The organism is Streptomyces sp. SUK 48 (assembly GCF_009650765.1).
GTDB lineage: Bacteria > Actinomycetota > Actinomycetes > Streptomycetales > Streptomycetaceae > Streptomyces.
The window spans coordinates 968,163-1,429,535 of record NZ_CP045740.1 but is presented as its reverse complement, the minus strand read 5'-3'; the positions used below and the strand labels follow the sequence as shown (position 1 = coordinate 1,429,535).

Genomic DNA, 461,373 nt, shown 5'->3' with positions numbered 1-461,373 from the left:
CACGTCGGTGGCGGTGGCGAGTTCCTGGAGCAGGGCCAGGGTCTCGTCCGTGATCAGCTGCTTGCTGTAGTCGATGTGCAGGTCACCGACCCGGACCACGTACCGCTCGGCGCGGCCCGGGTCCGACGCGAACAGCTCGCGCAGGTGCAGTGGCCTCTCGGCGCGGTGGTCGGCGAGCGCCGTCCACTCGGGCCGGTGGGTGAGGTGGGGATAGGGGGCGTCGGCCATCTCAGGCGTTCTCCTTGGCGGCCTCGCCGGTCAGGGCGATGGCGTACATCTCGTCGGCGTCGAGGCGGCGCAGCTCCTCGGCGATGAGTTCGGAGGTGGGGCGGACCTTCAGGGCGAGGGTGCGCGGCGGCTGACCCGGCAGGGTGAGCGTCGCCAGCGGGCCCTCGGGGCGGTCCACGACGATCTCGCCGTCGCGGGTGCCCAGCCGTACGGCGGTGACCACCGGACCCTCGGTGACCACGCGGTCCACGCGCACCCCGAGCCGTGCCTCCAGCCAGCGGGCCAGCAGCTCGGCGCTGGGGTTGTCGGCCTCGGCCTCCACGGCCGCCGACGTCACCTTCGCCCGGGCCTGGTCGAGCGCGGCGGCCAGCATCGAGCGCCACAGCGTCAGCCGGGTCCAGGCGAGGTCGGTGTCGCCGGGCGCGTAGTGGCGGGCCCGGGCGTCCAGGACCTCCATCGGCCGCTCCACCGCGTACAGATCGGTGATCCGGCGCTGCGCGAGCGCGCCGAGCGGGTCCTTGGACGGGTTGTCGGGCGCGTCCACCGGCCACCACACGACGACCGGGGCGTCCGGCAGCAGCAGCGGCAGCACCACCGAGTCGGCGTGGTCGGAGACCTCGCCGTAGGTGCGCAGCACCACCGTCTCGCCGGTGCCGGCCTCCGAGCCGACCCGGACCTCGGCGTCCAGGCGCGAGTGGGTGCGGTCGCGCAGGGTGCGGGCGTGCCGCTTGATGACGACCAGGGTGCGCGAGGGGTGCTCGTGCGACGCCTCCTCGGCGGCCCGCAGCGAGTCGTAGGCGTTCTCCTCGTCCGTGACGATGACCATCGTCAGGACCATGCCCACGGCCGGGGTGCCGATCGCTCGGCGGCCCTGCACCAGCGCCTTGTTGATCTTGCTTGCCGTGGTGTCGGTCAGGTCGATCTTCATGGCCTGCGCCAGCTCCGTCCGTCTCGTGCGAGCATCTCGTCGGCTTCCCGCGGTCCCCAGCTGCCCGACGCGTACTGTGCCGGACGGCCGTGCGCCGTCCAGTACTGCTCGATCGGGTCGAGGATCTTCCAGGACTCTTCCACTTCCTGGTGACGCGGGAACAGGTTGGCGTCGCCCAGGAGCACGTCCAGGATGAGCCGCTCGTACGCCTCCGGGCTGGACTCCGTGAACGACTCGCCGTAGGCGAAGTCCATGGACACGTCCCGGATCTCCATCGAGGTGCCCGGCACCTTGGAGCCGAAACGGACCGTCATGCCCTCGTCCGGCTGGACGCGGATCACGATCGCGTTCTGGCCCAGCTCCTCCGTCGCCGTGGAGTCGAACGGGGAGTGCGGGGCCCGCTTGAAGACCACCGCGATCTCCGTCACCCGGCGGCCGAGCCGCTTGCCGGTGCGCAGATAGAACGGCACGCCCGCCCAGCGCCGGTTGTCGATGCCGATCTTGACCGCGGCGAAGGTGTCGGTCTTCGACTGGGGGTCGATGCCGTCCTCTTCGACGTAGCCGACGACCTTCTCGCCGCCCTGCCAGCCGCTCGCGTACTGCGCCCGCACGGTGTGGTCGCCCAGGTCGTCCGGGAGCCGTACCGACTTGAGCACCTTCAGTTTCTCGGTGAGCAGCGCCTCCGCGTCGAACGCGATGGGCTCCTCCATGGCGGTGAGCGCCATCAGCTGGAGCAGGTGGTTCTGGATGACGTCACGGGCGGCGCCGATGCCGTCGTAGTAGCCGGCCCGGCCGCCGATGCCGATGTCCTCGGCCATCGTGATCTGCACGTGGTCGACGTAACTGCGGTTCCAGATCGGCTCGTACATCTGGTTGGCGAAGCGCAGCGCCAGGATGTTCTGGACCGTCTCCTTGCCCAGGTAGTGGTCGATGCGGAACACCTGGTCCGGCTCGAACACGTCGTGCACCAGCGCGTTCAGCTCACGGGCGCTGGCCAGGTCGTGGCCGAACGGCTTCTCGATGACCGCGCGCCGCCAGGAGCCCTCGGGCGGGCTCGCCAGGCCGTGCTTCTTCAGCTGCTGCACGACCTTCGGGAAGAACTTCGGCGGCACCGAGAGATAGAACGCGAAGTTGCCGCCGGTGCCGCGGGAGGCGTCCAGCTCCTCCACGGCGTCCTTGAGCTGCTTGAACGCGGTGTCGTCGTCGAAGTCGCCGGGGATGAAGCGCATGCCCTCGGCGAGCTGCTGCCACACCTCCTCGCGGAACGGGGTGCGCGAGTGCTCGCGCACCGAGTCGTGGACGACCTGCGCGAAGTCCTGGTCCTCCCACTCGCGGCGGGCGAAGCCCACCAGGGAGAAGCCCGGCGGCAGCAGACCGCGGTTGGCCAGGTCGTACACGGCCGGCATCAGCTTCTTGCGGGACAGGTCACCGGTCACTCCGAAGATGACCAGGCCCGAGGGACCCGCGATGCGCGGGAGGCGGCGGTCCCGGGTGTCCCGCAGCGGGTTCACCCAGTCGGCGGCCGGGATGTCGGGCCCCCGCACCTCCGCGGGCGCCGGGGCAGGGCTCGCTTTTTCGGTCATCGCGCGTCAACTCCCTTGCTCTCCAGGGACTTCGCCACCGCGTCCAGCAGGTCCTGCCAGGCCGTCTCGAACTTGGCGACGCCCTCGTCCTCCAGCTGCTGGACGACCTCGTCGTACGAGATGCCGAGCCGCTCGATCGCGCCGAGGTCGGCACGGGCCTGCGCGTAGCCGCCGGTCACCGTGTCGCCGGTGATCCCGCCGTGGTCGGCGACGGCGTTCAAGGTGGCCTCCGGCATGGTGTTGACCGTGCCCGGCGCGACGAGGTCGTCCACATACAGGGTGTCCTTGTACGCGGGATCCTTCACACCGGTGGACGCCCACAGCGGACGCTGCTTGTTCGCCCTGTCACCGGCGAGCGCCGGCCAGCGGTCCGAGGCGAAGACCTCCTCGTACGCCTCGTAGGCCAGTCGCGCGTTGGCGAGGGCCGCGCGGCCCTTGAGCGCGAGGGCCTCGTCGGTGCCCAGCGCGGTCAGCCGCTTGTCGATCTCGGAGTCCACCCGGGAGACGAAGAAGGACGCCACGGAGTGGATGCCCGACAGGTCGATGCCGCGCTCGCGGGCCTTCTCCAGGCCGGCCAGGTAGGCGGCCATGACCTCGCGGTAGCGCTCCAGGGAGAAGATCAGGGTCACATTGACGCTGATGCCGAGCCCCACGACCTCGGTGATCGCCGGCAGGCCCGCCTTCGTCGCCGGGATCTTGATCATCACGTTGGGGCGGTTCACCAGCCAGAACAGCTGCTTCGCCTCGGCGACGGTCGCCCTGGTGTCGTGCGCGAGGCGGGGGTCCACCTCGATGGAGACCCGGCCGTCGCGGCCGTCGGTCGCCCGGTACACGGCGTCCAGGACGTCGGCGGCGTCCCGGACGTCGGCGGTGGTCATCATCCGCACGGCCTCGTCCACGGTCACCTCGCGTACGGCCAGATCGGTGAGCTGCTCCTCGTACCCCTCGCCGGAGCCTATGGCCGCCTGGAAGATCGACGGGTTGGTGGTGACACCGACGGCGCTGCCGCTCGCCACCAGCTCGGCGAGGCTGCCCGAGGTGATCCGCTTGCGCGACAGGTCGTCCAGCCAGATGGACACACCCTCGTCGGCAAGGCGCTTGAGGGCTCCCGGGGTCGCGATTGCTTCGGTCACAGTGATCATCTTTCTTTGTGTGTCGGTGTCAGGCGCGCGCGGCGGCGAGCGACTCGCGGGCCGTCGCGGCGACGTTCTCGGGGGTGAAGCCGAACTCGGTGAACAAGGTCTCGGCGGCGGCGGAGGCGCCGAAGTGCTCCAGGGAGACGATCCGGCCCGCGTCGCCCACATAGCGGTACCAGGTCAGCCCGATGCCGGCCTCCACCGCCACCCGGGCCTTCACGGCCGGCGGCAGCACCCGCTCGCGCCAGGCGCGCGGCTGCTCCTCGAACCACTCCACGGACGGCATCGAGACCACCCGGGTGCCGGTGCCCTCGGCCTCCAGCAGCTCACGCGCGGCCACGGCGAGCCGCACCTCGGAGCCCGTCGCGATGATGATCACCTCCGGGACCTCCGTCGAGGACTCGCGCAGCACATAGCCGCCCTTGGCCGCGTCCTCGTTCGGCGCGTACACCGGCACGCCCTGGCGGGTGAGCGCGAGCCCGTGCGGGGCAGGGCTGGTGGCGTGCCTCTTCAGGATCTCGGCCCAGGCGATCACGGTCTCGTTGGCGTCCGCCGGGCGGACGACGTTCAGCCCGGGGACGGCCCGCAGCGAGGCCAGGTGCTCGACGGGCTGATGGGTCGGGCCGTCCTCGCCGAGGCCGATGGAGTCGTGCGTCCAGATGTAGGTCACCGGCAGCTGCATCAGCGCGGACATCCGCACCGCGTTGCGCATGTAGTCGGAGAACACCAGGAAGGTGCCGCCGTAGACGCGGGTGTTGCCGTGCAGGGCGATGCCGTTCATCTCCGCCGCCATGGAGAACTCGCGGATACCGAAGTGGACGGTACGACCATAGGGGTCGGCGCTCGGCAGCGGGTTTCCCTCGGGGAGGAACGAGCTGGACTTGTCGATGTCGGTGTTGTTCGAACCGGCGAGGTCGGCGGAGCCGCCCCACAGCTCCGGCAGCACCGGGCCCAGCGACTGGAGCACCTTGCCCGAGGCGGCGCGGGTGGCGACCGACTTGCCCTCCTCGAACACCGGCAGGCTGTCCGCCCAGCCCGCGGGCAGCTCGCCCCGGCTGATCCGGTCGAACAGGGCGGCGCGGGCCGGCTCGGCGGTGCGCCACTCGGCGATCCGCTTGTCCCAGGCCGCGTGCGCCTCGGCGCCCCGGTCCAGGGCCCGCCGGGCGTGCCTCAGGACCTCGTCCTCCACCTGGAAGGACCGCTCCGGGTCGAAGCCGAGCAGGCGCTTGGTGGCCGCGATCTCCTCCGCGCCCAGCGCCGAGCCGTGGGACGCCTCGGTGTTCTGGGCATTCGGGGCGGGCCAGGCGATGATCGTGCGCAGCGCGATGATCGAGGGCCGCCCGGTCTCGTTCCGCGCCGCCTGGAGGGCCGCGTACAGGGCGGGCGCGTCCACGTCGCCGTCGGCGGTGGGCGCCACGCGCTGGGTGTGCCAGCCGTACGCCTCGTACCGCTTCAGGACGTCCTCGGAGAAGGCGGTCGCGGTGTCGCCCTCGATGGAGATGTGGTTGTCGTCGTGGAGGAAGACCAGGTTGCCGAGCTTCTGGTGGCCGGCGAGCGAGGACGCCTCGGCACTGACGCCCTCCTCCAGGTCGCCGTCGGAGACGATCGCCCAGACGGTGTGGTCGAAGGGGGAGGTGCCCGCGGGAGCCTCGGGGTCGAACAGGCCGCGCTCGTAGCGGGCGGCCATCGCCATGCCCACCGCGTTGGCGGCGCCCTGGCCGAGCGGTCCGGTGGTGGTCTCCACGCCCGCCGTGTGGCCGTACTCGGGGTGGCCGGGAGTCCGGGAGCCCTGGGTGCGGAACGCCTTCAGGTCGTCCAGCTCCAGCTCGTACCCGGCCAGGAAGAGCTGGGTGTACAGGGTCAGCGAGGTGTGGCCGGGGGAGAGGACGAAGCGGTCACGACCGGTCCACTCCGGGTCCGCCGGGTCGTGACGCATCACCTTCTGAAAGATCGTGTACGCGGCAGGTGCCAGGCTCATCGCGGTGCCCGGGTGGCCGTTGCCCACCTTCTGCACCGCGTCGGCCGCCAGCAGCCGGGCGGTGTCCACGGCCCGCCGGTCGAGATCGGTCCACTCGAAGCCACCGGAAGTCTGCGTGCTCATCTTCAAGAAGTCCTCGTTCAGTACGGAAAGGCTGGCCGGACGCGTTCAAACTTAAAAGTCTGACTTTTTCGACGGAAGGGCGGGATGTGTCACCCTGTGGTGAATCTGGGACAGCGATCGCGGAGCAGGGACGGCGCGAAAAGGACATGGCTGACACAACGCCCCAAGGGGACGGCGCGGCGGTCGGTGACGGCATCAGAACCCTCCCCTTCCCGACCGAGCTGGCCGTCGGCGGTGTCGGCATGCGGATCGGCCGCATGGGGACCGACCGCGGCTGGCGGGCCGACATCCCGCTGGACCGCGTCCACCGCATCGACTTCCATGTCGTCCTGCTGTTCACCGACGGCCCCGTACGCCACATGGTGGACTTCACCGAGTACGAGGCCGCGGCCGGCGACCTGCTGTGGATACGCCCCGGACAGGTCCACCGCTTCTCCCGCGAGTGCGTGTACCGCGGAACCGTGCTGACCATGCAGCCCGGCTTCCTGCCGCGTGCCACCGTGGAGGCCACCGGCCTGTACCGCTACGACCTGCCGCCGCTGCTGCGCCCCGACGCGCCCCGGCTCGAAGCGCTCCGGGCGGCCCTGGAGCAGCTGCGCCGCGAGTACGAGGACACCACGACGCTCCCGCCGAGCCTGCACGCCGCCGTCCTGCGGCACGGACTGACCGCGTTCCTGCTGCGCCTCGCCCACCTCGCCGCCAGCTCGGCGCCCGGCTCGCGGCAGCAGTCGGACAGCACCTTCACCCTGTTCCGGGAGGCGGTCGAGCACGGCTTCGCCACCAATCACAGCGTCAGCGCCTATGCCGACGCCCTCGGTTACTCCCGCCGCACCCTGGTGCGCGCCGTCCGCGCCGCCACCGGCGAGACCCCCAAGGGCTTCATCGACAAACGCGTCGTCCTGGAGGCCAAACGGCTCCTCGCCCACACCGAACTGCCCATCGGCCGGGTCGGCGCGGCCGTCGGCTTCCCGGACGCGGCGAACTTCTCCAAGTTCTTCCAGCTGCACACCGGGAGAACGCCGGTGGCCTTCCGCGCCGAACTCCGTTAGCAGGCTTAGGGCCTCTCGTGTGGATCATGCCGGGCTCGCGGGCCCTGGCACCGCGCCTCGCGGCGTTGTCGTCGGTTGCCATGGCTCCGCCATGTCGCCCTCCTCCGCCTTGCGACGCACGGCACCAGACCCCGCTCACTGATCCAGCCTGATCCAAACGAAAGACCCTAGCCCTTGACCTGGAGCGCGCTCCAGATCCGAGCATGGGCCGCATGAACACCGGCCGGGTGCACACCACCCCTCCCCAGATCGTCCTCGGCACCATGGACTTCGGAACCCGTGTCGACCGCGAGCGGGCCTTCGCGGTCCTCGACTCCTTCGTCGCGGGCGGTGGCCGCTGGCTCGACACCGCGAACTGCTACTCCTTCTGGGCCGACCCCGAGGGCGTCGGCGGCGCCAGCGAACGGGTCATCGGCGCCTGGCTCCGGGCCCGCCCGGGGGTCCGCGACGCGGTTCGGATCGCGACGAAGGTCCGGCAGAACCCGCTGGTGCCGGGCTCCTGGCCGCAGAGCGCGGAAGGACTCTCCGCACCCGCCGTCCGCAAGGGCGTCGAGGGGAGCCTGCGCCGCCTCGGCACCGATCACCTCGATCTGCTCTGGGCGCACGCCGAGGACCGGGCCGTGGACCTGGCGGAGACGGCCGGCGCCTTCGGTGAACTGGTCGCCGGGGGAGTCGCCCTGCGGATCGGGGCGGCCAACCACGCCGCCTGGCGCGTCGAACGCGCCCGCTCCCTCGCACGGGAGCGGGGCGTGGCCCCCTGGACGGCCCTGCAACTGCGCCACTCCCTCCTCCAGCCGCGCCCGCTCACCCCGGTGGCGGAGGCCGGCCACCGCCTGCTCACCGCCGAGGACCTGGACCTCGCGGCCTCGGAAGGGCTCACGGTGTGGTCGTACAGTTCGCTGCTGTGGGGCTCGTACACCCGCCCGGACAAGCCGCTGCCGCCCGTCTACGAACACCCCGGCACCCGGCGGGTCCTCGCGGTCCTGGACGCCGTCGCCGACGAGCTGGCGGCCACCCGGAACCAGGTCGTGCTCGCCTGGCTGATGCGGCAGGGGATCGATCCCATCGTCGGCGCGAGCCGGGTGCACCATGTCGAGGAGGCGCTCGCCGCACGCCAAGTGCGCCTCGGTGACGAGCACATGGCGCGCTTCGCGGCGGCGCGGTAGTGGCCGCCGCCGCACACCCCGCGACCAAGGAGCCCCCATGACCCCGAGCAGCCCGGCCGCGGTCCTCTCGCCCGCGGCCGCCGCCGACCGCACCGGCGTTTCCCTCGACACCCTGCGCTACTACGAGCGCGAGGGGCTCATCGGCCCGATCCGGCGCTCACCGGGCGGCCGCCGGGAGTACACCGAGGACGACGTCTTCTGGATCGGCCTGGTCACCTGCTTCCGGGAGGCCGGTCTCGGCATCGCGGACCTGCGCGGCTTCGTCGCCCTGCTGCGCGCCGAACAGTCCCCGCAGGACCGGGTCGCCTTCCTGCGCGAGCGCCGCGCCGCCCTGGAGGAACGGGTGACGGCGCTGCGCCGGGCCATGGCGGTGCTCGACGAGAAGATCGCCTACTACGGCTGAGCTTCGGGGGAGTGGGCCCGTGCCGTCCGCTCCAGCGCGGCACGGGCCGCGAGGTACCCGGCGATCCTGAACGCCCGTTCGCCGGACCCGGCGGTGTCCGCGCGGGCCGCCCGCAGCACCACCCGGGCGGCCGCCACGACCCCGTGCTCCGGCGGACTCAGCCCCTCCTCGACGCCTGCGGCGGCCGCGGGCTCGAAGTCCACCACGATCAGCGCCCCGTCGCGGATCAGTGGAAGCCGGAAGCCGGAAGCCGGACGAAGACGAAGGGGGCGCGGCCGAACGGTGCCATCTGCCGGCCGCCGCCCCCGAGCCGGGCTCCTACCCCAGGTGGTACGCGTACACCGTCGTCGCCACCGCGCACACGCCCGGTGCGATCACCTCGGTGCGCAGGGTGCCGGTGCCGGGGTCGTAGTCGACGCCCTCGGCCTCGAACGTGCCCTTGCACAGGCTCTGCTGGGGAAGCCCGAAGAGGCTGCTCACCCGCCCGGTGACCGGACTGCCGTCCAGCGGGTGCGGCAGATCGACCTGGAGGAGCGGCTTGCTCTGCGGGAACAGCGTGCCCGAGCCGTCGTCGGAGGCGCACACCAGACGGGTGGCGGTCACGAAGTCGCAGCCCTGGATGTCGCGCACCGGCTTGTCCAGGCTGATCTGCCCGGCCTGGGCCAGCGTGCCGCCGGTGCGCGGGGTGGCCGGGTTGAGCAGCGGCGCGGGGAACACCTGGAGCCGGTCCTGGTCCTCCCATTCGCCGGAGACCAGCCACTGCCCGTCGGGGGAGACGGCGGCGAAGGAGTTGTTCACCTTCTCGCCCGGGTCCAGCGGGTGCACGTAGTCGTACCGCCTGCCGTCCGGCGTGGTCACCGCGTACATCTTCGACGTGGCCGTGTCCGCGCCCTGGTAGGCGTCGAAGACGTAGCCGCGCGCGATGTCCGGGTCGCCCACGTGGTTCCAGCCCTTGATCCGCAGATCCAGCGGGATGTCCAGCAGCCCGCGGTGCAGCAGCGAGCCGTCGGCCCGGCTGGCGAGGCCCTGGCCGCCGCCCAGGGTGTCGGTGTACGACGTCCCGGCCGCCGTCCACCGGGCCGGCTCGGACGCGGACGCGCTCGGGGCGGCGCACACGAGGGCGCCCACCAGTGCGGTGAGCGCGGCGAGTTGACGCTTCATCAGGCTCCTGTCACAGCTGTGGAGTCGGGCATCGCATGCAACCACGGATCGGCGGCCGGCGGGTGACGGCGGCGCGTCCGGAGTGCCGGTTCCGGCCGACGCCCAGGCGATTTCCGCAGCGGGAGAGGGAGGCGGACGGGCCGGACGTGCGCCGGGCGGCGGCGCGCGGGGATGATGTGCCGTGGCAGGGGTCGCGGGACTCGGGAAAGGTGCGTGGTGACGTGAGGCTGACGATTCTGGGCGGTGGCGGCTTCCGGGTACCGCTCGTGTACGGCGCGCTGCTGACCGACCGCGCCGAGGGCCGGGTCACCGAGGTCGTCCTGCACGACCTGGACCCCGGCCGGCTGCACGCGGTCTCCCGGGTCCTGGCCGAGCAGGCCGCCGAGCGCCCCGACGCGCCCCGGGTGACCACCACCACTGACCTCGACGAGGCCCTGCGCGGCGCCGACTTCGTCTTCTCCGCGATCCGCGTCGGCGGCCTCGCGGGCCGGGCGGACGACGAGCGGGTCGCGCTGGCCGAGGGCGTCCTCGGACAGGAGACGGTCGGCGCGGGCGGCATCGCCTACGGGCTGCGCACCGTGCCCGTCGCCACCGACATCGCCCGCCGCGTGGCCCGCCTCGCCCCCGACGCCTGGGTGATCAACTTCACCAATCCGGCCGGTCTGGTCACCGAGGCGATGTCCCGGTATCTCGGCGACCGGGTCATCGGCATCTGCGACTCCCCGGTCGGCCTCGGCCGGCGCGTCGCCCGCGTCCTCGGCGCCGACCCGAAGGACGCCTTCGTGGACTACGTCGGCCTCAACCACCTCGGCTGGGTCCGCGGCCTGCGCGTCGCCGGACGCGACGAACTGCCCCGGCTGCTCGCCGACCCCGCGCTGCTCGGCTCCTTCGAGGAGGGCAGGCTCTTCGGCCCCGACTGGCTGGCCTCGCTCGGCGCGATCCCCAACGAGTACCTGCACTACTACTACTTCAACCGCGAGACCGTCCGCGCCTACCAGGAGGCCGAACTGACCCGCGGCGCCTTTCTGCGCGACCAGCAGGCCCGCTTCTACGCGGAGGCCGGGCACCCGGACGTCTCCGCGCTCGACGCCTGGGACCGCACCCGCGCCGAGCGCGAGGCGACGTACATGGCGGAGAACCGGGAGACCGCGGGCGCCGGCGAACGCGAGGAGGAGGACCTCTCCGGCGGCTACGAGAAGGTGGCCCTCGCCCTGATGCGCGCCATCGCCCGCGACGCCCGTACGACCCTCATCCTCAACGTCCGCAACCAGGGCACCCTGCCGAGCCTGGACGCCGACGCGGTCATCGAGGTCCCCTGTCTGGTGGACGCCAACGGCGCCCACCCGCTGGCCACCGCCCCGCTGCCCGGCCACGCGGCGGGCCTGGTCGCCTCGGTCAAGGCGGTGGAACGCGAGGTGCTCGCCGCCGCCGGGTCCGGCTCCCGGGCCACCGCGGTCAAGGCGTTCGCCCTGCACCCCCTGGTCGACTCGGTGAACGTGGCGCGCCGGCTGACGGACGGTTACCTAGCGGTCCACCCGGGCCTGGCCTACCTCACGTAGCCGGGTTCGGCCACCTCAAGTGGACCGGCTCAAGAGGCTCTTGAACGCCGCACGCAATTATGTTCTTGTGGACCAGACGAACCGCTGATCAGAAGGGGGACACGGGGTGGAGCCGACGGCCGGTCCCGGCCAGTTGCTGGCCATCAGCGATCTGCACATCTCCTACCCGGAGAACCGGGCGCTCGTGGAGCGGCTGCACCCGGCGGGCGACGAGGACTGGCTGATCGTCGCGGGCGACATCGCGGAGACGGTGGAGGACATCCGCTGGACCCTCGCCACCCTCGCGGCCCGCTTCCGCAAGGTCCTGTGGACCCCGGGCAACCACGACCTGTGGACCCACCCGAAGGACCCCGTACAGCTGCGCGGCGTCGCCCGCTACGAGCACCTGGTCCAGGTCTGCCGCGAACTCGGCGTCCTCACCCCCGAGGACCCCTACCCGGTGTGGCAGGGCCCCGGCGGCCCGGTCGCCGTCGCCCCGCTGTTCCTCGGCTACGACTACAGCTTCCTGCCGGCCGGCTGCACCACCAAGGCCGAGGGCCTCGCCTACGCGGAGAGCACCGGGATCGTCTGCAACGACGAGTACCTGCTGCACCCCGACCCGTACCCGAGCCGCGAGGCATGGTGCCGCGACCGGGTGGCACGGACCGAGGAGCGGCTCGCGGCGCTGCCCCCGGACCTGCCGACCGTGCTGGCCAACCACTACCCGCTGCACCGGCACCCCACCGAGGTGCTGTGGCACCCCGAGTTCGCCATGTGGTGCGGCACCGAGCTGACCGCCGACTGGCACCGCCGGTTCCGCGTCGCCACCATGGTCTACGGCCATCTGCACATCCCCCGCACCACCTGGCACGACGGGGTCCGCTTCACCGAGGTCTCGGTGGGCTACCCCCGCGAGTGGCGCAAGCGTGCGCAGGCGCCGGGCACGGCGCGCCGCATCCTGCCGAGGGAGGAGGTGGAAGCCGGTGATCGAGGAACTGCTCCCGGAGTCGGTCGTGGCCGTGGAGGCACTCCGTGACGACCCGCTGTGGGACAGCCCCCTCCACCCGGAGGAGGAGGTGCTCGTGGCCCGCGCCGTGGCCAAGCGGCGCCGCGAGTTCGCCGCCGTGCGCGGCTGCGCCCGGCGCGCCATGGAGAAGCTCGGCATCCCGCCCAGGCCCGTGGTCAGCGGCGAGCGGGGCGCCCCGCAGTGGCCGGCGGGCATCGTCGGCAGCATGACCCACTGCGACGGCTACTGCGCCGCCGCGCTGGTCCGCGCCACCGACCTCGTCTCGCTGGGCATCGACGCCGAACCGCACGGACCGCTGCCCGACGGCGTCGGCGCCTCCGTCTTCCTGCCCGCCGAGACGGCCCGCCTGGAGCGGCTCGCCGAGCAGCGGCCCGCCGTGCACTGGGACCGCATCCTGTTCAGCGCCAAGGAGTCGGTGTACAAGGCGTGGTTCCCGCTCACCCGCACATGGCTGGACTTCTCCGAGGCCGACATCACCCTGCGCCCGTCACCCGACGGCGCCCCGCATGGCACCCTGCACGCCGAACTCCTGGTCCCCGGCCCGCTCGTGGGCGGCCGCCGGCTCCAGGTCTTCGACGGCCGCTGGGCCGCCCGGGACGCCCTGGTGACCACCGCGGTCGTCATCCCGCACACCGCCTGACGGGGACCGGCACGGGCACGGGCGCCCCGGGCACCCCCTCGGCGGCCCCCGTCGCCGCGGTCCGCTCAGCCGGCCGCCGGGCACCACTCGCCCAGCATCCGGAAGAACTCCTCCTCGTTGCCCGCGAGGCCCGCCCGGGCGAGGGCCGTCTCCGCCTCGGCCAGCACGGACGGTGGCACCAGGGCGGGCGGTGCCCCGTCCGGTGGACCGTCGAAGGCGGCGCGCACCGTGTGCAGCAGCCGCAAGTAGGCCCGGACGGCGGTGCGCTCATGGTCGGTCAGTACGGCGGTGGGCATCGGTCGGCTCTCCCCGGTAGGCGTCACGGTCACGCGCGCTGCGGCGCACGCACACCAGCTTGCCGCCCACCACTGACAATCGGGCGAAACCGCACCCCGGCCGGTGTCCCGGGCGCCGTCAGCCCTCCGGCCGCTTCACGCTCTCCAGGAGCATGTCCAGCCATTCCGCGACCTTGTCCCGGTGCTGGTCGGTCGGCAACTGCGCGGCCCGCCAGGCGATTCCGCGCACCCCGTGGTCCTGGAGCAGCCGCTCCAGCGGATCCTCGGCGGGCCCGGCCGCGGCCCGCTCCCGGTCGGCCAGCTTCTGCAGCAGCTCCTGCTCGGTGCGCTGGAGCGCGCCCGCGAGCGCCTCCGGGTCCTCCGCCGTCAGAAACCCGGCGTGCACCCGGAAGAAGCGCTGCAACGCGTCGCAGTGCTCCATGGTGGGCCGCCGGTCGCCGTTGATCAGGGCACCGGCCTGCTGCCGGGACATGCCCGCGCCGTCGGCGATCTCCTGCTGGGTGTACTTGCGGCTGTTCGGCTTCAGCCGGGTGCGCCGCAGCAGCCCGAGGCGCTGGAGGAACCGCGCCTGGACATCGGGTTCGCCCGCCGGACGCCCGCTGAGCAGCGCCTTGACCACCGGCTCGGGCACCCCGCAGGCGACCGAGAGCCGCGCGACGTCGAAGACCTCGGCCTGGGTCACCCCGAGGCGCTCGGCGAGCGCGGTGACGCGGGCGACGACGGCCGGCAGCTGGGCGGTCGCCGCGGCGCCCGGATCCTCGTAGCCATCCGTCACCGACAGAACTCCTACGTCTCTCAAGCAAGGGCAACAGGTGCGTCCGTGCATCCCGCATGCCCGGTACCGGGACCGGCGGTCGCCGTGAACTTCCCGGAGATTAGCCCGTGCCGTGAACCCACATCCAGGTGTCGCCACAACTGTGGCGAATTTCAGCCGTGAACCGGCGTGGAATGCCACGATAGTTGACATCACCTCTCGCGGGGAAGCAGGATCGCATCGCCGCGTGAAGGCCGCAGAGGCAAGAGGGGTGACCTCCCGATGGCACATCAGGCAGGAGGGCAGTGGCCGGCGCCGCGGCCCGTCCCCGAGACCTCCGAGACCCAGTCGTACCTACAGGACTACGGCGTGCTGCTGGACGCCGTGCCCTTCCCGTCCCTGGTGGTGGACCACCGCTGGGACGTGGTGCTGGCCAATGACGCCTACGCCACGCTCTTCGGCGGGGCGCGTCCGCATCCCACGGCCATGCCCGGGGACAACTTCCTGCGGTTCGTGCTCTTCCACCCGGACGCCGGGCTCGTCCTCGGCGACCACGAGGCGGGCTGGTGCCTGCCGATGCTGGCCCAGTTCAAGGGCGCCATGGACGCCTGCGGCCACGATCCGGAACTCCAGGCCATCCGCCGGGACATCATGCAGGACCCGCTCATGGACGCCGCCTACCGGCAGGGCCTGCCGCACTGGATCCGGGCCGTCGGCGAGCGCGGCACCCGGCTCGACGGGGCCGTACGGCTGCTGCTGCCGCCCGATCCGCGCCAGGGCCCCACCGAGTGCCGCATCGTGGACGAGACGCCCCGGACCCTGCGCGAACTGGGCTGCCGGCGCCTGACGCTGGTCCCGCGCGACTCCCGGGGGCCCGCCGCGCCGGTCCGCCGCCCGCGCAGGCAGCGCGCCACGCCGGCGCATCTGACGGTCGTCCCGCCGCCGGAGGGCTGACGCCGTTCACGAGTCGCACTTTTCACATCGGTGTCACCTCACCCTTCCCTGACGTTCGCCGCGCTTGGAACACTCGGCGCGGCACAGCACGGACGTCAGGACGAGAGGACCCACCCCCCATGACCGAAGTCAACCGCCGGCGCTTCCTCCAGATCGCGGGCGCCACGACGGCGTTCACGGCGCTGTCGAGCAGCATCCAGCGCGCCGCCGCCCTGCCCGCGAACCATCGCACCGGATCGGTCGAGGACGTCGAGCACATCGTCGTCCTGATGCAGGAGAACCGTTCCTTCGATCACTACTTCGGCTCGCTGCGGGGCGTCCGGGGCTTCGGCGACCCGCGCGCGGTCAGCCAGAACGGCCGCTCCGTCTGGCAGCAGTCGGACGGCACCCGGGACATCCTGCCCTTCCACCCGGACGCCGACGACCTCGGTCTCGCCTTCATCCAGGACCTGCCGCACGGCTGGAACGACGGGCACACCGCGTTCAACGGCGGCAAGTACGACAAGTGGGTACCCGCCAAGTCCGCCACCACGATGGCGTACCTGAACCGCCGGGACATCCCCTTCCACTACGCCCTCGCGGACGCCTTCACCATCTGCGACGCCTACCACTGCTCGTTCATCGGCTCCACCGACCCCAACCGCTACTACATGTGGTCGGGTTACGTCGGCAACGACGGCAAAGGCGGCGGCCCGGTCCTCGGCAACGACGAGAAGGGTTACGGCTGGACGACGTACCCCGAGCGCCTGGAGCAGGCGGGCGTCTCCTGGAAGATCTACCAGGACATCGGCGACGGCCTGGACGCGAACGGCGGCTGGGGCTGGATCGGCGACGCCTACCGTGGCAACTACGGCGACAACTCGCTGCTCTACTTCAACCAGTACCGCGACGCGAAGCCCGGCGACCCGCTGTACGACAAGGCCCGCACCGGCACGAACGCGAAGGCCGGCGAGGGCTTCTTCGACCGGCTGAAGGCCGACGTCAAGGCCGGGACGCTCCCGCAGGTCTCCTGGATCGCCGCCCCCGAGGCGTTCACCGAGCACCCCAACTGGCCCGCCAACTACGGCGCCTGGTACGTCTCCCAGGTCCTGGACGCGCTCACCTCCAACCCCGAGGTGTGGGCGAAGACGGCCCTGTTCCTGACGTACGACGAGAACGACGGCTTCTTCGACCATGTCCTGCCGCCGTTCCCGGCCGCCTCCGGGGCCCAGGGCAAGTCCACGGTCGACCCCTCGGCCGACCTGTACCCGGGCGGCGCCGGATACGCGGCAGGACCGTACGGTCTCGGCCAGCGGGTGCCGATGCTGGTCGTCTCCCCCTGGAGCAAGGGCGGCTACGTCTGCTCCGAGACCTTCGACCACACCTCGATCATCCGCTTCATCGAGCAGCGCTTCGGGGTGCGCGAGCCCAACATCTCGCCCTGGCGGCGGGCCGTGTGCGGCGACCTCACCAGCGCCTTCGACTTCTCCCGCAAGGACGCCGCGCCCGTCTCCCTGCCCTCGACGGCCGGCTACCTGCCGCCGGACCACGACCGGCACCCCGACTACGTGCCCAAGCCCCCCGCGAACCCCTCGCTGCCCCGGCAGGAGCCCGGCAGCCGGCCCACCCGCCCGCTGAAGTACGCGCCCGCCGTGGACGGTTCGGCCAACACCTCGGCCGGCACCTTCACCCTCACCTTCGCCTCCGGAGCGAACGCGGGCGCCGTCTTCCTCGTCACCTCCGGCAACCGCGCCGACGGCCCCTGGACCTACACCACCGAGGCCGGCAAGTCCCTGTCCGACACCTGGAACTCGGCCTACTCCGGCGGCTCCTACGACCTCGCCGTGCACGGCCCCAACGGCTTCCTGCGCGCCTTCAAGGGCCGCAACAAGACGGCGGGCCCCGAGGCGAGGGCCCGGCACACCGGCGACCACGTCGAACTCACCCTCACCAACACGGGCTCCGGCACGGCCCGGCTGAAGATAGCCAGCGGCTACGGCGGCGCCCCGGCCACCGTGTCCGTGCGCCCCGGCGCGACCGTCCGGCACACCGTGGACCTGACGAACAGCCGCCTCTGGTACGACCTGACGGTCACCTCGGCGGACGACCCGGCCTTCCTGCGCGGCTTCGCCGGGCACGTGGAGAACGGGCGACCCGGCGTCAGCGACCCGGCGCTCGCGACGGAGTGAACGGGCGATGAACACCGCGCCCGCCGGGCTGGTCAGGTACGGGTCAGAGCAAGGTAGTGTGCCCCGGTGACCACGCAATCAAACACCCCGGCGGGCTGGTACCCGGACCCGCACGGTGCGCCGCAGACGCTCCGCTACTGGGACGGCAGCCAGTGGACCGAGCACACGAACAGCCAGGCCCCGCAGGCCCAGCAGCCCCAGCAGGCCGCGCCGCAGCAGCAGTTCCCGCAGCAGCAGGCCCCCGACGCCCGGGTGCAGCGCCAGGTGCAGCAGCAGGCGGGCGTCGTGGCCGGCGGCCCCGGCGGCGGCACCCTGTTCACCGAGCCGGTGCTGGTGGTGAACCAGAAGGCCAAGCTGATCGAGCTGACCAACGAGTACAAGGTCATGGACCAGCACGGCCGCGAGCTCGGCTCGGTCACCGAGGTCGGGCAGGGCGTGCTGCGCAAGATCCTGCGCTTCGTCTCCAGCTGGGACCAGTTCCTCACCCACAAGCTGGAGATCCGCGACGCCTACGGCCAGCCGCAGCTGCTGCTGACCCGGCCCGCGAAGATCTTCAAGTCCCGGGTGATCGTGTCCCGCCCGGACGGCTCGCCGGTCGGTGAGATCGTCCAGCAGAACATGATCGGCAAGATCAACTTCGCGATGAACGTGAACGGCCAGCAGGTCGGCGCGATCAAGGCGGAGAACTGGCGGGCGTGGAACTTCGCGATCGTCGACCACGCGGACAGCGAGGTGGCCCGGATCACCAAGACCTGGGAGGGCCTCGCCAAGACGCTGTTCACCTCGGCGGACAACTACGTCCTCCAGATCCATTACCAGCTGCCCGAGCCGCTGCTGAGCCTGGTGGTCGCGACGGCCCTGACCGTCGACACCGCGCTCAAGCAGGACTCGCGGGGCTGGAACTGACCGCCTCCCGTACGGGGGCACGCGGCACACGGCACCAGACACAACGGAACACCGAGCACGGCAACGGCGGTCGGCGCACGCGGGAACGCGGGCACCGGCCGCCGACGTCTGGCGGGCACCGCGGTCACAGCGCCGTGAGATGCCCCGGCTGTTCGGGCTGCTCCGGCAGCCGGGGCCGCAGGGCCGGTTCGGCCGCCGCCGTCCCCGGTCGCAGGGCGAGCACCGCGGCCACCGGATGATCGTGCGGCTCCTCCTCGTCCGCCGCCTCCTCGGTGACCCGGGTGAGCAGCACCACACCCCGGGCGGCGAGCGCCGCCCCGGCGAGCGCCAGCAGCACCCCGCCCGCGCCGCCGGTGAGGCCCTGCCCGAGCAGGGTGAGCCCGATCAGCGCGGCGGCCACCGGGTTGGCCAGCGTGACGACCGCCAGCGGGGCGCCGAGACCGCCGCGATAGGCGGTCTGCGACAGCAGCAGCCCGCCGACGGCGAACGCCGCGACCAGCACCGCCACCACGATCACCTCGGTGCTCAGCACCGGGCCCGAACGGTCGGTGGCGGCCACGGTCACCGTCTGGGTGAGCGCGGAGGCGACCCCCGAGGCGAATCCGGACGCGGTCGCGTGCCGCAGCCCCGGCCGGGCCCCGGGCCAGGACAGGGCGCCGATCAGCGCGGCCGTCGTACCGGCCACCGCGACGGCCGCCGGCAGACCGAGCGCCCGGGACGGCGCGGGGCCCGACGCGGTGACCAGCACCGCGCCGAGACCGAGCAGGGTGAGCGCCGTACCGCGCCACTCCACCGCGCGCACCCGCCGCCCGGCCGCCCGCGCGCCCAGCGGCACGGCCGCCACCAGGGTCAGCGCGCCGAGCGGCTGTACGACGGTCAGCGGACCGTACTTGAGGGCCGCGACGTGCAGCAGCGCGGCCGCCGCGTTCAGGCCGACCGTCGACCACCAGGCGCCGGTCCCGAGCAGCCGCAGCAGCCCCGCACCGGCGTTGCGGGCGGCCAGGCGCTCCTGGGCGACGGCGGCGAGCGCGTAGGCCACGGCCGAGACCAGGGACAGCGCGACGGCGACCAGCTCGGCGGCGCTCACCGGGCCGCTCCCGCCAGGACACCCCGCTGGCGCGGGACGATCCGGCCGTTGCCGCGGCCCGCCGTCGTGGCGGTGGCGCGGTGCGGGGGCCGGAGCAGCGCGAGGGCGGCGCCGAGCATGGCGGTCGCGGCGAGCGCGTCGAGCCAGTAGTGGTTCGCGGTGCCCACGATCACCAGCAGGGTGAGCAGCGGATGCAGCAGCCAGAGCCAGCGCCCTCGGGAGCGGGTGGCGGTGATCAGGCCGATCGCCACCATCAGGGCCCAGCCGAAGTGCAGCGAGGGCATCGCGGCGAACTGGTTGGAGAGATGGTCGTGGGCCGGCGGCCCGTACACGGAGGGGCCGTAGATCCGGGCGGTGTCCACCAGGCCGGTCCCGGCCAGCATCCGCGGCGGGGCCAGCGGGAAGGTGAAGGGCAGCACCAGGGCGGCCGCGGTGACCGCGGCGAGCACCCGGCGGGCCCAGACGTAGTGCGCGGGGCGCCGGAGGTAGAGCCAGACCAGGAAGGCGAGCGTGGCCGGGAAGTGCACCGTGGCGTAGTAGGTGTTGGCCACGTGAACGAGGGTGTCGCTGTGCAGCAGTGCCGACTGGACGGCGGTCTCGCGCGGCAGGCGCAGCGACCGTTCGAGGTGCCACACGTGACGGGCGTTGTGGAAGGCGCGCAGGGTGTGGCCGGTGGCCAGCTGGCGGCCGAGCTTGTAGACGAGGAAGAGCCCCGCGACGAGCAGGAACTCGCGTATGAGTCCCGGACGCGCGGCGGCGTCCGGGTCCGTTTCTGCCTCGGCAGGCTCGGTGAGCGCAGTCATCCCCCGGCCCCTTCGCTGACGATCGTGTGTGGCGGTGCTTCGGTGCGGTGCGGCAACGCCTGGATACGTCTCCGTACCGATACGTTGGTGTACCGATACGGAAGTGTACCGATACGATGGAGTACCGGTACACTGGTGTATCGATTGAAGTGCGACACACTGGAAACCGGGCCCGGGGGCGCCCGAGCCCATGAGCGAGGGGAAACACCACATGACGTCGCAGGCCGCGGAGGGACCGGAGACGGTCGTCGCCTCGCGCCGCTCCAAGATCACGCCGGAGCGTGAGCGGGAGTTCTTCGACGCCGTGCTGGAACAGATCCGCGAGGGCGGCTACGAGTCCGTGACCATGGAGGGTGTCGCCTCCAGCACCCGGTGCAGCAAGTCCACGCTCTACCGGCAGTGGAAGAACAAACCCCAGTTCGTGGCCGCCGCGCTGCGGGCCCGGGGGCGGGTGCGCTTCGCCGGTATCGACACCGGTTCGCTCGCCGAGGACCTGCGCCAGGCCGCGCGGGCCGCGGGCGACTGGTCGGGCAAGGACACCAAGCTGCTCCAGGCACTCGGGTCCGCGATGACCCAGGACGCGGAGCTGGCCCAGGCGCTGCGCGAGGCACTGGTGCACCCGGAGATCGCCGCGCTCCGGGAGATCCTCGACCGGGGCGTGGCGCGCGGCGAGATCGCCGCGGACCATCCGGCGCTGGAGTTCATCCCCGCCATGATGTTCGGCGTGCTGCGCGTCCGGCCCGTGCTCAGCGGCCAGTACGCCGACGCCGACTACCTGCTGCGGTTCGTGGAGGCCATCGTGCTGCCCGCGCTCGCACTGACCTGAGACCCAGGCCGCCGTTCACGGGATGACTGAACGGCGGTCTGCCCGCGCCGCACCGTGGGGACGGGGGCGGCGCGCACCCCCCGGCCGGGTGGGGTTCCCCTTGAGCGGAGGGGAACCCCACCCGGCCGGACTCTTCCCGCCCCGGTCAGACGTTCTGGCCGCTCCCGCCGCCGGCGGAGACCTTGATCCCCTTCAGGATCTCGTCGATGACCGACGTGTCCTGCCCGACGTCGATGCCGAAGCGCACGACCACCATCTGCCGGGCGTCGTTCGGGGAGGGGAAGGCGACGGACTCGACCAGGCCGTCGGCGCCCTTGCTGGTGACCGCCTTCCAGCGCACCAGGTAGCCCTTCTGCCCGGCCACCGTCACCGCCTGCGCGGCCAGCTGCTGGTGCGAGGTGACGCTGCCGTAGGTGCTGCCGCCGTACGACTCCTTCGCGTTCGCCGCGATGTCCGCCTTCGCGACCTGCTCCGCGGTGTCGCCCGCGGTGCCCAGCGCCACGGCGGGCGCGGTGTAGGCGCCGCCCGCGGTGCAGGTCTGGGAGCTGTTGCCCGGGCACTTGTAGGAGTGGTCCGAGGTGACCTGCGCGCCGACGCTGATCGCCTGCCCGGTCCAGCCCTTCGGCACGGGCAGGCTGACGCCGTCGATCGAGTCCGGCACGGTCCCGCCGCCCTTGATCTTGGGCGCGGGCGAGCGGTCGGGAGAGGGCGACTGACCGCCCGGGCCGCCGGAGCCGCCCGGACCGCCCTGCCCGCCGGAAGCGCCGCCGGAGCCGTCGGAACCACCGGCACCGCCGGAGCCGCCCGGGCCGCCGAACCCGCCGCCGTTCGGCCCGCCGCTCACGCCGTGCCGCGCCCCGGCGCGGTCGTCGTTCCCGCCGTCGTCCTTGCCGAGCGCGTACACGCCGATCCCGATGCAGGCCAGCACCGCGACCGCCGCCGCGACCGCTATGCCGGTCCGCAGCCCGCTCCGGGCGGGCGGCGGGGGCGGCGCGGGATAGGAGGGGTAGCCGTGGTACGCCGGGTAGCCGGGCTGCCCGACGGGGGGCTGCTGGCCGGGGTGGGTGCCGTAGCCGGGGGGCACCTGGCCGGTGGGCGGTGCCTGGCCGACGGGCGGCAGGGGAGTGGTCCCCGCCGCGGGACCGGCGGCGGGGCTCTGGCCGACGGGGGGCACGGGACCCGCATGGCCTCCCGCGCCGGCCTGCGCTCCGGTGTCGGCCTCCGTCGCCTTGCCGTTCTCCGGTGTCCGGCCGTCGTCCGACGCCCGGCCCCCCTCCGGCTGACCCGCCTCCGCGCGACCCGCGTCCGGCCGATCCGCCCCAGGCTCCTGCGCCGGGGGACCCCACGTCGCGGCCGCCCCGGCGGGGCGGACCCGGTCCGTCCATGCCTTGCCGTCCCACCAGCGCTCGGTGGGCGGGCCGTCATGCGTCTGCCCGGGGTCGGGGTACCACCCGGGAGGAGTCACCTGCGTCATGGCCCCACCGTATGAGGCATCCGTGAAAGTGCGATGAGAGGATCTGCCGCCAATCCCGCCGACCCGGGACATATCACCTCCCGATTTTTCCGGCTCACCTCCCGTTCTCCTCTGCCCACCTCCCGATTTCTCCGGCGGTCCCCGTCCGGCCCCCTTGCCCGCCCTCCACCACCAGCCGCACCGGCGCGCACCTCGCGGGCGCCGGCATCCGGAACCCGTCCCGCCCCGGTGTCACCGACCCCAGCACGCTCGGCCGCCGCGCCCCCGTGCTGCGCGGATCGGTGCCCGCGAGGCCGTGCGCGGTGAGGAAACCGAGGACGGCGAACGCGTACGCCTCCTTCGCGGCGGCGGGCAGCCCGAGCTCGTCCGAGGAACGCAGCGGAATCCCCCGAGCAGCTCCCGGAGCAGGCGCACCAGCACCGGATTGCGCACGCCCCCGCCGGACGCGATCACCTCGGTCGCGCCGACGGACCGCACCGCATCCGCGACCGTCCGCGCGGTCAGCAGGGCGAGCGTGGCCAGTACGTCCGCCGGGGCGGCCCCGTCGAAGGCCCCGGCGGCCCGCAGATACCCGGCGTGGAACAGCTCCTTGCCGGTGGTGCGCGGCGCCGGCAGGGCGTAGTACGGCTCCGCCAGCAGCCGGTCCAGCAGGCGCGGGTCGGGGCGGCCGCGCGCGGCGAGGGCGCCGTCCGCGTCGTAGGCCAGCCGCCCGCCGCTGAACTCCCGGACCGCCGCGTCCAGCAGCGCGCAGCCCGGCCCGGTGTCGAAGGCGGTGCCGTCCGGTGCGGTCAGATTGGCGATGCCGCCGATGTTCAGCGCCACCGGGCGGCCCGTGCGCCCGCGCAGCCACAGCAGGTCGAACAGGCTGACCAGGGGCGCGCCCTGGCCGCCCGCCGCGACGTCCCGGGCCCGGAAGTCGGCGACCACCGGCAGCCCGGTCGCCTCCGCGATCCACGCGGGCTGCCCGAGCTGCAAGGTGCCGTGCACCCGCCCGTCCGCCACCCAGTGGTAGACCGTCTGCCCGTGCGAGGCCACCAACTCGGCACGTCCCGAGCACAGTTCGCGGTCCGCCCGCACCGCCGCCGCCGCGAACGCCCGCCCGATCCCGGTGTCGAGACGGCACACCGCCTCGAACCCGCACTCCGCGGGCGGCATCGCCTTCGCGAGCGCCGCGCGCAACGGCTCCTCGTACGGCGCGCTGACCATCCCGAGCGGCCGCAGCGCCAGCGTGTCGCCGTCCAGCCGCAGATCACCGGCCGCCGCGTCCACGGCGTCGTACGACGTCCCGGACATCAGCCCGATCACTCGCACCGCTTCCTCCAACTCGTCTCCTGTGGGGCCTCTTCCGATGGCCGACCCCGCCAACTCCCTTCCTGCGGAGCCCGCTTCAGCAGGGCCGCCGCGCTCACGGCGCACGCGGCCGCCGCGTAGTACCCGGGTATGTCCGGGTTCCCGGTCCGCCGCACCGCCTCCGTGATGATCAGGCCCGCGCAGCCGGAGAAGACCGCGTTGGACAGGGCGTAGGCGAGGCCGAGGCCGGTCCAGCGGACGCGGGAGGGGAACATCTCGGCGAGCAGGGCCGGGCCGGGGCCCGCCATCAGACCCACCAGCGCGCCGGCACCGGCCAGGGCGAGGGCCTTCGCCAGGGCCGAGGCGCCGGGATCCTGGAGCAGATCGAGCACCGGCAGCGCGGCCGCCACCACCAGCACCGCGCCCGCGAGCAGCACCGGCCGCCGCCCCACCCGGTCGCTGAGCACCCCGGCCGGCAGGATCGCCGCGGCGAACCCCGCGTTGGCCACCGCCGCGGCCAGCAGCGCCTGCGCGTAGCCCGTGTGCAGCGCGGTCTGGAGGTACGACGGGAGCACCACCAGGAAGGTGTAACCGGCCGCCGCCCAGCCCGTCACCCGCGCCGCCGCGAGCACGAGCGCGCCCCAACCCAGTCTCATCTCGGGAGACTTGGACCGCTCAAGAAACTCCGGGGTCTCCGCGAGGCCGGTGCGCAGCCACAGCGCCAGCAGGCCCAGCGGCACGGCCAGCAGGAACGGCAGCCGCCACCCCCACGCGGCCAGCCGCTCCGCGCCCAGCACCGCCGCCGTCACCGCCGTGACCCCCGCGCCGCCCAGCAGTCCCAGCGCCACCGTGAAGGACTGCCACGCCCCGTACAGCCCGCGCCGCCCCGGCGGGGCGAACTCCGTCAGCACCGCCACCGCGCCGCCGAACTCCCCGCCCGCCGCCAGCCCTTGGACGATCCGGAGCAGCGTGAGCAGCCAGGGCGCGAGGGCACCCACCGCGCCGTACGTCGGCAGCGCCCCGATCAGCGCCGTGGCGCCCGACATCAGCGCCACCACCCCGATCAGCACCGGCCGCCGTCCGTACCGGTCGCCCAGCCTGCCGAACAGCACCGCCCCGAGCGGCCGGAAGAAGAACGCGAGCGCGAAGGAGGCGTACGTCCGCACCAGCCCCTCCACGGGGCCGCCGCCCGCCGGGGTGAAGAAGCGCGCGGCGAGCACGGTCGCGAGAAAGCCGTAGACCGCGAACTCGTACCACTCCACGAAGTTCCCGACCGACCCCGCCGCCACCGCCCGCACCCCGGGGCCCCGGCCCGCCGTCCGCTCGTACGGAACTCGTCCCGTCCAGGTCACTGCTGACGCTCCGTCCGCCGACGACACCGCTGATCGGGGCGGGCCCGCGTCGCCCGGCCGCCCGAACTTTCACCCGGCTGTGCAAGAGCTGCCCCGACCGGCCACCACATATCCCACCGGACGGCTACGCTCGGGGTCTGTACGTCATTCGGGCGACCTTGGGGAGGGATCGGGATGACGGAGGGACGGCCGGCGGCGGCCGCTTCGGCTCCCCTGTGGGAGCGGGACGCGGAGATCGACACCGTCGCGCGGGCCATCGAGGAGCTGCGCGCCGACGAGTCCTCCACGGGCGGCCTGCTGGTCTTCCGCGGCGAGGCGGGCCTCGGCAAGACCGCGCTGCTGACCGAGGCCCGCCGGATGGCCGAACGCCGGGGCTGCGCCGTGTGGTACACCCGCGGCGCCGAGACGCTGCGGTCCGTGCCCTTCAACGTCGTACGGCAGCTGCTCCAGCCCGCGCTGCTGTCGCTGCTGCCCGAGGAGGCCCGCGAGTACCTCGGCGACTGGTACGACATCGCCGGTCCCGCCCTCGGCATAGCCGAACCGCAGGAGGAGAGCGCCGACCCGCAGTACGTCTGCGACGGCCTGGTGGCCGCCGTCCGCCGGCTCGCCCGCCGCGAATGGCCGCTCGTGCTGCTGATCGACGACGCGCACTGGGCCGACCAGGAGACCCTGCGCTGGCTCGCCGCCTTCGCCGAACGCCTGGACGACCTGCCCGTCCTGGTCGTGGTCGCCCGCAGGCCGGGCGACGTCAGCGGGGAGAGCGCCCGCCTCCTGGAGGCGGGCGCCGAGGCCGCGGGCCGTCCCGTCAACAACCTGCGCGAGCTCACCCCCGGCGCGGCGGCCGGACTCACCCGCGCCACCCTCGGACGCCACGCCGACGACGCGTTCTGCCGCGAGGTGTGGGCCGTCACCGCGGGCAATCCGTACGACGCCGTGGAACTCCTCGCCAAGGTGCAGGAGAGCGAACTGTCGCCGGTGGAGGCCCGCGCCGGGGAACTGCGCGCCCTCAACCGCGCGGCCCGCGGCGGCGGACTCGTCGAGCGGATCAAGGAACTCGGCCTCCAGGCCACCCGGTTCGCCTGGGCCGCCGCCGTCCTCGGCACCGGCATCACCCTGGAGTCGGCCGCCCGCCTCGCCGCCCTGGACGAGGACACCGCCCGGCACTGCGCCGGACTGCTGCGCACCGCCCGCATCCTCACCACGCCCGACCCCAGCGTCACCGAACACCGCGGCGGCGACCTGGAGTTCGTGCACCCGCTCATCGCCTCCGCCGTCTACAACTCCATCCCGCCGGGCGTGTGCACCGCGATGCACGGCGTGGCCGCCGAGATCGTCACCGAGCTGGGCCGGGGCGCCGCCGAAGCGGCCCGGCACCTCCTCGAAGTCCATCCGGAGGCCGACGAGAGACTGGTCGAGCGGTTGCGCGAGGCCGCCCGCGAACACCTCGCCGTCGGCGCGCCCGACGCGGCCCGCGTCTGTCTGGAACGCGCCCTGGAGGAGCCGCCCCGCCCCGACATCCACGCCCATGTCCTGTACGAACTGGGCTGCGCCACCCTGCTGACCGCGCCCGCCGTCACCATCGGCCATCTGCGCAGCGCCCTCGCCATGCGCGGCCTCGACGGCAGCGACCGCGTCGACGCCGTGGTCCGCCTCTCCCAGGCCCTGCTCCACAACGACCAGCTGGAGGAGGCCGTCCGCACCATCGAGGCCGAGGCGGCCCGGCACGAACCGGGGCCCGTGCGGATGCGGTTGCAGGCGTTCCAGTACATGTGGGAGGGCATCCACGGCGAGAGCGCCGCCCCGGCCCGCTCCCGCAGCCTCGCCGAACTCGCCGCCACCTGCGCCGGCCGCGACAACACCGAACGCGCGCTGCTGATCCTGCGCGGCTTCGACGCCATGACGCACGGCGAGAGCGCCGCCGAGATCGTCGAACTGTGCGACCGGGCCCTCGTCAACGAGCGGCTCGCGCCCGGCCTCGGCTGGACCGACCGCGAGTGGGGCATCGAGCTGCTGATGATGCTCGGCAGCGCCTACGTCTACACCGACCGGCTCGACCGCGCCGAGAGCCTGTTCGCGCAGGCCCTGCGCGTGTACACCGGCGCGGGTTGGCACGGCGGCCACCTCTCCCTGGCCAACGCCTACCTGGGTCTGGCCTACCGCAGGCAGGGCCGCCTGCGGGACGCGGAGACCCATCTGCGCGAGGCCCTCGTCCTCGCCGAACGGGTGGGCCGACGCCTGCCGCTGCACTGGTCGGCCACCTGCGGCCTGGTCGACACCCTGCTCGCCCGCGGCCGCGTCCGGGAAGCCTGGTCGGTCGCCGAGCAGTACGGCTTCGCCCCGCCCTACCCGTCCACCATCGTGCTGCCCGACGTCCGCTCGGTACGCGGCCGGCTGCTGCTCGCCGTCGGCCGCACCGAGGACGGTGTCAACGAGCTGGAAGCCGCCGAGAAGACCGCCGTCGCCCGGGGCGGCCACAACCCGGTCCTCGCACCCTGGTCGGTCGACCTCGCCCGGGCCCTCGCAGACCAGGACCCGGCCCGCAGCAAGCGGCTCGCCGCCGACGCCCGCCGGCAGGCCGAGCGCTTCGGCACGGACACCGCCATCGGCGAGGCCCTGCGCTGCGCCGCCGCGCTGGAGACCGGCCCCCGCGCACTCCAGCTCGCGCGCCGCGCCGTCACCTATCTGGAGGCATCGCCCTCCCAGTACGAACACGCGGCCGCCCGCATCGAGTACGGCGTCCTCGCCCGCTCCGCCGCCGAACTGCACCGGGGCCTCGACCTGGCCCGTGCCTGCGGGGCGGACGGCCTGGTCGCACAGGCGAAGACGGCGCTGGACGAGGCGGGAGTACGGTAACCCGCCCGCGCCGTAGGGCGGTTCAGGCCGCCCGCGCGAACACCACCCACACCTGACCGGCGGCGAAGTCCAGCGGGCCGCCGTCCGCCGCGGTGAACGTCGTACCGCCGTTCGCCGCGGGCCTCGACCAGGTGGCGGCGAAGGAGCGCCCGTCGCGCAGCACCTCCGCCCGCCCGGAGCCGACCGTCTCGGTGTACGGAGTGGGGTTGCCGAGGGCGTCGTGGTACCGCGAGTCGCGGATGCCGACGTACTGGACGACGACCGTCGGCGGCGCCGGGCGGGGGCCGTCCGTGCCGGCCGTGGGGGTGCCGTCCATCGCGATCAGCCAGCCGTGCCGGGCCGCGGACCAGGTGAAGGTGAAGCGGGCCGCCGGATAGCGCACGGTGCGCGAGGCCACCGGGGTGCCACCCAAGGGGGCGGGGCCGTAGCGGAAGCCCGTGGTCAGCGCGCCCGCGCCCGGGGCGGAGCGCAGCAGGCGCGCGGGGCGCAGATAGAGGTTGTGCGGCGCCGCCCGCGCGCTGTCCCGGTAGTAGGCACCGGCCGCCCGGTCGGGCGACTCGGACCGCACCGGCGCCCGCGCGATCAGCGGCAGCAGCTTGCGCTGCGCTCCGGAGAAGGCCAGATACGGCCGGTCGAACTGGCCGAGCAGCTCCAGATCGGACTCGCGGGCACTGCGTACCGGCCCGACGGCGCCCGGCAGCCGGTGCGCGTACACCGCCATCAGCCGGCTCAGACCGCCCTCGACCTGCTCCGCGTACACCACGTCGGCCGCGTCGAGGCCGGTCTGGGGGCGGGCCGCCGGCACATTGTCGATCTTCACCGCGAGCGGGGAGCCGCCGGCGGCCGTGGAAGCCGGAGGCGGTGTCGGGACCGGTACCCGGTCGTGCCGGTCCCCGCCGTGCCCGGCACACCCCGACGCCAGGGCGGCGACCAGCACGACCGCCGCCACCGCCGCTCTGCGCGCACCACGTCTGCCGCCCACCCGCGCCACCCGTCCGTCGTCCGTCGCCGGTCGTCCGACCGCGCGTACCCGCGTCATACCCCCCGCGCCCCCGTCCGCCCCCGCGCCACGCCCACCGGGTGATTCGGCGCCCGGACGCACGGGTACCCGGCCGCCACCGCAAAACGGATGTACGCGACCGAGGGAGCGCGACCTCATGAAGGCAGTCACCTGGCAGGGCAGGCGGGACGTGCGGGTGGAGGACGTGCCCGACCCGAGGATCGAGGAGCCCACCGACGCCGTCATCCGCATCACCTCCAGCGGGCTGTGCGGCTCGGACCTGCATCTGTACGAAGTGCTCACCCCGTTCATGACCCCGGGCGACATCCTCGGCCACGAGCCCATGGGAATCGTGGAGGAGGTCGGCTCGCAGGTGACGAACCTGGAGCCCGGAGACCGGGTCGTGGTGCCCTTCCAGATCTCCTGCGGGCACTGCTTCATGTGCGGCTCCGGGCTCACCACCCAGTGCGAGACCACCCAGGTCACCGGCGAGGGCATGGGCGCCGCCCTGTTCGGCTACACCCGTCTGTACGGCGCCGTACCGGGCGCCCAGGCCGAGTATCTGCGGGTGCCGCAGGCGCAGTTCGGGCCGATGAAGGTGCCCGAGGGCCCGCCGGACGACCGCTTCGTCTATCTCTCCGACGTGCTGCCCACCGCCTGGCAGGCCGTCGAGTACGCGGCGGTGCCGCCCGGCGGCAGCGTCGCGGTCCTCGGCCTCGGCCCGATCGGCGACATGTCCTGCCGGATCGCCCTGGCACGCGGCGCCGAACAGGTCTTCGGCATCGACCTGGTGCCCGAGCGGCTCGCGCGGGCGCACCGGCGCGGCGTCACGACCTACGACCTGAGGACCTACGACGACGAGAAGGCGCTGATCCACGCGATCCGCGACGAGACCGGCGGCCGGGGCCCGGACGCGGTCATCGACGCCGTCGGCACCGAGGCCCACGGCAGCGCGGCAGCGCGGCTCGCCCAGCAGGCCGCCGCCCTCATGCCGCGCAAGATCGCGGCCCCCCTCGCGGAGCGCTTCGCCATCGACCGGCTCGGCGCCCTGTACATGGCGATCGACCTGGTACGACGGGGCGGCACCATCTCGCTCAGCGGCGTCTACGGCGGCATGGCCGACCCGATCCCGCTGCTCACCCTGTTCGACAAGCAGACCCAGCTGCGGATGGGGCAGGCGAACGTCCGTCGCTGGAGCGACCGGATCATGCCGTACCTCATCGACGACGACCCGCTCGGCGTCGAGGACTTCGCCACGCACCGGGTGCCGCTGGCCGAGGCGCCGCACGCCTACGAGATGTTCCAGCGCAAGGAGGACGGCGCGATCAAGATCCTCATGAAGCCGTGACGACGGGGCCGTGGCGGCAGGTGTTTCCCGGCGGCGCGGGGCTCAGTCCTTCTCCCCGAGGATCTCCGCGAGGTCGTACCGCACCGGCTCCTCCAGCTGGGTGTACGTGCAGCTCCCGGGCGTCCGGTCGGGGCGCCAGCGGCGGAAACGGGCGGTGTGCCGGAAGCGCTGCCCGTTCTCCATGTGGTCGTAGGCCACTTCGGCCACCCGTTCGGGCCGCAGCGGCACCCAGGACAGGTCCTTCTTGCCCGACCAGCGGCTCGGCGCGCCGGGCAGCCGGTCGCTCTCGTGCGCGGCCTCCTCGGCCCAGGCCGCCCAGGGGTGCCCGGCGACGTCGGCCATCCGCAGCGGCGCCAGCTCCTCGACCAGCTCGGCGCGCCGCTTCATCGGGAACGCGGCCGACACGCCCACGTGCTGGAGCCTGCCCTGCCCGTCGTACAGGCCCAGCAGCAGCGAGCCCACCACCGGGCCGCTCTTGTGCAGCCGGTACCCGGCCACGACGACATCGGCCGTGCGCTCGTGCTTGATCTTGAACATGGCCCGTTCGTCCTGCCGGTAGCGCAGGTCGAGCGGCTTGGCCACGATCCCGTCGAGCCCGGCGCCCTCGTACCGCTCGAACCACCGCTCCGCCACCGCGAGATCCGTCGTCGCGGGCGCCAGATGCACCGGCGGGGTGGCCCCGGCGAGGGCGCGGTCCAGCAGCGCCCGGCGGTCGGTGAGCGGCACGTCCAGCAGGGAGTGGTCGTCCAGCGCCAGCAGATCGAAGGCGACGAAGGACGCCGGGGTCCGCTCCGCGAGCGTCCGCACCCGGGAGGCCGCCGGATGGATCCGCTCGGTCAGCGCGTCGAAGTCCAGATGCCCGTCCCGCGCGATCACGATCTCCCCGTCGAGCACGCACCGCCCCGGCACCCGCTCCCGCAGCGCCTCCACCAGCTCGGGGAAGTACCTGGTCAGCGGCTTGCCGGTGCGGCTGCCCAGCTCGATCTCGGCGCCGTCGCGGAACACGATCGCACGGAAGCCGTCCCACTTCGCCTCGTAGTGCATGCCCGGCGGGATCCTCGCCACCGCCTTGGCGAGCATCGGCTTCACGGGCGGCATCACGGGCAGCTCCATGGCTCCGATTCTGCTCGCGCGGGTCCGAGGGCGCCCGGCGTGCGCGCCCGTACGCGCCCGGTGTGCGCGCCGCGCGGGGGGCGCCTACGGTGGCCGCATGGCCGAAGCGCTGGAACTGGAGGTGGCCGGGCGGACCGTACGGCTGTCCAGCCCGGACAAGGTGTTCTTCCCGGAGCGTGGCTTCACCAAGCTGGACCTCGCCCGCTACTACATCGCGGTCGGCCCCGGCATCCTGCGCGCCCTGCGCGACCGCCCCACCACCCTGGAGCGCTACCCGGACGGCATCGAGGGGGAGTGGTTCTTCCAGAAACGCGCCCCCAAGGGCATGCCCGGCTGGATTCCGACCGCGCACATCACCTTCCCCAGCGGCCGCAGCGCCGACGAGATGTGCCCGACCGAGCAGGCCGCCGTGGTGTGGGCCGCCCAGTACGGCACCCTCACCTTCCATCCCTGGCCGGTGCGCGCGGGCGATGTCGACCACCCCGACGAACTCCGCATCGACCTCGACCCGCAGCCGGGCACCGACTACACGGACGCGGTCCGCGCCGCCCATGAACTGCGCGCCGTCCTCGACGAGTTCGGCGGACTGCGCGGCTGGCCGAAGACCTCCGGCGGCCGGGGACTGCACGTCTTCGTGCCCATCGAGCCCCGCTGGACCTTCACCCAGGTACGGCGCGCCGCCATCGCCGTCGGCCGGGAGCTGGAACGCCGGATGCCCGAACAGGTCACCATCAAATGGTGGAAGGAGGAGCGCGGCGCCCGTATCTTCGTCGACTACAACCAGACGGCCCGCGACCGCACCATCGCCTCCGCCTACTCGGTACGGCCCCGCCCGGAGGCCACCGTGTCCGCGCCGCTGCGCTGGAGCGAGGTCGACTCCGCCCGTCCCCGCGATTTCGACCTGGCCACCATGCCGGCCCGGTTTGCCGAACTCGGCGACGTCCACGCCGGCATGGACGACCGTCCGCACTCCCTGGACGCCCTGCTGGAGCTGGCCCGCCGCGACGAGCACGACCACGGGCTCGGCGATCTGCCGTACCCGCCGGAGTACCCGAAGATGCCCGGCGAACCGAAACGCGTCCAGCCGAGCCGGGCCCGCAAGGACCCCGCGCCCTGACCGCCGGGGGCGCCCCGCCGGGCACCGGACCCTCGTTATCCTGGGCGGTAACCGGCCGATGAGGAGTCCCGTGGTGCCCGAGGCAGTGTCGCGTCCCACCCTGGAGGCCGTGGCGACACGCGCCGGGGTCTCCAGAGCCACCGTGTCCCGGGTGGTCAACGGCGGATACGGCGTGCGGGAATCGCTGGCCGAGCGGGTACGGCGGGCCGTGGCCGAACTCGGCTACGTCCCCAACCAGGCGGCGCGCAGCCTCGTCACCAAGCGGCACGACGCCGTGGCCGTCGTCATCGCGGAACCCGAGGCCCGGGTCTTCACCGACCCCTTCTTCGCCCTCCAGTTGCGCGGCATCAGCAAGGAACTGACCGCCCACGACAACCAGTTGGTGCTGCTGCTCACCGAGGGCCGGGACGACCACACCCGGGTGGCCCGGTATCTCGCCGGGGGCCATGTCGACGGCGCGCTGGTCTTCTCCCTGCACCTGGACGACCCGTTGCCCGGACTCATCCATGACGCCGGGGTGCCCACCGTGTTCGGCGGCCGCCCGGGCTGGCGGGACCGCACCGGCACACCGGTGTACGTGGACACCGACAACCGGGGCGGCGCGCGCACTGCCGTACGCCATCTGGCCGGGCTCGGCCGGACCCGGATCGCGCACATCACCGGCGCCCTGGACCAGACCTCGGCCGTGGACCGGCTCGACGGCTACCGGGACGTCATGGCGGAGACGGCCGACGGGGGCGGCGATCCCGCGCTGGTCGTGGAGAGCGACTTCACCCCGGCCGGCGGGGAGCGGGCCATGCGGGAACTCCTCGACCGCCGCCCCGACGTGGACGCCGTGTTCGCCGCGAACGACCTCACCGCGCTGGGCGCGCTGCGCGTGCTGCGGGAGCGGGGGCTGCGGGTGCCCGAGGACGTGGCCGTGGTCGGCTTCGACGACATGCTGCCGCTGGCCGAGCAGTCCGATCCGCCGCTGACCACGGTGCGTCAGGACATCGAGCAGATGGGCCGCCTGATGGCCCGCCTGCTGCTGCGGGGGCCGGCCGCCCTGCGCGGGACGTCGGCCAGGGAAGGGGGTGGCTTCGGGGACTCGGGCCCGGAGAGTGCCACCGCCGCAGACGACGGCTCCACTCCGGGTGACGCCTGCGCTTCGGGCGATGCCTCTGTCCCGGGTGACACCGCTTCGACCGCCCGGACACCGGGACCCGGCGTGATACTGCCGACCACTCTCATCCGCCGGGCATCCGCCTGAGCGAGGCGTGCGCCAAGCAGACCGTCGACCATCAGCCGCTGCCCGCTGCCCGCTGCCCGCTGCCCGCTGCCCGCTGCCCGCTGCCCGCTGCTCGTTGCCCCCGCTCGCCGACTGTCCGCCGCCCGCCGCCCGCCGCCGCCCGCGCCCGCCAACTGTCCGCCGCGAGCCCGGCCCTCACCCGGCCCGCCCCCCCGGTCACCGCCTCACCCCCGCGTCTGCTCGCTCCTGATCACCGCGAACCGTGCCCCGTACGGATCGGCCAGCGTGGCGATGCGTCCCACGCCCTCGACCGTCACGGCCGGGGCGCTCACCGAGCCGCCGAGCCGCCGCGCCTCGGCCGCGATCGCGTCGGTGTCCTCGACCTCGAAGTACGGCAGCCAGTACGGCTCGTCCGCCGCCGGGCCAGCGGCACCATCCCGCCGAACATGGCATCCTCCCCGGCACCCGCCGGATGCACGCACGTGTACACGCCGCCCGGGAAGGACACGCCGGAGGTCTCCAGGCCGAGCACCCGGTGGTAGAAGGCGGCCGCCGCGGCGATGTCCGGGGTGTGCAGCTCGGCCCGGCACAGCGCGCCCGGTGTGCTCGCCACGTCCACGCCCCTGGTCCGGCCGGGCTGCCAGACCCCGAACTTCACCCCGGCCGGGTCGCCGAGGACCGCCATGTGTCCCTGGCCCATCACGTCGACCGGCCCGAACAGCACCTGCCCATGGGCCTGTTCGGCTGCCCGCGCGGTCGCCGCCGCGTCCGGGGTCTTGAAGTACAGCGTCCAGGCGGGCGGCCCCTGGCCGGGCCCGTACTCCATGCCACCCGCGACGGTCTTCCCGTCCAGCCGGAAGAAGCCGTACCCCCCGGCGTCCGGGCCCGCCGACTCGAAGTGCCACCCGAACAGGGCGCCGTAGAAGGAGCGCGCGCCGTCGATGTCCGGGGCGCTGATGTCGAGCCAGTTCGGCGCGCCGTCGACGACATCGGTGGTGAGCATGGCCGCCCTCCTCGAAGGGGTCCTGTCCCGTGCACTGCCGAGTCTGGCACCGCCCACCGACCATCGCCGCCGGAGCACCGCCTGGGCGCGCCCTCACCTTCGGTGACCCGGCGTGTCCGCTGGGTTTTCGGAAATTCCGCGCGCCGCCGTGCAACCGGCCGGCCCCGGGGAGCATCATCGATGCGGCCGGGGGCCCCGGCGACGGCGTTGAGCGCGCGTTGATCGAACGTTTTTCGCCGATCGGCATGATCCTGGCCATGCACCTCGACACCATCACCCCGGCCGACCCGACCTGGCAGGCGCAGGCCCTGTGCGCGCAGACGGGGCCGGACTTCTTCTTCCCCGAGCCGGGCAGCTCGGTCCGCGAGGCGAAGCGCATCTGCGGGATGTGCGAGCTGCGCCCGGCCTGCCTGGAGTACGCCCTCGCCCACGACGAGCGCTTCGGCGTCTGGGGCGGGATGTCCGAGAAGGAGCGCCTCGCGCTGCGCCGCACCTCCGGCTGACCGGCGGCCCGTGACCGGGAGCCGGTCAGCCGGTGACCGCCTCGCTCAGCGACCCGCGGCCCGCGCCGCCATCCGCGCCTTGCGCGCCGCCAGCTTCTCGTCGAACCGGCTGGCCTCCATGTCCAGGCCGCCCATGAACAGACCGAGTTCCTCCTGCGCCTGCCGCCCCTCGGGGCCGAGGCCGTCGATCTCCAGGACCTTCAGGAAGCGCAGCACCGGCTGGAGCACGTCGTCGTGGTGGATGCGCAGGTTGTAGACCTCGCCGATCGCCATCTGCGCGGCGGCCCGCTCGAAACCGGGAATGCCGTGACCGGGCATCCGGAAGTCGACCACGACGTCCCGGACCGCCTGCATCGTCAGATCGGGCGCGAGCTCGAACGCCGCCTTGAGCAGGTTGCGGTAGAACACCATGTGCAGGTTCTCGTCGGTCGCGATCCGGGCGAGCATCCGGTCGCACACCGGGTCACCCGACTGATGACCCGCGTTGCGGTGCGAGATCCGGGTGGCCAGCTCCTGGAAGGCGACATAGGCGACCGAGTGCAGCATCGAGTGCCGGTTGTCGGACTCGAAGCCCTCGCTCATGTGCGCCATACGGAACTGCTCCAGCTTGTCCGGGTCCACCGCGCGCGAGGCGAGCAGGTAGTCCCGCATCACGATGCCGTGCCGGCCCTCCTCGGCCGTCCAGCGGTGCACCCAGGTGCCCCAGGCGCCGTCGCGGCCGAACAGGCTGGCGATCTCATGGTGGTAGCTGGGCAGGTTGTCCTCGGTCAGCAGGTTGACGACCAGGGCGGTGCGACCGATCTCGGTCACCTTGGACTGTTCCTTCGTCCACGCCTCCCCGTCCTCGAACAGGGCCGGGAAGTTGCGCCCGTCGCCCCAGGGCACGTACTCGTGCGGCATCCAGTCCTTGGCGACCTTCAGATGCCGGTTCAACTCCCCTTCCACCACTTCCTCCAGTGCGTACAGCAGCCGGGCGTCGGTCCAGACGGACGGGCTGCCGAGATGGGGGGAGGTGATCGTCACGGGAACTCCAGGGGACGCCGAACGGGGGAGAGCACGAACCAGGGGTACCGGCGAGCGGTGCCGGGAAACCTACGTGATCGTAAGCTACGAATCCGTAGGTTACGAAACCGTAGGTTAAGGTCGCCGTAAGAGAGCCCCAGATCAGAGGGCGCGCCGGAGACGCGCGGGCCTGCGGAACAGTCCCGGGGCGCGTCGGTCCCGGGGCCGCCGGCGGGGGCTCGCCTGGTCAGGCGTACAGCTCCCGCAGTCGTACGGACAGGCACGTCACCGAGCCCTCCAGCTTCTCGAACTCGCCGATGTCCACCGTGACCACCTCGTAGCCGAGGTCGGTCAGCAGCTCGGCGGTCTTCGGGGCGCTCGCCGCCATCAGCAGCTTGTGCCCGCCGAGCAGCAGCGCGTGCGCGCCGGACTCCTCGGGCACCGAGAGGAAACCGGGGAACAGCGAGGGCCGGTCCACCTTCGGGATGTGCCCGATGACGGTACCGTCCGGCAGCGCGGTCACGGCCGACTTCAGATGCAGCACCTTGCTCACCGGTACGGCCACCACCCGGGCGCCCAGCGGCTCGAACGCGGCCCGCAGCTGCTGCACACCGGCCGCGTCGGTACGCCCGCTGCGGCCGACGTAGACCGTGTCGCCGACCTTCAGGACGTCACCGCCGTCCAGGGTGCCCGGGTCCCAGATCCAGTTCACCGAGCAGCCGAGGCCGGCCACCGCCTCCTCCACCCCGGCGGTCTCCGGGCGGCGGGTGGCGCTGCCCGGCCGGGTGATCAGCGCGACATTGCGGAACACCACGACGGCGTCCTCCACGAACACCGAGTCCGGACAGTCGTCCGCCGGTTCGACCTCGAACGTCTCCCAGCCGTGCGCCCGCAACGCCTCGACGTACGCCTCCCACTGTTCGGTGGCGAGCCCGACGTCGACCTTCTGCCGCTCGACATGCGTCACCAGGCCCTCGGCGAGACGGGGGCTCGGGCGGCGTACGAGGGCCTTCTTGCTGGGCACGACGGGCCTTTCCGGTCGGGGACGGAGTGCCTGCGCCGCGTGTGCGACGCCGGTCCGCCATCATGCAGTCCGACGTGGCCAGGACAAAACCCTCGTCATCAGGCTGTGCCCCTCCCGAGATGCTCCGCCGTGCCTACGCCGGACGCCCCGCCGCCGGGGGCTAGCCCACCTCCTCCGGCGCGATCTCCGTCAGCTCGCCGTCCGCCATCAGCAGCCAGCGGGTGATCCCGATCGACTCCAGGAACGGCAGGTCGTGGCTGGCCACCAGCAGCGCCCCCTCGTACGACTCCAGGGCCGAGGTGAGCTGCCGGACGCTCGCCAGGTCGAGGTTGTTGGTCGGCTCGTCGAGCAGGAGCAGCTGGGGTGCCGGTTCGGCCAGCATCAGCGCGGCCAGCGTGGCCCGGAAGCGCTCGCCGCCGGACAGGGTGGCCGCCCGCTGGTCGGCGCGGGCGCCCCGGAACAGGAAGCGGGCCAGGCGCGCCCGGACGCGGTTGTTGGTGGCGCCCGGCGCGAACCGGGCCACGTTCTGGGCGACCGTCAGCTCGTCGTCCAGCACGTCCAGGCGCTGGGGCAGGAACCGCAGCGGGACATGCGCGGTGGCGGTGCCCGCCGCCGGCGCCAGCTCCCCGGCGATCGTCCGCAGCAGCGTCGTCTTGCCCGCGCCGTTGCGCCCGACCAGCGCGATCCGTTCCGCGCCGCGCAGATCGAGGATGCCCTCGACACGCGCCCCGTAGGCCATCGCCAGGTTCTCCAGGGTGAGCACCTGCCGGCCCGGCGGTACGGCGGTGTACGGCAGGTCGACGCGGATCTCGTCCTCGTCCCGCACCGCGTCCACCGCGTCGTCCAGGCGCTCCCTGGCCTCGGCGAGGCGTTCCTCGTGCATGATGCGGTGTTTGCCCGCCGACACCTGGGCGGCGCGTTTACGGGCGCCCATCACGATCTTCGGTTCGCGCTTCGAGTCGAACATCTTCTGCCCGTACCGCTTGCGTCGGGCCAGCTTGACCTGGGCGTCGGACAGCTCACGTTTCTGCTTGCGCACATCGGCCTCGGCGACCCGCACCATCCGTTCGGCCGCTTCCTGTTCGACGGACAGCGCCTCCTCGTAGGCCGAGAAGTTGCCGCCGTACCAGGCGACCTCGCCGGCGCGCAGTTCCGCGATCTGGTCGACCAGGTCGAGGAGTTCACGGTCGTGGCTGACGACGACGAGCACGCCGGGCCAGGCGGCGACGGCCTGGTGGAGCCGACGGCGCGCGTACAGGTCGAGGTTGTTGGTGGGCTCGTCCAGGAGCAGTACGTCCGGGCGGCGCAGCAGCAGGGCCGCGAGCCGGAGCAGCACCGACTCGCCGCCGGACACCTCGCCGACGGTGCGGTCCAGCCCGATGTGGCCCAGGCCGAGTTCGCCGAGGGTGACCAGGGCGCGCTCCTCGACGTCCCAGTCGTCGCCGACCGTCTCGAAGTGCCGTTCGCAGGCGTCGCCCGCCTCGATGGCGTGCAGCGCGGCCCGCTGTCCGGCGATGCCGAGCGCCTGGTCCACGCGGAGTGCGGTGTCCAGGGTGACGTTCTGCGGGAGGTGGCCGACCTCGCCCCTGACCTTGACGGTGCCGTCGGCCGGGGCGAGTTCCCCCGCCAGGAGCTTCAGCAGGGTGGATTTCCCCGATCCGTTGACGCCGACGAGCCCGGTCCTGCCGGGGCCGAAGGAGAGATCGAGTCCGTCGAACACGGTGGTGCCGTCGGGCCAGGCGAAGGACAGGGACGAAAGACTGACGGAAGAGGAGGACGCGGATGACATGAGGGCCTCGCGGGGGAGTGGGTGCGGTTTCGCGGACGCGTCTGGAGACACCGCGAGGCGGGAACCGAAAGATCACCCGGAGGCCGTACACATGAAAAGGGCCTGCGCCGGAGGACGGCTCGAACGCCGAGGGTCGTACGCCACGCACACCTCACCGGTGCGACGCGATGTCTCCGAACCTCAGACGAGCAACGTCCTTCTCCTATCGACGGCAACAGAACCGAGGTAAACGGTAGGAGCACCCCCGACGGGAGTCAAAGCATTTGTCTCCGGGCGCGCCCGAGCCGCCCTGTGGGCCCCCTGTCAGGCGTCCCGCATCAGTTCGGCCAGGTGGTGGTCCAGGTCCAGCTGGAGGTGTTCGAGGCCGACCGGCACCAGTTCGCCGGCGGCCTCCAGAAAGCGGCGTATCTCGCCCGCGCGCACATGGACGACGGCGGTGCCCTCGGGAGCGTGGAACTCCAGCACGATGCGGTCGTAGCCGTACGGCCGCACCCGTACGTCGCCCTGGCCCTCGGGGGCGAGCAGTCCGGCGGCGAGCAGCTCCCGGGCGAAGGTCCAGCAGACCTCGATGCCCTCCAGGGTCGCCGGGGCGGGGAAGGTCATCCGCACGGCGAACGGGTCGCAGCGGTCGTACCGCAGCGTGGCGGGAATGCTCTGCATACGCGGCGCGGCGGCGACGAGGCGGGCTTCTACGGGCTGCTCGATGACGGTGGACAACGCCTTGCTCCCTCGCGACGGCTGGACTGCGGCCTGGTGACTCCCGGCACTGGGTGAGACGTAGGAACGGGCCGGGACGTGCACCTGGGGAACGAGTGACCTCGGTCACCGCGTTCATGCACGGGAGGGCCGACCCCCGTCTCCTCGGGGCGGCCGGCCCTCTGGACGGCGACCGGGCGGTGCACTAGCTTCGCCCGCCATGAGGCGCATGGGGAGCACGAGGGACGAGCGGGACACGAGGGGCACGCGCGGCCTGCGGCGGATGAGCAGGCTGACGGCGGCGGGCGTCGCGTGCGGTGCGGCCTTGGCCGCGCTGACCGTCCCGGCGGCCGCCACGCCCGGAGAGCACCAGGGCGTGCACTGGGCGGCGAAGGACCCCGGCACCCCGCAGGTCCGCTACCGGGGCCTGGCCGCCGTCGACCGGCGCACCGCCTGGCTGGCCGGCACCGGCGGCACCGTCCTGCTCACCCGGGACGGCGGCACGTCCTGGCGTAACGTCTCCCCGCCGGGCGCGGACGGACTGGAGTTCCTGGACGTCGAGGCGTTCGACGCGCGGCACGCCGTGGTCCTGGCCATCGGCGAGGGCGAGGCGTCCCGGGTGTACCGCACCGACGACGGCGGGGCGAGCTGGACGGAGTCCTTCCGCAACACCGACCCGGACGCGTTCTACGACTGCATGGCCTTCTTCGACCGCCGTCACGGCCTCGCGATGGGCGACCCCGTGGGCGGAAAGTTCCGCATCCTGTCCACGAGCGACGGCGGCCGCTCCTGGCGCGTGCTGCCCTCGGCCGGGATGCCGCCCGCCCTGGACGGCGAGGCGGGCTTCGCGGCGAGCGGGCAGTGCCTGGTCACCGCCGGATCCAGGGACGTCTGGCTGGCCACCGGCGGCGGCGCCCGCGCGCGGGTCCTGCACTCCGCCGACCGCGGGCTGACCTGGAGCGCCACCGACACCCCCGTCCCGGCCGGCGACCCGGCGCGCGGGGTCTTCGCGCTCGCCTTCCGCGACCGTACCCACGGCCTCGCCGTCGGCGGCGACTACCGCGCGGGCCGGCCCTCGCCGCAGGCCGCCGCCGTCACCCACGACGGCGGGCGCACCTGGCGGCCGTCCCCCACACCCCCGCCCGCCTACCGCTCCGGCGCCGCCTGGCTCCCGCACAGCCGCGCCTCGGCGCTCGCCGTCGGCCCCACCGGCACCGATCTGACCACGGACGGCGGCCGCACCTGGCGCACGGTCGACACCGGTTCGTACGACACCGTCTCCTGCACCCCCGACCTCGGCTGCTGGGCGGCCGGCGAACAGGGCAGGGTGGCCCGGCTGGAGCGGTGAGGTAGGCGCGCCGGCAGCCGGGTACCCGCGTCCCGAAGGCGTCGAGCAGCCTGTGCGTGGAAGGAGCGATCATGCCAGCCGGTTCCAGCCCCAAGCGCGAACGCCAGTACGAACACATCAAGGAGAGCGCGCGGGAACGGGGCGAGAGCGAAGAGCGCGCCGAGGAGATCGCCGCGCGGACCGTCAACAAGGAGCGCGCCCGGTCCGGCGAGTCCAGGACGGCGAGCCGCACCTCGATCCAGGACATGTCCTCGGGCAGGCGCGGCGGCCAGCGGTCGGGCAACCGGTCGGGACCCCAGGGCCCGACCCGCGACCAGCTCTACAACGAGGCGAGGCAGCGCGGCATCGAGGGCCGCTCGCACATGAACAAGGACCAGCTCCAGCGCGCGCTGAACGCCAAGAAGGGCTGACCCGGCCGCGCCTCAGGCCGGGGTCTGCCGGTACCGTGCCAGCTCCGGGACCGTCGTGGTCGCGGTGAACTCGGTGATCCGGTAGGCGCACACCTCGCCGACGGTGTACGGATCGGCCGCGACGATCTCCTCGATCCGGGCGCGGTCCTCGGCGACGGCCAGGATCACCCCGCCGTCGCGCGGGTTCTTGCGCCCCGACGCCAGGAAGAAGCCCTTCTCGAACTGCTCCGCCAGCCAGGCCATGTGGTCGGCGTGCAGGGCGTTCACGGCGTCGAGGGGCGCGGTGTAGGTCAGCTCCAGTACGAACATGATCGCGAGCCTAACCCCGGCGGCGGTGCGGCCCGGGCCGGGCACGTACAGTCGGCCGACATGACGACCGTAGGCGTACCGGAGGGCTGGCCCACCACCGAGGCGGCGGCCCGCGCGGTCCAGGACGAACTGCGCGGCCGGGTGGTGCTCGACGAGCCCGGACCGCCGCCGGGCACGGGCCGGGTGACCGGGGTCGACGTGGCCTACGACGACGAGCGCGACCTGGTCGCCGCCGCGGCCGTCGTCCTGGACGCCGCCACCCTGGAGGTCGTCGCCGAGTCGACCGCGGTCGGCCGGGTGTCCTTCCCGTACGTCCCCGGACTGCTCGCCTTCCGCGAACTGCCCGCGGTTCTGGCCGCGCTGGACTCCCTGCCCTGCGCGCCCGGCCTGGTGGTGTGCGACGGGTACGGCCTCGCCCACCCCCGCCGCTTCGGCCTGGCGAGCCACCTGGGCGTCCTCACCGGCCTGCCCGCCATCGGCGTCGCCAAGAACCCCTTCACCTTCACGTACGACGAGCCGGCGGCCGCCCGCGGCGGTTCCGCCCCGCTGCTCGCCGGGGCCGAGGAGGTCGGCCGCGCCCTTCGTACGCGTGACGGCGTCAAACCCGTCTTCGTCTCCGTCGGCCACCGGGTGTCCCTGGCGGGCGCCCTCGCGCATACGCTGGCCCTCACCCCCGCCTACCGCCTCCCGGAGACCACCCGGCACGCGGACGGCCTGTGCCGCAGGGCGCTCAAGGAGGCGACGGCGGACGGGCCCGCTCAGTCGTCGGCGAGCCGCCAGACACCGACTTCCTGATACCCGGAGTCGTAGACGGGCGAGCCGTCGCCCGGCTCCAGCGCGTAGTGGTGCAGATTGCCGCCCCAGTAGCGCAGGATGCGGCCCAGCTCGGCGGCCCGCTCCTGCGCCGACGCGTTCTCGTCCACGGTCACTTCGAGCACGAACTTCACGGTTTCCGCGCCTCCTCGGGCTTCGTCCGGACAGAACGCCCGTCCTCCGGATAGAACGCCCATCCTCGCACCGCGCCTCGGGGCACCGGGCCCGCACCGGACGCATCCCGGTCACCGCTCGGCGGCCACCCGGAAGGTGATCCCGGCCGCCCGCAGCCGCTCCGTGAGCGCGTCGCCCATCGCCTGGGCCGTCGTCACCTGGCCGGATGTCGTCGGCAGATCGTCGAGGGCGAGGCACAGCGCGGCCTCGGCGAACATCTTCGCGGTCTCGTCGTACCCGGGATCGCCGCCCGCGACCTCCGTGTAGACCCGGCGGCCGCCGCCCTCGCCGACGAAGCGGACCCTGAACCAGCTCCCGGCCCGCTTCTCCGCGCTGGGCCCCTCGCCGGGCGCGAGCCGGCCGGACAGCCAGTGGCGCACGGGCGGCAGTTGGGCGGCGGCCACCGTCGCGCCGACCGCGGCCGCCCCGCCGAGCGCGATCGGCAGCCGGCGGACCGCCGCGAAGTGCCGGTAGCGGAAGTCGGGGCCGTAGCGGTCGAGGGCCCGCGCCGAACGGCTCACGATCCGCGGGTCGATGGTGGGCAGCGGCAGCGCCCACGCGCCGACCTCCCGGGCGAACCGCGGCGCCCCGGCCGGCGCGCTCACCCGGCGCCCGTACCCCCGCGGCTCGTGCCGGGCCCGGTCGCGGGCGGCGGCCAGCATCGAGCGCCCGCGCGCGAACTGGTCCAGCGCCGAGGCCAGCGTGCCGCCGGAGAACGCCGCGTCCGCCGTGACATAGCCGTCCACCCGCAGCGGCACACCCTCCGGCAGATGTTTCACCGTGAAATACACGCCCAGATCGTGCGGTACGGAGTCGAACCCACAGGCGTGCACCAGGCGCGCGCCGGTCTCCCGGGCGCGGGCGTCGTGCCGTACGTACATCAGGTCCACGAACTCCGGCTCGCCGGTCAGGTCCAGATAGTCCGTCCCGGCGTCCGCGCAGGCGGCGACCAGTTCCTCGCCGTGCCGCAGGTACGGCCCCACGGTGGTGGCCACCACCCGGGCCCGCCCGGCGAGTTCGCGCAGCCCGGCCGGCCCGGACGCGTCGGCGCGCAGCACGCCGATGTCCGCGCCCGCGGGCAGCCGGTCCCGCAGCCGCCGCAGCTTCATCTCGTCGCGCCCGGCGATCGCCCAGCGCAGGCCCTGCGGCGCGTGCGCCGCCAGATACTCCGCCGTCAGGGTGCCGACGAAGCCCGTCGCCCCGTAGAGCACCACGTCGTAGGGACGGTCCTGTCCGTTCATGACCCACCTCGCCCGCTCATGACACCCCTCGGTCGCGCAGCCCGCGCCGCTGTCGGTGGCCGAGGCTAGCGTGAGGAGAGCGGCCCGGAGGCGACCGGGTGGTTTTCGGCCGGATGGGCACTTGGCTAAGCGCTTGCTCGTTCAGGTCTTGTGCGGGATGGAACGCGTTCATAGCATCACCGGTGTTACATCAGTTGTGTCACACGCTTGGGGGACGGCATGAGCACGGCGGCACCAGCAGAGCGGGGCCCGCTCGGCGGCGTGCGCGTGGTGGAGCTGGCCGGCATCGGGCCGGGCCCGTTCGCCGCCATGCTGCTCGCCGACCTCGGCGCCGACGTGGTCCGGGTGGACCGTCCCGGCGGCCCCGGCCTCGGCGTCGACCCCGCCCACGACATCACCAACCGCAACAAGCGCTCGATCGTGGTCGACCTCAAGTCCCCGGACGGCGCCGCCCGCGTCCTGGACCTCGCCGAGCGCGCCGACATCCTCGTCGAGGGCTACCGGCCGGGCGTCGCCGAGCGCCTCGGTGTCGGCCCCGCCGACTGCCACGCCCGCAACCCCCGCCTGGTCTACGGCCGGATGACCGGCTGGGGCCAGGACGGCCCGCTCGCCGAGCGTGCGGGCCATGACGTGTCGTACATCGCCGTCACCGGCGCCCTCGGCATGATCGGCCGCCCCGGCGAGCCCCCGGCCGTGCCCGCCAACCTCCTCGGGGACTACGCGGGCGGCTCGCTCTACCTGGTCGTCGGCGTCCTCGCCGCCCTGCACCACGCGCGCGCCACCGGCACCGGCCAGGTCGTGGACGCCGCCATCGTGGACGGCACCGCCCACCTGTCCGCGATGATCCACGCCATGCTGTCCGCCGGCGCTTGGCAGGACCGGCGCGGCGCCAACCTCCTGGACGGCGGCTGCCCCTATTACGGCACCTACGAGACCGCCGACGGCGGCTACATGGCGGTCGGCGCCCTGGAGGAGAAGTTCTCGGCCGAGTTCCTGCGCCTGCTCGGCCTGGACGGCCTCCAGGACGCCCGCACCGACCTCACCCGGTGGCCGGAACTGCGCGCGGCGGTCGCCGCCCGCTTCCGGGACCGCACCCGCGAGGAGTGGACCGCCCGGTTCGCGGACTCCGACGCCTGCGTGGCCCCCGTACTGTCGCTGCGCGAGGCCCCGCACCACCCGCACCTGGCCGCCCGCTCCACCTTCACCGACCACGGCGGCATCACCCAGCCCGCCCCCGCGCCCCGTTTCTCCGCCACCCCCACCGCCGTCCGCACCGGACCCGCGCTGCCCGGCGCCGACACCGAGACCGTGGCCCGGGACTGGGACATACCCGTGCTCACCGGCGACGACCGGCCCGCCCCGGCCGCCGACTGAGCCCACCGACCCCTCTGCCGCGGGCCGAACCGCCCGGCCGACCCTCCCGAAAGGCATCCCAGTGAGCACCGAAGCGTACGTGTACGACGCGATCCGCACCCCGCGCGGCCGCGGCAAGGCGAACGGCGCCCTGCACGGCACCAAGCCCATCGACCTGGTCGTCGGCCTCATCCACGAGATCCGCGACCGCTTCCCGAGCCTCGACCCGGCCGCCATCGACGACATCGTGCTCGGCGTCGTCGGCCCCGTCGGCGACCAGGGCTCCGACATCGCCCGGATCGCCGCGATCGCCGCCGGACTGCCGGACACCGTCGCGGGCGTGCAGGAGAACCGCTTCTGCGCCTCGGGCCTTGAGGCCGTCAACCTGGCCGCGGCCAAGGTGCGCTCCGGCTGGGAGGACATGGTCCTCGCGGGCGGCGTGGAGTCCATGTCCCGGGTCCCGATGGGCTCCGACGGCGGCGCCTGGTTCAACGACCCGATGACCAACCTCGACGTCAACTTCGTGCCGCAGGGCATCGGCGCCGACCTGATCGCCACCATCGGCGGCTTCACCCGCCGGGACGTGGACGAGTTCGCGGCGCTGTCCCAGGAGCGCGCCGTCAACGCCTGGAAGGAGGGCCGCTTCGCCCGCTCCGTGGTCCCGGTCAAGGACCGCGCCGGGCTGGTCGTCCTCGACCGCGACGAGCACCCGCGCCCCGGCACCACCGCCGACACCCTGGCCAAGCTCAAGCCGTCCTTCGCCGACATCGGCGAACTCGGCGGTTTCGACGCCGTGGCGCTGCAGAAGTACCACTGGGTGGAGAAGATCGACCACGTCCACCACGCGGGCAACTCCTCCGGCATCGTGGACGGCGCCTCGCTCGTCGCGATCGGCTCCAAGGAGGTCGGCGAGCGCTACGGCCTCACCCCGCGCGCGCGGATCGTCTCGGCCGCCGTCTCCGGCTCCGAGCCCACCATCATGCTCACCGGCCCCGCGCCCGCCACCCGCAAGGCCCTCGCCAAGGCCGGCCTCACCATCGACGACATCGACCTGGTCGAGATCAACGAGGCGTTCGCCGCCGTCGTGCTGCGCTTCGTCGAGGAGATGGGCCTGCCGCTGGAGAAGGTCAACGTCAACGGCGGCGCCATCGCGCTCGGCCACCCGCTCGGCGCGACCGGCGCCATGCTCGTCGGCATGCTCGTGGACGAACTGGAGCGCCAGGACAAGCGCTACGGCCTCGTCACCCTGTGCGTGGGCGGCGGCATGGGCATCGCCACCATCATCGAGCGCATCTGAACTCCCCGCGGAACCAAGCGACTTCAACGGAGACGACTGTCATGACCGAGAGCACCACCATCCGCTGGGAGCAGGACGACACCGGTGTCGTCACCCTGGTCCTGGACGACCCGAACCAGTCCGCGAACACGATGAACCAGGCGTTCAAGGCGTCCATCGAGGCGATCGCGGACCGCGCCGTGGCCGAGAGGGACTCCATCCGGGGCATCATCTACACCTCCGCCAAGAAGACCTTCTTCGCGGGCGGCGACCTCAAGGAGATGATCAAGGCCGGTCCCGAGGACGCCCAGGCCGTCTTCGACACCGCGACCGCGATCAAGAACGCGCTGCGCCGCATCGAGACCCTCGGCAAGCCGGTCGTCGCCGCCATCAACGGCGCGGCTCTGGGCGGCGGCTACGAGATCGCGCTCGCCTCCCACCACCGCGTCGCGCTGGACGCCCCCGGCTCCAAGATCGGCCTGCCCGAGGTCACCCTCGGCCTGCTCCCCGCGGGCGGCGGTGTCACCCGTACGGTGCGCCTGATGGGCATCACCGACGCCCTCCTCAAGGTGCTGCTCCAGGGCACCCAGTACAACCCGCGGCGCGCCCAGGAGAACGGGCTGATCCACGAGGTGGCACGGACGCCGGAGGAGATGCTGGCCAAGGCCCGCGCCTTCATCGACGAGCACCCCGATTCCCAGCAGCCCTGGGACGTCCCGGGCTACCGGATTCCGGGCGGCACGCCGGCCCACCCGAAGTTCGCCGCCAACCTGCCCGCCTTCCCGGCCAACCTGCGCAAGCAGACGAACGGCGCGCCCTACCCGGCGCCGCGCAACATCATGGCCGCGGCGGTCGAGGGCTCCCAGGTCGACTTCGAGAACGCGATCACCATCGAGACCCGCTACTTCACCGAGCTGGTCACCGGGCAGACCGCGAAGAACATGATCCAGGCGTTCTTCTTCGACCTCCAGGCCGTCAACTCCGGCGCCAACCGGCCCAAGGGCATCGAGTCCCGCGAGGTCCGCAAGGTGGCCGTGCTCGGCGCCGGCATGATGGGCGCGGGCATCGCCTACTCGTGCGCCCGCGCGGGCATCGAGGTCGTCCTCAAGGACGTCTCCCTTGAGGCCGCCCTCAAGGGCAAGAACTACTCCGAGAAGCTGTGCGCCAAGGCCGTCTCCCGGGGCCGTACCACCCAGGAGAAGGCGGACGCGCTGCTCGCCCGGATCACGCCCACCGGGGACGCCGCCGACGTCGCCGGCTGCGACGCGGTGATCGAGGCCGTCTTCGAGGACACCGCGCTCAAGCACAAGGTGTTCCAGGAGATCGAGGCCGTTCTCGAGCCCGACGCGCTGCTGTGCTCCAACACCTCCACCCTGCCCATCACCACCCTCGCCGAGGGCGTCGAGCGCCAGGCCGACTTCATCGGCCTGCACTTCTTCTCGCCCGTCGACAAGATGCCGCTGGTCGAGATCATCAAGGGCGAGCGCACCGGCGACGAGGCCCTCGCCCGCGCCTTCGACCTGGTCCGGCAGATCAACAAGACGCCGATCGTCGTCAACGACTCGCGCGGCTTCTTCACCTCCCGGGTGATCGGCCAGTTCATCAACGAGGGCGTCGCCATGGTCGGCGAGGGCATCGAGCCCGCCTCCATCGAGCAGGCCGCCGCCCAGGCCGGCTACCCGGCCAAGGTGCTCTCCCTGATGGACGAGCTGACCCTCACCCTCCCGCGCAAGATCCGCAACGAGACGAAGCGCGCCGTCGAGGAGGCCGGCGGCACCTGGACCGCGCACCCGGCCGACGGCGTCATCGACCGCATGGTCGACGAGTTCGAGCGCCCCGGCCGCAGCGGCGGCGCCGGCTTCTACGACTACGCGGAGGACGGCAAGCGCGCCGGGCTCTGGCCGGGCCTGCGCGAGCACTTCACCAAGGCCGGATACGAGATCCCGTTCGAGGACATGCGGGAGCGGATGCTCTTCGCCGAGGCGCTGGACACCGTGCGCCTGCTGGAGGAGGGCGTGCTGACCTCGGTGGCCGACGCCAACATCGGCTCCATCCTCGGCATCGGCTTCCCGGCCTGGACCGGCGGCGTGCTCCAGTACATCAACGGCTACCAGGGGGGCCTGCCCGGCTTCGTGGCCCGCGCCCGGGAACTCGCCGAGACCTACGGCGAGCGGTTCCAGCCGCCGGCGCTGCTGGTGGAGAAGGCCGACAAGGGCGAGCCCTTCACGGACTCAGCCGCCTGACGGTCCCTCGCCGCTGAGCAGCTCGCTCAGCTCTTCGCGCAGCGAACGCTGGAACGTGGTCAGCAGCGCCTGCACCACCAGCGGGTGGATGTGCGCGGACAGGTCCCGCACATCGCGGGTGTCCCGCTCGGCCACCTCGCCGCGGAAGAGCCGGGCGAGCTCACGGGCCGCGGCGCGCGAGTGCTCCATGAGCACCTCGCGCGCCGCGAGGATCGTGCCCTGCGACAACGGCACGTCCAGCAGTTCGAGCCCGAGCCGCAGCAGCCCGGTGTCGACCCGGAAGCCGTCGTCCGCCGCATCGGCGTCGCCCGCGTCCCCGCTGAGCAGCACTCCGGCCGCCGCGAGCCGCGCCAGCTCCCCGTCGGTCAGCACCCGTCCCGCCCGCTCCTCCAGCTCGGCGCGCGAGAGCATCTCCACGGAGTCCGGCGCCCAGGAGGCGACCACGGCCCGGTGGATGGCCAGATCGTAGGCGGACAGATCGGACGGCAGCTGTCCCAGATACCGCTCGATCGCCGCCAGCGTCATCCCCTGGCGCTGCAACTCCTCGATCAGCGCCAGCCGCGCCAGGTGCCCCGCCCCGTACCGTCCCACCCGCCGCGGCCCGATCACCGGCGGCGGCAGCAGCCCCTTGCTCCCGTAGAAACGGACGGTCCGTACCGTCACTCCCGCCCGCGCGGCGAGCTCGTCGACGGTGAGGCTCATCTCCCCGGCATCGGTCTTCATGTGCAGCAGTATCGCTGTCACACCACTACTGTGAAACCCGTCGGTCCGCCCTGTCCGCACCGTGGTGAACATCATGTGGACGCTGAGAAGATCGTGTGAGAAGCGACGCTCTGTGACGTAGGCCACCGCGTAATGCCCGGCGTGTCTGGGAAGCTGCTGGCTTGGTCTGTACCGCGACTCATCGGGTGGTGCGGGCCGAGCCCTGCACGACCCCCGGGCCCACGCCCGGGCGCATCAGGAAGTGGACCACCCGTGAGCAAGGACGCCGTGGAATCGGCACAGCCCGCACCCGCGCAGGCGGCGCAGACGCCCGCCGACGCGGGCGACGCCGGCTACAGCAAGGACCTCAAGGCCCGCCACGTCAACATGATCGCCATCGGCGGCGCCATCGGAACCGGCCTGTTCCTCGGCGCCGGAGGGCGCCTGCACAACGCGGGCCCCGCGCTCGCCGTGGCCTACCTGGTCTGTGGCATTTTCGCCTTCTTCGTCGTGCGCGCCCTGGGCGAGCTGGTCCTGTACCGGCCCTCCTCCGGGTCCTTCGTGTCGTACGCGCGTGAGTTCCTCGGCGAGAAGGGCGCCTACGTCGCCGGCTGGATGTACTTCCTGAACTGGTCGACGACCGGTATCGCCGACATCACCGCGATCGCGCTCTACACGCACTACTGGAGCTTCTTCACGCCCATCCCGCAGTGGGTGCTGGCACTGGTCGCGCTCGCCGTGGTGCTCACCGTGAACCTGATCTCGGTGAAGATCTTCGGCGAGATGGAGTTCTGGTTCTCGATCATCAAGGTCGCCACCCTGGTGGGCTTCATGCTCATCGGCATCTTCCTGCTGACCACCCAGCACCAGGTCGACGGCTACACGCCGGGCGTGAGCCTCATCAGCGACCACGGCGGCCTCCTGCCGCACGGCATGATGCCGGTCGTCCTCGTGATGCAGGGCGTGATCTTCGCGTACGCGGCCCTGGAGCTGGTCGGCGTCGCCGCCGGCGAGACCGAGCAGCCGGAGAAGATCGTCCCGCGCGCGGTGAACTCGATCATGTGGCGTGTGGGCCTGTTCTACGTCGGCTCCGTCGTCCTGCTCGCGGTGCTGCTGCCCAGCTCGGTGTACTCCGCCGACCAGAGCCCGTTCGTGACCGTGCTGTCCAAGATCGGCATCCCGGCGGCCGGCGACGTGATGAACCTCGTGGTCCTCACCGCCGCCATGTCCTCGCTGAACTCCGGCCTCTACTCCACCGGCCGCATCCTGCGCTCCATGGCGATGTCGGGCTCCGCGCCCAAGTTCACCCGGGTGATGAGCCGCAGCCAGGTGCCCTACGGCGGCATCCTGCTGACCTGCGGCATCTGCATCCTCGGCGTCGGCCTGAACTACCTCGTGCCCAGCCAGGCATTCGAGATCGTGCTGAACGTGGCCTCGCTCGGGATCATCAGCACCTGGGTGATCATCATGATCTGCCACGCGATCTTCGTCCGCCGCGCCCGCGCGGGCCTGGTGACCCGGCCGCACTTCCAGCTGAAGTTCTCCCCGGTCACCGAGATCGCCACGATCGCCTTCCTGCTGGTCTGTCTCGGCCTGATGTGGAACGACCACGAGGTCGGCCGCAAGACCCTGCTGCTCATCCCGGTGATCGCCATCATGCTCGTCGCGGGCTGGTTCGGCGTCCGGCGCCGGGTGAACGCGGGCCCCGACCAGCAGCCGGCCGAGCCGGCGAAGTAGCGGGTCGAGCCGACGAAATAGCGGCCCAGCCGGCGAGATAGCGGCCCGCCGCCCCTGACGGTGGCGGCCCCTACGGTGGCGTCATCCCGGAGATCATCTTCGTCCGGGACGACGCCACCGGTCTGTGGGCCAGGGGTCCGGCCCGCCACGCGGGATCAGCGGTTGGGCGCGGCGTGCGCGGCTTCGACGGCCTTCCAGGACTTCGGCCGCGCGAGGGGCGTACCGGCGGCGGCGAACCCGCGCGCCGCCGACGCCGCCGGCTTCACCGGCTGGTACAGCCAGGCGTCGAAGAGCCCCGCGAGGGGCTTGCCGGAGATCTGCTCGGCGTACTTCTCGAAGTCCGCCACGGACGCGTTGCCGTAGGCGTGCTCCTTCGGCCAGCCCTTCAGGATGCGGAAGAAGGCGCGGTCGCCCACCCGGTCGCGCAGCGCCTGGATCGCGGCCGCGCCCCGGTCGTAGACGGCGTCGTCGAACTGGTCGTCCGGACCGGGATCGCCCGGCGCGACCTTCCAGAACGGGTCGTCGGCCGGGTGCGAGGTGTACACCTGGTCGGCGAGCTGCCGCGTCGTGCCCTGGCCCTCGTGCTCGGACCACAGCCACTGCGCGTACGTCGCGAAGCCCTCGTTGAGCCAGATGTCCTTCCAGCCCCTCAGCGACACGTCGTCGCCGTACCACTGGTGGGCCAGCTCGTGCACGACCACCGAGGGGTTGGCGCCCTTCGCGAACTGCTTGGGGCTGTAATAGACGCGGGTCTGGGTCTCCAGCGCGTACCCGGTGGTCGTGTTCGGGACATAACCACCCGCCGTGGCGAACGGATACGGCCCGAAATAGTTGCTCAGCCAGTCGACGATCTCCCCGGTGCGCTCCACGCTCGCCCGCGCCGCCGCGTCCCCCGCGCCCAGGTCCTCGCTGTAGGCGTTGAGCACCGGCACCCCGCGCCCGGACCGGCTCGTGGTGATGTCGAACCGGCCGATCGCGAGCGTGGCCAGATAGGTCGCCTGCGGCCTGTCCTGCCGCCAGGAGTAGCTGGTCCAGCCCCGCTTCGAGGAGACCGAGCGCAGCGCGCCGTTGGAGATCGCCTGGGTGCCCTTCGGCACGCTGACCGAGACGTCGTACGTCGCCTTGTCGCTCGGGTGGTCGTTGCTCGGGAACCACCACCACGCCGACTCGGGCTCGTCCGCCGCGACCGCGCCGTCCGGTGTGCGGTGCCAGGTGGTGAAGCCGTAGGCGCTCTTCGTGGACGGCGCCCCGCTGTAGCGGACCTCCACCGTGATCGGCGTGCCCTTCGCCAGCGACCGCTTCGGCGTGATCACCAGTTCATGCTGCTCGGCGTGGGTGAAAGACGCCTTGACGCCGTTGACCCGCACCTCGCTCACGTCCAGCAGGAAGTCCAGGTCGAAACTGGACAGATCCTGAGTGGTCCGCGCCCTGATCGTCGCGGTGCCCTGCAACTCGTCCGTCTTCGGCTGGTAGCGCAGCCGCAGACCGTAGTGCGCGACGTCGTAACCGCCGTTGCCGTAGTACGGGTAGTAGGGGTCGCCGATGCCCGGCGCGCCGGGGGAGTAGCTCGCGGCCGATGCCGGGATCGCCAGCAGGAGGGAGGCCGCCGCCAGTGCGCCCGGCGCGATGATTCTGCGGTGCACGTCAGCTCCAAGTCGTGGGGACTGCGGGTGCTTTCACGGGACTGTCCGGAGCCTATTCACCCCCTGTGCCCCTCGCCCTGTCCATGGCCCCTGCTGTCACACGATCGCCATTCGGCCGCAATCAGCCACCCGGGTGCCGTAACGCACTCTTCTGTACGGCAGTTGACAGGACTATCGTCCGCGCATGCCGAAGAGCACATCTGTCCGAGCGCCCCTGCGCACGCGCCTCACCCTCTGGAGAGCGCTCGCCACGACGGCCGTCGCCGTCCTGCTGGCCACCTTCCTCACTCCCGCCGCCGCCCAGGCCGCGCCGCCCCGCGAGAGCGCCCCCGTCTACTCCTACGCCCACGCCGTCCGCGAGTCCGTGTGGGTGGACACCGGCCTCGACGAGGACGGCGACGGCAGGCACGACCGGGTGGCCGCCGACATCGTCCGCCCCGCCGAACCGGCCCGCGAGGGCCGCAAGGTGCCGGTCATCATGGACGCGAGCCCGTACTACTCCTGCTGCGGGCGCGGCAACGAGAACCAGGTCAAGACGTACGACGCGAGCGGACATGTCGTCCAGATGCCGCTGTTCTACGACAACTACTTCGTGCCCCGCGGCTACGCCTTCGTCGGCGTCGACCTGGCCGGCACCGACCGCTCCGACGGCTGTGTCGACGTCGGCGGCCGCTCCGACGTGCGGTCCGCGAAGGCCGTGATCGACTGGCTCAACGGCCGCGCCAGGGCCTACACCAGCCGCACCGGGACCCACACCGTCAAGGCCACCTGGACCAACGGCAGAACCGGCATGATCGGCAAGAGCTGGGACGGCACCATCGCCAACGGCGTCGCCGCCACCGGTGTCCAGGGCCTGAAGACCATCGTCCCGATCAGCGCCATCTCCTCCTGGTACGACTACTACTTCGCCCAGGGCGCCCCGCTCTACGACGGCGGCCCCGCCGACCTCGCCGGCTACGTCCAGAGCGACGCGGCCACGGCCCACTGCGCCGCCGAGCAGAAGAAACTGACCGACGGCAGCCCGCGCAGCGGCGACTGGACCCCGCTGTGGACCGAGCGGGACTACGTCAAGGACGCGGCCAAGGTGCGCGCCAGCGTGTTCGTGGCGCAGGGCATGCAGGACCTCAACGTCCGCACCAAGCACTTCGGCCAGTGGTGGGACGCCCTCGCCAGGAACGGGGTCGAGCGCAAGCTGTGGCTGTCCCAGACCGGCCATGTCGACCCCTTCGACTACCGGCGCGGCGCCTGGGTCGACACCCTGCACCGCTGGTTCGACCATGAACTCCTCGGCTACGACAACGGCATCGACCGCCAGCCGGTGGCCGACATCGAGCGGCACCCCGACCAGTGGGTCACCTCCGCCACCTGGCCGCCCGCCGGCACCCGCGCCACCACCCTGCGCCCGGCCCCCGGCAGCACGCCCGGCGTCGGCACCCTCGGCCTGCGCCCCGCCACCGGCACCGCGGCCTTCACCGACGACCCCAAGCTCGGCGAGACCGACTGGGCGGCCCGGCTGACCGCGTCCACCCCCGAGAAGACCGGCTTCCTCACCGCGCCCCTCACCCGGGACCTGCGCCTGTCCGGCATGTCCCGGGTGACCGTCACCGCGACCCCGACCACCGCCTCGGCCCATCTCTCCGCCGTGCTCGTGGACGTCGGCCCGGACACCATCCGCGACTACTCCGACGCCGCCGAGGGCATCACCACGCTGAAGAACCGCACCTGCTGGGGCGCGAGCACGGCCGGCGACAGCGCCTGCTACCTGGAGACCGCCGCGAAGAAAGCCGAGGTCGACTACACGGTCTTCAGCCGCGGCTGGGCCGACCTCGGCCACTACGCCTCGCTCGCCAAGGGCGTCCCCCTCACCCCGGGCAGGTCCTACACGATGACCCTCACCCTGGCCGCCACCGACCACGTCGTGCCCAAGGGCCACCGCCTCGCCCTGATCATCGCGGGCACCGACCACGACCTCATCGACCCGCCGGCCACCAGGCCGACGGTGACGGTCGCACTGGGCGGCACCTCGGCCCAGCTGCCGCTGGTGGGCGGAGCACAGGCGTTCGCCCGCGCGACATCCGGTACGACGGCGAAGGCCCCGGCACCGAAGCAGCTGAAGGGCCTGCGCGCACCGCGTACGGCCACGCACATCCCGGCGGGCTGACCGGGGCAGCGGGTTCAGGCGGCCGGGTCCAGCACCAGCCCGGCCGCCTCCCGCGCACACCCCCACGCCACCGTCACGCCCGCGCCGCCATGGCCGTACGAGTGCACCACCGTCCGCCCGCCGGGCAACGGCTGCCGCTCCAGCCGTACCGCGTCCCGGTACGGCCGCAGCCCCACCTTGTGGGCCAGCACCCGCGCCCCCTCGATCTCCGGCCGCACCCGCGCGCACCGGGCGACGATCTCCGCCGCCGTGTCCGGGTCCGGCACGAGCGACCAGTCGTCCTCCTGGGCCGTGCCGCCGAGGATCAGCCCGTACGGTTGCGGGATGAAGTACGCGGAGACCGGCGAGGAATGGTCGACGGACGTGTAGTACGTGTCGATCCCGGGGTTCTCCACCAGCACCAACTGCCCGCGCACGGGACGCACCGTGTCGTCCCCGGCCAGCGAACGCGCCCCGAGGCCCGCGCAGTTGACCACCACGTCCGCGGGCACCTCGGCGAGGTCGGTCACCTCGCGCAGCGCCACCGTGCCGCCGGCCCGCACCAGCCGCTCGCGCAGCCACGCCAGATGCGCCGGCATGTCGATCACCGGCAGCCGCGCCGCCAGGCCGTCCGGCACCGCCCGCAGGCCCGGCACCCGGCCCGCCCAGTCGCCCAGTTCGGCCAGGCGCGCGCCCTGGTGGAGGCCGTCGACCAGGCGTACGCCGGTCCGTTCGGGGGCCGCCGCCAGCTCCTCGTAGACCGCGAGGGTCTCCAGCGCCCAGGCGCCGACGAGCCGCTCCGGTTCGATGCGGTACGGCCACCACAGTCCGCCGGCGACCGCCGAGGTGGTCTCCTCGGCGGGCTCCCGCGTCCATACGCTCACCCGGCGCCCGGCCTCCGCCAGCACCACGGCCGTGGTGAGTCCGACGACCCCGCCGCCGACCACGATCACTTCGCCGTCCGTCTCCCGGTCCACGCTGCTCACGCTGTTCACGTGGGGACCATAGGCCCTGCCCCGCCGTCCCCGTCAGGGCCCGGCGCGCATCGGCTGACGTGGGGATACTCACAGAAGGCGGGAGCGGCGCCGCCCCGGGCGGAACCGGGGCGGGCGGCGGCCCACTAGGATCGGCGTCCTGATGACTGCCACCCTCGTCGCCAAGAATCTCGCCGCCGGGCACGGCGACCGCTCGCTCTTCTCCGGGCTCGACCTCGTCGTGGCGCCCGGCGATGTGATCGGGCTGGTCGGCGCCAACGGCGCCGGCAAGTCCACGCTGCTGCGGATGCTCGCCGGACTGCTCGCGCCCGAGCAGGGCGAACTGCGCCTGTCCCCGCCCAGCGCCACCGTCGGCCATCTGCCGCAGGAGCCCGAGCGCCGGCCGGGGGAGTCCGTCCGGGAGTTCCTGGGCCGCCGCACCGGCGTGGCCGAGGCCCAGCGGCTCATGGACGAGGCCACCCAGGCGCTGGTGGACGGCGCGCCCGGCGCGGACGACGCCTACGCGGCGAGCCTGGAGCGCTGGCTCGACCTCGGCGGCGCCGACCTGGACGAGCGCGCGGCGGAGGTGGCCGACTCCCTCGGCCTCGCCGTCGGCCTCGACCAGCCGATGACCGCCCTCTCCGGCGGCCAGGCGGCCCGCGCCGGACTCGCCTCCCTGCTGCTCTCCCGCTACGACGTCTTCCTCCTGGACGAGCCCACCAACGACCTCGACCTCGACGGCCTGGAGCGCCTGGAACGGTTCGTCACCGGGCTGCGCGCGGGCACCGTCGTGGTCAGCCACGACCGCGAGTTCCTCACCCGCACGGTCACCAAGGTCCTCGAACTCGACCTGGCCCAGGGGCAGATCAACCTCTACGGCGGCGGCTACGAGGCATACCTGGAGGAGCGAGAGACGGGCCGCCGGCACGCCCGCGAGGAGTACGAGGAGTTCGCCGACAAGAAGGCCGCCCTCCAGGACCGGGCGCAGACACAGCGGTCCTGGATGGACAAGGGCGTCAAGAACGCCCGGCGCAAGGCGGGCAACGACAACGACAAGATCGGCCGCAAGTTCCGCAGCGAGGCCAGCGAGAAGCAGGCCGCCAAGGCCCGGCAGACGCAGCGCATGATCGAACGCCTGGAGGTGGTCGAGGAGCCGCGCAAGGAGTGGGAGCTGCGGATGGAGATCGCCGCCGCCCCGCGCTCCGGCGCCGTGGTGGCGACGCTGCGGGACGCCGAGGTCCGGCGCGGCGACTTCGCCTTCGGGCCGGTCAGCCTCCAGATCGACTGGGCCGACCGGATCGCGGTCACCGGGGCCAACGGCGCCGGCAAGTCGACCCTGCTGGCCGCCCTGCTCGGCCGAATCCCGCTCGACTGTGGGCACGCGACCCTCGGCTCGGGCGTGCTCGTCGGCGAGGTCGACCAGGCCCGGGGCCTGTTCCACGGCCCCGAGACGCTGCTGGACGCCTTCTGCGCGGCCGTCCCCGACACCGAGCCGGGGGAGGTCCGCACCCTGCTCGCCAAGTTCGGCCTGAAGTCGGACCATGTGCTGCGCCCGGCCGCGAGCCTCTCCCCGGGCGAACGCACCCGCGCCGCCCTCGCCCTGCTCCAGGGCCGGGGCGTCAACCTGCTCGTCCTGGACGAGCCCACCAACCACCTCGACCTGCCCGCCATCGAGCAGCTGGAGTCCGCCCTGGACGCCTACACGGGCACCCTCCTGCTGGTCACCCACGACCGCCGCATGCTGGACGCGGTCTCGGTGACCAGGCGCTGGGAGGTCGCGGCGGGCAAGGTGACCGAGCACTGACGGCGCCGGGCCCCGGGGGTACGGCGTCCCCGGGGTCCGGCGGGTCAGGGCGTCAGGTCAGGAAGGCAGTACCTTCCAGGAACCGGTGCCGGTGCCGCGGTCGCTGTAGGGGCTGGTGGAGACGCCGTACTTGGCGCCCCCGCCCTGGGAGGAGCGGCCGTTTGAGTCGAGGAAGCCGCCGTTCGCGGAGCCGTAGTCGTTCAGCAGATGCACGAGGTCGTCGGTGCGGATGTGCCCGTCGGCCTGCGAGGACCGCACGCCGAAGATGTGCCACTTGCCGGTGCCGGGGCCCCGGTCCTTGGTGGTGGTGGCGGAGACCTTGTACCTGGCGCCCGCCTGGTCGGAGACGCCGTTCGTGTCCAGGTACGTGTGGTGGCTGCCGTACTGGTTGATCAGGTAGACGACGTCGCCGCTGACCACCCGGGCGCCGGTGGCCTTGCCCGTGGCGGAGACGACTCGCCACTCCGAGGTGGCCGGACCGCGGCTGTTGGGCCGGTCGTTGGTGCTCACGTTGTAGGTGGCACCCGGCTGGCCGGAGACACCGTTGGTGTCGAGGTAGCCGCCGTCGCCGCCGTACTGGTTCTGGAGCAGGATGATGCTGCCGTACGTCAGCTCACCTCGGGCCGCGGCGCCGGTGGCCGCCGTCGGAGCGGCGAACGAGGCCGCCGCGGCGGCCACGGCGGCGGCGGCCGTGCACGCCGCCAGGCGCTGCTTGGTGGTGCGGAACACAGAGTCCTCCCCATTGCTTCGCGTGCACGGTCACGTGCACAGAAGCGAGTGTGGAGGGGGCGGGTGGGCGCTGCGCCCGCTTCGTGCGTTTCCTGGTGCCAAACCCCTCGATACGGGGAAAGGTCTGGTTCGGCCGGTGACCACTGGTGGGGAAGACGCCGGGAGGGGCCGGAGCCGCACGGGCTCCGGCCCCTCCCGGCCGCCGGTGGATCAGCGCTGCTTCGGGTCCAGCAGACCCGCGCGGCGCAGCGCGTCCGCCATGGCGCTGTTCGCGGGGGCCGGCGTCTGCCGTCCGCCCCGGTCACCGCCGCCGCGGCCCTGCCGCTGGCCCTGACCGCCGCCCTGTCGCTGGCCCTGACCGCTCTGCCGCTCGCCCTGACCCTGGCTCTGGCCGCCCTGCCGCTGCTGGGGCGGGCGGGCGCCGCGCTGGCGCCTGCCGCCGCCGGACCGGTCCGTCGGGGCCGCCTCGTCGTCCAGGCGCAGGGTCAGCCCGATCCGCTTGCGCGGGATGTCCACCTCGAGGACCTTCACCTTGACGATGTCACCCGGCTTGACCACGTCCCGCGGGTCCTTGACGAACGTTTTGGACATCGCCGACACATGGACCAGGCCGTCCTGGTGGACGCCGATGTCCACGAACGCGCCGAAGGCCGCCACGTTCGTCACCACGCCCTCCAGGACCATCCCGGCGGACAGGTCGGAGATCTTCTCCACGCCCTCCTTGAAGGTGGCCGTCTTGAACGCCGGACGCGGGTCGCGGCCCGGCTTCTCCAGCTCCTTGAGGATGTCCGAGACGGTCGGCAGGCCGAAGGTGTCGTCCACGAAGTCGGCCGGGCGCAGCGAGCGCAGCGCGCCCGTGTTGCCCATGAGGGAGGCCACCTCCTGACCGGAGGTCTTCACCATGCGCCGCACCACGGGGTACGACTCCGGGTGCACGCTGGAGGCGTCCAGCGGGTCGGCGCCGTCGCGGATGCGCAGGAAGCCCGCGCACTGCTCGTACGCCTTCGGGCCGAGCCGGGCCACCTTCTTCAGCTCCGAGCGGGAGGTGAAGGGGCCGTTCTCGTCCCGGTGCGCCACGATGTTCTCGGCCAGCCCGGCCGAGACGCCCGACACCCGGGCGAGCAGCGGCACGGAGGCGGTGTTGACGTCGACGCCGACGCCGTTCACACAGTCCTCGACCACCGCGTCCAGCGAGCGGGAGAGCTTCACCTCGGACAGGTCGTGCTGGTACTGGCCGACGCCGATGGACTTCGGGTCGATCTTCACCAGCTCGGCCAGCGGGTCCTGGAGGCGGCGGGCGATGGAGACCGCGCCGCGCAGCGACACATCCATCCCGGGCAGTTCCTGGGAGGCGTACGCGGAGGCGGAGTACACCGAGGCGCCGGCCTCCGAGACCATCACCTTGGTGAGGTTCAAGTCCGGGTGCTCGGCGATGAGTTCGGTGGCGAGCTTGTCGGTCTCGCGGGAGGCGGTGCCATTGCCGATCGCGACCAGCTCGACCGCGTGCTCCCGCGCGAGCCGGGCCAGCTTGGCGAGCGCCTCGTCCCACCGGTTGGCCGGGACGTGCGGGTGGATCACGTCCGTGGCGACGACCTTGCCGGTGGCGTCGACCACGGCGACCTTCACCCCGGTGCGGAAACCGGGGTCCAGGCCCAGCGTGGCGCGGGTGCCGGCCGGGGCGGCGAGCAGCAGGTCGCGCAGGTTCGCCGCGAACACGTTCACTGCCTCGTCCTCGGCGGCCGTGCGCAGCCGCAGCCGCAGATCGAGGCCGAGGTGCGTCAGGATGCGGGTGCGCCAGGCCCAGCGGACGGTGTCCGTCAGCCACTTGTCGCCCGGCCGGCCGCGCTCGGCGATGCCGAAGCGGTGGGCGACGATCCCCTCGTACGAGGACGGAGCCGACGGGGAGTCGGTCGCCTCCTCGGGTTCGAGGACGAGGTCGAGCACCTCCTCCTTCTCGCCGCGCAGCATCGCCAGGATGCGGTGCGAGGGCAGGTCGGTGAACGGCTCGGCGAACTCGAAGTAGTCGGCGAACTTGGCGCCCGCCTCCTCCTTGCCCTCGCGCACCTTCGCGGCCAGCCGCCCGCGCACCCACATGCGTTCGCGCAGTTCGCCGATCAGGTCGGCGTCCTCGGAGAACCGCTCGGTGAGGATCGCCCGCGCGCCCTCCAGGGCGGCCCCCGGGTCGGCGACGCCCTTGTCCGCGTCCACGAACGCGGCGGCCGCGGCCAGCGGTTCCACCGACGGGTCGCCCAGCAGGCCCTCGGCCAGCGGCTCCAGGCCCGCCTCGCGCGCGATCTGCGCCTTGGTGCGCCGCTTCGGCTTGTACGGGAGGTAGATGTCCTCCAGGCGCGCCTTGGTCTCGGCGCCGCGGATCCGGGCCGCCAACTCCTCGGTGAGCTTGCCCTGCTCGCGCACCGACTCCAGGATCGCGGTCCGCCGCTCCTCCAGTTCCCGCAGATAGCGCAGCCGTTCCTCGAGCGTGCGCAGCTGCGCGTCGTCGAGCATCTCGGTCGCTTCCTTGCGGTAGCGGGCGATGAAGGGCACGGTCGAACCGCCGTCGAGCAGTTCGACCGCGGCCTTCACCTGCCGCTCCCGTACGCCGAGTTCCTCGGCGATCCTGCCTTCGATGGATCCTGCTTCGATGGACCCGGGTGTCGTCACGATCCCGTACCGCCTTCTCCACTGAGGTTGCGCGGCAATTGTGGCAGGTGACGCGGACAACCGTGGATCAGGGCGGCTTCCGGCGGGGCGCCCGGCACCACGCGGGGCCCGGGTGCCCCGCACCGGTGCGCCGATGGCAGCAAAGGTGGGAAATTCGTCATTGCGGTCATCCGGCCGTGCCCGAAGAATCGGGGACATGCCGCAGCGCAGCCTTCTCTTCGTCGTCTTCGACGGGGTCCAGAGCCTGGACGTCACCGGGCCCCTCGAGGTGTTCGCCGGTGCCGAGGCGCACACCCCCGGTACGTACCGCATCCGCACGGCGTCCCTGGACGGCGCCCCGGTGCGCACCTCCAGCGGGCTGACGCTCGTGCCGGACGAGGCGCTCACCGGGGCGGCGGACCCGCACACCCTGCTGGTCCCCGGCGGCGAGGGCACCCACGCGCCCGACCCGCGGCTGATCGACTGGCTGCGCGTCCACGGCCCGCGCGCCGCGCGGCTGGTCTCGGTGTGCACCGGCGCCTTCCTGCTCGCCGCCGCGGGCCTGCTCGACGGCCGCCGGGCCACCACCCATTGGGCCTACTGCGAGCGGCTCGCGCACGACCGTCCGGCGGTGCGGGTGGACCCCGAGCCCATCTACGTCCGCGACGGCCGCGTGGCCACCTCGGCGGGCGTGACCTCGGGCATCGACCTCGCGCTCGCCCTGGTGGAGGAGGACCTGGACCGCGACGTCGCGCTCCGCCTCGCCCGGCATCTCGTGGTCTTCCTGCGCCGACCCGGCAACCAGGCCCAGTTCAGCGTCCAGCTGGCCGCCCAGACCGCGCTGCGCGAGCCGCTGCGGGACGTGCAGCGGTGGATCACCGAGCACCCGGACACCGACCTGAGTGTCGAGGCCCTGGCCGCCCGCGCCGCGCTCTCCCCCCGCCACTTCGCCCGCGCCTTCCGGGACGAGACCGGGGTGACCCCGGGCCGCTACGTCGACCGGGTCCGCCTGGAACACGCCCGCCGGCTGCTGGAGGACGCCCCCGACGGCGTCGAGGAGATCTCCCGGGCCAGCGGCTACGGCACCCCGGAGGCCATGCGCCGCGCCTTCCACAAGGCGTTCGGCACCGCACCGGCCGAGTACCGGCGCCGCTTCCGCCCCGCCGCCGTCGACTGAGCCCCCGCCGCCGCCCGAGAACCACCGCCGCCATCGATCGAGCATCCCCGCCGTCGACCGAGCACCACCGTCGCCGACCGAACCGAAAGGACCCGCCGTGCAGATCGCCGTCGTCGTCTACGACCGCTTCACCGCCCTCGACGCCGTGGGACCCTACGAGATCCTCAGCCGCCTCCCGGACGCGCACCTCACCTTCGTCGCCGAGCGGGCCGGAGCCGTCCGCACCGACACCGGCTTCCTCGCCCTCACCGCGGACCGCGCCCTGCACGAACTGCCGGACCCCGACCTCGTCGTCGTCTCCGGCGGCCCCGGCACCCTGGCCCAGCTGGAGAACCCCGCCCTGCTGGACTGGCTGCGCGCCGCCGATACGACGAGCACCTGGACGACCTCGGTGTGCACGGGCTCGCTGCTGCTCGCCGCCGCCGGGCTGCTGGAGGGGCGCCGCGCCACCAGTCACTGGACCGTGCTGCCGATGCTGGAGAAGTACGGCGCCCGGCCCACCGGCGAGCGGGTGGTGACCGAGGGCAAGTACGTCACCGCGGCCGGGGTCTCCTCCGGCATCGACATGGCGCTCACCCTGGTCGGCCGGATCGCGGGCGACGAACACGCCCAGGCCGTCCAGCTGCTGACCGAGTACGACCCGCAGCCGCCGTACGACGCCGGGTCCCCGGAGAAGGCGCCCGCCCACCTCGTCGAGGAACTGCGGGCGGGCGGGCGTTTCGGTCTGTCGTAGCCGCGAAGGGACTCCGCACACGGGGCGGGGCCGGGCAGGAGAGGTCCTGCCCGGCCCCGGCGAGCCCCGGTGCCCACGGCGACCCGTGGACCGGATCAGTGCCAGCGGTGCCCGCGGTGGTCGTGGTCGCCGAAGCGGCCGTCCCAGCCGTGCCGGTGGCCGTAGCGCCAGTCGTCGCCGCGGTGGTCCCAGCCGCGGCGGTGGTCACGGCCCCAGCGGTCGCCGGGGTACGGGAAGTGCCGCGCGTCGGTGGAGACGGTGTGGTGCGGACGGCCGGCGGGCCGGCCCGCGGCGGCGGCCGGCAGGGCGGCCGCGCCCACGAGGGCGGCGGCCAGGACACCGGCGGCGGTCAGTCTGCGGACGGAGGCGAGAACGGACACGAGGTCCCCCTTCACAAGGGTGTCGTTGCGCATGCGGCGATCGGTCGGCCGCACGCCCACACCCTGCGACCCGCACCCCGCCCGGCCCGGGGGACGCGCGGGCGACATTACGGACAGGAGAGACTTCTGTGACAGTCGCCTGTAGCAACCATTTATGACCTGAATGCGCCCTCTTCCTGCGGTTTCGCGCCGCCGCGCGCCCCCGCGCTCACCCGAAAGTGAGTAACAGGGCGTGCGCCCGGTCGTGGCCGGTCGGATGCCTCCGCCCGCCACGCGCCCGGCGCGGGTCTCCCCGGCGTTCCTCAGCGATCGTGCGCCGGGAGGTCCGCGAGCCCGGTCTCGGCGAGGATTCGCTCGACGGTCTCGGCCAGTCCGCTGCCGGCCCCGATGACGGTCTCCACCTCGCCGGGCAGCAGATCGCGCGGCCGGTACCAGTCGCGCAGCATCGCCTCGTCGACCTCGTCGGCGATCGGCTTGGTCGCGTGGCGTGCCAGGGTCTCGGCGAGGGGCACGTCCAGGTAGTAGCCGTACGTCGGCCCGCGGTGGTCGGCGCGCAGCCGGGCGAGCATCGCGCCGTAGCGGCCGGCGTCCAGGATGCCCTCCACGACGACGTGGTAGCCGGCGTCCAGGGCGTACCGGGCGGTCAGCTCGATCAGCCCGATGTTCGCCGCCCCCGGCCGGTCCCGCTCGCGCAGCACGATCCGGCGCAGATTGTCCTGCCCGACCAGTGCGAGCCCCCGCCCGAATCGCTCCCGTACGCCCGCCGCCACCGACGACTTGCCCGAGGCGCTGTTGCCGCGCAGCGTGATCAGCCGCGTCCGCTCGTCACCCACCCGCATGCCCGCAGGCTATCGGCGCGGGCGCCGCACGCGGGCGGGTCCAGGTGACGCGGGCGCCTCACGCGGGCGGGGTCCAGGTGAAGCGCGGGGAGCGGCGTTCCAGGAAGGCGGCCACGCCCTCCTCGGTGTCCCCGGCGGTGCGGGCCTGCTCCGTCCAGTGGGCGTCCCGGTCCTCGCGGCCGTTCGCGAACTCCTTGGCGGCGGCCTGGGTGAGCCCCGAGCGGGAGACCAGTGTCCGCGTCAACTCGGCCACCCGCTTGCCGAGTTCGCCCTCGGGCAGCACCTCGTCCACCAGGCCGGTGCGCAACGCGCGCCCGGTGTCGATCAACTCGGCCGTGAACAACAGGTACTTGGCGGTCGCCGGGCCCACCAGGGACACCAGCCGGCGGGTCGAGGAGGAGGGGTAGACGATGCCGAGCCGTGCCGGGGTCACCCCGAACAGGGCGCCCTCCTCGGCCAGTCGGAGATCGCAGGCCGCCGCGAGCTGCACCCCGCCGCCCACGCAGTACCCGCGCACCGCGGCCACGGTCGGCTTCGGGAACGCGGCCAGCGCCTCCTCCGCCGCCACCGCGAGCCCCTGCGCCGGATGGGCCGACCCGCGCAGCGTGGAGATGTCCGCGCCCGCGCAGAAGGTCGCGCCCTCGCCGGTCAGCACCAGTGCCCGTACCCCGTGGTCGCGCGCGAGGTCCGCCAGCAGCGGTGGCAGGGCCCGCCACATGCCGGCCGTCATGGCGTTGCGCTTGGCCGGGTTGCCGATCACGACCGTGGCGACGGAGTCGTTGACCTGGTGGGACAGCTGGGGCTCCATGCGCCGGATGCTATCCACCCGCATCCGCGCCCACGACACCGCCCCCGCGCGGGAAAAAGGGAGAATACTTGTCAAGGGGATCCAGGGGAATCAACGGAACCGACGGACTCCCGAGGAGGCGGCGATGGCCAGGGCGCGAAAGCCCAAGGACAGGGCGGCATCGATGCGCCAGGGGTTCGGCCTGCTCGCGGTGCTCGGCGTGATCCTCGTGCTCGCCGGACTCGTCGGGCTCGTCTACACCGGGGTCGCCACGCTCACCTCGATGCTGCTGTTCGGCTGGCTGCTGCTGATCGGCGGGATCGTCGGACTGCTGCACGCGATCCAGGCCCGCGGCACCAACTTCTTCTGGCTCGGCGTGATCGTGGCCGCCCTGAACATCGCGGCCGGCGTCGTCGTCATCCGGCTGCCGCACGCGGCCGCCGCCGCGCTGACCATGTTCGCCGCGCTGCTGTTCCTGTCCGCCGGCCTCTTCCGGCTGGTCGGCAGCATCGTCGTGCGCGGCCCCCAGTTCGGCTGGACCCTGCTGCTCGGCGTCTTCGACCTGCTGCTCGGCATCCTGGTCCTCGCCCACTGGCCCGGCAGCAGCCAGTACGTCATCGGCGCCTTCTTCTCGCTCGCCCTGCTCTTCGACGGCCTCGGTCTGCTCGCCACCGGCTACGGCGGCCGCCGGATCATCGGCCTCGTCGGCGAGCAGCCGCAGGCGTGAGAACGGTCCGACGCGTGACGCTGTCATCAGCAGTCGGCGCCATAAGCAGTCGCTAGCGATCGGCGTCATAAGCAGTCGGTCGGAAAGCGCTCGATATCCGGCGACTTCTGGTCAGATGTCCGGGCCGGAGCCGGTCGTTACCAACACTCGACGCGTGGTGACAATCGAGCGCGAGGGTGGCGACCGGACGATGGACAACCACGGGCGCGGGGACGGTCCGGGCCCGGCAGGGGGCGCCGAGCGGGCGCCCCATCCACTGCCCTACGAGGGCGTCTGGCGGTTCACCGCGGCCGCGGTGGACGCCTCGGTCCCGCAGGCCCGGCACGCGGTGCGGGACCTGCTGCTGCGCCAGGGCGTACCGGTCTCCGAGGAACTGGTGCAGGGCCTGCTGCTGATCGTCTCCGAGCTGGTCACGAACGCCGTGAAGCACGCGGCGCTGCTCTCGCCCGTGGTGGCCGTGGAGGTCGCGGTCGGCGCCGAGTGGGTGCGGGTGTCCGTGGAGGACAACCACCCCTACCGCCCGACGGCCCTGGAGGCCGATCACGGCCGGACCGGCGGGCGGGGCCTGCTCCTGGTGCGCGAGGTGGCCCGGGAGGCGGGCGGAGTGGTCGACGTGGAGCACACCGCGAGCGGCGGCAAGGTGATCTGGGCCGCCCTGCCGCTCAAGCCCGCGTACCCCTGAGGTCCGCGGCGCGCAGGGGCCTCACCAGCCCGCGGCCGGACCCGTCAGCTCCCGGACCGCGGGGCGGGCCGCGTCCAGCACCGTCATGAACCAGGCCGAGAAGGGGTCCCGGGCGTGGCGCTCGGCCAGCTCCTGCGCGGTCACGAAGGCGGTCGCGGCGACCTCCTCCGGGTCCGCCGCGAGCGGCGTCTGCACCAGGCCGACGAACAGGTGGTTGAACTCCTGCTCCACCAGGCCCGAGGCCGGGTCCGGGTGGTTGTAGCGCACGGTGCCCGCCTCGGCCAGCAGCGAGGGGGACACGCCCAGCTCCTCGTACGTACGCCGGGCGGCGGCCGCGAACGGCGCCTCACCGGGGTAGGGGTGGCCGCAGCAGGTGTTGGACCACACGCCGGGAGAGTGGTACTTGCCGAGCGCCCGCTGCTGGAGCAGCAGCCGGCCCTGCTCGTCGAAGAGGAACACCGAGAACGCGCGGTGCAGCTGCCCCGGCGCCTGATGGGCCGCGAGCTTCTCCGCGGTGCCGATGGTCACGCCCTTCTCGTCGACGAGTTCCAGCAAGATCGCCTGTGCGGCGCCGTTCGTCGAGCTGTGCGTCTCGGTGGCAGGTGTGATCGGCATACCTATCCTTCGCCTCGGTCTTCGCCCCCCAAGTCTGCCGTACGAATCCGGCACTCCCGGCACTTCCCGGCACACCCGCATGTCAGAGCGGGCGACGGCGCCGGTAGGGGGACCCGGTAGATCATCGTGCCCTCAGGCCACGACAGGGAACCGCCCGGGTGCCATCGAACGGATGAATGGCTTCCGTGTCGGGCACGGCGGCGGACCGCCGGTGGTACTGGGGCGGCGGTCCGCGCGTGGTACCACGACGGTGGTCCGTGCGGGGTACCAGGACGGTGGTCCGTCGGGTGGCTCAGTGGCAGAGCCGCGCCTCGTGCTCCGCGTGCCCGCCCGGCTCCAGCTGGAAGGTGCAGTGCTCGACGTCGAAGTGCGTGCCGATGCAGCCCTGGAGTTCGTGCAGCATCTTCTCGTGCCCGATGGCGTTGAGCACCTCCGAGCTGACCACCACGTGCGCGGAGAGCACCGGCATGCCCGAGGTGATCGTCCAGGCGTGCAGATCGTGGACGTCCTCCACGCCGTCCAGCGCCAGGATGTGCGCCCGGACCTCCGCCATGTCCACGTTCTTGGGCGCCGCCTCCAGGAGCACGTCCAGCGTCTCCCGCAGCAGCTTCAAGGTGCGCGGCACGATCATCAGACCGATGGCGATCGAGGCGATCGGGTCGGCCGCCTTGAAGCCGGTGAGCAGGATCACGGCGGCCGAGATCATCACCGCGACCGAGCCCAGCGCGTCGGCGGCGACCTCCAGGAAGGCGCCGCGCACGTTCAGGCTCTCCTGCTGGCCGCGCATCAGCAGGGTCAGCGAGATGGAGTTCGCCACCAGGCCGATCGCGCCGAACACGATCATCAGACCGCCGTGGGTGTCCGCGGGGGTGACGAACCGCTGCACCGCCTCGTACAGGACGTAGCCGCCGACGCCGAGCAGCAGCACGCAGTTGGCCAGGGCGGCGAGGATCTCGGCGCGGGCGTAGCCGAAGGTGCGGTTGGCGCTCGCCGGGCGGTTGGCGAAGTGGATCGCCAGCAGCGCCATGCCGAGGCCCACCGCGTCGGTGGCCATGTGCGCGGCGTCCGCGATCAGCGCGAGGGAGTCCGAGAGGAGTCCGCCGGCGATCTCCACCACCATGATCGTCAGCGTGATGCAGAGGGCGATCCGCAGCCTGCCGCGGTAGGCGGCCGCGGCCGTACCCGTAGGGGGCGCGTGGGTGTGCGCGTGCCCGTGATCGTGCCCAGCCCCCATGGCGGAACCGTCCTTCCGTGGTCGTCCGGAGGCCCAGTGAACTACGGGCGGGGGGTATCGGGCAACGCGGTACTGAACACCGTTGTCATGTGCCCTGACCTGCGGAAACGATCCGCTGGTCAGGGCGCTGCGGGCGTCTCGCGCACCCGCCCGGGCTACTCCCCGTGGTGCAGCCGCCAACCCTCCCAGGCGGAGGCGACCATCTCGTGGACGTCGCGGCGGGCGCGCCAGCCCAGCTCCCGGGCGGCGCGTTCGGCCGAGGCGACCGCGCGGGGGGCGTCGCCGGGCCTGCGGGGCTTGACGACCGGTTCCCGGCGGTCGCCGGAGACCTCGCCGATGACCGTGATCAGCTCCCGGACCGAGACGCCCTCGCCGCGGCCGATGTTCAGCGTGAGATCGCCCGCCGGGGCGTCCCCGGCGAGGCGGCGCGCCGCGGCGAGGTGGGCCTCGGCGAGATCGGCGACATGGATGTAGTCGCGTACGCAGGTGCCGTCCGGCGTCGGGTAGTCGGCGCCGAAGATCCGGGGCGCCTCGCCGCGGGTGAGCCGGTCGAAGACCATCGGCACGATGTTGAACACGCCGGTGTCCGCGAGCTCCGGCGCCGCGGCGCCCGCCACGTTGAAGTAGCGCAGGCACACGGTGGAGATCCCGTACGCCCGTCCGGCCGCCCGGACCAGCCACTCGCCCGCCAGCTTGGTCTCCCCGTAGGGGTTGACCGGGGCGCAGGGGGTGTCCTCGGTGATCAGGTCCACGTCCGGGTTGCCGTACACCGCGGCGGAGGAGGAGAACAGCAGCCGGCGGACGTCCGCCGCGGCCATGGCGTCCAGGAGGGTGGCGAGACCGCCGACGTTCTCCCGGTAGTAGCGGGTGGGCTCGGCGACGGACTCGGCGACCTGCTTGCGGGCGGCGAGGTGGACGACGCCGGTGACGCCGTGCTCGCTGAGGACCTCGCGCAGGCGGGGGCCGTCGAGGGTGGAACCGGTGACGAGCGGGACGTCGGAGGGGAGGCGTGCGGGTACGGCGGCGGAGAGGTCGTCCAGTACGACGGCCCTCTCGCCGGCGCCGGTCATGGCGCGTGCCACATGCGCCCCGATGTATCCGGCACCGCCGGTGATCAGCCACGTCATGGTCGCCCACCCTATGCTCCGCGGGATCGGCGGTTCCGGTCGGCGCGTGTGCCGTGCCCGGCACGGGACGGCGGGCGGCTGTAGCCGACGGCGACCGGCCGGACACCGCCTGTCGTCCGCGCGGCACGGCACCTGTCCCGGATGCCCGGGTCTGCGGTCGCGGTTTGTGGGGTGGGGGCGGTTTCGCTCATGATGATCGCGGCAAAGGGCGGGGCCCCGGCCGCGGGACGGGTCGTGAACGGCCGGTGAACACGGGCTTCGCTTCATCCGATACCCTCTGCCGACATGCCGCCCGGGCGCCGCAGGCACAGCGCGCCCCACCATGCAGAAGACCGGCGCCGACGCGCCGGCACCCAGGGAGTGAGTTCGGTTGCCGACCGCCATCGTCACCGGTCAGCCGGTCCCCGGATCGTCGCTCGAGAGCGATCTGCGGTCCCTCGGCTTCGACGTCCGGATGGCGGAGAGCACCGCCGAGACCGAGGCCCTGCTCGCGGCCGCCCCCGCCGGTGACCGCGTGGCCGTGGTCGACGCCGGTTTCGTCGGCCATGTACACGCCCTGCGGCTCGGCCTGACCGACCCCCGCTTCCCGCTCGCCGCCGTCCCCGGCGCCGTCACCGCGCAGCCGGCCGCCCGGCAGGCGCTGACCCGCGCCGTGGCCCGCGAGACCTCCTCGGGCGGCGGCACCGCGGTCGCCGTCGGCAGCCTCGCCGACCGGATCGTCACCGAGCTGGACGCCGACGGCAGCGAGGTCCACCGCCCCGAGCTGGGCAGCCTCGTCGCCGTCGTGCCCGCCGACCCGCAGGCCCGCAACGAGGCGCGGCAGGCCGTCGCCGCCGTGGACGACGAGGCCGTACGCCTGAAGTCGGCCGTGAAGTCCCGCGACGGCTTCTTCACCACGTACTGCATCAGCCCGTACTCGCGCTACATCGCCCGCTGGTGCGCGCGCCGCGGTCTGACCCCGAACCAGGTCACCACCGCCTCGCTGCTCACCGCGCTGATCGCGGCCGGCTGCGCGGCCACCGGCACCCGCGGCGGTTTCATAGCCGCCGGCGTGCTGCTGATCGCCTCCTTCGTGCTGGACTGCACCGACGGCCAGCTCGCCCGCTACGCCCTGAAGTACTCCACGCTCGGTGCCTGGCTCGACGCCACCTTCGACCGGGCCAAGGAGTACGCCTACTACGCCGGTCTCGCCCTGGGCGCGGCCCGCGGCGGGCACGACGACGTCTGGGCGCTCGCGCTCGGCGCGATGGTCCTCCAGACCTGCCGGCACGTGGTCGACTTCTCCTTCAACGAGGCCAACCACGACGCCACGGCCAACACCAGCCCCACCGCCGCGCTCTCCGACAAGCTGGACAGCGTCGGCTGGACGGTCTGGGTGCGCCGGATGATAGTGCTGCCGATCGGTGAGCGCTGGGCGATGATCGCGGTCCTCACCGCCGTCACCACCCCGCGGATCACCTTCTACGCGCTGCTCGTCGGCTGTGCCTTCGCCGCCACGTACACCACCGCGGGGCGGGTGCTGCGCTCGCTGACCCGCGCGGCGCACCGCACCGACCGCGCCGCGCGGGCGCTGGCCGACCTCGCCGACTCCGGCCCGCTCGCCGAGGCGGTGGCGCGCGCCGCCCGGCGCGGTCTGCCCGGTCTCGCCGTCCCGGCCGTCGCGCTGCTCGGCGGCGCCGCGGTCGTCGCCTGCTCGGCCCTCTCCGGCTACGGCTCGGTGGTGCCGGTGATCGGCGCCCTGGTCTACGTCCTCACCTCGGCGCTCGCCGTCGCCCGCCCGCTCAAGGGCGCCCTGGACTGGCTGGTCCCGCCGTTCTTCCGGGCCGCCGAGTACGGCACCGTCCTCGCCCTCGCCTGCACGGCGGACGTGAACGGAGCCCTTCCCGCGGCTTTCGGGCTGGTGGCGGCGGTCGCCTACCATCACTACGACACGGTGTACCGCATCCGCGGCAACGCCGGAGCGCCGCCGGCCTGGCTGGTGCGCTCCATAGGGGGGCACGACGGGCGCACCCTGCTCGTCACCGTGCTGGCCGCGGCACTCACCGCCGCGCAGTTCACGACCGCGCTCACGGTACTCGCCGTGATCGTCGCCCTGGTGGTGCTCGCGGAGAGCATCCGGTTCTGGGTGTCCGCAGGGGCACCCGCCGTACACGATGAAGGAGAAACCGCATGATCGGCCTCGTGCTGGCGGCCGGCGCCGGACGGCGTCTGCGCCCCTACACGGACACCCTGCCCAAGGCGCTGGTGCCGGTGGGGCCCGCGGGCATAGAGGGCGAGCCCACGGTTCTCGACCTCACCCTCGGCAACTTCGCCCGGATCGGCCTCACCGAGGTCGCGATCATCGTCGGCTACCGCAAGGAGGCCGTCTACGCCCGCCAGGCCGCCCTGGAGGAGAAGTACGGCCTCAAGCTGACGCTGATCGACAACGACAAGGCCGAGGAGTGGAACAACGCCTACTCCCTGTGGTGCGGGCGCGACGCGCTCAAGGACGGTGTGATCCTCGCCAACGGCGACACCGTGCACCCGGTCTCCGTCGAGGAGACGCTGCTGGCCGCGCGCGGTGACGGCAAGAAGATCATCCTCGCGCTGGACACCGTGAAGTCCCTGGCGGACGAGGAGATGAAGGTCGTCGTCGACCCCGCCAACGGCATGACGAAGATCACCAAGCTGATGGACCCGGCCGAGGCGACCGGCGAGTACATCGGCGTGACCCTGATCGAGGGCGACGCCGCCGAGGAACTGGGCGACGCGCTGAAGACGGTCTGGGAGAAGGACCCGCAGCAGTTCTACGAGCACGGCTACCAGGAGCTGGTGGACCGCGGCTTCCGGATCGACGTGGCGCCCATCGGCGACGTCTCCTGGGTCGAGATCGACAATCACGACGACCTGGCCAAGGGGCGGGAGATCGCGTGCCGCTACTGACCCGGCTGATCCCCTCGCCGGTCGTCGTGGACATCCGCCCGGGTGCCCTGGACGACCTGGCCGGTGTCCTCGCCGACGAGCGCATCTCCCAGTCGGGCCGCCTCGCCGTCGCCGTCAGCGGCGGCTCCGGCGCCCAGCTGCGCGAGCGCCTCGCCCCCTCGCTGCCCGGCGCGTCCTGGTACGAGGTGGGCGGCGGCACCCTGGACGACGCGATCCGGCTGGCCGGCGAGATGAAGTCCGGCCACTACGACGCGGTGGTCGGGCTCGGCGGCGGCAAGATCATCGACTGTGCCAAGTTCGCCGCGGCCCGCATCGGCCTGCCCCTGGTCGCCGTGCCCACGAACCTCGCGCACGACGGCCTGTGCTCGCCGGTCGCCACGCTCGACAACGACGCGGGGCGCGGCTCCTACGGCGTGCCCAACCCGATCGCGGTCGTCATCGACCTGGACGTGATCCGCGCGGCCCCGGCCCGCTTCGTCCGGGCCGGTATCGGCGACGCCATCTCCAACATCAACGCGATCGCGGACTGGGAGCTGTCCCACCGGGTCAACGGCGAGAAGATCGACGGTCTCGCCGCGGCCATGGCCCGCCAGGCGGGCGAGGCGGTGCTGCGGCACCCGGGCGGCATCGGCGACAACGGCTTCCTCCAGGTGCTCGCCGAGGCGCTGGTCCTCAGCGGCATCTCGATGTCGATCTCCGGCGACTCCCGGCCCTCCTCCGGCTCCTGTCACGAGATCAACCACGCGTTCGACCTGCTGTTCCCGAAGCGCGCGGCCGCCCATGGCGAGCAGTGCGGGCTCGGCGCGGCCTTCGCGATGTATCTGCGCGGGGCCCACGAGGAGGCCGGGCACACCGCCCAGGTGCTGCGCCGGCACGGGCTTCCGGTGCTGCCGGAGGAGATCGGCTTCACCGTGGACGAGTTCGTCCGCGCCGTGGAGTTCGCGCCGGAGACCCGGCCGGGCCGCTACACCATCCTCGAACACCTCGACCTCAAGCCGAACCAGATCAAGGACATCTACGCCGACTATGTCAAGGCCATCGGTAGCTGAACTCCGTCCGGTCGTCCACCCCGCCGGGGTGAAGGACCGGCGCAGCGGTGAGCACTGGGCGGGACGCCTCTACATGCGTGAGGTCTCCCTGCGCATCGACCGCTACCTGGTGAACACCAGGGTCACGCCCAACCAGCTCACGTACCTGATGACCCTGTGCGGTGTGCTCGCGGCCCCGGCCCTGCTGGTGCCGGGGATCTGGGGCGCGATCCTCGGCGTGGTCGCCACCCAGCTGTACCTGCTGCTGGACTGCGTCGACGGCGAGATCGCCCGCTGGCGCAAGCAGTACTCCCTTGCCGGTGTCTACCTGGACCGCGTCGGCGCCTACCTCACCGACGCGGCCGTCCTGGTCGGCCTCGGGCTGCGCGCGGCCGACCTGTGGGGCTCCGGCCGTATCGACTGGCTGTGGGCCTTCCTCGGCACCCTGGCCGCGCTCGGCGCGATCCTGATCAAGGCGGAGACCGACCTGGTCGGCGTCGCCCGGCACCAGACCGGCAAGCCGCCGGTGCAGGAGGCCGCCGCCGAGCCGCGCTCCTCCGGGATGGCGCTGGCCCGCCGGGCCGCCTCGGCGCTGAAGTTCCACCGGCTCATCCTCGGCATCGAGGCATCGCTGCTGATCGTGCTCCTCGCCATCGCCGACCACATCCACGGCGACCTGTTCTTCACCCGGCTCGGCACCGCCGTCCTCGCCGGCATCGCCCTGCTCCAGACGCTGCTGCACCTGGTGTCCATCCTCGCCTCCAGCAGGCTGAAGTGAACGCGGCCCCGCGCGTCGGCGCCGTCATCATCACCATGGGCAACCGGCCCGAGGAGCTGCGCGCCCTGCTCGACTCGGTCGCCAAGCAGGACGGCGACCGCGTCGAGGTGGTCGTCGTCGGCAACGGCTCCCCGGTGCCCGACGTCCCCGAGGGCGTGCGCACCGTCGAGCTGCCCGAGAACCTGGGCATCCCGGGCGGCCGCAACGTCGGCATCGAGGCGTTCGGCCCCGGCGGCCAGGACGTCGACATCCTGCTCTTCCTGGACGACGACGGCCTGCTCGCCCGGCACGACACCGCCGAGCTGTGCCGCGAGGCGTTCGCCGCCGATCCGGAGCTGGGCATCATCAGCTTCCGCATCGCCGATCCCGAGACCGGTGAGACCCAGCGCCGCCATGTGCCCCGGCTGCGCGCCTCGGACCCGATGCGCTCCTCGCGGGTGACCACCTTCCTGGGCGGCGCCAACGCGGTGCGCACCAAGGTGCTCGGCGAGGTCGGCGGGCTGCCCGCCGAGTTCTTCTACGCCCATGAGGAGACCGATCTGGCCTGGCGGGCGCTGGACGCCGGCTGGCTGATCGACTACCGCTCCGACATGGTGCTGTTCCACCCGACGACCGCGCCCTCCCGGCACGCCGTCTATCACCGCATGGTGGCCCGCAACCGCGTCTGGCTCGCCCGGCGCAACCTCCCCGCCCCGCTCGTCCCCGTCTACCTGGGCGTCTGGCTGCTGCTCACGCTGGCCCGCCGCCCCTCGCGGCCGGCCCTCGCGGCCTGGTTCGGCGGCTTCAAGGAGGGCTGGACCACGCCCTGCGGTCCACGCCGTCCGATGCGCTGGCGCACGGTCTGGCGGCTCACCCGGCTGGGCCGTCCCCCGGTCATCTGAGAAGCTTCTTACCTGAACAGCAAGCTTCTTACCGAGAGAGTCCGGGTTCTTACTCGTGAGTCACACAACGCATGACGCCGGTGTCGCGGTGAGCGCGATACCGTCGCCCGACGAGGGGCTGACGCCGGCCGAGCTGGCCGCCAGGTACGGGCTCGCCGTCAGCGGCGCCCGTCCCTCGCTGGTGGAGTACGTCCGTCAGCTGTGGAGCCGGCGCCACTTCATCCTCGCCTTCTCGCAGGCGAAGCTGACGGCGCAGTACAGCCAGGCCAAGCTCGGCCAGCTGTGGCAGGTCGCCACGCCGCTGCTGAACGCGGCCGTGTACTACTTCATCTTCGGCGTCATCCTGCACGCCAGCCGCGGCATGTCCCATGACGTGTACATCCCGTTCCTGGTCACCGGCGTCTTCGTGTTCACCTTCACGCAGAGCTCGGTCATGTCGGGCGTGCGCGCCATCTCCGGGAACCTCGGCCTGGTGCGCGCCCTGCACTTCCCGCGCGCCTCGCTGCCCGTCTCCTTCTCGCTCCAGCAGCTCCAGCAGCTGATGTTCTCGATGATCGTGCTGTTCATCGTGGCGATCGGCTTCGGCAGCTACCCCGGCATGTCCTGGCTGCTGATCGTGCCGATCCTGGCGCTGCAGTTCCTGTTCAACACCGGCCTCGCGCTGATCGTCGCCCGCATGGGCGCCAAGACGCCGGACATGGCGCAGCTGATGCCGTTCGTGCTGCGCACCTGGATGTACACCTCCGGCGTGATGTTCTCCATCAGCACGATGATGGCGGACCGCCCGGAGTGGGCGGTGCGGCTGCTCCAGGTCAACCCGGCCGCGATCTACATGGACCTGATGCGCTTCGCGCTGATCGACGGCTACGGCGCCGCGAACCTGCCCCCGCACGTGTGGGCGATCGCGGTGTTCTGGGCCGTGGCGGTCTTCGCCGGCGGCTTCGTGTACTTCTGGAAGGCGGAGGAGCGGTACGGCCGTGGCTGAGCAGAACGCCGAGCAGCACCAGCAGAGCACCACGGACACCGGCGCGCGCCGCCCGACGGTCATCGCGGACGATCTGCACATCGTCTACCGGGTCAACGGCGCCAAGACCGGCAAGGGCAGCGCGACGGCCGCCCTCAGCCGGATCGTCAAGCGCGGCGAGGAGCGGGGCGTGCGCAAGGTGCACGCCGTGCGCGGGGTCTCCTTCGTCTCCTACCGCGGCGAGGCCATCGGCCTGATCGGCTCCAACGGCTCCGGCAAGTCCACCCTGCTGCGCGCCATCGCCGGTCTGCTGCCGGCGGAGCAGGGCAAGGTCTACACCGACGGCCAGCCCTCCCTGCTGGGGGTGAACGCGGCCCTGATGAACGACCTGACCGGCGAGCGCAACGTCATCCTGGGCGGTCTCGCCATGGGCATGTCGCGCGAGCAGATCAAGGAGCGCTATCAGGACATCGTCGACTTCTCCGGGATCAACGAGAAGGGCGACTTCATCACCCTGCCGATGCGCACCTACTCCTCCGGCATGGCCGCGCGGCTGCGCTTCTCGATCGCGGCCGCCAAGGACCACGACGTCCTCATGATCGACGAGGCCCTCGCCACCGGTGACCGCAAGTTCCAGAAGCGTTCCGAGGAACGCATCCGTGAACTGCGCAAGGAGGCCGGCACGGTCTTTCTGGTCAGCCACAACAACAAGTCCATCCGGGACACCTGCGACCGCGTGCTGTGGCTGGAACGCGGTGAGCTGCGCATGGACGGGCCGACCGAAGAGGTGCTCAAGGAGTACGAGAAGTTCACGGGCAAGTGAACTGTTTCGGCCAGGGCCCCGCCGGCAACCTTCCGGCGGGGCCCCGCGTCTGCAAAGGAAGCGTCAACTCCCAAGGCTGCCAGGAATCTTGACGCCAATCGGTGTGTTGTTGTGATGTGCGGGACACCCCCTCGAATCTTGATGTGTTGTACAACGTAAGCTGTACCGGTGCCGGAAAGCGGCAAGTGGGGCGATAATGCGCGACACCCTGCGCCAGGTCACGCCCCGCGAATTGCCGGGCGGCGTGTCCGAAATAGTGTGTATTGGGTCGGCAGTGTAGAACGGGAGATGTGACGGCAATGGCTACGGAAACTCCCCAGCTCAACGCAGCATGTGCCGTTGCCGCCCCGGGCGTCGCCCGATGACGGCCACCAGACCGGCGCCGGACCTGGAACGCGCCACCCTCGACAAGGCTGCGAACGAGAACTTCCCCGTGGCCCCCTTCTTCCTGCCCCGCGACTGGCGCCACGACCTCATGGCGGTCTACGGCTTCGCCCGTCTGGTCGACGACATCGGCGACGGCGACCTCGCCCCCGGCGGAGCCGACGCCGAACTGCTCGGCGTGTCGGCCACCGAGGCCGGGGACCGGCTGCTCCTGCTCGACGCCTTCGAGGCCGATCTGCGCCGGGTCTTCGACGCCACCCCGAGCCATCCCCTGCTGCGCCGGCTCCAGCCCGTCGTACGGCGCCGGGCGCTCACCCCCGAGCCGTTCCTCGGCCTGATCGCGGCCAACCGCCAGGACCAGCTCGTCACCCGGTACGAGACGTACGACGACCTCCTCGCCTACTGCGAGCTGTCCGCCAACCCCGTCGGCCGCCTCGTCCTCGCCGTCACCGGCACCTCGACCCCCGAGCGGATCCGTCTGTCCGACGCGATCTGCACCGCGCTCCAGATCGTGGAACACCTCCAGGACGTCGCCGAGGACTTCCGCCGCGACCGGATCTATCTTCCGGCCGCGGACATGAAGCGCTTCCACGTCACGGAAACGGATCTGTCCGCGAAAACCGCGGGCGCATCGATGCGCGCCCTGGTTGCATACGAAGCGCAACGCGCCCGCGATCTGCTGAATGAAGGCGCCCCCCTGGTGGGTAGCGTCCACGGCAGGTTGAAGCTGCTGCTCGCAGGGTTCGTGGCGGGGGGAAGGGCGGCGGTCCGCGCGATCGCCGCCGCCGAATACGACGTTCTTCCCGGCCCGCCCAAACCAGGCAAGGTCCAGTTGCTGCGTGAGGCGGGCGTGATTCTGCGAGGAGAGGGGTGATCCGGACCGTGGAGTCTGCGTCGCACGTGTCCGCACCGGTGCTCGCCGCCTACCGCTACTGCGAGACGGTGACCGGACAGCAGGCCCGTAACTTCGCGTACGGCATCCGGCTGCTGCCCACACCGAAGCGGCGCGCCATGTCGGCGCTGTACGCGTTCTCACGGCGTGTCGACGACATCGGCGACGGTGATCTGGCCGACGACGTGAAGGTGGTGCGGCTCCAGGAGACCCGGGCCCTGCTCGCCCGCATCCGGGAGGGCGGCGTCGAGGAGGACGACACCGACCCGGTGGCCGTCGCCCTCACCCATGCCGCCGCGGCCTTCCCGATCCCGCTCGGCGGGCTGGACGAGCTGATCGACGGCGTGGAGATGGACGCGCGCGGGGAGACCTACGAGACCTGGGACGACCTGAAGGTCTACTGCCGGTGTGTCGCCGGTGCCATCGGCCGTCTCTCGCTCGGCGTGTTCGGCACCGAGCCCGGCGCCCGCGGCGCCGAGCGCGCCGCCGAGTACGCCGACACGCTCGGCCTCGCGCTCCAGCTCACCAACATCCTCCGGGACGTCCGCGAGGACGCCCTGGGCGGCCGTACCTATCTGCCCGCCGACGACCTGGCCAAGTTCGGCTGCGCGGCCGGGTTCGAGCGGCCCACGCCCCCGGAGGGCTCCGACTTCGCGGGCCTCGTGCACTTCGAGGTCCGCCGCGCCCGCGCCCTTTTCGCCGAGGGCTACCAGCTGCTGCCCATGCTCGACCGGCGCAGCGGCGCCTGCGTGGCCGCCATGGCCGGCATCTACCGCCGCCTCCTCGACCGCATCGCGCGCGAGCCCGAGGCCGTGCTGCGCGGCCGGGTCTCGCTGCCCGGCCACGAGAAGGCGTACGTCGCCGTGCGCGGCCTGTCCGGACTCGACACCCGGCAGGTCACCCGTCACGGCGCCGGGCGGACCGTCGGGAGGCGCGCCTGATGCACCGCACCGCACCAGGGGACTTCCGCCGGGCAACCCCGCGCCCCGGCGTGGCGTCCCTGACTGCGACGACCGTACGTGCACCGTTCAACCAGCACGGCCGGCACGCACGGAAGGACGCACCATGAGCGACGGCGCACGCCCCGCACCGGGACAGCGCACCCCCGACAGCGCGGCCCGCGGCGCCGTCGTGATCGGCGGTGGCCTCGCCGGCGTCACCGCGGCGCTCGCCCTCGCCGACGCGGGGGTGCGCGTCACCCTGCTCGAAGGCAGGCCCCGACTGGGCGGCCTCGCCTTCTCCTTCCAGCGCGGCGGACTGACCGTCGACAACGGCCAGCACGTGTACCTGCGCTGCTGCACCGCCTACCGCTGGTTCCTCGACCGGATCGAGGGCGCGGCGCTGGCACCGCTTCAGGACCGCCTGGACGTGCCCGTCGTGGACCTCGCCAAGCCCGAGGGCCGGCGACTCGGCAGGCTGCGGCGCGACCCGCTGCCCGTCCCCCTGCACCTGGGGCGCAGCCTGGCCGCCTATCCGCACCTCTCGCTCGCCGAGCGCGCCTCCGTCGGGCGTGCCGCGCTCGCGCTCAAGGGTCTCGACCTCGCCGATCCGACCCTGGACACCCAGGACTTCGGCAGCTGGCTGGCCGCCCACGGCCAGTCCGCGCGTGCCATCGAGGCCCTGTGGGACCTGGTCGGGGTCGCCACCCTCAACGCGGTCGCGGGCGACTCCTCGCTGGGGCTCGCCGCGATGGTGTTCAAGACCGGTCTGCTGTCCGACCCGGGAGCGGCCGACATCGGCTGGGCCCACGTCCCGCTGGGCGAACTGCACGACCGGCTGGCCCGCAAGGCGCTCGACTCCGCGGGCGTGCGTACCGAGGTCCGTTCACGCGTCACCTCCGTCTCTGCCATGGAGAACGGCGGCTGGCGCGTCGAGGTTCCCGGCGAGCGCCTCGAAACCGACGCCGTCGTCCTCGCCGTACCCCAGCGCGAGGCGTACGAACTGCTGCCGCCCGGCGCCCTCGACGAGCCCGAGCGGCTGCTGGAGATCGGCACCGCCCCCATCCTCAACGTGCATGTGGTGTACGACCGCGAGGTGCTCGCGCGCCCCTTCTTCGCCGCCCTCGGCACCCCCGTGCAATGGGTCTTCGACCGCACCCACGCCTCCGGGCTGCGCTCGGGCCAGTACCTCGCGCTGTCCCAGTCGGCCGCGCGGGACGACATCGACCTCCCCGTCGCGGAACTGCGCGAGCGCTACGTCCCGGAGCTGGAGAAGCTCATCCCGGGCACGCGCGGCGCCGTGATCGAGGACTTCTTCGTGACCCGGGAGCGCACGGCGACGTTCGCGCCCGCCCCCGGCGTCGGGCGGCTGCGCCCCGGCGCCCGCACCAAGGCATCCGGCCTGTACCTGGCCGGAGCGTGGACCGCCACCGGGTGGCCCGCGACCATGGAGAGTGCGGTCCGCAGCGGAGTGAGCGCGGCCGATGCCGCGCTCCGCGCCCTCGGCCGGCCCCGCCCCAGCCGTCTCTTCGCCTTCGAGGAGGCGGCCTGATGCCGCACCGGCAGCCGGCGGCGGGCCCCCGCACCTTCGGTACCGCAACAAGAGGAGAGACTGTGCCCACTGTGCCCCCGGCCTCGACGGAGACCGCGGTGGACGTCACCGCGCTGCTGGAGCGCGGACGGACCCTGGCCACGCCGGTCCTGCGTGCGGCCGTCGACCGCCTCGCTCCTCCCATGGACACCGTCGCCGCCTACCACTTCGGCTGGATCGACGCGGCCGGCAACCCGGCCGACGGCGACGGCGGCAAGGCCGTACGCCCCGCACTCGCGGTGCTCTCCGCCGAGGTCACCGGCAGCGCGCCGGAGACCGGCGTCCCGGGCGCCGTCGCCGTCGAACTGGTCCACAACTTCTCGCTGCTGCACGACGACCTGATGGACGGCGACGAGCAGCGCCGCCACCGCGACACCGTCTGGAAGGTGCACGGCCCCGCCCAGGCGATCCTGGTCGGCGACGCCCTGTTCGCGCTGGCCAACGAGGTGCTGCTGGAGCTCGGTTCGGTCGAGGCCGGCCGCGCCACCCGCCGGCTCACCACCGCCACCCGCGCCCTGATCGACGGCCAGGCCCAGGACATCTCCTACGAGCACCGCGACCGGGTCAGCGTCGAGGAGTGCCTGGAGATGGAGGGCAACAAGACCGGCGCGCTGCTCGCCTGTGCCTCCTCCATCGGCGCGGTCCTCGGCGGCGCCGACGACGCCACCGCCGACGCGCTGGAGCGCTACGGCTACCACCTCGGCCTCGCCTTCCAGGCCGTGGACGACCTGCTCGGCATCTGGGGCGACCCGGAGGCCACCGGCAAGCAGACCTGGAGCGACCTGCGCCAGCGCAAGAAGTCGCTGCCGGTGGTCGCCGCGCTCGCGGCCGGCGGACCCGCCTCCGAGCGGCTCGGCGAGATCCTCGCCGCCGACGCCAAGAGCAGCGACTTCGAGAACTTCTCCGAGGAGGAGTTCGCGGCCCGCGCCGCCCTCATCGAGGAGGCCGGGGGCCGCGAGTGGACCGCCGAGGAGGCGCGCCGCCAGCACACCATCGCCGTCAGCGCCCTGGACGCGGTCACCATGCCCGACCGGGTACGGGCCGCCTTCACGGCTCTCGCCGACTTCGTCGTCGTACGGAAGAGATGATCACTATCGGTCGAACAAGCCTCGCGTAGTCGCCGGCCGGTGGCGCGACAGGACGCACACCGGCCGACGGCGGACCCACAGCAGCACGTCTCGCACGACTGTACGAAGGGGAAGCCATGACAGCGACGACCGACGGAAGCACCGGGGCCACCTTGCCGTCCCGCGCTGCCGCGGCCAGCGACACCACCCTCACCACGCCCGAGGCGGCCGGGGTACCGGAAGCCGCCGCACGGGCCGCCCGCCGCGCCACCGACTTCCTGCTCGCCCGGCAGGACGCCGAGGGCTGGTGGAAGGGCGACCTGGAGACCAACGTCACCATGGACGCCGAGGACCTGCTGCTCCGCCAGTTCCTGGGCATCCAGGAGGAACGCACCACACAGGCCGCCGCGAAGTTCATCCGCGGCGAGCAGCGCGAGGACGGCACCTGGGCCACCTTCTGGGGCGGGCCCGGCGAACTGTCCACCACCATCGAGGCGTACGTCGCCCTGCGGCTGGCCGGCGACGCGCCCGACGACCCGCACATGGCGCGGGCCGCCGCCTGGATCCGCGAGCGCGGCGGCATCGCCTCCGCCCGGGTCTTCACCCGCATCTGGCTCGCCCTGTTCGGCTGGTGGAAATGGGAAGACCTGCCGGAGATGCCTCCGGAGCTGATCTGGTTCCCCGGCTGGATGCCGCTGAACATCTACGACTTCGGGTGCTGGGCCCGGCAGACGATCGTGCCGCTCACCATCGTCTCGGCCAAGCGCCCGGTGCGCCCCGCGCCCTTCGCGCTGGACGAACTGCACACCGACCCGGCGAACCCCAACCCGCCCAAGCCCCTCGCCCCGGCGAACACCTGGGACGGGGCCTTCCAGCGCCTGGACAGGGCGCTCCAGCAGCTGCGCAAGGTCGTCCCGCGCCGGCTGCGAAGGGCCGCGATGAACGCCGCCGCCCGCTGGATCATCGAGCGGCAGGAGAACGACGGCTGCTGGGGCGGCATCCAGCCCCCGGCCGTGTACTCGGTCATCGCCCTGCATCTGCTCGGCTACGACCTCGAACACCCCGTGCTGCGCGAGGGGTTGGCCTCCCTGGACCGGTTCGCCGTCTGGCGTGAGGACGGCGCCCGGATGATCGAGGCGTGCCAGTCCCCGGTGTGGGACACCTGTCTCGCCGCCATCGCGCTGGTCGACGCCGGACTGCCCGCCGACCACCCCCAACTGGTCAAGGCCGCCGACTGGTTGCTGGGCGAGGAGATCGTCCGGCCCGGTGACTGGGCCGTCAAGCGTCCCCAACTGCCGCCGGGCGGCTGGGCGTTCGAGTTTCACAACGACAACTACCCCGATATCGACGACACCGCCGAGGTCTCCCTCGCACTGCGCCGGATCCGGCACCACGACCCGGAGCGCACGGACCGGGCGATCGGGCGCGCGGTGCGCTGGAACCTCGGCATGCAGTCGAAGAACGGCGCGTGGGGCGCCTTCGACGTCGACAACACCAGCCCGTTCCCCAACCGGCTGCCGTTCTGCGACTTCGGCGAGGTCATCGACCCGCCCTCCGCGGACGTCACCGCGCACGTGGTGGAGATGCTCGCCGCCGAGGGTCTCGCCCACGACCCGCGCACCCGGCGCGGAATCGCCTGGCTGCTCGCCGAACAGGAGCAGAACGGCGCGTGGTTCGGCCGCTGGGGCGTCAACTACATCTACGGCACAGGGTCGGTGGTCCCGGCGCTGACCGCGGCCGGGATGCCGGTCGCCCACCCGGCGATCCGCCGGGCGGTGACCTGGCTGGAGTCGGTCCAGAACGACGACGGCGGCTGGGGCGAGGACCTGCGCTCCTACAAGCACGTCAGGGAATGGGCCGGCCGGGGCGCCTCCACCCCCTCGCAGACCGCGTGGGCGCTGATGGCGCTGCTCGCGGCGGGGGAGAAGGACTCCCAGGCCGTCGAGCGGGGCGTCCAGTGGCTCGCGGCCACCCAGCGCGAGGACGGCACCTGGGACGAGCCGTACTTCACCGGTACCGGCTTCCCCTGGGACTTCTCCATCAACTACCACCTGTACCGGCAGGTGTTCCCGCTCACCGCGCTCGGCCGGTATCTGCACGGCGACCCCTTCGAGCGGCAGCTGCTCGCCAGGACCCCCCGGCCGCGGACCGCCGCGGCCAAGCCCGCCGGGTCACCGCTCGCCGAGGCCAAGGGGAGCTGACCGTGACCGTCCAGCCCGCTCCGGCCCCGCTGCTGATCGCCTGCGCGCTCGGCATCGAGCACCTCGCCCTGCGCTCGGGCGACCGCGGCGGGGCCGGCGGGCCGGTCACGTTCGTCCGTACCGGGATGGGGCCGCGGGCGGCGCGGCGCTCCCTCGCCCGGCACCTGGCCCGGCCCGCGCTCACCGACGCCGCCGTGGTGGCCACCGGCTTCTGCGCGGGCCTCGCCCCCGGTATGCACCCCGGCGACCTGGTGGTCGCCGAGGAGACCCGGGACCCGCACGGGACCGTCCCGTGCGCGGGCACCGAACTGCTGGTGAGGGAACTCGCGCGGCTGCTGCCCGGCCGCACGGTCCACACCGGCCCGCTCACCGGATCCGATCATGTCGTCCGCGGTCCCGAACGGTCCGCCCTGCGCGCGATGGGCGCGATCGCCGTCGACATGGAGTCCGCGGCCACCCTGCTCAGCGCCGTGACCGCGGGCGAACGCCCGGTCGCCGCCGTCCGGGTGGTCGTCGACACTCCCGAACACGAACTCGTCCGGATCGGCACGGTGCGCGGTGGAATATCAGCCTTCCGCGTTCTTCGTTCCGTACTTCCCGCATATTTCGAATGGCACCGTTCTTTGCTGCTCCCCCGGAGGTGAGCCCAGATGGCCATGCCGTTGCGTCAGTCCATCAAGGTCGCTACATACCTGGCCGAACAGAAGCTCCGCAAGCGGGACAAGTTCCCGCTCATCGTGGAGCTCGAACCGCTCTTCGCGTGCAACCTCAAGTGCGAGGGCTGCGGCAAGATCCAGCATCCGGCCGGGGTGCTCAAGCAGCGCATGCCGGTCGCCCAGGCGGTGGGCGCGGTGCTCGAATCGGGTGCGCCGATGGTCTCCATCGCGGGCGGTGAGCCCCTGATGCATCCTCAGATCGACGAGATCGTGCGGCAGTTGGTGGCCAAGAGGAAGTACGTCTTCCTGTGCACCAACGCGATGCTGCTGCGCAAGAAGATGGAGAAGTTCACCCCCTCGCCGTACTTCGCCTTCGCGGTACACATCGACGGGCTGCGCGAGCGGCACGACGAGTCCGTCGCCAAGGAGGGCGTGTTCGACGAGGCGGTGGCGGCCATCAAGGAGGCCAAGCGGCGCGGCTTCCGGGTGACCACCAACTCCACCTTCTTCAACACCGACACCCCGCAGACCGTCGTCGAGGTGCTCAACTTCCTCAACGACGACCTCAAGGTGGACGAGATGATGATCTCGCCCGCCTACGCCTACGAGAAGGCCCCGGACCAGGAGCACTTCCTCGGCGTGGAGCAGACCCGCGAGCTGTTCCGGAAGGCGTTCGCGGGCGGCAACCGCAAGAAGTGGCGGCTCAACCACTCCCCGCTCTTCCTGGACTTCCTGGAGGGCAAGGTCGACTTCCCGTGCACCGCCTGGGCGATCCCGAACTACTCGCTCTTCGGCTGGCAGCGGCCCTGCTACCTGATGAGCGACGGGTACGTGCCGACGTACCGGGAGCTGGTGGAGGACACCGACTGGGACAAGTACGGCCGCGGCAAGGACCCGCGCTGCGCCAACTGCATGGCGCACTGCGGCTACGAGCCCACCTCCGTGCTCGCCACCATGGGCTCCCTGACGGAGTCGCTGCGGGCCCTGCGCGAGACGGTCTCGGGAAACCGGGCGTAGCGCGATGACCGCCGTACCCTTGGGCGTTCCCGAGGTACCGGCCCGGCAGGCGGCCCCGCGGCGGCGGTCGCGGGAGATCCATGTCGGGCCGGTGGCGGTCGGGGGCGGGGCCCCGGTCTCGGTGCAGTCGATGACGACGACCCGTACGTCGGACATCGGCGCCACCCTCCAGCAGATCGCCGAACTCACCGCGTCCGGCTGCCAGATCGTCCGCGTCGCCTGCCCCACGCAGGACGACGCGGACGCGCTTGCGGTCATCGCGCGCAAGTCGCAGATCCCGGTGATCGCGGACATCCACTTCCAGCCCAAGTACGTCTTCGCGGCCATCGAGGCGGGCTGCGCGGCGGTCCGGGTCAACCCGGGCAACATCAAGAAGTTCGACGACCAGATCGCGCAGATCGCGCGCGCCGCGAAGGACCGCGGCACACCGGTCCGGATCGGGGTCAACGCCGGGTCCCTGGACCGGCGGCTGCTGCGGAGGTACGGCAGGGCCACCCCGGAGGCGCTGGTCGAGTCGGCGCTGTGGGAGGCGTCGCTCTTCGAGGAGCACGACTTCCGGGACATCAAGATCTCGGTCAAGCACAACGACCCGGTCGTGATGATCGAGGCGTACCGCCAGCTGGCCGAGCGGTGCGACTATCCGCTGCACCTGGGCGTCACGGAGGCCGGCCCCGCGTTCCAGGGCACCATCAAGTCGGCCGTCGCGTTCGGGGCGCTGCTGTCGAGCGGCATCGGCGACACCATCCGCGTGTCGCTGTCCGCGCCGCCGGTGGAGGAGGTCAAGGTCGGCATCCAGATCCTGGAGTCCCTGGGCCTGCGCCGGCGCCGCCTGGAGATCGTCTCGTGTCCCTCCTGCGGTCGCGCCCAGGTGGACGTCTACCGGCTCGCGGACGAGGTCACCGCCGGGCTCGACGGCCTCGAAGTGCCGCTGCGGGTGGCGGTGATGGGCTGTGTGGTCAACGGCCCCGGAGAGGCCCGTGAGGCCGATCTGGGAGTTGCCTCGGGCAACGGAAAGGGGCAGATCTTCGTCAAGGGGGAGGTCGTGCGGACCGTCCCGGAGTCCCGGATCGTCGAGACCCTGATCGAGGAGGCGCAGCGGCTCGCCGAGCGGATGAGTTGAGTCCACGTAACTGCACGGAGCGAGAGGGGGCCATGAACGTGACGATTCTGGAGACGATCCGGCAACCGCGTGACCTGAAGGGCTTGTCCGGGGCGGAACTCGGCGAACTGGCCGGGGAGATACGCGAGTTCCTGGTGCAGGCGGTCTCGCGCACCGGCGGTCATCTCGGGCCCAACCTGGGCGTGGTGGAACTGACCATCGCCCTGCACCGGGTCTTCGAGTCGCCGGTCGACCGGATCCTCTGGGACACCGGCCATCAGTCCTACGTACACAAGCTTCTGACCGGACGTCAGGACTTCTCCAAGCTGCGCGGCAAGGGCGGCCTCTCCGGCTACCCGGCGCGCGAGGAGTCCGAGCACGACGTCATCGAGAACAGCCACGCCTCCACCGCGCTCGGCTGGGCCGACGGCCTCGCCAAGGCGCGCGAGGTGAAGGGGGAGCGCGGCCATGTGGTCGCCGTCGTCGGGGACGGCGCGCTGACCGGCGGCATGGCCTGGGAGGCGCTGAACAACATCGCGGACGCCCCCGACCGGCCGCTGATCATCGTCGTCAACGACAACGCGCGCTCCTATGCCCCGACCATCGGCGGACTCGCCGACCACTTGGCCACCCTGCGCACCACGAACGGCTACGAGAAGGTGCTCGCCTGGGGCAAGGAGGCCCTCCAGCGGACCCCCGTCGTCGGCGCGCCCCTCTACGAGTCCCTGCACGGCGCCAAGAAGGGCTTCAAGGACGCCTTCGCCCCGCAGGGGCTCTTCGAGGACCTGGGCCTGAAGTACGTCGGTCCGGTCGACGGGCACGACATCGGGGCCGTCGAGTCCGCGCTGCGCCGCGCCAAACGCTTCCGCGGGCCCGTCCTGGTGCACTGCCTGACCGAGAAGGGCCGCGGCCACGAGCCCGCGCTCGCCGACGAGCTGGACCGCTTCCACGCCATCGGCGTGATGGACCCGGCGACCCGCGCACCCGTCGCCACCGGCGGGCGGTCCTGGACCTCGGTGTTCGGCGAGGAGATCACGCGGATCGGGGAGGAGCGCGAGGACGTCGTCGCGCTCACCGCCGCGATGCTGCACCCGGTCGGCCTCGGCCCCTTCGCCGAGCGCTTCCCGGAGCGGGTGTGGGACGTGGGCATCGCCGAGCAGCACGCGGTCACCTCGGCCGCCGGGCTCGCCACCGCCGGGCTGCATCCGGTCGTCGCCCTCTACGCCACCTTCCTCAACCGGGCCTTCGACCAGGTGCTGATGGATGTCGCCCTGCACCGCTGCGGGGTCACCTTCGTCCTCGACCGGGCCGGCGTCACCGGTCCCGACGGCGCCTCCCACAACGGCATGTGGGACATGTCCCTCCTCCAGGTGGTGCCGGGCCTGCGGATCGCCGCCCCGCGCGACGCCACGCGGCTGCGCGGCCAGTTGCGCGAGGCGGTCGCCGTGGACGACGCGCCGACCGTGCTGCGGTTCCCGAAGGAGAACGTCGGCCCGGACATCCCCGCCCTCGACCGGGTGGGCGGCATGGACGTACTGCACCGCGCGGAGCGGGCGAAGGTGCTGCTGGTCGCCGTCGGGGTGATGGCGCCGGTGTGCCTCGGCGCGGCGGAACTCCTCGCGGAGGGCGGCACCGGGTGCACGGTGGTGGACCCCCGGTGGGTCAAGCCGGTCGACCCCGCCCTGCCGGAACTGGCCTCGGCGCACCGGCTGGTGGCCGTCGTGGAGGACAACAGCCGAGCCTCCGGCGTCGGTTCGGCCGTCGCACAGGCCCTCAGGGACGCCGGGGTGGACGTGCCGGTACGGCAGTTCGGCATCCCGGACCAGTTCCTGGCGCACGCCAAGCGCAGCGAAGTACTGGCCGACCTCGGTCTCACACCGGTGGAGATCGCCGGACGCATTTCAGCGAGCCTGGCCGCCAAGGGTTGCGGCGGCACCGTCAAGGAGAGTGAATGACCAGCGAGTTCGACCTCGGCGCCCTGCTCGCCGAGCGCGGAGCCGAGCGCTACGAGCTGCACACGAAGTACCTCAACCCGCAGCTCCCGCGCATGTTGCACACCATCGGCTTCGACAAGGTCTACGAGCGTGCCGAGGGTGCCCACTTCTTCGACGCCGACGGCAACGACTACCTGGACATGCTCGCCGGGTTCGGCGTGATGGGCCTCGGCCGCCATCACCCGGTCGTCCGCAAGGCGCTGCACGACGTCCTCGACCTGGACCTCGCCGACCTCACCCGGTTCGACTGCCAGCCGCTGCCCGGGCTGCTCGCCGAGCGGCTGCTCGTCCACAGCCCGCACCTGGACCGGGTGTTCTTCGGCAACAGCGGCACCGAGGCGGTCGAGACGGCCCTGAAGTTCGCCCGCTACGCCACCGGCCGGCCCCGCGTCCTGTACTGCGAGCACGCCTTCCACGGGCTGACCACCGGCTCGCTGTCCGTCAACGGGGAGAACGGCTTCCGCGACGGCTTCGCCCCGCTGCTGCCCGACACCGCTTTGCCCCTCGGTGATCTCGACGCCCTGGCACGGGAGTTGAAGAAGGGGGATGTGGCCGCCCTGATCGTGGAGCCGATCCAGGGCAAGGGCGTGCACGAGGCGCCGCCCGGCTATCTGCGCGCCGCCCAGGAGCTGTTGCACCGGCACAAGGCCCTGCTGATCGCGGACGAGGTGCAGACCGGCCTCGGCCGTACCGGCGACTTCTACGCCTACCAGCACGAGGACGGCGTGGAACCGGACCTGGTGTGCGTCGCCAAGGCCCTGTCCGGCGGCTATGTCCCGGTCGGCGCGACCCTCGGCAAGGACTGGATCTTCAGGAAGGTCTACTCGTCCATGGACCGCGTCCTGGTCCACTCGGCGAGCTTCGGCGCCAACGCGCAGGCGATGGCGTGCGGGCTCGCCGTGCTGTCGGTCATGGAGAACGAGCAGATCGTCGCGGGCGTGCGCACCACGGGTGAGCTGCTGAAATCCCGGCTCACCGCATTGATCGACACGTACGAGCTGCTGTCCGACGTGCGCGGCCGGGGCCTGATGATCGGCATCGAGTTCGGCAGGCCGTCCTCGCTGAAGCTGCGCAGCCGCTGGGCCATGCTCCAGGCCGCCCGCAAGGGACTGTTCGCCCAGATGGTCGTCGTACCGCTGCTCCAGCGGCACCGGATTCTCACCCAGGTCTCCGGCGACCACCTCGAAGTGATCAAGCTGATCCCGCCGCTCGTCTTCGGCGAGGCGGACGTGGACCGGTTCGTCGAGGGCTTCGCCGCGGTGATGGACGACGCGCACAGCGGCGGCGGCCTGATGTGGGACTTCGGCAAGACACTGATCAAACAGGCGGTGGCCAACCGCTGACCTTCAGTACAGGCCGGGCCTCCCGGGCGCCCGCCGCCCGCGAGGCCCGGCGCTGATTTTGCCTGAGAGGCAAGAAAATTGCCCGACGGGCAAAAATGGCGCTGAATAGAGGCATGAACGCCTCAGATGCCGCATCGCCCGCGGCGGGCCCGGGCGAGGAACTGCCCGCCGTCGCGCCGCAACTGCGGGCACTGCGCCGCCGGGCCGGTCTCACCCTGGAGGCCGCGGCCCGGGACGCCGGACTCTCACCGGCCCATCTGTCCCGGCTGGAGACCGGGCAGCGACAGCCCTCGCTGCCGATGCTGCTCGCGCTCGCCCGTATCTACGGTACGACGGTCTCCGAACTCCTCGGGGAGCGGGTCGCCGACCAGAACGCGATCGTCCGCGCCGCCGACATGGACCCGACCCGGGCCGCCGGGTGGACCTACTTCCAGGCCGGGGCCCCCGGCCGGGGGATGCAGGCCCTGCGGGTGTACGCGCCCTACGGCGCACAGGGCGACATCGTGCGCGTCCACCCCGGCGAGGAGTGGCTCTACGTCCTCAAGGGCCGGCTGCGGCTGCGCCTCGGTGACGCCACGCATCTGCTCGCCCCCGGGGACAGCGCCCACTTCGACTCGCTCACCCCGCACCGCCTCGCCGCCGCGGACCCGGACGGCGTGGAACTGCTGTTCGTCCACACCCTGCTCCAGAGCCCCACGTCCGCACTGTGCCTGGGGCACCTGAACGGAGAGCTGACATGAGCGACCTCGAGACCAAGTTCCCCCGTTCCCTGTGGGTCCGGCTGATCATCTACATCGCCTTCGGCCACCTGCTGGCCGCGTTCCTCTATCTGCTGTTCGCGCTCGGCGGCAAGGGCTGAGACCGCGCCCGCGCGTACGGCGGGCGCGGACCGGACGGACGGGTCAGTCCACCAGCCGCGCCCGCAGCCGCTCCCGCGTCTCGGGAGCCAGCCCCAGACCCCGCTCCAGATAGCCGTCCACGCCGCCCCAGTTCTCCTCGATGCTGTCGAAGGCGGCCGCCAGATACTCGGCGCGCGCGTCGAAGAGCGGGCTGAGCAGCTCCATCACCTCGGGGGTGTACGCGCTCTGCGCACTGCTGCTGCGCTGCACCTTGTAGCGGCGGTGCTTGGCGTTGGACTCCAGGTAGTCGGCCACGATCGCGTCCCGCTCGACCCCGACGGCGAGCAGGGTGACGGCTATGGAGATGCCCGCGCGGTCCTTGCCGGCCGCGCAGTGCATCAGCGCAGGGACGCTGTCCTCGGCGATCGCGTGCAGCACCCGGGAGTGCTCGGCCGTGCGGGTGCGCACCATCGAGCGGTACGAGGCCACCATCCGGGCCGCGCCCTTGCCGTCGTCCAGGATCGCGCGCAGCTGGTCGAGGTCGCCGTCGCGGACCATCTTCCAGAACTCGGCGCCGTCCGCCGGGTCGCTCAGCGGCAGGTTCACATTGCGCACGCCGGGCAGCGCGACGTCCGGGCCCTCCAGCTTCTGGTCCGCGGCGTTGCGGAAGTCGAAGATCGTGTGCAGGCCCAGGGAGGAGAGGAAGACCGCGTCCCGCGCGGTCGCGTGCGCGAGGTGCCCGCTGCGGAACAGCACGCCCTGGCGCAGCCGGCGTCCGTCCACGGTCGGCAGTCCGCCGACGTCACGGAAATTGCGCACACCGGCCAGCTCCGGCTCGGTCGACGGGACCTGCTGCGTCACGGGGGCTCCTCCCGATCGGTCCCCGCCGTCACGGCTCGCGGCGGGCGCTGCGTCGACCATACGGCATTGGTTTCGTGGGGCAATGAGTTGTCCACAGGCATGATCGACGGGGGTGCCCAAGGCCGCCGGCGCGTGCCGCCGAGGGCCTTTGGCCTGCGACGGTGCGGACCTGAGGAGCGCCGGGTGCGCCCGCGCAAGAGCGGGGCGCGCCGCTGGAGTTACCGCGCGCGGACGCGGTGCCTGCGGGCCAACAGCCCCGGCCGTGGGTGTATTCCTGTCACGGAGAATCTTTCGGAGTGGTCCATCTCACCGTTCGTCAACCCCTTCCTACGGTCGCGTAGGTCACAACCCAAGGTGAATCATGGTCCGACGTGGCAGACGATTCGAAGAATGACAGCAGATCAGTGATCGGGTCGTACGTGGCGGTGGGGGACAGCTTCACCGAGGGCGTCGGCGATCTCGGCCCCGACGGGGCGTTCGTGGGCTGGGCCGACCGGTTGGCGGTCCTGCTCGCCGATCGGCGGCCCGAGGGCGACTTCCAGTACACCAATCTCGCCGTGCGCGGGAAGCTGCTGGACCAGGTCGTGGCCGACCAGGTCCCGCAGGCGGCCGAACTCGCCCCGGATCTGGTCTCCCTGTGTGCGGGCGGCAACGACATCATCCGTCCCGGCACCGACCCGGACGAGGTGGCCGAGCGGTTCGAGGCGGCCGTGGCCCGGCTCGCCGCGGCGGCCGGCACCGTCCTGGTGACCACCGGCTTCGACACCCGGGGCGTGCCCCTGCTCAAGCACCTGCGCGGCAAGATCGCCACGTACAACGGGCATGTGCGGGCCATCGCCGACCGGTACGGCTGCCCGGTGCTCGACCTGTGGTCGCTGAGGTCCGTGCAGGACCGCCGGGCCTGGGACAGCGACCGGCTGCACCTCTCGCCCGAGGGGCACACCCGCGTCGCGCTGCGCGCCGGGCAGGCGCTCGGCCTGGAGATCCCGGCCGACCCGGAGCAGCCGTGGCCCGCGCTGCCGCCCCGGGGCGCCCTGGACGTCCGCCGCGACGACGTGCACTGGGCCCGTGAGCACCTCGTCCCGTGGATCGGCCGCCGGCTGCGCGGCGAGTCCTCCGGTGACCACATCACCGCGAAGGGCGTGCTGTCCCCCGAGGACATCCGGCTGCGCATCGCCTCCGTGGCCTGACCGGGCCCGGAACACCCGCCGCCCCGCCCCGCACCCCACCCGGTGCGGCGCGGGGCGCGCGTGTCTCGCCGTACATGCCGCTCGCCGCCCGCGCGTCGTCCCGCGTCCGCCGGCGAAAAATTATGCAACCCGCTTTCGGAATGCCGGTTCGCGTTATCCCGTTCCCGCATGGAAATCGGTGACGCCGCGCGCCGGTTACTCGGGGCGGCGGTCGCGGCCCTTCGGGAGCTCGCCCGAGGCGTTCTCCTCCAGCAGCGCCGTGTACTTCCGCGAGAGCTCCTCGTACCGCTCGTCGGCCCTGTCCCCGTCGCGTTTACGCCGGGTCATGACATAGAGCGCGAGCGGCCCGGTGATCATCGAGACGACCGGGATCAGCGCCCACCACGGCATGGATCCTCCCTTGGGTGCGTGGTGCCCCGGCGTACGACCCGGCCCACCTGGTCGCAGCGTATGCCCTTGCGATCGGATCGCCAACGCCCCGTCTCCCGGCGGCCTTTGAGCCTCTCGCGTGTCACCGGACGTTTTCTTCCGAGCACTGGACGGCACCGCGACTTCGAATCTAAGTTCCCGTCTCGGTAGTGGATTTGGACGCACCGACGATCTCCGGTGTGCCCAACATCGCGCCGTCGTACCACCGTTGTGCTTCCCCACCGCACCCCCACCCCGACGCTGAAAGGCCACGGTGAAGACAGGCACCTCCGCGCCGGACAGCGCTTTCCCCGCACCCGGGACCCATCAGCCGCGGTTCCTCGTGCTCGGCCTGCTCGCCATCACCGACGGCCGGGAAACGGTCGTACTCCAGCCCTCCCGCCCCGCCTCGCTCCTCGCGGCCCTGCTGCTCCACCCCGGCGCGGTCGTCGGCTCGGAGCTGCTCCAGCGGGTGGTCTGGGGCAACCGGCCGCCCGCGGGCGGCAGATCGGCGCTGCACACCTGCGTCCTGCGGCTGCGCCGGCTCTTCGCCAAGTACGGCGTCGCCGATCACGCCATCGAGGCCGTACCCGGCGGCTACCGACTGCGCGCCGACGCCGGCACCCTCGATCTGCTGCGCTTCCGCGAGGTGCTCGCCCGCTCGTACGCCACCGACGACCCGGAGTCCGCGCTGCGCCTGGCCCGCGCCGCGCTCGCGCTGTGGAGCGCGCCCCTGCTGACGAATGTGCACTCCGACGAGATCCACCGAGACCTCGTGCCCCGCCTGGCCGAGGAGCGACTCCTCGCGGTGGAGCGGGTGTTCGACGGCGAGCTGCGCCTCGGCCGGCACCGCGAGCTGATCCCCGAGGCCCGCGAGGCCGTGCGCGCCCACCCCGGGCACGAGGGGCTGTCCGCGCTGCTGGTCGAGGCGTTCTACCGTTCCGGCCGGCGCGCCGAGGCACTCGCCGAGTACCGCAGGATCCACGCCCACCTCACCGAGGAACTCGGGGTGGAGCCGGGACCGGTCCTGCGGGAACTCCAACTCGCCGTACTGCGCGGCGAGTCACCGGACGGGCAGAGCGGTGCGATCGCCCCCGGCGCGCCGGCCGGGGCCCTCCCGCCGGGTGGCCGGCCGCTGCCGCTGCCGGTCCAGAGCGCCGGTCCCGGGCAGCCGCCGCCGGGGCTCGGCCGGGGCTCGCCCAGCGCCCCCGGAGCCCTGGTGCTCAGCTCGCTCGTGGACGCCGGGCTGCTCCAGGAGGACCCCTCCGGCCGCTATCGCGTCCACGACCTGCTGCGGCTCTTCGTCCAGGCGGCCGGTGCCAGCCTCCCGTGCGCCGACGCCGTCCCGCACGACCCGACGGACCTGCCTCCCCCGGCCGCAGGCCGACCCTCCCCGTGAGCTTCGAAAGGTCTCCCCGCCCATGCCCCACGCCCCCGCCTCCCTCGAGGAGATCGCGCAGTCGCGGCCCCGCATCCGCCGGGACGTGCTCTACACCCGCACCCCGGACGGAGTGCTCTTCCACAACGCCCACGGCGGGTTCAACGTCCGTACCCGCAACGCGTACCGCTTCGCCACGCTGATCGTGCCGCACTTCGACGGCGAGCGGCGGGTCGAGGAGCTGTGCGCCGGGCTGGGGGACAAGCAGCGCGACATGGTGGTCCAACTCGTGCGCGCGCTCTACGCGCGTGGCTTCGCCCGGGACGCCGGCCCGAGGCCCCCGGCCGACGCGCTCGCGCCGCAGGTCGGCGAGCGTTTCGCGCATCAGCTCGACTATCTCGACCACTACGCCGACGACGCGACCGGACGCTTCACGCGCTTCCGTGACACCCCGGTCGCCGTCCTCGGTGACGACGCCCTGGCCCGCTGGGCCGCGCTCGGCCTGCTGCGCAACGGCAGCGCCGCCGTGGCCATAACCGAACCGGCCTCGCCCTACAGCGAGTTGCGGGCCGAGCGGCACGGGGTGGAGGGCAGCGCGGAGATCGAGGCCGAGGCCGCCGCCCTTGCCGAGGCGGGCTGCGCCCCCCGGCTCGCCCGTCTCGAGGCGGCCGTCGACGGCACGTACGGCTGGGCCGAACTGGAGGGCTGGGACACGGTCCTGGTGACCCCCGCCGCCGGGCCCCGGCAGCTGCTCCGGCTGCTCACCGAGGGCGTCCCGGCCGGGCGCCGGCTGCTCGGCGCGTGGACCTTCGGCGACCGCGCCGTCATCGGCCCCGAGATGACCGCCGGGCGCACCGGCTGCTGGTGCTGCGCCGCGCTGCGGCTCGGCGCGGGCAGCGACGCGGCCGACAGCGCCGACCTGTGGGCGTCCGTCGGACCCGCCGCACCGCTCGGCGCGCCCGCGCCCCTCATCGGCGGCCCGCTCGCCGGGATGCTCGGCAATCTGCTCGCCTTCGAGGTGTTCCGCCTGGTCACCGGGGCACTGCCCGCCGAGACCCGCGGACAGCTCGTCGTCCAGCACCTCGACTCCCTCGATGTGCTGACGGAGCCGCTGCTGCCGCACCCCCGATGTCCCTACTGCTCCGCCGCTCCGGGCGCGGAGGCCGCGGCGGGCGCAGAGGCCGCGGCGAGTGGCGACGCCCTGCGCACCCCCCGTCCCGAGGACGAGTCCGCCACCGCGCCCGCCGACGGCGCCGCCGACGAGGACGCCGCCCGCACCGCACTCGCCGCCCTTGAGCGGCGCGACGTCCTGGTCCGGGAGGCGGCCGGGGTCTTCACCGCGTACGCCGACGACGCGTGGGAGCAGACCCCGCTCAAGATCGGCACCGTACGCCTGGGACTCGCGCCCGGACGCACCCGCGAGGTGTCCGCCGCCGATGTGCATCATGTCGCCGGAGCCCGCCTGACCGCGCTGTTCCGCGCCGCCGAGGTGTACGTCGAACACGTCGTCCCGCCCCAGGTGCTGAAGGCCGCCGCGCTGGAGGCCGCCGCGGGCAAGTGGACCCGCCTCGCCCCCGCCGAACTCGCCGTCTCCAGCGGCCTGGACGTGCCCGCCGACCGGATCGCCCACTTCGGCGAGGCCACCTCGCTGCTCGACGGCCGGACCGTGCTGGTGCCCGCGGGCGCCGTGCGCACGTTCGGCGGCTGGAACGACGCGGGCCTGTTCGAGCGGACCTCCGCCGGCACCGGCGCCGCGGGCAGCCCCCGGGCCGCGCTCGCCCGCGCCCTGCGCACCGCCCTCGCCCAGGACGCGCTCGGCGCCGCCGTCCGCCGGGTGAACCCGGTGCGCACCGTGGACCCCGCGACCCTCGCCGGTGACCCGGAGCTGCGGTTCCTGCTGCGCTCGGCGGAGAACCTCGGTGTCACCGCCGAAGTCCTGGATCTGGGCCAGCCGTTGCTGCCGGTCGTGCTCGCCCGGTTCACCGACGCGCGGAGCGGCCAGGCGCGTTGGGCCGTCGGCAGCGGGCTCCGGCACCGCGAGGCCGTCCTGGAGGCGCTGCGCGATCTCCTCGGCGCCGAGCAACTGCGAAGCGCCGGGGACGAGTCCGACACAGGCGACCCACTGTGGGCCGACCTGGACGCGGCGACCCTCGTCCCCGACGGCGTCGTAGCGGCCCCTGTCGCGGAGACCACCTGGGCCGCCGTCCTCGACGGCCTCGCCGCGGCCGGGCGGGACGCCTTCGCGGTGCCGGTCACCGCGCCCGACCTCGCCGAGGGCGCCGTGTTCGCCTCGCGTGTCGTCCTGACCCGCGGGACGCGCCGTGCCCGCTGAGACCGTGACCGTGCCGCACCCCGCCCCGTCCGCGGCCGCCGGGCCGTGGGACGCGGTGTGCGCCGCGCTCACCACCGCACTCGCCGGGCGCCCCGGCACCCCGCCCGCGGCGGTGACCCCGCTCGGTGTCCGCGACGAACTCGCTCTCGGTGCGGACGAGTTAACGCGGGACGCGATACCGGTGGGCCTGTACGGGCACCACGCCCTGGTCGGTCCCGTACCGGACGAGGGCGCCCCCGGCTGCCCCCGGTGCCTCGCGCGCCGCTGGCAGGCGGTGCGGGCCGGATATCTGCGGGACGCGCTGGAGCGCGGCGACGGACCGCGGGCCACCGGCACCCCGCCCTGGCTGGCCGGCTTCACGGTGGACGCCCTCGCCACGCTGGTCGCGGCGGCGGCCCGCCGGGACCGAGGTGGCCGGCACCCCTGGGTGTGGCTGCTGGATCTGGAGACCCTGCGGGTCAGCCGGGTCGCGCTGGTGCCCGACGGCGAGTGCCCGTCCTGCGCGGCCCGCCCGGACGACACCGCCGAGGGCGCCCGGATCACCCTGGACCCCGGCGCCAAACACGACGCGGACGACTTCCGCGCCCGACCGCTCGCCGCCTACGACCTGGTGCCGGAGGCGTTCGTGAACCCGGTCACCGGCGCCCTCGGCCCCTCCTTCGCCCCCGACCTGGCGTCCGCGTCGACCTCCTCGGTGATCGGCGCCTTCACCACCCGCTCGGGCGACTACCTGCGGGAGTGCTACTGGGGCGGCCACACCGGCTCCTACGGCACCAGCGTCCGCGTCGGGGTGCTGGAGGGCCTGGAGCGGTTCGCCGGTATGCGGGCCCGCGCCAAGCGGACGGTGGTCCGCGCGGCCCTCGACGACCTCGGGGACCTCGCCGTCGACCCGCGCGTCACCGGCCTGTACTCCGACGCCTTCCACGCCGCCGCCCCCGAGGTGCCGCGCTTCGCGCCGGACCGGCCGGTGGACTGGGTGTGGGGCTGGTCGCTGCGCGACGACCGGCCGGTCCTCGTGCCCGAGGTCGTCGCCTACTACCACGCGCCCGGCGGCATCCGGCGGCGTTTCGTGCAGGAGAGCTCCAACGGCTGTGCCTCCGGCGGCAGTCTGGCCGAGGCCGTCTACCACGGGCTGATGGAGACCGTCGAACGCGACGCCTTCCTGCTGGCCTGGTTCGGCCGGCTCCGGCTGCCCGAGATCGACCCGGCGAGCAGCACCCGGACCGCGACCCGCGCCATGGTCGACCGGCTGGCGATGTACGGCTACCGGGCCCGGTTCTTCGACACCCGCGTCACCTTCCCGGTGCCGGTGGTGACCGCCGTCGCCGAACGCGTGGACGGTGGCCCCGGACTGCTCTGCTTCGGCGCGGGCGCCTCCCTCGACCCCGAGTCCGCGCTCGAAGGCGGGCTCTGCGAGATCGCCACCGACGCGGTCAACCTGCGCCGCCGCACCGCCCGCGACGAATCCCGGCTGCGCCGCATGGCGGGCGACTTCGGCGCGGTCCAGGTGCTGCACGACCACCCCCTGTTGTACGGGCTGCCCGAGATGGGCCGGTACACCGACTTCCTGCTGCGCGGCCGCGACGACGCCGAACGGGTGCCGCTCGCCTCCCTCGCCACCGGGCAGGGCGCCCTGACGCCGGCCGCCGAGCTGCGCACCGACGTCCAGGCGTGTGTCAGCGCCGTCACCGCGCACGGCTTCGACGTCGTCGTGATCGACCAGACCTCCCCGGAACAACGGGAGTTGGGCCTGCACACTGTCAAGGTCCTGGTGCCCGGTCTGCTGCCGATCGACTTCGGCACCAGCCGGCAACGCGCCCCGCTGCTGCCCCGGACGCGCACCGCCCTGCGCGAAGCGGGCCTGCGGGACGACGACTTGACGCCCGCCGACCTCAATCCGGCACCGCATCCCTTCCCTTGACCTGCCCCGCCCACCGCCCCCTTGCCCCTGTGCCCCTGTGCGCGGCGCGGGCGGCCGACCCCGACCACAGACAGCAGAAAGGGAAGTGACCATGGGATACGCCCATGAGTACGCGACCGCGGTGATGCGGCGGGGCAGAATCCCCATGGAACCCGCCGACTTCGTGCCCGACTGGGCCGACCGCCCCCGCAAGGGCAAGTTCTTCCCCGGCGCACCCGTCCTGCCGCTGCCCGACGGCGGCTGCGCGGACGACGCCACCCTCGGCCGGGGCCTGTCCGGGCCCCGCGGCACCGGCGCGTTCACCCTGCCGCTGCTCGGCGCGATGCTCCGCGACTCCTACGGGCTGACCGGTCGCCGCCTCGCCGTCCAGGCCAACAGCGACCTCGGCTCGCTGCCGTTCCACACCCACGCCAACTGGTCGCGCGGCACCTCCTCCGGCGGTGGCCTCTACCCCGTCGGCATCCACTGGATCAGCGGCGCGAGCGGCCCCCTCGCCCCCGGCGTCCACTACTACGACACCCCGCGCAACGCCTTCGTCAGGACGCTGGCCGGCGATGTCACCGGCGAGGTGCGGGGCGCCGTCGGCGAGCTCCAAGAGGCGGCGGGGACGGACCAGTTCCTGGTGCTCGGGGTGACGTTCTGGCAGAACGCCTTCAAGTACAACAGCTTCTCCTACCACGTCGTCACGATGGACATCGGCGCCCTCCTCCAGACCTGGCGGATGTGGGCCCGCGCGCACGGGCTGCACATCGGTGCCGCGCTGTGGTTCGACGAGCCCCGCCTCGGCCGGGTGCTCGGGCTCGACCCCGAGGAGGACGGGGTGTTCGCGGTGGTGCCGCTGAAGTGGGCGACGGCGGACGAGGACGACGCGGGGACGGTGGACGCCCCGGCCACCCCGGGTGCCCGGGTCCGCCGTGTCCCCGACGAACGCTCCCGCCGGGTGCTGACCTTCCCGACCGTGCGCGCGATCCACGCGGCCACCCTGGAAGGCGCCGCCGACCGTCCCGCGCCCGGTGTGCTGGACTCCGCGTCGGCCACCCCGCCCGGTCCCGGTGAGCGGGTCGCGCTGCCCGCGCCGGTCGCACTCGACACGACCGTACGCCGGGCGCTGCGCGAACGCCGCAGCAGCTTCGGCCGGTTCAGCGCCGCCGACCCGCTGGACCCGGCCCGGCTCGCCGCCGCACTGGCCGCGGCCGTCGCCGCCGGCACCCTGGACACCGACGCGGAGACGCCCGGCGCGGCGCCGCTCACCCGGCAGTACGTCTTCGTCAACCACGTCCGGGGCATCGCGCCCGGCGTCTACGAACACGACTGGGAGAGCGGCGAGTTGGTTCTGATGAAGCCGGGCGACTTCGGGGGCTTCCTCCAGGAGAACTACTTCCTCGCCAACTACAACCTGGAGCAGGCCGCCGCCGTCCTGGTGCCCGCGGCCCGCACCCACGCCGTCCTCGACACGGTCGGCGACCGGGGCCTCAGGCTGGTCAACGCCGTCATCGGCGCCACCGCGCAGGCCGTGTACACCGCCTCCTCGGCCGCGGGCATGGGCTGCGGTGTCGCGCTCGGCTTCGACTGCGTCTCCTTCGCGGAGGAACTCGGCCTCGCCGAACGGGGCGAGATCCCGCTGCTCGTGATGATGATCGGCAACGAGGCTCCCCGCCCGGCCGGTTACCGCTTCGACATCGTGGCCCCATGACCCGAGGACCCCGCCCCGCCCCCGGGGCGGCCGCACATCCCACAGGAAAGGGGGAGGGCGTGAGCCCGACCGCCACCACCCCGGCCGAGGACGTCCCCGCGGAGGACGGCACGGGCCCGCACACCTCGGCCTCACCGTCCGGCACGCCCACCGAGTCCGCCGAGTCCGCCGCGCTCGCGGGGCTTGCGGCGGCCACCTCGCCTGCCGGGCCTGGCGCGGTCACCGGTTCCGTCGAGTCCGCTGTGCTCGCGGGGCTTGTGGCGGCCACCTCGCCCGCCGGGCTTGCCGGGTCCACCGCGCCCGCCGAGTCCGCCGCGTCCGCCGAGTCCACCGCGCCCGCTGCGCTCGCGGGGCTTGCGGCGGCCACCTTGCCCGCTGGCCCTGATGTGCCCGCCGGGCTTGCCGGGGCCACCGCGCCCGCCGAGTCCGCCGCGCCCGCCGAATCCGCCGCGCCCATCAGGCTTGCCTCGGCCACCTCGGCCACCTCGGCCACCTCGGCCACCTCGGCCACCTCGGCCACCTCGGCCACTGCGCCCGCCTCGGTGGACGACCTCTCCGCCGGGCCCGCCGCCCTGCGCCACCGCTTCATGCTGCGCGTGTCCGGCCTCCCGGTGGACACCGTCCTCGCCCTGCGTGCTCCCGAGGCCGCCGACTGGGCCGCGCGGACCGCCGCCGAGCAGGACCGGCTCGCCGCGCTCGGCGCCCGGCTCAGCGATCCGCTCTCCGAGGCGGTCGGCGCCGCCGACGACCCGGTGTCGCGCCGCCGGCTGCTCGCCCTGCGCCGCCAGGTGTTCAACAACCGCCTGCCCGGGGACCTTTCGGCCGCCCGCGCGCTCGCCGAGAGCCTCGGCGGGGACGCCGGGGCCGATCTCGCCGAGTGGCTGGAGGCCCGGGTCCGCTGGGAGGAGCTGCGGGCCGAGGGTGAGTCCGTGCTCGCCGCCGGGTTCGGCCGCACCCGCGCCGCACTGCGCGAGCTGGCCCTGGACGACCGGCTGCGCCGGGGCCTGCTGCTGGCCTCGCCCACGCTGGAGGAGCGGCTGGACGCCTTCGCGGCCGACCCGGCGCCGGTACCGGGCAAGCGCGCCCGCAAGATGGAGCGCTCGCTGCTCTCGTACGTCTACCGCACCGCCTGTAAGACCAGCCCGTTCAGCACGCTCACGGGCGTCGCCGTCGGCCGGTTCGAGGAGGAGGAGGCCGAAAGGGCCGAGGGGGACGGTACGGCGGCCACCCGGGTCGGCGACGGCTGGACGGGCCACCCCCGGCTGAACGTCGTCGCGCTCGCCCGCCTCGCCGAACTCGTCGCCGCCGATCCCGCGCGCCGCGCCGACCTCCCGGTCGCCCTGGCCTCCGGCTGGAAGCTGGACGAGGACCGTATCCGCTATGTCCAGCGGGCCGTCACGGCGGGCGACGACAGTGCCGCCGTCAGCTTCGACGCCGCCCAGGACCGGCTGTTCTTCCTGCGCCGCCAGGGCACCCTCGACGGCATGCTGACCCTGCTGCGCGATCACGAAGGGCCGCTCAGGTACGGCGAGTTGACGCGCTGGCTGGCCACCACCTCCGGGTCCGGCGAGGAGGAGGCCGAGCACTATCTCGCCGCCCTGCGCGACCTCGGCATGCTCCAGCTCCCGAGCCTCGCCACCGGCGTCCACAGCGGCGACCCGGTGCGCGCGTTCCAGCGGTCGCTGCGCGCCCTGGACCGGCCGTGGGCCGAGGCGCTCGCCGGCCGCCTGGACGGCCCCGCCGATCTCCTGGCCCGCTTCCCGTCGGCGGACGTCCCCACCCGCCGTACCCTGCTCGGCGTGCTCAGGACCGAACTCCTGGCACTCCAGGAAGAGTTGGGTGCCGAAAACCCGTCCCTCCCGCAGACCCTCGTCTACGAGGACGTCTCCGCCGGCACCACCACCGCCCGCCTCGCCGAATGGACGCGGCTCGCCGAGGCCCCCTTGCGTTCGCTCGGGCGGCTGCTGCCCGCCTTCGACGTGGCACTGCCCCAGCGCCTCACCCTCAAGGGCTTCTTCCTCGCCCGCTTCGGCCGCGGCGGACGCTGCGACGATCTGCTGCGCCTGGTGCACGACTTCCACGAGGACATCTTCCGGCAGTACCTCCAGTTCACCTCCGCCAAGGACGACTTCCTGCCGGACGGGAGCCACGCCCCGGAGGAGAACTGGCTCGGCCTGCCCGAACTGACCGCGCTGGACCGGGCCCGCGCCACCTTCACCGCCCGGATGCGCGAACGGTGGGCAGAACTCCCGTCGGATGCGGATGAGTTCGTCCTGGAAGACGCCTTCGCCGAGGAGGTCGCCGAGGCCCTCGGCGGCGCCGCCCCGGCGTTCCAGCCGTACAGCCACTTCCTCCAGCTGGCCCGCCGCGACGGCGACCCCCTGGTCGTCCTCAACGACTCCTTCGGCGGCCTCTGCTTCCCCTTCACCCGCTTCACCCACTGCTTCGACGGCCCCGACGGCCCCGGCCTGACCACCGCGATCCGCGCCGAACTGCGGGAACTGCTGCCGCCCGGAGCCGTGTTCACGGAGGTCACCGCGGGTTCCGCGACCACCAACCTGAATCTGCACGGCCGGCTGACCGACCACGAGATCGTCTGCCCCGGCGAGACCAGCTCGGCGCCCGAGGAAGCCCGGCTCCACCTGGACGACCTGTACGCCGTGCACGACGAGAGCACCGACCGGCTGCTGCTGCGCTCGCGCCGGCTGGGCCGCGAGGTCGTCCCCCTCTACCTCGGCTACCTGGTGCCCATGGTGCTGCCCGAGATCCCGCGCACCCTGCTGCTGTTCTCCCCGACCAGCCGCCCCAAGCCGGACGTCTGGCGCGGTGTGCCCGCGGGCCCCGGGCACGACGGAGTCACCCGGCGCCCCCGCGTCCGCCACCACTCGCTCGTCGTGCAGCGCCGCTCCTGGACCGTCGCCGACGGGCGCCTCCCGCTGCGCGCCCCGGGCGTCACCGACGCCGACTGGTACCTCGGCTGGCACCGCTGGCGCGTCGGACACGGCCTGCCCGAGCGGGCGTTCGCCACCGTGCACGAGGTGCGCGACGGCGACGAGGCCGGCGGCTGGTTCGGCAGCGCCAAGCCTCAGTACGTCGACTTCGCCAGCCCGATCTCCCTCACCGGACTCGAAGGACTGCTCGCCGGCAGACGTGCCCGGACCGTCTTCGAGGAGATGCTCCCCGGCGAGGACGAGCTGCACGTCACCTCGCCCCGCGGCCGCCATGTCGCCGAACTCGCCGTAGAGATGCTGCCCGCCCCGGCCGCCCCGCCGAAGAAGGACGAAGCCCGATGACCGCACCCACCCCCGCCGTGGACGCTCCCGCCGTGGACACCGCCACCGAGGACACGCCCGGCACCTGGCTCGCGGTGCACGTCTTCTACGCGGCCAGCCCCCGCCCGCTGCTCCTTCAATGCGTCAAGCCCCTGGTGGACACGCTCACCGAGGATGGCCTGATCACCGGGTACTTCTTCATCAACTACTGGCTGGAGGGCCCCCATCTGCGGCTGCGCCTGAAACCGGCCCGCGCCGCCGACGCCGGCACCGTCCGGGAGCGCACCCATGCCGCCCTCGACGCGTTCCTGCGCGAACGCCCCGCCCTCTACGAGGTCAAGGCGGGCTTCTTCGCCGAGCTGTACGAGACCCTGTTCACCCTGGAGTACAGCGAGGAGGAGCGCGCCCGCTTCCTCGGCCCGGACGGGCGGATGAGGCTGCGCCCCAACAACAGCTTCGAGGACCGCCCCTACGAGCCCGAGTACGGCAAGTACGGCGGCCCCGCCGGCATCGCGCTCGCCGAATGGCACTTCCAGCACTCCAGCGACCTCGTCATCGAGGCCACCCGTACCATGAACCTCCATCTGCGCACGGTGCTCCTCGGACTGTCCGCCCAGCTGATGATGGTCGTCTCCGGCACCTTCCTCGCCGCCGACGAGGGCCTGCTGACCTTCCTCGACCGCTACCACGGCTTCTGGAACAACGCGTTCAGCACCACCAACTACACCACCGACAAGGGCTACGAGCGCGCGTACGCCGCCATGGGCGACCGACTGCCCGAACGCTTCCGGCACATCCGCGAGACGGTGGCCCGCGGCGAAGCGGACCGGCTCCCCGCCTTCCTGCGCGGCTGGGCCGGACACTGCGCCGAACTCCGGCAAAAAGCAGAACAGTTGGCCACCCAGGGCGACCTGGTCTTCCGCTCCTTCGACGGCACCCGCGACATCCACGCCACCGACCCGGCGCACGCCCTGCCGATGCTCCTGTCGCCGTATACGCACATGACCAACAACCGGCTGGGTATCACCGTCCGCGACGAGGCGTTCCTCTCCTACGTCCTCGCCCGCGCCCTGCGCGACGGCGCCCCGGAGGACACCAGATGACGACCGACGCCTTCCTGGCCGCCCGGCCGCGCGTGTGCCCCGACCTCGTCCTCGGCCCCAGCCTGCTGCGCGGCCCGGCCCGCATCCATCTGCTGAAGGACCCGCGCACCGGACGGCGCCTGGAGGTCGGCGCCAAGGAGCACTTCCTCATCACCCGCCTCGACGGCACCCGGTCCCTGGAGGAGATCGGGCGGGCCTACTCGCACGAGTTCGGCACCCGGCTCGGCGAGGCCCAGTGGGGGCAGCTGCTGCGGCTGCTGGGCGCCCGCGGTCTCCTCGACGGCGGCCCCGCGCCCACCGCGCCCGCTCCGGTCCCCACTCCCGCCGAGGGTCCGAGCGGCTTCCTCTCGGGGCACACCCGGATGGTCGCCGACGCGCCCGCCCTCATGGACCGGCTGCACCGGCTCACCGCCCTGGACCGCAGGCCCGCCCTGCTGGCCGTGCTCACCGCGCTCGCCGTCGGTGTGCTCGCCGCCGTCGCCGCCAGTGCCGCAACCCTGTGGCGGCAGACGGCGCACACCGCCGAACAGCCCGTGCTGCTGTTCGCCGTCGGCTGCGTCCTGTGGTGCAGCCTCGCCCTGCACGAGCTGGCCCACGGCCTGTTCGCGCGCACCTGGGGCGGCCGCGTCAGCGAGATCGGGCTGCGCTGGATCCTCGGCGCCACCTACCTCTACTGCCAGGTGGACGACGTCCAGTTCCTCGGCAGCCGGGCCCGCAAGGTCGCCACCGCCTGCGCCGGCGTCCTCGCCAACCTCCTCTTCCTGGTGCCCTTCCACGTCGTCTGGCTGGTGCTCCCGGCCGATGCCCAGGCCCGGCCCGCGTTCGGCGCGCTGCTGCTGCTCGGCGTCGTCACCGGCCTCGCCAACCTGCTGCCGCTGGCTCCGCTCGACGGCTACCGCGCCCTCGGCCACGCGCTCGGCGTCTCCGGGCTCGCCGAGGGCAGCCGCGCCTTCACCGCCCTCGCCGCCCGCGCCCTGCTGCGCCGCGGCCCGGGCCTGGGCGCCTACCCGCTCCGGCTGCGCCTGCTGTACGGCGGCTTCGCCCTGCTCACCGCCGTACAGACGGCAGCGCTGCTCGCCCTCGCCGGGCTGGTGCTGCGCCATCTGCTGCCGGACCGCGTGGCGCTGCTCGCCTGGTGGCTGCCGACCGCCCTGCTCGCCGCCGTCCTGCTGCTGTGGGGGCTCGGCGACTGGGGCCGACGGCTGCGCGGGCGCCGCACGGAAGGCGGCACCGAGAGCCGTACGGAAGGCCGTACGGGCCGTACCGCGAGCCGGAACGAAGGACGCGCCCCGAGCCCCGCCGAAGGCCGGACGCCCGGCCCCGCGCGGTCCGCCGCGCCCACCTCCTCGTCCGCGGATTCCAGTCAAGTCAACGGTTTCCGCCCCCCGTTGGACCCCGCAAGGAAAGGCGAGATGAACGAACCCCACGCACAGACCGGGACCGCACCCGCACCCGGCCCCGCCAGCGCCACCGAGCCGGTCGTCGTCCTCGACGGCGTGATCAAGCGGTACGGGGAGGTCACCGCGCTCGACGGCGTCTCCCTCACCGTGCGGCGCGGTGAGTTCTTCGGCATCCTCGGCCCCAACGGCGCGGGCAAGACCACCCTGGTGGAGATCGTCGAGGGCATGCGCGAGGCGGACGGCGGCACCGTCCGCCTCCTCGGGCAGAGCCCCTGGCCCCGGGACACCGCGCTGCTCGCCCGGATCGGCGTCCAGACCCAGGCGTCCGCGTTCTTCGCGCGGCTCACCGCGGGCGAGCACCTGCGCACCGTCGCCGCGCTCTACGGCATGGAGCCGGGCTCCGTGCGCCTCGCGCTGGAGCGGGTCGGGCTCACCGAGAAGGAGAACGCGCGCGTCGACCACCTCTCCGGCGGACAGCGGCAGCGCCTCGCCATCGCCACCGCGCTGCTGCACGAACCGGAGCTGATCTTCCTGGACGAGCCCACCGCCGCGCTCGACCCCGAGGCGCGGCGCGAACTGTGGGCGCTGCTGCGGTCGTTGCGCTCCGAGGGCCGCACCATCGTGTGCACCACCCACCACCTGGACGAGGCCGAGGCGCTGTGCGACCGGGTGGCGATCGTGGCCGGTGGCCGCATCGTCGCCCTCGACACGCCCCGGGGCCTCATCCGCTCGCTCGCCGCGCCCGCCCGACTGCTGCTGCCCGCAGCCGAGTTGACGGCCGAGGCCGCGCTCGCGCTGCCCGGCGTGGACCGGGCCACCGTCGAGGGCGACGAACTGGTCCTGGAGACCTCGGCCGTCAACCACGTCCTGACCGCATTGGGCGACCTGGTCGACATCGAGTCGGTCACCGTGCGCACCGCCACCCTCGAAGACGCCTACCTCAGCCTCACCGGCCATGGAACGGAGCACCGCAGTTGACCGCCTACGCCGCACTGACCAGGGCCGGTTACGTCGCGAGCGTGCGCGACCGTACGACCCTCTTCTTCACCTTCGCCTTCCCGCTCGCCTTCCTCGTCCTGTTCGGCCTCATCTTCCAGGGCCAGCACGTCAATGGCGGAATGGCCTCCATCAACTACACGGCACCCGGCGTCCTTTCGTGGGGCGTCGGCAACGCGTGCGTGTTCTCCGTCGGGTTCGCCCTGATGCAGTGGCGCCGTGACGACCTGCTGCGCCTCATCTGGCGCACACCCACCCCGCTGCGCTCGCTGATCGCCTCTCGCTGGACCCTGGCCCTCGGCGTCGCCGCCACCCAGACGGTGCTGTTCACCGCCGTGGCGCTGCTGCCGTTCTTCGGGCTGAAGCTGAACGGCCCCTGGTGGGCGGGCATTCCGCTGCTGGTGCTCGGTGTCACCGCGTTCCTCGCCATGGGGCTGGTCGTCGGCAGCCTCGCCAACACCCCGGAGTCCGTGGCGGCCATCGCCAACCTGGTGATGGTGCCGATGGCCTTCCTGTCCGGCTCGTTCTTCCCCGACGACCTGATGCCGGGCTGGCTGCGCACGGTCGCCAAGGTGCTGCCCCTGCACTACCTCAACGACGGCCTCACCGACGCCATGGGCGGCCGCGGCGACCTCGGGGACATCGGCCTGGACTGCGCCGGACTCGTGGTCTTCACCCTGGTCTTCGGCCTGATCGCCACCCGGATCTTCCGCTGGAGCAACCGGACATGACCACCCTCACCGCCCCCGCCCCGGCGGCGGCACCCCTGGAGGCCGCCCGCGCGGACCTCCAGGACCGCCTGGCGGCCCGCGCCGCCGCGGCGGGAGCGCCCGCCCCCGCCGTCTCCCGCGTCGGCGACACCAACGTGCTCGGCGACCGGGCCGTCCCGGCCGCGCCGGTGCCCCCGCACACGGCCCAGGTCCATCTCACCGCCCAGGCCGTGCTGCTGGGCCCCTGGGGCGGCACCGGCGGCGCGGGCCGGGCGTGTGGCACCTGCCTCGCGATGCGCCGCCAGCGGCTGCGTACCCGCACCGAACGGGACGCGCTGGAGACCGGCACCGAGACGACGGCCGCCGGTCGCTGGCCGGCCCTGCCCGACCATCTGGTGGACGCCGTCTGGTCCCTGCACCGCCTGATCACCACCGGCGCCGCCCGGCACGAACCTCCCGGCCCCGACGCGGAGTTGCCCCGAGTCACCGAACTCGACCAGGAGACCCTCCAGGTCCGCACCTTCCCGCTGCTGCCCGACCCGATGTGCCCGCACTGCCGCCCCGCGACCCGCGAAGCCGTGGCCGAGGCGGCGGCCGAGCGCACCGCCGGCCCCCTGACCTCCCGGCCCAAATCCGGTCCCGAAGACTACCGTTCGGGCCGTCCCGGCGACTTCCCGGTGCCCGTCAAGGGACTCGCGAACCCGGTGTGCGGGGTGCTGGGCGGCGGCACCTGGACCGACGTCACCTCGCCCACCACCGCGCCGGTCGCGGGCAGCGTCTTCATGCGGGGCTACGCCGGACTCACCGACGTCACCTGGAGCGGCCAGGCCAACTCCTTCGCCCGCAGCCGCGAACTGGCCTTCCTGGAGGGGCTGGAGCGCTACGCCGGCACCCACCGCCGCCACCGCGCCCCCGTCGTCACCGCGTCCTTGGACGAACTCGGCGAGCGCGCCCTGGACCCCCGCACCTGCGGGCTGTACGCGCCGCGCACCTACGCCGAGGACCCCATGGTCGAGCCCTTCGACCCGGCCCGGCCGATTCCCTGGGTCACCGGCTGGTCGCTGCGCGACGAGCGGCCCGTACTGGTGCCCGCCCGGCTCGTCTACTACAGCGCGGGCACCCGCGAGGACAACTTCGTCTTCGAGTGTTCCAACGGCTGCGCCACCGGCGCCAGCCTGGAGGAGGCCGTCTTCTTCGGCCTGCTCGAACTCCTGGAGCGGGACGCCTTCCTGCTCGGCTGGTACGGCGACCTGCCGCTGCCGGAGATCGACCTGGGCTCGGTCGGCGGCGCCCGGGTGCGGGCGATGGCGGCCCGCGCCGAACTCCAGGGCTACGACGTCCACGTCTTCGACAACCGGGTGGACCTGCCGGTACCGGTCGTCACCGGCCTCGCTGTCCGCCGTGACGACGGCCCCGGCACCCTGGCGTTCGCGGCCGGCGCCTCCTTCGACCCCGAGACGGCGGTGGAGTCGGCGCTCGCCGAGATCCTCACCTACATCCCGCACCTGCCCGGCCAGGTCGCCGAACGACCCGCCGAACTCGCCGCCATGGCAGAGGATTTCGACAAGGTCGTACGACTGCCCGACCATGCCGCCCTGTTCGGGCTGCCCGCCATGCGCGAGCACGCCCGCGGCTACCTCGCCCCGCCCCGAGTGGCCCCGCTCGCCGAGCTGTTCGCCGACTGGGAAGAGCGCCGGCCCCGCACCGCCGATCTGCTCGACGACGTCACGCTGCTGCGCGATCTGCTGGCCGGCGCGGACTGCGATGTCATCGCCGTCGACCAGACCACACCCGAGCAGCGGCGCATGGGGCTGCGCACGGTCGCCACGCTCGCCCCAGGGCTGCTGCCGATCGACTTCGGCTGGCTGCGCCAGCGGGCGCCGCACCTGCCGAGGCTGCGGACCGCGCCGTACCGCGCGGGGCTGGTGCCCGCACCGCTGCGCGAGGCGGACCTGCGGCTGGTGCCGCACCCCTTCCCCTGACGGGGGCGGGAACGCGAAAGGTCCCCGGCGGGGCCGGGGACCTTTCCACCGACGCCGGACGTCAGGCGGTGCAGGAGGTGGTGCTCGTGGTGCTGGAACAGGTGCTCGTGGAGGAGCAGCTCGTGGACGAACCGAGCATGACCTCGCTGGCGTCCGAGTAGTCGGTGATCTCGAAGGTCTCCGACTCGAGGTCCAGGATCTCCTGGGCGAGAGAGGCGAGGGCGTTGTCGGACATGACGACTCCTAGCGTTTCGGGGACGGTGCGGGACGGCCGGTCGGGCGGTTCGGACGGCGACACCCCGCGACCGCGGGAACGTCATGTCCTTCCGGCACTCACAGTTCTACGCGCGTCCGCGTGCACCCCCCTTGCCGTTCGCTGTCACCTCGCTGACACCTGCCCGAGGAGCCACTGACATGAGCACCAAACCCACCCGAACCACTCAGGAACTCCCGGGCCTGGCCGAGCTGTTGGCACCGACCGCCGAGTTCTACCTCGACCTGCACCGCCATCCGGAACTCTCCGGCGCCGAAGCGCGCACCGCCGCCCGGTTCGCGGACCGGCTGGACGCCGACGGCTACCGGGTGCTGCGCGGCATCGGCGGCCACGGCGTCGCGGCCGAACTGCGCAACGGCGAGGGCCCCGCCGTCCTGCTGCGCGCCGAACTCGACGCACTGCCGGTCGCCGAGGCCACCGGAGCGCCGTATGCCAGCACCGTCACCGCCACCGGGCCCGACGGCCGACCGGTCCCCGTGATGCACGCCTGCGGCCACGACGCCCACCTCGCCTGTGTGGCGGCCGCCGGACGCTGGCTCGCGGCCCGGCGGGACCTGTGGCGGGGCACGCTGCTGCTGCTCGGCCAGCCCGCGGAGGAGACCCTCGGCGGCGCCCGGGCCATGCTGGAGGACGGGCTCTACGACCGCGTCACCCCGCCCGACGAGGTGCTCGCCCAGCACACCGCGCCCTTCCCGGCGGGGATGGTGGCGCACGCCGAGGGCCCGGTACTGGCGGGCAGTCGCACCCTGGCGGTGGTCTTCGAGGGCGACGGGGGCCACGCCGCCACCGCGCACCTCGCCGCAGACCCGCTGCGGGCGGCGGCCGGGCTGGTCATGCGGCTGCCCGAGGTCGCGGCCGGTGCGAGCGGGCGCCCCACCGTCACCGCCACCGCGCTGCGGGCCGGAGACACCGGACACCCGGGAAACGTGCTCCCCGACCGCGCCGACCTGCTGATCTCCCTGCGTGGCTTCTCCGATCCCGCCCTCGACCGCGCCGCCGCGGACGTCGCACGACTGGCCCGTGCCGAGGCCGCGACGGCCGCGCCGGCGCCCCGGGTCACCGTCACCACCGTCTCCCGCTCCGGTATCACCGTCACCGACCCGGAGGTCACCGCAGGCGTCCGCACCGCCCACCGGTCCGCGTTCGGCACCGCCCGCGTCACCTCCTGGCCCCCGGCCCCGGCCACCGAGGACTTCCCGCTCCTGACCGGTGCGGGCGCGCATCTGCACGGCCACGGCGGCATCCGGGGCTGCTACTGGATGCTCGGCGCCACCGGCCCGGCCCAATGGGCCGCCGCCCCCGGCCCCGACCCCGCGGCCAAGCTCCGCGCGCTGCCGGCGAACCACTCGCCCCGGTATCTCCCGAGCGTCCGGCTGACCTTGCAGACGGGGATCGCGGCGATGGTGACGGGGGCGCTGGCGAGGCTGGGCCGGGGGGCGGGGGAGGGGTGACGGGGGAGACGCGCCGGGGGTGACGCCGCTGGTTCGAGGCGCCGCTCGGCGCCCCGGCCACGGGGGAGCCGAGGAGGGCGGGACGGCCCGTGCCCATCCACCCCGGGGAACGCCGCCGCCCCGGCCCGCCAGCCAGGACCGGACGCCGCCTGGACGTCCCGGCCGCGAACGGACGGAGTCCGGACCCGCCCCGGCCACAGCTGTCGGGCATCCGCCTCGGCCACAGCCTTCACGCACCCGTCACGGCCACCGGGCACCCGGCCGAAGCCGCCTGGCACCCAACGCGGTCAATCCCCCCGGCGCCCGGTCGCACCCACCCTGTCGACCCCGCCCGCTCAGGACCTCACCCCTCAGGCCCGCCCCCTCAACTCCTCCCGCCCCACGCCCAGTTCCCGGGCCAGCGTCTCGTCCACCCACTCCCGCGCCCGCGCTCGCGACACCGAACCCGGGTACGAGGTCAGCTGGACGGCGAGGCCGTCGAGGAGGGCGGTCAGGCGCAGGGCCGCGGCCTGGGGGTCGGGGCAGGCGAACTCGCCGGCGGCGACGCCCTCGGCGATGACCTCGGCGAGGGCGGCCTTCCACCGGCGGTCCAGATCGCGGGTGACCTCGCGCAGGGCCGGTTCGCGCAGGGCGACGGCCCACCCCTCGATCCACAGCCGCCAGCCCTTGGCCTGTCCGGTCGGCGCGTACCAGCGCACCGCGGCCCGCAGCCTGCGCAGCGCGGTCGTCCGCCGCCCGAGGAGCTTGCGCAGCTGCGCGAGATCGCCCTCGGCGGCGTGCGCGAACGCGGCGGCGACCAGCTTCTCCTTGGTCGAGAAGTGGTACAGCACCAGTGCGTTGCTCACCCCGAGCACGGCCGCCACATCGGCGATCCTGACCGCCGCCACGCCCCGCGCCTCGATCTGCTCGACGGCGGCCCGCAGCAGTTCTCCCTGCCGCTCGGCCACGCTCAACCGCACTCTCGCCACCCGGTCACCCTAGTGTGTCGTGCCGGTACGACCCGAACCGTTCCGTGAGCACCGGCAGCCGGTCGGCGGCCACGGCGTGCGCCGCCGCGCGGGGTGTCGTACCGTCGGCCGCCGCCCGGTCGAGGGTCAGGGTGAGCAGGGCGCGCATCGCGCGGCGGACATGGGCGAACGCCCCCTCCGCGTCGGCGCCGATGTCGCCGAACAGGGTCCACCACCACCACGCGTTCGTCGCCGAGTTGACCACCACGTCCGGCAGCACGGTCACCCCGCGCGCGGCCAGCAGCGCCTCCGCCTGCGGCAGCACCGGCATGTTGGCCGCCTCCGCGATCCAACGGGCCCTGATCCGCGCCTGGTTCGAGGGGGTGATCGCGTACGACACGGCAGCGGGTACCAGCACCTCCGCGTCCGCCGCCAGCCAGGCGTCACCCGGCAGCAGCCGGTCTGCGGGACGCAGCTTCGAGCGGTCGACCGTGCCGTACCCGTCCCGCGCGGCGAGCAGCGCCTCGACGTCGAGGCCGTCCGGGTCGGCGATCGTCCCCTCGACGTCGGCGACCGCGACCACGCTCAGGCCCGCCCGGGCGAGGAAGCGCGCCGTCGCCCCGCCCATGGTGCCGAGGCCCTGCACGGCGACCCGCGTCCCCCGGTACGGCAGCCCCGCGCGGTCCAGCGCGGTCAGCACCGACTCGGCCACCCCGCAGCCGCCCGCCAGCTCGTCCAGGCCGATGCCGTCCACCTCGACCGCGAAGGCGTCCGCGAGCCGCGCCCGCGCCGCCGCCTCGTCGTCCAGCAGCGGATACACCGCCTGCACGGTGGAGACCAGGCCCGCCTCGGCCGCCGCCCGGTCCACCAGGTCCTGGGTCAGACCCAGGTCCTCGCCGGTCGTCCAGCAGCTCTCGAGGTACGGCCGCACCGCCCGCAGGTAGCGCACCAGCAGCCCGTACGCCGCCGGGTCGCGCGGATCGCAGTCGATGCCGCCCTTCGCGCCGCCGAGCGGGACGTAGCGGCCCTCGGGGTCGTAGTGCAGGGCCTCCTTCACGGTCATGCCCCGGGCCAGGCCCGTCACCTCCTCCAGCGTGCAGCCGGGGCGCATCCGCAGCCCGCCGCTGCACACGCCCCGCACCAGCCGGTCCACGACGAGGAACCCCTGCCGGCCGGTGACGTGGTCGGTCCAGGTGAGGGAGATCAAGGGGGCGGTCATCGGGGCGTCCTCGGAGTCGTTCCACTGAATGCCGAGTCAGTATCGGGCGCGGTCCCGCGCTCGTCAACGTACTGAACGACGATTCAGTAGTAAGGGGTCGTTCCCGGGTTGTCGGATGGGCCGACCATAATGGAGGGCCCCACCACTCAACCGGGAGGTACCGTGACCGGTCCGCGTTCCTCGACCTCAGGCCCCCGTGTGCCGCGCCCGGCGGCCTTCGGTGTGGACCCGGGCGGTGAGCGCCTGGCACGCATCCGCCGCTCCCCGCACTTCAAGGACGGCGTCTTCCAGAACCCCGGCGGCACCGCGCGCACCCGGCCCTCCGGCTCCACGCTGGACTTCGCGAAGGTCTTCTTCGACAAGGAGACCCGGCCGCTGCGCGCCCCCCGGGGCACCGTCCCGGTGCACCCCACGACCTTCGCCGACCTCGCCCGGCCGCCCGCCACGGGCCTGCGGCTGACCTGGATGGGGCACTCCAGCGTGCTCGCCGAGATCGACGGCCACCGGGTGCTCTTCGACCCGGTGTGGGGCGAGCGCTGCTCCCCGTTCCCCTTCGCCGGGCCCAAGCGGCTGCACCCCGTGCCGCTGCCGCTCGCCGCGCTCGGGGACGTCGACGTGGTGGTGATCTCCCACGACCACTACGACCATCTCGACCTGCCCACCATCAAGGCGCTGGCCGGCACCGACACCGTCTTCGCCGTGCCGCTCGGCGTGGGTGCCCACCTCGAACACTGGGGCGTCTCGCCGGACCGGCTGCGCGAACTGGACTGGCACGAGTCGGCCCGGGTCGCCGGCCTCACCCTCACCGCGACCCCGGCCCGCCACTTCTGCGGCCGCGGCCTGCGCAACACCCAGCACACCCTGTGGGCCTCCTGGGCCGTCGCCGGCGAGGAGCACCGGATCTACCACAGCGGCGACACCGGCTACTTCGACGGCTTCCAGGACATCGGCACCGCCCACGGCCCGTTCGACGCCACGATGGTGCAGATCGGCGCGTACAGCGAGTTCTGGCCGGACATCCACATGCGTCCCGACGAGGGCCTGCGCGCCCATCTGGACCTCCAGGGCGGCGCGCCGCACGGCGTGCTGCTCCCGATCCACTGGGGCACCTTCAATCTCGCCCCGCACCCGTGGGCCGAGCCGGGGGAGTGGACCAAGGAGGCCGCCGAGGAGGCCGGCCAGGCGGTCGCCCTGCCGCGTCCCGGCGAGCCCTTCGAGCCCGCCGGGAAGCTTCCGGCCGAGGCGTGGTGGCGCGGCGTGTCCGGCGAGGTGCGCCGCACCTGGCGCTCGGTCGGCGCCCTGGTCGCGGAGCCGCCGAAGCGCGGCTGAGGCAGACGCCCGAGGGCCTCGCCCTGGCCGGCGAGGCCCTCCACCAGCGCCCGGGGGCCGTCGAGACAGGTGTCCTCGGCGGTCAACGGGCCCCGCGTGTCCATGAGTTGTGCCAGACGCGGCAGTTCTCCCGGGGCGAGACCGGTGAAGAGCCGCTCCCCGCAGGCGGGGCGGCCGTCGTCCGCGCGCGGCCGGTTCGCCGTCGTACGGACCGCAGCGCCGAGGCGGACATCAGGTCGTCCGCGGTGAGCACCTCCACGATCCAGGGGTCGTCCAGCAGCGGGACGAGCAACTCCTCCTTGTCGCGGACCCCTCACCCCCGTCGACCTGTGCGCCGCCGCGCTGCACATCGGCCGGGACGGCCAGGTCGTGGTGCACGCCGACCACGGGGAGATGCGCCCGGAGGCCGACGGGGCGGTACGGCTGCGGGCGGGCCGCGTGTGGATCGTGCCCCCCGGCTGCTGGCACCGCGTGCGGCCGGGCGCTCCCAGCGACCTGATGTCGCTCACCCTCCGCCGGGGCACACGAGGCGAGCCCATCGAAGGCCAAGGGGAATACGTTCAGTGACATTTGCGGGTGGGTCGGGCGCGAGGTCCCGCGCGGTTCGGCGGGCGGCGAATGCCGTGGAGAGGGCGTGATCCGAGGCATGAGCCGAGGGGGCGGACCTCCCGACCCGCCCGCTCTTTCTGACCGCTTTTGATCAGACCTTATCGATATTTTTCGACCCGATCGGAGCACACGCGGCCCGGTCATCGGTCTTTCGTACGGAGCCTAATACCAGAGCGGGACGCTGGGCGGGGGAGTTTGGCAACTGCCCCTCGCACATGAGGCGGAGGCGACTACCGTGAGTGTCCGACCCCAGGCCCGACGGACCCGTACGAGGACGCAGATGTCTCACCTTCGCGCACCGGCCACCCGTGCCGACCGCCGGGAGGGCGGGCGGCACGGACGGCCGGTCGCCCGACCCGCTCCCGCACTGCCCGAGACGCACATACGGCCCCAGTTGATGCGGCTCGCCGTGCTGCCCCCGCTCGCGGTCGCCCTCGGCGCCACCGCCGCCGTCCTGTTCACCATCCGCTCCACCGGCGCCCGCACCGGCCCCGTCCTGTGGGCCGTGCTCGGCGGCGCGGTCACCGTGGCCGTCGCCGGCATCCTGATCGCCGCCGTGGCCGCCGACCGGGCCGCCCGCGGCGTCGCCGAGCGCATCGACGCGCTGCGCCGCACCGCCGCCCGCGGCGAGGCCGACCTGCATGAACTCGTGGACGCCCTGCGCCGGGGGGAGGCGCCGCCGCAGCGCCCGTCCCGCCGCAGGGCGCCCACGGACGCCGACGACTTCGAACTGCTCGCCGCCGACCTGGCCCGCGCCCACGACGGCGCCGTCACCGCCGTCGTGCGGGCCGCCCAGCTCTCCAGCCACGCGGGCAGCGAGCAGAAGCTGGAGGTCTTCGTCAACCTCGCGCGCCGGCTCCAGTCCCTCGTGCACCGCGAGATCTCCATCCTGGACGACCTGGAACACGAGATCGAGGACCCCGACCTGCTCAAGGGCCTCTTCCACGTGGACCACCTGGCCACCCGCATCCGGCGGCACGCCGAGAACCTCGCCGTCCTCGGCGGCGCCGTCTCCCGGCGCCAGTGGAGCAACCCGGTGAGCATGACCGAGGTGCTGCGCTCCGCCATCGCCGAGGTCGAGCAGTACTCCCGGGTCAAACTGGTGCCCCCGACCGACGGCGAACTGCGCGGCCACGCCGTCGCCGACGTCATCCACCTGCTCGCCGAACTCATCGAGAACGCCACGGTGTTCTCCGCCCCCGGCACCCAGGTGCTGCTGCGCGCGGGCCTGGTCACCTCCGGGCTCGCCGTCGAGGTCGAGGACCGCGGGCTCGGGATGCCCGTCGGCGAACAGAACCGGATGAACGCCCTGCTGGCCGACCCCGACCAGGTCAACGTCGCCAGCCTGCTGGCCGACGGCCGCATCGGCCTCTACGTCGTCTCCCAGCTCGCCCGTCGGCACGGCATCGGCGTCCGGCTCCAGAGCAACATCTACGGCGGCGTCCAGGCCGTACTCGTCGTACCCGAGGCGCTGTTGGGCACGCCGCAGGCGGTGTGCGAGCCGGCGACCGCCGCCCTGCCGCCCGCACAGGTCCGGGTGGAACCGCCCGCGCCGGTGCGGCAGCCACAGCCGGTGCAGCAGCAGCAGCCGCAGCCGCAGCCGCAGCCGCAGCCGCAGCCGGTGCGGACCGTGCCCGCACCCGTACCGATGAGTCCAACGCCCATCGTGCCCAAAGAAGTTCACACCCACGACGAGCCGCCCCCGCTCCCCGTCCGCGGCACCCACCGCGAGCGCGCCACCCCCGCCGAGGCGGTACCCGGTGTCCGGGCCCGGCACCGCGCGGTGGTCGAGGAGCACGACGGCGTGCCGCCCACCGCGCGCGTCGACACCGTGCGCGGCACCATGCCCAAGCCCCAACTGCCGCGCCGCCGCGCCCAGGAGAACCTCGTCCCCCAGCTCCGCGGCGGCCCCGCGCCCCGGCAGGACGGCGACACACTCGGCGGCCACGACCCCGGACTGATGGCGGCCTTCCAGCGCGGCATCGGTCTCGCCGAGGCGGCCCGGCCGGCGACGGACGGCGAGCACACCCACGCCGGTCACCCCGGCCCCGCCCGCACACCCGCCGAACCCGCGCGGCTGCGCGTCCTGCACCCCGATCAGGGCCCGCCCCAAGAGTCCCGGATACAGGGCGACTTCACGCACCTCCACCCCGAACCGCCCCCCTGTCCACCGGCCCGACCGAGGGAAGCGCACCGACCGGCTGACCCCTCGTACCGGACCCGCGCAGGGCGCCGTACGAGCCGTACCGGCCCCAACCCATTGCGCCCCCAACCCACAGCGCCCCAACGCTTTTCGTACCCCAAGGAGTCGATCCACCATGGCGAGCGATGCGCCGACCGCTCACGCATCCGACCTCGACTGGCTGCTCAGCGGCCTTGTGCAACGCGTACCGCACACCAGCAGCGCGGTGCTCCTGTCCTGCGACGGGCTGGTGAAGGCCGTGCACGGCCTCGACCCGGACAGCGCCGACCACATGGCCGCCCTCGCCTCCGGCCTGTACTCGCTCGGCCGCAGCGCGGGCGTCCGGTTCGGGGACTGCGGCGACGTACGGCAGGTCGTCGTGGAACTCGCCTCGACCCTGCTGTTCGTCACCACCGCGGGCTCCGGCACCTGCCTCGCCGTGCTGGCGGGCCGCGAGGCCGACGCGGCCGTGCTCGGCTACGAGATGGCGATGCTGGTCAAGAGCGTGCGCCCCTATCTCGTCACCGCCCCCAGGCAACACGCCGTCGGGCCCACGGCGCCGAGGCATTGAGCGTGGCCGCGGCCGGCGACGGGCCCTGGCTGGACGACGCGGCCGGACGGCTGGTACGCCCGTTCACGGTCAGCAACGGCCGCACCGAACCCAGCGTCGCACTCGACCTGATCTCCCAGGTGATGGCCACCGGGGTCACCCCGCTCGGCTACCTCGGGCCCGAGCACGCCCAGGCGCTCGACCTGTGCCGGGCGCCCGTCTCGGTCGCCGAGGTCGCCGCCCACCTGAAACTGCCCGCCGTGGTCACCAAGGTCCTGCTCGCGGACCTGGTCGACTGCGAAGCGCTGACCACCAAGCCCCCCGCGTTCCACCACACTCCCACCGACCGGTCCCTGCTGGAGGCAGTGCTCGATGGACTACGACGACAGCTCTGACCCGTTCCCCACCGCGCTCAAGATCCTCGTGGCGGGCGGGTTCGGGGTCGGCAAGACCACCTTCGTGGGCGCGGTCAGCGAGATCGCCCCGCTGAGCACGGAGGAGCTGCTCACCACGGTCAGTGCCGCGACCGACAGCCTCGAAGGCATCGAGAACAAGATGGAGACCACGGTCGCCATGGACTTCGGCCGGATCTCCCTCGACCCGGACCATGTGCTCTACCTGTTCGGCACCCCCGGGCAGGAGCGGTTCTGGTTCATGTGGGACGAACTGTCCGAGGGCGCGCTCGGCGCGGTGATCCTCGCCGACACCCGCCGGCTCCAGGACTGCTTCGCCGCCGTCGACTTCTTCGAGGAACGCGGACTCGGCTTCATCGTCGCCGTCAACGAGTTCGACGGGGGCCACCGCTACGACACCGAGGAGGTGCGCGCCGCCATCGACCTCGACCCCGAGGTGCCGGTCGTGCGCTGCGACGCCCGGATCTCCTCCTCCGGCGTGAGCACCCTGCTGGCCCTCGTCCGCCATCTGCTCGCCCACACCCCGGAGCACGCGCCGAGCCACGGCGCCGCGCACCGGTGAACCCGACCGACCGCCCACGGAGTTCCCCAGATGAGGTACCCGCACAGCGACGGAGCCCGGCCATGAGCTACGAGCCGCCCCGGCCGGTCCGCGGTCTGCTGCTCACCCCCGAGGACAAGGAGGCCCCCGCCCGCGTCCGGCGGCTGCGGGCGCTCGGCCTCGGGGAGCGGCCCGACCCCGCGCTGGACACCTTCGCGGACCATCTCGCCCGCCTCACCGGCGCGCCCTACGCCATGGTCAACTTCATCGGCGAGGACCGGCAGTTCTTCGCCGGTCTGCGCGTCCCGGCGCTCGCCCCCGTCCCGCGGGAGGACGGCGGCAGGGCGGAATGGGGCCGTACGCTGCCCCGCGACCACGGGTTCTGCCCCCATGTGGTGGTCCGCCGCAAGGCCCTGGTCCTGGAGGACGTCCGCGACTACCCCCGGTTCGCGGGCAACCCGGTCGTGGACGAGTACGGCATCCGCTCCTACCTCGGCGCCCCGCTCCTCGACGGCGCCGGCATGGCGCTCGGCACCGTGTGTGCCGCCGACACCGGCCCGCGTGCCTGGGGCAGGGAGGGACTGGAGACGATCAAGACGCTGGCCGCCGATCTCGTCGTACGGATCGAACGCAGCGCACGGGACGGCCTGCCCATCTGACCGTCGGCTCGTGCGACAAGGGGGTCGATCCCAGGGGGGTCGGTTCATGTGACAGGAGGGGCGTGAAGGAAAGCTGAGGCGGCGGTTAAGAAAAGCTCGATGGATTACGGCGCGCCCATGCGGCAGATTGCAGGGTGATTCCACTTCTCTGACCCGGTACGGGCGTGTCCCTTCGGCATGCCCGCGTACGGGACCTCACCCACAGGAGCCGCACGAGTGAAGGCGCTGGTCAAGGACAAGGCGGAGCCCGGACTCTGGCTGACGGACGTACCCGAGCCCGAGATCGGGGCCGGCGACGTACTGATCAAGGTCCTGCGGACCGGTATCTGCGGTACCGACCTGCACATCCGGGCCTGGGACGGCTGGGCGCAGCAGGCGATCAGCACCCCGCTGGTGCTCGGGCACGAGTTCGTCGGCGAGGTCGTGGAGACCGGCCGGGCCGTCACCGACGTCCAGGTCGGCGACCGGGTCAGCGGCGAGGGCCACCTGGTGTGCGGCAAGTGCCGCAACTGCCTGGCCGGACGCCGCCACCTGTGCCGGGCCACCGTCGGCCTCGGCGTCGGCCGCGACGGCGCGTTCGCCGAGTACGTCGCCCTGCCCGCGACCAACGTCTGGGTGCACCGCGTCCCGGTCGACCTCGATGTCGCCGCGATCTTCGACCCGTTCGGCAACGCCGTGCACACCGCGCTGTCCTTCCCGCTGGTCGGCGAGGACGTCCTGATCACCGGCGCGGGACCGATCGGCCTGATGGCCGCCGCCGTCGCCCGGCACGCGGGCGCCCGCAACGTCGTCGTGACCGACGTCAGCGAGGAGCGCCTCCAGCTGGCCCGCAAGATCGGCGTGAGCCTCGCGCTGAACGTCGCCGAGACCACCATCGCCGACGGACAGCGGGAGCTGGGCCTGCGCGAGGGCTTCGACATCGGCCTGGAGATGTCCGGCCGCCCCGAGGCCATGCGCGACATGATCGCCAACATGACGCACGGCGGCCGGATCGCCATGCTCGGCCTGCCCGCCCAGGAGTTCCCCGTCGACTGGGCCCGGATCGTCACCTCGATGATCACCATCAAGGGCATCTATGGCCGGGAGATGTTCGAGACCTGGTACGCCATGTCCGTGCTGCTGGAGGGCGGCCTCGACCTCGCCCCCGTGATCACCGGCCGGTACGACTACCGCGATTTCGAGTCGGCCTTCGCGGACGCCGCCAGCGGCAAGGGCGGCAAGGTCATCCTCGACTGGACCGCGTAACCCGACCGGACCGCGCAAGCCGTACGTCACCCGCTCGGCGTACGTCATCCGCATCACCTAGGAGCTTCTGTCATGTTCGAGACCGTCCGCGACGATCTGCGCACCACCCTCGACGAGATCCGCGCCGCCGGCCTGCACAAGCCCGAACGGGTCATCGGCAGCCCGCAGTCCGCGACCGTCAGCGTCACCGCCGGCGGCCGCCCCGGCGAGGTCCTCAACTTCTGCGCCAACAACTACCTCGGCCTCGCCGACCACCCCGAGGTGGTCGCCGCCGCCCACGAGGCACTGGACCGCTGGGGCTACGGCATGGCCTCCGTCCGCTTCATCTGCGGCACCCAGGAGGTGCACAAGGAGCTGGAGGCGCGCCTGTCCGCGTTCCTCGGCCAGGAGGACACGATCCTCTACTCCTCCTGCTTCGACGCCAACGGCGGTGTCTTCGAGACCCTGCTCGGCGAGGAGGACGCGGTGATCTCCGACGCCCTCAACCACGCCTCCATCATCGACGGCATCCGGCTCTCCAAGGCCCGCCGCTACCGCTACGCCAACCGCGACCTCGCCGACCTGGAGGCGAAGCTCAAGGAGGCGTCCGGCGCCCGCCGCCGGCTGATCGTCACCGACGGCGTGTTCTCCATGGACGGCTACGTCGCCCCGCTGAGCGAGATCTGCGACCTCGCGGACCGCTACGACGCGATGGTCATGGTCGACGACTCGCACGCCGTCGGCTTCGTCGGCCCGAGCGGCCGCGGCACCCCCGAGCTGCACGGCGTGATGGACCGCGTGGACATCATCACCGGCACCCTCGGCAAGGCCCTCGGCGGCGCCTCCGGCGGCTATGTCGCCGCCCGCGCCGAGATCGTCGCCCTGCTGCGCCAGCGCTCGCGCCCGTACCTGTTCTCCAACACCCTCGCCCCGGTGATCGCCGCCGCCTCCCTCAAGGTCCTCGACCTGCTGGAGTCCGCCGACGATCTGCGGGTGCGGCTGGCCGAGAACACCAAGCTGTTCCGCTCCCGGATGACCGCCGAGGGCTTCGACGTCCTCCCCGGCGACCATGCCATCGCCCCGGTGATGATCGGCGACGCGGCGCGGGCCGGCCGCATGGCCGAGCTGCTCCTGGAGCGGGGCGTGTACGTGATCGGGTTCTCCTACCCGGTCGTCCCGCAGGACAAGGCCCGCATCCGGGTCCAGCTGTCCGCGGCGCACTCCACCGAGGACGTCAACCGCGCGGTGGACGCGTTCATCGCGGCGCGCGCGGAGCTGGCGGCCTGACCAGGGGATATCACCTGGGATAATCGGGGGCATGATCGAGGCACGGCGGCTCCACATCCTCCGTGCGGTGGCCGACCACCGCACGGTCACCGCGGCGGCCGCCGCCCTCTATCTCACCCCCTCCGCCGTCTCCCAGCAGCTGACCGCCCTGGAGCAGGAGACCGGCCACCGGCTGGTCGAGCGCGGTGCCAAGGGCGTACGGCTCACCCCGGCCGGCGAGATCCTGCTCGGCCACACCAACAGGGTCCTCGCCCAGCTGGAGCGCGCCGAGGCGGAACTCGCGGCGTACGGCTCGGGCGAGGCCGGCACGGTCACCGTGGCGGCCTTCGCGACCGGCATCGCCCAGGTCGTGGCCCCCGCGGTGGCCCGCCTCGCCACCACCGCGCCCGGCATACGCATCCGCGTGCGGGACGCGGAGGGCGACGCCAGCCTGCCGATGGTCCTCGACCGGCAGGTGGACGTGGCGGTGGCCGTCGAGTACCGGGGCGCGCCGTCCGCCGACGACCCCCGGCTCACCCATGTCCCGCTGTACGCCGAGCCGTTCGACGCCGTGGTCCCCGTCGGCCACCGGCTCGCCGACTCGGCCGAGGTTCCGCTCGCCGAGCTGGCCAAGGACCCCTGGATCGGGCCCTACCCCGGCAACCCGTGCCACGACGTCGTCGTACTGGCCTGCGAGAGCGCGGGGTTCCAGCCCCGCCTCGAACACTCCTCCGACGACTTCCGCGCCGTCGTCGCCCTCGCGTCCGCCGACGCGGGCGTCGCCCTCGTCCCGCGTTCCGCCCTGCGCGGCATGGACCTCAGTGATGTGGTCGTGCGCCCGGTGGACGGCGTGGCCCCCACCCGCCGGGTCTTCGCCGCGGTGCGCCGGGGCGCGGAGGGGCATCCGCTGATCAGACCGGTGCTGGCGGCGCTGGACGGGGCCGCGGGGAGCTGACCCCGGGCATTGTCAGTGGCCGGCGCTACGGTGCGTGGCATGCAGGATGCCGAAGCCGTACGACGTATCGCGCTGTCCTTCCCCGACACCACGGAGAAGACCGCCTGGAACATGCCCACCTTCCGGGTGGCCGGGAAGATGTTCGCGACCCTGCCCGAGGACGAGACGTCCGTCGCCGTGCGCTGCCCGAAGGAGGAGCGGGACGAACTGGTGCTGGCCGAGCCGGAGAAGTTCTGGATCGCCGGTCATGAGGCGCAGTTCGCCTGGATCCGGGCACGGCTCGCGACCCTGGAGGACGAGGCCGAACTCCGGGACATCCTCGCCGACTCCTGGCGCCAGGCCGCCCCGCCCCGACTCCTCGAATCCCACCCGGGGCTGGGCACCCCGCCCACCCGCTGAGAATCCCGGTGCCCGGCGGAGGGCGCGGCATGATCCCGCGCGACCGCGAGGGAGGGAGCGGGGACGGGCGGGCCGGGGACCCCGCCCCGGCTCACGCCCCGGCGCGCGCCCCCAGGAACCCCTCGATCCGCTCCCGCAGACTCCGCGCGTCCAAACCGTGCGCGGCGGTGTGCTCCTCGACGGTGCCGTAACGCCGCAGCTCACGGCGGCCGACCCCGAGGCCGAGGACCCGGTGCGGGAGGTCCGCGAGAGCGTCGTTCACCGCGGCGGTCGACGTGCCCGCCAGATACGGCTCGACCATCACCACGTCCGTGCCCGCGGTGCCGGCCGCCCGGCGCAGCCCGGCCGCGTCGAAGGGTCGTACGGTCGTCGCGTACAGCACGGTCACGTCCATGCCCTCCGTCGCGTCGAGCACCGCGTCCAGCAGCGGGCCGACCGCGATCACCACGCCGGCCCGCCCCTCCCGTACGGTCACGAAGTGCTCGCCGTCGACCGGCAGCGCCTGCCGGTTGGACTGCACGGACAGCCGTACGTACACCCGGTCGTCGCCCGCCGCGACCGCGTGCCGCAACAGGGTCTCGGCCTCGTCGGGGTGGCCCGGCACCTGCACGGTCCAGCCGTCCAGGGTGTCCAGCAGGGCCACATCGCCCGGCGCCATATGGGTGAACCCGCCGGCCGGCCAGTCGTAGGAGGCGGCGGCGCTCACCAGCACCGCCCCCGTGCCCTGATGCCCGAAGTCCAGCTTGACCTGCTCGAACGGCCGCTCCACCAGAAAACTGGCGAACGTGTGTACGACAGGCCGCAGCCCGGTCAGCGCCATCCCGGCCGCCGCCCCCACCAGCAGCTGCTCGCGGATGCCGACATTGATCACCCGGTCCGGATGCCGGGCGATGGCCTCGCGGAAGCCGTCCTTGCCGATCTCGGCGAGGACCACCGCGAGGCGCGGGTCCTCGTCCAGGAGCCGGGAGACGACGGGAGCGAAACGGTCGCGCATGGTGTCCATGGAGATGCCGCCCTTTCGGAGCGTGAGGGAATTCTCGGGGAAGAGGGAGGGCGTTTTCTCAGGCGTTCTTCGGCTCGACCCGGGCCACGACCACGTGCGGCCGCCCCGGATGCGGCGCCGTGAACGCCTCGTACAGGGCCGTGTGGTCCCGCCCGTCGACGGTCGCCGCCGACCAGCCCGCGGCCTCGAACCGGGCGGCGATCCCGCCGGGCCGGGCATGGCTGGCGGAGGAGTTGTCCACCACGACGGTGTGCAGCCGGTCGAGACCGGCGGGCCCCGCGAAGGCGATGGCCTCGTGATTGCTGCCCTCGTCCAGCTCGGCGTCCCCGATCAGCACCCAGACCGCCGGATCGGCGAGGCCCTGGGCCCGCAGCCCCAGCGCGGTCCCCACGCCGAGGGGCAGCCCGTGCCCGAGCGATCCGCTGCCGATCTCCGCCCCCGGCACCAGCACCCGGTCCGGATGGTGCCCGAGCGGAGAGTCGTACCCGCCGAACCCGGGCAGCCACCCGACCGGCAGGAACCCCTTGGCGGCCAGCACCGCGTAGTACGCCATCGGCCCGTGCCCCTTGCTCAGCAGGAACCGGTCCCGGCCAGGGTCCTGCGTCCGCTCCGGCGTGACCCGCAGGACCCGGTCGTAGAGCACCCACAGCACATCGAGCGTGGAGGTGGCCGCCGGACCGTGCTTCTCGTCACCGGTCATCAGGCTCATCAGTTCGGGCAGGTCGGCGTACTCGTGGGTGCGGTCGTCGTCCGCTGTGATCGTCATGGACGACAGCGTGCAACCTCGACCAAACTTGAGGTCAACCCCAGGAAGTCGTGCGCGATCACCGAGCCGAGTGCGGTATTGTTTCCCTGCACGTTGCGACCGGGGAAACCGCAGGTCAAACGGCAACGGGACGTGGCGCAGCTTGGTAGCGCACTTGACTGGGGGTCAAGGGGTCGCAGGTTCAAATCCTGTCGTCCCGACTCGTAAGAGTCGTAGATCAAGGGGCGGTTTCGGAGAGATCCGAAACCGCCCCTTGATCGTTTTTGGGGATCAGATGGGGACCAGCGTTCCTTATTCCGGGACACAGGCCGCACTCCACCTCGCCGCCATCCTCATGTGGGCACGGCGGTGACGACCGAGCGACGGTGATTCAGTCGTAGAAGAAGAGCTCAAGGTCCTCGACGGATCCCGGCCCAGTTCGCGATCCTCCCGATGCGTACGTGCCACGAGTCCTCGGTGAACAGGGCCGCCCGTCCGCCATGGAGAGGGTTTGTGGCGGCGCCGACGTCCCTGATGACTTGCCGTTCCACGGCGTCGCGGACCCAGCGCCCCTCCTGCGCTTCTTCAATGGCGGCCTCCCACCACTTCCACCCACCGTCGAGCCGGTCCGCGAATGTATCCATCTGAACAGGCTTCCATGCGCGACGCCGCAAGCATCAAAGGGGCGCTGATCAGTGGATCACCCCATCAAGGAGACAGGCTCTAGCTAGGTCCTTGGCGTACATCTCGGCGGTGCGCAGAATGGCCCCTCCTTCGGGGAGCTGGGAGCTGCTGCTCACGGGTCAGGACTCCTTCCAGGTCAGCGCCGTCAGCACCGTGCTGGCCACCTCGATGTCGAACTTGCTCTGGTCGAGCAGCCGGACCCGCATGGAGCGGCCTGCGCCGATCCGCTTGACCAGCGACACAAACCCGTACATGCCGCCGGGAGTGCCGATCACCTCGTGGATCGGGTGGACGGCCTTTGGGGCGTCGCCTTCCGACTCGCTCATGCGGACCTGGACGACGTCGCCGACGGGCAGACCCTCGAAGTGGAGCGACAGGGAGCCGATGAACCGTGCGGCGCCGGCGGCGAACGTCTCGCCGTCGGCGGCGTGGTCTCCGGCTTCGTCGTCCCATTCCTGCGTGAACTGGATGACTTCCCAGTTGCCGGGCGCCGGCTGGTAGGAGTGCACCAGGCCGCTACTGAACTTGAACTCGTGATGTCGGTCAGCTCGTGGTGGCGGACGCCAGGGTCCGAGACCGCCGGATGTTGCCGGCTCGGGTTCAGGACGGTGGCTGTAGCCAGCGCCGCGCCGCGGCGAGATTCACCTCGATGTCATCGCTCCAGGAGCAGACCTCCAGCCATGACAGGTAGCCGCCTTGCGCGAACACCAGGACCTCGCCAGGGCATTCGCCGGTTTCGGTGACCAGTTGGACGTCGGCAGCCACGACCGTGCCGGGGCCCGTTGGCGCGGGCTCGACCGCGTCGGCGCTGAGCTCGAAGTAGGCAGTGCCGCACCCGCACTGACAACGGGATAGCACCCTGAGCTGGGGCAGCTGCCGTCGGAGGGCGACGTGAGCGGGCTCGTCCGGGTTCAGGACGAGGTCAAGCACGTCGGCTACGTCCTCGGGCAGGCTGTCAGTCATGCCGCCACCGTAGCTGACCAGCGGCTTTGGGCCTCCACCAATTTCGGTTCCGTCGACCCGACGCTCACAGGTCCAGGGCCAGGTCGGTGCCGGCGAGGCAGCCGTCGAGGACCTCCGGTCGGTACTGGAGCATCTTCAGTCCGCGCTACGGCTCGGGGGATCTGGCCGAGGTCGGCTGGGACGAGGTTGCCGATGTCGCGCTCGACCAGCGACCAGACGCCTTATCTGGATGCTTCCGCCACGCGGCCGACCGAGCCCGCGCCGCCACGGGCCGCTACGCACGCACGGGAACGATGCTCAGTGGCCGCACCCGGTGTGCGAGGACGACCAGCAGGCGCGCGGCCCACCGCAGCCCGGGTTACAACGCAGCCGGGAGGCCGGCCCTCGAGGGCACCTGATGCCGGATGCCACGGTGCACCGGCGGATGCACGCCAATTCGCTGGGCGGAGCCCACCGTCCGGGGCTGGCTTCACGGCCTACCGGTCGCACCGGCATGCCGTGGGCAGGCCCTTCTGTATCTGCACGCTGCTCCCTCGATCAACGCGCATCAGGGGGCACCCGGAGTAGAGGGAGGCCGCGCGATGACCACGCAGGCCATCGGGGGATAGCCTGCGGCTCCGCAGCTCCGATGGGGAACTGTGTTCGAGCGCCGGTTCGGGTAATGGCATGTCCGTGATTCGGATGCGCGTGCCCGGCCGGAGGAGTAGGAGAAGGAAGATGGCACAGGGGGTTCGTCCGGTTCGGCGCTCCGCAGGCACCGAGACCGCGGTGGACGTGCTGCTGCGATGGACGTGGATTCGGCGACGCTCGTCCGCTCAGGACATAGAGGACTTCAGGAGCGGGCAGCCGTTGCAGGTCGTCGGATTCACCAAGAGCATCGGCGGGGCGGTGACGATGTCGATCGGTCAGGGCAAGAAGATCCCTCGGACCAGGAGCGGATTCCTGCGGTGCGCCCTGGGGGAGGTGCCGGTCTGGACCGACCGGACAGGCGGGAAGGGAAGCACGCTTCTGAGACCCCCGTTTGCACTGGCGCCTGTTGAGGGCAAGGTGCCCATGGCGCGGAAGTTCGAGCGTTATGAGCTGAGTACGGCGGACGGGACGTACGACTTGGCGGTGCCGAAGAAGGACGCGGAACTGGTGCGATACGTCTTCGGGCAGACAGGGAACTGAGAGTCCCGCTCGATCGGTTGCTCCTGTTACGACGCTGGGCCGGCACCGTACCAGGGGCAGCCGGATCGATCGGGGCGGAATTTAGGCGTCCGCCATCAGTGCTGTGATCATCATGGGAGCCGTCCGTGGGCAGCGGATCGCGTCCCGTCATCACAGGAGTGAGTGTCATACGCATGGCTAAAACTGCTTCCCTCGGATCGCTGTGACCGTCGCCCTCCTCGCCGGAGGGGACCAGCCTCGGCGGAGGAAGTGCCCCCGGCGAATACCGACTCCACCGTCGCTACGGCCCCGCCGGACCAGCCGGAGGAGACCGATCTCGTGAAGGGCGGCGTTTCCGACACTCCCGCACCTGCTCCGTCCGCCGGCGAGGACGCAGAAGCCAGCCTGCCGTCGGCCCGTCAGTGGTCGGTAACACCATCAGCGTGGACACGCCGACACGTAAGACGACCTACGCCCGCTATGGCGTCTTCCGGCTCAAGTCCTACGGCTACAGCCAATACACGTACTACAACTGCTACGGCACGAAGAAGAACTCGACCATCTACACGCCGCGCCGCGTGGGCTGGGCCATCTGGGAGAGCTGACATGTCCCATCGAAACCTCGCAGGCATGAGCGTCGCGGGAACAGTGCTGCTCGTTGCGCTCACCGGCTGCACCACGGATCACACCGGGGCCGGCAAGTCCTCCCCGTCGGCCCTTTCATCTACCCCGACCTCGGCGGGCACGACAGCCGCTGCAGGCAGCAGCACACAGCCCTCGGTGCAGGTGCCTCCGGAGCTGGACGCGGATGAGACGCTCGCCGGCCGCCAGAACGCGACGGTCGGGAACGCCAGCATCGAATTCGGCAAGGGTAGGAAAGGTGACGCCCTGATCGTCGCGGTGCGGTGCCGAGGTGCCGGCACGGTCAAGGTCGCCGTGCAGTCGGTGCACGTCTCCTTCCCACTGGAGTGTCTCGCCGACCAAGTCAGCACCACGTACAACCAGGTGGGTGTCAGCGGAGCGGACCGCGGCGGCGTCGTCTCCGTCGAGGCTCCCTCCTCCGTGCATTGGTCCATGACCATCGGCCGTGGTGAACCCGCCCAGGAGGAGACCCCGACGGCGATCACCCCGTCGTCCTGATCCACGGCTCGCCCAGCCGCGACTCCGACTCCCAGGAACCAAAACCAGGGGTGTCGGTGAGGAGTGACCCTGCCGCACGCCAGAACGCAGCCGGCAGACAATCCGCACGGGCCGGTGAGACGTTGTAGGTGCCGACGCGGCGCCACACCACATGATGTGCTGCTCGCCGCAGACCGCCTCCGGGCCGTCCGCGGCGTGTGTGGGTTACTCGAACCAGTGGCGGACGCCGTGGTGGTGGGAGCAGGTGCCCTGGGAGTGCCGGGAGCAGGACAGGGCAGCGTCCTTGCACTTGGCGGTCTCGTATGTGTCCCGGGGCTTTTGGCGGTGCGTCCAGCCGCACGTTGCGGTGGTGTGCCGGACGTAGTCGCTCGTGACGGCAAGAACGTCCAGGACAAGCCCGACAGCTGCCAGCCCTCCTCCGGCAGCTGGTACTCCGTGTACGACGACACCACCGTCACCGATGTCGCGAAGACCACCATCGACCACATGGTCCCCCTCGCCGAGGCGTGGCGCTCCGACGCCTGGACCGCGGACCAGCGCAAGGCGTTCGGCAACGATCTGAAGGACCCGCAGCTGCTGATCGCGTCGGAGTCGTCCAACAGCTCGAAGTCCGACAGTGGGCCGGCCGACTGGAAGCCCACGAACAGGACGTTCTGGTGCACGTACGCCGAGGACTACACGCACATCAAGTCCATCTGGAAGCTGACCACCACCGACAAGGAGAAGTCGGCCCTGTCGTCCATGCGGGACACCTGCACCAACCGAAGAACCGCACGGCATCAGCACGCCGCTCACCGGGTCTCTTCGGTGAGCGGCGTGCTGCGATGCGGAGAGGGCAGGATTCGAACCTGCGTGGACCCCCGGAGGGATCCGACCTTGAGGCGTGCTCGCTGGTCCCCGATCAACCACTCCGGGCACCTCTCCCTTGTTCCCGGCCCGTGGTGTCCTGGGCCGTTCACGTGAAAGAGAGTGACACGAGCCCCTGACAGGGAGCTGACGCGTCCGCCGCAGCCCGTACGCCGGTCGCGGCCTGAGCGGTCCGGGCTCGGGCAGAGAGCACTTATGCGTGACGAAGGGCCGACATCACCTGGAGCGGCCGCGAGCGACTCGGGCTGCTGAGGGTGAAGGACGAAGCCCTGGTCCTGCACGCGATGCGCTGGCCGGACGAGATCCGCGACCCCGCCGAGCTGCTGCCGCCGCCGGTCCGGGTGTCCGACGAGGAGGTCGAGGGCGCGCTCGCCCCGGTGGACACCATGACCGTCGACGAGCTGGAGGGCCCCGAGTTCCACGACCGTTACCCCGAGGCGGTCGCCGAGATCATCGAGGCCAAGCGCGAGGAGGAGCCCTTGCCAAAGGCGCCCGAGCCGGAGCAGCCTGCCCGGGTGCTCGACCTGACGGCCGCCTTGCAGGAGTCGGTGACGAAGGCCGAGGCGTCCCGTGGCGAGGACACCGGGCCGGCCGAGGTGCATGAGCTGCCGGCAACGAAGAAGAAGATGTCCGCCAAGAGGCAGCCGGTCCGGAAGACCGTGACCAAGGAGAAGACGACCGCGAGGAAGACGTCCGGGCGCCGGCCGCGCAGCGCCTAGGCAGCCCACGGGGTGGGGAGGTTGTTGCCCGACCGGCTGGTCGCGCCCCTGAGTCGGCGCAGGCGGCGAAAAAGAATGCGGGCGGCGGGAAGCCGGCGGCGAAAAAAAGCGGTGCCGCCGCCGCGCGGTTCGGTGTGGGCCGCGTAACCCGGCGCCTGCCTGGCCTGCTTCAAGGACTTCTGTGGTTGTCGGTGAGGGTGCTTCAGGATTCGGGATGCGCCAGGCGGCCGAGAAGGGTTATCGCCTTGTCGAGGGGCACCGGCTGGAAGAACCGCGCGTCGGCGTGCTCGACGGCGGCAATCGCGCGTGGGGCCAGGTCGGCGCCGGCGTCGGTGACGCGCAGTCGTTTGGCGCGGGTGTCGGCCGGGTCGACTGCACGCTCGATGAGTCCTTTGTGTTCCAGGGTGCGTAGTACCTGGGAGGTCATCTTGACGTCGGTGCCGGCTTGGCGGGCGAGAGCCAGTTGGTTGGGATGCTCGCCCTGGGTGTTGAGCCACCAGGCGCAGGCGAGCAGCACGAACTGCACATGGGTGAGATCGAGTGGGGCCAGAGCCGTGGAGATGTCACGCTGCCAGCGCAGGGTGGCGTGCCACAGCAGGAATCCGGGGCTGTCGCTGGGGCTGAGGGGCATCAGCGCAGAGCCAGCTTGACCAGCGCGGCCATCGTGTCGGGCCAGTCGGCGGTGATGCCCGGGCCGATCTGCGGGCCGACCTCGTCGGCGCCGGCACCGGTGATCTCCATCCGGTACACCACCCGGATCCGGTCTTGGTCGATCCGGTCGATGCGGTGGGTGGTGCGCAGCAGCAGGCCGTTGAATCTGGCCTCGTCGACGAACAGTTCGTCTTCGACCGCCTCGGCGATGAGCAGCAGTACCGGGTCGTCCCCGGGCGGCGTCATCGTGATCTGCGTGCCTGCCGCGAACGGGCCATTAATTTCGATCTTCTCGATCTCGGCGTTCCAGGTGCCCCAGTTCTCGACGTCGGCCCAGACCCGCCAGATCGCCTCGGGGGTGGCGCTGGTCTCGATGCTGTGCTCGTAGTCCCACATGAGTGTTCTCCTCGTCTTGATGATCTATGGACAGATTATCTGTACAGAGATCATCTGTCCATAGGCGCGTGACCCCGTCGCGCAGTGCCGCGAGTGCCCACCCGAACCACGGCCCGCGCCGCACCGCCGAGAGGTCCTCGACCGCCCATGAGAGCCCCGCCTCACCGCCCCGGGCATCCTCCTGGTCCTCCAGGTCGACCGCGACGACCCAGTCCAGGTCGCATTCGGCGTCGGCCTGGGCGAGCAACCGCGACGTTGTGACCGCTGTCCGGCACGTGGGGGCGAGCGGTTCGACCTGGCATATCCGGGAGATGTCCAGCTCCACGCCCGCAGCCTGCGGGCAACTCGCGGTGGCCGGCGACCGGAACCTTCGTTCACCGCAACCATCGGCGCCTGAATCAACCGGCTGCCGGTCTGGCCGGGGGAGATGCTCGCCGACTATTGGCGCACCTCGGCGGAGCGCCCGTAGACCCGCTCGCCGTACCTGTCCGGCGAGGGCAGTTGACGTGGGGGCCAGCTCTGGGGACCAGTGGTCGGTGCGCGAATCTTGATCGCAGCGTCAACAGTGGTGAAGATCCGGTATGAGGGCGGATGGGCTCAGCAAAGCGACTCCCTGATCGACGACAGCCTCGGGGCGCCCTGTCAGGTGCGAGTTGTCGTGATCTGTGCCGGTCGCAATTGTCCGCAACACGGGGTGACGGACTTCCACCCCCTGCATGGTGTTCCGCTGGGGCGGACCAGAGAGGGGTGGGCATGCCGACTGAACCGGGGTCGCTGGAGACGTCGGGGCTCGCGCTGGCGGCATCGCTGGTTACAACGGTGGGGACCGGGTGGTTCGTGGCGCCCCTGCTGGAAGCCCGCAAATGGCGGATCGAGGAGCAGACCCGTGTGCCTGCGCGGCGACCTGCCGGCTCCGGTCGTTCATGGGGATGGAGATATGTACAGGGTGCGGGCTGATCGGCGCCGAAAGAGCTATGGTCGCGGCCGCCGTACGGGTGAGCGAGCGGTCGGTGGAGCGGTGACGTCGGCCTGGCGTGAGCGCGGCGAGGTCGGGGTTCTGTCACAGGGTTCTGCGGGGACAGCCTGGGGACCACTTGGGGACCGCACGGTGTGCCCGACAAGTGCCCGGCGGAGCCTACTGCGCGCCTCATCCACCCGACTCGTAAGAGTCGTAGATCAGGGCCGGTTTCGGATGCTTTCCGAGACGGCCCTCGGTCGTTCCCGGGGATCGTTCGAGATGCGCGCCCCCCGGTGCGGGTGAGTCCATGGGCATGGCAAGGCCGCGGCATCCGCCGGGCCCGCCGTCCCCGTCGGAACACCGCAGGAGGCTGTCATGGCCAGTACCCCGGACAAGACGCTCAACGGCAAGGTCGCCTTCGTCGGCGGCGCGTCCCGCAATCTCGGCGGGCTGATCAGCACGACCCTCGGCGCCGAGGGTGCCCTGGTCGCGGTGCACTACAACAGCGAGTCCTCCCGGGCCAAGGCCGAGGACGTCGTCGCGCAGATCAACGCGGGCCCGGGCGAGGCGTTCGCCGTCCAGGCCGATCTGACGAAGGTCGCCGAGGTGGAGCGGGTCTTCGAAGAGGTCCTGGACCGGTTCGGCAAGCTCGACTACAGCATCAACACCGCCGGCATGGTGCTGAAGAAACCGCTCACCGAGATCACCGAGGAGGAGTACGACCGGATGTTCGCGGTCAACTCCAAGGCCGCGTTCTTCGTGATGCGCGAGGCGGCCCGCCGGATCGACGACGGCGGGAAGATCATCACGGTCGTCACCTCGCTGCTCGCCGCGTACACCGGCCTGTACTCCGTGTACGCGGGCAGCAAGGCCCCGGTCGAGCACTTCACCCGCGCCCTGTCGAAGGAACTGTTCGGCCGGAACATCTCGGTCAACGCCATCGCTCCCGGCCCGATGGACACCTCGTTCTTCTACCCCGCCGAGGACGACGACTCCGTCGCCTACCACAAGTCCTCCGCGATGAACGGCGAGCTCACCAAGATCGACGACATCGTGCCGTGGGTCCGCCATCTGCTGACCGACGGATGGTGGGCCAACGGCCAGACGATCTTCCTCAACGGCGGGTACACCACCCGCTGATCCTGCCGGGGCGGTCTACGTCCCCGCCCGTCCGCCCGCGGGCACCGGCCGCAGGCGGACGGGCAGGCTCGTGTGCCCGTTGCTGATCAAGGTCGGGAGCGGTCGCAGCTCCTCGGCGGGCACCGCGAGTCGGACGTCGGGGAAGCGGGTGAACAACTGCCGTAGGGCGGCGGCGACTTCGAGGCGGGCGAGCGGGGCACCGAGGCAGAAGTGGACGCCGTGCCCGAACGCCAGGTGGTCCTTGGTGGTCCGGGTGGCGTCGAAGCGGTCGGCGTCCGCGCCGTGCCGGTCCGGGTGGCGGTTGGCGGCGGCGTAGGAGGCGAGGATCGCTTCCCCGGCCCGGATCGTCCTCCCGTCGGGCAGCGGGATGTCCTGGACCGCGAAGCGCATGGGCAGGTGCTTGATGGCGGACTCGTGGCGCAGGGTCTCCTCGACCACGTCGTCCCAGCCGCACCGGCCGCTGTCGACGTGGGCCGGCTGCGCCGGGTCGGTCAGCAGGGACGTGACGGCGTGGTCGATGACGTTGACGGTCGTCTCGTAGCCGGCGCTGATCATCAGCACCAGGGTGCCGCGCAGTTCGGCGTCCGTCAGACAACCGCCGTCGCCCTCCTCGTCGCGGGTGGCGATCAGCAGCGAGGTCATGTCGTCGCCGGGCGAGGCGCGTTTCTCCGCGATCAACTCGTCGAACAGTCCGTAGAGGGCGGCCGTGTTCGCGGTGGCCTCCTCGGCGGAGAGGGTGGTGGCGAACACCCGGTCCACCACGGTACGGAGCCCGCTCGACCGGGCGGCGGAGAGCCCCATCATCCGGCCGATGACCGCGATCGGCAGCGGGTAGGCCAACCGCTCGCGCAGGTCCACCACTTCGCCGGCCGGGAGCGCCGCCAGCTCGTCGAGGATGCCGGCGACCAGGGTCTCCACGACGGGCGTCAGGGCGGCGATACGGCGGGCCGAGAAGGCCGGTGCGATCAGCCGGCGCAGCCGCCGGTGATCGCCGCCGTAGGCGGTGAACATGTTGTCGACGGCCACCCAGAGGGCGAGTGGCCAGGTGGGGACCGTGACGGCGAAGGCCGGCCAGTGCGCTCGCGCGTCCTTGGAGACGGAGGCACGGGTCAGGAGCTGCTTCAGGAGGTCGGGATCGGAGACGGACCACGCGGTCACCCCGAGGATGTCCACGGGGGTGGCCGCGCCGCGGGCGTACAGCGCCCGGTGCTCGGCATGGTGGTCGGAACCGGTGGGGTCGAGGACGAGAGGCTGCTCTTCGGTCACGGCCAGTACTCCTTCGAGGAGAGCCGGGAAGGGCGACGGGAAGGGCGGGGCGGGTACGGAGGACGTGGCGGGTAGGGAGGGACCGGCGACGGGCGCGCCGCCGTGCCGTGGCGGTCGTCGTGGGTCCCGTCGTCGCCGTCTCGCTTGCCCCGGCGGGCCGGGCCAGGGGCGATCCGTCCGCCGGGGCAGGGGCTGGGGACGGTGTCTTCGCTGTTGTGGGCATGGACCCGAGGTCGGCGGGACGGCAGGGGCGGTGAGGGCGGTGAGGGCGGTGGGGGCGGTGAGGGCGGTGGGGGCGGTGGGGACGGGGCGGGCGCCGGGGGACGGCGAGGGCGGCGCGATGCGGTCGCCCCGCGCCGCCGGAGCCCGCAGCCGCCCCCGGCCGGGCCCGAGCGCCCGGCCCGGCGGCGGTCCGGGCCGGCGGACCGCGGCCGTGAGAGGTGAGCGGCGAGCGGTCACGGTCTTCTCCCGCACAGGTCTGGGGGCCGGGTTCGTGTCCGGCTGGGCCACAGGTCTCGTGTCCGGCTGCGCCACAGGTCTGGCGACCGGGTTCGCGTCCGGCTGCGCCACGGGTCTCGCGTCCGGCTTCGCGATCGGCTGTGCCACGGGTCTGGGGACCGGCCTCGCGATCGGCTGCTCCACTGGCCCTGTGACCGGCGTCGCCACGGCCCCGGTGACCGGCCTGGTGACCGGCTTCGAACGCCCGAACACGCGACCGGGGCCGGACGGCGCGACCGAGGACGGACGGCGCGACCGGAGTCGGACGACGTGACCGGGGCCGGACGGTGCGACCGGAGTCAAACGGCGCGACCGAGGCCGGACGAACGGCCCGCGTACATCCCCCCCGGGGCCGACCCCGCACGCCGACCGGCCCGGTTGGGTTCGTCGGCCGTGAGCCGGTTCAGGAGTGCCATGTCCGAACGCCTCCGTGGCAAGGTGTCGCGCACCGCGTGCCGCAGGGGAAGCGAAGCCCGGCTCTCCCCCCCCCGGCGGCCGGCCGTGCGAGCAGGGTAGACCTCGCATATCGGGTCAAGAAGCCCCGGCCGAGGAAGATACGCCGGAAGGCCCCCTCGGCATCCGTTACCGCGAGTACGGCCCCCACGCCGTCGTCGTGAGCGGCGTGGCGGGAGCTTCTCCCCGGGGCGGCCGATGCTCCCCGGGCGTCAGCCCGCGCGCCCGGGGAGCATCGCCAGGGCCCGGGAGCGCTGGGCGACGAGGTCGTCGTACGTGCCGTCGCGCTCGGCCCAGCGGTGCATCAGGACGCCCCGCACGAGGATCTCGTCGGGGGTGGGGTCGGCGGAGAGGAGTTCCATGACCTCGGTGGCGAAGGCGTCCAGCGGCAGCGCGTGCGGGTTCACCTTCTCCTGGCCCGCCGTGGCGACGGCCGGGGGGACGAGTTCCACGACGCCGACACCGGTGCCGTCGAGCTGTGCGCGCAGCGCCTCCGAGTAGGCGTGCACCGCGGCCTTCGAGGCGGCGTAGCTGGGCATGGGCGGGAAGGGCAGGAAGGCGATGCCCGAGGTGACGGTGACGAAGGTGCCCGCGCCCCGCCCGACCAGATGCGGGGTGAAGGCGTCGATCACCCGGATGGTGCCGAGCAGGTTGGTGTCGATCGTGGTCCGCGCCGCCTCGAAGTGCCCGGGATCGCGCAGGTCCTCCATGAGCATGACGCCCGACATGGTCACCACCGTGTCCAGCCCGGGGTACCGGGCGAGCACGGCGTCCCGGGCGGCGGCGACGGAGGAACCGTCGGTGACGTCGACCTCGAACGTGCCGAAGCCCTCCCCGGCCAGTTCCCCGAGCGCCTCGGGGCTGCGGCCGGCGACGGCCACGGTGCTGCCCGCCGCGGCGAAGCGCCGGGCCAGCTCCCGTCCGATGCCGGAGGTGCCGCCGACGACGAGAACGGTGCGCTGGGAGAGATCCATGAGATCGTCCTTTCCTCTCCGGAACGGTTCATCGAAAACCAAAACCGTTCATCCCAAAACGGTGCTCCCTCAGTCTTGGCGGCGGCCGCCGGCCGTGGCAGGGCCCCCGTTCTCCCTGGTCCTGCCAGGACCCCCGCTGGGGCGGGCGCACCGCATTACGGTGGCGGTATGAAGGACGAGGAATCCGGCAACCGGCTCGGCGCCTATCTGCGCGCCCGGCGTGAGCTGGTCTCCCCGGCGCAGGCCGGACTCCCGCCCGGCGGCAACCGGCGGGTACCCGGGCTGCGCCGCGAGGAGGTCGCCCTGCTCGCCGGAATCAGCCCCGACTACTACCTGCGCCTGGAGCGCGGCCGCGACAAGAACCCCTCACCGCAGGTCCTCGAATCGCTCGCCCGCGTCCTGCGGCTCGACGACATCGAGCGGACGTATCTGCTCGGCCTCGCCGCGGCACGCCCGCGCGCGCCGCGCCGCAAGCGCCCCGAGCATGTACCGGCGCGCGTGCACCAGCTGCTCGCCCACCTCCAGATCCCCGCGTTCGTGGAGGGCCGCGCGTTCGACGTCCTGGCCTCCAACCCCATGGCCCTCGCGCTCTCCCCGCGCCTGCGGCCCGGCCAGAACCGGCTGCGCTCCCTCCTCCTCGACCCCGAGGAACGGGCCTTCCACGAGGACTGGACGAAGGCCACCGCCGACTTCGTCGCCGCCCTGCGCACCACCGTCGGGGACGACACCGACGACCCCCGGTTCGTCGAGCTCGTCGGCGAACTCGCCCTCTCCAGCCAGCGGTTCCGCACCCTGTGGGCCCGGCACGACGTCCGGAGCCTGGACGGCGGTACGACCACCGTCCACCACCCCGTCGTCGGTGAACTGCGCCTGCACCGGGACAAGCTCCCCGTGGACGACGTCATCCTCGTCGTCTACTACCCCGACAAGGACAGCGACAGCGACGAGAAACTGCGGCTGCTCGCCGCGCTGACGGGGTAGGGGACGGGCGTGAGGGGACCGGGGGAAGAGGGGCTGGACGCGGCGCGCGTCGCCGAGGTGCTGGTGGCGGGGACGCCGGGGCGGCGGGGGTCCGGGTACCGGGTCGGGGACGGGCATGTGCTGACGGCCGCCCATGTCGTCGCGGGGGCGGCATCCGTACGGGTACGGTTCGACGCCGACCGCCCGGGGGAGTGGAGCGCCCCCGCACGGGTCGTCCTCTCGGCCGGGGTCGCCGATGTCGCGCTGCTGGAGATCGAGGACGTACCGGCGGACCGTACCGGCGTCGGCCCGCCGCGCTACGCCGCCGTACCGGACGCGGACGTGGTGCTGCCGTTCAGCGCGATGGGCTTTCCGCGGTTCAAGCTCCGCGAGAGCGGGGGCGAGGGCGAGCGCGGGGGCACGCCCGGCCGCTACCGGGACTCCTGCCATGTCACCGGCACCGTCTCGGTCCTGTCCAACCTCCGCGAGGGCACCCTGGAACTGGCGGTCGCCGCCCCGCCCGCCGACCCCGAGCCGCACCGCTCGCCCTGGGAGGGCATGTCGGGCGCGCTCGTGTGGTGCGGCGGCGCGGTGATCGGCGTGGTGAGCGCCCACCACCGGGCCGACGGACTGGGCCGGCTCGCGGCGGGGCGGGTGGAGCGGTGGTACGCGTCGCTGTCCGCCGCCGAGGCGGAGCGCATGCGGCGATCCGCGGGTCTGCCGCCCCGCACCGCGCTCGGCCTCGCCGACGGCGTCGAGGGCCGCCGTCCGGCCGTCGGCCTCGCGGAGCTGCCGTCCGATCTTCCGCTGCGCGAACTCGCCGAGCTGGTGGACGCGTTGACCGCCGTACCGGCACTGCGCGGCGGCAACGGCCTGGGACTCGTGCTGGACAGCATCAGCGACCGGGTGGCGGCCAACAGCCCCCGTGATCCCCGGCTGCGGATGGACGTCTACGGCATCGTGCGCACCTGTCTGCGCTATCCGGGCACCCTCGATCAACTCCTGGAAGCGGTAAGACTGTTGGAGGGGCCCTCGCCCGAAGTGGACCGGATGGACGGCGCGGCGGCCCGGCTGGCCCGGTTTCGCGGCTGACTCGATCTCGCGGCGCCGAAAGGCCGCAGGGTTGCGGGGGCGTGCGGTGCTGGGTCATGCTGGTCGAGGCACTGACAGTGCATAACTGGTAGATACGGGAGGGGACTTGGCAGCCTTGGAGCATCCGATGCCTGCCGTCGAGTCCGGTCTCGTCGATCTCTCGGGAATCTCCCTCGAAGCACTGCGCTCCATGGACGACCGGACGTTCACCGAGTCCCTGGAGCAGCTGCTGCACCACATCGACGGTCCGCAGGCCATCACGCTGTCATACAGCCCGTCCCGCTTCGACTGAGCGAGAAGGTGATCAGCAGGGTGCGGTGGGGGACACGTGGCCGTTGACGCCACGACGACGGGGGACCATCTGCCGTATCACCGGCTCTCGGCGGCCGGTCTGCGGGCACTCGCGTCCGGCGAGGGCGACGGCGCGGTCATCACGGAACTGCTGCGCGCGGAACGCAGCCGCAGACTCCTGCTGCTGCGGGCGCTGCGCAACGGAGCCTCCGAGAGCGGCACGGGACCGGACGACACCGGACCGGACGGCACGGATGCCTTCGCGCAAGGCTGGGACCTGCTGGAACGCGCCCAGCGGCACGCTCCCGAGGTGTGCGAGGACCTGCTGATGTCCCCGAACACCGGCATGTGGGTCTCCCTCGCGGTGCGCCGGCTCAGGGGCCGGGTCTACGAGGACGCGCCGCACTGGGTGGTCATGGGCCATTTCGCCGCCCTCGCGGCCGCCGCCGCGGCCCGCGCCGGGCTGGACTTCGACATCACCGTGCCCGTGCGCCGCGGCCTGGTGCCGCTGCCCACGCTGGGCTGCGCGGTCCTGCCGGACCCCGGACCATGGGGCACCGCCCGGGTCACGGGACGCGCCGGCCGGCTGCGCGTCACCGGTGCGAGCGGTGCCGTGGAGGTTCCCGCCGACCCCGGCCGGCGCGCGCCGGACTGGATACCGGTGCGCCGGACGACGCTGGGGTCCGGGAGCCGGGCGAAGCCCCTGGTGCTGGAGGAACTCGACCCCTACCGCACGTTCCCCCACCCGAGCGAGCCCAGCCTGCTGCCCCCGGCGGAGACGGCGTACTGGGAGGCATCGCTCGCCGGGGCATGGGACGTGCTGCTCCGCGACGATCCGCAGAGCACCGAGGCGATGCGCCGGGGCCTGATGTCGGTGGCGCCGACCCCCATGAGAGAAAGGTTTCGGCCGCATAGCAGCACGGCCGGCGACGCCTTCGGCGGGGTCACCGCGTCCCGTCCGGACGATGTCGCCCAGCTCGCCGCGACCCTCGTACACGAGTTCCAGCACACCAAGCTCGGCGGCCTGATGCACCTGGAGCCGCTGACCGAGCCGCCGGCGGATCCGGAGACACCCGAACCCCTGCTCTACGCCCCCTGGCGCGACGACCCCCGCCCGCTCGGCGGACTGCTCCAGGGCATCTACGCCTTCTTCGGCGTGACCCGCTTCTGGCGCGCCCACCGGCACACCACCGACCCGGCCTACGCCCCCCTCGCCCACTTCGAGTTCGCCCTCTGGCGCACCCAGGTGTGGGCCACGCTGAACGCGGTGGGCGGACACGAACGGCTCACCCCGGTCGGCCGGTACGTGGTCGAGCGCCTCACCGAGCGCTGCGCCGCGTGGATGACCGAGGAGGTTCCCGCGACGCCGCTGCGCCTGGCCGAGGAGGCCGCGGCCGACCACCACGCCCGCTGGCGCGCCCATCATCTGCGCCCACCGGCGAAGGCCGTCGAGGAAGCCGTTCGCGCCTGGCGACAGGGCTCCGGCGAAGCGCCGCCGGCACTCGCGGAGGAACCCCTGCTGGTCCCCGACGCCGGGGTCCGCTTCTCGGACAGCACGGCGGTCCTGGCCCGCTACCACCTCAGCGACCCCGGCGGAGACTGGCGGCGCCCCGGCGGCGTCGGCGGCGCCGACCCGGCCGAGATACGGCTGCTCCACGGTGAGTACGCCGAAGCCCGCGCGTCGTTCACCGAACGGCTGTCGGCCGAGGAGGCACCGGTGTCCGCCTGGCCCGGCCTCGGCCGCGCCCTCGCGGCCGATCCCGGCCGACGGGCCGCCGCCGACCTCCTCCGCCACCACCCGGAGCGCGCCCGCGCCGTACAGGACGCGTTGCGGGCGACGACCGGCCGCCGTGCCGACCCGGTGCGCCTCGCGGCCTGGCTGGGGGCCTGACCCAGGGCGGGAAACCCTCCTGGGACAGGGCTTGTCGGGGCCCGCCGGGCGGCGCGGCCCCGACGCACGTCACAACGGCAGCGGATCGATGTCGCAGTTGGCCCGCTCCCGCTCCCTGAACTGCACGGTCGCCGGGTGCCGGGTCCCCGACTCCGTCTGGAGGCGCGGGGCGTCCAGGACGCGCTCCATACGGGTCAGGGTGTCCTCGCGCAGCGCCGCGCACTCGGCCTGGGCACCGGTCGCGCGCAGGTCGAGGGACAGGTTGGCGGCACAGGCGAGCGTGGTCGGGTGGTCCTCGCCGAAGGACTCCCGGCACAGGGCCAGCGCCTCCTCGCCGCGCCGCCGCGCCTCCTCGTGCCGGCCCACGGCGGCCAGATCGCTGGCCAGGTTGATGGCGCAGACGAGCGGCAGGGGGTGCCCCGCGCCGAGCCGGTCGGTCAGCGAGGCGAGCGCCGCCTCGTCCAGCCGCCGTGCCTCCTCGGGTCCGCCGAGCAGGCGCAGGGTGACGGCGAGGTCGATGTCCGCGGACAGGACGTGCGGGTGGTGCGGGTCGTAGATCTGCCGGTACCCCTCGCACGCCTTCACCCCGCGCGTCCGCGCCGCCTGGAGATCGCCGTTCTGCCGCAGCGCGATCGACAGGGCCAGCGCGGAGGCCAGCGACTGCGGATGGGTCTCGCCGTAGCGGCGGGTGAACTGGCCGTGTGCCTCGGTGGCCAGCTCCAGCGAACGCGCGTGGTCGCCCGCCTTGCGGTACGCCTCACTGAGCTGGCGCTTGGCCTCGACCGTGGTGGGGTTGTCGCGGCCGAACACGTCCTGACAGGCGCTGAGCACGGACTCCTGGAGGGCACGCGCCCCGATGTAGTCCCCCGTCTCGCGGGTGTCGATGGCGACGTGGTTCTCGGAGTGCAGGGTCCGCCGGTCCTCGCGGCCGTACAAGCGCATCTTCAGGCTCAGGGTCCGCACGTCGAGTTCGAGCGCCCCCTTGAAGTCACCCACCAGACGCAGGCTCACGCAGAGGTTGTGCGCGACGTTGAGCGTCGTGGGGTCGTCCTCGCCGAAGGCCCGGTGCGCCCGGTCGTACGCGATCCGGTCCAGCTCGGCGCCGGTGGCGAACCTGCCCTCCACGCGCCGTACGGCGGCCTCCAGCTGGAGTGCGTCCAGCGCGTCCTCGCGATGGTCCTCGCCGTCCGCCGGGGCGGTGCGCTCGTAGACCTCCCTCAGGTGGCTGACCAGCCGGGCCGAGTCGTCGAACCGGCCCACCACCCAGTACATGAAGCAGAGCCACTGCCCCATCAGGAGGGTCTGCTGGTCCTCCTCGCCGAAGATGTCCAGCCAGGACTTCCACGCCTGCTCGGAGAAGTCGAGCGACACGTCGTGGTCACCCCACCAGTACAGGTACTGGGCGATGTTGCGCACCAACTGCCGTACCCAGGGCTGGTCGGACTTGATCGCGCCCGCGGCGATGACATGGCTGTACAGCTCCGCGTACCGGGGCCAACTCGTCGGCTCCATCGGCGCCTTGGGGTCCGCCGCGGCCAGCAGTGTGTGCGCGCCGTGCCGCATCCGCGCCTGTTCCTCGGGCGACATGCGGTTGTTGAGGACCAGTTGCACCAGGCGGTGCATCTCGATGGAGTTCGTACGGTGGTCGATCCGCGCCAGCGAGTACCGGTTGACCTCTCTTATGGCGCGGGCGAGCCGCATCGGGTCGTTCAGGGCGGCGTCCAGCTCGGGGAAGATGCTGCTGTTGCCGAGGCCGGAGAAGATCGAGCGGGAGATCGGGTCGGGCGCGAAGTACGAGCACAGCTGGAGCAGCCGCAGGGCGGCGGGGCTGCGGGTCTCCAGGTGGTCGAGGGAGACGTTCCAGGCGGCGGCGACGGGCAGCTGGTAGTCCGGCGGCGGGGCCACCTCCAGCAGTTCCATGCGCTTGTTCTCGAACAGCCGCAGGTACTCGGACGCCGGCATCCCGGTCTCGGCCCGCCAGGCGGCGGCCTGTTCGAGGGCCAGCGGTAGATCGCCCAGCGCCTCGGCCAGCGCGTCGGCCTCCTCCTCGCGCAGCGGCGGGCCCGAGCGGCGCAGCAGCTCCTTGCTCTCCTCGCGGGTGAACACGTCCACCTCGAGGGAGCCGCCCACCTGCCCCCAGCGGCGGTTGCGGGAGGTGACGAGGATGGTGCCGTGGCCGCCCTGCGGGAAGTAGTGGCGCACCTGTTCGGGGTTGTCCGCGTTGTCGAAGATGAGCAGCCAGCGCGAGTACGGCCGGCCCTCCCGCAGCGCCTCCCGCACCGCCGGACCCGCGATATTGGCCTCGGTGGTGGTCACCAGACCCAGCCGCTGGGCCAGTTCCACCAGCGCCTGGCCGATCTGACCGGGCCGCTCGGAGGGAATCCACCACACGATGTCGAACTCGGACTGGTGCCGGTAGGCGTACTCGATGGCGAGCTGGGTCTTGCCGACGCCGCCCATCCCGTGGATCGCCTCCGGCAGCACCGTGGTGGTGCCCTCCCGCAGCCGCTGGTCGAGCAGCTCCAGCAGTTCGTCGCGCCCGGTGAAGTTGGGGTTGCGCGGCGGCAGGTTCCCCCAGACGCGCGGCTGCGCGGTGCGCTCTTCCTCCGCGGTTTCCTGAGGCGGTGTCGGCATCGATGAGGCTCCTTCGGAAACGGTCCGGGATTCCGGCCCGGCGGCGGGCCCGTCCGCGTCGAAGGCCGAGGCGGGCGGCGCGGATCCCGTGGATGTGCGGCGCGTCTTCTCCAGGGTGAACTTCTCCAGGCTGACCGCGTAGCGCCGATCGTGCCAGCTCAGCACCTTGGCCAGCATCGCGGCGCGCTGGTCGTACCGCCCCGACAGGGCGCGCAGCGCGGTCAGCTCCACCCGGAGGAAGACGATGTTGCGGCTGTCGACGCCGGGCATCGCCAGCGTGTCCAGCGGTTCGTCGGGAGCGGGCAGCGGGGAACGGGTCGCCTCGTCCCCGGCCAATAACCCCCGGACGTCGTAGAGCACCCGCGCGGTCGCGCTGCGGCGGCCCAGCGCCAGCAGTTCCTCGCGGACATCGGGCGCGAAGTCGAAGACCACGTCCGTCGGGCCGTCACCGCGCGCCGGTACGGGCCGTACCAGACCGCTCATCAGCAGCTCGGAGACGTGCACCGGGCCCGCGTCCGGGGTGGCGGCGACCAGGGCCCGGACGACGGGCAGGCTCAGCGGCGCGGCGGCCAGCCGGGTCGCCAGGGTGAACGCCGTGGGGCTGGCCGCGGCCCGGAAATCGGAGACGCGTTCGGCGGCGGGCACCGGACTGTGCGGGTCGGGCACGTCCTGTGCCCAGGGCAGCGCCCGCGCCGCGTCGGGCCTGCTCTTCCACTCCCGCGCCTGTACGGCGGCCAGATCCAGCCACGCGGGTCCGGCGCCGGACACCAGCCGGAGCAGCACGCCCGCCCATCGCTCGGACAGCGCCAGCACCGGTACGACGACGGGCGCGGCCGCCTCCGCCTCCGCGTCCGGCGCCCCGGCGTCCCCCGGCTCGCCGGGAGCCTCGCGCTCGGCCCAGCTCCAGGCGCTGTTGGCCGCCCAGGGGCGCGGGGAGCGGATGCGCACCCGGTACACGTCGAGCCCGGTGCGGAACCAAAGGTGCGGGGGGAGCAGATGGGTCACGGCGACCGGCTGCGCGCGCCCCCATGCGCGCAGCAGCGGATGCACGGTGCCCAGGCGCCAGCCGGTGGCGATGCCGTCGGTCAGTACCAGGACCACCCGGCGGGCGCCCGCGTCCGGCGCGCCCAGCGGCTCCTCGGGGCGCACCTGCGCCGGGTCCGTCTCGTCCGTGCCCAGCAGCCGTACCACCCGCACCCGGGTGAACCGCCCGGACCGCTCCAGCTCTCCGACCAGATCGCCCTGGACGGCGCCGTCCCACACCCGCATCGTGGGATGCGCGTCGACGACGAGCACCGCCTCCACGGGATGCGGCCCGTCCGGCCGGCCGAGCCGGCTCAGGGTCCGGGCGGCCTCCCGGCGGGCCCGCGCGGCCTTGGCCGGCCGCTGTTCGTCGTCATCGTGCATGGGTGCTCTCAAGGCGCCGTAGTGACGGTGAGAGTGCGGTGGAGTCCCGCAGACTCCAGGCATGCGTGACATCCACGCACCCAGCCTCGCAGCGTGGGCACCCCCGAAGCAAGGACGCACGGAAGCACGCGGACGGTGTACGCCGCAGCATGGCGGAAGCAGGGCGGCGGACCGGCGACGGACACGGGCCGGTGGAATCACGCCGGTGCACGGCGGGCACCCCCGCTCACCACGCGCGGACGGTCGGCGGACACCCGGACCCGGCCGGCCGCCTCACGGCCGCACCGGCACATGCGCGGGCCCCGGCGGCTCGGGCTTGCGCTCCGGATCGTCGAGCAGGATCGCCAGATGGCGCCCCACATGGTTGTCCCAGCCCTCCGGCCCCATGGCCAGTGCCTCCTTGCGCCAGCGTCCGGTCCGCTCCAGCAGCCCGGCCAGCCCCCGGTCCTGCACGATCTCGGCCACCGCCTCCTTGAAGGCGGGGTCCGAGCAGTCCCCGCGGTGCCAGATCATGGCCGGAACTCCCGCCCGCAGCCCGGCCAGATACTCCTGGCGGCTGGCCGCGGAGTCCGTGCCGGGCGGTTCGCTGAGGACCAGGCAGACGGCCTGCTCGTCCTCCTTCAGCTCCCGCTCCAGGTGGAAGTGCGAGTGGCCGGGGCGGTTCCAGTACGAGTGCGTCTCCGCCGGACGCTCCTTGAACTGGCGCCACTTGTTGTGCCAGGGCCGGTGCCACGCGGCCTTGCGCAGGCGTTCGAAACTGCGGATCAGGACCGTGTAGTCCATGATCAGGGGAGTGGGCGAGGCGGAGTCCGCCTCCTTGTGCCACCACTCGACCGGTTCCCCCAACAGCTCCCACGGAAGAATGAATTCGAGTACGACGGGTTGCCGCAGGTCCGACCAGCGTTCCTCGGTCTGCTCGATGAGCGTGTCCACCTCGGCCGGCAGGTCGTCGCGGTGCAGATGCAGTGTCTCGCCCGGGACCGGGTGCCAGCTCTCCGCGTCCGACTGGCGCCAGTGGGACAGGTAGTACCGGTCGGGGTCGACGCCGTCCGGCTCGAACTGGATCATCAGATAAGCGGGCATCAGCGAGGCCGGCTGATCGGTGAGGCTGTCGTGCTGCCACTCGGCCATCTGGTCCTCGAAGCCCCAGGCGCGGGCCTGTCCGCGGTTCCAGCGGCGCAGCCGTTCGGCGGCCTCCCGCAGCCCGTCCTCGACCAGCTGGTCCGCGGCCAGCGACAGGAAGGCCATGCTCACGGGCAGTTCCCGCGCCGCCGAGTTGCCGCCGGCCAGGCGTAAGAACACCGCCCAGCCGGTGTCGCACCAGGCGGGCAGCTCCTGGGTGCGGGAGCGGCTGGCCCGGCGCGCCATCGCCGCGAGCGCGGCCGAGGAGCGCAGCTCCATCAGGTCCGGGCGCAGCGGGTGCAGATCGGCGCCGTCGAAGAAGTCGACCGCCTCCCACTCGTCCACCAGGCGGCGCAGCGCCAGCACGGTGACGGACTGCTCCTCCACATAGCCGAGGCAGCGCACCAGGCAGGGCAGCCCGTCCGGGATCCGCGCGCACACCTCCACGAGCTGGAGCAGATACGGGCGCAGCGTCCTGTTCTGCAACGGCTCGACGGGCGCGCCCAGTTCCTGGCTCAGCATGGTCACCAGCAGATCGGCACTGGCCGGGTGGCGCAGGGTGGCCGATTCCTGGAGCACGTCGACGACCTTGGCCGCCAATTCGTTGCGAACCCGCGCGGGGTTCCGCCCTTCCACCCCCGTGACCTCCGATCGTCACCTGCCGCCGGTGCTCTCCCACTGACGGTGCCGACCAGCGTACGGCCACCCGTCCCGCCACGTCAGGGTGTCGGGACGGCGCAACGGCCGCATGGCCCCGGCGCGTTCCGTCAGCGTTCCCCCTCTTCTTCCTCCCCCGAGATCAGCACCTTCACGTGCGTGCCGTCCGGTGCGACGAGTTTCGGGTGCAGGGCGATGCGGATCCGCTGAGTGCGCGAGGACTCCGACTGCCCCTCGGCACCGGCCTCCACCACCCAGAACCGCACCTTGCCGCCCGCCCCGCCCTTGCGGCTCACCACGACATCCGCCTCGACCTCGACGGTCCCGAGCTCGAACCGCACGACCCCGGACGGACCTTCGCTCAGGGCGGAGTTCAGCTCCTGGCCCAACTCCCTGATCATTTCCGCCAGTTCGATCACATGGCGATCCTATCGGGACGGGCGGCCCCATGGAGGGTGAAAGGCCGTCAGGTTGTTCGTTCCGCTCTCCCCTCACGCGATCGCACGAAGTAGTACGACTATGTCGCCGCCCGGCGCCACGGGGACCAGCGAACGCGGCATATACCGGCCGAATGATTGACAAGCCATAACTCACCTGTTTTTTCCCGCGTTTACCTCCGTGCGGGCGAGTGCCCGCGTTCCAGTCTGGAAGGCAGGGAACCGATGAAACGGGTCACCCGAAACGGTGTGATCGCCCTCGCGGCCGCCTCGGGCGCGATCGCTGTGGCGGGGCCGGTGTACGCCGACTCCACGGCGGCCGGCGCCGCGGCCGGCTCGCCGGGGCTGATCTCCGGCAACGGGATCCAGCTCCCCGTCCACGTTCCGGTGAACGTGTGCGGGGACACGGTCAACGTGGTGGGGCTCCTCAACCCCGCCATGGGCAACAGCTGCGCCAACACGGGCGGCGGCAGCGCCACCAGGGGCGGCTCCGCCAACGGGGGCGGGGCCACGGCCGCCTCGGCGGAGAAGGGCTCGCCGGGCGCGGTGTCCGGCAACGGCATCCAGCTGCCGATCGATCTGCCGGTGAACATCAGCGGCGACAGCGTCAACGTGGTGGGGCTCCTCAACCCCGTCTTCGGCAACCACTCCGAGAACACGTCGAGCACCCACGCCACGCGGCCGGTGACGCCTCCGCGGGTCACCCCGCCGAGGCACACCGCGCCCCCGGCCCGTCCGCAGCCGCACGTACCGCCGGCGCGCACGGCCCCGGAGCCGCCCGCGGCCGCGCACCGGGCGACGGGCACGCTCGCCCACACCGGCGCCGACGGCACCCTCACGGCCGCCTTCGCGGGCGCCGCCTCGCTGGCCGGCGGAGCGGCCCTGTACCGGCGCTTCCGCGCGGGCGCCACGCGCTGATCCGCACCGCCCCGCACAGCGGGAAGGCCCCGTGGGACTCGTCCCACGGGGCCTTCCCGGCAGCGCTGGAGCCGACGGTTCAGACGGCGGCCTCGCCGTCCCGCCGCGAGAGCGCCAGGAACGCCACGAACGCGACGATCGCCACGGTCCACGACAGCGTGACCGGGCCGAGGCCCCAGCCGAGCCCGCCCCGCCCGGAGGGATCGGCCATCCAGTCCGCGAGGGACGCGCCGAGTGGGCGCGTGATGACGTACGCCGCCCAGAACGCGCTCACCGCGCCGAGGACGCCGCCGCGCTGGGCGAGCGCCGGGACCGCGATGGCCACCGCGAACAGGACGGCCGAGCCCAGGTACCCGAGGCCGATGCCCGCGGTGAGGTCGCCCGCCGCGGTGCCCAGGGCGAAGGTGGCGAGCACGGCCGCCCAGCAGAAGCCCTCACGGCGGCGGGTGCGCACGGTGTCGATCGACAGGGTGCGCTCACGGACGTACCAGAGCGCGAAGACGGCCGCGAGGGCGAGCAGGAAGAGCGGGGCGGACAGGGTGTACGGCACGCCGAGGCCCACATGGAGCACGTCCGCGGCCATGGTGCCGAACACGCTGACCATGACGACGGCCGTCCAGTAGATCCACGCCACGTACCGGCGGACCGTGAACTGGAGCACGAGCGCGGCGACGAACGCGAGCCCGCCGAGGCCGACGGCGGGGATCGGGCCCAGCACCTTGGCGAGGAGGTCGGAGGCGGTCTCGCCCATGCCGGTGGTGAGGACCTTGACGATCCAGAAGCAGACGGTCACCTCCGGCACCTTGCTCGCGCTCGCGCGCCGGCGCGCCCGTACGGGGCTCTCGGGCCGGTGGCCGAGGACGTGCTCGGTGCTCATGCCCCGCACCCTGGCACGCGCGAGAGGCCCGCTCCCAGCCCCCTTCGCCATAGTTTTTGCCGCTTCTCGTACAGCCGTTGCCCGGGCCTTACCGGATGCCTGGGCAATCGGTGACGAACGGCAAAATACCTGGTCAGCGGGGTGGGGCGGCCGTGGTGGTCAGTCGTCGGCCGGGGGCGTGCCGAAGGTGGTGCCCGTGAAGTCGCGTCCCTGGATCACCGGGGCCGAGAACGTGCCGCCCGAGATGGAGTTGTGGACGTCCCCGCCGGTCAGGGAGACCCGCCGGGCCGCCTCGTCCCAGCGCCGCAGCCGCTCCTCGAACTCCGCGTCGGCGGCGGCCCGGCGGGACAGTACGACGCTCAGCGCCCGCGCCGCCGCCGCGTCGCCCGGCTCCCGGGCCAGCCGCGCGAGCTCCGCCTCCCCCGATCCCTCCGGCGCGGATCCCTCCGGCGCGACTCCGTCCGGCGTCATCGCGTCGCCGCGCCGGAACGGGCGTCGTACCAACTCCCCGAGCCCGGCCCACGCCTGGCGGCCCAGCTCCCCGCCGGCCCCTCCCGCAAGAGCCGTCAGCAGCCCCATCGACACCGGATCCACGCGCGACACCCCCGTCCCGTTCGTCTGGCCCCTCCACTGTGCGGGGTGGCCGCGCCGCCTTCAAGAGCGCCATACCCCCACCGAGGCGGCCGAGGTGGCCGGGAATGAACGGCCGCCGCATACGGCATGCCGTCTCAGGGGTAGAGCCCGGTGACAGGTGAATATGACAACAGGCGGGGGAGAAACGGATGGGAGCGACAGGAGACGGCGGTCGGGACGGCGGAGTCGGCAACAGCATCGCGAGCGGAACCTTCTCGGGACCGGTGGTCCAGGCCCGCGACGTCCACGTCCATATGCCGCCGCGGGAGTCCTTGCCGGTCCCACGGCAACTCTTGCCGGTACCCCATCACTTCACCGACAGAGCCGATGAACTCGGCGCCCTCGACGACCTGCTGGCCAGCGAGGACGACACACAGGCCGGGCCGCCGCTGATCGTGGTCAACGGGCCGGCCGGGATCGGCAAGACGGCACTGGTCTCCCGCTGGCTGCGCACCCATGAAGCGGCCTTCCCCGACGGCCAGTTGTACGCCGACCTGTACGGCCACGCCGCGGAGGGCCCCGCCGACCCGGCCGAGGTGCTGGGGCAGTTCCTGCGGTCCCTCGGGGTCGCCGCCCCGCCCGCCGGACTCGCCGAACAAGCCTCGCTGTGGCGGTCGGTGACGGCGGGGCTGCGGGTCGCCGTCATGCTGGACAGCGCTTTCACCGCGGCCCAGATCCGGCCGTTGCTGCCCGGGGGCTCCGGCACTCTCGTGGTCGTCACCAGCCGGCGGCGGCTGACCGGGCTGCGCCTGGACGGGGCCGCGTTCTTCCGACTGGCCGCGCTCGACCCCGCCGCGGGGCTCGAACTGCTCACCCGGGGCGTCGGCGAGGAGCGCGTCGCCGGTGAACGCACCGCCGTGGAACAGGTCGTGGAACTGTGCGCCGGGGTTCCCCTCGCGGTGTGCCTGGCGGCGGCCCGGCTCGCCGCGCGCCCCCGGCAGCCCATCGCCGCCCTGGCGGACTCCCTCGCCCCGGACGCCGACCGGCTGGCCGCACTGGAAGTAGAAGGAGAGATCACGGTGAGCAAGGCCCTGGACGCGTCCTACGCGGTGCTGGACCCGCGGGCCGCCCGTCTCTACCGCATGCTGGGCACGCTCCCGGTGCCCACCTTCGACCTCCGCACGGCGGCGGCCGGCTGCGCCGAGAGCGACCAGTGGGCGGAACGCCGGCTCGACGAGCTGATCGAGGCCAACCTGGTCGAGGACATCGGCCCCGACACCTTCCGCTTCCACGATCTCGTCCGGGTCCACGCCCGCTCCTGCGCCGAGACCCACGACGGCGAGGACGACCGGGCCGAGGCGCTGAGACGCGTCGCCGACTGGTACCTGCACACGACCACCGCCGCCGAACAGCTCATCACCCCGGCCCAGTTCACCCTCCCGCGAACCTACGCCCACCCGTCCCCGCTGCCCCCGCCGTTCGAGGCGGAGAAGGGCGCGCTGGACTGGCTCGACGCCCACCGCCACCACCTCATGGCCCTGCTGCGCACCGCCGCCGGGCGGGGCTGGCACGCCACCGCCTGGCAACTGGTCGACGCCATGTGGCCGTTGTTCCTCCGGCTGCGCTACTACGACCTGTGGGCCGAGGCCCACACCATCGGCCTGGCGGCCGCGCGCGCCGACGGCCACGCCGAGGCCGAACGCCAGATGCTCAACTCCGGCGCCATCGGCCTCTCCGCCGCGGGGCGCGTCGAGGAGGCCGCCGACTGGTACACCCGGTCCCTGGAGGCCGCCCGCGCCGCGGGTGACGTCCGCGACGAGGGGCAGGCCCGGCTCGGGCTCGGCAGCTGCCGCATGGCCGCCGGCCGGCTGGACGAGGCGGTGCGCCAGCTGGACCTCGCCGTGCGGGTCTGGGAGGAGTGCGGCTATCGCCGGGGCGTCGCGCTCGCCGGGATCCTGCTCGGCGAGACCGCCCTGCGCCAGGGCGACCCGGTCACGGCGGTCCCGCTCTTCGAGGAGGCCCGGCGCATCCTGATCGAGGTGGCCGACCCGCACGACGCGACCAGGGCCCTGGCCTTCCTCGGCCGCGCCCATGCCCAGGGCGGCGCACACGCCCTGGGCACGGGTGAGCTGACCGAGGCACTGGAGGCGTTCCGGGCCTCGGGCGCCCTGCACTGGCAGGCCCGCACCCTGGAGATGCTCGGGCACGGCGCCCGGGAGGCGGGCGCCGGCCCGGAGGCGGCCGGATACTTCGCCGAGGCGCGCTCCCTCTACGAGGTCACCAGCCCCGCCGACGCGCGCCGCCTGGAGTGAGCACACGCCCCCGCCGCCGTACGACCGCCCGCGGCGCCCTGCCGCAGGGGCCGTACGTACGCCAGCTCGGCGAGCGGGCGGCCCTCGACCAGCCACGCGTGCAGACAGGAGGCGAGCAGCGGCTGGTCGGGACCGACCGCCGCCGCCACGACCAGCGGCCCGCCGCCCCGCCCGCGGCCGGCCGGGCCCGCCAGGGCCAGCCAGCCGCCCTGGGCCAGGGGCACCGCGGCGAGCGCGCACGACGGATGGCGCGCCGCCAGCTGGGTCAGCCAGCGCGCCGCCGAGGCCGAAGGACGCGGCCGTGTCCCGTACAGCACATCGGCACAGGCCAGCCGGCGGTTCTCGGGGGCCGCCTCCGCGTTCACGGCACAGTGCTCGTCACCCTCCGGCAACGCCCCTGTCCCGGCCCGGACGTGACCGGCCTCGGCGATCACCTCCGCACTCGATCCCGCCGTTCCCATGCGCACCCGCAGCACCGCGCCCGCCCAGGGCGCGGCCCCGGACGCCTCCCCGCCCGGGGAGTGCAGCCGTACGACGACCAGGCCGCTCATGCCGGCACCTCCTGCCCCGCCGCCGGCCAGGCGCTCAGCGGCGGCGGCGCCGGGAGCTGGGCCGTGACCGGCAGATGGGCGGGCTGTCCGAGCCCGAGAGTCCGGTACAGCAGCCGCCGCATATTGCGGTGGAAGCGCCCCGGCTCGGAGGTGATGCGCGCGCTGATCGCCGCGTACTCCTCGCGCCGGTACTCCGCCGCCGCGTACTGGAACTGGTCGAGCAGCGGATGCACCGGCGACAGCGCGGGCGCCGTCAGGGCGAGCGTGGCGGCCGGGGAGGCGGGGTTGATGTCCTGCGCCGGCGAGGAGGCGAGCAGGATCGGCGCCGGGGTGAGCGTCCCGTACAGAGTGACCGAGCCGTGGTCGCCGATGATCCAGTCCGCGGCGATCAGCACACTGCGCCACTCCGCCTCCGGCGGCAGCAGCGAGATGCCCAGCCGGGCGCAGCGCTTCAGCCAGGACCTGACCTGCCAGGCGCCGTGCCCCGACCACACGTTCGGGTGGGCCAGGACGACACACCGGTACTCGTCGCCGGGCAGCTCGGCCAGCAGCCGGGGCAGCAGCGCCTCGAACCGGCCGAACGAGGACCGCGCGCCCCAGGTGGACGCGACGACCACCAGCTTCTGCCCGTCGCGCAGCCCGAGCGCCTCGCGGTAGCGCTCGCGCAGCGGCAGGCTGACGGACATCCGGTCGTACACCGGGTCCCCGACGACATGGGCGAGCGGCACCGCCTCCGGGCACTGGCGGGCCAGCTCCGCCAGGTCGGCGTGGTGCGGCATGACCAGCGCCGCGGGTAACTTGCCGCCGGGCGCGAGGTCCGTGCGGCGCAGCCCGGCCACCCCGGGCTCGGTGGCCGAGGGGACGAGCTTGAGATACGCGGCGCCGTGCGGCAGCGTGATCAGCGGCGCCGACAGCCGCTCGACGCCCTTCGGACCGGCCGCCACCGCCACGTCGAAGGGCAGCCGGACCGCCTCCTCCCACGGCAGCACCGCGCAGCCGAGCCGCTCCAGGTAGCGCGGCACCTCGTCGCCGAAGACGTGCGGCGGCGCCGTGAACGCCACCTGGACCCGGAAGTCGTCGTCGACCAGCGACAGGATGTCGACCAGTCGTTTCGCATAGGTGATCGTGTGTGCGACGGTGAGGACCGTCTTGCGGCCGACCAGCGTCCGCCACTCCCTGCCGGTGGCCGACGGATCCGCCTGTGAACCCAGTGCCGACACGATGTACCCCCGATGTCTCTCGCGAGTGCCCCTGCGGGGCCGTTGCTCAGGCTCTGCCCGGGGCCACCGGACGAAAGCCTTGCGGCGACCTTGCAGAAACCTGGCAGGAGCGGGGGACCGGACGGAATCCGGTGCCGGGCGCGGTTTGCCCGCCCCGGCACCGGAGGGGGGTCAGAACACTAGGCCCACGTGGGCGAGCGCCTGCCTCAGCAGCGCGCCGTGGCCGCCCGGCATCTCGCTCTGAAGGACGTCCGAGGCCGCCTCCTGGGGGCTGAACCACACCAGGTCCAGGGCGTCCTGGCGGGGCCGGCAGTCGCCGGTGACCGGGACGACGTAGGCGAGGGACACCGCGTGCTGACGCGGGTCGTGGTACGGGGTGATGCCCGCCGTCGGGAAGTACTCGGCCACGGTGAAGGGTTGCAGCGAGGCCGGGATCCGGGGCAGGGCCACCGGACCGAGGTCCTTCTCCAGATGGCGCAGCAGCGCGTCGCGGACCCGCTCGTGGTGCAGCACCCGGCCGGAGACCAGGGTCCGGCTGACCGTACCGTCCGGGCCGATGCGCAGCAGCAGTCCGATGCTGGTGACTTCGCCGCTGTCGTCGACCCGTACGGGCACGGCCTCGACGTACAGGATCGGCATCCGGGCCCTGGCCATCTCCAGCTCGTCCGAGGTCAGCCAGCCGGGCGTGGTATCGGTCATGTCAGACATTGCTTGATCATACTTTCCGGGTGGGGTGGCCGCGTGGGTCGCGGACCGGTTCGGATACGGGCGGCCCATAGAGCCGGCGGGCGTTGTCGCGGCCCGTCCAGGACGCGATCCGCAGGGCGTCGGACAGGGACAGCTCATCGGCCTCCACGCGATGTCGCAGCAGCTCGGCGAGGCCCTGACGGAAGCACAGGGCACCCAGGTGGTGGAACTCCGCCACACCGTAGGCGTCGGAGCTGTACAGCAGTTTGCGGAACGGGGTGATCTCCAGGGCCTCCGCCAGCACCACTCCTGCCCGCGCGGGGCCGGTGTGATGCAGGGCGAGCCCCACGTCCAGGTACACCCGCTCGAACACCGCGGCCAGGAAAGCGGCCTGGCGGTGGTAGGGCCAGCAGTGCAGCAGCAGCACGGGGATGGTGCCGGCGATCCGGTGCAGCCAGTCGGTGAGCAGCGCGGGATCGGCCCGGTGCAGCCGTACGTCCGCGTCCCCGAAACCGGTGTGCAGCTGGAGGGGCAGCCCCAGGTCGACCGCAGTCCACAGCAGGTGCCGTACCAGGACCGGGTCCGCGAGGCGGCCCCCGGCCGTGAGCCAGCGCCCCGCCGCCACGGCCACCTCGGCCTGCGAGGGCCGCTCCGGATCGAGGCCGAAGCCGGTGCGGTAGGCGGCCACCGACTTCACCGCCACCACACCCGGCCGCCGCACCGCCTCCTCGGCCGCCGCGCGGAACACGGCCGCGTACTCGCCCGCCTCCACCCCCCGCCCGGCCACCTCCTCGGCGATCCGCTCCAGCCGGACGACCTCGTAGGCGGCGGCACCGGACGCCGCGGCCAACTCGGCGGGGGAGGTGAGCGGTTGCGGGGCGTAGCCGGTGTCCACGCAGTACGTCCCGACCCCGGCCGCCGTCAGGAACCGCCGGTTCACCTCCCGCCACCCCAGCTCCGCCCGCCGGGCCACGTACGCGTCCGGCGGGGCGTGCCGGGGCAGATCCAGCAGGGGCGCGCAGTGCCGTCGTACGGCGAGGCCCGCCGGGGTGTCGAAGGGCGAGACGCCGGGCCAGGCGCCGCCCTCGGTGAGCAGCGACGCGAACCCCTCGAAGGACAGGTCGGCCACCGTCGCGCCATGGCAGTGGTGGTCCACCAACTCCAGTGCGGCCAGCGCCTCGTGGACCGGCCCGGCGGGCGCCACGGTCAGTACGCCCAGCGGTAGGCCGCCGCCACCCGCTCGTCGTCCAGTCCCTCGACGGCGGCCGCCTCACCGAGCCGTACGGCGCTCACCGCGTCCGCGAGGACGGGCCCGAGCGCGGCCCGCAGCACCTCGTCGGCGCGGAACTCCGCCTCCGCCTCGGGCAGGGTGGCCGGCAGGCGCCGTACGCCGAGCTTCGCCGCCTCGTCCGCGTCGTAGCGGGCCGGGTCGCCGGTGATCTCCTCGGGCAGCGGATGCTTCGCCGTGAGCCCGTCGAGTCCCGCGGCGATCAGGCAGCCGAGGGTCAGATAGGGGTTGGCGGCCAGGTCGACGGGCTTCACCTCCAGGTTGGCCTCCTGCCGTTGCCGGCCCGCGCTGCCGGTGACCAGCCGCAGCGCCGCCTCCCGGGTCTCCCGGCCCCACGCGGTGAAGACGCCCGCCCACTGGGAGGGCCGCAGCCGCAGATAGCTGGCCGGGCTGGGCGCGCTGATCGCGGTCAGCGCGGGCAGCCGGGCGAGAATCCCGGCCGCGAAGGACTCCGCGTCCGGCGTCAGACCGTACCGGCGCGCGCCGCCCGCGTGCAGATTGACGCCGTCGCGCCAGCAGGACAGATGCACATGGCCGCCGTTGCCGACGCTCCCGGCGAGGACGGCGGGGGAGAAGGACACCCGCAGCCCGTGCCGCTGGGCGACGGCCCGGATCGTCTGGCGCACCAGCACGCTGCGATCGGCCGCCGCCACCGGGTCCAGGGCGCCTACCGACAGCTCGAACTGCCCGGCCGCGTACTCGGGATGGACCTGGTCGACGTCCACGCCCTGGGCGTCGAGCGCGCCCAGCAGGTCGGCGAGGCAGTCGCCCAGCTCCACCTGGCGGATCGCGCCGTACGCCGGTCCGGACACCGCCGGCACGAACTCCCCGGGGGGCGCCGAGCCGAGTCCGAGGGCCCACTCGATCTCGAACGCCGCCTTGAGGACGATGCCGTGCCGCTCGGCCGCCTCGGTGACCATGCGGCGCAGGAAGGTACGGGCGCAGCCGGGATGCCGCTCGCCCTCCTGCGTGATCCGGTCCACCGGCGCCCACGCCCAGCCGGGCTGCCCGGCCAGCGCCACCAGCTGGTCCAGATCGGGGTAGAGCCTCAGGTCGCCGTCGGGGGAGCCGAGCACCTCGGTGCTGACGATCGAGTCGTCGGCGAGGAAGGTGTCGAACACCGGGGACATCCCGACGCCCCAGGAGACGGCGGCCTCCAGCCGGGCCGTCGGGACGGTCTTCACCCGGGTGACGCCCGCCGTGTCCACATAGGCCAGGACGATGCCGCGCACGTCCTGCGCGGCCAACGTGGCGGTGAGGGCGGCGACCCGACGCAGATCGGCGGGACGGCCGCCGGGCACGGGGTCGGCAAGAGTGGTCATACGTGTCCTTTGGTCAGCGCTTGACGGCGACCGCGCCGAACTGCGGCACCGGCGCGGCGCCCGGCTCGGCGCGCCACTGGGAGCAGGGCACCAGCCCCGGCTCCACCACGTCGAGACCCTCGACGTCGTACAGGAAGGAGGCGATCTCGGCGCGGCTGCGGGCGGTGATCGGCGGGGTGGCATGGGCGTTCCAGAACTCCATCGCGGCGACATTGCCCGCCCCGCCCACCTCGGCGTCGGTGGTGGGATGGGTGAGCACCAGATGGCTGCCGGAGGGCAGCGCCGCCATCAGCCGCCGCACGATGTCGAGCGCCTCGCCGGTGTCCAGGACGAAGTTGAGGATGCCCAGCATCATCAGCGCGACGGGCCGCTCCAGGTCGAGCGTGTCGGCGGCGCGTCGCAGGATGGCGTCGGGGTCGTGCACATCGGCGTCCACGTAGTCCGTGACGCCCTCGGGGAACTGGTGAGCAGCGAGCGGGCGTGCACCAGCACGATCGGGTCGTTGTCGACGTACACGACCCGTGACTCGGGGGCGAGGCGCTGCGCGATCTCGTGGGTGTTCTCCACGGTCGGCAGCCCGGTGCCCACGTCCAGGAACTGCCGTACGCCCTGCCCGGCGGCGAGGAAGCGCACGGCGCGGGCGAGGAACTCCCGGTCCGCGCGGGCCACCTCCCGGATCACCGGGAACATCCCGGCGACATGCTCGCCGACCCGCTGGTCGACCTCGTAGTTGTCGCGGCCGCCGATCCAGTAGTTCCACACCCGGGCGTTGTGCGCCACGGACGTGTCCAGCCGCGCTCCAGCGGCCACAGCGTCACCGTCGGTCACGTCTTTCGCCCCTTTTCCGTGCGGGTGCCCGCCGTCATTGTGCCGCCGGGTGATCGCGCTGTCCCGGGAACCCCGCACGGTCGGCGGTTCGGGGTGGCTCGGGGACGTTCTCCCCCATGAGGGACACTGGACGCGTACCCTGACCCCGGCCGGAAGCAGGACATGCCCGCCATACCGACGCCCCTCCTCGACGTGCCCGGCCCGGGCGCGGGCCCCGCGGACATCCGGCTGATCGTCACCGACATGGACGGCACCCTGCTGGACGGCGACCAGCGGATGCCGGCCGGCCTCGGGCCGATGCTCGCCGAACTGCGCGGGCGGGGAGTGCTGTTCAGCCCCGCGAGCGGCCGCCAGTACGCCACGCTGGCCCGGCAGTTCGCGGACGTCGCCGAGGGCATGGTCTTCATCGCCGAGAACGGCACCTACGTGGTCCGCGACGGCGTCGAACTCAGCTCCGACCCGCTGGCGCGCACGGCCGCGACCGGGGTCGCCGAGGCGGTACGGCGGCTGAACGCGGCCGGCGGCGACGCGGGCGCCGTGGTCTGCGGCAAGCGCGCGGCCTATGTGGAGCGGACCGACGAGGCGTTCCTCGCCGAGGTGCGCCGCTACTACGTCGAGCACCGTGTCGTCGACGACGTCACCGCGGTGGACGACGAGTTCATCAAGGTCGCGGTCTTCGACTTCCACTCCGCCGAACGCTCCGCCGCCCCCGCGCTCGCCCCCTTCGCCGGCACCCACCAGGTCGTGGTCTCCGGCGCGCACTGGGTCGACGTCATGAACCGCACCGCGAACAAGGGCACCGCGCTGCGCGCCCTCCAGCGGACCCTCGGCATCACCCCGGCCCAGACCATGGTCTTCGGCGACTACCTCAACGACCTGGAGATGATGGACGCGGCCCAGTGGTCCTTCGCCATGGCCAACGCCCACCCGGACGTGGCGGCGCGCGCCCGCCATCTGGCCCCGTCCAACGACGAGAACGGCGTCCTGCGGACGATCTCCCGGGTGCTCGGGCTGTAGCGCCGGGACTCCGGGACGCGGGCCGGGGTCCCGGGGACGCGGGCCGGGGCGTCGGGACGTGGGCCGGGGTGTGCGCGGCCCGGCGGCTCAGCTCGCCGGCTTGCGGGCCACCGCGCCGTACAGCGAGACGGGCCGGCCGCCGTCCGGGGCCTGGTCGGGACGCCACTCGGCGACCGGTACGACACCCGGCTCCAGCAGCTGAAGTCCCCTGAAGAAGGCGCCCACTTCGTCCCGGGAGCGGGCGACCAGGGTCACCCCGCCCGCCGCGTAGGCGGCGATGCCCTCCGCCACGTTCTCCGGTTCGAAGTCGCCCGTCATCATCGACAGCACCAGGCAACTGCCGGGCGCCAGCGCCGCCATGAGCGTGGCCACCATCTCCCGGGGGCCGTCCTCGTCGGCGACGAAGTGCAGCAGGGCGATGAGCGAGAGGGCGACCGGGCGGCCGAGGTCCAGTACGGCGGCGGCCCGTTCGAGGATGGTCCCGGGCTCACGGGCGTCGGCCTGGATGTACTCCGTCACGCCCTCGGGGGTACCGCGCAGCAGCGCGCCCGCGTGAGCCAGCACGATCGGGTCGTTGTCGGCGTAGACCACCCGCGCGTCCGGCGTCACCGACTGGGCGATCTGGTGCAGATTGGGCTCGGTGGGGATGCCGGTGCCGATGTCCAGGAACTGGGTGATGCCGTCCTCGGCCAGCGCCCGGGTGGCCCGGCGCATGAACGCCCGGTTGGCGCGCGCCCCGCGCAGGGCACCGTCGTCGATCGCCGCGATCCGGCGGCCCAGCTCCTCGTCGACGGGATAGTTGTCCTTGCCGCCGAGGAACCAGTCGTACACCCGCGCCGGATGCGGCCGCGTGGTGTCGATGTACGGCGTGATCGGCTCGGTCCCCGTCATGTGCTGCCCTCCGCTCAAAACGAACGCAGAGCAGTCTGGCATGATCACGCGGCGCGCTGGAGGCAGTCCTCGGCCACGTCCTTGTCGAGCGCCGCCCGCACCAACGCGGCGGCCAGCACGGCCGGTTCGGTGTCCCCGGCCAGCTCCGTCAGCCGGTCCGGGTCCTTCGGCAGGCCGAGCCGGTCCGCGCCGTCCAGGGCCTTGCCGTCCAGATAGGGGCCCACTTCCGGCCAGACCCGCTGCGCCTCGCGCAGAAAGATGTCGGCGCCCGCCGGGCCGACCCCCGGCTCCTCCTGGAGCAGCCGCTTCAGCGCCCCGGTGTCGCCGTGCGCCTCCTCGTGCAGCCGGCGCAGATCCCCGCCCCAGCGCTCGCTCAACAGTTCCGCGCCGTCACCGAGTTGGGTGGCGGTCCGCTCGTCGTAGCGCCGGTAGCCGCCCCGGCCCAGCGCGTCGACCCGCTGCTGCCAGTCCGCGTCGGCCATCCGGCGCGGACTGTCCAGCCGGTCCTCGTGCAGGGCGCGGGCGGCGGCCACCGCCACCGAGGCCCGAATGCGGGCGCTCAGCAGCAGTGACAGCACCAGCAGCCGGTACAGCGGCTGCGGGGTGTCCGCCAGCCGGATCCCCGCCTCCTCGGCGTAGGTCCGCCCGTACCCGGACACCAGCTCCCGTACGACGCGTTCGTCCCGGTTCATCGCGTCACTCCCTCACCGCCGGACCGCGGCTGCCGCTACGGCTTGAGCGGGTCGTGGCCCAGCGTCATCAGCCGGTGCCGCCGCCGGGTGGCCTGCGGCGACCGCTCCGGTTCCGGCCCGTCCGCCCCGTCCACCAGATCACCGACGGTGTCCACGACCTCGAACATCACGCGGACGTCGTCGTCGGTGAGATCGGTGCGGCGCTTCTGGAGGATCGCGAGGACGTGCCGGCCGGTCGCGCTGCCCGTCTCGTCGGGCAGCGGCTCCGTGTGCTCCTCGGCGTCGCGGACGCTGAGCCAGGCCGCGAGCTCTGTCGAGGTCATGTTCACCACGTGGTGGAACTCCGCCCACAACGCCTCGGTCTCCAGGGCATCGGCCACGGGGCTCCCCTTTCGCTCTGGTTTCGCTCTGGGGCGGGTGCCGGATCCGCCGGTGCGGGAAGTGTCAGTTCGCCTGGCTCTCCGCCGCGAACATCCACCGCTCCTTCTCCAGGTCGGCGGTGATGGAGATGAGCAGGTCCTGCGTCACCGGATCGGCCTTCTCGGTGGCCGTGATCCGCTCGCGCAGCCGCCCGATGGCCGCCTCCAGGGTCGAGACCATCAGATCGACCACCTCGGTGTCCCGCAGCCAGCCGTCCTTGGTCCCGGGCAGCGCGAAGGTCGCCGCGATCGTCTCGGGCCGGCCGTCCGGCGACACGCCCAGCGCGGCGGCACGCTCGGCGACCGTGTCGGAGTGCGCGCGGGCCGTCGCCACCACCTCGTCCAGCTGGAGGTGGATCGAGCGGAACCGGGGACCGACGATGTTCCAGTGCGCCTGCTTCCCGATCAACGACAGGCCCAGCAGATCCACCAGGGTGTCCTGGAGCGCGGGCGCGGTGACGCCGAGGTCCTTCTCGGTCAGCGTGCTCTTCACCACGGTCATGGTTCCTACGTCCCCTTTCATCAGGGTTCATCGTGTTCTCGTCCGCGTCGTACGCCTTGCACAAGCGACGTACGATCTCGTCCGAAAAGGCGGGTGCCCCGCGTTCGGGGGACGCAAACAGCCCTGCTCAGCGGGCCGGCGCCCGGTTCCGGTGAGCGTCTGGCCTCAACGGGTGAGCACCCGGTCCAGGAACCGCGTCACCTCCGCGAACGCCTCCTTACGCACCGTCTCGTGGAACACCTCGTGCCGCGCCCCGGGGAAGATCCGCTCGGTGAGATCGCCGCCGGCGAGCCGTTCGACGCCGGGCCGGCTCCCGGGCAGCGGCACCAGCCGGTCGTCGTCCCCGTGCAGCCACAGCACCGGCAGCCCGGCCACGGCGCCGCCCCCGGCCACGGCGTCCAGGGTCCGCGTGAACGCCTGGAGGGTGGGCCGCTTCATCGGCCCGTGCCAGACCAGCGGATCGGCGGCGTACGCGGCGCCCACCGCCGGATCGCGGGAGAGCGCGCCCGGGCTGATCGGGGTGTCCGGGATCTTTGGCAGCGCCAGCAGCCGCCCCGGCAGCTCCCAGGCGCCGATCACCGGCCCGGACAGGATCAGCGCGGCCAACTCCTCGCGGTGCAGCTGCGCGTAGCGGGCCGCGATCAGGCCGCCCATCGAGTGGCCCACCAGGACCAGCGGCAGCCCCGGGTGCGCGGCGCGGGCGAGATGGGCCGCGCGGCGCACATCGGCGACCACGTCCTCGAAGTCCTCGATCAGCACCCGCTCACCGGCCGAGCGGCCGTGCCCCAGGTGGTCGGGCGCGTACACGGCGGCGCCGTGCCCGGTGAGGACGGCGGCGAGCCCGTCGTAGCGGCCCGCGTGTTCGCCGTACCCGTGCGCCAGCAGGGCGAGGAAGCGGGGCGCGGGGTGCTCCCACTCGCGGACGGCGAGTTCGCCGCGGCTGCCGTCGACGACGTGGGCGCGAACGTGGGGCATCTCTCCTCCAACGGCCTCGGTACGGTTCGGGAGGATCTTCCCAGGGGGCCGTCGCTGGGTCTATAGTCCAAAACTAGCAGTGCTAATTAAGAGCTGTTCCGGTCCGCTGATCCACACCGTCTGATCCACACCGTCGTAGGTCAGGAGTCGAAGCCGTGCGTCCCGTCCACTTCGCGGCAGCCCGCCGTACCCCCATCGGCAAGCTGCGTGGCGCCCTCTCGTCCGTCCGGCCCGACGACCTCGCGGCGGCCGTGATCCGCCAACTGGTCGCCGAGGTGCCCACGCTCGACCCCGCCCGGATCGACGACGTCTACTGGGGCGCCGCCAACCAGGCCGGTGAGGACAACCGCAACGTCGCCCGGATGGCCGCCCTGCTCGCGGGCCTGCCCGAGTCCGTGCCCGGCGCCACCGTCAACCGGCTGTGCGCCTCCGGCCTCGAAGCCGTCACCACGGCCGCCCGCACCATCGCCGCGGGCGAGGCCGACATCGTGATCGCCGGCGGCTCCGAGTCCATGAGCCGCGCCCCGTTCGTGCTGCCCCGCCCCGACGAGGCCCTGCCGCACCGGATGGAGACCTTCGACACCCGGCTCGGCTGGCGCCTGACCAACCCCGCCATGAAGGACCTGCACGGCGTGCTCGCCATGGGCGAGACCGCCGAGGAGGTCGCCACCCGGCACGGCATCTCCCGGGAGCGGCAGGACGAGTTCGCGCTGCGCAGCCACCAACTCGCCGCGGCGGCGCGCAAGAACGGCCTGTTCGCGGACGAGATCCTGCCCGTCGAACGCCCCGACGGCATCGTGGTCGAGCAGGACGAGTGCATCCGCGAGGACACCTCGCTGGAGAAGCTGGCCCGCCTCAAGCCGGTCTACCGCGCGGGCGGCACGGTCACCGCGGGCAACACCTCGCCGATGAACGACGGCGCGGCGGGTCTGCTCCTGGTCAGCGAGGAGGCCCTCGGCGAACTGGGCCTCGAATCCCTCGGCCGGTATGTCGCCGGCGCCTCCGCGGGCGTCCACCCCGACGTCATGGGCATCGGACCGGTGCCCGCCACCCGCAAGGTGCTCGCACGGGCCGGCTGGCAGGTCGGCGACCTCCAGGAGGCCGAGTTCAACGAGGCGTTCGCCGCCCAGGTCCTCGCCTGCGTCGACCAGCTCGGCATCGACCCCGGCCTGATCAACCCCACCGGCGGCGCCCTCGCCCTCGGCCACCCCCTCGGCTCCTCCGGCGCCCGTATCCTGACCACCCTGCTCCACCGCATGCGCCGCACCGGCGCCGAACGCGGCCTGGCCACCATGTGCGTGGGCGTGGGCCAGGGCAGCGCGGTGCTGGTCGAGAGGCACTAGCAACCACCCGGTGCGGGAATCCCTCCGGGCACAGGGGGATTCCCGCCGCGGGAACGACCGTACGACCGGTTCGGCGCGCCGAGCCGCAGCAAGGAAACGGAGCCGCACTCCATGGCAACCCTGTCCGTCGCCGCCATCCTGGCCGAGAACGCCAGGCGCCGCCCGGCCAACATCGCACTCGTGGAAGGGGAGCGGCGGCTGACCTTCGGCGATGCGTGGCAGGCGGCGCTGGCCCAGGCGGGCGCGCTCACCGCCCTCGGCATACGGCCGGGCGACCGGGTCGCCCTCATGGCCCCGAACACCACGAAGTTCCCGCTCGCCTACTACGCCGTCGCCGCGGCGGGCGGTGTCGTCGTCCCCGTCCATCTGCTGCTGTCCCCGGGCGAGATCGAGCACGTCCTCAAGGACAGCGGCGCCACGCTGCTCCTCGTCCACCCGGCGCAGGCCGCCACGGGCCGGGCCGCGGCCGACGCCCTCGGCGTCCGCGTGATCACCCTGGGCGCGGAGTTCGACGCCCTCGCCGCCGAGGCCGAGCCGCCGGCCACGTACGCCACCCGGGCCGCCGACGACCCGGCCGTGATCCTCTACACCAGCGGCACCACCGGCGTCCCCAAGGGCGCCGTGCTCAGCCACTTCAACCTGGTGATGAACGCGACCGTCTGCGCCTTCGACGCCAACGACGTCCGCCCCGACGACATCGCCCTCGGCGCGCTGCCCCTCTTCCACGCGTTCGGGCAGACCGTCTCGCTCAACTCCACCTGGCGGGCGGGCGCCACGCTGGTGCTGCTGCCCCGGTTCGACGCGGCCCGCGCGATCGAGCTGATGGTGAAGGAGAACATCAACACCTTCCACGGCGTGCCCACCATGTTCGTCGCGCTCGCCGCGGCCGCCGCGGACGCCGACGTCCTGCCCACGCTGCGGGTCTGCATCTCCGGCGGCGCCTCGCTGCCCGTCGCCGTGCTGGAACGCTTCGAGGCCGCGTTCGGCGCGCGGATCTACGAGGGGTACGGGCTGTCGGAGACCTCGCCGACGGCCACCGTCAACCAGCCGGACTTCGGCACCAGGGCCGGCACCATCGGGCACCCGCTGTGGGGCGTCGACGCGGAGATCGCGCGCGCCGAGGTGGAGGGCCGGATCGAACTGCTGCCGCCCGGCGAGCTGGGCGAGGTCGTCATCCGCGGCCACAACGTCTTCTCCGGCTACCTCGGCCGCCCGGAGGCCACCGCCGAGGCCCTGGTCGACGGCTGGTTCCGCACCGGCGACCTCGGCACCAAGGACGAGCAGGGCTTCCTCACGATCGTCGACCGCAAGAAGGACGTCATCATCCGCGGCGGCTACAACGTCTACCCGCGCGAGGTCGAGGAGGTCCTGGTACGGCACCCCGGCATCGCCCAGGTCGCCGTCATCGGCCTGCCCGACGAACTGCACGGCGAGGAGGTCTGCGCGATCGTCGTCCCGGCACCGGACGGCGACCTCGACGCCGGCGCCGTCATCGAGTGGTCCAAGGAGCACCTGGGCCGCCACAAGTACCCGCGGCGCGTGGAGTTCGCCGGAGAACTGCCGCTCGGGCCGAGCATGAAGGTGCTCAAGCGGGAACTGCGGACGCGGTACGCGGGCTGACGCACACCGCCCGTGTACGGGACCGGTGCCCGCGCAGGGCATGGGTCCCCGCGCACGGCATGGGTCCCCGCGCATAGCATCGGTCCCCGCATGAACATGATGACGCTCTGGCACCTGTCCGGCTGGGAGTTCGCCGCCCTCGCCCTCGCGGCCCTTCTCGTGGGCTTCTCCAAGACCGCGGTGAGCGGCGCCAACACGATCAGCCTCGCCGTCTTCGCGGCGATCCTGCCCGCCCGCGCCTCCACCGGAATCCTGCTGCCCCTCCTGATCGCCGGGGACGTGCTGGCCGTCCTCACCTACCGGCGGCACGCCCACTGGCCCACCCTGTGGCGGCTGTTCCCGGCCGTCGCGGCGGGCGTGGTGATCGGCACGCTGTTCCTGATGTGGGCCGACGACGGGATCGTACGGACCTCGATCGGCGCGATCCTGCTGCTGATGACCGGCGTCACCCTGTGGCGCCGGCGCCGGGAGAACGCGGACGAGGACGACGCCCCGGACGCGGTGACGACCCCCACCGGCCGGCTGAGGGCCCGCTCCTACGGCGTGCTCGGCGGATTCACCACGATGGTCGCCAACGCGGGCGGCCCCGTGATGTCCATGTACCTGCTCTCCGCCGGCTTCCGGAAACTGGGCTTCCTCGGCACCTCGGCCTTCTTCTTTCTCATCGTCAACGTCTCCAAGGTGCCCTTCAGCGCCGCCCTCGGCCTGATCGACACCCGCTCCCTGCTCCTCGACGCCGCGCTCGTGCTGTTCGTCCTCCCCGGCGCCCTCCTCGGCCGCTGGGCCGTGCCCCGGATCGACCAACGGCTCTTCGACCGGCTGGTGATCGCGGCGACGGTGGTGGGCGGCCTCCAACTGCTGCTGGGCTAGGACGCGTCGTCACCCCCGGCCGGCGGGCTCCCGAGCAGGGCCAGGTCCTCCCCGGACAGCCGCAGGGCTCCGGCCCCGACGTTCTCCGCGAGATGGGCCGGGTCGGTGGTGCCGGGGATGGCCAGCACATGCGGCCCGCGATGCAGGGTCCAGGCGAGCCGCACCTGGGCCGGTGTGGCGCCGTGGGCGCGGGCGACGGAACGGACCCGCGCGTCGCTCTCCCGGCCCGCGGACGCCTCGCGCCGCAGACCGGAGACGGCGAAGAACGGCACGAAGGCGATGCCCCGCTCCCCGCACAGGTCCACCAGCCCGCTCTCGTCGGCGCGGCGCCAGTCCAGGCCGTAGGAGTTCTGCACGGCGACCACGGGCGCGATCGCCAGGGCCTCGGTCACGTGCTCCGGGCGGACGTTCGAGAGCCCGAGGTGCCGGATCAGGCCCGCCCGGCGCAACTCGGCCAGGGCGCCGAAGTGTTCGGCGACCGACTCCATGCCGGGGCCGTTACGGCGCAGATACACCACGTCCAGCCGGTCCCGGCCGAGCTGGCGCAGATTCTCCTCGACCTGCCCGCGCAGCTGGTCGGGGCGCGCCATGGGCAGCCACTCACCGCCGGCGTCCCGGCCCGGCCCGACCTTGGTCGCCACGGTCACCTCGCCGTCCCAGCCCGCGAGGGCGCGGCTGACCAGCTCGTTCGCGGACCGCAGCGGGGAGAAGTAGAAGGCGGCCGTGTCGAGGTGGTCGACCCCCAGCGCGAACGCGCGGTGCAGCAGGGCGACGGCGGCGGCGCGGTCGATCGGCGGGCCGTCGGAGTTCCCCATCATTCCGTTGCCCGTCAGCCGCATCGCGCCGTAGCCGACGCGGTTCACCTCCAGGTCCCCGAGCTTCCACGTCCCCGCCGTCGCCGCTGTGTTCATCCTGCTCCTCGGACCGTGTGCTGATCAGGTCCTGGAGTATGAGGTGTCCCCGGCATGCCGCGACAGGGTGATGGGCCGGGCGAAATATCACCACCGCCGCGGGAACCAACCCTGGCCGCCCGGCCGTTGACCCTACTGGGCAGGCACGGTACGGCACGCGTTTCTCCGCCCCCCTGACCTGCCGATACGCTCACTCTCATGCCCGTACCGCCCCCGCCGCCCCCGCGACGCCACGTCCTCGTCCTGGGCGGCACCGCCGAGGCCCGCCGCCTCGCCGCCGCTCTGGCCGCGCACCCCGCCGGGATCCGGGTGACCACCTCCCTGGCCGGGCGCACCGCCCGGCCGGAAGCGCCGGCGGGGGAGGTACGGATCGGGGGCTTCGGCGGAGCCGAGGGGCTGGCGCAGTGGCTGCGGGCGCACCGGGTGGACGCGCTGGTCGACGCCACCCACCCGTTCGCCGGCTCGATCACGGCGAACGCGGCCCGCGCGGCGGCGGCCACCGGGGTCCCGATGGTCGTACTGCGCCGCCCCGGCTGGCAGCCCGTCCCGGGCGACCGCTGGTACGACGTCCCGTCCCTGGCCGCGGCCGCAGAGGCGTTGCCCGGCCTCGGCGACCGGGTGTTCCTCACCACCGGGCGCCTCGGCCTCGCCGCCTTCGCCCACCTGACCGGCCGGCACTTCCTGGTGCGCTCGGTGGAACGGCCCGACCCGCCGCTGCCCCCGGACACCGAAATCCTCCTCGCCCGCGGCCCGTTCACCGTCGCCGGCGAACGGGAACTGCTGCGGGCGCACCGCATCGACGTCCTGGTCACCAAGGACAGCGGCGGCGAGGCCACGGCGGCGAAACTCACGGCCGCCAGGGAACTCGGGCTCCCCGTGGTGGTCGTACGCCGGCCGGCGCTGCCGGAAGGGGTGACGGCGGTGCCCGACGGGGCGGCGGTGCTGCGTCGGCTGGGCCTCGGACCGGCGGAAGCCGAGGGAGCCGGGGGGACCGACGGAACCGGGCGGCTTTAGCCGGCCGAGCGAGCTGCCCGAACCGGGCTACCGCTCCCCGGGGTTGCCGGGGCTCCCGGGGTTCCCGGGATTGCGCCGCAGCAGATACGTGTCCATGATCCACCCCTTGCGCTCCCGGGCCTCCGCCCGCACCCGCTCGATCTCGGGGCCCGCCTCGGCGAGGGGTCCGGAGACGAGGATCTCGTCCGGGGTGCCTATGTAGGCGCCCCAGTAGATGTCGATGTCCTCGTCCGCGTAATGCCGGAAGGTCTGGTGCGCGTCGAGCATCACGACCACGTCGTCCACCCCCTGGGGGAAGCCCTCGGCGAGCCGCCGCCCGGTGGTGATCTGCACGGGCCGGGCGACCCGGTTCAGGCCGGTGCGATGACGGGCGACCAGCGCGGAGACGCTGCTGACACCGGGCACCACGTCGTACCCGAAGGAGACCGCGCCCCGCGCCAGCACCTCGTCCAGAATCCCGATCGTGCTGTCGTACAGCGCCGGGTCACCCCAGACCAGGAAGGCGCCGGTCTGGTCCTCGCCCAACTCCTCGGCGATCATCCGCTCGTAGATACCGGCGCGGGCGCTGCGCCAGTCCCCGACGGCCGGAGAGTACGCCGACCCGCCCGCCCTGCGGTCCCGCTCCGGATCCCGGGCCTCGACCACCCGGTACGAGCCCTCGGGCAGATGCGCGTCCAATATGTCCAGGCGAAGCCGGGTGAGGTCGCTTTTCTCCGCGCCCTTGTCGAGCAGGAAGAACACATCCGTGCCGCGCAGCGCCCTGACCGCCTGGAGGGTCAGCTGCTCGGGGTCGCCCGCGCCGATACCGATGACATGAATCTCTCGCACGCCACCGAGTCTGCCGTACGCCACTGACAACGGGCCCACCGGCTCCGCACGAGCCGCCGCCGGGCGGACGTCAGGGCCCGAGCCTGGGCGCCTCCACCACGGCGTCCACGGGCCCGCCCCCGGCCTCCACCCTCCCGGCCAGCTCCCGCGCCCACCGGACGACCCCGGCGAGATCCACCCCGTACGGCCGGTCCTCGCCGCTGCCCCGCTCCCACTCCTCGACCGCGCCCGCGCCGCGCCGCAGCAGCCGCGCCCCGCCGACCGCGTTGCCCCGGGCCGCGTGGGTGAGCCCCACCGCCAGCTGGGCCAGCCCCCGCCACAGGGCGCGCTCGTCCTCGGGCCCCGACTTCCAGGCGTCCTCGAACACCTCGTGCGCGTGGAACGGCCGGCCCGCGTCGAGCAGCGCCTGAGCCTCCGCGACCGTCTCGCGGGGCGCCCTGACGACACCCTCCGGCTGCCGCGGCACCCCCTCGGCGCCGTACGGCAACGGCCGCCCGAGCCCGTCCCGCGGCCGCGCACTGCGGGCCCGCCCCTCCGCGTCCCGGTCCCTCGCCTCGCCGTCACCCGCGTTCGTCATACCGCCGATTCTCCCCGCCCCCACCCCGAGCCCCTTCCTGCGCACCCCCGCCCGTGCGGTAAAGTTCTCTTCGCGCGACACGCGGTCCACCGCGAGTCAGCGCATCGGGACGTGGCGCAGCTTGGTAGCGCACTTGACTGGGGGTCAAGGGGTCGCAGGTTCAAATCCTGTCGTCCCGACGGTGAAGTACAAGGTCAGAGGGGTCCTTCGGGGCCCCTCTTGATCGTTTCCAGGGGCGCCGTCTCACAATTTCTCACAAGCGCTGTTGATCAAGGTCGGCCGAGCAGTTCGGCCAGCTTCTCCGAACCCGCCCTGAGCGACTGCGGGTCGGGGTGCACGTAGGTCCGCTTCGTGAACCCGAGGTCCGAGTGACCGGCCCACGCGGAGACCACCGTGTCCGGCACCCCGTTGTTGGCCATCCACGACAGGCGGGCGTGCCGCGCGTCGTACAACCGCACCTTCCGTCGGATGCGTGGTGGCGCAGCACCGCAGGTGCGGGCCGCCGCACAACGCCGTGAGGCCACTGCCGAGTTCCTGTGCACCTACGGGGAGGTGGACAACGAAAGCAGTGGGCCCAGGTGCCGGAGGTGATGGCTGGCCTCCTGCGGGGCATGGCCACCGAGGCGCGGCCGGAACTTCCCGACGCCTGAACGCACGGAAGCCGCAGCCCGTGTGAGCTGCGGCTTCCTAGCGTGTAAACGCTAAGCCAGCCCGCTACCACCGATCCACCGTCCAACGCTGCGGACCCTGGTCACGATCCCCCGGTGGAAGGGTGGAGAACGATCGCGCCGCTGGTCGGCGTCGGTCTAGGGCGACCGCTGTGATCAGGCGAGCAGCAGATGCCCGTGGTCGGTGAGCACTTCGCGGGCCTCGGGCACGTCCTCGTAATCCTTCAGCCGGTGGAGGACCGTCCGGGCCCGCTCCGCCGTGCGCTCCGAGGAAAGATCGCCGGACGTGTCGATGACGCGGCGCGCCTCGTCGGCGGCCTGCTCGGGCTCGTTCGCGTCGGCCAGCGCCACGGCCAACCATGAGCGGTACAGCGCGACCTCCCGGGCGTGCGTGGCGTCGTAGCGTCCCAGCACGTCCTGGAGCAGCGGTACCGCGCGCAGCGGGCGGCGCAGCTCGGTGAACACCCGGGCGTCCATGACCTCCAGCTCCTCGCGGTTCACCCAGTAGGCCCACGTCGGCGCGGGAGGGCCGTCCGTGGCGTCCAGGGCGGCGTGGGCCTCCCCGAGCGCCCGCAGGGCCGGTTGCGCCTCCCCGGCACGTGTATGCGCCCACGCCACGCGGTCCAGGAACAGGGCGCGGGTTGTGGCCGGAGCGTCCGGCCCGGCCTCCGTGACGGCTGCCTTCGCCAGGTCCAGGCCCTCCCGTTCCCGGCCGCTGTTCGTCAGGTGGTAGCCGAGGCTGCCCGCGAGCTGTGCCACCAGCGGCGCGTCCCCGGCCTGGCGGGCGGCCGAGAGACCGAGTCGGTAAGCGTGCTCCGCGTCCTCATTCCGACCGGCGTCCGAGGCGATCCATCCGGCGATCTGGCCCAACTCCCCCATCTGCACGAGCAGGCCGCGCCCCGTTTCCTCGGAGTGCTCGGACCCGCGGTACAGGCGGACGGCGGCGCGCAGCTCACGGAAGGCGGGGGCGATCAGGTCACCGCCGGACAGCACATCGTCCGCGAGCCGGAGGCCGTGGACGCGAGCCGCCAGGCTGTCCACGGTGGTGGTGCCGATCCGACGGCCACAAGGGGTCGCCAGGGGCTCCAGCGCGTCCCCGTCGGGCAGCAGGTCCGCGAGGGTGGCCGCGACCCCGGGAAGGGTGGCCTGAGCGTCCCCCCGGGCGTACGCGGCGGCCTGCTCCAGCTCACGCAGCGGCACGCCCAGCACCTGGGCGAAGGTGGAGAGCCACACGTCCGGGATGCGCTCCCCGCGCTCCCACCGGGAGACCTCGTTCCGCGTGATCGACTGGGCGCCCGACACGGCGCACAGCACGGCGGCGAACTGCCGCTGCGAGCGGCCGGAGTGCCGCCGCAGACCGGCGAGGTAGGCGCCGAACTCGCGGCGTCGCTCGGTGGTGTCGCTCATGGTGGCCCCCTTCCGTATCCAGTGTGGCCCCTCCCTGGCCTCCTGGTTGGCTCCTCCGCATGATCACGCACCCCGGTTACCTGAACGCGAAGCGCCCCGGCGACCGCGCGAACGGCCCCGGGGCCGGCCGATCTGAAGGAAGCAGACCGACATGCCGCAACCTACAACCCGGGCCCGCCAGACCGGGCACCCCGGGTACAGCGAGACCCTGCCGAGGCAGCCCGAGAGCGCAGCCACCGCGCGGCGACTGCTTCGTACCGCCTGTGCCGTCTGGGGGCTGGACGCATTGGCCGAGGATGGGGCGCTGATCGTCTCGGAGCTGGTGGCCAACGCCGTGCAGCACGCCCGGCGGGAGTCCATCCGGGTCGTCATCGACCGCCCTGGCGCCGCGCGGGTGCGTGTCGGCGTCGCGGATCTCTCCCGGGCGCGGCCGGTGCAGCGCGACGCCGACGACAGCAACGAGGGCGGGCGTGGTCTGCGTCTCGTGGCGGCGCTGGCCGCCGACTGGGGCACGGACGAGCGGCGCTGGGGCAAGATCGTGTGGGCGGACCTGGAGGGGCGCGGGTGACCACGGGAGAGACCCCCGGCCGCAGTGCGGCCCGCGCCCATCTGTCGCAGTTGATCGAGCTGTTTGGCTCGGACGGATGCCTGCGGATCAGTACGACCCCTGCTGAACCCGGGCCGCCCGCCGTCGGCGCAGAGTCCGAGGACGACGAGCAGAGCTGACCGCCCCAAGGCGCGGCGAAGCCCCGGCCGGTGAACTCCACCGAGCCGGGGCTGTTTCGTCTCACGGTCGTCTCACACTGGTCTCACGCACTGCGCGGTACGAGCCGGAGAATCTGGCGCTGACCTGGATGTTTCCGCTCTCCCTGGATCTCACGGATCCCCCTGGACTGTGTTTCGTTCACTGGGGGTCAACGGGTCGCAGGTTCAAATCCTGTCGCCCCGACTTGAGAAAAGACTGCGGGGGCCGGAAAGGGAACCGGGGGGCCGGGAAGTTCGTCGTCGGCCTGCTTGTGGACCTTCTGCCACCCGCTGACCCGGGCGGGGTCGACCTTGCTGAGTTCGAGCGCCTGGCGGCCGTCAGGAAGACCGACTGGCAGCCGGCGCCTCGAAGCCGATCACGGGACGGCATCCCCTTGTCGTCTTCTTCGCCTTCCAGAGGCACTTCACCCGAGGCGTCATGGCGGGCTCGGTCAAGGAGGGCCCCCGACGGCGAAGGCCGTGGCGGTCGGCTTCCCCCGGCGCCCGGATCGCTCATTTCTGATGAGCATTCAGGGGAAGGCTGTCGGTACGTCAGCAGGTGCTTCGGCGGCCCGACTTCAGGGCGCCGACCTGGGTAAAGAGCGTGCTCCCCGCTTCCACGGGCGATGGTCACACCGTCTTCACGTTTTTCTCAGCGAAACCTCATTTCCATCCGGGGCTGGCCTGGCCTGTACGTTTCGCCTTCCTGGAGCGCTCTCCAGACCGGCCCTTCCGCCAGGCGTCTTTGGCGGGGGACTTCGCAGAACGGATGACAGCAGTGAACCCTCGCGCCTTGAAACGCCGTACGGCTTCCAGCGGCCTGACCCTGGTGATGCTCACCGCCGGACTCGCCGTGGCCGGCCTGCCGGGCGCCCCGGCGGCGACCGCCGCCGGCGCCACGACCGCGACCGCTTCCACCCCCGACCCGATCGACCCGGACAGCCTGTTCCTGAACCGCTGGATGGGCCAGATCCGCGACGTCATCGGCGACCGGCCGCTCAACAAGGTCGTGATGCCGGGCAGCCACGACGCGGGAACGTGGGGCATCACCGACAAGTCGGGCGTCTGCGACACCGCGAGCGAAGCGTCGATGGCGCGGAAGTACCCGCAGATCGCCGCCGCCATCTCGGTCACGCAGTCGGGCCCCATCAAGGCCCAGCTCGACGCCGGCTCGCGCTATCTCGACCTGCGGCTGTGCAAGCAGAACGGCAAGTGGTACACGTACCACGGCGGTCCGCTGGGCGGTCTGTTCTTCGACGACCCCGCCACCGGGCAGAAGGGCGAGATCAACGACATCGCCGCCTGGATCCGCGACCACCCGGAGGAGATCGTCACGATCGATCTGCGCACCTCCGTCCCGAAGGAGTCCGAGGCCGCGGACAACAAGGAAGCCGTCGAGCTGCTGGCCAAGGCGATCGGCACCTCCCGCATGGCCGACAAGAACAAGCTGACGCCCTCCTCCACGTACAACCAGTACATGGCGGCCGGCGCCAACGTCATCCTGCTCGACACCACCAACAGCACGGACGAGCCCTGGGACTGGCCGGAGAGCCGCATCGACGGCCGCGAGAGCTACGTCGAGGACAAGGACTGGGGCGGCCTCATCAAGGAGGCGGTGACGCACCCCTTCTCGTCGGACCCGGCGATCGACAAGATCAGCCGCACGGCGCTCGACCGCGACCAGCAGGTGCTGAGCACCGACCTGGGCACGCCGGACACGTTCTTCGCGCTCTCCGGCAACGTCGACTCCACGCTCGCCATCCCCGACGCGGCCTACGACGTCGCCAACAACGGCATGAACTTCAGGGGCGGCGACGGCGTCCCCTACATGCTCTACCTGGCCCGTCAGCACAACTACAACCTGGTGAAGAAGCTGGAGGGCGAATGGCGCTACTCCAGCATCGCCAGGAACACCAACATCGTGGCGTACGACAACGTCAACATGGGTGACGGCAGGGGCCCCATCAGGGGCTCGGGGTACATCAACGCGGCCATCATCGCCAACAACACCCCGACCACGGCACCCGGCACCCTGGTGGGCACCCAGCGCCGCGCCGACGGCACCTGGAGCGCCGCCGAGGCCCTGCCCGGCGCCTACGGCGCGCTGGAGTTCGCCGGCGGTGAGCGCGCGGTGGCGGCCATGCCCGACGGCGACCTGCAGTTCCTCGCCTACGGCAACGACAAGCACCTCTACCACAACATCCGTTTCTCCAACGGCTCGTGGCAGGGCTGGAACCGCCTCAACAGCGACGCCGTCGACCAGCAGCTGAACGGCGGCCCGCTCGCCCTCACCAGCACCCCCAACGGCACGCTCCAGGCGCTCGCCGTCGACAAGGACGGCAACCTGCTGCACACCCTGCGCAAGCCGGACGGCTCCTGGCAGGAGGGTGGCTGGGCCGGCGTCGGGGACGGCACCGGCAAGGGCGTCATGAAGGCCAAGGACGTCGCCGTCACCGGCCTGCCGAACAACTCCATCAAGGTGCTCGTGTACGGCCGGGACGGTGCCATGCGCCTGACCGAGCGCTACATGAACGGCATATGGGAGCAGTCGGGCTGGCAGACGCTGCCCGGTGTCGGTGGCGCCGCCACCTTCGCCGGCAAGGACCTCTCGATCACGGCGACCCGGGACTACACCCTCCAGATCGCCGCGATCGGCCAGGACGGCAACATCTGGCACATGACCCAGAACGCGCAACGGGTCAACTCCGGCTGGAACACGCCGCAGTGGGCGCCCGGACAGGCGATGCAGGCCACGTCCGTCGCGATCTCCGCCACGCCGGACGGTGCCACCCAGCTCCTCGCCGTCGGCATGGACGGCAACACCTGGCACAACCTGCGCCGGGCCGACGGCCAGTGGACCGGGTTCGGCGCGCCGCGCGGAACGTACAACCGCCCGCTGGCAGCCACCAGCGTCAAGATCGCCGGCCTGCCCGACGGGAGCACCTACAGCCTGATCGACGCGCGCTGACGCACACCGACACACCGCACGCCGCCCCCGGCACCGGGGGCGGCGTTGTCGTTCCCACACTGTTGATCAAGGCCGGCCGAGCAGGTCGGCCGACTTCTCCGAGCCTGGGCGAGCAACAAGTGTCTGTAGTCGCACCGCACGTCGCGCGCCTCGGGTACGTCCTCGTACTCCTTCAACCGATGCAGGGCCGTACGGGCACGCGCCGCCGTGCGCTCCGAGGAGAGGTCCCCGGACGTGTCGATGACACGGCGGGCCTCGTCGGCGGCCTGCTCGGGCTCGTTCGCGTCGGCCAGTGCTACGGCCGGCCATGACCGGTGCAGCGCCACTTCCCGGGCGTGCGTGGCGTCGTAGCGAGCCGGTACGTCCTGGAGCAGCGGCACGGCGCGCGGCGGGCGGCGCAGCTCGGTGAACACCCGGGCGTCCATGACCTCCAGCTCCTCGCGGTTCACCCAGTATGCCCATGTCGGCGCAGGTGGGCCGTCCGTGGCCGCCAGGGCGGTGTGCGCCTGCCCGAGCGCGCGCAGGCCGGTTGCGTCTTCCCGGTACGCGTGTGTGCCCACGCCATACGATCGACCGCGACCCAGGACCTGCCCGCCGCCGACCAGGGCCTCGCGGGCGCCCTGACCGGCATGTCCACCCAGATCGGCACCGCGCTCGGCATCGCCTTCCTGGTCTCGCTCGCCGAACGCCACCCGGGTGGCACCGCCTCGGGCATCGCCCTCGCCATGCGGTGGGGTGCCGTGGCACTCGCGGTGGCCGTCGCCCTCACCCTGGCCGCACTCCGCGACCGCCGGTCCGTGCCCCGGCCCGGCCCGCCCGGCGCCTGAGACCAGCCGCGCCCTGCTCATCCTCTCGCTCCCGTTGCTCCTCGCTCTCCCCTGCGCCCCGGAACTCTCCGTAACCGACCCGCCCGTGCTCGTAGCGCGTTGGAGCCGGTCACGCGCCTCGGTAGGCTCTGCGCCTCGGGGCCGGAGGAAGGCCCGGCAGGGCCTTCGGGAGGCGTGCGTGGCGATACATCGGTTCTCGGTGCTCGGACCTCTGGGCGTGCATCGCGGAGCGGACGTCCTCGCCGCCGGGCCTCCCCAGCAGCAGGCGATGCTCGCGGTGCTGCTGCTCAGCCGGAACAAGGCCGCGACCGCGTGCGACCTGCTGGACGCGCTGTGGGGCGACCGCCCGCCCGGTCGCCCCATGAACACCATCCGCACCTACGCGTGGCGCTGGCGCAAGCTGCTGGAGCCGGATCCGGCCCGCCCCTCCGTACTCGTCGCGCGCGGCGACGGCTACGAACTGGCCGTCCCCGACGACCACGTGGACGCGCTGGTGGCCGAGCGCCTGATCGCCGACGCCGAGCGGGCCCTGCGCCGCGGCGAACCGGACACGGCCCGCACCCTGCTGCGCCGGGCGCAGGACCTGTGGCGCGGCGAGCCCCTCCTCGGCGTGCCCGGACCGTTCGCCGAGCGCCAGCGGCAGCGCCTGCGCGGAGTGTGGCTGGACCTGCTGGAACAGCGGATCACCCTGGATCTGCGCGGTGGCCGCACCGAGCAGTGCGTCCGGGACCTGACCGAGCTGGTGGCCGCCGATCCGCTGCGCGAACGCTCGCACGCCCTGCTCATGGAGGCGCTGCACCGGGAGGGCAAGCGGGCCGACGCCCTCGCCGCGTTCCGGCACGCCCGCACGGTCCTCGTCGACGAACTGGGCGTCGAACCGGGCCCGGAACTGGCCGCATTGCACCAGAGCATCCTGACCGGTGCCCCGCCGGAGCCCGCCGTACGGGAGCGGGGCCGGTCCGACGACGACCACGACCGCGACCACGACGTGGACAAAGCCCCGACCGGCTCCCGGCCGATGCCGCCCCCGCCCGCTCAACTCCCGCCCGCGCTGCCGGACTTCACGGGCCGTGAGGAACTCCTGGCCGGGCTCGCCGGGGCGCTCACCGAGCAGGACCGGTCCGCTCCGGCGGTCGTCGCCGTCTCGGGCATGGGCGGCGTGGGCAAGACCTCCCTCGCCGTGCAGACGGCCCACCGGGTGCGCCACGCCTTCCCCGACGGGCAGCTCTACGCCGACCTGCGGGGCAACGCCGGCCGCCCGGTGGCCGCCGAGACGGTCCTCGCCGACTTCCTCATCGCCCTGGGCACCGACCCGGGCTCCCTGCCCGAGGCGCTCGCGGCCCGGTCCGCGTTGTTCCGCTCCGCCGTCGACGGCAGACGCCTGTTGCTCGTCCTGGACGACGCGCACGACGCCGCCCAGGTACGGCCGCTGCTGCCGGGCACACCGGGCTGCGCCGTGGTGATCACCAGCAGGACCCGGCTGAGCTCCCTGCCGGTCTGCTTCCAGCCGGATCTCGATGTGCTGACCCCCGTCGAGGCGCTGCGGATGCTGGCGCGCACCACGGACCGGCGGCGCGTCGACGCCGAGCCGGTCGCCGCCCGGGAGGTGCTCGACGCCTGCGGGTACCTCCCGTTGGCCGTACGCATCGTGGCCGCCCGGCTGGCGGCCCGTCCCGGCTGGAGCATCGGCACGCTCGGCGAGCGGCTCCGGGCCGAGCACCGGCGTATCGACGAGTTGCGCACCGGCGATCTCGCGGTCCGGGCCACGTTCGAGCTGGGCTACCGGCAGCTGACGCCCGACCAGGCGACGGCCTTCCGGCAGGCGGCGCTCCTGGCGGGCCCCCTCGTCGCGGCCTCCACCGCGGCCGCGGTCCTCGGGGTGCCGGAGCCCGACGCGGAGGACCTGCTGGAGTCCCTCGTCGATCTGGCCGTCCTCCAGGCACCGCGTCCCGGCCGCTACCGCTTCCACGACCTGCTGCGGCTGTTCGCCCGGCAGAAGTCCCGGACGCGGCACCCGGCCGAGACGGTCTCCGTGCCGCGCCGACAGCTCGACTTCCTCCTGGCCACGGCCCGCGAGGCGTTCCGGTGGGCGGTCCCCGACGACCCCGTCGGCGAGGCCCTCGCGCAGACGGACACCGCGGGAATGGCCTTCGCCGACTTCAAGTCCGCCCAGCGATGGGCGGTGGAGGAGAGCGAGGCCGCGCTCACCCTCGCCGGCCGGATCGCCGACGGCATCCTCGGCCCCGGCCACCCGGTCGAGCGACCGACGGGCGTCCTCGGCTCCGGCCATCCGGTCGAGCGACCGACGGGCGTCCTCGGCTCCGGCCATCCGGTCGAGCGACCGACGGGCGTCCTCGGCTCCGGCCATCCGGTCGAGCGACCGACGGGCGTCCTCGGCTCCGGCCATCCGGTCGAGCGACCGACGGGCGTCCTCGGCTCCGGCCATCCGGTCGAGCGACCGACGGGCGTCCCCGGCTCCGGCCATCCGGCCGACCGACCGACGGGCGTCCCCGGCCCCGGCCATCCGGTCGAGCGACCGACCGGCATCCCCGGTCCCGGCCGCCCGGTCGAGCGACCGACGGACATCCTCGGCCCCGGCCACCCGGCCGACCGACCGACCGGCATCCCCGGCCACAGCCACCCGGCCGACCGACCGATGGGCATCCCCGGCCACAGCCATCCGGTCGAGCGGCCGGACGGCATCCCCGGTCCCGGCCGGCCGGTCGACCGGCCGGACGGCGCGGCCGACCCGGCGGCAGCGTCCGGCGCGGACGACGGACCGGCTCTCCGGCGGGCCGTGGACCTGCTGATCGCGCTGTCGCCGTTCGGCCCGGACCCGCGGCTGGGAGAGGGGCCGCCGACCGTACGGCGGCTGGCGGAGGCGGCCGTCCGCCTCCAGGACCGCCGCACCGAGGGCCGGGCACGGTTCCTGCTCGGTACCTATCATCTGGCGGCGGGGGAGCCGGTGCGGGCCGAGGCGCAGGCACGTGCCGCGGCCGAGGCGTGCCGGGAGAGCGACGACCTGGTCGTCCTGCGCCAGGCGGCCAACGACCTCGGGCTGATCACCTCCTACCTGGGGCGACCCGGTGAGGCCGTCGGCCACTACGACGAGGCGATCGCGCTCGCCCGCGCGCTGGGGCACCGCTCGGGCGAACTGGTGACGACCGTCAACGCGGCACTCGCCCGGGCGCGCAGCGGGCAGGCCGCCGAGGCCGTCGCCGCCTGCGAATCGGTGCTGCGCGGGCTCCGTTCGCGCCCCGACGACCTCGTACGGGCCTTCACCCACTACGTGCTGGGTCTGGCGCTGCACGCGCTGCGCCGTTACGAGGAGGCCGTCACCGCCTTCACCGACTGCCTCACCGTCTCCCGGGACGCCGGCCTGCGCAGCCATGGAGCCCAGGCCCGCTTCCGGATGGCCGACAGCCTGCGGGCCCTGGGGAGACAGCGGCCGGCACTGGAGCACGCGCGGGAGTCGCTGGCGGCACTGGAGGAGGCGGGGGCCGCCCGGGACATCGCCCAGTGTCTCGTGGTCCTGGGCAGGATCTGGACGGATCTCGGCGACTTCACCGCGGCTCGCGGCTGCCTGGAGCGGGCCAGGGAGAGCAGCCTGCGCCTGGGGCTGCCCGACATCGAGGAGATCGCCGCGCTGCTGGACGCCGTACCGGCCGCCTGACATCGGTCGGGGGCCGGCACGGCGTCCGCGGAGCGCGGATCAAGAGAGGCCGGTCAAGAGAGGCCGGTCAAGAAGGGTCGTATCAAGAGGGGTTGTAACCCGTCCCCATGCTGTTCCAGATCACCCAGCTGTTCGCGCGCACCGCGGCGGGCGACGGGGATGTGATGCGGACCGCCACGAGCAGCACGGCGACGCCCAACAGCGTCACGGCCACGGCTGTGCGGATTCTGGTGTTGCGGAATTGCTTGCGTCTGGCCATCGGTGGCCCGATCCCCCTCATGGACGGCAGCCGGCGCGGACACGCGCCGGTTGAGCTGGTTGGTGGTGGCGAGCCCAGGGTCGCGGCACCCGATCTATGTGCGATCGACGCCGATTCTACGGTCCGTGACCTCGCCTCCTGGCACGGGAGTTCGGGTGGGACACGGGCCGTCGACGCACCGCCGGGCGGGCGCGGAACGGGCGCGGAACAGCCGTCGAACGGCCGTAGAGCGGGGGTAGAACGGGCGTAGAGCGCGCCTTGCGACGCTGTGCGGGAACTGCTCCTCCCGCTTGGAGAAAAGCCTTGCCCCCCAGCACCACACCTGTCCGGCCCGCCATGCCCGCCGTCGTCCCGGACCGGCCGTACACGCACGAAATGGTCATCGTCCACCGGGTGTTCCGGCGCGAGTCCGCCCTTCTGCCCCGGCTGGTGCGCGCCGTGCCCGCCGGTGACACCGCACGGGCGCGGACGATCGCGGAGTACGCGCGGGAGTACGCGGACGGCCTGCACCACCATCACCACATCGAGGACGAGTTGATCTGGCCGCTGCTGCGCACCCGTGCGGGCGCCCGGCAGGAGTTGGTGGACCGCATGACACGTCAGCACACCGTCATCGACGCGACGTTGGCCCGCCTGCCCGGCCTGCTCGGCGCGTGGTGCGACGACGCGGCCCCGGTGACGGCACGGACCCTGGCCGATCTCCTCGACGAGCACCGCGACGCGCTGACCGAGCACCTGGACGACGAGGAGCGCCTGGTCCTCCCCCTGGTGGCCGACCATCTCACCGTCGCCGAATGGGACTTGGTGGGCCGGCGCGGCCTGGAGGCCCTGCCGAAGAACAAGGTACTGCTGGCACTGGGCGCGATCCTGGAGGACGCCACGGCCGAGGAGCGGGCATGGTTCCTCGGCAGGGCGCCGCTCGCCGGCCGCCTGTTGTGGCGGTTCGCCGGCCGACGCCAGTACGCGGCGCGTTGCCGCGCCCTGCGCGGGGCTCCGGGAACCGACTGACCATGGCCGCGCCCTCGCACCCCCTGCACCCCCCGGCCCCCGCGCACAGCGGCCGAGCCGGTTCCCCTGTCGGAGAGTCCCGGACCATGCACCCGATCGACGCCGCGCTCGGTACCGCCATCGACGCCTACCGCACCTGCGAGTTCACCACCCTCGGTTCCGGTGGCACGCCGCTGACCTGGCCGACGGCCGCCTCGCGCAACCCGGACGGAACCTTCCTGATCACCACCAGTCTCGCCTTCGCGCAGAAGGCGCTGAACGTACGCCGTGACGGACGGGTGGCCCTCCTCTTCTCCGACCCGACCGGAAGCGGTGCCCCCGAGGCGCCCCAGGTCTTCGTCAGCGGCACGGCCCACTGCCCGGAGGAGATCCACACCGGACCCGACGAGGCGGTCGAGTACTGGCGCACCATGTTCCGGCGCCAGCCGCACTCCCGGGCGTTCGTGCGCAGACCGGCCCGGTGGTTCATGGACTGGTACTACCTGCGGTTCTTCATCACCGTCACGCCCGATCACGTCGAGGTACGGCCGCCGCTCGCCCACGCCGTGGACACGGGCCCCCACGGGGACCGGTCCGCCGGAGCCGGCCCGGCCGCACCGGCGGACATCCCGGGGGCCGACCTCGTCGCCCGCTACCCGAGCGCCGTCCTCGGCGCGCGGGACGCGAGCCGTGCACCGCTGCTGGCACGGGTACGGCCCCGCGTCACGGCCGACGGCTTCGGCATCCCCGCGACGGCACTGGAGGGCGCCGTGCCGGGACGGGCCAGTCTGCTGGTGCACCGGCACGACGAACTGCTCAACGGCATGCACAACGCGCTGATCCGCGGAGAACTCGTGTCCCGCGGGGACGAGTGGACACTGGTCCCCGAACGAGTGGTGGAACCGGCCGGCTCGGGCGGCCCCCGGGACGCCTTCCGCACCCTGAGTACGGCCCGCCGCTCGACCTCCCGCTACCTGCACGCCCGCGGCCTCGCCCGCCCACGCGTGCGGTGGGACCTCTTCCAAGCCCTCGCCCAGCCGGACAGCACCGACTGAAACGGCCCCGTCGGGACCCGCCCCGACGGGGCCGCGCGCCGCTCCCGTCACATCCGAGACGGCTTCCGCTCGCCGAACAGCCAGGTGTCGAAGAGTCCCGTCAGGTCTTTCCCGGACTCGTTCTCGCACAGGGCGACGAACTGCCGGGTGTCGGCGTTGCCGTGCCGGTGCCGGCGTGTCCAGGTACGGAGGATGCCGAAGAAGGTCTCGTCGCCGACGGCCTCGCGCACCGTGTGCACGACCATGGCGCCGCGTCCGTGGACGGGCGGGTCGGACACCCGTCCCGCGCTGGGCGGAGCGGCGGGCGGGAAGGCCCAGATGCCCTCGCTCTCGGCGTCCGTTCCGTCGTAGAAGCTCTCGAAGATCTCGCCGGTGCTCCTGCCGCCCCGCTTCCGGGTCTCCAGGGCGTGGTCGAGCCCGGGCAGGTGGTCGACGACGGCACCGGTCGAAGAGAAGGGGTAGGGGCCGAAACGATCGCCCGCCCAGTCGACGATCTCGGGTACCAGGTCCGCGACGGCGGTGGCGTCCCGCGACTCGTCGGGGTCGACGGCGACGTAGACGGGCACGTGGTCGTGGGTCCAGCCCTTATGGGTCTCGAAGTAGCCGACGGAGACGTGGGCGAGGTAGCTGGCCATGGGCTCCTCGGTGCGCCAGTGCCGGGTCATCGTGTCGCCCTCGGCCTCCTGCCTGATCAGCTCGCCGTTGCTCACGACGTCGTAGAAGTCGCCGTCCGCGTCCCTGGGGACGGTGACCGTGATGTCGTACGTGGCCTTGTCCGAGGGGTGATGGTTGCCCGGGAACCAGGTCATGGAGCCGGTCGGCTGGCCCAGGGCGGTCGAGCCGTCGTCGGTCTCGATCCACCCTTCGAGGCCGCCGTCCTCGCCCTTGATCGTGCGCGGGGTGCCGTCGTAGGCGACGACGGTCCTGAAGACCTCGCCGTCGCGCACCGGCTTCGCGGGCGTCACCAGCAATTCGTCTCCCGAACGGGCGACTTGGGCGGACGCCCCCTGTACCGTGGCGGCGCGCACCCGCAGCCCCGACAGGTCGAGGTCGAAGCGGCTCAGGTCCTGGGTGGCCCGCGCGGTGATGACCGCCGTGCCCCTGAGGTGGTTGGTCTCCGGGACGTAATCCAAGGTCAGCCCGTAATGCGCCACGTCGTAGCCGCCGTTGCCGAGCTGGGGGAACAGCCGGTCACCCGCTCCGGCCGCCCCCGGTCTCGCGGCCGCGGCGGCGCGGTCCCCCGGCGCGGGGCCCGCGCAGGCCGTCGTCAGCGCCAGGAGCAAGGCCGCCGCCGTCGCCCAGCCGGACAGAGAGCCCGCGCAGGCGGATGGAGGCCGACGGCCGGTCGCCGTACGAGCTTTCATGCCAGGTCTCCTGTCGATCGCGGCGTGCGTCACGTCAGAGCCCTGGCATCGCGCAATGGTTGGCTCAAGATTGTCAAAAGTCTCCGGTGGAACCGCTCACCGCGTGATCTCGCAGCGCCATCCACACCCGGTCGCGGGTGAGGGGCAGTTCGGTGAAGCGGACGCCGGTCGCGTCGCGCAGGGCGTTGGCGAAGGCGGGGGCGACGGGGTTGAAGGGGCTTTCGCTCATCGACTTGGCGCCGAGCGGGCCGATGGCGTCGGTGGTCTCCATGAAGTGGACCTCGGTGCGCGGGACGTCGGCGTACTGGGGGAGGCGGTAGCGGCGGAAGGCCGCGGTCTCGACCTCCCCGCGCTCGCCGATGCGGACGTGCTCGAAGAGGGTCGCGCCGAGTGCCTGGGCGATGCCCCCTTCGACCTGGCCGCGGCACTGCATGGGGTTCATGACCTTGCCGGCGTCGGCGGCGTGCACGCTGCGCAGGACGCGGATCTCCCCGGTGCCGGGATCGACGGCGAGCCGGAACCACTGGGCGTTGAACGCGACCGAGCGCGGGGTGCCGCCGAAGTGCCCGTCGGCGACGCAGGAGACGCCGACCGCGTGGGCGGCGGCGTACAGCTCCTTGAGGGTCAGCCGCCCGCCCGGGTGGACGACGGCCTCCTCGGCGAGCGCGCAGTCGGCGCGCGGGACGCGCAGCTGGGCGGCGGCGAGGTCGAGCAGCAGGTCGGCCAGGGCGCGGCAGGCGCGCAGGGTGGCCTTGCCCGCCACCACCACGCCGGTGGAGGCGAACGCGCCGGTGTCATGGCGCACGACGTCCGTGTCGGACTGGCGGACGGTGATCCGGTCGACAGTGGTGCCGAGTTCGCCCGCCGCGATCTGCCGGTGCACGGTGGTGGTGCCGTTGCCGAACTCCGCGGTACCGACGGCCAGCTCGAAGCCGCCGTCGGGAAGCAGGGCCGCCCTCGCGTCGGCGAGGTGACCGCCGGGCGGCCCCGTCGCGATCATGGCCAGGGCGCTGCCCTCGCCGACCAGCCAGCCCTCGGGGGCCGGCTCGCCGCCGGGTTCCGCCTGGGCGCGGCGCACGATGGCCAGGCACTGGTCCAGGCCGTAGCTGGCGATGTGCAGATCCTCCTCGTGACCGCCGGGGGTGAGCATCGCCTCGCCCGGACCGATGATGTTTTGCGCCTTGAACTCCAGCGGGTCCAGGCCGAGTCGGCGGGCGAGTTCGTCGAGCGCGGACTCGACGGCGAACAGCACCTGCCCGAGGCCGTAGCCCCGGAACGCGCCGGCCGGCACGGTGTGGGTGTAGACGGAGAAGGCGTCGACCTTCTTGTGCGGGGCCCGGTAGACGGCGGTCGACTCGCCGATGCTGTGGAACATCACCGCGGGCCCGTGGTTGCCGTACGCGCCGGTGTTGGCGACCACCCGCAGCCTGAGCGCGGTCAGCGTGCCGTCCCGCAGCGCGCCGGCCTTCACCCCGATGGTGAAGGGGTGCCGGGTGGTGGCGCCGTAGAACTGTTCGGCCCGGGTGTACTCCAGCTTCACGGGCCGCCGCAGCCGCAGCACGGCCAGCGCCACGATGTCCTCGACGAGCATCTCCTGCTTGCCGCCGAACCCGCCGCCCACCCGGCCCGCCAGCACCCGGACCTTGTCCTGCGGCAGGTCGTAGAGGGCGCACAGCGCGCGGCGGGTGAGGAAGGGCGTCTGGGTGCTGGAGCGGACGACGAGCCGGTCCTCCTCGTCCAGCCAGGCCACCGCGCCGTGCGTCTCCAGGCTGGCGTGCTGCACCCGCTGCGTGCGGTACGTGCCCTCGTACACGGCGTCGGCCCGCGCGAAACCCGCTTCCACATCGCCGATCTCACCGTGCGCCTCGCCCACGACGTTCTCGCGCGGGCGGGAAATGCGGGCGGTGGCGGCGTCCTTGTCGTGCACGACGGGCGCGCCCGGCCGCATGGCCTCCTCCGGGTCGAACACGGCGGGCAGGACGTCGTACGACACCTCGACGCGACGGCAGCCCTCCTCGGCCGCGGCCTCGCTGTCCGCGACCACGGCCGCCACCCGCTGCCCGACGTGGCGGACCGTGTCGTCGAGGACGCGGGTGTCGTCCGGATCCTCCTCCGGGTGCTCGTGGCGGGCGGTGGAGAAGTGCCGTTCCGGGGCGTCGAGATGGGTGAGGACGGCATGCACGCCGGGCACGCGCAGGGCCGCCGAGGTGTCGATCGCGGTGACGCGGGCGTGGGCGTGCGGAGAGCGCAGCAGCTTCATGTGCAGCAGTCCGGGCACATCGAGGTCGAACGTGTAGCGGGCGGTGCCCGTGACGACCTGGGGACCGGCCGGAGCGGGGAGGCTGCGGCCGACCGACTCGCCGGCGCCGGGCGCCTCCACATGACGGACGCCGCGCACCGCGTCCTCGATGGCCCGATAGCCGGTGCAGCGGCACAGATTGCCCTTGAACGCCCGGGGGAGATCCGTCAGTTGCTCGTCGTCGAGGGCCGCCGTCGTCATCAGGAAACCGGCCGTGCAGAAACCGCACTGGAAGCCCTGGGCGTCGAGGAACTTCCGCTGGACGGGGTGGAGTTCGCCGTCGGGCGAGGCCAGGCCCTCGACGGTGGTGACCTCCCGGCCGTCGGCCCGGACGGCCGGGTACAGACAGCTGTGGACCGGCTCGCCGTCGACGTGCACCGTGCAGGCGCCGCAGTCGCCCGCGTCGCAGCCCTTCTTCACGCCGAACCAGCCGCGCTCGCGCAGATAGGTGCGCAGACACTGGCCCGGCCGGGGCTCCTCCTCGTGGGCCCTTCCGTTGACCTCGATCCTCATCGCGGCGCGCCTCCTTCGAGTTCCCGGCGGATCTCCTCCGCGTACCGGTACGTCATGTGCCGCCGCCACGCGGGCAGCCCGTGGATGTCGTCGAACCACTCGTCGCCGGCGACGGACGAGCCGATGGCCGCCCGCAGCGCCTCGGCCGTCGGCGGCAGCGGGAACCACAGCCGCACCGGCCGGACCGTGGCGGCGGTCACCGTGACCGCCAGGGAGCCGTCCACCGGATCGAGCGCGCCGATGACCAGCACCCCGGAACGGCCCAGCCCGTACAGCGACGCCTGCCGGAACGCCGTACGGCACGCCAGGGCGCGGGCCGGCAGGGTGACGGACCGCAGCAGCTCGCCCTCGGCGAGTTCCTTGCGTCCGGCGCCGGTGACGAAGTCGGCGACCCGCCTGTGGCGCCGTGCTCCGTCCTGCGAGATCAGCAGGCACTCCCCGTCCAGGGCGGCGGTGAGGGAGATCATCGGGCCCGCCGGGAGGGCGTTGCAGAGATTGCCGCCCACGGTGGCCATGTTCCAGATCTTGAAGGAGGCCAGGAACGCCCGGCAGCACTGCTCGAACAGCGGCGCCGCTTCGGTGCCGAGTCCCTTCGCGAAGCGCGACAGGCGGGCGATGGTGCAGGTGGCGGCGATCTCCAGGGAGCCGTCCGGCCGGAGCTCCACCGGTGTCCACCCGGTCCTGCCGAGGTCCACCAGGCGGCGCAGGCGCGGCTGCGGCTCGGAGAACAGGTAGGTGCCGCCGCCCAGCCAGGCATCGCCCGGCCGCCAGGGCGCAGGGCGCCGGGCGTCCCGTACCTCCACCACTGTGTTCAGGTCCATGACCGAAGTGAACAGCCCGGAGCGGCGCCGGACGATTGGTTCGCCGTACGGAAACACCGGCGTCCCGGCACCGGATCCTGGTGGATCATCCAAGAGGTGTATCCCGGCTTTGCCTTGGCATTTACGATGGCCCGAACCGCATCCACCTGGTGAATGTGAGATCCCCCGTGCCGGGCCCGCCGTGCGGCGGACGCACAAGGAGCCGTACCTCATGCACGTCGAACACCTCCTGCGGGACGAGTCCCTCGGACTGCGTCTGCTGTGGGCGGCCCCCGCCCTGCTGGCGCGAGAGATCAGCGGGGTGACCGTGACCGACCTGGAGGACCCCGCCCGCTTCGTGCGACCGGGGGAGGTGGTGCTCAGCGGGCTGGTGTGGTGGCGCGCCGAGGACGAACGGGAGGCGGCGGCCCGGTTCGTGCGGGCGCTCAAGGACGCGGACGTGGCACTGCTGCTGGCGGGCGAGGAGATGCACGGCGCGGTGCCCGGCCCCCTGGTCGAGGCGTGCGCGAGCCAGGGCGTGCCGGTGGCGGCGGTGCCCCCGCGGATCATGTTCCGTACGATCACGGAGGCCGTGTACCTGCGGCAGTGGGGCGAGTTGTCCCGCCACCACGCCATGCCCGAGCATCTGCGGGCCCGGCTGGACCGGCTGATCGCCCAGGACGCCGACCCGCGGGAGGTGCTCGCCACGGCCTTCGCGCCCCTGGCCGGCAGCACCGCCCACCTCGTCACGGCGGCGGGCCGGACCGTGGCGACCACACCCGGCGCCACCCCGCTCGCGGTATGGGAGGCCGCCGCGCTGCCCGGGGGCGACACGGGGACGACCGTGCCCGTCGGCGCCGACGCCCGCACCCCGTACGAACGCTGGTACCTGCATCTGCCCGACGCCGACGCCGTACCACCGAGCCTGCTGCACGAGATCACGGAGACGCTGGACCGCTGCCGGCAGGCGGATGCCCGCCGCCGGGCCGCCGGGCACCGGGCCGCGGACGCGCTCGGCGCGCTGCTCACCCGGGGTCCGGCCGAGCACGCGACCGTGGAAGAGGCGCTGCGCTCCTGCGGGCTGACCACCGACGGCGCCTGCCGCGTGGTCGTCGCGGACACCGGCCCGGGCGACGCCGGCCACGCGCGGGGCGCCCTCGCCGAGGCGGTCGCGCACGCGGCCCGCGGACCGGCCGCCGTGGGGCGCCTCCCCGAGGGCACCGCCTTCGCCGTGCTCCCCGCCGACGGACAGGACGCCGTCACCGAGCTGTGGCCGCACCTCGCGGCCTGCGCGCCGGACACCCCGCTGCACGGCGGGACCAGCGCCTCCGCCGGCACCCCGCGGGACCTCGCGGCGGCACTCGTCCAGGCGTCGTACGCCCTGGCCGCGGCCCGCACCACCGCGCCGGACGCCTCCGCTCTGACCGACGTGGCCGCCCTCGCCGGCGTGGACACCCTGCTGACCGGGATACCGGCCGAGGTCCGCGCGGCCTACAGCAGCACCGTCCTGGGCCCCCTGGACAAGGCGGGCAGCGGCTCGGCGGCGATGCTGCTGCACACCCTGGAGACGTTCCTCGCCCACGACGGGTCCTGGGCCCGCACGGCCGAGGCCCTGCATCTGCACGTCAACACCGTCCACTACCGGATCCAGCGCGTCGAGCACCTCACCCGCCGGGACCTGTCCCGCCTCGTCGACCGCCTCGACCTATGGGCCGCCCTGCTCTGCCGCACGCCTCCCGGCGCGTCCGCCCCTACGAGCCGCCGACATACACGTCCGTCGACTTCATCCGCGCGGTGACCATGACACCGACCGCCAGCCCCAGTTCGTCGACCGCCTCGCGCGTCACCAGCGAGACCACATGGTGCGGCCCGGAGTGGATCTCCACCCGCGCCACGACGTCGTCGACGGTCAGTGCCGTGACGATGCCGGTGAAGGCGTTGCGCACGGAGGACGGCGGCCCGGGCGCGGCGGCCCGCTCGTCGCCGGCCGCCCGCTCCCGCGCGAACAGCGCCAGCCCCACGCCGTCGATCATCCGGTTGCCCGAGCCGTCCCGCGCCATGGGCAGCCGCCCCGCGTCCGCCCAGCGGCGCACGGTCTCCGGACTCACCCTCAGCAGCCGCGCGGCCCGGCCGATGCTGTACGTCGCCACCCCCGAACCCTAGCCGGGCGGCCGGCCCCGCCACGTGCGGATGCGGTCCGCGGCCCTTCCCCTGAGCCTCACTCCGGCAGGGCCCGGGAGCGCCCCGGGCGGATGGTCCGCACGGCGAGGACCGGGCAGATGGGCTCGGTGAGCCGTCCGGCGGCGAGCGCCACGAGGTGCGCCGGGGGAGCGCCCCCGAGCAAAGCGTCGGTGTAGGCGACGGCCTGGGCCGGGGAGAGGACCGGCAGTCTCCGCCGCAGGGCGCGTACGGCGTGCATACGGCTCCGCGCGGCGCCGAGCTCGCGTATCTCGTCGTGCAGATCGTCCACCGCGGTGCGGACGGGCAGCCCGCGGACGCGTGCGCGGTAGTCGTCGTCCTCCCACTCCCCGCCCTTCGCGGAGAGGACACCGATCGAGTGCAGCGAGCCGTCGACCCGGTCGACCAGGTAGGGGCCGCTGCCCACCAGCATGTCCCCGGGGTTCCCGGTGCGCGCGAACTCCTCGGACTGCCGGCGGACGATCCACACCAGTTCGTGCTCTTCTCCCCTAGGCCGTTTCGTTTGGATCAGTCGATCGTTGGTCTGGGCGTGCCGTTAACTGATGTGCAGTGGTCGCGGATCGAGCCGTTGCTCCCTGACCGGACGCCGAAGCGGGGCGGCCGGTGACGGGATCACCGGGAGGTGATCGACGCGATCGCGTTCAAGTTCCAGACCGGAACGCAGTGGGTGCACCTGCCGGAGAAGTACGGCAACTGGCGTGGCGTCTACAACCGGCTGCGGATGTGGGCCGTCGACGGCACCTGGGAGCGGGTCTTCACCGCGCTGATGGCCCAGGCCGACGCCGACGAGGATCTGGCCTGGGCTGTGTCCGTGGACTCCACGATCGTGCGGGCTCACCAGCATGCGGCCGGAGCCCGCAAAAAGGGGCCCCGGCCGGCGAACCGGCTGACCACGCCATCGGCCGGTCCCGCGGCGGACTGACGACGAAGATCCACCTCGCGGCCGATGCCCGCTGCCGGCCTCTGGCGTTCGTCCTCACCGCCGGACAGGCAGGCGATGCACCGGCCTTCACCGATGTCATGGCCCGCGTGCGTGTTCCCCGACGGCGTGGCCGGCCGCGCACCAGGCCGGATGTGGTCCTGGCGGACAAAGCGTATTCGTCCAGGGCGATCCGTGAGCACCTGCGCAGGCGCGGCATCCGTGCGGTGATCCCCGTGCCGGCGGACCAACGCGGCCACCGCCTGCGCCGAGGCAGCCGGGGCGGCAGACCACCGGCCTTCGACCGCGAGACCTACAAGCAGCGCAACACCGTCGAACGGTGCATCAACCGCCTCAAGCAGTGGCGCGGCATCGCCACCCGCTACGAGAAGACCGCGACCATCTACCTGGCCGGACTCCACATCGCCGGCATCTTCCTGTGGTCCACCCGCTGATCCAAACGAAACCACCTAAGGGCTCTGCTGCGGCGACGGGTTATCCGTCAGCAGCGTCCACGGCCGCGGCTCCGCCAGTGCCAACCGGGGTTTGCGCGCGGCCCAGTGGTGGACGGCCGTCGTCATCGCCTGGGCCGGGTCCCGTACGGGGTGCGTCGGGGTGAAGGGGGTGGCCATGCTGGTGTAGCTCTGGAACATGGCCAGGAGTTTGACCGCCTCGCTCTGGAAGGGGGAGAGGTAGCGGTCGGCGAGGGGGAGGAAGAAGCGGGTCCAGGTGTCCGGGGGGACGATCGGGGGGCGGGCGATCGGCGGGGCGCCGTGCGTGGCGCGGAAGGTGTTCAGTGCCGTACACGTCACGTCGATGAGGGAGGCGAGGCGCAGGCTCTCGGGACCGGCGGCCACGATCTCGGTGCGGGCGGCGGGGGGCGGATCACCGAGTGCCGCGTCCGCGATCGTGCGGGCGACCTCGTCCACCGGGCTGATCTCCGCGAAGCCGTCCGGGTCGCCGACGACGACCGCCGCGAGCCCCGACACCAGGGCGTGCAGCAGGGTGTACGGGCCGGAGAAGCGGGCGATCCGGCCGTCGCGCCGCCTGCCGACGACCAGCGGGGGTCGGACGATCGTCAGGGGGCCGGGGTGCTCCTCGCGCACCACCTCCTCGCACACCGCCTTGGACCACTCGTAGCCGTTGCGGTAGCCGTCGAACCCGGTGCCGGCCGCCGCGCGTTCCCCGGCGACGTACGCCGTGGACACATGCACCAGATGGGTGTCCCGGCCGGCGAGGGCGAGGACCGCGCGCAGCGGTTCCACGTTGGCGGCCAGCGCCTCCGTACGGGTCATCGTCCAGCGGGTGGAGGCCGCGGTGTGCACGATGACGTCCCAGGGGCCGTCGAGCCGCGCCGGCACCGGAGCCGCGCCGAGAGCCCAGGGCACGATGCCCGCGTCCGTCGCGCGTCGTGCCGTACGCACCAGGACGTGCGGCGGCGTGTCGGCCGCGCGCAGGGTGTCGACGGTCTCGGTGCCGATCACACCGGTGGCACCGGTGACGAGAATGCGCATGGTTCCGTCTCCGAGCGGGCGCGAGGGGTCAGGGGGCGGGGGAGAGCACGAGGCAGGCGTTCTGGCCGCCGAAGCCGAAGGAGTTGGACAGCACGGGGGCCGGACGCACCGTCCGGGGCGCGCCGGTGACCAGGTCCACGAGGCCGGCCTCGGGGCTGGTACGGGTGTTGGCGATCGCCGGGACCAGGCCCGCCGAGGCGCAGCGCAGCGCCAGCGCCGCCTCCAACGCCCCGGAACCGCCGATGAGATGGCCGGTGACGCCCTTGAGCGCGGTGACCGGCGGGGACTGCCCGGCGAAGCAGCGGTCGATCGCGGCCGCCTCGGCACGGTCGTTGAGCACCGTGGAGGTGCCGTGCGCGTTGACATGGCCGATCTCCGGCGGGGACAGCCCCGCGTCGGCGAGCGCCGAGCGCATACAGGCCGCGGCCACCGACCCGTCCTGGTGCGGGGCCACGATGTGGAAGGCGTCGCAGTTGTCCGCGTAGCCCGTGATCTCCCCGTGGATGCGCGCCCCGCGCGCCACCGCGAGGTCCCAGCGCTCCAGCACCAGCAGCGCCGCGCCCTCGCCGACCACGAACCCGTCGCGGTCCGCGGCGAAGGGCCGACTGGCCAGCCACGGCTCCTCGTTGCGCGCGGAGACCGCCCGCATCCGGGCGAAGCCGCTCATGATGACGGTCGTGACCGGTGCGTCGGCGCCGCCCGCGAGCGCCACGTCCAGCTCTCCGTGCCGGATCTTGCGGGCCGCCTCGCCGAGCGCGGTGGTGCCGCTGGCGCACGCGGTGGCGTACGTGGTGCACGAGCCGCGGAACCCGAACCGCATGGCGATCCGGCACGCCGGGGAGTTGGTCATGGTCCGGGGCACGGTGTGCACCGGCATGCCCATCGGGAAGCCGCCGTGGTCGAGCGCGGTCGCCTCCATGCTGGGCAGGCCGCCGATACCGGTGCCGAGCTGCACCCCCGTACGCTCCGGGGCCAGCTCCCCGGGCAGCCGGGCGTCGGCCACCGCGTCGGCCGCAGCGCACAGCGCCAGCATGGTCACCCGGTCGATCTGCCGGGCCTCGCGGCGGGTCAGGTACGCCTCGGTCTCGAACGGCGGCACCAGGCAGGCGAAGCGCACGGGCACCGCCTCGGCCACCAGCCGGTCGACCGTCGCCGCCGTGGACTTGGCCGCCAGGAACGTCTGGTACGCCTCCTCCGGCGTATTGCCGGCGGGTGACTTGACGCCGATGCCGGTGACGGCCACCCGGAACCGGCCGCGCGCGTCCCGGGCGTTCACCGCGGCTCCGCGAGCCGGGTCTCCAGCAGGTCCACGGCCTCGCCCAGGGTCTCGGCGGCCGTCAAGTCCTTGACCTGGATGCGCAGTCCGAGCGCCGACTCCAGCCGGGAGCCGATCTCCATGAGTTCGAGACTGTCGATCCCGAAGTCGTCCACCAGGCGGGTGGCGCCGTGGAGTTCCTCCGGTTCGGTGCCGATCACATCGGAGACGACGGTACGCAGCAGGAGGTCGAGCTGTTCGCGGGTCCGGGTGGGCATGGGGGTTTGGTTCTCCTTCGGCGGCGCGGCACGGACGGGCTTTCGGGTCATCTCTCGGCGCACCGGGCCTCCGCCTCGGCCGTGGCGTGGTCCAGGGCGGCCATCGCCTCCGCCACCTCCGGGAGGCCGCAGGCGAGCGAGGGCAGCAGGCGCACCGTGGTGGGGCGACTCAGACAGGGCGAGACCAGCAGACCGGCCTCGGCCAGACCGAGGACGACATCGCCCGCCAGATGCGGGGAGGCGTAGTCGACCCCCCACAGCAGCCCGCGGCCGCGCACCGCGCGCACCGCACCGGCATGACGGCTCCGGAGCCGGGCCAGCCCCTCGGCCATGGCATCCGCCAACTCAACGCCATGCTCTGTCAATTGCTCGATGGCCGCCAGGGCCGGTGGCAGCGCGGCGCACGCCAGCGGGTGGCCGCCGAAGGTCGCCGAATGCAGGAACGGGTCCGCCTCCAGGGGCGCGTACAGCTCCTCGGAGCACACCACCGCCGACAGCGGTACGACACCCCCGCCGAGCGGCTTGCCCACCAGCACCGCGTCCACGGGCAGCCCCTGCGCGAGCGCGACGGACCGCTCGCCGCAGCGCCGCAGCCCGCACTGGATCTCGTCGGCGACGACGAACGCGCCGTGCCGCCGGCCGTCCGCGCACCAGCGCCGCAGCACGGCCGGGGGAAGGGGGACGACGCCGTTCTCGCCCTGCACCGGTTCGAAGACGACGGCCGCCAACTCGCCCGAAGCGGCGGCCCTTTCGACGGCGCCGGTGTCCTCCGGGTCCGCGTGCACCACGTCGACCACGCTGCCGCGCAGCCCGGTGCGGAAGAGCGGGCTGTGGGTGAGGGCCAGCGCGCCGGTGGACTTGCCGTGGAACGCGCCGCGCACCGCGAGGACCCGGTCGCGCCCCGACGCCAGCCGCGCCAGCTTGACCGCCACCTCCACCGCGTCGGCGCCGTTCAGCCCGAAGTACACCTTCGGCAGGGCGCCTTCGAAGTACCCCACCAGGGTGGCGGCCGCCCGCGCCGTCACCGGGTTGGCCAGGCTGCGGGTGGCGGTGGGCAGCGTCTCCAGCGCCCGCCGCACGCCCGCCACGACCGCCGGATGCCGGTGCCCGAGCAGCGGCACGGCGTAGGAGCCGAAGTCGAGCACGCTGCGGCCGTCGGAGAGGGCCACCCGGCATCCCTCGGCACCCACCTCCACGGCGCCCCGCCCCGCGAAGTTGCCGGTCAGGGCGAGCCGGGGCGAGAAATGCCGGCGGATCAGATCGAACGTGCCCTGCGCGTCGGGGAGTTCGCGATCCTGGTCGAGCCCCGCGGCCGGGCTCCCCGTCACCGCCGTACCCCCGTGTCCGGGTCCGCGGCCCCCAGCCGCCGCTCCAGCGCGCGCAGCATCTGGGCGGCGTTGTCCCGCAGCGCGTCCGAGGCGACCGGGTTGAGCATCTCGGCCAGCAGCGGGATGCCGATGTCGAAGTCGACGTGCAGGGACACGGTGCTGTGCGCCGCACCGGCCGGGGTCACGGCCCAGAAGCCGGAGAAGTCCCCCAGGTCGCCGGTGACTTGCCGGAAGTCGAAGCGCCGCGCTCCGTCGTCGAGCACCTCCGCCTCGGTCCACCGCAGGACGGAGCCCTTCAGACGCACCGACCAGGCCGTCGTACGGTGCCGGGCGTCGCCGCGCTCGACCACCGTCACCGATTCCACGTTGTCCATGCAGCCCGGATAGGACTCGACGTCGGCCACGGCGGCCCAGGCCAGATCGGGCGGGGCGGCGATGCGCAGTTCCACGTCAACTCGGGGCATGCGGGGTCCTCTTCTCGGGCGCGGCGGCGGGTGCGGCGGCGGGTGCGGGCGGCGGGGCGGCGACGGGCCGGGGGAGCAGATCGGCGTGCGGGCCGAGGGCCTCGGCCAGGGCGGTGTCCAGGGCGCGGGGCAGCAGAGCGCGCAACAGGGCGCGGGGGAGCGGGCGCCGGTGGGTGAGGGCGTAGGACTGGGCGACCAGGCCGCAGCCCAGCTCCACCTTCGGCGTGTACGCGGTCTGCGCGAACCGCATATGGGTGCAGCCCGACTCGATGGCCAGCCGGATCGCCGCGTAATGCACGGCGTGGTAGAGCCGTGCCTCGTGGGCGATCCGGTAGTCGAGGCCGATCCGCGCCCCGGTCGCGCCGGTGCCCCGGAACAGGCACAGCAGGAACGCCACCAGGCGGTCGCCCTCGAACGCGGCGACCAGTGCCCGCCGCGGCTCGGCGCAGTCCGCGAGGGCGGCGAGGAAGGAGGCGTCCAGGCGGTCCAGCGTCTGGTCCGCGCGGTCCATCACCTGTTCGTACAGGGCGAGTACGTCGGGCAGCAGGGGCGCGAAGTCCTCGACGATCTCGACGCGGGCGCCCGGCCAGGCCGCGAACTTGCGCAGCTTGCTCCGGGCGTTGCGGCGCGGCTTGGCGGGCAGCGCGCGCACGTACGCCTCGAACGAGTCGTACCCGAGCCGCAGTTCGGTGTCCGGCATGCTGCGGGTGAAGAAGTACCCGGCGCGCTCCAACTCCGGACGCAGCAAAGCGAGTTCCGAGTCGCCGAAGTCCTTGAACACCACGGTCCCGAGCCCGGACCAGGCGGCCACGTCCCCGGCCGCCGACACGAGGAGCCGTACGGCCCGCGCCGGCAGCGGTCCGGCCGCCGCGATGTGGCCCTGGCCCAGCAGATGGCCGCAGAACAGCATGGGCACGCGCAGCAGTCCCGGGCACACGGCGCGCAGCGGGCGCAGCAGCCGGCGTTCGCGCGGGCCCACCACGTCGTCCAGGCGCAGCCCGGGGAAGAGGCACAGCGGCAGCACGGCCACCAGCTCGCCGTCCCGGCGCAGCAGCAGATAGCGGTAGCCCTCCGGGCCGAGGCGGCCGCGCTCCATCGCCGCGAAGACCCCCTGGGACCACAGCGGATCGTCCGCCGGGGCCAGCTCCCGCCAGACCCGAGGCGGCACGGCGTCGACGGTGTCCGCGATCTCGATCCGGTAGGACGCCCGCGCGGGCGACGGTTCGCCCCGGCGCGCCGGCGCGCCGCGCTCTCGCCTCATGGGTGCCTCCTCGGCGGGTGGGATCGACGGCCGGAGCCCGTGCGCGGCGCGCCGCTCAGCCGATGCGCAGCCGGGCGCCGCCGAGGTGCTCCCGCAGCGGCTCGGCCATGCGGGAGCGCGACGGCGGATGGAAGGCGAGCCCGGCCGCGGCCGAGGCCAGATACGTGCCGTCGGGCGAGCCGATGAACGCCATCCCGCCGAGGGCGGACAGGCAGCGGGGCGATGTGCGGGCGATGGCGTCCTGCGCCGCGTACCGGGCGTGCAGCGCCCGCACCAGCAGTGTGTCGTCCCACGCCTCGGTCTCCATGGCCATCGCCACGGCCTCCACGGCGAGCATCGCGGCCTCGATGTCGACCAGGAACGGGGTCGGATCGCCGCCGAAGCCCCCGGGTCTGGCCAGCACCCGTTCGACCAGGGCGCTGGTTACGCCCACGTACCCCGCGGTCAGCAGGAGTTCGAACCAGAGGAAGCCCGCGACATTGAGCGAGTCGGGCACCGCGTCGGCCGTGACCTCGGTGGCGACGACCATCTGCGGATCGAGCTCCACCTCGGTGAGCACCACCTCGTCGCTCTCGGCCCCCGCCAGCACCGGGCTGTTCCAGAACGGCCGCACCGAGAGCCCCGGGGTCTTCGCGGGGACGATCGCCACCGCGAGGCGTGTCACCCCGTCCGTGCCGGTGAGCGCGACGGAGGCGGTGAGCAGGTCCATCGAACGGGACAGGCTGCACGGCTTCTTGCTGCCGTTCAGCACCACCCGTCCGTCGCGGAGTTCGGCCCTGATGCCCGGGCGCAGGATGTTCTGCCCGGTGTTGCCCTCCGCGAACCCGGAGGCCAGCAGCAGCCGTTCCCGGGCGACGGCGGTCAGCAGCAGGCCCTCCATGCCGGTGCCCTGCCTGGCGGTCTCCACCAGGCCGGCGACCGAGAAGTGATGCATGGTGGTGGCGACCGCGAGGGACGGGCACCGGGCACCGACGGCCCGCTGCGCCCGGACCGCCTGGAGCACGGTGGCCCCGGCGCCGGAGTGCTCGGCGGGCACCAGCAGCCCCGGGCCCCCCGCCTCGCGGAATGCCTCGATCGCGGGGCTCGGCGCGCGCTCCAGGTCGGCCAGCGGATGGGCGGCGAGCGCGGCGTCCAGACCGGGGAGCAGCCGGTCGAGCACGGCGCGTTCGGTGTGCAGGAAGTTCACGGACGTCCCTTCTGTGGGCCGGGACCCGGGCGGGGTGCTCAGCCCGAGGTGACGAGGGGCAGCCGGGTGAAGGCCCGCAGGCTGATGCTGTCCCGGCGCACCGGGCGCCGGGCGTGGGCCAGCCGGGGGAAACGGGTCAGCAACTGCCGTACGACGGCGGCGCCTTCGAGGCGGGCCAGGGCCGCGCCCAGGCAGTAGTGGGCGCCCGCGCTGAAGCTGAGCACCCGGATGTCGGGCCGCAGCACGTCGAAGGCGTCGGGGTCCGGATGCCGGGCGGGGTCGCGGCCCGCGGCGGCGAGGACCGTGGTGATGTTGCCGCCCTGGGGGATCGCGACGCCGCCCACGGTCAGCGGGCGGGTGGCGATGCGCTCCGTCATCCGCACCGGTGTGTCCCAGCGCAGGGACTCCTCGACCCCGTTGGGCACCAGGGCGGGGTCCTCGCGCAGCAGGGCCAGCTGGCCGGGGTGGCTGAGCAGGGCGTGCACGGTCAGGCCGAGCAGGCTGGTGGTCGTCTCGAAGCCGGCCACGAACACCAGCAGCAGCATGTCGAGGAGTTCGCTCTCGGCGAGCCTGCCGTCGTCGGCCTCGCGCACGGCGAGCAGCGCGGAGACCAGGTCGTCGGCGGGCCTGCGCCGGCGCAGGGCGACCAGCTGGGCGAAGTACCCGCGCAGGGCGGTCACGGCCTCGTCGGCGCGCTTCCAGTCCTCGTCGGTGCGCACCGGCTCAAGGAGCCGGCTGGCGTCCTGCCCGTAGTGGTGGAAGCGGTCCTGGTCCGTGTGCGGGACCCCGATCAGGTCGCCCACGACGGCCACCGGCAGCGGGTAGCCGACCAGCTCCTGGAAGTCGGCCGCGCCGCCGTCGCGGGTGGCATCGGCGAACCGGTCGAGGAGTGCCGCGGTGGTGGTCTCGATGCGCTCCGCGAGGACGGCGACCCGGCGGGCGCTGAACCGGTCGGCCACCAGCCGGCGCAGCCGTACATGGTCGGTGCCGTTGGCGCGCAGCAGCGAGGAGTAGAAGAAGACGGCGGCCGGATGCTCCCGCCAGTGGGGCAATTCCGTTTCGCACCAGGTGAGATCGGGAGTGAGGCAGGACGCGTCGCTCAGGACCTGCTGGCAGTCGGCGAACCGGGTCAGGAAGTAGGTGTCGAGCTTCTCGTGATAATAGACGGGGGCGATACGGCGCAGTTCGGCCAGGGCCGGATAGGGGTCTTCCTTCCCCTCGGCCGTGAACATCGACGAAAGCAGCGTTTCCGAATCCACCGTTGTGGCCTTTCCGGCCATCCGGTCCGGGAGCGGAGTGGCACGTCGTCAGTATGTCCCTCCGCTGGTCCGACGGCCATGCCGGTGAATTCTCCGGCCAATTATGATCCACCTCTGGCCGGATCTCATGAGGGGTAAGAAATACGCGCCCTCTTCACCACCCCGGGGCGCAACCGGGTGGTGAAAGAGAGTGAATTTATAAGTCATATAAGCGGGCTTTGAGATCGGATAATCGGGAGATGGCGAACACGTAAACCCCGCGGCCGACGACACGGCCATGTCTGGACAAAGTATTGACAGTGGCTCCGGTGGGGACTTGGATCGCGTCCCGACACAACAGCGCCCTTCCCGTCGCACGCACAGTGAGGTGCAGAACGATGGATCGCTCTTCTCGCTCGTGCCGTCCACTTCGGCGCCCGCGTCCTCATCCTGGACGAGCCCACCCCGCGCTCGGCGTGAAGCAGTCCGGTGTGGTGCTGACGTACATCGCGGCCGCGACCGGCCGTATGGCCGCCGCCGAACTCGCCACGCTCAAGCACGAGGTGTCCCAGGTGCGGGCGTGGACCTCGATGCGTCGCCCGAAGGTCTCGGCGACGCCTTCCCCGAAGGGACCCCCTGATCATGCCGCACGACCTCGACCGCATCCGGGTCGGCTCCGCCCCCGACTCCTGGGGCGTCTGGTTCCCCGACGACCCGCGGCAGGTGCCCTGGGAACGCTTCCTGGACGAGGTCGCGGAGGCCGGCTACGCCTGGATCGAACTCGGCCCCTACGGCTACCTCCCCACCGACCCCGCCCGGCTCACCGAGGAGGTGGCGCGCCGCGGCCTCAGGGTCTCCGCGGGCACGGTCTTCACCGGCCTGCACCGCGGCCCCGCCGTCTGGGACGACACCTGGGCCCATGTCTCCCAGGTCGCCGCGCTCACCCAGGCGATGGGCGCCCGGCACCTCGTGGTGATCCCGTCCTTCTGGCGCGACGACAAGACCGCCGAGATCCTGGAGCCCGCCGAGCTGACCGCCGGGCAGTGGGGCCACCTCGCCCGGGGCATGGAGCGGCTGGGCCGCCGGGTGAGGGAGACGTACGGCCTCGACATCGTCGTCCACCCGCACGCCGACACCCATATCGACACCGAGGCCCATGTCGAGCGCTTCCTGGACGCGACCGACTCCGGCTCGGTCGGCCTCTGCCTGGACACCGGTCACTACGCCTACTGCGGCGGCGACAGCGTGCGGCTGATCGAGACGTACGGCGAACGCATCGGCTATCTGCACCTCAAGCAGGTGGACCCGGCGGTGCTGGCCGAGGTCGTCGCGCGGGGGCTGCCGTTCGGACCCGCCGTGGCCCAGGGCGTCTTCCGCGAACCGCCGCACGGCGTACCGGAGCTGGGACCCGTGCTGGCGGCGGCGCAGAAGCTGGGGGTGGATCTGTTCGCCATCGTGGAGCAGGACATGTACCCGTGCGATCCGGACAAACCGCTGCCGGTCGCGGAGCGGACACGAAGGTTCCTGCGGTCCTGCGGGGCGTGAGGGACGAGGTGTGCGGGCGGGGCCGAGCGCCCGCCGGGACCAGACCGGCGTCCCCCTCCCGAACGCCTCGCCGGGGTGTAGGAGTTCCTTGATGTCTCCCTGCCGGGCCGGAACCCGCGAGGACGTGGTGGGCCTCCTCCTCGTCGGCTCCTGCGCACGTGGGGCCGAGCGACCGGACTCCGACGTGGACGTCGTCCTGCTGACGGCCGGTCCGGCGCCGTACCCGACCGACGCCGCTGAGCCCGGAGCCGCCGCATCCGAGGGCACTCCGGCCGGCCGGGCCGGTGAACTCGGCCTGGCCGGCTGGTCCGCACCCGCGTCTGGGGCCCCCTCACCGAGCGGCGCCACGCCCTGGCCCCGGGCCCGGAGGTCGAGTTGGGCATCGGCGGCCCGTGGTGGGCGCGGACCGAGCCCGTCGACCCCGGCGCCCGTCGTGTCGTCGCCGAGGGCGCGCGCACGCTGTACGACCCGCGGCGCGTCCTCGCCGAGGCGGCCCGGCGCCGTCGGCCGTGGTGCCGCAGGGGTGGGCGTCGTTCCTCCGTAACCCTGACGGATTCGCGCCAGGCGCGGCCGGGAACCAACCGGGGGCACGTGGGCGTTGTTGAGGTGAACGGGGGCGCCCGCGCAGACGGGAGGACGAGGATGACACACCGTACGGAACCCCGGAAGACGGCACAGGACACCGCCGAGGCGGCTGCCCAGCGCCGGGAACGCTTCGGCACCCTGCCCGAGCGGATACGTCCCGAGGACACGGTCGAGACCAGCCCGGCGACACTGCCGGACCCGGCCCGCGACCGGTATCACGCGGACGAGTGGCTGGTGCGGTACTGCGGCTGAACTCGGCCCCGGTACCGCGTTCGTCAGGGCTGCCGCACCTCCGCGACCGGCACCGGACGGTGTTCGGCGCGGGAGAGCGTGCACGCCTCCGCGATCCAGCCCGCCTCCAGGGCGTCCTCGACGGTGCACGGGGACGTCCTGGTGCCGGCCACCACCTCGGTGAAGGCGGTGAGTTCGGCGCGGTAGGCGTCGGCGAAGCGGTCCATGAAGAAGGCGTGCGGAGTACCCGACGGAAAGCCGGCCCCGGGCTCCACCGAGCGCAGCGGCAACCGCTCGTCCAGGCCCACGGCGACGGCGTCCGTGAACCCGTGCAGCTCCATACGGACGTCGTAACCCCCTCCGTTGTGGCGTGAGTTGGAGACCACCGCGATGGTGCCGTCGTCCAGGGTCAGGACCGCGCCCGCGGTGTCGGCGTCACCGGCCCGCGCGATGTGGTCGGCGCCCCGGTTGCCGCCGACCGCGTACACCTCGGTGACCTCGCGCCCCGTCACCCACCGGATGATGTCGAAGTCGTGCACCGAGCAGTCCCGGAAGATGCCACCGGAGGCGGCGACGTACGCGGCCGGCGGCGGCGCCGGATCCAGCGTCGTACAGCGCACGGTGTGCAGCGCCCCCAACTCGCCCGACCGTACGGCGGCGCGCGCGGCGGCGAAGCCCGCGTCGAAGCGGCGGTTGTAGCCGATCTGGACCGGCACCCCGCTGCCGCGCACACGGTCGCGCACCGCCACGCCCTCGGCCATGGTGCGGGCCACCGGCTTCTCGCAGAAGACCGGGACCCCCGCCGCCACACCGGCCCGGATCAGCGCGGGATGGGCGTCCGTGGCCGCCGCCACGACCAGGGCGTCCACCCCCGCGGCCAGCAGCGCCCCCGGCGACTCCGCGACCCGCGCCCCGAACCGCTCGGCGGCGGCTTGCGCGGCGCCCGCCGACGGATCGGCGAACACGAGCGATTCGACGGCGTCGAGCCCGCTGAGGGTCTCGGCGTGGAAGGCGCCGATGCGGCCGAGGCCGAGGATTCCGATACGCATGGGTGTTGCCGCTCCTCAGGAGTTCGAACGGAAAGGGACAGACGCCAGGGGAATGGCCGTGCAATGCAACGGCTGTGCAATCTGCCTACAGATCAACCCAGTTGCCACTGGCGGCGGACTCGGCCATCGCGTCCGGGACAACCGCGCCGCGCACCGCGTCCGCGAGCGTCGCGCCGTACGGTGTGCCCTCGGCGATGGAGCGCAGGAACCGGTGGGCCTCGATCACCAACAGATCGTCGTAGCCCATCGCGCTGGCCGCGCCCGGCTGGAACGCGGCGAACTCGCCGTCGCCCGGCCCGACATGGACGGTGCACACCGGCTGCTCCTGGACGGCCGCGCCCTGGCCGACCGCGAGTTCGTTCATCCGCCGGAAGTCCCAGAACACCGCGCCGCTCGTGCCGTGCACCTCGAAGCCGTAGGCGTTCCGCTCGCCGACCGAGACCCGGCACGCCTCCAGGACGCCCCGGGCGCCGGAGGCGAAACGCAGCAGGCAGCCGACGTAGTCCTCGTTCTCCATGGGGCCGCGCTCGCCGCCGCCGAGGGGGCGGCCGGCGGTGGCGCCGGCCGGCCGGGCACGCTCGGGGACGAAGACGGCGGTGTCGGCGATGAGCGCGGTGATGTCGCCGAGCAGGAAGCGGGCCACGTCGGCGCCGTGCGAGGCCAGGTCGCCGAGCACCCGGCTGCCGCCGCGCGCCCGCTCGTAGCGCCAGGCCAGGGCGGAGTCGGGAGGGGCGGCGTAGTCGCTGAACAGCCGGATGCGTACATGGGTGACGGTGCCGATCTCACCCGCCGCGATGAGCGCACGAGCCCGCTCCACGGCGGGCGCGTTGCGGTAGTCGAAGCCGACGGCGCCCTGCACCCCGGCCCGCGCGGCGGCGTCCGCGACCGCGTGGGCGTCCTCGGCGGACAGGCCCACCGGCTTCTCGATCCACAGGTGCTTGCCCGCCTCCGCCGTCGCCACCCCGATCCTGCGGTGCAGGAAGTTCGGCGCGGTGACACTGACCGCCCGCACCCGGGGATCGGCCGCCACCTCCCGCCAGTCAGGGGTAGCGGTGGCGAAACCGAACTGCTCGGCGGCCTCCTCGGCCCGGCCCGGCACCTCCTCGGCGACCGCGATCAGCCGCGGCCGCAGCGGGAGCCGGGGGTAGTGGTGGGGGAGGCGGGCGTACGCCCGGGTGTGCACCCGGCCCATCCAGCCGAACCCGACGACGGCGACACCCAGCTCCTCCACCCTGCCCGCCTCTCCGCGTCGCCACCGCGGGACCGGTCCGCCTTCCCGCCCGGCCACCTTTGTCCGGACATGAGGGTGCTGTCAACGCCCCGAACGGGGCAGGGCGTCCACATCGTCGGCTCCGGGACGTCGTCCACGGCGGTGCCGGGGGTGCCCCGGGGGCGGTATCGGGGGCGCCCCTACAGGTTGATGGCGTACGCCTTGCGGAGCGTCTCGTGCACCGTCCACGTCGTGCGGTCGCCCGCGCGCAGCACCGCCATGTCACCCGGTCCGACCCGCAGCGTCGGGCCGTCCTCGAATGCGATCGTGGCGGAGCCGCTGATCACGACGAACAGCTCGTCGGCCTCGGTGTCGGTGACCACGCCGGGGGTGATCTGCCAGATCCCGCGGATCTGCCGGCCGTCCGCCGACTCCCAGACCACCTTCCCGGTGACCTCGGGGTTCCCGGAGACGATCTGATCCGGGTCGAGGGGGTCGGGTTCGAGGTCGGCGTCGGGGATGTGGAGCGCGAAGCTGTGCGTCATGGGCCCGACCCTAACGGGGCCCGCGCCCCGGCCGCCGTCGACAGAGTGTGGGGCATCGGGCCTGGTCGGAGGACACTTCGTCGGGCCGCGCGGACTGGCGGGCACGCGGGCCGGGGGTGATCGTGGAAGACATGGCCGATTCGACCGCGGCGGACGCCCACGGGCAGGTGGAGGACGGGCCGCCCCCCGGCGGGCACAGCACCCGCGAGGCGCTCCTGTTCGGCGGGGTCTACGGCGCCGTCCTCGCCAGCTCGATGGTCGCCGCCCTCACCCGCTACGGCGCCAGCACGCCCGCGACCCGCCGCTACGACGCCCTGTGGCTGCTGGTGACCGCCCTCGCCTCCGCCCTGGCCCATGGCTACGCCCACTACATCGCCGAGCGCGTCCCGCACCGCCGCTGGGACGGCCTGCGCGCCCTGCGCAACGAGTGGCCGCTGGTCGCCGCCGTCGTACCGACGGTCTTCCTGCTCGCGGGCGCGGGCTGGGGATGGTGGCCGGCCAAGGGCGTCGAATACCCCGCCTTCACCCTGAACGTCCTGATCCTCTTCACCCTGGGCCTGACCACCGCCCGCCAGGCGGCCCGCCCCTGGGTCGCCGCCGTCCTCATGGGCCTCGGCGACGCCCTCCTCGGCCTGATCGTGGTCGTCGCCAACGCCCTCATCAAGTGACCCCGCCCCCGGTGTCACCGGGCACCCGCGCACATACGGTAGTGTTGACCTGCGTGATCACGCGAAACACCGCGTGAGGTCGCAACGGGACGTGGCGCAGCTTGGTAGCGCACTTGACTGGGGGTCAAGGGGTCGCAGGTTCAAATCCTGTCGTCCCGACTTGAGAGAGTCGCAGGTCAGGGGCGGTTTCGGAGAGATCCGAAACCGTCCCTTGATCGTTTTGGGGACCAGATGGGGACCAGTGTTCCTTGACCCGTGCCGGCGGGTGAGAACGGCCGGGCCGGGAAGGGCACGGGGGGCTCGCAGCACGCTGAGGTGTGCGGTGAGTGCCGCGCCGGCGGCCGTGATCTTGTGGAGTGCGTCCTCCTCGTGGGCCGGTGAACATGCGCGCCTCGGGGTCGGGGCCGGCAGAGAGGATGCGCTGCGCCACGAGCGGTCTGATCGCTTCGATGAGGGGAACCTTCCGGGCGCGCCTGCCCTTGGTGCCCTTGTCGGTCGGTCCGCCGGGCGCAGGTGCGGTCTGGCGTCGTACTGTCCAGTTCCACTGGTTCCGTCCGTGCACGCCGACCTTGCCGCCGGTAATACACAACTGGCCGTTTTCCAGCTCGCCGCAGCCAGGCGGCTCGCGGAAGCTGCCGGCGCGACGATAACGGTCGCCCCCGGCAGGACGATCGTTTGACGGCAGCAGCGGTCCGCGGGGTCGCTGGTTCGCGGGCCGCTCAAGCGCTGGGGCTGCGGCGTACGAATTCCTGCCTCGGGTCAGACTGTCCGATCGGAGGCGTAGCGGGCGAGCGTGGTCTCGACCGCCTGCTCGACGGCGTAGTGGACGTCAGAGGCTGCGGGGTTCCAGTCGGTCAACAGCATGCGGGGCCAGAGCACGTAGTTGGCGATCATCCCGAGGAATTGGTTGGCGGCGCTCTCGGAGTTTGGTACGTCGGCGTTACCAGCCTCGCGCTCCGACTCCAAGTACTGCTGGACCGAGGTGAAGTAGGGCAGCGGGATGACGCCGGTATGCGCCAAGATCCGGCCGGGCAGACCGCGCTCGGCCGCGTCGGCGAACCCGAGGAGATCGGCGACGCCGTCGCCACGCTGGTGTCCGATGGCCTGCGCTGGATGACGGCCCAGCGCATCGAGGTCTCCGGCGGCGCTCTCCTCTGACCGGCCGGGCGAGCCGGTGCCGGGCCACAGTCGACGGCGGCCCGGATTCATTCCGCGCCGGTCTCGTCCTCATCCAGCTCGGTCGCGTCCGGGTCGCGCAGCGGGCGCAGGGCGCAGGTGGCCGGGACGCCGGCGGCCGGGACGCCGGCGGTGAAGCGGTAGCGGCCGAGCAGATTCGGGTCGCGGTGCTTGAGCGGGGAGGGCTGGGCGATGTCCTCGCCCCGGATCTCGTGGCCCTCGGCCTTCAGCCGGGCGACGACGGCGTCGATGCAGCGGGTCGTCCAGAGCACGATGGTGTTGAGGACCAGGCCGAGCGCGCCGGGCACAGTGCGTGATCACCTTGTTCAGGTGCACGCGGTTGCGGGCCAGGCCCTCCACCGTGCCGTGGGTGCCGGTTTCGACGCCGGGCAGGGTGGCCCGCCAGAACCGCCGGTCGTCCAGGGCCCCGCACCAGCTCCGCCAGATGCTCGGTGACGGGCATGTCCAGGCTCAGAGCCGCCAGGACGTCCTCCTCGACCGCGTCCCGGCCGGGCCCGTCCAGCAGGCGGGCGCGGGGGTGGGAGCAGCGGTGCGAGGGTGAGGCGAAGACGTCGCGGTGGTTCAGGGCCCGGTGCAGCTGCCTCCAGCACGCACACCACGTACGCGTCCCGGTGACGGCTACGCGCCGCCGGCACATCGGATGCGCCAGCGGCTCCGCGGTAGCCGTGCGAGTACGGAACTATCCGATGCCAAGATGGTGGCGTGTACCGGTCCGACGGGGGCAATGGGGATTCCGAGGCACCGATGGTGTCACTCACTCAAGAGAAAGCAGGAGCCGTGTACATAGGTCTGGGCACCATCGTCGTCATCGTCCTCGTCGTCCTCGTCATCATGATGCTGCGCCGGGGCTGAGGCTTCACCGCTCCGGCAACCACTCGTCCGTCATGAGGGGATCATCCCCCACCAGGCTGGTCATCGATCACGGGGCCCTCGGCGGTGGGGCCGGAGCGGATACGCCCAACGGCCCCGCGCCGGTGCCCGGTGGGCCGCGGCACCTGGGCACGCCGCTCGCCGGGAGCCCGCTCGACCCAACGGGCCGGCGGGACGGCCGACCGCCTTCTGCCCGGCGGCGCCGCCGGGGACGCGGGATCGGGCGGATCTGCCGGCGCCCGGGACGCCGCGTTGGTCCCGCGCTCGGCCATGGGGCAGCGGCTCTGGGCAGCGCGGGAGCGATCGCTGGGCGCGGCTCGGTCGGGTACGCCGGGGAACTGGCCACCGGGTGCCGCTTACCGCGCGGCTGAGCGACCCGTTCCTCCTCGCCTCCCTGGCGGTCACGGTCGCCTGCCTCGCCCTGCTGGGTCGCTTCTTTCGGATCATCGGAGACTGAACTCGTGACCACCCTGGCGGAGAGGTGGGGGAGCGGACCTGGGGCCGGACGGCAAGACGGTGTGGTGCGAGCTTTCCGCGCCAGTCGTCCTGGGCCCCGGACGCCGAACTGACACCGGGTGGTGGCCGGCCCGGCGAACATCGCCCGACCCTGGAGGGGCCCGCACCAGCCCCGGTGCCGCCGCGGTGCGCCGGTGTCACGCCCTGGCGCGGGGGCCGACCAACTCCTCGTAGAGCGCCCGGCGTTGCGGTGAGACTTCGCCGGTCCTGGTGAGTGCGCTCTCCCAGTCGCGCTGGATCTCGTCCAGGTAGGTCCGCCAGTCGCCACTGGGGTGGGACGCGCCCATCGCCCGGAGGTCGACGAGGCGTTCGTTCTTGCCGAGGCCGCCGGAGCCGATCTTGTCTCCCTTGTGGCCGTGCAGGACCGACTCGGGGTTCGAGGTGGCTTCGGTGGAGCGGAAGTCGTGCTCGTACCCGACCGGGCTGTCCGCGTGCGGTGCGATGGTCTCGATGCCGATCTGGAGGGACCCGTCCTTCTCCGTGGTCGGGCGGTGGTAGACCAGCAGGACATGGCCGTACGAGCCGTTCGGAAGGACCATGTCGCCGTTCCAGTCCTTGGAGCCGAATCCGCCGCCCGAGATGTCCTGCCCCCACAGCTTGGGGCTGGCCGCGCCGACGGAGAGCTTGTTCGTGAGGGACGCCATGACGCCGCCCTTCTCCTTGAACTTGCCCGGTGTCTCACCCTTGTTGGCGCCGATGGAGGTGCGGTGGGTGGCGAAGTCCCGTTCCGTCACGCCGTCCGCGGGCTCCCCCTTGGTGTCGTCCTTGGTCACGCCCAGGAAGTGCGGCAGTCGGTAGGCTGCCTCGTCCTTGGAACTCAGGGCGGGAATCCGGACGTTGACGCGACCTCCGTGGGCCAGCGCGCGGACGACGTCCTGCTCGTAGTCGGCTTCGTGCGCGCCCTTCGCCGGGTTGTAGAGCTCAAGCCCATGACGCAGCACGAGAAGGATCTTGGTGAGCATCTCACGGCCCTGGGCGTCCTTCTTCGCGTAGTCGGGGGCCTTCTTCTTGCCCTTGCCCAACGCGGCGCCCTCGGCCGGTACGGCACCCTCATGCCTGCGCGCGTCAGCCACACCCTCCGGATAGAGGGTGTCGACGGCGGTGTCCCGGATCTGCTGGTCGCGCTCCCGCTCCAGGCCCTGCCGTTCCTCCGGCGTGGTGCCGGGCGCCCGGGTGAGCATGAACCGGCCGAGCGTGTAGGCCGGGTCCGTCGGCGTGAGGACTCCCGGCTTCCGCAGGATGGGGTGGTTCTTGCGGACGGCCAGGGTCGCGGTGAGGATGCGTTTACCGGCGGCCAGTTTCAACCAGTCCTTGAACGGCCCCTCAGCGTACTTCTCGGCCTCGTCGTACGTTCCGATCCCCACGTCCTTCAGCCACTGCTGGTTGACCGAGGAGAGCTGCCTGATGTCGTCCAGGTCCTGGTCGCCGAACGCCTCACCCCGCATCACACGTCGGTCCAGGGTCTTCCGCAGCCGCGAGGGGCCCTGGACCATCCACTGCTCGGGCCACCACGTGCCGGGGGCGAAGACGTTCCGCTTGGACGTCGCCTGGACGGTGTTCTGCTCGATCGACTGGCTGAGGCGGGCGATGATCTCCTTGCCCTTCGGAGCCGCTCCCTCCGCCGGCTCGGCCGCCTCGGCAGCGGGCTCCTCGGCGGTGTCGGTCGGCCCCGTGCGCTGGACCGCCGTGTCCGAGGACCGGCCGTCCGCGTGAGCGCGGCCTCCCCCGGCACTCCGGTGGCCGGCGCCCTCCCCCAGAACCGTGCTGGTGCCGCCGGAGCGCATCCGCGAGGCGTTCGCCTCCGCTTCCCTTTCCTCGCTGTCGTCCGGGCGCGTCATGCGGAACCCACCGCCTGTCGGATGCCCGACCGAGGCCCGCTGCCGATTGCGGACCGCGTGCGTCAACTCGTGGTCCAGTGTCCGGGGATCGCCGCCCCCTTCGCCGATCACGATGTCCTGGTCCACCGTGAACGCTCGGGCCTGAACGGCGGCCGCGGCCTGTGCGGCGGACGGACCGGTGTGCAGCCGGACATCGGAGAGGTCGGCCTGGAACTGCTCCTCCTTGCGGAGCCGCGTGGCCTGGTCCAGAGGGCGGCCCAGGTCGCGCAGACCGGCCTCCACGTCGGAGCGGTCAGGAGCGTGCGGGCCGGCCTCCGCACCGGTGCGCTGCACCGCCGCTCCCTGCCGGCGGTCGTCCCCCTCCCGCGCGCGGCGCATCATCCTCAGCACCGCCTGATTGCCGACGCTCGCCTGCAACCCCGGTAATCCGCCGGGCGCGGCCGTGCGGACGGCCCTTTCCCGGCCGTCCGCGGCCTCCGAACGCTTCCTGTCGTGCGCCCTCATCGATGCCCCTCACCGAAACGATGCCATCGACGGTAGAACCACCGGCATCACATCCGAAAGCGCCGGCCGGCGGACCGGAGAACGCCCGCCCCCGCGACACGCGCCTCATCAGTGGCGTTGCGCCATGCGGACACCCGTCCTGTCGGAACTCTGCCCCACAGGGCAGTTCATCTGCCCCTTCGGCTCATCCGCCTCTTCGGCAGCCGCATCGGAGCTCCGCTGGGGTTCGCGGAAACATCGCCGGGCGGGTGCCGGGGAGCGCGGGCTGCGGGACCTCAGCCCGAGCCGCGACCACCGCGGGCAAGCGATCACACCGCCGAGAGAGCCCCGGCCGGGAGCACTGCCCAGCAGAGGCGAACAGTGGGAACGCGACCGCCGCGGCCGCTCATCCGACCGCATCACCGTCGAACGCGCCCTCGCGGACCACAAACGCGGGAAGCAACCGACCCGTTGGGCACGCGCCGCGACCGCCTGCCCGGCACCTACCGCGCCATCGCCGGCCTTGTCTCCGACCGCACCGCCAACAGCCGAAGACGGCTGTGAGCCGGCAAACACACCGAGGGATGTGTACGGGCCGGACGATCGGATCCTTCCTTTCTGCTTGGCGGGACGCAGGTACGCCGTCCGGGGCCCGAAGGATTCCGGCCTCCAGCGGCCGGCCCGGTCGACGGCCGGGCGCATCGGCGGTCTCTCAGGGAGGGTCAGGCTGCTGTTGCTGCAAAGCACTACGTCGACGGCTCGGTCACCGACGGAGGTCTCCTGCCGGACGGCAATCCCGAGTTCCTCATGGGCTCGATTTCCGGCATGGGCGAGGCAGCACCACCGGATTCGCCCGTATGACCTTCGTCATCGTCGACTGGCCGGGCCACTGACCAGACGAAACGCGGGCACCGTAACAAGAACTGGCGATGCGACGTACAGGAACTGAGGGCCGGCCCGCCCTCGCCACCGCAAGGAGATGCCCCTCCATGAGCAGCACCACCCTGTCCGTCCTCATTCCCTCCCCAGCCGCGGACGCCGCTCACGACGCCGCGCACGCGACCGCAGCCCGGTTCCGGCACGGCGCCTACTCCGTGCCGTGCCCGGAGTGCCGCGTCCCGGCCGGCATACTCTGCCTCGCCCGGCGCAGCGTACACGCCGCCCGCCGGGCTCTGTACCGGCAGAGCCCGAAGGCCACCGGCCTGGTGCCGCTCCTCGTCGGGCGTGTCCGATGAGTGCTCTCGCCGTACAGATGATCCGCATCTACCACGGAGAGACCGAGTGACCGGCCACGCTGATCACCGCTGCACCGAGAACCGCCGTGGTCGTCTTCGACCTCGAGGACCTCGACGCGGTCGACGGGACACCGGTTGTGGACCCCGCCCCGCACTTCCAGAAGATGGGGCCCGAGGCGTCATTCGTCAGCCGGTCCGGCCAGGGGAGACGCTCACCGACTACGGGCGCACCTCGGCCGAGCGCCCGTGGACCCGCTCGCCGTAACTGTGCGGCGGGGGCAGTTGACGTGGGGACCAGGTGGGCATGCCGACCGAACCGGGGTCGCGGTCTGCCGCCTCCGGGGCGCGGGCGTGGTCGGCCGAAAGCCGCCTGTCGTTCTCCGGTCGGACCTAGCGTCGTGCCGTGACCACCGCTGACAGCACCGCCTACCGGTACCGCATCGCCGTCCCCGAGGACGCCGAGGCCATCGAGGCCCTGGACGGGTCCTTCACCACCAACACGGTCTTCCGGGTGACCGCCGGTGACGACGGGTTCGCGCTCCGGGAGATCCCCGTGGACCCGCCCCTGACCAAGGTGTTCCCCGACGAGGAGGCGCACGGCGACGGGGAGGACGGCGATGACGGGAATTCCCGCACCTTCGTCGCCCGGGGGGCCGCCGGTGACCTGGCCGGGTTCCTCACCGTGTCGTACTCCGGGTGGAACCGTCGGCTGACCGTCGAGGACATCGAGGTCGCACCGGAGCACCGCGGCCGGGGGGTCGGCCGCGCGCTGATGGGGCTCGGGGCGGAGTTCGCCCGCGAGCGGGGTGCCGGGCACCTCTGGCTGGAGGTCACCAACGTCAACGCGCCGGCCATCCACGCGTACCGGCGGATGGGCTTCGCCTTCTGCGGGCTGGACACCTCCCTGTACGACGGCACCCCTTCCGAGGGCGAGCAGGCGCTCTACATGAGCATGCCCTGCCCCTGAGCCGACAGCAGCCGCCGCACGACCGGGGCGGCCCCGGCACCCGGTTCGCACGTCACGGTCAGCAGCCACGCCGGGACCCCGTCCGGTGCCGCGGCCCGCTCGTACCACTCCACGCGCGCGTCCAGCAGCCGCCAGCCCGCCGGACGGCCCGCGTACCACTTCCGGAAGGGTTCGGACCGCCACACCGCCAGCGGGACGGCCCGCTCGCCACCGGTACGGCGGGAGCCCCGGCCCACCGCGCGCAGGGCCGCTGCCGCCGCCCCGGCGAGAGTGCGCTCCACCGGCACCCCGAACGCCTCGGCGAAGTGCAGGAGGTACGTCATGCGTTCGGCCTCCGGCGGCGCGCCCAGCACCGCCCGGCCCGAGTCGTGCCACACCCCCCACTTGATGTTGGACACCAGCCCGGGGAGCCGGCGCATGTCCCGGGGGACCCAGAACAGCACCACGTCCGAGCGGCGCATCGCCTCCTCCTCCCAGGCGATCTGGTCCGCGTACGAGGGGTAGGAGCCGTCGGCGGCCGGCTCCGGCAGGAAGACCGCCAGCCGCCCCGGGACCTGCCAGGCGGCACGCAGAGCGGCGACCGCGGCCGGGCGCCAGGACGGCTGCGCGGGGTCGGTGGGCGTGGGCCCGCACAGGTACACGGCCGCTTCCCAGGCCCCGGGCGGCTCCTGGCCGACGTACACGACCTCGACCGGGGCATGGGTCTTCGCGGGGGACTCAGCGGGCATGGGACGCTCCGTGATCGGTCGTGGGGAGGGTGGCCAGGAAGTCCAGCAGGACGGTGTTGAAGGCGTCGGGCCGTTCCAGGAAACCGAGATGGCCGGTGTCCGCCAGCTGCGTGTACCGGGCGCCGGTCACCGCAGCGGCCAGTTCGCGGCCCAGGTGCGCGGGGGCCAGCACGTCGTCGGCGAAACCCACCACCAGCAGGGGTACGGCGATCCGCGCGTACGCGTCCAGCCGGTCGGCGACGGGCGGGCGCGGGTGGTGCACACCGGCGGCGGCACCGCTGAACGCGGCGATCTCGAACAAGTCCAGCCATTCTGCGACCGCGCCCTCGTCGGCCAGGGTCCTGGGCGAGAGGTTCAGCACCAGCTGTACGAACGCCTCGTACTCCGGCGGGAGTCGGCCCCCCGTCCCGGTGTACGCGGCCTCGGCGCGGGCCAGTGCCTCGCTCACCGGGTCGGGGCGGCCCCGTGTCGCGGCCAGCACCGCGCCGGTCGCCAGGTGCGGATCGGTGACGAGCAACTCCTGTATTGCCAGGGCCCCCAGGGAGTGGCCGACGAGCGGACAGGGCGGCAGCCCCAGCGTGGTGAGCAGTTCCCTTACGACGGCGGCCAGTTCGCCGGGGCCGGCGCCCGCGGCGGCGTGGTCGAAGGTGAACACCCGGTGGCCCGCCCCGGCGAGCGCGGGCACCTGGTGGTGCTCCCAGATCCGGCCGGTGCCGCCCGCGCCCGCGACCAGGACCACCGGCCGCCCCTTGGAGCCGTGGACCGTGTACGCCGTCCCCCCGCTCACCGTGCCATCCTCCGCAGCGCGGTCCTGGTCCACGCCGGGCGGCCGGTGTCCAGGCCGCGCAGCGCCACATGGACCCAGAGGAAGGACGCCCGGGCCAGGATGTGCGACCGCAGGCCGGCGGGCACGTCGCCGCCCGCCGCCCGGTAGGCGTCCAGCAGCCGGTCGAGGACGTCCGTGCCACCCGCGTACAGCATGTCGACGAAGTCCGCCGCCGGATCACCGATGCCCGCGTTCGCCCAGTCCAGCAGGGCCGACAGCACCGGAGGGGCGGCCGGGCCGCGCTCCACCAGGGTGTGGCCGGGGTGCACGTCGCCGTGGACGAGCACCAGGCGGCCGGGCCACAGTTGGTCGTCGTCCAGCCACTCCTGCCAGCGGCGCACCCGGGCGGCGGGCAGCTCCAGTTCGGTACGGGCGCGGGCCAGCCGGTCCGCGATCCGGGAGCGCACGGCCTCGGGCCCGGACGGCCGCGGGACCGCCCGTGCCCAGGTTCCGTCCAGGGGGGTGGAGTGCACCTGGGCCAGGCAGCGGGCGAGCGGGTCCAGGTAGCGGTCCGGGTGGGCCAGGGGGTCCATCGACCAGCCGTAGACCAGGGTGTCCGGGTCCTCGCTGCCCGCCGCCTCGCCGGGCAGTCGCGGGTAGGCGACGAGGTCCGGGGTCCGCAACCGCCAGTCGGGCACGGCCACCGGCACCCGGTCGCGTACCGCGCCGAGCACGGCGCCCTCCACGGCCAGCCGGCCGGCTGCCTCGGGCCGGCGCGGCTGCCGCAGGATCCAGTACGTGCCGTCGGCGGCGCGGATGTGGGTGACGCGGAAGTCCCAGCCGCTGTCGTCGCCGCGCGCGGACTCCGGTACGAGTGCCACGCCCAGCCTCCGCGAGGCGTACGCGGCCAGCTCGGCGGCCACCGGGTCCGGAGCCGTGGCCGCGGTCATCGGGCGGCCTCCACGGCACCCAGGCGGCGGTCCCGGGTGGCGTCGCGGTCGACCTTGCCGGTGTGGGTCCGCTCCAGCGCGTCCACCGGGAGGATCAGGTCGGGCACGAGATGCGGTGGCGCCGTCCGTGTCAGCCGGTCACGAAGGGCCGCGGCGACCTCGCCCGGATCGGCGTCCGGCAGCGGAACGAAGAACGCGGCCAGCGAGGAGTGCCCGGCCCGGTCCACCCTGGCGGCCGCGACCGACGACACGCCCGCACACCGCCTGATCAGCTCCTCGACGTCGAGCAGGTCCACCCGGAAGCCGCGGATCTTGACCTGGTGGTCGGAGCGGCCCTTGAACACCAGGGCGCCGCCGGGCGTCTCGCCGACCAGGTCGCCCGTGCGGTACCAGCGGGCGCCGTCCCGTTCGGTGAAGCGGGCGGCCGTCGCCTCCGGGTCCCCGTGATAGCCGAGGGCCAGCCCCGGCCCGGACACGTACAACTCGCCCGTCCTGTCGACGCGTTGGCCGACGTGCGGCAGGGGAGACCCGATGGGCAGGTCCGCGCCGGTCTCCGGCAGCGCGGGGGCGCCCGGCCCGGCGAGCCGCACCGCGTGCGTGACCAGCGCGGTCTCCGTGGAGCCGTAGGTGTTGAGCAGCCGTACGTCCTCGGAGCCGCCGAGCCGGTGCCAGCGTTCCAGCATGTCGGCGCGCACCGCCTCCCCGCCGATCACCACGGTGCGCAGGGACGCGGGCAGCCGGGCGCCCCGGCGCAGCAGATCACCCGTCAGACCGGCCCAGAACCCGGTGGGCAGCACCGCCACCGAGACCTGCTGCTCGTCCGCCACCTGGGCGAACCCCTCCCGCGCCGCGTCGTCGATCACGAGGGTGGCGCCCGCCGTCAGGGTCGGGAGGATCTCCTCCAGGCTCGTGTCACCGCCCGCCCCGTGGAAGTGCAGCACGGAGTCGTCCTCGCCGATGCCGTACAGGGCGCGCAGCGGCGGCACCACGGCCGCCGGCGCCCGGTGCGGGACGACCACTGCCTTCGGTTCGCCGGTGGAGCCCGAGGTGAACAGCACGTACGCCGGGTCCCCGGGACGCGGGTCCGGCCGCGGCGCGGCGAGGGGCGCCCCGGGGGTGGGCGCCCAGCGGGGCCGGATCACCTTCGCGACGGGGGGCTGCCAGCCGGTGTCCGCGGTCGCCACCGCCTCCTGGCAGCCGACCCGGCGCAGGATCGCCTCCAGCCGGACCCCGGGGTGGTGGGCCTCCAGCGGCACGTACGCCCGTCCCGCCGTCAGCACACCGAGGAGCGCCGCCACGTCACGGGCCGAGTAATGCGCCACGACGCCCACGGGCGGCTGGGGCTGTGCCGTGCGCGGTTCCACGGCGGCGGCGACGGCCAGCACCCAGGCGGCGAAGGTGCCGTAGGTGAGCACGAGCCCGTTGTCGACGACGGCCGGCCGGCCCGGATCGTCGCGCGCCGTGTCGAAGAATGGTTCCAGAAATGATGCTGCGGAGGACGTCATTGTGAATTCCCGGGTCCTGGTGGATTATTGGCGGGTGCGTATTGTTGTGGAACACGATGTGCAAATACCCATGCGCGACGGCGTGTTATTGAGCGCCGATCTCTACCGCCCGGACACCACCGGGGCGGTACCGGTGCTCGTCCGCCGGACGCCCTACGGGAAGTCGGGAAGTCCCGGCGGGGCCTCGGTCGACGGACTGCGGCTGGTCCGCTCGGGCTACGCCCTGCTGGTGCAGGACGTCCGCGGCCGGTTCGCCTCCGGCGGCGCCTTCGAGCCGTACTGGAACGAAGCCCCGGACGGCGCGGACACCGTCGCCTGGGCCGTCCGGCAGCCCTGGTGCGACGGCTCGGCGGGCCTGTTCGGCCGCTCGTACGAAGGCATGGCCGCGCTGCTCGCGGCGGGCGAGCGGCCGCCCGGCCTGGGCGCCGTCGTCCCGCACGTGGCCGGCTCGGGGTTCGACGAGGGCTGGACCCGTCAGGGTGGCGCCCTGCAACTGGGCTTCCTCCTCTACTGGGTGCTGTACGACCTGCTGCTCGACGGGGCCGGGCTGACCGGGCCGGAGCTGGCCGAGGTGGCGGCCGCCGTCGACCGGATCGATGCCCTGTACGCGGATCCGGATGCCGTCGCCTACCTCCTGGACCGGCTCGCGCCCTATTACCGGCAATGGCTCGGACATCCCACCGGTCACCCCTACTGGAAAGCCGCATCCCCCCGCGACTCGTATCCGTCGATAAACGTTCCGTCCCTCCATGTGACGGGGTGGTACGACATATTCCTCGCCGGCGCCCTGGAGAATTTCCGGGGAATTCGGGAACAGGGCGTGGAATCGCGTCTGGTGGTCGGGCCCTGGTCCCATTGCGTCACCGGCGGGATATTTCCCCAGCGCCGTTACGGGCTCGCCGCCGACGAGCAGCGGCTCGACGTCACCGGTCTGCACCTGGACCACTTCGACCGCCATCTGCGCGGGCGCCCGACCGGTGCGGCGGCCTCGGCGCCGGTGCGGCTCTTCCTCACCGGCGCCGACGAGTGGCGCGCCTTCCCCGACTGGCCGGTCCCCGGCACCGAGGAGCACGTGCTCCACCTGGACGGCCGGCGGCTCACGCCCGGACCCGCCCCGCGCGCCGCGGGCCGCGACACGATCCGGCACGACCCGGCCGACCCGGTGCCCACCACCGGCGGCGCCACCGCCCTGCCCGGCCAGTTCACCGGCGCCGACTGCGGCCCGCTCGACCAGCGCGAGGTGGAGCGGCGCGCCGACGTCCTGTGCTTCACCGGCGCACCGCTCACCGCCCCGTTGACCGTGGTCGGCGACACCGTCCTGACGGTGTACGTCACGCCGGACGCGGCGGGCGCCGACATGACCGGCAAACTCGTCGACGTCCGGCCCGACGGCCGGGCGGAGCTGCTGTGCGACGGCATCCAGCGGCTGGAGCCGGTGGGGGAGGACGCGGCGCCCGCTCCCGGCCGGCCGGCCGAGGTCACCGTCCGCCTCGGGGCGATCGGCCATGTGTTCCGCACCGGCCACCGCGTCCGGCTGGAGGTCGCGGCGAGCAACGCGCCACGCTTCGACGTCCATCCCCGGGCGGTCGCGCACCACACCGTCCACCACGGCGGTGACCATCCCTCACGCCTGGTGCTGCCGCGTCTCGCCGACGGCTGAGGAGACGGCTGGGCGGACGGCGGGGCCGGCGGCGTCCTGATGGAAGACCGAGAGGTCCGCCACCTTCTCGATCCGCCGGCCCGCCTCCCAGTGCGCCCGGCGCAGCCGCCGCAGCTGGGCCTTGGTCAGGCGGGTGCTGTGCTGCGGGATCGACCGCACCATACGGGCCCGCTTGGCCGAGGCCGGGTAGCGGTCCCGCACCCCGTAGGGATCGTTGAGCAGATGGTGCGCGGTGCCCGTATGGAAGGCGATCTTCAGCAGCGCGTAGTACGCCGCGGCCCCCGCCCCCTTGCCGCGGGCGCAGTGCGCCAGGGTCCGGACCGCCTCGTACCAGCGCCACAGCACCGGCACGGCCGGCGTGGTGAACACGCCCGTCTCCTGGGCGATGCCCTCGCCGACGCCGTAGCGGAAGTAACTGCGCATGTTCGCGAAGCCGTGCTGGGCGTCGTGGAAGATCCGGGCCTCGGGCAGGTACACCACCGGTATGCCGGCCAGCTGGAGCCGGAAGTCGAACTCCCGGTCCTCGCACCAGTGGATCAGCTCGTCGAAGTGGTATCCGCCGATGTGGTCCACGATCGTCCGGTTGTAGACGAGCGGCGGGGACAGCGCGCTGACGTAGTCGCCCTCGTCGAACTCCCGCACCCGGGCGGTCAGTCTGCTGAGCAGGCCGTCCGACTCCCCGTACACCACCTGCCCCTTGACCACCGGGTCGGTGAGGACCGCGCGGACCATGGACCGCACCACCCCCGGGGCGAAGGTGCAGTCGGAGTCCATCAGCAGCAGGTACTGCCGGTCGGTGGCGGCGGCCCCCGCGTTGTAGGCCGCGCCCAGGTTGCCGACGTCCTCGATCTCGGTGACCGTCAGCGGCCTCGGATGCTCGGCGATCAGCTTCAGCACGGCCTCGGTGGGCCCGTTCAGCGCCAGCACGATCTCGACGTCCTCGTCGATCGACGCGATGCAGTCGGCGATCCGCAGGTCGTCGCGCAGGGCGATGACCACGGCCGTGCGGGCGATCCCCTTCTCGACCGCGGTCTCGTCCACCGAATCGGTGGCCATCTCGTTCTCCCTCGTCTCGTCGGTGCGTGTGCGGGCGGGCGCGTCCAGCGGCCCGCGGCCGGTCGTCGCCGGTGTCGTGGTCATCGCGTCGCCGCCTTGAACCGCAGGGGCAGCGCGCGCAGCGTGCGCTCGGCGACCGCCTCCGCCGCGGCGCGCTCGTCGGCGTACGCGATCACCCCGGCCAGCACGTCGGCCCCGCCGCGAAAGGGCGGCACCACGGTCCCGGGCGTGAGCTCCATCCCCCAGAAGACGTCGTGCACCCCCGCCCGGCGGGCGACGTCCCGCGGGTTGCCGGCCCACTCCACCACTCCGCCGTCCGCGGGCAGGAAGCGCTGGACCGCCGCCCCGCGTCGGGTCGGGCGCAGCTCGGACAGCTCCAGCGGCCGGCCGAGAGCCAGCCGCACCACGTTGGGCAGCGGGTCCACCCCGGTGGCCAGCCGCATCACCTCGGTGGCGATCCGCGCGCCGGTGAGACGGCAGGTGATCTCCAGGAGCACCACCCGGCCGTCACGGGTGCGCAGGATGTCGGTGTTGATCACCGCGGGGTCCAGCCGCAGTGCCCGGGCCCCGCGCCGGACGGTCTCGGTGACCTCCTCGATCTGCTCGGCGGTGAGCCGGCTGGGCAGGGTGTCGCCGCCTTCGAAGAAGTACGGGGCGAACTCCTCCTTGCGCCCGTACTCCCGGTCGCCGAAACCGAACCGGTGCAGCTCGCCGTCGGCCATGAACGCGGCCAGGGTGTGCTCGGTGCCCTCCAGGAACTCCTCGACGACGATCCGGCCGACGGGGCTGAGCCGCAGCGCCTCGGCCGCCCCCTGCCGTACCGCCTCGGCCGACTCCACCTTCAGCACGCCCAGCGAACCGGTCTGATCGATCGGTTTGATGACGGCCGGCAGACCGACCTCGGCGACCGCCCGCACCGCCTCCCGCACACTCCCGGCGGTCGCGAACCGGGGCAGGTCCAGGCCCGCCGCGCGCAGGATCGCCAGCCGACGGTCCTTGAGCGTGCAGTCGAGCGCCGTCTCCAGGGGCAGGCCGGGGCAGCCGAACCGGTGGGCCACCGCGCTGATCACCGGCGGATTGTCCGCGCCGAGCGAGAACACGCCGTCCAGCCGGTCGACACCGGCCGCCGACAGCTCCGCGAGGACCGCCGTGCCGTCGGTCGGGTCGCAGACCAGCAGCGTGTCCGCGGCCGCCCGCGCGCGGTCGGTCGGCGCGTCGGTGATCACGGTCAACTCACGGCTCGGCGACCGCAGTTCCGCCAGCGAATGGTCCATCCCCGAACCCAGCCCGCAGACCAGGAGCCGCTCAGTCACGGCCGCCTCCCGGCCCGTCGCCGGTCGCTCCGCCGGCGCCGGGACCGCCGGCCGCGGGCGGGGTGCGCAGGCTCAGCACCTGGAACACCTCCGCGTGGCCCGAGCCCGCGGACACCGTGCCCCGGTAGCGGGCCAGGCCGCGGACACCCTCGTCCCAGGCGGCGTGCCGCAACTGCGAGACGTACGCGCGCATCGCCTCGACCTTGGTCTCGATCTGTTCGTCGATGTTCTCCGCGTACTGGAACCGGGCCATCGGCGCCCACACCTCGTATCCGAGCACCAGCCGGGGCGCCGGCATCGGCCGCCCGCCCGTCTCCTGGAAGAACTCCGACTGCGCCATCCACAGCGTCTCGGTGGTCAGTTGGTGCACCATGCGGTGTTCGACGTCGTCGTCGTTGTCGTGCGGCAGATAGACCAGCTGCGGCCGCACCTCCCGCAGCACCCGCACCAACTCCAGGTGCACCCGGCGGGAGAGTGCGAAGTCCCGTGACGGCTCGTCGAGGCGGATGCAGCGGTGCACGCCCAGTGTCTTCGCGGCGGCCCGCGTCTCGGCGGCGAAGTCGGCGTCGGTGACCGCGTCGTCCAGGGCGCTGCGCTCACGCCCGATGACGACGACCACCGTCACCCGGGCCCCGTCCCGGACGTGTTTGGCGATGGAGCCGCCGCAGCCGATGACGTCGTCGTCGGGGTGCGGCGCGACCACCAGCACATCGGTGAGGCCCGTCACGACCGCGCCTCCGGCGCCTGCCGGGCCCAGACCGCCCACTGCCCGGTCAGCTCCACGCCCGTGGCGAAGGGGGTCCGCGCGGTGAAGCCGAGCAGGCGTTCGGCCTTGTCGTACCGGGCCCGGGCGGTCGAGCGGTACAGCTCCAGCTCCCAGTCCGGCACCGGGGTCCCGGCGGTCCGCCCCGCCGGACCGTCCAGGCCGCGCAGGTCACGGATCGCGTCGAAGAACCGTCCCCAGCCGAGCGGTTCGCCGTTGCCGACCAGGAAGCGCTGACCGGCCGCCGCCTCCTTCGCGGCGGCCAGGAGCACCGCTTCCACCAGATCGTCGACGTACACGGCGTTGCACACGCCGGTGTCCTCGCCCGTCGGGAGTGCGGCGAAGTCGCCTGCGGCGCGGCCGAGCTGGGCGGTGGTCCACTGACCGCCCCAGGGCCCGTAGACCACGCCGGGCTGGAGGACGACGGTCTCCAGCTCCGGGCCGTGGGCGTCGAGCACCAGCCGTTCGGCGGCGAGCTTCTGCTGCTCGTACTCGCGGTCGGCGGGGTCCGCCGGGCGGCCCGGCGACTCCTCGGTCAGCTCACCGGCGACGGCGGGGTCGTAGACGTCGATGGTGCTCAGGTGCACCACCCGGCGGACGCCGGCGGCGCGGGCGGCGGCCAGCACGTTCGCGGTGCCCTCGACGGAGGCCGCCCAGCGGTCCGCCTCCTCGCCGGCGCTGCCGAAGGCGCAGTGCACGACGGTGTCGCACCCCTCGAAGGCGGCCCGCAGGCCGTCGGTGTCCAGCAGGTCGGCCCGGCGGAACTCCAGCCGCTCCTGCGGCAGCACGGACAGCCGCGCGGCCCGGCCGAAGCCGCGCACCACCGGCCGTACGGTGGCCCGCGTGCCCAGCGCGAGCCGTTCGACGACGCGGCCGCCGATGAAGCCGCTCGCACCGGTGACCGCCACGGTGCCGGTGAGCGTGTCCTTGACGCCGGTCTCGGCGCGGCGGATGGTCCAGGGCCGGGCGGCCTCCTCGCGGGCGCCGCCGTAGCACTCCTGGATCAGCTCGACGACGCGCAGGCCGTCCTCGGGACCGGAGTGCGCCGGGGTGGTCCCGCGCACGGCCGCGGCGAAGTTGGCGAGCTGCTCGGTGAACAGCAGCTCCCACTCGCCCTGGGCGGGGGCCACCGCCGCCACGTCTCCCCGGTGCAGCTCCACGCCGTCGGAGGAGACCAGGGTGCACTCGCCGGCCGGGAAGTCGGTCCCGATGGTGACGGTCGCCCTGGTGCCGGTCACCGTGCAGGAGATGCCGAGGTCGCGCAGCCGGCTGAACGCGCAGTGCACGTCGACCCCGCCGAACCGCAGATGGGTGATCGCGTCGGCCTCCACCCCGCCCAGCGAGTCGTCCAGGTGGCGGACGACCCGCACCTCGGGGCCGAGCCACCACAGCAGCGTGTCGAAGACGTGCGAGGCGGTGTCGGTGAGCACTCCGCCGCCCGCGAGCCGCCGGTCGAACATCGACCAGGAGACCGGCTCCCAGGCATACGGGTGGCCCTCCGCCCAGTCGACCCGCACCACATCGCCCAGGTCGCCGTTCTCGATGAGCCGCTTGACCCAGGCGTACGCGGGGAACAGCCGCCGCGGGTGGGCCATCGCGAGCAGCGGCGCGGAGTCGTCGGCGGCGAGCGCGACCAGGCGCCGGGCATCCTCGACCGAGGTGGTCATGGGCTTCTCCAGCAGCACGTGCTTGCCGGCCGCGAGCAGGGACTCGACGGTCCCGGCGTGCGAGGTGTGCGGTACGACGACCACGGCCGCGTCGAAGGCGTCCGCGGCCTCGGCCGGATCGGCCGCGATCACCACCTGGTCGGCACCGGTGCCGCCGAGCTCGCGGTACAGATCGAGCGCGGCCCGCGCCTGGCGTGGGTCCCGGTCGATGAGCGCGGTCAGCCGCACATCGCCCTTCAGCGGCGGCAGGGCGGGCACGTGGCAGCCGCGTGCGGCAGCGCCGCATCCGACGATGGCGAGACGTACGGGAGGCATGATTCTCCAGGGGTCGCATGGGGATGGATCGCGAGGGGTGTGCACGCCACGGCGAGGACCGCGGCGGCGGGGGTCAGGGCATGGCCCCCGCGTGGTGCACCCAGATGTTGGGTTCGGCGTAGGTCCCGTATCCGTCGGCGGTGACCCGCAGCGGCACCAGGCCGCCGGGCAGTGGATGGGCGCCCGGCCCGGGCAGCGGATGCCCGAGGAACTCAGCCCAGCGGGACACCGGCTGACGGATCACCAGGGACCTTTTGGCGAAGCCCAGTTGCCGGGCGCCCAGTTCGAGGTGGGTGCGCAGCCACGGATCGAAGCAGCGGCCGTCGGGGCGGCGCCAGGCGGCGTACTCCTCGATCGGGATCAGGGGGTAACGGGGCTTGCGGGTGGGCCGGACCGGGATGATCAGGCCGCGGGGGCACTGCTCGGCGGTCCTGGTGCGGGCCTCGGCCAGCAGCCGCTCGGCGTGGCCGGCCGCCCGGTGCGCGGGATCGACGGACACCGACAGCATGCAGAGGGCGTCCGGGTGGTCCGGCGGGCCGTGGTCGACGGTCTCGACCAGGACCTCGTCACTGCCGGAGGGCAGCGACGAGGCGGTGCCGTCCCACCGCACCGGCAGCCCGTTGGCCGCCGCCACCAGCCGCCCGCCGTCGTCCACCAGGCAGAACTGATGGGCGGGGCAGCTCTCGTACATGCCGTGCCAGCGCCAGTTGCCGGGGGACTCCCAGCCCATGAACGCGGGCATGTTGGCGCCGATCAGCGCGTCCACCTCGGGCAGCAGCCACGGATCGCGGGACAGGTCGGTGAGGGTGAGTGCCACGGGTGCGCTCAGCCCAGCAGCCGCGTCTCGGCCGTGGCCCGCATCGGACGGGAACGGCGAAGGTCGGCCGTGACACACATCCGCTTGAGCCACCGGTCGGTGCCGTCGTAGCGGGGCTGGAACGGCAGGCGGCCGTGCACCGCCCGGTGGTTGTCGATGAAGAGCACGTCGCCCTGGTCCGCGACCACCTCCCGCATCCCGGCGTCCACCACCTTGAACAACGCGTCGTAGGCACGCCGGGCGTCGGCGTCGTCCTCGGGCACGGAGGTGAAGTACGGGTCCAGACGCATGTACGGGTCCTGCCGCGAGCCGTAGAGCAGCGGGCCGAGCGGACGCTCGTCGAGCATCTTCTGGATGGTGGCGAAGCGGGCGGCCTCCTCCTCGGAGGCGATGGTGTTGTTCTTCGGCAGATGCGACTCGTCCGGCGCGATCCAGAAGCGCGGCTCGAAGAGGATGTCGATATCGTCCTCGTCCAGCGAAGCCAGGTCCAACTCGCCGACCGTGGTGGGCACATGGTCCGGATTGCGCAGGGCGCCCAGGATCAGGTAGTCGCTGCGGTAGGGGTGGAAGGCGTCCTCGGTGTGCCAGGTCAGCAGCTGCTTGCTGCCCATGCCGAGCTGGTCGTTCTCGTGCCGGCGGATCGGGAAGATGTCGTGCACGAGGTGGCCGTCCTGCTGCGTGGCCCAGCCGAAGGGCTCGCCCAGCAGCGCCGAGTACAGCATCAGCAGCAGCTCCTCGGGGAACTCCGGCCCGGGCCGGTGGCGTCCGCGCCAGTGCTCGGGGGTGGGCCCGATGCGCCCCTGGTCGAACTCGTGCCCGCGCACGACCACATGGCCGTGGCGGTCGGCCAGCTTGAAGTCGCGCAGGAAGTGCTGCACGCCGAGCGGCAGCCGGGCCGCGAGCCGCGGCAGGTCGCGCAGCAGGCCGGCGTCGCCGAAGGAGGGGTAGGCGGCGGCCAGTTCGAGGGTGAGCCCGGCGGTCGCGGCGGCCTCGTCGGGGCTGAGGGTGTAGCAGGGTGTGGACTGGTCGGTGAGGTTCGACATGACCAACTCTCGTTGAGTGTCGGGTGGTTACTGCCCGCGGGCGGCCGGAGCCGGGCGCGCGGGCCCTCGGGTGGTTCTGGTGGTTCCGGTGGTGCGGTGGTCCGGGCGGTGCCGGCGGCGCGGTGGTCCGAACGGGGCGCGTAGCGTTCCGCGTGCCGCGATGGGCTCAGCGCCGGGCGGCCTCGCCGGCACGGAGCGCTTCGGCCAGCAGCCGGGGGGTCGGACACCGGAGCAGAGCGCTCGCCCGCAGCCCGGCCGCCGCCGGGAAGCACCCGCGCAGCCGCGCGAGCAGACGCATGGCCAGCAGGGACTGGCCGCCGTGATCGAAGAAGTCGTCGTCGGGGCCGATCCCCGGCGCGTCCAGTACCTCGCGGAACAGGTCCGTCACCGTGGACAGCGGTTCGTCGCGGGGCTCCGGTCGGGAACCCGGCGCCTGACCCGGTGTCCGCGATCCGGTCGGCGCCAGAGGGGCCAGAGGGGCCAGAGGGGCCAGAGGGGCCAGGGGTGCCCGGGACGCCAGGGGTGTCCGTGGGCCCTCCGCCGTGTCCGGCTCCTTGCGCACGGCGACGTGCTCCGCCGCGACCCAGTCGCCCAACCGGCGTTTGTCGATCTTGCCGTGCCGGTTCTTCGGCAGGCCCGACACCCGGAACACCACCCGGGGCACGGCCCAGTCCGGCAGGTGCGCCGCCAGCGGTGCCAGCAGGGCGTCCTTCTCCGGCCCGGCCACCCGGACCGCCGCGCCGGGCGGCGGCGCGTGCTCGGGGTCCGCCGGGACCGTGAAGGCCCACAGCGCGGTACCGGTCCGCGGATCGGGGAACACCACGGCCTGATCCACGGCGGGGTCCGCGCACAGGGCCCGCTCCACCCGAGCCGGCTCCAGCCGGTGCCCGCGGATCTTCACCTGGTCGTCGAGCCGCCCGAGGAAGACCAGGTGTCCGTCGGCGTCGATCCGCCCCAGATCGCCCGTCCGGTACACCCGAGCCCCAAGGGAGGCGGACAGCGGGTCGAGCACGAACCGGCGGGCGGTGGCGGCCTCGTCGTCGAGGAAGCCGCGCGCCAGCAGAGGTCCGCCGATGTGGATCTCTCCGGACGCGCCCCGCGGCACGGGCCGGCCGTCGCGCCGGACACTGATCTCCACGTCCCGCAGCGGCATGCCGAGCGGGACCTCCTCGGCGTCGGCCGGAAGCAGCCCGGTGTAGAAGGTGGAGCTGACGGTGCACTCGGTCAGTCCGTAGACGTGGGCCAGCCGGGCCGGCCGGCGGGCCTGCCACTCCCGGTACGGCCGCGGGTCCATCCGTTCGCCGCCGACCACCACCAGGCGCAGCGCCTCCGGCGTGGTCAGGCCGCGCGAGTCGAGCCAGCGGGCGTACTCAAGCCAGTACTGCGTGGACAGTTCCACCACCGTGGTCCCGGTGCGGGCCATCATGGTGTGCAGTTCCTCCGCGTCCAGGGCCTGCGTGTCGGCCCGGCACACCACGGCCGCGCCGGAGAGGAGCGCGGGGAACACCTCCTCGATCAGCACGTCGAAACCCAGTGCGGCGACCTGGAGCCAGCGGTCCCCGGCGGTCAGCTCCAGCCGCCCGGCGACCGCGACGGCGAACCTGCGCAGCGCGTCCCGCTCGACGACCGTGCCCTTGGGCGGTCCGGTGGACCCGGAGGTGAACAGCACGTACGCCACGTCGCCGCCGGAGGCCCGGACCGACCGCCGGGACGCGAAGCCGTCCGCGCCGACCGAACCGGCTCTGTCCGGGGCCGAGTTGCCCGCGCCCGCCGCGGGGTCGCCGGTGTCCGGGGCGGAGCCGTTCGCGCCCGCCGCCGGACTGCCGCTGTACGGGCCCGAGTTGTCACGATCGGCCATGTCCCCGTCGGCGCCGGGCGGCCCGGCCGGCACGTAGGCCGTCGCGGGTGCGTGGGCGCCGTCGCCGAGCCAGACCGCGGCCCGCGTACGCCGCACCAGTGACTCCCGTGCGGCGAGGGGCAGTCGGTCGTCCAGGACGGTGAACCCCGCCCCTGCCTTCAGCGCCGCCAGCATGCCGAGCACCGTGCGTCCGGGATCCGGGAAGGCCAGGCCCACCAGCCGTCCGGGACCCGCGCCGCGCGCGGCCAGGGAACCGGCCCAGGCGTCGGTCAACCGGTCCACCGCCCGGTACGACCAGATGTGACGTACCGTCATCAATGCTGTTCGGCAGGCGTGTTCACGTACACAGCGGTCCCACAGGTCCAGTACGTCGGGGGCGCCCGCGGCGGTCATCGGACGGCCCCCCGGGTGCGCAGGAACGCGGAGAGTCCCGCGAGTCCGGCCCGGAACTGGTCCTCCGGTCCGCCGAAGCCGAGCCGTGCGCCGTACGGCGCGCCGAAGGCCGTACCCGGCACCAGCAGGGTGCGGTGGCGGGAGAGCAGGTCCAGGCAGAGCCGCTCCACCGCCGCGGGCCCGGCCGCGGCCCGCTCCAGTGCGCGGAAGACGGGCAGCGCGCACACCCCGCCCTCCGGCGGCGTCCAGCGCACCAGGTCCTCGTGCTCGGTCATCCAGGTGGTGAGGTGCGCCAGGTTGCGCCGCGCCTCGGCCGCCCGGGTGCCGATCAGCACGTCGGCGTGGCGCATGGCCCGCTCGGCGATCAGCTCGACCAGCGGCGACAGGAAGAGCGTGGTCCGGTCCCGCAGCGGGAAGGTGGCGGTGATGAGTCCGGGCGGCGCGATGGCCCAGCCGACCCGCAGTCCCGGCAGGCCGAAGGTCTTGGAGAAGGTGCCGTAGGAGACCGTGTCGCCGTGCGTGGCGGCGGGGTCCGGGAGCACGTCCCAGCGGTGCGCGATCTCGGCGGTGGCGGCGTCCCACACCAGGGTGGCGCCGACGGAAGCGGTCCGCTCGGTCAGTGCCTTCAGGCCCTGGGGCGACAGCGTGGCCCCGGAGGGGTTGTGCGGGAAGTTGACGACGACGGCCGCGGTCCCCGCGGTGACCAGGCTCTCCAGCACGCTCTGGTCGATCTCGCCGTCGCGCACGGCCGCGGCCGGCAATGCGGCGATGTCACAGCCCGCCGCCCGGGGGTAGTGACCAAGGGAATGGTAGATGCCCTGCTGGACGACGACCCGGTCGCCGGGCCGCAGCAGCGCCCCCAGCGTGAGCGCGATGGCCTCGCTGGAACCGTGGGTGACCAGCACCCGCTCGGCGTCGCCGCCCGCGTACCGGTCGGCGATCGCCTGGCGGATGCCCGCGCCGCCTTGCGAGACGCTGTCGTCCATGACGACCGCGTCCAGGTCCTCGGCCGGGATGCGGCACAACTCCCGTATCTCCGCGAAGGTGTACGGGTGGACGCCGCTGGAGCTGATGTCGTGGATGCCGGGGCCCAGGTGCCGGCGGTACCACTCTTCGAGCACCGGGGGGTCCTCACCCGGCGGACGCGGACTGCTCATGGTTGTGCACCTGTCCCTTCTACCCCTGGCCGGCGCTCTGACGGGTGTCCCGCCACCACCGCTGTCCGGCCAGCGGAAGCGTGTCGATGGGGTCGTAGTAGTGGTACGAGCCGCCGCCGGCCTCCGGGTCCGCCATTTCCAGCGGGGTGAGCCAGCTCTTGCTCCAGTGGGATATGCCGAGTTCGCGGTCGTAGGAGTCGGCCTGGTCCACCCAGCGCTTGCCGGCCATCGGCACGTCGCACACGATGCGTGGCGTGGCGAAGCCGGGCAGGTAGCCCATGATCTGACGCTGGATCACCTGGGCGCGGCGCAGCGGCACCCGCCAGTGCTCGGCGTTGGGGATCATGTCGCACATGTAGAAGTAGTACGGCGTGATCCCGGCGTGGTCGGTGAGCGCGAAGCACAGGTCCAGCAGGTCGTGCGCGCTGTCGTTGATCCCGCGCAGCAGCACACCCTGGTTGCGCACCTCGTGCAGTCCCGCGTCCAGCAGCGCCCGGGCCGCCTCCGCCACCGCGGGGGTGATCTGCTGGGCGGCGTTGGCGTGGGTGTGCAGCGCGATGCGCACCCCACGGGACCTGGCCGTCCGCGCCACCCGCGCCACACCCTCCAGCACGGGACCGGACCGCCAGTGCTGGGGCAGCCCGACCAGCCCCTTGCTGGCCAGCCGGATGTCCCGGACCGACTCGATCTCCAGCAAGCCGCCGAGGAAGCGCTCCAGACGGGGCCACGGCATGTTGGCCAGGTCGCCGCCGGAGACCACGACGTCCCGGATGCCGGGGGAGGCGCGCAGATGATCCAGGATGCGGCCGGCCCGGTCGGCGGGCTTCAGCCGCAGTCTGTTCTTGGCCACCTGGGGCGTGGAGTTGCCGACCAGATCCATCCGTGTGCAGTGCCCGCAGTACTGCGGGCACGTCGACAGCAACTCGGCCAGCACCTTGGTGGGATAGCGGTGGGTCAGCCCCTCCACCACCCACATGTCCTGCTCGTGCAGGGAGTCCCGGGCGGCCATCGGATGCGAGGGCCACTCGGGGTGCCGGTCGGAGAAGACGGGCAGCATGTAACGGCGTACCGGGTCGTCGTAGAACGCCTTGCCGAGCTCGCCCGGGCGGCCCACGGCCGCGGTCGCCATGGTGTTGAGCATCTGGGGCGGCAGCAGCACCGACATGGTGGCGCGGTGCAGCCGGTCCCGCTCCCAGTCCTCGTAGAAGCTTTCCGCGAGCAGATCGCCCATGACCGCGCGCAGGCCCTTCGCGTCCTTCACACAGTGCGCGCGCTGCCACTGGGGGTCGGCCCACTGGTCCGCGGTGACGTCACGCCAGCCGGGCAGGCGGCGCCAGTCCGGCTCCACGAGCGGACGGTTGCGGTACTCGTACAAGCCCTCCGGCGCCGCTGGTCGGGCCTGGCCGCGTGGCGTGTCCACCAACCCGCACCCCCATCCCCTTGGTTTCGGCCGAATCGCCTTGCGTCGATCTTGCAGAGGGTGCGGGGTTGTACACGACAGGAAGTTGTACGGGGTGAAGGTGCCGAGTGCCCCTGTACAACCCGGAATCGCACGGCGGGAACCGGAAGCGCCGGGCCGGCGCGGACAAGCGGCGCGGACGCCCTCGCGTACCGGTTGACCGGCTGAGAGGGTGGCGTAATTCATTAACTGATGTTGAAGTACTCATGGTTGACATGTACCACTTGCCGAAGATCCGGTCCGGTGGATCTCTCATCGGAAACCGCCGGTCTCCGGCTGATCGTGCCGTCGGGACCCTGCGCCGCTGACCACGGTTGTACGGCCCCGCGGAACCTGTGCTTACGACGACACAACCGAGCATCAGGGGGGAAAGTGCCCAGGCCAGAGCGGTTATTGGATCCCACGGCAGGACCACTGGAGGCGTTCGCCCACGACTTGCGGGCCCTGCGGAGGCGGGCGGGGAACCCCTCGTACCGCACCATGGCGAAAAAGGCCCACTATTCGGTGTCCACGCTCGCCGAGGCCGCGCGGGGACTGCACAAACCCTCTTTGAAGGTGACCCTCGCCTATGTGGGCGCGTGCGGTGGCGACCTGGAGTCGTGGTCCCGCCGCTGGCAGAGCGTCCGCGACGAACTGGAAGCCGGTGACGCGCCGGTACCCGGGCGGTCGAGCACGGGACGGGAGTCCCGCCGCTCCAGCGGTATCCCGGCCCCGCGCGGCGCCCGGGGGCCCGGCCCGGGCCGTCGGCCCGTCCGTACCCGGGCCGACGAGAGCCCGGAGCGCGGCGGCTCCGACGCCGTTGTACGCGGCGCCCCGCACGACGCCGGCACGGACGGGCTGACGCGCGACGAGAAGGCGGAACTGCTGCGGCTGCGCCTGGAGGTCGAGGAACTGCGGCGCGCGAACGAGGTGCTGAAGGCGGCGTCGGCGATCTTCGCCGCGGATCTCCGCACAACGCGGCAGGTCGTGTACAACTCGGCAGGCGGACAAGATCGGTTGGTGTGACCGGCGCGCGCCGTGCCCTCGGGTGCGGGGCGCGACCGGGCGATCCCGACCGACCTTTGGGGACTGACCATGCGTGTGCTCGGAGTCAACGGCTGGCCCGGGGCCAGCCACGATGGTGCCGCCTGCCTCGTCGTGGACGGCGAAGTCGTCGCCCTGGCCGAAGAGGAACGATTCACCCGGAACAAGCACGCCTACGGAGAGGCGCCCCTCAACGCCGCCGCGCACTGCCTCGCGGAACACGGCCTCACCCTGGACGACATCGACATCGTCGCCCACGGGTGGGACCTGCCCAAGCTCTTCCGCGACCGGCACCTGGACTGGTTCGCCACCGACGCCGACGCGCTGGAACACCTGCTGCCCAAGGCGCTGTTCCCGCGCACCCGCGACCCGCGGCTGACGTTCGTCGACCACCACATCGCACACGCCGCCAGCGCCTACCACCTCTCCGGACGGGACCGGGGCGCCATCCTGGTCCTGGACGGCCAGGGCGAGGATGCGAGCACCACCCTCGCCGTCGGCATCGACGGTGAGATCAAGACCCTGCGCGCCTATACACCCGGCTGGTCACTGGGCTACTTCTACGCCGCCGTCTGCGAGTACGCCGGCCTCGGCGCCGACGCGGCCGGCAAGATGATGGGCCTGGCCTCCTACGGCACCCCCCAGGACCTCACCTTCGGCGGAGCGCTGGACTTCACGGACGAGGGCTTCGCCATCAGCGTCGTGCCGCCCGACCTGCGCTCCATCGGGGGCACCGACGAGGAGACGGCCACCATTCGGCACTGGCTGGCGCACCTGGAGAACGCGCTGCCCGACGCGCCCAACCGCCGCGCCCGCCGCTTCTCCTCCCGGCTGGGCCGCTACACCACGGTCACGGAACGGGACCCGTTCGAGTACCGTGACCTCGCGGCCACGGCCCAGGCAGCGCTGGAGCGCGCGGTCATGGCCGTCGTCCGCACCCTGCTCCGCGAGAGCGGCGAGAGCACGCTGCTGATCGCGGGCGGCGTCGGCTTCAACGCCACCCTCAACGGCAAGCTCATGCGCATGCCCGAGGTCCGGGACCTCTTCGTCCAGCCGCTCGCCGGCGACCAGGGCGTCTCGCTCGGCGCGGCGGTCTGGGCCGCGGCCCAGGAGGGCGACCGGATCCAGCCCATGAAGGGCTCGGTGGCCTGGGGCCCGCAGTGGAGTCCCGAGCAGATCCGCCAAGTCCTGGAGAGCACCGGCACCGCCTACACCGAGCCCCCGGACATCGCCGCCGCGACCGCGGACCTCCTGGCCGCCGGCGGGGTCGCCGGCTGGTTCCAGGGCCGGGCCGAGGGCGGCCCCCGCGCCCTCGGCCACCGCAGCATGCTCGCGGTGCCGAGCCCCGAGCGGACCCGCGACCGGGTGAACGTCCGCATCAAGGACCGCGAGGCATGGCGGCCGTTCGCCCCGAGCATGCGGCAAGAGGCGGCCGAAGCCCTGATCGGCACCACCACCCCGCTGCCGTACATGATCGTCACCACCCCGGTCACCGAGGCCGGCGCCGCCGTGATGCCCGCCGTGGTGCACAGCGACCGCACCACGCGGCCGCAGACCGTCTCCGCCGATGCCGACCCCCTCTACCACCGGCTCATCGGCGAGGTCGGCGACCGCACCGGCGCCGCGGTCGTCCTGAACACCTCCTTCAACGGCCGCGACGAACCGGTCGTGTGCAGCCCGGGCGACGCCCTCGCCACCTTCCACCGGCTGCCGATGGACGCCCTGGCCCTCGGCCCGTTCCTGGTCCGGCGCCCCGACGGTGCCCCGCGGGAGGCCGGCGCATGACCGCTGCGGCCCGCCCGCACACCGGTGTCCCCGCGCGGTCCGACGCCCCGGGGGACAACGGCCCCGCGGCTTCCGCCGGCAAGGGCCCGGCAGCCCCCGGCGGCACCGCCGGTCAGGACGGCCCCGGCGGCCCGTCCGGGCCGGCCGCCGAGGAGATCCGCGCCCGGCTGGAGGACTGGCTCGCCGGCACCGTGCTCGCGCCGGAGGCCGATCTGTCCGCGCCGCTCGTCGATCTCGGTGTGGACTCCCTGGACCTCATCCGCACCGCCCGCCGCATCGAGGACGCCTACGGAGTCCGTGTGCCACCGCGCGAGCTGGCCGTCCCGGAGATGACCATGAGCCGGCTGGCCGCGCTGGTCGCCGAGCGCGCCGGGCCGCGCCGCACCCTGGGCGCGGGCCTGCCCGGCGCCGGGCACGGCCCGGTCGTCCTCACCCCCGCGCAGGAACAGGCATGGGAGGAGCAGACCGGCGACCGGGGCCACTGGAACCAGGCACTTCTCCTCACCACCCGGCCGGGCCTGGACGGCGAGCTGTTCGCCGAAGCGGTCCGCCGCCTGGTCGCCGGGCACGCCTCGCTGCGTCTGACCGTCGAGACCCGCCCGGCCCGGCGCCCGAGGCAGCTGGTGACCGCCATCGCGCTCGACGGCCCGCCCGGCGCCGCCCTCGGTCCCGTGCTGGACACGGTGGACGTCTCCGGGATCGCCGACACCGAACTGCCGTCCGCCATCACCCTGCGCTGCTCGGTCGAACAAAAGACACCGCACCCGGAGAACGGACCGGTGACCCGGTTCGTCCGCTTCGACGCCGGGCCGGCCCGTCCGGGGCGGTTGCTGATCGTCGTCCACCAGATGGCCTTCGACATGGTGTCGTGGTCCGTTCTCCTGGAAGACCTGGAGGAGTTGTACACGGCACTCGAAGCCGGCCACGACGATGTCCGGTGCGCCGAGGGAACTCCCTACCCGGAGTGGGCCGAGGCGCTCGCCGCCCACGCCCGCACCGCCGACGCCGAGGCGGAGGCCGACTGGTGGACCGAGGTGGTCCGCGCCCCCGCGGCCATCCCGCTGGACCACGCCGTGGCCGACCCGCGCGAGGCGAACACCGCCCGCACCGCCGCGACCCATCACGAGGAGTTCCCGAGGGAGCTGACCGCCCTCCTGAACGCGGCCGCCCGCGCCCATCGCGCCCACCCCGGCGACCTGGTCCTGCACGCCTTGGGCGAGGTGCTGGCCGGGTGGCTGGGCGAGAGCGCGGTCCGGGTCGACATCCTGCGGCACGGCCGCGAGGAGGCCGTCGGCGAAACCCATCTGGCGCGCACCACCGGCTGGTTCACCACCACCGTGCCCGTCCGCCTCGACCTGGCCCCCGGCACCGCGGCCGAACGGCTCGCGCGGACCGTCGGCCATCTCGCGGCCCTGCCCGGCGGCGGCGTGGGGTTCGGCGCCCTCGGCCGCCATGGCCGGCCGCGCATCGCGGCGGCCCTGCGCGCCGCCCCGCCCAGCGACATCTCCTTCGACTTCGAGGGCGCCGACACGGACACCCTGCCGCTCGGCACCCTGCTGCCCGAGGTGGCGCCGGAGCCCGTCGGCGACATCACGGCCCCGCACTGGACCCGGCCCCATCCGGTCGAAGTGATCGCCACGACCGACGACGAGGTGCTGCGCGTCGAGTGGTGGTACTCCACCGCCCTGCACGACGAGGCGACCGTGCGCGACCTCGCCGCCCGCCACCGGGCCGCCCTCACGGCCCTCCTCGACGCGGCGGGACCCGACACGGCCGGACCCCGTACCAGCTGAACACCCCACGGACGGACCAGAGAAGGCGCTCTGCCCCATGACCCTGCCCAGCCTGCTCGACCCCTTCCTCGCCACCGCCCGCTCCGGCCCCGGCCGGGCGGCCGCCCGCTTCGGCGAGGCCGCACCCGGGGACGGAACCGCCCGCCGGCACCGCACCGGCGGCCTCGTCCGCGAGACCGCCGACGGCACCCTGGTCCGCCCCGGCCGTATCGACCACCAGATCAAGATCCGCGGCCACCGGGCGGACCCGCTGGACGTCGAGGACGCCATCGGCCGCCTCCCCGCCGTGACCGCCGTCGTCACGGCCCTCCGCACCACGGGCGAGCACACCGCGCTCGTCGCCTGCGCGGTGCCCGCGCCCGGCGGCGCCGCGCCGGACGACGACGGCACCGGGTACCGGGCCGCCGTACCGCGCGCGCGGCTGTGCGCCCCGCGCCCCGGACACCTGGTCCCCGACCGGGTCGCCGCGGTCCTCGAGCCGGCGCACACCCGCACCGGCACGGCCGGCCACGAGGCCACCGGGGACCGGTACCTGTGACCAACCGACTCTTCGATGCCTCGGTGGCCCCGGCCACCCTGCCCGAGGCGGACGCACGCGGACCCTGGGCCTACCTGTGGTGGCTGACGCGCATCCGGCCCTGGCCGCTGGTCCTCAGCGCCGTGCTCGGCGCCGCCTGGATGATCCCCCTGGCGCTGGTCCCGCTCGTCATCGGGAAGGCCATCGACGAGGCCGGCCAGGGCGGCGGCGACACCGGCATCTGGCTGTGGTCGCTGCTCGCGCTCGTCCTGGGCGTCGTCCAGGCCGCCGCAGGCGCCGGCCTGATCCAGGCCGCGGTGGGCGCCGAGGCACACGCCCTGTCGGTCAGCCACCGCGTCCTGATGCGGCAGGTGGTCCGGCTGGGCGCCGGCCTGCGCGGCCGGGCCCGCTCCGGCGACGTGGCCGCGTCGGCCGCCGCCGACGTCGAGAGCATCGGCAACGCCTTCGAGGTGGTCGGCCGCACCATCGGCGCGGTGGTCGCCGCCGTGCTCGTGGCCGTGGCCCTCACGGCGACCTCGCCCGTGCTCGGGCTGGCCGTGCTCATCGGCGTCCCGGCCGCCGTGCTGGCCATCGGACCGCTGCTGCGGCCGCTCCAGAAGCGCGACGAGGAACAGCGCGAACAGATGGGCATCGCCACCTCCCAGGCCGGCGACATCGTCGCGGGCCTGCGCGTGCTGCGCGGCATCGGCGGTGAGGCCGCTTTCGCCGAGCGCTTCCGCCGCACCAGCCAAGAGGTGCGCCGTGCCGGCGAGTCGGCAGGCCGGATGGGGGCATGGCTCCAGGCGGCGGGGGTCTTCCTGCCCGGCCTCGTCACCGTGGGCATCGTCTGGTTCGGCGCCCGCCTCGCCCTGCGGGGCACCATCACCGCGGGCGAACTGGTCGCCTTCTACGGCGCTTCGGCCTTCCTCACCCTCCCGGTGAGCACCGCGACCGAGGCCGCCGAGACGCTCAGCCTCGCCAAGGTCGCCGCCGGCCGGCTCTGCGGCCTGCTGCGCCTCACCCCCGACACCACCCGGCCCGCATACCCCGAACCGCTGCCACCGGGACCGCTCTCCCTCGTGGACGCCCACACCGGCATCACCGCCGAGGCCGGACGGCTCACCGTGGTCGTCGCCCCCGCCGACGGCACCGGGGACCTCGCCGACCGGCTCACCCGTCCGACCGGGACCGACGACGGCACGTCGGCCGTACTGCTCGGCGGCGTTCCGCTCGACCGGGTGGACCCCGCCGAACTGCGCTGCCGGGTACTGCGGTCCGGCCCCGCCGACAGCCTGTTCAGCGGCACCGTACGGGAAGAGCTGACCGCCTCGGCCGACCGCTCCGCGCGGGACCTGCGGCGCGCGCTGTCCACCGCCGATGCCGCGGACGTGGTCGAGGCACTCCCGGCCGGTCTGGACACCCGCCTGGAGGAGGGCGGCCGGGCCCTGTCCGGCGGCCAGCGCCAACGCCTCGTCCTGGCACGGGCGTTGCTGGCCGCCCCCGACGTCCTGGTGCTGGAGGACCCGACCTCCTCGATCGACGCGCACACCGAGGCCCGCGTGGTCCACCGGGTGGCCGCCGCCCGCGCGGGCCGCACCACCCTCGTGTTCAGCGACAGCCCGCTGTGGCGCGGGGTCGCCGACCACGAGATCCGCCGCCTTCCGGACCCCGGTCCCGGCAGCCCCGACCGCCCCGCAGGAGTGCCCTCGTGACGACGACCCGCTCCCAGGCCCCCGCCCCGCGAAAGCCGTCCCAGCGTCGCCGTCCGCCGCCGGGCCCGAGGGCGTGCCCGGTCTCCCGGGGCGGCTGCCCCTCGCCGACCGGGCCGACGTCCGGGCCTGGGCCGGCGCCTTCCTGCGCGCCGAGGCGGCCCCGCTGCTCGGCACCTTCGCACTGTTCGCGGCCGCCCTGGTGGCGGGCCTCACCGGGCCCCGGCTCCTGGGCCACCTGGTCGAGTCCGTCAAGGCCGGGACCACCGCCGGCCGGGTCGACCTGCTCGCCCTGGCCTTCGTCGCCATCCTCGCCACCCACGCCCTGCTCACCCGCGCTGCCCGCACCCGGGCCACCCTGCTCGGCGAGCGGGTCCTGGCGCGCACCCGCGAGGACTTCGTCCGCAGGGTCCTCGGGCTGCCGCTGTCGCAGGTGGAGAGCGTCGCGACGGGCGACCTCCTCAGCCGGGCCACCAACGACGCCGACCGGCTGAACGAGAGCATCCGGCAAGCCGTCCCCCGTATCGCCCTGGCCGCCGTCACCCTGGTGTTCACCCTGGCGGCGATCGTGCTGACCTCGCCCCTGCTCGCCCTCGGGCTGCTGGCAGGAGTGCCCTTCGCCGTCCTGTCGACCTGGTGGTACCGGCCACGCGCGACCCGCGCCTACGAGCGCCTGCTCGCCCAGGAGGCCGACGTCCTGGCCGTCACGCACGAGACCGCCCGCGGTGCCGCCACCGTCGAGTCGCTCGGCCTCGGGCCGCGTCAGACACGGCGTCACGGCCGGGCCGTCGACCAGGTCGTACGGACCCGGCAGCGCACCACCTGGCTCCAGACCATCTGGTTCCCCAGCCTGGACCTCGCCACCATGGTGCCGATGGCGCTGACCCTGCTCATCGGCGGACTCGCCTTCCAGCGCGGTGCCGTGGGACTGGGCGAGCTGACCGCCGTGGTGCTGTACGTGCAGGCGCTCGGCGAACCCCTCGACGACCTGCTCACCTGGACCGACGAACTCCAGATCGGCAACGCCGCGCTGCGCCGGATCCTGGGAGTGGACCGGCTGCCGTACGAGCGGCCGCGGCCGCCGGTGGCCACCGAGAGCCACGCCATCCGGCTGGAAGGCGTCGGCTTCGGCTACGGCCCCGGCTCCGAGGTCCTCTCCGGCATCGGCCTCGACATCGCCCCCGGCGAACGCCTGATGGTGGTCGGGGCCTCCGGCGCGGGCAAGTCCACCCTCGGCAAACTGCTGGCCGGGGTGCACCACGCGACGCGGGGGACCGTGCGCGTCGGCGGCGCCGAGATCGGCACCCTGCCGGTGGACCAGCTGCGCCGCGAGATCGTGCTCGTCACCCAGGAGCAGCACGTGTTCACCGGCACCGTACGGGACAACCTCACCCTGGCCCGCGAGGACGCGCTGCCGGACGAGCGGCTCTGGGAGGCGCTGGAGACCGTCCTGCTGACGGACTGGGCGCGCGCGCTTCCCGACGGACTCGACAGCGAGATAGGGCCGGGCGCCGCGCCGGTGTCGCCGTCGGCGGCCCAGCAACTGGCACTGGCCCGGCTGCTGCTGTCGGACCCGCACGCCCTGGTCCTGGACGAGGCCACGGCGCTGCTGGACTCCACCGCGTCCCGCCGGGTCGAGCGCTCGCTCGCGGCGCTGATCGAGGGCCGCACCGTGATCTCCATCGTGCACCGCCTGGACTCGGTGCGGGACGCCGACCGCGTCGCGGTGATGGACCGCGGGCGGATCGTCGAGCTCGGCAGCCACGAGGAACTGCTGGCGGCGGACGGCGCCTACGCCTCCCTGTGGCACGCGTGGCAGACGGCCCGGCACGTGGACCCGGCGGTACGGAGCGAACCGGGGGGCGACGGGGACCGGTCGTGACGTTGTCAGTGAGCCGTCGGTGTAGAGGGCGGCCCCGGTGGCAGCAGTGGTGCTGCTGGGCGGCAGCAGTGGTGCTGCCGGGCCGGGGAGTTCCGGCCCGTACGCTCCTCGGCACGTCCGGAATTGTCGCAGAATAGCCGTCGTGCCAGTCATTCAATAATACTTTAGCGGCCGGCTGATGAGGGTTCCGGTGAGGCTGCCGTCGTACCGGCCGAGCTTCCGCCCTGATCGACGGGATTCTTGTCGGCGCTCAAAAAGAAACGCCGCTGCCAACCGCGCCATTAATGCGCCGATCAGAATCGGCCGCCCGGCGCGTCACTTCCGTCGCTGCGCACCCAGGTATCCCGCATGTGCCGTGGAGTTCTCCTTTTCGTATTCGACGCCGATCCGCGCCTGTGGGACAGTCGCGTAAGAGCTGAACACGCTCTCTGGTGGTGTTAAGGAGCACGAGGTGCCTATTTTCAGGCGCTTGATCTCGCCCGAGGGGCGTATCTGGGAGACGGACGAAATCGTGGCCCGAGTATTCGGTGCCGCTGAACTTCTTGCGCGCCGTGGCGTCGAACCCGGATCGCGGGTGATGATGAGCAGGGCGAATTCCCCGGAATGGGTCGTCGAGCTGCTGGCGCTCGTTCACCTCGACGCCTCGGTGGTCCTGACCGATCATCGGGCCACCCCGTCATGGCGCTCGCAGATCCGTGCCCGGGCGCGGGTCCTGCTCGACATCGGTGACGACGCGGACGTCACCGCGGCGCCCTCACCCCCTTCGGACGCGGCGTCCGTGCCCGATCTCGCGGCCTGGGCACGGCGCCAGGACGCGGCGATCTCCTGGTCGTCGGGTACGACGGGCAGCCCCAAGGGCATCGTCCGCTCCGGGAGTTCCATCCTGGACAACCTCGCGCTCAGCGCGGAACGGATGGCGTACCGGCCCGACGACGTCTTCCTGCCCGTCCTGCCGTACTCCCACCAGTACGGCCTGTCGCTGGTCCTCTCCTGGTGGCTGGGCGGCGGCACGCTCGTGGTCTACGGCCCGGCCACGCGCCTGGACCGCGCGCTCGAGGTCGGCGTGGACCACGGTCTCTCCATCGTGGACGCGGCCCCGTCGACCTATTACAGCCTGCTCAATCTGTTCGAGCGCCGTCCCGCCCTCGCCGACGCGCTGGGGACGGTACGGGCCTGGTGCGTGGGCGGTGCGCCGCTGGGACGCAGTCTGGCCGCCCGGTTCCACGCCCGCACGGGCCGGCACCTGCTCGACGGCTACGGGGCGACCGAGGTGGGAAACATCGCGCTGGCGACCGAGGCCGATCCGGTCGGGTGCGGCACGCCACTGCCCGGCGTGAGCGTCGAGGTGCACGACGAGCACGGCAGGCCGCTTCCCAGTGGCCGGCTCGGCGAACTCGTCGTCCGCAGCGACGGCCTGATGACCGGTCGGCTGGGCGATCACGGCGAGATCCTCCCGGTTCCGGATCCCGTGTACCGCACGGGTGACATCGGCCTGCTCGACGACGCCGGCCGGGTGTTCCCGGTCGGACGCAAGCACGCGGTGCACCGTGACGGCCACACCCTCTATCCCGACCACCTCGCCAGGCGGGCCGAGGAAGCCGGCGTCGAGACGCAGGTCATCGCCGTCCCCGACGACCGTCTGGGCTGCCGGCTGGTGTTCGTCGTCGCCGACCCGGACGAGCACGACCCGGCGCACTGGAAGCGACTGCTGCGCGCCGCGCTCGCCCGCTACGAACAGCCCGACCACCTCGTCGTGCTTCCCTCGTGGCCCCTGACGGGCACGGGGAAGCCCGACCTGGCCGTTCTGGAGAACATCGCCATGGCCTCGCTGCCCGCGTCGCGGAGCGAGATCAGCGGCCCCGCCGCCGGTCAGGGCGTCGGCGGGGCCGGGTACCGCATCCCCTTCGCCGGCCGCGTCGACGCGCTGCGCGCGGTGCGCCGGTACGTGGCCGACAACGAGGACGCGGTGGTGGAGATTCTCACCGAAGTCTCCCCCACCGCACCGCCGTCGCGGAAATCCATTCGTTCCTTGCCGCTCTCGACGGAGCGGAGGAGGAAATGCGCCGGTCCCGGCCCGGCCGCGTGCCCCTCGCGGCCGTCTTCATGCCCTCCAACATCCCGCTCTACTCCTACGCGCTCTACATGCTCGTGGCCTCCCTTTACAGTGACCGCATCGCCTTCCGGCCGTCCTCCGAGACGAAAAGCCAGATGCGCCGTCTGCACGCCCTGCTGGCGCCGGTCCACGGATTACCCATCGAGCTCTTCGAACTCAGCCAGCGCAAGTTCGTGACAGGGCCGGTACGCGACGCGGACCTCATCGTCTTCACCGGAAATTATGACAATGCCGAAAGCGTCCGCGAGGGCCTGGCGGAGGATCAGCTCTTTCTCTTCTTCGGCAATGGAATCAACCCTTTTGTGATCGCGCCCGACGCCGATCTCGCACACGCCGTGCGGGACGTCACCAGAATTCGGCTCTACAACTCGGGCCAGGACTGCTTCGGGCCCGACGTCGTGTTCACACCACGGGGCCGCACTGAGGAATTCATCGGCCTGCTGACCGCCGGACTGGACGCGCTGCGGTTTGGAGACAACAGCGACCCCGACGCCGACTACGGTCCGATCCACTACGAGTCGGCGCTGGTGAACTGCTCGGACTACCTGGTACGTCATGCGCGGCACATCCGGCACGGCGGGCGCATCGATCTGCCCTCCCGCCGGATCGAACCGACCGTACTGGTATGGGACTTCGACGAGAAGATCCCCCTGGACGAGATGTTCGCCCCGGTGTTCAACGTCGTCCCCTATCCCACCGCCAGGCGATTACGCGAACGCCTGGCGAGCCCCTCCTTCGGTGAACGCGCGCTGGGCGCGATGGTCTACGGAAACGACGCGGACACGGTGCGCGTCCTGTCCGAGCGCCACCAGACCTGTGTCAACCACACCTTGCTCGACGCCGAGGACGGAAACCGTCCGTTCGGCGGATTCGGGATGCGGGCGAACTACCTCTCCTGCGGCGGGAAGCGGCACGCCGAACCGCTGCTCATGTCACAGGCGGTGGCCCGGAATCTCCCGACGGCCGCCCTGGACACGGTGGGTGGAAGGTGACCGCGGTGAGCAAGCGACACGCCGACGCGTGGTCCGCGATCGTCGGCCTGCTGGTGGCGAGCGGGGTGGACACCTGCTTCGGACTACCCGGTGACGACCTGGAGCTGCTCCGCGCCCTCGACGGCGCGGGCCTGGACCTCGTACCGTGCCGTGACCAGCGCAACGCGATGTACATGGCCACCGGCTACGCGCTCCAGTCGGGCCGGCTCGCCGTGTGCGCCCTGGGCAAGGGGCCGGCCGTCACCCACGCGGCCACCGGGCTGCTGGAGGCGCGGGAGTCCGGCGCGCGGGTCCTCGTGCTCGCCGCCGGCGTGGCCGAACGGCGCCGGGGCAGCGGCGGGTTCCAGGAACTCGACCAGGTCGCCGCGGTGGCGCCCCTGGTGCGGTGGGCGCACCGGGTGGGGCATCCGGACCGGGTCGTCCCCGCGACGGTGACGGCGCTGACCCGAGCCATGGGGCCGCCGCCCGGACCTGTGTACCTGGAGGTGCCCGACGACGTCCGCACGGCGGAGATCCTCGTCACCGGACCGCCGCCGGAGCCGCCCGAACGACTGGTCCCCGAAACCGTTCCGGTGGCGCCGGGAGCGGCGCTGGCGGCGATCCGCGCGAGCCGGCGGCCGGTGGTGCTGGTGGGCGGCGGGATGCGGCACCGCAACGACGACGGGGTGGTCGAGCGCTTCGCCGGACGCCTCGGCGCGGCGCTCTTCACCACGGCGTCCGGCCGCGGTGCCGTGGACGAGCGCCACCCCCTGTTCTGCGGTCTGGCGGGACTGTACGCCGCGGCCCCCGCCCGTGAACTGCTGTCCTCCTGCGACCTGGTGGTGTCGCTCGCCGGACGGCTGGAGGAGACCGCCGTCGAAGGCGGAACACCGTGGCCACCGGTCACGGTGGTGCAGGTCAACGCCGACCCGGGCGGCCTGTCGGCCGAGTTCGCGGGCCCGCGGGTGCTCGGCGACGCCCGGCATGCCGTGCTCGGCTGGTCGCGGGCGCTGGCGGAAAACCCCGGAACCGAGCGGGCGGAACAGGCCGAGGAGGCAGACCAGGCAGAACAGCCAGAACGGGCGGAACTGGCAGGGCAGGCAAGCCTCGCAGGGAACGCGGACGCGCTCGGGGCCTGGCCGGACAGGATCGCCGCCGCCCGCAAGGCCATGTCGCTCGGGGTGGCGGCGGAACTGGCCCACGCGGCGACACTGCCGGGCATCCGCATCGCCGAGCTGCTCGCCGCGCTCGACGCCACCGCCGGCGAGCCCCGCGTGCTGGTCCAGGAGAACGGGCTCCAGGACATGTGGTCCTACTGCTTCCCCTTCCACGCCGGCGGCGGGTCCGTCGTACCGTCGGAGCAGACCCCCCTGGGCTTTGGCGCGGCGGCGGCCATCGGGGTCAAGCGGGCCGCCCCGGATCACGAGGTCACCGCGATCGTCGGGGACGGAGCGTTCCTCGCGGCGCGCGCGGACATCGCCGTGACGGCCCCGGCCCACGGCGGTGTCCTGTACGTGGTGCTCTGCAACGGCGGCTACGGCTGGCTGGACGCCCAGCGGGCCCGCCTCGGACTCGACGCCGGCCGCCACCCCTTCACCCGCCCGGGTGCGCCACCGCCCGTGGTGGACGGGCCGGACATCCACAGCCGGGTGCTGCGCGACAAGGCCGCGCTGACCGAGGAGATCCGCGCCGCGCGCCGGTTCTGCGCACAGGGCGGCACGGCCGTGCTCATGGTGCCGGTCGCCCCCGACGACATCCCCCCGCCCCTCCGCGACGCCGAGGTGGTTCCCCAGTGAGGAACTCGACGGAGGCCACGGAGGTGACGGAGGCGGCGGACATGGCGGAGGTGACGGACATGACGGACGCGGCACCGCGAGGTGACTCCCGGCGCGGCGGGGCCCGGCGCCGCGTGATGGTCACCGGGTACGGGGCGGTGACACCGCTGGGCCACAGCGTCGGCGAGACATGGGCGGCGATGCTGGCCGGGCGCAGCGGCATCGACACCGTGGACGCGATCGATGTGACCGGTCTCGGAGTCCGGATCGGCGGTCAGGTCCGCGCGTTCACCCCCGGCCGCTACATGCCCCGGACGGTCAGCCGCCGCGCCGATCCCTACGCGCAGTACGCCCTCGCAGCGGCGCTGGAGGCGTGCGAGCACGCCGGACTCGTCGTCGGCGAACGCCTGGCCCCGCGGGTCGCCGTCATCATCGGCAGCGGCTACGGCCCGGTGGGGTCGATCTACCGGGCCGCGAACACGCTGCGCGACAAGGGGCCGCGGGCCATCGGGCCCTTCACCCAGGTCACCACCGCCATGGACAGCGCCGCCGCCGAGATCAGCATGCGGCTGGGCACCCGGGGGCCGAGCCGTGCCCAGAGCACGGCGTGCGCCAGCGGCGCCGACGCGGTGGGCGCGGCGATGCGGATGATCTGCCAGGGCGAGGCCGACATCGTCCTCGCGGGCGGCGCCGACGCCTGCGTCACCGCCGTCGACCTCGCGGGCAGCGGCAACGCCCGCGCGCTGTCCACCCGCAACGACGACCCGACCGCGGCGTGCCGGCCGTTCGACGCGCACCGCGACGGATTCGTGATGAGCGAGGGCGCCGCCGTGCTGGTGCTGGAGGCCGCCGAGACGGCCGACCGGCGCGGGGCGACGGCGCTGGCCGAACTCGTCGGCTACGGAGCGAGTTCCGACGCTCATCACTGGACCGCCCCGCACCCGCAGGGGCGGGGCGCGTGCCTCGCCGTCGAGGCGGCGCTGCGCGACGCGGGGATCACGGGGGCCGACGTGGACTACGTCAACGCGCACGGCACCGGGACGCTGCTGAACGACGCCGTCGAGGCGGCCGTCCTGCGCACGGTGCTGGGCGATCGTGCCAACCGCATTCCGGTCAGCTCCACCAAGTCGATGACCGGACACATGATCGGTGCCGCCGGAGCGGTCGAACTCGTGGCCTGCGTCCAGGTCCTGCGCACGGGTGACGTCCCGCCGACCGTCAACTGCGACGAGCCGATCGACCCGGACATCAACTTCGTGCCGCACCGGGCGCAGCACCACGAGGGGGTGCGGGTCGCGCTCAGCAACTCGTTCGGCTTCGGCGGACACAACGCCGCGCTCGTGGTCCGGGCCGTATGAGGTACCGGCCGTGAACCACGCTCCGCGACCGGCTCCGAGCCGCGCCACCGTCATCCGCAGCGGACCGCTGAACTGGGTCCAGCAGTGGCACTGGTACGAACGCACCATTCCCGCGTCACGGCGGGTGAACCCGACCCCGCTCGCCGACCACTGCCACGTCCCGCCCCCGGCGACGCTCGCCGACGTCCACCGGGCGCTCGCCACCCTCACCGCCCGGCACGAGGCGCTGCGCACCACGGTCGACCCGCTCCGCCCGACGCAGCACGTCCACCGGGCGGACTGGGCCCCACTGCCGGTCGACCACGTCGAGGTTCCCGCCGTCTGTGCCGACGTCCTGGAGGCCGCCACCGCGGCGCTGGCCGCCCGGCCGGTCGACCCCGAGCGCAATCCGCCCTGGCTCGCCCGGGTGCTGCTGGAGGCGGGGGAGCCGCGCGCGGTCGTGCTGGCCGCCCACCATGTCGTGATCGACGGATGGGGACTGGCGGTCCTCCTCGACCAGTTGTACGACCTGCTGCGTGGCGCCGGCGCACCGGCGAAGGCGCCCGCGCACCCCCGCACCACCGCGCACCCCCTCGACGCGGCCGGCGACCAGGACCCGGAACGCGCCCGCGCGGCGGAGCGTGAGTGGCTCACGCGTCTCGCGGACAACCCGGCCTGCGTGCTGGCCCCGTTCGGCGGCAGGGACGACGGCGAGGGGCGCCACCGCCTCCAGTACCGCTCGGTGGCGGCGTACGACGACCTCGACCGCGTCGCCCGGCGGCATCGGGTCAGCCCGGAGACCGCCATGCTCGCCGCGCTGGCCCACGACGTCGCCGCCCGCACCGGCGAACACCGGTTCCTCGCCTCGGTGGTGGTCTCCAACCGGGCCCGGGCGGCGTTGCGGACCAGCATCGGCGTCCGGGCCCTGACGGTTCCGGTACAGATCGATCTCCGCCCGGGCGCGGCGTTCGGCGAGGTGGTCGCCTCGGTCGCCGCCGCCTCCGCCACGGCCTACCGGTACGGCCGGTGGCGCCCCGCCGAACTGGTCGCCGCACAGGCCCGGATGGAACGCCGTCGCGGTGTCGTGACCGTACCCACCGTCGAGTACAACTGCTACTCCTGGCCGCGCGACTACCTGGTCCCCGCGCGGAGCACCCCGTCCGGCGGGGCCGCCACCTGGATCAGCAGCGCGGCCGACGAGCCCTGCGACACGCTGTACGTCGACTTCAGCCGTGACGGAGGGGCCGTCACCCTGGATGTCACCGTCGGGGACCATCTGCTCGACGCCGGGCAGGCCGCGGCGTTGCCCGTCCGGCTGTGCGCCTTCCTGCGCGCGCTCGCCGGCGGTGCCCGGTGCGCGCTCCCGGCGCGCGGCCTCATCCCGCCCGCGCCCGGATGGTGGCGCGCCCCGCAGGGCTGGGTGTGCCTGCCCAGGGTCGAGGAGGTGGTGCGCGGACATCCCGGAGTGCGCGACGCGACGGTGGCACCCTGCGGGGACGGCACCGCGAAGGGCGACGCGCCACACCTCGTCGTCCACGCCCGTACGGCCCCCGGTGTCACCCCCGGCGACCTGCACCGCCACATCCTGGACCACCTCGGCGAGGTGCCCGGCATCCTGGCCCCGGGCCACTACGTCCTGCTCCCGGCCGTCCCCAGATCCGGCCGTCCCCGGATCACCCCTGGCGGCCCGGAACTTCCGCGGGTCCCGTCCCGCCCGCCCGCGACGGACGCCGAACGGGCGCTGGCCGCCGCCGTGACCGCCGTCCGACCCCCCGCTCCGCCGTCCGGCGCCGGCGGCCGTGACGCCGTGGACATGAACCGCTGCCTGGCCGACCACGGGGTCACCCTGATCGCCGTACCGCGCCTGCTGGCGCTGCTCCACCGGTCCGGGCTCACCGGGATCGCGTCGGACGAACTGGCCGGAACGGCCTCGCTCGGTCACCTCGCCGGGGCCCTGGAGCCCCTGCCGCCCCGCGCCCACCGTGGAGGAGAAACCTCGCCATGACCGCGTCCCACACCCCCGCACCGACCGTGGACCGCCTGGCCCCGTGGGCCTTCGCCGCCTTCGTCGAGGCGAACACCCACGACACCGCGTACCGCCCGCCGGTGGTGGACGGTCCCGTCGGACCCACCATCGTCCGCGAGGGCCGCGAACTGGTGAACTTCGCCAGCATCAGCTTCCTCGACCTGGAACGGCACATCCCGGTGCGACGCCATTTCGCGCAAGGGGCGCTCGCCCACGGACTGAGCACCAGCGGTTCCCGGATGACCCAGGGAATCTGCCGCCCGCACCAGGAGCTGGAGGAGACGATCGCCCGCCGCACCGGCAAGGAGCGAGCCCTCACCTTCGCCACCGGACTCCTGGCCAACATCGGATTCGTCCACGCCATGAGCAGTTCCGCGCACTTCGACACCGGCATCGAAGTGCGCAACCACGACACCGTCTTCGTCGTCGACCGTGATGTCCACTGGAGTATCTGGAAAGGTCTCGAAGGGCTCGGCTACGGCCGCAAGGCGCACGCCTTCCGGCACAACGACGTCGCCGACCTGGCACGCGTCCTGGACCGGGTGAGGGCCCCCAAGACCGTGGTGATCGCCGAGAGCATCTACTCGGCCGACGGCACCATGGGGCCGATCGTGGAGATCCTCGACCAGTGCGACCGCCACGGCGCCATCAGCATGATCGACGACGCGAACGGCTTCATGGTGTACGGGCCCGGAAACCGTCCGTACGCCGCGGAGGCGGCCGCGATCCGGGAGCGGGCCGACTTCGTCATGGTGTCGCTGTCGAAGGCCATCGGTCTGGAAGGCGGCGCGATCGCCGGCCCGGCCGCGGCCATCGACGCCTTCGAACTGCTCTCCGGCACCTCGATGTTCACGGCCGCCATCCAGCCACCCACCGCCTACGCCGCCAAGCGCACCATCGACGCCCTCGCCGACGATCCGCGCATCGTCGACGACTACCTGGCGCATGCCGCCCGCCTGCGCCAACAGATGCGCGAGGCCGGTACGCCCACGACGCCGACCGAGTCGTACATGCTCTCCGTGCCGATCGGGAACGACGCCGCCGCCCTCCAGATGCGGGAGTGGTTCGTCGCGGACGGCTACCTCGTACCCGTCTTCTCCTACCCGGCGGTCGTCCGCAACCAGGCGCTGCTGCGCCTGTTCCCGCACGCGGGCCACACCGAGGAGCAGATGGAGGGCTTCCTGGACACCCTCCTCGCCTACCGGCGACGCCTCGGGCTCTGACGCCCCCGCACGCACGCACGACGGCCGGCTCGGCGCGACCCGTCCCATCGGCGCGACCCGTCCCATCGGCCCGTCCCGTCCCATCGGCCCGTCCCGTCCCATCGGCGCGCCACGCCCCATCGGCACGCCCCTTCCCAAGAAGCCCGTCCCAAGAAGGAGGAACCCATGGCGAACAACGCCGACATTCTCGACTCCCTTGCCAAGATCGTCGAAGAGGTCGCCGGCATCGACCCCGCCGACGTGACCACCGAGAAGTCCTTCACCGACGATCTCGACATCGACTCCCTCTCCATGGTGGAGATCACCGTGGCCGCCGAGGACAAATTCGAGGTGAAGTTCCCCGACGACCGGATCGCGGAGCTGAGGACCGTCGGCGACGTGGTGAGCTACATCGCCACCCATCGATGACCGGGACCGCCATGAGCGTCCTCGATCGCTTCCGGCTCGACGGCCGCGTGGCCGTGGTCACCGGCGCCTCCTCCGGACTGGGTGTCGCCTTCGCCACCGCGGTGGCCGAGGCCGGCGCCGATGTGGTGCTCGGGGCACGGCGCGTCGAGCGGCTGGCGGCGGTGCGTACGGCCGTCGAGAGGCTCGGCCGCCGGAGCGTCGCGGTGCGCACCGACATCTCCAGGCCGGAGGACTGCCGCGCCCTGATCGACGCGGCCGTGCACGCCTTCGGGCGGGTGGACATCCTCGTCAACAACGCCGGGATCAGCGGCGAACGACCCGCGACGGAGGAGACGCCGGAGCAGTTCCGCGAGGTCGTCGACACCAATCTCAACGGCTCCTACTGGATGGCCCAGGCCGCGGGCGCGGTGATGCCGCCCGGCGGTGCCATCGTCAACGTGTCGAGCATCCTCGCGCTGGTCACCGGCGGTCTGCCGCAGGCCGCCTACTCGGCGTCGAAGGCCGGCCTCCTCGGACTCACCCGCGATCTCGCCCAGCAGTGGACCCCGGGCAAGGGCATCCGCGTCAACGCCCTCGCACCGGGCTTCTTCCCCTCCGCGATGACCGACGAATACGCCGAGGGCTACCTCGAGGCGATGATGCCGCGGGTGCTCTCGGGCCGCATCGGACAGCCCGAGGAACTCGCCGCGGCCCTGGTCTTCCTCGTCTCCGACGCGGCGTCCTACATCACGGGCACCACCCTGACGGTCGACGGGGGCACGCACATCGCGTAGCGGCACCCGCGCGATCCCGTCCCGCATGTGCCGGCCGATGCGTCCCGCGTCCGCCGATCGATGAACGATACGGTCGTGTCCGCCTCGGCGTGAACCGGGCGCGACCACGTCGGCGGACTGCTGCGCGCAGGACCGATCCACTCGGCGCCCCGGGGGGCAGACCATGACGACGGAGCCGACGGCCCGTACCCATCCGCGTGGCCCGCTGGGCGATCCGCGCCTGCGCCGTCTGATCGTGGGCCAGGGGCTGGCCGCCGTGGTCGACGCGCTGTTCCTCGTATGGCTCACGCTCTTCGTGCTCGAACTGTCGAAACCCGGGCTCCTCACCGGGCTCGTCCTCGTGGCCGTGGCGCTGCCGCGAGCGGCTCTCCTGCTTCCCGCGGGCGTCCTGGTCGACCGCCTCGGTCCCGTGCGGGTCACGGTCGGTGCCGCCTGGCTCCGGGTCGCCGTCCTGCTCGCCCTCGGTGCCGTCGTCACCCTCACCGCACCCTCGGTGCGGACGGTCGCGCTGCTCGCCGGGCTGCTCGGCGCCGCCGACGCCGCGTACTTCCCGGCGGCCCTGGCCGTGCTGCCCGCCATCGTGCCGACCGCGCGGCTCTCCCGGGTAAACGCGCTGATCCAGGGCGCGGAGTCGGCGGGCGATCTGGTCGGCCCAGCGGTGGCCGCCGCAGCCGTCGCCGCGCTCGGATTCGACGCGACGCTCGGTGGGATCTCGGCGATGGCGCTGCTCGCCGCCATCGCCCTCAGCACGCTCTTCCGCGTGGTACGACGCGTCGAACGCGCCGGGGACGACGTCGGCCCGGACCCCGTCCAGGGTGAGCGGCTCAGCAGTACACGTGCGCTCGGAGCGGGCCTGGGATACGCCTGGCGCGAACCGCTGGTGCGGGGAATGCTGGCGGCCGTGGCCCTGATCAACATCGCGGTCGTGGGCCCCGTGCTCGTGGGCGGCGCGGTGCTCGCCGATCAACGCCTCGGTGGCAACGGGTCCCTCGGGGTCGTGCTCTCCGGTTTCGGCGCGGGCTCACTGGCCGGCTCCCTCATGGCCGGGTGGCGACCGCCCGCCCGGCGCGGCTGGACCGTGGTCGGCGGGGTCGCGGCGATCGGCGCGGGCGTGGCCGGACTGGGCACCGTCACCCACGTCGCCGCCGCGACGGCGCTCGTCTCGCTCGTCGGCCTCGGGTCCGCGTTCCTCGGCGTGGTGGTCGTCGCGACTTTGCAGGAGCGCGTGCCCAGACGGCTCTTGGGACGCGTCCTCAGCCTCGTGGTGCTGGCCACGGTGGCGCTGGACCCGTTCTCCTACGTCATCGCCGGCGTACTGCTCCCGTACGGCACGACGACGCTCTTCCTGGCCTGCGGCAGCGCCGTCCTGACGGGCGCCGCCCTGGCCGCCACGAGCCCGGCCATCCGCTCTCTGCGCTGACCCGTCGGCGGGAACCGTCTCCTCTCGCGGTAGCGGTCGACGCGATGGAGGGGCCCCTGGTGCGGCTGCGGGACACGGTGATGACCGATGCCCTGTTCATCCCCGGCGACTGCCGGGAACTCGGGGCGAGAGGGCGGATCAGGGCCGGTCTCGGGGAGGTCCGAGGCCGGCCCTGGCCGGGTGCGGGGGCTGTGTCGATGCGGGGTCTAGCGGTTGTGCCGCTCCAGGTGGATGGAGGTGAACACGGCGACCTTGGCGCGTAGGGCCCAGGGGTCGAAGGGCTTGCTGATGTAGTCGACGGCGCCGGCCGCGTAGCCGCGTGCGGAGTGTTCGGAGCCGAGGCCCATCGCGGTCAGGAAGATGATCGGGATGTCCCGGGTTCTGGAGCGGCGCTTGATGTGGGCGCAGGTCTCGTAGCCGTCCATCTCCGGCATCTGCACGTCCATGATGATGACGGCGAAGTCGTCGTGGTCGAGGAGGGCCTTGAGGGCTTCCCGGCCGGAGGAGACGGTGACGAGTTCCTGTTCGAGCGTCGCCAGGACCGCGGTCATCGCCAGCAGGTTGTCCGGCTGGTCGTCGACGACGAGGATCTTGGGCATGTGCCGACGGCCCGGCGGCAGAGCGGCCGGGGCGGACTGGCCGACGGCCTCCAGCTGGCGTTCGAGCAGGTCGCAGCGGCTTTCCGCGGCGGCGCGCTGAGCCTGAGCCTCCTGGAGGGCCGCTCCGAGCCGCTCGACCTCCAGTTGGAGCTCGTCGCGCTCGCGGATGAGGCCGTCGACATCCGGATGCGCGTCCGCGAGTTCGTCCGCCCGTTTCCGCTCCGCGATGCGGTCGGCCTCCAGCTGGTTGAGCCGCGTCTCCAGGTCGGCGATGCGCTGCGTCCGGTCCAGCAGCGCGTCGCCGAGGACGTCGCCGCGGACGCTGGACCGCCGGGAGACGTGGTCGGCGTCGGCCAGCTGCCGCTCCAGGATCTCCACCGCGTGCTTGGGGGAGGAGGCGGCGTCCACGGCCGATCCGTACAGGTCCCGCACCAGTTCGATGGCCTCGGTGGTGACGGCGGTGCCGCGGTGCTCGGCGACGTCGGTGAAGAGATCGCTGATCACCCCCCACGGGGGCAGCCGGGTGCCGTTCAGGTAGCGGGAGACCGTGCCGGGGTCGAGTTCGCGCCGGGCCGCGTACCGGCGGACGGACACGTGGAGACTCTCGAACAGCTCGCGCAGCGCCTCGGCCAGGGCCCGGGAGGCATCGTTGAGGTCGTCGCCCAGGGGCCGTAACTCACCCATGGCGCGCCCCCGCGGCCGTCGTTCCGCTTCTCGCCGCACCGGCGGGGTCGGGGAGAGCTGGTGCGGTCGGTCTCGGCGGTAGCAGGGGGTCCGGATCCATGAAGTCCTCCGTTCGTCCGCACCAGGATGGAGGAAGCCGGGGATGTTGCGGCGCCATGATGGGCGCGGCTGGCACCAACGAGGGCCCGTTGCACGGGAGTTGTCGCCGCCCGCCGTGAAGTGCCCGGCAGGTCAGAGGGATTGGAGTGCCGGTCGTTGCCGGAGTGTTGCTCCGCAACGCTCTTGGAGGTCGACGACGCCCGGCAACGGCAATGCCCGCAACATCCGCAACGTCGACAACGTCGGTAACGGGGCTCGGTCCGGAGGGCGTTGCGCCCCGTAGCCGGACTTCTCAGAGGGCGGCCGAGGGGGCCGGCCGGCGGTCCAGGAGGGCCCGGACGATCCTCATGAGCCGTTCGCCCGCGTGCTCGACGCAGCCGTTCTGGGCGCTCACCTGGGCCCCTTCGAGGATGAAGGTGATCTCCGCCGCCGCCTCGTCCGGACCGGGCAGCCCGGCCCGTGCGCACAGATCGGTGAGCCGGCGCAGCTGGCCGGCCTTGTGGGCCTCGATCAGCCGGCGTGCCGGGTGGGCGCGGTCCGGCAGTTCGGCGATGGAGTTGATGAACGGACACCCGCGGTGCGAGATCTCGGGCAGTCCGTCGGCGATGAACCGGGCCATCCCCAGGATCTGCTCCCGGGGCTCGTCGGGGTGCGCCTCCGCCAGCCGGTCGAACGCGGCGGTGTAGTCGGCCGCGACGATGCGCAGCCACTCCTCGACCAGCGCGTCCTTGGTCGCGAAATGGCGGTACAGCGCCATCTTGGTGGTCTCGGCCCGGTCGGCGATCGCCTGGACCCCCACCGCCTTGATCCCTTCGCGGGAGAAGAGTTCCTCCGCCGCGTCGAGGATCCGCTCCCGTGGGGGCAGCTTGGCCACCCTGCTCTGTCTGCCGGCTCTGTCCATGGTCGCCGTACGGCCCCTCGTCGGTTCCGGTGGGGCGGGGTACCGCCTCATCTCAATGCTACGGTACCGATCGGTCCCGCACGATACCGAGCGGTATCGTGTGGGACCGATCGGTACCGTTCTTCGATTCTTCGTTTCCCTGAAGGGACGACATGAAGCTCTCCGAGTACGTGCGCCACGACGGCGTCGGCCTGGCCGACCTGGTGGCTCGCGGCCAGGTGACCGCCGCGGAACTCGCCGCGACCGCCCAGGCGGCGTCCGACGCGGTGAATCCGCTGCTCAACGCGGTTGTCGAGACCTGGCCCGCGCAGGACATACCGGCTCCGGGCAGCACGCCGCTGGCCGGGGTGCCGTTCCTGATCAAGGACCTCGCCGTTGCGATGGCCGGCAAGCGGCTGGAGCTGGGCAGTCGTATCGCCGCCGGGAACGTCGCCGGGGCCGACTCGTCGCTCATGACGCGGCTGCGCCGTGCCGGACTGGTGACGCTCGGACGCACGGCGACCCCGGAGTTCGCGTACAGCACCACCACGGAAGGCGTTCTGTACGGCGCCACCCGCAACCCCTGGGACCCGGCCCGCAGCCCCGGCGGGTCCAGCGGCGGCTCGGGAGCGGCCGTCGCCGCGGGTATCGTCCCGATCGCGCACGCGACCGACGCGGCGGGCTCCATCCGGGTCCCCGCCGCCGCGGGCGGCCTCTTCGGGCTGAAGCCGACCCGTGGCCGGATCTCCATGGGACCGGACACGGACGAGGTCTTCAACGGGCTCGCCGTGCACGGCTTCCTCAGCCGCTCGGTGCGCGACAGCGCCGCGCTGCTGGACCTCGTCCACGGCCCCGAGTCCGGTGACCCCTACGCCGCGCCGCGGCCGGAGCGGCCGTACACGCGGGAGATCACCCGTTCCCCGGGCCGGCTGAGGATCGGTCTCCTCACGCGGCCGTGGGGAGGCCGGGGTGTGGACGCCGCCGTCCTCGACGCGACTCTCCGCGCCGCGCGGCTCGCCGAGTCCCTGGGGCACCGGGTGGAGGAGGTGCAGGTCGAACTGGGCATCGGCTGGGAGGAGTTCGTCCTCGCCAACGCCCGCCTCTGGAGCACCAATCTGGTGACGTGGATCGACGGCTTCGCCGCCGCCTTCGAGCGGCCCGTCGACCGCACCACCCTCGAACCCGAGACGCTCGCCAGTTACGTCTACGGACGGCGGGTCAGCGGCGCCGAGTTCGTCCACGCGCTCGCCATGCGCAACAGCGTCGCGCGCGCGATCGGCAGGTACTTCACCGAGTACGACCTGCTGCTCACCCCGACACTGCCCGAACTCCCCACGCTCCTGGGCACGTACGCCGAGGACGTCGAGGGCATGGACGGGCTCGGCTGGCTCGAACGGGTCTTCCACCGCTCGCCGTTCACCGCCGCGTTCAACATCGCCGGCACCCCCGCCATGTCCGTCCCCCTGGAGACGGACCCCGCCACCGGGCTGCCCATCGGCATCCAGTTCGCGGCGGGGTACGGCCGCGAGGACGTCCTCTTCCGCCTCGCCGGACAACTGGAAGAGGCCGCCCCCTGGTCGGGGCGGACCCCCGCCGTGTGGGCGGGCGCACACCAGGGCGTATGAGGGGTCTGCCAGGGGCTGGGCCTCCACAGGTCACTGTCCGGGCAAGCAGGACCAGCAGGTGTCCTTGAAGCGCTGGTCATAGCCCTAGATGGTGCGCGGCACGGAGGGCCACGGCCCGGTGAGGACGAGGGAGCCGCCTCCGCCGTCGGGGACTTCGCCTCCGCCGTCCCAGGCCGGCACTCGTTCGATGTCGGTGACGGCGAGCCCCGGGGCGCCCAGCAGCTCGCGCAGCCGGAGGCACGTCACCCCGGTACCTGCACCAGCCTCCCGTCCCGCACCTCGGTGATCCGGTCGGCGGCCGTGAGGTGGGTGCGGTCGTGGGTGACCAGGACGGTGGCGGTGTCCCGTTCCCGGGTGAGCCGGGTGAGCAGATCGAGGACGGCGGTGCCGCGCTCGTGGTCCAGGGCGCTGGTGGGTTCGTCGACCAGGAGGACGGTGGGGTCGTTCATCAGGGCGCGGGCGATGTTGACGCGCTGACGCTGGCCGCCGGAGAGCTGGTGGGGGCGGCGCCCGGCCTGGCCGGCGAGGCCGACCGCGTCGAGAAGTCCCATGGCCCGGCCGCGCGCCCCGGCGGGGGAGCGGCCGTCGATATGGGCCATCACCTGGAGCTGCTCGGCGGCGGTCAGGGAGGGCAGCAGATGGGGCTGCTGGAAGACGATGCCGATCCGCCCCCGGCGCAGCTCGGTCAGCTCGCCCCGGCTCAGTCCGGTGGTGCGGATGCCGTCGACGGTGACGGTGCCGGTGTCCGGCGTGATCAGGGTGGCGGCGACGGCGAGGAGGCTGGACTTGCCGGAGCCGGACGGGCCGACCACGGCGGTCAGGCTGCCCCGGGGCACCTCCAGGCCGACCCGGTCCAGGGCGGTCAGCCGGGTGTCGCCGTCGGGATAGGTGAGGGTGATGTCGCTCAGGCACAGGCTCATCGGGCGCTCCCCAGGGCGGTCAGCGGGTCGACGGAGGTGATGCGGCGGACGGACAGCGCGGCCCCGAGGGCGCCGAGTACGACCGTCACCGCGGCCGGGACCAGGACGGTGCCCGGGGAGAGGACGAAGGGCACGGCGCCGCCCACGACGAGGGCGCCCAGGGCGGCGGCCATGCCGGTGCCGAGCAGGGTGCCGCCGACGAGCAGCACGACGGCCTGGCCGAGCGCGTCCTTGAGCAGGTAGCCGGTGGCGGCGCCCAGGGCCTTCAGGACGGCGACGTCCGTGCCGCGCTGGATGGTCCACACGGTGAAGAAGGCGCCGATGACCAGGGCGGAGATGGCGAACAGGAAGCCGCGCATCAGCTGGAGGGAGCCGTTCTCGGAGGTGTAGGAGCCGATCGCGGACAGCGAGTCGGCGATGGAGACGGTCCTGGTGCCGGCCCGCCGGTCGATGGCCGCGGTATCGGCCCCGGAGGTGGTCAGGGCGAGGACACCGGCGGCCGGGCGGCCCCCGTCGCCGGTGGGCGGCGCGGTCCGGCGCCAGACGTCGAGGCTGGTCCAGACGACCGGGGTGTGGCTGAAGAAGGCGTCGCCCCGCACCGCGCCGACCGTCAGCCGCTGTCCGGCGAGGGTGAGGGAGCCGCCGGCCGTCACGCCGAGGCCGTCGGCGGCGCCGGTGGAGAGCACCACCGTACGGTCGTCCAGCCGGCCGCTGTCCGGGGCGAGGCGGGAGCCGGGCCGGACGCCGAAGACGGAGACCCCGGTGCTCCGGTCCCCGGCGGTGGCCTTGGTGGGGGTGATCCCGAGCGGTTCGGCGCTCTCGACGCCGGGGGCCTCGGCCCACTGCCGCCGCTGGGCCTCGGTGACGGTGGAATCGGCGTACGAGGGACCCTGGCCGCGGGCGGGGGCCTGGAAGGCGATCGCGGTGGCGGGCAGGCCGGTGATCGCCGAGATGTTCTGCCGGCCCAGTCCGGCCGTCAGCCCGGACAGCAGCCCGACCAGCAGGGTGATCAGTACGACGACGGTCCCCATCAGGGCGAACCGCCCCTTGGCGAACCTCAGATCTCTCCAGGCGACGAACACGGCCTCGGCTGTCCTTCCGGCGGGGAAAAGCGGTAGGCCCTCACCGTCGCCGCCGGGCCCCCGTGCGCGCGTCCGGCGCAGGACGGCACTTCACGGGCCGGAAGGCGGCGGCCGGGTTCCACCTTTCGACAGAGGCCGGCGGCCCGGCGGCCTCCGTAGTCTGGGAGGCACTGTGAACACCGCTTCCCCCGCTCCGACCCCGACGACCCGGGCCCTGTCCTGGTGCCTGCACCTGCTGGTCCTCGGCCTGCTCACGCTGGCCGCGTGGCGGGCCGTCGCCGACGACGGGACCGCCGCCCGGCCGGTCGTGGCCGTCGCCCTGGCCTGCGCCGGGGTGTACGCGGCCGGTCCGCTGCTGCCCCGCGTGCGCCGCTCCCGACGGGCCGCCGCGCTGTGGCTCGCCGCGGTGGGCGCCGTATGGCTGGTGCTGCTGGCGCTGTCCTCGGACGCCGTGTGGCTGGCGTTCCCGCTGTACTTCCTCCAGCTCCATCTGCTGCCGCGCCGGGCCGGGCTCGCCGCCGTGGCCGCGACCGCGGCGGCGGCCATCGCCGGGTTCGCCGCCCACCAGGGCTCCTTCGGCGCGGCCATGGCGATCGGGCCCGCGCTCGGCGCCGCGGTCGCGGTCGCGGTGGTACGGGGCTACCAGGCCCTGTACCGGGAGAGCGAGCGGCGCAGGCGCCTGATCGAGGAACTCACCGCCACCCGCGCCGACCTGGACCGGGTCCAGCACACCGCGGGCGTGCTGGCCGAACGCGAACGGCTGGCCCGGGAGATCCACGACACCCTCGCCCAGGGCCTCTCCAGCATCCAGTTGCTGCTGCGCGCCGCCGAACGCGCCCTGCCCGACCGGCCCGATGCCGCCGCCGGCCATGTGGTGGCGGCCCGCCGGGCCGCGGTGGACAACCTCGCCGAGGCCCGCCGCTTCGTCGCCGCCCTCACCCCGCCCGCCCTGGACGGCACCACGCTGGCCGACGCGCTGGCCCGGCTGTGCGCCACGACCGGTGCCCGTCACCGGATCACCGCGCGCTTCCACCGCACCGGCGACCCGGTCCCGCTGGCCACGGAGCACGAGGTCGCCCTGCTGCGCATCGCCCAGTCCGCCCTCGCCAACACCGTGCGGCACGCCCACGCCACCGGCGCCGAGATCACCCTCGGCTACCTCGGCGACCGCGTCACCCTCGACATCACCGACGACGGCACCGGCTTCGACCCCGCCCTGTTGCCCGCCCCCGACCCGGAGAGCGGCGGCTTCGGCCTGGCGGCGATGCGCGCCCGGATGCGCGCCCTCGGCGGCACCCTGACCATCGAGTCCGCGCCGGGCAGGGGCACCTCCCTGACCGCCCGGCTCCCGCTCGGCGGGCCTGCCGACGGCCCGCCCGAGATCATGTACGACAGCCCGCCCGCCCCCGACACCACGCCCGAGGCCCGCCCGTGACCGACGACAGCTCTCCGCGCGCCCCCATCCGGCTGCTCCTGGCCGACGACCACCCCGTGGTCCGGGCCGGGCTGCGGGCCGTGCTGGAGACCGAGCCCGGGCTGGTCGTCGTGGCCGAGGCCGCCACCGCGGAGGAGGCCGTGGCCCGCGCCGCCGGGGGCGATGTCGACGTGGTGCTCATGGACCTCCAGTTCGGCAGGGGCATGGGCGGTGCGGAGGCCACCGCGCTGATCACCGCCCGGGCCGGGGCGCCCAGGGTGCTGGTCGTCACCACGTACGACTCCGACGCGGACACGCTGCCCGCCATCGAAGCCGGGGCCACCGGATACCTGCTCAAGGACGCGCCGCCCGAGGACCTGGCCGCCGCCGTGCGCACCGCGGCGGCCGGCCGCACCACCCTCGCGCCCACCGTCGCCGAACGGCTCATGAACCGGCTGCGCATGCCGGGCACCGCCCTGACCCGGCGCGAGACCGAGGTCCTCGTCCTGGTCGCCGACGGTCTCTCCAACCAGGCCATCGCCCAGCGCCTCCACCTCACCGAGGGAACCGTCAAGTCCCACCTCGCCCGCGTCTACACGAAACTGGCCGTCGACTCCCGCACGGCGGCGGTCGCCACGGCGACGGATCTCGGGTTCATCCGGCGCTGACTCCCTCACCTCACCCCGTCGTACGCTGACCCCCTCCCATCCCCCCGTCGTATGGGAATCTTTTATGTTCCTGGGGGTGCGTGAGTTCGGTGGCGAGGAGTGGGGGCGGCAAGGGTGGGGCACGACGGGCGGGAGGCACTCGCGGGTGGGGCGCGGCTGTACGAGGCGGCGCAGGCGGTGGCCGGTGACCATGCCAGGGCGGTCGAGGCGGTGCGCGCGGCGCTGAAGCCGATCCACGACGGGGCGGTCGCGCGGGAACTCGGCGCCATCCCGGTCGCCCGGCTCCAGGACGTCACCGAGGGCCGGCTGCGGCTGGGCAACGTCGACAAGAGCGGTCTGCGCACGGTCGGCGAGGTCCTCGAAGCGGGGCCGTACCGGCTGCGGCAGATCCCCGGCGTCGGGCAGCGCACCGTCGACCAGATGCTCGCCGCCGCCCGGCGGCTGTCCGAGGCCGTGCACGAGACGGTGGCCGTCCATATCGACGTCGACCGCCCGGAACCCGCGACCACCGCACTGGTCGAGGCCCTGCACGTACTCGTGGAGGCGGGCCCGGCGGCACGGCGCACGGTGGACGAGGCCACGGCCCTCGCCCAGCGCCTCGGCCCGCTGCTGACCGAGGCGAAGCCCGCCGCCGGACGGTTCAGGATGCTGCTGGCCGGGCGGGAGAAGCGGGCCCGTGCGCTGGCCGCGCTCGCCGGGATCCGCGCCCTCGTCGCCGACGCGCACGCCGCGGCCCTGCCCGAGTCGCTGGCCCAGACCTCGGTGGACCTGCTGCGCGGCACCTCGTCCGACATCGCGGCCTGGGTGGACTTCGAGCTCCGCTCCGCCGAGTACTACGGCCTGCTCGCCGAGATCTCCGGGCGGCAGCCGGACGCGGCCGCCGCCGAGGGCTTCCTGCCGGAGGAGGTCGCCGAACGGGTCCGCACCCAGCGGCTCGCCGAGGAGCACCGGCGCGTCTCCCTGCGCGGCTACCAGGCGTTCGGCGCGCGGTTCGTCCTCGCCCAGCGCAAGGTGATCCTCGGCGACGAGATGGGCCTCGGGAAGACCATCCAGGCCATCGCCGTACTGGCGCACCTCGCCGCCGAGGGGCAGAGCCACTTCATGGTCGTCTGCCCGGCGAGCGTCCTCGTCAACTGGACCCGGGAGATCGAGGCCCGCAGCACCCTGCGCGTCATGGTGCTGCACGGGCCCGACCGGCACGAGGCGTTCGCCGACTGGAAGGGGCGGGGCGGGGTCGCGGTGACCACGTTCGACGCGCTGCGCGGATTCCCGGTGCCGGGCGGCGGCGAGGTCGGGCTGCTCGTCGTGGACGAGGCGCACTGCGTGAAGAACCCGGGTGCCAAGCGGTCCCAGGCCGTTGCCGGGTGGGCGGAGCGCTGCGAGCGCGCCCTGTTCATGACCGGAACTCCCATGGAGAACAGGGTCGTCGAGTTCCGCAACCTGGTCGGGATGCTGCACCGCGGGATAGCGGACTCCCTGGGAGAGGGGGACGCGCCGGCCGGATCCGTGGCCTTCCGCAGGGCCGTCGCCCCGGTCTATCTGCGGCGCAACCAGGTGGACGTCCTGACCGAACTGCCCAGCCTCCAGCAGAGCGACGAATGGGAGGAACTCAGCGCGACGGACGAGGAGGAGTACCGGGAAGCCGTACGCGACGGCAACTTCATGGCGATGCGCCGGGCCGCCTACATGCGCCCGCAGGGTTCGGCCAAGCTGGACCGGCTCCGGGAGATCGTCCGGGAGGCCGGCGAGAACGGGCAGAAGACCCTCGTCTTCTCCAACTTCAAGGACGTACTGGGCGTGGTACGCGGCGAACTCGCCCCGGACACCGTCCTGTTCGGGCCGCTCACCGGAGGCGTCCCGGCCGCGCGGCGCCAGTTGCTGGTGGACGACTTCGCCGCCGCGCCCGGTCCCGCGGTGCTCCTCGCGCAGATCCAGGCGGCCGGGGTCGGCCTCAACATGCAGGCCGCCTCCGTCGTCGTCATCTGCGAACCCCAGATCAAGCCGACCATCGAGCACCAGGCGGTGGGCCGCGCCCATCGCATGGGGCAGGTCAGACCGGTACGGGTGTACCGGCTGCTCGCCACCGGGGGCGTGGACGAACGCCTGGTGAAGATGCTCGCGGCCAAGACCCGCCTGTTCGACGCCTACGCGCGGCGCAGCGCCGTGGCCGAGGCGACCCCGGACGCGGTCGACGTGTCCGACACCGAGCTGGCCCGCCGGATCGTCGAGGAGGAGCAGGCCCGCCTCGGCGTGGCGGACGAGAGCCCGCTGCAACCCAGCGAGTGACCGGGCGGCCGTGACCGGGCGAGTGACCGGGCGGCCCCGCCCGAGACCGTCGTACGTCACCCGACGGACCCTCGTACATCACCCGGGAGACCGTCGTACTTCACCCGGTCGGCCCATGCCCCAGGCGCATCCCCCCGCGGGCCCGCCAGGCTGGAGCCAGCCGGAGCGCGATCCGACGCACCGGCACCCGAGCGTGGACGGGGCGGATCCGTGGCGGACGAGACAGGGGACCGGAACGCGCACGAGGGCGGCCCGCCGGCCTGCCTGGTCACCGGCGCCAGCGGGTACATCGGCGGCCGGCTGGTGCCGGAACTGCTGGACGCCGGCTACCGGGTGCGCTGTCTGGTCCGCACCCCGCGCAAGCTGCGCGACCACCCCTGGGCCGGCCGGGTGGAGATCGTCCAGGGCGATGTCACGGACCCGGACTCGGTGGCGCGGGCGATGGACGGCATGGACGTGGCCTACTACCTGGTGCACGCGCTCGGCACCGGCCGCGACTTCGAGCGCACCGACCGGCGGGCCGCCCGTGTCTTCGGCGAGCAGGCCCACCGGGCCGGGGTGGAGCGCCTGGTGTACCTCGGCGGGCTGACCCCCGCGGGGGTGCCCGAGCACGAGCTGTCGCCGCATCTGCGCTCCCGGGCCGAGGTCGGCCGCATCCTGCTCGGCTCGGGCGTGCCGACCGCCGTGCTGCGCGCCGCCGTCATCATCGGCTCCGGCTCCGCGAGCTTCGAGATGCTGCGCTACCTCACCGAACGGCTGCCCGTGATGGTCACCCCGCGCTGGGTGCGCACCCGGATCCAGCCCGTCGCCGTACGGGACGTCCTGCGCGTCCTGGTGGGCTGCGCGACGCTGCCGCGGGACGTCAACCGCGCCTTCGACGTCGGCGGTCCCGAGGTGCTCACCTACCTGGACATGATGCAGCGCTACGCTGCGGCGGCCGGGCTGCCCAAGCGGATGATCCTGCGGGTGCCGGTGCTCACCCCCGGTCTGTCCAGTCACTGGGTCGGGCTGGTGACCCCGGTGCCGGCCGCCATCGCGCGCCCGCTGACGGAGTCGCTGCGGCACGAGGTGGTCTGCCACGAGAACGACATCGAACGGTACGTGCCGAGCCCGCCCGGCCACCCCCTCGGCCTGGACCGGGCGCTCGCCCTGGCGCTCCAGCGGATCCGCGAGGCCCAGGTCGTCACCCGCTGGTCCTCCGCCGCCGTGCCGGGTGCCCCGAGCGATCCGCTGCCCACCGATCCGGACTGGGCGGGCGGCAGCCTGTACACGGATGTGCGCGAACGCGAGGCGGACGTGCCGCCCGAGGCCCTGTGGCGGGTCGTGGAGGGCATCGGCGGGGAGAACGGCTGGTACTCCTTTCCGCTGGCCTGGGCGGTACGGGGCTGGCTCGACCGGCTGGCCGGCGGGGTGGGCCTGCGCCGGGGCCGCCGGGACGCGCGGCGGCTGCGGGTGGGCGACTCGCTGGACTTCTGGCGGGTGGAGGAGATCGAACGCGGCCGGCTGCTGCGGCTGCGCGCCGAGATGCGGCTGCCGGGCCTGGCCTGGCTGGAGATGCGGGTGGACGACGGCGACGGCGGTGTCCGGTACCGGCAGCGGGCGCTGTTCCACCCCCGCGGGCTGCTCGGCCATCTGTACTGGTGGAGCGTCTCGCCCTTCCACGCGGTCGTCTTCGGCGGCATGGCCCGCAACATCGTGCGCGCCGCCGCCCGCAACCAGGACGACGGCCGACCCCACGACCACGATCCCGCCCCGACCGGCCACACCACCTCGGGCTGAGCCCCGGCCCCCGCCCCGAAACCGGCCTCCGCCCCGAAACCGGCCTCCGGCCCGGGAGCGGCCTCCGGCCCGGGAGCGGCCTCCGGCCCGGGAGCGGCCTCCGGCCCGGAACAGGCGCCTGGCCTCGAACCGGCACTTGGCCCCGTAATGGCGTCCGGCCTGGAACCGGGTGACGTGGCCTCGAACCGGCGCCCGGCCCGGAACCGGCCTCCGGCCCGGAACCGGCGCCTGGCCTCGAACCGGCACTTGGCCCCGTACGTGCGTCTGGCCCGGAACCGGGTGACGTGGCCTCGAACCGGCGCCCGGCCCGGAACCGGCCCCTGGCCCGGAACCGGCGCCTGGCCTCGAACCGGCACTTGGCCCCGTACGTGCGTCTGGCCCGGGGCCGGGTGACGTGGCCTCGAACCGGCCTCCGGGCCCGGAACCGGCACTCTTGTCCCGAACCGTGCCCCGGCCCCGCATCACCACCTGGCCTCGAACCTGGACCCGGCCCGGGACAGGCACTCGGCCTCGTACGGGCGTCTGGCCCGGAACCGGGACTCGGCCTCTAACCGGCGTCTGGCCTTGAACCGAGGCTCGGCCCCGTACTGGCGTCCGGCCCGGAACCGGGAGACGTTGCCTCGGACCTGGACCCGGCCTCGAACCGGCACTCGGCCCGGAGCTGGCACTGGCACCGGCACCCGGCACCCCGCTCCGTACTGGCGTCCGGCCCGGAACCGGGAGACGTGGCCTCGAACCTGGCCCCGGCCCGGAACCGGGAGACGTTGCCTCGGACCTGGACCCGGCCTCGAACCGGCACTCGGCCCGGAGCTGGCACTGGCACCGGAACCCGGCACCGGCACCCGGCACCCCGCCCCGAACGGGCGAGCGGTCTCGCCGCGCCGTTGGAGGACCGTGCTGCTCCCGCCCACCGCCCATAGGCTGACCGGCATGTCCGTCTCGGTCGTCCTGTTCACCTCCGACCTGCGCCTGCACGACCAGCCGGTGCTGCGCGCGGCGCTGGGCGCCGCCGACGAGGTCGTCCCGTTGTTCGTGCGCGACCGGGCCGTCGAGGCGGCCGGGTTCGCCACCCCGAACCGCAGCGCGTTCCTCGCCGACTGCCTGGCCGACCTGGACGCGTCCCTGCGCGAGCGCGGCGGACGGCTCGTGGTGCGCTCCGGCGACCTGGTGCGGCAGGTGTGCGCGGTGGCGGCGGAGGCGGACGCCGGCGAGGTGCACCTGGCGGCCGCGCACAGCGCCTTCGCCACGCACCGCGAGGACCGGCTGCGGCGGGCGCTGGAGGCCGACGGGCGGCGGCTGCTCGTGCACGACGCGGTGACCGTGGCCGTGCCGCCCGGTGAGGTGACCCCGGCAGGTTCCGACCACTTCGCGGTCTTCACGCCGTACCACCGCCGCTGGGCGCAGGCCGGGCTGCGCGCGCCGCTGGCCGCACCGCGCCGGGTGCCCGTGCCGGACGGGGTGAAGGGCGAACCGCTGCCCGCCCGCGAGGACGTCACCGGCGTCTCGCCCGCCCTCCCGGCCGGCGGCGAGCGCGAGGGCCGCAAGCGGGTGACCGCGTACTGGCGCACGGGCCTGGACGCCTACGACGACACCCACGACGACCTCGCCGCCGACGCCACCTCCCGGCTCTCCGCGCATCTGCACTTCGGCACCCTGTCCCCGGTGGAACTGGTCCAGCGGGCCCGCCGCCACGGCGGCCCCGGGGCGGAGGCGCTGGTACGGCAGCTCGCCTGGCGCGACTTCCACCGCCAGGTGCTCGCCGCCCGCCCGGGTGCCGCCCGCGCCGACTACCGCACGAAGGGCGACCGCTGGCGCACGGGAAAGGCCGCGCGCGCCGACGTCGAGGCGTGGCGGGAGGGCCGTACCGGCTACCCGGTGATCGACGCGGCGATGCGGCAGCTGCGCCACGAGGGCTGGATGCACAACCGGGCCCGGCTGCTGACCGCGTCCTTCCTGACCAAGACGCTCTACCTCGACTGGCGGATCGGCGCCGACCACTTCCTGCACTGGCTGGTCGACGGCGACATCGCCAACAACCAGCTCAACTGGCAGTGGGTGGCAGGGACCGGCACGGACACCCGCCCCAACCGGGTCCTCAACCCCGTCGCCCAGGGCAGGCGGTACGACCGCGGCGGCGGCTATGTGCGCCGTTGGGTGCCCGAACTCGCGGACGTCGCCGACCGGTTCGTGCACGAGCCGTGGAAGCTGCCCGGCGCGGAGCGGGCCGCGCTGGACTATCCCGATCCGGTGGTCGACCTGTCGGCGGGCCTGGACCGGTTCCGCGCGGCCCGCGACCGGGGGAAGTGACCGCCTCCCCCCGGATCGCGGGCGCGCCTACGAGGTGTGCTGCCCGGCCCCGGCCGCCCGGGCCCGCCGCGCCGTCATCACCGCGTAGACGAGGACACCGGCGAAGAGGAACAGCGCCCCCTGGTACACCGCCGCGTAGCCGGCGCCCGCCATCAGCCAGAGCGAGAAGGCGGCGGCGACCGAGGTGACCACCGCGTCCCGGACCAGCCGGCCCCGGTCCACCTGGTCGGCGCGCCCGGAGACGAGGTGGAAGAGCTGGGCGGCGGTGGCCAGCAGGTAGGGGACGGTCGCGGTGAAGGTGGTGACGAGGACCAGGACCTCGAAGACCTTGCCGGAGCCGGAGAGGTAGTTGTACGCGGTGAGCAGGGAGGCCAGCACCACGGTGACGCCGACGCCGACCGTCGGCACGCCCCGGCGGCGCCGGGTGAAGGCGGCCGGGAAGAGCCCGTCACGCGCGGCGGCGTACGGGGTCTGGGCGCTGAGCAGGGTCCAGCCGTTCAGACAGCCGACCATCGACACCAGCGCGGCGAGCGCCACCGCCCAGCCGCCCCAGCTGCCGCCGAACATCGCGTTCACGGCATCCGAGAAGGGCGCGGTGGAGTGGACCAGACGCTGGTGGTCGACCGTACCGAACACGGACAGCGTGCCCAGCAGATACACCAGCGCGGCGCCCGCGGTGCCGATCACGGTGGCCCGGCCCACATTGCGCCGGGCGTTCCTGACCTCACCGGCGCTGACCGCGGCGGACTCCACCCCGAGGTAGGAGAAGAGCAGCAGCGCGGCGGAGGCGGAGACCGCGCCGATCGCGCCATGGCCGCTGGAGTTGAACGGGCCGAGCCGTGAGGGGTCGAAGAAGAACAGCCCGCCGACCGCCACGAGCAGCAGCGGCACGAACTTCAGCACCGTGGAGACCAGCTGCACGGCGCCCACATACCGGGTGCCGGCGAAGTTGGCGAGCGCAGGCAGCCACTGGATGGCCAGCGCGGCCAGGCATGCGGTCCAGCGGTGTCCGCTCACCGGGATCAGCACGTCCAGATAGCCGACGGCGGCCACGGCGAGCGCGGCGTTCGACACCCAGGTGGTGATCCAATACGACCAGGCCGCGAGGAAGCCCGCGAAGTCGCCGAACGCGCCGCGGGCGTAGACGTACGGGCCGCCGGTGCGCGGATCGCGCGCGGCGAGCTTGCCGAAGGTCAGCGCGAGGGCGATGGCGCCGACGGTCAGCACGCCGAAGGCGACCAGGCTGACCGTGCCGTAGGGGGCGATGGAGGCGGGAAGCAGGAAGATGCCGCCGCCGATGATGTTGCCCATGACCAGCGCGGTGGCCACGGGCAGCCCGAACCGGCGCGCGTGCCGGTTGCCGGACGGCTCCTGGGGGTCCCCGGCGGGCGCCGCGAGGCTCTCCGAGGGGGCCGGAGCCGGCGGCGGAGCGGTCCCGGTGACGTGCATGGGTGGTGCGCCTCTCATCAAGCCGACGTCCCGGGATCGCCGGGACCCCGCCATGGTCGGCGATGCCCGTACCTGTCGCAAAATCGCCGTTTCTTGTCTCGTCCCGGCATTCCGTGCGCGGAAAAACTGAGCCGGAGAGCCCCTCGGGCCGCGATATCTCCGGCGCCGTCCGTGCCCGCGGTGATCACCCGGGGTGTCGTCGTCCGCGGTCTCGTCAGCGGGCCCGCGCCGGTGCACCATGTGATCCGAGTGACGCAACGGGCTCGGGAGGCGGCATGAGCGGGTCGGCGCAGGGCAGGGTGTCCGGGATCGAGGTCCGGTCCATCGACTACGTCCCGCTGAACGAGCGGCACGGCAAGCTGTGGCACCTGGGCCCGCTGTGGTTCATGTCCAACGCCCAGATCGCCACCCTGGCCGTGGGGCTGATCAGCATCACCGGCGGCGGCAACCTCGTCTGGTCGCTGCTGGCCATCGTCGCCGGCACCGTCCTCGGCACCTTCTTCATGGCCTTCCACTCCGCCCAGGGACCCCAGCTGGGCCTGCCGCAGATGATCCAGTCGCGGCCGCAGTTCGGCTATGTCGGCGCGCTCCTGGTGTGGCTGTTCGCCTATGTGCAGTACGCCGGGTTCAACGTCTTCAACAGCATCCTCGCCGCCGACGCCCTGCACACCACGCTGCACGGCGGGGTGAAGCCCTGGGTCCTCGCGGTCACCGTGGTCGCGCTCGTCATCGCCCTGGTGGGCTACGACATCATCCACAAGGCGGAGCGGGTCCTGACCTACGTCTTCCTGGTCGTCTTCGGGATCTTCACCGTCGGCATCCTGCTCACCCTGCACTACCCGGCCGGCTCCTTCGACCTCGGCGCCTTCAAGTGGACGCCGTTCCTCGCCCAGTTCGGCGTGGTCGCCGGCTACCAGATCAGCTGGGCCATCTACGTCTCGGACTACTCCCGCTACCTGCCGCCGGACGTGACCGTCCGCAAGACCTTCTACTGGACCTACTTCGGCTCCGCGCTCGGCGGCATCTGGATGATGGTCCTCGGCACCCTCCTCGCGGCCTGGGCGGGCGCGCACTTCGAGACCATCACCTCGATCGACGCCGCCGGTGACAAGATCTTCGACGGCTTCGGCGCGATCGTGCTGCTCTTCGCCGCGCTCGGCCTGATCTCCGTCACCGCGCTCAACATGTACGGCGGTTCGCTGACCCTGATCAGCGCCATCGACTCGGTACGCCGGGTACGGCCGACGCTCTCCGTGCGGCTGCTCACCCTCGCCCTGACCGCCGCGCTCTCCGTGATCGGCGCGCTCGCCGCCACCGCGCACTTCCTCGCCGACTTCAACGACTTCCTGCTGCTGGTCCTCTACCTGTTCATCCCGTGGACCGCGGTCAACCTCATGGACTACTACGTGGTGCGACGGGGTCACTACGCGGTCGCCGAGATCTTCAACCCCCGGGGCATCTACGGCCGTTGGGGCTGGCGCGGGATCATCTCCTACCTGGCCGGCTTCGCCGTCATGGTGCCGTTCTTCTCCGTCGGCACCCTGTACGTGGGCCCCGCCGCGAAGGCGCTCGGCGGCGCGGACATCTCCCTGTTCATCGGGCTGCCCGTGTCCGCCCTCCTGTACTGGTGGCTGACCCGCTCCCTCGACGTCGAGGCGGAGGCGCGGCTGGCGCGGGCGGAGGCGGCGGAACTGGAGCGGGCGGCGTCCGAGCACCGGGAGCCCTGAGAGAGGTACCAGTGCGGGCGGGCCCGCGTCCCCGACGGTGGACACCCTCTTGACGCCGGGGCGAGGGGGATCGAGACTTCCCGACAGGGAATCCTAGTGAACAGGTAGGGAATCATGGCGCGCCTCGAAGCGGTCACCGGCCGAGCGGGCCGGACGCCGACGCGCACCCCGCTGCTCACCTCCCGCCTGCACATCGACCTGCTGCGCGTGTGCAGCGCCCAGGGCGACCCGCGCTGACGCGCTGAACCACGCCCCTTCGCCGCTCAGGTCCTCGCGGCCACCGTCCCGACGGCTCCCGCCGACGCGCCCTCGCACGCCCACCACCCGGGGAGACGCATGTCCATCACTCCGCTCGCCGCCGTCCCGCCCGCCCACCGCGTCGCCGCGCCCGCCTTCCGGGGCCGGCTCGGCCGGGACGCGCGCAGCGGCCACTACGCCGTGCCGCACCGCTACCGCCTCCATCTGTCCACCGCCTGTCCCGACGGACTGCGCCTCGCCGTCGGTCATGCCCTGCTCGGCCTGGCCGACAGCTGTCCGGTCACCCTCCTGCCCGCCCTCCCGGACGGCCACGGCGGCGGCCACGCCGCACTGCGTCCGCTGTACGAGGCCAGCGCCTACCACTACCGGGGCCCGGCGCTCGCGCCGGTGCTCAGCGACGACTGGTCCGGACGCATCGTCAGCACCCACGCCCGCGACATCCTGCGCGACCTGGACCGCTTCCCGCGCACCTGCGCGCACCCCCTGTTCCCGCCCGGCCTGGAGTCCGTGATCGAGGCCGTCGAGCGGATGTGCGCCGAGGGCATCGAGGAGGCCGCCCAGCGCGCGGGCCGCGCCGGTGCCGGCCCCGCGGAGCGGGCGGCCGCGCTCGATGTGCTGCTGGACACCCTGGGCCGGCTGGAGCGGCGGCTGGCGGGGGAGGTGTACCTGGCCGACGGCAGGCTCACCGCCGCCGATGTCGAACTCTGGGTGTCCCTGGTGCGGTTGGACCTGGTGCACCGCTGCCACCTGGACGCGTCCGCGGTGCAGCGCATCGCTGGGCACCGGGCCCTGTGGGCCTACGCCCGCCGCCTCGCGGGCCATCCCGCCTTCGGCCGCCATCTCGACCTCGACGGCATCGCGCGCCGCCACGAGGGCCACTGCCGGGGCCTGGAGGCCGCCGGAGCCGCCGTCCAGATCCTGGACTGGGCGGCCCACGCGAGCGGCTCCCCGGACACTTCCCGCAGGTGAGATCGGGCCGGGCGATGTCCACGTGACGGACGGACGTTGACATTCGCGGCGCCTGCTGGATTACTTGCGGCTCAGATGCGGTCAAGAGCGTCAGCGCCAAGCCCTGGCTCGCTGACCGGCAACCCTCGCGACGCGGTGGGGTGCCCCAGGTGACGACCGGACCGGACGACGACTTCGGTAAGCGCGAGGCCCCGCGGGGCCGTGACAGTGACAGGTGACGCCATGTACGCAGCTCCCCGGACGGCCCTGAGCCGCCCCCAGGGCTGCGTACCGCCGCGCGCCGCCCTGGTCGCGGACCGCGCCGTCGACCTGCTGCGCGTCAGCAGCGCGCTCTGTACCGCGCCGGGCGCGATCCACGGCTGCCGGGGCTGACCCACACCCTCTCGCCCCGGCGGCCGTAGCCCCGGATCCCGGGGACGCCGCCTCAGCGGTCTTCCTCTCCTGTTGGGGCCAACTCCGGTCCCGTTCCCACGCGTTGCCATGCGTTCCCACGCGATCCGACGCGTCCCGCCGCACGCCCCGCCCTCCGCCGGAGCCCGCCATGAGCCAACTCCCAGGCGCCGCCGTCTCGCTCGCCGAGGCGCCGCCCGCCGCAGAGCCGTCAAAGCCCCTCGACGCACAGCGGGTTCAGCCGCTGCGCCGGCCCGGCCGGTGGATCGCCACCGCCGTCGTCCTGGTGGTCGTCGCCCAGATCGCGCACGGCCTGGCCACCAACCCCTTCTACCAGTGGGACCGCTTCCGCTACTGGTTCCTGCGGCCCACGGTCCTGGACGGCCTCCTCGTCACCCTCGAAGTCGCCGCCCTGAGCGCCCTGCTGGGCCTGATCGGAGGCGTCCTGCTGGCCCTCGCGCGGCAGTCCGGGAGCCCGGTGCTGCGCGCCGTCAGCTGGACCTACACCTGGCTGTTCCGCTCCGTACCGCTGATCGTCGTCCTGATCTTCCTCTACAACTTCTCCGCCCTGTACAAGACATTGAGCCTCGGCATCCCCTTCGGACCCGCCTTCGTCAGCTTCGACGAGTCGAAGCTCGCCACCGACATGACGGTCGCCGTCATCGGACTCGGCCTCAACGAGGCGGCGTACGCGGCCGAAGTGGTGCGCGGCGGACTGCTCTCCGTCGACCAGGGCCAGCACGAGGCGGCCGCCGCGCTCGGCCTGCCCAGGGCCCGCCAGTTCACCCGGATCGTGCTGCCGCAGGCGCTGCGCTCCATCACGCCGAACTACGTCAACCAGCTCATCGGCCTGGTCAAGAGCACGTCCCTGGTGTTCTACGTATCGCTGCTCGACCTGTTCGGCTCCGTGCAGACCATGGGCAGCACCTACCCCGGCGACATCGTGCCGCTGCTGCTGGTCGCCACCGTCTGGTACCTGATCCTGACCAGCGCCGTCTCCGTCGTCCAGTTCTACGTGGAGCGGTACTTCGCCCGGGGAGCCACCCGCACCCTGCCGCCGACCCCGCTCCAGAAGGCACGCGCCGGCCTCACCGCGTTCCGCGCCCGGCTGCGTCGGGAGGCCGCCGTATGACCGGCCACCGCCACCGCCACCGCCACCACCGCACCCGGGACTTCCCCGCCCAGGTCCTCTGAGCCCACCCCCTTCCCTCTCCCCAGACACACCAGCGAACGACAAGGACGGCCATGCCCAGCCACCTCACCCGACGCAGCCTGACACGCGCGCTGTCCGCGGCCACCGCGGTCGCCTCCCTCGCCGGCGCCCTCACCGCCTGCGGCGGCAGCAGCGACGCGGCCACCACGACCGACGCCGTCGGCACGGTGACCGTGGGCCGGGTGTCCAACGGCGCCGCGAGACAGACCCGGTTGAAGGTATCCGAGGTCACCTCGCTCAACGCCGAACTGCCCGCCGCCGTCCGTGAGCGGGGCACCCTGAACATCACCGTGGGCGCGCTGCCCGACGGCTTCCCGCCGCTCGCCTACATCGGCGGCGACCAGAAGACCCTCACCGGCGCGGAGCCCGACTTCGGCCGGCTGGTCGCCGCGGTCCTCGGCCTCAAGCCCCAACTGGCCAACGCCACCTGGGAGAACATGTTCGTCGGCATCGACAGCGGCAAGGCCGACGTCGGGTTCGCGAACATCACCGACACCGAGGAACGCAAGAAGAAGTACGACTTCGCCTCGTACCGCAAGGACAACGTGGGCTTCGAGGTGCTGAAGAAGAGCACCTGGAAGTTCGGCGGGAACTACGAGAACCTCGCCGGGAAGACGGTCGCCGTCGACAACGGCACCAACCAGGAGAAGATCCTCCTGGAGTGGCAGAGCAAGCTGAAGGCCGAGGGCAAGTCCCTCACCGTCAAGCACTACGCCAGCAAGAACGCCACCTATCTGGCGCTGTCCGGCGGCCGGATCGACGCCTACTTCGCGGCCAACCCCGGCGTCGCCTACCATGTCACCCAGACCGCGACGTCGCCGAACCCGACCCGCAGCGCGGGCACCTATTCCGGGGCGGGCGCGAGCCTCCAGGGGCTGATCGCGGCCACCACGAAGAAGGACAGCGGCCTCGCCAAGCCCATCGCCGACGCCGTCGACCACCTGATCGAGGACGGGCAGTACGCGAAGTGGCTGGCCGCCTACCACCTCTCCGACGAGGCCGTGGCGAAGTCCCAGGTCAACCCGCCCGGACTGCCGCTCAGCGACTCCTGAGCAGCCGGCCGCGACAGCTCCCGCGACCGCGGTCCGCGGCCGGGAACACCCACGGGGGCCGGGGCGTTGTGCCTCATGACGAGACAGGTGCGGCCGCCGTGCGCGCGGCCCGCCGAGCGCGGTGGACGGAGGTGGCGGACATGACCGAGGACCCCACGCGCCTGCCGTGCGCGCGCGTCCTGCGGACCGCCCGTTCCGCCGTGCTGCACTCCCGGCCCCATATCGACCTCCAGCGCGTGGCCGCCGCGCTCTGTCGCTCCTGACGCTCCCCCTCTGCCCGGTCCCCGCGGCCGCGCGGATCCCCTCGTCCCGCCGCGCCCGCCCGCCGCCGTGCCCCGCCCCGGCGCGGCCCGGCGCGCCCTCGTACGGACACCCAGGAAGGCGCCAACTCGTGTCCTCTGCCAGCTCTTCCGCCCCTGCCGACGCCCACCCCGACGCCCCCTTCGACCCCCGCCTGCACCTCGCCGTCGCCCTGGACGGCACCGGCTGGCACCCCGCCTCCTGGCGCGAGCCAGTCGCCCGCCCGGGGGAGCTGTTCACCGCCGGATACTGGGCCGGCCAGGTCGCCGAGGCCGAGCGCGGCCTGCTCGACTTCGTGACCTTCGAGGACGGCCTCGGCCCCCAGTCCGCGCACCCGCTGGAACCCGACGACCGCACCGACCAGGTACGCGGCCGGCTCGACGCGGTGCTCGTCGCCTCCCGCGTCGCCCCGCTCACCCGGCACATCGGCCTGGTCCCGACCGTGGTGGCCACCCACACCGAGCCGTTCCACATCTCCAAGGCGATCGCCACCCTCGACTACGTCAGCACCGGCCGCGCGGGCCTGCGGGTGCGGATCACCGCCCGGCCCGACGAGGCCGACCACTTCGGCCGCCGTACCGTCGAGCGGATCCGGGCGTACGACAGCCCGGACGCGCGGGGGCTCGTCACCGACCTGTTCGACGAGGCCGCCGACCACGTGGAGGTGGTACGCAGGCTCTGGGACAGCTGGGAGGACGACGCCGAGATCCGCGACCGCACAACCGGCCGGTTCGTCGACCGGGACAAGCTGCACTACATCGACTTCGAGGGCCGCTTTTTCAGCGTCAAGGGCCCCTCCATCACCCCCCGGCCGCCGCAGGGGCAGCCGCTGGTCAGCGCGCTCGCCCACGACACCGTGCCGTACCGGCTGCTGGCCCGGCAGGCCGACGTCGGGTACGTCACCCCGCGCGACACGGAGCACGCCCGCGCGATCCTGGCCGAGATCCGCGCCGAGCAGGAGAGCGCCGGGCGGGCGGGGGAGACCCTGCATGTCTTCGGGGACCTCCTGGTCTTCCTGGACGACAGCCGGAAAGAGGCCGAGGCGCGCCGGGAGCGGCTGGACGCGCTCGCGGGGGAGCCGTACACCGGCGACGCCCGGATCTTCACCGGCACGGCGGCGCAACTCGCCGATCTCCTGGAGGAGTTGGCGGGCGCCGGGCTGACCGGTTTCCGGCTGCGGCCCGCCGTCACCGGGCACGACCTGCCCCGGATCAGCCGCGACCTGGTGCCCGAACTCCAGCGCCGGGGCCGGTTCCGCACCGCCTACGAGGCGGACACCCTGCGCGGCCTGCTCGGTCTCGCCCGCCCCGCCAACCGCTACGCCGCCACCGCCGCCGAAGCCACCGCCGTCTGAGCCGGAGGACCGTACGACCATGAGCAAGCCGCTGAAGCAGATCCATCTGGCCGCCCACTTCCCCGGCGTCAACAACACCACCGTGTGGAGCGACCCGGCCGCCGGCAGCCACATCGAGTTCAGCTCCTTCGCGCACTTCGCGCGCACCGCCGAACGCGCCAAGTTCGACTTCCTGTTCCTCGCCGAGGGTCTGCGCCTGCGCGAACAGGGCGGGCGGATATACGACTTGGACGTGGTCGGCCGCCCCGACACCTTTACCGTGCTGGCCGCGCTCGCCGCCGTCACCGACCGGCTCGGCCTGACCGGCACCATCAACTCCACGTTCAACGAGCCCTACGAGGTGGCCCGCCAGTTCGCCAGCCTCGACCACCTCTCCGGCGGCCGCTCCGCGTGGAACGTGGTCACCTCCTGGGACGCCTTCACCGGCGAGAACTTCCGCCGGGGCGGCTTCCTGCCGCAGGACGAACGCTATGCGCGCGCCAAGGAGTTCCTGGCCACCGCGCACGAGCTGTTCGACTCCTGGAGCGGCGACGAGATCCTCGCCGACCAGGGCACCGGCGCCTTCCTGCGGGACGCGCGGGCCGGCGCCTTCGTGCACCGGGGGCAGCACTTCGACATCCACGGCCGGTTCAACGTGCCGCGCTCCCCGCAGGGCCGCCCGGTGATCTTCCAGGCGGGCGACTCCGAGGAGGGCCGGGAGTTCGCCGCCGCCGGCGCGGACGCGATCTTCAGCAGGTACTCCCACCTGGAGGAGGGCCGCGCCTTCTACGCCGACGTGAAGGGCCGGCTCGCCAAGTACGGGCGCCGCCCGGACCAGTTGCTCATCCTGCCCGCCGCGACCTTCGTGCTCGGCGACACCGACGCCGAGGCCGACGAACTCGCCCGCGAGGTGCGCCGCCAGCAGGTCAGCGGCGCCACCGCGCTCAAGCACCTGGAGTTCGTCTGGAACCGCGATCTGTCGGGGTACGACCCGGAGGGGCCGCTGCCCGACATCGATCCGCTGGTGAGCGAGGAGCACATCTCCCGGGGCCGCGCCCAGGTGCGGATGTACCGGGACCCCGTCGCCATCGCGCGCGAGTGGCGCGAGCTGGCCGAGGCCAACAAGTGGTCCATCCGCGATCTGGTGATCAACAACGGCAACCGGCAGACCTTCGTGGGCGCCCCCGCGACCGTGGCCCGCACCATCAACGAGTTCGTGCAGGCGGACGCCTCCGACGGGTTCATCCTGGTCCCGCACATCACCCCGGGCGGCCTCGACCCGTTCGCCGACCAGGTGGTGCCGATCCTCCAGGAACAGGGCGTCTTCCGCGCCGACTACGAGGGCACCACCCTGCGCGAGCACCTGGGACTCGCCCACCCCGACGCGGCCGCCCCGGCCGAGCGGGCCGCCTCCTGACGGTGGCACGGCATCGGCGCGGGCGCGTACGTCACCTCCCCCGTGGGTGACGTACGCGCCCGCTCCCCCCCTCGTGCCGGACTATGGACCGTGCCGCCCGCCTGTGCTCACCAGCACATCACCGCCGTCCGCCCCGCCCCCCAGACGGAGTAGACGCGGACGCGGACGAAGTAGCGGCGGCCCCGGACGAGCCGCACCCGCAGCCGGGCGTTGTCCGGGGTGCCGCCGTCGTCGTGGCCGGCGAGGAAACGCGGCTCCCCGTCCCGCTCCTCGAAGACCACGAGCACGGTGTCGGCGTCGCCGAAGGTCCCCACGGTGTAGTCGCGGGATTCCGCCGGCTCGACGACGAAGTCCGCCTGCTCGCCCGGGCCCAGGCCCAGCGGTGCCGAACGGAACGGCACCAGCGGGTGGGGTCCGGGCGCGGTACCCGGGTACCAGCGCAGGACGAACTCCCGGTCCCGGTCCGAGGGTCGCTCGGCCGGACGCAGCCCCCCGCGGTACTGCTCCGGCTCCAGCACGAGCCCCGGACCGAACGGCAGGGCCATCACCGAGCGCGGGTCCCACACCGCGCCCCTGGACTCCCCGGCGTCCAGCGCCCGCAGGACGTTGGAGTACGCCGTCTGGCGGCTCCAGTGGTTCGGCGGCCCCGCCAACTCCGCGTAGACGGCCTCGTCGTCCCAGTGCAGCCCGGCGCAGGGGTTCTGGTGCTCGTGCACCAGGCCCAGCGCGTGCCCGATCTCGTGCAGGACCGTGCCGCGCTCCCCCTGCGCGGTCACGTCCCAGCCGAGATTCATGGTGCGCTCGCCCCGGCCGACGGCGAGGGCCTCGCGGCCCACCGCCGACCAGGAACCCCCGCCGGCCTGGAACCCGATCCGCAGCTCGGCCTCCCCCCGGTCGCCGACCTCCGCGAAGGCGACCCCGATGCCGAGCGCCTCCCACTGCGCGAAGCACTCGCGGACCACGTCCAGCTGCTCCTTGCCGCCCGCCCACGCCACCCGGCGCAGCTCCCCGGTCCCGGGGACCGGGATGACCGAGGCGTCGTGGTCGGTGTCGAGGAAGCAGTAGTGCAGGACCGTGCCGTTGACCCACATGCGCCGTCCGGCGAGCAGCGCGTCCTGCCGCTCGGCGGTCAGCCCCGGTCCGAAGGACGGGGCCGACTGCCGTGAGAGCGAGCACAGGCGTCGGGTCATGCGGTCAGCGTGCCCGTCCCGCGGTCGCGGGCGCCTGAGTCGGGGGCTACTCAAGTCGCCCTGTATCAAACCTGAGTACGCGTGCTCTGGTTGGTGTGAGGACTTACGAACAGGACGCGAAGACCCTCGAACTGCCCTGGCCGTTCACCGGCCGGGAGGACGAACTGGAGCTGGTGCGGGCCGCGACGGGCGCGGGCCGGCGCGGCATCGTGGTGACCGGTCCGGCCGGGCGCGGCAAGACCCGGCTGGTCACGGAGGCGGTGCGGGGCACCGAGCACGCCCGGGTGACCGGCACGCCCGAGGCCCGCCATCTGCCCCTCGCGGCGTTCGCGCACCTGCTGGCCGGCACCGGCTCGCTGCCCGGCGCGGTCCGGGACCTGTCCGGCGTCCGGCTGCTCGTGGTGGACGACGCCCATCTGCTGGACGAGGACTCCGCCGCGCTGGTCCACCAGCTGGCCGCGAACGGGCGGACCCGGCTGGTCGTGGCCGCGTGCGACGAGGCGTCGGTGCCCGGCGCGGTGTCCCGGCTGTGGACCGGGGAGCTGCTGCCCCGGCTGGCCCTCGCCCCGCTGCCCGAGGAGGACACCGCCGCCGTGCTCGCCACGGCCGGTTTCGAGGCGCTCACCGTGCGGCGGCTGCACCGGCTGTGCCGGGGCGATCTGCGGCTGCTGCGCTCCCTGGTGGCCGCGCTCGTGGCGGGGGAGGACCTGCTCGCCGTCCCCGGCACCGGTGAGCGCGCCTGGCGCGGCCCGCTGCCCCTCACCCCGGCCGTCCGCGACCGGCTCACGGCCGTGCGGGAGCGCCGCACACCCGGTGAGCGCGAGATCCTGGAGCGCCTCGCCTTCGCCGAACCGGCCCGGCCGCCGCTGTACGACCTCGACCTCGACGTCCTCGAAGGGCTGGAGTCGGCCGGTCTGATCGCCGTGGACGACGCCGGCGGGGTCGCGCTCGCCGACCCGCTGCACGGACCGGCGCTGCGGGCGGCGACCGGGCGGCTGCGGGCACGCAGGCTGAGCCGGGCCGGAGCGGACCGCGGCGCCGCCCTCGCGGCCGAACAGCGGCTCCTGGAGGAGCGGTTGGCCGAGCTGGACGTGCGGCCGGCGGCCACGCCGGTGGGGGACTGGGCGGTCGCCGAGGGGGAGCCGGTACCGGCCGGTTACGCGGCCGTACGGGCCCGCTTCGCGCGGCTGGGCGGCGCGGTGCGGGACGCCGCCGCCTGGGCGCGCGAAGGGCTGCGGTGGACGCCCAAAGACGCGGGATGCGATGCGGAACTCGCCCTGGCCGAGGCCGAGTCGGACGAATCGGGGCGCGGCTCCGCCGAGGGGGACGCGTACGCGCGCTACGGGGCCGTACGCGTCGGGGAGCCCGCCCGCGCGCTGCCCGCGGACAGTGTGCTCGCGCGGCACGCCGAGGCGCTGGCGCGCGGGGACGGGGACGCGCTGGACCGTGCCGCCACCGCCCTGGCGGAGCGCGGGTTCCTGCTGTTCGCGGCGGAGGCCCACGCCCAGGCCGTACGCGTCCACCGCGATCCCCGGGCCGGGCGCCGCTCCCGCACCCGGGCGCTCGCGCTGGCCCGCCGCTGCCAGGGCGCGCGCACCCCGGCGCTGGCCGGGCTGGTCCTCGGCGAACTCACCGCCCGGCAACGGCAGGTGGTGGCCCTGGCGGCGGCGGGCCTGAGCAACCGGGAGATCGCCGAGCGGCTGACGCTGTCCGTGCGCACGGTCGGCAACCATCTGTACAGCGCGTACACGCGGCTGGGCACGGGGGACCGGGGCGCGCTGCCCTGCCTGCTGGAGAGGTCGGCCTGACCGGACCCCCGTGCTCCCCAGCCGGCTCAGGCCGCCCCGAACGCCGCGAAGGCCCACCCCGTCGCCTGGTGCACCGTGTCGGACGGCAGGGTGGTGCGGGCGTCCCGCAGCGACTCGGCCAGCGAGAGGCCCGCGGTGAGGCCCTTGTGCAGGGCGAGCATCAGCGGGACCACCGCGGCGTCGTTGACCGGGGCGCTGCTCGCCACCACCCCGGCCGTGCCCAGCGGGAGCAACGCCGTGACCAGGCCGAGGAGTTCATCGGCGCCGACCGAGGCGAGCCGCGCGGTGTCGCAGCTGGAGAGGATGATCCGGTAGGGGCTGCGGGCCAGCCGCTCGAAGTCGTGCACGATCAGCGGGCCGTCCGACATCCGCAGCGCCGAGAACAGCGGGCTGTCGGCGCGGAAGGTGCCGTGGGCGGCGAGATGGGCGAGCCCGGCCCCGTCCAACTCGGACAGCACCCGGGGGACTTGGGCGTCGTCGCCCTCCAGCACGGTCGCCGTGCCGTAGCGGTCGGCGAGTTCGGGCACCTCGGCACCGCCGGTGGCGAGACCGGGGCCGCGCACCAGGACGGCGCGGCCGTCGACGGGCGGCTCCGTCTCCCGGGCGCGCAGCCAACTGCCCGCCGACGGCGACACGCTGAGCACCCGGTCGCGCAGCGCGGGCAGCAGCGCCCACGGCACCCGGTGCAGCGCGCCCGGCGGCACGATCACCACCGGGCCCGCGCCCAGATGCGGCACCGCCCCGGCGAGCAGCAGCTCCTGGAGCCGGGCGCCCGCCGCCTCCACCAGCGGCAGCCGCGCCTCCGCGCCCGGGTGCGCGAGCCGCCGCAGCCCGGCCTGGACGTACTCCGCCTCGGCCACCGCGTCCGCGAGCGGACCGCCGACGAACCGCCGCACCCGGCCCCGCCCGCACAGCAGCACATGCACCCGCCCCCGCACCACGGCGAGTTCGACCAGCCGGTCCTCGCCGAGCCGGTCCAGCAGCCGGGGCACGTCGAAGCGGGCGCCCTCGTGCGGGACGGAGCCGCGGATGTGCCGGGTGCGGGAGCGGATCTCCCGTTCCAGGCGCCGCTGTTCCCGCTCCAGGGCCGGCACCGCACGGCCCTCCATCCGGGACTCCTCCGCGCGGGCCGCGATCTCCCGGTACGCGGTCAGCCCGCTGAGCAGCGCCGCGTCGGCGGGCGGCCGGGTCGGCGGGGTGGACAGCACGGTCGCCCGCCAGCGCTCGCTCCACTCCAGGAGGCGCCGGGGCCGGTCGTCGCCCAGGCTCACCTCCTGGGCCAGCGCGGCCAGTTCGGCGCCCTGCGCGGTCACGTGCGCGCGCAGCTCCGAGGCGCCCAGCGTCATCCGGTGGTCGTCCAGGACGTCCAGACCGCGCCGGCACGCCTCCAGGACGCCCCGCCGGGACCCGGCCGCGCGCGCCCGCAGCGCCTGCGCCGCCCAGCCCGTCATCCGGGCCGTCGGCGGCCCTGCCCGGCGGCTGCGGGCCGCGACCGCCAGATGCCGTTCCGCGTCCGCCGTCCAGCCCAGCGCCAGCGCGATCCGGCCCGCGAGCAGCGACGCCTCGGGCGCCGCGGGCGAGCCGAAGGAGGCCAGCCGCTCGGCCACCGCCGCCGCGTCCCCGACCAGCCGCCCCGAGCGCCGCCCGGCCGCCACCCGCGCCTCGATCAGCACCAGCCGGGCGTGCGTCTCCCACCACAGCCGCCGCTGCGCCGCGAACAGCCGTACGGCGACGGCCGCGCGGGCGATCGCGGTGTGCGCGTCCCCGGCCGAACGGGCCGCCCGCGCGGCGGCCAGCAGCAGCTCGGCCTTGCGGGTCGACTGCCCGCCCAGCCGGTCCAGCAGGGCGATCGCCGCGTCCGCCTCCGCCAGCGCCTCCGGGGCGAGCCCCGCGGCCATCAGCACCTCGCAGCGCCGTACCGACAGCATGTAGGGGGGTGTGCCGAGCTTCGCGTACCGCTCCTCGGCCTCGTCGAGCAGCCGCAGCGCGAGGGGGATGTCCCCGGAGCGGAACGCGGCCAGGCCCCGGCTCTCCACCGCGTCCGCCTTGTCGTGCTCCTGGCCCGTGGTGTCCCACAGCCGCTCCGCCGCCGTGAAGTCCGCGTCGGCCCGCTCCACCGCGCCGAGCGCCAGATGCACCGTGGCCCGCAGGGTCAGCGCCCGCGCGGTCCAGATGTCGTCGCGCAGCTGTCTGAGCACCGGCAGCGCCCGCCGTACGTCCTCCAGCGCCTCCGGGTGATGCCCCAGCACCCACCAGACGTACGCCCGCCGGTACAGCACCCGGGCCCGGGTGTGCCCGGTGCCCCGCGCGACGCCCCGCTCGAAGGAGGCGAGCCCCTGCCGTGTGCGCCCCGCGTGCACCAGTGCGACCCCGAGCGTCGCCAGCACATCCGCCTCCCGGTCGGCGGACTCGGCGCGCGCGGCCAGGTCCCGGGCCCGGCGCAGATGCGTGAGCGCGATCCGCAGATCGCCGAAGTCCCGCTGCCAGATGCCGAGGACCTGGTGGGCGACGCTGGCGGGCAGCGGCGCCGGGGCGGAAGCGAGCAGCAGTTCGGCGCGCGCCCGTGCCTCGCCGGGGTCGGCGAACACCAGGGGCAGCAGTTGGAGGGCCGGCTCGCTTCCCGCTGTCACGCCTCGCATGGTAGTGGCCTGTATCAGACGGCGGACCGGCGGCTCTCACTCTTGTACGCCGCCGCACAGGGGGAGACACGGCATGGCACTTCAGCGATTTGACGAACAGTTCGCACACATCCAGCGCTCGATGCCCGACGTCCCGTTGGCCATGGGCCCGGACGACGACGCCCGTCCGCTGTACGAGAAGGGCGTCGTCCTCGCCCGGTCGGGGGAGGAGGCCCGCGCCGTGGAGGACACGGTGCGCGCCCACTTCACCGAGACCCGGGGACTGCTGCCCGACCAGGTGCGCCGCGACGGCCCGGACGGCGGCCGGAGCGGGGTCACCCGCATCCGGGTCGGCGCCCCCGACCTCGGGGACGACGTGGTGCCGCACGCCCTGGGCGCCCTGCGGGCCGCGGAGGAACGGCACGGACGCCGGCTGGTCAGCCGCAACCACGTGGTGCACATCGCGGTCAACGCCTGCCCCGGGGACGAGCCGGTGCCCATCGCGCGCTCCGCGGCGCCCAACCCGGCCGCCGCCGGCACCGGTCACGACCCCGCCACCGCCGTCCGCGTCCTGGTCGTCGACACCGGCCTGGTGCACGACCACCACGCCTACCCGCTGCTCGCCCACACCACCGGCGACAGTCAGGCCGCCGAGACCGACGGCGGCGGGCTGCTGCGCCAGTACGTCGGCCACGGCACGTTCATCGCGGGCATCCTCGCGGCCGTCGCGCCCAACACCGACATCACCGTCCGCGGCACCCTGAACGACGCGGGCGCCGTACTGGAGTCGGAGTTCGGCGCCCGGCTCTTCGCGGCCGTCGACGGGGCCGGCTGGCCCGATGTGCTCAGCCTCTCCGCGGGCAGCCCCGCCCCGGGCCTGCACGGGCTGCTCGGCCTGGACGCGTTCATGCGCGAACTGCGCCAGCAGCGCACCCTGTTGGTCGCCGCCGCCGGGAACAACGGCAGCGACGTCCCGTTCTGGCCCGCCGCCTACTCGGCGCTGCCCGAGTACGCGGACAGCGTCGTCTCCGTCGGCGCGCTGCGCTCGGACGGCGAGGGCCCCGCGTGCTTCAGCAACCACGGCCGCTGGGTCCGCGTCTTCGCCCCCGGCGAGCGCCTCACCAGCGCCCTCACCGGCTTCGGCACCCCGGTGCCGTACCTCTACCAGCACTCCACCTACGACGACTGCCGGTACGGCTTCGACTACTCCTGCACCTGCCAGTACCCGCGCCACACCGGCGCGTTGAGCGAGGCGCGGGAGAGCACCGGGGGCAAGCCGGACCAGGTGATGTTCGACGGGTTCGCGCAGTGGAGCGGCACCTCCTTCGCCACCCCGGTCGCCGCGGGGCTCGTCGCCGCCCTGATGACGTCCGAGCGCGAGCGCGATCCGCGCACGGCGGGCGCCCGGCTGCTGGCGGACGCCACCCACCGCACCGATGTCCGCGGCGCGAAGGTGCGCGCGCTCCGGCCGCCCACCTGGCGTCCGGTCCCGGTCACGGCCCCGGCGCTGCCCGCGTGAGCGCCGGAACCCTCCGCTCCACGGCGTACCATGACGAGCCCTATACGAGGGGTGGAGCCGTGGACCGAACAGAGGTCGGTGCGCTCGTCCGGTCCGCCGTCGACGGGGACGCCGCGGCCTGGAAGGCACTGGTGGAGGGCATGAGTCCGCTGGTGTGGTCGGTGGTGCGCGCCCACCGGCTCTCCGACGCGGACGGGCACGAGGTCTACCAGACCGTGTGGTTCCGCTTCGCCCAGCATCTGGGGCGGATCAGGGAACCGGACAAGACCGGCGCCTGGCTGGCGAGCACCGCCCGCCACGAATGCCTGAAGGTCATCAAGGGTATGACGCGGCTCACCCTTACGGATGATCCGCACGTCCTGGACCGGGCGAGCGACGACCGTACGCCGGAGCAGACACTGATCGACTCCGAGGAGGCGGCGGACCGGGCCGAACGGGTCCGCCGCCTGTGGCAGGAGCTGGACGAACTGGGCGAGCGCTGCCGTCAGTTGCTGCGCGTGCTGGTGTCCTCGCCGCCGCCCAGCTATGTGGAGATCTCGGCCGCGCTCGGCATCGCGGTCGGCAGCATCGGCCCCCTGCGCCAGCGCTGTCTGCGCCGGCTGCGGGCCCGGATGGACCAACGGGGTGCGGCATGAACAAGGACAACGGGTTCCCGTACGACGACGCGGACGGGGACGGTGACGAGTCCGAGGACGCGCTCATCGCGGACGCGCTGCTGGAGGAGGAGCTGCGACAGGCGGCGGCGGTCCTCGACCCGGTGCCCGACTTCCTGCGCCAACTCGCGCTGGAGGCTTACGTCTTGCACGATCTGGACGCGCGGATCGCCGAGCTGACCTTCGACTCGCTGGTGGACGCGCTGCCGGTGCGCGGGGTCACGGACGCGCCGCGCATGCTGACGTTCCGCGCGGGCGCGCTCACCGTCGACGTCGAGGTCACCGGGGACGGGCTGATCGGGCAGGTGCTGCCGCCGGGTTCGGCGCGGATCGAGGTGCTCGGCGGTCCGGGTGCCGCCCGCCCGGTCGCCGTGGACACCCTCGGCCGCTTCACCAGCGACGATCCGCCCTCCGGGCCCTTCGCCCTGCGGCTGCGCACCGGCACGGAGGTGATCGTCACGGAGTGGCTGCGGGCCTGAGCGGGGACCGGCTCACCAGGTCGCCGGGAGGGTGCGCGGCCCCCGGATCATCGTCTGCCGCCGCCACCGGACCTCCTCGGGCGGCACGGCGAGGCGCAGCCCCGGCAGCCGGTCGAGGAGCGTGTCCACCAGCAGTTCCAGCTGGAGGCGGGCCAGGACCGCGCCGGTGCAGTAGTGGTGGCCGTTGCCGAAGGCGACCTGCGGGTTGGGGTCCCGGTCCGGGGCGATGCCGTCCGGGTCCGGGAAGACCTCCGGGTCGCGGTTGGCGGCCAGGTAGGAGACGTAGACCGCCTCGCCCGCGGCGATCCGGTGCCCGGCGATCTCCACGTCCTCCAGCGCGATCCGGGCGAGCCCGACGGTGCTGCGGTGCGGAATCCAGCGCAGCAGCTCGTCGAGGACCGGGCCGCGTTCGCCGGGCCGCGCGCGCACGCGCGCCATCAGCTCCGGCCGGGTCAGCATCAGATAGAGCATCTGCCCGCAGTTGTGGGTGACCGCCTCGCCGCCGATCTGCAGCGGACCGGCGAGCCCGACGGCCTCCTCCTCGCCGATCTCACCGCGCGCCACGGCGCCCCCGAGCAGCGAGTAGACGTCCTCGCCGGCGCTGCGGGCGCGGGCCCGGACGATCTCGGTGATCCAGCCGTACAGGCCGTTCTTGGCCCGGTCGGCCGCCTCCGCGCCCCCGCACAGGGAGATGATCTGCCGGGTCCACTCGTGCACCTGGTCCCGGTCGGTCTCGGGGACGCCCATCACCTCGCTGACGACGTACAGCGGGAACGGCTCCAGCACCCGCTCGACCAGGTCGGCGGGCGGGCCCTCGCGGACCATCGCGTCCACCAGCTCGTCCAGGATCTCCTGGGCGCGGGGCCGCAGCCGCTTCATCGCGCCGACCGTGAAGGCGCCGGCGACGGACTTGCGCAGCCGGTTGTGGTCCGGCTGGTCGGCCCAGGCGAGCGAGCCGGGGCGGGGCGCGAAGTGCGGCGCCAGCCGGGTGACCCGGCCGCGGGCGACCTCCGCGCGGCTGAACCGGGGATCGTTCGTGATCAGCTTCACGTGTTCGTAGCGGGTGGCCAGCCAGGCCCAGCCCTCCCCGAACGGCAGCCGTATTCGGGTCAGCGGTCCCTCGCGCACCAGCCCCGCGAGCACCGGATCGAACTCGGTGCCGTCCAGATCGAGCGCGGGCCAGTCCCGCACGGGGGGCGGTTCCTGGCCGGTGGGTGCGCTGGTCTCCATGGTCGTCATGCCCTCCACGATGGGGCGGGGCGGGGCGGGTGTCGTGCGGGACTGCTCCAGGCGGAGGGTGCGCGGGCCCCCGGCCGGCGTGGCTGCGGGCATGTCGGCCGGGCTTGGTCAGGACGCGTCGGTCGTGCTCGGCCAAGGCGCGTCGGCCGTGCTCGGCTAAGGCGCGTCGGCCGGGCCCGGCTGGGGCGCGTCGACCGGGGCCGGCCGGGGCGCGTCGGCCGGGCCCGGTGAGAGCGCGTCGACCAGGGTGGCCAGCGCCGCCGCGAGCCGGTCGAGCCCCGCTCCGGCCGGTCCGCCGGGCTCCCGCATATAGGTGTCCCGCCGGATCTCGATCATCAGCGCCTCGACGCGGGGATCGGTGCCGTAGTACTCCAGCGGCACATAGGTCCCGGCGAACGGGCTGTCCAGGCCCGTCTCCCCGCACCCCGCGAACGCCTCGCGGGCGGCGGCGAGCAGCGCCGGCGGGGTGTGGAAGGGGTTGGTGCCCAGGCACACCGGCGGGCGCGGGCCGTCCCCGTGCAGCTCGTAGGGGAGCGCCCGCGCCGGATAGGAGTGCACATCCACGATCACGGCCCGCCCGGTCGCCGCCAGCCGCCCGGCCACGGCCCGCGTCATGGCCTCGGCGTACGGCCGGAAGTACCGCTCGACCAACGGCCCCGGGTCGGTGTCCGCGGGCCGCAGCTCCGCGCGGTGCGTGGTCCGCGTGTACACCGCGCCCATCCCTACGGCGAGCATCTCCTCCCGCTCGTCCGGGAACCGCTCCGGATCCACCACCAGCCGCGACAGCCGGTTCACGAACCGCCATGGCAGCCGCCCGGCCGCCCCCGCCGCCCGCCCCGCGAGCTCCGCGGTGTGCGCGTCCGTGATGTGGTCCAACTCCCGCTCCAGCGCGGCGTCGTCCAGCACGATCCCGTCCCGGACATCGCCGGGGATCGCGCGGGCGGAGTGCGGCACGTGCAGCAGCACGGGGGAGTCGGGGGCGCCGGGAAAGAGGCGGAAGGAGGTCACGGCTGCTCCGGTGGGCCGACGGTACGGTGCACCTCACCATGCCATGGCCTCAGCCCAGCAACTCACGCACCAGTGATCCCACTTGCTCCGTCTCGATCAGGAAGCCGTCGTGTCCGTACGGCGATTCCACCACCCGGGTCCGGTCCGCGCCCGGGATCGCGGCGGCCAGTTCGTGCTGCTGGGCGAGGGGGTAGAGGCGGTCGGAGTCGACCCCGGCGACCAGCGTGGGGGCCGTGACGCGGGCGAGCGCCGGGCGCAGGCCGCCCCGGGAGCGGCCGGCGTCATGGGCGTTCATCGCCTCCGTGAGCACGGCGTAACTCGCCGCGTCGAAGCGTCGTACCAGCTTCTCGGCGTGATGGTCCAGATAGGAGTCCACCTGGTAACGGCCGCCCCGCCAGGGGTTCTCGGCGTCCTGCGGGGCCCGGCCGAAGCGGGTGGCCAGTTCCGGCTCGCTGCGGTAGGTGACATGGGCGAGGCGGCGGGCGAGGCCGAGGCCGGTGTGCGGACCGCGGGCCGCATCGTGGTAGTCGCCGCCCCGCCAGTCGGGGTCGGTGCGGATCGCGCGCAGCTGGATGCCCGCCCAGGCGATCTGCTCCGCGCTCGCCGCCCCCGTCGTGGCGAGCAGCAGCAGCGCCCCGGTGCGCTCCGGGTACGACGCGGCCCACTCCACCGCCCGCATCCCGCCCATCGAGCCGCCCGCCACCAGGGCCCAGCGGCCGATGCCGAGCGCGTCCGCGAGGGCCGCCTCCGCCGCGACCTGGTCGCGCTGGGTGAGGAACGGGAAGGCGCCGCCCCACGCCCGCCTGCCGTCCGGACGCGCCGAGGACGGCCCGGTGCTGCCCTGGCAGCCGCCCAGCACATTGGGGGCCACCACGAACCACCGGTCGGTGTCCAGCGGCCGCCCGGGCCCGACCAGCGTGTCCCACCAGCCGGGCGTGGGATGCCCCGGCCCGGCGGGACCGGCGACATGGCTGTCGCCGGTCAGCGCGTGCAGCACCAGCACCGCGTTGGACGCGTCCGGTGCGAGCCGCCCCCATGTCTCGAACGCCAGCCGTACGCCGGGCAGTTCACCCCCCGCCTCCAGCGGCAGCGGCCGGTCGGCCGTGAACCACCGCCGGCGGCCCGGCGGGTCCCCCTCCCGCCAGGCCCCGGTGGCCGGCACCCGCTCCGTCGCCGTGACCGCGCCCACCTACGCGCCCTTCGCCGCGCGGAAACCGGCCTCCAGATCCGCCTTCAGATCGGCCAGGTTCTCGATGCCGACCGACAGCCGCACGAGGCCCGGCGCCGTGCCGGTGGCCGTCGCCTCCTCCTCGGTGAGCTGACTGTGCGTGGTGGACGCCGGGTGGATGATCAGGCTGCGTACGTCGCCGATGTTCGCGAGATGGCTGAACAGCTCGACCGCGTCCACGAACCGCTTGCCCGCCTCGATCCCGCCGCGCAGCTCGAAGGAGACGATGGCACCGGCCCCGCGCGGCAGGTACCTCTGCCCGGCCTCGTACCACGGGCTGGACTCCAGTCCCGCGTAGTGGACGCGCTCCACCTCGTCCCGCCGCTCCAGCCACTCGGCGAGCGCCTGCGCGTTGGCGGTGTGCCGCTCCAGGCGCAGGCTCAGCGTCTCCACGCCCTGGAGCAGCAGGAACGCGGAGTGCGGGGCGAGCGCCGGGCCGAGGTCGCGCAGCAGCTGCACCCGCAGCTTCACCGCGAAGGCGCCCGGTCCGAGGGCCGGCCAGTAGCGCAGCCCGTGGTAGCTCGGGTCCGGCTCGCTGAAGTCCGGGAACCGGTCCGGGTGGGCGCCGAAGTCGAAGGTGCCGCCGTCCACCACCACGCCCGCGACCGCGGTGCCGTGCCCGCCGAGGAACTTGGTCGCCGAGTGCACCACGATGTCCGCGCCGTGCTCGATCGGCCGCAGCAGGTACGGGGTCGGCACGGTGTTGTCCACGATCAGCGGCACCCCGGCCGCGTGCGCCACGTCGGCGACCGCCCGTACGTCCAGCACATTGCCGCGCGGGTTGCCGAGCGACTCGGCGAACAGTGCCTTGGTGGTGGGCCGGATCGCCGCCTGCCATGCCTCCGGGTCGTCCGGGTCGTCAACGAACGACACCTCGATGCCGAGCCGCGCCAGCGTGTGCCGGAAGAGGTTGTACGTGCCGCCGTACAGCGCCGTGCTGGAGACGATGTGGTCGCCGGCGCCCGCCAGGGTCAGGATCGCCAGGGTCTCCGCGGCCTGCCCGGAGGCCAGCGCGACGGCCCCGACCCCGCCCTCCAGCGCGGCGATCCGCTGCTCGAACACGTCCGTGGTGGGGTTGTGGATGCGGGTGTAGATGTTGCCGGGCTCGGCCAGCGAGAACAGGTCGGCCGCGTGCTGGGTGTCGCGGAACACGAACGAGGTGGTCTGGTAGACGGGGGTGGCCCGTGCGCCGGTCGCGGGGTCGGGGGCGGCGCCCGCGTGGATCTGCTTCGTCTCGAAGGACCAGGCGGCGGTGTCGGGCTGCGTGCTCATGGTGCGGGCTCCTCGTGCGCGGGAGGCGGTGACGTGGCACGAGGCAACCACGCGCTCTTCTCGGCCGACAGGCTTACGCGCGAGGCGCCATGAGGACGTCATGGACGACACGCGGCCGCAATGTTCCCGACACGGGGCGCGGTTCGGGCGGTCGGCCATACGGACGACCGGGGCGAACGTCCATCCGGCGCGCCCGCAGTGATCGTCCCGGCCGGGTACCGGTTGTCACCGTCCCGTCACAGCCGTGGGGGGCAGTGAAACCCGGTGCCCCGGACCGCTATCTCCCTCGATGTCAGCAGAACTTCACAGCAGAGGAAGCCCGATGAACCACCGTCACGTCTCCGCCGCACTCGTCGCCGCCTCGGCCGCGGCCCTCCTCGCCACCACGTGCGGGACCGCCGGCGCCGCCCCGCAGGAGGGGACCAAGGCCGCTGCCGGGGCCACCACCTGGAAGCCGTGCCACCTGCCCGCCGGCCGGCACTTCCTGAAGCTGGACTCCGCCAAGAACGTCAAGGGCAAGGCCGTCGTGCGGGTCACCCCGCAGACGTGCAAGGTGAACACGAGGAACGACGAGGACGTCGTCTACACCGCGAGCGGCGCCGCCCGCTCGCTCGGCTTCGCGCCGGGCGCCACCGTCGAGGTGCTGCGCGACACCACGAGCGTGAAGGTCGCCCCGACGTGGCTGGCCGGCCACAAGCTCGCCAACACCCCGTACTTCTCCTACCACGTGAACGCCAAGGGCCAGATCACCGCGCTGTCGGAGATCTACCACCCGTAAGCCGGAACGGCACCGCGCCCCACCGCCCGGCGAGGGCGGTGGGGCGCGGTGCCGTGGTGGGCCTGACTCAGCTCAGCGAAGCCAGCGCGGCGTTCCAGGTGGCCGACGGACGCATCACCGCGTCCGCCTTCTCCTGGTCGACGCGGTAGTAGCCGCCGAGGTCGGCCGCGTCGCCCTGGACGCCGTTCAGCTCGGCCACGATCTTCTGCTCGTCCGCCGCGAGGGACTCGGCGAACGGCGCGAACGCCTTGGCCAGGTCGGCGTCGTCGGTCTGCTTGGCCAGCTCCTGCGCCCAGTACAGGGACAGGTAGAAGTGGCTGCCGCGGTTGTCGATGCCGCCGAGGCGACGGGTCGGGGACTTGTCCTCGTTGAGGAAGGTCGCGGTCGCGCGGTCCAGGGCGTCGGCCAGGACCTTGGCGCGGGTGTTGCCGGTGGCCGCGGCGTACTGCTCCAGGGAGGGTACGAGCGCGAAGAACTCGCCGAGCGAGTCCCAGCGCAGGTAGTTCTCCTTGACCAGCTGCTGGACGTGCTTGGGCGCGGAGCCGCCGGCACCCGTCTCGAACAGGCCGCCGCCCGCCATCAGCGGGACGACCGACAGCATCTTGGCGCTGGTGCCCAGCTCCAGGATCGGGAACAGGTCGGTCAGGTAGTCGCGCAGCACGTTGCCGGTGACCGAGATGGTGTTCTCGCCGCGGCGGATGCGCTCCACCGACAGCTTGGTGGCCTCGATCGGGGACAGGATCCGGATGTCCAGGCCCTCGGTGTCGTGCTCCGGCAGGTACTCCTTGACCTTGGCGATCAGCTGCGCGTCGTGGGCGCGGTGCTCGTCCAGCCAGAACACGGCCGGGTCGCCGGTGGCGCGGGCACGGGTGACGGCGAGCTTGACCCAGTCGCGGATCGGGTCGTCCTTGGTCTGGCAGGCGCGGAAGATGTCGCCCCGGGCCACGGTCTGCTCCAGGACCACGTCGCCGGCCGCGTCGACCAGGCGGACCGTGCCGTCGGCCGGGATCTCGAAGGTCTTGTCGTGGGAGCCGTACTCCTCGGCCTTCTGCGCCATGAGGCCGACGTTCGGCACCGAGCCCATGGTGGACGGGTCGAAGGCGCCGTTGGCGCGGCAGTCCTCGATCACGGCCTGGTAGACGCCGGAGTAGCTGTGGTCCGGCAGCACCGCGAGGGTGTCGTGCTCCTGGCCGTCCGCGCCCCACATGTGGCCGGAGGTGCGGATCATCGCGGGCATGGAGGCGTCCACGATGACGTCCGAGGGGACGTGCAGGTTGGTGATGCCCTTGTCGGAGTCGACCATGGCCAGCGCCGGGCCGTCGGCCAGCTCGGCATCGAAGGACGCCTTGATCTCGGCACCCTCGGGCAGGTTCTCCAGGCCCTTGTAGATGCCGCCGAGGCCGTCGTTCGGGGAGAGACCGGCCGCCTTCAGCGTCTCGCCGTACTTCGCGAAGGTCTTCGGGAAGAAGGTGCGCACCACGTGACCGAAGATGATCGGGTCGGAGACCTTCATCATCGTGGCCTTCAGGTGCACGGAGAACAGCACGCCCTCCTGCTTGGCGCGGGCGACCTGCGCGGCGAGGAACTCGTTGAGGGCGGCGGCGCGCAGCACGGCGGCGTCCACGACCTCACCGGCGACGACCTTGAGCGGCGCGCGCAGCTCGGTGGTCGTGCCGTCGGCGCCGACCAGCTCGAAGCGCAGGGTGGTGTCCTCGGCGATCACCGTGGACTTCTCGGTGCTGGCGAAGTCGTTGTCGCCCATGGTCGCCACGTTGGTCTTGGACTCGGCGGTCCAGGCGCCCATGCGGTGCGGGTGGGTCTTGGCGTAGTTCTTCACCGAGGCCGGGGCGCGGCGGTCGGAGTTGCCCTCACGCAGGACCGGGTTGACGGCCGAGCCCTTGATCTTGTCGTAGCGGGCGCGGATCTCGCGCTCCTCGTCCGACTTCGGGTCGTCCGGGTAGTCCGGCAGCGCGTAGCCCTGGCTCTTCAGCTCGGCGACGGCGGCCTTGAGCTGCGGGATGGACGCCGAGATGTTCGGCAGCTTGATGATGTTGGCCGAAGGGGTCTTGGCGAGCTCGCCCAGCTCGGTCAGCGCGTCCGCGATCCGCTGGTCCTCGTTCAGGTATTCCGGGAATACGGCGATGATGCGCCCGGCCAGCGAGATGTCGCGGGTCTGCACGGGCACACCGGCCTGCGAGGCGTACGCCCGGACCACCGGCAGGAACGAATGCGTCGCCAGGGCCGGGGCCTCGTCTGTGTACGTGTAGATGATGGTCGAGTCAGTCACCGGGTGCTCCGCTCCACGTCTGCAACATTGCTCGACATCAAGATATCTCGTGCCGGGGGCGGGCTCGACAGGGGTGGCGCCCGGGGCCGCTGTTTTCCGCCGACCGGCCGCCCTGCCTGGTCAGCCGCCCCCGCTCGGCTCCCCGCCCCGCGGGTGAGCTCGCGCTCGATCCAGCGGCAGATCACCTCCACGACGTACAGGTGTTCGGCCCTGCTGAGCTGCCGTCCCTTGGGGATGCCGTGCAGCCGGAGCAGGCAGTTCCGGCAGCAGGTGGCGGTCGTGTGCTGCGCCACGAAGACGGGGTGGCCCCGGTACGGCGTCTGCTTCCCGTCCTTGTACGGCTCGGCCGGCGCGAGCCGCTTCGCGACCAGGTCATAGGCGTGCCACCTGAGCGTGGCCGCCCCCTTCTCCCCGGCGGTGACCCGCTCCGGGCCGCGCAGATGAAATCGGGCCCGGAACGGCTGCCGGGCGAGCGCGTCGAGCCGCTGATCGAGGGGGTGGGGGTCGGGTGAAACGGTCATAACGGTACGAGGGTACGGGGTGGGGTGATGATCGTGCCGGGCGCGGGGGCGGATTCCGGATCGGGGGGTGGCCGCCCCCTGGCGAGGGACTGGTGGCCGGGTGGCCGGCTTCCGTATCCGCCCGGCCGATCGCTCCACCGCCCGGCTCGCGCGATCGCTCCGTGCCGCGAAGCCGCGTCGGCGACCGCCGCCGTGACCCGATCCCGCGTTCGTGGCGGAATTTGGCCTGCCCCCGGCCCCGTGATCAGCCGCCCCCGTCGGGCCGTCGGCCCCCTATTCGGCGGCCTCCCGTGACACGCTCTCCGCGGTCCGTTGCTGGGGGATCGTGAAGGAGCCCTGCTGGATGGCGACCGTGCGGACCGGGGAGGGGATGTGGATGTTCTCCTGCTGGTAGCGGCGGTGCAGGCGTTTGATGAATTCGTGTTTGATCCGGTACTGGTCGCTGAACTCGCCGATGCCGAGGATCACCGTGAAGCCGATGCGGGAGTCGCCGAAGGTGTGGAAGCGGATCGCGGGCTCGTGGTCCGGCAGGGCGCCCGGCACCTTGTGCATGACCTCCATGACCACCTCGGCGGTCACCCGCTCCACGTGCTCCAGGTCGGCGTCGTAGCTCACACCCACCTGGACCGGCACCGTGAGCCGCTGCTCGGGCCGGGTGTAGTTGGTCATGTTGGCCTTGGCGAGCTGGCCGTTGGGGATCACCACCAGGTTGTTGGACAGCTGGCGGACCGTCGTCTGACGCCAGTTGATGTCGACGACGTACCCCTCCTCACCGCTGCTGAGCTGGATGTAGTCGCCCGGCTGGACGGTCTTGGACGCCAGGATGTGGACGCCGGCGAAGAGGTTCGCGAGGGTGTCCTGAAGCGCGAGCGCCACCGCCAGACCGCCGACGCCCAGCGCGGTGAGCAGCGGCGCTATGGAGATCCCCAGCGTCTGGAGCACCACCAGGAAGCCGATCGCCAGGACCAGCACCCGGGTGATGTTGACGAAGATGGTCGCCGAGCCCGCCACCCCTGAGCGCGACTGGGTGAACGTGTGCACCAGACCGGTGATGACCCGCGCCGCGGACAGCGTGGCCACGAGGATCAGCCAGACCTCCAGCACCTGATCGGTGTGGTGCTGCACGGACCTGGTGAGGGGCAGCACGATCGCCGCGGCCGCCACCCCCGCCGCGATCAGCGCCCACGGCACGATCGAGCGCAGCGCGTCCACGATGATGTCGTCACCGCTCCAGCGGGTCCGCTTGGCGTGCTTGGCGAGCCAGCGCAGCAGCGAACGGGAGAGGAAGGCGGCCACCAGGCCCGCCGCGACCGCGATGCCGGCGACCACCGCGTCGTCCAGGGTCAGCGCACGGTTCACCGCTCACCTCCGGAACCCATGATTCCGGCGGAGCGCCGTATGCGAGGTCTCGTCACGTTGTCACCTGCTCGATGTGCGGGAAATGCGGGACGTGCGAACGTGCCGGCCCCGGAACTGCGGTGACCGGCACGAGCGTTCATCCTGCCGTATCCGGAACCCTCCCCTTCACCAGGGCGGCTGAGGCGCCGGGGCCTTCGATCAGATGATGCCCTCGGCGAGTTCGGCCTGGTCGCGGTCGCTGCCGTACGCCGCCGTCGGGGTGCCGTACGAGCGGCGGGCGACGTACCACCAGACGCTGGCGAGGAGGAGGACGACGGCCAGGGCCACGGCCGCGTAGTTCATCGTGCCGACGGTGACCGGCGAGGACTGCGGTAGGCAGAACAGGACCGTGACGCACGCCACCCAGCCGACCGCGACCCAGCCGACCGGCCTGCTCCACCGGCCCAGGTGCCAGGGCCCGCGCCGGAACCGGTCGCCCGCCCGCAGCCGCAGCAGCACCGGGATGGCGTACGCGGGGGTGATGCCGATGACGTTGATGGCGGTCACCGCGTTGTACGCCGTCGCCGAGTACAGCGACGGCAGCGCGAGGACCCCGGCGACCCCGACCGACAGCCATACGGCGGCCACCGGGGTCTGGGTGCGGCCGCTGACCCTGCGCCACAGCCGGGAGCCGGGCAGCGCGCCGTCCCTGCTGAACGCGAACACCATCCGGCTGGCCGCCGCGACCTCGGCGTTCCCGCAGAACAGCTGGGCCACGATCACCACCAGCAGCAGCGCCTTCGCGCCGCCGGTGCCGAGCCCGTCCAGCAGGATCTGCGCGGGCGGCACCCCGGTGGGCGTGGTGCGGGTGGCGTCGTAGTCCTGGATGGCGAAGGTGAGCCCGGCCAGCAGCACGAAGCCCGCGAGCCAGGAGACCCAGATGGCCCGGACGATGCCCCTGGCCGCGGACACCGAGGCGCGCGAGGTCTCCTCGGAGAGATGGGCGGAGGCGTCGTAGCCGGAGAAGGTGTACTGGGCGAGCAGCAGGCCGATCGCGGCGACGTAGACCGGGTTCGACCAGCCGGTCTCGTTGACGAACGTGGTGAACACGAAGGACGGCGAACGGTGGTGGTCGGGCACGATCGCGAGCGCGCCGACGATCAGCGCGACGCCCGCCAGGTGCCACCAGACGCTGACCGAGTTGAGCAGGCTGACGACGCGGACGCCGAACAGGTTCAGCACCGCGTGCAGCAGGAGGACGGCGCCGAAGATCAGCATCGTCCGGCCCGGCGTCGGCACGAAGCCCCACTGGAGGTTGGCGAACGCGCCGGTGAACAGGGCGGCGCCGTAGTCGATCCCGGCGATCGCGCCGAGCAGCCCGAGCAGGTTCAGCCAGCCCGTGTACCAGCCCCAGCGGCGGCCGCCGAGCCGGTCGGCCATGTAGTACAGGGCGCCCGAGGTCGGATACGCGCTGGTGACCTCGGCGAGCGCGAGCCCGACGCAGAGCACGAACAGTCCGACGCCGGCCCAGCCCCACAGCATCACGGCGGGGCCGCCCGTGTTCAGGCCGAACCCGTACAGGGTCATGCAGCCGGACAGGATCGAGATCACCGAGAAGCTGATCGCGAAATTGCCGAAACCGCCCATCCGGCGGGCGAGTACGGGTCGGTAGCCGAGTTCGCGCAGGCGCCGCTCCTCGTCCTGCTGGGGCAGCTCCGCGGTGGGGGACATGGGTGACCTCCGGGGGTGGGGGACCTGGGGGTTCAGGGGCGGGTTCCGGTACAGGGACGGGTTCCGGTGCAGGGGCGCGGCTCGGCGCGGGCCTCGGCAGACGTGCCCGCGGCGGTGCCGGCCAGGGCACGGCAGTGGTCGCGGGCCCGCACGAACACGTCCGCCGGGCGCTCGCCGTCCCGGGCGCGGTACATCCAGGGCGGCGGCCCGAAGTACGGCCCTATCGCCGCGAACACCCGGTCCGCGCAGGCGAATCGGCGGGCTCCCCACAGGGCGTGCGCCAGGTGGTTGAGGTCCGGTTGCGAGCGCCGGCCGGGTGGCGCGTGCTCGAACCAGGAGCGCAGGGCGGACCGCGCCTCGTCGACGGCGGCGTCCGTGGCCCAGTACGGGTCGGGGCGGCGCCCCCGGCGGTGGCGCTCGACACGGACGTAGAGCGGGAGGAGGTGGAGCGCCGATCCGGGCGGGGCCTGCGCGGCGGCCCAGCGGGCGTAACCGGCGGCGTCCGCCAGCCGGTCGGGGTCCTCGCCGGGGGCCGGGACTCCGGTACGGCCGGCCACGCCACGGCGTGCGTACAGGAACTGGAGCATCCGGTGATGCGCCTCGCGGTTGAACGGGTCCCGCTCGGCGGCCTCGGCCAGCAGCCCCCAGGGGCCCGGCACCAGGTGCGGCTCGGGCGGGTCGGCCCGGTGCTCGGCCCAGCGCTGCTCGGGGTCCAGCTGGGCCAGGGCGAGCAGACAGATCCAGGGCACCGGATCGTGCGGCGCGTGCAGGGCGGCGGTCTCGGCGGCGTCCCATGCCTCGATCCACAACTCATGGGCTCGCAGGTGCCGTTCGCGGCGAGCCCGTAACGCCCGCTCCACGCCGATCCTGGCCCGCATCACCGCCGCGTGGGCGCTGTCCGGCTCCTCCGCGAGCCAGGCGCGCACCACGTCGCTGCCGGCGGCCGCCGCCGCGAGGATCTGGGTGCGCCGGGTCCACATCCACCACTCGGTGGTCTCCGCGAGCAGGGTGCGCATGGCCACCCAGCGCCCGGTGCGTAACTCCTGGAGCACCGCGCGCAGGGCGTGGTCGGGTCCTGCCGGGTCGTAGGAGGGTCTCGCTCCCTCGCGTGCCATCAGCCGAAGCCCCGGAGTCGATGACACCCGAACGAGGCGGCGGAATGAGGTGGCAACAGCCCTCCCCTGGGCGGTGCGTGGTGGTCGGCGGCCACTATAGGGGCGGTGGTTCCGCCTCACCATTGTTGCCAACTCAATGAGCCAGCCAGGTGAGTTGAAAGATCATCGGTCCGCCTCGGGTCGGCTTGACGCCGGATGGGCGCGGCGGCAGGCTGACGCGGTGATCTCTGGTGCCGGGCGCGGGAGGGTACGGATGACAGGGGCGGTACGCCGGACGGCCGTACCGGAGCGGCGGACGGCTGGACCGGCGTGACGGCGGGGCCGGTACTCGCCGTCGACCAGGGCACCTCCGGCACCAAGGCCCTCGTGGTCTGCCCGGAGCGCGGTGTCCTCGGCACCGGATACGCCGAGGTCCGCCCCCGGCACCGGCCCGGCGGACTGGTCGAGGTGGACCCGGAGGCGCTGTACGACTCGGTGCTCACGGCCGGCCGGAGCGCCCTCGCCGAGGCGGGCGAGCGCGTCGTCGCCCTGGGCCTCGCCAACCAGGGCGAGACCGTCCTCGCCTGGGACCCCGCGACCGGCCGCCCGCTCACCGACGCGCTGGTCTGGCAGGACCGCCGCGCCGACACGATCTGTGCCGAACTCGCCGATCATGGCGAGGAGTTGCGACAGCTCACCGGGCTGCCCCTCGACCCCTACTTCGCCGCGCCCAAGATGGCCTGGATCCGCCGCCGGCTCACCCGCGAGGGCGTCGTCACCACCTCGGACGCCTGGCTGGTGCACCGCCTCACCGGCGCCTTCGTCACCGACGCCGCCACCGCCGGCCGCACCCAGCTCCTCGACCTCGACCACGTCCGGTGGTCGTCCCGCGCCCTCGACCTCTACGGCCTCACCGGTGAACGCCTCCCGGAGATCACCGACGTCGCCCAACCGGTCGGGAGCACCCGGGAGTTCGGCTACGACATGCCCCTCACCGGCCTGATCGTGGACCAGCAGGCCGCACTGCTCGCCCAGCGCGTCACCGCCCCCGGCGCCGCCAAGTGCACCTATGGCACCGGCGCGTTCCTGCTCGCCCACACCGGCGAACGCCCCCGGCGCGGCGACTCGGGACTCGTCAGCTGCGTGGCGTGGCGGCTGGGCGGAACCACCAGTTACTGCCTGGACGGCCAGGTCTACACGGCCGCCTCCGCGGTGCGCTGGCTCGCCGACCTCGGGGTCATCGGCTCCGCCGCCGACCTCGACCCGGTCGGCGGCGCCGTCCCCGACAGCGGTGGCGTCACCTTCGTACCCGCCCTCGCGGGACTCGCCGCCCCCTGGTGGCGCGGCGAGCTGCGCGGCTCCCTCACCGGCCTCGGCCTGGACACCGGCGCGGGCCATCTGGTGCGCGCCCTGTGCGAGGGCATCGCCGCCCAGGTCGCCGAACTCGCCGAGGCGGCCGCCGCCGACCTCGGCGCCCCGCTCGGCGGCCTGCGCGTCGACGGCGGCCTCACCCGCTCCGCGCTGCTCATGCAGACCCAGGCCGATCTGCTGCAACTCCCCGTCGAGGTGTCCGCGTTGCCCGACGCCACCGCGCTCGGGGCCGCCGCCCTCGCCCGTCTCGGCGCCGACCCCGCCCTCACCGCCGCAGACGCCCTGCCCGAGGGGCGCCCCGCCGCGGTGTACGAGCCCCGCCTCCCGGCCGACCGGGCGGCCGAACGCCGCGCCCGCTTCCGCGCGGCCGTCGCCGCGCTGCCCGGCTCATGAGGGACCCCGAGGGTCCCCTCCCGGCGCCCACGGGCGTCACCGCCGAGGGTGCGCTGCCCGGCCGGCCGTACGATGTCGCGATCGTCGGCGCCGGAGTCGTCGGCTGCGCCATCGCCCGCCGGCTCGCCCGCCACCCGCGCCTGAACGTTGCCCTGATCGAGGCGCGGGACGATGTCGGGCAGGGCACGTCCAAGGCCAACACCGCGATCCTGCATACGGGGTTCGACGCCGTGCCCGGCACTCTGGAAGCCCGGCTCGTCCGTGAGGGGCACGCCCGGCTCACGGCCTACGCGGCCGAGTCCGGCATCCTCGTCGAACCCGTCGGCGCGCTGCTCGTCGCCTGGGACGAGGAGCAACTCGCCGCCCTGCCGCGACTCGCGGCGAAGGCGGCGGCCAACTCGTACGACGCCGCACGCGCGTTGGGCAGAGCGGAGCTGTACGCCCGCGAGCCGCACCTCGGACCCGGCGCGCTCGGCGCCCTGCACATCCCCGGCGAGAGCGTCATCTGCCCCTGGACCACCATCCTGGCGTACGCCACCCAGGCCGTCCGTGCCGGAGTCGACCTGCACCTGAACACCGAGGTGCGGCAGGCGGCTTGGGACGACGGCCACCGCCTGCACACGTCCCGCGGCGTCCTGCGCGCCCGCCACCTCGTCAACGCGGCCGGACTCGGCGCCGACACCCTCGACCGCCGCCTCGGACGCGACGACTTCACCGTCACCCCGCGCCGCGGCCAGCTCCTGGTGTTCGACAAGTTCGCCCGGCCACTGGTCCGGCACATTTTGCTGCCCGTACCGACCGCGCTCGGCAAGGGAGTTCTGGTCGCCCCCACCGTGTACGGCAACGTCCTGCTCGGCCCCACCGCCGAGGACCTGGACGACAAGCGGGCCACCGGCACCACCGCCGAGGGCATCGCCCTGCTGCGGGAGCGGGGGCGCCGTATCCTGCCCGCGCTGATCGAGGAGGAAGTCACCGCCGTCTACGCCGGGTTGCGCGCGGCCACCGGACAGGAGGACTACCGGATCGCCGCGCACCCCGAGCGGTCGTACGTCACCGTCGGCGGCATCCGTTCCACCGGCCTGACCGCCTCCCTGGCCATCGCCGAGCACGTCACCGCGCTGCTCGCCGGCACGGGACTCGACCTCGGCCCCGGAAGCGACCTGGAACCGGTGCGCATGCCCAACCTCGGGGAGGCGTTCCCGCGCCCTCACCAGCGCCCAGAACTGATCGCCGCCGATCCGGCCTACGGCACCCTCGTCTGTCACTGCGAGCGGGTCTCCCTCGGCGAGATCCGCGACGCCCTCGCCGGCCCGGTCCCACCCCGCGGCCCGGACGGCCTGCGCCGCCGCACCCGGGCGGGGGCGGGCCGCTGCCAGGGGTTCTACTGCGGGGCGGAGCTGCGGGAGTTGCTGGAGCGGCGGGGAAGGGGCGAGCGCGCGTGACGGCGGTACGACAGGTCGACGTCCTCGTGGTGGGGGCCGGACCCGCGGGTCTCGCCGCGGCGGCCCGGCTCGCCGCCGCCGGAGCCGGCCGCGTGGAGGTCCTGGAGCGGGAGGCGCGGCCCGGGGGAGCGCCCCGGCACTGCGCCCACGGCGGCTTCGGCACCTGGACCCGGCCGCTCACCGGCCCTCGGTACGCCCGCCTGCTCACGGCGGCGGCCGAGCGGGCGGGCGCGGTGATCAGGACGCGAACCACCGTGCTGGACTGGGGGCTTGGAGCCGTCTCCGGTGCGAACGTGCTGCTGACCGTCGGGCCGGGAGGACCCGAGGCCCTCGCCGCGCGGGCCGTCGTCCTCGCCACCGGGGCCCGTGAACGCCCCCGCGCGGCCCGCCTGGTGCCCGGCACCCGGCCCGCCGGGGTCTACACCACCGGCGAACTCCAGCGGGCGGTCCATCTGTTCGGGCAGCACATCGGCACCCGAGCGGTGGTGGTGGGCGCGCAGGACGTGTCGTACGCGGCGGCCCGGACCGTCCGTACGGCCGGTGCGGAGGTCGTCGCGCTGGTCACCGAGCACCCCCGGGCCCGTACCGGCCCCGCCCGCGCGCGATCGGCCCGTCTGGTCCGGGGCATCCCGCTGCTGACCGATACCACGGTCACCGAACTCCTCGGCCACGGACGGCTGTCCGGCGTCCGCGTCCGGCACCGGGACGGCCGTACGACCGTACTGCCCTGCGACACCGTCGTGTTCACCGGCGACTTCGTCCCGGACCACGAACTCGCCCGGCGCGGCGCCCTCGACCTCGACCCCGGCACGCGGGGCCCCGCCGTGCACCCCGCCCTGCACACCACGCGGCCCGGTGTCTTCGCCGCCGGAAACCTCCTGCACGCCGTGGAGCCCGCCGGCACCGCCGCCCGCGAGGGAGCCGGGGCGGCCGGCGCCGTCCTCGACCACCTGGCGGGCGCCCCCTGGCCCCGCCCGGGAATCCCGGTCACCGTCGAGCCGCCGCTGTGCCGGATCACCCCCAACCTCCTCGACCCCGACCGCCTGGACCCCGACCGCCTCGGCCCCGGCTGCCCGGGCGCCCCGTCCCACCTCCTGCGCACCGACACCCCCCTGTCCCGCCCCGTCCTGTACGTCCGCCAGGACGGCCGCCTGCTGCACCGCGCCCGCCTCGGTCCCGGCACCGCGCAGCCGTACCGCACCCTGAGGCTCGACACGTCCTGGCACGGGCGGGTCGACCCCGCGGGCGGGGAGGTGCGGGTGAGCGCGGGCTGAGCGCGGGGCGTTGTCAGTGGCGTGTGCGACAGTGCGGTCGTGACTGAGATCAACGCTCCGGTGCCCGCCGCGCTGTCCGGCCTCGACGCCGTCGACTGGTCCGCGCTGACGCACGCCTACGGCCCGGCCGACGACGTGCCCGGACTGCTGCGCGCCTTGTGCTCCCCGGACGGGGAGCAGCGTGACCAGGCCCTGGACGCGCTGTACGGCAACATCTTCCACCAGGGCAGCCGGTACCCGGCCACGGCCGCCGCGGTGCCGTTCCTGGTCCGCATGGCGGCGGACCCCGCCCTGCCCGGCCGGGCCGTCTGCCTGGAGCTGCTGGCCGCCCTCGCCATCGGCTACGACGAGACCCATCTGCCCGACGGGATCGCGATCACCGAGTGGCGGGCCGCCGTCGAGGAGATCCACGCGCGGGACCCGGAGGCGATACGCGCCGAGTACGACGCCTGGGTCGAGGCGGCGGCCGACGACCGGGAGCGGCGGCTGCGGGAGTTCCGCCGCGACCTGTACGACCACGACCGGCAACTGGAGGCCATGGCGGCGGAACTGGGCGCCTACGACGCGGTGCGCGCGGGCGTACCGGCCCTGCTGCCCCTGCTCGGGGACGCGGACCCGGCCGTCCGGGCGGGCACGGCCTATGTGCTGGCCTGGTTCCCGGAGGCGGCCGGGGAGAGCCTGCCGCGGCTGCTGGCGACGCTGGACGAGGAGCGCGAGCCGGTGGCCCTGGCCACCGCGCTGGTGACCGCCGGACTGCTCGGCGACGACGGGACCGGACCGGAACTGGCGCTCCGGCTGCGGCCGTTCCTCACCGCCGGGGAGCCGCTGGTGCGATGGGCGGCGGCCACGGCGCTGGCCCGGCTCGGCGGCAGGGGCGTCGAGGCGGCCGTCACCGCCGACGTCCTGGCCGAACTCGTCGCGGGCGCCGAGCAGCCGGGACCGGACGAGCCCCGGGTCCCCTTCCACGAGGGGGACCCGCGCGGTTACTCCGCCGCCTCCCTCACCCTGCTCGCCGACCGGTATCCGCGCGAGGCCCTGGACGCGGTGACCGACGGGCTCGCCGCCACCACCGGCCCGGCGAGCTTCCCCGTGGCCACGGCCGCGCTCCGGCTGGCCTTCGGCGACCCTCGCCCGGAGGGACCCGGCGCGTTCACCGAGCTGACCGAACCCCAGCGCCGCCTGGTCCGGGTCCTCGCCGGACTCGACAAGCACACCTGGCAGTGGGCGAACCTCCAGGACATCGTCCGCTCCTGGGGCCTGCCCGTCCCACGCGACGAACTGCGCGCCTACGCCGGGCTGCCCGAGGAGTGACGTGAGGGGGCTCGTATGCGGCGTACCTCGTGTGCGGGGTACTCAGCCGAACGAGCCGTGCCGCCCCGCCCCCGCGGCGAACCGGGCGGCACCCTCCGCGCTCTGTGCCAACACGCCCGCCCCATGCCGGAGTTCGGCGAGCAGCGCCTCCTCCTCCGGCAGGCCCTCCTGGCCGAGGACCGAGGCGCGGTCGCTGCGCAGGCACGCCTGCGGGAACCGGGCGATCCGGGCGGCCAGCGCCTCCGCCTCGGTGCGGGCGGTGCCGGTCGGCACCAGCCGATTGGCGAGCCCCATCGCGTACGCCTCCGGCGCCGGCACCGGACGGCCGGTCAGGATCAGGTCCATCGCCCGGCTCGTCCCGATCAGCCGGGGCAGCCGTACGGTCCCGCCGTCGATCAGCGGCACCCCCCAGCGGCGGCAGAACACACCGAACACCGCGTCCTCTTCGGCCACCCGCAGATCGCACCACAGGGCCAGTTCCAGCCCGCCCGCCACCGCGTGCCCGGCGACGGCCGCGATCACCGGCTTGGACAGCCGCAGCCGGGTCGGACCCATCGGCCCGTCGCCGTCCTCGGCCACCCGGTTGCCCCGCTCGGTGCCGATCGCCTTCAGATCGGCCCCCGCGCAGAACGTGCCGCCCTCCCCCCACAACACCGCCACCCGGGCGTTCTCGTCCGCCTCGAACTCACGGAACGCGGCGACGAGTCCGGCCGCCGTCGGACCGTCCACGGCATTGCGGGCCGCGGGCCGGGACAGGACGACGGTGGTGACGTACTCCTCGCGCTCCACACGGACCGGCACGGCGGGCACTCCCTCTCCAGACGGCTGGGAGGGCCACTCTGCCTCAGATGACCTTCAGCCGCACCAGTGCCCCGAGCGTCAGCGCCCCCGGCAGCAGCGGCGCCCACACCGTGATGATCCGGTAGGCCAGCACCACCGCCGTGGCCGGCGCCGCCGGACCGCCGACCGCGACCAGGGCCACGATCAGCGCGGCCTCGACCGAACCCAGCCCGCCCGGGGTGGGCACCAGCGCCACCGCGACCGTCGCCGCGAGATAGGCGAGCGCCATATGGGCGGGCGGCACCGGCAGCCGCAGCGCCTGCCCGACCGCGGCGAGCCCGGCCGCCTGGAGCGCCGGGAAGGCCAGCGAACCGCCCCACAGGGCCAGGGCGCGGACCGGCAGCGTGTGCACGAAGCGCGCCTCGCCCACGGCGTCCCGGACGAACGCGGCGACCCGCACGCGCAGCGGTCGTACCAGCGCCCCCGCGGCCACGGCCGCCGCCAGCAGCCCGGCCGCGCCCAGCAACAGCGGCAGCGCCGAACCGTCCGGCAGCAGCGGGCCGAGCCGCAGCGCGTCCGGGAAGGCGAGCAGCAGCGCGGCCAGCAGACCGAGCCTCCCCGCGCTCTCCGCGAGCAGATACAGCGCGAGCGCGGCCGAGGAACGGGCCGGCGGCACCCCGCACCCGGTCATGAAGCGCAGGTTCACCGCGCCCGCGCCGAGCCCGGTGGGCAGCAGATGGTTGGCCGAGGCCGCCGCGAACTGGGTGGCGAGCAACCGCCCCTTGGGCAGCGCCTGGACCACCGCGCCCTGCCGGGTGACGGCCGCCGCCACCCAGGTCAGACAGGTGGCACCGGCCGCCGCGAGCAGCCAGGGCCAGGAGGCGGTGCGCAGCTGGCCGAGGCCCGCGGCGAGCAGCGAGCGGTTGCGTACGGCGGCCACGGCGACCAGCGCGAGCGGCAGCAGGCACAGCGCCCGGCGGACGGGCACGCGCCGGGGGAGCCGGACCCGGGAGAGACGGGGGAACCGGACCCGGGAGAGCGGGGGAGTGGGGACGGTGGTCACATCCGCAGAGGGTCCCGGCGCCGCCCCAACAGGGGATGGCGGCGCCGGGGACGGCGGCTTACGGGCGGTGGTCGGCGGGGTCGTGGACACCGTCCGGTGCGTCGGGGCGCCCCGCTGGCCGGACGCCGGAGCGGGTGAAAAACCTCGGACCTTGACCTCAACGATGCTTGAGGTTCTACGTTCTCCCCATGAGCATGGAGACCACCGCATGGACGCAGCTGCACAGCGTGATGAACGCGCAGGCCGACCGCCGTCCCCTCGCCCGCGCCACGCTGCGCCGCATCGCCGCCTTCGCCCGCCCGCACCGCGCCGGGATCATCCGCTTCGTCCTGCTCGGGGTCCTGACCGCCCTGCTCGCCGTGGCGACCCCGGTACTCGCGGGACACGTCGTGGACGCCATCGTCTCGGGGCACGACTCCGGGACCGTGGTCCGCCTGTCGCTGCTGATCGCGCTGGTCGCCCTCGCGGAGGCCGGGCTCGGCATCCTCGGCCGGCGCCTGTCGTCCACGCTCGGCGAGGGACTCATCCTCGATCTCAGAACGGCCGTGTTCGACCATGTGCAGCGCATGCCCGTCGCCTTCTTCACCCGGACCCGCACGGGCGCCCTGGTCAGCCGGCTCAACAACGATGTGATCGGCGCCCAGCGGGCCTTCGCCAACACCCTCTCCGGTGTGGTGACCAACCTGGTCACCCTGCTGCTCACGCTCGCCGTGATGCTCACCCTGTCCTGGCAGATCACCCTGCTCGCCCTCGTCCTGCTGCCCGTCTTCGTGCTGCCCGCGCGCCGCATGGGCAGCCGGATGGCCCGGATGCAGCGGGAGGCGGCGGCGCTGAACGCGGCCATGGGCACCCGGATGACCGAGCGGTTCTCCGCGCCCGGCGCCACCCTGGTCAAGCTGTTCGGCCGCCCCGACGAGGAGTCGGCGGAGTTCGCCGCCCGCGCCTCCCGGGTCCGGGACATCGGGGTGCGCACGGCCACCGCCCAGTCGGTGTTCATCACCTCCCTCACCCTGGTCTCCGCCCTCGCGCTCGCCCTCGTCTACGGCCTCGGCGGCTGGTTCGCGCTGCGCGGCACCCTGGAGGCCGGCGCGGTCGTCTCGCTGGCCCTGCTGCTGACCCGGCTCTACGCCCCGCTCACCTCGCTCGCCGGGGCCCGGGTGGAGGTGATGAGCGCGCTCGTCAGCTTCGAGCGGGTCTTCGAGGTGCTGGATCTGAAGCCGCTGATCGAGGAGAAGCCGGACGCGACCGAGGTGCCCGCGGGCCCGGTGGCCGTCGAGTTCGACGCCGTCCGCTTCGCCTACCCGGCCGCCGACCAGGTCTCCCTCGCCTCCCTCGAGGAGGTCGCCGCCCTCGACACCCGCGGCGGCACCGAGGTCCTGCACGGCATCTCCTTCCGGGCCGAACCCGGGCAGACCATCGCCCTGGTCGGCTCCTCCGGCGCCGGCAAGTCCACCATCGCCCAGCTGCTGCCACGGCTGTACGACGTCGACGCGGGCGCCGTCCGGATCGGCGGGGCGGACGTGCGCGACGTGACGGCGGCCTCGCTGCGGGCCACGCTCGGCATGGTCACCCAGGACGGCCACCTCTTCCACGACACCGTCCGCGCCAACCTGCTGCTCGCCCGCCCGGGCGCCGCCGACGAGGAACTGTGGGACGCCCTCGGCCGCGCCCGCCTCGCCGACGTCGTACGGTCCCTGCCCGACGGCCTCGACACGGTCGTCGGGGAGCGCGGCTACCGGCTGTCCGGCGGCGAGCGCCAGCGGATGACGATCGCCCGGCTGCTGCTGGCCCGCCAGCGCGTCGTCATCCTCGACGAGGCCACCGCCCACCTGGACAACACCTCCGAGGCCGCCGTCCAGGAGGCCCTCACCGAGGCGCTGGCGGGCCGCACCGCCGTGGTCATCGCCCACCGCCTGTCGACCGTCCGCGCCGCCGACCAGATCCTCGTCATCGAGTCCGGGAGGATCGCGGAACGGGGCACGCACGAGGAACTGCTGGCGGCGGACGGCCGGTACGCCGAGCTGTACCGGACCCAGTTCGCGCGGGGGGACGGACCGGCGGACGCGGCGGCCGTGGAGACGGAGGTGGAGGCGGTCTGACGCGGTGTCCGCCCGCCCGTGCACGACGAGCCGGGCAGCGGAGTCCGCCTTTCAGTGCCTCTCAGTGCTCCTCGGGGGCCGCAGGGCCGGTGAGGTCGAGGGTCACCCCGGACAGCGGACAGCTGACGCAGGTCAGCACGTGGCCTGCGGCCTCCTGCTCGGGCGTGAGGCAGGTGCCTTCAGGCCGCGTGACCTCTCCGCCGCGCACGCGCACCATGCAGGCGCCGCAGTTGCCGACCGTGCAGGAGTACGGCAGGGGAAGTCCCGCGGTGAGACCGGCGTCGAGCAGGGTCTGGCCGGGCTCGACCACCGTGGTCCCGACGAGGTTGCCGTTCCTCTCGACCCGCAGCTCCTGGGGTTGCGCGGTGACGGCGGGAGCTGCGGCGCCGCCGGTGAAGCGCTCCTGGTGGATGAACTCGTCCGCCACGCCGAGCCGTTGAAGGACGTCGTGGACGGTGGTCATGAGCGCCCCGGGACCGCAGACGTAGTGGTGCGCGCCGTCGGACGGGGGCAGGCCGGTCACCCAGCGGCGGACGCCCTCGGCGTCGAGTCGGCCGTCGCGGCAGGTGAGGACGTGGGTGACGGTCAGCCGGCCTGGATGGTCCTGCTCCATCCGCCTCAGCTCGTCCCCGAAGATGACCTCTTCGGGGCTGCGGCTGCTGTAGAGAAGGTCGATTCCGCCGTCCGGCGCGGGATCGGCCAGGCGGGTCCGGATCATGCTCATCAGAGGCGTGATGCCGCTCCCGGCCGCGATGAGCACCAGCCGTCCGGGTGCGCGCTTCGGTGCGTGGAAGGTGCCGGAGGGGCCGCGTACCACGAGGCGGTCCCCGGGACGCAGACGGCCGTGAGCGTGGGTGGAGAAGAGCCCGCCCGTAACCTGTTTGACGGTCACTTCCAGGCGCAGGCCGCCGGGGGCCGAGGAGGCCGAGTAGGCGCGCCGTACCGGGCGGCCCTCGATGTCCGTGACCAGCGTGAAGAACTGTCCGGGGCGGAAATCGAAGGGCTCGGCCGCTCCGTCGGCGTCTTCGAGGACGAGGGTGCGGGCGGTGGGCGTCTCCTGCCGTATCTCGCGGACGCGCACGGGCCGCAGCGGGCTGTCCGCCGGCTGCTCCGCGGGCGTCTCGCGGTGGCGACCGGCGACGGGGGCCCGGACGTCGTCGTAGCCCTCCTTGCGCAGCCCGGCGACATAGGCGCGGTCGATGGCCTTCCGCAGCAGCCAACTCACCCCGGGAATCGAGGCGATGAGCCTGGCCGACCATCCGGACACGCGTCCGGAGCCGGCCGCCCCGGCGGCCAGGTGCGCGCTGCCCAGGGCCATCATGTCCGGTGCCTCGCCCCGACCGGTCCGGCCGTCCGGCGTCCACAGCCGTGCCCGGGCCACGGCGTCGTTGGCGCGCACCTCGGCGTACTCGACGTCGATGAGGAGCGCGAGATGCGGTGGCACTCCGCGCAGCGCCATCGTCTCCAGGAGCCTGGCGTCGTCGGTGATCGCCGCGCGCCCGCGCAGATGCAGCACGCCGCTGCGGCCGGGGACGAGCGCGGCGAGCGAGAGCCGGTCGTCCTGGAGCAGGTTGTGCAGGGTGTCCGCGCGCCGGTTGCCCTTGCGGTCGGCGAGGACCAGGGTGCGGCCGTCCACGACGCGGGCCGCCGCCCCACGCTCCCCGCGCGGGCTGGTGTCGCTGCCGTTCCCGGTGTCCCAGGTGGTCACGGCCAAGAACGGCGCGGCGGCCAGGAAGTCGCTCACGCCGGGGCCGGTCAGCGGGCCGTCGCCCGCCACGGGGCCCGCCGCCGGGCGCGGTGCGGGCGGCTCCCACAGACCGGAGCGGATGACGGCCTGTGCGCAGTGCACGTACGCCTCGACGACGTCCACGGCTGTCTCTCCGCCCCTGAGGGCGGACGCGGTGCCGTTGACGCGCAGCACCTCGCCCACACCGGGCAGCAGGAAGAACAGCGAGGCCGGACCGGGGGCGGCGGCCGGCCCGGTGACGGGGAAGGAGAGCCGCTTCGGGGAGTGGACGCGCGCGAAACCGGGCCTGCCACCGACGAAGGTGGTCCGGGCGGTGCCGTCCGCGTCCCGGTACCCGAAGGCCGCGACCGGGCTGTAGGCCAGCACCGCGCGGCATCCCGCGTCGAGGGCGCCGATCTGCTTGCGCGTGATCATCGCGGCCGGGCGGCCGACGACCGCCTCGACCTCCTCGGCGGAAGAGAGCCGGTGCACGGAGTCGGGCCGGGGTGTCTGTTCCATGAGATTCCTTGTCAGCCGGGGGCGGACCGGCCAGGTCGCGAGCAGCCGGAGAACCGGAGAAGAAGACGTCCCGCCCAGGCACGCCGCGGTCGGTGAGCAGGGGCCGCCGGATGCGGCCGGCAGACCAGATCGGTCGGCACGTGCGCGGACATCTCCGCAGCTCATGCCACTATTGTGAGCAGAAGCTCAGCTTTTTGCTACTCGCTTTCCGCTGCCCGGAAGGATCGACGGATGACCGCCTCGGAACGCCGGCTCGCCCCACGTCGCAAGCCTCGCCAGGTACGGGCCGAACTCACCCGCGAGCGCATCCTCGACGCCGCTGCTCAGGTTTTCGCCGCGTACGGCTACGCCGCCGGCACCACGAACCGCATCGCCGAGCACGCCCGCCTGTCCATCGGCTCGCTGTACCAGTACTTCCCGAACAAGGACGCCATCCTGGCCGAACTGCTGGTCCGGCACATCGACCGCGGGGCCTGGGAGGGAGCCGGGGAACTGGAACCGGGCCCCGGCAGCCTGACGGAGACGGTGCGCGCCCTGGTCCGCGACGCCATCGACCACCATCGCGACGACCCGCAGCTCCTGCGCATCATGATCGAGGAGGCGCCCATGTCCGCTGAACTGATCGAAGCGATCGAACGGCACGGCAAGGCGCGGGTGAGCCAGGTACGCGACGTGCTCGCCCGTCACCCCGACGTCCGCGTGCGGGATCTCGACATGGCCGCGGAACTCGTCGTGGGAACGGTCGAGATGAACACCCACAAGCTCATGGCCACCCCGCACCTCAACCAGGTCGAGAGGCTGGAGTCGGAGCTGGTCGCCATGATCACCCGCTACCTCGGCGGTGATCGTTGATCGCCGACTGGACCGGTGTGCCGGCCGCGGGCGTGCTCCCTCGGCGCGCCGAGTGAGGCCCCCGCACGTGTGAGCCCCCGCGAACCTGGATACGCGGAGCGCACGGCACCACGGTTCGTCCGGAAGGCCCACAGCTCATGACCAGCGAAAACGCGCCCGCTCCGGGATCGGAGATCACCCTGAGGGTGAACGGCAAGCCGCACACCCTGTACGTCGACCACCGCCGCGTCCTGCTGGACCTGCTCCGCGAGGATCTGGGGCTCACCGGCGCCAAGAAGGGCTGCGACCACGGTCAGTGCGGGGCCTGCACCGTGCTGGCCGGCGGGCGGCGGCTCAACAGCTGTCTGCTGCTGGCCGTGACCCTCGACGGCGCCGAGGTCACCACCGTGGAGGGCCTGGGCGGCGACGGCGAGGAACCGCATCCGCTCCAGCGGGCCTTCCTCGACCGCGACGCCTTCCAGTGCGGCTACTGCACCCCGGGCCAGCTCTGCTCCGCCGCCGGCATGCTCGCCGAGGCCGCGGCCGGACACCCCTCCCATGTCACCGACCCCGCCGCCCCCTCCGGCCGCCCCGTCGCGCTGGACCGGCCCGAGATCCGCGAGCGCATGAGCGGCAACCTGTGCCGCTGCGGCGCCTATCCGGGCATCGTCGCCGCGGTGGAGGACGTGATCGGGTGAACGGCTTCGGATACCTCAGGCCCGGCACGCTCCAGGAGGCCGTGGAGGCGTACGCCGCCCACCCCGGCGCCCGCTATCTGGCCGGCGGCACCAACCTGGTCGACCTGATGAAACTCGGCGTCGAACAGCCCGCCTTCCTCGTCGACGTCGGCGCCCTGCCCCTGTCCGGCATCGAGGAACGGCCCGACGGCTCGCTGCGGGCCGGCGCCACCGTCCGCAACAGCGACCTGGCCGCCGACCCGCGCGTCCGCGACCGCTACCCTGCGCTCTCCCAGGCCCTCCTCGCCGGCGCCTCGGGGCAGCTCCGCAACGCGGCCACCACCGGCGGCAACCTCCTCCAGCGCACCCGCTGCCCCTACTTCCAGGCCCTGGACAAACCCTGCAACAAACGCGACCCGGGCAGCGGGTGCGGCGCCCTGGAGGGCGTGCACCGCGACCACGCGGTCCTCGGCCAGTCCGCGCGGTGCATCGCCACCCACCCCTCCGACATGGCCGTCGCCCTCGCCGCGCTGGACGCGGAGGTCGAGCTGTACGGCACCGACGGCACCCGGAGCATGCCGGTGGCCGACTTCCACCGGCTGCCCGGCGAACACCCCGAACGGGACACCGAGATCCGGCCCGGCGAACTCATCACCGGGGTGCTGCTGCCGGCCGCCACCGCCGGGCTGCCCTCCGCCTACCGCAAGGCCCGGGACCGGGCGTCGTACGCCTTCGCCCTCGCCTCCGTGGCCGTCGTACTGCGGCTCACCGACGGCGTGATCGGCCATGTGGGCCTCGCCTTCGGCGGGCTCGCGCACAAGCCCTGGCGGGCCCGGCGCGCCGAGGAGGCGCTGCGCGGCGCGGCGCCCACCCCGGCCGCCCTCGAACACGCCGTCGACCTCGAACTGGCCGCCGCCCGGCCCTCGGACGAGAACGCGTTCAAGGTGCCGCTCGCCCGCAACCTCGCCCTCGACGTCCTCGGCCGCCTCAGCCCGGCCCCCGCCGCGGCCTGACGCGCACGCGCACCCCATCGGTGACAGGAGGAACCAGAGCACCCGACCCGGTCACAGGAGGACCCATGCCCCACACCGACACTGTCCTCGGCGCTCCCGCCGAGCGCCTGGAGGGGCGGCAGAAGGTCACCGGCGCCGCCCGTTACGCCGCCGAGCATCCGCTGCCCGGCCGCGCCCACGCCTGGCCGGTGCCCGCCTCCGTCGTCCGCGGCCGGGTCACCGAGGTGGACAGCTCGGCCGCCCGCGCCCTGCCGGGCGTCCTCGCCGTCCTCGCCCCGGGCGACGCGCCCAAGGTCGCCGAACCCGAGGACGCCACTCTCGCCGTGCTCCAGGACCCGCACGTCCCGCACCGGGGCTGGTGCGTCGCCCTCGTCGTCGCCGAGACCCTGGAGACGGCACGGGCCGCCGCCCGGCTGGTGCGCGTCCGCTACGCCGGCGAGCCGTACGACCTCGAACTGAGCGAGGACCACCCGCGGGCCTACGAACCGCAGGAGGCGAACGCCGGGCTGCCCGGCCGTGTCGAACACGGCGACCCCGAGGGCGCCTTCGCCGCCGCGGCCACCCGGGTCGACGTCGCCTACCGGGTGCCGCCGCTGCACAACCACCCCATGGAGCCGCACGCGACCACCGCGCGGTGGGACGACGACCGGCTCACGGTGTACACCTCCAGCCAGGGCGGTACGACGGCACGCGCCGTGCTCGCCCAGATGTTCGAGCTGCCCGAGGACAAGGTCACCGTGGTCAGCGAGCACGTCGGCGGCGGCTTCGGCTCCAAGGGCACCCCGCGCCCCGACCTGGTCCTCGCCGTGATGGCCGCCCTGCGCACCGCCCGCCCGGTCACCCTCGCCTACCCCCGCCGCTACCTGCCCACCGTGGTCGGGCATCGCGCGCCCACCCTGCACCGGCTGCGCCTCGGCGCCGACCCGGACGGCCGGCTGACCGCGCTGGTGCACGAGGTGACCACGCAGACCTCGCGGGTACGGGAGTTCGTGGAGCAGGCCGCCGTGCCCGCCCGCGTCATGTACGCCACGCCCCACCTGCGCACCCTGCACCGCGTGGTCGCCCTCGACGTCCCCAGCCCCTCCTGGATGCGGGCCCCCGGCGAGTCGCCCGGCATGTACGCCCTGGAGTCCGCCATGGACGAACTCGCCGAGGCGCTCGGCATGGACCCGGTCGAGTTGCGCATCCGCAACGAGCCCGAGCGCGAGCCGGGCACCGGCCTGCCGTTCAGCAGCCGGCATCTGGTGCAGTGCCTGCGCGAGGGGGCCCGCCGGTTCGGCTGGGCGGACCGCGATCCGCGCCCGGGCGCCCGCCGCGAGGGCCCCTGGCTCCTCGGCACCGGTGTCGCCGCCGCCACCTACCCGGCCTCCGCCGTCCCGGCCACCGCCACCGCGCGCGCCCTGCCCGACGGCACCTTCACCGTGCGCATCAACGCCACCGACATCGGCACCGGGGCCCGTACCGTCCTCGCCCAGATCGCCGCCGACACCCTCGCCACCGCCCTGGACCGGGTCCGCGTCGAGATCGGGCACAGCGATCTGCCCCCCGCCTGGCTGGCCGGCGGCTCCACCGGCACCGCCTCCTGGGGCTGGGCCGTCCACGACGCCTGCGCCGACCTCGCCGCCCGGCTCACCGTGCGCGAAGGGCCGCTGCCGCCCGACGGCCTCGAAGCCCACGCCGACACCGCGGGCCGCGCCGACGCCGAAGTCCCGTACGCCCGGCACGCGTTCGGCGCCCACTTCGCCGAGGCCGCCGTCGACACGGTCACCGGCGAGACCCGGGTGCGCCGGCTGCTCGGTGTCTTCGCCGCCGGGCACATCCTCAACTCCCGTACCGCGCGCTCCCAGTTCACCGGCGCCATGATCATGGGCCTGGGCATGGCCCTCACCGAGAGCAGCACCCTGGACCCCGCCTTCGGCGACTTCCCCGAGTGCGACCTCGCCTCCTACCACGTGCCCGCGAACGCCGACGTGCCCGCGATCGAGGCCCACTGGATCGACGAGGACGACACCCACCTCAACCCCATGGGCAGCAAGGGCATCGGCGAGATCGGCATCGTCGGCACCGCCGCCGCCATCGGCAACGCCGTCCATCACGCCACCGGCGTCCGCTGCCGCGAACTGCCCCTCACCCCCGACCGGATCCTCGCCGGTCTGCCCGCCGCGCGGTGACGGCGGCCGGACCGACCTGGGAGTACGACGGCTACCAGGCCGAACGGGAGCGGCTGCGGGAGTCCCTGTGCACCCTGGGCAACGGCTACGTCGCCACCCGGGGCGCGCTGCCCGAGTGCGCCGCCGACGAGATCCACTACCCGGGCACCTACGCGGCGGGCCTCTACAACCGGCTCACCTCCGAGGTCGCGGGCCGCCGGGTCGAGAACGAGGACATGGTCAACCTGCCCAACTGGCTGCCCCTGCGCTTCCGTCCGGCGGCCGACGGAGCCGACTGGCTGACCCCGGACACCGCCACCGTCACCGAACACCACCTCACCCTGCGCCTCGACGCGGGCCTGCTGGAGCGCCGTACCCGCTACTCCCTCGGGCCCGACGCCTCGCTCCTGGTACGGCAGTCGCGCCTGGTCCACCTCGGCGATCCCCATCTGGCCGCGCTCCGCACGGAGTTCACCGCCGAGGGCGCCGCGCTGGACCTGGACGTCGAGGCCGCGCTCGACGGCGATGTCACCAACGCGGGAGTCGCCCGCTACCGCGACCTGGACGGCCGCCATCTCACCGGCGTACGGACCGGAACAGCCGGCGCGGACACCGTGTGGCTGGACTGCCGCACCCGCACCTCCGACATCCGCGTCGCCCTCGCGAGCCGGCTCACCGTCCCGGGGCCCCCGGCGACCGCGGGCGACCCGGGGGCGGAGCACACCCCGCCGCCCGTCATCGCGACCGCCGAACCCCGGCGCGCCGTACAGGCGGCGCGCCTCGCCCTCGGTCCCGGCCGTACCGCCACCGTCGACAAGACCGTCGCCCTGCACACCTCGCACGACCCCGCCATCGGCGAGCCGCTGCGCGCGGCGCTCGACCGGCTGGCCGGTGCCCCCGGCTTCCCGGAACTGCGGGAGTCCCACCGCGCCGCCTGGGCGCGGCTGTGGCGGCGCACCGTGCTCGACGTGCCCGGAGAGGCCGGGCGGATCCTGCGGCTGCACCTCTTCCATGTGCTCCAGACCCTCTCCCCGCACACCGCCGACCTGGACGTCGGCGTCCCCGCGCGCGGACTGCACGGGGAGGCGTACCGCGGCCATGTCTTCTGGGACGAACTCTTCGTGCTGCCCTACCTCGACCTCCATCTCCCCGAGGTCTCCCGGGGGTTGCTGCGCTACCGGCACCGCCGCCTGGACGCGGCCCGGCACGCGGCGGCCCGGCTCGGCAGGCGCGGCGCGTGCTACCCCTGGCAGAGCGGCAGCGACGGTCACGAGGAGACCCAGGAACTCCATCTCAATCCCCGCTCCGGCCGCTGGCTGCCCGACAACTCCCGCCTCCAGCACCACGTCGGCTCGGCGGTCGCCTACAACGTGTGGCGGTACTGCGAGGCCACCGGCGACGACGCCTTCCGCGCGGGCGAGGGTGCCGAGATGCTCCTGGAGATCGCCCGCTTCTGGGCCGACTCGGCCGTGTACGACGACCACCTCGGCCGGCACCGCATCCGGGGCGTGGTCGGCCCCGACGAGTACCACGACGCCTATCCCGGCGCGGACCGGCCGGGCCTGGACGACAACACGTACACCAACGCCACCGCCGCCTGGGTGCTCGCCCGCGCCCTGGACCTGCTGCGCACCCTGCCCGAGCCGCGCCGCCGCGAACTCACCGAGCGCCTCGGTCTCGAACCCGGCGAGAGGGACCGCTGGGCGGAGGTCGCGCACACCCTCCATGTGCCCCGGCACGACGGTGTGATCAGCCAGTTCGCGGGCTACGGCGACCTCGCCGAACTGGACTGGGGCGCCTATCGCGAACGCTACGGCGACATCCGGCGCCTGGACCGCATCCTGGAGGCCGAGGGCGACACCGTCAACCGCTACCAGGCGTCCAAACAGGCCGACGTCCTGATGCTGGCCTACCTCTTCGCACCCCGCGAACTGCACGACCTGTTCAGGCAGTTGGGCCAGGACATCGACGAGGACATCTGGTCCGCGACGGTCGACCACTACCTGGGCCGCACCAGCCACGGCTCCACCCTCAGCGGACTGGTGCACGGCTGGATCCTGACCCGCGCCCGCCGCGCCGACGCCTGGCGGTACGTCCAGGAGACGCTGCGCGGCGACATCGCCGACATCCAGGGCGGCACCACCGGCGAGGGCGTCCACCTCGGCGCGATGGCGGGCACCCTCGACCTGGTGCAGCGCGGGCTGACCGGCCTGGAGACCCGCGACGGCGCCCTGTGGCTGGACCCCGTCCCGCTCCCCGAGGTCTCCTCCTGCGGCTTCGCGATCCGCTACCTCGGCCACTGGGGGATCGGCGTCCGACTCGCCCGCGAGCAGCTGGAGATCGCCGTACCCGATTCCGCGGGCGACCCCGTCGACGTGCGGCTGCCGGACCGGGTGGTGACGGTGCGGCCGGGGCGTACGGTGCGGCTGGTGCTGCCGGAGTGAGCGGGGGCCTTCCGGGGTCGAAACCGGGGCCGAAGCTGTGTAAGTTCACCTGCGTTGTCGTTGTGCTGGTGTTGCTGGAGGTGGGTGGGCTGTGCTGATGACCGGCAAGGTGCTGCGTTTCGACGAGGTCCGCGGGTACGGGTTCATCGCCCCGTCCGAACCGGGCGAGGACGTCTTCATGCACGCGAACGATCTGCTGGACGAGAAGTACCTCTACCACGAGGGCAGCGAGGTCGAATTCCACCTGGAGATGGGGGAGAAGGGCCCGAAGGCGTCCCAGATCCGGCTGGTCTACCAGCCCTCGTCGCACCGCCTGCCCAACCGCCCGGTCTTCTCCGACGGCTCCGCCACCGCCGAACGCCCCGCCGCCGCACCGTCCGACGAGGCCGCCAGCACGGGCCGCTTCCGCGCCGAGCTGACCGAGGTCCTGGTCACCTCGGTCGACTCCCTCACGGCCGCGCAGATCCGCCAGGTCAGGGAGCGGGTCGTCGAACTCGCCCGGGAATACGGCTGGTTGACGGCCTGACCGGTCGACACCGGACTCGCCGGGCGCCCTCCTCGGCCGGACCGGCGAGCGACCCTTCCCCCATCCCTTCCCCCATCCCTTCCCCTGGCCCCTGGAGCACACCGTGACGACAGCCTGCCCGACCGGCGACCCGTGGGTCCGCCGCTTCCACCCGGCGCCGCAGGTGCCCGCCCGGCTCGTGTGCTTCCCGCACGCCGGCGGCTCGGCGACCTACTACTTCCCGCTCTCCGCCGCCCTGCGCGGCACGGCCGACGTGGTCGCCGTGCAGTACCCGGGACGTCAGGACCGGCACGCGGAGAAGGGCATCGAGACCATCGCGGAGCTGGCGGACCGCGCCCATGAGGCGCTCCAGCCGTACGCGGACCGCCCGTTGACGTTCTTCGGGCACAGCATGGGCGCCCTCGTCGCCTTCGAGGTGGCCCGCCGCTTCGAACGCGACGGCGAGGGACCCGTCCACCTCTTCGCCTCGGCGCGCCGCGCCCCGTCCGCCTACGCGGGCGAGAACGTGCACCAGCGGGACGACGACGGCATCGTCGCCGAGATGCGCCGGCTCAGCGGCACGGACGCCCGGCTCCTGGACGACGAGGAGATCGTGCGGATGATCCTCCCGGCGCTGCGCAGCGACTACACCGCCGTCGAGACCTACCGGGCCACGCCCTCCACCGTCATCGACACCCCCATCACCGCCCTCACCGGCGACTCGGACCCCCGGGTCACCCCCGAGGAGGCCCACGCCTGGCGCGGCCACACCACCGGCCCCTTCGACCTGCGGATCTTCCCCGGCGGCCACTTCTACCTCGCCGAGCAGATCTCCGAACTGTCGGAACTCCTGCGGGCCCGGCTGACGGGGGAGGACCCGGCCGCCGCGGGCTGAGCCGCCGGCGGCCCGCCCCGGGCTACCCGAGTTCCCTCGGGCCGTAGAGTGCGGCCGGGGCCCCCGTCGTCAGGGCCCAGTACCGGTCGCCGTACGACCAATGCCACCATTCCGTGGGGTAGTTGACCAGGCCGGCGGCGGTCAGGGCCGAGGCCAGGATGGTGCGGTGGGCGCGTGCCGTGTCGTTGATGTTGTCCGCTCCCGTGTAGCAGGCCCCCGCGCTGTCCTCCGGGTCGGCGTTCACCGCCGTTCCCATGTCCAGCTCCTGGTCGTCGGCGTCGACGAGGGTGAGGTCGACGGCCGCCCCGGCGCTGTGCGGCGCGATCCCGGGCGGCGAGACGTACCGGCTCGCCGCCGAACGCACCAGCTCGGCGGGCCAGTCGGGATGCGCGGCGCGCAACTCCGCGCCGTACTCCTCGAAATAGCGCCGCTGGAGGGACGGCGACCGGTACCCCTCGACGAACAGCAGCCGCAGCCCCTCGGGCAGCAACTCCTGTGCTTTGAGCAGCCGTTCGAACACGCCCGCGCGCAGCTGGGCGAACGCTCCGTCTCCGTCCACCCTGCGCGCGTCGACCCGCAGCCGGCCGTCACGGCGCACATCCACCAGCCGCTCACCGCACTCCCGCACGGGCACGGCGGCGACCTTCGGATCGGACATCAGGATGATCTCTGCCATGGGCCGATCGTCTCAGCCCCGGGCCGCCGCCGGGAGGGGTACGGGCCGTCAGAACCTCAGCGTCAGATGGCGCGGCCCCCGCAGCATCGCGTTCTGCCGGTACGGCGGCGGGTCCTCGGCCAGCTCCGCCGTGCCCAGCCGGGGGAGCAGCGCCGTGAGCGCGTACTGCGCCTCCAGGCGGGCGAGCGGGGCGCCGTAGCAGACGTGGATGCCGGAGCCGAAGCCGAGGTGCTCGTTGTCGGCGCGGGTCGGGTCGAAGCGGTCCGGATCGGTGAAGCGGCGCGGGTCCCGGTTGCCCGCGGCCAGGGCCAGGAACACGGAGGAGCCGCGCGGGAGCGTGGTGCCGGCGACGTCGAAGTCGGCGAGCGGGATGCGCTCACGCATGTGCACCGGCGGCTCGTAGCGCAGCAGTTCCTCCACCGCCCGCGGCATCAGGTCGGGTTCGCGGCGCAGCCGGTCCAGCTCCTCGGGATGGCGCAGCAGGGTCAGCACCCCGTTGGTGATGAGATTGACCGTGGTCTCGTGCCCGGCGATCAGCAACAGCACCGCCGTCTCGGCGAGTTCCTCCCGGCTGAGCCGCAACTCGGGGTCGGGCTCGGAGACGAACGCGGACAGGAGATCGTCGCGCGGGTCGTCCCGGCGCTGCTCGGCCAGGCCCACCAGGTACCCGCCCATCTCCTGGCGGGCCCGCTCGGCCTCGTCGCGCGGCGCCGAACTGGCGTCCGGCCGTACGTCCGCGGACGCCACCAGCGTGTCCGACCAGGCACGGAAGAGCGGTTCGTCCTCGTGCGGCACACCGAGCAGCCGGCAGATGACCGTGACCGGCAGCGGATAGGCGAAGTCGTCCACGACGTCGACCTGCCCGCCCGACTCGAACGGCGCCAGCAGCTCCTTGGTGATGTTCTCGATCTCGGCGCGCATCCCGTCCACCCGGTGCGGCGTGTGGGGCGGGCCGAACGGCCGCATGGCCAGCGTGCGCAACCGGTGGTGCTCCGGGTCGTCCAGGCGCAGGAACGGCGGCTTGGCGGTCTCCACCCCGCGGGTGCGGGGATCGGCGCTCATCCGCGGATCGTGCAGCAGCGCGGCGACCTCGTGGTAGCCGCCGATCAGCAGACTGCCGTCGGCCTGCGGGACGACGGCGCCGGCCTCGCGCAGCTCCGCGTACAGGGGGTAGGGGTCGGGGCGGCTGGCGTAGTCGGTGATCCTGGCCAGCAGAGTGCCGGGGTCCATGTCGGCTCCTCGCATCGGGGGCGGGCTATACGACCGTCAGCCGGCGGTCCGGCAGATAGCCGGTCAGTGCGACCGTCGGGCCGTGGGAGAGCACCGACGGGTCCGGTACGTCGGACGGGATCGGGATCTCGGCCGCGATGGCCCGGTCGGCGGCGCCCGGCGGGGGCGGGAACGGCGCACCGGTCTCGATCAGGTGCTGGTAGTAGTCGAGCGACTTGGCCATGTCGACGGTGACCGCGGCGGTGACCCGCCCCCGGTAGCCGTAGACCATGGCGAGCCGGCGCGCCTCCAGGGAGCCCTGCGCGATGACCACGTGGTCGGAGTAGGTGGGCACCCCCACCGACTTGATGTTGAGCCCGAACTGCGTCGACCAGAACGTCGGCAGGGCCAGGTGCGGGCGCCGCATCGGCCCGGGGCTGACCATGTTGTGGGCGGCCACCTCGGCCTGGGTGACCGCGTTGCCCCAGTGCTCCAGGGACAGCAGCTGGTAGCCGAAGAGCGGGTGCGGGAAGCGGGAGACGTCACCGGCCACGAAGACGTCGTCGGTGACGATGCCGTACATGTCGAAGGCCCGGCATCCCGCGTCGCAGGCCAGCCCGCGCGGGCCCGCCGCGAGTCCGGAGTCCGCCAGCCACTCCACGTTGCGCACCGCGCCGAGCGCCACCACGCACACGTCCGCGTCCACCTGGTTGCCGTCGGACAGCTCCACGCCGGTGAAGGTCTTCTCGCCGAGCAGCCTGGTCACCGTGACCCCGGTGCGCAGATCCACGCCGTGGTTGCGCTGCATCACGGCCGCGAGCTTGGACAGGGTGCCGCCGAGCGCGCCGACCAGGGGCGCCGGGCCGCGCTCGGTGACCGTGACCTCCAGGCCGCGCTCCCGGCAGGCGGAGGCGATCTCCGAGCCGGTGAACCCGCCGCCGATCACCAGCACCCGCCGCGGCCCCGCGTCCAGCGCCGCCGCGAGCCCCGCCGCGTCCTCGCGGGTGCGCACGGTGAACACGCCGTCCAGCGCGGCCTCCGCCGGGTTCGGCCAGGGCCGGGCGCGGGTCCCGGTGGCGATCAGCACCCGGTCGTACGGCAAGGAGTCCCCGTTGTCGAGCAGCACCCGCTTGCCCAGCGGGTCCAGGCCGGTGGCCCGCACGCCGAGCACCCACTCCGCCTTGGGGTCCAGGCGCATCGGCAGCCCGGTGGAGTCGGCGGGCGCGACGCCCAGCAGCACCTGCTTGGAGAGCGGCGGGCGGTCGTACGGCGGATGGGGCTCGTCCCCGACCACGGTCAGGGAGCCGGTGAAACCCTGCTCGCGCAGCGCCTCCGCGGCCCGCAGGCCGGCCAGCGAGGCGCCCACGACGACGATCCGGCCGTCCGTGAGGTCATCGGGCACCGCCGCTCACCTCTTCCCCGAGGAGAATGGCCTGCACCGGGCAGGCCGCCGCGGCCTGGCGCACCCGTTCGACCTGATCGTCGGGAACGGCCGGGGCGTACAGCAGCCCTTCCTCGCCGTGCAGCCGGAACACGTCCGGCGCGAGGAACACGCACTGCGCGTAGCCCTGGCAGCGCGTGAGGTCGACAACGGTCTGCATCGCAACCACTTCCTCCTCCGCCGTACCGCCCCCTCACGTCCAGCATGGGGCGAGACCGGGTCGCGCGCACGGCCACCCGGGGCGGCGGCCGGGAGCGGCGCACCAACGCCCCGCGCAAGAGCGCCGCTTGACGTACCCGGACGAACGCCGACATCCTCCCGGGTCCGGGAAGAAAAACTGGTCCAACCAGTTGACCACTGTACGAACCGCGTCCACCCTGATCGCCATGACCGAGGGACACATACGGCGCGAGGCGGTCTCGGACCAGCTCTTCGCCCTGTTGCGCGACAGGATTCTCGGCGGGGCGCTGCCGGCGGGCGGCGCGCTCACCGCCGAGCGGGAACTGGCGGCCGAGTTCGGGGTGAACCGGCACGCCGTACGGGAGGCCGTCAAGCGTCTCCAGCAGGCCCGGCTGGTCGAGGTCAGCCATGGCGGCCGCACCCAGGTGCTGGACTGGCGGCGCACCGCCGGTCTGGAACTCGCCGTGGGCATCGCCGCCGCCGACAGCGGCCCGAGCGTGCAGGACATCGCCCGCGACGCCCTGGAGATGCGGGCCTGCGTCGGCGCGGACGCCGCCCGGCTGTGCGCGCTGCGCTGCTCCGCGCGGGCCGCCGCCGAGATCGCCGCGGCCGTCGAGGCGCACGCGCAGGCCGGGCCCGATCTGACGGAGCTGGACGGGACCTACATCGCCTGGTGGCGGCTGATCGTGGAGGGCTCCGGGAACATCGCCTACCTGCTGGCCTTCAACAGTCTGGTCGACGGCCTGATCCCGGTCGCCGACGTGCCCGCCGACCTCGGCGCGGGCGAGATCCTGGACGTGGAGGCCCACCGGCGCCTCGCCGGTCACATCCAGGCCCGCGAGGCCGGCGCGGCCGAGCGGCTGGCCCGCGAGCTGCTGACCCGCAGCGTGCCCGCCGCGCCGCGCACCCGCAGGGGGGCCGGCCGATGATCCCCACCGTGATCTACGCGATCCCGGCGTTCGTGCTGCTGGTCGTCGTGGAGGCGCTGTCGTACCGCTTCCTGCCGGACGACGACGAGCGCGGCTACGAGCTGCGCGACACCGTCACCAGCATGTCCATGGGCGCGGGCAGCCAGGTCATCGCGGTGCCGTGGAAGGTCGCGACGATCGTCGTCTACGCCGCCGCGTACACCGCCGTCCCCTGGCATCTGTCGCCGTCCTCCGGCTGGACCTGGCTGCTGCTGTTCTTCGGCGACGACCTGGCCTACTACGCCTACCACCGGGCCCATCACCGGGTGCGGGTGCTGTGGGCGAGCCATGTGGTGCACCACTCCAGCCTGCGCTACAACCTGTCCACCGCGCTGCGCCAGACCTGGACGCCGATGACCGGCCTGCCCTTCTGGCTGCCGCTGGCGCTGCTCGGCGTGCCGCCGTGGATGATCCTGGTCGAGCAGGCCGTCAGCCTCGTCTACCAGTTCTTCCTGCACACCGAGCGGGTGGACCGGCTGTGGCGCCCGGTGGAGTGGTTCTTCAACACGCCCTCGCACCACCGGGTCCACCACGGCTCCAACCAGGTGTACCTGGATCGCAATTACGGCGGCATCCTCATCGTCTGGGACCGGCTGTTCCGCACGTTCGAGCCGGAGGGGGAGCGGGTGGTGTACGGGCTGACGAAGAACATCGGCACGCACAACCTGGTCCGGGTGGCCTTCCACGAGTACGCGGCGGCCTGGCGCGACGTCCGGGCGGCGGTGCGGTGGCGGGACCGGGTCGGATACGTGTTCGGGCCGCCGGGATGGTCACCCCGTGTCGGCCGATGAGATGATGATCGTCAAGTCGAGCCGGAAGTCCGGGGGTAAGAAGTGGCCGGATCGGTCCCGTGCCGTGTCGTCGTGTGCCGTGACTGCTGCTGCGGCACCCCGAAGGTGACCGGCGTCGACCACGCGGCGCAGACCGCCCGGCTGAAGGCGGAGGTGCCCGCGCGGATCTCCGACTGCCTCGACGTGTGCGACCAGGCCAACGTCATCGTCGTCCAGCCCTCCACCGCCGGCCGGGCCGCCGGCGGCCGCCCGGTCTGGCTGGGGCTCGTCAACGACCCGGAGGCGACCGAGGACGTCATCACCTGGGTACGGGCCGGCGGGCCGGGCGTGGCACCGCTGCCGGAGATCCTCGGGCTGTACGCCTTCACACCGCCCGGTCAGGTCGCGAAACCCTGAGGATCACGGACCGGGAACTCGGCCCGAGTTCTGGCCCGTCTTCACCAACTGCCCCTAGAATGAACACCGTTCGCACAACAACCGCATACGTGCGTGACCGGGGGAAGCCGGTGGGAATCCGGCGCTGACCTGCAACCGTGTGCGGCCGTGGGCCGCGAGTCGGGCTACCCGGCACGTGCTGGTACCGCTTCCCACTGTCATGGTCCGCAGCGCGAAGCCGAGAGCCATGCCCGGAGCACCGGGCCCGGCCCGACCACCGGCCCGCGCGAGCGGGGGTGAGCGGCGCCGCGCCGGTGCGCCCCGCTCGCCCGGCGCCGAGGCCGCGGGCCGCCCGCCCAGGAAGGCTCAGCTCTTGCCCGCCACCCTCGCACGCCGCACCCTGATCACCGCGACCGCCCTCGGCACGGCCCTCGTCGCCGTGCCGGCCACCGCCCACGCCCAGAGCACACCGGGCACGAACGCCCCGGTCGCAGTCACGCTCACCGTCCAGGGGCCGGACGGGCTCCTCTTCAAGGGGAAGATCAGAACCCGGGGCCACGACGTCACCACCGCGACCGGCGGCACGCACCACTGCGACGGCACCAACGGCGGCGCGAACCCCACCGCCGTGCCGACGCCCACCGCGGCCCTCGACGACGCCGCTCACCGGCGGCACTTCACCTGGGACGGCACCTGGTACGCGTCGTTCGACGACTACTCCGTCGACACCGTCAAGAACGTCAGCGGCGGCGCCTCCGCCTACTGGAACATCTCCGTCAACGGCACGCCCACCCCGGTGGGCGGCTGCCAGTTCAAGCTGAACGCCGGGGACACCGTGGCGTTCACCTGGACCGCTTTCTGATCCGGCCCGTTCCTCACCGGCCGGGGAACGGGCGCGCCTCGGTCGGTGCGACCGGCTCCCCGGCCCGCACCCCGTGCAGGACATGGGCCAGCACCTCCGCCCCGCGCACCACCCGCGGGCCCGGCCGGTTGTAGTACGACGGCCCGTCCAGCACCCAGACCCGGCCGGACCGTACGGCGGGCAGCTCCGCCCAGCCCGGCAGTGCGGTGAGCAACTCGGCCTCGCGCAGGGTGCGTTCGGGAGGGAAGCCGCATGGCAGGACGAGCAGGACGTCCGGCCGTGCGGCGCGCACCGCCGACCAGGGCACCGGCTCGGTGTGCTCGCCGGGCGCGGCGAGGAGCGGTTCGCCCCCGGCGGCGCTGATCTGCTCCGGCACCCAGTGTCCGGCCGGCCACAGCGGGTCGAGCCATTCGATCGCCGCCACGCGGGGCCGGTCGCGCCCGGCGACCGAGCCGCGCAACCGGTCCAGCCGGGCTTGGAGTTCGGCCCGGCGGCGCAGCGCGCGCTCGCGCACGCCCAGCAGTTCGCCGACGGTGACCAGGCAGTCCAGTACGTCGTCCAGGGTATGCGGTTCCAGGCTGAGCACCCGGGTGTCCGCGTCGAGCAGCCGTACGGCACCGCTCACCCGCTCGTACGACACCGCGCACACGGCGCACAGGTCCTGGGTGAGCACCACATCGGGCCGCAGCGCCGCCAGAGCCTCGGTGTCCAGCGTGTACAACGACGACCCCGAGTGCGCCGACCCGCCGACGGCATCGGAGATCTCCCGGCTGCTCAGCGCGTCCTGGTCCAGCTCCGCCCCGGTCACCACCGGCACCCCCGCCACCTCCCGGGGCGGCCAGTCGCACTCGTGCGTACGACCGACCAGGCTCGCGGAGAGACCGAGCGCGGCGACGATGTCGGTGGCGGCGGGGAGAAGGGAGACGATCCGCATGCGCTGAGCCTATGCCGGGGGCCCACCTGAGGCCGTGCCGAGCGGGCACCGGCGGCCCGGACACCGGGGACGGGGCCGCGACGCGCCGTACCTCCGGTGCAGGGTGGGCATGCCGCGCCTCATATGCCGAGCGGGGATCGCCGTCCCGTCGCCGGGCATGGCGAGCCGGGCCTGCCGCGCTGATCCTCGCCTGCCGCCTGCCGCCTGCCGCCTGCCGCCTGCCGCCTGCCGCCTGCCGCCTGCCGCCTGCCGCCTGCCGCCTGCCGGGTGCCGAGTGCCGCCGTGTGCCGAGGACATCGGAGTATGGGGCGAGTGGTCCGAGGCGCGTGCCGAACCGAGGCGCCGGCCGGCGCCAGGCCCCCGCACCGGGCTCCCTCGCGCCGACCTTCCGCGGCGAGCCCCCCGCCGAGCCCCCGTCTCCGGCGGCGAGCCTCCTGGCGCCGGGCCCCCACAGCGAGCGCCCCGCGCCTGACGACCCGCAGCGTGCCCCCTTCCGAGTGCCCGCCCCTCACCGCGGCGAGCGCCCCCGGCCGAGCCGCCCCGCGCCCCCAGAGCCCCGCCCCTCAAGCACCTCCTGTCATGCCCCCCAGCGCACCGCGATCGTGTCGCCCACGCCGATGGTCGTGTCGCGGGTGGCGGTGGCGAAGGCCGAGCCGTCGATGCTGGCCTTCCAGGTGTTGGAGCCGCTGTTCGCCTTGCCGTTGAGGGTGGTGACGGTGCCGGAGCCGGAGGCCGGGGTGATGTCCGTGACGCAGCCGGACGGGGTCGCCGTGCTCTTGGCGGCGTCGAGGACCGCGCCCAGCGTGGTCGTGGTGCCGGTCGGCGTGAGCGCGACGGAGCACACCTTCAGGCCGCCCGCCCCGTCGTCCACGCTGAGCGCCAGCTTCGTCGCCGTACCGGAGGTGAACGAGCCCTGGCCCACCCACTGCGGGGCACCCGGCGTCGTGGGCGCGGGCGGCGCCGCGGTGAAGCCGCCGCCGGCCACCGCGCGCAGGGCGTCGATCGAGGAGTACGCCGTCGGCGAGGCGTCACCCGGCTGGTACCTGAAGCCGCCGCCGGGATTGAACTGCTGCGCGATCAGGAAGTCCACCGGGGTCTTCCCGGCCGAGGTGAGGAAGTCACCGGTCTGCGGGTTGATGCCGCACGCGTTCAGCCCGGACACCGCCCAGCCGTTGGAGTCGGTGTTCACGCCGAACATCGCGTTGAAGGCACCGCTGTTCGCCACCAGCTTGCTCTTCAGGAACGCCTTGGCGCGGACGATCCCGCTGTCGGTGCCGGGCACCCCGGACGTGCACAGCGCGGCCATCGCGGCGCCGGTCATGTCGATGTCGCTGGTGGCGGCGAGCTGGCTCGGATTCCCCTCCGCCTTGCCGTAGTTCCAGCCGCCGTCGTTGTGCTGGTTGGCCCGGATGCGGGCGACGACGGAGTCACGCAGCGCCCCCGGTATCCGCGCCTGCCCGGACTGCGTCTTCGCGCCGTTCAGGGCGAGCGCGGCGAAGACGGTGCCGTTGAAGTTGGCCGACGGGCCGAAGTAACCGGTCTCCGAGGTCTGCCAGTAGCCGTAGATGTCGGCGATCAGATCCCGCGAGGCGGACACCCGGGCCGGATCGATGCCCGCGGCGTACGCGTTCAGCACGGCGCGCTCGTAGTCGGTGACGACGGGGGAGGAGGACGGCCAGGCGGTGGTGGAGAGCAGATTCCGGTAGACGGATCTCGCGTTCTTGCTGGTGTCGCCCCCGGGCGTGACGTCCACCGCGGCGGTGCCGGCCGCGGCGAGCGCGCTGAACGCCCACTCGTTGGACAGTCCGGAACCGGCGTACGAACCATCGGCCGCCTGGAGGGACTTGAGGTAAGCGACGCCGTTCGTCTTCGAGGTGGTGATCTGCGCCGGGGAGGACGTGGCCGCTGCGGGCAGCGTGCCGAGGGTGAACGCGCCGAGCGCGGCGGCCGCGACGAGCGCGGGACGGCGGAGGGACAGCGGACGGATCATGGCCTGCTCCTTGGATGGAGGACGCCGACCCCACTCGGTGCCATGGCCCATCGATCCGGGGGCAGCGGGTGCAGGCCGCCGTCCGGAACGCGTGGACCGGCTTCCAAAAGTGCTACACCGCCTGGGCATTCGGGCTCGGGACGGCCCCGCCGTCCCATACCGCTGCGCGTCAGCCCCGGACTCCCACCGGGTTCCCCCATTCGGCAGACCGAGACGGTACCCGACGGCCAACCCGCCCGCCAGCGACCGTCCCCGGTCCGTGCGCCGCGTCACGGGCCGCTCTTGACGCTTCCTGTGAAGCGTGCTCAAATCCGGCTGATACGCAATGAGTTCCAGGGGAAGCCGGTCGAATTCCGGCGCTGACCCGCAACCGTAGGCCCGGCACCGTCCCGGGCGAGCCGGACTGCCTGGAGCGTGACCTGCAACAGACGCCGTCGTGGACTGCGGCGTGGTGCGAACGGCTTCCGGGCTCCTTCCGTGCTCCGGGGGCCCCTCTGCCACGCCCGTGCCCGCGCCGGCCGACAGAGGGGGCCGTGGTGGGGACCGGGCAGCGAAGAGACGAGCGGGCGAGGGCGATTCCGCCCCGCGTGGCGGCACAGGCGACGGCCCTGTGTGTACTGCTCGCGGCCTGCATGACCTTCCTCACGATCACGGTCACGCCCGCGACGGCGGACGGCACCGGCGGCTGCACCGCGACCAGGGGCGCCCTGGTCGCCGTGGACTTCGGGCCCTTCGGCGGCCCGGTGGAACACGGCTGCGACCTCACCCCCACCACCGGCTACGACCTGCTGCACGACGCCGGCTTCAGCACCGCCGGCACCCAGCACGACGGCCCCGCCTTCATCTGCCGCATCGGGTACGGCGCCTTCGACTCCGGTACGCAGTACCCGACATCGGACAAGGAGTCCTGCGTCCTGACCCCGCCCGCCACGGCGTACTGGTCGTACTGGATCGCCGCCCCGGGTCAGAAGGACTGGACCTACAGCCCGTACGGCGCCATGGACCGCAAGCTCAAGGACGGCGACGTCGACGCCTGGGTCTACGGCGGCACCGATGTCCAGGGCTCCACCGGCAAACCCACGTTCACCCCCGACGACGTACGCGGCGGCGACCCCTCCGGGCCCGGCCCGGGCGGCCCCACCGGTGCCCCCGGCAAGCTCGACACGAAGGCCGCCGCCACCTGGCTGACCGGCCGACTCACCGACGGTGAAAGGGTCGTGGACGACGGTGCCACCACCCCCGACTACTCGCTGACCGCCGACACCGCGTTCGCGCTCGCCGCCGCGAACGGCAAGAGCGCCGCGCTCGACAAGGTCACCGGCTATCTCGCCGCCCACACCGCGGACTTCGCCTACCCGGACGGCACCGGCCAGGCGCCCGACGCCACCGCCGTGGCCCGGCTCGCCCTCCTCGCCGAGATCACCGGCCGCGACCCGCGCGCCTTCGGCGGCCACGACCTGCTCGCCGCCCTCACCGCCAACGTGTGCGCGGCGGGCCCGGAGTCCGGCGAGGCCACCCCCGGCTGCACCGCCAAGGGCGACTTCCGCGCCTCCTCCTACACCGAGGGCCAGGCCCTCGCGGTCCTCGCCCTGCTGCGGGCCGGCGTGACACCCCCGGCCGCCGCGGTCGACCGCCTCACCCGACTCCAGTGCAAGGACGGCAGTTTCACCAGCATCCTCATCCGGTCCGGCGAGTACTGCGACCCCGACCCCGCCACCACCGGGCTCGTCGCCCTGGTGCTGCACCGGGCGGGCGGCCACGAGGACGCGGTGAGCGCCGCCCGCGCCTACCTCGGCGGCGCCCAGCGCGCCGACGGCGCCCTCCCCGGCTACACCGGCTCGACCACCGGCTCCGTCAACGCCACCGCGTACGCCGCCCAGGCACTGGCCGCCCTCGGCGACACCACCCGCGCCACCGCGGCCGTCGGCTGGCTGTCCCGGCAGCAGCTGAAGAGCGGCGGCTTCGGCTTCGAGGAGGGCGCCACCGACCCGGCCGTCTACGCGACCTCGCCCGCCGTCCTCGCCGGCAGCGGCACCAGCCTGGTCACCCTCACCACCAAGGCCACCGGACCCACCCCGCCGCCGACCTCGCCGAGCGGCACCCCGACCACCCCCGCCCCCGCCCCGGGCGCGGGCCCCGACCTGAAGAAGGGCGTCGCCTACCTCACCACGGCGGCCAACCTCAGGCAGGGCCAGTACTACGGCGACGGCACCACCTCGGGGCGCGCCGACTTCGGCCTCACCATCGACGGCGCCTACGCGCTCGCCGCCACCGGCCTGGACAACGCCAGGCTGCGCGGCATCGTCGACTTCCTCGACCACCGAGGCAAGGACGGCGCGGGCCGCACGGTGGACGACTGGACGAATGTCGGCACCTCCTACGCGGCGGCCGGCTCCCTCGGCAAGACCGCCCTGCTCGCCGAGGCCGTGGGCCGCGACCCCCGGCACTTCGCCGGACACGACCTGATCGCCGCCCTCGACAAGGCCGTCTGCGCCAAGGCCGGCACCGGTGGCGACCGCGCCTGCGCGGCGAAGGGCGCCTACACCTACGCGCCCTCCGTCTTCGCCCAGTCCCTCGCCGTCATGGCCCAGGTGCGCGCGGGCGACACCACCTCGGCCCAGCGGCCGATCGCCTACCTGGAGAGCCTTCAGGAGAGCAGCGGCGCCTGGCCCAGCCTGATCCCGTCCACCAAGGACTCCGACGTGGACTCCACCGCCATCGCCGCCATGGCCCTCGACCTGGCCGGCGGCGCCACGGCGGACAAGGCCGTGGCCAAGGCGCTGACCTGGCTCGCCTCCCGGCAACTGGCCGACGGCGGCTTCCCCGGCACCGCGGGAGACTCCGTCAACTCCGCGGCTCTCGCCGTACAGGGCCTGTCGCTGGACGCGCCGAAGTACGCCCGGCAGATCGCCAAGGCCCGCACGTTCCTCGCCTCGCAGCAGAACGGCGACGGCGGGTTCGCGGTGGCCAAGGGCGGTGACCGCCGTTCCGACCTGCGCGCCTCCACCCAGGCCGTCGGCGGCGCCACCGGCATCTCCTTCGGCACGCTCAAGCGCAGCCTGACCGGCACCTCCCCGCAGCCCACCCCGAGCCTCAGCGGCAGCGCCCCGGACATCGTCACCACGGGAGACACCGGCGGCACCGGCGACTCCGGCGGCGCGGGCGACGGCGGGGCCGGTACGAGCGGCGGTGGCGGCATCCTCGCCGCCACCGGCGTCCAGGCGGGGGCCCTCGCCGCGATCGCCGTGCTGCTGATGCTCGCCGGCTGGCGCACCGTGGCCGTCGCCCGCCGCCGCACCGGCACCGGGAGCGGACGATGAGCGCGGCGGCCCGCCTGATACGGGTCCTGGCCGCCCTCGGTCTCGGCGCCGCGGCCGTCGTCCAGGCCGGTACTCCGGCCGCCGCCGCGCCCCAGCCGATGGGGCGCTGCACCACCACCTCGGGCGTCGTGCTCGCCGTCGACCTCAGCCACTGGGGCGGCCCGATCCTGCGCTCCTGCGGCACCACCCCGACCACCGGGTACGAGCTGCTCAACCAGGGCGGCTGGAGCACCACCGGCACCGGGCACGACGGCCCCGCCTTCATCTGCCGCATCGGTTACAGCGGTTACCAGCACGGCCGCCAGTACCCGACCCCCGCCCAGGACGACTGCGTGCTCACCCCGCCCGCCTCCGCGTACTGGTCGTACTGGCACGCCGATCCCGGGGCCACCGACTGGACGTACAGCCGGCTCGGCGCGATGCTCTACCGGCCCAAGCCGGGCAGCGTCGACCTGTGGGAGTTCGGCGGCACGAACATCCAGGGCACCGAGGGCCGCCCGAAGGTCACCCCCGGCCAGCTGCGCGCCCGCAACACCGCACCGCAGGGTGACGCGGGCAAGCCGGCCTCCACCCGCAAGGCACCGCAACTGCCACCCGGTGTGAACACCGGTCCGGCCCCGGAGAAGCAGCCCGCCCCCTCCGCCCCGGCGTCCGCGAAGCCGACGCCGGAGCCCGGCAAGAGCGCGAGCCCGACGCCGTCGCCCAGCGCCACCACGAGCGGCCCGGCGTCCGCGGCCCCCGCTCCGTCCCCGAGCACCGGCACCCGGGTGGTCGACGCCGCCCCCGCCGCCGAGGCCCGGCACGACTCCGGCTCGATCGTCCCGGTGGCCGCGGGTGCCTGCCTGGTCGTCCTGATCGGCGGCGCGGCCTACGCGGCCCACCGGCGCCGCCGCTCCGAGTGACCGCCGTGTCCCGTACGGCCGTCGAGGCACCCGCCGCCGAGGCGGCACCGGACCGCGGCGGCCGGCGCCTGCCCCGCACCCTGCACCCCTTGGCCTGGTGGGTGTGGGCGCTCGCGCTGGCCACCGCGGTCAGCCGCACGGACAACCCGCTGCTGCTGTTCCTGGTGCTCGCCGTCCTCGGCTACGTCGTCACCGCCCGGCGCACCGAGGCGCCCTGGGCCCGGGGCTTCGCCTACTACCTGTACCTCGCCCTGTCGGTGGTCGCGATCCGCGTCGTCTTCCGGGCCGTGTTCGCCACCGGCATCACCCCGCACGACCACTTCCTCTTCTCCCTGCCGCACCTGCCCACCCCCGACTGGTACGCGGGCATCCGGATCGGCGGCCCGGTCTCCCTGGAGGCCCTGCTGTCCTCCGCCACCGACGGGCTGCGCCTCGCCTGCATGCTGGCCTGCGTCGGCGCCGCCAACACCCTCGCCAACCCCAAGCGCGCCCTGCGCGTCCTGCCGGGCGCCCTGTACGAGCTGGGCGTGGCCGTCACCGTGGCGATCAGCGTGGCGCCCCAGCTGGTGCAGAGCGTCCAACGCGTCGCCCGCGCGCGGCGGTTGCGGGCCGGCCGGGCCAAGGGCGTCAAGGCGCTGCGCTCCATCGCGGTCCCGGTCCTGGAGGACGCCCTGGAGCGTTCCCTGCGGCTGGCCGCCGCCATGGACTGCCGCGGCTACGGCCGGGCGGGCAGCGCCACCCGCCGCTCCCGCCGGATCACCGGCGCGCTGATGCTGCTCGGCATGTGCGGCCTGTGCGCGGGCGCGTACGGACTCCTCGACGCCACCGCGCCCACCCTCCTCGGGCTGCCCGCGATGACCTGCGGGGCAGCCCTGTGCGTGGCGGGCCTGCGGCTCGGCGGCCGGCGCGTCACCCGCACCGCCTACCGGCCCGACCCCTGGCGCCTGCCGGAGTGGTGCGTCGCGGGCAGCGGAGTGCTCTCGGCCGTGCTGCTCTTCAGCGACCTCGGCTACGACCCCGCCCAGCTCAACCCCACCTACTATCCGCTCACCTGGCCCGGTCTGCCGCTGGTGCCGACCGCCGCCGTCCTGCTCGCCGGCACCGCCGGGTTCCTCGCCCCGCCGCCCGGCCCCGTCCCGAGAGCCACCGCACCGTGATCACCTTCGACCAGGTCACCGTCCAGTACGACGACATGCCCGAGCCCGCCCTGCGGGACGTCGCCCTCACGGTGGACGAGGGCGAACTCTGCCTCGTCACCGGCCACACGGGCGTCGGCAAGTCGACCCTGCTCGGCGCCGTGAACGGGCTGGTCCCGCACTTCACCGGCGGCACCCTGTACGGACGGGTCACCGTCGACGGCCGCGACACCGCCCACCATCCGCCGCGCGAACTCGCCGATGTCGTCGGCGTGGTGGGCCAGGACCCCATCGACGGCTTCGTGACCGACACCGTCGAGGAGGAACTCGCCTACGCCATGGAGCAGCTGGCGATCCCGCCCGCGACCATGCGCAAGCGGGTCGAGGAGACTCTCGACCTGCTCGGCCTCGCCGACCTGCGCCACCGCGCGCTGCACACGCTCTCCGGCGGACAGCAGCAGCGCGTCGCCATCGGCTCCGTGCTCACCGCCCACCCCCGCGTGCTGGTCCTGGACGAACCCACCTCCGCCCTGGACCCGACGGCGGCCGAGGAGGTCCTCGCCGCCGTCACCCGGCTCGTGCACGACCTCGGCGTGACCGTCCTCATGGCCGAACACCGTCTGGAGCGGGTCGTGCAGTACGCGGACCGCGTCATCCACCTGCCCGGCGACGGCCGCGCCCGCATCGGCCCGCCCGCCGAGATCCTGCGTACGGCCACGATCGCGCCCCCGATCGTGGAGCTGGGCCGGGCCGCGGGCTGGTCCCCGCTGCCGCTGTCCATCCGCGACGCCCGCCGCGCCGCCGCCCCGCTGCGCGCCCGGCTGGCCGGACGGACCCCGGCCCCGGTACGGCCCCAGGCCCCGGACGGCGACGCCAACCGGCTGCTGACCGCGCGGGGCGTCACGGTCGCCTACCGGGACGTCGCCGCCGTACGCGCCGTGGACCTCGATCTGCACGCGGGCGAGGTCGTCGCGCTGATGGGCCGCAACGGCTCCGGCAAGTCCTCCCTGCTGTGGGCCCTCCAGGGCTCCGGACCCCGCCGCGCCGGCACCGTCCGGGTGAGCGGCGAACACGGCGCGCGGGACCCGCACGCGGTGTCGGCCGCCGAGGCCCGCGGGCTCGTCGGACTGGTCCCGCAGACGCCCGCCGACCTGCTCTACCTGGAGAGCGTCGGGCAGGAACTCGCCCAGGCGGACGCCGAGTCGACGGCCGGGGTGACGGCGCGCGGGCTGCTGGACCGGCTCGCGCCCGGCATCGAGGACGCCACACATCCCCGCGACCTGTCGGAGGGGCAGAAGCTCGCTCTCGTCCTGGCCGTCCAACTGGCCGCCGCACCGGCGGTCGTGCTCCTGGACGAGCCGACCCGGGGCCTGGACTACCGGGCCAAGGCGGCGCTGACCGGCATCGTGGACGCCCTGGCGGCCGAGGGCCGCGCGGTCGTCATCTCCACCCATGACGTCGAGTTCGCCGCCCGCGCCGCCGACCGGGTCGTCGTCATGGCCGAGGGGGACGTCGTGGCCGACGGCCCCACCGCCGAAGTCATCGTCTCCTCGCCGACCTTCGCCCCGCAGACGGCGAAGATCCTCGCCCCTCTCACCTTCCTGACGGTGCATCAGGTCGAGCGGGAACTCGCGGACCCGGAAGGGGCGCGGTCGTGAGAGGACGCGCGGGGGCCGGAGCGCCCGCCATCCGGCTGACCGGACGGGCCGGGGTGGTCATGGCACTCGCCGCCCTCCTCGGACTCGTCGCGTTCTTCTGGCCGTTCGTGGTCGCGCCCGGGACGTTCGGCTCCTCCTACGCGCCCCCGCTGATCTTCGCCGTGCTGCTGGTGCTCGTGCTGTGCGTGGTGCTCTCGGAGATCGCCGAGGGCGGCATCGACTCCAAGGCACTCGCCATGCTCGGCGTGCTCTCCGCCGTCGACGCGGCCCTGCGCCCCCTCGGGGCCGGTACGGCGGGCATCGAGACGGTCTTCTTCGTCCTGGTGCTCGCCGGGCGGGTGTACGGACCTGGCTTCGGCTTCGTCCTCGGCTGCACCTCGCTGTTCGCCTCCGCGCTGATCACCGGGGGAGTGGGGCCCTGGATGCCGTACCAGATGTTCGGCTGCGCGTTCGTCGGCATGCTCGCCGGATTCCTGCCCCGGGCGAGCGGCCGGCGCGAGGTGCTCATGCTCGCCGGCTACGGCTCGCTGTCCGGCTACCTCTTCGGCTTCCTGCTCAACCTCTCCTTCTGGCCGTTCTCCCTGGACCCGAACAGTTCGATCGCCTATCTGCCGGGCCTGCCCTTCACCGAGCAGTGGCACCGCTACGTCGCCTTCGACCTCGCCACCTCGCTGGGCTGGGACACCGGCCGGGCCGTCACCAACTTCGTGTGCGTGCTGCTGGCCGGTCCGGCGGTGCTGGCCACCTTCCGGCGCGCCGCCCGCCGCGCCCGCTTCCGGGCTCCGGTCCGCTTCGCCGGACCCCGTGAGCGGCCCGCGGAGAGCGCGGACGGCGTGGCCTGAAGAGGCGTACCGAATCCCGTGCGGACGCACCGGATGCACGGGGACACTGGATTTACTAGGACGTCCAACTATATATTCGGGGGAGAAGGCCCGCGGTGCAGGGAAGCCGGTGTGAATCCGGCACGGTCCCGCCACTGTGACCGGGGAGTACGCCGTCGCCCCATACGCCACTGACGAGCAGGATGTCGGGAAGGCGGACGGCGCGCGCTGATCCGGGAGTCAGGATACCGGCCGCGGGATGTTCCGTGTTGTCCACGAGGATGGAGCCGACACGCATGGCACCCCTGCGCACCCATGATCCCGGCGCGAGCCGACGCGGGCCCCTCCCGCGCGGCAATCCCGCCGTACCGGTCTGAGGCCCGGCCCGCCACCGCGTCTTTCGCGCCGCCCCGGCACGCCCGCACGCGCCCCCGCGCACCCGGCCGTGTGCCGCTGCCGCGCACCATCCCGGATCACCCCCCTGACGAGAGCAGGCAGCCATGATCCGTCCCCAGACACCCTCCGCCGTACGCGAGTTGACCCACTTCGTCGACGGCAAGCGCGTCCCGGGCACCTCCGGGGCGCACGGCGAGGTGTACGACCCCAACACCGGTGAGGTCCAGGCCCTGGTGCCGCTCGCCGGCCGGGCCGAGACCGAGGCCGCGATCGCCTCCGCCGCCGAGGCGCAGCGCGCCTGGGCCGAGTTCAACCCGCAGCGCCGCGCCCGCGTCCTGCTGCGCTTCCTCCAGCTCGCCGAGCAGGAGAAGGACGCGCTGGCCCGGCTGCTGTCGGCCGAGCACGGCAAGACCGTCGCCGACGCCCACGGCGACCTCCAGCGCGGCCTGGACGTCGTGGAGTTCGCCGTCGGCATCCCGCATCTGCTCAAGGGCGAGTTCAGCGACAACGCGGGCACCGGCATCGATGTGCACTCCCTGCGCGCGCCCCTCGGCGTCATCGCGGGCATCACACCGTTCAACTTCCCCGCCATGATCCCGCTCTGGCAGGCCGCACCCGCGCTGGCCTGCGGCAACGCCTTCGTCCTCAAGCCCTCCGAGCGCAACCCGTCGGTGCCGCTGCGGCTCGCCGAACTCTTCCTGGAGGCGGGCCTGCCGCCGGGCGTGCTGAACGTCGTCAACGGCGCCCGGGACGCTGTCGACACCCTCCTGGAGGACCCGCGCGTCGCCGCCCTCGGCTTCGTCGGCTCCACCCCGATCGCCGCGCACGTCTACGCCACCGCCGCCGCCCACGGCAAGCGCGCCCAGTGCTTCGGTGGCGCCAAGAACCATCTGATCGTGATGCCGGACGCCGATCTGGACCAGGCGGTGGACGCGCTGATCGGCGCCGGGTACGGCTCGGCCGGCGAGCGCTGCATGGCCATCTCGGTCGCCGTGCCGGTCGGCGAGGCCACCGCGGACGCCCTCGTCGCCCGGCTCACCGAACGCATCGCCGCGCTGCGCATCGGCCGCAGCGACGACCCCGCGGCCGACTTCGGCCCGCTGGTCGCCCCCGAGGCCCTGCGCCGGGTCCGCGACTACGTCGGCCTCGGTGTCCAGGAGGGCGCCGAACTCGTCGTGGACGGAAGGGACTTCGTCCTCCCCGGCCACGAGAAGGGATTCTTCGCCGGCGCCTCCCTCTTCGACCGGGTCACCCCGGACATGCGGATCTACCAGGAGGAGATCTTCGGCCCGGTCCTCTCGGTGGTCCGCGCCGCCGGCTACGAAGAGGCCCTGCGCCTGCCCAGCGAGCACCGCTACGGCAACGGCGTCGCGATCTTCACCCGCGACGGGGACACCGCCCGCGACTTCACCCGGCGGGTGAACACCGGCATGGTCGGCGTGAACGTGCCCATCCCGGTGCCCGTCGCCCACCACACCTTCGGCGGCTGGAAGCGCTCCGGCTTCGGCGACCTCGGCCAGCACGGACCGGACGCGATCCGCTTCTGCACCCGCACCAAGACCGTCACCTCCCGCTGGCCCGCCGGCCGCCGCGAGGGCGCCTCCTTCACGATCCCCACGATGGGCTGAGCGCCGTATGACCACCACCCTGCTCACCGAGGACCAGCGGGCCCTCGTCGAGGCCACCCTCGACTTCGCCCAGGACCACCTCGCCCCGCACGCCCTGGACTGGGACCGGGACAAGCACTTCCCCGTCGACGTCCTGCGCAAGGCCGCCGGGCTCGGCCTCGGCGGCGTCTACGTCCGCGAGCAGCACGGCGGCTCCGCCCTCACCCGGGCCGACGGCGTGCTCGTCTTCGAGACCCTGGCCTCCGGCTGCCCCGCCATCGCCGGCTATCTGTCCATCCACAACATGGTCGCCTGGATGATCGACTGCTACGGCGACGACGCCCAGCGCGAGCGCCTGCTGCCCCGGCTGTGCGCGATGGACGACCTGTCGAGCTACTGCCTGACCGAACCCGGCGCCGGCTCCGACGCGGCCGCCCTCACCACCCGTGCCGTACCCGACGGCGACCACTACGTGCTCACCGGCGTCAAGCAGTTCATCTCGGGCGCGGGCGCCGCCCAGGTGTACGTGGTGATGGCCCGCACCGGCGAACCCGGCGCCCGCGGCATCTCCGCGTTCCTGGTCGACAAGGACGACCCCGGGATCTCCTTCGGCCCGGACGAACGCAAGATGGGCTGGCACGCCCAGCCCACCCGCCAGGTCGTCCTGGACGGCGTCCGGATTCCCGCCGACCGGCTCCTCGGCCGCCCGGGCGACGGCTTCCGGATCGCGATGAACGGCCTGAACGGCGGCCGCCTCGGCATCGCCGCCTGCTCCCTCGGCGGCGCCCGCAGCGCCCTGGACCGGAGCCTCGCCCACCTCGCGGACCGGGAGGCGTTCGGCGCCCGCCTCCTCGACGCCCAGGCCCTGCGCTTCCGCCTCGCCGACATGGCGACCGAGCTGACCGCCGCCCGCGCCCTGGTCCAGCAGGCGGCCCGCGCCCTGGACGCCGGGGACCCGCAGGCGCCGTACCTGTGCGCCATGGCGAAGCGGTTCGCCACCGACACCGGGTACTCGGTCGCCGACCGCGCCCTGCAACTGCACGGCGGATACGGCTACCTCGCCGAGTACGGCATTGAGAAGATCGTCCGCGACCTTCGCGTCCACCAGATCCTGGAAGGAACCAACGAGATCATGCGCGTCATCGTGGCCCGCGGCCTGACGGAGGCCCTCGGATGAGCAACGACGCCGAGGAACCCGTCCTCCTGCGCACCGCCGGCCGGGCCGCCCGGATCATCCTCAACCGGCCCCGGGCCCTCAACGCCCTCACCCATGAGATGGTCACCCGCGTCGACGCGGCGCTGACCGGCTGGGCACACGATCCGGCCGTCCAGGCCGTCGTCATCAGCGGCGCCGGGGAGCGCGGACTGTGCGCGGGCGGCGACATCCGCGCCATCCACGACGACGCCCGGGACGGCGACGGCACCGCCTCCGCCGCGTTCTGGCGGGACGAGTACCACCTCAACGCCCGTACCGCCCGCTACCCCAAGCCGTACGTCGCCCTCATGGACGGCATCGTGATGGGCGGCGGGGTCGGCCTCTCCGCGCACGGCGGCGTCCGCGTCGTCACCGAGCGCTCGCGGATCGCCATGCCCGAGACGGGGATCGGCTTCATCCCGGACGTCGGCGGCACCTACCTCCTCTCCCGCGCCCCCGGCGAGCTGGGCACCCATCTCGCCCTGACCGGCGCGCAGATCGGCGCCGGTGACGCCCTGTTGTGCGGGCTCGCCGACCACTACGTGCCGTCCGCCGCGCTGGACGCCCTGCTGGACGACCTCGCCACGATGCCCGTGCCCGAGGCTCTGGCACGGCACGAACAGGTCGCACCGCAAGGGGTGTTGACCGAGCAGCGGAGCTGGATCGACGCCTGCTGCTCCGCCGACTCCGTCGAGGAGATCGTCGAGAGGCTGTGCGCGCACGGCGGCACGGAGGCGAAGGAGACGGCCGAGACCCTGCTCGCCAAGTCGCCCACCGCGCTCAAGGTCACCCTGGCCGCCCTCCGCCGCGCCCGGCGGCTCGGCTCCCTGGAGGAGGTCCTCGACCAGGAGTACCGCGTCTCGTGCGCCGGGCTGAAGAGCCCCGACCTGGTGGAGGGCGTCCGCGCCCAGATCATCGACAAGGACCGTAACCCGCGCTGGTCGCCGGCGACCCTGGCCGAGGTCACGGACGCCGACGTGGAGCACTTCTTCGCCCCGCTCGGCGACCGCGAACTCGGGCTCGCGGGACCCGGCGGTGCGCCGGAGGCGGCGCGGTGAGCGGCGAGGGTCGGGCGCGCCGTACCGTCGCCTTCATCGGGCTCGGGCACATGGGCGGCCCCATGGCCGCCAACCTGGTCGGGGCCGGGTACCGGGTCCTCGGCCACGATCTGGTGCCCGAGGCCCTGGCGGCCGCCGCGCGGGCCGGGGTGGAGCCCGCCGGGAACGCGGCCGAGGCGGTGGCCGGCGCGGACACGGTGATCACCATGCTCCCCGCGGGGCGCCATGTCCTGGACCTCTACGACACCCTGCTCCCGGCGGCCCGGCCCGGCACCCTCTTCCTCGACTGCTCCACCATCGACGTCGCCGACGCCCGTACCGCCCATGAACGCGCCGCCACCGCCGGGATGCGGGCGCTGGACGCGCCCGTCTCCGGCGGAGTGGTCGGCGCCGAGGCCGGCACGCTGACCTTCATGGCCGGCGGCGGGGAGAGCGAATTCGCGGACGCCCGACCCCTGTTGGACATCATGGGCGGCAAGGCCGTGCACTGCGGCGGCCCCGGCGCCGGACAGGCGGCGAAGATCTGCAACAACATGATCCTCGGCGTCTCCATGATCGCCGTGAGCGAGGCGTTCGTTCTCGGCGAGCGTCTCGGACTGTCCCACCAGGCCCTGTTCGACGTCGCGTCCACGGCGTCCGGGCAGTGCTGGGCGCTCAGCGTCAACTGCCCGGTCCCGGGACCGGTTCCGGCGAGCCCCGCCAACCGGGACTACCGGCCCGGCTTCGCCGCCGCGCTCATGGCCAAGGACCTGAGACTCGCCGCCAACGCGGTCGAGGCGGGCGGCGTGCACGCCGAACTCGGCCTCAGAGCGGCCGAGTTGTACGCCGACTATGCCGAGCGAGCCGGTACGGCCGAGGACTTCTCGGGCATCGTACGCACCATCAGGGAACAGAGCGGAGAGCGCGCGTGAGCAGCGAGTACGAGACGATCCGGGTCGAGCGCAAGGGGCGTACCGCCCTGCTCACCCTCGACCGCCCCAAGGCCCTGAACGCCCTGAACCTCCAGGTCATGAACGAGGTCGTGGCCGCCACCGAGGCGCTGGACCGGGACCCGGAGTGCGGCTGTGTCGTGCTCACCGGCTCGGCGAAGGCGTTCGCCGCGGGCGCCGACATCAAGGAGATGAGCCCGCAGGGGTACATGGACATGTACCTGGCCGACTGGTTCACCGCCTGGGACCGGCTCGGCCGGCTGCGGACCCCGACCGTCGCCGCGGTCGCCGGGTACGCCCTCGGCGGCGGCTGCGAGCTGGCCATGCTCTGCGACATCCTGCTCGCCGCCGACACCGCCGTCTTCGGGCAGCCCGAGATCAAACTCGGGGTGATCCCGGGAATCGGCGGCTCCCAGCGGCTGACCCGTGCCGTCGGCAAGGCCAAGGCCATGGAACTGGTGCTGACCGGGCGCACCATGGACGCCGTCGAGGCCGAGCGCGCCGGGCTCGTCTCCCGGATCGTGCCGGCGGACGAACTGCTCGCCGAGGCCCTCGCCGTCGCCGAGACCGTCGCCGGGATGTCGCTGCCGGTGGCGATGATGGCCAAGGAGGCGGTGGACCGGGCCTTCGAGACCACCCTCGCGGAGGGCGTCCGCTTCGAACGGCGGCTGTTCCACGCGGTGTTCGCCACCGCCGACCAGAAGGAGGGGATGGCCGCCTTCGCGGACAAGCGGCCGCCGGAGTTCCGGCACCGCTGATCCGGGGCCCGCCCTCGCGCGCACGCAGGGGCGCCCCTCGGCCACCTGTCTGATTGACGGACGATCCTCGTTTCCGTACGCTCCGCTCTAGTGATGGCCTGAGGAAGCTGGTGGGAATCCAGCACGGTCGCGCCACTGTGTACGTGCCCCTCCGCGAGGGCGGGCACGAAGTCAGACACCGGGCCATCGCGACGCTCCACTGGCTGAGGGACGCACGATCCCCTGAAGGAGGCTCACTCATGAGCAGTCTGTCCGCGCCCGCCGCACTCCCCACCCCCGTCGTCCTCCCGGCCGCCAGGGCCGTGTTCTGGCTGGTCGGCACCGCGCTGTTCGCGCTGGCGATCTACTACTTCATCGGGGTCGACCAGGGCGCCTACTCCGTCTTCGGCAAGGACATGCACGTCCACGAGTTCGTGCACGACGCCCGCCACTTCCTGGGCTTCCCCTGCCACTGACGAGAGCCGGCACGGACATCTGAACATGGAAAAGAGACTCATACTGCGCGGCGTCATCGCCGGCGCGGTCGCCGGGCTGCTCGCGTTCGTCTTCGCACGGATCTTCGCCGAGCCCCAGATCGCCAAGGCGATCGACTACGAGAGCGGCCGTGACGCCGCGCAGGCCGTCCTCGACAAGGCAGCCGGCATCACGGCCGAGGCCGAGGGCCCCGACATCTTCAGCCGGACGATCCAGGCCAACGTCGGCATCGGTGTGGGCATGGTGCTCTTCGGCGTAGCCATGGGCGCGCTCTTCGCCGTCGCCTACGCGATCTGCCTCGGCCGCGTCGGCAAGCTGCGCCCCCGCAACCTCGCGATGCTGGTGGCGCTGGGCGGCTTCGTCGGCATGTACCTGGTGCCGTTCATCAAGTACCCGGCCAACCCGCCGGCCATCGGCCACCCCGAGACGATCAAGGACCGGGGCAATCTCTACCTGGCCATGGTGGTCTGTTCGGTGGTCTTCCTCGTCGCCGCCGTCTGGCTCGGCAAGCGCCTCCAGCCGCGCTTCGGCAACTGGAACGCCACGCTGCTCGCCGTCGGCGCCTACGTGGTGGCCATCGGCATCGTGATGGCGCTGCTCCCCGCGCTCGGCGAACTCTCCGCGAACGTACGGGAGTACGGCCACCACGCCACCGAGACCCCGCTGCCCCTGACCAACTCGAAGGGGACCATCGTCTACCCGGGCTTCCCGGCGGACGTCCTGGCCTCCTTCCGCTTCTACTCCGTCGCCGCCCAGGCGCTGCTCTGGGCGACCCTGGGCCTCGTCTTCGCCCCCATGGCCGAGCGGCTGCTCGACCCGGCGGCGCGGGCCGCCGCGAAGCCGGCACCCCGGCAGCCGGAACCGGTCGGCACCGCCTGAGCCACGCGAAGGGTGCGATCACCCCCACGCGACCGGCGTGATCGCACCGGCGCCGACCGGCGCCCATGACGTACCGAGGGCCGCACCCCCAACAGGGTGCGGCCCTCGCGCCGTTGCGCGGATCACTCCTCCGGCGCGGCCAACGGCCCCCCGACCCGGAGATTCCACCGCCCGGCCCGCCCGCTGAGCTCCGTCGCCGTCAACGGCACCACGTCCAGCCGCCAGAACGCGCCCGCGGGCAGCCCCAGCGCCTGGACGACCGCGGCCCGTACGATCTCCGGCTCGACCACGGCCACCGTACGGCCCTGTGCCGCGCCGTCCAGCCACGCCCCGACCCGCGCGCACACCGCGTGCACCGACTCCCCGCCGTGGCCCGCCCACGCGGGGTCGGTGAGCCAGGGGCCGAGGGCCTCGGGCTCGGCTGCCGTCACCTCGTCGAGGGTGCGACCGCGCCAGCGGCCCACGTCCACGCCCCGCAGCGCGGGCGCCTCCACCCCGCCGTCCAGGCCCAGGGCCCGCGCGGTCTCCCGGCAGCGCGTACTCGGGGACACCGCGACCCGGGCCGGCGCGGGCAGCGACCCGGCCGCCGCGCGGGCCCGCGCCGCGCCGGGGTCCTCGATCGAGTCGCCGTCGTAGAAGCGGGCCCGGCGCAGCGCGGGGGTCATGGCGGGGGAGACGAGAAGGACACGGCTGGTCACGCGGGGCACTCCTGCGGGGTCGTCATGGGGTACGGGTACGGGTCTCCACCGGGTACGGCACGTAGGTGCGCCGGTCCGGATCGATGGCGAGGCGCCCGCCGGCCGGCGGCCGGGCCCGCTGGGCGCAGTCGCGGCGCTCGCAGATCCGGCAGCCCAGGCCGATCGGGGTCGCGGCCCGGGGGTCGTCCAGGGCGATGCCCTCGGCGTACACGAGCCGGTGCGCGTGGCGCAGTTCGCAGCCGAGGGCGACGGCGAACTCGGCGCGCGGGGCGTGATGGCCGAAGCCGCCCCGCGTGATGGTGCGCGCCACCCAGAAGTACCGCTTGCCGTCCGGCATCTCGGCGACCTGGGTGAGTATCCGGCCGGGTGCCGAGAACGCCTCGTACACCGTCCACAGCGGGCAGGTACCACCGAGCCGGGAGAAGTGGAAGTCGGTCGCCGACTGCCGCTTGGAGATGTTGCCGGCCCGGTCCACCCGCAGGAAGGAGAAAGGCACGCCCCGCCACCCGGTGCGCTGGAGGGTGCTCAGCCGGTGGCAGACCGTCTCGAAGCCGACGCCGAAGCGGGCGGACAGCAGCTCGATGTCGTAGCGCACCTCCTCGGCCGCCGCGTGGAAGGCGGTGTACGGCATCAGCAGGGCGCCCGCGAAGTAGTTCGCGAGGCCGATGCGGGCCAGCGCGGTGGACTCGGTCGACGTCAGCTCGGTCGCGGATTCGGCGAGTCGGCCGAGCAGCGCGTCGTGCTCCAGCAGGGCGAGCTGGGTGGCGAGCTGGAAGGCGCGGCGGCCGTCGTTGAGCCAGGGGGAGAGGAACAGCAGCCCGGACTCGGGGTCGTAGCGGCGGGCGTCGGCGAGGCGGCCCGGGCCCGCCTGCACCACGCGCACCCCGTGCCGCTCGGCGAGCCGCGCCACCAGCGGTTCGGCGGCCCGGCCCGGGCGCAGCGCCAGCTCCTCAGCGATCCGCTCGGCCTCGGTGTCCAGCGGCTCGAAGTGGTTGTGGTGGGCGTAGAAGAAGTCCCGCACCTCGTCGTGCGGCTCACCGGGCGGCAGCCGGGCGCCGCCGCCCGCACCCGGGGTGGCCAGCGCGGCGGCCTGTTCGGCGGTGTCCCGGTAGCGGCGGTGCAGGGCGACCAGGGCGCGCGCCACCTCGGGATGGGCGCGGGCGGCCTCGGCGAGCTCCTCCTCGGGCGGCAGCGGCACCCCGCACGCCTCGTCGGCGAGCGCGGAGCGCAGCTCGGTGGTGAGCCGGTCCCCCTCGGCCTCCGAGAAGAACTCGGTGTCGACGCCGAAGACCTCGGCGATCCGCAGCAGCACGGGCGCCGTCAGCGGGCGCTGGCTCTGTTCGAGCTGGTTGGCGTAGCTGGTGGAGATGCCGAGCGCGCGGGCCATGTCGACCTGGTTCATCCCGTGCTCGCGGCGCAGCCGGCGCAGCCTGGCGTGGGCGTAGATCTTCCGTCCGGCCGTCCGCCGGGCCATCGCACACCTCCCGGTTCTGGGTGCCTCTCCTGCGAACATAGCATTCGCAGGATTCGCAGATTTCACAGATTCGCAGTTCCGCGCTGTACGGAATCCGCAGGGTGGGGTGGTGGCCGCCGGGCCCGCGACGGGGCAGGCTCGGTCATGTCCGCCGAAGGCCCCGACACCGCGAGGAGTCCCGTGATCGAGCATCACGTCCGTGTCCACCCCAGCGCCGACCGCCTGCCCCGCGAGGAGCAGCTGGCCTGGAAGCTCGCCGCCGTGGCCACCGGCACCGAGGAACCGGCCCCGGACAGCTCGGCCATGGCCGTCAACCGGGTGATCGACAACGCCTCGGTCGCGGTCGCCTCCCTGCTGCGCCGCCCGGTCGCCGTCGCCCGCGCCCAGGCCGCCGCCCACCGCGTACCCCAGCGCGGTGCCTGTGTCTTCGGCGCCCCGCACCGGGTCTCCCCCGAGTGGGCGGCCTGGGCCAACGGCACGGCGGTACGCGAACTCGACTACCACGACACCTACTTGGCGGCCGACTACTCCCACCCCGGCGACAACATCCCGCCGCTGCTCGCCGTCGCCCAGCACACCGGCCGCACCGGCGCCGACCTGCTGCGCGCCGTCGTCGCCGCCTACGAGATCCATGTCGCCCTGGTCAAGGGCATCTGCCTGCACGAGCACCGCATCGACCATGTCGCCCACCTCGGCGCGGCCACCGCCTGCGGCCTGGGCGCCCTGCTGCGGCTGCCCACCGAGACGGTGTACCAGGCCGTCCAGCAGACCGTGCACACCACCACCTCGACCCGCCAGTCCCGCAAGGGCGAGATCTCCAGCTGGAAGGCGTACGCCCCCGCCTTCGCGGGGAAGGCCGCCATCGAGGCCGTCGACCGGGCGATGCGCGGCGAGAGCTCGCCGTCGCCGGTCTACGAGGGCGAGGACGGCTTCCTGGCCCGGATGCTGAACGGCCCGGAGTCCGACTACACCGTGTGGCTGCCCGAGCCGGGCGAGCCGCGCCGCGCGATCCTCGACACCTACACCAAGGAGCACTCCGCCGAGTACCAGGCGCAGGCGGTCATCGACCTGGCCCGGCGGCTGCGCGAGAAGACCCCGCTGGACAAGGTGCGCTCGGTGGTCCTGCACACCAGCCACCACACCCACCACGTCATCGGCTCCGGCGCGAACGACCCGCAGAAGTACGACCCGGCGGCCAGCCGCGAGACCCTCGACCACTCGGTGCCGTACATCCTCGCGGTCGCCCTGGAGGACGGCGCCTGGCACCACGAGCGCTCCTACGCCCCCGACCGGGCGCGGCGCCCGGAGACCGTGGAGCTGTGGCGGAGGATCACCACCGTCGAGGACCCGGAGTGGACCCGCCGCTACCACGACCCCGACCCCGCGCACCGGGCGTTCGGCGGGCGGGCCGTGATCACCCTGGACGACGGCACGGTGATCGAGGACGAACTGGCCGTCGCCGACGCCCACCCGGCCGGCGCCCGCCCCTTCGACCGGGCCGCCTACACGGCCAAGTTCCGCACCCTCGCCGAGAACACCGTCGCCCCCGCCGCCCAGGACCGCTTCCTCACCGCCGCCGCACACCTGGCCGAGCTGTCCGCCCCCGACCTGGACGGCCTCTTCCCCGCCGTCGACACCCGGGCCGTCGCGGAGTACGACGCGCGCCTGCCGAAGGGCCTGTTCTGATGCTGCACACCCGCACCACCCCCGCCGAACGCCGCCGCGCCCTGCGCCAACGGCTCTCCCAGGACCGGCTGTTGATGATTCCGGGCGCCCTCAACCCGCTGTCCGCCCGGCTGATCCAGGACACCGGCTTCGAGGCCGCCTACCTCTCCGGTGCCGTGCTCGCCGCCGACCTGGGCCTGCCCGACATCGGCCTGACCACGTCCACCGAGATCGCCGCCCGCGCCCAGCAGACCACCAGGGCGACCGACCTGCCCGTCCTGATCGACGCCGACACCGGCTTCGGCGAGCCGATGAACGCCGCCCGCACGGTCCAGCTGATGGAGGACGCGGGCCTGGCCGGACTGCACCTGGAGGACCAGGTCAACCCCAAGCGCTGCGGCCACCTCGACGGCAAGTCGGTCGTCGCGCGCGAGGAGATGACCCGGCGGCTCCGGGCGGCCGTGGACGCCCGCCGCGACCCGGACTTCCTCCTCATGGCCCGCACCGATGCCCGCGCCGTCGAGGGGCTGGACGCGGCGATCGACCGGGCCAAGGCGTACGCCGACGCGGGCGCCGACGCGATCTTCCCCGAAGCCCTCGCCGACGAGCGGGAGTTCGAGGCATTCCGTGCGGCGGTCGACGTGCCGCTGCTCGCCAACATGACCGAGTTCGGCAAGTCCCGCCTGTTGGACGCGCGCACCCTGGAGAACCTCGGGTACGACATCGCGCTCTACCCCGTCACCCTGCTGCGCCTCGCCATGGGCGCCGTCGAGGACGGACTGCGCACCCTGGCCGCCGAAGGCACCCAGGAGAGCCTGCTGCCCCGCATGCAGACCCGCTCCCGCCTCTACGAACTCCTCGGCTACGCCGACTACTCGGCCTTCGACTCGGCCGTGCACGACTTCACCCTCCCGCCCGGCGCCTGACCCACCGGAGACGATCCCCATGACCATCCATCGCGGACTCGCCGGTGTCGTCGTCGACACCACCGAGATCTCCACCGTCATCCAGGAGACCAACTCCCTGACCTACCGCGGCTATCCGGTCCAGGACCTGGCCGCCCGTCGCTCCTTCGAGGAGGTCGCCCATCTGCTCTGGTACGGCGAGCTGCCCGACGCCGGCCAACTGCGGGAGTTCCAGGCCCGGGAGCGCGCCCTGCGTCCGCTGGACCGCACCACCGCCGAACTGCTGGCCCGGCTCCCCGAGACCTGCCACCCGATGGACGTACTGCGCACCGCCGTCAGCTTCTTCGGCGCCGAGGACCCGACGGAGGACGACGGCAGTCTCGCCGCCCACCGCGCCAAGTCCCTGACCCTGCTGGCGAGACTGCCCACCGTGGTCGCCGCCGACCAGCGCCGCCGCAAGGGCCTCGCCCCGATCCCGCCCGACCCCGGCCTCGGGTACGCGGAGAACTTCTTCCACATGTGCTTCGGTGCGGTGCCCGACCCCGAGACGGTCCGCTGCTTCGAGATCTCCCTCGTCCTGTACGCCGAGCACAGCTTCAACGCCTCGACGTTCACCGCCCGCGTCGTCACCTCCACCCTCTCCGACCTCTACAGCGCGGTCACCGCCGCCGTCGGCGCCCTCAAGGGCCCCCTGCACGGCGGGGCCAACGAGGCCGTGATGCACATGCTGGAGGAGATCGCCGACCCGCGCCGCACCGAGGAGTGGCTGGACCGGGCCCTCGCCGAGAAGCGGAAGATCATGGGCTTCGGCCATCGCGTCTACAAGGACGGCGACTCCCGGGTGCCCCTCATGCAGGCCGCGCTGGACCGTCTGGTGGCCCGCGCCGCCGACCCGGAGACCACCCGCCTGGCCACCCTGCACGCGGCCCTGCGGCACGCCATGCTCCAGCGCAAGGGCATCCACCCGAACCTGGACTACCCGGCCGGCCTCGCCTACCACCTGATGGGCTTCGACATCCCGGCCTTCACCCCGATCTTCGTGATGAGCCGGATCACCGGCTGGACCGCCCACATCACCGAGCAGCTCGCCCACAACGCGCTGATCCGCCCCCTCGCCTCCTACGCGGGACCGGACCAGCGGGCGGTGCCGGCCAACTCCTCGCTGGCGGCCCACAGCTGAGCGGCGACGGCCGGGTCGGCCATGTGGGAGGGGACGGGCTCACGGCGCGGGGTGCCCCGCAGCCCGAAGACCCGAGGCCCCCACAACTCCCCTCCCGCCACCTCCGGATCGAGGACGGCACGGACGATCGGCCACGCCCCGGCGTCCTTGCCCTGCACCAACAGGGCGGCGGGCAGCGCGCGGAGCCGCGCGCCGGGGGCCGTGCGGTGGACCGGCGGCCGGGACGGGGTGAGGGAGTCCAGCGCGCCGCCGGGGTGGGCCACCACACTGAGCACCGTGCTGCCGGTGGCACGCAGCCGGCGGTCGAGTTCGAAGCCGAAGGACATCTGCGCCAGCTTCGACCGGCCGTAGGTGCGCTTGGGCCGGTACTCCCGGGCCGACTGCAGATCGCCGAGGTCCAGCCGCTCGGAGCGCGCCGCGAAGCTGCCCACCGTCACCACGCGGCCCGCCCGCGCCGCGGACAGCAGCGGAGCCAGCCACCCAGTCAGCGCGAAGTGGCCCAGGTGGTTGGTGCCGAACATCAGCTCGTGGCCGTCGGCGGTCTCCCGGCGCGGCGGGTCGTCGAGCGCGACCCCCGCGTTGTGGACCACCGCGTCGAGATGACCGAGGTCCAGCCCGTCCACGGCGGCCTCGAGGGACGACAGGTCGGCGAGGTCAAGGCGGAGGTGCCGTACCCGGGCGCCGGGCACGCGCGCACGGATCGAGGCCATGGCGGTCCCGGCCTTCGCACGGTCCCGGCTGCCGAGGACGACGAGGGCTCCGGTGGCGGCGAGCTGCTCCGCGGTGAAGTAGCCGATCCCGGCGTTGCCCCCGGTGACCAGGAAGTTCCTGCCCTCGGCGGACGGCAGCCGATGAACGTCCCACGCTCGGCTCTGAGGTGCGGCAGACATGATGAGGGGCTCCCTGCGCTCCGGGGCCGTGCTCAGGGTGAGCACCGCCGACCCGTCCAAGATCGCGACCGCCGCCGACATACCGCCGACAGATCGCGCCCGCCGCCCACAGATCCCCTACGCGGGCGCCGGCGCCGGGCAGCCGGTGGACTGCGCGGGTACGACGGCGGTGTCCTCGCCGGGCAGCAGCACCTGGACGCCGTCCAGGAGGGCCTCCGTCACCTCGTCCAGGTCGAGCCGTCTCTCCACGGCGGGCCACCGCGGCAGCCCGGCCCCGGGTGCTGGCCCGGGGCGGGGCGAGCAGGGAGCAGCGGTCCCCGTCCGGCAGCGCCGACCCCTCTGGCGCGCCCGCGGCGGTGTCCGCACCGCCGGTGGGGCCGGGACACGTGCGCGCCCCGGCCCCACCACGGTGTCCGGGTCAGGCCCCGGCCAGCTCCTCGCGGACCGTGCGCGCGGCGGCGACCAGGTTCTCCAGGGACTGCCGGGTCTCCGGCCAGCCGCGGGTCTTCAGGCCGCAGTCGGGATTGACCCACAGCCGCTCCGCCGGGATCGCCCCGAGCCCCGTGCGCAGCAGCCCGGCCGCCTCCTCGGCGCTCGGGACGCGCGGGGAGTGGATGTCGTAGACACCCGGACCGGCCTCGCGCGGATAGCCGTGGGCGGCCAGTTCGCGGGCGACCTGCATATGGGAGCGGGCCGCCTCCAGGCTGATGACATCGGCGTCGAGGTCGTCGATGGCCCGCACGATGTCACCGAACTCGGCGTAGCACATGTGCGTGTGGATCTGGGTGTCCGGGCGCACCCCGCAGGTGCTCAGCCGGAACGCCTCGGTCGCCCAGTCCAGGTACCCGGGCCGGTCGGCGGCGCGCAGCGGCAGTGTCTCGCGCAGCGCGGGCTCGTCCACCTGGATCACCGAAGTCCCCGCCCGCTCCAGGTCGTCGACCTCGTCGCGCAGCGCCAGGGCCACCTGCCGCGCGGTGTCCCCGAGCGGCTGGTCGTCGCGGACGAAGGACCAGGCGAGCATGGTGACCGGGCCGGTGAGCATGCCCTTGACCGGGCGCTCGGTGAGCGACTGGGCGTACGACGTCCAGCGCACCGTCATCGGCTCGGGGCGGGAGATGTCACCGGCCAGGATCGGCGGCCGCACATACCGGGTGCCGTACGACTGGACCCAGCCGTGCTGGGTGGCGAGGTAGCCGGTGAGCTGCTCGGCGAAGTACTGCACCATGTCGTTGCGCTCGGCCTCGCCGTGCACCAGGACATCGAGACCGGCCTTCTCCTGGAAGCCGATCACCTCCCGGATCTCGGCCCGGATGCGCTCCTCGTACCCGGCGGTGTCGATCCGGGCCGCCCGCAGGTCGGCGCGGACGCTGCGCAGTGCACCGGTCTGCGGGAACGATCCGATCGTCGTCGTGGGCAGCAGGGGCAGCCCGAGCCGGGCCCGCTGGGCGGCGCTGCGCTCGGCGTACGGCTGGGAGCGGCGGGCGTCGGCCTCGGTGACGGCCCCGGCGCGGGCCCGCACGGCCGGGTCGTGGGTGAGCGGGGAGCCGGCCCGGGAGGCGAGGTCGGCCCGGTTCGCGGACAGTTCCGCGGCGATGGCGTCCGTGCCGAGGGCGAGGCCCTTGGCGAGCGTGGCGATCTCCGCCGTCTTCTGCTCGGCGAAGGCGAGCCAGCGCCGGATCTGCGGGTCGATGTCGCGCTCGGCGGCCGCGTCGAGGGGGACGTGCAGCAGGGAGCAGGAGGCCGACACGTCGACCCGGTCGGCCAGGCCCAGCAGGGTGCCGAGGGTGGCCAGGGACTTCTCCAGGTCGTTCACCCAGATGTTGCGGCCGTTGACCACGCCCGCGACCAGCCGCTTGCCGGGCAGCCCGCCGACGGCGGCCAGCGCGTCCAGGTTCTGGGCGGCGGCCTCGGTGAAGTCCAGGGCCAGGCCCTCCACCGGCGCCTTCGCGAGCACCGGCAGGGCCTCGCCGAGCCGGTCGAAGTACGACGCGACCAGCAGCTTCGGACGGTCGGTGAGGGCGCCGAGGTCGCGGTAGGCGCGCTCGGCCGCGTTCAGCTCGGCCGGCGTGCGGTCCTGGACGAGGGCGGGCTCATCCAGCTGCGCCCAGTCGGCGCCGGCCGCCCGCAGATCGGCGAGGACCTCGGCGTACACCGGCAGCAGCCGGTCCAGCAGGGTCAGCGGCTCGAAGTCGGCGGGCACGCCGGGCGCGGGCTTGGCCAGCAGCAGATAGGTGACCGGGCCCACCAGCACCGGGCGGGCGCTCAGCCCGAGGGCGAGGGCCTCGGTCAGCTCCGCGACCTGCTTGGCGGAGTCGGCCGTGAACACCGTGTCCGGACCCAGCTCGGGCACCAGATAGTGGTAGTTGGTGTCGAACCACTTGGTCATCTCCAGCGGCGCCACCTCCTGGGTGCCGCGGGCCATCGCGAAGTATCCGTCCAGCGGATCGGCGGCGACGGCCTCCCGGTGCCTGCCGGGGATCGCGCCGACCATGACGGTGGTGTCCAGGACATGGTCGTAGTACGAGAAGTCGCCGGTCGGCACCTCGTGCAGGCCGGCCGCGGCGAGCCGGCGCCAGGTGTTGCCGCGCAACTCGGCGGCGACGGCGCGCAGTTCGTCGGCGGTGGCGCGGCCCTTCCAGTAGCCCTCGATCGCCTTCTTCAGTTCCCGGTTCGCCCCCTGGCGGGGGTAGCCGTACACGGTGGCCCGTGCCGCCGCGGCTGCGGACTTCGTGGTCACGGAGATCTCCTTCGCGAGATGAATCCCTGAGATCCCGGAGACGGGACGAGAGGCGCGAAGGGGTGACGGACCGTACGACAGCGGCCCACGGCCGTCCGTGCGGTTCTGTTCGCCGACCCGCCCTCGAGGTCACCGGGATGCCGCGCACGGGACGTCCCGCGCACGGGCAGTTGGCAGGTCTTCGGACTCGCGGGCACGTCCTCACCACTTGAGGACACCTACTGGCCGTCGCTTCCCAGATCCGTTTCACCGGGTCCAGTGCGTATGACGGCGGTCGTTCCCGCTCACCGCTGCGGGGCAGTCCCGGATTCCCACCGGGTTCCCTCTTGCGACGCTCCCGCCTGGCGGACGGGGCGAACCAGCTGCACGGGCCAGCCTACGGGCCGAAGGGCGCGCGTGGTGGATCAAGTCCAGTATTCGGATGGCGCGCCGAGACGGACGGCCTCAGACCAGATCGCGTCCCGGCTCGATGACCCAGTGATTGCTGCGCAGCGCCCGCCCGGCGAAGTCCACACCGATCTCCGCGAGGAAACGGAAGCCGAGGGAGCGGCAGATCCCGTTCGACGCGGCGTTGCCGGTCGCCGGGAAGGCGTGCACCGCACCCCAGCGCCGCTGGTCCCGGGCCTGCTCCAGGAGGACCCGGACGGCACGCTTGCCGAGCCCGCGCCCCTGGAACTCGGGCAGCACCATCCAGCCGATCTCGGAGACCGGCCCGTCCGCGCTCTCATGGCTCCACAGGGTCACCGTGCCCGCCACCCTGTCGGGCCGCGCCGGATCGGGCACGATCATCTTCAGCCACGCGCGATCCGCCGCGGCCTCCTCGGCGTCCCGGCGGACCTTGTCCGCCATGCCCTCCCGGGGCAGGGGACCGCCCAGGTCCGCCATCATGCGGGGATCGCACCGCATCCGCACATAGGCGTCCACGTCGTCCGGGGTGACATCGCGCAGCCGCACGTACTCCTCCAGGTGTCCGCCCGCGATGCTGCCACACGCAGAGGGCGGGAAGCGCCGCACCAGCGCTTCCCGCCCTACTCTGCGCACGGCCTCCGGACCCTCGGCCGGTGACCGCGGGCCGGGCCCCTCAGCCCGGCCGCACCAGGTTCCTCAGCCCTGGCCGTACACGTGGAACCCCCGGCCGCTCTTGCGGCCCAGCAGCCCCGCCTCGACCATCCGCCGCAGCAACGGGGGCGGGGCGTACAGGGGTTCGCGGAACTCGTCGTGCAGCGACTCGGCGATCGCGGCGACGGTGTCGAGGCCGATCAGATCCGCGAGCCGCAGTGGCCCCATCGGATGGGCGCAGCCCAGCTCCATGCCGTTGTCGATGTCCGCGGCCGAGGCGAAGCCGGACTCCGCCATCCGGATCGCGGCCAGCAGGTACGGCACCAGCAGCGCGTTGACGACGAAACCGGCCCGGTCCTTCGCGTGGACGACCGTCTTGCCGAGCACCTCGGCGGCGAAGGTCTCCACCTCGGTCACGGTCCGGGCCGAGGTGTGCAGCGAAGCGACCACCTCCACCAGCGGCAGCACCGGCACCGGGTTGAAGAAGTGCAGTCCGACGACCCGGTCCGCGCGGGACGTGGCCATGCCGAGCCGCATCACCGGCAGCGAGGAGGTGTTGGTGGCCAGTACCGCCGCCGGATCCGCCACGATCTTGTCGAGCGCGGCGAACACCTCGGTCTTGGCGTCCGCGTTCTCGGTCACGGCCTCGATCACGAGCTGCCGGTCGGCCAGGTCCTCCAGCTCGCCGGTGAAGACGACGCGCGCGAGGGCGTCCCGCGCCTCGGACTCGCCCAACTTGTCTCGTCGTACCGCCTGTTCGAGCGAGGCGGCCACCCGGTTTTGGGCCGCGCGGGCGGCCACCGCGTCGGCCTCGCAGACCACCGTGTCCAGGCCGGCCCGCGCGCACACCTCCGCGATGCCCGCGCCCATCCGGCCGCCGCCGACCACGCCGACCCGTGCGAAACGCCCGCTCATGACGCCCGCCGCACGAGGTGCCGGGAGTAGGCGTCGGGAGTGAAGAACAGCGGCAACTCGCCCTGAAACGCGGTGCGTTCGAACAGCGCGCGCACGTCGTCCACCGGTGCCCACGGGTACTCCGCGCCGAGCGCCGCCGTCTCCTCGTCCAGCAGCTCCGTCACCGTCTCCCGTTCGATCACCCGGTGCCGCAGCCACTGCCAGATCTGCACCCGGGCGATCTCCGCGGTGGCCGCGTCCTCCATGAGGCCGTCGAGCGCGACGGCACCCCGGCCGTCCAGCCAGGCGGCGAAGTAGCGCAGCGCGACCCGGAGGTTGGTGCGCATCCCCTCCGCCGTGGGCGGTCCGGCGATCCGGCGCACCGACAGCAGCTCGGCCGCCGTGACCGCCACGTCCTCGCGCAGTCGGTCCAGTTGGTGCGGCCGCTCGCCGAGGACGCCGTCGAACACCTCCCGGCACACCGGGACCAGACCCGGATGCGCCACCCAGGAGCCGTCGAAGCCGTCCTCGGCCTCCCGCTCCTTGTCCAGCCGGACCGTGGCCAACGCGGCCTCACGGGCGCCCGGTTCGCCGCCCGGCACCTGCGCCGCCATACCGCCGAGGGCGTGCGCGCCCCGCTTGTGGCAGGTGCGCACGAGGAGTTCGGTGTAGGCCCGCATGAACGGGGCCGTCATGGTGACCTTCGCCCGGTCCGGGAGCAGGAAGTCGGTGCGGTGGCCGAAGGTCTTGATGACGCTGAACAGGTAGTCCCAGCGGCCCGCGTTGAGGCCCGAGCTGTGCTCGCGCAGCTCGTAGAGGATCTCCTCCATCTCGAACGCGGCCGTGATCGTCTCGATGAGCACGGTGGCGCGGACGGTGCCCCGGGGGACGCCGAGCAGATCCTGGGCGAGCAGGAAGACGTCGTTCCACAGCCGCGCCTCGTACCGGTTCTCCAGCTTGGGGAGGTAGAAGTACGGGCCGTACCCGGCGTCGATCTGCCGCCGGGCGCAGTGGAAGAAGTAGAGCCCGAAGTCCACCAGCGCCGCGGGCACGGGCCGGCCGTCGTACTCCAGGTGCTCCTCCTCCAGGTGCCAGCCGCGCGGCCGTACGACGATCGTGGCGAGCCGCTCGCCGAGCCGGTACTCCCGGCCGTCCGGGGCGGTGAAGTCGATCCGCCGCTCGATCGCGTCCCGCAGGGTCAGCTGGCCGCCGATGACATTGCCCCAGGTGGGCGCGGTGGCGTCCTCGAGGTCGGCCATCCAGACCTGAGCCCCGGAGTTGAGCGCGTGCACCGCCATCCGGCGGTCCGGCGGGCCGGTGATCTCCACGCGGCGGTCGGTCAGACCGGGCGCGGGCGGCGCCACCCGCCAGCCGGGGTCGGCGCGGACGGCCGAGGTGACCATCGGGAAGTCGAGCGGGGTGCCGGCGGCCAGCCGCAGGGCCTGCCGGCGCCGCTCCTTCATCAGCTCCTGGCGGCGCTCGCCGAACGCGGCCACGAGGGCCCCGACGAAGTCCAGGGCGGCGGGCGTGAGGATCTCGTCGTGCCGCTCGCCCGCGGGGGCGAGCACGCGGACCCGGTGGGTCAGTGCACTGGTGGTCATCGGTCTCTCCTGGAAGAGGTGCGAGGAGGTGCGGCGGGGGCCTAGTGGAACTGCTCTTCCTCCGTCGACCCGGCCAGGGCGGTGGTGGAGGACGCGGGGTTGACGGCGGTGGAGACCAGGTCGAAGTAGCCGGTGCCGACCTCGCGCTGGTGCTTGACGGCGGTGAAGCCCTGCGCCTGGGCGGCGAACTCCCGCTCCTGGAGGTCGACATAGGCGGTCATGCCGTGCTCGGCGTAGCCGCGGGCCAGGTCGAACATGCCGTGGTTGAGGGAGTGGAAGCCGGCCAGGGTGATGAACTGGAACCGGTAGCCCATCGCGCCCAGCTCCCGCTGGAACTTGGCGATCTGGTCGTCGTCCAGCGCGGCCTTCCAGTTGAAGGAGGGCGAGCAGTTGTAGGCGAGCATCTGGTCCGGGTAGCGGGCGTGGATCGCCTCGGCGAACTCACGGGCCTGCGCCAGGTCCGGGGTGCCGGTCTCCACCCAGAGCAGATCGGCGTACGGCGCGTACGCCAGACCGCGCGCGATCACCGGCGCCATGCCGGGCCGCACCCGGTAGAAGCCCTCCGCCGTGCGCTCGCCGGTGGCGAACTCCGCGTCCCGCTCGTCCACGTCGGTGGTCAGCAGGTTGGCGGCGAGCGCGTCGGTGCGGGCGATCACGATGCTCGGCACGTCGGCGATGTCGGCGGCGAGGCGCGCCGCGTTCAGGGTGCGGATGTGCTGCGAGGTCGGCACCAGGACCTTGCCGCCGAGATGGCCGCACTTCTTCTCCGAGGCGAGCTGGTCCTCGTAGTGGATACCGGCCGCGCCCGCCGCGATCATGGCCTTGGTCAGCTCGAACGCGTTGAGCGGACCACCGAAACCGGCCTCGGCGTCGGCGACGATCGGCGCCAGCCAGTCCGTGGTGTCCCCGGCGTCCTCGGCGGTGGCGATCTGGTCGGCGCGCAGCAGCGCGTTGTTGATCCGACGCACCACCTGGGGAACGGAGTTGGCCGGGTACAGGCTCTGGTCCGGGTAGGTGTGCCCGGCCTGGTTGGCGTCGGCGGCGACCTGCCAGCCGGACAGGTAGATGGCCTGGAGACCGGCCTTGACCTGCTGGACCGCCTGGCCGCCGGTGAGCGCGCCGAGGGCGTGGATGTAGTCCCGCTCGTGCAGCTGCCGCCACAGCCGCTCGGCGCCGCGCCGGGCCAGGGTGTGCTCCTCGCGGACGCTGCCGGACAGCCGGATCACGTCCTCGGCGCTGTAGGTGCGCTCGACACCCTGCCAGCGGGGGTCGGTGGCCCAGCGCCGCGCCAGCTCCTCGGCCGCCTGCGTCCTCGTCGCCTCTGCCATGACTGTCTCCTCGATCTGTACCGGCTGCCAACGTCCCCGTTCAAGCGAACAGGTGTGGCACTACGTGTCGAACTCTTGCGATACGGCCCGCCGGAACCATGGGGCGGAGCTGAGCAGTGCTGCCGGTGACGACCCCTCACCCGTGCCGGGAATCCCGATGTCAGGGCCTGATTCGGGTCCCGGCTGCGAGCGGTGGCCGCCGGTGTCCGGCGGGCCGTACGCACACTCTGGCAGTGGCACTGAGTGCCATCAATGGTGGACGTCTGCCAACTTCTGCGAATCTTCCGGCGGTCATCTGCCAACTTTGCGAAGGTCCTTCCGGGGTGCCGATCACCTAGGCTGGCCGGAAACGGAGGGACGAGGAAGGACCCGGGGATGAGCAAGACGTACGCGGGCGCGCGGCTGCGGCGCCTGCGCGAGGAGCGGCACCTCAGCCAGGCCGAGATGGCCCGCGTGCTCGCCATCTCGCCGAGCTACCTCAACCAGATGGAGCACGACTCCCGGCCGCTCACGGTCCCGGTGCTGCTCCGGCTGACCGAGACGTTCGGCGTCGACCCGGGCTTCTTCTCCGAGCGCGACACCACGCGTCTGGTCGCCGACCTGCGCGAGGCGCTGGCCGGGGAACTCGCCGAGGCCCGCCTGTCCGCCGCCGACCTCGCGGACCTCGCCGCCCGGATGCCCGCCGTCGCCCATGTGCTGCTCGGCCTCGGCCGCCGCAACCAACTGCTCGCCGAACGCCTCGCGCAGGCCACGGACGGCCGCGGAGCCGACCCCGAGCTGCCCCGCTCACCGCACGAGGAGATCCGGGACTTCTTCTACCGCCGCCGCAACTACCTGCACGACACCGACCTCGCGGCCGAGGCCCTCGCCGAGGAGATCGGCATCGGCCCCGGCGAGGTCCTCCCCGCCCTGACCGCCCGCCTCGCCGACCGGCACGGCGTGCGGTTGTCCGTCGGGGCGGCCGACCACCTCCACCACTACGACGCGCCGACCCGCACCCTCCACCTCTCCACCCGGCTGCGCCCCGGCCAGCGCGCGTTCCGCCTGGCCACCCAGCTCGCCCTGCTCGAACACGGCGCCGAGATCGACCACTTGGCCGCCGAGGACTTCACCCCGGGGACGCCCGCCCACGGCCTCGCCCGCATCGGCATCGCCAACTACTTCGCGGCGGCGCTCGTCCTGCCGTACCGCGCCTTCCACACGGCCGCCGAGGAGGTGCGCTACGACATCGAGCGCCTCACCGACCGCTACGGCCTCGGCTACGAGACCGTCTGCCACCGGCTGAGCACCCTCCAGCGCCCCCGGCTGCGCGGGGTGCCCTTCTCCTTCGTCCGGGTCGACCGGGCGGGCAACATGTCCAAGCGCCAGTCGGCGACCGGCTTCCACTTCTCCCGGGCGGGTGGCACCTGCCCCCTGTGGAACGTGTACGAGGCGTTCGCCGCGCCCGGCCGCATCCATGTCCAGGTCGCCGAAATGCCGGACGGGCAGCGGTACTTGTGGACCGCGCGCGCCGTCGCCCGGCACCGCGGCGGCTGGGGCGAACCCGGCAAGACCTTCGCCATCGGCCTCGGCTGCGAGATCCGCCACGCGCACCGACTCGTCTACTCCGACGGCCTCGACCTCGCCGGCACCTCCGCCGCCACCCCCATCGGCATGGGCTGCCGCGTCTGCGAACGCCTCTCCTGCCCCCAGCGCGCCGCCCCGCCGCTCGGCCACCGGCTGCACATCGACCAGGACACCAGCACGTTCGTGCCGTACCGCGTCACCGAGCCCGAGGGGTGAGGACGCGGTGGGTCGGCCCCGGTCCGGCGGGTGGTGCGGGCCGACCGGGAGCCCCGCCTCCACCGTGTCGCCGGGGCGGATGCCCCCGCCCCGCGTGACACGCCCGCGCTTCCGGCCCCGGCACACGAGGTTGCCTCGTCGCGGCCGGCGACCTGCTTGAGCAGACCGCCTCGGCCGGGCCCGATGGGGCGTCAGGGGCCGCGCAGACCGGTCACCTCGATCACGGCTTCGGCGCCGACGCGCGACCGGGGCCGACCGGCAGGGCGAGCAGGTCGACACCGCGGGTGGTGATGTTCTCGCCGAGTTCGCCGGGCGCCACCCGGAAACCCGCCGCGCCCACGCCCTTCGCGCCGCCTTCGGGGAGCGGGGAGCGGCCGGTAGCGTCGCGGGCGAGCTGACCTCAGCGCGCCATGCGGACGACGGAGGGTTTCATATGATCGACCGGCGTACCTTCGGGAAGGCCGTCGGCCTCGGGACCGGCGCGGCCGCGCTCTCCCTGACCGGCCGGCAGTCGGCGGACGCCGCCCAGGCCGCTCCCGGCGGGGCGGACGAGGCCCCGGCACCCGGAGCGCACACCACGTTCCCCGCGCTCGAGCGGGTCCGCGCGGGCGTCCTCGACATCGGGTACGCGCAGGCGGGCCCGGCCCACGGCCCCGTCGTGATCTGCCTGCACGGATGGCCGTACGACATCCACAGCTACGTCGACGTCGCCCCGCTCCTCGCCGGGCAGGGGTACCGCGTGATCGTGCCCTATCTGCGCGGCCACGGCACCACCCGGTTCCGGTCCGCGCACACGGTCCGCAACGCCCAGCAGGCCGCGGTCGCCCTGGACATCGTCGCCCTCATGGACGCGCTGGAGATCCGCGAGGCCGTCCTCGCCGGCTTCGACTGGGGCTCGCGCACCGCCGGCATCATCGCCGCGCTGTGGCCCGGGCGCGTCACCGCGCTCGTCTCCACCAGCGGCTACCTCGTCACCGACGTCGAGGCGCAGCAGTCGCCGCTCGCGCCCGCCGCCGAGCACACCTGGTGGTACCAGTACTACTTCGCCACCGAACGCGGCCGCCGGGCCATGGAAACCCCCGAGCTGCGCGACGCGTTGTGCCGCCTGGTGTGGCAAGAGGTCTCACCCACCTGGGCGTTCGACGACGCCACCTTCCGGCGTACGGCGGCGGCCTTCGAGAACCCCGACTACGCGGCCGTCGTCATCCACAACTACCGCTGGCGCCTCGGCCTCGCGGACGGCGAACGCCGGTACGACCGCTACGAGAGGCAGCTCGCCACCCGGCCCGTCATCCAGGTCCCCACCATCACCCTGAGCCCCGAGCTGGACCCCTTCACCGCCCCCGGCGACCCCACCCGCGACCGCTTCACCGGCCCCTACGAGCACCGGGTCGTGGCGGGCGCCGGCCACAACCTCCCGCAAGAGGCCCCCGCCGTCTTCGCCCGGGCGGTGCTGGACGCCGGCCGGCTCTGACGGGAGGCGGGAGCCCCGCCGGGCCCCGCGCTCACTCCCCGTGCAGCGCCCACCTGCTCCCGTCGACGGGTTCCGAGCCCGGCAGCGCGATGAGTTCGGGCTTGAACAGCGGGGGCGCGCCCATCGCGGGTTCCCAGGTGGCCAGCTTCTCGTCCTGGGCGACCTCGACACGGCGGCCCTTGGCGAGGTCGGTGACCACGCGGATCAGCAGGCGTACGCCGAGGGGGGCGAGGTGCTCGCGCCACAGGGTCTCCGCGGTCGAGCCGGGCGGCACGAACAGGTGCTCCTGGGCGGCGACGGGACCGCCGTCGGTTCGCTCGGTGAGGTGGTAGACGCTGCCGCCCGTCACCTTGTCGCCGTCGCGGATCGTCCACCGGATCGCGTCCCGGCCGCGGTGCAGCGGCAGCAGACTGGGGTGGTAGCCGATGGTCGCGACGGCGGCGCGGGCCCGGGTCGCGCGGCCGATGAAGGCGTGCGAGTGGGCGGCGACGATGAGGTCCACCCCGTCGGGGATGTGCATCGCGCGCAGTTCGGCCGAGTCCGTCCAGGGGACGCTCCTCGGGTACGCCCACGCGCGCAGCCGGTCCCAGGACAGCGCGTTGCCCTCGTCGGAGTGCCCCTTGCGCAGCCGGGGGGCGGCCACGCCCGCGATCCGGTGGCCTTCCTCGCCCAGGGCGTCCGCGACCTGCACCGCGAACGCCCCTTGTCCCGATAGGTAGATGTTCACTGGGCTGCCGCCTCCTTCATCGCGCGGGGGTCGGGCCACAACCGCACCGGCAGCGTGGAGTACCCGGTGAGGAAGTTCGACCGGATGCGCAGCGCCTCGCCGGTCTGCTCGAAGCCGGTGGTGAAGTCCCGGAGGGCCATCAGCAGTTCGGCGATCTCCACCTTGGCGAGGTAGGAGCCGAGGCAGAAGTGCGGTCCGTAGCCGAAGGCCAGATGCTTGTTGGGGGTGCGGCCGAGGTCGAACTCCCCGGGCCGCTCGAAGACCCGCTCGTCCCGGTTGCCGGAGGCGTGCCAGAGCGTGACGATCTCGCCCGGCCGCAGCCGTACCCCGTGCACCTCGGTCTCACGCACCACGGTGCGCCCGAAGTGCAGGGTGGGGGAGGCCCAGCGCAGCACCTCGTCCACGGCGGTGTCGATCGCGACCTCGCCGTCCTTGAGCCGCCGCCACTGACCGGGCCGGGCGGCGAGGCTGTGCACACCGTCGATCATCGTCAGCCGGCTGGTCTCGTCGCCGCCGATGATCAGGCTGTAGCAGTTGAGCACGATGTCCTCGTCGGACAGCGGCACTCCGTCGATGGAGCTCGCGACCAGCATGCTGATCACATCGTCGCCCGGCGCCTCCCGCCGCTCCTCGACCATGTCCATGAAGTACAGCAGGATCTCGTTGCGGGCCATCTCGGAGTCGACCTCGTCGACGTCCTCGGTGTCGGCCGACAGCGCCGCCTTGGTCTGGGCGAGCAGATAGTCCCGGTCCTGCTCGGGCACCCCGAGCAGATTGGAGATCGTGGTCATCGGGATACGGCTCGCGATCTCCTCGGCGAAGTCGCAGCCCCCGGCCTCGACCGCCTCGCGGATCAGCCGCCGGGTGTTGGCCCGCACCGCCGCCGCGACCTCGCTGAGCACCCGCGGCGAGAGCACCCGCTGGAGGATCTTACGCAGCTCGTGGTGGCGGTGCCCGTCGGTGACGGCCAGCATCCGCCCGGCCCCGGCGTCGCCCCCGCCCAGCAGCGTGACCAGCACATTGCCGCGCTCGGAGGTGAGGTGCAGATCGTCCCGGTAGGCGGCCATGATGTCGTCGTACCGGGACAGCGCCCAGAAGCCGCGGCGGCCGCCCGCCGGGGGGTTCCAGTACACCGGCGCGGTGTCCCGCAGGGTGCGCCAGAACCCGTCGAGGTCGTGGTCCGCGAAGGTGTCCGGGTCGCCCAGGTCCACGGTGGCCGGCGCCGGGGCGCCCGCCCTCACCATTCGGTGCGCCAGAGCCGGCGCGGCCGGAACGGGTAGGTGGGCAGCGGCACGCGGTGGCTCGCCTCTCCCTGGTGCAGCGGGCGGAAGTCCACCCGCCGGCCGTTCACCCAGGCGGCGGCGAGCGCGGACAGCGCCCGGTCGTCGTCCGGCGCGGCCGGTACGATCCCGTGGTCGCCGTGCGGCAGGGCGTCCGCGTCCACCTGCGGCGCGGCGGCGGTCGTGACGGACGGGCCGCCCGCGGAGTCGGCGGACAGCGCCTCGATCAGCTCCTCGCGGCTGCGGACCACGGCCGCCCACCGGCGGTCCATCGTCCGGCGGCCCAGGTTGAGGCTGAAGCACACGTCGTCGAGGCGCAGAGCTGGGTCGGCCAGCAGCCGGTCCCGCAGCCGGGCGCGCTGCCGCGCGAGCGCGTCGTCGTCCAGGGCGGACAGCGTGGCCAGGCGCGGCCTGCCGACGGCCTCGGGGGCGCGTTCGGTGCGCGTCGGCGCCTCTTCGAGCACCAGGTGCCCGTTGTAGCCGCCACCGCCGATCGCGGTGATCCCCGCGCGGCGGACGCCGGCCTCCGGTTCCCAGTCCGCGGACTCCAGTTGGGGCACGAACGGGGTGCTGGGGAAGTCGATCTCCGGGTCCGGATCGGTCAGGTTGATCGTCGGCGCCAGCGTCCGGTGGTACAGCGCCATCGTGGCCTTCATGGCGCCGAAGCCGCCCGCCACCACCCCGCCGTGGCCGACGTTGCCCTTGACCCCGCCGATCGAGCAGGTGCCGGTCTGCTTGCCGAACGCCATGCCCACGGCGTGCACTTCGAGCTGGTCGGTGATCGGCAGCCCGAGCCCGTTCGCCTCGTACATGGACACCGTGTCCGGGGTGACGCCGCCGACCTGCATCGCGGCCGCGATGCACGCGCTGAGCCGCTCGGGCTGCGCCAGCCCGTACGCCATCGCGCTGACGCCGTTGTTGTTGATGGCCGAGCCCTTGACCACGGCGTAGATGTGGTCGCGGTCGGCGACGGCCTGGCCGAGCGGCTTGAGCAGCATGGTGACGACACCGCTGGACAGCGCGGCGCCGGTGCCGGCCGCGTCGAACGGGCGGCAGTGGCCGTCCCGGGACAGGATGCGGCCTTCCTCCCACAGATGGCCGCGCGGGTGCGGAAGCCGGACCATCGCGCCCCCGGCGATCGCCATGTCGGTCTGCCCCAACAGCAGTGACTGGCAGGCCAGATGCACCGCGTAGTGGAATCCGGCGCACGCGGTGGTGACGGTGACGGCCTCACCGGTCAGCCCGATGTAGTACAGCGCGTTGGACGTCATGGTGTCCGGCGACCAGGCCAGGCCGTGCTCGATCGCCTCGGGACCGACCGACACCCGGTCCGGGGGAGTGCCGTAAAGGGCCGCCGTCTGCGGGTTGTTGGCGCCGTAGATGCCCATCTCGCCCGGCACCCGCTCGGGGTCGTAACCGCCGTCCTCCAGCGCCTCCCAGGCGCTCTCCACGAACAGCCGGTTCTCCGGGGTCATCGCGGCCGCCATCCGGTCGCTGATGCCGAACACCGACGGGTCGAACGCGTCGTACCCGTCGAGGGTGCCGCAGGCCCGCACGTAGTACGGGTTGTTGATCAGGGTCTCGTCGACCTTGATCTCGTCCTTCTCCAGGAACCGCACGGACTCCCTGCCGTGCAGGAGGTTGTCCCAGAACTGCTCCTTGGTGCGGGCACCGGGCGCCTTGCACGAGATGCCGATGACGGCCACGTCGCCCGGGTCGTAGTCCTGCTCGGGACTTTCGGACATGAGGGGCTCCTGCTCAAGTGGTGTGCGGGAAAGCCGGGTTACCGGCGGCGGATCGCTCAGTTGCCGGGGGCGGAGGCCCGGCCGCGCAGCGCGGCACGGCGCACGGCGGCGCGGCGGCGGGCCGACTCGACCACCTCGGGGGTGGCGTCGCCGTCCTCGTCGAGCCAGCGGCCCAGCGAGTGGATGTCACGGAAGCGGAAGAGGTCGGGCACCCGCACCCGGCGGTCGAAGCGCCGGGTCATCAGCCGGGCCAGCCGCACCAGCAGCAGCGAGTCGCCGCCGAGGTCGTAGAACGCGGCCCGGACGTCGATGCCCGCCGGTTCCAGGCCGAGCAGCTGGCCCCAGATCTCCGAGAGCGCGACCTCCGTCGGCGTGCCCGCGGCGGTCACCGGCCCGCTGTCGGCGGCCGGCGGCTCGGGCAGGGCGGCGCGGTCCAGCTTCCCGCCCGGCGTCAGCGGCAGCTCGTCCAGGACCACGATCGCCTGCGGCACCATGTACTCGGGCAGTTCGGCGGCCAGCTTGCCGGTGATGGTGGCCTGGAGCCCGGCGTCCAGCCGTACGCCCTCCCGGGACCCGCCTTCGGTCACGACATAGCCGACGAGCCTGCGCCCGCGGACGACGACCGCGGCCTCGCGGACCTCGGGGCAGCCGGTCAGCCGGGACTCGACCTCCTCCAGCTCGATGCGATGGCCGCGCACCTTGACCTGGTTGTCCGTGCGGCCGACGAACTCCAGTTCACCGCTGCCGGTCTGTACGACGACGTCGCCGGTGCGGTACAGGTGCCCGTCGCCCTGGAACGGGTCGGGCACGAACCGCTCGGCGGTGGTCTCCGGCCGGTTCAGATAGCCGTGGGCGACACCCGCGCCGCCGAGGTACAGCTCACCGGGGACACCGGCCGGCACCGGTTTCCGGTCCTCGTCCAGCACGTACAGGCGGGCACCGGCCGCCGCCGCGCCGATCGTGGGCTCGCCGGTACCCTCCCTCGGCACCGGGCCCAGCGTGCAGAAGACGGTGCCCTCGGTGGGACCGTAGGCGTTGAAGACCTCCGCGCCGGTCTCCGCGTACACCCGGTCCACCAGCTTGCGCCGCAGCGGCTCGCCGCCGAACACGACCGTGCGCAGGTTCGGCGGCAGCCCGCCCGCGTCGAGCAGGGCGTTGGTCACCGACGGGATGGCGTGCAGCAGGGTGACCTTGTCCGCGTGGGGGCTCTCGGGCAGATGGACGGTGCTCTCCACCAGCACGAGGGCGCCGCCCCGGCTCAGGGCCGGGAAGATCTCCATCACGGACATGTCGAAGCAGATCGAGCTGGCCGCCGAGACCCCGCCGAGGTCGCGGTCGCCGAGCACGTGGTCCCAGGCGGACAGCATGGCCGCGCAGCCGCCGTGCCGGACCGGCACCCCCTTGGGCGTCCCCGTGGAGCCCGAGGTGTAGATCACGTAGGCGGTGTCGGCGGGTACGACCGGTACGGGCTTCTCGCCCGGCTCGGTCGTCACGGCCGCGTCCAGCACCACCAGGGTCGGGCCCGCCGGGCAGTTCTCCCGGGACGCGGGCGTGGTCAGCAGCAGGTTCGTGCCGCTGTCGCGGACCATGAAGTCCAGCCGCTCGGCCGGGTACCTCGGGTCCAGCGGCACATAGCAGGAGCCGGCGCGCAGGACGGCCAGGATGGCGACGAGGAGGCCGGGCGCGCGCTCGACGCAGACGCCGACCGGGACCCCGGGCCCGGCGCCCTCGGTGACCAGCCGTTCGGCCAACTCGCGCGAACGGTCGTCCAGTTCGCGGTAGGTCAGCACCCCGGCGTCGGAATAGACCGCGGTGGCGTCCGGGGTCTTCCCGGCCTGTTCGATGAACCTGGTGTGCAGGGTCTGGGTCACTGGTCCGTCTCCTCAGGACGGCCGGCCGGCGCGATCTCGTCGAGTGCCAGGCCGGGGTGGGCGATCGAGTCGAAGAGCACGGTGCGGTAGAGCGCGAGCAGTGCCGTCACGGTCCGCTTCTCCAGGTAGCTCGGTTTGTACTGGACATGGCCGACGACCTCGCCGCCGATCTCGGCCATCGAGATCTCCAGGTCGAACTTGGCGAGGTGCCTGCGTACGGGCAGCGGCTCCAGGGGCAGCGCGCCCTCGGGCGCGATGGTGTCGCCGATGCCGTGGAAGAGCTTCACGGAGCGCGGAAAGGCGTCCGAGGAGAGCCAGTTGAGGACGACGTCGAACCACGGCGAGCGGCCCTCGGCCCGCGGGGGCTTCAGTTCGGACGCCAGCAGGTCGAGCGGGTAGTTCATGTGCTCCAGCAGGCCGAGCGAGAACGCGTGCACCTCACCCAGCAGCTCCCTGAAGCCCCGGTCACCGGCCGGTTTCGCCCGTACCAGGACCGTGTTCAGGTAGTAGCCGATGGCGGACTCCCAGCCGGATTCCGCGCGTTGCGCGATGGCGGTGGCGAGGACCGAGTCCTCGACGCCGGCCGCGCGATTCAGGGTCGCGAAGAATCCGGCCAGCACCACGGTGCTGATCGACACCCCCTCGCGCACCGCGAACTCCCGCAGCGCCCGCGTCTCTTCGGCGCTCCAGCGGAAGGCGAGGTCGCGGCCCTCGTAGGTGACACCGGGCGGGCGCTCGACGGGGACAGATCGAGGTGGGCGGGCGGATCGGCCAGCCGCCGCGACCACCAGTCCAGCGCCGCCTCCGCGGCGGGGCCGGCCAGCCACTGACGCTCCCACTCCACGAACTCCGTGTACGGCGCGACCGGTTCGACGGTCTCGGGGTCGACGCCCTCGTAGAACGCCTGGAGTTCGCGGATCATCACATCGGCCGACGCGGCGTCCGAGGCGATGTGGTGCACGAGGACCAGCAGATAGTGGTCGGCCGGTCCGCGCGTCATCAGGACGACCCGCACCAGCGGCCCGTTGTCCAGGTCCAGCGGCATGTGGCCGTACACGGCGAGTTCCTCGCGGGCCTGCGCGTCGTCCAGGTGCGTGCTGTCCGTGACCAGGAACTCGTACTCCGGCTGGTCGAGGATGACCTGGTACGGGCTGCCGCCCGCCTCCACGAAGATCGTGCGCAGCGCGGGGTGCCGCCGCATCACGGCCGCCACGGCGCGTTCCAGGGCCGGTGCGTCGACCTCGGTCCGGACCCGGGCGGCCACCATGAAGTTGTACGGCACGGCGTCCGGGTCGATCTGCTGCATGAACCACAGCGAGGCTTGGCCGTGCGACGCCGGTGCCAGTGCGAAGCCGAGCCCCTCGGCGCGGAGTTGGCCGATGGCGGGCGCGTCGGTGGGTTCGAGGAGGCCGCGGGCGGCGAGCTCCTCCAGGAGTTCCTCGGCGTCCAGTTCGGAGAGGGCGGAGAGCGTGTCGAGGGGGGTGCGGGACGGGGCGGGAGTGGCGGCGGGGACGGTGGCAGGGGAGGGCGGGGTGGGGGTGGGCCGTGGTGCCGCGGTCGGGGCTTGGGCGGAGGAGACGGCCGCGGGCGGGGCCTGGGTGACGGCCGGGGCCGACGCGCTCTGCCCGCCGACCACCTCACCGAGATGGCCGACGATCTCGGAGATGCTCCGGCCGTCCAGGAACACCACCGGCGACACCCGCTGCCCGAACAGCGACTGCACCCGGTTGACCAGGCGGATCGCGAGCATCGAGTCGAGCCCGAAGTCGCGCAGGCTCGACCCCGCGTCGAACCGGTCCTCCGGCACGCCCAGCACATCGGCGATCTCGCCGAGGACCAGCTCCTCCACCGACCTGCCCGGCGCGGCCGTACCCACCGGCTCGGCCACGGCCTCCGCGACCGCCACGGCCGAGGCGGCAGGCACAGCCGATGCGGACGGTACAGCCGAGGCGGCCGACCCGGTCGACACGGCCGCCGCGCCCGGTACGACCGGTACGACCGTACTGGGCACGACACCGTCGACGCGCGGCACGGCATCCAGCCAGTAGCGCTCATTCTGCCACTGCACGAGCGGGGTCTCCACGACCTCGGCATCGTCCGCGAACAGCGTGTCGAAGCTCAGCGGCACCCCCCTGACGTGCAGCGACGCGGCCGCCTCCAGCAGGCACCGCAGATCGCTCTCGCCGCGCCGCAGGGAGTTGACCGCGTGCACCCGGGCACCCTGGGTCAGCGCGATCTCCTCGACCGCGCCGCGCAGCGTCTCGTGCGGGCCGATCTCCACGAAGGTGCCGACGCCGTCCTCGACCAGCGCGCCGATCGTCTCGGCGAACCGGACCTGGTTGCGCAGATTGTGCACCCAGTAGTCGACGTCCACGACCGGGTTCACCGCCCCGGCCAGTGCCGTGGAGTGGAAGTCGATGCTGCCGGTCAACGGGACGATGCCGTCGATGCGTTCACGCAGCGGCCCGGTCAGCGGATCCATGCCCGGGCTGTGCACCGGCCGCTCGACCCGGATGTTCCTGGTCGAGATCCCGGCCGCCCGCAGGTCCGCCTCCAGGGCGCGGACCGCCTCGGGCGAGCCCGAAACCGCCGCGCTGGTGGGGCTGTTGACGACGGCGACGGCCGCGTGCTCGGCGTACGGCGCGAGCCACGGCAGCAGCTCCGCCTCCGGCAGGTCGACCGAGATCATGGCGCCGGGGGCCGCCTCGCGTTCGAGCAGATGCGACCGGGCCACGACGACCCGGGCCGCGTCGTCCAGCGACAGCGCTCCCGCGACACACGCGGCCGCGACCTCGCCCAGACTGTGCCCGACGACGGCGGCCGGCTGGATGCCGAGCCCCAGCCAGACCCGCGCCAGCGACACCTGGAGGGCGAACAGGACCGGCTGCTGGAAGTCCATCTCCTCGAACCGGGCCGCGCTCTCGGGAGCGGCGAGCTGTTCGAGCACCGAGCAGCCGCCGGCCGCGCGGACGGCGGTGTCGCAGGCGTGCATCCAGTCGCGGAACCCGGCATGCGTGCGTAGCAACTCCCGTCCCATGCCGACCCATTGGGTCCCGCCGCCGGAGAAGACAAGGGCCACCCGCCGGTCGGTGCCGCCGGACACCGTGCCGGTGACGACGTCGGGGTGCGGGCGTCCGGCGGCGACCCGGGCGAGCCCGTCCAGCACGTCCTGCCGGCTGCCGGCCAGCAGCGCCACCCGGTGGTTCAGATGGGTGCGCCGGGTCGCGAGCGTGTAGGCGAGGTCGGACACCCGCAGGCCCGCGTCGCGTTCGACATGGTTCGACAGGGCACGGCAGGTGTCGGCGAGGGCCGCCGCCGAATGGGCGGAGACCGGTACGAGACGCAGGTCTTCGTCGCCCGCGGGGGCGCCCTGCACCGGGGCGACATGCCGTCCCCGGTCGCCCGTGCGGAACGGGGACGCCGTGACGGGATGGCCGGCGGCGTACAGCGCGCCGAGCGAACTCAGCAGGGTCTGCGCCTCGTCGGCGCCGCGTCGCAGCGAGGGCAGGGTCGCCGCGTCCAGGAGTTGCGAGGCCGGCTTGAGCAGGAGGGGGTGGGGAGAGAGTTCGACGACCGCGTCGACGTCGTGCGCGCCCAGCGCCGTGAGGGCCTTGACCATCTGGATCTCGTGGCGCAGGTTGTCCGCCCAGTAGCCGGGCCCGAGTTCGGCGCCGTCGACGCGCTCGCCGGTGACCGTCGAGATCATCGGGACGCGGGTCGTCCGGGGCCTGATGCCGGCGAGTTCGGCCCGCAGCGGGGCGAGGACGTGGTCGACCAGCGGGGAGTGGGGCGCGTGGCCCATCCGCACCCGATGGGTCGTGATCCCCTCCTCGGTCAGCCGCTGGACGAGCGCGTCGATCTCCTGCGGGGCGCCGGTGACCAGCGTGGAGTCCGGGCCGTTGTGGCCGGACACGGTGAGCTGCCCGGTCAGATACGGCCGGACGGCGGCGGCGTCGGTGGTGACCACGATGCCGTCGCCGCGGCCGACGGCCAGCTGCTGGAGCAGCCTGCCGTGGCAGGCCGCCAGCCGTGCCGCGTCCTCGAAATCGAGCGCCCCGGCGATGTGCGAGGCGGCGAACTCGCCGACGCTCTGGCCCACCACGACGTCCGGCTCCACCCCCAGCGAGCGCCAGGCGTCGGCCAGCGCGACCTGCATACAGAACAGCAGCGGCTGGAAGACGTCCATGTCGTCCAGGCGCCCGTCGGCCGCGAGGAGCTGGTCCACCAGGGAGAAGCCCAGCAGCTCCCGCATCCGCCGGTCCGAACGCATCATGGAGCGGCGGAACACCGGCATCCCGGCGAGCAACTGCCGTCCCATGCCGACCCATTGCGAGCCGTTGCCGGAGAACAGGAACGCCACTCGCGGCCGGCGACCGCCCGCCTCCCCGACGCTGAGACCCGGGGCCGCCGTACCGGCGGCGAACGCGTCCAGCTGGGAACGGAGTTCACCCATGTCGCGGGCGGCCGCCGCGAGCCGGAACCTTCCCTCGCCGGGCGCGCGCCCGCAGACCTCCCGCAGATCGGACTCGTCCCGCAGCGCCCGGGCCCGGTCGGCCAGCGCCTCGGGGGAGTCCTCGGCCAGCAGCAGGAGCCTGCCCTCGGGGCGCGGCAGTTCCTCGACGGCGACATGGCAGATCGCGCCGCCGAACCCGAACGAGCTGACGCCGCCGCGGCGCGCGTCGGACCGGCGCGGCCACGCGGTCAGCCGGTCCTGCACGGCGAGCCCGTACTCGTCGAAGAGGATCTGCGGGTTCGGGGCGGTGTAGTGCAGGCTCGCCGGCAGCACCCCGTTGCGGATCGACAGCGCCAGCTTGACCAGGCCGACGATCCCGGCCGCCGCCTCCAGGTGTCCGACGTTGGACTTGACGGACCCGAGCCGCAGCGGCACGGGCCGGTCGCCGCCCAGGACCGCGCCGATGGCGTTGGCCTCGATCGGGTCGCCGAGCGGTGTCGCGGAGCCGTGGCACTCGATGTAGTCCACGAGGGACGGCGCGATCCCGGCCCGCCGGTACGCGGTGCGCAGCATCAGCTCCTGCGCCTGCGGACTGGGCGCCGTCATGCCGTTGCTCAGCCCGTCGTTGTTGGCCGAGCTCCCCTTGATCAGGCAGTACACCGGCAGCTCGCGCTCCAGCGCCACACTGAGCGGGGCCAGTACGACGACCCCGGCGCCCTCGCCGCGGACATAGCCGTCGGCACGCGCGTCGAAGGTCTTGCAGCGGCCGTCCGGGGCGAGCGCGCCCATCTGGTCCATGGCCGTGTAGTAGTCGGAGACGAAGCTCAGGTTCACGCCGCCGGCCAGCACCAGCTCGCTCTCGCCCATCCAGATCGACTGGCAGCCCAGATGCACCGAGACCAGTGATCCGGCGCAGGCGGCGTCGATGGCCATGCTCGGGCCCTGGAGCCCGAGGACGTAGGAGACGCGGTTGGCGATGATGCCGTCGTGCATGCCGGTCGCGGTGTGCGGGGTGATCTGGCTGTCGGGGCCCCGGTAGTGCGCGAGCGCCGCGTAGTCGCCCCAGCAGGAGGCCATGAACACGCCGGTGTCGCTGCCGACCAGACCGAGCGGCGGGACACCCGCGTCCTCCAGCGCCTCCCAGGCCAGCTCCAGGATCAGCCGCTGCTGCGGGTCCATCTGGACGGCTTCCCGGGGCGAGATGCCGAAGAACAGCGGGTCGAACCGGTCGATGCCGTCGATGAATCCGCCCCAGCGCACCGTGTCGCGCAGCAGCTCGCGCCGCGCGGCCGGCACCGACCCCACGGCGTCGCGCCCCTCGGCCAGCAGCCGCCAGAACGAGGAGGGGTCCGGGCCGCCGGGGAACCGGCAGCCGATGCCCACGATCGCGACGGGCTCGTACGAGGGCCCACGGCGGTCCCGGCCCGGGGCGGCGGCCTGCGGCGCGGCGGGCGGACCCTCGACCAGGGCCCGGGACAGCTCGTCGACGGTCGGATATTGCCACATCCAGGTGACCGGAACCGGCCGGCCGAGGAATGCGGACAACGAGGCGGCGAGCGTGGCCGCCTTGGCCGAATCCAGACCGTACTGGTGCATCGGCGCCCAGCGGTCCACCGTGTCCCTGGAAACGTCCAGCAGCTCCACGAAGCGAGAAAGCAGAAATTCTGTGACGGCGCGCACATCGCGCGCCCCACGCTCTTGGGGCATTTCGCCTCCTCGGCAAGGCGGATGGAATGGGCCGGTCGACGGCCGAAAGCGGAGATGGTTCACGGACACAGGGGTTGGTTCAGCCGCGCCGGGTACTCCGGCGCGTCACCGCACATGTGAAATCAGCCAAGAGGTGCTGAGGGAAAAGGAGTTGGAGGAATGTCCGATCGATCGAGCGTCCGTGGTCAGCGGACGGCCACCGGCTCACGCCCGACGGATCGCGTGGCCCCGTGCGCAAAGGCGGAACCGCCGAATACCCCATGACTGCACTGGACCGCCCTCGTTGAGTCATCCCGACAGAATCAGCTCACGGTCAGTTGCGTTGACTATGGCGACGTACAGGCGAAACCCCACGCCCGCACGGCCACCGCCGACGGGAATCACGGTCCGCTTTACCCCGGACGGACCGCTGGACCAGGTGCTCACCCCGATCGGCATATGTCAGCCTGCCATCCGGTGATTGGTGGGGCAAGAGTGTCTACTGGCCGGATCTCGCACTGGCAAGATTTGACTCCCCGGTGGCCGGTTCTCCGGCTTGCATGCTGGCCGGCCGTATGAACTGAGCCTTGTTTCAAGCCACTTGGAATACGGGACATTGACCTGGGTGGGGCGCGGTGATCGTCTTAGGGGGTTCGTGTCCTGAGGAGAGGAAGCAGCGCCGCGATGCTCAACACATCAGCACAGGGGCGGGCCTTGTCGTACCGGCCGGGCCTGGCGCTCGGGGTGCTGGCCGGGGCGCTCGCACTGGACCTCAGCGGGATGGCCGTACTGAACGCCGCCCTGCCGTCCGTCGGGGCCCGTTTCGATCTGCGCGACACCACGCTCCAGTGGGTCATGACGGCCTATTCGGTCACCTTCGCCGGCTTCCTGCTGGTGGGCGGCCGGCTGGCCGATGTGTTCGGCCGGCGCCGGGTCTTCGAGGCCGGGGTCGCCCTGTTCACCGTGGCCGCGCTGGCCGGGGCGCTGGCGCCGGACGGCGCGGTGCTGCTCGGCGCGCGGGCGGTCCAGGGCATCGGCGCGGCCCTGTCGGGCCCGGCGGCACTGGCCCTGCTGACCGAGGTGTTCCCGGAGGGCCCGAGCCGGGGCCGGGCGCTCGGCGTGTACGCGGCGGTCGGCGCGGCCAGCTTCAGCGGCGGGATGCTGCTGGGCGGCGTGCTGACCGAGTTCCTCGGCTGGCGGTCGGTGCTGTGGTTCTCGGTGCTGCTCGGCGCGATCGTGCTCGCGATCACCCGCTCCGGGCTGCCCGACGGGGCGGGCAGCAGGGTCCCGCTGGACATGGCCGGCGCCATATCCGGCACCCTCGGGCTCGCGCTGCTCGTCATCGGCGTGAGCCTCGGCGGGACCTGGGCCTGGGTGCTCATCGCCGCGGCGGTCGTCCTCCTGGTGCTCTTCGCCGTACACGAACACCGCACCCCCGGACCGCTGTTGCCGCTGGCCCTCTTCCGGATCTCCTCGGTACGGCTGGCCACCGCGGCGGCGTTCCTCCAGTACACGGCGTCGGTCGCGATCGTCTTCTTCGCGCCGCTGTATCTCCAGGGCATGCTGGGCTACTCACCGGTCGAATCCGGTCTCTCCCTGGTCCCGATGTCCCTGACGGTCTTCCTCACGGCCAACTTCGCCACCGGACGCCTGCTGGCCAGGTACAGCCCGCGCACCCTCATGGTCACCGGCCTGCTCCTGATCGGCGCGGGGACCGCCCTGTGGGTCACCACCCCGCCGCACGGCAGTTATCTCCTGCACGTCCTGCCCGGCCTGGTGATCAGCGGGTTCGGCCAGGGCCTCAACTTCCCCGCCATGACCACCTCCGGACTCTCCGACGTCCCCCCGGAGCAGCACGCCGTCGCCGGCGCGGTCAACGTCGTCGCCCAGCAGATCGGCTCCAGCGCGGGCGTCGCCGCCCTGGTCCTCCTCGCCGCGACCACCGACAACCGGCTCAGCGGCTACCACCTGGCCTACCTGGTGGCGGGCATCGCCTGCGCGCTCGGCGCCGTCGGCATCGCGCTGACACGCCGGCGGAGCTAGGGCCTCTCGTGAGGAGCAGGCCGGACCGGATCAGATCGGTGCAAACCATGTCGGGTCGGTCTTAATTGGGATAGAGAGGCCACGCGAGGGTCTTCGGCTGCCCTGTGAGAAACGTCGCGACGATTTCCAGGCATGGAGTGTGCGGACCGGGGTAGGGGCCGCCACGTGAACGCAGCGCCAACGATCCGCACGGCGCCCCGGCCCCGTACCGGTGGCCGATGGCCCGTGCCCGCCGAACCGATGGCCGCCGTCGCCGAGTTCGACGGGGACCTCGGATGCATTGCCGCGGCCCGGCACCGGGCGGCCCGGTTCCTGAGCCGTGCCCGGACCGAGCACGGCGTCGCGGTCTCCGCGCGCGCCCTCGACCTCACCCGGCTCGTGGTCAGCGAAATGGTCACCAACGCGTGCAAATACGCGCCCGGCCCCCTCCGCATGGACCTGCGGATCATCGGTGGCCCGACGGAAGACCCCCGGATCGAGATCTCGGTGTGGGACTCCGTTCCCATTCCCCCGGTGGTCCGGGCCGCGGAACCCCGCCGGGTGGGGCAGCACGGGCTGGAGATCGTCCTGGCGGTCGCCGAGTCGTTCGAGATCCGGCCCGAGCCGACGGGCAAGTGGGTCACCGTCCGGATCGCCCTCGCGGACAGCGAGGAGACCGGACCCGGAGAGGACGCCGACCGGCCGTGCGCGCGGACCCGGCGCCCCGGACCGCGGTGCCGTCAACGCGCCGACGGCCACCCGGAGACGCCTCGCGCCTCCGCGACCGCCGACCGCGACTGAGCCGCCGCGACCGGGACCAGGCCACCGCGACTGAGCCGCCGCGAGCGAGCCGTCGCTACGAGCGGCCGCGTCGCCCGGTCACACTCGCTGCCACCGCGCGCAGCACCACGAGAAGACCCCGAACGCCGCCAGGCCCAGCGCGATGAGGGCGAGCAGCCACGGCCCGGCCGGCAGATCGCGGAAGGAGCGCAGGGTGTTGTCGATGCCCTTCGCCTCACCGGCCCGGTGCCGGGCGGCCGCGACGATCGCGAACCCGCCCGCCACGGCGAAGACGACCCCCTGCGCCGTGCCGCCGACCACGCCGAAGAAGTCCGTCATCCGCCTGGCCGTGGCCGACATGGCCTCGACGCGCAGATCCTTGCGGAACTTCTTGCGCAGGGCCCGTATCGCCATCCACAGGCCGATGACCACCACGGCGGCGCCGCCGATGCCCACCAGCCACTGCCCGCCCGGCCACCGCAGGGCCATGGCCGTGACGTCCTGCGTGTTCCGGTCGGAGGACCCGCTGCCGCTGCCCCGGGAGCCGAGCGCGTAGGCCAGCACCGAGAAGGACAGGAAGACGTAGAAGGCGCACTGACCCGCCGCCCCCAGCCGCTTCGACGGCTTGCCCGCCCGCGCTCCCGTACCGCCGAGCACCGCCTCCGACAGCCGCCACAGCGCCATACCGGCGAGCGCGACGCCGACGACCCAGAGCAACGCCACCCCGAGCGGCCGGTCGGCCAGTTCCTCCAGGGCGCCGCCCCGGTCGGCCTGCTGCCGGCCGCCGTCGCCGCCGAAGGCGATCCGCAGCGCGATGACGCCCACCAGGACGTGGATCAGCCCACGGGCGGCGAAACCGGACCGGGCCGCCACCGTCATCGCCTTACCGTCCGCGGCTCTGCGTACCTCGCCGCGCCCTCTCGGTGCCCAGGACCGGGCCCATGACCGTGCATCCATAGTCCGCCGATGCCCCGCCGGCTCCGTCCGACACCTCGGCGGCCGTTCCCACCGCGAACCCGCCGCGGACGAGGTGTACGACGACCGGTCGGTGACGGCCGGTGGCGAGCGCGTGGAGGTGGCCGGAACGCTGGGGCAGGCGCGGCTGCCGGTCCGGCGGATCGCCCACCGGGAGCCCTCGTCGAAGGTGCCGAGGCGGCGGCCACACCCCGGCAGGGGCGCCCCTCATGCCTTCCGGTGTCACCGACACCTTCCGCGGCGGATCCCGGGTCGCCCGTGCCGGGCCGGTCACCCGTCGGACAACAGGTGCAGGCGCAGCGCGAGTTGCAGCTCCAGGGTCTGCTCGGGGGTGCTCCAGCCGGGGCCGAGGAGGGCGTGGACGCGGTCCAGTCGCTGGACGACCGTGTTCACATGGACGTGCAGCTCCTCCTTCGCCCGGGTGAGGCTGCCGCCGCAGCCGAAGTAGGCGCGCAGGGTGCGCACCAGCTGGGTGCCGCGCTGGGCGTCGTACTCCAGCAGGGGCCCGAGGGTGGCGGCGACGAAGCCGTCCACATCGTGGTCGTCGCCCAGCAGCACGCCCACGAAGCCGAGTTCGGCGGCGCGGGCGCCGCTTCCGTCCCGGCCGAGCACATGCATGGCCCGCAGGCAGCGCACCCCCTCGGCGTGCGCGTCGGCGATCGCCCGCGGTCCGGCGGCCGGTCCGGCACCGGCGACCGTGACCGCCGCCCCGGCCAGCCGCCCGAGCTGCCCGGCGGCGAGCCGGGCCGCCGCGCCCGGCCCTTCGTTCGGCGACCTCCCCCCTCTCGCGTGGCCCGCGGCCCCGAGCACCGTCCAGTCGCGCAGCGTCAGCCCGCCCTTGCCGCGTCAGGCTGAGTGAGCGACAGCCGCCAGGAGGGAGCAGATCCAGCAGCCCGGCACGGGAACAAAGACATTCGCCGGAGTCGTCAAGTGAGAGCGACCGGGGTTCATGGGGCAGGGCTTCTCCAGCGCATGGCGTGAAAAAGAGATCCATGCGCCGTCGTCGGACATCGCGCAGTAGCCGGTGTCACCAGTGGTACTCGGTCACGCCTCCGCCGGTGAGCGTGACAGTGCCGTGGGCGATGCCGTCGTCCTTCCAGACGGTGTAGGTGCCGGCGGGCAGGGGGTGGATGAGGACGCAGTGGATGGTGCGGTCGGCGACGTGGCGTGGGCGCACGGCAGCGTGGGTGCGCTGCTCGGGCCGGTCGAGGGGGCTGACGTGGATTTCGAGTCCGTCGTGTTCGGGGGCGGTGTGGATGATGAGCGCGGCGGTGTCCTCGCCGATGTCCAGGATGACGCTGCCCTGGGTGGAGGGGTGGGAGGTGTGCTGGTGCATGCGGGGCTCTCTTCGATCGGGGTAATGGCGGGGCTGCCGTTGCCGCAAGGGCGGCCCCGCCGGCGGAACGCGGTCAGGAGGCGGGGTGGTGGTAGCCGTCGTACGGGACGCCGAGGTAGGGGAAGGAGTCCAGGTAGGGGTTGGTGACGTCGGCCGGGGTGAGGCCGTCGGTCACCTTGGACGCCGCGGCGTCGGGGGTGTAGCTCTTGTCGACGAGCGGGAGGGTGGCGCCGGCCAGCGCGCGCAGTTCGACGGTGACGACGTCGTCGTAGACACGGCGTCCGTTGGGGAAGCCGGCCGGATCGCCGCCGACCAGGCCGAGGATGTTGGGCTTCCTGGCCGGGGGATGGCGGTGTTGAGGCGGATCATGTCCGCCTGGGTGGAGCCGGTGTAGTTCTGGAAGCCCGGTACGACTCCCTTGGGGATGCCGGTGAGCAGGATGGCGAGCAGGTCGGTGCGGGGCTTGTTGGACTTGTTGTAGGCGTCCAGGTGGGGGAAGACCCCGGGGTAGAGGACCGGCAGGAGCCTCGCCAGTTCGGGGTGGGCGACGTAGGTGGCGAAGCGTTTGTCGTCGGCCGGCGGCAGGGCGTTCCACTCGTCCTTGTGGCCGAGTGGAACCAGGACTTCGTTGAAGAGGGGGTTTCCGAGGCGGGAGACCTGGGTGTAGGGCCCGGTCTCGAGGTCCCGGCCGGGCTCGATGACTCGGGCGCGACGGCGGCTCGCGGATGTCCACACCCCGATGGTGGCGTGCGGGTCGGTGACGTCCCTGATCCGTCGCCCGTGGTGGGTGAGGTCGGTGACGGGCACCTGGATCGCCAGCGAGTGGACGTTGAGTTCCTTGGTGGTGTTGACGCCGTCGGCGGGCTGGGTGAAGACGCTCATCCCGAACTGGTTGTGCAGGTTCTGGAACGGGCGCAGGGTGCCGAGGTCGAAGATGGCGCCCAGGTCGACGTAGAAGCCCTCGGCGCGCTGTCCGGCGAACACGGTGCGGTGCTTGCCCAGGGTGTGGACCGCCTGCTGAGCCAGCCGCTGGTAGTTCGGGGTGGACAGCGGGCCGATGTTGCAGGGCGGGCAGGCCAGGTGACGGCCCAGAACCGAGCGCCGACCGCTGCTCTCGACCCGGGTGAGGGTGTAGGTCTGGTAGCGGTTCCAGTTCGGTGAGTCCAGGCTCAGGATCGGCCCGGTGTTGTACAGGAAGCTGTCCGGGTGCCGCAGCTTGGTGGTGAACTCGAACTGGTAGGTGACATCCGCGCGGCCGTCGCCGTCGTTGTCGATGTGGATCTCGTAGAGCACGTCGTCCCCGAACTCGTAGAAGTTCGGTCCGCCCGCGGGATCCTGCAGCGGAATGTAGTTGGCGATCAGCGTGACGGTTTCGGGGGCGTCGGGGCTGACGAAGGCGTAGACGTCGGTGCTGTCGGCGACCGGGTCCTTGGAGATCTCCGGGGCTTCACGGTGGGAGGACATCAAAACCTCACTTGCGTCGATGGGTGTGTTGCGCGGGCAACATCAGTTGCCGGGTGAATCGGGGTGGCGTCCGGTCAGCGCGTATGACGCAGCAGAGCCGCGGCCAACTCCCGGTCGACTACGCGGTGATGCCGCTCTCCGTGGAAGAAGTCCAGTTCGCCCTTCGAGGCGTCGCGCACGTGCACCACCAACGGCTCGTGCGAGCCGGCCGCCTCGGCCGGCACCTGGGCCACCGCTTCGTTCAGGCGCGGCGAAGCCGCCATGGCCGGCTCCGCAGCACCCAGGACCACACCCGCGGCGAGGCCCGCGAGGCCCAGCTGCGTCGCACCGCGCATCACCCCCCGGCGGTCGAGACCGGAAGGCGCTTCCTGCTGAGGCCGCTGCGAATCGTTCATGATCACTCCTGTTGACTGGGGACCGCGGGAAGAGACTCGCTTCAGGCAACCAGCAGGCCGATCAACGCAGAGAAGGATCGAACCAACGAGAAGTCACGGGTCACCTGTGGCGGGCGCTCCTGCGGCCTGAGCGAAGAGACCGAAGGCGCCGAAGAAGCGTCTGACGGCAGACGCTCAGGGCCTGTGGCAGAAGAGGCCGGCGCTTCGAACCGAATGAAACGCCCAGCATTTCCCTCCGTCAAGCCTGCCTCGCCGCAGCGTAGTTGACGCACGCCCTTGCGTATCGCTGTCACCGCAGCTCAAACCGCAAGCGGATCGACCGAACGAGGGAAATCCGCTTTCTCTCCCCAGTCGACCAAGCCGGCGCCGGACCTGCACCGGATTACTACCGGCAGAAAACGACAGAAGAAGGTGATCACTGAGCGACCGTCAGGTCTGGGCAGCGTGCAGCAGCACCTTTCACCAGCCGGAAACGCTGTGGGGTACCGCAGCGGTCAACACCTGGAACGCCCGCCGGGCGGCGGTATGCCGTCGTGGCTGGGCTGATGCGCGGAGTACGGCTACGACGGGCCGGCGGTCCGGCCTGGACAAAGCGACTGGTGGTGCCTGACTCCGAGACCCTGGCCCGCTCGAAGATGGCCGCGGACCGGCTCATCGCCCGGCGCGAGGTACACCCGCGGGAGAAGACGCTGTGGCGGATGCTCTACAAGACCGCCGCCCGCGCGGAGGAAGGCGTGGGAGATCCTGGTGACGGTCTCCCAGCACGCCAATATCAAACTACGGGACGTCGCCGAGGCGATCACCTCGGCCGCGGCCGGGAAGCCGATGCGGAACAGGTTCATGGACTCCAGCGGCATCAACATCCTGATCAGTGCCCACCGTGCTCTCACCGGGGCAGGCGGCTGGCTCCGCCTGGCAGCACTGTCGGCACCCGTCTTGCGCACGGTCCAGATCGTCGGCCTGGACACGGTCATCGACTGCCACCCCACTGTGGACCAGGCCCTGCGCCTCTGACGTCGACTGGCGCACCCGCTGGGCCTGGGGGCCAGGATCGGCGCGCTGGTCACCGAGGTGGAGTAATGCGATCAGTGACCTGGGATTGATGGGGGAGATGCCGGGCACAAGCTGGCCCGGAGGTTGATAATCATGGTTCCCCTGCTTCTCGTTCTTCTGCTCGCTCTGATTCTCTTCGGTGCCGGTTTCGCGCTCAAGGCCCTGTGGTTGATCGCCGTGATCGTGCTCGTCGTGTGGCTCGTCGGGTTCGTGGCCCGGCCCAAGGGCGGCAGCGCACGCTGGTATCGCTGGTAAGGCCGACTGCCGACGCCCGGCAGGAGTACCGCTGCGGGCCACACCCGAAAAGGGTGTGGCCCGCAGCGGTATGCCATGGCCGACCCACGACCGCTGCCGGCGCTTTCACTTCGGACGTTTTTCACGGACTCCTGCGTAATACACGGAACGTGGGTAGAGGAATACGCATATCGGGGCGGCTGTCGTGAGCGCACGGGAACCGCGCACCTCCAGACACGCCAGCCGCTCCGGTCTCGGGCCCTCGCTCGGACAACACGTGAGACGGCCCGAGAAAAGCGCGGCATGACCACCCCGGCCGCCGGCGGCAGCATTCCTCGCCCGGTCCGGCGCCATCGTCGCCGCGCGAACTCACCCGAACTCGTCGGGCGCGTCCAGGCCGTGGCGTTCGACACGGACACCGGCCGCCCGGACGTCGCCCCGCCCCGGCAGTCGGCACGAAGCTGTACTGGAGCACACCGCGGCTGATCGCGGCCGCCAACAGAAGGTGCGCGGTGCGAAGGTCCGCACACCGCATGTCCTGCGCCCGCATCCAGGAAGGCCATCTCCACCAGGGCGACCGCCGCCCGGCCGGCAGCCGACCGCGCCCGCGGCGCCGGTGGAGCGCCGCACCCCGTCGGCGGCGTCGTCCCGCGCCCGGCGGGGGTAGCTCCCTGGCACCCGGGTAGTGACGGTTGTCCGCCACGTCGTCCCCGCGCCCGCGGTAGCTCGTCGTTGGCCCGGGCGACGAAGACGCGCCGGGAACAGACCCGCATCATCGCGGTCGCCAACACCGGCCGGCCGCACGATCGTCCAGACGCTGCGGATCCTGGCACCCGAGCGCTGCCCACCGCCGAACTTCCTCATGCCGGCCCGGAAGCCGCAGTCGCGCCTTCCGGGCCGGTGCGCGTTCGGGAGAACGCCTCGGACGGCTACCGCCGTACGCTCGCCACGCACCAGGAGGTGGCCCGGCCGTCCCGCGTGGACCCGGGCATCGCGGAGGCGGTAGAGCGGCGGACCCCCCGATGCGTGGAGCTGAGCCACCGCTCTTCGGTCGTAACACCCCCGCGTCGACGGGGAGGACGGACATGGAGAGGCGCCGCGTCGGTTCGCGTGGCTGGCAGGCGGGCTGATTCTGCTGTTCGTGGCGCGGGCGGTGTGGGTGTTCTCGGCGACGGGCGGGTTGATCGCGGCCGTGGTCACGCTGCTGACTACCCCGGCTGAGCCCGAACGCAGCGCCCCTGCACCGGATCACGTCGGGGCGAGGCCGTCGTCACGCGGTGGCGGTCAGCAGAGTTTGCTGCGCCCGCCTCCCGGCGCCGCGGCGGCCCGCCTCCCGTGCGCGGGTCGGCGTACCGTGGCCGGCGCGGCTCGCCTTCCAGCCCGCCCGCTCGCCGGGCCAGCTCACCGAGTTTTTCCTCCGGCAGGCCGGACATTGCCACGGCCTCACGGCAGTTACCGAACCGAGTGATCAAGTACGACGCACCGTTCGGCGGCACACGTTAAAGACCAAGCTGGAGACTGTCCCATAGTTCCTTGAGGTCGAGCGGTGGCAGTTGTGACAGCTCGGCGTTGGCGGCGCTCATGGCGGTGCCGTAGCGTGAGGTGCCGAGGACGGCCGTCATGGCGTCGGCGATCTCGTCGCGCGTCGCCGTGAGGTCCAGTGCACTGCCGAGGCCGCGCCGGGCGAACGCGACGGTGTTGTCGGGCTGGTCGGCGAGAACGCCCATGCCCAGGACGGGTGTTGCGCCCTGCACCGCGTCGAGCAGGGATGCCCGGCCTCCGTGCGTCACGAAGAGGTCGGCACGGCGCAGGAGCGCGGGCTGCGGGACGTGCTCGACGACCTTGATGCGGGGGTCCGCGCTCCGAAGGTGCTCCGCGAGATCGCCCGCGGACACGATCGCGTCGCAGTCGATTCCGGAGAGTGCGGCCATGATCTCCCGGTATGCGCTCCCCACGACGTCACGGAGCCCGGACATCGCGGTGGTCAAGGTTCCGAGGCTCACATAGATGAGCGGGCGGGAGGAGGGGGAGTGGTCCAGCCACTCGGGGAGGGCGGTCCGGAATTCCGCGACGGTGCGTCGGACCGCGCGCGCCGAGGGCGGGGGCGGTCCGTAGAACCACTCGACCGGCGCGGGGGTGAGCATCGGGGGGAGCGTGGGTGTGTCCTGCTCGTGCTGTTTGTAGAGGGGAGTCAGCGCGGGTGCGATGTCGGTGTCCCAGAGGTCCAGGAGCACAGGGCCGAGGCCGTTGTCCGCTGCGAGCAGGGGCAACCCCAATACCTTGGCCGCGAGGTGTGCGCCGAGATCGCTGCACTCGGCGATCACCAGATCGGGCCGCGTCCGTGTCCACGCGGTGAGCAGGTCATGGGCCTTCGCCTCGGCCTGTTCGGGCCAGACGTGGCCGAAGACGTACCGGTTGAAGGGTGCGTTTCCGGCCCCCTTCCAGATCTCGCTCGCCGCCTGCTGAACGACGGGATCGCAGGTCCAGTTCGTTCCGGCGCGGTGGAATTCCACTCCGCGCCGCCGGGCTTCCCGGCGGAACATGAGAGGGGCGTGGAGCGCGACATGGTGGCCCTGCTCAAGGGCCGGGCAGGTGACGTAATCCAGCGCGGACACATGCGAAGGTATCGGCTCGGCGGTGACTGCTATTTGTAAGGCCACGAATACTCCAGGGCTTTCATCGATGTAGGACGTAATTTGACCATGAAGGGATGCGTCAGGAGTCCTGGGCTTCCGGGAGACGCGAGGCCAGGTGGCCCGGAGTATGACCGGGAGCCTGGCCTGGCACATGTGCAGGGCGGTCTGCACCCTTCCGGCAACAGCGCCTTCTCGGTCATCGCGGAACGACACCGGCGTCAACGGTCCGTCTGGGCTTGCTGTGCACGGCGCGAGGGTGCCTTTGAGAGCGTCCAAGATCGATCTGTGACGAATGACCTGGACGCCCCGCTGACGGCGCTGTACGTGAAGATCGACGATGAGACCGGAGATACCCGGTGGCTGGGGCGCCCTTTGCGGTTGACGGACTCCGAACTCGTCTGCCTTGCCGTCGCCCAGGCGAAGCTGGGCTTCGACTCGGAGTCCAGGTGGCGCGGTTCGCCTCCTCCCGCCTCGGCGCGATGTTCCCCTGCGTTCCGAAGCAGCCGGGCTGGAACAAGCGGCTGAGGGCTGCTTTGCCGCCGGTCAGACGGGTGATACGGCTCCTCGCGACGGACACCGACTTCTGGTTCGACAACCACTGGATCATTGACTCGACCCCGGTCGAGTGCGGCCGCTCGCGGCCCACGGTGAAGCGGTCGGACCTGGCCGGCTGGGCCGGGTATGGATACTGCGCCAGCCACTCCCGGTTCTTCTGGGGCCTGCGGCTGTACCTGGTGTGCACCCCGACGGGCATGCCGGTGCTGTGGGCCCTGGCGAACCCGAAGCTGGACGAGCGCGAGGTGCTGACGGCGATGCTGGACCGCGAGCCGGACGCGGTAACCGACCGGCCCGGGCTGCTGCTGATCGCGGACAAGGGCTTTGCTTCCAAGGATTTCGAGGCCGATCTGGCCTTGCGTGGGGCGGAGTTGCTGCGGCCGTCGTTCAAGCGGGAAAAACGCCGCAAGGGCGAGTCCTTGCTGAAGTCGGTGCGGCAGCTGATCGAGTCAGCGAACGACACTCTCAAGGGCCGGCTCGACCTGGAACAGCACGTCGGCCGGACCTTCGAGGGCGTCGCCGCCCGCGTCGCCCAGCGCGTCCTCGCGCTGGCTGCGGCCGATCTGGCACAACCACAAGACCACGGAGCCGGTCATGCGATCCCTGATCATCTGCGACCACTGATCACATACGAGAAGGGTCTGGGCAACGGCAACTGGCAGCTGGTGAACCGCATGAGCGGATGGTGCCTGGACAGCAACGCCGGCGGCGACGTGTACACGCTGCCCTGTAACGGCGGCCAGCACCAGGTCTGGCGGTAACCCCGGAACGGCCAACGACGAGGGACGGGTCGAGGACGGCGCCCTCAACGCCCGCGCCTACATTTACGACGCCGTGAGCCACGCTCCCGCTCCCTGCGAATCCGGGCCTTCGCGGTCTCAAGAGTTATGGGGTCAGCTTTGAGTCCAGCCACCATGCCGACGTGCGGAAGGGCGGTTCAGGGCGATTTGGCGGTGCGGTGCTGACTCCCGTGCTGACTGCACTCCGCCTGACTCGGACGTCTTGAGGCTGATCGGCGCAGGGCCGTTGCGCGCCGGACGGCGCGGGCCGCGCCGAAGAGCAGAAAAAGTCCCAGTGGGCTCCGACCGCTGACGGGCGCCCCTTTTCCTCCTTGTACGCCACTGCGACTCCAGGCAGGCCCTGTTGCCGACGAGGGGCGACAACCTGGCGGTTCACGTTCGCCTGCAAAAAGTGGGCACCGACGACCACCTGGCAAGCCCGGTGCCGCCGGTTCACCGGCCACCCAGCCCCAGACCTGCGTAAACCGTAGTGTCCTCTGGTAACTCCTGGGCTACGCGCTGGCCTCACCGGTGATCGCCCCGGCCGGTGGAGGGGCTTCGTGTGTGCGGGGCGACTGGCCGGCCGGATCACGCATGAGTTAGGTTAGGCTTACCTTACTTCGCCTGGTCCTGGAGGGCCCGGATGCGTCATACCCTCAGTCCTGCCCCCGCGCCGACGGCCGCCGAGCGTGTCCGGTCGATCCTGGCCGCCGCCCACTCGATGACCGTGGTCAGCGACGGCCGCCACCATGAGATCCGCCGACTCGACGGCACCGGCGCGATGGGGCACTTCCATCTGCACGCCGCCTGGGAGGGCGACGGCACCCCGTCGCCCGTACGGGTCCCGGTCCGTCTGGAACTCACCGACATAGCGCCCACGCCGGTACGCGAGCGGCTGCGCGCCCGCGTCACCCTGACCGGGGTGCTGCGCGCGCCGTGCGACCCGGACGCCACCGACAGCACGTGCATGGAGTTCGGGCAGGGCGTCCTGGAGGAATCCGGCGGACGCGCCTACGTGACCCTCCAGGAACTGGAGGCGGCCGAACTCGATCCGCTGGCCACCGGTGAGGCGGGCATCCTGACCCACCTCGTGGACGACCACGCCGACCTCGTGCCCCGGCTGCTGCGGCTCGTGCGGCCGCGTCCGGAGCCCGGCGTGACGAAGGTGGTCCCGGTGGCCATCGACCGCTACGGCCTGACCCTGCGTCTGGAACACCGGCGCACCCACCACGACGCCCGCATCCCGTTCCGCACCCCCGTGCGCGACCTCGACCACGTCGGACCGCAGATCCACGCCCTGCTGTCGGCGGCGCGCCGCCTCTCCCACAGCGGCCACCTGCTGGCCTGAGCCGAAAGGCGAGACATGACATCCTCAAGCGTCCTGCCGTACCCGATGCCCGACGCGGCGTCGCTGCCGGACGGCGGCCCCTCGCGGAGCATCGACCCGTCGCGTGCCGCACTCGTCGTGCAGCACATGCAGGAGCACGTCCTGCGGGCCCTGCGGGAGACCGCCCCGGTCGCGCAACTCCTCGACAACATCGGCCGGTTGACCGAGACCGCCCGCTGCTCCGGCGTGCCCGTCGTGTATGTGACGCGCATTCCGGGGGCGCGGTCGGCCGGGGGAGAGGGGCCGGCGCGGGGCATGCCCACCGAGGCGGACGCCCACGCCGTCGTGGACGTGCTGCGGCCGGAGGCGGGCGACACGGTCCTGACGGCCAGGCGGTACAGCGCGTTCGCCGGCACCCGGCTGCGCTCGCGGCTGAAGGAACTCGGGCGGGACCAGGTGCTGGTCGTGGGCGCGGCGGCGCACACCGATGTCCTGCTCACCGCGGCCGACGCCTGGATGCAGGACCTCGAGGCGTTCGTCGTCGCCGACGCCGTGGCCGACCGCACGGCCGACGACCACACCATGGCCGTCCGCTGGCTGGCCGCCACCTGCGCGACCGTCACCCTCACCGAGTCCGTACGCGCGGAACTCCGCGACAGGACCGCGGACACCATGGCGCTCTGAGCACACCGCGGACACCATGGCGATCTGACGGAGCATGCCGCGGACACCATGGGGCTTTGGGCACGCCGCGGACCCGCCGGGGTGGCGGACCGCCCGATGGCCAACGGCCGTTCGGCCCACCACAGTTCATCTCTCGCCTGCCCGCAGCCGTGGGTAGGGCGAGGCCACGTTTCTCGCCGGTCGTTCGGCCAAGAGCCGCCCGGCGTCCTCCAGGGAGGCTTCATGACCGACTTCGCTCTCGTACTCGACCGGGTGCGGCTCGGCGCCGGCGGCCCGCTCAGCCGGGTCCGCGTGGCTGACGGCACCGTCACCCATGTCGTCACCGACGCGGAGTACGGCGACAGGGCGGCCCCCGACGGCCGCGAGCGGGTCGTGGACCTCGACGGGCGCGTACTGCTGCCGGGGCTGTGGGACGCGCACGTCCACCTGGCGGAGTGGGCGAACGCCCGGCACCGCCTGGACCTGGCCGGCACCGGATCCGCACGGGCGGTCGCCGACCTGGTGCGGCGGCAGACCGGCGGGCCCCGCGACACGGTCCTGTTCGGGTACGGCTTCCGGGACGGTCTGTGGTCCGACGCCCCGCACAAGGACCTGCTCGACGCGGTACTCCCGGACCGGCCGGTGGCCCTGGTCAGCGCCGATCTGCACGCCGTGTGGCTCAACTCCGCCGCCTTGGCGCTCGTCGGCCGGGGCGAGCACCCCACCGGGCTGCTGCGCGAGCACGAGACCCACGAGGCGCTGTCCGCCCTGCCCAAGGCGGCCGTCGAGGCGGTCGACGACCGGATCGCCGAGGCATGCCGGGCCGCCGCCGCGCGCGGGGTGACCGGTGTCATCGACTTCCAGTACGGCGACACCGTCGGAGACTGGGAACGGCGTACGGCGCACACCGCGCCCGCCGTGCGCGTGGCGGCGGCCGTCTACCCGAGCCGTCTCGACGCGGCCATCGCCCGGGGCCTGCGCACCGGCAGCGGGGTCGGCCGCCACCCCGGGCTGGTACGGGTGGGTCCCCTCAAGCTGTTCACCGACGGCTCGCTCAACACCCGTACCGCCCTGTGCCACGACCCCTATCCGGGCCTGGAGGGCGGCGAGGGCGCGCACGGCATCGGGGAGACGGCCCCCGAGGAGCTGGTACGGCTGATGCGCCACGCCGCCGCGCACGGCATCGAGCCCGCCGTGCACGCCATCGGGGACCGCGCCAACACCGTGGCCCTGGACGCCTTCGCGGCCGTACGCTGCCGCGGCCGGATCGAGCACGCGCAGCTGCTGAGCCCCGAAGACCTGCCGCGTTTCGCTCAGTTGGGGGTCACGGCCGGAGTGCAGCCCCGGCACGCCACCGACGACCGGGACGTGGCCGACCGGCACTGGGCCGGGCGCACCGGCCGGGCCTTCGCGTACGCCGCCCTGCACGCGGCCGGCGCCCGGCTGGAGTTCGGCTCGGACGCCCCGGTGTCCCCGCTGGACCCCTGGCTCGCCGTCGCGGCGGCCGTCAGCCGTACCGACGACGAACGTCCCGCCTGGCACCCGGAACAGCGGCTGTCCGTACCCGACGCGCTGGTGGCGGCGGCCCGTGGACGCCGGCTGGTCCGGGTCGGGGACCCGGCCGACCTGGTCGTCGTGGACGTGGACCCGCTGAAGGCCGACGCCGCCACGCTGCGGGCGATGCCGGTGCACGCCACGATGACCGGCGGACGCTGGACCCACGGCCCCTACGGGACGGTCTGATCCGGCGGCGGACCCAACGGGCTCGCCCGGGCGGTCAGTTCTTCCGGGACACCTCCAGGCCGCCGTGCCCGGGGAGCGTGACGGAGGTGAACGGCCCGGCGGGGTCGCGGACATGGGCGAGGTAGTCGGCGTACTGGCGGCGCCCGCTGACCACGTTGTCGCAGACGACCAGCGCGCCGGGACGCAGCAGCGGTGTGACGATCCGGAGCGCGGGCAGTGCCATGGGGATCCAGATGTCGACCAGCATGAAGTCGATGGGGCCCAGCACGGTGGTCAGCGTCTCGCGCAGGTCGCCGACGAGGATGTCGACATGCTCGGACACTCCCGCGGCGGCGATGTTGGCACGGGCCTCGGCGACCTTGCCGGGCTCGTGCTCCGTGCCGAACACCTTGGCGTCGGACAGGCCGCCGCCCTGGGCCGCCAGGGACGTGCCGTCGGTGACGTTGTCGCGGACCGCCGCGGCGAGGTAGATCGTGGACACGCCGTAGGAGGTGCCGGCCTCGACGACCCGGCGGGCGCCGATCGCGCGGCACAACTGATAGCACAGGGCGGCCTTGTGCGGGTCGAGGGCGACCAGTTTGTCGGCCAGCCACGCCTTGCCGTCCGCCGACTGCGTGGGGTCCCACGAGCCCTCGCGCAGCCGGCTGGTGACGGCGTGGGCCAGGACCGGCGCGAACGCGGTGCGGGTCTGGCGGCGGCTGCGGGCGTGCAGCCGGTCGGCCACCGCGCGGGCTCGGTCGTCCAGCGGCGACGGGGCGTACGCGGCGGTTCGTGCGGTTCGGTCGGTCATCGGGGCACCTCCGGTGCGGGGTCAGCCGTTTCGGTCGTCGCGTACGGGCGTCTTCGGCTCGGGGGCGTCCGGCTGCCGGACGAGCCGGGCGATCTGAGCCACGACGAGGTCGGGCTCGGTCAGCGGGACGTAGTGGCCCGAGCGTTCGGCGATCACATGGCGGCCCCCGGCTGAACCGGCGGCCCGGCGGGCGTGCGAGGCGTTCGCGGCGGCACGGATCGAGCGGCTCATGCCGTTGCCCGCGCGGGCGCCGGACACGACGGTGAGCGCGATGTCCCCGGTGTCGGGCGGGGTGTCGCGCCAGGCGGCGAGTTCGTCGAGGAAGGTGCGGTTGGTCTCGGCCCAGGCGGACATCGCCCCCGCCGTGAACGCCTCCCGCCGCATCGCCGCGCGCACATCCTCGGGGACCGCCCTGAGCAGGGGCTTGTGCAGCAGGTGCAGCAGATCGAGGCGGGCGAGCAGTCTGTAGGCGCGGGGCACGATCCGGCTCATCCGGCGGAAGCCCGGGGTGAACAGCACATCGGCGCCCTCGTCGGTGGGTTCGACCAGGACGAGGCCGGTGATCCGGTCGGGGCGGTCGGCCGCGGCCCGGCGCACGATCGGGCCGCCGGCGCTGTGCCCGACGAGGACGAACGGGCCGGGTCCGAAGTGGTCGAGCAGATCGCCCAGGTCGTCGGCCATCCGCGTGAGCGTCCGCCCCGCCCGGTCCGGCGCACTGCGGCCGAGCCCGGCCCGGTCGTAGACAACGGCCCGGGCGAACCGGGCGACCGCGGGCTGAACCCGGGCCCAGGAGGAACGGTCGGCCGCCACCCCCGCCTCGAACACGACCGTCGGCGGCGGCCGGCCGGGAGGCGGCGGCCCGGCGCCCGGCTCGCGGACGTCGAGGACCATCGCGTGCAGTCGTCGTCCGTCACGGGTGGGCACCCATACGGACCCGCCCTGGGTGTACGGCCGAGTCATCCGTTTCCCCCTTAGCCGTCGGCACCACGAGGCCGACACGGAAGTAACTTAGGTAAACCTAACTTACGACTCGGCCGGAGCGGTACCCTCGACTTCGACGGCGGGGGCGGCTGACGGGTATCCGGGCCTCAGAAGTCCGCCGCGTCGGGCAGAAAGGCCGTCAGCAGGGCCTTGAGCGCCGTCGCGTAGGTGTCGCGGCCCTGCCGCAGCTCCGCCTCGCGGACCCGGGCGAGCGCCGGAAGCTCGGCGGGGTCCACCGAGTCGAGGGCCTGCCGGCGCTGGCTCGGCTGGGGCGGCGGGGTGAGCGGGTGCTCGTTGAGCAGTTCGCCGGTGGTGAGGTGCCAGCAGGCGTGGTAGGCGGTGGAGGCCCGGCGCTCGGTGAGGCCCGCCGCGAGGAAGTCGGCCAGGCAGGCGTCGCTGAACGGGAAGGCGTTGCGGGCGACGAGTTCGCCGCGGATCAGGATGTGCAGCACCCAGATGTGCTCGGCCATGTAGTCGTGCGCGGTGGTCAGCCGGTTGAACAGCCGCTGCGCGGGTGACGCGCCGGGCACCTGCACGGGCAGCCGGGACGCGATGTCCTCCAGGATCGCCAGCAGCAGCGCGTCACGGTCGGCGACGTGCCGGTACAGCGACGCGGCGGCGGTGCCCAGTTCGGCCGCCACCGCCCGCATGGTGAGCGCGTCCAGCCCCTCGCGCTCGATCAGCTCCCGGCCCGCCCGCGCGACGGCCTCGGGTGTCAGCCCCGGCCTCGGCTGCGACCTGGGCACCCCGCGCCGTCGGCGTGCCGGGTCGGGGTCGGCGGTCTGCGGAGGGCGGTACATGCCGTCATCCTCCCACTTCCCGCACGCGGCCGAAGTGGAAGTTAGGCATGCCTTACGCATACATTGTTCGCGTCGTCGCGCGGCAGAGTTCCGCGCCGAGCAACGGGAGCAGTGCGCCATGACCGAGACGCCGGCCGGGACCGCACCCGGCACCGCAGCCGACACGGGATCCGATCCGGGATCAGACACGGGACCCGACCGGGCGTCGGGCCCCCGGTGCTCCCCGGCCTGGTCCTCGCCACCGCCGGCTTCTGCGCCGCTGCTGCCGTCGTCGCCGCCGTCTTCGCGCCCGGAGCCCGCCGGGACGAGCCCCCGGTGCTCCCCGGAGCAGCGGGGGAGCGGGACCACGCCCCCGCCTGACCATCAGATCCAGTGAGGAGAGCACGGTGAATCCCCACTCCGTACTCCACGTCGCACCACTCCTCGTACCCCCTCCCGCGCCTCCGGTGGTGGTGCGCGCGGCCGGGCGCGACGACGCGCCCGCGCTGCACCGCCTCTCCCGGGTGTTCGCCCGGACCGGCGAGCTGCGCGAGCGGACCGTGGCGGAGTACGCGCGCGACGCGGCCGACTTCCTGCTCGCCGAGTCGGCGCCCGGCCGGATCGAGGGCTGCGCGGGGCTGCGGATTCACGCGGCACCCGAGGGCCGGGACCCCGGCCGCACCGCTGTCGTCTACAACGTCTGTGTGGCGGCGGCCAGTCAGGGCCGGGGCGTCGGTACGGCACTGCTGACCACGCTCCTCGCCGAGGCCGCGGCCCGCTCAGCCGCCACGGTGTTCGCCGCGACCAGCGGCGACGCGGCACTGTTCCTGCGCCATGGATTCACCGTGGCCGACGTGTCGGCGGCCTGGCCGGCCGGGCTCGCTCCCCGCCCGGGGTCACGGGTGCTCAGCCGGGCTCTGTGACCGGTCCGGCCGGGTGCGCCGGCCGATGTCCTCGCCGTGTTCGCCGGACCGGTCCGGGAACACGGTGGTGCCGGCGCCCCGGTCGCGAAATCCCTCGCGCAGCAGGGCGCCCGGCACTCGTCCGTCGATGACTCGCGCCGCCCGCACCCCCTCGCGCACCGCCCGCAGGCACCCCTCCATCTTGGGCACCATCCCACCGGTCAGGTCCGGCAACAGCGCGTCGAGTTCCGACGCGGTCAGCCGCTCGATCACCTCGTCGCTCGCCGGCCAGTCGGCGTGCAGCCCGGTGACATCGGTGAGGACGATCAGCCGCTCCGCGCCCAGGGCACCCGCCAGGGCCGCCGCCGCGAGATCCGCGTTGACGTTGTAGACCTCGCCCCCGGCTCCCCTGGCGAGCGGTGACACCACCGGGATGCGGCCCTTGGACAGCAGCGCGCGGATCGTCTCCGGGTCCACCCGGACGACATCGCCCACCAGCCCGATGTCCACCGGCTCGCCGTCCACCCAGGCCGCTCTGCGGACGGCGGTGAGGGTGTGCGCGTCCTCGCCGGTCAGTCCGACCGCCAGCGGGCCGTGCGCGTTGATGAGGCCGACGAGCTCCCGCTGCACCTGCCCGGCGAGCACCATGCGCACCACGTCGAGGACTTCGGGCGTGGTGACCCGCAGCCCGGCCGTGAAGCGGACTTCCAGGTCGAGCCGGGCGAGCAGGGAGCTGATCCGGGGCCCGCCGCCGTGCACCACCACCGGCTGGACACCGGCCCGCAGCAGCGTCACGACGTCCCGCGCGAAGGACCGTTGCAGCGCCTCGTCGACCATGGCGTGGCCCCCGAACTTCACGACGACCATCTTGCCCGCGGACGCCTCCAGGCGGGGTGTGGGGTCGGCCGGTGGGGGAGTGGAGGGTGCGGCAGGCGCGGAAGTCGATGTCATCGGATGGTCGTCCCTTCGCTGAGGCCCCTGGTGGGGGCCATGGGGTCGGTTCGCGCGGCCCGGCGTCGGACCGCCCCGGGGACAGGGCCGTGCGGACGGCGCGGAGTCGGGTGGCCGGGGAGCCGGCGGCGCGCGTACGTCGGGCGCGGTGCGGCCGGATGTGCGGATGCGGCGGTGTGCCGCGGCGCGGACCGGTGCGTCCAGTGCGTCCGGTGCGCGGTGACGGGTGCCGGCTGTGCGGTGCGGTGGGCGGTGTCGCTGCTTCCGGCGTCCGACAGTCCGACGCGCCGGCCGGGAACGGCCGCCTCGACGTCGTCCCCGGGGACGTTACCCGACGACGCGGTCCGCTCGCTCGTACGGGTGCGTCCCGGGCCCCCGGCCACAAACCGCAGGACACCGCGGGGACTTGGGTTCTCGGGGGGTGATCCGGGTGACATGGCGTCGACGTTGACGATCCCCATCGAGGTAAAGGTATGGTTAGCCTTACCTAAGTCGCCGGGGGCGGGCCGTGGTGTCCCCCCGGGTGGTCGCATCCGTTGCGCGTTCGCCGGAAATCCGAGGCCATGACGTCATCCCACAGATCCCCATCTGCCGTTCACCGATCAGGCGCCCGATACGAGGGGGCGGTCGTATGAGCGGCGAGCCCGAACTGACCGGTCGTGCGGCCCTGGTGACCGGGGCGGCGCGGGGTATCGGCGCCGCCGTGGTCGAGGCCCTCGCCGCAGGGGGTGCACGGGTCCTCGCCACCGATGTGGACGGTGCGGCCGTGGCCGAGCTGGCCGCACGGTACGAAGGCCGGGTCACGGGCCGGGAGTTGGACGTGACCGACGCCACGGCGGTGGAGGATCTGATCACCGAGGCCGAACGGACCCTGGGGCCCCTGGACATCGTGGTCAACGTGGCCGGCGTCCTGCGCGGCGCGGCCGTGGCCGACCTGGACGACGCCGACTGGGCGGCCGTGTTCGCGGTCAACACCGACGGCGTCTTCCATGTCTGCCGGGCCGCCGCCCGCCGGATGACCGAACGGCGCCGGGGCAGCATCGTGACCGTCGCCTCCAACGCGGCCGGCGTGCCCCGCGCCGGCATGGCCGCCTACGCCGCCTCCAAGGCCGCCGCCGTGATGTTCACCAAATGCCTCGGGCTGGAGGTCGCCCCGTACGGGGTGCGGTGCAACACCGTGTCCCCGGGCTCCACCGACACGGACATGCAGCGCGCCATGTGGGACAGAGCGCCCGGCGGCCCCGACAGCGGCCGACGGGCTGTGATCGAGGGGGACTTGGCGTCGTACCGCACCGGCATTCCGCTCGGCCGGATCGCCGAGCCGGCGGACATCGCGGACGCCGTCGCCTTCCTGGTCTCCGACCGCGCCCGGCACATCACCCTGCATGACCTGTACGTGGACGGCGGCGCCACCCTGCGCGCCTGACCGCCCTCCGCGCACACCGCCGCCCCGTGACGAACCCCGCCGAACACCGTGGAGCCACGCCGTGACCATCGAACCGATACCCGCCCCCTCGGGCCTCACCCCGGGCGTGGACGCTCCCACCTGGCCCGAGGAGTTCGCCGAGCGCTACCGGCGGGCCGGTCACTGGCAGGGCGAGACCTTCGGCCGCATGCTCCGCGAGCGGGCCGCCGCCCATCCCGACCGGGTCGCCCTGGTGGACTTCGCGCCCGGGCGCCGCACCCGGACGTACCGGCAGCTGGACGAGGCCGCCGACCGGCTCGCCGCCGGGTTCGCGGGGCGCGGCATCGGGCGCGGGGACCGGGTGGTCGTCCAGCTGCCCAACACCGCCGAGTTCGCCGAAGTGGTCTTCGCCCTCTTCAGGTTGGGCGCGCTGCCCGTCTTCGCGCTGCCCGCCCACCGCGACACCGAGATCACGCACTTCTGCGCCTTCTCCGAGGCCGTCGCCTATGTGATCCCGGACGTGCACGACGGCTTCGACCACCGCGACCTCGCCACCCGGGTCCGGCAAAGCGCCCCCGGCCTGCGGGAGATCTTCGTGGCGGGTGACCCGGGCGGGCACACGGCGCTGTCCGACGTGCCGTGCGACGCGTCCGGACCGCTGCCCGAACCGCAACCGCACGAACTGGCGTTCCTCCAGCTGTCGGGCGGGACGACCGGGGTGTCCAAGCTGATCCCCCGCACCCACGACGACTACCTCTACTCCCTGCGCGGCTCGAACGAGATCTGCGGTGTCGACGCGGACACCCGCTTCCTGGTCGTCCTACCCGCCGCCCACAACTTCCCCATGAGTTCCCCCGGCTGGCTCGGCACGCTGTACGCCGGAGGCCGCGTCGTGATGTGCCCCAAGCCCGATCCGACGACCGCGTTCGCCCTGGTCGAGCAGGAGCGGATCACCATGACCGGCCTGGTGCCGCCGCTCGCCCTGCTGTGGACGGACAGCGCACCGCGCACCGAAAACGACCTGTCCAGCCTGGAGTTGGTGCTGGTCGGCGGGGCCAAATACAGTGAGCAGGCGGCGCGGCGGCTGGAACCGGCACTCGGCTGCCGGCTGATGCAGGTCTTCGGGATGGCCGAGGGCCTGGTCAACTACACCCGGCTGGACGACGATCCGGAGACGGTCGTCACCACCCAGGGCCTGCCCATCTCGCCCGACGACGAGATCCGGATCGTGGACGACGCCGACCGGGACGTGCCCGACGGCGGGTTCGGGCATCTGCTGACCCGGGGCCCCTACACCATCCGCGGCTACTGGCGGGCTCCGGAGCACAACCGGTCCGCGTTCACCGAGGACGGCTTCTACCGCACCGGTGACATCGTCCGCCGCACGGCGAGCGGGCACCTGATGGTGGAGGGGCGGGCCAAGGACCAGATCAACCGGGGCGGCGAGAAGCTCGCCCCGGAGGAGATCGAGAACATCATCCTGGCCCACCCGGCGGTCCACGACGTCTCCCTGGTCGCCGTGCCCGACGACTACCTCGGCGAGCGCACCCTCGCCCATGTGATCCTGCGCGCCGGCGCCGAGCCGCCGACGGCCGCCCAGATCAAGGCGTTCGTCCGTGCGCGCGGTGTCGCCGCCTACAAGATCCCCGACCTCGTCCGCTTCGTCGACGCCTTCCCGCAGACCGGCGTCGGCAAGGTCAGCAAGAAGGGGCTGCGCTCGGCCGCGGTCCCCTTCGAGCAGCGCTGAAAGGCCCCTGCCCCCATGGCACTTCCGTCCATCACCGGCTACCCCCTGCCCACCGCCGGCCAGTTGCCGGACAACCGGGTCTCCTGGTCCGTGGACCCGTCGCGGGCGGTGCTGCTGGTGCACGACCTCCAGCAGCACTTCCTCTCCGCCTTCCCGCCCGGCGAACAGCCGCTGACCGGCATGCTGGCCAACACCGCCCGGCTGCTCGACGCGGCCCGGCAGGCCGGGACGCCCGTGGTCTACTCGGTCCAGCGCGGCGGCCAGACCCCCGAGGAACGCGGGCTCCAACTCGACTTCTGGGGGCCGGGCGTGGCCGACGATCCGGCGGCCCTGGCCATTCCGGAATCCGTGGCCCCCCGGCCCGGCGACACGACGCTGACCAAGTGGAAATACAGCGCGTTCGCCCGCACGGACCTCGCAGACCTGATGCGAAACCAGGAACGCGATCAGCTGGTCGTCGTCGGTGTGTACGCGCACATCGGTGTCATGACGACGGCCTGCGACGCGTGGATGCGGGACATCCAGGCGTTCGTGGTGGCCGACGCCGTCGCGGACTTCTCCCGCGAGGACCACGAGATGGCCCTGCGCTGGGCGGCCGGCCGGTGCGCGATGGTGATCACCACGGACCAGGCGGCCGAGTCCTTCTGAGCGGCCGTCGCCGCCGAGTCCGGCGCACGGCACATGAGTTGATGCGTCATCAACTTCCTTTTGCAATACCCGGTGTTGAGAGGCCGATGAGGCTTGACACCATCCCGATCCCAGGAAAACTTAGGCAAGGCTTGCCTAAGTGAAGATTGTTTGTCGGTCCCTCGCGGGACCTTGTCGAAGGGCGAAGATGTCAGCAGGGCGTGCGGTTGCCGGTGGGCCGGGTCAGTGGCCGGTCCAGGATGTGGTCGGTGTGGGCTTCGGTCCGGCGAATCTGGCGTTGGCCGTCGCGGTCGCGGAGCAGAACGCGCACGGCGGCGGTCGTGGACTGCGCTCGGTGTTCGTGGAGCGGCAGCAGGAGTTCGGCTGGCACCGGGGAATGCTGCTGCCGGGCGCGACGATGCAGGTCTCGTTCCTGAAGGACCTGGCGACGATGCGGGACCCGGGCAGTCGGTTCACCTTCCTGCGCTACCTGCACGACAAGGGCCGGCTGGCCGACTTCATCAACCAGAAGTCGTTCTTCCCGACCCGCGTGGAGTTCCACGACTACCTCCGCTGGTGCGCGGCCATGGTGGAGGACCAGGTGCGCTATGGGCGCCAGGTGTACGCCCTGCGGCCCACCGCGGACGGCGACGGTGCCGCCTCCGTCCTGGAGGTCCACACCCGCCCCGCCCCGGACCTCGCCGACGGGGGCGCCCCCGGTGACGAAGTGCTGCGGACGCGCAACGTCGTGCTGGGTACGGGACTGGTGCCCAGGTTCCCGGAGAACGTGACGCCGGGGCCGCGGGTGTGGCACAGCTCGGAGCTGCTGCCGCGGGCGGCGGCCCTGAAGGACCGCCCGGCGCGGCGCTTCGTGGTGGTCGGCGCGGGCCAGTCCGGCGCGGAGGCCGCCGAGTTCCTCCACCGCGAGTTCCCGGACGCGGAGGTCTGCGCGGTCTTCAGCCGCTACGGCTACAGCCCCGCCGACGACAGCCCCTTCGCCAACCGCATCTTCGACCCGGCGGCCGTCGACGACTTCTACACGGCGCCCGACGAGGTCAAGGAATCCCTGCTCGGCTATCACGCCAACACCAACTACTCCGTCGTGGACGGCGAGTTGATCGAGCAGCTCTATCGCACCGTCTACCAGGAGAAGGTCGCCGGCACCGAGCGGCTGCGCATCCTGAACACCACCGCCCTGACCGCCGTCGAGGAACGCCCCCACGGTGTCCGCGTGGCGCTGCGCCCCCTGATCGACGGCGACCCCCGCACCCTCGACTGCGACGCCGTCGTGCTGGCCACCGGCTACCGGCCCTCCGACCCCCGCACCCTCCTCGGCCCGCTGGCCGAACACTGCCTGACCGACGGCCAGGGGCGGCTGTGCATAGGACGCGACCACCGGATCGCCACCACTGCCGCCGTCCGCGCCGGGATCTACCTCCAGGGCGCCGCCACCGAGCACACCCACGGCATCACCTCCTCCCTGCTGTCCACCCTCGCCGTCCGTGCCGGTGAGATCTGCGACGCACTCCTCCTCGACCGCGCCCAGCGCACGGACGCCGGTGCCGAGGCCGCCGGCCTCGCGGCCGAGACCGGCACCGTCCCCCTCCCCACCCCCTGACCCCGCCAGGAGACCGGCCATGGCCGCCACCAACCCCTTCGAGGACGACAGCGCCCGCTACCTCGTCCTCGTCAACTCCGAGAATCAGCACTCCCTTTGGCCCGCTTTCGCCGCCGTACCCCCGGGCTGGACCGTCGCCCACGGCGAGGACACCCGCGAGGCATGTCTCGCCCACGTCAGCCGGCACTGGACCGATATGCGGCCTACGAGCCTGATCGAGCACGCGCGAGCCGCGGTGCCGGACGCCTGAGAGTCGCGGGCCCGGTGGGCGGCACGCTCCCGTACACAAGTTCCCTGTGCGGACGGGCAGTTGACCGTCCAGCCTTCCTCTTAATAAAGTAAGGCTAACCTAACTATCTGGTGAGGTTGTCGTATCCGGCCGGGTTCTCGGAGCCCTTGCTTCCCCGCCCGGAACCCCTGCCGATGTCCTCGCTCGTCACCGCTCTCGCGAGCCGGCGCGCCTCTCCCGGCAGGACGACCGCCCCGGAGAAACCGCCGTGCCGCCGGCGCCCAGACCGCACGCCCGAATGAAGGATGCACCGACGTGTCCCTATCCACCCTGATGCGCCCCAGCCCCATGCACCGGCCCTCCGACCTGCTGGCGGCCTACCTCACCGGCTCGTTCTACTTCTCCTCGGCGCGCGGCACCCTGCTCGCCGACGGTGTGCACACCCGGATACGTGCCGGGAGCGGCGCCCGGGCCCTCGCCGCGGCCGAGGCACTGGACGCGGCGGCCGTGGCCGGACTGCCCGATCCCGTCGTGGTCGGGGCCGCCGGATTCCGTCCGGACGGCGACGCCGGCCTGCTGGTCCCCGCGGTCGTACGGCGCGCGGGCGCCCCCTCCGCCCTGGCCGGCCACCCGCGCCGGCCGGGACCCGGCACCGGGTGGACGGTTCGGCCCCGCCCCGAACCCGAGGGCTACACCGCCGCGGTGAGCCGGGCGCTGGAGCTGATCGGCGACGGCGAGCTGCGCAAGGTGGTGCTGGCCCGTTCCCTGGAGTTGGCCGGCGAACATCCCGTGGCCGTGCCCGCGCTGCTGACCCGGCTGGTCCACGCCGACCCGGCGTCCTACGCCTTCGCCGCCGATGTCACCGCCCCCGGCGACCCCGCCCCGCGCACTCTGGTCGGCGCCAGCCCGGAGCTGCTGGTGTCCCGGCACGGTGCCCGCGTGACCGCCAACCCGCTGGCCGGGTCCGCCCCCCGGGCCGGTGACGAGAGACTCGACCGGGAACGGATCGCGCGGCTGCGCGACTCGGCGAAGGACCTCGGCGAACACGCGTACACCGCCGCCCAGGTGGCCGAGGTGCTCGGCCGGTTCTGCGCCGACCTCGACGTCCCCGAGCGCCCCGAGGTGATCGGGACACCGACGATGTGGCACCTGTCCACCCGGATCACCGGACGGCTGCGGGACCCGCTGGACCCGGCCTGCTCCGCGCTCGGCCTGGCCGAGGCGCTGCACCCCACACCCGCCGTCTGCGGAGTGCCCGCGCCCCGGGCGCTCACCGCCATCGCGGAACTGGAGCCCGAGGACCGCGGCTACTACGCGGGCATGGTCGGCTGGAGCGGCCTCGACGGCGACGGCGAGTGGGCGGTGACGATCCGCAGCGCCGAGGTCTGCGACCGCACCGTACGCCTGTTCGCCGGAGCCGGCATCGTCCCCGGTTCCGACCCGCAGGCCGAACTGGCCGAGACCTCGGCCAAGTTCCGCACCCTGCTGCGCGCCCTCGGCCTCGAGCACCTCGCATGAGCCGCGCCGCGGACCCCGGCAAACTTCCCGTCCGGCTGCCGCGGACCCCGGCGTCCGCATGGCATCCCGCCCGTCCCGACCTTCCCAACCGTCCCACCTGTCCGGCCGATCGCCGACCCCGCCGTCGGCACCCCTGTCCCGAGGAGACAACCGATGAGTGAGGCACTGTCACCCGCGCGCATCCGCGCGGACGTCGCGGAACTGCTGGGCTGTGCTCCCTTTGAGATAGCCCCCGACGACGACCTGCGCGACCTCGGTCTCGACTCGGTACGGCTCATGACCCTCGTCGAGCGCTGGCGGGCGGACGGCGCCGGCGACCTCGAACTGCCCGACCTGGCGGAACGCCCCGAACTTGCCCACTGGCAGGCCCTCCTGACGGGTGAGAAGGCATGAGCCGCACCGAGCACCGGCCCGGCCACCTGGAGCGGATCGAGGAGGTCCTGGCCGGGCCCCGCCCCGAGAAGGTGCGTTACCCGATCCGCGTCCGCCGCACCGAGGTCGTACGCACCACGACGGTCGGCGCCGGTCTGCTGAGGGTCACCCTGGGCGGCCCGGGCACCGAGGGGTTCGAGGCGCACTCGCCCATCGACCACGTCAAGCTCCTCTTCCCCGAGCCCGACGGATCGCTGCGCCTCCCGGAACCCGACGGCGACCTGCTGAAGTGGCCGCGTCCCGCGCCCACTTCACGGGAGTACACCGTGCGCCGCTACGACCCGGAGGCGGGCGAGATCGACATCGACATCGCCCCGCACGAGGGCGGTCTGGCCTCGGACTGGGCCCAGCGGGTAGGCCCGGGTGCCGTCCTGCACGTCGCGGGACCGCCCGGCGGGCTGATCGTCCCGCCCGTCTACGACCGCTATCTGCTGGTCGGTGACATCACGGCACTGCCCGCGATCGCACGCTGGCTGGAGGAGCTGCCCCGGGACGCGAAGGGCTGGGCGTTCATCGAGGTCGCCGGCGCGGCGGAGGAGATCGAACTGTTTGCCCCGGCCGCCGTCGAGGTGCGCTGGCTGCACCGCGGCGACCGCCCGGCGGGCACCGGTGACGCCCTGGTGCAGGCCGTCACCGCCGTACCCGTCGCCGAGGGCGAGCGGCTGTACGCGTGGATCGCCGGCGAGGCCGGACAGATCAAACCGCTGCGGCGCTGGGTCCGCGACGAACTGCGCCTGGACCGGGCCGACTACGAGATCACCGGCTACTGGAAGCGCGGCATCGCCGACTTCGACGACGAGCACGAGCACTGACGGCACGGGCGTCCCGGCCGTCCCACCACCCCCACCCCTTTATCCACCCACGAATTCCTTCCGGCGACCTGCCGGAAGGCCATGGACCGAGGCACAACCGCTCGAAGGAGCGGACCGGTCTCGCATGTCAGAAGGAGTCGCACATGTTCACGCGCAGATCAGCGGGTCTCGTCGGTGCCGTCGCACTGGCCCTGACCCTGAGCGCGTGCGGATCGTCCAACGACGACGCCGCGGGCAAGCCCGAGAAGAACGACACCCGGGTCTTCACCGCGGACAACGGCAAGGTGACGATCCCGGTCCACCCCAAGCGCGTGGTGGCCACCGGCTACGCCGTGCCCACGCTGATCGAGGCCGGCGCCCCGCTCGTCGGCATCTCCTCCTGGCAGCGTGGGGAACCGATGATGGACGGCCAGGAAATGGCCACCTACAAGAAGCTGACCAAGGTCGCGGGCGAGCAGGCGTCGGAGACCAACTACGAGGCCATCGCCGAGGCCAAGCCCGACCTCATCGTGCTCGGCGTCCCGGTGCCGGTGCTCGGCGACATCGACATGAAGCGGCTCAAGTCCATCGCCCCCGTCGTCGCGATCGGCCCGACCCTGCCCTCCCAGTGGCGTGACGTGTCCGCCCAGCAGGCGGACGCGGCGGGCGTGCTCACCAAGTACGAGTCCGACAAGGCCACATACGAGGCCGAGGCGGCGAAGCTGAAGAAGAAGTACCAGAAGGTGCTGCCCCAGCTGAAGCTCGGCCACGTCGGCGCGTACGGCGACACCTCCAAGGGCACCTTCCAGCGCGAGTTCAACGGCTCGTGGGGCACCAACGTGGTCCAGGACGTCGGCGCCGACTACTACGGCAAGGTCAAGAAGGCCGGGCCCGGCTCCAAGTCGGTGAGCGAATACCCCTCCATGGAGCAGATCACGGACTCGCTCGGCCAGGCCGACGCCATCACCTACTCGGTCAACGCCGACGGCAGCGTCCCGGACTCGGTCAAGTCCGTCCTGGACTCGAAGCTGTGGCAGAACCTCCCCGCGGTCAAGAAGAAGATGACGTTCCCGATCGCCTGCACCGAGGCTTCGACCTACGGGGACGCCCTCAAGACCCTGAAGGCGATCGACAAGGCGTTCGCGCCCCTGCTGGACAAGTGACCGCTACGGACCACCCCGCCCAGGGGGAGAGCGCCGGGCGGGAGCTGAGGCGGACCGGCCTGCTCATCGGCGGGCTGGTCCTGCTCGGCGCCGCCGTCGTCCTCAGCATCGCCGTCGGCGCCCACGCCGTGCCCCCCGCCGACGTGGTCAGGGCCCTGTTCGACTACCGAGGAACGAACGACGACGTGATCGTACGAGACGTCCGGGCACCCCGGGCGCTGCTGGCGGCGGCCGTCGGCGCCGCCCTCGCGGTCGCGGGCGCGCTGATCCAGACCCTCGCCCGCAACCCCCTCGCCGAGCCCGGCGTCCTCGGGGTCACCGCGGGCGCGGGATTCGCGGTCACGGTCGGCGCCGCGCTCGGCCTGGCCGGCGGGCAGGGCGGCCAACTCCTGTGCGCCGTCGCCGGTTCGGTGCTGGCCGCCCTGCTGGTCCTGTCGGTGGGACGGCGCGCGCCCCTGCGCCTCGTACTCACCGGCGTGGCCCTCACCGCCGTACTGGGGGGCATCGCACTGGGACTGCGGCTGATGAACCCGAAGCTGTTCGACGCCTACCGGTTCTGGTCGGTCGGCACCCTCGCCGGACGCGAACAGGAACCGCTGACCCTGCCGCTCGTCGCCATCGGCATCGCCCTCGTGGCGGCGCTGGCACTGGGACGGTCCCTCAACGCCCTGGCACTGGGCGAGAACGTGGCCCGGACCCTGGGCGCCGGGGTGGCCCGCACCCAGGCCGTCACGCTGGTGCTCATCACCGTGCTCAGCGGCGCCGCGACCGCGGTGGCGGGCCCCATCCTGTTCGTCGGCCTCATCGTGCCGCACCTCGCCCGCAGGGCGGCGGGCGGCTCGGTGCCCTGGCTGGTGCTGTACTCGATGGTGCTCGGTCCCGTGCTGCTGCTGGCCGCCGACACCGCGGCCCGCGTGCTGCTGCCCACCGGCGAGATGCCGGTCGCCATCGTGACCGCGTTCCTCGGCGGCCCCATGCTGATCTGGACCGTCCGCCGCTACGGGGCGGGGGCACTGTGACCGGGTACGTTCCGCGGGTGGCGCGCCGCCCGCTGCTGGTCGCCGTCGTCCTGGCCGCCCTGGTCCTCGCGCTCGGCCTGCTCGGGCTCTGCTACGGCGCGTCCTGGGCCTCCCCCGGAGAGGTGCTGTCCGCCCTGACCGGGCGGAAGCGGTCCGTGGTGATCATCGACTGGCGGCTGCCCCGGGTGGCGGCCGGCGCCGTCTTCGGGGCCGCGCTCGGGGTGGCGGGAGCCATCTTCCAGAACCTGACCCGGAATCCGCTCGGCAGCCCCGACGTGATCGGCCTGGACGCCGGCTCCTACACCGGCGCGCTGTTCGCGATGACCGTGCTCTCGGGCACCTCCGCCCAGCTGGCCACCTCCTCGGTGGTCTGCGGACTGCTCGTCTCGGCCGTCGTCTACCTGCTCTCCGCCGACCGGGGCTTCTCCGGGCTGCGCCTCGTGGTGATCGGCATCGCGGTCAACGCGATGGTGACCGCGCTGAACTCCTGGATCGTGCTCCGCGCCGACCTGGACATCGCGATCGCCGCGGTCGGCTGGAGCGCCGGTTCCCTCAACGGCGTGGACTGGTCGGACCTGTGGATCCCGTTCTGGGTGATCGCCGTACTGCTGACGGTCATCGCCGTCCAGGCCCGCGCCATGCACCAGACCGCGCTCGGTGATCCGCTCGCGGTCACCACCGGGGTCGCGCTCGGCCGGCTGCGGCTGCTCATGGTGCTGGTCGGCGTCGGCTGCACGGCGACGGTGACCGCGGTCGCCGGACCCATCGCGTTCATCTCGCTGGCCGCTCCGCAGATCGGCCGCCGACTGGCCGGCTCGGCGGGCATCCCCCTGCTCCCGGCCGCCCTGACCGGAGCCGTCCTGCTCCAGGGCGCCGACCTGATCGCCCAGGCGCTGCTGGCGCCGGTCGCGCTGCCCGTCGGTGTGGTGAGCACCGCCGTCGGGGGCTGCTATCTGATCTGGCTGCTGACCAAGGAGGTGAGGCGCGCATGAGCGCACGCCTGACCGCGCGGGAGATCACCCTGCGCTACGGCGACCGGGTGGTGGCCACCCGGCTGAGCCTCGACATCCCCGACGGCGCGTTCACCGCGGTCGTGGGCCCCAACGCCTGCGGGAAGTCCACCCTGCTGCGCGCGTTCGTCCGGCTGCTGCGCCCCGCCGAGGGACACGTGGAACTCGACGGGCGCGAGGTCGGGTCGTACCCGTCCAAGGAACTGGCCCGCCAGGTCGGCTTCCTGCCCCAGGACCCGCTGGCCCCGGACGACGTGAAGGTCCGGCAACTGGTCGCCCGCGGCCGGTTCCCGCACCAGTCGCTGCTGTCCCTGTGGTCCGCGAGCGACGAGCGGGCCGTCACCGAGGCGATGGCCGCCGCGGGCGTCTTGGAACTGGCCGGCCGGCCCGTCCAGGAACTGTCCGGCGGGCAGCGGCAGCGGGTCTGGATCGCCATGGCGCTCGCCCAGCAGACCCCCTACCTGCTGCTCGACGAACCGACGTCCTTCCTGGACATCACCCACCAGTACCAACTGCTGCGCCTGCTGGCCCAGCTGCGCGACCAGGGCCGCACCGTCATCGCCGTACTGCACGACATCAACCAGGCGTGCCGCTTCGCGGACCACCTGGTGGCCATGCGCGACGGACGGGTGGTGGCCGAGGGCAGGCCCGCGGACATCGTGGACGCCGCGCTGATCAAGGACGTCTTCGACCTGCCCAGCGTCATCGTGCCCGACCCGGTGGCCGCCACCCCGATGGTCGTCCCCACACTGCAAGGAGAGTGAGTTGACCACCCCACCCGCCCCCGCGGACCGACTGCTACCCCTGACCGGCGCCCAGTCGGGCATCTGGAACGCGCAACGTCTGGAACCGGACTCGCCGTACTACGTGGTCGGGGACGTGGTGGAGATATCCGGCGGCGAGCGGCCGATCGACCCGCGGGCGCTCGCCGAGGCCGTCCGGGCGACCACCGAGGAGGCCGAGAGCCTGCGCCTGCGGGTGTACGACACCCCCTCGGGCCCGCGCCAGAGGGTCAGCGACACCCCGGTGGCGCTGCCCCGGATCATCGACGTCGGCGGCGCGAGCGACCCCACGGCCGCGGCCGCCGCCCTCGTCGAGGCCGAGCGGGCCCGAGCGGCCGAGCGCTGCCGCGAGATGGTGGACCGGCCGCTGTACGAGCCCGTCGTCATCCGGCTCTCCGACCGGGAGGTCTGGTACACCCAGCTGGGCCACCACCTGGTCTTCGACGGCTACAGCGGAGCCATGGTGGCCCGCCGCACCGCCGCCCGCTACACCGCCCTGGTGCGGGGGACCGAACCGCCGCGCCGCACCTTCGGGACGCTCGCCGACGTCGTCGCCGCGGACCGTGAGTACCGGGACAGCGAGCGCGCGGCGGCCGACCGCGCCTACTGGGTGGAGCGGTTCACCCCGCTGCCCGACCTGGACGACGTGCGCACCTCCGCCGGGCCCTCCGGCCGCTCGCTGACCGCCCGCACCCGGCTCACCCCCGAACAGACCGCCCGGCTGCGCGAGTTCGCCGACCGGGAGAAGGCCACCTGGGGCGAGGCGCTGATCGCCTGCTACGCCGCCTTCCTGCACCGCATGCTGGGCCGCACCGACGTGGTCTTCGCGTTGCCGCTGATGTGCCGGACCGCCTCCGCCGAACTGCGCACCCCGGTCATGGCCGTCAATGTGCTGCCGCTGCGGGTGGACGTGCACGGCGGGGACGACTTCGGCGAGCTGACCCGCCGGGTCGCCGCCGCGCTGCGCGAGACGCGCCGGCACCAGCGCTACCGGGGCGAGGACCTGCCGCGCGACCTCAAGGTGCCCGGCGCGGGCGCGCTGCTGCACGGCCGCGGCATCAACCTCAAGGCGTTCGACCTGGCACTGGACTTCGACGGGGCGACGGGCCTGATGCGCAATGTCGCGGGCGGCCCGCCCGAGGACATGGGCCTCGCGGTGCTGCCCACCCCCGACGGCGGACTGCACCTCGGCTTCGAGGTGGACGCCCGGGACAACGACCAGGAGAGCGTCGACGGCAAACTGGGCGGATTCCGGGCGCTGTTGACCGGCCTGCTCGACGGACGGACCGTGGCCCGCGTCCCCATGGGCGGCGCCGACGGCGAGGTCCCGGCCCCCTGGACCCCCGCGGCCCTGCCCGGCACTCCGCTCCTCGTGCCGGACGCCTTCGACGCCATGGCCGCCGCCGGTGACACCGCCCTCGTCTGCGGCCCGGACCGGCTGTCCGCCGGTGAACTGGCGGGCCGGGTACACCGGTTGGCCCGCGCGCTGCGGGCCCGGGGCATCGGAGCCGACGACGTCGTGGCCCTCGCGCTGCCCCGCTCCGCCGACCTGGTCACCGCGCTGCTCGCGGTCCTGGACGCGGGCGCGGCCTTCCTCCCCCTGGACACCGCCTACCCGCCCCAGCGGCTGCGCGCCCTCGTCGAGGACGCCCGCCCGGCCCTGGTGGTCACCTCCGGCGCGGTCGACGGCCTCCCCTGGGACACCCTGCTCGCCGAGGCCGCGCCACTGCCCACGGCACCGCTGGCACCGGCCGAACTGGCCGCCCCCCGCCACCCGGAGCACCTGGCCTACGTCATCCACACCTCCGGTTCCGCCGGACGCCCCAAGGGCGTGCTCGGCCGGGCGGGCGGCCTGGCGGCGCTGCTGCACCACCAGCGCGCCACGGTCGTCGCCGAGACGGAGCGCGCCACGGGCCGCCGCCTGCGCGTCGCCCACACCTACTCGTTCGCCTTCGACTCGGCCTTCGACCACCTCGTATGGCTGCTGTGCGGACACGAACTCCACGTCTACGACGCCGAGACCGTCCGCGACGCCGACGCGCTGCTTGCGGCGTACGCCCGGGACGGCATCGATGTCGTCGACACCACGCCCTCGATGGCGGCGGCCCTGGTCGACGGGGGACTGCTCGACCTGCGCCCGGCCCTGCTCGTCCTCGGCGGCGAGGCCGCACCCCCGGCGCTGTGGCAGCGGATCGTGGCCCGCGGTGTCGGCGCCCGCAACATGTACGGGCCGACCGAGGCGACCGTGGACAGCACCACCGCGCCCGTCACCGGGGACGCGCCCACCATCGGCCGGCCGCTCGCCGGCACCCGCGCCTACGTCCTGGACCACGCCCTGCACCCGGTGCCGCCGGGCGCGGTGGGCGAGCTGTACCTGGCGGGCCCGCACCTGGCCCGCGGTTACCTCGGCATGCCCGGTACGAGTGCGGAGCGTTTCGTCGCCGACCCGTACGGGACGCCCGGGGAGCGGATGTACCGCACCGGCGACCTGGCCCGCTGGGTCCCCGGACGCGGCCTGGACTACCTGGGCCGTGCCGACGGCCAGGTGAAGGTGCGCGGCCACCGGGTGGAGACCGGCGAGGTCGAGGCCGCGCTGGCCGCGCTGCCCGGAGTCACCGCCGCTGCCGCCGCCGTACGCTCCTCCCGGCTCATCGGATACGTCGTCTCCGCCACCGTCACCGCCGACGCGGTGCGCGCCCGGCTGGCCGAGACGCTGCCCGAACACCTCGTACCCGCCGCCGTGGTGGTGCTCGACGCGCTGCCCCTCACCCCCAACGGCAAGCTCGACCGCGCCGCACTGCCCGCACCCGTCAGCGCGGGCGGCGGACGGGAGCCCCGTACCGAGCCGGAACGCCTGCTGTGCGCGGCGCTCGCCGAGGTGTTCGAGGTCGAACGGGTCGGTGTGGACGACGACTTCTTCACCCTCGGCGGGGACAGCATCTCCGCGATCACGGTCAGCAGCAGGCTGCGCGCGCTGGGCCTCGTACTGCGGCCCCGGGACCTGCTGGCCCGCCGCACCTTCGCCTCCCTCGCCGCCTCCGCCGTACCCGCCGAAGAGACGGACGAACCGGCCGACGACCCGACCGGTCCCGTCACCGCACCGCCCATCGTGCGCGACCTGCTCGACGCCCACCCGGACGTCGACGTGGTCGCCGGATACGCCCAGTGGACGGCCCTGCGTGTCCCCGAACTCACGCTGGAAACACTGGACATGGGGGTCCGGGCGATCCTCGACCGGCATGACGCGCTGCGGCTGCGGACCGACGAGGACGGCCTGGAGGTCCTGCCCCGGGGCGCGGTGCCCGCCGTCGTCACCGAGGTCCGCGGCGCGGACGCCGCCACGGTCGCCCGTCGGCTGGCGGGCGAACTGGACCCGCGCCGCGGCGACCTGCTGCGGGCGGCCCTGCTCCGCACCGGTCCGGACGCCCCGGACGAGGTGGTCCTCGTCGTGCACCACCTCGCCATGGACGGCGTCTCCTGGCGGGTCGTCATCCCCGATCTGCACGCGGCCTGCACGGGCGGCACCCTGCCGTCGGCCGGTGCCTCCTGGCGGCGGCACGCCACCCTCCTCGCCGAACAGGGCGCCGCCGGGATGCGCCGGGACGAACTCGGCCACTGGCGCACCGCCCTCGCCTCCGCGACCCGCCTCGGCACCCGGCCCCTGGACCGGACGAAGGACACGGTCTCGACCGCCCACCGCTCGGTCACCACCGCCTCCCCGGCTGTCACCGAGGCCCTGCTGACCACACTGCCCGCGGCGTACCGCGCCGGTGTCGACGAGATCCTGCTCGCGGCGCTCGTCCTGGCGCTGCGCGAATGGGGCGCCGACGGGGACGCGGTGACCGTCACCCTGGAGGGACACGGCCGCGAACACCTCGATCTCGCCCGCACCGTCGGCTGGTTCACCAGCGAGTACCCGGTGCGGGTACCGGCGGCCGGCGACCCGGGGGACGTGCTGCGGGCCGCCAAGGAGGCCAAGCGGGGCGTCCCCGGACAAGGACTCGGCTACGGCGTGCTCCGCCACCTGGACCCCGCGGGCGCCGAACTGGCCGCCGTACCGCCACCGGACGTGCTGCTCAACTACCTCGGCCGCTTCGCGCCGTTGACCGGCACCGGATGGCAACTGCCCGAGGAGGACGCCTTCTCGGTGCTCGAACCCGGCGCCAAGGCACTGGAACAGGTACTGGCCCTCAACTGCTTCGTCCACGAGGGGGACGAGCCCCGGCTCGCCGTCGAATGGACGGCCGCCACCGGCGTCCTCGGCGCCGGCACGGTGGCTGCCCTGCACACGGCGTGGGACCGGGCCCTGGAGCTGCTGGCCGACCACGCGCGGCACGCCACCGGCGGCCTGACCCCGTCCGACCTCCCGCTGGTCGACCTCGACCAGGACACCATCCGGGCGCTGGAGCGCTCCGGCCCCGTCGAGGACGTGTGGCCCGCCACCCCGCTCCAGGTCGGACTGTCCTTCCACACCCTGGTCCGCGACGACCCGGACACCGACGTGTACGTCGTCCAGGCCGTCACCACCCTGGAAGGCGAACTCGACCCCGAGCGGATGGCGCGGGCCGCGCGGGAACTGCTGCGCCGCAACCCGTCGCTGCGCGTGCACCTGGCGCAGACGGGCGACGAGGTGGTGCAGGTGGTGCCCGTCGAGGCCACCCTGGAGTGGCGCCGGGACGACGACTTCGAGCGGGCCGTCCAGGCCGAACTGGCGCGCCCCTTCGACCCGTCCGGGCCGCCGCTGATCCGCTTCCTGCTCTCCCGCGTCGGCCCCGCCGAGCACAGGCTGGTGATCACCAACCACCACGCGCTGCTGGACGGCTGGTCCATGCCGCTGGTCGGCCGCACCCTGCTCGGCATCTACGCCGAACTGGGCGGCGGCCCGCAGGTGCCGCCCGCCGCCGACGTCCGCGAGTACTACCGCTGGCTGGCCGGCCGGGACCGCGAGGCGTCCCTGGCCGCGTGGCGCGAGGCACTCGACGGTGTCGACGGCGCCACCCGGCTGGCACCGGCGACGGCCGGGACCTCGGTCGAGCGGCCCGGCCGGATCGCCATCGACCTGGGCCCGGACTTCAGCGACCGGCTGCGCGCCTTCGCCCGCGACCGGGGCGTCACCCTGACGACGGTGCTCCAGACCGCGTGGGGCCTGCTCCTCGGCAGGCTCACCGGGCGCGACGACGTGGTGTTCGGCTGCCCGGTGTCCGGGCGGCCCGCCGAGGTGGACGGCGTGGCCGGCATGATCGGCCAGCTCGGCACCACCATCCCCGTGCGGGTGCGGCACACCCAGGACACGACCGTCCGGGAACTGCTGGCACAGGTGCACACCGAGAGCGTCGCGCTGGCCGACCACCACTACGTCGGCCTGCCCGGCATCCAGCGGATCGCGGGCGCGGGTGAACTCTTCGACACCATGCTGGTGATGGAGAACTTCCCGCTCTCCGACCGCGCCCGCACCCCGCCGGCCCCCGGACTCGACCTGGCCGCGGTGGACATCACCGACGCCACCCACTACGCGCTCACCGTGATCGTGCTCCCCGGGGACACCCTCACCATCGGACTCGGCTACCAGCCCAGCGCCTTCGACGAGCCGACGGTGCGCGACCACGGCCGCCGCCTGCACCATCTGCTGCGCGAGATCGTCGCCGATCCCGCACGGCCCGTGCTCGCCCTGCCCCTGCTCGACGAGGCCGAGCGGGAGCGGATGCTGCGCACCGGCACCGGGGCCTGCCCGGTCCGTGAACGCGGCCCCTGGCTGGCGGAGTTCGCCTCCTGGGTGCGCCGCAAGCCCGACGCCGAGGCCCTCGTCTGCCGCGACCGCGCCCTGACCTACGCGGAACTGGACCGGGAGTCCAACCGGCTCGCGCACGCGCTGATCCGGCGCGGTGTCCGGCCGCAGGACCCGGTCGCGGTGTTCCTCGGCCGGGACATCGAGATGACGGTGGCACTGTTCGGCGTGGCCAAGGCGGGCGCGGTGTACGTGCCGATGGACGCGAGCTACCCCCGGGACCGGCTGGCGTACATGCTGGACGACATCGCACCGGCCGCCGCCATCACTGCGGGCGCGGAACTGCCCACCGCCCGCGACATACCGGTGCTGCGCCTCGACGACCCGGCCACCCTCGCCGGTATGCCCGGCACCGACCCGGCCGGGGCCCGCGCCGGCCTCACCGAGGACGCGCTCGCCTACGTCATCTACACCTCCGGCACCACCGGGCGGCCCAAGGGCGTCGGCGTCACCCACCGCGGCGTACCCGACCTGATCGCCCTCCAGGAGGACGTCGTCCAGGTCACCGAGCACGACCGCTACCTGCACTTCGCCTCGACCGGCTTCGACGTGGCGTTCTGGCAGACCATGGTGCCGCTGCTGTCCGGAGGCACCTCCGTGATCGCCCCCGAGGAGGTACGCGTTCCCGGGGACGAACTGCTCGACTACATCGTCGAGCACCGGGTGACCGGCGTGAACCTGCTGCCGTCGTTCCTGGCGGCGATGCCCGACGACCGCACCGTCGACCCCGACGTGTTCTTCGTCGTCGGCGCCGAACGCCTCGATCCCGAACTGGCCCGGCGCTGGGGTGCGGGCCGGCGGGCACTGTTCAACGCCTACGGCCCCACCGAGGTCACCATCAACTCCGTCACCTGGAAGTACGATCCGGCCGACCCCGGCCCGCTGCCGATCGGCCGCCCCGACCCCAACGTCCGCGCCTACGTCCTGGACCGCGGTCTGCACCCCGTGGGCACCGGTGTGACGGGCGAGCTGTACCTCGCGGGACCGAGCCTGGCGCGCGGCTATCTCGGCCGGCCCGACCTGACCGCCGCCGCGTTCGTGGCCGACCCCTTCGGGCCGCCCGGCGAACGCATGTACCGCACGGGCGACCTGGTGCGCTGGCGGGCGGACGGCCACCTGGTGTTCCTCGGCCGCGCCGACCACCAGATCAAGATCCGCGGCTTCCGGGTCGAGCTGGGCGAGATCGAGTCCGCGCTGACCCGCCACCCCGACGTGCGCGCCTGCGCGGTGGTCCTGCGCGAGGGACGGCTCGTGGGCTACGTCATCCCGGTCGACGGCGCCGAGTGCGACACCGCCCGGATCCGCGAGCACCTGGCCGCCGGGCTGCCGGACCACATGGTGCCCACCGCGCTGGTGGTGCTTGACCGGCTGCCGCTGGGCCCCGGCGGAAAGCTCGACACCGCCGCCCTGCCCGCCCCCGACACCGCGACCGCCGACCGCCGCGAACCCGCCACCCCCGCCGAGGCGGTGCTGCTCGGTGTCTTCCGGGACATCCTCGGCAGCGACGACATCGGACCCGGCGACGACTTCTTCGCGATCGGCGGGGACAGCATCGTCTCCCTCCAGGTGGTCTCCCGCGCCCGCCGCCGGGGACTCGGGCTGACCGCGCGGGACGTGTTCGAGGGCGCCACGGTCGCCGGGATCGCTGCCCGCGCCCGGGCCCTCACCGAGGACCGGGCCCCGGCGGTCGGCGACGCCCCGCTGACCCCCCTCATGCGGGACCTGCTGCACCGCGCGGGCACCGCCGCCGACGGCTTCTGCCAGTGGGTGGAGGTCTGCGTCCCGCCCGGCGGCGACGAGCACTCCTGGCGGACCGTGTTCGACAAGGTGCTGGCCCGCCATGACGTGCTGCGCGCCCATCTGGTCGCGGACGCGCTGCGCATCCCGCCGGCCGGCACGGTGAACGGCGCCGATGTGCTGGTCCGGGTGCCGGTGGCGCCGGACCTCACGGCCGAGGGCCTGCGCGCCCTGGCCGACGAGTGGACCGCCGAGACCCGCGCCGCGCTGGACCCGCGCACCGGACCGCTGCTGCGCGCGGTCTGGCTCGACACCGGAGCCGCACGGCCCGGCCGGCTCGTCCTGATCGCCCATCACCTCCTCGTGGACGGCGTCTCCTGGCGCATCCTGCTGGACGACGTGCGCCACGCGTACGACGGCGGCACCCCGGCCCGGCACGGGCTGTCCTTCCTGGCCTGGGCGCGCATGCTCCGTGAGGCCGACCGCAGCGCCGAACTGCCGCACTGGCAGCGGATGACGGCCACCGAGGCACTGGCGGCCCGGCCACTGGACCCCGCCCGGGACACCGTGGCCACCGCAGCGCACCACGAGATCGCCCTCGACGCCGACACCACCCGGGCCCTGACGACGGCCCTGCCCGCAGCTCTGCGCAGCACACCGGACGCGCCCCTGCTCGCGGCGCTCGCCCGGGCCGTACGCGCCTGGCGCGGCACGCCCCGGCTGCTCGTCGCGCTGGAGAGCCACGGCCGCCCGGCCGACGCGGACCTCTCCCAGACCGTCGGCTGGTTCACCGCCGTCCACCCGGTGCTGCTCGACGCCGACGACGACCCGAAGGCGGTCGCCGAACGGCTGCGCGCCCAGGGCGACGGCCTCGGCCACGGCATCCTCGCCACGGCCGGTCTGCTGGACCCGGTCGCACCCGAGATCGCCTGGAACTACCTCGGCCGCTACGCGGGCGCCCCGGACACCGAGACCCCCTGGCAGGCACCGCCGGACGCGGACCCGCTCGGCTCCGGCGGCACCGACGGGATGCCGCTGCCGCACGCGCTGATGGTCAACGCGCTGGTCCGCGAGGACCGGCTCGGCATCCGGCTGACCTGGCCCGGCGCGCTGTTCACCGGCGCCGAGATCGAGCGGCTGGCCGAACACCTGCGGAGCGCGCTGCTCGACGTCGCCGCCGCGCCGGAGATCGGCTTGCTCGACGCCGGCCGGCAGATCGCCGAGGTGCAGCCGCTGACGCCGTTGCAGGAGGTGATGCTGCGACACTCGCGCACCGAGCGCCCCGACCCGTACACCGTGCAGTCGGCCTTCTCCTTCACCGGATCCCTGGACATCGAGGCGCTGCGCAGCGCCGGTGCCGACCTGCTGGCCCGGCACCCGAACCTGGGCGCCGTGTTCCCGGCGGATCTCGCGCTCGTCCCGAAGTCCCCGGAACCGGACTTCCGGATCCGCGACGGACGGGCCGACGAGGTTCTCGCCGCCGACCTGGCAGAACCGTTCGACCTGAGCGCGGGCCCGCTGGTCCGGCTGACCGTGATCCGCCACGACCCCCGGCGCTTCGACCTGGTCCTGACCAGCCATCATGTGCTCTCCGACGGCTGGTCGGCGCCCCGCATCCTCACCGAGCTGTTCGCCCTCTACACCGCACGGCTGCGCGGCGAGGAGGCGGATCTGCCCGCTCCCGTGCCGTTCGGCGACTACCTCGCCTGGCGCGCCGCCCACGAGCCCGACCTCGGCGTCTGGGCCGAGGAACTGGCGGGCCTGCCCGAAGGGGACTACCTGGGCGCCGGTGAACCGGGCCCCGCCTGGCAGGAGCCCGAGGTGATCACCTTCGACGCGCCGCTGGTGGACCGGCTCACCCGGCTCGCGGCCCGGCGCGGTCTGACCCGCAGCACCCTGGTGCAGGGCGCGTGGGCGGTGCTGCTCGCCCGGCGCTCCGGGCACCCGGACGTCTGCTTCGGGGCCATGGTCGCCTGCCGGCCCCCGGAGCTGGAGGGCGTCGAGGAGATCGTCGGACTGCTCGCCAACACCGTGCCCGTACGGGCCCGCCTGACCGGCACGTTCGCCGACACCCTCACCGCGCTCCAGACCCGCCAGCGGACCCTGGTCGAACACCATCAGGTGGCCCTGTCCGACCTGGAACGCGTCACCGGGCGGCGCAGGCTCTTCGACAGCCTCGTGGTGTTCGAGAACTACCCGGTGGACCGGGACCGGCTGCGCGAGCCCGCGCCCGGACTCACCCTCACGGGCACCCGCTTCCGCGAGGCCACCCACCACCCGGTGACCCTGACCGTCATGCCGGACGGCGACACCTGGACCGGTGTGCTCGCCCACCGCGCCGCGGCCGCCGCCGACGGACTCGCCGAGGAACTGCTCGACCTGCTGCGCGACCTGGAGGACCACCTCGACCGCGACGTCCGCACCCTCCTGGAGCGACGATGACCGAGAAGACCGCCGCCCCGGCCGAGAAGGTTGACGCACCGCTGCTGCGCATCGCGTTCATCCTGGTCCTCGGCACGTTCATGGCGTCCGTCGACGCCACGATCGTCAGCGTCGGCATCGACACCCTGGCGGACGACTTCCACGCCTCGCTCGCCGAGATCCAGTGGGTCAGCACCGCCTATCTGCTGGCCATCGTCACCGCCGTACCCGCCTCCGGCTGGCTCGCCGACCGCCTCGGCGGCCGGCGGGTCTGGCTGGTCGCCGTGGGGATCTTCCTGTGCGGGTCCGCGCTGTGCGCCCTGTCCTGGTCCGTGACCAGCCTGATCGTCTTCCGGGTCCTCCAGGGCCTGGGCGGCGGGCTGCTGCCGCCGACCGGGCAGGCGCTGCTGGCCCGGATCGCCGGACCCTCCCGCACCGGACGGGTGATCAGCGTCGTCGCGGTCGTCCCGCTGCTCTCACCCGTGCTCGGCCCGCTGGCCGGCGGCGTCCTGCTCGGGGCGGCCTCCTGGCCGTGGCTGTTCCTGGTCAACCTGCCGGTCGGCGCCGCCGCGATCCTGCTCGCCCGCCGCTATGTGCCGGTGGTGGAACCGGCGTCCCGGCGGGCCGCGTTCGATGTGCGGGGGGCCGTACTGCTGTCACCCGGCCTCGCCGTCCTGGTGTTCGGCCTGACCGAGGTCGCCCACGGCAACATGCCGGCGGCGACCGTGGGAGTGGGCGCGGGCCTGCTCATGCTGGCGGGCTTCGTCGTGCACGGCCTGCGCACCCGGGGCACCCCGCTGATCGACCCCCGGCTGTTCACCCGGCCACCGCTCGGCGCGGCGGCCCTGGCCCTGCTGGTCCTCGGCGCGTCCGTGTTCGGTACGACGTTCCTGCTGCCCCTGTACTTCCAGACCGGACGCGGACTGTCGGCCTGGGGGACCGGACTGCTGCTGGCCCCCCAGGGGCTCGGCGCGGCGGCCGGGTCCGTGCTGGTCAACCGCACCATCGACGCGGTGGCTCCGAGGACCCTGGTGATCACCGGCGTCACCCTGGTCCTGGCCGGCACGGTCCCCTTCACCCAACTCGGCCACGGACTGCCCGACATCGCGATCGCCCTGGCGCTCCTGGTGCGCGGCTTCGGGATGGCCATGATCGGCGCCCCCGTGATGAACATCGTCTACAGCCGGATCGAACCCCAGCAGATCGCCCGCGCCTCCGGAGCGCTCAACCTCCTCAACACCGTCGGCGGTTCCCTGGGGACCGCGGCCCTCGCCGTGGTCCTCCAGGACCGGCTCGGCGCCCGGCACCAGGACGTCCCCGCGGCGTTCGCCGACACCTTCTGGTGGGTCGTCGGACTCGGGCTGCTGGCCGCGGCCGGGACGACGGGACTGCCCCGGACCCGCGCCCTCAGGAGAGCCTGATGATGCACACACTGCCCGCCCCCGCCGACCTCACCACGGCCCTTCCCCTGTCCACCGCGACGGCCCGGGCCGTCGCCGGCCACCGCGACACCGTCGCCGCCGTGCTCGACGGCAGGGACCCCCGGCTGCTCGTGATAGCCGGTCCCTGCTCGGTCCACGACCCCGCCGCCGCCCTGGAGTACGCGAGCCTGCTCGCCGCCGCCGCGCGCCGCTACGCGGACGACCTGGTCATCGTCCTGCGGGCCTACCTGGAGAAGCCGCGCACGGCACTGGGCTGGACCGGGCTGCTCAACTACCCCGCCCTGGACGGCAAGAGCGACCTGGCCACCGGTCTGCGCACCGGCCGCGCGTTCCTCGCCGAGGCCGCCGCCCTGGGACTGCCCCTCGCCTACGAGTTCGTCGACCCGCTGCTCGCGCCGTACGTGGCCGACACGGTGTCCTGGGCCGCGATCGGTGCCCGGACGGTGGCCAGCCAGCCGCACCGGCACCTGGGCTCCTGGCTCCCGATGCCGGTCGGCATGAAGAACTGCGTGTCCGGCGCCCTGGGTTCCGCCGTCGACGCCGTCCAGGTCGCCTCCCATCCCCATGCCCTGCCCGTCCTGGCACCGGACGGCCGTCTCACCGTGACGCACAGCGTCGGCAACTCCCACGCACACCTGGTGCTGCGGGGTGGCCCGGTGCCCAACTACGACGCCGCCGCCACCGAGCACGCCCGGTCGCTGCTGACGGCGGCCGGTCTGCCGCTGTCCCTCGTCGTGGACGCCTCGCACGGCAACAGCGGCAAGGATCACAACCGTCAGCCGGTGGTCGTCGCCGACCTCGCCGAGCGGATCGGCGACGGGGAGCCGGGCCTGGCCGGCGTCATGATCGAGTCGTACCTCTCCGACGGCCGCCAGGATCTCGCGGCGACCGTCCTCCGGCGCGACCTCAGCGTCACCGACGCCTGTCTGGGCTGGTCCCGCACGCTCCCGCTGCTCGACATGCTGGCGCTGGCCGCCAACCGCCGCCGTGCGCAACGCGCCTGACATCCACTCATTTGCACATTAGGTAAGCCTTACCTAAGTTATTCCCACAGATCCTGTTCCAAGGAGGAATCCCCATGCGAGTCGTCATGTTCGGTTACCAGACCTGGGGCCACCGGACCCTGCGAGCGCTTCTCGACTCCGACCACGAGGTGGTCATGGTGGTCACGCACCCCAAGAGCGAGCACGCCTACGAGAAGATCTGGAGCGACTCCGTGGCGGACCTGGCGACGGAGCACGGCGTCCCGGTCGTCATCCGCAACCGGCCCGACGACGAGGAGCTGCTCACGCTGCTCAAGGAGGCGGACCCGGACATCATCGTCGCCAACAACTGGCGCACCTGGATCCCGCCGCGCGTCTACTCCCTGCCCCGCCGCGGCACGCTGAACGTCCATGACTCGCTGCTGCCGAAGTACGCCGGTTTCTCCCCCCTCATCTGGGCCCTCATCAACGGCGAGAAGGAGGTCGGCGTCACCGCCCACATGATGAACGAGGAGCTCGACGCCGGTGACATCGTCGCCCAGCGAGCGGTGGCCGTGGGCCCCTCGGACACGGCGACCGACCTGTTCCACAAGACCGTCGACCTGATCGCCCCGGTCACCATCGGCGCGCTCGACCTCATCGCCTCCGGACAGACCGGGTTCACCCGCCAGGACCGGTCCCAGGCCACCTTCTTCCACAAGCGCGCCGAGGACGACATCCGGATCGACTGGACCTGGCCCGCCGAGGACCTGGAGCGCCTGGTCCGGGCCCAGTCCGCCCCGTACCCGGCCGCCTTCACCTACCACCGGGGCAAGCGCCTCGAAGTCCTCGGCGCCGTCGTCTCCCGGAGCCGCTACGGCGGCACACCGGGCCGCGTCTTCTACCGCGAGGGCGACGGCGTGGTGATCGTCGCCGGCGCCGACGCCCGCACCGGCCGCAACCACGGACTGGCCATCACCCGCGTACGGACCGACGACGGCCGCGAGCTGCCCGCGACCGAGTACTTCACGTCCATGGGCGGCTACCTCACCACCCACCCCTGACCGACCGACCCCACCTCGATCCGCCGCCCGGGCCGGCACCGCGCAAGCCGTGGCGGCCCGGGCGGCCGTCCCGTCAGGGAGATGGCCGCGTGGTGCCCCCCTGGGCACGGGGGGCGAAGAGGATCACTCACCTTGTCCGGACTCGGGCGGGCTGACGAGGAGTACCGGAAGGCGGGTGCCGTGGATGAGGGTCCGGGCCACCGGTCCCAGACCGTGCCGCGCAGATGGCTGTCCTCGCCCCACTCCAGGCGTACCCGGGCACCATGCGTGGTCCCGGCGCGCAGAGCCTTGTCGTACTCGGCGCTCGGCGATGACGACCCCGTCGCCGTCGGCGATCATGCCCGCGCACTTACTTCGATCCGTCCTTGCCGATGATCTGTCGAGAAACCGCCCAACCGCGGAGAGTCCACCAAATCGGCCCCAGGCACACGACATCGGCCACGCTCCAGTCGCGTTAAGACCCTCGCGCGGCACCGAGTACCTCACGATCTGAAGGCATAGCCGCCGGGAGCAGCGAGACAACCGCCAGGGGCATCCGCGCGCTCCTCGGGCCGCTCACCGAGCGGGGCGGGGGCGACGACGGGGTCCGACTTCCGCGCCGCACAGGGAGCACACGCGGGTACCGAGCTGTTCGGCGACCTCCAGCGCCCGCTCCAGGGACGGCAGCGGCAGTCTCTCGGTGCGCACGGCGCCGTGGGAGACGCCGTCGGCCGTCCGCACGCGTTCCGGGGCGTGTACCCACACCCTGTATCCGGCGGCCTGGACGTCGCCGTCCTACTGGCGGCCTCGGCCGAGTGGCTTGATCCGCGCCTACCGGGCCCAGCGATGGGGCGGGCCCGGTGGACGGCGTGTCGTCTTGGGGAGTCAGTACCGGTCGGCTGTGAAGAAGACGCCGCTGGCGGCGGTGGCGCCATCGGGTCCGCCGGCGTTCACGTACTCGTTGCGCCCGCCCGCCACGCTGCCGGTGCCCTCCCGGCCCGCGTCCATCATGAAGAAGCCGCCGCCTGCGGCGGTGGCGCCATAGCGCCCGCCGGCGTTCACGTAGTCGTAGCCCACGCCCGCCACGCTGCCGGTGCCCTCCTGACCCGCGCCCATCATGTGGCTGTACTGCTTCTCGGGGCCGTTCCAATCGTCGGCCTGGGCCGCGGCGGCCAAGGGCACAACTGCGCCCAGGCCCACCATCAGCACCACCGCGGCTCGAGTCAGTGTCGTACGCATCGCAAACCTCATTTCTGCTGGATGAACAAAGAGCCATCGTCATGCCTCGCACAACCCGACCGCTGTCCCCCCGCATAACACGTCGTATAACTCCATTCGGCCTAGACAGAGCACTCGATTCGCCCTGCCGAAGCCACAACTCAGTCGCGGCCGTCATGCTCGACGCTGAGGCCGGGACCGTGCATGCGGTCACCCACACCGATGGCTACACCCAGCGGCGAACGTCGTCCCCGACGCCGCTGCCGTCGGCACGAAGCTGCGCCGGAGCGCCCCGAAACTGATCGCGACGGCCGCCAAGCGGCGCCCGAAGGCCGGCGCCGTCACCGCAGCCGGTGACCCCACCCCTCCCAGCCGAACCGGCCCTTGCGGAAGCGGTGGAGCGGCAGAGCGCCCCAATCCGGGAGCTGTCCCGGCCGGTCACTCCCGGGCCCGACGTCGTCGCGGACGTCGCGCCGGCTCCGAGTGAGCAGGCCCGCACCGAGCACGGCCAGACTGCGACGACCGAATCCGCACCAGCGCGCGGTCTCGTGCAGGGCTCGCTCCACCACCCCGGGGGTCGCGGCGTTCGTGCAGGCCGCGACGGACGGGGAGACTGTGGCCGGGTCCGTGCCGAGCGGCGGAGGGCGGCGGATGCCTTTCACGCGGCCGTACCGCACCGAGTTCGAGCCGAGCGGGCCGGCCTCTGCGGCACCACCGCGTCGCCGCGCCGGAACGGGCGTCGTACCGACTCCCCGCGCCGGTCCACGCGTGGCTGCCCAGCTTCCCGTCTGAGTAGGCCGGTCGAGTAGCCGTACCCATGTCGGCCGAAGGTCCGCCGACGCACGCTGTTCCCATGACGTCGCGGCGGAGGAAATGCCCGGCGGATGAGACCAGTAGCAGCCATTCTGAGGGAGACACTCCATGTCCGAGCGCCTTGTCGTCTCGTCGCTCGTCGGAGCCGCCGCCGTCGTCGGCACCGTCGTGTTCGCCGCCTCCGCCGACGCCGCGGGGCCTGCCGAGCCGACGATCTCCAAGGCTGCCGCCCGCTACGTCACTTCGAGCGCCGGCGGAAGCGCCTCGCTCACCTTCACGGCCACGGTGGCCGACAGCTTGGAGTCGAGAGCCTGAAGGTGCTCGCGTGGCCCGCGAGTTCGGGTCTCGCGCCCACGGCCGACGAGATGAAGGCCGTCGAAGACGCCACGTGCAAGGCGACTTCGACGACGACCTCCGTCTGCACCTACACAGCGAAGAGCTCGGCCCGGGAATCTGCCGCGCTGCCCGAGGGCACCTGGTACGTGTCCGCGCTCGCGACCGCGAAGGACCACCGCACGACCTTCGAGCCCAAGGCCGCGACCTTCACTCTGAAGCACTGACCACCCGGTCCGCACGCGAGGGTGGGTGGTCGAGCACGGGGGCGGGGCGGGTCTTCCCGGCTCGCCCCCGCGCCCCGGCTGCCGCGTGGACGCCGTTTCCGAGCGGTCTCGTAGGCGACCGGACGTAGCAATGCGGTCAGTGACGTGGGATCGCTGTCATCGTGCTCGGCGTGTGGCTCCTCGGGTTCGTGGGCCGGCCCGAGGGCGGCAGCGCACGCTGGTATCGCCGGTGGGCTCGTGTGCTCCCGGCGGTTCACGAGCGTGTTTTCGCAAGGCTCCTGTGAAACACGCGGACACGGGTAAAGGGGTGTGTACGCCGGGGCGGCTGCCGTGAGCGCGGGGGAACCGCGTACCTCCAGACACGGCGGCCGCCCCGGTCCCATGCCGCCGTCCGGGCCGCACCAGGACGGTTCGGGAAGCGGAACCGAGGCCCGCCCGGCCGGTCGAGCGCCCTCACCCCGTCCGCCGGCGCGGACCGGCCGGTGTGCTCACGCGGTGTTCAGGGACTGCTCAGTGGGGTTCACGGGGTGGGGCTGTGACTCCTGGGATGTTTGGATGCTCGGGGTAGCAGGCGAGAAGGGCGGAAAACCATGGCTGACCAGCCCCCTGTGAGCGTTGGCGGCGTCACGTACCGCGTGACCCCGGAGTACCTGGCCAAGGCGTCCGGCAACACGGCGAGCACCGCGACCGAGATCGCGGCCCAGCTCGGTGAGCTGAAGACGTACGTGCAGAGCCTGGAGGCGAGCTGGCAGGGCATCGCCCACACCCAGTTCCAGACCCTCATGGCCGAGTACGACGTCTACGCGCGGATGCTGCACGACGCGCTGGAGGGCATCTCCAAGGGCCTCCAGGGCAACTACGTGAACTACAAGGAATCCGAGCAGCAGAACATCAACAACCTCGTCGCGCTCGGCCAGGACGTGCCGAAGACGCCGTCGGGAACCAACTTCAGCTGACCCGCTGCCCCGGCCGGCCCGCGCGGGCCACGGTCCGGGCACAACCGAGGAGAAGCCATGCCCAATGTTGACGGTACGCCGATCTACGTCGGTGAGGGCCTCGCCGCCGCCGGCGGCACGCTCAACGCCCGGGCCGGGGAGATCTCCGGCGAGCTCCAGGCGCTCAAGTCGCAGCTCGCCCCGCTCGCCGAGGCATGGCGTGAGAGCCAGGCGGCGACGTACTACCAGGACCTCCAGAACGAGTGGGACCTCGCCGCCGACGGACTCTTCGGGCCCGACGGCGTACTCGGCCGCATCGCCCAGGCGATGCATGTCAACTGGAACAACTACAGCGACGCCGAATGGTCGAACGTCTCGACCTGGCGGCACTGAAACCGCCCCGGCTCGCGGGCCGGTGGCCTCGTCCGTCTCCCCACGGCGGCTTCGCACGCACCCCGCCGCCGCCGCGGCCCCGTACGCTCACACTGAAGGAAACATCCGTGCCCGATGAACGCTGCCGGGTCACCGTGGTCGGCGAGCGCAGGCGCGTCGACCTCGCGCTTCCCGCGCAGGCCCCCATCGCCGAGTACACCCCCCGGCTCGCCACCCTGTGCGGCCAGCCGGAGCCCGAGGACCTGGCCCCGGTCTGGTCGCTGGCCGAGGCCGGCGGCGCGCCGCTCGCCCCCGGTTCCTCGCTCGCGGCGGCGGGCGTCCTCGACGGCGCCGTGCTCTACCTGCGCGACCAACGCGCCGCCGAGCGCGAGGAGTTGCACGTCACCGACCTGGACGAGCAGGTCGCGGAGGCCCGCGGGGACGGCGCGCTGTGGAACGCGCGGCAGCGCGCCCACAGCGTCGTGCTCGCCGGGCTCCTCGTCGTCCTCGGCTCGGCGCTCTGGCTCGGCGCGCACCGGCTGACGCACACGGCCTGGGTGCTCGTCGCGCTCATGTCGCCCGCCTGCGCGCTCCTGGCCTGGTACGCCACCCGCAAGAACTGGCCGGTGCCACCCGTGGTGCGCCGTCTCCTCGCCCTCGCCGCCTGTCCCCTGATGGCCGCGGCCGGGCTCGGCGCCCCCGTGCACGGGCCGCACGCCACGCCGGTGGTGCTCGCCCTCACGGCCGTCGTCGGCGCGTTCGTCGGCCTCCTCGCGCTGCCCACGGCCACCACCGTGCTCCTCCAGGTCTTCACCGTCGTCGCGGCGCTGTTCGTCGTTCCGCTGGCCCTGCTGCACGCGGGTGCCGCCGGCTCGGCCGCCGTGGTGGCCACGGTGCTGTTCCTGCTCGCCGGGCTGCTGCCCCGGCTCACCAGCCAGATCGCCGTGCTCGTCCCGATGCACGCGGACACCGGCGCCGCCGTCATCGAGGCGGAGGACGTGGCAGCCGTCGTGCGGCGCGGCAACTGGCTGCTCACCACGCTCAGCGTGGTGACCTCCGCCGGTCTCGCCGTCTCACTCCTCGTCCTCGCCTTCACGAACGACGTCTACGGCCTCGCGCTCGTCACGTGCGTCAGTCTCGGCCTGCTCTTCCAGGCCGGAACCGTCCGCCTGCTCAGCGCGGTGGCCCCGCAGCTCGCGGCGGCCGTCCTCGGCCTGCTCGCCCTCGCCGTGCGCGTTCCCGAGTACGTGCTCGACTCGCGGACGGCCGGGCCGATCGGCGCCTTCGTCGCCGGGATCGTCCTGCTCGCCTGCGGCCTCTTCCTCGCCTTCGGCGCGGCCCTGCGCCCCGCCGAGCAGGAGCGGCCGAGCTGGCCGGGCGGGCTCGCCACCTTCCTGGCGGTCGTCTCCGTCCCGCTCGCCGCCGGGGTCTTCGGCCTCTTCGACAAGCTCGCCAACCTCGGGAGCAGCCTGTGAGGGCCGCCCCGTGTCCCGCACCCGCTCGGCCCGGCTCCCCGCGGGCGGCGGCGCGGCGGCCGCGGGACCACTCGATCCGGGCCGGGCGGACGGGGGCGCGATGAGGCTCGCGGCCGAGCGCGTCGCGCCGGGAAGCTGGGGCGGCCACCGCACGATCGGCTCGGCGGTACGGGCGGCCAAGCCCGGTGCCGTCGTCACCGTGCAGGCGGGCACGTACACCGAGAGCCTGGTCCTGGACCGGGACGTCCGCCTCGTCGCCAAGGGCACCGTACGGCTCGTCGCCGTCCGGGGGCCCGCCCTCACCGTGCACTCCGGGCACGTCGAGATACGCGGCTTCACCGTCGAGTCCGACGCCACCCGCGAGCCCGCCGTCCTGCTGCGCGGCGGCGAACCCGAGCTGAGGGAGTGCGAGATCACCGGCGGTCGCGTCGAGATCGCGGGGACGGCCCACGCCGTGCTCGCCGACTGCTCCGTACGGCGCTCAGGCGCTGCCTCGCTGCGCCTGACCGGCACCGCCCGTGCCGCGCTGGAGAACGTGACCCTCGCCGGCGGCACCGGCGAGGGGCTACGCGTCGAGGACGAAGCGCGCGTCGAGGCGACCGGCTCGCTGATCGACGGCGTCACCGGTCACGGCGTCCTCGTCACCGGCGGGGCACACGCGCGCCTGAGCCGCTGCGAGGTACGCGCGTGCGGTGAATCGGCCGTCCTCGTCGCCGGCCACGCCACCGCGAGCCTCGACGAGTGCCGCCTCCACCAGGCGGGCGGCCAAGGTCTGTGGTCCCGGGACACCGCCGGCCGGCACGCCGACGCCCCCCGGGACGCGGCGCGGGGCGACGGCATCGCGGGGCCCGGCGTCCACCTGCGGGCCTGCGAGATCTTCCGCACCACCGGCGCCGGGGTGCTCGCCGAGGACGGCAGCGCCGTCCGGCTCGACGACTGCCATGTCCACCACACCGACGGCGCGGCCGTCCTCCTCGCGGGCGAGGCGCACGGCGAACTCGTCTCCCTGCGCGCCGTGGACTGCGCCGACAGCGCCCTCGTCGTGCGCGGCGCCGCGCATGTCACCGCCCGCGAGTGCACCCTCGCCCGCACCGGCGCCAACGGCCTCTACGCGGTCGGCGAGCCCGACCTCGTGCTCACCGGCTGCACCGTCCGTGACACCGCCTACACGGCCGTCCACCTCGGCGGTTCCGCCCGCCTGGACGCCCGTGACTGCCTCGTCACCGGCACCCCCGAGTACGGGCTGCGCGTCACCGCGCGCGCCGAACTCCTCGCCACCGGCTGCGAGGTGAGCGGCGCCGAACTGGCCGCCGTCGTCGTCGAGGACGGCGACGCCGCCCTGCGCGAGTGCCGCCTGACCGGCGGCCGCGACGGCGTTCGCCTGCGCACCAGCCACCGCCCCCTCCTCGCCCGCTGCACGGTCTCCGCGAGCGCCGAGAACGGCGTCCGGGTCGGGCCGGGCACCGGGGCCCTCCTGGAGGGCGTGACGGTCACCGGCAGCGGAGGGGCCGGCATCCTCCTGGAGGAGGAGAGCACCGCCGTCGTCCGGGGCGGCACCGTGTCCGCCCCCGGCGGCAGCGGGCTCGTCGTGCGCGCCGGGGCCCACCCCGAGGTGCGCGGCCTCACCGTCGAGGACGCCGCGAAGAACGCCCTGTACGTCGACGAGGGGGGCAGGGGCGGCTACGAGGACTGCCGGCTCAGCAACAGCCGCTTCCCCGCCGTCTACGCCGCCGCCCGCGCCGACTTCCTGCTGCGCCGCTGCACCGTCACCGGCACCGAGAGCGATCTGCTGCGCGCCGAGGGCGCCACCGTGCGGGCCGAGGACTGCCGCGTCGAGGACGTCGCCGAACCGCTGCTGCCCGCACTGGACGCCGGGGACGGCGCGCCCGCCGCGCTCACCGCCACGCCCGCGCGCCGCACGCCGGGCGCGCCGGAGCAGGAGCCGGACGCCGAGGTGACCGAGGAGCGGGACGAGGACGAGGCCGCCGCCCGCCTCGCGGAACTGCACGCCGAACTCGACCGCCTCGTCGGTCTCGACGGCGTCAAGCGCGAGGTGCTGACCCTGACCCGGCTCATGCAGATGGTCAAGGTGCGCCAGGACGCCGGGCTCGCCCCGCCGCCGCTCAGCCGCCACCTCGTCTTCGCGGGCAACGCCGGCACGGGCAAGACCACCGTGGCCCGGCTGTACGGCGGCTTCCTCGCCGCCCTCGGCCTGCTCAGCCGGGGCCACCTCGTCGAGACCGACCGCGGGGACCTCGTCGGCGAGTACGTGGGCCACACCGCGCCCCGCACCGCCGCCGTCTTCAAACGCGCCCTGGGCGGCGTCCTCTTCATCGACGAGGCGTACTCCCTCGTCCCGGAGGGACAGGCGACGGACTTCGGCGCCGAGGCCGTCTCGACGCTCGTGAAGCTCATGGAGGACCACCGCGACGAGATCGTCGTCATCGTCGCCGGCTACCCGAGCGAGATGGACCGCCTGCTCGGCTCCAACGCGGGCCTCGCCTCCCGGTTCACGCGCACCCTCCACTTCGAGGACTACTCCTCGCCCGAACTGGTGCGCATCGTCGAGTACCAGGCGGCGCGCCACGAGTACACGTGCGCGCCCGAGACGCTGGAGGCGCTGCACGGCTACTTCGAGACCCTGCCGCGCGGCGAGCGCTTCGGCAACGGACGCAGTGCGCGGCAGGTCTTCCAGCGGATGACGGAGCGGCACGCCCAGCGCGTCGCGGAACTCGACCTCGGCCCGGCCGGACTGGCCGCCGCCGAACCCGGGCTGCTCACGACGCTCCTGACGGCCGATCTCCCGCCCGAGGGCACGCTGTGACCGGCGCGCCCCTCCACCCCGCGCGCGTCCCGTACGCCGCACCGCGACCGCAGACCCCGGGGACCGGGGGAGAGGAAGGTGTGTCACGCATGGCTGAGGAGGTCACCTTCGAGGAGTTCAAGGCGGACCTGGCGGAGCTGCGGGACACGCTCGGATACGTCCGCACGTCGTCCGAGCACGTCAACGAGCTCATGAACCACATCGACACCGCCATGAAGGGCGTCGGCGCCGACTGGAAATCCCCCGCCTTCGGCACCTTCGACGAGATCACGACGTGGTTCCACCACTGCCAGAACGACCTCAGGAACCTCCTCGCGGACATCGTCGTCAAGATGCAGACGAGCTACGACAACTACCACGCGGTCGAGCAGCAGAACGAGCGCAACCTGCACGACCACGGCGGCGGGAGCGCGGATGCCTGAGCGCTTGCCCGCCGCCGCACGCGCGCGCGGCGCGCTCTCCCGCCGGCGTCCCGGCCGCCCCGCTCGGGGCGGGACGGCGGGGACGCGGGGCTCACGCCTTGCCGGGCGGAGGCGGGAAGCGCGACTCGCGGTCGGCGTGCCCGTAGACCTGCCCGGAGTGGTTGACCAGGGCGATGTACTCGCCGAACTTCTCCAGCGCCGAGCCGACCTGGAGCAGCGCGCGCTCCATCGCCGGGTTCATCTCGGCCGCGAACTCGCGGGCCGCCGGGGCGAACGGGTTGTCGGAGTCCTCGGCCGGGGGCTTGTAGCCGCTGGCCAGGCTCGTGTGCCCCTCCCCGTTGTCGGCCTTGTCCTTCGCGGTCTGCCCGAAGACGGTGTCCTTGGCGGAGGCGACGTGCGCGCGCACCTTCTCGTACTCGTCGACCATCGCGCGCGCCTCGACGAGCATGGACGCCTCGGCGGTGCGCAGCGAGGAGAGGCCCACGCTGAAGTCACCGGCGGGCGGCCCCGGGTCCTTCTTGTCCGCGTTGTCCCCGCCGCCGCCGATGTCCTGCGGGTCCTTGTTGAAGGAGGGCGCGGTCGTCCAGGCGACCTTGTCCTCCGGGACGAGGCCGCTGAGGTCCTTGCCGTTGTCGGCGCTCTTCTCCGAACCGTCGCCGTCCGACGTGTCGGGCTCGGGCAGAGGCGTCGTGTCGTACTTGGACTCTATGGCGCCGCTCATGCTCACTCCCTCGTCTGCCCGGCACCACCGCGGTGCTGGGGTGGCCGGGGACCTGCTCTGAAGAACCCTGCCAGGTTTATCACTTATGTGTTTAATTGTCAGGGCGAGAGCGGTACCGCGCGCGGGAACAAGTCCCGTGCGCCGCACCGCGTTTCGCCGGAAAGGCGCGTCATGGCCGGTGAGGTCGACTACGACTCCTCCTCCCTCCAAGTCTCCCCGCAGGGGGTGGCGTCCTCGGCGAAGAATCTGGTCGAGCTGAGCAAGGAGGTCGCGGACACCACCCGGGCCATCGGCGACCGCATCTTCGGTCTGCGCCTGCGCTGGGAGGGCAAGGCGGCCTCCGAAGCCCAGGCCGTCATGGACGAGTGGAACCGCGTGATGCGCGAGCTGTTCGGCCTCAAGGACGAGAACACCCCCGCCGTCCTGCCGGTGCTCGCCGGCGGCGTCTCGGACGCCGAGCACAACTACTCCCTCGTCGAGAACGGCATCAAGAGCGGCTTCGACAAGTTCCACGACGCGCTCACCGCCGGCGGCAGTTCTGACGACCACCCCAAGGACAAGCCGCCCGGCGAGGAGACCGACACCAACAAGACGGCCATCACCATGACCTTCCCCGGCTGAGCCCCGCGCCCGTGCCGGGAGCACGCCCGGCCCCCGGCCGCGGCGCACCAGCCCCCGTCGCGCCACCGCGCGCCCCGGCGTCCCGCCGCACCCGTGCCCCGCTCCGTCCGACGACAGCCCGCTAGGCAGCCACCGTGAGTCGAACCCCCTTCCACCGTCCCGTCCGGATGACGCCGCCCCCGCCCCGCACGGCGGGACGACGCTCGCCGCCCCGCCCCAACGCCCCCAGCCGCAGGGCGCGGCGAGCTGGCTCATGCTCCTGCTCCCGCTGCTCTCCAGCGTCAGCATGGCGGCGTACATGGTCGCCTACGGGCGGGCCTGGATGATCCTGCTCGGCATGGCCTTCGTCGTGGTCTCCGTCGGCATCACCATCGGCGTGCGGATGCAACTGCGCGGCAACCGCCGCCGCAACCAGTTCCGCCAGCGCGACCGGTACCTGGAATACCTCGCCGGGATGCGCAAGCAGGCCCTGCACACGCGCGCCGAGCAGCGTGCCGCCGATGCCTGGCGCCACCCGCACCCCGACCGCCTCTGGGCGCTGGCCACGCGCCGCCGCCGGGTGTGGGAACGCCGCCCCGGCGACGACGACTTCCTGCGTCTGCGCGTGGGCACCGGCACCGTGCCGCCCCTCGCCCCGCTGCGCCTGCACGAGCAGAGCGACCCCACCGTCGAGCTCGACACCACATGCCGCCACGCCGCCGCCGAACTCGTCGAACAGCACTCCGCCGTCGAGGACCAGGCGGCCTGGCTCGACCTCGGCAACTCCGGCGTCATCAGCGTCCTCGGGCCCCGTGCCAAGGGCCGTGAACTCGCCCAGGCCCTGCTGCTCCAGCTCTCCACGCTGCACGCCCCGGACGACGTGCGGGTCGCCGTCGTCACCGGCGGCCACGCCGCCTGGGACTGGGCCAAGTGGCTGCCGCACGCCCAGCCCGCCGAGCAGGACGGCCCCCCGCGCGAGCAGGAGATCGTGCCGATGCTCGCCGACGACCTCACCGGCCTCCACGACCACCTCCGCGCCCTCCTCGACCAGGCGCTCCAAGCGCGCGCCGAGCGCGGCAACCGGCTGCTCACCCAGCGCGGTGGCGCCGCCCGCCGGCACCTCGTCGTCTTCCTCGACGACTACGAGCCCGAAGCCGCCTGGGCCCGCTCCCCGCTCCTGAACGACCTGCTCACCGAGGCCGGCCCCGACATCGGCCTGCACCTCGTCTGCCTCGTGGACGAGGAGCGCTCGGAGCCGGGCCGCGTCGACGTGCGCGCGCGCACCGACGCGCGCGGCGGCCTCGTCCTGGAGAGCCGCGACCCCGCCCTGCACGCGAGCGTCGAGAAGGCCACCGCCGACGCCGTCGCCCCCGGCGTCCTGGAGGCCGCGGCCCGAGCCCTGGCCCCGCTCCAGCTCTCCGGCGAACGCGAGCAGGTCCTCTCCGAGCATGTCTCGCTCTCCGGGATGCTCGGCATCGCCGACATCGCATCCTTCGACCCGGGCGAGCGCCGCCGCGCCCCCGACGACCGGGAACTGCTCAGCGTCCCCATCGGCGTCACCGGCACCGGCCAGCCGCTCGTCCTCGACCTCAAGGAATCGGCGCAGGGCGGCATCGGGCCGCACGGCCTCGTCGTCGGTGCCACCGGCTCCGGCAAGAGCGAACTGCTGCGCACCCTGGTCACCGGGCTCGCCCTCACCCACTCGCCCGAACACCTCGCCTTCGTCCTCGTCGACTTCAAGGGCGGCGCGACCTTCGCCGGGGTCACCGAACTCCCGCACGTCTCCGGCCTCATCACCAACCTCGCCGACGACCTCGCCCTCGTCGACCGGATGCGCCAGGCCCTTCAGGGCGAACAGCAGCGCCGCCAGCGAATGCTGCGCGAGGCGGGCAACGCCGACTCCGTGCGCGAGTACCAGCTGCGCCGCGAAGCCGGCGGCACCGACTCCGAGGGCCGCGGGCTCGAACCCCTGCCGCACCTGCTCGTCGTCGTCGACGAGTTCGGCGAACTCCTCTCCCAGCGGCCCGATTTCATCGACCTCTTCGTACAGATCGGCCGGGTGGGCCGCTCGCTGGGCATCCACCTGCTGCTGGCCACGCAGCGCCTGGAGGAGGGCCGCCTGCGCGGCCTCGAATCGCACCTGTCCTACCGCATCGGGCTGCGCACCTTCAGCGCCGCCGAGTCTCGCGCCGTCCTCGGCACCCCCGACGCCTACAGCCTCCCCGCCATCCCCGGCTCCGCCTACCTCAAGGTCGACGAGACGGTCTACGAGCGCTTCCGCGTCGCCCATGTCTCCGCGCCCTACCACGGCCACGACCCGGAGGCGCCGGCCGCCGCCCTCGCCCCGCTCCCCTTCGCCGTCCACGGCGAGCTGGCCCCGCTCGCGCCCCGGGAGGAGAAGCCGGACTGGGAGTGGACCGGCAAGGGCACCACGACGGAACTCGCCCTCGCCGTCGAGCGCCTGCTCGGCGAGGACACCCCCGGCCACCGGGTGTGGCTGCCGCCGCTGCCCGCGCACTTCGGCCTCCTGCCGCTGCTCGGTGAACCGGAGGAGGACCCCGAACGCGGTCTCGTCGGGCCGCTGTGGCCGCTGCCGGGCACGCTCAAGTTCCCCGCCGGCGTCATCGACGTACCGGCCCGGCAGGAACAGCGCCCCATCGGCATCGACCTCACCGGACGCCAGGGACACATCGCCCTCGTCGGCGCCCCGCAGAGTGGCAAGTCCACCTTCCTGCGCACCGCGATGCTCAGCGCGATGCTCACCCACACACCCGACGAAGTGCAGTTCTACGCCATCGACATGGGCGGCGGCACCCTCCACGGGCTCGCCGACGCCCCGCACGTCGCGGGCATCGCCGGACGCCGCGACGAGGAACGCGTGCGCCGGGTCCTCGCCGAGGTCGGCCGCCTGATCAGCGCCCGCGAGACGATGTTCCGCGAGCTGCGCATCCAGTCCGCCGCCGAGCTGCGCGCCCGCCGCCTCGCCGGCGACCTCCCCGACGGCGTGCGCGGCGCCGACGTCGTCCTCGTCGTCGACAACTGGGCGGCCCTGCACGCCGCCGAGGACGACGCGGTCACCGCGCTCACCGACATCGCCGCGCGCGGGCTCGGCGTCGGCGTCCACCTGTGGCTCACCGCCAACCGCTGGGCCGAGATACGCGTCGGGCTGCGCGACAGCATCCCCGGCCGCCTCGAACTGCGCCTCAACGACCCCACCGAGTCCGAGATCAACCGCCAGGCCGCCCGCGGCATCGCCCAGGGCCTGCCCGGACGCGGCATCCTGCCGCCCGGCCTCGCCCACCATGTGGCGCTTCCCCGTCTCGACGGCGTGGACTCGGCCGAAGGGCTCGCCGAGGCCGAGCGTGCCCTCGTCACCGCGATCGCCGCCGCCTGGAAGCGGCCCGCGGCCCCCGCGCTGCGCGTCCTGCCCCGCCGCGTCACCGTGCGCGAACTGGCCACCGCCGGCGTGCCCGCGCCGGCCGACCGCTGGGAGGGCCACGGTCCCCGCCTGAGCGAACGCGAGGTGCCCGTCGGGCTGCGCGAGTCCGATCTGACCCCGGTCGGCCTCGACCTCACCTCCGGCGCACCGCACTTCGTCGTCCTCGGCGACTCCGGCTCCGGCAAGACCGCCTTCCTGCGCGCCTGGATGCGCGGGCTCGCCGACCGCTACTCCGCGAAGGAGGCGCGCTTCATGGTCGTCGACTACCGGCACAGCCTCCTGGACGTCGTCCCGCCCGAGTACATCGGCGCACGCGGCGGCAACGCCGACCTCGTCGCCGGCCAGGCGCAGGCTCTCGCCGAGACCCTGCGCACCCGGATGCCCCCGCCGAATGTCACGGCCGCCGAACTCGCGGACCGCAGCTGGTGGCAGGGACCCGAGCTGTACCTCGTCGCGGACGACTACGACCTGGCCGCCGGAGGCATGGGGCAGGGCCCGCTCGCAGTGCTCGCCCCGTTCATCCCGCAGGCCGAGGAGCTGGGCTTCCACCTCGTCCTCGCCCGCCGGGTCGGCGGCGCCGGGCGCGCCCTGCTCTCCGACTCCCTGCTGAGCAAGCTCAAGGAGAACGGCACGAGCGGCCTCGTCCTGTCCGGGGACCACCGCGAGGGCGTCCTCCTCGGCGACCAGCGCGCCCGGCGCGCCGACCCGGGGCGCGGCATCCTCGTGCGCCGCGACCGCGAACCGACGGTCGTACAGATCGCCCTCGACGAGCGCGACGAGCGCGACGAGCGTGACGAACGCGACGAGCGCGACGAAGCCGGGCAGTCCGGGGGTGCCGCGCGCCGCGACGGCGGCACGCCCCCGCACGAAACCGCCGTCGCCCGCTCCTGACCACCCGCTCGCGGGGCCCCACCGGCCCCGCGAGCGCTCCCGCCCCCACGTCCGAACACCAGCAGTACGCCCGAGGAGGGCGCTCCCATGGCTTCCGCGGATTCCGTACTCAACACGATCAAGATCGAGGACATCTACGCCCTGGGCAACGCCTGGATCACGCTCGGGGACGAACTCCACGAGCGCCGGGTCGCGGTCAACTCGGACGTGTCCGGCATGGAGTGGAAGGGTGCGGCGGGCGACGCGGCCCGGCGCGCCTGGACGGACGCGACCGCCAAGAACCTGGACGACGCGATCGAGACCGCCTGGACCGTGGGCCAGACGATCAACCGGTACGCGGACAAGCTCCACGAGGCGGCCGAGGAGTACGCGAAGAAGCTCAACGCGATGATGTGGGCGGACATCCTCGGCGCCCTCCTCGGCGCGGTCTTCTTCTACCTGGGCCCGCTCCTCGAAGGCGTGCTCGCCATGATCGGACAGCTCATCGCCCGGCTGATCCCGGTCATCGCCACGATGGCGGGACGGCTCGGCCCGATCGGCAGCGCCGTCGTCGGCTCGATCGGCGGCGCCGTGATCGGCTCCGCGTCCGGTCTCGCCTTCGACCTGGGCGTCGGCGCCCTGGGTGCCGCGATCGCGCACACGGACTACGACATCGACTGGAACGCCGAGGCCCTGACCCTCGGCATCGGCGGCGGCTTCGGAGCGATCGCCGGGGGCTTCGGCGGCTACCACGGCGTGCCGAAGCCCGGCTCGCCCGGCGGCATACCGAAGGGGAGCCCGCCGGTGAAGACCCCGCCGGTCCCCAAGACCGACCACACGGGCGGCTTCACGACGGTACCCGGCGGCGGCAAGGACAACCCCTTCACACCCCCGCCCACGCAGAGCAGGCGCGGCGGCAACGACTCCGTGCCGGACGGCTCCGGCAGGACCGCGCCGCCGGTCAAGGGCGGCGTCTCCGTGGGCGACTCCACCCCCACGAGCAGCGGCCCGGCCACCGGCAACCGCCCGCACGACGTCGGGATGCCCCCGCCCCCCGCGTCGCGCGGCGAGGGCTCCGGGAACCAGCGCACCACGGGCGCGCCCGCCCCGTTCACCACTCGGACCGAGTCACAGGAAGGCTCGTACTCCCCGGGCGACCGCTCCGGCGGCGACGGCGCGCGTGCCACGCCCCCGCCGGTCACCACCCCCCGGCAGGGCAAGCCGGACGGGGCGACCAGCGGCGGGACCCCGCCCCGTCCCGCCCCGGGCGACCGCAGCACCGACCACACGACCCCGCGCGGCGACGGCTCCGGCACGGGCGGCCGCGACCAGGGCTCGCGCACGGTGCCGCCGCCCGCCTCCGAACAGGGCAGGCCGCAGTCCGCGCCCCCGGCCCGCGAGCCGGGCAGGCCGGCGCCCGGTCTCCCCGGCGGCGACCGCACACAGAACGAGGTCACGCGGGTCCCCGGCGGCGATCGCACGCGGGACGACGGCGCGCGCGGCGACGCCCCCGTCTCCAAGCCGCCGGTCGGGGACCAGGGTTCGCGCACGGCGCCGCCGGCGCCGGAGCCCGCCAGGCCGGCGCCGGGCGGCGAACGGCCGGGGAGCGACGGCGGGTCGAAGACGCCCGTACGCGGCGACGCGGTGACCCCGCAGCCCACCCGCGACCCGGGCTCGCATTCCACCCCGGTGACGCACGGCGACACGCCCCCGCCCGCGCGCGGGGAGCGGGGCGAGGGCAACGGCCCGCTGCCGCGCACCGGCGGGCGCGACGGGGACACGCGCGGCACCGTGCCGCCGCCCGGGTCCGAGCGCCCCGGCAACCGGCCCGACGGAACGAGCAGCCACGGCGACGACACGAGCCGTGTCACCCAACGCCCGCCCACGGGCGGCCACTCCGAGCGCACCGGCGACCAGGGCGCCCCGAAGCCGCCCGCGCACGGCAACCCGGCCGAGGACGGCCGCACGGGCGGCGGCTCGGAGCACGTCACGCGGCCCCCGGCGGATCGCGGCGGCGACCACGCGGTGACGGGCGACCCGGCGCGACAGCCCGGCGGCACCGGTGGCGAGCGCCCGGGCTCCTCCGCACCGGGCGGCGGCCCCCGCGCCACGGACGACGCGGGTTCGCACGACGGCACCCCGCGTGCCTCCCGCCCGGTGTCCGGCGACCAGCCCGCCGCGCCTGCGCCCGCGCACCGTCCCGACTCGGACGGGCGGACGCAGCAGCCTCCGGCCGGCGAGCGGCCCGGCCCCGGCACGTCCCGTGCCGGTGACGGCCGGGAGACGCACTCGGCTCCGCCGCCGGCCCGTGGCGACCGGCGCGGGCCGGGAGCGGACGGCGACGGCGCGAAGGGGAACGGGAAGGCAACCGGCTCCGAGGGCGAGAGCCGCGCGGGCAAGCCCCTTCCGGAGAAGGACAAACACAGCTGGGGCACTCGTCAGGACGAGGCGGACGGCACCGGTGCCGCTCCGCTGCGGGAGAGCCCCGGTTGGAGCCGGCGGCGCGTGGACCGGATGTGGGAGGACGCCCAGGACAGCGGTCTGCCGGAAGGCCGAACGCGTGCGCTGTACGACGACTGGGTGGACGCCAGGATCTCCGGGGACAAGGCGGCCGAGAACAAGGCCGCTTCCGCCTGGTTCGATGCCCTGGGCGACGCGCGCCGCGAGCAGCAGCTGAACGACCAGCGGGTGACCGGGTCCCAGGCGCGGCACGACACGTCCGCGTCGGCGGTTCCGGAGCCCGCTGACGGTCGGGGGCCGGGGGCGGTGCCCATGAGGGCGCGGCTCCCGGTGGCTCGCGCTCGGGCGACGCGGGTGCGGGCCGGAGTGGCGGTGGCGGTGGTGCGCGTACCGGGCGTACCGGTTTCGGCGACGGTGAGGGCGAGGGCCACGCCGGGCGTGGTGGCGAGGGTGCGGGCGAGGGTCGCGCCGGGCGTGGTGGCGAAGGCGCGGGCCGTGGGGACGGTTCGGGATCGGGGGAGGAGAGTCTCGGTGCCTCTCCGCTCAGGGAGAGTCCTGGGTGGAGCCGTCGCCGCCTGGACGCGATGTGGGAGGACGCTCGGGGCAGCGGGCTGTCGGCGGGCAGGACCCGGGAGTTGCACGATGACTGGGTGCGGGCGCGGGCCACTGGGGATTCCGCGGCCGAGAGCAGGGCGGCCGGGGCCTGGTTCGATGCCGTCGGCGACGCGCGCCGCGAGCAGCAGCTGAACGACCAGCGGGTGACCGGCTCTCAGTCCCGGGACGACACGTCCGCGTCGGTGGTTCCGGAGCCCGCTGACGGTCACGGAGGCGGTGGCCGTGAGGGCGGCGCGGCTCCCGGTGGCTCGCGCTCGGGCGGCTCGGGCGACGCGGGTGCGGGCCGGGGTGGCGGTGGTGCGCGTACCACGCGTACCGGTTTCGGCGACGGCGAGGACGACGCGCGCGGCGGCAAGGACGGCGGACACGGGGACCGGACCAGGCGTGACGGCCGCTGGGACGACGCCGGCCGCGACCGACGCACGGAGCGTGGCGGCGAGGACCAGGACGAGCACGGCGACGGCTCGCGGCGGTTCACGGGCGACGACGACCTCGTGCCCGAACGCTCCGGGAACGTCCAGGTGACGTTCGCCGAGCCCGAGCGCTCGTCCGTCCCCAACTGGCTGGACTCGCTCAACAACCAGAAGCGCGACGGCCTGTGGGACGAGATCCACGGGAACCAGGGCGCGGACACGCGGACTCCTCCTCCCGCTCCGGCCCGTGAGAGTGGCCCCGCCCCGGTCAGGGGCGGCGAGTCCTCCGACGTGGCGCCACCCGTCCGGGACCACGACGACACGTCGTCCGCCCCGGTGCCGAGGGGCGACGGCGACGGCACCCCGGCGCCCGCGCCCCGCCCGGTCAAGGACCCGTCGGCGGTGCCGTCCGGATCCGAGGTCCACGAGGGCGTACCGCGCGATCAGGGGACCCTGGACCGGCAGATCGCGCAGCGGGTGGCGAACCGTACCCCGGCGGAGTGGGGTGATCTTGTCCGGCGTTACGGCGAGAGCCATGACATGACGTCGAAGGAGGCCGCCGGCTGGGCGAAGCACGCGGAGCGGGCGTGGGGTCCCGGTGGGGACGTCGCTCGTTTCCGTGAGCGCTTCGATCAGCGCATCGAGGAGATCGGGGCGAAGCGGGACGAGGGTGCGCGGGAGGAGACGCCGCGTCCGGTGAAGGACGAGCCGAAGGCTCCGGCTCCCGTCAAGGAGGCCCCGGCGCCTGCCGAGGGCGTCCCCGCGTCGCAGCCGGTGAAGCCTGTGGGGACGGAGGGCGGGTCGGCGCTGCCGTCCGGGCACGACGTCTACGAGGGAGTCCTGCGGGAGCAGGGCATCCTGAAGGATGACCAGGGTGTCCACGGTCGTACCCGCGACCGGGTGTACGAGGAGAGGACCCCCGCCTCGGAGGCGGAGAAGGCCCCCGCTGCCGAGCCGGTCCGCAAGCCCGTCGCCGACGAGGGGCAGCGTGAGCGGATCGCGGAGATGTCGCCGGACGCGTGGGGCAGGGCGATGGAGCGGTACGCGCGTGGGCAGGGTCTCGACGCGAAGGAGGCGGCGCGTTTTGGCTCCGCCTATCGCGAGGCGCGGATGGAGGACGACGAGCCGGGGTGGAAGCGCGTCGAGGACGGCGTGGCGGGTCGTTTGCTGGACCGGGCGATCGACCGCCGGGTGGCCGACCGCACTCCTGAGGAGTGGGGTGATCTCGTACGGCGTTATGGCGAGAGCCATGACATGACGTCGAAGGAGGCGGCCGGCTGGGCGAGGCATGCGGAGCGGGCGTGGGGTCCCGGTGGTGACGTGTCCCGTTTCCGTGAGCGTTTCGATCAGCGCGTCGAGGAGATCGCGGCGGCGAAAACCACCGAGGAGGAGACGCACACGCCGCTCCCCGCGACGACGGGCGAGAAGGACGCCGGTACGCGGAACACCGCCGTGCCGGTGGAGGAAGCCCCTCCCCGCGACCACTCCGCCGTCGAGGAGCACACCCCCGCGCGGGCGACCTCTGACGAGACCCGAACCCTCCCCGGCGCCCAGGCGACGCGTGGAGAGGATGACGCCGCGTCCGCGGCGGTCGAACCGACGCGTGAGGTGGGCGATTCGTCCCCTGCCGGAATCAAGTCGGCGCCCGGGGCGGACGATGCGGCTCCCACCGCGGTCAGGCCCGCACCCGAGGCGGATGTCAGGCCCGCACCCGAAGTGAACGTCAGGCCCGCGCCCGAGGTGAACGTCAGGCCCGCACCCGAGGTGGACGAACCCACCGCGGGGACCGTCAAGCCCGCCCCTGTCGCTCCCGCGACGACCGCGCCCGCCCGGCACACCTCCGAACCGGCGGAACAGCGGCCGGCGACGAACGGGCCGGCACCCGCCGACACCGAGCCCGTCGGCGCGCCGGACTCCGCGCCGGCCAGGCCCGGCCCCGCCACGGACGAGCCGGTCCCCGCGCCCGTTCCGCCCACGCCCACGGCGCACCCGCCCACAGCGTCCACGCCCGCGGGGACGTCCCCCGAGCGGGTCGACGGAGGCGGCACCGAGGAGCCGGTGCGTCTCGCCCCGCACGCGCCCGGGCAGTCCTCCGCCTCCGGCCGGCCGCCTCGAATCATCCGGGAGTGGCTGGAGAGTTCGGGCAGCTCGCGTCGTTCCGAGCTCCTTCAGTCGGTGGACCGCGCGGTTCGCCGGCTCGCCGAGGGCTGGGGCGGTGCGGAGGAAGCGGTGTTGCGTGACCGGGTGATAAGCAAGATCACGTCGTGGCAGGCGACGAAGAGCGGCAGGAGTTCCCGCGACGACGCGATCAGGCGTCTCACGCGGGCCATCGAGGAGCGGGGGGCGGAGCCGGCGCCCGCGACGGCCAGGCCCGCGCCCGCCCAGCGCCGCCGGCCGCGTGACCTGGGGCGGGCCAGTTCCAGGCCGCTGCTGCCGGTGCCCGAGCACCGGGTCGAGGTCGAGGGCTTCGCTCCGGCGCGCGGCTTCGAGGCCGAGGTCCACCTCATGCGCGTGGTCGTGCCCCGCGATGTGGACGACCGGACGCTCGACACACTGGTGAGTGTCGATGGCCTGCTCGACATCACCATCGACCACGTGGGTGAGCACGCCGTCCTGGAGATCGTCTCGCGCCCGACTCGTTCCCTGGTGCACGGCGAGGACGACGGGCGCGCCGAGCCGGAGGCGGTGGAGACCGCCTTCCGGGACGCTCTGTACCGGATCGCGAACGCGCCCGGCACCGCCCGTTTCCCGGCGATCTTCCCCGAAGCACGCGGCTACCGCGTCGACATGGACGCCGAGGAGCTGTGGCTCCAGGAGCACCCTTCCTCGCAGATCCTGGTGCATCACACGGTGGCCGTGCCGGTCGCCGGCTACACGAAGTTGCTGGCGCACGTGCTCGGGCACATGCGTCCGGCGGCCGGTCCCGCGCTGACGGCCGCGCACGAGGACGGCCGGCAGGCGCTCGTCCGCGGTGAGGCGGGCGGCCGGCGCTTCGCCGACTGGCTGGCGGCGAACCCCGAGTACGAGGCGCATGTCACGGAGTCCGACCTGCCGGACCTCGTGGGCGCTCTCACCCTGGGGCACGTCCAGGTGGCGGCGGCTTTCCGGGGCCGCTTCCCCAGGACGAACCACGCCAAGGACTGGGCGGCGGCCACCTCGCGCGATTCGCTCGGCGCCGTCCGTGCCTCGCTCGGCGTGGCGCCGCGCGCCTTCCTGGCGGACCAGGCGGACGTCCTGGCCCAGGAGACGGCCGCCGCCCTGGGCCTTTCGGCTGATCCGCTGGCGCAGCCGTTGCGGGACATCGGGCTCGGGCAGCCGCCCACGGTCGGGGAGTACCTGGACAACCTGCTCCGGGAGCAGCCCGCGCGCGTCGTCCGCCAGTACGAGGCGCTGGAGGTCCGCTCCGACTTCGAGGAGCTGGACAGCAACCCCGACGCAGCGGGGCGTCCACGTATCGTGCCGGCGGCCGTGCGGGTGGAGGTGCGTTCGTACGCGCCTGCCGATTCACGCGACGACGATGTCATCACCCAGTCGGACGCGCTCGCCGAGGTGTCACGCAAGACCTACAACGAGGCGCGCGCGATGCGCGGTCTGCCGCCGGTGGGCGGCCCCGCCCTCCACTCCGCGCCCCCGGCGCCCGTACTCGACCGGCCGCGCGCGGCCACCGTCGAGGCCCCGCGCCCCGGCTCCGTGCCGTCTGCCGAGCCGCTGTCCGCGACGCGGCTGTCCCCGGCGCTCGCCGCGCTCGCCGACGCTCTGCCCGGCATGAGCGCGCGGGAGCGTGCCGCGCGGGTCGCGGCCCTCGCACCGGGCGAGCGCGCCCGGCTCGTCGCCGATCCCTCGCTCGTCCGTGAGATGCGCGCGACGCTGGGCGACGACGGGTTCCGGGAACTGGCCGCCGAATGGCTGGTCGTGGTGCCCGACGGCGTCCACGACCCGGTGGAGGCGCGTGCCGAGGCGCAGCGCCTGGTCGGGGAGATGACCGCCGACGCCGACGTGGCCGAGGCCCTGCTCACCACGGGCCGTCAGCTCCTCGTCGTACCCCGCGACGTCCCGTTCACCGACCTCGACGCCTTCCACGGCCTCCAGGGCGCCCCCGGCCGCTCGCTGAGCGCGGCGCGCGGCGGCTACGCCCGCGGGCGCGCGGGCGTGCCGGAGGAGAACCTGCTCGGCGAGCCCGCCGCGGTCCACGGCGCGGGCACGTACGCGGACGGCTACTCCAGCGCACGCCACGAGTGGGCGCACGCCGTCGAGTCCGTCCTGGACGCGGCCGACCGGCAGTGGATCAAGGACGTCTACGACGCCAAGCGCGCCGCCGAGGCCGCCGGCGAGACCGTTCACTGGCCCGACGGCGCCTTCCCCAACTACTCCTCCTCCGACCGGCACGAGTACTTCGCCCAGCTCACCACCGCCTACCACGCGGCCAATGCCGGAATCGACGAACTCTCCGGATCGCGCCGCAACAACGGCGCCGACTGGGTCGAACAGCACGACCCCGCGCTCCTGCCCCTCCTCCGGCGCCTCTACGGCTCCGGACGCCCCGCCGGACACGACGGCTTCGTCAACCCGCTCACCCTCACCGCCTTCCGCGCCTTCTGGGCCCGCGTGGAGGAGGCGCCGGAGCCGGCGCCCGCCCCCGTCGCCCCCGTTGCCGAGCCCCACCCCCTCGTGCCGCACACCGCTGCCGGGAGCACCGTGCGGCACCTCGCCCCGCCCGCGGGGGACGGCTCCGCCGCGCGGCCCGCCATCGATCCCCGCATGGTCGGGGTGCTGCGCCGCGCCTTCGGCGAAGGCGTCGAGCGGAGCGGCCAGTTCCCGCACCTCTACACCGCGCTGCACACGCTCGTCGGCGCCCACCAGGCCACCCCGCGCTTCACCGGCACCCCCTTCGACTTCGACACGGTCGCCCGGCGCGTCCTGCGCGTGGACCCGGAGCAGCGGATCGACCCGCAGCGGCGCATGGAGGCGTTGCAGACGGTCTCCAGCGCCTCCCGGGCCGGGTGGGCGGGCGACCTCCCCTCGCTCGTCGCCTACCGCGTGGGGCGCATGGGGGCTCTCGGGCCCGGCTCGGTGCTCACCGACGCCCACGGCGCCTTCCTCGGCCGCAACCTCACCGGCCACCCGGGGCTCACGCTGGACGCGAGCCACGTCCTCGCACCGCGGGACGACGACCGCCTGCACGCCGCCCCCGGCCCCTGGACCGGGACCCGCGGGCACGTCGTCGTCGCTGAGCGCGACGAGGAGAGCGGCGGCGTCCTGGTGGCGCTCGGCAACGGCGACACGATCCCGCTCGACGAGGACGAGTTCGCCGCGCTCGTCGCCGCCGACCCGCAGCGCGACCCGCAGGCCGCCGTCGTGGTGGGCGTCGGTCCCCGCACGGGCGACACCTCGGAGGTCCTGACCCGGCTCGTCGCGGACGCGGCCCGCACCCGCGCGTGGGGCGTCACCCGCCCCTACCGGCTCCAGCCCGTCGGGGACGGGGTCCGCGCCTTCGCCTTCCCGCCCGTCGCGGACGGCGAGACCGTCCCCGTCGGCCTCTGGGTCCCCGCCGACCCCGGCCTCGTCCCCGCCCCCGGCCCGACCATCCAGGCCGGCGACGGTACGACGTTCACCGACGAGGACGTGCGCTCGTACCCGATCGTCACCTCGGACGGGCGCGAGCTGACCGGCCGCGCGCACCTCGACGAGGGCGACGTCGCCCGCCGCGAGGAGGCGTTGCGCCAAGTCTCCGACATGCTCTACTACTACGACGACCTGGAGCCCGTCCCCGGCCTCACCCGCGGCGCCTCGGGTCCCCTGCTCCTGCTGCCGCGCGGCCTCGGCGGCGCGTACGTGTCCATCGGGCACGGCGAGCGCGGCCGCATCGTCGTGCCCCGCCACAGCACCGACGCCAACCACGCCGTCCCGCCGCGCGAACTCGGCGGTGTGCTCGCGCGGCGGCCCAGCGTCCAACGCCTCGCGCCGGACGTGCCGTTGTGGCTCCTGTGGTGCGAGATCGCCATGGTGCGACCCGGCGCCGACCCGCTCGCGCGCCCGGCGGCGGCGCAGGAAGTCGCCAACCAGACCGGGCACCCCGTGCTCGCCTCGGACGCCACCGTCGCCATCGAGGAGGCGCACGACGGGTACCCCGCGCGCGTCGTCAAGACCGACGACCCGGCCCGGCCCCGGTACAGGTGGTACCAGTTCCTGCCCGAGCCGGACGGGCGGCGTCTCGGCGCGCTCGCGGACCTCGCCGGGCTCCCGGCGGACACGGCGCGGCGCACCAGCCGTGTGCTGCGCTGGGTGCGCGCACTGCGTCTCGTCCACGGCTTCGACATCGACACGCGCCCCGACCGTCAGGAGGAGTTCCACGCTCTCCTCGCCGGCTTCGGCGCGCTGGAGCGGCAGCGCCTGTCGCAGGGGGCCGAACCGCTCACCTGGCAGGAACTCGAAGACCTCACCCACGCCTCGGCGCGGCAGTCCGGCGCCGAGCCCGGCCCGGTGACGGCCGGGACGCTGCACCGGATGCTCCACGCCGCCGGCGCCGGGACGCTGGGCCTGCCCGCCCCGCGTCAGGGCGGCGAGGTCCGGCAGGCACCCCCGGTCCCCGAGCGCGCCGCGCCGGGCACCTCCGACGTCCTGCTCGCCCCGCCCACGCCCCCGGCTCCGACGCGGGAAGCACCGGCGGGCAGCGACCGTGTCGCCGACATCGTGCGCATGGTCGAGGAGATGAGCCGCCGCGCCGAGGAGCACGAGGCAGCGGAGACCCGCTCCGCCCCGGAAGCGGAGCGGGGCGCCGGGACGGAGACGGCACCACTGGAGGACACACTCCCCGAGACGGCGCCGGCCACCCGCGCACCGGTCCCGGCGGACGAGCGTCCCGTCCCCGTGCGGGAGGCCCCCGCCGTCCGGGAGGCCCCCGCGCGGGCGACACCGGACGCCTACCTGGCGGAGCGCGGCCTCGCACCCGTGCACATCATGCCCATCGGCGACACGCTGGCGCACCTGCTGACCGCCGTCGCCCCGGCCGAGACGGCGGCGCTCGCGCGAGGCGAACGGCCCGCCACCCCCGCCGAGTTGCGCGAACGGTTCGCGCAGGCGCTCGCCGCCGACCTCGCCCTGCCCGAGGACCGGCGCACGCTCGCGCTGCCGGCCGACGGCCCCCGGCCCGGCGTCCCGCTGCTCCCCGAGGCCGGGCCGGACGCCCTCGTCGCCGGGGTGCGGTCGGGCGAGGGGCCCGCCTCCTCCGAGTGGCTGGCGCTCGCCGTCGCCGCTCCCGTGCTGGGGCTCCGCCTCACTGTCGTCCTGCCGGACGGCCGGACCTGGGCGGCCGGCCCGCGCGAAGGGCGCGAGGCCGTACTGCTGCACAGCCCGGACCCCGCCCCGCACACCTCGCCGTGGTCCGCCACGGAAGCGGCGGGCGCCACCCGCGGGACGGAACGGACGACCCCGCACCCGCCCGCCGTGCGCCCCGCCGCGACGACGGCGCACCCGCCCGCGCGGACGGCGCCGGAGACCTTCTTCGGCATCGAGACCCGCCCGGTGCCCGAGAGCCGGCGCCCGGCCGGGACCACGCCCGCCCCGCACCCGGAGGAGACCACTGCGAGGGAGACCGGGGCGGTCCGGGCCCGCGAGCGGACCACCCCGAGCGGGACCGGTGTTCCTCCCCGCGAGGCGGCCACCGCGACGGGGACGGAGACCGTCGTGCGTCCCCGCGAGGAGGTCACCACCGGGGAGACGGGAACCGTGCGGCCGCCCCGCGAAGAGGTCACCACCCTGGAGACCACGGAGCCGCCCGCCACCCCCGAGACCACCGGGACGACGCTGCCCGCCTTCTCGCCGTACATCCACGCCTATGGCACGCGCCACGACGGTTCCGTGGGCTTCGTGGCGTGGGAACTGCCCTCCGCCGAGGTGCTGGACGGACTGCGCGAGCAGATCATGACCGCGCTGCGGCTCGAGCCCGGCAGCACGCGGGAGGAGGTCCGTGCCGACCTGGCGGAGGCGCTGGGCTCCGCCGAGATCGCCGAGAACCTTCCGCAGGTCCGTGGCCGCCGGGGCCACCGCCTCACGGTGCGCGTCGGGGACGTCGCGCACACGGTGGACGTACGGATGCGCCTCACCGCGCCGGGCCCCGACCTGCGCACGGGCATCACCCGGAACCTGCCGCGTACCCGCCGCCTGGAGCGGCAGAGCGAGGGCGTCCAGGCCCTCACCTCGACGCAAGGGTCCGGCACTTCGCGCACCGTCACGCTGCCCTACGTCGCACTGCCCGAGCCGTTGGCGGGCCCGGTGCGCTGGGTCGCCGTCACGGTGGCGCCGAGCGTGACTCTGCGCCAGCGCACGCTCAACGTCGGCCTCAGCGAGAGCCTTTCGGTCAAGGTCCTCCAGCGCGCGGGCGACGACGCGGGCGCCGTGCGCTTCGACGGCGTCTGGCAGGTCCGCGTGGACGCCGACGCGGACAGCGCCGAGGGCTGGGGCGACGAACGCGTCCACGGCCCGATGTACCTCTGGTTCCCGGGGAACCGGATCGGCGCGGAGGGCACCGCGGTGACGCTGCCGCGCGCCGCGGGGCTCGACACCTTCCCGCTGTGGGGTGTCGAGGACGTCCTCGACACCGATGTGCGTCCCGCGCAGGTGCTCGACCACCCGGAGCTTCCCGGGCTGCGTGACCTCGGCGAGGAATCACGCCAGGCGCTGGAGGGCTTCCTCGACGAGCAGATGAACCGGGGCTCGCTGCACCTCCAGCGCGACCGAGGCGTCATGTCCCCGCTCCTCACCGACGACCGGGGCACGGCCCTGGGCCTCGTCCGTGTGCGCGCCGTCGTCACGCCCGGCGAGCCGACCGCCCGGACGGCCGACGGGGCCAAGTCCCTCGAGATCCGGTTCACGCACAGCACCGGCACCGACCGCACGGCGCGTGTCGTCAGCGGCGCGGGACTCTCCGTCAACGTGGCCCCCGGCTTCACCGCGAGCACGGCGGCCGGGCACCCCGGCGCGGCCGACCGGTGGGGCGGCCGGGTGTACGCCAAGTTCCTCGGCTCCTGGCAGTCGGGCGACACGCTCGCCACCGGCTCCAAGGCCGGGCTGATGCACGGACTCACCACCTCCAGCGGGCAGTTGCTGGCCCCGGCCGCCGTCACCTACGAGTTCAGCTTCCTGCGCGCGGGCGGCGGGACGCAGGGTCCCGTCCGCGTCGTACGCGGCGAGGAGAGCGTCCAGCTCCGGCTGCTGCCGCAGGACACCGCCGCGGGAGCCGCCCCCACGGACGAGGAACTGCGCGCTCTGCCGCCGCACCTCGACAGCCTTGCCGCCATCGGCTACACGGCCGTGCCGCTCGCCCTCGACGGCGTGGACGAGATCTTCGACCGTGCCGAGACGCGGCTGCGGGAGCTCCGCTACCTGCCGCCGCTGGAACACCGGGTGTGGGAGGGGCGGTTCCAGGAGCGGCTCGCCCGTGCCCAGCTGGCCAACCTCCAGCGCTTCGAGCAACTGCGTTCCGCCATCGGCCGCGCCGCCGCGCTGCCGGACGGAGTCGAGGGCGGGCGCCCGCTGTGGCTCGAACTGCCCACGCTGACCGGCACCACCCGCGCCGAACTGCGCCTGAGCGTCACCCGGGACCGCGTGCCGCGCGCCGGGGAGACGGGGGCGCCGGCCGCCCGCCACGAGCTGCGGCTGCCGGACATCGGCACGGCCGCGACCGGCTCGCACGAGGCACGCGGCACGCGTGAGCGCTCCACCGTGCTCGGCGCCGGCGCCGGATTCGGCGGCGGTCCCCGCCAGCCGGCGGACAACTGGGCGGTGGACTACGGCGCCGACGGCGTCCTGAACCGCACGTGGACCCAGGCCGCCACCGGTGGCTCCGCCGTGGCGACCGAACAGGCCCTGGCCAACTCCAGCGAGGGCACGGAGATCTTCGCCGTGCCCGCCCGCGTCGCGCTCGACCTCTACGAGGGCACGTCGCCGGAGCCGGTGGCCCGCTTCGCCGAGCCGCCCGCGCCGCCGCAGCCCGAGACAGGGACCGCGCCCGGCGGGCGGATCGCCGCCGGTACGGCCACCGAGGAGGACACACCGGGCCTCGACGTCGTGCCGGGCACGGAGACCACCCGGCTCCGCGACCTCCCGCCGCGCGCGGACACCGCACCGCGCACGGGAACCACCCGCGCGGACGGCACCGAGGGCACCGGGACCACCCGCGCCGAACCCACCCGCACCGAACGCACCCGCACCGAACCCATCCGCGTCGAAGGCACCGAGGAGACCCCGCGCGAGCGGCCCGGCACCGAGGAAGCGGTCGCTCCCCGGCCGCCCCAGGCGCCGCCCGGCACCGCGCCCGCGACCGTTCGCCTCGCCGTCTCGCACCACCGCACGGAGCCGGGCACCCCCCGGCCCGCGGAGACCGGCACCGGCACGGAGGCCCCGGCCGGACCGCGCGAGGTGCCGGAGGTGCCCGCGTACACGATCCGCGCGCCGCGTACCGGCCCCGGACAGGACAACGACCGCACCCGGCTCGGCCTCGTCGACGCCGAGGGCAGTCCGCTGCCCGGCGTCACCCGGCTCCCCGACGACGCCACCCCCGACATCTTCCGGGGTTCCGAGGCGATCCAGGAGGCGCTGCGTCTCGTCGCCGCGGGGACGTACCCGGGGCGGCCCGACTCCGGCACCTTCGGCCGCGTCGCCGGTGCCGTCGCGCGCGGGGCCGCCGTCCTGCCGTTCGTCTCGTCGGCCGGCGCGCACCTCGCCGGGCAGGACCCGCGCGACCGGGGTGCCTTCGCCAACCAGAGCGCCTACCAGCAGCTCCGCGTCGCGAGTCTCCTCGCGCGCGCCCACCAGATCCTCAACGGCGTCTACACCGCCGAGGGGATCGTCCTGCCCGGACTCGGCGCCGACCGGCACCTCGCCGTCGACGTGGAGGGCTACCTCCACCACCCCTCGGTGGCGGCCACGTTCCCCGTCTCGGGCCAGAGCGACGTCAACGCCACGGACCTCGCGGCCACGCGGCGCACCCGGGGCAGCGCCACCACCGGCACCTTCGAGGTGACCGCCCTGCGCGGCGCCCCCCGCCCGACCCCGCAGGGCACGGTGGCCCGGATCATCCAGGGCAACGTGGCCGGCACGCTCTCGCGCGCACACCGCGGCGAGCACTTCGACGACGTCGCGGCGACCAGCGCCACCACCCGCGGGGGCACGGAAGGAGCCGACCAGCACCTCGTCACGGCGGACCTCACCCTGCTGCTCACCGTCCGGCGCGGCACGGCCAACGTCCTGGGCAACGCCGTCGGCCTCGGCAGCGCGCAGGACATCACGCTCGCCATCGACATACCGGGCGCAGTGCAGTTCCGGCTCTCCCCGACGCAACTCCTGCGCGAGGCGCGCTGGTTCGCCGGCATCGAGGGAGTGACCGTCCCGGCCGCACCGACCGAAACGGTGTCGCTGCCCGACGACTTCGCCCGCACCCGGACCCCGGGCTTCGGCGCCGTCCTCGCCGTCACGCAACTCGACGACGCGATCACCCGCAGGCCGCGCCGCGACCGCATGGGACGGGAAGCGATCCGGCTCGTGGAGCGCGTCGCCCCCGGCGTCACCCGGCCCGGCCACATCGCGCATCTGCCGGGCGTCGCCTCCCGCATCGCGGACCTCACCGCCTCGCCGGGACTGCGCGCCCTCGTGGCGCGCGGCTCCGTCAGCCTGTGGTTCCGCTACGGGGCCCGGACCGACGCCCGCCTCGTCGAGCTGACACTGCACGCCGAGACCGAGGCCCAGACCCCGGCCCTGCGCCGCGTCCAGGGGCGTCCCGGCGCGGAGAAGACCGGCGTCGAGCAGCAGTCCACGCACGCGCCCGCGAACAGGATCGAGAGCGACACCGTCTCGCGCGTCGTCACGGGCCTGCTCGACCTCGGGCTGCGCGCCCCGCGCGGGGGCCCGGCCGGCTACACGGACCGCTGGTCGGCACTGCCCTCCGCGAGCCGCTCCCACGCCCTGACCCGGCGCTCGGACCGCACCGCCGACGAGCGCTTCTGGCAGCGCACCGACAGCGTCGCGGACTTCGACCGCGTCGGCTACCGCCTCACCGCCTCGGTGCGCACCGCCCTCATCCCGGCGGACGTGTTCGACCTGCTCGGCGGTCTCCTCGGCCGGGGGCTGACGGCGGTGGCGAACCGGGGCGAGCGCTCCGTGCTCCGGGCCGCCCTGGACGGCTTCCTCCACGGGGTACCCGTCCAGCAGGTCACCGTTCCCGCCGACGTGGCACTGCGCTTCGCGGCGGCGGACACCCTCGCCCACGCCGCCGAGGAACGGGCGGCGCGGGCCACCGCCGAGTGGACCCCGCTGCGCCCGCGCGTGAGCGAGCAGGACCCGCGCCTGGTGCCGGCCGGCGCGGAAGGGGCTGAGGACGGGCGCCCCTTGCGGGTCCATCCCCGCTTCGTGCCCACCGGCACCACCCCGCTCAGCCACTTCAACGGCTTCCCGGAACTGGCCGAGGCGATCCGCACCGTCTCGCCCGGCGTCGAGGGGCACTGGGGCCTGATGGCCGACCGCAACCCGGACGCGGCCGACGCGCGCCTGACCGAACTCGCCCACGCCGGACGCGGCGCGGCCCTCACCGCGCCGGGTACGGCTGCCGGTCTCCACCCCCGGATGCCCGGCAGCTGGCCCGTCCTGAGCGAGAACGGCTCACGCGTCTCGCTCCAGGTGAGCGTGTACGCCCCCCGCCCCTTCGCGCCGGGCACCTCGGACATCGCCGCGGACAGCGCCAGGACACGCACGCGGGTCGACGTGAGCACCGCGAGCAGCAGCCGGGGCCTCGAACTCGGCCAGCGCTTCGCGTTCAGCGCCACCCGGCGCAACGACCACGTGGCGGGCGGCAGCCAGCCCCTGCTCTCGGGGCAGCCCGTCACCCGGAGCACCGACAGCAACGTGACCACCGGCGGCCAGCAGCGCGTCAAGACCGGTACCACTTCCGAGGGCGACACCTACACGCACCTCGCGCACGCCGACGTGGTCGTCACCGTCAGCGGACCCGAAGGCGACCGCTACGTCACGGGGAGCGTCACCGTGCGGGCCGGGGAACGCGACCTGCTCGGCTACGGCGTCGTCACCACGCCGTCCCAGCCCTGGGCATACGACATGGCCGCGCTGTTGCGCGAACGGCGTGGCGCGCCCACCGCCCCCCGCGAGGCGTCCGTCGCCGCCCCGGCGTACGACGCGGCCGATCCCCACGCCTGGCGCCGCGAACCGGTCACCGAACTGCCGCGCGTACTCGCCTCCGGCCTCTCCCCGGAGCCGGACGACGTACAGCTGTGGGTGGACCTCGGCGACGACCCGGACGGCGCCGTCCTCGCCCGCGCCCTCTACGTGGGCACCCGCGTCGCCGAGATCGCCCACCGCCGTGTGGAACTGGCCGTGCGCGGCGCCACCGGGCTGCGGTTCTGGCCGCTCGACGCCGACGGCTCCCTCGCCGACGTCACCGTCGCCACCCGGCCGGGCTGGGAGGAACTGCGCACGGCCGGCCGCACCTTCACCGCCGAGACCGCCGCCGAGGCGACGGCCGTGGCGCGGTGGCAGCCCCTGGACGCCCGGCTGGAGGGCCTGCGCGGGGACGTCAGGGAGGCCGAGGGCACGAGGGAACGGCTGCGGCTGCGCGCGCAGGAGGCGCAGATGTCGCACCAGGAGGCCCGGTCCACCGAGAACGGCGTCCGTGCCCGGCACGGAGAGGTGAACGCCCTGCTGACCCGGGCCGAGCGGGACATCACCACGCGCGAGGCCCAGGTGAAGGAGGCCGCGGACAAGCTCCACGCGGCGGACGAGCGGGTGCGCCTGGCGCGGGAGGCCGCCGCCCCGTCACCGGACGGCACGCCCGTCCCGGACACCGCCGTCAGCGCCCTGCACGAGGCCGAGCGGGCCCAGCGCGAGGCACTGCGCGAGCTCGGCGGCAGGGAAGGCGCGCTGGAGACGGTGCGCGACGACGTCGACCGGCTCACCGGGGCGCTGCGCCGCCTGGACGAGGAGCTGACGAACGCCGAAAAGGTCACGGAGTCCCGCCGGCTGGCCCTCGAAGAGGTCCGGGAGACCCACCGTGATGCCGTCGAGAAGCACGAGGAAGCCGTGCGCGTCCTCGACGGCGTCACGGGGGAGGTGCGCCGCCTGCGGGAGGAACAGCGGGAGCACCACGTCCTGGCGCAGCGGGCGTGGCAGAGCATGGCGGGCCTGGCCGGGCGCCTGGGCACCGACCGCTGCGCCGAGCTGACGGGCGGTTCCGGCTTCCCGCTGGACACCCTGACGCCGGGCTCCCGGGGGAGGTGAGCGCGGCCCGCCCGGGGCGGGGACGCGCAAGGGCCCCGGCGGGGATCTCCCCGCCGGGGCCCTCACGACGGCGCCCGCTCCGTTCGGCCCGGCGTAGCCTCGCTCAGCTCAGCACGGTCCAGCGGCTGTCGGCGTCCGTACCGCACTTGTCGAGCTGGAGCTGCGCGGCGCGCTCCGTGGAGTCGTCCCTGACCTCCAGGCACAGGCTGTCGCTCGCCTGGTTGCGAATGCGCACCGTGCCGCCGCCCGCCGGGTCGAGCCACCACTGCTGGTTGTCGGGGGTCGCGGTGTTGCAGACCCCCTCGACGGCGCCCCAGCCGGGCGGCAGCCCCGCGTACCCGGGCAGGTCCAGGCACAGACCGTCCTTGACGTTGACGAAGGAGACGAGGTCAGAGCCGCCCGGCCCCTTGCCCGCGCCCCGCACGACCATGCTCCACAGCTGGTTGTCCTTGTCCGTGCCGTCGCAGTAGTACTGCATGATGGTGTCGTCGGGCTTGCCTCCGTCGTAGCCGGTGACGTCGGCGCACATGCCGCTCTTCGCGTTCTTGAGCAGCACGCGGGAGTGCCCCGCCGACAGGAGCCGGTCGACGGTCGTCCCCGCCGGCTTGCTCGGCTTCGCCTTCGGCGAGTGGGAGGGCTTCGTCTCCACCGGAGGCACGTCGTGACCCGCCGCTCCGCCCCCGGCCGGGGGCTGCCCGGCCGGCTTCTTCCTCTCCTTGTGCTGCGCGCCCGGCGAAGGCGACGCGGAGGGTGAGGAGGGAACGATCCGCCGCTGCTGGGCGGCCTCCTCGGCGGCCAGATGCTTCTTCGTGTTCTGGTCGGACTGGTAGCTGCGCCAGGCGCCGAAGCCCAAGGTGGCCCCGGCCGCGAGCGCGAGCACGGCCGCCGCCCCCGCGACCTTCGTGCCCACCCGGGAGCGGTCCCCCGGCTGCTGGGCGGTCTTCGTCAGCGCGTCGACGAACCGCGCCCGCTGTCGTCGCTTCGCGTCGTCCTGTTCCGTGTCACTCAACGCTCGTCCCCAAGTCAACGATGATCCAGTTGCAGGCGGCCGGTCGCCCGCGCGTCCGGCTTCGCCGCCCTGCCCCGCCCGGTCCGGCGGGAACGGGGTGCCGACCCCCCGCGGCGGTGCCGCACGGCGGAGTCGTTCACGGGCGGTACACCGGAGCGGCGGGCCCCGACGCCGGTACGGCAGCGGTCTGTTCACCGGACCTCGACACCGTACAGCTGACGCTCGCGCAGGAGTTCCGCCGCCTTCGCCAGAGCCTCTGCCAGGCGGCGCCGGTAGGTGCTGAAGGAGAGACGCGCGTGGCTGGCCGCCGCCCGCTGACTGCGCGGACCGCTCAGATACGTGATCTCCAGGACCTCGCCGAGCTGCCGCTGCCCCGTGGACCCCGACAGCCGCTCCACGGTCTGCACGAGCACTTCGCGCAGCGCCGCCGCGTCTCCTGCCGGGGGCACCAGAGGCGTCCCGAGCAGCGGGCTGTCGGCGAGCAGCCGCAGGTCCTGCGCGTCGCGGTAGGCGTGCTTGACGGCCTCGGCGAAGGCGGGCCAGGGCAGTTCGGCCTCCGCGGGGCCGTTCGCCGGGGCGGTCGGCGCCGCCGGGTCGTCGGTGAGTAACCGCTCGAACAGCGCCCCCGACCACGCGGTGAAGCCCGTACCGCGCCAGTCCTGCACGTACGGGAGCACCACCTCGCCCTCCCGGTCCGTCACCGGTGCCTCGCGCCGCTGCCCGTACAGGCCGAGGAGCGTGGGCAGCCCGGGGCGCCCCGCGCGGGTGCACGTCCAGCTCACCGCGAGGCGCGGAACCGTCGCCCACAACGTTGTCAGCGCGAAGGCCGCCGCCGCCGGGGAGCCCGTGCTCCACCGCGCGAGGAGTATCCGCTCGCCGCGTCGCAGCGGCGCCCGCTCCCGGGTACGGGCCAGCGCCGCCTCCGCGACCGGGTCATCGGGCAGCCCCGTCGCCCCCGCCTCCAGCCAGGGGGCGACGAGGACGGCGGCGAGGGCGCCGCCCTCCTCCGCGAGCGAGAACGCGGACGGCTGCCGCTCCCACCACGCGCGTGCCGTGGCGGCCGCCGCCGGACCGTGCTCGGCGCCGAGTACGTCGAGGATCGCGTCCCTGTCCTCCGCGCGGGCCGAGCGCACGTGCAGCCGGTCCGTCCCCTCCCACTCCACGGCCTCCCGCACCGCCCGGCTCACGCCGCCCAGATGGGCCAGCGCCGCCCCGAGCGCCCAGCGCCCCCCGGTGCGCCGCGTCAGCCGCTCCGTCACATGGGCGTGCAGCACCCGGTGCAGGCGCTCGTACTTCTCCAGCCCGCGCCAGCGCAGGTCGGCGAGGAGGAACCGGCGCACGAGCGGGTGCGGCACCAGGCCCTCGGTGGTGCTCTGCACGAAGGAGAGGCCGCGCAGCCAGTTCCCGAGCGCGTGCGCCTCCGCGACCGGCACGTCCAGCGTGTGCCGTATCAGTTCCTCGGTCGTGACGCGGGCGAGGGCGAGCACCGCGAGCGCGTCGCTCCGGGCGGGGGAGGGGCTCTCGCGCAGCAGCAGACGCAGCAGTTCGCACACCAGCTCGGGCGAATCCTCCGGGGCGTCGGCAGGTCCCACACCCTCTGCCTCGGCCTGTTGGCGGGCCTCCGCGAAGAGCGCGAGAGCCAGGGGCAGCCCGTATGCCGCCCGGGTCAGGGACGGGACGGCCGCTTCGGGCACACCTCGGTCACGCAGCAGCCGTGCCGCCTCGGCGTCGCTCATCGGGCCGAGTACGGCCGTGTGCAGCACGTCCCACCACTGCGGATCGGTGCGCCACTCCGCCGAGGGAGGCCGTCTGGCGCCGACCAGGACCGGGCGCGAGGCGGGCAGTCCAGGCAGGTAGACGTCCCGCAGCCACGACTCCAGGGGGCCGAGCAGTTCCCCCGAGTCGATGACGAGCAGGTCCGGCTCCGCCGGCCCGCCGGGCGCCTCCAGCGCGCCGAGGAAACCTTCCGGCGTCGGGGCCGTACTGCGCATGTCCACGACGCGGACCGCCTTGCCCGCCTCCCGCGCCTCGGCGACGAACCGGCGCAACAGCGTGCTCTTGCCGACCCCGGCCATCCCGTGCAGCCACAGCACCTGGCAGCCCGGCGGCGTGCCGAGCAGCGACTCCCGCAGCAGGTGCAGCTCGGCCGCCCGGCCGGCGAAGAGCCGTTGCCGTCGGGCCGAGGCCACCCCCGCGCGGTAGTCGGCGCGCGGCGCCTGAGGGGAGGGGGCTATGTGCATGGTCTACCTGTCGGACTGCTCAGGGGCGCCGTCGGGGCGGCGCCGGACGGGCGGGAACCGGAGGGCGGGAACCGGAGAGGCGGGAAGGGAAACCGGGGGGCGCTCGAAAGAGCTCGCGGGGAACCGGTCGTGCCGCACTCCGTCGCGGAGTGTTCACGCCAGGGCACGGCGGGGACAGTGCCTCCGGCCGTACCGGACTCGCGGGCCCGGCCCGGCGCGAGGTCCTTGCGCCACCGCCACTGTGCGCGCGGCACCCACCAGTCGCCACCTTCGGTCCGCTCCACCCGGCGGCGAACGGCTCGCCACCCACAAGAAAGGACGTCGCGGGCGACCGGATCGTTGCACCGGCGACGGCCCCGGGTGTGAAGATCACATACGTCACACATGAGAAGGACCGTACCTTCCGCCGTTCGCTTCCTCCCACCCGGGAAGCCGACGAAACGACACGTCAGGCGAGTCGCGACGCCCGCTTTCTGCCCGCATCGAGATGGGGGAGGAGCGGCCGCGCGCGTGCGCGAAGTCCGGTGGACCTGCCCGGTGATGCACGGTGCTGGTTCGGTGACGTGTCGGCACACCGTAGGAACCGGGGGAGAGTGGCTCCGCGGCCCCGGAAGGCGCTGCGGACGGGCATGGTGCGCGGCCCTCTTGCCCCGGTCGTGGCCGCGGACGCGCCACGCGCCGGCGAGCGCGCCCGGCAGGGGCATCTCCCGGCCGGGCCCGGCCGGTTACTCGGCGGCGATGTACCGGTGTCCGGCCGCCGTTTCGGGGCACCTCCGTGGCCGGAGGTATGACCTCTGACCTGGTAATTTCTGTAGATGATCATTTCGCTTCGCTTATCCCGTGCGGCCCGGGCCGCTTTCATCTCCGCGCTCGCCCTGACCGTGCTGCCCGCCTCGCCCGCCACCGCCGACGACGCGACTCCCCATCTCGACGCCGTGGAACGCACGTTGCGCGAGGTCTCGCCCGGCCTCGAAGGGGATGTGTGGGAGCGGACGGCCGGCAACCGGCTCGACGCCGGCGCGGACGACCCCGCCGGCTGGCTGCTCCAGACGCCCGGCTGCTGGGGCGACGCCGGCTGCCGGGACCGCGTCGGTACCCAGCGGCTGCTGGCCAAGATGACCGAGAACATCTCGCGGGCGACGCGGACCGTCGACATCTCCAGCCTGGCGCCCTTCCCGGACGGCGCCTTCCAGGACGCCATCGTCGCGGGCCTGAAGTCGTCCGTGGCCTCCGGGCACCGGCTCAAGGTCAGGGTCCTGGTCGGAGCCGCGCCGGTCTACCACATGACCGTGCTGCCCTCGAAGTACCGGGACGACCTGCGCGACAAGCTGGGCCCGGCCGCCGACGCCATCACCCTGAACGTCGCCTCGATGACGACGTCGAAGACCGCCTTCTCCTGGAACCACTCCAAACTCCTGGTCGTGGACGGCGAGTCCGCGGTCACCGGCGGCATCAACGACTGGAAGGGCGACTACCTCGACACCGGCCATCCGGTCAGCGACGTCGACCTCGCCCTGACCGGCCCCGCCGCCGGGACGGCCGGGCGCTACCTGGACCGGCTGTGGGGCTGGACCTGCCGCAACAAGGCCAACGTCGCCAACGTGTGGTACGCCTCCTCGGGCGGATCGGACTGCATGGCCACCATGGAGCGGGACACGAACCCCCGCGCCGTCCCGGCCACCGGCGACGTGCCGGTGATCGCCGTCGGCGGACTCGGCGTGGGCATCGAGGACTCCGACCCGGCCTCGTCCTGGCGACCGGCCCTGCCGGACACCTCCGACACCCGGTGCGTGGTCGGCCTGCACGACAACACCAACGGGGACCGCGACTACGACACGGTCAACCCCGAGGAGAGCGCGCTGCGTTCGCTGATCTCCAGCGCGACCCGGCACATCGAGATCTCACAGCAGGACCTCAACGCGACCTGCCCGCCGCTGCCCCGCTACGACACCCGCGTCTACGACGCCCTCGCCGCCAAGCTCGCCGACGGCGTGAAGGTGCGGATCGTCGTCAGCGACCCCGCCAACCGCGGCGCCGTCGGCAGCGGAGGCTACTCGCAGATCACGTCCCTCTCCGAGGTCAGCGACGTACTGCGCGACCGACTGGTCCGGATCACCGGTGACGAGACCAGCGCCAGGGCGGCGCTCTGCTCCAACCTCCAGCTCGCGACCTTCCGCAGCTCTTCGAGCGCGCGCTGGGCGGACGGCCACCCCTACGCCCAGCACCACAAGCTGGTCTCGGTCGACGGCTCGGCCTTCTACATCGGATCGAAGAACCTCTACCCGGCGTGGTTGCAGGACTTCGGGTACGTCGTGGAGAGCCCCGGCGCGGCCCAGCAGCTCGACGCACAGCTGTTGACTCCTCAGTGGACCTACTCGAAGGAGACCGCCACGGTCGACTACGAGCGGGGCGTGTGCCACATCTGACGCCCCGTCCGGAGAGCGGAACGAGGCGGGCCGCGCCTGCGGGCAACGTGCTGCCACGGGCGCCGGCCCGCTCTCGCGACCGGCGCTGGAGGTGGAACGTGGTGGCCGCCTCCAGGGCCGCCCGGCCGGTAGCGCCCCGGTTGACCGGCGCGTCCCCGCCGGTGACGAACAGGAACGCGGCATGCGGTGCCCCGTAGAAGCCCATGGGGGGGAGGCTGTCGGAGGCTAGGAGACGGCCTTCGGCAACGGGGCTGTCTCCTCGGCGAGTTGTGCGGTCCGTTTCCTGATGGCAGGTCCCAGGGCGAGTTGGGCCAGCGCGGCGGTCACGCAGAGGGCGGCGCAGGAGAGCCACAGGACGGTGGAGCCGACGGCCAGGAGGCGGGTGCCGGCCAGGGGGGCGATGAGGAAGCCGGTGCCCCAGGCCATGCCGAGCAGGCCGTTGTAGCGGCCGCGCAGGCCGGGCGGGGACAGATCGGCGACGATGGCGGCGGTGACGGCGAACACCAGGACCTCGCCGAGGCTCCACACCGCGACGGCCAGGGCGAAGGCGGGGCCCGCCGACGCGGCGGCGACCAGCGTGTTGCCCCCGGCCGCGAGCACGAAGCCGGTGGCCAGGACGCGGCTCTTGTCGAACGGCGCGAGCCGGTGGCCGATCAGCGGCTGTACGAGGATGAGGACGACGCCGTTGACGGCCATGACCGTTCCGTAGACGTCACCGGACAGTCCGTGCCGTGCCATGGCCAGCGGCAGGGTGGCGAACGCCTGTTGGAAGACGACGGCGTACAGGACGACCACTCCGGCGAAGGCGAGCATCGCCCGGTCGGCGAGGACGGTGCCGTAACTGCCGGTGGTGCCGCGCTCCGCGGCGGTCGGCCGGGTCTCGGGAACCGCGCACCACACCAGCAGGCCGAAGACCGCGCACGCGGCGGCGTCGACCCAGAAGAGCAGGGAGAACCCGCGGGTGGCGAGGTGGCCGCCGAGGACCATGGCGGCGGAGAAGCCGAGGTTGACCGACCACAGCAGCAGGCCGAAGGCGCGGGTGCGGTCGGCGGCGGGGACGGTGTCGGCGACCAGGGCCTGCGCGGCGGGCCGGAAGAGGTCGAGGGTGACACCCAGGGCGAAGCCGGCCGTCGTGAGGGCGGGCAGCGACTGCGCGTGGCCCAGCGCCAGCAGGGAGCCGGCGTTGGCGAGCATCCCGCCGGTCAGGGCGACCCGGCGGCCGAACCGGTCGGTGAGGAAACCGCCCAGCGGCTGGGAGATCACCGAGCCGACCCCGACGATCGCGAGGATGCCGCCGATGGTGCCGAGCGGCACGTCGCGGACCTGGCTGAGGTAGAGGCTCAGAAACGGGCTGACCATGGCGCCGAGGCGGTTGACCAGGGTGCCGGACCACAGGACCCAGAACGCGCCGGGCAGACCGCCGGCGCGGACCGTGACGAGGGTCCGCAGGCGGCCGGCGGGGGACGTGGCGGACGGGGCGGGGGTCAACGTGTTCCTCCGTGCTTGCCGAGCGGTCGGGTGGGGTGGCCGACAGGGGCGTCCGCTACTGCGGGGCCCGCGAGGGCGCCGGGCCGGGCCGCGCGGGCCCGGCGGCGCTCGCGGCCAGTGCGGCGCGGTCGACCTTGCCGTTGCCGGTGACCGGCAGGACGTCGACCACCCGCAGTTCGGCGGGGACCATGTACGCGGGCAGGGCGCGGGCGCAGAAGTCCCGCAGGACGGCGGCCATGTCCTCGCCGGGCGCCGCTTCACCGGCGCCCGTATGGGAGAGGTGCCGCGCGCCGCCTCTCGGGTCCGCGACCACGAACGCGGCCAGGCAGCCGCCCCCGTCGGGCCGGGCCAGGCGCAGCGCCGCGGCGGCGGTGACGGCGGGGTGGCGGGTCAGGCGGCGTTCGACCTCGCCCAGCTCCACCCGGTTGCCGTTGATCTGCACCTGGGAGTCGGCGCGCCCGAGGAAGTACAGCTCCCCCTTCTCTCCGCGCGTCGCCAGATCCCCGGTGCGCAGGACGACCTGGCCCGACTCCGGGCACAGCGGGTCGGGCACGAGGGCGGCGCGGGTGGCCTCCGGGTCGTCCCAGTAGCCGGAGAAGAGCGCCGGGCTGCGCAGCAGCATCTCCCCGGCCGTTCCCGGTTCGTCGACGAGGTCGCCGTTGCCGTCCCTGAGCAGGAGCTCGGCGCCCGGATGGGCGGTGCCGATCGACAGCCGCTCCAGCTCGGCCGGCAGCGGCTCGGGCACGTCCTCGAAGGTGGCCGCCATCGACTCGGTCGCCCCGTAGCAGTTGACGATCCGCATACCGGGGCGCAGCTCCTGAAGACGGCGCAGCTCCGGCAGGGGGAACTCCTCGCCGCAGAACAACACCCCTCGCAGGTGGTCGAGTTCGGCCAGCCGGTCCGCCTCGTGGCGCAGGACCTGCCGCCAGATGGACGGTACTCCGTTGACCTGGGTGGCCTTCGTGTCGCGCAGAGCGCGCAGGAAGGGCCGGGGCCAGCGCACCAGGCGCGGAGGGACCGGGACCACCGCCGCGCCGCTGCCCAGCGCGAGCCCGATGGTGAGCAGGGAGAAGTCGAAGTGCAGCGGGGAGGTGCCGGCGACGCGGTCGCCGGGGGCGGCGATGCGGTACGCCAGCATGCCGCGGCAGAAGGCGGTCACGGCACGGTGGCTCATGACAACGCCCTTGGGACGACCGGTCGTTCCGGAGGTGAACACGATGTAGGCGGGGTCGGTGACACACGGCACCCGCCGTCGGCGCGCGGTCGCCGTGGGGGCGCGTTCGACGACCAGTGCGCCGCCGCCGAAGTGTGCCGTGCCCAGTGTCGCGGGCAGGTCCGCGCGCTCCGCGGTCGCGGCCCGCACGTGCAGCGCCGGGCGGGCGGTCTCGATGAGGGCGCGCAGCCGATCCGGCGGCATCTCCGGGCTCACCGGCACGAAGGTCAGCCCGGTACGGGAGCAGGCGAGGAGGACGGCGATCGACTCGGCGCTCACCTCCGCCTCCAGCAACACCCGCGTGCCAGGGGCGAGTTCCAGCGCCCCCAGGGTTGCCGCACAGGCGTCCACGGTGGCGGTCAGCTCGGCGTAGGTGGTGACGGTGGGCGCGCCGGTGGCCGCGGGTTCGACGACGGCCGGGTGGTCCGGGGAGTGCCGGGCGGGGTCGAGCAGGAGGTCGTGGAGGAACTCACCGGTCGCCGCGGTGCAGTCCGGCCGTTGGCTCACTGACGAAGTCCTTTCCGCCGAGGGGGGGGATGGCGTACGCGTGGTGTCGGCCGGGTCCTGTGCGCGAGCGCGAGACCCGCACCTTGAGTAGTTCCGTATTACGGAATTACGTTTCCGATATCCAAACCCACGCTCTCACACGCCACCGCGGAAGCGCCACCCGCCTTTTTCAACCCCTCTCGCATGGGCGGGAGATGGCGGGCGGCGGGCGGGGGCGGGCTCGCGTGAAGTGGAGCCCCGCCCTCCCGGTGATCGCTGGACAGATCCCGCGAGCTGTGGCAGCTTGTGGCGCGCTCACTGGAATTCAGTTTCCGTATTATGGAATATGGAGGTGTGTGGCGTGCGTCCGGCTGATGCGGGACCCCTTTCCCTGGGCCAGCTCTCCGTCTGGCACGACATCCGCGACCTGCCGAAGAGCCGCCGCCACGAGCCCAACAACGCGGCCGTGTGGGACCTGCCGCCCGGGACCGCCCCGGACGCCGTGCGCGGCGCGCTCGCCGCGCTCGCCGTACGGCATCCCTCCCTGCGCACGCGCTACGACCTGCGGGACCCCGACGCGCCCCGGCAGTGGCTCCCGGACGAGCCGCCACCCGTCGACCTCACCACCGTCCCGGCCGGGGACGCCGAGGCGGCGGACCTCCCGCTGCGACTGGCCGCCGAACCCTTCGACCTGGGCCGGCAGGCCGGCTGGCGGGCCCGGTTGGCGACCGGAGAGCCCACGGCGGACGGACGGCGGCCACCGAGCCGGCTCGTCCTCGTCAAGCACCACATCCTGGCCGACGCCTGGGCCCAGGAGGTGCTGCGGCGCGACCTGCTGCGCGAACTCGCCGCGCCCGGCAGCCTCGGCGGACCGGCACCCGGCCCCGCCGACCTGGCCGCCGAGCAGTACGGGCCGGACGGACTGCGGCGCCAGGACGCCGCGTTGGCGTACTGGCGCCGCACGCTCGACCAGGCTCCGGCCACCCGGCAGCCCCTGACTGGGGACGCGCCCGGCGCGGTCGTGCAGTGCACGCTCCGCTCGGCCGCCGCGCTCCCCGGGGCCCGTGCGCTCGCCCGCCGGGCCGGGGTCTCCGTCGCCGGCGCCGTCCTGGCCGCGTACGTCCGCGCCGTGGGGCGCCGGTGCCGAAGCGGCACGCTGCTGGTGCAGTTGATGAGCGCCAACCGGTTCTCCGGACGCTGGAGGGACCTCGTCACCTCGATGAACGAGTGGGTCCCCGCCCTCGTGGACGGGGTGGACGCGGACATCGTGACGCTCGCCCGCACCGTGCACTGGGGCAGCCTGCGCGCCGTCCGGCACGGCATGCACGACGTGACGGCCCTCGCCGCGCTGCGCGCCCGTATGCCGCGGGCCCCCGAGCCCGCCTGCGCCTTCAACCACGTGGCCCTGCCGCCCGCCGACCGCGGCGGCACGGCACCGCGCGAGGCCGCCGGACCGGTCGAGCCCGCCATTTCCTTCGAGACCCCGTTCACCACCATCGGACCACGCTGCTACGCCCGTTCCCAGGAGGACGGACACACCCTGACCGTGCGGCTGACCGCGCGGGACACCGGGCGCGCCCAATGCGCCGCCCTGCTCCGGGAGTTGCACGACACACTGCTCGCCGCCGCCTGACGCCCCGGCCCCTCGCCCCACCGCCCCGCGCCCCCTGGAGGTCCCGTGCCCGGCCCCACCCCCAGCCGTCCGCTCGCCCGGCCCCGCCAGGACGGCACCGCCCCCGCCCACATCGTCGTCCTGCACCGCTGGAGCGACCGGTACGCCGACTACGCCCGCTACCTCGACCACACCGCCCACCAGGTCAGCTACGTCACCACCGAACGGGCCCTGACACACCTGCCGTTGGACGGGGCCGCCGGGGTGGAACTGGTGGACAGCACCGAGAACGCCAAGGCGGTGCGCGAGGCCGTGGACCGGCTGGCCGAGCGGTGCGGGCCGCCGACGCGCGTCGTCGCCCTCCAGGAGACCGATCTCGACCTGGCCGCCGCCCTGCGCGACGAACTGTCCCTGCCGGGGCCCGGCACGGAGGAACTGCGCCCGGTGCGCGACAAGTTGCTGATGGCCCGCCGCCTCGCCGCGCACGCGGTCCCGGCACCGGCGACCGCCGACGCCCCCGGCCACGCCGCCGTGTCCCGCTTCGCCGCAGCCCACGGCTGGCCCGTCCTGGTCAAACCGCGGCGCGGCACCGCCAGCGCCCAGGTCACCCGCCTGAACTCCCCGCGCGAGCTGGCCGCCTACGTCTTTCCCACCGGCACCGACATGATCGTCCAGCCGTGGGTGCCGGACCGCATCCTGCACGTCGACGGCGTCTTCGACGGCCGCGACCTCGGCTTCTGGCGGGCCTCGCGCTATGTGAGCAGCTGCCTGGAGTTCACCTCCGGCGAGGCGCTCGGATCGGTGGAGATCGACGACGGCGCCGCGCTGGAGCGCATCGGCGCGCTGACGGCTCGGGCCGCGCGGGCCCTGCTGGCCCGTCCGTCCGTCTTCCACCTGGAACTGTTCGAGAGCGAGCGCGGTGCGCTGACCGTGCTCGAACTCGGAGCGCGGCCCGGCGGGGCCGAAGTGCCCTTCGTCTGGCGGGAGGTGCACGGCGTCGACCTCATGGCCGCCGCCTTCGCCCACCAGACGGACACCCCCGACCCGACACCGGCCGCGCCCTCCCGGACCGACCGGGTCGGCGGCTGGCTGCTGGTGCCGCCCTCCGTCCCCGCTCCGTGCCGGGTGCGCTCCGTGACCCTGCCGGACGACGGGCCCGCCTACGCCCACCGCGTCCCGCACCGGGGGCAGTTGATGACCGGGGGCGGGTACGAGCACGCCGGAGCGCGCTTCCGATTCGCGGGCCGGAGCAGCGCCGAGGTGGAGGCGGCGCTGCGCCGTACGGCCCGTGGGACGGCGCTGGTGTGCACGCCCGTCGACGAGCGCGCGCCCGCCCGGGTGGCCGTGGTGGGCTGCGGGAACCCGCCCTACCGCCGGTACGCGCTCGCCGCCCTGGCCGAACGGGTCGAGACCGCGCTCGTGCAGTCCGGACCGCCGAGGTGGCAGCGTCCGTACGTCGGAGACCGGTTCCGGGCCGCCGACACCGCCGACGCCGACGCCGTCACCGAGGCCGTCGCCGATCTGCTCGCCTCGGCCGACGGCGCGGGCGCGATCCTCACCTGGGACGAGACGCTGCTGGCCACGACCGCGCAGGCCGCCCGGCGGCTGAACCTGCCGCACCTGGGGCCCGAGGCCGTGCGCGGCTGCCGCGACAAGCTCACCACCCGGCGGACCCTCGCCGCGGCCGGGGTGCCCTCCGCGGCCTTCCGCCATGTCCACGGCCGCGCCGAGGCGATCGCCGCCGCCGTGGAACTCGGCCTGCCCGTGGTGGTCAAACCCCGCGGCCTGGCCGGCTCCATCGGCGTCACCCTCGCCGACACGCCCGAGGCGGTCGGCCGGGCCTTCGACCGGGCCACCACCGCCGCCTTCCCCGGCATCGACCGGCTGGCGGGCGCCATCGTCGAGGAGTACCTCACCGGACCCGAGATCAGCGTCGACTGCGCCGTCGACGGCGGACGCGTCCACCTCGTCAACGTGGCCCGCAAACGCCTCGGCTTCGCCCCGCACTTCGAGGAGGTCGGGCACCTGGTGGCACCCTGGCGGCACGAACCCTGGGCCTGCGACGCGGAGTCCGTGGTCACGGCCGCGCACACCGCGCTCGGCCTGCGCACCGGCATCACCCACAGCGAGCTGCGGCTGACCCCGTCCGGGCCCCGCGTGGTCGAGGTCAACGGGCGGCTCGGCGGCGACTTCGTCCCGCTGCTCGGCCGCCTCGCCACCGGCGTCGACCAGGTGGCCGCCGCAGCGGACCTGGCCCTGGGCCGCACCCCCGACGTGACACCACGCCACGAGCGCTGCGCCGAGGTCCGCTTCGTCTACCCCGCG

355 protein-coding genes, 3 tRNA genes, 20 pseudogenes and 6 riboswitches (2 of these 384 running past the window's edge) are annotated in these 461,373 nt (G+C 73.4%); of the genes and pseudogenes, 216 read left to right on the top strand and 162 right to left on the bottom strand.

Annotated elements, in window-relative coordinates:
- The 5 genes in view from pgi to tkt are tightly spaced (at most 19 nt apart) and all read right to left on the bottom strand, a layout consistent with a single transcriptional unit that may run on beyond the window.
- Window positions 1–228: the start of a glucose-6-phosphate isomerase gene (pgi, locus tag GHR20_RS06110; RefSeq protein ID WP_153812506.1), read on the bottom strand. Its footprint begins 1,431 nt before the window's first position; 228 of the gene's 1,659 nt are visible here — the first part of the coding sequence; the start codon lies at window positions 226–228; the stop codon falls past the left edge of the window.
- Window position 229: 1 nt separating this feature from the next.
- On the bottom strand, window positions 230–1,156 hold the full coding sequence (gene opcA / locus GHR20_RS06105) for a glucose-6-phosphate dehydrogenase assembly protein OpcA (RefSeq protein WP_111584056.1): 927 nt from the start codon (window positions 1,154–1,156) through the stop codon (window positions 230–232).
- On the bottom strand, window positions 1,153–2,739 hold the full coding sequence (gene zwf, locus GHR20_RS06100; RefSeq protein ID WP_153812505.1) for a glucose-6-phosphate dehydrogenase: 1,587 nt from the start codon (window positions 2,737–2,739) through the stop codon (window positions 1,153–1,155). The genes opcA and zwf overlap by 4 nt, the downstream gene beginning before the upstream one ends.
- Window positions 2,736–3,881 carry a transaldolase gene (tal, locus tag GHR20_RS06095; protein WP_153812504.1) on the bottom strand — a complete coding sequence of 382 codons (1,146 nt, stop codon included), beginning with the start codon at window positions 3,879–3,881 and terminating at the stop codon, window positions 2,736–2,738. The genes zwf and tal overlap by 4 nt, the downstream gene beginning before the upstream one ends.
- 19 nt (window positions 3,882–3,900) lie before the next feature.
- Window positions 3,901–5,976 carry a transketolase gene (tkt, locus tag GHR20_RS06090; protein ID WP_153812503.1) on the bottom strand — a complete coding sequence of 692 codons (2,076 nt, stop codon included), beginning with the start codon at window positions 5,974–5,976 and terminating at the stop codon, window positions 3,901–3,903.
- Window positions 5,977–6,122: 146 nt separating this feature from the next.
- Between tkt and GHR20_RS06085 the strand changes: the two genes are divergently transcribed.
- The 3 genes from GHR20_RS06085 to GHR20_RS06075 all read left to right on the top strand — a co-directional run bounded on the left by GHR20_RS06085 (window position 6,123) and on the right by GHR20_RS06075 (window position 8,594).
- A complete protein-coding gene (locus tag GHR20_RS06085) occupies window positions 6,123–7,025 on the top strand; it encodes an AraC family transcriptional regulator (RefSeq protein ID WP_148023331.1) in 903 nt (300 codons plus the stop codon).
- Between the two features lie 212 nt (window positions 7,026–7,237).
- Window positions 7,238–8,191: an aldo/keto reductase gene (locus GHR20_RS06080; RefSeq protein ID WP_243877952.1), complete on the top strand. Its 954-nt coding sequence runs from the start codon at window positions 7,238–7,240 to the stop codon at window positions 8,189–8,191.
- A gap of 37 nt (window positions 8,192–8,228) precedes the next feature.
- Complete coding sequence (locus GHR20_RS06075; RefSeq protein ID WP_111584061.1) at window positions 8,229–8,594, top strand: MerR family transcriptional regulator; 366 nt, start codon at window positions 8,229–8,231, stop codon at window positions 8,592–8,594.
- Here GHR20_RS06075 and GHR20_RS06070 read toward each other — a convergent pair.
- Both GHR20_RS06070 and GHR20_RS06065 read right to left on the bottom strand, forming a co-directional pair.
- Complete coding sequence (locus GHR20_RS06070) at window positions 8,585–8,800, bottom strand: hypothetical protein (protein WP_153812502.1); 216 nt, start codon at window positions 8,798–8,800, stop codon at window positions 8,585–8,587. The genes GHR20_RS06075 and GHR20_RS06070 overlap by 10 nt on opposite strands.
- 112 nt (window positions 8,801–8,912) lie before the next feature.
- A complete protein-coding gene (locus tag GHR20_RS06065; RefSeq protein WP_153812501.1) occupies window positions 8,913–9,755 on the bottom strand; it encodes a hypothetical protein in 843 nt (280 codons plus the stop codon).
- A 221-nt stretch (window positions 9,756–9,976) separates the two neighbouring features.
- On the opposite strand from GHR20_RS06065, the gene GHR20_RS06060 reads away from it, so the two are divergent.
- From GHR20_RS06060 to GHR20_RS06050, 3 genes are all read left to right on the top strand, one after another.
- Window positions 9,977–11,314: a 6-phospho-beta-glucosidase gene (locus GHR20_RS06060; RefSeq protein ID WP_153812500.1), complete on the top strand. Its 1,338-nt coding sequence runs from the start codon at window positions 9,977–9,979 to the stop codon at window positions 11,312–11,314.
- Window positions 11,315–11,420: 106 nt separating this feature from the next.
- Window positions 11,421–12,329 carry a metallophosphoesterase gene (locus tag GHR20_RS06055; protein WP_111584064.1) on the top strand — a complete coding sequence of 303 codons (909 nt, stop codon included), beginning with the start codon at window positions 11,421–11,423 and terminating at the stop codon, window positions 12,327–12,329.
- Window positions 12,277–12,960, top strand: coding sequence for a 4'-phosphopantetheinyl transferase superfamily protein (locus GHR20_RS06050; RefSeq protein WP_194858821.1), 684 nt, complete (start codon window positions 12,277–12,279; stop codon window positions 12,958–12,960). Before GHR20_RS06055 ends, GHR20_RS06050 begins: the two co-directional genes overlap by 53 nt.
- 65 nt (window positions 12,961–13,025) lie before the next feature.
- On the opposite strand, the gene GHR20_RS06045 is transcribed toward GHR20_RS06050, so the two are convergent.
- Window positions 13,026–13,256: a hypothetical protein gene (locus GHR20_RS06045; protein WP_111584065.1), complete on the bottom strand. Its 231-nt coding sequence runs from the start codon at window positions 13,254–13,256 to the stop codon at window positions 13,026–13,028.
- 118 nt (window positions 13,257–13,374) lie between these two features.
- Window positions 13,375–14,031: a helix-turn-helix transcriptional regulator gene (locus tag GHR20_RS06040; protein ID WP_153812499.1), complete on the bottom strand. Its 657-nt coding sequence runs from the start codon at window positions 14,029–14,031 to the stop codon at window positions 13,375–13,377.
- Window positions 14,032–14,292: 261 nt separating this feature from the next.
- On the opposite strand from GHR20_RS06040, the gene GHR20_RS06035 reads away from it, so the two are divergent.
- From GHR20_RS06035 to GHR20_RS06025, 3 genes are all read left to right on the top strand, one after another.
- Window positions 14,293–14,964 (top strand): hypothetical protein, encoded by a 672-nt coding sequence (locus tag GHR20_RS06035; protein ID WP_153812498.1) that lies wholly within the window; start codon window positions 14,293–14,295, stop codon window positions 14,962–14,964.
- Between the two features lie 119 nt (window positions 14,965–15,083).
- Entirely contained in the window at window positions 15,084–17,132 is a 2,049-nt protein-coding gene (locus tag GHR20_RS06030; RefSeq protein WP_153812497.1) for a phospholipase C, phosphocholine-specific, read from the top strand.
- Between the two features lie 66 nt (window positions 17,133–17,198).
- The gene (locus tag GHR20_RS06025) at window positions 17,199–18,038 is read left to right on the top strand and encodes a phospholipid scramblase-related protein (RefSeq protein ID WP_153812496.1); all 840 of its coding nucleotides are present in this window, start codon (window positions 17,199–17,201) and stop codon (window positions 18,036–18,038) included.
- Window positions 18,039–18,162: 124 nt separating this feature from the next.
- Here the strand turns inward: GHR20_RS06025 and GHR20_RS06020 are convergent, their stop codons facing one another.
- Together GHR20_RS06020 and GHR20_RS06015 are read right to left on the bottom strand one after the other, a co-directional pair.
- Entirely contained in the window at window positions 18,163–19,125 is a 963-nt protein-coding gene (locus tag GHR20_RS06020; RefSeq protein WP_153812495.1) for a hypothetical protein, read from the bottom strand.
- Window positions 19,122–19,928 carry a phosphatase PAP2 family protein gene (locus GHR20_RS06015; RefSeq protein ID WP_153812494.1) on the bottom strand — a complete coding sequence of 269 codons (807 nt, stop codon included), beginning with the start codon at window positions 19,926–19,928 and terminating at the stop codon, window positions 19,122–19,124. The genes GHR20_RS06020 and GHR20_RS06015 overlap by 4 nt, the downstream gene beginning before the upstream one ends.
- A 211-nt stretch (window positions 19,929–20,139) precedes the next feature.
- Here GHR20_RS06015 and GHR20_RS06010 point away from each other — a divergent pair, with 211 nt between their 5' ends.
- On the top strand, window positions 20,140–20,754 hold the full coding sequence (locus GHR20_RS06010) for a TetR/AcrR family transcriptional regulator (protein ID WP_153812493.1): 615 nt from the start codon (window positions 20,140–20,142) through the stop codon (window positions 20,752–20,754).
- 145 nt (window positions 20,755–20,899) lie between these two features.
- Here the strand turns inward: GHR20_RS06010 and GHR20_RS06005 are convergent, their stop codons facing one another.
- From GHR20_RS06005 to GHR20_RS05995, 3 genes and pseudogenes are all read right to left on the bottom strand, one after another.
- Window positions 20,900–22,228, bottom strand: coding sequence for a DUF2510 domain-containing protein (locus GHR20_RS06005; protein WP_153812492.1), 1,329 nt, complete (start codon window positions 22,226–22,228; stop codon window positions 20,900–20,902).
- Window positions 22,229–22,322: 94 nt separating this feature from the next.
- A pseudogene (locus GHR20_RS06000) lies at window positions 22,323–23,539 on the bottom strand (anhydro-N-acetylmuramic acid kinase).
- Window positions 23,530–24,870 (bottom strand): MFS transporter, encoded by a 1,341-nt coding sequence (locus GHR20_RS05995; RefSeq protein ID WP_153812491.1) that lies wholly within the window; start codon window positions 24,868–24,870, stop codon window positions 23,530–23,532. Before GHR20_RS05995 ends, GHR20_RS06000 begins: the two are co-directional and overlap by 10 nt.
- A gap of 174 nt (window positions 24,871–25,044) precedes the next feature.
- On the opposite strand from GHR20_RS05995, the gene GHR20_RS05990 reads away from it, so the two are divergent.
- Window positions 25,045–27,723 carry an AAA family ATPase gene (locus tag GHR20_RS05990; protein ID WP_153812490.1) on the top strand — a complete coding sequence of 893 codons (2,679 nt, stop codon included), beginning with the start codon at window positions 25,045–25,047 and terminating at the stop codon, window positions 27,721–27,723.
- A 22-nt stretch (window positions 27,724–27,745) separates the two neighbouring features.
- Here GHR20_RS05990 and GHR20_RS05985 read toward each other — a convergent pair whose 3' ends face one another.
- Complete coding sequence (locus GHR20_RS05985) at window positions 27,746–28,705, bottom strand: DUF3048 domain-containing protein (RefSeq protein WP_243877951.1); 960 nt, start codon at window positions 28,703–28,705, stop codon at window positions 27,746–27,748.
- A gap of 175 nt (window positions 28,706–28,880) precedes the next feature.
- Here GHR20_RS05985 and GHR20_RS05980 point away from each other — a divergent pair, with 175 nt between their 5' ends.
- Window positions 28,881–30,071, top strand: a complete 1,191-nt coding sequence (locus GHR20_RS05980) for a zinc-dependent alcohol dehydrogenase (RefSeq protein ID WP_153812488.1) — start codon at window positions 28,881–28,883, stop codon at window positions 30,069–30,071.
- A gap of 42 nt (window positions 30,072–30,113) precedes the next feature.
- On the opposite strand, the gene GHR20_RS05975 is transcribed toward GHR20_RS05980, so the two are convergent.
- A complete protein-coding gene (locus GHR20_RS05975; protein ID WP_148023346.1) occupies window positions 30,114–31,184 on the bottom strand; it encodes an ATP-dependent DNA ligase in 1,071 nt (356 codons plus the stop codon).
- A gap of 97 nt (window positions 31,185–31,281) precedes the next feature.
- Here GHR20_RS05975 and ligD point away from each other — a divergent pair, with 97 nt between their 5' ends.
- Window positions 31,282–32,301 (top strand): non-homologous end-joining DNA ligase, encoded by a 1,020-nt coding sequence (gene ligD, locus GHR20_RS05970; RefSeq protein ID WP_194858820.1) that lies wholly within the window; start codon window positions 31,282–31,284, stop codon window positions 32,299–32,301.
- A 73-nt stretch (window positions 32,302–32,374) separates the two neighbouring features.
- Window positions 32,375–33,550, top strand: coding sequence for a LacI family DNA-binding transcriptional regulator (locus tag GHR20_RS05965; protein ID WP_243877950.1), 1,176 nt, complete (start codon window positions 32,375–32,377; stop codon window positions 33,548–33,550).
- Between the two features lie 203 nt (window positions 33,551–33,753).
- Here the strand turns inward: GHR20_RS05965 and GHR20_RS05960 are convergent.
- Window positions 33,754–34,532: pseudogene (locus GHR20_RS05960) on the bottom strand (VOC family protein).
- A gap of 257 nt (window positions 34,533–34,789) precedes the next feature.
- Between GHR20_RS05960 and GHR20_RS05955 the strand changes: the two are divergent.
- Window positions 34,790–35,035, top strand: coding sequence for a WhiB family transcriptional regulator (locus tag GHR20_RS05955; protein ID WP_153812487.1), 246 nt, complete (start codon window positions 34,790–34,792; stop codon window positions 35,033–35,035).
- 45 nt (window positions 35,036–35,080) lie between these two features.
- Here the strand turns inward: GHR20_RS05955 and GHR20_RS05950 are convergent, their stop codons facing one another.
- The 4 genes from GHR20_RS05950 to GHR20_RS05935 all read right to left on the bottom strand — a co-directional run bounded on the left by GHR20_RS05950 (window position 35,081) and on the right by GHR20_RS05935 (window position 39,567).
- Window positions 35,081–36,058: an acyl-ACP desaturase gene (locus tag GHR20_RS05950; RefSeq protein ID WP_111584081.1), complete on the bottom strand. Its 978-nt coding sequence runs from the start codon at window positions 36,056–36,058 to the stop codon at window positions 35,081–35,083.
- A gap of 226 nt (window positions 36,059–36,284) precedes the next feature.
- Entirely contained in the window at window positions 36,285–37,061 is a 777-nt protein-coding gene (gene ddaH, locus GHR20_RS05945) for a dimethylargininase (protein WP_111584082.1), read from the bottom strand.
- 160 nt (window positions 37,062–37,221) lie between these two features.
- Complete coding sequence (locus GHR20_RS05940) at window positions 37,222–38,850, bottom strand: ABC-F family ATP-binding cassette domain-containing protein (protein ID WP_153812486.1); 1,629 nt, start codon at window positions 38,848–38,850, stop codon at window positions 37,222–37,224.
- Between the two features lie 303 nt (window positions 38,851–39,153).
- Window positions 39,154–39,567 (bottom strand): SsgA family sporulation/cell division regulator, encoded by a 414-nt coding sequence (locus tag GHR20_RS05935; RefSeq protein WP_153812485.1) that lies wholly within the window; start codon window positions 39,565–39,567, stop codon window positions 39,154–39,156.
- Between the two features lie 262 nt (window positions 39,568–39,829).
- Between GHR20_RS05935 and GHR20_RS05930 the strand changes: the two genes are divergently transcribed.
- Window positions 39,830–40,894 carry an oxidoreductase gene (locus GHR20_RS05930; protein WP_194859102.1) on the top strand — a complete coding sequence of 355 codons (1,065 nt, stop codon included), beginning with the start codon at window positions 39,830–39,832 and terminating at the stop codon, window positions 40,892–40,894.
- A gap of 71 nt (window positions 40,895–40,965) precedes the next feature.
- Complete coding sequence (locus GHR20_RS05925) at window positions 40,966–41,304, top strand: plasmid stabilization protein (protein ID WP_111584085.1); 339 nt, start codon at window positions 40,966–40,968, stop codon at window positions 41,302–41,304.
- Between the two features lie 12 nt (window positions 41,305–41,316).
- On the opposite strand, the gene GHR20_RS05920 is transcribed toward GHR20_RS05925, so the two are convergent.
- Entirely contained in the window at window positions 41,317–41,613 is a 297-nt protein-coding gene (locus GHR20_RS05920; RefSeq protein ID WP_111584086.1) for a YciI family protein, read from the bottom strand.
- A 60-nt stretch (window positions 41,614–41,673) separates the two neighbouring features.
- Between GHR20_RS05920 and GHR20_RS05915 the strand changes: the two genes are divergently transcribed.
- Complete coding sequence (locus GHR20_RS05915) at window positions 41,674–42,408, top strand: endonuclease V (protein ID WP_153812484.1); 735 nt, start codon at window positions 41,674–41,676, stop codon at window positions 42,406–42,408.
- Here GHR20_RS05915 and GHR20_RS05910 read toward each other — a convergent pair.
- Entirely contained in the window at window positions 42,372–42,560 is a 189-nt protein-coding gene (locus tag GHR20_RS05910; RefSeq protein ID WP_148023352.1) for a hypothetical protein, read from the bottom strand. The two genes, GHR20_RS05915 and GHR20_RS05910, sit on opposite strands and share 37 nt — an antisense overlap.
- A 111-nt stretch (window positions 42,561–42,671) precedes the next feature.
- Window positions 42,672–43,841 (bottom strand): saccharopine dehydrogenase NADP-binding domain-containing protein, encoded by a 1,170-nt coding sequence (locus GHR20_RS05905; protein ID WP_153812483.1) that lies wholly within the window; start codon window positions 43,839–43,841, stop codon window positions 42,672–42,674.
- A 219-nt stretch (window positions 43,842–44,060) separates the two neighbouring features.
- Here GHR20_RS05905 and GHR20_RS05900 point away from each other — a divergent pair, with 219 nt between their 5' ends.
- The 3 genes from GHR20_RS05900 to GHR20_RS05890 all read left to right on the top strand — a co-directional run bounded on the left by GHR20_RS05900 (window position 44,061) and on the right by GHR20_RS05890 (window position 48,713).
- Window positions 44,061–45,215 carry a CaiB/BaiF CoA-transferase family protein gene (locus GHR20_RS05900; RefSeq protein ID WP_153812482.1) on the top strand — a complete coding sequence of 385 codons (1,155 nt, stop codon included), beginning with the start codon at window positions 44,061–44,063 and terminating at the stop codon, window positions 45,213–45,215.
- Between the two features lie 61 nt (window positions 45,216–45,276).
- The gene (locus GHR20_RS05895) at window positions 45,277–46,491 is read left to right on the top strand and encodes an acetyl-CoA C-acetyltransferase (RefSeq protein WP_111584091.1); all 1,215 of its coding nucleotides are present in this window, start codon (window positions 45,277–45,279) and stop codon (window positions 46,489–46,491) included.
- A gap of 41 nt (window positions 46,492–46,532) precedes the next feature.
- Complete coding sequence (locus GHR20_RS05890; protein ID WP_153812481.1) at window positions 46,533–48,713, top strand: 3-hydroxyacyl-CoA dehydrogenase NAD-binding domain-containing protein; 2,181 nt, start codon at window positions 46,533–46,535, stop codon at window positions 48,711–48,713.
- On the opposite strand, the gene GHR20_RS05885 is transcribed toward GHR20_RS05890, so the two are convergent.
- Window positions 48,702–49,436, bottom strand: coding sequence for a MerR family transcriptional regulator (locus GHR20_RS05885; protein WP_153815860.1), 735 nt, complete (start codon window positions 49,434–49,436; stop codon window positions 48,702–48,704). The genes GHR20_RS05890 and GHR20_RS05885 overlap by 12 nt on opposite strands.
- 252 nt (window positions 49,437–49,688) lie before the next feature.
- On the opposite strand from GHR20_RS05885, the gene GHR20_RS05880 reads away from it, so the two are divergent.
- Window positions 49,689–51,152 (top strand): amino acid permease, encoded by a 1,464-nt coding sequence (locus tag GHR20_RS05880; protein ID WP_111584093.1) that lies wholly within the window; start codon window positions 49,689–49,691, stop codon window positions 51,150–51,152.
- Between the two features lie 155 nt (window positions 51,153–51,307).
- Here GHR20_RS05880 and GHR20_RS05875 read toward each other — a convergent pair whose 3' ends face one another.
- On the bottom strand, window positions 51,308–52,795 hold the full coding sequence (locus tag GHR20_RS05875) for a M1 family metallopeptidase (protein WP_153812480.1): 1,488 nt from the start codon (window positions 52,793–52,795) through the stop codon (window positions 51,308–51,310).
- Between the two features lie 184 nt (window positions 52,796–52,979).
- On the opposite strand from GHR20_RS05875, the gene GHR20_RS05870 reads away from it, so the two are divergent.
- Window positions 52,980–54,956 (top strand): Xaa-Pro dipeptidyl-peptidase, encoded by a 1,977-nt coding sequence (locus GHR20_RS05870; protein ID WP_153812479.1) that lies wholly within the window; start codon window positions 52,980–52,982, stop codon window positions 54,954–54,956.
- A 14-nt stretch (window positions 54,957–54,970) separates the two neighbouring features.
- Here the strand turns inward: GHR20_RS05870 and GHR20_RS05865 are convergent, their stop codons facing one another.
- Window positions 54,971–55,888, bottom strand: coding sequence for an FAD-dependent oxidoreductase (locus tag GHR20_RS05865; protein WP_153815859.1), 918 nt, complete (start codon window positions 55,886–55,888; stop codon window positions 54,971–54,973).
- Between the two features lie 184 nt (window positions 55,889–56,072).
- On the opposite strand from GHR20_RS05865, the gene GHR20_RS05860 reads away from it, so the two are divergent.
- Window positions 56,073–57,713, top strand: coding sequence for an ABC-F family ATP-binding cassette domain-containing protein (locus tag GHR20_RS05860; RefSeq protein ID WP_153812478.1), 1,641 nt, complete (start codon window positions 56,073–56,075; stop codon window positions 57,711–57,713).
- Between the two features lie 57 nt (window positions 57,714–57,770).
- Here GHR20_RS05860 and GHR20_RS05855 read toward each other — a convergent pair whose 3' ends face one another.
- Window positions 57,771–58,442, bottom strand: a complete 672-nt coding sequence (locus tag GHR20_RS05855) for a hypothetical protein (protein ID WP_241670537.1) — start codon at window positions 58,440–58,442, stop codon at window positions 57,771–57,773.
- Between the two features lie 210 nt (window positions 58,443–58,652).
- Complete coding sequence (locus tag GHR20_RS05850; protein ID WP_153812477.1) at window positions 58,653–61,103, bottom strand: Tex family protein; 2,451 nt, start codon at window positions 61,101–61,103, stop codon at window positions 58,653–58,655.
- 196 nt (window positions 61,104–61,299) lie between these two features.
- Between GHR20_RS05850 and GHR20_RS05845 the strand changes: the two genes are divergently transcribed.
- Both GHR20_RS05845 and GHR20_RS05840 read left to right on the top strand, forming a co-directional pair.
- Window positions 61,300–62,259, top strand: coding sequence for a GlxA family transcriptional regulator (locus GHR20_RS05845; protein ID WP_153812476.1), 960 nt, complete (start codon window positions 61,300–61,302; stop codon window positions 62,257–62,259).
- 97 nt (window positions 62,260–62,356) lie between these two features.
- Complete coding sequence (locus GHR20_RS05840) at window positions 62,357–62,992, top strand: DJ-1/PfpI family protein (RefSeq protein ID WP_153812475.1); 636 nt, start codon at window positions 62,357–62,359, stop codon at window positions 62,990–62,992.
- A gap of 95 nt (window positions 62,993–63,087) precedes the next feature.
- On the opposite strand, the gene GHR20_RS05835 is transcribed toward GHR20_RS05840, so the two are convergent.
- From GHR20_RS05835 to GHR20_RS05825, 3 genes are all read right to left on the bottom strand, one after another.
- On the bottom strand, window positions 63,088–63,372 hold the full coding sequence (locus GHR20_RS05835) for a hypothetical protein (protein WP_194858819.1): 285 nt from the start codon (window positions 63,370–63,372) through the stop codon (window positions 63,088–63,090).
- Between the two features lie 302 nt (window positions 63,373–63,674).
- Window positions 63,675–64,211 (bottom strand): AAA family ATPase, encoded by a 537-nt coding sequence (locus GHR20_RS05830; RefSeq protein WP_153812473.1) that lies wholly within the window; start codon window positions 64,209–64,211, stop codon window positions 63,675–63,677.
- Between the two features lie 58 nt (window positions 64,212–64,269).
- Window positions 64,270–65,019 (bottom strand): enoyl-CoA hydratase-related protein, encoded by a 750-nt coding sequence (locus tag GHR20_RS05825; protein ID WP_153812472.1) that lies wholly within the window; start codon window positions 65,017–65,019, stop codon window positions 64,270–64,272.
- A gap of 124 nt (window positions 65,020–65,143) precedes the next feature.
- Here GHR20_RS05825 and GHR20_RS05820 point away from each other — a divergent pair, with 124 nt between their 5' ends.
- Together GHR20_RS05820 and GHR20_RS05815 are read left to right on the top strand one after the other, a co-directional pair.
- On the top strand, window positions 65,144–65,725 hold the full coding sequence (locus tag GHR20_RS05820; RefSeq protein ID WP_153812471.1) for a DUF308 domain-containing protein: 582 nt from the start codon (window positions 65,144–65,146) through the stop codon (window positions 65,723–65,725).
- A 190-nt stretch (window positions 65,726–65,915) separates the two neighbouring features.
- Window positions 65,916–66,407, top strand: coding sequence for an ATP-binding protein (locus tag GHR20_RS05815; RefSeq protein WP_111584301.1), 492 nt, complete (start codon window positions 65,916–65,918; stop codon window positions 66,405–66,407).
- Window positions 66,408–66,428: 21 nt separating this feature from the next.
- On the opposite strand, the gene idi is transcribed toward GHR20_RS05815, so the two are convergent.
- The 3 genes from idi to galE form a co-directional block, all read right to left on the bottom strand.
- Window positions 66,429–67,022 (bottom strand): isopentenyl-diphosphate Delta-isomerase, encoded by a 594-nt coding sequence (gene idi / locus GHR20_RS05810; RefSeq protein WP_111584104.1) that lies wholly within the window; start codon window positions 67,020–67,022, stop codon window positions 66,429–66,431.
- A 292-nt stretch (window positions 67,023–67,314) separates the two neighbouring features.
- Window positions 67,315–68,256, bottom strand: coding sequence for a cation diffusion facilitator family transporter (locus GHR20_RS05805; RefSeq protein WP_153812470.1), 942 nt, complete (start codon window positions 68,254–68,256; stop codon window positions 67,315–67,317).
- A gap of 155 nt (window positions 68,257–68,411) precedes the next feature.
- Complete coding sequence (gene galE, locus GHR20_RS05800) at window positions 68,412–69,383, bottom strand: UDP-glucose 4-epimerase GalE (RefSeq protein ID WP_153812469.1); 972 nt, start codon at window positions 69,381–69,383, stop codon at window positions 68,412–68,414.
- Window positions 69,384–69,753: 370 nt separating this feature from the next.
- On the opposite strand from galE, the gene GHR20_RS05795 reads away from it, so the two are divergent.
- From GHR20_RS05795 to GHR20_RS05705, 19 genes are all read left to right on the top strand, one after another.
- Complete coding sequence (locus GHR20_RS05795) at window positions 69,754–71,556, top strand: DUF5941 domain-containing protein (protein ID WP_153812468.1); 1,803 nt, start codon at window positions 69,754–69,756, stop codon at window positions 71,554–71,556.
- Entirely contained in the window at window positions 71,553–72,305 is a 753-nt protein-coding gene (locus tag GHR20_RS05790) for a phosphocholine cytidylyltransferase family protein (protein ID WP_153812467.1), read from the top strand. Before GHR20_RS05795 ends, GHR20_RS05790 begins: the two co-directional genes overlap by 4 nt.
- The gene (locus tag GHR20_RS05785) at window positions 72,293–73,354 is read left to right on the top strand and encodes an iron-containing alcohol dehydrogenase family protein (RefSeq protein ID WP_085567612.1); all 1,062 of its coding nucleotides are present in this window, start codon (window positions 72,293–72,295) and stop codon (window positions 73,352–73,354) included. The genes GHR20_RS05790 and GHR20_RS05785 overlap by 13 nt, the downstream gene beginning before the upstream one ends.
- Window positions 73,332–74,111 carry a CDP-alcohol phosphatidyltransferase family protein gene (locus GHR20_RS05780; RefSeq protein ID WP_153812466.1) on the top strand — a complete coding sequence of 260 codons (780 nt, stop codon included), beginning with the start codon at window positions 73,332–73,334 and terminating at the stop codon, window positions 74,109–74,111. The genes GHR20_RS05785 and GHR20_RS05780 overlap by 23 nt, the downstream gene beginning before the upstream one ends.
- Window positions 74,108–74,992, top strand: coding sequence for a glycosyltransferase (locus GHR20_RS05775; protein WP_153812465.1), 885 nt, complete (start codon window positions 74,108–74,110; stop codon window positions 74,990–74,992). The genes GHR20_RS05780 and GHR20_RS05775 overlap by 4 nt, the downstream gene beginning before the upstream one ends.
- 55 nt (window positions 74,993–75,047) lie before the next feature.
- The gene (locus GHR20_RS05770; RefSeq protein ID WP_111584109.1) at window positions 75,048–75,977 is read left to right on the top strand and encodes an ABC transporter permease; all 930 of its coding nucleotides are present in this window, start codon (window positions 75,048–75,050) and stop codon (window positions 75,975–75,977) included.
- Window positions 75,970–76,779, top strand: a complete 810-nt coding sequence (locus GHR20_RS05765) for an ABC transporter ATP-binding protein (RefSeq protein WP_153812464.1) — start codon at window positions 75,970–75,972, stop codon at window positions 76,777–76,779. Before GHR20_RS05770 ends, GHR20_RS05765 begins: the two co-directional genes overlap by 8 nt.
- 361 nt (window positions 76,780–77,140) lie before the next feature.
- The gene (gene hpnC, locus GHR20_RS05760) at window positions 77,141–78,037 is read left to right on the top strand and encodes a squalene synthase HpnC (RefSeq protein ID WP_153812463.1); all 897 of its coding nucleotides are present in this window, start codon (window positions 77,141–77,143) and stop codon (window positions 78,035–78,037) included.
- The gene (hpnD, locus tag GHR20_RS05755; protein WP_153812462.1) at window positions 78,034–78,996 is read left to right on the top strand and encodes a presqualene diphosphate synthase HpnD; all 963 of its coding nucleotides are present in this window, start codon (window positions 78,034–78,036) and stop codon (window positions 78,994–78,996) included. Before hpnC ends, hpnD begins: the two co-directional genes overlap by 4 nt.
- A gap of 124 nt (window positions 78,997–79,120) precedes the next feature.
- Window positions 79,121–80,545 (top strand): hydroxysqualene dehydroxylase HpnE, encoded by a 1,425-nt coding sequence (gene hpnE, locus GHR20_RS05750; RefSeq protein ID WP_153812461.1) that lies wholly within the window; start codon window positions 79,121–79,123, stop codon window positions 80,543–80,545.
- Entirely contained in the window at window positions 80,545–81,672 is a 1,128-nt protein-coding gene (locus tag GHR20_RS05745; RefSeq protein WP_111584114.1) for a polyprenyl synthetase family protein, read from the top strand. The genes hpnE and GHR20_RS05745 overlap by 1 nt, the downstream gene beginning before the upstream one ends.
- 116 nt (window positions 81,673–81,788) lie before the next feature.
- Window positions 81,789–83,852, top strand: a complete 2,064-nt coding sequence (shc, locus tag GHR20_RS05740; RefSeq protein ID WP_153812460.1) for a squalene--hopene cyclase — start codon at window positions 81,789–81,791, stop codon at window positions 83,850–83,852.
- Window positions 83,853–83,854: 2 nt separating this feature from the next.
- Window positions 83,855–84,496: a 1-hydroxy-2-methyl-2-butenyl 4-diphosphate reductase gene (locus GHR20_RS05735; RefSeq protein WP_153812459.1), complete on the top strand. Its 642-nt coding sequence runs from the start codon at window positions 83,855–83,857 to the stop codon at window positions 84,494–84,496.
- 6 nt (window positions 84,497–84,502) lie between these two features.
- Entirely contained in the window at window positions 84,503–85,525 is a 1,023-nt protein-coding gene (gene hpnH / locus GHR20_RS05730; protein ID WP_111584117.1) for an adenosyl-hopene transferase HpnH, read from the top strand.
- A 4-nt stretch (window positions 85,526–85,529) separates the two neighbouring features.
- Window positions 85,530–86,645 (top strand): flavodoxin-dependent (E)-4-hydroxy-3-methylbut-2-enyl-diphosphate synthase, encoded by a 1,116-nt coding sequence (ispG, locus tag GHR20_RS05725; protein ID WP_153812458.1) that lies wholly within the window; start codon window positions 85,530–85,532, stop codon window positions 86,643–86,645.
- A 38-nt stretch (window positions 86,646–86,683) separates the two neighbouring features.
- On the top strand, window positions 86,684–88,579 hold the full coding sequence (gene dxs, locus GHR20_RS05720; protein ID WP_153815858.1) for a 1-deoxy-D-xylulose-5-phosphate synthase: 1,896 nt from the start codon (window positions 86,684–86,686) through the stop codon (window positions 88,577–88,579).
- Window positions 88,576–89,961, top strand: coding sequence for an aspartate aminotransferase family protein (locus GHR20_RS05715; protein ID WP_111584120.1), 1,386 nt, complete (start codon window positions 88,576–88,578; stop codon window positions 89,959–89,961). Before dxs ends, GHR20_RS05715 begins: the two co-directional genes overlap by 4 nt.
- 113 nt (window positions 89,962–90,074) lie before the next feature.
- Complete coding sequence (locus GHR20_RS05710; RefSeq protein WP_153812457.1) at window positions 90,075–90,701, top strand: XRE family transcriptional regulator; 627 nt, start codon at window positions 90,075–90,077, stop codon at window positions 90,699–90,701.
- Window positions 90,698–90,820, top strand: a complete 123-nt coding sequence (locus GHR20_RS05705; protein ID WP_111584122.1) for a DUF6126 family protein — start codon at window positions 90,698–90,700, stop codon at window positions 90,818–90,820. The genes GHR20_RS05710 and GHR20_RS05705 overlap by 4 nt, the downstream gene beginning before the upstream one ends.
- Window positions 90,821–90,863: 43 nt before the next feature.
- Here GHR20_RS05705 and GHR20_RS05700 read toward each other — a convergent pair whose 3' ends face one another.
- Window positions 90,864–91,661, bottom strand: coding sequence for a tyrosine-protein phosphatase (locus tag GHR20_RS05700; RefSeq protein WP_111584123.1), 798 nt, complete (start codon window positions 91,659–91,661; stop codon window positions 90,864–90,866).
- A 404-nt stretch (window positions 91,662–92,065) separates the two neighbouring features.
- Between GHR20_RS05700 and GHR20_RS05695 the strand changes: the two genes are divergently transcribed.
- Window positions 92,066–92,851: an SGNH/GDSL hydrolase family protein gene (locus GHR20_RS05695; protein ID WP_153815857.1), complete on the top strand. Its 786-nt coding sequence runs from the start codon at window positions 92,066–92,068 to the stop codon at window positions 92,849–92,851.
- A 195-nt stretch (window positions 92,852–93,046) separates the two neighbouring features.
- Here the strand turns inward: GHR20_RS05695 and GHR20_RS05690 are convergent, their stop codons facing one another.
- Entirely contained in the window at window positions 93,047–93,241 is a 195-nt protein-coding gene (locus tag GHR20_RS05690; RefSeq protein WP_111584125.1) for a hypothetical protein, read from the bottom strand.
- A 292-nt stretch (window positions 93,242–93,533) separates the two neighbouring features.
- Here GHR20_RS05690 and GHR20_RS05685 point away from each other — a divergent pair, with 292 nt between their 5' ends.
- From GHR20_RS05685 to GHR20_RS05640, 9 genes are all read left to right on the top strand, one after another.
- Window positions 93,534–94,658: an AfsR/SARP family transcriptional regulator gene (locus tag GHR20_RS05685; protein ID WP_243877949.1), complete on the top strand. Its 1,125-nt coding sequence runs from the start codon at window positions 93,534–93,536 to the stop codon at window positions 94,656–94,658.
- A 22-nt stretch (window positions 94,659–94,680) separates the two neighbouring features.
- On the top strand, window positions 94,681–96,969 hold the full coding sequence (locus GHR20_RS05680) for a TOMM precursor leader peptide-binding protein (protein WP_153812456.1): 2,289 nt from the start codon (window positions 94,681–94,683) through the stop codon (window positions 96,967–96,969).
- A gap of 112 nt (window positions 96,970–97,081) precedes the next feature.
- On the top strand, window positions 97,082–98,890 hold the full coding sequence (locus GHR20_RS05675; protein ID WP_243878301.1) for a TOMM precursor leader peptide-binding protein: 1,809 nt from the start codon (window positions 97,082–97,084) through the stop codon (window positions 98,888–98,890).
- A gap of 91 nt (window positions 98,891–98,981) precedes the next feature.
- Window positions 98,982–100,583, top strand: coding sequence for a nitroreductase family protein (locus GHR20_RS05670; protein ID WP_153812455.1), 1,602 nt, complete (start codon window positions 98,982–98,984; stop codon window positions 100,581–100,583).
- A gap of 587 nt (window positions 100,584–101,170) precedes the next feature.
- Entirely contained in the window at window positions 101,171–103,876 is a 2,706-nt protein-coding gene (locus tag GHR20_RS05665; RefSeq protein ID WP_153815855.1) for a lantibiotic dehydratase, read from the top strand.
- On the top strand, window positions 103,873–104,958 hold the full coding sequence (locus GHR20_RS05660) for a lantibiotic dehydratase C-terminal domain-containing protein (RefSeq protein WP_153812454.1): 1,086 nt from the start codon (window positions 103,873–103,875) through the stop codon (window positions 104,956–104,958). The genes GHR20_RS05665 and GHR20_RS05660 overlap by 4 nt, the downstream gene beginning before the upstream one ends.
- A gap of 1,412 nt (window positions 104,959–106,370) precedes the next feature.
- On the top strand, window positions 106,371–107,336 hold the full coding sequence (locus tag GHR20_RS05650; protein ID WP_148023436.1) for an ABC transporter ATP-binding protein: 966 nt from the start codon (window positions 106,371–106,373) through the stop codon (window positions 107,334–107,336).
- Complete coding sequence (locus tag GHR20_RS05645; RefSeq protein WP_111584129.1) at window positions 107,333–108,085, top strand: ABC transporter permease; 753 nt, start codon at window positions 107,333–107,335, stop codon at window positions 108,083–108,085. The genes GHR20_RS05650 and GHR20_RS05645 overlap by 4 nt, the downstream gene beginning before the upstream one ends.
- Complete coding sequence (locus tag GHR20_RS05640; RefSeq protein WP_153812453.1) at window positions 108,082–110,046, top strand: TOMM precursor leader peptide-binding protein; 1,965 nt, start codon at window positions 108,082–108,084, stop codon at window positions 110,044–110,046. The genes GHR20_RS05645 and GHR20_RS05640 overlap by 4 nt, the downstream gene beginning before the upstream one ends.
- A gap of 61 nt (window positions 110,047–110,107) precedes the next feature.
- Here the strand turns inward: GHR20_RS05640 and GHR20_RS05635 are convergent, their stop codons facing one another.
- The gene (locus tag GHR20_RS05635) at window positions 110,108–110,281 is read right to left on the bottom strand and encodes a thiazolylpeptide-type bacteriocin (RefSeq protein WP_037657426.1); all 174 of its coding nucleotides are present in this window, start codon (window positions 110,279–110,281) and stop codon (window positions 110,108–110,110) included.
- 179 nt (window positions 110,282–110,460) lie between these two features.
- Between GHR20_RS05635 and GHR20_RS05630 the strand changes: the two genes are divergently transcribed.
- The gene (locus GHR20_RS05630) at window positions 110,461–111,771 is read left to right on the top strand and encodes an amidohydrolase (protein ID WP_153812452.1); all 1,311 of its coding nucleotides are present in this window, start codon (window positions 110,461–110,463) and stop codon (window positions 111,769–111,771) included.
- A gap of 350 nt (window positions 111,772–112,121) precedes the next feature.
- Here GHR20_RS05630 and GHR20_RS05625 read toward each other — a convergent pair whose 3' ends face one another.
- Both GHR20_RS05625 and GHR20_RS05620 read right to left on the bottom strand, forming a co-directional pair.
- Window positions 112,122–112,739: a TetR/AcrR family transcriptional regulator gene (locus tag GHR20_RS05625; RefSeq protein WP_194858817.1), complete on the bottom strand. Its 618-nt coding sequence runs from the start codon at window positions 112,737–112,739 to the stop codon at window positions 112,122–112,124.
- Window positions 112,740–112,743: 4 nt separating this feature from the next.
- The gene (locus tag GHR20_RS05620) at window positions 112,744–113,937 is read right to left on the bottom strand and encodes a Glu/Leu/Phe/Val dehydrogenase dimerization domain-containing protein (protein WP_153812451.1); all 1,194 of its coding nucleotides are present in this window, start codon (window positions 113,935–113,937) and stop codon (window positions 112,744–112,746) included.
- Between the two features lie 162 nt (window positions 113,938–114,099).
- Here GHR20_RS05620 and GHR20_RS05615 point away from each other — a divergent pair, with 162 nt between their 5' ends.
- Window positions 114,100–115,266, top strand: coding sequence for an MBL fold metallo-hydrolase (locus GHR20_RS05615; RefSeq protein WP_194858816.1), 1,167 nt, complete (start codon window positions 114,100–114,102; stop codon window positions 115,264–115,266).
- Between the two features lie 32 nt (window positions 115,267–115,298).
- On the opposite strand, the pseudogene GHR20_RS05610 reads toward GHR20_RS05615, so the two are convergent.
- Window positions 115,299–115,576 (bottom strand): annotated as a pseudogene (locus tag GHR20_RS05610) (TetR/AcrR family transcriptional regulator); the annotation flags it as partial.
- 579 nt (window positions 115,577–116,155) lie between these two features.
- Between GHR20_RS05610 and GHR20_RS05605 the strand changes: the two are divergent.
- The 9 genes and pseudogenes from GHR20_RS05605 to GHR20_RS05565 form a co-directional block, all read left to right on the top strand.
- Window positions 116,156–117,874, top strand: a pseudogene (locus GHR20_RS05605) (ATP-binding protein); the annotation flags it as partial.
- 319 nt (window positions 117,875–118,193) lie between these two features.
- Window positions 118,194–118,628 (top strand): roadblock/LC7 domain-containing protein, encoded by a 435-nt coding sequence (locus GHR20_RS05600; protein ID WP_111584135.1) that lies wholly within the window; start codon window positions 118,194–118,196, stop codon window positions 118,626–118,628.
- A 2-nt stretch (window positions 118,629–118,630) separates the two neighbouring features.
- Window positions 118,631–119,002 carry a DUF742 domain-containing protein gene (locus GHR20_RS05595; protein WP_037657415.1) on the top strand — a complete coding sequence of 124 codons (372 nt, stop codon included), beginning with the start codon at window positions 118,631–118,633 and terminating at the stop codon, window positions 119,000–119,002.
- Entirely contained in the window at window positions 118,980–119,582 is a 603-nt protein-coding gene (locus GHR20_RS05590) for an ATP/GTP-binding protein (protein ID WP_153812450.1), read from the top strand. The genes GHR20_RS05595 and GHR20_RS05590 overlap by 23 nt, the downstream gene beginning before the upstream one ends.
- A 62-nt stretch (window positions 119,583–119,644) precedes the next feature.
- Complete coding sequence (locus tag GHR20_RS05585) at window positions 119,645–120,220, top strand: GAF domain-containing protein (RefSeq protein ID WP_153812449.1); 576 nt, start codon at window positions 119,645–119,647, stop codon at window positions 120,218–120,220.
- A gap of 216 nt (window positions 120,221–120,436) precedes the next feature.
- Window positions 120,437–121,465, top strand: a complete 1,029-nt coding sequence (gene tdh, locus GHR20_RS05580) for an L-threonine 3-dehydrogenase (protein ID WP_111584138.1) — start codon at window positions 120,437–120,439, stop codon at window positions 121,463–121,465.
- 72 nt (window positions 121,466–121,537) lie between these two features.
- On the top strand, window positions 121,538–122,731 hold the full coding sequence (locus tag GHR20_RS05575) for a glycine C-acetyltransferase (RefSeq protein WP_111584139.1): 1,194 nt from the start codon (window positions 121,538–121,540) through the stop codon (window positions 122,729–122,731).
- 31 nt (window positions 122,732–122,762) lie between these two features.
- Window positions 122,763–123,665, top strand: coding sequence for a LysR family transcriptional regulator (locus tag GHR20_RS05570; protein WP_153812448.1), 903 nt, complete (start codon window positions 122,763–122,765; stop codon window positions 123,663–123,665).
- A gap of 39 nt (window positions 123,666–123,704) precedes the next feature.
- Window positions 123,705–124,064: an MmcQ/YjbR family DNA-binding protein gene (locus GHR20_RS05565; RefSeq protein WP_194858815.1), complete on the top strand. Its 360-nt coding sequence runs from the start codon at window positions 123,705–123,707 to the stop codon at window positions 124,062–124,064.
- Between the two features lie 91 nt (window positions 124,065–124,155).
- On the opposite strand, the gene GHR20_RS05560 is transcribed toward GHR20_RS05565, so the two are convergent.
- Both GHR20_RS05560 and GHR20_RS05555 read right to left on the bottom strand, forming a co-directional pair.
- Window positions 124,156–125,067, bottom strand: a complete 912-nt coding sequence (locus GHR20_RS05560) for a transketolase C-terminal domain-containing protein (RefSeq protein WP_153812446.1) — start codon at window positions 125,065–125,067, stop codon at window positions 124,156–124,158.
- A gap of 58 nt (window positions 125,068–125,125) precedes the next feature.
- Window positions 125,126–125,833 carry a transketolase gene (locus tag GHR20_RS05555; protein ID WP_153812445.1) on the bottom strand — a complete coding sequence of 236 codons (708 nt, stop codon included), beginning with the start codon at window positions 125,831–125,833 and terminating at the stop codon, window positions 125,126–125,128.
- A gap of 126 nt (window positions 125,834–125,959) precedes the next feature.
- On the opposite strand from GHR20_RS05555, the gene GHR20_RS05550 reads away from it, so the two are divergent.
- Window positions 125,960–126,033 (top strand) — tRNA-Pro (locus GHR20_RS05550).
- 582 nt (window positions 126,034–126,615) lie between these two features.
- On the opposite strand, the gene GHR20_RS05545 is transcribed toward GHR20_RS05550, so the two are convergent.
- On the bottom strand, window positions 126,616–127,005 hold the full coding sequence (locus GHR20_RS05545) for a hypothetical protein (protein ID WP_153812444.1): 390 nt from the start codon (window positions 127,003–127,005) through the stop codon (window positions 126,616–126,618).
- A gap of 91 nt (window positions 127,006–127,096) precedes the next feature.
- The gene (locus GHR20_RS05540) at window positions 127,097–127,459 is read right to left on the bottom strand and encodes a hypothetical protein (RefSeq protein ID WP_111584146.1); all 363 of its coding nucleotides are present in this window, start codon (window positions 127,457–127,459) and stop codon (window positions 127,097–127,099) included.
- Window positions 127,460–128,125: 666 nt separating this feature from the next.
- Between GHR20_RS05540 and GHR20_RS05535 the strand changes: the two genes are divergently transcribed.
- The 4 genes and pseudogenes from GHR20_RS05535 to GHR20_RS38285 form a co-directional block, all read left to right on the top strand.
- The gene (locus GHR20_RS05535; RefSeq protein WP_243877947.1) at window positions 128,126–128,629 is read left to right on the top strand and encodes a hypothetical protein; all 504 of its coding nucleotides are present in this window, start codon (window positions 128,126–128,128) and stop codon (window positions 128,627–128,629) included.
- A 422-nt stretch (window positions 128,630–129,051) separates the two neighbouring features.
- On the top strand, window positions 129,052–129,213 hold the full coding sequence (locus GHR20_RS05530) for a hypothetical protein (protein ID WP_153812443.1): 162 nt from the start codon (window positions 129,052–129,054) through the stop codon (window positions 129,211–129,213).
- Between the two features lie 25 nt (window positions 129,214–129,238).
- Window positions 129,239–129,748 (top strand): hypothetical protein, encoded by a 510-nt coding sequence (locus GHR20_RS37340; protein ID WP_243877946.1) that lies wholly within the window; start codon window positions 129,239–129,241, stop codon window positions 129,746–129,748.
- Between the two features lie 63 nt (window positions 129,749–129,811).
- Window positions 129,812–130,474 (top strand): annotated as a pseudogene (locus tag GHR20_RS38285) (DUF1524 domain-containing protein); the annotation flags it as partial.
- Window positions 130,475–130,575: 101 nt separating this feature from the next.
- On the opposite strand, the pseudogene GHR20_RS05510 reads toward GHR20_RS38285, so the two are convergent.
- Window positions 130,576–130,672: pseudogene (locus tag GHR20_RS05510) on the bottom strand.
- 197 nt (window positions 130,673–130,869) lie between these two features.
- Here GHR20_RS05510 and GHR20_RS05505 point away from each other — a divergent pair.
- A complete protein-coding gene (locus GHR20_RS05505; protein WP_243877944.1) occupies window positions 130,870–131,334 on the top strand; it encodes a hypothetical protein in 465 nt (154 codons plus the stop codon).
- Between the two features lie 202 nt (window positions 131,335–131,536).
- Here GHR20_RS05505 and GHR20_RS05500 read toward each other — a convergent pair whose 3' ends face one another.
- Complete coding sequence (locus GHR20_RS05500; protein WP_148025387.1) at window positions 131,537–131,965, bottom strand: MarR family transcriptional regulator; 429 nt, start codon at window positions 131,963–131,965, stop codon at window positions 131,537–131,539.
- Window positions 131,965–132,381 (bottom strand): polyketide cyclase, encoded by a 417-nt coding sequence (locus tag GHR20_RS05495; protein WP_153812442.1) that lies wholly within the window; start codon window positions 132,379–132,381, stop codon window positions 131,965–131,967. Before GHR20_RS05495 ends, GHR20_RS05500 begins: the two co-directional genes overlap by 1 nt.
- Window positions 132,382–132,667: 286 nt before the next feature.
- Between GHR20_RS05495 and GHR20_RS37330 the strand changes: the two are divergent.
- Both GHR20_RS37330 and GHR20_RS05485 read left to right on the top strand, forming a co-directional pair.
- Window positions 132,668–132,850, top strand: a pseudogene (locus GHR20_RS37330) (S-adenosylmethionine-dependent methyltransferase); the annotation flags it as partial.
- Between the two features lie 864 nt (window positions 132,851–133,714).
- Window positions 133,715–134,479: an SDR family oxidoreductase gene (locus GHR20_RS05485; RefSeq protein ID WP_111584151.1), complete on the top strand. Its 765-nt coding sequence runs from the start codon at window positions 133,715–133,717 to the stop codon at window positions 134,477–134,479.
- 15 nt (window positions 134,480–134,494) lie between these two features.
- On the opposite strand, the gene GHR20_RS05480 is transcribed toward GHR20_RS05485, so the two are convergent.
- Window positions 134,495–135,745, bottom strand: coding sequence for a cytochrome P450 (locus tag GHR20_RS05480; RefSeq protein ID WP_148025390.1), 1,251 nt, complete (start codon window positions 135,743–135,745; stop codon window positions 134,495–134,497).
- Between the two features lie 1,163 nt (window positions 135,746–136,908).
- Entirely contained in the window at window positions 136,909–137,670 is a 762-nt protein-coding gene (locus GHR20_RS05475) for an SDR family NAD(P)-dependent oxidoreductase (RefSeq protein ID WP_153812441.1), read from the bottom strand.
- 168 nt (window positions 137,671–137,838) lie between these two features.
- Between GHR20_RS05475 and GHR20_RS05470 the strand changes: the two genes are divergently transcribed.
- From GHR20_RS05470 to GHR20_RS05455, 4 genes are all read left to right on the top strand, one after another.
- Window positions 137,839–138,651, top strand: a complete 813-nt coding sequence (locus GHR20_RS05470; protein WP_111584154.1) for a helix-turn-helix transcriptional regulator — start codon at window positions 137,839–137,841, stop codon at window positions 138,649–138,651.
- Between the two features lie 9 nt (window positions 138,652–138,660).
- Window positions 138,661–139,722, top strand: coding sequence for a trypsin-like peptidase domain-containing protein (locus GHR20_RS05465; RefSeq protein WP_153812440.1), 1,062 nt, complete (start codon window positions 138,661–138,663; stop codon window positions 139,720–139,722).
- A gap of 127 nt (window positions 139,723–139,849) precedes the next feature.
- Window positions 139,850–140,014, top strand: coding sequence for a hypothetical protein (locus GHR20_RS05460; RefSeq protein WP_153812439.1), 165 nt, complete (start codon window positions 139,850–139,852; stop codon window positions 140,012–140,014).
- Window positions 140,015–140,050: 36 nt separating this feature from the next.
- Complete coding sequence (locus GHR20_RS05455; RefSeq protein ID WP_153812438.1) at window positions 140,051–141,904, top strand: HEXXH motif domain-containing protein; 1,854 nt, start codon at window positions 140,051–140,053, stop codon at window positions 141,902–141,904.
- A gap of 69 nt (window positions 141,905–141,973) precedes the next feature.
- On the opposite strand, the gene fxsT is transcribed toward GHR20_RS05455, so the two are convergent.
- The 3 genes from fxsT to GHR20_RS05440 all read right to left on the bottom strand — a co-directional run bounded on the left by fxsT (window position 141,974) and on the right by GHR20_RS05440 (window position 148,143).
- Window positions 141,974–145,945, bottom strand: coding sequence for an FxSxx-COOH system tetratricopeptide repeat protein (fxsT, locus tag GHR20_RS05450; RefSeq protein ID WP_153812437.1), 3,972 nt, complete (start codon window positions 145,943–145,945; stop codon window positions 141,974–141,976).
- 273 nt (window positions 145,946–146,218) lie between these two features.
- Window positions 146,219–147,703: a hypothetical protein gene (locus GHR20_RS05445; RefSeq protein ID WP_146609794.1), complete on the bottom strand. Its 1,485-nt coding sequence runs from the start codon at window positions 147,701–147,703 to the stop codon at window positions 146,219–146,221.
- Between the two features lie 131 nt (window positions 147,704–147,834).
- Window positions 147,835–148,143: a trypco2 family protein gene (locus tag GHR20_RS05440; protein WP_148025396.1), complete on the bottom strand. Its 309-nt coding sequence runs from the start codon at window positions 148,141–148,143 to the stop codon at window positions 147,835–147,837.
- Window positions 148,144–148,386: 243 nt separating this feature from the next.
- Between GHR20_RS05440 and GHR20_RS05435 the strand changes: the two genes are divergently transcribed.
- Window positions 148,387–149,079: a chaplin gene (locus tag GHR20_RS05435; RefSeq protein WP_241670758.1), complete on the top strand. Its 693-nt coding sequence runs from the start codon at window positions 148,387–148,389 to the stop codon at window positions 149,077–149,079.
- Window positions 149,080–149,158: 79 nt separating this feature from the next.
- Here the strand turns inward: GHR20_RS05435 and GHR20_RS05430 are convergent, their stop codons facing one another.
- Window positions 149,159–149,956, bottom strand: coding sequence for a hypothetical protein (locus tag GHR20_RS05430; RefSeq protein ID WP_153812436.1), 798 nt, complete (start codon window positions 149,954–149,956; stop codon window positions 149,159–149,161).
- Window positions 149,957–150,115: 159 nt separating this feature from the next.
- Window positions 150,116–150,550, bottom strand: a complete 435-nt coding sequence (locus GHR20_RS05425) for a hypothetical protein (RefSeq protein WP_194858814.1) — start codon at window positions 150,548–150,550, stop codon at window positions 150,116–150,118.
- A gap of 188 nt (window positions 150,551–150,738) precedes the next feature.
- Here GHR20_RS05425 and GHR20_RS05420 point away from each other — a divergent pair, with 188 nt between their 5' ends.
- Window positions 150,739–152,841 (top strand): tetratricopeptide repeat protein, encoded by a 2,103-nt coding sequence (locus GHR20_RS05420; protein ID WP_153812435.1) that lies wholly within the window; start codon window positions 150,739–150,741, stop codon window positions 152,839–152,841.
- Here the strand turns inward: GHR20_RS05420 and GHR20_RS05415 are convergent.
- The 6 genes and pseudogenes from GHR20_RS05415 to GHR20_RS05390 all read right to left on the bottom strand — a co-directional run bounded on the left by GHR20_RS05415 (window position 152,799) and on the right by GHR20_RS05390 (window position 158,737).
- The gene (locus GHR20_RS05415) at window positions 152,799–153,392 is read right to left on the bottom strand and encodes a hypothetical protein (protein ID WP_153812434.1); all 594 of its coding nucleotides are present in this window, start codon (window positions 153,390–153,392) and stop codon (window positions 152,799–152,801) included. The two genes, GHR20_RS05420 and GHR20_RS05415, sit on opposite strands and share 43 nt — an antisense overlap.
- Complete coding sequence (locus GHR20_RS05410) at window positions 153,389–154,612, bottom strand: hypothetical protein (protein ID WP_187279187.1); 1,224 nt, start codon at window positions 154,610–154,612, stop codon at window positions 153,389–153,391. The genes GHR20_RS05415 and GHR20_RS05410 overlap by 4 nt, the downstream gene beginning before the upstream one ends.
- Before the next feature lie 171 nt (window positions 154,613–154,783).
- Window positions 154,784–155,311, bottom strand: coding sequence for an NUDIX hydrolase family protein (locus GHR20_RS05405; RefSeq protein ID WP_161215293.1), 528 nt, complete (start codon window positions 155,309–155,311; stop codon window positions 154,784–154,786).
- A 16-nt stretch (window positions 155,312–155,327) separates the two neighbouring features.
- Window positions 155,328–156,503, bottom strand: a complete 1,176-nt coding sequence (locus GHR20_RS05400; protein ID WP_153812433.1) for an amidohydrolase family protein — start codon at window positions 156,501–156,503, stop codon at window positions 155,328–155,330.
- A gap of 2 nt (window positions 156,504–156,505) precedes the next feature.
- A complete protein-coding gene (locus tag GHR20_RS05395) occupies window positions 156,506–157,909 on the bottom strand; it encodes a glutamine synthetase family protein (protein ID WP_153812432.1) in 1,404 nt (467 codons plus the stop codon).
- A 13-nt stretch (window positions 157,910–157,922) separates the two neighbouring features.
- A pseudogene (locus GHR20_RS05390) lies at window positions 157,923–158,737 on the bottom strand (SAM-dependent methyltransferase).
- A 162-nt stretch (window positions 158,738–158,899) separates the two neighbouring features.
- Here GHR20_RS05390 and GHR20_RS05385 point away from each other — a divergent pair.
- Window positions 158,900–159,754 carry a Cof-type HAD-IIB family hydrolase gene (locus tag GHR20_RS05385; protein ID WP_153812431.1) on the top strand — a complete coding sequence of 285 codons (855 nt, stop codon included), beginning with the start codon at window positions 158,900–158,902 and terminating at the stop codon, window positions 159,752–159,754.
- Between the two features lie 87 nt (window positions 159,755–159,841).
- Here the strand turns inward: GHR20_RS05385 and GHR20_RS05380 are convergent, their stop codons facing one another.
- The 5 genes from GHR20_RS05380 to GHR20_RS05360 form a co-directional block, all read right to left on the bottom strand.
- Window positions 159,842–160,645 (bottom strand): SAM-dependent methyltransferase, encoded by an 804-nt coding sequence (locus tag GHR20_RS05380; protein WP_153812430.1) that lies wholly within the window; start codon window positions 160,643–160,645, stop codon window positions 159,842–159,844.
- A 44-nt stretch (window positions 160,646–160,689) separates the two neighbouring features.
- Window positions 160,690–161,337 (bottom strand): endonuclease, encoded by a 648-nt coding sequence (locus GHR20_RS05375; protein ID WP_148025404.1) that lies wholly within the window; start codon window positions 161,335–161,337, stop codon window positions 160,690–160,692.
- A 35-nt stretch (window positions 161,338–161,372) separates the two neighbouring features.
- The gene (locus tag GHR20_RS05370; RefSeq protein ID WP_153812429.1) at window positions 161,373–161,717 is read right to left on the bottom strand and encodes a DUF3140 domain-containing protein; all 345 of its coding nucleotides are present in this window, start codon (window positions 161,715–161,717) and stop codon (window positions 161,373–161,375) included.
- Between the two features lie 64 nt (window positions 161,718–161,781).
- Window positions 161,782–162,258, bottom strand: a complete 477-nt coding sequence (locus GHR20_RS05365; protein WP_111584171.1) for a DNA starvation/stationary phase protection protein — start codon at window positions 162,256–162,258, stop codon at window positions 161,782–161,784.
- A 165-nt stretch (window positions 162,259–162,423) separates the two neighbouring features.
- Window positions 162,424–163,233 (bottom strand): alpha/beta hydrolase, encoded by an 810-nt coding sequence (locus GHR20_RS05360; RefSeq protein ID WP_148025406.1) that lies wholly within the window; start codon window positions 163,231–163,233, stop codon window positions 162,424–162,426.
- 155 nt (window positions 163,234–163,388) lie between these two features.
- Between GHR20_RS05360 and GHR20_RS05355 the strand changes: the two genes are divergently transcribed.
- The 3 genes from GHR20_RS05355 (at window position 163,389) to GHR20_RS05345 (ending at window position 167,066) form a co-directional block, all read left to right on the top strand.
- Window positions 163,389–164,576, top strand: a complete 1,188-nt coding sequence (locus tag GHR20_RS05355; RefSeq protein ID WP_111584173.1) for a thiolase family protein — start codon at window positions 163,389–163,391, stop codon at window positions 164,574–164,576.
- 111 nt (window positions 164,577–164,687) lie between these two features.
- Window positions 164,688–166,196 carry a long-chain fatty acid--CoA ligase gene (locus GHR20_RS05350; RefSeq protein WP_153812428.1) on the top strand — a complete coding sequence of 503 codons (1,509 nt, stop codon included), beginning with the start codon at window positions 164,688–164,690 and terminating at the stop codon, window positions 166,194–166,196.
- Window positions 166,197–166,286: 90 nt separating this feature from the next.
- A complete protein-coding gene (locus GHR20_RS05345; protein ID WP_153812427.1) occupies window positions 166,287–167,066 on the top strand; it encodes a sulfite exporter TauE/SafE family protein in 780 nt (259 codons plus the stop codon).
- Here GHR20_RS05345 and GHR20_RS05340 read toward each other — a convergent pair.
- Entirely contained in the window at window positions 167,063–167,977 is a 915-nt protein-coding gene (locus tag GHR20_RS05340; protein ID WP_153812426.1) for an aldo/keto reductase, read from the bottom strand. The genes GHR20_RS05345 and GHR20_RS05340 overlap by 4 nt on opposite strands.
- Window positions 167,978–168,175: 198 nt before the next feature.
- Here GHR20_RS05340 and GHR20_RS05335 point away from each other — a divergent pair, with 198 nt between their 5' ends.
- A complete protein-coding gene (locus GHR20_RS05335; RefSeq protein ID WP_153812425.1) occupies window positions 168,176–168,991 on the top strand; it encodes a cobalt-precorrin-6A reductase in 816 nt (271 codons plus the stop codon).
- Between the two features lie 27 nt (window positions 168,992–169,018).
- Here the strand turns inward: GHR20_RS05335 and cobF are convergent, their stop codons facing one another.
- A complete protein-coding gene (cobF, locus tag GHR20_RS05330) occupies window positions 169,019–169,819 on the bottom strand; it encodes a precorrin-6A synthase (deacetylating) (protein WP_153812424.1) in 801 nt (266 codons plus the stop codon).
- 70 nt (window positions 169,820–169,889) lie between these two features.
- Window positions 169,890–170,396 (bottom strand): DUF309 domain-containing protein, encoded by a 507-nt coding sequence (locus GHR20_RS05325; RefSeq protein ID WP_153812423.1) that lies wholly within the window; start codon window positions 170,394–170,396, stop codon window positions 169,890–169,892.
- A gap of 105 nt (window positions 170,397–170,501) precedes the next feature.
- On the opposite strand from GHR20_RS05325, the gene GHR20_RS05320 reads away from it, so the two are divergent.
- Window positions 170,502–170,575, top strand: a tRNA-Pro gene (locus GHR20_RS05320).
- Window positions 170,576–170,665: 90 nt separating this feature from the next.
- On the opposite strand, the gene GHR20_RS05315 is transcribed toward GHR20_RS05320, so the two are convergent.
- The gene (locus tag GHR20_RS05315) at window positions 170,666–170,854 is read right to left on the bottom strand and encodes a tyrosine-type recombinase/integrase (RefSeq protein ID WP_194858813.1); all 189 of its coding nucleotides are present in this window, start codon (window positions 170,852–170,854) and stop codon (window positions 170,666–170,668) included.
- Window positions 170,855–171,220: 366 nt separating this feature from the next.
- The gene (locus GHR20_RS05310) at window positions 171,221–172,471 is read right to left on the bottom strand and encodes a helix-turn-helix transcriptional regulator (protein ID WP_153812422.1); all 1,251 of its coding nucleotides are present in this window, start codon (window positions 172,469–172,471) and stop codon (window positions 171,221–171,223) included.
- Window positions 172,472–172,622: 151 nt separating this feature from the next.
- On the opposite strand from GHR20_RS05310, the gene GHR20_RS05305 reads away from it, so the two are divergent.
- The 3 genes from GHR20_RS05305 (at window position 172,623) to GHR20_RS05295 (ending at window position 176,183) form a co-directional block, all read left to right on the top strand.
- The gene (locus GHR20_RS05305; RefSeq protein WP_153812421.1) at window positions 172,623–173,039 is read left to right on the top strand and encodes an ATP-binding protein; all 417 of its coding nucleotides are present in this window, start codon (window positions 172,623–172,625) and stop codon (window positions 173,037–173,039) included.
- Complete coding sequence (locus GHR20_RS05300) at window positions 173,036–173,197, top strand: hypothetical protein (protein WP_153812420.1); 162 nt, start codon at window positions 173,036–173,038, stop codon at window positions 173,195–173,197. The genes GHR20_RS05305 and GHR20_RS05300 overlap by 4 nt, the downstream gene beginning before the upstream one ends.
- Window positions 173,198–174,008: 811 nt before the next feature.
- Window positions 174,009–176,183, top strand: a complete 2,175-nt coding sequence (locus GHR20_RS05295; protein ID WP_153812419.1) for a hypothetical protein — start codon at window positions 174,009–174,011, stop codon at window positions 176,181–176,183.
- On the opposite strand, the gene GHR20_RS05290 is transcribed toward GHR20_RS05295, so the two are convergent.
- Complete coding sequence (locus tag GHR20_RS05290; RefSeq protein WP_243877943.1) at window positions 176,159–176,632, bottom strand: hypothetical protein; 474 nt, start codon at window positions 176,630–176,632, stop codon at window positions 176,159–176,161. The two genes, GHR20_RS05295 and GHR20_RS05290, sit on opposite strands and share 25 nt — an antisense overlap.
- 51 nt (window positions 176,633–176,683) lie before the next feature.
- Here GHR20_RS05290 and GHR20_RS37325 point away from each other — a divergent pair, with 51 nt between their 5' ends.
- A complete protein-coding gene (locus tag GHR20_RS37325) occupies window positions 176,684–177,010 on the top strand; it encodes a hypothetical protein (RefSeq protein WP_243877942.1) in 327 nt (108 codons plus the stop codon).
- 178 nt (window positions 177,011–177,188) lie between these two features.
- Entirely contained in the window at window positions 177,189–180,683 is a 3,495-nt protein-coding gene (locus tag GHR20_RS05280) for a BTAD domain-containing putative transcriptional regulator (protein WP_153812417.1), read from the top strand.
- A gap of 82 nt (window positions 180,684–180,765) precedes the next feature.
- On the opposite strand, the gene GHR20_RS05275 is transcribed toward GHR20_RS05280, so the two are convergent.
- Window positions 180,766–180,942: a hypothetical protein gene (locus GHR20_RS05275; RefSeq protein ID WP_153812416.1), complete on the bottom strand. Its 177-nt coding sequence runs from the start codon at window positions 180,940–180,942 to the stop codon at window positions 180,766–180,768.
- 303 nt (window positions 180,943–181,245) lie between these two features.
- Here GHR20_RS05275 and GHR20_RS05270 point away from each other — a divergent pair, with 303 nt between their 5' ends.
- Together GHR20_RS05270 and GHR20_RS05265 are read left to right on the top strand one after the other, a co-directional pair.
- Window positions 181,246–181,950: a hemerythrin domain-containing protein gene (locus GHR20_RS05270; RefSeq protein WP_243877941.1), complete on the top strand. Its 705-nt coding sequence runs from the start codon at window positions 181,246–181,248 to the stop codon at window positions 181,948–181,950.
- Window positions 181,951–182,036: 86 nt separating this feature from the next.
- Window positions 182,037–182,984: a pyridoxamine 5'-phosphate oxidase family protein gene (locus GHR20_RS05265; protein WP_153812415.1), complete on the top strand. Its 948-nt coding sequence runs from the start codon at window positions 182,037–182,039 to the stop codon at window positions 182,982–182,984.
- A gap of 47 nt (window positions 182,985–183,031) precedes the next feature.
- Here the strand turns inward: GHR20_RS05265 and GHR20_RS05260 are convergent, their stop codons facing one another.
- From GHR20_RS05260 to GHR20_RS05250, 3 genes are all read right to left on the bottom strand, one after another.
- Window positions 183,032–184,348 (bottom strand): M1 family metallopeptidase, encoded by a 1,317-nt coding sequence (locus GHR20_RS05260; protein WP_153812414.1) that lies wholly within the window; start codon window positions 184,346–184,348, stop codon window positions 183,032–183,034.
- A gap of 73 nt (window positions 184,349–184,421) precedes the next feature.
- Window positions 184,422–187,160, bottom strand: coding sequence for a molybdopterin-dependent oxidoreductase (locus GHR20_RS05255; RefSeq protein WP_153812413.1), 2,739 nt, complete (start codon window positions 187,158–187,160; stop codon window positions 184,422–184,424).
- Complete coding sequence (locus GHR20_RS05250; protein ID WP_153812412.1) at window positions 187,157–187,981, bottom strand: FAD binding domain-containing protein; 825 nt, start codon at window positions 187,979–187,981, stop codon at window positions 187,157–187,159. Before GHR20_RS05250 ends, GHR20_RS05255 begins: the two co-directional genes overlap by 4 nt.
- 211 nt (window positions 187,982–188,192) lie before the next feature.
- On the opposite strand from GHR20_RS05250, the gene GHR20_RS05245 reads away from it, so the two are divergent.
- Window positions 188,193–189,758, top strand: coding sequence for a PucR family transcriptional regulator (locus tag GHR20_RS05245; protein ID WP_153812411.1), 1,566 nt, complete (start codon window positions 188,193–188,195; stop codon window positions 189,756–189,758).
- Here GHR20_RS05245 and GHR20_RS05240 read toward each other — a convergent pair.
- A complete protein-coding gene (locus tag GHR20_RS05240; RefSeq protein ID WP_153812410.1) occupies window positions 189,712–190,110 on the bottom strand; it encodes a TOBE domain-containing protein in 399 nt (132 codons plus the stop codon). The two genes, GHR20_RS05245 and GHR20_RS05240, sit on opposite strands and share 47 nt — an antisense overlap.
- A gap of 68 nt (window positions 190,111–190,178) precedes the next feature.
- Window positions 190,179–190,628 (bottom strand): YrhB domain-containing protein, encoded by a 450-nt coding sequence (locus tag GHR20_RS05235; protein ID WP_343335995.1) that lies wholly within the window; start codon window positions 190,626–190,628, stop codon window positions 190,179–190,181.
- 45 nt (window positions 190,629–190,673) lie between these two features.
- Between GHR20_RS05235 and GHR20_RS05230 the strand changes: the two are divergent.
- Window positions 190,674–191,533: pseudogene (locus GHR20_RS05230) on the top strand (IS5 family transposase).
- A 15-nt stretch (window positions 191,534–191,548) separates the two neighbouring features.
- Here GHR20_RS05230 and GHR20_RS05225 read toward each other — a convergent pair.
- The 8 genes from GHR20_RS05225 to GHR20_RS05190 are packed head-to-tail and all read right to left on the bottom strand — an operon-like array spanning window position 191,549 to window position 199,596.
- Window positions 191,549–192,592, bottom strand: a complete 1,044-nt coding sequence (locus GHR20_RS05225) for an SDR family oxidoreductase (RefSeq protein ID WP_153812408.1) — start codon at window positions 192,590–192,592, stop codon at window positions 191,549–191,551.
- A gap of 28 nt (window positions 192,593–192,620) precedes the next feature.
- Window positions 192,621–193,868, bottom strand: coding sequence for a beta-ketoacyl-[acyl-carrier-protein] synthase family protein (locus GHR20_RS05220; RefSeq protein WP_153812407.1), 1,248 nt, complete (start codon window positions 193,866–193,868; stop codon window positions 192,621–192,623).
- Window positions 193,865–194,125 carry an acyl carrier protein gene (locus tag GHR20_RS05215; RefSeq protein WP_153812406.1) on the bottom strand — a complete coding sequence of 87 codons (261 nt, stop codon included), beginning with the start codon at window positions 194,123–194,125 and terminating at the stop codon, window positions 193,865–193,867. Before GHR20_RS05215 ends, GHR20_RS05220 begins: the two co-directional genes overlap by 4 nt.
- Window positions 194,126–194,172: 47 nt before the next feature.
- A complete protein-coding gene (locus GHR20_RS05210; RefSeq protein WP_153812405.1) occupies window positions 194,173–195,453 on the bottom strand; it encodes an aminotransferase class III-fold pyridoxal phosphate-dependent enzyme in 1,281 nt (426 codons plus the stop codon).
- Window positions 195,450–195,917 (bottom strand): SRPBCC family protein, encoded by a 468-nt coding sequence (locus GHR20_RS05205; RefSeq protein ID WP_111584191.1) that lies wholly within the window; start codon window positions 195,915–195,917, stop codon window positions 195,450–195,452. The genes GHR20_RS05210 and GHR20_RS05205 overlap by 4 nt, the downstream gene beginning before the upstream one ends.
- Window positions 195,904–197,178 carry a GNAT family N-acetyltransferase gene (locus GHR20_RS05200; protein ID WP_153812404.1) on the bottom strand — a complete coding sequence of 425 codons (1,275 nt, stop codon included), beginning with the start codon at window positions 197,176–197,178 and terminating at the stop codon, window positions 195,904–195,906. The genes GHR20_RS05205 and GHR20_RS05200 overlap by 14 nt, the downstream gene beginning before the upstream one ends.
- Window positions 197,179–197,233: 55 nt before the next feature.
- On the bottom strand, window positions 197,234–198,364 hold the full coding sequence (locus GHR20_RS05195) for an acyl-CoA dehydrogenase family protein (protein ID WP_153812403.1): 1,131 nt from the start codon (window positions 198,362–198,364) through the stop codon (window positions 197,234–197,236).
- A 38-nt stretch (window positions 198,365–198,402) separates the two neighbouring features.
- Window positions 198,403–199,596 carry a cytochrome P450 gene (locus GHR20_RS05190; protein ID WP_161215294.1) on the bottom strand — a complete coding sequence of 398 codons (1,194 nt, stop codon included), beginning with the start codon at window positions 199,594–199,596 and terminating at the stop codon, window positions 198,403–198,405.
- A gap of 417 nt (window positions 199,597–200,013) precedes the next feature.
- Between GHR20_RS05190 and GHR20_RS37320 the strand changes: the two are divergent.
- From GHR20_RS37320 to GHR20_RS05175, 3 genes and pseudogenes are all read left to right on the top strand, one after another.
- Window positions 200,014–200,120, top strand: a pseudogene (locus GHR20_RS37320) (sugar ABC transporter ATP-binding protein); the annotation flags it as partial.
- Between the two features lie 124 nt (window positions 200,121–200,244).
- Window positions 200,245–201,147 carry a sugar phosphate isomerase/epimerase gene (locus GHR20_RS05185; protein WP_153812402.1) on the top strand — a complete coding sequence of 301 codons (903 nt, stop codon included), beginning with the start codon at window positions 200,245–200,247 and terminating at the stop codon, window positions 201,145–201,147.
- 642 nt (window positions 201,148–201,789) lie between these two features.
- The gene (locus GHR20_RS05175) at window positions 201,790–201,984 is read left to right on the top strand and encodes a hypothetical protein (RefSeq protein ID WP_037657331.1); all 195 of its coding nucleotides are present in this window, start codon (window positions 201,790–201,792) and stop codon (window positions 201,982–201,984) included.
- A gap of 23 nt (window positions 201,985–202,007) precedes the next feature.
- On the opposite strand, the gene GHR20_RS05170 is transcribed toward GHR20_RS05175, so the two are convergent.
- From GHR20_RS05170 to GHR20_RS05160, 3 genes are all read right to left on the bottom strand, one after another.
- Complete coding sequence (locus GHR20_RS05170; RefSeq protein WP_153812401.1) at window positions 202,008–203,012, bottom strand: Gfo/Idh/MocA family oxidoreductase; 1,005 nt, start codon at window positions 203,010–203,012, stop codon at window positions 202,008–202,010.
- 85 nt (window positions 203,013–203,097) lie between these two features.
- Window positions 203,098–204,243: a Gfo/Idh/MocA family oxidoreductase gene (locus GHR20_RS05165; protein ID WP_275549598.1), complete on the bottom strand. Its 1,146-nt coding sequence runs from the start codon at window positions 204,241–204,243 to the stop codon at window positions 203,098–203,100.
- A 179-nt stretch (window positions 204,244–204,422) separates the two neighbouring features.
- Complete coding sequence (locus GHR20_RS05160; protein WP_148025667.1) at window positions 204,423–204,767, bottom strand: cupin domain-containing protein; 345 nt, start codon at window positions 204,765–204,767, stop codon at window positions 204,423–204,425.
- Window positions 204,768–204,898: 131 nt separating this feature from the next.
- On the opposite strand from GHR20_RS05160, the gene GHR20_RS05155 reads away from it, so the two are divergent.
- Together GHR20_RS05155 and GHR20_RS05150 are read left to right on the top strand one after the other, a co-directional pair.
- Window positions 204,899–205,435 (top strand): hypothetical protein, encoded by a 537-nt coding sequence (locus GHR20_RS05155; protein WP_153812400.1) that lies wholly within the window; start codon window positions 204,899–204,901, stop codon window positions 205,433–205,435.
- 85 nt (window positions 205,436–205,520) lie between these two features.
- Window positions 205,521–205,594: transfer RNA gene (locus tag GHR20_RS05150), tRNA-Pro, on the top strand.
- 600 nt (window positions 205,595–206,194) lie between these two features.
- Here the strand turns inward: GHR20_RS05150 and GHR20_RS05140 are convergent.
- A complete protein-coding gene (locus GHR20_RS05140; RefSeq protein WP_243878298.1) occupies window positions 206,195–206,401 on the bottom strand; it encodes a TetR/AcrR family transcriptional regulator C-terminal domain-containing protein in 207 nt (68 codons plus the stop codon).
- A 60-nt stretch (window positions 206,402–206,461) separates the two neighbouring features.
- Between GHR20_RS05140 and GHR20_RS05135 the strand changes: the two are divergent.
- Window positions 206,462–206,593: pseudogene (locus GHR20_RS05135) on the top strand (SDR family oxidoreductase); the annotation flags it as partial.
- A 47-nt stretch (window positions 206,594–206,640) separates the two neighbouring features.
- Here the strand turns inward: GHR20_RS05135 and GHR20_RS38280 are convergent.
- Window positions 206,641–207,243 (bottom strand): annotated as a pseudogene (locus GHR20_RS38280) (Tn3 family transposase); the annotation flags it as partial.
- Window positions 207,244–208,155: 912 nt separating this feature from the next.
- Window positions 208,156–210,189 (bottom strand): DUF4157 domain-containing protein, encoded by a 2,034-nt coding sequence (locus tag GHR20_RS05120; protein ID WP_243877940.1) that lies wholly within the window; start codon window positions 210,187–210,189, stop codon window positions 208,156–208,158.
- A gap of 454 nt (window positions 210,190–210,643) precedes the next feature.
- Here GHR20_RS05120 and GHR20_RS38275 point away from each other — a divergent pair.
- From GHR20_RS38275 to GHR20_RS05105, 3 genes and pseudogenes are all read left to right on the top strand, one after another.
- Window positions 210,644–210,903 (top strand): annotated as a pseudogene (locus GHR20_RS38275) (transposase); the annotation flags it as partial.
- Window positions 210,904–211,328: 425 nt separating this feature from the next.
- The gene (locus GHR20_RS05110) at window positions 211,329–211,574 is read left to right on the top strand and encodes a hypothetical protein (protein WP_153812397.1); all 246 of its coding nucleotides are present in this window, start codon (window positions 211,329–211,331) and stop codon (window positions 211,572–211,574) included.
- A 403-nt stretch (window positions 211,575–211,977) separates the two neighbouring features.
- Entirely contained in the window at window positions 211,978–212,541 is a 564-nt protein-coding gene (locus GHR20_RS05105) for a GNAT family N-acetyltransferase (protein ID WP_153812396.1), read from the top strand.
- Here the strand turns inward: GHR20_RS05105 and GHR20_RS05100 are convergent.
- From GHR20_RS05100 to GHR20_RS05085, 4 genes are read right to left on the bottom strand one after another with little or no spacing between them, the layout of a single operon-like run.
- Window positions 212,517–213,269: a nucleoside 2-deoxyribosyltransferase domain-containing protein gene (locus GHR20_RS05100; RefSeq protein ID WP_153812395.1), complete on the bottom strand. Its 753-nt coding sequence runs from the start codon at window positions 213,267–213,269 to the stop codon at window positions 212,517–212,519. The two genes, GHR20_RS05105 and GHR20_RS05100, sit on opposite strands and share 25 nt — an antisense overlap.
- Window positions 213,259–214,056 carry an alpha/beta hydrolase gene (locus GHR20_RS05095; protein ID WP_153812394.1) on the bottom strand — a complete coding sequence of 266 codons (798 nt, stop codon included), beginning with the start codon at window positions 214,054–214,056 and terminating at the stop codon, window positions 213,259–213,261. Before GHR20_RS05095 ends, GHR20_RS05100 begins: the two co-directional genes overlap by 11 nt.
- Window positions 214,053–214,985: a macrolide 2'-phosphotransferase gene (locus tag GHR20_RS05090; RefSeq protein ID WP_153812393.1), complete on the bottom strand. Its 933-nt coding sequence runs from the start codon at window positions 214,983–214,985 to the stop codon at window positions 214,053–214,055. The genes GHR20_RS05095 and GHR20_RS05090 overlap by 4 nt, the downstream gene beginning before the upstream one ends.
- Window positions 214,982–216,490, bottom strand: a complete 1,509-nt coding sequence (locus GHR20_RS05085; RefSeq protein WP_153812392.1) for an AMP-binding protein — start codon at window positions 216,488–216,490, stop codon at window positions 214,982–214,984. Before GHR20_RS05085 ends, GHR20_RS05090 begins: the two co-directional genes overlap by 4 nt.
- 70 nt (window positions 216,491–216,560) lie before the next feature.
- Between GHR20_RS05085 and GHR20_RS05080 the strand changes: the two genes are divergently transcribed.
- Window positions 216,561–218,150 carry a CocE/NonD family hydrolase gene (locus GHR20_RS05080; RefSeq protein WP_243877939.1) on the top strand — a complete coding sequence of 530 codons (1,590 nt, stop codon included), beginning with the start codon at window positions 216,561–216,563 and terminating at the stop codon, window positions 218,148–218,150.
- On the opposite strand, the gene GHR20_RS05075 is transcribed toward GHR20_RS05080, so the two are convergent.
- The 9 genes from GHR20_RS05075 to GHR20_RS05035 form a co-directional block, all read right to left on the bottom strand.
- Complete coding sequence (locus GHR20_RS05075) at window positions 218,115–219,290, bottom strand: glycosyltransferase (RefSeq protein ID WP_243877938.1); 1,176 nt, start codon at window positions 219,288–219,290, stop codon at window positions 218,115–218,117. The two genes, GHR20_RS05080 and GHR20_RS05075, sit on opposite strands and share 36 nt — an antisense overlap.
- Complete coding sequence (locus tag GHR20_RS05070) at window positions 219,287–220,519, bottom strand: ATP-grasp domain-containing protein (RefSeq protein WP_153812391.1); 1,233 nt, start codon at window positions 220,517–220,519, stop codon at window positions 219,287–219,289. Before GHR20_RS05070 ends, GHR20_RS05075 begins: the two co-directional genes overlap by 4 nt.
- A complete protein-coding gene (locus GHR20_RS05065) occupies window positions 220,512–221,246 on the bottom strand; it encodes a PIG-L deacetylase family protein (protein WP_243877937.1) in 735 nt (244 codons plus the stop codon). Before GHR20_RS05065 ends, GHR20_RS05070 begins: the two co-directional genes overlap by 8 nt.
- Window positions 221,243–223,264, bottom strand: coding sequence for an NAD-dependent epimerase/dehydratase family protein (locus GHR20_RS05060; protein ID WP_153812389.1), 2,022 nt, complete (start codon window positions 223,262–223,264; stop codon window positions 221,243–221,245). Before GHR20_RS05060 ends, GHR20_RS05065 begins: the two co-directional genes overlap by 4 nt.
- Window positions 223,265–223,337: 73 nt before the next feature.
- Window positions 223,338–224,081 (bottom strand): hypothetical protein, encoded by a 744-nt coding sequence (locus GHR20_RS05055; RefSeq protein ID WP_153812388.1) that lies wholly within the window; start codon window positions 224,079–224,081, stop codon window positions 223,338–223,340.
- Window positions 224,082–224,089: 8 nt separating this feature from the next.
- Window positions 224,090–225,124, bottom strand: a complete 1,035-nt coding sequence (gene vioC, locus GHR20_RS05050) for an arginine beta-hydroxylase, Fe(II)/alpha-ketoglutarate-dependent (protein WP_153812387.1) — start codon at window positions 225,122–225,124, stop codon at window positions 224,090–224,092.
- 166 nt (window positions 225,125–225,290) lie between these two features.
- Window positions 225,291–227,375, bottom strand: a complete 2,085-nt coding sequence (locus GHR20_RS05045) for an amino acid adenylation domain-containing protein (RefSeq protein WP_153812386.1) — start codon at window positions 227,373–227,375, stop codon at window positions 225,291–225,293.
- Window positions 227,372–228,532 carry a capreomycidine synthase gene (gene vioD / locus GHR20_RS05040; RefSeq protein WP_243877936.1) on the bottom strand — a complete coding sequence of 387 codons (1,161 nt, stop codon included), beginning with the start codon at window positions 228,530–228,532 and terminating at the stop codon, window positions 227,372–227,374. The genes GHR20_RS05045 and vioD overlap by 4 nt, the downstream gene beginning before the upstream one ends.
- Before the next feature lie 19 nt (window positions 228,533–228,551).
- Window positions 228,552–229,952 (bottom strand): lysine 2,3-aminomutase, encoded by a 1,401-nt coding sequence (locus GHR20_RS05035; RefSeq protein WP_208446841.1) that lies wholly within the window; start codon window positions 229,950–229,952, stop codon window positions 228,552–228,554.
- A gap of 870 nt (window positions 229,953–230,822) precedes the next feature.
- Between GHR20_RS05035 and GHR20_RS37310 the strand changes: the two are divergent.
- The 15 genes and pseudogenes from GHR20_RS37310 to GHR20_RS04965 form a co-directional block, all read left to right on the top strand.
- Window positions 230,823–230,927, top strand: a pseudogene (locus GHR20_RS37310) (XRE family transcriptional regulator); the annotation flags it as partial.
- A 138-nt stretch (window positions 230,928–231,065) separates the two neighbouring features.
- Window positions 231,066–232,799, top strand: coding sequence for a carbamoyltransferase C-terminal domain-containing protein (locus GHR20_RS05025; protein WP_153812385.1), 1,734 nt, complete (start codon window positions 231,066–231,068; stop codon window positions 232,797–232,799).
- Window positions 232,796–234,592, top strand: coding sequence for a condensation domain-containing protein (locus tag GHR20_RS05020; RefSeq protein WP_153812384.1), 1,797 nt, complete (start codon window positions 232,796–232,798; stop codon window positions 234,590–234,592). The genes GHR20_RS05025 and GHR20_RS05020 overlap by 4 nt, the downstream gene beginning before the upstream one ends.
- 37 nt (window positions 234,593–234,629) lie before the next feature.
- Window positions 234,630–235,130: a hypothetical protein gene (locus tag GHR20_RS05015; protein WP_153812383.1), complete on the top strand. Its 501-nt coding sequence runs from the start codon at window positions 234,630–234,632 to the stop codon at window positions 235,128–235,130.
- Entirely contained in the window at window positions 235,127–236,821 is a 1,695-nt protein-coding gene (locus GHR20_RS05010) for an ABC transporter ATP-binding protein (protein WP_153812382.1), read from the top strand. Before GHR20_RS05015 ends, GHR20_RS05010 begins: the two co-directional genes overlap by 4 nt.
- A 73-nt stretch (window positions 236,822–236,894) precedes the next feature.
- Entirely contained in the window at window positions 236,895–238,700 is a 1,806-nt protein-coding gene (locus GHR20_RS05005) for an ABC transporter ATP-binding protein (RefSeq protein ID WP_153812381.1), read from the top strand.
- Window positions 238,701–239,151: 451 nt separating this feature from the next.
- A pseudogene (locus GHR20_RS37300) lies at window positions 239,152–240,066 on the top strand (AMP-binding protein); the annotation flags it as partial.
- Between the two features lie 692 nt (window positions 240,067–240,758).
- Window positions 240,759–241,805 (top strand): aldehyde dehydrogenase family protein, encoded by a 1,047-nt coding sequence (locus GHR20_RS37295; RefSeq protein ID WP_343335994.1) that lies wholly within the window; start codon window positions 240,759–240,761, stop codon window positions 241,803–241,805.
- 5 nt (window positions 241,806–241,810) lie between these two features.
- Entirely contained in the window at window positions 241,811–243,580 is a 1,770-nt protein-coding gene (locus tag GHR20_RS04995; protein WP_153812380.1) for a thiamine pyrophosphate-binding protein, read from the top strand.
- Window positions 243,577–244,917, top strand: coding sequence for a beta-ketoacyl-ACP synthase II (fabF, locus tag GHR20_RS04990; RefSeq protein WP_243877934.1), 1,341 nt, complete (start codon window positions 243,577–243,579; stop codon window positions 244,915–244,917). Before GHR20_RS04995 ends, fabF begins: the two co-directional genes overlap by 4 nt.
- A 10-nt stretch (window positions 244,918–244,927) precedes the next feature.
- Complete coding sequence (locus GHR20_RS04985; protein WP_153812379.1) at window positions 244,928–246,901, top strand: condensation domain-containing protein; 1,974 nt, start codon at window positions 244,928–244,930, stop codon at window positions 246,899–246,901.
- On the top strand, window positions 246,898–248,145 hold the full coding sequence (locus GHR20_RS04980; protein WP_111584202.1) for an aminotransferase class I/II-fold pyridoxal phosphate-dependent enzyme: 1,248 nt from the start codon (window positions 246,898–246,900) through the stop codon (window positions 248,143–248,145). The genes GHR20_RS04985 and GHR20_RS04980 overlap by 4 nt, the downstream gene beginning before the upstream one ends.
- Window positions 248,146–248,310: 165 nt before the next feature.
- Window positions 248,311–248,553 carry an acyl carrier protein gene (locus tag GHR20_RS04975; protein ID WP_111584203.1) on the top strand — a complete coding sequence of 81 codons (243 nt, stop codon included), beginning with the start codon at window positions 248,311–248,313 and terminating at the stop codon, window positions 248,551–248,553.
- Window positions 248,554–248,564: 11 nt separating this feature from the next.
- A complete protein-coding gene (locus GHR20_RS04970; protein WP_153812378.1) occupies window positions 248,565–249,326 on the top strand; it encodes a glucose 1-dehydrogenase in 762 nt (253 codons plus the stop codon).
- 163 nt (window positions 249,327–249,489) lie between these two features.
- Window positions 249,490–250,746, top strand: a complete 1,257-nt coding sequence (locus GHR20_RS04965) for an MFS transporter (RefSeq protein WP_153812377.1) — start codon at window positions 249,490–249,492, stop codon at window positions 250,744–250,746.
- 206 nt (window positions 250,747–250,952) lie between these two features.
- On the opposite strand, the gene GHR20_RS04960 is transcribed toward GHR20_RS04965, so the two are convergent.
- Both GHR20_RS04960 and GHR20_RS04955 read right to left on the bottom strand, forming a co-directional pair.
- Window positions 250,953–252,029 (bottom strand): response regulator, encoded by a 1,077-nt coding sequence (locus GHR20_RS04960; protein WP_194858811.1) that lies wholly within the window; start codon window positions 252,027–252,029, stop codon window positions 250,953–250,955.
- 391 nt (window positions 252,030–252,420) lie between these two features.
- Window positions 252,421–253,029, bottom strand: coding sequence for a TetR/AcrR family transcriptional regulator (locus tag GHR20_RS04955; RefSeq protein ID WP_153812376.1), 609 nt, complete (start codon window positions 253,027–253,029; stop codon window positions 252,421–252,423).
- Window positions 253,030–253,181: 152 nt separating this feature from the next.
- On the opposite strand from GHR20_RS04955, the gene GHR20_RS04950 reads away from it, so the two are divergent.
- Window positions 253,182–254,633 (top strand): amidase, encoded by a 1,452-nt coding sequence (locus GHR20_RS04950; RefSeq protein ID WP_153812375.1) that lies wholly within the window; start codon window positions 253,182–253,184, stop codon window positions 254,631–254,633.
- 84 nt (window positions 254,634–254,717) lie between these two features.
- On the opposite strand, the gene GHR20_RS04945 is transcribed toward GHR20_RS04950, so the two are convergent.
- Genes GHR20_RS04945 through GHR20_RS04935 form a run of 3 tightly spaced genes read right to left on the bottom strand, consistent with a single transcriptional unit; the run spans window position 254,718 to window position 256,635 of the window.
- Window positions 254,718–254,879 carry a hypothetical protein gene (locus GHR20_RS04945; protein WP_153812374.1) on the bottom strand — a complete coding sequence of 54 codons (162 nt, stop codon included), beginning with the start codon at window positions 254,877–254,879 and terminating at the stop codon, window positions 254,718–254,720.
- Window positions 254,876–255,553, bottom strand: coding sequence for an ABC transporter ATP-binding protein (locus GHR20_RS04940; protein WP_153812373.1), 678 nt, complete (start codon window positions 255,551–255,553; stop codon window positions 254,876–254,878). The genes GHR20_RS04945 and GHR20_RS04940 overlap by 4 nt, the downstream gene beginning before the upstream one ends.
- Complete coding sequence (locus tag GHR20_RS04935) at window positions 255,550–256,635, bottom strand: ABC transporter permease (RefSeq protein WP_111584210.1); 1,086 nt, start codon at window positions 256,633–256,635, stop codon at window positions 255,550–255,552. Before GHR20_RS04935 ends, GHR20_RS04940 begins: the two co-directional genes overlap by 4 nt.
- A 172-nt stretch (window positions 256,636–256,807) precedes the next feature.
- Here GHR20_RS04935 and GHR20_RS04930 point away from each other — a divergent pair, with 172 nt between their 5' ends.
- The 5 genes from GHR20_RS04930 to GHR20_RS04910 all read left to right on the top strand — a co-directional run bounded on the left by GHR20_RS04930 (window position 256,808) and on the right by GHR20_RS04910 (window position 265,089).
- Complete coding sequence (locus tag GHR20_RS04930; protein WP_153812372.1) at window positions 256,808–258,070, top strand: sensor histidine kinase; 1,263 nt, start codon at window positions 256,808–256,810, stop codon at window positions 258,068–258,070.
- The gene (locus GHR20_RS04925) at window positions 258,067–258,717 is read left to right on the top strand and encodes a response regulator transcription factor (protein WP_148025638.1); all 651 of its coding nucleotides are present in this window, start codon (window positions 258,067–258,069) and stop codon (window positions 258,715–258,717) included. Before GHR20_RS04930 ends, GHR20_RS04925 begins: the two co-directional genes overlap by 4 nt.
- Window positions 258,718–258,831: 114 nt before the next feature.
- Window positions 258,832–261,003 (top strand): DEAD/DEAH box helicase, encoded by a 2,172-nt coding sequence (locus tag GHR20_RS04920; protein WP_153812371.1) that lies wholly within the window; start codon window positions 258,832–258,834, stop codon window positions 261,001–261,003.
- A 210-nt stretch (window positions 261,004–261,213) separates the two neighbouring features.
- Window positions 261,214–262,782: an SDR family oxidoreductase gene (locus GHR20_RS04915; protein WP_153812370.1), complete on the top strand. Its 1,569-nt coding sequence runs from the start codon at window positions 261,214–261,216 to the stop codon at window positions 262,780–262,782.
- A gap of 930 nt (window positions 262,783–263,712) precedes the next feature.
- The gene (locus GHR20_RS04910) at window positions 263,713–265,089 is read left to right on the top strand and encodes a deoxyribodipyrimidine photo-lyase (protein WP_153812369.1); all 1,377 of its coding nucleotides are present in this window, start codon (window positions 263,713–263,715) and stop codon (window positions 265,087–265,089) included.
- A 27-nt stretch (window positions 265,090–265,116) separates the two neighbouring features.
- On the opposite strand, the gene GHR20_RS04905 is transcribed toward GHR20_RS04910, so the two are convergent.
- Entirely contained in the window at window positions 265,117–266,538 is a 1,422-nt protein-coding gene (locus tag GHR20_RS04905) for an amino acid permease (RefSeq protein WP_153812368.1), read from the bottom strand.
- Window positions 266,539–266,813: 275 nt separating this feature from the next.
- Here GHR20_RS04905 and GHR20_RS04900 point away from each other — a divergent pair, with 275 nt between their 5' ends.
- The 9 genes from GHR20_RS04900 (at window position 266,814) to GHR20_RS04870 (ending at window position 275,197) form a co-directional block, all read left to right on the top strand.
- Window positions 266,814–268,265, top strand: coding sequence for a cytosine permease (locus tag GHR20_RS04900; RefSeq protein ID WP_194858810.1), 1,452 nt, complete (start codon window positions 266,814–266,816; stop codon window positions 268,263–268,265).
- Window positions 268,266–268,379: 114 nt separating this feature from the next.
- On the top strand, window positions 268,380–268,502 hold the full coding sequence (locus tag GHR20_RS38100; protein WP_275549596.1) for a hypothetical protein: 123 nt from the start codon (window positions 268,380–268,382) through the stop codon (window positions 268,500–268,502).
- A gap of 99 nt (window positions 268,503–268,601) precedes the next feature.
- A complete protein-coding gene (locus GHR20_RS04895; RefSeq protein WP_153812367.1) occupies window positions 268,602–269,492 on the top strand; it encodes a glutathione S-transferase C-terminal domain-containing protein in 891 nt (296 codons plus the stop codon).
- Between the two features lie 79 nt (window positions 269,493–269,571).
- A riboswitch (SAM riboswitch) is annotated at window positions 269,572–269,682 on the top strand.
- 32 nt (window positions 269,683–269,714) lie between these two features.
- Complete coding sequence (locus GHR20_RS04890; RefSeq protein ID WP_153812366.1) at window positions 269,715–269,864, top strand: hypothetical protein; 150 nt, start codon at window positions 269,715–269,717, stop codon at window positions 269,862–269,864.
- A gap of 169 nt (window positions 269,865–270,033) precedes the next feature.
- Entirely contained in the window at window positions 270,034–271,014 is a 981-nt protein-coding gene (locus GHR20_RS04885) for an amino acid ABC transporter permease (protein ID WP_153812365.1), read from the top strand.
- Window positions 271,015–271,127: 113 nt separating this feature from the next.
- The gene (locus GHR20_RS04880; protein ID WP_153812364.1) at window positions 271,128–272,147 is read left to right on the top strand and encodes a transporter substrate-binding domain-containing protein; all 1,020 of its coding nucleotides are present in this window, start codon (window positions 271,128–271,130) and stop codon (window positions 272,145–272,147) included.
- A 140-nt stretch (window positions 272,148–272,287) separates the two neighbouring features.
- The gene (locus GHR20_RS38095; RefSeq protein ID WP_275549595.1) at window positions 272,288–272,410 is read left to right on the top strand and encodes a putative leader peptide; all 123 of its coding nucleotides are present in this window, start codon (window positions 272,288–272,290) and stop codon (window positions 272,408–272,410) included.
- Between the two features lie 191 nt (window positions 272,411–272,601).
- Window positions 272,602–273,801, top strand: coding sequence for an LLM class flavin-dependent oxidoreductase (locus GHR20_RS04875; RefSeq protein WP_153815837.1), 1,200 nt, complete (start codon window positions 272,602–272,604; stop codon window positions 273,799–273,801).
- 19 nt (window positions 273,802–273,820) lie between these two features.
- Entirely contained in the window at window positions 273,821–275,197 is a 1,377-nt protein-coding gene (locus GHR20_RS04870; protein WP_153812363.1) for an NtaA/DmoA family FMN-dependent monooxygenase, read from the top strand.
- A 107-nt stretch (window positions 275,198–275,304) separates the two neighbouring features.
- Here GHR20_RS04870 and GHR20_RS04865 read toward each other — a convergent pair whose 3' ends face one another.
- Window positions 275,305–276,387, bottom strand: coding sequence for a M12 family metallopeptidase (locus GHR20_RS04865; RefSeq protein ID WP_153812362.1), 1,083 nt, complete (start codon window positions 276,385–276,387; stop codon window positions 275,305–275,307).
- 95 nt (window positions 276,388–276,482) lie between these two features.
- Between GHR20_RS04865 and GHR20_RS04860 the strand changes: the two genes are divergently transcribed.
- Window positions 276,483–278,195 carry a LuxR C-terminal-related transcriptional regulator gene (locus GHR20_RS04860; RefSeq protein WP_153812361.1) on the top strand — a complete coding sequence of 571 codons (1,713 nt, stop codon included), beginning with the start codon at window positions 276,483–276,485 and terminating at the stop codon, window positions 278,193–278,195.
- A gap of 26 nt (window positions 278,196–278,221) precedes the next feature.
- Here GHR20_RS04860 and GHR20_RS04855 read toward each other — a convergent pair whose 3' ends face one another.
- On the bottom strand, window positions 278,222–280,834 hold the full coding sequence (locus GHR20_RS04855) for a CHAT domain-containing tetratricopeptide repeat protein (RefSeq protein WP_153812360.1): 2,613 nt from the start codon (window positions 280,832–280,834) through the stop codon (window positions 278,222–278,224).
- Window positions 280,835–280,907: 73 nt separating this feature from the next.
- Between GHR20_RS04855 and GHR20_RS04850 the strand changes: the two genes are divergently transcribed.
- Genes GHR20_RS04850 through GHR20_RS04840 form a run of 3 tightly spaced genes read left to right on the top strand, consistent with a single transcriptional unit; the run spans window position 280,908 to window position 283,464 of the window.
- Window positions 280,908–282,332 carry a S8/S53 family peptidase gene (locus GHR20_RS04850; protein WP_153812359.1) on the top strand — a complete coding sequence of 475 codons (1,425 nt, stop codon included), beginning with the start codon at window positions 280,908–280,910 and terminating at the stop codon, window positions 282,330–282,332.
- A 59-nt stretch (window positions 282,333–282,391) separates the two neighbouring features.
- Complete coding sequence (locus GHR20_RS04845; protein ID WP_111584225.1) at window positions 282,392–282,967, top strand: sigma-70 family RNA polymerase sigma factor; 576 nt, start codon at window positions 282,392–282,394, stop codon at window positions 282,965–282,967.
- Window positions 282,964–283,464: a hypothetical protein gene (locus GHR20_RS04840; protein WP_202440154.1), complete on the top strand. Its 501-nt coding sequence runs from the start codon at window positions 282,964–282,966 to the stop codon at window positions 283,462–283,464. Before GHR20_RS04845 ends, GHR20_RS04840 begins: the two co-directional genes overlap by 4 nt.
- A gap of 12 nt (window positions 283,465–283,476) precedes the next feature.
- On the opposite strand, the gene GHR20_RS04835 is transcribed toward GHR20_RS04840, so the two are convergent.
- From GHR20_RS04835 to GHR20_RS04820, 4 genes are all read right to left on the bottom strand, one after another.
- Window positions 283,477–284,703: a cytochrome P450 gene (locus GHR20_RS04835; RefSeq protein WP_153815836.1), complete on the bottom strand. Its 1,227-nt coding sequence runs from the start codon at window positions 284,701–284,703 to the stop codon at window positions 283,477–283,479.
- A gap of 156 nt (window positions 284,704–284,859) precedes the next feature.
- Window positions 284,860–285,711: an N-formylglutamate amidohydrolase gene (locus GHR20_RS04830; protein ID WP_153812358.1), complete on the bottom strand. Its 852-nt coding sequence runs from the start codon at window positions 285,709–285,711 to the stop codon at window positions 284,860–284,862.
- 49 nt (window positions 285,712–285,760) lie between these two features.
- Window positions 285,761–286,900 carry a homoserine O-acetyltransferase gene (locus GHR20_RS04825; RefSeq protein ID WP_153812357.1) on the bottom strand — a complete coding sequence of 380 codons (1,140 nt, stop codon included), beginning with the start codon at window positions 286,898–286,900 and terminating at the stop codon, window positions 285,761–285,763.
- Complete coding sequence (locus GHR20_RS04820; protein ID WP_153812356.1) at window positions 286,901–288,211, bottom strand: bifunctional o-acetylhomoserine/o-acetylserine sulfhydrylase; 1,311 nt, start codon at window positions 288,209–288,211, stop codon at window positions 286,901–286,903.
- A 322-nt stretch (window positions 288,212–288,533) separates the two neighbouring features.
- Between GHR20_RS04820 and GHR20_RS04815 the strand changes: the two genes are divergently transcribed.
- Window positions 288,534–288,989: a hypothetical protein gene (locus tag GHR20_RS04815; protein ID WP_153812355.1), complete on the top strand. Its 456-nt coding sequence runs from the start codon at window positions 288,534–288,536 to the stop codon at window positions 288,987–288,989.
- A gap of 67 nt (window positions 288,990–289,056) precedes the next feature.
- Here the strand turns inward: GHR20_RS04815 and GHR20_RS04810 are convergent, their stop codons facing one another.
- The 5 genes from GHR20_RS04810 to GHR20_RS04790 form a co-directional block, all read right to left on the bottom strand.
- Complete coding sequence (locus tag GHR20_RS04810; RefSeq protein ID WP_153812354.1) at window positions 289,057–291,276, bottom strand: NADP-dependent isocitrate dehydrogenase; 2,220 nt, start codon at window positions 291,274–291,276, stop codon at window positions 289,057–289,059.
- Window positions 291,273–291,797: a DUF4186 domain-containing protein gene (locus GHR20_RS04805; RefSeq protein WP_194858809.1), complete on the bottom strand. Its 525-nt coding sequence runs from the start codon at window positions 291,795–291,797 to the stop codon at window positions 291,273–291,275. Before GHR20_RS04805 ends, GHR20_RS04810 begins: the two co-directional genes overlap by 4 nt.
- A gap of 273 nt (window positions 291,798–292,070) precedes the next feature.
- Window positions 292,071–293,156, bottom strand: a complete 1,086-nt coding sequence (locus tag GHR20_RS04800; RefSeq protein WP_153812353.1) for a mechanosensitive ion channel family protein — start codon at window positions 293,154–293,156, stop codon at window positions 292,071–292,073.
- Window positions 293,157–293,354: 198 nt separating this feature from the next.
- Window positions 293,355–294,866: an amino acid permease gene (locus GHR20_RS04795; protein ID WP_153812352.1), complete on the bottom strand. Its 1,512-nt coding sequence runs from the start codon at window positions 294,864–294,866 to the stop codon at window positions 293,355–293,357.
- Window positions 294,867–294,898: 32 nt separating this feature from the next.
- Entirely contained in the window at window positions 294,899–295,981 is a 1,083-nt protein-coding gene (locus tag GHR20_RS04790; RefSeq protein WP_243877933.1) for a hypothetical protein, read from the bottom strand.
- Window positions 295,982–296,290: 309 nt separating this feature from the next.
- Here GHR20_RS04790 and GHR20_RS04785 point away from each other — a divergent pair, with 309 nt between their 5' ends.
- The 4 genes from GHR20_RS04785 to GHR20_RS04770 are packed head-to-tail and all read left to right on the top strand — an operon-like array spanning window position 296,291 to window position 301,751.
- Window positions 296,291–297,724: an FGGY family carbohydrate kinase gene (locus GHR20_RS04785; protein WP_148025611.1), complete on the top strand. Its 1,434-nt coding sequence runs from the start codon at window positions 296,291–296,293 to the stop codon at window positions 297,722–297,724.
- Window positions 297,721–299,166, top strand: a complete 1,446-nt coding sequence (locus GHR20_RS04780; RefSeq protein WP_153812351.1) for an FAD-dependent oxidoreductase — start codon at window positions 297,721–297,723, stop codon at window positions 299,164–299,166. Before GHR20_RS04785 ends, GHR20_RS04780 begins: the two co-directional genes overlap by 4 nt.
- On the top strand, window positions 299,163–300,440 hold the full coding sequence (locus GHR20_RS04775) for an FAD-dependent oxidoreductase (RefSeq protein ID WP_153812350.1): 1,278 nt from the start codon (window positions 299,163–299,165) through the stop codon (window positions 300,438–300,440). The genes GHR20_RS04780 and GHR20_RS04775 overlap by 4 nt, the downstream gene beginning before the upstream one ends.
- 39 nt (window positions 300,441–300,479) lie before the next feature.
- The gene (locus GHR20_RS04770; RefSeq protein ID WP_153812349.1) at window positions 300,480–301,751 is read left to right on the top strand and encodes a HEAT repeat domain-containing protein; all 1,272 of its coding nucleotides are present in this window, start codon (window positions 300,480–300,482) and stop codon (window positions 301,749–301,751) included.
- A 42-nt stretch (window positions 301,752–301,793) separates the two neighbouring features.
- Here the strand turns inward: GHR20_RS04770 and GHR20_RS04765 are convergent, their stop codons facing one another.
- Window positions 301,794–302,552 carry a crotonase/enoyl-CoA hydratase family protein gene (locus tag GHR20_RS04765; protein ID WP_153812348.1) on the bottom strand — a complete coding sequence of 253 codons (759 nt, stop codon included), beginning with the start codon at window positions 302,550–302,552 and terminating at the stop codon, window positions 301,794–301,796.
- A 43-nt stretch (window positions 302,553–302,595) separates the two neighbouring features.
- Window positions 302,596–303,519, bottom strand: coding sequence for a lysylphosphatidylglycerol synthase transmembrane domain-containing protein (locus tag GHR20_RS04760; RefSeq protein ID WP_153815835.1), 924 nt, complete (start codon window positions 303,517–303,519; stop codon window positions 302,596–302,598).
- A gap of 263 nt (window positions 303,520–303,782) precedes the next feature.
- Between GHR20_RS04760 and GHR20_RS04755 the strand changes: the two genes are divergently transcribed.
- Window positions 303,783–305,693 (top strand): ABC transporter ATP-binding protein, encoded by a 1,911-nt coding sequence (locus GHR20_RS04755; protein WP_153812347.1) that lies wholly within the window; start codon window positions 303,783–303,785, stop codon window positions 305,691–305,693.
- Window positions 305,694–305,754: 61 nt separating this feature from the next.
- On the opposite strand, the gene GHR20_RS04750 is transcribed toward GHR20_RS04755, so the two are convergent.
- Window positions 305,755–307,938 (bottom strand): 2Fe-2S iron-sulfur cluster-binding protein, encoded by a 2,184-nt coding sequence (locus GHR20_RS04750; RefSeq protein WP_153812346.1) that lies wholly within the window; start codon window positions 307,936–307,938, stop codon window positions 305,755–305,757.
- Between the two features lie 231 nt (window positions 307,939–308,169).
- Between GHR20_RS04750 and GHR20_RS04745 the strand changes: the two genes are divergently transcribed.
- The 7 genes from GHR20_RS04745 (at window position 308,170) to GHR20_RS04715 (ending at window position 316,453) form a co-directional block, all read left to right on the top strand.
- A complete protein-coding gene (locus GHR20_RS04745) occupies window positions 308,170–308,790 on the top strand; it encodes a TetR/AcrR family transcriptional regulator (RefSeq protein WP_153812345.1) in 621 nt (206 codons plus the stop codon).
- Between the two features lie 137 nt (window positions 308,791–308,927).
- Window positions 308,928–309,467: a 2Fe-2S iron-sulfur cluster-binding protein gene (locus tag GHR20_RS04740; protein ID WP_111584243.1), complete on the top strand. Its 540-nt coding sequence runs from the start codon at window positions 308,928–308,930 to the stop codon at window positions 309,465–309,467.
- On the top strand, window positions 309,464–310,459 hold the full coding sequence (locus GHR20_RS04735; protein WP_153812344.1) for a xanthine dehydrogenase family protein subunit M: 996 nt from the start codon (window positions 309,464–309,466) through the stop codon (window positions 310,457–310,459). Before GHR20_RS04740 ends, GHR20_RS04735 begins: the two co-directional genes overlap by 4 nt.
- Window positions 310,460–310,524: 65 nt before the next feature.
- The gene (locus GHR20_RS04730) at window positions 310,525–312,630 is read left to right on the top strand and encodes a xanthine dehydrogenase family protein molybdopterin-binding subunit (RefSeq protein ID WP_153812343.1); all 2,106 of its coding nucleotides are present in this window, start codon (window positions 310,525–310,527) and stop codon (window positions 312,628–312,630) included.
- A complete protein-coding gene (locus GHR20_RS04725; protein WP_153812342.1) occupies window positions 312,627–315,053 on the top strand; it encodes a glycosyl hydrolase family 65 protein in 2,427 nt (808 codons plus the stop codon). Before GHR20_RS04730 ends, GHR20_RS04725 begins: the two co-directional genes overlap by 4 nt.
- Window positions 315,054–315,144: 91 nt before the next feature.
- On the top strand, window positions 315,145–315,579 hold the full coding sequence (locus GHR20_RS04720; RefSeq protein WP_111584247.1) for a cold shock domain-containing protein: 435 nt from the start codon (window positions 315,145–315,147) through the stop codon (window positions 315,577–315,579).
- A 103-nt stretch (window positions 315,580–315,682) separates the two neighbouring features.
- Window positions 315,683–316,453 carry an alpha/beta fold hydrolase gene (locus tag GHR20_RS04715; protein WP_153812341.1) on the top strand — a complete coding sequence of 257 codons (771 nt, stop codon included), beginning with the start codon at window positions 315,683–315,685 and terminating at the stop codon, window positions 316,451–316,453.
- Window positions 316,454–316,475: 22 nt separating this feature from the next.
- Here GHR20_RS04715 and GHR20_RS04710 read toward each other — a convergent pair whose 3' ends face one another.
- Genes GHR20_RS04710 through GHR20_RS04695 form a run of 4 tightly spaced genes read right to left on the bottom strand, consistent with a single transcriptional unit; the run spans window position 316,476 to window position 319,939 of the window.
- Window positions 316,476–317,129: a M15 family metallopeptidase gene (locus GHR20_RS04710; RefSeq protein WP_153812340.1), complete on the bottom strand. Its 654-nt coding sequence runs from the start codon at window positions 317,127–317,129 to the stop codon at window positions 316,476–316,478.
- A 48-nt stretch (window positions 317,130–317,177) separates the two neighbouring features.
- Window positions 317,178–318,359, bottom strand: a complete 1,182-nt coding sequence (locus GHR20_RS04705; RefSeq protein WP_153812339.1) for a cytochrome P450 — start codon at window positions 318,357–318,359, stop codon at window positions 317,178–317,180.
- Window positions 318,360–318,384: 25 nt separating this feature from the next.
- Window positions 318,385–319,740 carry an FAD-dependent oxidoreductase gene (locus GHR20_RS04700; protein WP_111584251.1) on the bottom strand — a complete coding sequence of 452 codons (1,356 nt, stop codon included), beginning with the start codon at window positions 319,738–319,740 and terminating at the stop codon, window positions 318,385–318,387.
- On the bottom strand, window positions 319,730–319,939 hold the full coding sequence (locus GHR20_RS04695) for a ferredoxin (protein ID WP_046420515.1): 210 nt from the start codon (window positions 319,937–319,939) through the stop codon (window positions 319,730–319,732). Before GHR20_RS04695 ends, GHR20_RS04700 begins: the two co-directional genes overlap by 11 nt.
- A gap of 226 nt (window positions 319,940–320,165) precedes the next feature.
- Here GHR20_RS04695 and GHR20_RS04690 point away from each other — a divergent pair, with 226 nt between their 5' ends.
- From GHR20_RS04690 to GHR20_RS04675, 4 genes are all read left to right on the top strand, one after another.
- Window positions 320,166–320,888 carry a GntR family transcriptional regulator gene (locus tag GHR20_RS04690; RefSeq protein ID WP_148025594.1) on the top strand — a complete coding sequence of 241 codons (723 nt, stop codon included), beginning with the start codon at window positions 320,166–320,168 and terminating at the stop codon, window positions 320,886–320,888.
- Window positions 320,885–321,718 carry a sterol desaturase family protein gene (locus tag GHR20_RS04685; protein ID WP_148025593.1) on the top strand — a complete coding sequence of 278 codons (834 nt, stop codon included), beginning with the start codon at window positions 320,885–320,887 and terminating at the stop codon, window positions 321,716–321,718. The genes GHR20_RS04690 and GHR20_RS04685 overlap by 4 nt, the downstream gene beginning before the upstream one ends.
- A 72-nt stretch (window positions 321,719–321,790) precedes the next feature.
- Window positions 321,791–322,114 (top strand): hypothetical protein, encoded by a 324-nt coding sequence (locus GHR20_RS04680; protein ID WP_343335993.1) that lies wholly within the window; start codon window positions 321,791–321,793, stop codon window positions 322,112–322,114.
- Window positions 322,115–322,164: 50 nt separating this feature from the next.
- A riboswitch (cobalamin riboswitch) is annotated at window positions 322,165–322,305 on the top strand.
- A gap of 161 nt (window positions 322,306–322,466) precedes the next feature.
- Window positions 322,467–322,955 (top strand): DUF4430 domain-containing protein, encoded by a 489-nt coding sequence (locus tag GHR20_RS04675; protein ID WP_243877932.1) that lies wholly within the window; start codon window positions 322,467–322,469, stop codon window positions 322,953–322,955.
- Between the two features lie 13 nt (window positions 322,956–322,968).
- On the opposite strand, the gene GHR20_RS04670 is transcribed toward GHR20_RS04675, so the two are convergent.
- Window positions 322,969–323,889, bottom strand: a complete 921-nt coding sequence (locus tag GHR20_RS04670) for a cobalamin-binding protein (protein WP_153812336.1) — start codon at window positions 323,887–323,889, stop codon at window positions 322,969–322,971.
- A gap of 577 nt (window positions 323,890–324,466) precedes the next feature.
- Window positions 324,467–325,879, bottom strand: a complete 1,413-nt coding sequence (locus GHR20_RS04665; protein WP_153812335.1) for a hypothetical protein — start codon at window positions 325,877–325,879, stop codon at window positions 324,467–324,469.
- A 102-nt stretch (window positions 325,880–325,981) separates the two neighbouring features.
- A riboswitch (cobalamin riboswitch) is annotated at window positions 325,982–326,111 on the bottom strand.
- Between the two features lie 63 nt (window positions 326,112–326,174).
- Window positions 326,175–326,305: riboswitch (cobalamin riboswitch) on the top strand.
- Window positions 326,306–326,511: 206 nt separating this feature from the next.
- Here GHR20_RS04665 and GHR20_RS04660 point away from each other — a divergent pair.
- From GHR20_RS04660 to GHR20_RS04605, 12 genes are all read left to right on the top strand, one after another.
- Window positions 326,512–329,199 (top strand): prenyltransferase/squalene oxidase repeat-containing protein, encoded by a 2,688-nt coding sequence (locus GHR20_RS04660; RefSeq protein ID WP_153815834.1) that lies wholly within the window; start codon window positions 326,512–326,514, stop codon window positions 329,197–329,199.
- Entirely contained in the window at window positions 329,196–330,101 is a 906-nt protein-coding gene (locus GHR20_RS04655) for a hypothetical protein (RefSeq protein ID WP_153812334.1), read from the top strand. Before GHR20_RS04660 ends, GHR20_RS04655 begins: the two co-directional genes overlap by 4 nt.
- A complete protein-coding gene (locus tag GHR20_RS04650) occupies window positions 330,098–331,258 on the top strand; it encodes an energy-coupling factor transporter transmembrane component T (RefSeq protein WP_111584258.1) in 1,161 nt (386 codons plus the stop codon). Before GHR20_RS04655 ends, GHR20_RS04650 begins: the two co-directional genes overlap by 4 nt.
- Window positions 331,255–332,895, top strand: coding sequence for an ABC transporter ATP-binding protein (locus GHR20_RS04645; RefSeq protein WP_153812333.1), 1,641 nt, complete (start codon window positions 331,255–331,257; stop codon window positions 332,893–332,895). Before GHR20_RS04650 ends, GHR20_RS04645 begins: the two co-directional genes overlap by 4 nt.
- A gap of 59 nt (window positions 332,896–332,954) precedes the next feature.
- Window positions 332,955–333,737 carry an ECF transporter S component gene (locus GHR20_RS04640; protein ID WP_243878295.1) on the top strand — a complete coding sequence of 261 codons (783 nt, stop codon included), beginning with the start codon at window positions 332,955–332,957 and terminating at the stop codon, window positions 333,735–333,737.
- Window positions 333,738–333,806: 69 nt separating this feature from the next.
- Window positions 333,807–333,988: riboswitch (cobalamin riboswitch) on the top strand.
- A gap of 228 nt (window positions 333,989–334,216) precedes the next feature.
- Window positions 334,217–335,740 carry a CoA-acylating methylmalonate-semialdehyde dehydrogenase gene (locus GHR20_RS04635; protein WP_153812331.1) on the top strand — a complete coding sequence of 508 codons (1,524 nt, stop codon included), beginning with the start codon at window positions 334,217–334,219 and terminating at the stop codon, window positions 335,738–335,740.
- Window positions 335,741–335,747: 7 nt separating this feature from the next.
- Window positions 335,748–336,896 carry an acyl-CoA dehydrogenase family protein gene (locus tag GHR20_RS04630; protein ID WP_153812330.1) on the top strand — a complete coding sequence of 383 codons (1,149 nt, stop codon included), beginning with the start codon at window positions 335,748–335,750 and terminating at the stop codon, window positions 336,894–336,896.
- Window positions 336,893–337,972: an enoyl-CoA hydratase/isomerase family protein gene (locus GHR20_RS04625; RefSeq protein WP_153812329.1), complete on the top strand. Its 1,080-nt coding sequence runs from the start codon at window positions 336,893–336,895 to the stop codon at window positions 337,970–337,972. Before GHR20_RS04630 ends, GHR20_RS04625 begins: the two co-directional genes overlap by 4 nt.
- The gene (gene mmsB / locus GHR20_RS04620) at window positions 337,969–338,883 is read left to right on the top strand and encodes a 3-hydroxyisobutyrate dehydrogenase (RefSeq protein ID WP_258399481.1); all 915 of its coding nucleotides are present in this window, start codon (window positions 337,969–337,971) and stop codon (window positions 338,881–338,883) included. The genes GHR20_RS04625 and mmsB overlap by 4 nt, the downstream gene beginning before the upstream one ends.
- On the top strand, window positions 338,880–339,659 hold the full coding sequence (locus GHR20_RS04615) for an enoyl-CoA hydratase (RefSeq protein WP_111584264.1): 780 nt from the start codon (window positions 338,880–338,882) through the stop codon (window positions 339,657–339,659). The genes mmsB and GHR20_RS04615 overlap by 4 nt, the downstream gene beginning before the upstream one ends.
- A gap of 239 nt (window positions 339,660–339,898) precedes the next feature.
- A complete protein-coding gene (locus tag GHR20_RS04610; protein WP_153812328.1) occupies window positions 339,899–340,114 on the top strand; it encodes a CbtB-domain containing protein in 216 nt (71 codons plus the stop codon).
- A 25-nt stretch (window positions 340,115–340,139) separates the two neighbouring features.
- The gene (locus tag GHR20_RS04605; protein ID WP_148025583.1) at window positions 340,140–341,012 is read left to right on the top strand and encodes a CbtA family protein; all 873 of its coding nucleotides are present in this window, start codon (window positions 340,140–340,142) and stop codon (window positions 341,010–341,012) included.
- A 122-nt stretch (window positions 341,013–341,134) separates the two neighbouring features.
- Here GHR20_RS04605 and GHR20_RS04600 read toward each other — a convergent pair whose 3' ends face one another.
- Both GHR20_RS04600 and GHR20_RS04595 read right to left on the bottom strand, forming a co-directional pair.
- The gene (locus tag GHR20_RS04600; protein ID WP_153812327.1) at window positions 341,135–341,710 is read right to left on the bottom strand and encodes a histidine phosphatase family protein; all 576 of its coding nucleotides are present in this window, start codon (window positions 341,708–341,710) and stop codon (window positions 341,135–341,137) included.
- Between the two features lie 22 nt (window positions 341,711–341,732).
- Window positions 341,733–343,184: a short-chain fatty acyl-CoA regulator family protein gene (locus GHR20_RS04595; protein ID WP_153812326.1), complete on the bottom strand. Its 1,452-nt coding sequence runs from the start codon at window positions 343,182–343,184 to the stop codon at window positions 341,733–341,735.
- 180 nt (window positions 343,185–343,364) lie between these two features.
- Between GHR20_RS04595 and GHR20_RS04590 the strand changes: the two genes are divergently transcribed.
- Genes GHR20_RS04590 through GHR20_RS04580 form a run of 3 tightly spaced genes read left to right on the top strand, consistent with a single transcriptional unit; the run spans window position 343,365 to window position 346,934 of the window.
- Window positions 343,365–344,870, top strand: coding sequence for an MmgE/PrpD family protein (locus tag GHR20_RS04590; protein WP_153812325.1), 1,506 nt, complete (start codon window positions 343,365–343,367; stop codon window positions 344,868–344,870).
- Entirely contained in the window at window positions 344,870–345,775 is a 906-nt protein-coding gene (gene prpB, locus GHR20_RS04585) for a methylisocitrate lyase (RefSeq protein WP_153812324.1), read from the top strand. The genes GHR20_RS04590 and prpB overlap by 1 nt, the downstream gene beginning before the upstream one ends.
- Before the next feature lie 19 nt (window positions 345,776–345,794).
- Complete coding sequence (locus tag GHR20_RS04580; RefSeq protein WP_153812323.1) at window positions 345,795–346,934, top strand: bifunctional 2-methylcitrate synthase/citrate synthase; 1,140 nt, start codon at window positions 345,795–345,797, stop codon at window positions 346,932–346,934.
- On the opposite strand, the gene GHR20_RS04575 is transcribed toward GHR20_RS04580, so the two are convergent.
- The 7 genes from GHR20_RS04575 to aceA form a co-directional block, all read right to left on the bottom strand.
- Window positions 346,874–347,824 carry an SDR family NAD(P)-dependent oxidoreductase gene (locus tag GHR20_RS04575; RefSeq protein ID WP_153812322.1) on the bottom strand — a complete coding sequence of 317 codons (951 nt, stop codon included), beginning with the start codon at window positions 347,822–347,824 and terminating at the stop codon, window positions 346,874–346,876. The genes GHR20_RS04580 and GHR20_RS04575 overlap by 61 nt on opposite strands.
- Before the next feature lie 117 nt (window positions 347,825–347,941).
- Entirely contained in the window at window positions 347,942–348,073 is a 132-nt protein-coding gene (locus GHR20_RS38090) for a hypothetical protein (RefSeq protein WP_275549594.1), read from the bottom strand.
- A 169-nt stretch (window positions 348,074–348,242) separates the two neighbouring features.
- Complete coding sequence (gene metE / locus GHR20_RS04565) at window positions 348,243–350,561, bottom strand: 5-methyltetrahydropteroyltriglutamate--homocysteine S-methyltransferase (RefSeq protein ID WP_153812321.1); 2,319 nt, start codon at window positions 350,559–350,561, stop codon at window positions 348,243–348,245.
- 168 nt (window positions 350,562–350,729) lie between these two features.
- A riboswitch (cobalamin riboswitch) is annotated at window positions 350,730–350,924 on the bottom strand.
- Window positions 350,925–351,005: 81 nt separating this feature from the next.
- Window positions 351,006–351,515 carry a GNAT family N-acetyltransferase gene (locus GHR20_RS04560; protein WP_153815833.1) on the bottom strand — a complete coding sequence of 170 codons (510 nt, stop codon included), beginning with the start codon at window positions 351,513–351,515 and terminating at the stop codon, window positions 351,006–351,008.
- 150 nt (window positions 351,516–351,665) lie between these two features.
- Window positions 351,666–352,535, bottom strand: a complete 870-nt coding sequence (locus GHR20_RS04555; protein ID WP_153812320.1) for a 3-hydroxybutyryl-CoA dehydrogenase — start codon at window positions 352,533–352,535, stop codon at window positions 351,666–351,668.
- Window positions 352,532–354,115 (bottom strand): malate synthase A, encoded by a 1,584-nt coding sequence (gene aceB, locus GHR20_RS04550; protein ID WP_153812319.1) that lies wholly within the window; start codon window positions 354,113–354,115, stop codon window positions 352,532–352,534. The genes GHR20_RS04555 and aceB overlap by 4 nt, the downstream gene beginning before the upstream one ends.
- A 41-nt stretch (window positions 354,116–354,156) precedes the next feature.
- Window positions 354,157–355,443 carry an isocitrate lyase gene (aceA, locus tag GHR20_RS04545; RefSeq protein WP_148025573.1) on the bottom strand — a complete coding sequence of 429 codons (1,287 nt, stop codon included), beginning with the start codon at window positions 355,441–355,443 and terminating at the stop codon, window positions 354,157–354,159.
- Between the two features lie 375 nt (window positions 355,444–355,818).
- Between aceA and GHR20_RS04540 the strand changes: the two genes are divergently transcribed.
- Window positions 355,819–357,225 (top strand): short-chain fatty acyl-CoA regulator family protein, encoded by a 1,407-nt coding sequence (locus GHR20_RS04540; RefSeq protein WP_153812318.1) that lies wholly within the window; start codon window positions 355,819–355,821, stop codon window positions 357,223–357,225.
- 433 nt (window positions 357,226–357,658) lie between these two features.
- Window positions 357,659–358,699 carry an alpha/beta hydrolase gene (locus tag GHR20_RS04535; protein ID WP_153812317.1) on the top strand — a complete coding sequence of 347 codons (1,041 nt, stop codon included), beginning with the start codon at window positions 357,659–357,661 and terminating at the stop codon, window positions 358,697–358,699.
- Window positions 358,700–358,730: 31 nt separating this feature from the next.
- Here the strand turns inward: GHR20_RS04535 and GHR20_RS04530 are convergent, their stop codons facing one another.
- The 5 genes and pseudogenes from GHR20_RS04530 to GHR20_RS04510 all read right to left on the bottom strand — a co-directional run bounded on the left by GHR20_RS04530 (window position 358,731) and on the right by GHR20_RS04510 (window position 370,482).
- Window positions 358,731–359,426: a formyltransferase family protein gene (locus tag GHR20_RS04530; protein ID WP_111584279.1), complete on the bottom strand. Its 696-nt coding sequence runs from the start codon at window positions 359,424–359,426 to the stop codon at window positions 358,731–358,733.
- Complete coding sequence (locus tag GHR20_RS04525; RefSeq protein ID WP_153812316.1) at window positions 359,423–360,670, bottom strand: cytochrome P450; 1,248 nt, start codon at window positions 360,668–360,670, stop codon at window positions 359,423–359,425. Before GHR20_RS04525 ends, GHR20_RS04530 begins: the two co-directional genes overlap by 4 nt.
- Window positions 360,664–362,451: a type I polyketide synthase gene (locus GHR20_RS04520; RefSeq protein ID WP_153812315.1), complete on the bottom strand. Its 1,788-nt coding sequence runs from the start codon at window positions 362,449–362,451 to the stop codon at window positions 360,664–360,666. The genes GHR20_RS04525 and GHR20_RS04520 overlap by 7 nt, the downstream gene beginning before the upstream one ends.
- Before the next feature lie 56 nt (window positions 362,452–362,507).
- Window positions 362,508–364,322, bottom strand: a complete 1,815-nt coding sequence (locus GHR20_RS04515) for a non-ribosomal peptide synthetase (RefSeq protein WP_153812314.1) — start codon at window positions 364,320–364,322, stop codon at window positions 362,508–362,510.
- Window positions 364,319–370,482, bottom strand: a pseudogene (locus tag GHR20_RS04510) (acyltransferase domain-containing protein). The gene GHR20_RS04515 and the pseudogene GHR20_RS04510 overlap by 4 nt, the downstream one beginning before the upstream one ends.
- A 663-nt stretch (window positions 370,483–371,145) precedes the next feature.
- Between GHR20_RS04510 and GHR20_RS04505 the strand changes: the two are divergent.
- On the top strand, window positions 371,146–372,504 hold the full coding sequence (locus GHR20_RS04505; RefSeq protein WP_153812313.1) for an MFS transporter: 1,359 nt from the start codon (window positions 371,146–371,148) through the stop codon (window positions 372,502–372,504).
- Window positions 372,505–372,729: 225 nt separating this feature from the next.
- Entirely contained in the window at window positions 372,730–373,284 is a 555-nt protein-coding gene (locus GHR20_RS04500; protein ID WP_343335992.1) for an ATP-binding protein, read from the top strand.
- Window positions 373,285–373,362: 78 nt separating this feature from the next.
- On the opposite strand, the gene GHR20_RS04495 is transcribed toward GHR20_RS04500, so the two are convergent.
- The 5 genes and pseudogenes from GHR20_RS04495 to GHR20_RS04475 all read right to left on the bottom strand — a co-directional run bounded on the left by GHR20_RS04495 (window position 373,363) and on the right by GHR20_RS04475 (window position 377,433).
- Complete coding sequence (locus GHR20_RS04495; RefSeq protein WP_153812312.1) at window positions 373,363–374,142, bottom strand: DUF1206 domain-containing protein; 780 nt, start codon at window positions 374,140–374,142, stop codon at window positions 373,363–373,365.
- Window positions 374,143–374,508: 366 nt separating this feature from the next.
- Window positions 374,509–374,997: pseudogene (locus GHR20_RS04490) on the bottom strand (helix-turn-helix domain-containing protein); the annotation flags it as partial.
- Window positions 374,998–375,265: 268 nt separating this feature from the next.
- Entirely contained in the window at window positions 375,266–375,574 is a 309-nt protein-coding gene (locus tag GHR20_RS04485; protein WP_153812311.1) for a phospholipase, read from the bottom strand.
- Window positions 375,575–375,647: 73 nt separating this feature from the next.
- Window positions 375,648–377,038, bottom strand: a pseudogene (locus GHR20_RS04480) (DUF4331 domain-containing protein).
- A gap of 74 nt (window positions 377,039–377,112) precedes the next feature.
- On the bottom strand, window positions 377,113–377,433 hold the full coding sequence (locus GHR20_RS04475; protein WP_111584289.1) for a hypothetical protein: 321 nt from the start codon (window positions 377,431–377,433) through the stop codon (window positions 377,113–377,115).
- A 469-nt stretch (window positions 377,434–377,902) separates the two neighbouring features.
- Between GHR20_RS04475 and GHR20_RS37290 the strand changes: the two are divergent.
- From GHR20_RS37290 to GHR20_RS04460, 3 genes and pseudogenes are all read left to right on the top strand, one after another.
- Window positions 377,903–378,164 (top strand): annotated as a pseudogene (locus GHR20_RS37290) (site-specific integrase); the annotation flags it as partial.
- Between the two features lie 16 nt (window positions 378,165–378,180).
- Entirely contained in the window at window positions 378,181–378,447 is a 267-nt protein-coding gene (locus GHR20_RS04465) for an STAS domain-containing protein (protein ID WP_243877931.1), read from the top strand.
- A gap of 132 nt (window positions 378,448–378,579) precedes the next feature.
- A complete protein-coding gene (locus tag GHR20_RS04460; protein WP_111584290.1) occupies window positions 378,580–378,741 on the top strand; it encodes a hydrophobic protein in 162 nt (53 codons plus the stop codon).
- A gap of 1,249 nt (window positions 378,742–379,990) precedes the next feature.
- On the opposite strand, the gene GHR20_RS38085 is transcribed toward GHR20_RS04460, so the two are convergent.
- Together GHR20_RS38085 and GHR20_RS04455 are read right to left on the bottom strand one after the other, a co-directional pair.
- Window positions 379,991–380,125 (bottom strand): hypothetical protein, encoded by a 135-nt coding sequence (locus GHR20_RS38085; protein ID WP_275549593.1) that lies wholly within the window; start codon window positions 380,123–380,125, stop codon window positions 379,991–379,993.
- A 94-nt stretch (window positions 380,126–380,219) separates the two neighbouring features.
- Complete coding sequence (locus tag GHR20_RS04455; RefSeq protein ID WP_243877930.1) at window positions 380,220–381,335, bottom strand: glycosyltransferase; 1,116 nt, start codon at window positions 381,333–381,335, stop codon at window positions 380,220–380,222.
- Window positions 381,336–381,665: 330 nt separating this feature from the next.
- Between GHR20_RS04455 and GHR20_RS04450 the strand changes: the two are divergent.
- From GHR20_RS04450 to GHR20_RS04435, 4 genes and pseudogenes are all read left to right on the top strand, one after another.
- Window positions 381,666–382,535: pseudogene (locus GHR20_RS04450) on the top strand (IS982 family transposase).
- 798 nt (window positions 382,536–383,333) lie between these two features.
- Entirely contained in the window at window positions 383,334–384,038 is a 705-nt protein-coding gene (locus GHR20_RS04445; protein ID WP_153812309.1) for a DUF2470 domain-containing protein, read from the top strand.
- Between the two features lie 15 nt (window positions 384,039–384,053).
- Complete coding sequence (locus GHR20_RS04440; RefSeq protein ID WP_153812308.1) at window positions 384,054–384,701, top strand: isochorismatase family protein; 648 nt, start codon at window positions 384,054–384,056, stop codon at window positions 384,699–384,701.
- Between the two features lie 222 nt (window positions 384,702–384,923).
- A complete protein-coding gene (locus tag GHR20_RS04435) occupies window positions 384,924–386,423 on the top strand; it encodes an amidohydrolase family protein (protein WP_153812307.1) in 1,500 nt (499 codons plus the stop codon).
- 34 nt (window positions 386,424–386,457) lie between these two features.
- Here the strand turns inward: GHR20_RS04435 and GHR20_RS04430 are convergent, their stop codons facing one another.
- The 3 genes from GHR20_RS04430 to GHR20_RS04420 form a co-directional block, all read right to left on the bottom strand.
- Window positions 386,458–387,213 carry a class I SAM-dependent methyltransferase gene (locus GHR20_RS04430; RefSeq protein WP_153812306.1) on the bottom strand — a complete coding sequence of 252 codons (756 nt, stop codon included), beginning with the start codon at window positions 387,211–387,213 and terminating at the stop codon, window positions 386,458–386,460.
- A gap of 21 nt (window positions 387,214–387,234) precedes the next feature.
- Entirely contained in the window at window positions 387,235–388,173 is a 939-nt protein-coding gene (locus tag GHR20_RS04425; RefSeq protein WP_153812305.1) for an alpha/beta hydrolase, read from the bottom strand.
- A gap of 128 nt (window positions 388,174–388,301) precedes the next feature.
- Window positions 388,302–388,994: a helix-turn-helix domain-containing protein gene (locus GHR20_RS04420; RefSeq protein WP_161214934.1), complete on the bottom strand. Its 693-nt coding sequence runs from the start codon at window positions 388,992–388,994 to the stop codon at window positions 388,302–388,304.
- Window positions 388,995–389,210: 216 nt separating this feature from the next.
- Here GHR20_RS04420 and GHR20_RS04415 point away from each other — a divergent pair, with 216 nt between their 5' ends.
- Both GHR20_RS04415 and GHR20_RS04410 read left to right on the top strand, forming a co-directional pair.
- Window positions 389,211–389,354, top strand: a complete 144-nt coding sequence (locus GHR20_RS04415) for a hypothetical protein (protein WP_153812303.1) — start codon at window positions 389,211–389,213, stop codon at window positions 389,352–389,354.
- A 26-nt stretch (window positions 389,355–389,380) separates the two neighbouring features.
- A complete protein-coding gene (locus GHR20_RS04410; RefSeq protein ID WP_243877929.1) occupies window positions 389,381–389,896 on the top strand; it encodes a GNAT family N-acetyltransferase in 516 nt (171 codons plus the stop codon).
- Here GHR20_RS04410 and argB read toward each other — a convergent pair.
- Window positions 389,870–390,742 carry an acetylglutamate kinase gene (gene argB / locus GHR20_RS04405; RefSeq protein ID WP_243878293.1) on the bottom strand — a complete coding sequence of 291 codons (873 nt, stop codon included), beginning with the start codon at window positions 390,740–390,742 and terminating at the stop codon, window positions 389,870–389,872. The two genes, GHR20_RS04410 and argB, sit on opposite strands and share 27 nt — an antisense overlap.
- A gap of 715 nt (window positions 390,743–391,457) precedes the next feature.
- Here argB and GHR20_RS04400 point away from each other — a divergent pair.
- From GHR20_RS04400 to GHR20_RS04325, 16 genes are all read left to right on the top strand, one after another.
- Window positions 391,458–392,252 carry a 2,3-dihydro-2,3-dihydroxybenzoate dehydrogenase gene (locus GHR20_RS04400; RefSeq protein WP_153812301.1) on the top strand — a complete coding sequence of 265 codons (795 nt, stop codon included), beginning with the start codon at window positions 391,458–391,460 and terminating at the stop codon, window positions 392,250–392,252.
- Window positions 392,253–392,313: 61 nt separating this feature from the next.
- Complete coding sequence (locus GHR20_RS04395) at window positions 392,314–393,978, top strand: (2,3-dihydroxybenzoyl)adenylate synthase (protein WP_275549592.1); 1,665 nt, start codon at window positions 392,314–392,316, stop codon at window positions 393,976–393,978.
- Between the two features lie 15 nt (window positions 393,979–393,993).
- On the top strand, window positions 393,994–394,626 hold the full coding sequence (locus GHR20_RS04390; protein ID WP_153812299.1) for an isochorismatase family protein: 633 nt from the start codon (window positions 393,994–393,996) through the stop codon (window positions 394,624–394,626).
- Between the two features lie 187 nt (window positions 394,627–394,813).
- Window positions 394,814–396,223 carry a SidA/IucD/PvdA family monooxygenase gene (locus GHR20_RS04385; protein WP_153812298.1) on the top strand — a complete coding sequence of 470 codons (1,410 nt, stop codon included), beginning with the start codon at window positions 394,814–394,816 and terminating at the stop codon, window positions 396,221–396,223.
- A gap of 19 nt (window positions 396,224–396,242) precedes the next feature.
- Window positions 396,243–396,473, top strand: a complete 231-nt coding sequence (locus GHR20_RS04380; protein ID WP_153812297.1) for an MbtH family protein — start codon at window positions 396,243–396,245, stop codon at window positions 396,471–396,473.
- A gap of 294 nt (window positions 396,474–396,767) precedes the next feature.
- On the top strand, window positions 396,768–397,970 hold the full coding sequence (locus GHR20_RS04375) for an isochorismate synthase (RefSeq protein WP_153812296.1): 1,203 nt from the start codon (window positions 396,768–396,770) through the stop codon (window positions 397,968–397,970).
- Between the two features lie 153 nt (window positions 397,971–398,123).
- Entirely contained in the window at window positions 398,124–398,363 is a 240-nt protein-coding gene (locus GHR20_RS04370; protein ID WP_153812295.1) for a phosphopantetheine-binding protein, read from the top strand.
- The gene (locus tag GHR20_RS04365; RefSeq protein WP_153812294.1) at window positions 398,360–399,214 is read left to right on the top strand and encodes a siderophore-interacting protein; all 855 of its coding nucleotides are present in this window, start codon (window positions 398,360–398,362) and stop codon (window positions 399,212–399,214) included. Before GHR20_RS04370 ends, GHR20_RS04365 begins: the two co-directional genes overlap by 4 nt.
- A gap of 143 nt (window positions 399,215–399,357) precedes the next feature.
- On the top strand, window positions 399,358–400,356 hold the full coding sequence (locus GHR20_RS04360; RefSeq protein WP_153812293.1) for an ABC transporter substrate-binding protein: 999 nt from the start codon (window positions 399,358–399,360) through the stop codon (window positions 400,354–400,356).
- The gene (locus GHR20_RS04355; protein WP_153812292.1) at window positions 400,353–401,375 is read left to right on the top strand and encodes an iron chelate uptake ABC transporter family permease subunit; all 1,023 of its coding nucleotides are present in this window, start codon (window positions 400,353–400,355) and stop codon (window positions 401,373–401,375) included. Before GHR20_RS04360 ends, GHR20_RS04355 begins: the two co-directional genes overlap by 4 nt.
- Window positions 401,376–401,392: 17 nt before the next feature.
- Window positions 401,393–402,367 (top strand): iron chelate uptake ABC transporter family permease subunit, encoded by a 975-nt coding sequence (locus GHR20_RS04350; RefSeq protein WP_153812291.1) that lies wholly within the window; start codon window positions 401,393–401,395, stop codon window positions 402,365–402,367.
- Window positions 402,364–403,149: an ABC transporter ATP-binding protein gene (locus GHR20_RS04345; RefSeq protein WP_153812290.1), complete on the top strand. Its 786-nt coding sequence runs from the start codon at window positions 402,364–402,366 to the stop codon at window positions 403,147–403,149. Before GHR20_RS04350 ends, GHR20_RS04345 begins: the two co-directional genes overlap by 4 nt.
- Before the next feature lies 1 nt (window position 403,150).
- The gene (locus GHR20_RS04340) at window positions 403,151–413,131 is read left to right on the top strand and encodes a non-ribosomal peptide synthetase (protein ID WP_153812289.1); all 9,981 of its coding nucleotides are present in this window, start codon (window positions 403,151–403,153) and stop codon (window positions 413,129–413,131) included.
- Entirely contained in the window at window positions 413,128–414,531 is a 1,404-nt protein-coding gene (locus tag GHR20_RS04335) for a DHA2 family efflux MFS transporter permease subunit (protein ID WP_153812288.1), read from the top strand. The genes GHR20_RS04340 and GHR20_RS04335 overlap by 4 nt, the downstream gene beginning before the upstream one ends.
- Window positions 414,531–415,556: a 3-deoxy-7-phosphoheptulonate synthase gene (locus tag GHR20_RS04330; protein ID WP_153812287.1), complete on the top strand. Its 1,026-nt coding sequence runs from the start codon at window positions 414,531–414,533 to the stop codon at window positions 415,554–415,556. The genes GHR20_RS04335 and GHR20_RS04330 overlap by 1 nt, the downstream gene beginning before the upstream one ends.
- 74 nt (window positions 415,557–415,630) lie before the next feature.
- On the top strand, window positions 415,631–416,578 hold the full coding sequence (locus tag GHR20_RS04325) for a methionyl-tRNA formyltransferase (RefSeq protein WP_153812286.1): 948 nt from the start codon (window positions 415,631–415,633) through the stop codon (window positions 416,576–416,578).
- A gap of 864 nt (window positions 416,579–417,442) precedes the next feature.
- On the opposite strand, the gene GHR20_RS04320 is transcribed toward GHR20_RS04325, so the two are convergent.
- Complete coding sequence (locus GHR20_RS04320) at window positions 417,443–417,796, bottom strand: hypothetical protein (RefSeq protein ID WP_153812285.1); 354 nt, start codon at window positions 417,794–417,796, stop codon at window positions 417,443–417,445.
- A 900-nt stretch (window positions 417,797–418,696) separates the two neighbouring features.
- Between GHR20_RS04320 and GHR20_RS38270 the strand changes: the two genes are divergently transcribed.
- The 7 genes from GHR20_RS38270 (at window position 418,697) to GHR20_RS04290 (ending at window position 425,176) form a co-directional block, all read left to right on the top strand.
- The gene (locus tag GHR20_RS38270; RefSeq protein ID WP_343335991.1) at window positions 418,697–418,903 is read left to right on the top strand and encodes a hypothetical protein; all 207 of its coding nucleotides are present in this window, start codon (window positions 418,697–418,699) and stop codon (window positions 418,901–418,903) included.
- Between the two features lie 2 nt (window positions 418,904–418,905).
- Window positions 418,906–419,148, top strand: a complete 243-nt coding sequence (locus tag GHR20_RS38265) for a DUF5707 domain-containing protein (RefSeq protein ID WP_343335990.1) — start codon at window positions 418,906–418,908, stop codon at window positions 419,146–419,148.
- A gap of 608 nt (window positions 419,149–419,756) precedes the next feature.
- Window positions 419,757–420,104, top strand: a complete 348-nt coding sequence (locus tag GHR20_RS04310) for a WXG100 family type VII secretion target (protein WP_111584893.1) — start codon at window positions 419,757–419,759, stop codon at window positions 420,102–420,104.
- A 57-nt stretch (window positions 420,105–420,161) separates the two neighbouring features.
- Window positions 420,162–420,476 (top strand): WXG100 family type VII secretion target, encoded by a 315-nt coding sequence (locus GHR20_RS04305; RefSeq protein ID WP_111584894.1) that lies wholly within the window; start codon window positions 420,162–420,164, stop codon window positions 420,474–420,476.
- 107 nt (window positions 420,477–420,583) lie between these two features.
- Window positions 420,584–421,930, top strand: a complete 1,347-nt coding sequence (gene eccD, locus GHR20_RS04300) for a type VII secretion integral membrane protein EccD (RefSeq protein ID WP_161214937.1) — start codon at window positions 420,584–420,586, stop codon at window positions 421,928–421,930.
- Window positions 421,931–421,940: 10 nt separating this feature from the next.
- Window positions 421,941–424,754 (top strand): right-handed parallel beta-helix repeat-containing protein, encoded by a 2,814-nt coding sequence (locus GHR20_RS04295; RefSeq protein WP_243877928.1) that lies wholly within the window; start codon window positions 421,941–421,943, stop codon window positions 424,752–424,754.
- A gap of 89 nt (window positions 424,755–424,843) precedes the next feature.
- Window positions 424,844–425,176: a WXG100 family type VII secretion target gene (locus tag GHR20_RS04290; RefSeq protein ID WP_153812283.1), complete on the top strand. Its 333-nt coding sequence runs from the start codon at window positions 424,844–424,846 to the stop codon at window positions 425,174–425,176.
- A 91-nt stretch (window positions 425,177–425,267) separates the two neighbouring features.
- On the opposite strand, the gene GHR20_RS36695 is transcribed toward GHR20_RS04290, so the two are convergent.
- Complete coding sequence (locus GHR20_RS36695) at window positions 425,268–425,897, bottom strand: hypothetical protein (RefSeq protein WP_187279196.1); 630 nt, start codon at window positions 425,895–425,897, stop codon at window positions 425,268–425,270.
- A gap of 171 nt (window positions 425,898–426,068) precedes the next feature.
- On the opposite strand from GHR20_RS36695, the gene GHR20_RS36690 reads away from it, so the two are divergent.
- From GHR20_RS36690 to GHR20_RS04270, 4 genes are all read left to right on the top strand, one after another.
- The gene (locus tag GHR20_RS36690; protein WP_194858807.1) at window positions 426,069–426,518 is read left to right on the top strand and encodes a WXG100 family type VII secretion target; all 450 of its coding nucleotides are present in this window, start codon (window positions 426,069–426,071) and stop codon (window positions 426,516–426,518) included.
- Window positions 426,519–426,771: 253 nt separating this feature from the next.
- Window positions 426,772–430,827 carry a type VII secretion protein EccCa gene (gene eccCa / locus GHR20_RS04280; protein WP_243877927.1) on the top strand — a complete coding sequence of 1,352 codons (4,056 nt, stop codon included), beginning with the start codon at window positions 426,772–426,774 and terminating at the stop codon, window positions 430,825–430,827.
- An 87-nt stretch (window positions 430,828–430,914) separates the two neighbouring features.
- The gene (locus GHR20_RS04275) at window positions 430,915–434,013 is read left to right on the top strand and encodes a hypothetical protein (RefSeq protein ID WP_153812281.1); all 3,099 of its coding nucleotides are present in this window, start codon (window positions 430,915–430,917) and stop codon (window positions 434,011–434,013) included.
- Window positions 433,902–448,574, top strand: coding sequence for a hypothetical protein (locus GHR20_RS04270; RefSeq protein ID WP_153812280.1), 14,673 nt, complete (start codon window positions 433,902–433,904; stop codon window positions 448,572–448,574). Before GHR20_RS04275 ends, GHR20_RS04270 begins: the two co-directional genes overlap by 112 nt.
- Window positions 448,575–448,677: 103 nt before the next feature.
- Here the strand turns inward: GHR20_RS04270 and GHR20_RS04265 are convergent, their stop codons facing one another.
- Window positions 448,678–449,583: an RICIN domain-containing protein gene (locus tag GHR20_RS04265; RefSeq protein WP_153812279.1), complete on the bottom strand. Its 906-nt coding sequence runs from the start codon at window positions 449,581–449,583 to the stop codon at window positions 448,678–448,680.
- A gap of 191 nt (window positions 449,584–449,774) precedes the next feature.
- Window positions 449,775–451,823, bottom strand: a complete 2,049-nt coding sequence (locus GHR20_RS04260; RefSeq protein ID WP_153812278.1) for an ATP-binding protein — start codon at window positions 451,821–451,823, stop codon at window positions 449,775–449,777.
- Window positions 451,824–452,638: 815 nt separating this feature from the next.
- Between GHR20_RS04260 and GHR20_RS04255 the strand changes: the two genes are divergently transcribed.
- Complete coding sequence (locus GHR20_RS04255) at window positions 452,639–454,249, top strand: phospholipase D-like domain-containing protein (RefSeq protein ID WP_153812277.1); 1,611 nt, start codon at window positions 452,639–452,641, stop codon at window positions 454,247–454,249.
- A gap of 225 nt (window positions 454,250–454,474) precedes the next feature.
- Here GHR20_RS04255 and GHR20_RS04250 read toward each other — a convergent pair whose 3' ends face one another.
- Both GHR20_RS04250 and GHR20_RS04245 read right to left on the bottom strand, forming a co-directional pair.
- Entirely contained in the window at window positions 454,475–455,737 is a 1,263-nt protein-coding gene (locus GHR20_RS04250; RefSeq protein WP_194858806.1) for an MFS transporter, read from the bottom strand.
- Window positions 455,738–455,792: 55 nt separating this feature from the next.
- On the bottom strand, window positions 455,793–457,457 hold the full coding sequence (locus GHR20_RS04245; RefSeq protein WP_153812276.1) for an AMP-binding protein: 1,665 nt from the start codon (window positions 457,455–457,457) through the stop codon (window positions 455,793–455,795).
- Window positions 457,458–457,797: 340 nt separating this feature from the next.
- On the opposite strand from GHR20_RS04245, the gene GHR20_RS04240 reads away from it, so the two are divergent.
- Together GHR20_RS04240 and GHR20_RS04235 are read left to right on the top strand one after the other, a co-directional pair.
- Window positions 457,798–459,069 (top strand): condensation domain-containing protein, encoded by a 1,272-nt coding sequence (locus GHR20_RS04240; RefSeq protein ID WP_194858805.1) that lies wholly within the window; start codon window positions 457,798–457,800, stop codon window positions 459,067–459,069.
- Between the two features lie 45 nt (window positions 459,070–459,114).
- Window positions 459,115–461,373, top strand: partial view of an ATP-grasp domain-containing protein gene (locus GHR20_RS04235; protein ID WP_153812274.1) — the 5' portion only. It continues 231 nt past the right edge of the window; 2,259 of the gene's 2,490 nt are visible here — the first part of the coding sequence; the start codon lies at window positions 459,115–459,117; the stop codon falls past the right edge of the window.

Bases quoted from the DNA above. Each gene is read 5' to 3' on its own strand.
- GHR20_RS05375 (WP_148025404.1), bottom strand. From the start codon at position 161,337: ATGAACCGGGACGAACGCGTCGTACGGGAGCTGGTGTCCGGGTACGGG.
- GHR20_RS04885 (WP_153812365.1), top strand. From the start codon at position 270,034: ATGAGCCAACTCCCAGGCGCCGCCGTCTCGCTCGCCGAGGCGCCGCCC.
- GHR20_RS05420 (WP_153812435.1), top strand. From the start codon at position 150,739: ATGGGAGCGACAGGAGACGGCGGTCGGGACGGCGGAGTCGGCAACAGC.
- GHR20_RS04460 (WP_111584290.1), top strand. From the start codon at position 378,580: ATGGTTCCCCTGCTTCTCGTTCTTCTGCTCGCTCTGATTCTCTTCGGT.
- GHR20_RS04445 (WP_153812309.1), top strand. From the start codon at position 383,334: ATGCGTCATACCCTCAGTCCTGCCCCCGCGCCGACGGCCGCCGAGCGT.
- GHR20_RS05535 (WP_243877947.1), top strand. From the start codon at position 128,126: ATGTCCGTGATTCGGATGCGCGTGCCCGGCCGGAGGAGTAGGAGAAGG.
- GHR20_RS04385 (WP_153812298.1), top strand. From the start codon at position 394,814: ATGTCAGCAGGGCGTGCGGTTGCCGGTGGGCCGGGTCAGTGGCCGGTC.
- zwf (WP_153812505.1), bottom strand. From the start codon at position 2,739: ATGACCGAAAAAGCGAGCCCTGCCCCGGCGCCCGCGGAGGTGCGGGGG.
- GHR20_RS05975 (WP_148023346.1), bottom strand. From the start codon at position 31,184: ATGGAGCTGCCCGTGATGCCGCCCGTGAAGCCGATGCTCGCCAAGGCG.
- GHR20_RS05205 (WP_111584191.1), bottom strand. From the start codon at position 195,917: ATGCCCCGAGTTGACGTGGAACTGCGCATCGCCGCCCCGCCCGATCTG.
- GHR20_RS05385 (WP_153812431.1), top strand. From the start codon at position 158,900: ATGCCCGCCATACCGACGCCCCTCCTCGACGTGCCCGGCCCGGGCGCG.
- GHR20_RS04370 (WP_153812295.1), top strand. From the start codon at position 398,124: ATGAGTGAGGCACTGTCACCCGCGCGCATCCGCGCGGACGTCGCGGAA.
- GHR20_RS05020 (WP_153812384.1), top strand. From the start codon at position 232,796: ATGACCGCTGCGGCCCGCCCGCACACCGGTGTCCCCGCGCGGTCCGAC.
- GHR20_RS04705 (WP_153812339.1), bottom strand. From the start codon at position 318,359: ATGGACCCCGGCACTCTGCTGGCCAGGATCACCGACTACGCCAGCCGC.
- GHR20_RS04575 (WP_153812322.1), bottom strand. From the start codon at position 347,824: ATGTCTGCCGCACCTCAGAGCCGAGCGTGGGACGTTCATCGGCTGCCG.
- GHR20_RS05930 (WP_194859102.1), top strand. From the start codon at position 39,830: ATGAGCAGGCTGACGGCGGCGGGCGTCGCGTGCGGTGCGGCCTTGGCC.
- GHR20_RS04745 (WP_153812345.1), top strand. From the start codon at position 308,170: ATGACCGCCTCGGAACGCCGGCTCGCCCCACGTCGCAAGCCTCGCCAG.
- GHR20_RS04835 (WP_153815836.1), bottom strand. From the start codon at position 284,703: ATGACGACCATGGAGACCAGCGCACCCACCGGCCAGGAACCGCCCCCC.
- GHR20_RS04695 (WP_046420515.1), bottom strand. From the start codon at position 319,939: ATGCAGACCGTTGTCGACCTCACGCGCTGCCAGGGCTACGCGCAGTGC.
- GHR20_RS04505 (WP_153812313.1), top strand. From the start codon at position 371,146: ATGCTCAACACATCAGCACAGGGGCGGGCCTTGTCGTACCGGCCGGGC.
- GHR20_RS05175 (WP_037657331.1), top strand. From the start codon at position 201,790: ATGACACACCGTACGGAACCCCGGAAGACGGCACAGGACACCGCCGAG.
- GHR20_RS04910 (WP_153812369.1), top strand. From the start codon at position 263,713: ATGTCCGTCTCGGTCGTCCTGTTCACCTCCGACCTGCGCCTGCACGAC.
- GHR20_RS05585 (WP_153812449.1), top strand. From the start codon at position 119,645: ATGAGCTACGAGCCGCCCCGGCCGGTCCGCGGTCTGCTGCTCACCCCC.
- GHR20_RS05575 (WP_111584139.1), top strand. From the start codon at position 121,538: ATGTTCGAGACCGTCCGCGACGATCTGCGCACCACCCTCGACGAGATC.
- GHR20_RS06075 (WP_111584061.1), top strand. From the start codon at position 8,229: ATGACCCCGAGCAGCCCGGCCGCGGTCCTCTCGCCCGCGGCCGCCGCC.
- GHR20_RS05185 (WP_153812402.1), top strand. From the start codon at position 200,245: ATGCCGCACGACCTCGACCGCATCCGGGTCGGCTCCGCCCCCGACTCC.
- GHR20_RS04305 (WP_111584894.1), top strand. From the start codon at position 420,162: ATGCCCAATGTTGACGGTACGCCGATCTACGTCGGTGAGGGCCTCGCC.
- GHR20_RS04420 (WP_161214934.1), bottom strand. From the start codon at position 388,994: ATGTACCGCCCTCCGCAGACCGCCGACCCCGACCCGGCACGCCGACGG.
- ispG (WP_153812458.1), top strand. From the start codon at position 85,530: ATGACCGCCGTACCCTTGGGCGTTCCCGAGGTACCGGCCCGGCAGGCG.
- GHR20_RS04815 (WP_153812355.1), top strand. From the start codon at position 288,534: ATGAACCACCGTCACGTCTCCGCCGCACTCGTCGCCGCCTCGGCCGCG.
- GHR20_RS04890 (WP_153812366.1), top strand. From the start codon at position 269,715: ATGTACGCAGCTCCCCGGACGGCCCTGAGCCGCCCCCAGGGCTGCGTA.
- GHR20_RS04390 (WP_153812299.1), top strand. From the start codon at position 393,994: ATGGCACTTCCGTCCATCACCGGCTACCCCCTGCCCACCGCCGGCCAG.
- aceB (WP_153812319.1), bottom strand. From the start codon at position 354,115: ATGACCACCAGTGCACTGACCCACCGGGTCCGCGTGCTCGCCCCCGCG.
- GHR20_RS05590 (WP_153812450.1), top strand. From the start codon at position 118,980: ATGGACTACGACGACAGCTCTGACCCGTTCCCCACCGCGCTCAAGATC.
- GHR20_RS05885 (WP_153815860.1), bottom strand. From the start codon at position 49,436: ATGAAGACCGATGCCGGGGAGATGAGCCTCACCGTCGACGAGCTCGCC.
- GHR20_RS05015 (WP_153812383.1), top strand. From the start codon at position 234,630: ATGACCCTGCCCAGCCTGCTCGACCCCTTCCTCGCCACCGCCCGCTCC.
- GHR20_RS04435 (WP_153812307.1), top strand. From the start codon at position 384,924: ATGACCGACTTCGCTCTCGTACTCGACCGGGTGCGGCTCGGCGCCGGC.
- GHR20_RS05190 (WP_161215294.1), bottom strand. From the start codon at position 199,596: ATGTTCACGGCCGAGGGGAAGGAAGACCCCTATCCGGCCCTGGCCGAA.
- GHR20_RS04730 (WP_153812343.1), top strand. From the start codon at position 310,525: ATGCCCCACACCGACACTGTCCTCGGCGCTCCCGCCGAGCGCCTGGAG.
- GHR20_RS06085 (WP_148023331.1), top strand. From the start codon at position 6,123: ATGGCTGACACAACGCCCCAAGGGGACGGCGCGGCGGTCGGTGACGGC.
- GHR20_RS05380 (WP_153812430.1), bottom strand. From the start codon at position 160,645: ATGACGGGGACCGAGCCGATCACGCCGTACATCGACACCACGCGGCCG.
- GHR20_RS05560 (WP_153812446.1), bottom strand. From the start codon at position 125,067: ATGGACACCATGCGCGACCGTTTCGCTCCCGTCGTCTCCCGGCTCCTG.
- GHR20_RS04975 (WP_111584203.1), top strand. From the start codon at position 248,311: ATGGCGAACAACGCCGACATTCTCGACTCCCTTGCCAAGATCGTCGAA.
- GHR20_RS06030 (WP_153812497.1), top strand. From the start codon at position 15,084: ATGACCGAAGTCAACCGCCGGCGCTTCCTCCAGATCGCGGGCGCCACG.
- GHR20_RS05890 (WP_153812481.1), top strand. From the start codon at position 46,533: ATGACCGAGAGCACCACCATCCGCTGGGAGCAGGACGACACCGGTGTC.
- GHR20_RS05635 (WP_037657426.1), bottom strand. From the start codon at position 110,281: ATGTCCGACAACGCCCTCGCCTCTCTCGCCCAGGAGATCCTGGACCTC.
- GHR20_RS05305 (WP_153812421.1), top strand. From the start codon at position 172,623: ATGCCGCAACCTACAACCCGGGCCCGCCAGACCGGGCACCCCGGGTAC.
- GHR20_RS05435 (WP_241670758.1), top strand. From the start codon at position 148,387: ATGAAACGGGTCACCCGAAACGGTGTGATCGCCCTCGCGGCCGCCTCG.
- GHR20_RS05415 (WP_153812434.1), bottom strand. From the start codon at position 153,392: ATGAGCGGCCTGGTCGTCGTACGGCTGCACTCCCCGGGCGGGGAGGCG.
- GHR20_RS04605 (WP_148025583.1), top strand. From the start codon at position 340,140: ATGGAAAAGAGACTCATACTGCGCGGCGTCATCGCCGGCGCGGTCGCC.
- GHR20_RS05395 (WP_153812432.1), bottom strand. From the start codon at position 157,909: ATGACCACTCTTGCCGACCCCGTGCCCGGCGGCCGTCCCGCCGATCTG.
- GHR20_RS05790 (WP_153812467.1), top strand. From the start codon at position 71,553: ATGATCGGCCTCGTGCTGGCGGCCGGCGCCGGACGGCGTCTGCGCCCC.
- galE (WP_153812469.1), bottom strand. From the start codon at position 69,383: ATGACGTGGCTGATCACCGGCGGTGCCGGATACATCGGGGCGCATGTG.
- GHR20_RS05255 (WP_153812413.1), bottom strand. From the start codon at position 187,160: ATGAGGATCGAGGTCAACGGAAGGGCCCACGAGGAGGAGCCCCGGCCG.
- GHR20_RS04900 (WP_194858810.1), top strand. From the start codon at position 266,814: ATGAGCGGGTCGGCGCAGGGCAGGGTGTCCGGGATCGAGGTCCGGTCC.
- GHR20_RS05665 (WP_153815855.1), top strand. From the start codon at position 101,171: ATGCTGCGCGTGTCCGGCCTCCCGGTGGACACCGTCCTCGCCCTGCGT.
- GHR20_RS05825 (WP_153812472.1), bottom strand. From the start codon at position 65,019: ATGGAGCCCCAGCTGTCCCACCAGGTCAACGACTCCGTCGCCACGGTC.
- GHR20_RS05905 (WP_153812483.1), bottom strand. From the start codon at position 43,841: ATGAACGGACAGGACCGTCCCTACGACGTGGTGCTCTACGGGGCGACG.
- GHR20_RS04685 (WP_148025593.1), top strand. From the start codon at position 320,885: ATGATCCCCACCGTGATCTACGCGATCCCGGCGTTCGTGCTGCTGGTC.
- GHR20_RS05430 (WP_153812436.1), bottom strand. From the start codon at position 149,956: ATGAGCACCGAGCACGTCCTCGGCCACCGGCCCGAGAGCCCCGTACGG.
- GHR20_RS04710 (WP_153812340.1), bottom strand. From the start codon at position 317,129: ATGGCAGAGATCATCCTGATGTCCGATCCGAAGGTCGCCGCCGTGCCC.
- GHR20_RS04535 (WP_153812317.1), top strand. From the start codon at position 357,659: ATGATCGACCGGCGTACCTTCGGGAAGGCCGTCGGCCTCGGGACCGGC.
- GHR20_RS05085 (WP_153812392.1), bottom strand. From the start codon at position 216,490: ATGACGTCCTCCGCAGCATCATTTCTGGAACCATTCTTCGACACGGCG.
- GHR20_RS04865 (WP_153812362.1), bottom strand. From the start codon at position 276,387: ATGACCCGACGCCTGTGCTCGCTCTCACGGCAGTCGGCCCCGTCCTTC.
- GHR20_RS05805 (WP_153812470.1), bottom strand. From the start codon at position 68,256: ATGGGGGCTGGGCACGATCACGGGCACGCGCACACCCACGCGCCCCCT.
- GHR20_RS04290 (WP_153812283.1), top strand. From the start codon at position 424,844: ATGGCTGAGGAGGTCACCTTCGAGGAGTTCAAGGCGGACCTGGCGGAG.
- GHR20_RS05245 (WP_153812411.1), top strand. From the start codon at position 188,193: ATGCACGTCGAACACCTCCTGCGGGACGAGTCCCTCGGACTGCGTCTG.
- GHR20_RS04965 (WP_153812377.1), top strand. From the start codon at position 249,490: ATGACGACGGAGCCGACGGCCCGTACCCATCCGCGTGGCCCGCTGGGC.
- GHR20_RS05080 (WP_243877939.1), top strand. From the start codon at position 216,561: ATGCGCGACGGCGTGTTATTGAGCGCCGATCTCTACCGCCCGGACACC.
- GHR20_RS04790 (WP_243877933.1), bottom strand. From the start codon at position 295,981: ATGGCACGCGAGGGAGCGAGACCCTCCTACGACCCGGCAGGACCCGAC.
- GHR20_RS05680 (WP_153812456.1), top strand. From the start codon at position 94,681: ATGCCCCACGCCCCCGCCTCCCTCGAGGAGATCGCGCAGTCGCGGCCC.
- idi (WP_111584104.1), bottom strand. From the start codon at position 67,022: ATGCCGATCACACCTGCCACCGAGACGCACAGCTCGACGAACGGCGCC.
- eccCa (WP_243877927.1), top strand. From the start codon at position 426,772: ATGCTCCTGCTCCCGCTGCTCTCCAGCGTCAGCATGGCGGCGTACATG.
- GHR20_RS04335 (WP_153812288.1), top strand. From the start codon at position 413,128: ATGACCGAGAAGACCGCCGCCCCGGCCGAGAAGGTTGACGCACCGCTG.
- GHR20_RS06045 (WP_111584065.1), bottom strand. From the start codon at position 13,256: ATGCCCACCGCCGTACTGACCGACCATGAGCGCACCGCCGTCCGGGCC.
- GHR20_RS38270 (WP_343335991.1), top strand. From the start codon at position 418,697: ATGTCCGAGCGCCTTGTCGTCTCGTCGCTCGTCGGAGCCGCCGCCGTC.
- GHR20_RS05405 (WP_161215293.1), bottom strand. From the start codon at position 155,311: ATGACCGATACCACGCCCGGCTGGCTGACCTCGGACGAGCTGGAGATG.
- GHR20_RS37340 (WP_243877946.1), top strand. From the start codon at position 129,239: ATGAGCGTCGCGGGAACAGTGCTGCTCGTTGCGCTCACCGGCTGCACC.
- GHR20_RS04400 (WP_153812301.1), top strand. From the start codon at position 391,458: ATGAGCGGCGAGCCCGAACTGACCGGTCGTGCGGCCCTGGTGACCGGG.
- GHR20_RS05110 (WP_153812397.1), top strand. From the start codon at position 211,329: ATGAGCAGCACCACCCTGTCCGTCCTCATTCCCTCCCCAGCCGCGGAC.
- GHR20_RS04580 (WP_153812323.1), top strand. From the start codon at position 345,795: ATGACCATCCATCGCGGACTCGCCGGTGTCGTCGTCGACACCACCGAG.
- GHR20_RS05745 (WP_111584114.1), top strand. From the start codon at position 80,545: ATGCCGCACCGGCAGCCGGCGGCGGGCCCCCGCACCTTCGGTACCGCA.
- GHR20_RS05955 (WP_153812487.1), top strand. From the start codon at position 34,790: ATGCACCTCGACACCATCACCCCGGCCGACCCGACCTGGCAGGCGCAG.
- GHR20_RS05555 (WP_153812445.1), bottom strand. From the start codon at position 125,833: ATGACGATCACAGCGGACGACGACCGCACCCACGAGTACGCCGACCTG.
- GHR20_RS36695 (WP_187279196.1), bottom strand. From the start codon at position 425,897: ATGAGCGGCGCCATAGAGTCCAAGTACGACACGACGCCTCTGCCCGAG.
- GHR20_RS05860 (WP_153812478.1), top strand. From the start codon at position 56,073: ATGACTGCCACCCTCGTCGCCAAGAATCTCGCCGCCGGGCACGGCGAC.
- GHR20_RS05650 (WP_148023436.1), top strand. From the start codon at position 106,371: ATGAACGAACCCCACGCACAGACCGGGACCGCACCCGCACCCGGCCCC.
- GHR20_RS05495 (WP_153812442.1), bottom strand. From the start codon at position 132,381: ATGTGGGACTACGAGCACAGCATCGAGACCAGCGCCACCCCCGAGGCG.
- GHR20_RS05260 (WP_153812414.1), bottom strand. From the start codon at position 184,348: ATGAAAGCTCGTACGGCGACCGGCCGTCGGCCTCCATCCGCCTGCGCG.
- GHR20_RS04345 (WP_153812290.1), top strand. From the start codon at position 402,364: ATGAGCGCACGCCTGACCGCGCGGGAGATCACCCTGCGCTACGGCGAC.
- GHR20_RS06005 (WP_153812492.1), bottom strand. From the start codon at position 22,228: ATGACGCAGGTGACTCCTCCCGGGTGGTACCCCGACCCCGGGCAGACG.
- aceA (WP_148025573.1), bottom strand. From the start codon at position 355,443: ATGGCAGAGGCGACGAGGACGCAGGCGGCCGAGGAGCTGGCGCGGCGC.
- GHR20_RS04950 (WP_153812375.1), top strand. From the start codon at position 253,182: ATGAAGCTCTCCGAGTACGTGCGCCACGACGGCGTCGGCCTGGCCGAC.
- GHR20_RS04425 (WP_153812305.1), bottom strand. From the start codon at position 388,173: ATGACTCGGCCGTACACCCAGGGCGGGTCCGTATGGGTGCCCACCCGT.
- GHR20_RS05660 (WP_153812454.1), top strand. From the start codon at position 103,873: ATGACCGCACCCACCCCCGCCGTGGACGCTCCCGCCGTGGACACCGCC.
- GHR20_RS05160 (WP_148025667.1), bottom strand. From the start codon at position 204,767: ATGACGCACAGCTTCGCGCTCCACATCCCCGACGCCGACCTCGAACCC.
- GHR20_RS05690 (WP_111584125.1), bottom strand. From the start codon at position 93,241: ATGCCGTGGTGGGCGCTGATCCCGGTCGTCTCGATGATCACCGGGCCG.
- GHR20_RS05325 (WP_153812423.1), bottom strand. From the start codon at position 170,396: ATGACGAACGCGGGTGACGGCGAGGCGAGGGACCGGGACGCGGAGGGG.
- GHR20_RS04740 (WP_111584243.1), top strand. From the start codon at position 308,928: ATGACCAGCGAAAACGCGCCCGCTCCGGGATCGGAGATCACCCTGAGG.
- GHR20_RS05350 (WP_153812428.1), top strand. From the start codon at position 164,688: ATGGCAACCCTGTCCGTCGCCGCCATCCTGGCCGAGAACGCCAGGCGC.
- hpnE (WP_153812461.1), top strand. From the start codon at position 79,121: ATGAGCGACGGCGCACGCCCCGCACCGGGACAGCGCACCCCCGACAGC.
- tkt (WP_153812503.1), bottom strand. From the start codon at position 5,976: ATGAGCACGCAGACTTCCGGTGGCTTCGAGTGGACCGATCTCGACCGG.
- GHR20_RS04625 (WP_153812329.1), top strand. From the start codon at position 336,893: ATGAGCAACGACGCCGAGGAACCCGTCCTCCTGCGCACCGCCGGCCGG.
- GHR20_RS05705 (WP_111584122.1), top strand. From the start codon at position 90,698: ATGAGCGACCTCGAGACCAAGTTCCCCCGTTCCCTGTGGGTCCGGCTG.
- GHR20_RS05485 (WP_111584151.1), top strand. From the start codon at position 133,715: ATGGCCAGTACCCCGGACAAGACGCTCAACGGCAAGGTCGCCTTCGTC.
- GHR20_RS05155 (WP_153812400.1), top strand. From the start codon at position 204,899: ATGGCCGATTCGACCGCGGCGGACGCCCACGGGCAGGTGGAGGACGGG.
- GHR20_RS05830 (WP_153812473.1), bottom strand. From the start codon at position 64,211: ATGCGGGTGGGTGACGAGCGGACGCGGCTGATCACGCTGCGCGGCAAC.
- GHR20_RS05170 (WP_153812401.1), bottom strand. From the start codon at position 203,012: ATGCGTATCGGAATCCTCGGCCTCGGCCGCATCGGCGCCTTCCACGCC.
- GHR20_RS04970 (WP_153812378.1), top strand. From the start codon at position 248,565: ATGAGCGTCCTCGATCGCTTCCGGCTCGACGGCCGCGTGGCCGTGGTC.
- GHR20_RS04670 (WP_153812336.1), bottom strand. From the start codon at position 323,889: ATGCGGATCGTCTCCCTTCTCCCCGCCGCCACCGACATCGTCGCCGCG.
- GHR20_RS05265 (WP_153812415.1), top strand. From the start codon at position 182,037: ATGCACCCGATCGACGCCGCGCTCGGTACCGCCATCGACGCCTACCGC.
- GHR20_RS04630 (WP_153812330.1), top strand. From the start codon at position 335,748: ATGACCACCACCCTGCTCACCGAGGACCAGCGGGCCCTCGTCGAGGCC.
- GHR20_RS04610 (WP_153812328.1), top strand. From the start codon at position 339,899: ATGAGCAGTCTGTCCGCGCCCGCCGCACTCCCCACCCCCGTCGTCCTC.
- GHR20_RS05475 (WP_153812441.1), bottom strand. From the start codon at position 137,670: ATGGATCTCTCCCAGCGCACCGTTCTCGTCGTCGGCGGCACCTCCGGC.
- GHR20_RS04540 (WP_153812318.1), top strand. From the start codon at position 355,819: ATGAGCAAGACGTACGCGGGCGCGCGGCTGCGGCGCCTGCGCGAGGAG.
- GHR20_RS05915 (WP_153812484.1), top strand. From the start codon at position 41,674: ATGACGACCGTAGGCGTACCGGAGGGCTGGCCCACCACCGAGGCGGCG.
- GHR20_RS05640 (WP_153812453.1), top strand. From the start codon at position 108,082: ATGACCACCCTCACCGCCCCCGCCCCGGCGGCGGCACCCCTGGAGGCC.
- GHR20_RS06065 (WP_153812501.1), bottom strand. From the start codon at position 9,755: ATGAAGCGTCAACTCGCCGCGCTCACCGCACTGGTGGGCGCCCTCGTG.
- GHR20_RS05540 (WP_111584146.1), bottom strand. From the start codon at position 127,459: ATGACTGACAGCCTGCCCGAGGACGTAGCCGACGTGCTTGACCTCGTC.
- GHR20_RS04960 (WP_194858811.1), bottom strand. From the start codon at position 252,029: ATGGGTGAGTTACGGCCCCTGGGCGACGACCTCAACGATGCCTCCCGG.
- GHR20_RS04330 (WP_153812287.1), top strand. From the start codon at position 414,531: ATGATGCACACACTGCCCGCCCCCGCCGACCTCACCACGGCCCTTCCC.
- GHR20_RS05360 (WP_148025406.1), bottom strand. From the start codon at position 163,233: ATGCCCCACGTTCGCGCCCACGTCGTCGACGGCAGCCGCGGCGAACTC.
- GHR20_RS05250 (WP_153812412.1), bottom strand. From the start codon at position 187,981: ATGGACCTGAACACAGTGGTGGAGGTACGGGACGCCCGGCGCCCTGCG.
- GHR20_RS04555 (WP_153812320.1), bottom strand. From the start codon at position 352,535: ATGAGCGGGCGTTTCGCACGGGTCGGCGTGGTCGGCGGCGGCCGGATG.
- GHR20_RS04365 (WP_153812294.1), top strand. From the start codon at position 398,360: ATGAGCCGCACCGAGCACCGGCCCGGCCACCTGGAGCGGATCGAGGAG.
- GHR20_RS05075 (WP_243877938.1), bottom strand. From the start codon at position 219,290: ATGACCACGACACCGGCGACGACCGGCCGCGGGCCGCTGGACGCGCCC.
- GHR20_RS05870 (WP_153812479.1), top strand. From the start codon at position 52,980: ATGCCGAAGAGCACATCTGTCCGAGCGCCCCTGCGCACGCGCCTCACC.
- GHR20_RS04750 (WP_153812346.1), bottom strand. From the start codon at position 307,938: ATGGAACAGACACCCCGGCCCGACTCCGTGCACCGGCTCTCTTCCGCC.
- GHR20_RS04640 (WP_243878295.1), top strand. From the start codon at position 332,955: ATGGCACTCGCCGCCCTCCTCGGACTCGTCGCGTTCTTCTGGCCGTTC.
- GHR20_RS04780 (WP_153812351.1), top strand. From the start codon at position 297,721: ATGAGGGACCCCGAGGGTCCCCTCCCGGCGCCCACGGGCGTCACCGCC.
- GHR20_RS04870 (WP_153812363.1), top strand. From the start codon at position 273,821: ATGAGCAAGCCGCTGAAGCAGATCCATCTGGCCGCCCACTTCCCCGGC.
- GHR20_RS04795 (WP_153812352.1), bottom strand. From the start codon at position 294,866: ATGTCCCCCACCGCGGAGCTGCCCCAGCAGGACGAGGAGCGGCGCCTG.
- ligD (WP_194858820.1), top strand. From the start codon at position 31,282: ATGGCCGAAGCGCTGGAACTGGAGGTGGCCGGGCGGACCGTACGGCTG.
- GHR20_RS05940 (WP_153812486.1), bottom strand. From the start codon at position 38,850: ATGTCATCCGCGTCCTCCTCTTCCGTCAGTCTTTCGTCCCTGTCCTTC.
- GHR20_RS04275 (WP_153812281.1), top strand. From the start codon at position 430,915: ATGGCTTCCGCGGATTCCGTACTCAACACGATCAAGATCGAGGACATC.
- GHR20_RS05275 (WP_153812416.1), bottom strand. From the start codon at position 180,942: ATGGCCAGACGCAAGCAATTCCGCAACACCAGAATCCGCACAGCCGTG.
- GHR20_RS05335 (WP_153812425.1), top strand. From the start codon at position 168,176: ATGCCCGTACCGCCCCCGCCGCCCCCGCGACGCCACGTCCTCGTCCTG.
- GHR20_RS04850 (WP_153812359.1), top strand. From the start codon at position 280,908: ATGGCACTTCAGCGATTTGACGAACAGTTCGCACACATCCAGCGCTCG.
- GHR20_RS06080 (WP_243877952.1), top strand. From the start codon at position 7,238: ATGAACACCGGCCGGGTGCACACCACCCCTCCCCAGATCGTCCTCGGC.
- GHR20_RS04485 (WP_153812311.1), bottom strand. From the start codon at position 375,574: ATGCACCAGCACACCTCCCACCCCTCCACCCAGGGCAGCGTCATCCTG.
- GHR20_RS04895 (WP_153812367.1), top strand. From the start codon at position 268,602: ATGTCCATCACTCCGCTCGCCGCCGTCCCGCCCGCCCACCGCGTCGCC.
- GHR20_RS05630 (WP_153812452.1), top strand. From the start codon at position 110,461: ATGAGCACCAAACCCACCCGAACCACTCAGGAACTCCCGGGCCTGGCC.
- GHR20_RS05980 (WP_153812488.1), top strand. From the start codon at position 28,881: ATGAAGGCAGTCACCTGGCAGGGCAGGCGGGACGTGCGGGTGGAGGAC.
- GHR20_RS05090 (WP_153812393.1), bottom strand. From the start codon at position 214,985: ATGACCGCGGCCACGGCTCCGGACCCGGTGGCCGCCGAGCTGGCCGCG.
- GHR20_RS05215 (WP_153812406.1), bottom strand. From the start codon at position 194,125: ATGCCCACCCGGACCCGCGAACAGCTCGACCTCCTGCTGCGTACCGTC.
- GHR20_RS04430 (WP_153812306.1), bottom strand. From the start codon at position 387,213: ATGACCGACCGAACCGCACGAACCGCCGCGTACGCCCCGTCGCCGCTG.
- GHR20_RS04495 (WP_153812312.1), bottom strand. From the start codon at position 374,142: ATGACGGTGGCGGCCCGGTCCGGTTTCGCCGCCCGTGGGCTGATCCAC.
- GHR20_RS37295 (WP_343335994.1), top strand. From the start codon at position 240,759: ATGCGCCGGTCCCGGCCCGGCCGCGTGCCCCTCGCGGCCGTCTTCATG.
- GHR20_RS04380 (WP_153812297.1), top strand. From the start codon at position 396,243: ATGGCCGCCACCAACCCCTTCGAGGACGACAGCGCCCGCTACCTCGTC.
- GHR20_RS05925 (WP_111584085.1), top strand. From the start codon at position 40,966: ATGCCAGCCGGTTCCAGCCCCAAGCGCGAACGCCAGTACGAACACATC.
- GHR20_RS05025 (WP_153812385.1), top strand. From the start codon at position 231,066: ATGCGTGTGCTCGGAGTCAACGGCTGGCCCGGGGCCAGCCACGATGGT.
- GHR20_RS05920 (WP_111584086.1), bottom strand. From the start codon at position 41,613: ATGTTCGTACTGGAGCTGACCTACACCGCGCCCCTCGACGCCGTGAAC.
- argB (WP_243878293.1), bottom strand. From the start codon at position 390,742: ATGGTCGTCGTGAAGTTCGGGGGCCACGCCATGGTCGACGAGGCGCTG.
- GHR20_RS04805 (WP_194858809.1), bottom strand. From the start codon at position 291,797: ATGACCGTTTCACCCGACCCCCACCCCCTCGATCAGCGGCTCGACGCG.
- GHR20_RS05060 (WP_153812389.1), bottom strand. From the start codon at position 223,264: ATGCCTCCCGTACGTCTCGCCATCGTCGGATGCGGCGCTGCCGCACGC.
- GHR20_RS05990 (WP_153812490.1), top strand. From the start codon at position 25,045: ATGACGGAGGGACGGCCGGCGGCGGCCGCTTCGGCTCCCCTGTGGGAG.
- GHR20_RS05460 (WP_153812439.1), top strand. From the start codon at position 139,850: ATGCCTGCCGTCGAGTCCGGTCTCGTCGATCTCTCGGGAATCTCCCTC.
- GHR20_RS04905 (WP_153812368.1), bottom strand. From the start codon at position 266,538: ATGCACGTCACCGGGACCGCTCCGCCGCCGGCTCCGGCCCCCTCGGAG.
- GHR20_RS04840 (WP_202440154.1), top strand. From the start codon at position 282,964: ATGAACAAGGACAACGGGTTCCCGTACGACGACGCGGACGGGGACGGT.
- GHR20_RS06035 (WP_153812498.1), top strand. From the start codon at position 14,293: ATGGCACATCAGGCAGGAGGGCAGTGGCCGGCGCCGCGGCCCGTCCCC.
- GHR20_RS05200 (WP_153812404.1), bottom strand. From the start codon at position 197,178: ATGAGGCGAGAGCGCGGCGCGCCGGCGCGCCGGGGCGAACCGTCGCCC.
- GHR20_RS04755 (WP_153812347.1), top strand. From the start codon at position 303,783: ATGAGCATGGAGACCACCGCATGGACGCAGCTGCACAGCGTGATGAAC.
- GHR20_RS04940 (WP_153812373.1), bottom strand. From the start codon at position 255,553: ATGAGCCTGTGCCTGAGCGACATCACCCTCACCTATCCCGACGGCGAC.
- GHR20_RS04880 (WP_153812364.1), top strand. From the start codon at position 271,128: ATGCCCAGCCACCTCACCCGACGCAGCCTGACACGCGCGCTGTCCGCG.
- GHR20_RS04820 (WP_153812356.1), bottom strand. From the start codon at position 288,211: ATGAGCACGCAGCCCGACACCGCCGCCTGGTCCTTCGAGACGAAGCAG.
- GHR20_RS04660 (WP_153815834.1), top strand. From the start codon at position 326,512: ATGACCTTCCTCACGATCACGGTCACGCCCGCGACGGCGGACGGCACC.
- GHR20_RS04955 (WP_153812376.1), bottom strand. From the start codon at position 253,029: ATGGACAGAGCCGGCAGACAGAGCAGGGTGGCCAAGCTGCCCCCACGG.
- GHR20_RS06010 (WP_153812493.1), top strand. From the start codon at position 20,140: ATGACGTCGCAGGCCGCGGAGGGACCGGAGACGGTCGTCGCCTCGCGC.
- GHR20_RS05340 (WP_153812426.1), bottom strand. From the start codon at position 167,977: ATGAACACAGCGGCGACGGCGGGGACGTGGAAGCTCGGGGACCTGGAG.
- tal (WP_153812504.1), bottom strand. From the start codon at position 3,881: ATGATCACTGTGACCGAAGCAATCGCGACCCCGGGAGCCCTCAAGCGC.
- GHR20_RS04325 (WP_153812286.1), top strand. From the start codon at position 415,631: ATGCGAGTCGTCATGTTCGGTTACCAGACCTGGGGCCACCGGACCCTG.
- hpnH (WP_111584117.1), top strand. From the start codon at position 84,503: ATGGCCATGCCGTTGCGTCAGTCCATCAAGGTCGCTACATACCTGGCC.
- hpnC (WP_153812463.1), top strand. From the start codon at position 77,141: ATGACGGCCACCAGACCGGCGCCGGACCTGGAACGCGCCACCCTCGAC.
- GHR20_RS05815 (WP_111584301.1), top strand. From the start codon at position 65,916: ATGGACAACCACGGGCGCGGGGACGGTCCGGGCCCGGCAGGGGGCGCC.
- GHR20_RS05100 (WP_153812395.1), bottom strand. From the start codon at position 213,269: ATGCCCGCTGAGTCCCCCGCGAAGACCCATGCCCCGGTCGAGGTCGTG.
- GHR20_RS05820 (WP_153812471.1), top strand. From the start codon at position 65,144: ATGGCCAGGGCGCGAAAGCCCAAGGACAGGGCGGCATCGATGCGCCAG.
- GHR20_RS05470 (WP_111584154.1), top strand. From the start codon at position 137,839: ATGAAGGACGAGGAATCCGGCAACCGGCTCGGCGCCTATCTGCGCGCC.
- GHR20_RS04595 (WP_153812326.1), bottom strand. From the start codon at position 343,184: ATGGCCCGGCGGACGGCCGGACGGAAGATCTACGCCCACGCCAGGCTG.
- shc (WP_153812460.1), top strand. From the start codon at position 81,789: ATGACAGCGACGACCGACGGAAGCACCGGGGCCACCTTGCCGTCCCGC.
- GHR20_RS04260 (WP_153812278.1), bottom strand. From the start codon at position 451,823: ATGCACATAGCCCCCTCCCCTCAGGCGCCGCGCGCCGACTACCGCGCG.
- GHR20_RS05600 (WP_111584135.1), top strand. From the start codon at position 118,194: ATGGCGAGCGATGCGCCGACCGCTCACGCATCCGACCTCGACTGGCTG.
- prpB (WP_153812324.1), top strand. From the start codon at position 344,870: ATGCTGCACACCCGCACCACCCCCGCCGAACGCCGCCGCGCCCTGCGC.
- GHR20_RS04475 (WP_111584289.1), bottom strand. From the start codon at position 377,433: ATGAACGATTCGCAGCGGCCTCAGCAGGAAGCGCCTTCCGGTCTCGAC.
- GHR20_RS04320 (WP_153812285.1), bottom strand. From the start codon at position 417,796: ATGCGTACGACACTGACTCGAGCCGCGGTGGTGCTGATGGTGGGCCTG.
- GHR20_RS05620 (WP_153812451.1), bottom strand. From the start codon at position 113,937: ATGACCGCCCCCTTGATCTCCCTCACCTGGACCGACCACGTCACCGGC.
- GHR20_RS05710 (WP_153812457.1), top strand. From the start codon at position 90,075: ATGAACGCCTCAGATGCCGCATCGCCCGCGGCGGGCCCGGGCGAGGAA.
- GHR20_RS05345 (WP_153812427.1), top strand. From the start codon at position 166,287: ATGAACATGATGACGCTCTGGCACCTGTCCGGCTGGGAGTTCGCCGCC.
- GHR20_RS05225 (WP_153812408.1), bottom strand. From the start codon at position 192,592: ATGCGCATTCTCGTCACCGGTGCCACCGGTGTGATCGGCACCGAGACC.
- GHR20_RS04855 (WP_153812360.1), bottom strand. From the start codon at position 280,834: ATGCGAGGCGTGACAGCGGGAAGCGAGCCGGCCCTCCAACTGCTGCCC.
- GHR20_RS05565 (WP_194858815.1), top strand. From the start codon at position 123,705: ATGCAGGATGCCGAAGCCGTACGACGTATCGCGCTGTCCTTCCCCGAC.
- GHR20_RS05500 (WP_148025387.1), bottom strand. From the start codon at position 131,965: ATGCCCCTCAGCCCCAGCGACAGCCCCGGATTCCTGCTGTGGCACGCC.
- fxsT (WP_153812437.1), bottom strand. From the start codon at position 145,945: ATGCACGATGACGACGAACAGCGGCCGGCCAAGGCCGCGCGGGCCCGC.
- GHR20_RS04635 (WP_153812331.1), top strand. From the start codon at position 334,217: ATGATCCGTCCCCAGACACCCTCCGCCGTACGCGAGTTGACCCACTTC.
- GHR20_RS05570 (WP_153812448.1), top strand. From the start codon at position 122,763: ATGATCGAGGCACGGCGGCTCCACATCCTCCGTGCGGTGGCCGACCAC.
- GHR20_RS05045 (WP_153812386.1), bottom strand. From the start codon at position 227,375: ATGACCGCCGCGGGCGCCCCCGACGTACTGGACCTGTGGGACCGCTGT.
- GHR20_RS04255 (WP_153812277.1), top strand. From the start codon at position 452,639: ATGATCATTTCGCTTCGCTTATCCCGTGCGGCCCGGGCCGCTTTCATC.
- GHR20_RS04520 (WP_153812315.1), bottom strand. From the start codon at position 362,451: ATGTCCGAAAGTCCCGAGCAGGACTACGACCCGGGCGACGTGGCCGTC.
- GHR20_RS04360 (WP_153812293.1), top strand. From the start codon at position 399,358: ATGTTCACGCGCAGATCAGCGGGTCTCGTCGGTGCCGTCGCACTGGCC.
- GHR20_RS04655 (WP_153812334.1), top strand. From the start codon at position 329,196: ATGAGCGCGGCGGCCCGCCTGATACGGGTCCTGGCCGCCCTCGGTCTC.
- GHR20_RS04440 (WP_153812308.1), top strand. From the start codon at position 384,054: ATGACATCCTCAAGCGTCCTGCCGTACCCGATGCCCGACGCGGCGTCG.
- GHR20_RS38095 (WP_275549595.1), top strand. From the start codon at position 272,288: ATGACCGAGGACCCCACGCGCCTGCCGTGCGCGCGCGTCCTGCGGACC.
- GHR20_RS04525 (WP_153812316.1), bottom strand. From the start codon at position 360,670: ATGGTGAGGGCGGGCGCCCCGGCGCCGGCCACCGTGGACCTGGGCGAC.
- GHR20_RS38100 (WP_275549596.1), top strand. From the start codon at position 268,380: ATGGCGCGCCTCGAAGCGGTCACCGGCCGAGCGGGCCGGACGCCGACG.
- GHR20_RS05715 (WP_111584120.1), top strand. From the start codon at position 88,576: ATGACCAGCGAGTTCGACCTCGGCGCCCTGCTCGCCGAGCGCGGAGCC.
- GHR20_RS04690 (WP_148025594.1), top strand. From the start codon at position 320,166: ATGACCGAGGGACACATACGGCGCGAGGCGGTCTCGGACCAGCTCTTC.
- GHR20_RS05780 (WP_153812466.1), top strand. From the start codon at position 73,332: ATGTCAAGGCCATCGGTAGCTGAACTCCGTCCGGTCGTCCACCCCGCC.
- GHR20_RS05670 (WP_153812455.1), top strand. From the start codon at position 98,982: ATGGGATACGCCCATGAGTACGCGACCGCGGTGATGCGGCGGGGCAGA.
- opcA (WP_111584056.1), bottom strand. From the start codon at position 1,156: ATGAAGATCGACCTGACCGACACCACGGCAAGCAAGATCAACAAGGCG.
- GHR20_RS04665 (WP_153812335.1), bottom strand. From the start codon at position 325,879: ATGATCCGTCCGCTGTCCCTCCGCCGTCCCGCGCTCGTCGCGGCCGCC.
- GHR20_RS05900 (WP_153812482.1), top strand. From the start codon at position 44,061: ATGAGCACGGCGGCACCAGCAGAGCGGGGCCCGCTCGGCGGCGTGCGC.
- GHR20_RS05845 (WP_153812476.1), top strand. From the start codon at position 61,300: ATGCCGCAGCGCAGCCTTCTCTTCGTCGTCTTCGACGGGGTCCAGAGC.
- vioC (WP_153812387.1), bottom strand. From the start codon at position 225,124: ATGTCGAACCTCACCGACCAGTCCACACCCTGCTACACCCTCAGCCCC.
- vioD (WP_243877936.1), bottom strand. From the start codon at position 228,532: ATGAGCAGTCCGCGTCCGCCGGGTGAGGACCCCCCGGTGCTCGAAGAG.
- GHR20_RS04980 (WP_111584202.1), top strand. From the start codon at position 246,898: ATGACCGCGTCCCACACCCCCGCACCGACCGTGGACCGCCTGGCCCCG.
- GHR20_RS05365 (WP_111584171.1), bottom strand. From the start codon at position 162,258: ATGACCGTGGTGAAGAGCACGCTGACCGAGAAGGACCTCGGCGTCACC.
- GHR20_RS36690 (WP_194858807.1), top strand. From the start codon at position 426,069: ATGGCCGGTGAGGTCGACTACGACTCCTCCTCCCTCCAAGTCTCCCCG.
- GHR20_RS05310 (WP_153812422.1), bottom strand. From the start codon at position 172,471: ATGAGCGACACCACCGAGCGACGCCGCGAGTTCGGCGCCTACCTCGCC.
- GHR20_RS06015 (WP_153812494.1), bottom strand. From the start codon at position 19,928: ATGACTGCGCTCACCGAGCCTGCCGAGGCAGAAACGGACCCGGACGCC.